The sequence below is a fragment of the Streptomyces sp. NPDC050287 genome (assembly GCF_044459385.1).
Classification (GTDB): domain Bacteria; phylum Actinomycetota; class Actinomycetes; order Streptomycetales; family Streptomycetaceae; genus Streptomyces.
Genome location: NZ_JBITIY010000008.1, coordinates 1 through 363,460 on the forward strand (window position 1 = coordinate 1; position 363,460 = coordinate 363,460).

329 protein-coding genes, 1 rRNA gene, 10 pseudogenes and 2 riboswitches are annotated in these 363,460 nt (G+C 70.5%); of the genes and pseudogenes, 171 read left to right on the forward strand and 169 right to left on the reverse strand.

Going from position 1 to position 363,460, the window contains the following annotated elements; translation table 11 throughout:
• Positions 1-130: 130 nt before the first annotated feature.
• Genes ACIBK3_RS28105 through ACIBK3_RS28120 form a run of 4 tightly spaced genes read right to left on the reverse strand, consistent with a single transcriptional unit; the run spans position 131 to position 5,265 of the window.
• Positions 131-2,860, reverse strand: a complete 2,730-nt coding sequence (locus ACIBK3_RS28105; RefSeq protein ID WP_269649219.1) for a TerD family protein — start codon at positions 2,858-2,860, stop codon at positions 131-133.
• The gene (locus ACIBK3_RS28110) at positions 2,850-3,278 is read right to left on the reverse strand and encodes a hypothetical protein (RefSeq protein WP_399370021.1); all 429 of its coding nucleotides are present in this window, start codon (positions 3,276-3,278) and stop codon (positions 2,850-2,852) included. The genes ACIBK3_RS28105 and ACIBK3_RS28110 overlap by 11 nt, the downstream gene beginning before the upstream one ends.
• The gene (locus tag ACIBK3_RS28115; RefSeq protein WP_399370023.1) at positions 3,266-4,918 is read right to left on the reverse strand and encodes a DEAD/DEAH box helicase family protein; all 1,653 of its coding nucleotides are present in this window, start codon (positions 4,916-4,918) and stop codon (positions 3,266-3,268) included. Before ACIBK3_RS28115 ends, ACIBK3_RS28110 begins: the two co-directional genes overlap by 13 nt.
• Positions 4,915-5,265 (reverse strand): hypothetical protein, encoded by a 351-nt coding sequence (locus ACIBK3_RS28120; protein ID WP_269649217.1) that lies wholly within the window; start codon positions 5,263-5,265, stop codon positions 4,915-4,917. Before ACIBK3_RS28120 ends, ACIBK3_RS28115 begins: the two co-directional genes overlap by 4 nt.
• Before the next feature lie 642 nt (positions 5,266-5,907).
• On the opposite strand from ACIBK3_RS28120, the gene ACIBK3_RS28125 reads away from it, so the two are divergent.
• The 3 genes from ACIBK3_RS28125 to ACIBK3_RS28135 are packed head-to-tail and all read left to right on the forward strand — an operon-like array spanning position 5,908 to position 11,749.
• Positions 5,908-6,339, forward strand: a complete 432-nt coding sequence (locus tag ACIBK3_RS28125) for a hypothetical protein (protein WP_269649216.1) — start codon at positions 5,908-5,910, stop codon at positions 6,337-6,339.
• 6 nt (positions 6,340-6,345) lie between these two features.
• Positions 6,346-10,221 (forward strand): AAA domain-containing protein, encoded by a 3,876-nt coding sequence (locus tag ACIBK3_RS28130; RefSeq protein WP_327690730.1) that lies wholly within the window; start codon positions 6,346-6,348, stop codon positions 10,219-10,221.
• 55 nt (positions 10,222-10,276) lie between these two features.
• Positions 10,277-11,749, forward strand: coding sequence for a hypothetical protein (locus ACIBK3_RS28135; protein ID WP_329225690.1), 1,473 nt, complete (start codon positions 10,277-10,279; stop codon positions 11,747-11,749).
• A gap of 197 nt (positions 11,750-11,946) precedes the next feature.
• Here the strand turns inward: ACIBK3_RS28135 and ACIBK3_RS28140 are convergent, their stop codons facing one another.
• A complete protein-coding gene (locus ACIBK3_RS28140) occupies positions 11,947-15,534 on the reverse strand; it encodes a hypothetical protein (RefSeq protein ID WP_269649213.1) in 3,588 nt (1,195 codons plus the stop codon).
• A gap of 350 nt (positions 15,535-15,884) precedes the next feature.
• On the reverse strand, positions 15,885-16,238 hold the full coding sequence (locus ACIBK3_RS28145) for a hypothetical protein (protein ID WP_269649212.1): 354 nt from the start codon (positions 16,236-16,238) through the stop codon (positions 15,885-15,887).
• Positions 16,239-16,648: 410 nt separating this feature from the next.
• Between ACIBK3_RS28145 and ACIBK3_RS28150 the strand changes: the two genes are divergently transcribed.
• On the forward strand, positions 16,649-18,490 hold the full coding sequence (locus ACIBK3_RS28150) for an IS481 family transposase (protein ID WP_269649210.1): 1,842 nt from the start codon (positions 16,649-16,651) through the stop codon (positions 18,488-18,490).
• Positions 18,491-18,683: 193 nt separating this feature from the next.
• On the opposite strand, the gene ACIBK3_RS28155 is transcribed toward ACIBK3_RS28150, so the two are convergent.
• From ACIBK3_RS28155 to ACIBK3_RS28170, 4 genes are all read right to left on the reverse strand, one after another.
• Positions 18,684-20,129, reverse strand: coding sequence for a hypothetical protein (locus ACIBK3_RS28155; RefSeq protein WP_269649209.1), 1,446 nt, complete (start codon positions 20,127-20,129; stop codon positions 18,684-18,686).
• Positions 20,126-21,424, reverse strand: a complete 1,299-nt coding sequence (locus ACIBK3_RS28160) for an HNH endonuclease (protein ID WP_269649208.1) — start codon at positions 21,422-21,424, stop codon at positions 20,126-20,128. The genes ACIBK3_RS28155 and ACIBK3_RS28160 overlap by 4 nt, the downstream gene beginning before the upstream one ends.
• Before the next feature lie 760 nt (positions 21,425-22,184).
• On the reverse strand, positions 22,185-22,670 hold the full coding sequence (locus ACIBK3_RS28165; RefSeq protein WP_399370491.1) for a hypothetical protein: 486 nt from the start codon (positions 22,668-22,670) through the stop codon (positions 22,185-22,187).
• A gap of 574 nt (positions 22,671-23,244) precedes the next feature.
• Positions 23,245-23,370 (reverse strand): hypothetical protein, encoded by a 126-nt coding sequence (locus ACIBK3_RS28170; protein WP_399370028.1) that lies wholly within the window; start codon positions 23,368-23,370, stop codon positions 23,245-23,247.
• Positions 23,371-23,555: 185 nt separating this feature from the next.
• Between ACIBK3_RS28170 and ACIBK3_RS28175 the strand changes: the two genes are divergently transcribed.
• The 4 genes from ACIBK3_RS28175 to ACIBK3_RS28190 all read left to right on the forward strand — a co-directional run bounded on the left by ACIBK3_RS28175 (position 23,556) and on the right by ACIBK3_RS28190 (position 27,242).
• Positions 23,556-24,386: an enoyl-CoA hydratase/isomerase family protein gene (locus ACIBK3_RS28175; protein WP_399370030.1), complete on the forward strand. Its 831-nt coding sequence runs from the start codon at positions 23,556-23,558 to the stop codon at positions 24,384-24,386.
• Positions 24,387-24,470: 84 nt separating this feature from the next.
• Complete coding sequence (locus ACIBK3_RS28180; protein WP_399370032.1) at positions 24,471-24,704, forward strand: hypothetical protein; 234 nt, start codon at positions 24,471-24,473, stop codon at positions 24,702-24,704.
• A 251-nt stretch (positions 24,705-24,955) separates the two neighbouring features.
• Positions 24,956-25,654 carry an SDR family oxidoreductase gene (locus ACIBK3_RS28185; RefSeq protein ID WP_399370034.1) on the forward strand — a complete coding sequence of 233 codons (699 nt, stop codon included), beginning with the start codon at positions 24,956-24,958 and terminating at the stop codon, positions 25,652-25,654.
• A 136-nt stretch (positions 25,655-25,790) separates the two neighbouring features.
• Positions 25,791-27,242 carry a DHA2 family efflux MFS transporter permease subunit gene (locus tag ACIBK3_RS28190; protein WP_399370036.1) on the forward strand — a complete coding sequence of 484 codons (1,452 nt, stop codon included), beginning with the start codon at positions 25,791-25,793 and terminating at the stop codon, positions 27,240-27,242.
• Positions 27,243-27,547: 305 nt separating this feature from the next.
• Here the strand turns inward: ACIBK3_RS28190 and ACIBK3_RS28195 are convergent, their stop codons facing one another.
• The 10 genes and pseudogenes from ACIBK3_RS28195 to ACIBK3_RS28240 all read right to left on the reverse strand — a co-directional run bounded on the left by ACIBK3_RS28195 (position 27,548) and on the right by ACIBK3_RS28240 (position 46,667).
• Entirely contained in the window at positions 27,548-28,867 is a 1,320-nt protein-coding gene (locus tag ACIBK3_RS28195) for a ricin-type beta-trefoil lectin domain protein (protein ID WP_399370492.1), read from the reverse strand.
• Positions 28,868-29,020: 153 nt separating this feature from the next.
• The gene (locus ACIBK3_RS28200; protein ID WP_399370038.1) at positions 29,021-31,003 is read right to left on the reverse strand and encodes an alpha-L-fucosidase; all 1,983 of its coding nucleotides are present in this window, start codon (positions 31,001-31,003) and stop codon (positions 29,021-29,023) included.
• A gap of 66 nt (positions 31,004-31,069) precedes the next feature.
• Positions 31,070-33,478 (reverse strand): ricin-type beta-trefoil lectin domain protein, encoded by a 2,409-nt coding sequence (locus ACIBK3_RS28205; protein WP_399370040.1) that lies wholly within the window; start codon positions 33,476-33,478, stop codon positions 31,070-31,072.
• An 80-nt stretch (positions 33,479-33,558) separates the two neighbouring features.
• Positions 33,559-35,391 (reverse strand): RICIN domain-containing protein, encoded by a 1,833-nt coding sequence (locus ACIBK3_RS28210; protein WP_399370042.1) that lies wholly within the window; start codon positions 35,389-35,391, stop codon positions 33,559-33,561.
• A gap of 99 nt (positions 35,392-35,490) precedes the next feature.
• Positions 35,491-37,020: an arabinofuranosidase catalytic domain-containing protein gene (locus ACIBK3_RS28215; protein WP_399370044.1), complete on the reverse strand. Its 1,530-nt coding sequence runs from the start codon at positions 37,018-37,020 to the stop codon at positions 35,491-35,493.
• 152 nt (positions 37,021-37,172) lie between these two features.
• The gene (locus tag ACIBK3_RS28220; protein WP_399370046.1) at positions 37,173-38,816 is read right to left on the reverse strand and encodes a glycoside hydrolase family 27 protein; all 1,644 of its coding nucleotides are present in this window, start codon (positions 38,814-38,816) and stop codon (positions 37,173-37,175) included.
• A 157-nt stretch (positions 38,817-38,973) separates the two neighbouring features.
• Complete coding sequence (locus tag ACIBK3_RS28225) at positions 38,974-40,404, reverse strand: arabinofuranosidase catalytic domain-containing protein (RefSeq protein ID WP_399370048.1); 1,431 nt, start codon at positions 40,402-40,404, stop codon at positions 38,974-38,976.
• Between the two features lie 451 nt (positions 40,405-40,855).
• A pseudogene (locus ACIBK3_RS28230) lies at positions 40,856-42,328 on the reverse strand (endo-1,4-beta-xylanase); the annotation flags it as partial.
• 123 nt (positions 42,329-42,451) lie between these two features.
• Positions 42,452-44,899, reverse strand: coding sequence for an RICIN domain-containing protein (locus tag ACIBK3_RS28235; protein ID WP_399370050.1), 2,448 nt, complete (start codon positions 44,897-44,899; stop codon positions 42,452-42,454).
• Positions 44,900-45,167: 268 nt separating this feature from the next.
• Complete coding sequence (locus tag ACIBK3_RS28240) at positions 45,168-46,667, reverse strand: arabinofuranosidase catalytic domain-containing protein (protein WP_399370493.1); 1,500 nt, start codon at positions 46,665-46,667, stop codon at positions 45,168-45,170.
• Positions 46,668-47,995: 1,328 nt separating this feature from the next.
• On the opposite strand from ACIBK3_RS28240, the gene ACIBK3_RS28245 reads away from it, so the two are divergent.
• Positions 47,996-49,018: a LacI family DNA-binding transcriptional regulator gene (locus ACIBK3_RS28245; protein ID WP_399370052.1), complete on the forward strand. Its 1,023-nt coding sequence runs from the start codon at positions 47,996-47,998 to the stop codon at positions 49,016-49,018.
• A gap of 668 nt (positions 49,019-49,686) precedes the next feature.
• Here ACIBK3_RS28245 and ACIBK3_RS28250 read toward each other — a convergent pair.
• Complete coding sequence (locus tag ACIBK3_RS28250) at positions 49,687-49,902, reverse strand: 4-oxalocrotonate tautomerase family protein (RefSeq protein ID WP_030930325.1); 216 nt, start codon at positions 49,900-49,902, stop codon at positions 49,687-49,689.
• Positions 49,903-50,006: 104 nt separating this feature from the next.
• Positions 50,007-50,795 carry an SDR family oxidoreductase gene (locus ACIBK3_RS28255; RefSeq protein WP_399370054.1) on the reverse strand — a complete coding sequence of 263 codons (789 nt, stop codon included), beginning with the start codon at positions 50,793-50,795 and terminating at the stop codon, positions 50,007-50,009.
• A gap of 196 nt (positions 50,796-50,991) precedes the next feature.
• Here ACIBK3_RS28255 and ACIBK3_RS28260 point away from each other — a divergent pair, with 196 nt between their 5' ends.
• The 3 genes from ACIBK3_RS28260 to ACIBK3_RS28270 all read left to right on the forward strand — a co-directional run bounded on the left by ACIBK3_RS28260 (position 50,992) and on the right by ACIBK3_RS28270 (position 53,139).
• Positions 50,992-51,846, forward strand: a complete 855-nt coding sequence (locus ACIBK3_RS28260) for a helix-turn-helix transcriptional regulator (protein ID WP_399370056.1) — start codon at positions 50,992-50,994, stop codon at positions 51,844-51,846.
• A gap of 123 nt (positions 51,847-51,969) precedes the next feature.
• Positions 51,970-52,848, forward strand: coding sequence for a helix-turn-helix domain-containing protein (locus tag ACIBK3_RS28265; RefSeq protein ID WP_399370059.1), 879 nt, complete (start codon positions 51,970-51,972; stop codon positions 52,846-52,848).
• Between the two features lie 63 nt (positions 52,849-52,911).
• Positions 52,912-53,139 carry a hypothetical protein gene (locus tag ACIBK3_RS28270; RefSeq protein ID WP_399370061.1) on the forward strand — a complete coding sequence of 76 codons (228 nt, stop codon included), beginning with the start codon at positions 52,912-52,914 and terminating at the stop codon, positions 53,137-53,139.
• Here ACIBK3_RS28270 and ACIBK3_RS28275 read toward each other — a convergent pair.
• A complete protein-coding gene (locus tag ACIBK3_RS28275; RefSeq protein WP_399370063.1) occupies positions 53,109-54,149 on the reverse strand; it encodes a methyltransferase in 1,041 nt (346 codons plus the stop codon). The genes ACIBK3_RS28270 and ACIBK3_RS28275 overlap by 31 nt on opposite strands.
• Before the next feature lie 337 nt (positions 54,150-54,486).
• On the opposite strand from ACIBK3_RS28275, the gene ACIBK3_RS28280 reads away from it, so the two are divergent.
• From ACIBK3_RS28280 to ACIBK3_RS28290, 3 genes are all read left to right on the forward strand, one after another.
• The gene (locus ACIBK3_RS28280; protein WP_399370065.1) at positions 54,487-55,527 is read left to right on the forward strand and encodes a helix-turn-helix domain-containing protein; all 1,041 of its coding nucleotides are present in this window, start codon (positions 54,487-54,489) and stop codon (positions 55,525-55,527) included.
• A gap of 580 nt (positions 55,528-56,107) precedes the next feature.
• Positions 56,108-57,202 (forward strand): glutamate--cysteine ligase, encoded by a 1,095-nt coding sequence (locus ACIBK3_RS28285; RefSeq protein ID WP_399370068.1) that lies wholly within the window; start codon positions 56,108-56,110, stop codon positions 57,200-57,202.
• Between the two features lie 132 nt (positions 57,203-57,334).
• Complete coding sequence (locus ACIBK3_RS28290) at positions 57,335-57,550, forward strand: hypothetical protein (protein ID WP_399370070.1); 216 nt, start codon at positions 57,335-57,337, stop codon at positions 57,548-57,550.
• Positions 57,551-57,751: 201 nt separating this feature from the next.
• On the opposite strand, the gene ACIBK3_RS28295 is transcribed toward ACIBK3_RS28290, so the two are convergent.
• Together ACIBK3_RS28295 and ACIBK3_RS28300 are read right to left on the reverse strand one after the other, a co-directional pair.
• Positions 57,752-59,215 carry an aminotransferase class I/II-fold pyridoxal phosphate-dependent enzyme gene (locus ACIBK3_RS28295; protein ID WP_399370072.1) on the reverse strand — a complete coding sequence of 488 codons (1,464 nt, stop codon included), beginning with the start codon at positions 59,213-59,215 and terminating at the stop codon, positions 57,752-57,754.
• Between the two features lie 168 nt (positions 59,216-59,383).
• The gene (locus ACIBK3_RS28300) at positions 59,384-59,851 is read right to left on the reverse strand and encodes an SPW repeat protein (RefSeq protein WP_399370074.1); all 468 of its coding nucleotides are present in this window, start codon (positions 59,849-59,851) and stop codon (positions 59,384-59,386) included.
• Between the two features lie 308 nt (positions 59,852-60,159).
• Between ACIBK3_RS28300 and ACIBK3_RS28305 the strand changes: the two genes are divergently transcribed.
• From ACIBK3_RS28305 to ACIBK3_RS28315, 3 genes and pseudogenes are all read left to right on the forward strand, one after another.
• Positions 60,160-60,354: a DUF2795 domain-containing protein gene (locus ACIBK3_RS28305; protein ID WP_399370076.1), complete on the forward strand. Its 195-nt coding sequence runs from the start codon at positions 60,160-60,162 to the stop codon at positions 60,352-60,354.
• 131 nt (positions 60,355-60,485) lie between these two features.
• Positions 60,486-60,784: pseudogene (locus ACIBK3_RS28310) on the forward strand (hypothetical protein); the annotation flags it as partial.
• A 128-nt stretch (positions 60,785-60,912) separates the two neighbouring features.
• Complete coding sequence (locus ACIBK3_RS28315) at positions 60,913-62,196, forward strand: cytochrome P450 (protein WP_399370078.1); 1,284 nt, start codon at positions 60,913-60,915, stop codon at positions 62,194-62,196.
• Between the two features lie 106 nt (positions 62,197-62,302).
• On the opposite strand, the gene ACIBK3_RS28320 is transcribed toward ACIBK3_RS28315, so the two are convergent.
• On the reverse strand, positions 62,303-63,292 hold the full coding sequence (locus tag ACIBK3_RS28320) for an SDR family oxidoreductase (protein WP_399370080.1): 990 nt from the start codon (positions 63,290-63,292) through the stop codon (positions 62,303-62,305).
• A gap of 579 nt (positions 63,293-63,871) precedes the next feature.
• On the opposite strand from ACIBK3_RS28320, the gene ACIBK3_RS28325 reads away from it, so the two are divergent.
• The 10 genes from ACIBK3_RS28325 (at position 63,872) to ACIBK3_RS28370 (ending at position 74,146) form a co-directional block, all read left to right on the forward strand.
• The gene (locus ACIBK3_RS28325) at positions 63,872-64,939 is read left to right on the forward strand and encodes an ABC transporter substrate-binding protein (protein WP_399370082.1); all 1,068 of its coding nucleotides are present in this window, start codon (positions 63,872-63,874) and stop codon (positions 64,937-64,939) included.
• Between the two features lie 2 nt (positions 64,940-64,941).
• On the forward strand, positions 64,942-66,723 hold the full coding sequence (locus tag ACIBK3_RS28330; protein WP_399370084.1) for a sugar ABC transporter ATP-binding protein: 1,782 nt from the start codon (positions 64,942-64,944) through the stop codon (positions 66,721-66,723).
• Positions 66,716-67,669, forward strand: a complete 954-nt coding sequence (locus tag ACIBK3_RS28335) for an ABC transporter permease (protein ID WP_399370086.1) — start codon at positions 66,716-66,718, stop codon at positions 67,667-67,669. The genes ACIBK3_RS28330 and ACIBK3_RS28335 overlap by 8 nt, the downstream gene beginning before the upstream one ends.
• Positions 67,666-68,631, forward strand: a complete 966-nt coding sequence (locus ACIBK3_RS28340) for an ABC transporter permease (RefSeq protein WP_399370088.1) — start codon at positions 67,666-67,668, stop codon at positions 68,629-68,631. Before ACIBK3_RS28335 ends, ACIBK3_RS28340 begins: the two co-directional genes overlap by 4 nt.
• Entirely contained in the window at positions 68,628-69,872 is a 1,245-nt protein-coding gene (locus ACIBK3_RS28345) for a M20 family metallopeptidase (protein ID WP_399370090.1), read from the forward strand. Before ACIBK3_RS28340 ends, ACIBK3_RS28345 begins: the two co-directional genes overlap by 4 nt.
• Positions 69,863-70,600 (forward strand): MBL fold metallo-hydrolase, encoded by a 738-nt coding sequence (locus tag ACIBK3_RS28350; protein ID WP_399370092.1) that lies wholly within the window; start codon positions 69,863-69,865, stop codon positions 70,598-70,600. Before ACIBK3_RS28345 ends, ACIBK3_RS28350 begins: the two co-directional genes overlap by 10 nt.
• On the forward strand, positions 70,597-71,415 hold the full coding sequence (locus ACIBK3_RS28355; RefSeq protein ID WP_399370094.1) for an IclR family transcriptional regulator: 819 nt from the start codon (positions 70,597-70,599) through the stop codon (positions 71,413-71,415). Before ACIBK3_RS28350 ends, ACIBK3_RS28355 begins: the two co-directional genes overlap by 4 nt.
• 68 nt (positions 71,416-71,483) lie before the next feature.
• Positions 71,484-72,821 (forward strand): hypothetical protein, encoded by a 1,338-nt coding sequence (locus tag ACIBK3_RS28360; protein ID WP_399370096.1) that lies wholly within the window; start codon positions 71,484-71,486, stop codon positions 72,819-72,821.
• 34 nt (positions 72,822-72,855) lie between these two features.
• Positions 72,856-73,767: a polysaccharide pyruvyl transferase family protein gene (locus tag ACIBK3_RS28365; protein ID WP_399370098.1), complete on the forward strand. Its 912-nt coding sequence runs from the start codon at positions 72,856-72,858 to the stop codon at positions 73,765-73,767.
• 58 nt (positions 73,768-73,825) lie between these two features.
• The gene (locus ACIBK3_RS28370; RefSeq protein WP_399370100.1) at positions 73,826-74,146 is read left to right on the forward strand and encodes a DUF3040 domain-containing protein; all 321 of its coding nucleotides are present in this window, start codon (positions 73,826-73,828) and stop codon (positions 74,144-74,146) included.
• A gap of 179 nt (positions 74,147-74,325) precedes the next feature.
• Here ACIBK3_RS28370 and ACIBK3_RS28375 read toward each other — a convergent pair whose 3' ends face one another.
• From ACIBK3_RS28375 to ACIBK3_RS28430, 12 genes are all read right to left on the reverse strand, one after another.
• On the reverse strand, positions 74,326-75,222 hold the full coding sequence (locus ACIBK3_RS28375; RefSeq protein ID WP_399370102.1) for a glycosyltransferase family 2 protein: 897 nt from the start codon (positions 75,220-75,222) through the stop codon (positions 74,326-74,328).
• Positions 75,219-76,115, reverse strand: a complete 897-nt coding sequence (locus ACIBK3_RS28380; RefSeq protein WP_399370104.1) for a glycosyltransferase family 2 protein — start codon at positions 76,113-76,115, stop codon at positions 75,219-75,221. The genes ACIBK3_RS28375 and ACIBK3_RS28380 overlap by 4 nt, the downstream gene beginning before the upstream one ends.
• A complete protein-coding gene (locus tag ACIBK3_RS28385) occupies positions 76,112-77,065 on the reverse strand; it encodes a glycosyltransferase family 9 protein (RefSeq protein ID WP_399370106.1) in 954 nt (317 codons plus the stop codon). Before ACIBK3_RS28385 ends, ACIBK3_RS28380 begins: the two co-directional genes overlap by 4 nt.
• A gap of 385 nt (positions 77,066-77,450) precedes the next feature.
• Positions 77,451-78,812 carry a D-glycero-beta-D-manno-heptose 1-phosphate adenylyltransferase gene (gene rfaE2 / locus ACIBK3_RS28390; RefSeq protein WP_399370108.1) on the reverse strand — a complete coding sequence of 454 codons (1,362 nt, stop codon included), beginning with the start codon at positions 78,810-78,812 and terminating at the stop codon, positions 77,451-77,453.
• A 1-nt stretch (position 78,813) separates the two neighbouring features.
• Positions 78,814-79,398: an SIS domain-containing protein gene (locus ACIBK3_RS28395; protein WP_399370110.1), complete on the reverse strand. Its 585-nt coding sequence runs from the start codon at positions 79,396-79,398 to the stop codon at positions 78,814-78,816.
• Positions 79,398-80,615 carry a glycosyltransferase gene (locus ACIBK3_RS28400; protein WP_399370112.1) on the reverse strand — a complete coding sequence of 406 codons (1,218 nt, stop codon included), beginning with the start codon at positions 80,613-80,615 and terminating at the stop codon, positions 79,398-79,400. Before ACIBK3_RS28400 ends, ACIBK3_RS28395 begins: the two co-directional genes overlap by 1 nt.
• Positions 80,612-81,562, reverse strand: coding sequence for a glycosyltransferase (locus ACIBK3_RS28405; RefSeq protein WP_399370113.1), 951 nt, complete (start codon positions 81,560-81,562; stop codon positions 80,612-80,614). The genes ACIBK3_RS28400 and ACIBK3_RS28405 overlap by 4 nt, the downstream gene beginning before the upstream one ends.
• Positions 81,559-82,548, reverse strand: coding sequence for a glycosyltransferase family 9 protein (locus ACIBK3_RS28410; RefSeq protein ID WP_399370115.1), 990 nt, complete (start codon positions 82,546-82,548; stop codon positions 81,559-81,561). Before ACIBK3_RS28410 ends, ACIBK3_RS28405 begins: the two co-directional genes overlap by 4 nt.
• Complete coding sequence (locus tag ACIBK3_RS28415) at positions 82,545-83,123, reverse strand: D-glycero-alpha-D-manno-heptose-1,7-bisphosphate 7-phosphatase (protein ID WP_399370117.1); 579 nt, start codon at positions 83,121-83,123, stop codon at positions 82,545-82,547. Before ACIBK3_RS28415 ends, ACIBK3_RS28410 begins: the two co-directional genes overlap by 4 nt.
• Positions 83,120-84,127 carry a glycosyltransferase family 2 protein gene (locus ACIBK3_RS28420; RefSeq protein WP_399370119.1) on the reverse strand — a complete coding sequence of 336 codons (1,008 nt, stop codon included), beginning with the start codon at positions 84,125-84,127 and terminating at the stop codon, positions 83,120-83,122. The genes ACIBK3_RS28415 and ACIBK3_RS28420 overlap by 4 nt, the downstream gene beginning before the upstream one ends.
• Positions 84,124-85,761, reverse strand: coding sequence for a carbamoyltransferase (locus tag ACIBK3_RS28425; RefSeq protein WP_399370121.1), 1,638 nt, complete (start codon positions 85,759-85,761; stop codon positions 84,124-84,126). The genes ACIBK3_RS28420 and ACIBK3_RS28425 overlap by 4 nt, the downstream gene beginning before the upstream one ends.
• Positions 85,762-86,054: 293 nt before the next feature.
• Positions 86,055-87,017 carry an NAD-dependent epimerase/dehydratase family protein gene (locus tag ACIBK3_RS28430; RefSeq protein ID WP_399370123.1) on the reverse strand — a complete coding sequence of 321 codons (963 nt, stop codon included), beginning with the start codon at positions 87,015-87,017 and terminating at the stop codon, positions 86,055-86,057.
• Between the two features lie 514 nt (positions 87,018-87,531).
• Here ACIBK3_RS28430 and ACIBK3_RS28435 point away from each other — a divergent pair.
• The 6 genes from ACIBK3_RS28435 to ACIBK3_RS28460 all read left to right on the forward strand — a co-directional run bounded on the left by ACIBK3_RS28435 (position 87,532) and on the right by ACIBK3_RS28460 (position 95,964).
• The gene (locus ACIBK3_RS28435; protein ID WP_399370125.1) at positions 87,532-88,941 is read left to right on the forward strand and encodes a cytochrome P450; all 1,410 of its coding nucleotides are present in this window, start codon (positions 87,532-87,534) and stop codon (positions 88,939-88,941) included.
• Positions 88,925-89,932, forward strand: a complete 1,008-nt coding sequence (locus ACIBK3_RS28440; protein ID WP_399370127.1) for a (-)-alpha-amorphene synthase — start codon at positions 88,925-88,927, stop codon at positions 89,930-89,932. The genes ACIBK3_RS28435 and ACIBK3_RS28440 overlap by 17 nt, the downstream gene beginning before the upstream one ends.
• A gap of 190 nt (positions 89,933-90,122) precedes the next feature.
• Entirely contained in the window at positions 90,123-93,053 is a 2,931-nt protein-coding gene (locus ACIBK3_RS28445) for an ATP-binding protein (protein WP_399370129.1), read from the forward strand.
• 11 nt (positions 93,054-93,064) lie between these two features.
• Entirely contained in the window at positions 93,065-94,219 is a 1,155-nt protein-coding gene (locus ACIBK3_RS28450) for an NUDIX domain-containing protein (protein ID WP_399370131.1), read from the forward strand.
• A gap of 47 nt (positions 94,220-94,266) precedes the next feature.
• Complete coding sequence (locus ACIBK3_RS28455) at positions 94,267-94,650, forward strand: DUF779 domain-containing protein (protein ID WP_399370133.1); 384 nt, start codon at positions 94,267-94,269, stop codon at positions 94,648-94,650.
• A 75-nt stretch (positions 94,651-94,725) separates the two neighbouring features.
• Entirely contained in the window at positions 94,726-95,964 is a 1,239-nt protein-coding gene (locus ACIBK3_RS28460; protein ID WP_399370135.1) for a phosphodiester glycosidase family protein, read from the forward strand.
• Positions 95,965-95,967: 3 nt separating this feature from the next.
• On the opposite strand, the gene ACIBK3_RS28465 is transcribed toward ACIBK3_RS28460, so the two are convergent.
• The 6 genes from ACIBK3_RS28465 to ACIBK3_RS28490 all read right to left on the reverse strand — a co-directional run bounded on the left by ACIBK3_RS28465 (position 95,968) and on the right by ACIBK3_RS28490 (position 101,221).
• Positions 95,968-96,162 carry a hypothetical protein gene (locus ACIBK3_RS28465; protein ID WP_399370137.1) on the reverse strand — a complete coding sequence of 65 codons (195 nt, stop codon included), beginning with the start codon at positions 96,160-96,162 and terminating at the stop codon, positions 95,968-95,970.
• A gap of 117 nt (positions 96,163-96,279) precedes the next feature.
• Positions 96,280-97,137 carry a phosphatidylinositol-specific phospholipase C/glycerophosphodiester phosphodiesterase family protein gene (locus ACIBK3_RS28470; protein ID WP_399370139.1) on the reverse strand — a complete coding sequence of 286 codons (858 nt, stop codon included), beginning with the start codon at positions 97,135-97,137 and terminating at the stop codon, positions 96,280-96,282.
• A gap of 170 nt (positions 97,138-97,307) precedes the next feature.
• Positions 97,308-98,390, reverse strand: a complete 1,083-nt coding sequence (locus ACIBK3_RS28475; protein WP_399370142.1) for an acyl-CoA dehydrogenase family protein — start codon at positions 98,388-98,390, stop codon at positions 97,308-97,310.
• A complete protein-coding gene (locus ACIBK3_RS28480) occupies positions 98,387-99,568 on the reverse strand; it encodes an acyl-CoA dehydrogenase family protein (protein WP_399370143.1) in 1,182 nt (393 codons plus the stop codon). Before ACIBK3_RS28480 ends, ACIBK3_RS28475 begins: the two co-directional genes overlap by 4 nt.
• Positions 99,565-100,542 (reverse strand): NADPH:quinone oxidoreductase family protein, encoded by a 978-nt coding sequence (locus ACIBK3_RS28485; RefSeq protein ID WP_399370145.1) that lies wholly within the window; start codon positions 100,540-100,542, stop codon positions 99,565-99,567. Before ACIBK3_RS28485 ends, ACIBK3_RS28480 begins: the two co-directional genes overlap by 4 nt.
• A gap of 76 nt (positions 100,543-100,618) precedes the next feature.
• A complete protein-coding gene (locus ACIBK3_RS28490; RefSeq protein ID WP_399370147.1) occupies positions 100,619-101,221 on the reverse strand; it encodes a helix-turn-helix domain-containing protein in 603 nt (200 codons plus the stop codon).
• Between the two features lie 70 nt (positions 101,222-101,291).
• Between ACIBK3_RS28490 and ACIBK3_RS28495 the strand changes: the two genes are divergently transcribed.
• The 5 genes from ACIBK3_RS28495 to ACIBK3_RS28515 all read left to right on the forward strand — a co-directional run bounded on the left by ACIBK3_RS28495 (position 101,292) and on the right by ACIBK3_RS28515 (position 105,970).
• Complete coding sequence (locus ACIBK3_RS28495; RefSeq protein WP_399370149.1) at positions 101,292-102,221, forward strand: NAD(P)/FAD-dependent oxidoreductase; 930 nt, start codon at positions 101,292-101,294, stop codon at positions 102,219-102,221.
• Positions 102,222-102,250: 29 nt separating this feature from the next.
• On the forward strand, positions 102,251-103,789 hold the full coding sequence (locus ACIBK3_RS28500) for an ATP-dependent DNA ligase (RefSeq protein ID WP_399370151.1): 1,539 nt from the start codon (positions 102,251-102,253) through the stop codon (positions 103,787-103,789).
• On the forward strand, positions 103,786-104,247 hold the full coding sequence (locus ACIBK3_RS28505; protein WP_399370153.1) for an NUDIX domain-containing protein: 462 nt from the start codon (positions 103,786-103,788) through the stop codon (positions 104,245-104,247). Before ACIBK3_RS28500 ends, ACIBK3_RS28505 begins: the two co-directional genes overlap by 4 nt.
• Before the next feature lie 75 nt (positions 104,248-104,322).
• Complete coding sequence (locus ACIBK3_RS28510; protein ID WP_399370155.1) at positions 104,323-105,708, forward strand: NADP-dependent succinic semialdehyde dehydrogenase; 1,386 nt, start codon at positions 104,323-104,325, stop codon at positions 105,706-105,708.
• A gap of 25 nt (positions 105,709-105,733) precedes the next feature.
• On the forward strand, positions 105,734-105,970 hold the full coding sequence (locus ACIBK3_RS28515; protein WP_053751099.1) for a DUF6213 family protein: 237 nt from the start codon (positions 105,734-105,736) through the stop codon (positions 105,968-105,970).
• Between the two features lie 88 nt (positions 105,971-106,058).
• Here the strand turns inward: ACIBK3_RS28515 and ACIBK3_RS28520 are convergent, their stop codons facing one another.
• A complete protein-coding gene (locus tag ACIBK3_RS28520) occupies positions 106,059-107,324 on the reverse strand; it encodes an acyl-CoA dehydrogenase family protein (protein WP_399370157.1) in 1,266 nt (421 codons plus the stop codon).
• A gap of 173 nt (positions 107,325-107,497) precedes the next feature.
• Here ACIBK3_RS28520 and ACIBK3_RS28525 point away from each other — a divergent pair, with 173 nt between their 5' ends.
• Complete coding sequence (locus ACIBK3_RS28525; RefSeq protein WP_030930157.1) at positions 107,498-108,142, forward strand: TetR family transcriptional regulator; 645 nt, start codon at positions 107,498-107,500, stop codon at positions 108,140-108,142.
• A gap of 25 nt (positions 108,143-108,167) precedes the next feature.
• On the opposite strand, the gene def is transcribed toward ACIBK3_RS28525, so the two are convergent.
• Positions 108,168-108,707 (reverse strand): peptide deformylase, encoded by a 540-nt coding sequence (gene def, locus ACIBK3_RS28530; protein WP_399370159.1) that lies wholly within the window; start codon positions 108,705-108,707, stop codon positions 108,168-108,170.
• Positions 108,708-108,855: 148 nt separating this feature from the next.
• Here def and ACIBK3_RS28535 point away from each other — a divergent pair, with 148 nt between their 5' ends.
• The 7 genes from ACIBK3_RS28535 (at position 108,856) to ACIBK3_RS28565 (ending at position 116,917) form a co-directional block, all read left to right on the forward strand.
• Complete coding sequence (locus tag ACIBK3_RS28535; RefSeq protein ID WP_030664185.1) at positions 108,856-110,094, forward strand: MurT ligase domain-containing protein; 1,239 nt, start codon at positions 108,856-108,858, stop codon at positions 110,092-110,094.
• A 16-nt stretch (positions 110,095-110,110) separates the two neighbouring features.
• Positions 110,111-110,839, forward strand: coding sequence for a glutamine amidotransferase (locus ACIBK3_RS28540; protein ID WP_030664187.1), 729 nt, complete (start codon positions 110,111-110,113; stop codon positions 110,837-110,839).
• 206 nt (positions 110,840-111,045) lie between these two features.
• The gene (locus ACIBK3_RS28545; protein ID WP_399370162.1) at positions 111,046-112,071 is read left to right on the forward strand and encodes a 6-phosphofructokinase; all 1,026 of its coding nucleotides are present in this window, start codon (positions 111,046-111,048) and stop codon (positions 112,069-112,071) included.
• A gap of 179 nt (positions 112,072-112,250) precedes the next feature.
• Positions 112,251-113,201 (forward strand): cytochrome c oxidase assembly protein, encoded by a 951-nt coding sequence (locus ACIBK3_RS28550; RefSeq protein WP_399370164.1) that lies wholly within the window; start codon positions 112,251-112,253, stop codon positions 113,199-113,201.
• Positions 113,202-113,318: 117 nt separating this feature from the next.
• Complete coding sequence (locus ACIBK3_RS28555; protein WP_399370166.1) at positions 113,319-114,770, forward strand: DUF6777 domain-containing protein; 1,452 nt, start codon at positions 113,319-113,321, stop codon at positions 114,768-114,770.
• Between the two features lie 28 nt (positions 114,771-114,798).
• Positions 114,799-116,733, forward strand: a complete 1,935-nt coding sequence (locus ACIBK3_RS28560) for a protein kinase (protein WP_399370167.1) — start codon at positions 114,799-114,801, stop codon at positions 116,731-116,733.
• Positions 116,734-116,746: 13 nt separating this feature from the next.
• The gene (locus tag ACIBK3_RS28565) at positions 116,747-116,917 is read left to right on the forward strand and encodes a membrane protein (RefSeq protein WP_030041537.1); all 171 of its coding nucleotides are present in this window, start codon (positions 116,747-116,749) and stop codon (positions 116,915-116,917) included.
• Between the two features lie 14 nt (positions 116,918-116,931).
• Here ACIBK3_RS28565 and ACIBK3_RS28570 read toward each other — a convergent pair whose 3' ends face one another.
• Genes ACIBK3_RS28570 through ACIBK3_RS28585 form a run of 4 tightly spaced genes read right to left on the reverse strand, consistent with a single transcriptional unit; the run spans position 116,932 to position 121,046 of the window.
• A complete protein-coding gene (locus ACIBK3_RS28570) occupies positions 116,932-118,146 on the reverse strand; it encodes a sensor histidine kinase (protein ID WP_399370169.1) in 1,215 nt (404 codons plus the stop codon).
• Positions 118,147-118,174: 28 nt separating this feature from the next.
• The gene (locus tag ACIBK3_RS28575) at positions 118,175-119,887 is read right to left on the reverse strand and encodes a cation acetate symporter (RefSeq protein WP_399370171.1); all 1,713 of its coding nucleotides are present in this window, start codon (positions 119,885-119,887) and stop codon (positions 118,175-118,177) included.
• Between the two features lie 11 nt (positions 119,888-119,898).
• A complete protein-coding gene (locus tag ACIBK3_RS28580; protein ID WP_399370173.1) occupies positions 119,899-120,294 on the reverse strand; it encodes a hypothetical protein in 396 nt (131 codons plus the stop codon).
• 2 nt (positions 120,295-120,296) lie between these two features.
• On the reverse strand, positions 120,297-121,046 hold the full coding sequence (locus ACIBK3_RS28585) for a LytR/AlgR family response regulator transcription factor (RefSeq protein WP_399370175.1): 750 nt from the start codon (positions 121,044-121,046) through the stop codon (positions 120,297-120,299).
• 77 nt (positions 121,047-121,123) lie between these two features.
• Here ACIBK3_RS28585 and ACIBK3_RS28590 point away from each other — a divergent pair, with 77 nt between their 5' ends.
• From ACIBK3_RS28590 to ACIBK3_RS28620, 7 genes are all read left to right on the forward strand, one after another.
• The gene (locus tag ACIBK3_RS28590; RefSeq protein ID WP_399370178.1) at positions 121,124-121,639 is read left to right on the forward strand and encodes an Lrp/AsnC family transcriptional regulator; all 516 of its coding nucleotides are present in this window, start codon (positions 121,124-121,126) and stop codon (positions 121,637-121,639) included.
• Positions 121,640-121,763: 124 nt separating this feature from the next.
• On the forward strand, positions 121,764-122,594 hold the full coding sequence (gene ddaH, locus ACIBK3_RS28595) for a dimethylargininase (protein WP_399370180.1): 831 nt from the start codon (positions 121,764-121,766) through the stop codon (positions 122,592-122,594).
• Entirely contained in the window at positions 122,591-123,826 is a 1,236-nt protein-coding gene (gene rocD / locus ACIBK3_RS28600; protein ID WP_399370182.1) for an ornithine--oxo-acid transaminase, read from the forward strand. Before ddaH ends, rocD begins: the two co-directional genes overlap by 4 nt.
• 467 nt (positions 123,827-124,293) lie before the next feature.
• Complete coding sequence (locus tag ACIBK3_RS28605; RefSeq protein WP_399370184.1) at positions 124,294-126,744, forward strand: SpoIIE family protein phosphatase; 2,451 nt, start codon at positions 124,294-124,296, stop codon at positions 126,742-126,744.
• A gap of 59 nt (positions 126,745-126,803) precedes the next feature.
• Positions 126,804-128,033 carry a PP2C family protein-serine/threonine phosphatase gene (locus ACIBK3_RS28610; protein WP_399370186.1) on the forward strand — a complete coding sequence of 410 codons (1,230 nt, stop codon included), beginning with the start codon at positions 126,804-126,806 and terminating at the stop codon, positions 128,031-128,033.
• A 171-nt stretch (positions 128,034-128,204) separates the two neighbouring features.
• Positions 128,205-128,930 carry a lysophospholipid acyltransferase family protein gene (locus ACIBK3_RS28615; RefSeq protein WP_399370188.1) on the forward strand — a complete coding sequence of 242 codons (726 nt, stop codon included), beginning with the start codon at positions 128,205-128,207 and terminating at the stop codon, positions 128,928-128,930.
• 70 nt (positions 128,931-129,000) lie between these two features.
• Positions 129,001-130,032: an NAD-dependent epimerase/dehydratase family protein gene (locus ACIBK3_RS28620; RefSeq protein ID WP_399370494.1), complete on the forward strand. Its 1,032-nt coding sequence runs from the start codon at positions 129,001-129,003 to the stop codon at positions 130,030-130,032.
• An 82-nt stretch (positions 130,033-130,114) separates the two neighbouring features.
• On the opposite strand, the gene ACIBK3_RS28625 is transcribed toward ACIBK3_RS28620, so the two are convergent.
• The 8 genes from ACIBK3_RS28625 to ACIBK3_RS28660 form a co-directional block, all read right to left on the reverse strand.
• The gene (locus ACIBK3_RS28625) at positions 130,115-131,713 is read right to left on the reverse strand and encodes an alpha/beta hydrolase (protein ID WP_399370190.1); all 1,599 of its coding nucleotides are present in this window, start codon (positions 131,711-131,713) and stop codon (positions 130,115-130,117) included.
• A gap of 308 nt (positions 131,714-132,021) precedes the next feature.
• The gene (locus ACIBK3_RS28630; protein WP_399370192.1) at positions 132,022-132,786 is read right to left on the reverse strand and encodes an urease accessory protein UreD; all 765 of its coding nucleotides are present in this window, start codon (positions 132,784-132,786) and stop codon (positions 132,022-132,024) included.
• The gene (ureG, locus tag ACIBK3_RS28635) at positions 132,783-133,460 is read right to left on the reverse strand and encodes an urease accessory protein UreG (protein WP_399370194.1); all 678 of its coding nucleotides are present in this window, start codon (positions 133,458-133,460) and stop codon (positions 132,783-132,785) included. Before ureG ends, ACIBK3_RS28630 begins: the two co-directional genes overlap by 4 nt.
• Before the next feature lie 319 nt (positions 133,461-133,779).
• Positions 133,780-134,454, reverse strand: coding sequence for an urease accessory protein UreF (locus ACIBK3_RS28640; RefSeq protein WP_399370196.1), 675 nt, complete (start codon positions 134,452-134,454; stop codon positions 133,780-133,782).
• Positions 134,454-136,175 (reverse strand): urease subunit alpha, encoded by a 1,722-nt coding sequence (locus tag ACIBK3_RS28645; protein ID WP_399370198.1) that lies wholly within the window; start codon positions 136,173-136,175, stop codon positions 134,454-134,456. The genes ACIBK3_RS28640 and ACIBK3_RS28645 overlap by 1 nt, the downstream gene beginning before the upstream one ends.
• Positions 136,168-136,479 (reverse strand): urease subunit beta, encoded by a 312-nt coding sequence (locus ACIBK3_RS28650; RefSeq protein ID WP_030664249.1) that lies wholly within the window; start codon positions 136,477-136,479, stop codon positions 136,168-136,170. Before ACIBK3_RS28650 ends, ACIBK3_RS28645 begins: the two co-directional genes overlap by 8 nt.
• Positions 136,480-136,493: 14 nt before the next feature.
• A complete protein-coding gene (locus ACIBK3_RS28655; protein ID WP_399370200.1) occupies positions 136,494-136,796 on the reverse strand; it encodes an urease subunit gamma in 303 nt (100 codons plus the stop codon).
• Between the two features lie 89 nt (positions 136,797-136,885).
• Positions 136,886-137,560, reverse strand: coding sequence for a TetR/AcrR family transcriptional regulator (locus ACIBK3_RS28660; RefSeq protein WP_399370202.1), 675 nt, complete (start codon positions 137,558-137,560; stop codon positions 136,886-136,888).
• Between the two features lie 190 nt (positions 137,561-137,750).
• Here ACIBK3_RS28660 and ACIBK3_RS28665 point away from each other — a divergent pair, with 190 nt between their 5' ends.
• A complete protein-coding gene (locus ACIBK3_RS28665) occupies positions 137,751-138,773 on the forward strand; it encodes an ABC transporter permease (protein WP_399370204.1) in 1,023 nt (340 codons plus the stop codon).
• Between the two features lie 68 nt (positions 138,774-138,841).
• Here the strand turns inward: ACIBK3_RS28665 and ACIBK3_RS28670 are convergent, their stop codons facing one another.
• Positions 138,842-139,120: a type II toxin-antitoxin system Phd/YefM family antitoxin gene (locus ACIBK3_RS28670; protein WP_399370207.1), complete on the reverse strand. Its 279-nt coding sequence runs from the start codon at positions 139,118-139,120 to the stop codon at positions 138,842-138,844.
• A 62-nt stretch (positions 139,121-139,182) separates the two neighbouring features.
• Between ACIBK3_RS28670 and ACIBK3_RS28675 the strand changes: the two genes are divergently transcribed.
• From ACIBK3_RS28675 to ACIBK3_RS28690, 4 genes are all read left to right on the forward strand, one after another.
• Positions 139,183-139,818 carry an ATP-dependent Clp protease proteolytic subunit gene (locus tag ACIBK3_RS28675; RefSeq protein WP_399370209.1) on the forward strand — a complete coding sequence of 212 codons (636 nt, stop codon included), beginning with the start codon at positions 139,183-139,185 and terminating at the stop codon, positions 139,816-139,818.
• 7 nt (positions 139,819-139,825) lie between these two features.
• Entirely contained in the window at positions 139,826-140,131 is a 306-nt protein-coding gene (locus ACIBK3_RS28680; protein WP_399370211.1) for a hypothetical protein, read from the forward strand.
• A gap of 348 nt (positions 140,132-140,479) precedes the next feature.
• Positions 140,480-140,690, forward strand: a riboswitch (cyclic di-AMP (ydaO/yuaA leader).
• Between the two features lie 3 nt (positions 140,691-140,693).
• Positions 140,694-141,167 carry a C40 family peptidase gene (locus ACIBK3_RS28685; protein ID WP_399370212.1) on the forward strand — a complete coding sequence of 158 codons (474 nt, stop codon included), beginning with the start codon at positions 140,694-140,696 and terminating at the stop codon, positions 141,165-141,167.
• 94 nt (positions 141,168-141,261) lie between these two features.
• Complete coding sequence (locus ACIBK3_RS28690) at positions 141,262-141,828, forward strand: DUF6328 family protein (protein WP_399370214.1); 567 nt, start codon at positions 141,262-141,264, stop codon at positions 141,826-141,828.
• Here ACIBK3_RS28690 and ACIBK3_RS28695 read toward each other — a convergent pair.
• Complete coding sequence (locus ACIBK3_RS28695; RefSeq protein WP_399370216.1) at positions 141,764-142,042, reverse strand: hypothetical protein; 279 nt, start codon at positions 142,040-142,042, stop codon at positions 141,764-141,766. The genes ACIBK3_RS28690 and ACIBK3_RS28695 overlap by 65 nt on opposite strands.
• Here ACIBK3_RS28695 and ACIBK3_RS28700 point away from each other — a divergent pair.
• Entirely contained in the window at positions 142,026-142,241 is a 216-nt protein-coding gene (locus ACIBK3_RS28700; RefSeq protein ID WP_399370218.1) for a hypothetical protein, read from the forward strand. The two genes, ACIBK3_RS28695 and ACIBK3_RS28700, sit on opposite strands and share 17 nt — an antisense overlap.
• Before the next feature lie 3 nt (positions 142,242-142,244).
• Here the strand turns inward: ACIBK3_RS28700 and ACIBK3_RS28705 are convergent, their stop codons facing one another.
• On the reverse strand, positions 142,245-142,703 hold the full coding sequence (locus tag ACIBK3_RS28705; RefSeq protein WP_399370220.1) for an ATP-binding protein: 459 nt from the start codon (positions 142,701-142,703) through the stop codon (positions 142,245-142,247).
• Positions 142,704-142,916: 213 nt separating this feature from the next.
• Between ACIBK3_RS28705 and ACIBK3_RS28710 the strand changes: the two genes are divergently transcribed.
• Positions 142,917-143,777 (forward strand): helix-turn-helix domain-containing protein, encoded by an 861-nt coding sequence (locus ACIBK3_RS28710; protein WP_399370222.1) that lies wholly within the window; start codon positions 142,917-142,919, stop codon positions 143,775-143,777.
• 9 nt (positions 143,778-143,786) lie between these two features.
• Positions 143,787-144,014, forward strand: a complete 228-nt coding sequence (locus ACIBK3_RS28715) for a DUF397 domain-containing protein (protein WP_399370223.1) — start codon at positions 143,787-143,789, stop codon at positions 144,012-144,014.
• A gap of 99 nt (positions 144,015-144,113) precedes the next feature.
• Here the strand turns inward: ACIBK3_RS28715 and ACIBK3_RS28720 are convergent, their stop codons facing one another.
• The gene (locus ACIBK3_RS28720) at positions 144,114-145,241 is read right to left on the reverse strand and encodes an 8-amino-7-oxononanoate synthase (protein ID WP_399370225.1); all 1,128 of its coding nucleotides are present in this window, start codon (positions 145,239-145,241) and stop codon (positions 144,114-144,116) included.
• A 149-nt stretch (positions 145,242-145,390) separates the two neighbouring features.
• On the opposite strand from ACIBK3_RS28720, the gene bioB reads away from it, so the two are divergent.
• The 4 genes from bioB to ACIBK3_RS28740 all read left to right on the forward strand — a co-directional run bounded on the left by bioB (position 145,391) and on the right by ACIBK3_RS28740 (position 149,400).
• Entirely contained in the window at positions 145,391-146,596 is a 1,206-nt protein-coding gene (gene bioB, locus ACIBK3_RS28725) for a biotin synthase BioB (protein ID WP_399370227.1), read from the forward strand.
• Complete coding sequence (locus ACIBK3_RS28730; RefSeq protein ID WP_399370229.1) at positions 146,589-147,869, forward strand: adenosylmethionine--8-amino-7-oxononanoate transaminase; 1,281 nt, start codon at positions 146,589-146,591, stop codon at positions 147,867-147,869. Before bioB ends, ACIBK3_RS28730 begins: the two co-directional genes overlap by 8 nt.
• Before the next feature lie 27 nt (positions 147,870-147,896).
• Entirely contained in the window at positions 147,897-148,631 is a 735-nt protein-coding gene (bioD, locus tag ACIBK3_RS28735) for a dethiobiotin synthase (RefSeq protein ID WP_399370495.1), read from the forward strand.
• A 73-nt stretch (positions 148,632-148,704) separates the two neighbouring features.
• Complete coding sequence (locus tag ACIBK3_RS28740) at positions 148,705-149,400, forward strand: class I SAM-dependent methyltransferase (RefSeq protein ID WP_399370231.1); 696 nt, start codon at positions 148,705-148,707, stop codon at positions 149,398-149,400.
• A gap of 75 nt (positions 149,401-149,475) precedes the next feature.
• On the opposite strand, the gene ACIBK3_RS28745 is transcribed toward ACIBK3_RS28740, so the two are convergent.
• The gene (locus tag ACIBK3_RS28745; RefSeq protein WP_399370233.1) at positions 149,476-149,850 is read right to left on the reverse strand and encodes a fic family toxin-antitoxin system, toxin component; all 375 of its coding nucleotides are present in this window, start codon (positions 149,848-149,850) and stop codon (positions 149,476-149,478) included.
• A 4-nt stretch (positions 149,851-149,854) separates the two neighbouring features.
• Positions 149,855-150,094, reverse strand: coding sequence for a toxin-antitoxin system HicB family antitoxin (locus ACIBK3_RS28750; protein WP_398658233.1), 240 nt, complete (start codon positions 150,092-150,094; stop codon positions 149,855-149,857).
• Positions 150,095-150,396: 302 nt separating this feature from the next.
• On the opposite strand from ACIBK3_RS28750, the gene ACIBK3_RS28755 reads away from it, so the two are divergent.
• The 12 genes from ACIBK3_RS28755 (at position 150,397) to ACIBK3_RS28810 (ending at position 162,504) form a co-directional block, all read left to right on the forward strand.
• Complete coding sequence (locus ACIBK3_RS28755; RefSeq protein ID WP_399370235.1) at positions 150,397-151,251, forward strand: ABC transporter ATP-binding protein; 855 nt, start codon at positions 150,397-150,399, stop codon at positions 151,249-151,251.
• Between the two features lie 3 nt (positions 151,252-151,254).
• The gene (locus tag ACIBK3_RS28760) at positions 151,255-153,822 is read left to right on the forward strand and encodes an ABC transporter permease (protein WP_399370237.1); all 2,568 of its coding nucleotides are present in this window, start codon (positions 151,255-151,257) and stop codon (positions 153,820-153,822) included.
• Between the two features lie 45 nt (positions 153,823-153,867).
• Positions 153,868-154,758 (forward strand): LLM class F420-dependent oxidoreductase, encoded by an 891-nt coding sequence (locus ACIBK3_RS28765; RefSeq protein ID WP_399370239.1) that lies wholly within the window; start codon positions 153,868-153,870, stop codon positions 154,756-154,758.
• A gap of 218 nt (positions 154,759-154,976) precedes the next feature.
• Positions 154,977-155,468 carry a hypothetical protein gene (locus ACIBK3_RS28770; RefSeq protein ID WP_399370241.1) on the forward strand — a complete coding sequence of 164 codons (492 nt, stop codon included), beginning with the start codon at positions 154,977-154,979 and terminating at the stop codon, positions 155,466-155,468.
• Between the two features lie 75 nt (positions 155,469-155,543).
• Positions 155,544-157,658, forward strand: a complete 2,115-nt coding sequence (locus ACIBK3_RS28775; RefSeq protein ID WP_399370243.1) for a M48 family metallopeptidase — start codon at positions 155,544-155,546, stop codon at positions 157,656-157,658.
• Positions 157,659-157,915: 257 nt separating this feature from the next.
• Positions 157,916-158,341: a GNAT family N-acetyltransferase gene (locus tag ACIBK3_RS28780; RefSeq protein WP_399370246.1), complete on the forward strand. Its 426-nt coding sequence runs from the start codon at positions 157,916-157,918 to the stop codon at positions 158,339-158,341.
• A gap of 167 nt (positions 158,342-158,508) precedes the next feature.
• Positions 158,509-159,843: a hemolysin family protein gene (locus ACIBK3_RS28785; RefSeq protein WP_399370248.1), complete on the forward strand. Its 1,335-nt coding sequence runs from the start codon at positions 158,509-158,511 to the stop codon at positions 159,841-159,843.
• Entirely contained in the window at positions 159,840-160,853 is a 1,014-nt protein-coding gene (locus tag ACIBK3_RS28790; protein WP_399370250.1) for a hemolysin family protein, read from the forward strand. Before ACIBK3_RS28785 ends, ACIBK3_RS28790 begins: the two co-directional genes overlap by 4 nt.
• Before the next feature lie 116 nt (positions 160,854-160,969).
• Positions 160,970-161,872: an SGNH/GDSL hydrolase family protein gene (locus ACIBK3_RS28795; protein WP_399370252.1), complete on the forward strand. Its 903-nt coding sequence runs from the start codon at positions 160,970-160,972 to the stop codon at positions 161,870-161,872.
• Positions 161,873-161,878: 6 nt separating this feature from the next.
• The gene (locus ACIBK3_RS28800) at positions 161,879-162,043 is read left to right on the forward strand and encodes a hypothetical protein (protein WP_399370254.1); all 165 of its coding nucleotides are present in this window, start codon (positions 161,879-161,881) and stop codon (positions 162,041-162,043) included.
• A 6-nt stretch (positions 162,044-162,049) separates the two neighbouring features.
• Positions 162,050-162,205: a hypothetical protein gene (locus tag ACIBK3_RS28805; RefSeq protein ID WP_399370508.1), complete on the forward strand. Its 156-nt coding sequence runs from the start codon at positions 162,050-162,052 to the stop codon at positions 162,203-162,205.
• An 80-nt stretch (positions 162,206-162,285) separates the two neighbouring features.
• Positions 162,286-162,504, forward strand: coding sequence for a TetR/AcrR family transcriptional regulator (locus tag ACIBK3_RS28810; protein WP_399370496.1), 219 nt, complete (start codon positions 162,286-162,288; stop codon positions 162,502-162,504).
• Between the two features lie 104 nt (positions 162,505-162,608).
• Here ACIBK3_RS28810 and ACIBK3_RS28815 read toward each other — a convergent pair whose 3' ends face one another.
• Complete coding sequence (locus ACIBK3_RS28815) at positions 162,609-163,154, reverse strand: MarR family winged helix-turn-helix transcriptional regulator (protein WP_399370256.1); 546 nt, start codon at positions 163,152-163,154, stop codon at positions 162,609-162,611.
• 317 nt (positions 163,155-163,471) lie between these two features.
• On the opposite strand from ACIBK3_RS28815, the gene ACIBK3_RS28820 reads away from it, so the two are divergent.
• From ACIBK3_RS28820 to ACIBK3_RS28870, 11 genes are all read left to right on the forward strand, one after another.
• Positions 163,472-163,975, forward strand: a complete 504-nt coding sequence (locus ACIBK3_RS28820) for a flavin reductase family protein (protein WP_399370258.1) — start codon at positions 163,472-163,474, stop codon at positions 163,973-163,975.
• 61 nt (positions 163,976-164,036) lie between these two features.
• Entirely contained in the window at positions 164,037-165,488 is a 1,452-nt protein-coding gene (gene hpaB, locus ACIBK3_RS28825) for a 4-hydroxyphenylacetate 3-monooxygenase, oxygenase component (protein ID WP_399370260.1), read from the forward strand.
• Positions 165,488-166,933 (forward strand): fumarylacetoacetate hydrolase family protein, encoded by a 1,446-nt coding sequence (locus ACIBK3_RS28830; protein ID WP_399370262.1) that lies wholly within the window; start codon positions 165,488-165,490, stop codon positions 166,931-166,933. The genes hpaB and ACIBK3_RS28830 overlap by 1 nt, the downstream gene beginning before the upstream one ends.
• Positions 166,930-167,862, forward strand: coding sequence for a 4-hydroxy-tetrahydrodipicolinate synthase (gene dapA / locus ACIBK3_RS28835; protein ID WP_399370264.1), 933 nt, complete (start codon positions 166,930-166,932; stop codon positions 167,860-167,862). The genes ACIBK3_RS28830 and dapA overlap by 4 nt, the downstream gene beginning before the upstream one ends.
• Entirely contained in the window at positions 167,859-169,388 is a 1,530-nt protein-coding gene (hpaE, locus tag ACIBK3_RS28840) for a 5-carboxymethyl-2-hydroxymuconate semialdehyde dehydrogenase (RefSeq protein WP_399370266.1), read from the forward strand. Before dapA ends, hpaE begins: the two co-directional genes overlap by 4 nt.
• Complete coding sequence (gene hpaD, locus ACIBK3_RS28845; protein WP_399370268.1) at positions 169,385-170,389, forward strand: 3,4-dihydroxyphenylacetate 2,3-dioxygenase; 1,005 nt, start codon at positions 169,385-169,387, stop codon at positions 170,387-170,389. Before hpaE ends, hpaD begins: the two co-directional genes overlap by 4 nt.
• 196 nt (positions 170,390-170,585) lie before the next feature.
• A complete protein-coding gene (locus tag ACIBK3_RS28850) occupies positions 170,586-171,542 on the forward strand; it encodes a helix-turn-helix domain-containing protein (RefSeq protein WP_399370270.1) in 957 nt (318 codons plus the stop codon).
• Positions 171,543-171,916: 374 nt separating this feature from the next.
• Positions 171,917-173,248, forward strand: coding sequence for an MFS transporter (locus ACIBK3_RS28855; protein ID WP_399370273.1), 1,332 nt, complete (start codon positions 171,917-171,919; stop codon positions 173,246-173,248).
• Positions 173,249-173,517: 269 nt separating this feature from the next.
• The gene (locus ACIBK3_RS28860; RefSeq protein WP_399370275.1) at positions 173,518-175,050 is read left to right on the forward strand and encodes a GMC family oxidoreductase; all 1,533 of its coding nucleotides are present in this window, start codon (positions 173,518-173,520) and stop codon (positions 175,048-175,050) included.
• A complete protein-coding gene (locus tag ACIBK3_RS28865) occupies positions 175,047-176,483 on the forward strand; it encodes an aldehyde dehydrogenase family protein (protein WP_399370277.1) in 1,437 nt (478 codons plus the stop codon). The genes ACIBK3_RS28860 and ACIBK3_RS28865 overlap by 4 nt, the downstream gene beginning before the upstream one ends.
• Positions 176,484-176,657: 174 nt before the next feature.
• Positions 176,658-178,184 (forward strand): carboxylesterase/lipase family protein, encoded by a 1,527-nt coding sequence (locus tag ACIBK3_RS28870; protein ID WP_399370278.1) that lies wholly within the window; start codon positions 176,658-176,660, stop codon positions 178,182-178,184.
• Here ACIBK3_RS28870 and ACIBK3_RS28875 read toward each other — a convergent pair.
• Positions 178,174-179,250: a transposase family protein gene (locus tag ACIBK3_RS28875; protein WP_399370280.1), complete on the reverse strand. Its 1,077-nt coding sequence runs from the start codon at positions 179,248-179,250 to the stop codon at positions 178,174-178,176. The genes ACIBK3_RS28870 and ACIBK3_RS28875 overlap by 11 nt on opposite strands.
• A 31-nt stretch (positions 179,251-179,281) precedes the next feature.
• On the opposite strand from ACIBK3_RS28875, the gene ACIBK3_RS28880 reads away from it, so the two are divergent.
• The 3 genes from ACIBK3_RS28880 to mug all read left to right on the forward strand — a co-directional run bounded on the left by ACIBK3_RS28880 (position 179,282) and on the right by mug (position 181,944).
• Positions 179,282-179,605: a hypothetical protein gene (locus tag ACIBK3_RS28880; RefSeq protein WP_399370282.1), complete on the forward strand. Its 324-nt coding sequence runs from the start codon at positions 179,282-179,284 to the stop codon at positions 179,603-179,605.
• A gap of 351 nt (positions 179,606-179,956) precedes the next feature.
• Complete coding sequence (purB, locus tag ACIBK3_RS28885) at positions 179,957-181,399, forward strand: adenylosuccinate lyase (RefSeq protein ID WP_399370284.1); 1,443 nt, start codon at positions 179,957-179,959, stop codon at positions 181,397-181,399.
• A complete protein-coding gene (gene mug / locus ACIBK3_RS28890) occupies positions 181,396-181,944 on the forward strand; it encodes a G/U mismatch-specific DNA glycosylase (protein WP_399370497.1) in 549 nt (182 codons plus the stop codon). The genes purB and mug overlap by 4 nt, the downstream gene beginning before the upstream one ends.
• 72 nt (positions 181,945-182,016) lie before the next feature.
• On the opposite strand, the gene ACIBK3_RS28895 is transcribed toward mug, so the two are convergent.
• Genes ACIBK3_RS28895 through ACIBK3_RS28905 form a run of 3 tightly spaced genes read right to left on the reverse strand, consistent with a single transcriptional unit; the run spans position 182,017 to position 184,164 of the window.
• Entirely contained in the window at positions 182,017-182,460 is a 444-nt protein-coding gene (locus ACIBK3_RS28895) for a hypothetical protein (protein WP_399370286.1), read from the reverse strand.
• A gap of 58 nt (positions 182,461-182,518) precedes the next feature.
• The gene (locus ACIBK3_RS28900) at positions 182,519-183,241 is read right to left on the reverse strand and encodes an ABC transporter permease (protein ID WP_399370288.1); all 723 of its coding nucleotides are present in this window, start codon (positions 183,239-183,241) and stop codon (positions 182,519-182,521) included.
• 2 nt (positions 183,242-183,243) lie between these two features.
• Positions 183,244-184,164: an ABC transporter ATP-binding protein gene (locus ACIBK3_RS28905; protein WP_399370291.1), complete on the reverse strand. Its 921-nt coding sequence runs from the start codon at positions 184,162-184,164 to the stop codon at positions 183,244-183,246.
• A 107-nt stretch (positions 184,165-184,271) separates the two neighbouring features.
• Here ACIBK3_RS28905 and ACIBK3_RS28910 point away from each other — a divergent pair, with 107 nt between their 5' ends.
• From ACIBK3_RS28910 to ACIBK3_RS28920, 3 genes are all read left to right on the forward strand, one after another.
• The gene (locus tag ACIBK3_RS28910; RefSeq protein WP_399370293.1) at positions 184,272-185,426 is read left to right on the forward strand and encodes a sensor histidine kinase; all 1,155 of its coding nucleotides are present in this window, start codon (positions 184,272-184,274) and stop codon (positions 185,424-185,426) included.
• Positions 185,427-185,440: 14 nt separating this feature from the next.
• The gene (locus tag ACIBK3_RS28915; RefSeq protein ID WP_399370295.1) at positions 185,441-186,106 is read left to right on the forward strand and encodes a response regulator; all 666 of its coding nucleotides are present in this window, start codon (positions 185,441-185,443) and stop codon (positions 186,104-186,106) included.
• A 449-nt stretch (positions 186,107-186,555) separates the two neighbouring features.
• Positions 186,556-187,713 (forward strand): ROK family protein, encoded by a 1,158-nt coding sequence (locus ACIBK3_RS28920; RefSeq protein ID WP_399370298.1) that lies wholly within the window; start codon positions 186,556-186,558, stop codon positions 187,711-187,713.
• Positions 187,714-187,971: 258 nt separating this feature from the next.
• On the opposite strand, the gene ACIBK3_RS28925 is transcribed toward ACIBK3_RS28920, so the two are convergent.
• Both ACIBK3_RS28925 and ACIBK3_RS28930 read right to left on the reverse strand, forming a co-directional pair.
• The gene (locus tag ACIBK3_RS28925) at positions 187,972-188,730 is read right to left on the reverse strand and encodes a GntR family transcriptional regulator (protein WP_399370299.1); all 759 of its coding nucleotides are present in this window, start codon (positions 188,728-188,730) and stop codon (positions 187,972-187,974) included.
• Positions 188,731-188,968: 238 nt separating this feature from the next.
• Entirely contained in the window at positions 188,969-189,853 is an 885-nt protein-coding gene (locus ACIBK3_RS28930) for an RNA polymerase sigma-70 factor (RefSeq protein WP_399370301.1), read from the reverse strand.
• A 242-nt stretch (positions 189,854-190,095) separates the two neighbouring features.
• Here ACIBK3_RS28930 and ACIBK3_RS28935 point away from each other — a divergent pair, with 242 nt between their 5' ends.
• From ACIBK3_RS28935 to ACIBK3_RS28955, 5 genes are all read left to right on the forward strand, one after another.
• Positions 190,096-190,929: an alpha/beta fold hydrolase gene (locus ACIBK3_RS28935; protein ID WP_399370303.1), complete on the forward strand. Its 834-nt coding sequence runs from the start codon at positions 190,096-190,098 to the stop codon at positions 190,927-190,929.
• Between the two features lie 216 nt (positions 190,930-191,145).
• The gene (locus tag ACIBK3_RS28940; protein WP_399370305.1) at positions 191,146-192,573 is read left to right on the forward strand and encodes a PLP-dependent aminotransferase family protein; all 1,428 of its coding nucleotides are present in this window, start codon (positions 191,146-191,148) and stop codon (positions 192,571-192,573) included.
• Between the two features lie 174 nt (positions 192,574-192,747).
• The gene (locus tag ACIBK3_RS28945; protein WP_399370307.1) at positions 192,748-194,334 is read left to right on the forward strand and encodes an alkaline phosphatase D family protein; all 1,587 of its coding nucleotides are present in this window, start codon (positions 192,748-192,750) and stop codon (positions 194,332-194,334) included.
• Between the two features lie 207 nt (positions 194,335-194,541).
• Entirely contained in the window at positions 194,542-195,990 is a 1,449-nt protein-coding gene (locus tag ACIBK3_RS28950; RefSeq protein WP_399370309.1) for a GNAT family N-acetyltransferase, read from the forward strand.
• 218 nt (positions 195,991-196,208) lie between these two features.
• Entirely contained in the window at positions 196,209-197,900 is a 1,692-nt protein-coding gene (locus ACIBK3_RS28955; RefSeq protein ID WP_399370311.1) for a DUF885 domain-containing protein, read from the forward strand.
• Between the two features lie 13 nt (positions 197,901-197,913).
• Here ACIBK3_RS28955 and ACIBK3_RS28960 read toward each other — a convergent pair whose 3' ends face one another.
• The 3 genes from ACIBK3_RS28960 to ACIBK3_RS28970 form a co-directional block, all read right to left on the reverse strand.
• Positions 197,914-198,759 carry an SDR family oxidoreductase gene (locus ACIBK3_RS28960; protein WP_399370313.1) on the reverse strand — a complete coding sequence of 282 codons (846 nt, stop codon included), beginning with the start codon at positions 198,757-198,759 and terminating at the stop codon, positions 197,914-197,916.
• Positions 198,760-198,831: 72 nt separating this feature from the next.
• Positions 198,832-199,341 carry an immunity 21 family protein gene (locus ACIBK3_RS28965; RefSeq protein ID WP_399370315.1) on the reverse strand — a complete coding sequence of 170 codons (510 nt, stop codon included), beginning with the start codon at positions 199,339-199,341 and terminating at the stop codon, positions 198,832-198,834.
• 43 nt (positions 199,342-199,384) lie between these two features.
• Positions 199,385-199,864 (reverse strand): rhodanese-like domain-containing protein, encoded by a 480-nt coding sequence (locus ACIBK3_RS28970; RefSeq protein WP_399370317.1) that lies wholly within the window; start codon positions 199,862-199,864, stop codon positions 199,385-199,387.
• A 129-nt stretch (positions 199,865-199,993) separates the two neighbouring features.
• Between ACIBK3_RS28970 and ACIBK3_RS28975 the strand changes: the two genes are divergently transcribed.
• Positions 199,994-200,440, forward strand: a complete 447-nt coding sequence (locus ACIBK3_RS28975; RefSeq protein WP_399370319.1) for an Lrp/AsnC family transcriptional regulator — start codon at positions 199,994-199,996, stop codon at positions 200,438-200,440.
• 2 nt (positions 200,441-200,442) lie between these two features.
• Here ACIBK3_RS28975 and ACIBK3_RS28980 read toward each other — a convergent pair whose 3' ends face one another.
• The 5 genes from ACIBK3_RS28980 to ACIBK3_RS29000 form a co-directional block, all read right to left on the reverse strand.
• On the reverse strand, positions 200,443-203,436 hold the full coding sequence (locus ACIBK3_RS28980; RefSeq protein ID WP_399370321.1) for an AAA family ATPase: 2,994 nt from the start codon (positions 203,434-203,436) through the stop codon (positions 200,443-200,445).
• Positions 203,433-204,596, reverse strand: a complete 1,164-nt coding sequence (locus ACIBK3_RS28985) for an exonuclease SbcCD subunit D (RefSeq protein ID WP_399370323.1) — start codon at positions 204,594-204,596, stop codon at positions 203,433-203,435. Before ACIBK3_RS28985 ends, ACIBK3_RS28980 begins: the two co-directional genes overlap by 4 nt.
• A 161-nt stretch (positions 204,597-204,757) precedes the next feature.
• Positions 204,758-205,384, reverse strand: coding sequence for a YigZ family protein (locus tag ACIBK3_RS28990; protein WP_399370325.1), 627 nt, complete (start codon positions 205,382-205,384; stop codon positions 204,758-204,760).
• A 184-nt stretch (positions 205,385-205,568) separates the two neighbouring features.
• Entirely contained in the window at positions 205,569-206,111 is a 543-nt protein-coding gene (locus ACIBK3_RS28995) for a SixA phosphatase family protein (protein WP_399370327.1), read from the reverse strand.
• Positions 206,108-207,115 (reverse strand): hypothetical protein, encoded by a 1,008-nt coding sequence (locus ACIBK3_RS29000; RefSeq protein WP_399370329.1) that lies wholly within the window; start codon positions 207,113-207,115, stop codon positions 206,108-206,110. Before ACIBK3_RS29000 ends, ACIBK3_RS28995 begins: the two co-directional genes overlap by 4 nt.
• A 151-nt stretch (positions 207,116-207,266) precedes the next feature.
• Between ACIBK3_RS29000 and ACIBK3_RS29005 the strand changes: the two genes are divergently transcribed.
• Both ACIBK3_RS29005 and ACIBK3_RS29010 read left to right on the forward strand, forming a co-directional pair.
• Positions 207,267-207,674 carry a CoA-binding protein gene (locus ACIBK3_RS29005; RefSeq protein ID WP_399370331.1) on the forward strand — a complete coding sequence of 136 codons (408 nt, stop codon included), beginning with the start codon at positions 207,267-207,269 and terminating at the stop codon, positions 207,672-207,674.
• A 106-nt stretch (positions 207,675-207,780) separates the two neighbouring features.
• A complete protein-coding gene (locus tag ACIBK3_RS29010; RefSeq protein ID WP_399370333.1) occupies positions 207,781-209,001 on the forward strand; it encodes a 4-hydroxybenzoate 3-monooxygenase in 1,221 nt (406 codons plus the stop codon).
• Between the two features lie 36 nt (positions 209,002-209,037).
• On the opposite strand, the gene ACIBK3_RS29015 is transcribed toward ACIBK3_RS29010, so the two are convergent.
• Positions 209,038-209,397 carry a metalloregulator ArsR/SmtB family transcription factor gene (locus ACIBK3_RS29015; protein ID WP_030664404.1) on the reverse strand — a complete coding sequence of 120 codons (360 nt, stop codon included), beginning with the start codon at positions 209,395-209,397 and terminating at the stop codon, positions 209,038-209,040.
• Positions 209,398-209,458: 61 nt separating this feature from the next.
• Here ACIBK3_RS29015 and ACIBK3_RS29020 point away from each other — a divergent pair, with 61 nt between their 5' ends.
• Positions 209,459-210,601 (forward strand): cation diffusion facilitator family transporter, encoded by a 1,143-nt coding sequence (locus ACIBK3_RS29020; RefSeq protein WP_399370335.1) that lies wholly within the window; start codon positions 209,459-209,461, stop codon positions 210,599-210,601.
• Positions 210,602-210,603: 2 nt separating this feature from the next.
• Here ACIBK3_RS29020 and ACIBK3_RS29025 read toward each other — a convergent pair whose 3' ends face one another.
• Complete coding sequence (locus ACIBK3_RS29025; RefSeq protein WP_399370337.1) at positions 210,604-211,167, reverse strand: YbaK/EbsC family protein; 564 nt, start codon at positions 211,165-211,167, stop codon at positions 210,604-210,606.
• Positions 211,168-211,199: 32 nt separating this feature from the next.
• The gene (locus tag ACIBK3_RS29030; RefSeq protein WP_399370339.1) at positions 211,200-211,772 is read right to left on the reverse strand and encodes a helix-turn-helix domain-containing protein; all 573 of its coding nucleotides are present in this window, start codon (positions 211,770-211,772) and stop codon (positions 211,200-211,202) included.
• A 92-nt stretch (positions 211,773-211,864) separates the two neighbouring features.
• Here ACIBK3_RS29030 and ACIBK3_RS29035 point away from each other — a divergent pair, with 92 nt between their 5' ends.
• On the forward strand, positions 211,865-212,722 hold the full coding sequence (locus ACIBK3_RS29035) for an EamA family transporter (protein WP_399370341.1): 858 nt from the start codon (positions 211,865-211,867) through the stop codon (positions 212,720-212,722).
• Positions 212,723-212,752: 30 nt separating this feature from the next.
• Here ACIBK3_RS29035 and ACIBK3_RS29040 read toward each other — a convergent pair whose 3' ends face one another.
• Complete coding sequence (locus ACIBK3_RS29040) at positions 212,753-213,517, reverse strand: acyltransferase (RefSeq protein ID WP_399370498.1); 765 nt, start codon at positions 213,515-213,517, stop codon at positions 212,753-212,755.
• A gap of 121 nt (positions 213,518-213,638) precedes the next feature.
• Between ACIBK3_RS29040 and ACIBK3_RS29045 the strand changes: the two genes are divergently transcribed.
• On the forward strand, positions 213,639-214,169 hold the full coding sequence (locus ACIBK3_RS29045; RefSeq protein ID WP_399370343.1) for a gamma carbonic anhydrase family protein: 531 nt from the start codon (positions 213,639-213,641) through the stop codon (positions 214,167-214,169).
• A 102-nt stretch (positions 214,170-214,271) separates the two neighbouring features.
• Here the strand turns inward: ACIBK3_RS29045 and ACIBK3_RS29050 are convergent, their stop codons facing one another.
• The 3 genes from ACIBK3_RS29050 to ACIBK3_RS29060 all read right to left on the reverse strand — a co-directional run bounded on the left by ACIBK3_RS29050 (position 214,272) and on the right by ACIBK3_RS29060 (position 217,831).
• A complete protein-coding gene (locus ACIBK3_RS29050; RefSeq protein WP_399370345.1) occupies positions 214,272-214,925 on the reverse strand; it encodes a DedA family protein in 654 nt (217 codons plus the stop codon).
• A gap of 96 nt (positions 214,926-215,021) precedes the next feature.
• A complete protein-coding gene (locus ACIBK3_RS29055) occupies positions 215,022-216,971 on the reverse strand; it encodes a ricin-type beta-trefoil lectin domain protein (RefSeq protein WP_399370347.1) in 1,950 nt (649 codons plus the stop codon).
• A gap of 422 nt (positions 216,972-217,393) precedes the next feature.
• Positions 217,394-217,831: a DUF4442 domain-containing protein gene (locus ACIBK3_RS29060; protein ID WP_399370499.1), complete on the reverse strand. Its 438-nt coding sequence runs from the start codon at positions 217,829-217,831 to the stop codon at positions 217,394-217,396.
• 369 nt (positions 217,832-218,200) lie between these two features.
• Between ACIBK3_RS29060 and ACIBK3_RS29065 the strand changes: the two genes are divergently transcribed.
• Both ACIBK3_RS29065 and ACIBK3_RS29070 read left to right on the forward strand, forming a co-directional pair.
• Positions 218,201-219,223 (forward strand): hypothetical protein, encoded by a 1,023-nt coding sequence (locus ACIBK3_RS29065; RefSeq protein WP_399370349.1) that lies wholly within the window; start codon positions 218,201-218,203, stop codon positions 219,221-219,223.
• A gap of 22 nt (positions 219,224-219,245) precedes the next feature.
• Positions 219,246-219,469, forward strand: a pseudogene (locus tag ACIBK3_RS29070) (MFS transporter); the annotation flags it as partial.
• Between the two features lie 138 nt (positions 219,470-219,607).
• On the opposite strand, the gene ACIBK3_RS29075 reads toward ACIBK3_RS29070, so the two are convergent.
• Complete coding sequence (locus tag ACIBK3_RS29075) at positions 219,608-220,453, reverse strand: spermidine synthase (protein ID WP_399370352.1); 846 nt, start codon at positions 220,451-220,453, stop codon at positions 219,608-219,610.
• A 97-nt stretch (positions 220,454-220,550) separates the two neighbouring features.
• On the reverse strand, positions 220,551-221,720 hold the full coding sequence (gene tuf / locus ACIBK3_RS29080; protein WP_399370354.1) for an elongation factor Tu: 1,170 nt from the start codon (positions 221,718-221,720) through the stop codon (positions 220,551-220,553).
• Positions 221,721-222,046: 326 nt separating this feature from the next.
• On the opposite strand from tuf, the gene ACIBK3_RS29085 reads away from it, so the two are divergent.
• Complete coding sequence (locus tag ACIBK3_RS29085; protein ID WP_399370356.1) at positions 222,047-222,835, forward strand: TVP38/TMEM64 family protein; 789 nt, start codon at positions 222,047-222,049, stop codon at positions 222,833-222,835.
• Positions 222,836-222,920: 85 nt separating this feature from the next.
• On the opposite strand, the gene ACIBK3_RS29090 is transcribed toward ACIBK3_RS29085, so the two are convergent.
• On the reverse strand, positions 222,921-224,090 hold the full coding sequence (locus ACIBK3_RS29090) for a thiolase family protein (protein ID WP_399370358.1): 1,170 nt from the start codon (positions 224,088-224,090) through the stop codon (positions 222,921-222,923).
• Positions 224,091-224,208: 118 nt separating this feature from the next.
• Here ACIBK3_RS29090 and ACIBK3_RS29095 point away from each other — a divergent pair, with 118 nt between their 5' ends.
• The gene (locus tag ACIBK3_RS29095) at positions 224,209-224,679 is read left to right on the forward strand and encodes a winged helix-turn-helix transcriptional regulator (RefSeq protein WP_399370360.1); all 471 of its coding nucleotides are present in this window, start codon (positions 224,209-224,211) and stop codon (positions 224,677-224,679) included.
• Between the two features lie 174 nt (positions 224,680-224,853).
• Positions 224,854-225,729: an undecaprenyl-diphosphate phosphatase gene (locus ACIBK3_RS29100; protein WP_399370362.1), complete on the forward strand. Its 876-nt coding sequence runs from the start codon at positions 224,854-224,856 to the stop codon at positions 225,727-225,729.
• Between the two features lie 1,655 nt (positions 225,730-227,384).
• On the opposite strand, the gene ACIBK3_RS29105 is transcribed toward ACIBK3_RS29100, so the two are convergent.
• Positions 227,385-228,200 carry a hypothetical protein gene (locus tag ACIBK3_RS29105; RefSeq protein ID WP_399370364.1) on the reverse strand — a complete coding sequence of 272 codons (816 nt, stop codon included), beginning with the start codon at positions 228,198-228,200 and terminating at the stop codon, positions 227,385-227,387.
• A 99-nt stretch (positions 228,201-228,299) separates the two neighbouring features.
• On the opposite strand from ACIBK3_RS29105, the gene ACIBK3_RS29110 reads away from it, so the two are divergent.
• A complete protein-coding gene (locus ACIBK3_RS29110) occupies positions 228,300-228,833 on the forward strand; it encodes an enoyl-CoA hydratase/isomerase family protein (protein ID WP_399370366.1) in 534 nt (177 codons plus the stop codon).
• A 92-nt stretch (positions 228,834-228,925) separates the two neighbouring features.
• Here the strand turns inward: ACIBK3_RS29110 and ACIBK3_RS29115 are convergent, their stop codons facing one another.
• The 3 genes from ACIBK3_RS29115 to ACIBK3_RS29125 all read right to left on the reverse strand — a co-directional run bounded on the left by ACIBK3_RS29115 (position 228,926) and on the right by ACIBK3_RS29125 (position 230,712).
• Positions 228,926-229,048, reverse strand: coding sequence for a hypothetical protein (locus ACIBK3_RS29115; protein WP_307020634.1), 123 nt, complete (start codon positions 229,046-229,048; stop codon positions 228,926-228,928).
• Positions 229,049-229,143: 95 nt separating this feature from the next.
• Positions 229,144-229,728 (reverse strand): TetR/AcrR family transcriptional regulator, encoded by a 585-nt coding sequence (locus tag ACIBK3_RS29120; protein WP_365123282.1) that lies wholly within the window; start codon positions 229,726-229,728, stop codon positions 229,144-229,146.
• A gap of 78 nt (positions 229,729-229,806) precedes the next feature.
• A complete protein-coding gene (locus tag ACIBK3_RS29125; RefSeq protein ID WP_399370368.1) occupies positions 229,807-230,712 on the reverse strand; it encodes an alpha/beta hydrolase in 906 nt (301 codons plus the stop codon).
• Between the two features lie 401 nt (positions 230,713-231,113).
• On the opposite strand from ACIBK3_RS29125, the gene ACIBK3_RS29130 reads away from it, so the two are divergent.
• Positions 231,114-231,548 (forward strand): DUF6262 family protein, encoded by a 435-nt coding sequence (locus ACIBK3_RS29130; RefSeq protein ID WP_399370370.1) that lies wholly within the window; start codon positions 231,114-231,116, stop codon positions 231,546-231,548.
• Positions 231,549-231,678: 130 nt separating this feature from the next.
• Here the strand turns inward: ACIBK3_RS29130 and ACIBK3_RS29135 are convergent, their stop codons facing one another.
• From ACIBK3_RS29135 to ACIBK3_RS29170, 8 genes are all read right to left on the reverse strand, one after another.
• Entirely contained in the window at positions 231,679-232,521 is an 843-nt protein-coding gene (locus ACIBK3_RS29135) for an alpha/beta fold hydrolase (RefSeq protein ID WP_399370372.1), read from the reverse strand.
• 99 nt (positions 232,522-232,620) lie between these two features.
• On the reverse strand, positions 232,621-233,430 hold the full coding sequence (locus ACIBK3_RS29140; protein ID WP_399370374.1) for an ABC transporter ATP-binding protein: 810 nt from the start codon (positions 233,428-233,430) through the stop codon (positions 232,621-232,623).
• A 39-nt stretch (positions 233,431-233,469) separates the two neighbouring features.
• Entirely contained in the window at positions 233,470-234,252 is a 783-nt protein-coding gene (locus ACIBK3_RS29145; RefSeq protein WP_399370376.1) for an ABC transporter permease, read from the reverse strand.
• A complete protein-coding gene (locus tag ACIBK3_RS29150) occupies positions 234,249-235,106 on the reverse strand; it encodes an ABC transporter permease (RefSeq protein ID WP_399370378.1) in 858 nt (285 codons plus the stop codon). The genes ACIBK3_RS29145 and ACIBK3_RS29150 overlap by 4 nt, the downstream gene beginning before the upstream one ends.
• Entirely contained in the window at positions 235,103-236,089 is a 987-nt protein-coding gene (locus ACIBK3_RS29155; RefSeq protein WP_399370380.1) for an ABC transporter substrate-binding protein, read from the reverse strand. The genes ACIBK3_RS29150 and ACIBK3_RS29155 overlap by 4 nt, the downstream gene beginning before the upstream one ends.
• Positions 236,090-236,275: 186 nt before the next feature.
• A complete protein-coding gene (locus ACIBK3_RS29160; protein ID WP_399370382.1) occupies positions 236,276-237,874 on the reverse strand; it encodes an acyl-CoA synthetase in 1,599 nt (532 codons plus the stop codon).
• A gap of 12 nt (positions 237,875-237,886) precedes the next feature.
• The gene (locus ACIBK3_RS29165) at positions 237,887-238,645 is read right to left on the reverse strand and encodes an alpha/beta hydrolase (RefSeq protein WP_399370384.1); all 759 of its coding nucleotides are present in this window, start codon (positions 238,643-238,645) and stop codon (positions 237,887-237,889) included.
• A gap of 19 nt (positions 238,646-238,664) precedes the next feature.
• Positions 238,665-240,530: an FAD-dependent monooxygenase gene (locus ACIBK3_RS29170; RefSeq protein ID WP_399370385.1), complete on the reverse strand. Its 1,866-nt coding sequence runs from the start codon at positions 240,528-240,530 to the stop codon at positions 238,665-238,667.
• Positions 240,531-240,698: 168 nt separating this feature from the next.
• Between ACIBK3_RS29170 and ACIBK3_RS29175 the strand changes: the two genes are divergently transcribed.
• From ACIBK3_RS29175 to ACIBK3_RS29225, 11 genes and pseudogenes are all read left to right on the forward strand, one after another.
• Complete coding sequence (locus tag ACIBK3_RS29175) at positions 240,699-241,316, forward strand: RraA family protein (protein ID WP_399370386.1); 618 nt, start codon at positions 240,699-240,701, stop codon at positions 241,314-241,316.
• A 20-nt stretch (positions 241,317-241,336) separates the two neighbouring features.
• Positions 241,337-241,753 (forward strand): RidA family protein, encoded by a 417-nt coding sequence (locus ACIBK3_RS29180; protein ID WP_365123312.1) that lies wholly within the window; start codon positions 241,337-241,339, stop codon positions 241,751-241,753.
• Entirely contained in the window at positions 241,750-242,721 is a 972-nt protein-coding gene (locus ACIBK3_RS29185; RefSeq protein WP_399370387.1) for an amidohydrolase family protein, read from the forward strand. Before ACIBK3_RS29180 ends, ACIBK3_RS29185 begins: the two co-directional genes overlap by 4 nt.
• 13 nt (positions 242,722-242,734) lie before the next feature.
• Positions 242,735-243,718 carry a hypothetical protein gene (locus ACIBK3_RS29190; RefSeq protein ID WP_399370388.1) on the forward strand — a complete coding sequence of 328 codons (984 nt, stop codon included), beginning with the start codon at positions 242,735-242,737 and terminating at the stop codon, positions 243,716-243,718.
• Positions 243,715-244,413, forward strand: coding sequence for an RraA family protein (locus ACIBK3_RS29195; RefSeq protein WP_365123319.1), 699 nt, complete (start codon positions 243,715-243,717; stop codon positions 244,411-244,413). Before ACIBK3_RS29190 ends, ACIBK3_RS29195 begins: the two co-directional genes overlap by 4 nt.
• Before the next feature lie 8 nt (positions 244,414-244,421).
• Positions 244,422-245,090, forward strand: a complete 669-nt coding sequence (locus ACIBK3_RS29200; protein WP_365123322.1) for an RraA family protein — start codon at positions 244,422-244,424, stop codon at positions 245,088-245,090.
• 82 nt (positions 245,091-245,172) lie between these two features.
• Positions 245,173-245,847: a GntR family transcriptional regulator gene (locus tag ACIBK3_RS29205; protein ID WP_399370389.1), complete on the forward strand. Its 675-nt coding sequence runs from the start codon at positions 245,173-245,175 to the stop codon at positions 245,845-245,847.
• A 96-nt stretch (positions 245,848-245,943) separates the two neighbouring features.
• Positions 245,944-247,127: pseudogene (locus tag ACIBK3_RS29210) on the forward strand (thiolase family protein).
• Positions 247,128-247,200: 73 nt separating this feature from the next.
• A pseudogene (locus ACIBK3_RS29215) lies at positions 247,201-248,007 on the forward strand (enoyl-CoA hydratase/isomerase family protein); the annotation flags it as partial.
• A 112-nt stretch (positions 248,008-248,119) separates the two neighbouring features.
• Positions 248,120-249,058: an NAD(P)H-binding protein gene (locus ACIBK3_RS29220; RefSeq protein ID WP_365123331.1), complete on the forward strand. Its 939-nt coding sequence runs from the start codon at positions 248,120-248,122 to the stop codon at positions 249,056-249,058.
• Positions 249,022-249,312, forward strand: a complete 291-nt coding sequence (locus ACIBK3_RS29225; protein WP_399370390.1) for a M50 family metallopeptidase — start codon at positions 249,022-249,024, stop codon at positions 249,310-249,312. The genes ACIBK3_RS29220 and ACIBK3_RS29225 overlap by 37 nt, the downstream gene beginning before the upstream one ends.
• Here the strand turns inward: ACIBK3_RS29225 and ACIBK3_RS29230 are convergent.
• The 4 genes from ACIBK3_RS29230 to ACIBK3_RS29245 form a co-directional block, all read right to left on the reverse strand.
• Entirely contained in the window at positions 249,225-249,560 is a 336-nt protein-coding gene (locus tag ACIBK3_RS29230) for an IclR family transcriptional regulator C-terminal domain-containing protein (RefSeq protein ID WP_399370500.1), read from the reverse strand. The two genes, ACIBK3_RS29225 and ACIBK3_RS29230, sit on opposite strands and share 88 nt — an antisense overlap.
• A 78-nt stretch (positions 249,561-249,638) precedes the next feature.
• The gene (locus ACIBK3_RS29235; RefSeq protein WP_399370391.1) at positions 249,639-250,358 is read right to left on the reverse strand and encodes an IS6 family transposase; all 720 of its coding nucleotides are present in this window, start codon (positions 250,356-250,358) and stop codon (positions 249,639-249,641) included.
• Positions 250,359-250,699: 341 nt separating this feature from the next.
• On the reverse strand, positions 250,700-251,395 hold the full coding sequence (locus ACIBK3_RS29240; protein WP_399370392.1) for a GntR family transcriptional regulator: 696 nt from the start codon (positions 251,393-251,395) through the stop codon (positions 250,700-250,702).
• Entirely contained in the window at positions 251,395-251,736 is a 342-nt protein-coding gene (locus ACIBK3_RS29245) for a hypothetical protein (protein ID WP_399370393.1), read from the reverse strand. Before ACIBK3_RS29245 ends, ACIBK3_RS29240 begins: the two co-directional genes overlap by 1 nt.
• Between ACIBK3_RS29245 and ACIBK3_RS29250 the strand changes: the two genes are divergently transcribed.
• The 7 genes from ACIBK3_RS29250 to ACIBK3_RS29280 all read left to right on the forward strand — a co-directional run bounded on the left by ACIBK3_RS29250 (position 251,723) and on the right by ACIBK3_RS29280 (position 258,187).
• A complete protein-coding gene (locus ACIBK3_RS29250) occupies positions 251,723-252,079 on the forward strand; it encodes a hypothetical protein (protein WP_399370394.1) in 357 nt (118 codons plus the stop codon). The two genes, ACIBK3_RS29245 and ACIBK3_RS29250, sit on opposite strands and share 14 nt — an antisense overlap.
• 226 nt (positions 252,080-252,305) lie before the next feature.
• A complete protein-coding gene (locus ACIBK3_RS29255) occupies positions 252,306-253,520 on the forward strand; it encodes a sensor histidine kinase (protein ID WP_399370395.1) in 1,215 nt (404 codons plus the stop codon).
• Positions 253,517-254,185: a response regulator gene (locus ACIBK3_RS29260; protein WP_399370396.1), complete on the forward strand. Its 669-nt coding sequence runs from the start codon at positions 253,517-253,519 to the stop codon at positions 254,183-254,185. Before ACIBK3_RS29255 ends, ACIBK3_RS29260 begins: the two co-directional genes overlap by 4 nt.
• A 169-nt stretch (positions 254,186-254,354) precedes the next feature.
• On the forward strand, positions 254,355-255,332 hold the full coding sequence (locus ACIBK3_RS29265; RefSeq protein ID WP_165341700.1) for an ABC transporter ATP-binding protein: 978 nt from the start codon (positions 254,355-254,357) through the stop codon (positions 255,330-255,332).
• Complete coding sequence (locus tag ACIBK3_RS29270) at positions 255,332-256,162, forward strand: ABC transporter permease (RefSeq protein WP_165341699.1); 831 nt, start codon at positions 255,332-255,334, stop codon at positions 256,160-256,162. Before ACIBK3_RS29265 ends, ACIBK3_RS29270 begins: the two co-directional genes overlap by 1 nt.
• A gap of 335 nt (positions 256,163-256,497) precedes the next feature.
• Positions 256,498-257,526 (forward strand): transposase, encoded by a 1,029-nt coding sequence (locus tag ACIBK3_RS29275; protein ID WP_399370397.1) that lies wholly within the window; start codon positions 256,498-256,500, stop codon positions 257,524-257,526.
• A gap of 133 nt (positions 257,527-257,659) precedes the next feature.
• The gene (locus ACIBK3_RS29280; RefSeq protein WP_399370398.1) at positions 257,660-258,187 is read left to right on the forward strand and encodes a hypothetical protein; all 528 of its coding nucleotides are present in this window, start codon (positions 257,660-257,662) and stop codon (positions 258,185-258,187) included.
• Here ACIBK3_RS29280 and ACIBK3_RS29285 read toward each other — a convergent pair.
• Together ACIBK3_RS29285 and ACIBK3_RS29290 are read right to left on the reverse strand one after the other, a co-directional pair.
• Complete coding sequence (locus ACIBK3_RS29285) at positions 258,144-259,061, reverse strand: IS5 family transposase (RefSeq protein WP_399370399.1); 918 nt, start codon at positions 259,059-259,061, stop codon at positions 258,144-258,146. The two genes, ACIBK3_RS29280 and ACIBK3_RS29285, sit on opposite strands and share 44 nt — an antisense overlap.
• Positions 259,062-259,120: 59 nt before the next feature.
• Complete coding sequence (locus tag ACIBK3_RS29290) at positions 259,121-260,230, reverse strand: helix-turn-helix domain-containing protein (RefSeq protein WP_399370400.1); 1,110 nt, start codon at positions 260,228-260,230, stop codon at positions 259,121-259,123.
• Positions 260,231-260,326: 96 nt separating this feature from the next.
• On the opposite strand from ACIBK3_RS29290, the gene ACIBK3_RS29295 reads away from it, so the two are divergent.
• Together ACIBK3_RS29295 and ACIBK3_RS29300 are read left to right on the forward strand one after the other, a co-directional pair.
• Complete coding sequence (locus ACIBK3_RS29295; RefSeq protein ID WP_399370401.1) at positions 260,327-261,178, forward strand: MBL fold metallo-hydrolase; 852 nt, start codon at positions 260,327-260,329, stop codon at positions 261,176-261,178.
• Positions 261,179-261,700: 522 nt separating this feature from the next.
• Positions 261,701-262,051 (forward strand): annotated as a pseudogene (locus ACIBK3_RS29300) (ISAs1 family transposase); the annotation flags it as partial.
• Between the two features lie 19 nt (positions 262,052-262,070).
• On the opposite strand, the gene ACIBK3_RS29305 reads toward ACIBK3_RS29300, so the two are convergent.
• Positions 262,071-262,229, reverse strand: a complete 159-nt coding sequence (locus ACIBK3_RS29305) for a hypothetical protein (protein ID WP_399370402.1) — start codon at positions 262,227-262,229, stop codon at positions 262,071-262,073.
• A 43-nt stretch (positions 262,230-262,272) separates the two neighbouring features.
• Complete coding sequence (locus ACIBK3_RS29310; protein WP_399370403.1) at positions 262,273-263,559, reverse strand: PucR family transcriptional regulator; 1,287 nt, start codon at positions 263,557-263,559, stop codon at positions 262,273-262,275.
• Positions 263,560-263,671: 112 nt separating this feature from the next.
• Between ACIBK3_RS29310 and ACIBK3_RS29315 the strand changes: the two genes are divergently transcribed.
• The 7 genes from ACIBK3_RS29315 (at position 263,672) to ACIBK3_RS29345 (ending at position 272,672) form a co-directional block, all read left to right on the forward strand.
• On the forward strand, positions 263,672-265,189 hold the full coding sequence (locus tag ACIBK3_RS29315) for a homogentisate 1,2-dioxygenase (RefSeq protein WP_399370404.1): 1,518 nt from the start codon (positions 263,672-263,674) through the stop codon (positions 265,187-265,189).
• On the forward strand, positions 265,186-266,361 hold the full coding sequence (locus ACIBK3_RS29320; RefSeq protein WP_399370405.1) for a hypothetical protein: 1,176 nt from the start codon (positions 265,186-265,188) through the stop codon (positions 266,359-266,361). The genes ACIBK3_RS29315 and ACIBK3_RS29320 overlap by 4 nt, the downstream gene beginning before the upstream one ends.
• A 123-nt stretch (positions 266,362-266,484) precedes the next feature.
• Entirely contained in the window at positions 266,485-267,669 is a 1,185-nt protein-coding gene (locus ACIBK3_RS29325; RefSeq protein ID WP_399370406.1) for an acyl-CoA dehydrogenase family protein, read from the forward strand.
• A gap of 36 nt (positions 267,670-267,705) precedes the next feature.
• Complete coding sequence (locus ACIBK3_RS29330) at positions 267,706-268,596, forward strand: alpha/beta hydrolase (RefSeq protein ID WP_399370407.1); 891 nt, start codon at positions 267,706-267,708, stop codon at positions 268,594-268,596.
• A gap of 3 nt (positions 268,597-268,599) precedes the next feature.
• Complete coding sequence (locus ACIBK3_RS29335) at positions 268,600-270,279, forward strand: long-chain-fatty-acid--CoA ligase (RefSeq protein WP_399370408.1); 1,680 nt, start codon at positions 268,600-268,602, stop codon at positions 270,277-270,279.
• A 396-nt stretch (positions 270,280-270,675) separates the two neighbouring features.
• Positions 270,676-271,881 (forward strand): thiolase family protein, encoded by a 1,206-nt coding sequence (locus ACIBK3_RS29340; protein ID WP_399370409.1) that lies wholly within the window; start codon positions 270,676-270,678, stop codon positions 271,879-271,881.
• Between the two features lie 2 nt (positions 271,882-271,883).
• Entirely contained in the window at positions 271,884-272,672 is a 789-nt protein-coding gene (locus tag ACIBK3_RS29345) for an SDR family oxidoreductase (RefSeq protein ID WP_399370410.1), read from the forward strand.
• 3 nt (positions 272,673-272,675) lie between these two features.
• Here the strand turns inward: ACIBK3_RS29345 and ACIBK3_RS29350 are convergent, their stop codons facing one another.
• From ACIBK3_RS29350 to ACIBK3_RS29370, 5 genes are all read right to left on the reverse strand, one after another.
• On the reverse strand, positions 272,676-273,791 hold the full coding sequence (locus tag ACIBK3_RS29350; protein WP_399370411.1) for a CaiB/BaiF CoA transferase family protein: 1,116 nt from the start codon (positions 273,789-273,791) through the stop codon (positions 272,676-272,678).
• On the reverse strand, positions 273,788-275,887 hold the full coding sequence (locus ACIBK3_RS29355; protein ID WP_399370412.1) for a 3-hydroxyacyl-CoA dehydrogenase NAD-binding domain-containing protein: 2,100 nt from the start codon (positions 275,885-275,887) through the stop codon (positions 273,788-273,790). Before ACIBK3_RS29355 ends, ACIBK3_RS29350 begins: the two co-directional genes overlap by 4 nt.
• 36 nt (positions 275,888-275,923) lie before the next feature.
• The gene (locus ACIBK3_RS29360; RefSeq protein ID WP_399370413.1) at positions 275,924-277,072 is read right to left on the reverse strand and encodes an acyl-CoA dehydrogenase family protein; all 1,149 of its coding nucleotides are present in this window, start codon (positions 277,070-277,072) and stop codon (positions 275,924-275,926) included.
• Positions 277,073-277,074: 2 nt separating this feature from the next.
• Positions 277,075-277,701 (reverse strand): flavin reductase family protein, encoded by a 627-nt coding sequence (locus ACIBK3_RS29365; protein ID WP_399370414.1) that lies wholly within the window; start codon positions 277,699-277,701, stop codon positions 277,075-277,077.
• A 362-nt stretch (positions 277,702-278,063) separates the two neighbouring features.
• Positions 278,064-278,567, reverse strand: a complete 504-nt coding sequence (locus ACIBK3_RS29370; RefSeq protein ID WP_399370415.1) for an Lrp/AsnC family transcriptional regulator — start codon at positions 278,565-278,567, stop codon at positions 278,064-278,066.
• Between the two features lie 169 nt (positions 278,568-278,736).
• On the opposite strand from ACIBK3_RS29370, the gene ACIBK3_RS29375 reads away from it, so the two are divergent.
• Positions 278,737-282,291, forward strand: a complete 3,555-nt coding sequence (locus tag ACIBK3_RS29375; RefSeq protein ID WP_399370416.1) for an indolepyruvate ferredoxin oxidoreductase family protein — start codon at positions 278,737-278,739, stop codon at positions 282,289-282,291.
• A gap of 67 nt (positions 282,292-282,358) precedes the next feature.
• Here ACIBK3_RS29375 and ACIBK3_RS29380 read toward each other — a convergent pair whose 3' ends face one another.
• The gene (locus ACIBK3_RS29380; RefSeq protein ID WP_399370418.1) at positions 282,359-283,156 is read right to left on the reverse strand and encodes a siderophore-interacting protein; all 798 of its coding nucleotides are present in this window, start codon (positions 283,154-283,156) and stop codon (positions 282,359-282,361) included.
• A 204-nt stretch (positions 283,157-283,360) separates the two neighbouring features.
• On the opposite strand from ACIBK3_RS29380, the gene ACIBK3_RS29385 reads away from it, so the two are divergent.
• Positions 283,361-284,125: an AraC family transcriptional regulator gene (locus ACIBK3_RS29385; protein WP_399370419.1), complete on the forward strand. Its 765-nt coding sequence runs from the start codon at positions 283,361-283,363 to the stop codon at positions 284,123-284,125.
• Positions 284,126-284,466: 341 nt separating this feature from the next.
• Here the strand turns inward: ACIBK3_RS29385 and ACIBK3_RS29390 are convergent, their stop codons facing one another.
• Positions 284,467-285,471, reverse strand: coding sequence for an NADPH:quinone reductase (locus ACIBK3_RS29390; RefSeq protein ID WP_399370501.1), 1,005 nt, complete (start codon positions 285,469-285,471; stop codon positions 284,467-284,469).
• Positions 285,468-286,028, reverse strand: a complete 561-nt coding sequence (locus ACIBK3_RS29395; protein WP_399370420.1) for a PadR family transcriptional regulator — start codon at positions 286,026-286,028, stop codon at positions 285,468-285,470. Before ACIBK3_RS29395 ends, ACIBK3_RS29390 begins: the two co-directional genes overlap by 4 nt.
• Positions 286,029-286,153: 125 nt before the next feature.
• Between ACIBK3_RS29395 and ACIBK3_RS29400 the strand changes: the two genes are divergently transcribed.
• Positions 286,154-286,546, forward strand: coding sequence for an ester cyclase (locus ACIBK3_RS29400; protein ID WP_399370421.1), 393 nt, complete (start codon positions 286,154-286,156; stop codon positions 286,544-286,546).
• Between the two features lie 647 nt (positions 286,547-287,193).
• Here ACIBK3_RS29400 and ACIBK3_RS29405 read toward each other — a convergent pair.
• The 3 genes from ACIBK3_RS29405 to ACIBK3_RS29415 form a co-directional block, all read right to left on the reverse strand.
• On the reverse strand, positions 287,194-287,664 hold the full coding sequence (locus ACIBK3_RS29405; protein ID WP_399370422.1) for a hypothetical protein: 471 nt from the start codon (positions 287,662-287,664) through the stop codon (positions 287,194-287,196).
• A 274-nt stretch (positions 287,665-287,938) separates the two neighbouring features.
• Positions 287,939-288,076, reverse strand: a complete 138-nt coding sequence (locus ACIBK3_RS29410) for a hypothetical protein (RefSeq protein ID WP_399370423.1) — start codon at positions 288,074-288,076, stop codon at positions 287,939-287,941.
• Between the two features lie 217 nt (positions 288,077-288,293).
• Entirely contained in the window at positions 288,294-289,877 is a 1,584-nt protein-coding gene (locus tag ACIBK3_RS29415; RefSeq protein ID WP_399370424.1) for an ATP-binding protein, read from the reverse strand.
• Between the two features lie 697 nt (positions 289,878-290,574).
• Here ACIBK3_RS29415 and ACIBK3_RS29420 point away from each other — a divergent pair.
• Positions 290,575-290,712: pseudogene (locus ACIBK3_RS29420) on the forward strand (undecaprenyl-diphosphatase); the annotation flags it as partial.
• Between the two features lie 127 nt (positions 290,713-290,839).
• A complete protein-coding gene (locus tag ACIBK3_RS29425; protein ID WP_399370425.1) occupies positions 290,840-291,019 on the forward strand; it encodes a hypothetical protein in 180 nt (59 codons plus the stop codon).
• Between the two features lie 109 nt (positions 291,020-291,128).
• Here the strand turns inward: ACIBK3_RS29425 and ACIBK3_RS29430 are convergent, their stop codons facing one another.
• A complete protein-coding gene (locus ACIBK3_RS29430; protein WP_399370426.1) occupies positions 291,129-291,869 on the reverse strand; it encodes an SDR family oxidoreductase in 741 nt (246 codons plus the stop codon).
• A 196-nt stretch (positions 291,870-292,065) separates the two neighbouring features.
• On the opposite strand from ACIBK3_RS29430, the gene ACIBK3_RS29435 reads away from it, so the two are divergent.
• Together ACIBK3_RS29435 and lnt are read left to right on the forward strand one after the other, a co-directional pair.
• The gene (locus ACIBK3_RS29435) at positions 292,066-292,557 is read left to right on the forward strand and encodes a nuclear transport factor 2 family protein (RefSeq protein ID WP_399370427.1); all 492 of its coding nucleotides are present in this window, start codon (positions 292,066-292,068) and stop codon (positions 292,555-292,557) included.
• Between the two features lie 72 nt (positions 292,558-292,629).
• Positions 292,630-294,210: an apolipoprotein N-acyltransferase gene (gene lnt, locus ACIBK3_RS29440; RefSeq protein ID WP_399370428.1), complete on the forward strand. Its 1,581-nt coding sequence runs from the start codon at positions 292,630-292,632 to the stop codon at positions 294,208-294,210.
• Here the strand turns inward: lnt and ACIBK3_RS29445 are convergent.
• Positions 294,134-295,039: a Gfo/Idh/MocA family protein gene (locus ACIBK3_RS29445; RefSeq protein ID WP_399370429.1), complete on the reverse strand. Its 906-nt coding sequence runs from the start codon at positions 295,037-295,039 to the stop codon at positions 294,134-294,136. The two genes, lnt and ACIBK3_RS29445, sit on opposite strands and share 77 nt — an antisense overlap.
• Before the next feature lie 189 nt (positions 295,040-295,228).
• Between ACIBK3_RS29445 and ACIBK3_RS29450 the strand changes: the two genes are divergently transcribed.
• Both ACIBK3_RS29450 and ACIBK3_RS29455 read left to right on the forward strand, forming a co-directional pair.
• The gene (locus ACIBK3_RS29450) at positions 295,229-295,744 is read left to right on the forward strand and encodes a DinB family protein (RefSeq protein WP_399370430.1); all 516 of its coding nucleotides are present in this window, start codon (positions 295,229-295,231) and stop codon (positions 295,742-295,744) included.
• Positions 295,745-295,856: 112 nt separating this feature from the next.
• Positions 295,857-296,336 (forward strand): hypothetical protein, encoded by a 480-nt coding sequence (locus ACIBK3_RS29455; RefSeq protein WP_399370431.1) that lies wholly within the window; start codon positions 295,857-295,859, stop codon positions 296,334-296,336.
• 36 nt (positions 296,337-296,372) lie between these two features.
• Here ACIBK3_RS29455 and ACIBK3_RS29460 read toward each other — a convergent pair whose 3' ends face one another.
• The 5 genes from ACIBK3_RS29460 to fabG all read right to left on the reverse strand — a co-directional run bounded on the left by ACIBK3_RS29460 (position 296,373) and on the right by fabG (position 301,320).
• Positions 296,373-296,909 (reverse strand): hypothetical protein, encoded by a 537-nt coding sequence (locus ACIBK3_RS29460; protein ID WP_399370432.1) that lies wholly within the window; start codon positions 296,907-296,909, stop codon positions 296,373-296,375.
• Between the two features lie 260 nt (positions 296,910-297,169).
• Positions 297,170-297,853, reverse strand: a complete 684-nt coding sequence (gene ung, locus ACIBK3_RS29465) for a uracil-DNA glycosylase (protein WP_399370433.1) — start codon at positions 297,851-297,853, stop codon at positions 297,170-297,172.
• 120 nt (positions 297,854-297,973) lie between these two features.
• Positions 297,974-299,554, reverse strand: coding sequence for an ABC transporter substrate-binding protein (locus ACIBK3_RS29470; RefSeq protein WP_399370434.1), 1,581 nt, complete (start codon positions 299,552-299,554; stop codon positions 297,974-297,976).
• A gap of 215 nt (positions 299,555-299,769) precedes the next feature.
• Entirely contained in the window at positions 299,770-300,546 is a 777-nt protein-coding gene (locus ACIBK3_RS29475) for an SDR family oxidoreductase (RefSeq protein ID WP_399370435.1), read from the reverse strand.
• 12 nt (positions 300,547-300,558) lie between these two features.
• Complete coding sequence (fabG, locus tag ACIBK3_RS29480) at positions 300,559-301,320, reverse strand: 3-oxoacyl-ACP reductase FabG (protein WP_399370436.1); 762 nt, start codon at positions 301,318-301,320, stop codon at positions 300,559-300,561.
• Positions 301,321-301,604: 284 nt separating this feature from the next.
• Here fabG and ACIBK3_RS29485 point away from each other — a divergent pair, with 284 nt between their 5' ends.
• A complete protein-coding gene (locus ACIBK3_RS29485; RefSeq protein WP_399370438.1) occupies positions 301,605-302,021 on the forward strand; it encodes an excalibur calcium-binding protein in 417 nt (138 codons plus the stop codon).
• Between the two features lie 151 nt (positions 302,022-302,172).
• Here ACIBK3_RS29485 and ACIBK3_RS29490 read toward each other — a convergent pair whose 3' ends face one another.
• From ACIBK3_RS29490 to ACIBK3_RS29505, 4 genes are all read right to left on the reverse strand, one after another.
• Positions 302,173-302,589 (reverse strand): DUF3037 domain-containing protein, encoded by a 417-nt coding sequence (locus ACIBK3_RS29490; RefSeq protein ID WP_399370439.1) that lies wholly within the window; start codon positions 302,587-302,589, stop codon positions 302,173-302,175.
• Positions 302,590-302,594: 5 nt separating this feature from the next.
• Positions 302,595-303,359, reverse strand: coding sequence for a HipA family kinase (locus ACIBK3_RS29495; RefSeq protein ID WP_399370440.1), 765 nt, complete (start codon positions 303,357-303,359; stop codon positions 302,595-302,597).
• A gap of 471 nt (positions 303,360-303,830) precedes the next feature.
• The gene (locus tag ACIBK3_RS29500; protein ID WP_399370441.1) at positions 303,831-304,400 is read right to left on the reverse strand and encodes a TetR/AcrR family transcriptional regulator; all 570 of its coding nucleotides are present in this window, start codon (positions 304,398-304,400) and stop codon (positions 303,831-303,833) included.
• Between the two features lie 160 nt (positions 304,401-304,560).
• Positions 304,561-304,692, reverse strand: coding sequence for a hypothetical protein (locus ACIBK3_RS29505; RefSeq protein ID WP_399370442.1), 132 nt, complete (start codon positions 304,690-304,692; stop codon positions 304,561-304,563).
• A gap of 85 nt (positions 304,693-304,777) precedes the next feature.
• On the opposite strand from ACIBK3_RS29505, the gene ACIBK3_RS29510 reads away from it, so the two are divergent.
• A complete protein-coding gene (locus ACIBK3_RS29510) occupies positions 304,778-305,224 on the forward strand; it encodes a hypothetical protein (protein WP_399370443.1) in 447 nt (148 codons plus the stop codon).
• A 27-nt stretch (positions 305,225-305,251) separates the two neighbouring features.
• Here ACIBK3_RS29510 and ACIBK3_RS29515 read toward each other — a convergent pair whose 3' ends face one another.
• Entirely contained in the window at positions 305,252-305,770 is a 519-nt protein-coding gene (locus tag ACIBK3_RS29515) for a hypothetical protein (protein WP_399370444.1), read from the reverse strand.
• 513 nt (positions 305,771-306,283) lie between these two features.
• Entirely contained in the window at positions 306,284-306,913 is a 630-nt protein-coding gene (locus ACIBK3_RS29520) for a TetR/AcrR family transcriptional regulator (protein ID WP_399370445.1), read from the reverse strand.
• A 77-nt stretch (positions 306,914-306,990) separates the two neighbouring features.
• On the opposite strand from ACIBK3_RS29520, the gene ACIBK3_RS29525 reads away from it, so the two are divergent.
• Positions 306,991-308,445, forward strand: a complete 1,455-nt coding sequence (locus tag ACIBK3_RS29525; RefSeq protein ID WP_399370446.1) for an amidase — start codon at positions 306,991-306,993, stop codon at positions 308,443-308,445.
• Between the two features lie 50 nt (positions 308,446-308,495).
• Positions 308,496-308,795, forward strand: coding sequence for a hypothetical protein (locus tag ACIBK3_RS29530; RefSeq protein ID WP_399370447.1), 300 nt, complete (start codon positions 308,496-308,498; stop codon positions 308,793-308,795).
• Here the strand turns inward: ACIBK3_RS29530 and ACIBK3_RS29535 are convergent.
• Entirely contained in the window at positions 308,785-309,678 is an 894-nt protein-coding gene (locus ACIBK3_RS29535; protein ID WP_399370448.1) for an alpha/beta hydrolase, read from the reverse strand. The two genes, ACIBK3_RS29530 and ACIBK3_RS29535, sit on opposite strands and share 11 nt — an antisense overlap.
• 577 nt (positions 309,679-310,255) lie before the next feature.
• Between ACIBK3_RS29535 and ACIBK3_RS29540 the strand changes: the two genes are divergently transcribed.
• Positions 310,256-310,753: a Rieske (2Fe-2S) protein gene (locus ACIBK3_RS29540; RefSeq protein ID WP_399370449.1), complete on the forward strand. Its 498-nt coding sequence runs from the start codon at positions 310,256-310,258 to the stop codon at positions 310,751-310,753.
• Here the strand turns inward: ACIBK3_RS29540 and ACIBK3_RS29545 are convergent.
• A complete protein-coding gene (locus tag ACIBK3_RS29545; protein ID WP_399370450.1) occupies positions 310,740-311,396 on the reverse strand; it encodes a cysteine hydrolase in 657 nt (218 codons plus the stop codon). The two genes, ACIBK3_RS29540 and ACIBK3_RS29545, sit on opposite strands and share 14 nt — an antisense overlap.
• A 135-nt stretch (positions 311,397-311,531) precedes the next feature.
• Here ACIBK3_RS29545 and ACIBK3_RS29550 point away from each other — a divergent pair, with 135 nt between their 5' ends.
• Entirely contained in the window at positions 311,532-311,999 is a 468-nt protein-coding gene (locus ACIBK3_RS29550) for a pyridoxamine 5'-phosphate oxidase family protein (RefSeq protein WP_399370451.1), read from the forward strand.
• A 1-nt stretch (position 312,000) separates the two neighbouring features.
• On the opposite strand, the gene ACIBK3_RS29555 is transcribed toward ACIBK3_RS29550, so the two are convergent.
• A complete protein-coding gene (locus ACIBK3_RS29555; protein WP_399370452.1) occupies positions 312,001-312,903 on the reverse strand; it encodes a LysR family transcriptional regulator in 903 nt (300 codons plus the stop codon).
• 74 nt (positions 312,904-312,977) lie between these two features.
• Here ACIBK3_RS29555 and ACIBK3_RS29560 point away from each other — a divergent pair, with 74 nt between their 5' ends.
• A complete protein-coding gene (locus ACIBK3_RS29560) occupies positions 312,978-313,955 on the forward strand; it encodes a DMT family transporter (RefSeq protein WP_399370453.1) in 978 nt (325 codons plus the stop codon).
• 64 nt (positions 313,956-314,019) lie between these two features.
• Here the strand turns inward: ACIBK3_RS29560 and ACIBK3_RS29565 are convergent, their stop codons facing one another.
• Complete coding sequence (locus ACIBK3_RS29565) at positions 314,020-315,351, reverse strand: aminotransferase class I/II-fold pyridoxal phosphate-dependent enzyme (protein ID WP_399370454.1); 1,332 nt, start codon at positions 315,349-315,351, stop codon at positions 314,020-314,022.
• Between the two features lie 35 nt (positions 315,352-315,386).
• Here ACIBK3_RS29565 and ACIBK3_RS29570 point away from each other — a divergent pair, with 35 nt between their 5' ends.
• On the forward strand, positions 315,387-316,067 hold the full coding sequence (locus ACIBK3_RS29570) for a pyridoxamine 5'-phosphate oxidase family protein (protein WP_399370502.1): 681 nt from the start codon (positions 315,387-315,389) through the stop codon (positions 316,065-316,067).
• 194 nt (positions 316,068-316,261) lie between these two features.
• Here the strand turns inward: ACIBK3_RS29570 and ACIBK3_RS29575 are convergent, their stop codons facing one another.
• The 3 genes from ACIBK3_RS29575 to ACIBK3_RS29585 form a co-directional block, all read right to left on the reverse strand.
• Entirely contained in the window at positions 316,262-317,209 is a 948-nt protein-coding gene (locus tag ACIBK3_RS29575; RefSeq protein ID WP_399370455.1) for a DMT family transporter, read from the reverse strand.
• Between the two features lie 214 nt (positions 317,210-317,423).
• Complete coding sequence (locus tag ACIBK3_RS29580; RefSeq protein ID WP_399370456.1) at positions 317,424-318,428, reverse strand: EamA family transporter; 1,005 nt, start codon at positions 318,426-318,428, stop codon at positions 317,424-317,426.
• A 95-nt stretch (positions 318,429-318,523) separates the two neighbouring features.
• Entirely contained in the window at positions 318,524-319,096 is a 573-nt protein-coding gene (locus tag ACIBK3_RS29585) for a Clp protease N-terminal domain-containing protein (protein WP_399370457.1), read from the reverse strand.
• 295 nt (positions 319,097-319,391) lie between these two features.
• On the opposite strand from ACIBK3_RS29585, the gene ACIBK3_RS29590 reads away from it, so the two are divergent.
• Complete coding sequence (locus ACIBK3_RS29590) at positions 319,392-319,820, forward strand: SRPBCC family protein (protein WP_399370458.1); 429 nt, start codon at positions 319,392-319,394, stop codon at positions 319,818-319,820.
• 125 nt (positions 319,821-319,945) lie between these two features.
• On the opposite strand, the gene ACIBK3_RS29595 is transcribed toward ACIBK3_RS29590, so the two are convergent.
• From ACIBK3_RS29595 to ACIBK3_RS29620, 6 genes are all read right to left on the reverse strand, one after another.
• Entirely contained in the window at positions 319,946-320,572 is a 627-nt protein-coding gene (locus tag ACIBK3_RS29595; protein WP_399370459.1) for a PadR family transcriptional regulator, read from the reverse strand.
• A 117-nt stretch (positions 320,573-320,689) separates the two neighbouring features.
• Positions 320,690-321,229: an NAD(P)H-dependent oxidoreductase gene (locus ACIBK3_RS29600; RefSeq protein ID WP_399370460.1), complete on the reverse strand. Its 540-nt coding sequence runs from the start codon at positions 321,227-321,229 to the stop codon at positions 320,690-320,692.
• A gap of 90 nt (positions 321,230-321,319) precedes the next feature.
• Entirely contained in the window at positions 321,320-322,300 is a 981-nt protein-coding gene (locus ACIBK3_RS29605) for an aldo/keto reductase (RefSeq protein WP_398658306.1), read from the reverse strand.
• 196 nt (positions 322,301-322,496) lie between these two features.
• Positions 322,497-322,637, reverse strand: a complete 141-nt coding sequence (locus ACIBK3_RS29610) for a hypothetical protein (RefSeq protein WP_399370461.1) — start codon at positions 322,635-322,637, stop codon at positions 322,497-322,499.
• Positions 322,638-322,646: 9 nt separating this feature from the next.
• Positions 322,647-323,492, reverse strand: coding sequence for an SDR family NAD(P)-dependent oxidoreductase (locus ACIBK3_RS29615; protein WP_399370462.1), 846 nt, complete (start codon positions 323,490-323,492; stop codon positions 322,647-322,649).
• A gap of 143 nt (positions 323,493-323,635) precedes the next feature.
• Positions 323,636-324,208: an ester cyclase gene (locus ACIBK3_RS29620; protein ID WP_399370464.1), complete on the reverse strand. Its 573-nt coding sequence runs from the start codon at positions 324,206-324,208 to the stop codon at positions 323,636-323,638.
• Between the two features lie 214 nt (positions 324,209-324,422).
• Here ACIBK3_RS29620 and ACIBK3_RS29625 point away from each other — a divergent pair, with 214 nt between their 5' ends.
• Positions 324,423-325,379 (forward strand): helix-turn-helix domain-containing protein, encoded by a 957-nt coding sequence (locus ACIBK3_RS29625; protein ID WP_399370465.1) that lies wholly within the window; start codon positions 324,423-324,425, stop codon positions 325,377-325,379.
• Positions 325,380-325,545: 166 nt separating this feature from the next.
• Positions 325,546-326,355, forward strand: a complete 810-nt coding sequence (locus ACIBK3_RS29630) for a PhzF family phenazine biosynthesis protein (RefSeq protein WP_399370466.1) — start codon at positions 325,546-325,548, stop codon at positions 326,353-326,355.
• A gap of 50 nt (positions 326,356-326,405) precedes the next feature.
• Here the strand turns inward: ACIBK3_RS29630 and ACIBK3_RS29635 are convergent, their stop codons facing one another.
• A complete protein-coding gene (locus ACIBK3_RS29635; protein WP_399370467.1) occupies positions 326,406-327,206 on the reverse strand; it encodes a CPBP family intramembrane glutamic endopeptidase in 801 nt (266 codons plus the stop codon).
• Between the two features lie 194 nt (positions 327,207-327,400).
• Here ACIBK3_RS29635 and ACIBK3_RS29640 point away from each other — a divergent pair, with 194 nt between their 5' ends.
• A complete protein-coding gene (locus ACIBK3_RS29640; RefSeq protein ID WP_399370468.1) occupies positions 327,401-329,176 on the forward strand; it encodes a substrate-binding and VWA domain-containing protein in 1,776 nt (591 codons plus the stop codon).
• Positions 329,177-329,276: 100 nt separating this feature from the next.
• Here the strand turns inward: ACIBK3_RS29640 and ACIBK3_RS29645 are convergent, their stop codons facing one another.
• Complete coding sequence (locus ACIBK3_RS29645; RefSeq protein WP_399370470.1) at positions 329,277-330,794, reverse strand: glutamate-cysteine ligase family protein; 1,518 nt, start codon at positions 330,792-330,794, stop codon at positions 329,277-329,279.
• A gap of 553 nt (positions 330,795-331,347) precedes the next feature.
• Here ACIBK3_RS29645 and ACIBK3_RS29650 point away from each other — a divergent pair.
• The 3 genes from ACIBK3_RS29650 (at position 331,348) to ACIBK3_RS29660 (ending at position 333,886) form a co-directional block, all read left to right on the forward strand.
• Complete coding sequence (locus ACIBK3_RS29650) at positions 331,348-331,932, forward strand: hypothetical protein (protein ID WP_399370471.1); 585 nt, start codon at positions 331,348-331,350, stop codon at positions 331,930-331,932.
• 416 nt (positions 331,933-332,348) lie between these two features.
• Positions 332,349-332,552 carry a DUF5999 family protein gene (locus ACIBK3_RS29655; RefSeq protein WP_399370472.1) on the forward strand — a complete coding sequence of 68 codons (204 nt, stop codon included), beginning with the start codon at positions 332,349-332,351 and terminating at the stop codon, positions 332,550-332,552.
• A 278-nt stretch (positions 332,553-332,830) separates the two neighbouring features.
• Positions 332,831-333,886: a LacI family DNA-binding transcriptional regulator gene (locus ACIBK3_RS29660; RefSeq protein ID WP_399370473.1), complete on the forward strand. Its 1,056-nt coding sequence runs from the start codon at positions 332,831-332,833 to the stop codon at positions 333,884-333,886.
• Positions 333,887-334,270: 384 nt separating this feature from the next.
• Here ACIBK3_RS29660 and ACIBK3_RS29665 read toward each other — a convergent pair whose 3' ends face one another.
• From ACIBK3_RS29665 to ACIBK3_RS29705, 9 genes and pseudogenes are all read right to left on the reverse strand, one after another.
• Positions 334,271-335,344: an endo-1,4-beta-xylanase gene (locus ACIBK3_RS29665; protein WP_399370474.1), complete on the reverse strand. Its 1,074-nt coding sequence runs from the start codon at positions 335,342-335,344 to the stop codon at positions 334,271-334,273.
• Between the two features lie 53 nt (positions 335,345-335,397).
• The gene (locus ACIBK3_RS29670; protein WP_399370503.1) at positions 335,398-336,162 is read right to left on the reverse strand and encodes a carbohydrate ABC transporter permease; all 765 of its coding nucleotides are present in this window, start codon (positions 336,160-336,162) and stop codon (positions 335,398-335,400) included.
• 113 nt (positions 336,163-336,275) lie between these two features.
• Positions 336,276-337,274: a carbohydrate ABC transporter permease gene (locus ACIBK3_RS29675; RefSeq protein ID WP_399370475.1), complete on the reverse strand. Its 999-nt coding sequence runs from the start codon at positions 337,272-337,274 to the stop codon at positions 336,276-336,278.
• Between the two features lie 6 nt (positions 337,275-337,280).
• Positions 337,281-338,576: an extracellular solute-binding protein gene (locus ACIBK3_RS29680; RefSeq protein ID WP_399370504.1), complete on the reverse strand. Its 1,296-nt coding sequence runs from the start codon at positions 338,574-338,576 to the stop codon at positions 337,281-337,283.
• Positions 338,577-338,760: 184 nt separating this feature from the next.
• A complete protein-coding gene (locus ACIBK3_RS29685) occupies positions 338,761-338,946 on the reverse strand; it encodes a hypothetical protein (RefSeq protein ID WP_399370505.1) in 186 nt (61 codons plus the stop codon).
• Between the two features lie 196 nt (positions 338,947-339,142).
• Positions 339,143-339,881 (reverse strand): annotated as a pseudogene (locus tag ACIBK3_RS29690) (family 43 glycosylhydrolase); the annotation flags it as partial.
• Between the two features lie 118 nt (positions 339,882-339,999).
• Positions 340,000-341,398 (reverse strand): annotated as a pseudogene (gene kdpB / locus ACIBK3_RS29695) (potassium-transporting ATPase subunit KdpB); the annotation flags it as partial.
• Between the two features lie 12 nt (positions 341,399-341,410).
• Positions 341,411-341,926: pseudogene (locus ACIBK3_RS29700) on the reverse strand (potassium-transporting ATPase subunit KdpA); the annotation flags it as partial.
• A gap of 16 nt (positions 341,927-341,942) precedes the next feature.
• The gene (locus ACIBK3_RS29705; RefSeq protein ID WP_399370476.1) at positions 341,943-342,038 is read right to left on the reverse strand and encodes a potassium-transporting ATPase subunit F; all 96 of its coding nucleotides are present in this window, start codon (positions 342,036-342,038) and stop codon (positions 341,943-341,945) included.
• A gap of 413 nt (positions 342,039-342,451) precedes the next feature.
• Between ACIBK3_RS29705 and ACIBK3_RS29710 the strand changes: the two genes are divergently transcribed.
• The 6 genes from ACIBK3_RS29710 to ACIBK3_RS29735 all read left to right on the forward strand — a co-directional run bounded on the left by ACIBK3_RS29710 (position 342,452) and on the right by ACIBK3_RS29735 (position 348,999).
• Positions 342,452-344,404 (forward strand): amino acid transporter, encoded by a 1,953-nt coding sequence (locus tag ACIBK3_RS29710; protein WP_399370477.1) that lies wholly within the window; start codon positions 342,452-342,454, stop codon positions 344,402-344,404.
• Positions 344,405-344,523: 119 nt separating this feature from the next.
• Complete coding sequence (locus tag ACIBK3_RS29715; RefSeq protein WP_399370478.1) at positions 344,524-344,919, forward strand: molybdopterin-binding protein; 396 nt, start codon at positions 344,524-344,526, stop codon at positions 344,917-344,919.
• 177 nt (positions 344,920-345,096) lie between these two features.
• The gene (gene modA / locus ACIBK3_RS29720; protein ID WP_399370479.1) at positions 345,097-345,927 is read left to right on the forward strand and encodes a molybdate ABC transporter substrate-binding protein; all 831 of its coding nucleotides are present in this window, start codon (positions 345,097-345,099) and stop codon (positions 345,925-345,927) included.
• Positions 345,928-346,091: 164 nt separating this feature from the next.
• The gene (locus tag ACIBK3_RS29725; protein WP_399370506.1) at positions 346,092-346,904 is read left to right on the forward strand and encodes an ABC transporter permease; all 813 of its coding nucleotides are present in this window, start codon (positions 346,092-346,094) and stop codon (positions 346,902-346,904) included.
• Positions 346,905-347,421: 517 nt separating this feature from the next.
• Positions 347,422-348,516 carry an ABC transporter ATP-binding protein gene (locus tag ACIBK3_RS29730; RefSeq protein WP_399370480.1) on the forward strand — a complete coding sequence of 365 codons (1,095 nt, stop codon included), beginning with the start codon at positions 347,422-347,424 and terminating at the stop codon, positions 348,514-348,516.
• Positions 348,517-348,579: 63 nt separating this feature from the next.
• On the forward strand, positions 348,580-348,999 hold the full coding sequence (locus tag ACIBK3_RS29735; RefSeq protein WP_399370481.1) for a molybdopterin-binding protein: 420 nt from the start codon (positions 348,580-348,582) through the stop codon (positions 348,997-348,999).
• A 141-nt stretch (positions 349,000-349,140) separates the two neighbouring features.
• Here the strand turns inward: ACIBK3_RS29735 and gcvP are convergent, their stop codons facing one another.
• Positions 349,141-352,026: an aminomethyl-transferring glycine dehydrogenase gene (gene gcvP, locus ACIBK3_RS29740; RefSeq protein ID WP_399370482.1), complete on the reverse strand. Its 2,886-nt coding sequence runs from the start codon at positions 352,024-352,026 to the stop codon at positions 349,141-349,143.
• A gap of 185 nt (positions 352,027-352,211) precedes the next feature.
• Positions 352,212-352,308, reverse strand: a riboswitch (glycine riboswitch).
• A gap of 114 nt (positions 352,309-352,422) precedes the next feature.
• On the opposite strand from gcvP, the gene ACIBK3_RS29745 reads away from it, so the two are divergent.
• Positions 352,423-352,794: a PRC-barrel domain-containing protein gene (locus ACIBK3_RS29745; RefSeq protein ID WP_399370483.1), complete on the forward strand. Its 372-nt coding sequence runs from the start codon at positions 352,423-352,425 to the stop codon at positions 352,792-352,794.
• A gap of 336 nt (positions 352,795-353,130) precedes the next feature.
• On the opposite strand, the gene ACIBK3_RS29750 is transcribed toward ACIBK3_RS29745, so the two are convergent.
• The 11 genes from ACIBK3_RS29750 to rrf all read right to left on the reverse strand — a co-directional run.
• Positions 353,131-354,507 (reverse strand): DNA polymerase IV, encoded by a 1,377-nt coding sequence (locus ACIBK3_RS29750; RefSeq protein ID WP_399370484.1) that lies wholly within the window; start codon positions 354,505-354,507, stop codon positions 353,131-353,133.
• A gap of 56 nt (positions 354,508-354,563) precedes the next feature.
• On the reverse strand, positions 354,564-355,208 hold the full coding sequence (locus tag ACIBK3_RS29755; RefSeq protein WP_399370485.1) for a MerR family transcriptional regulator: 645 nt from the start codon (positions 355,206-355,208) through the stop codon (positions 354,564-354,566).
• A 272-nt stretch (positions 355,209-355,480) separates the two neighbouring features.
• Complete coding sequence (locus tag ACIBK3_RS29760) at positions 355,481-355,954, reverse strand: bifunctional nuclease family protein (RefSeq protein WP_004002801.1); 474 nt, start codon at positions 355,952-355,954, stop codon at positions 355,481-355,483.
• Positions 355,955-356,060: 106 nt separating this feature from the next.
• Entirely contained in the window at positions 356,061-356,798 is a 738-nt protein-coding gene (locus ACIBK3_RS29765; RefSeq protein WP_399370486.1) for a MerR family transcriptional regulator, read from the reverse strand.
• 42 nt (positions 356,799-356,840) lie between these two features.
• Complete coding sequence (locus tag ACIBK3_RS29770) at positions 356,841-357,800, reverse strand: FHA domain-containing protein (protein WP_399370487.1); 960 nt, start codon at positions 357,798-357,800, stop codon at positions 356,841-356,843.
• Positions 357,801-357,861: 61 nt separating this feature from the next.
• Positions 357,862-358,695: a DUF881 domain-containing protein gene (locus ACIBK3_RS29775; RefSeq protein ID WP_399370488.1), complete on the reverse strand. Its 834-nt coding sequence runs from the start codon at positions 358,693-358,695 to the stop codon at positions 357,862-357,864.
• Positions 358,696-358,700: 5 nt separating this feature from the next.
• Complete coding sequence (locus tag ACIBK3_RS29780; RefSeq protein WP_003988855.1) at positions 358,701-359,033, reverse strand: small basic family protein; 333 nt, start codon at positions 359,031-359,033, stop codon at positions 358,701-358,703.
• A complete protein-coding gene (locus ACIBK3_RS29785) occupies positions 359,030-359,866 on the reverse strand; it encodes a DUF881 domain-containing protein (protein WP_399370507.1) in 837 nt (278 codons plus the stop codon). Before ACIBK3_RS29785 ends, ACIBK3_RS29780 begins: the two co-directional genes overlap by 4 nt.
• A 167-nt stretch (positions 359,867-360,033) precedes the next feature.
• The gene (locus tag ACIBK3_RS29790) at positions 360,034-362,529 is read right to left on the reverse strand and encodes a sugar phosphate nucleotidyltransferase (protein WP_399370489.1); all 2,496 of its coding nucleotides are present in this window, start codon (positions 362,527-362,529) and stop codon (positions 360,034-360,036) included.
• Positions 362,530-362,646: 117 nt separating this feature from the next.
• The gene (locus tag ACIBK3_RS29795; RefSeq protein WP_399370490.1) at positions 362,647-363,255 is read right to left on the reverse strand and encodes a CDP-alcohol phosphatidyltransferase family protein; all 609 of its coding nucleotides are present in this window, start codon (positions 363,253-363,255) and stop codon (positions 362,647-362,649) included.
• Between the two features lie 110 nt (positions 363,256-363,365).
• Positions 363,366-363,460: ribosomal RNA gene (rrf, locus tag ACIBK3_RS29800) — 5S ribosomal RNA — on the reverse strand; the annotation flags it as partial.

Genomic DNA, 363,460 nt, shown 5'->3' on the forward strand with positions numbered 1-363,460 from the left:
CGGACGAACCACGCCCATCTCTCCCGCTGCCGACCGGAGTTCATGCCCACCCACCCGAACTAAACGATCACGTTCGGAAAGCGGATGGCGTCTCACACCGCCAATGGCCCGAGCGGCTTGACAAACGGCACTAGGAATCGACGTTGATGCCGTAGTCCGCGGCCAAGCCCGCCAGCCCGGTGTCGTAGCCCTGGCCGACAGCACGCACCTTCCAGCCCGAACCATGTCGATAGACCTCCACAGCGATGGCGACGGTCTCGCGCGAAACGAAGGGAGCTGCCTCGAAGGACAATCTTTCACCGGAGGGTTGGGTGATGTCCGCGCGCCAAGTGGAGTGCTGGTCGAAGACAGCCATGGGCTGGGATTCGAGGTCGATGCTGGCGATGACTGCCACGGTGTGGATGTCGTCGGGAATCTCGGGCAGCTCCGCGGTGATGGTGTCACCGTCGGTGCGGACTCCTTCGTGGTGGGGATGGTTATAGAAGACGAGGTCCTGGTCGCTGCGGACCTTGCCGTGGCGGGTAAGTAGGACGGCGGAGACATCAACGGGCGTACCGGTGGCGGTGACGCGCACCATTACCCGCTCGGATGCGAGATGGGCATTAGCGCCCTTGCCTAGCACGTTCCCGGCCTCGTGCTGTGCCTCTGGGGCAGCCTTGACCGCATCCGCGTCGGATGCCTCTGCGGGTCGGCTGGTACCGGTTAGCGCGGCGAGGGCGTCCTGGAAGAGGGGCCAGCCTTCGGCTTCTTCACCAGGCCAGGGCCAGGCCAGGCGGTGGGCGCCGAACTGTTTAGGTGTAGGCGGATGTCCGAGGGCCTCGTAGAGCTGCACATAGCGCAGGCTTTCCTCGGCCAGGCGGCTGAGCTGCCACTGCCGTTGGGCTTCTTCAGGCTGGTTCATGCGGAGGTCGTTGTCGACGGCAATGCCGCCGAGCGCCGTGTAAACGCGCTGGGCGAAGACGTGGCCGTCATTCGGCAGTAGACGAGCCGGACGCTGTTGCTGGGCTGCAGCAGGCTCGCCGATCGCGGTGTACAGAGCGCCGAGGTCACCACCGGTCCATTGACTGGCAGCGTTGGTGGCGAACTGGGCGAACTGAATCAAGGTAGGCGGCTTGCCCTTCGCGGCCACGAACCGGTGATGGGCACGGGCAACGTCTTCCAACGCGGCGCGCCACCGCCCCTCCAGGTAGGCGTCGAGATACTGCTCTGCCCAGGCACGGCGATGGCGGGTGACGATGTCACGCACCCGCTCAAAGCCTTCGCGGCGGCTGCCGCTGCTGTGACTCATCGTCAGGGTGAAGGAACCGATCGCCGTGTCCACCGGTAGCTCCCTGCGCTCCCGGACGATCTCCTCCTCCGGCCCCAAATGCCGCTCAGCAATGCGCAGTTCCTCGAACAGATCCGGCGAGACAGGACAGCCGACGGCATGCAGCGCGGTGAGGGGACGGTTGTAATAGTCAGCCACACCAGACAGAGGGGCGCGGGAGTAAGGGCCTTCGCACACGAACCAGGCGGTCAGCGCGACACCGTGCCAGAACTCCAGGGCGGGGCCAATCGTTTGGGCCATCAGCTGGTGGGGCCGGGGATTGCTGACGATGGCGCCAGGGTGGCGCTGCAGCGTCACCGACTGCCAGAGACGGTCCACCTGCTCGTTGACGGAGGCGGGCAGCACCTGCCGGTACAGCTGCTGGGTGATTCCATGGTCGTCCTGCCAGGCGAAGGACATGATCTCGTTGTCGACGAGTCCCCATAGCGGCCGCATGCCAGGGCTTTGGACAGCATGCGTGTGGTCGAAGCCTGTCCACCAGCCACGCAGGGCTGCAACACGTTCTTCGACGGGGGAAAGGGAGGTCGGGCCACCGAGGAAGGCCGCGAGCATGGCATGGATTTCGTCCTCCGGGATGCCCGCCTCAGCGGCCATGCCAGCTGCCTGGGCGGACATCCCCACGTACAGGCGCGGCTCGGGCAGCGCGGTGATGACTTCCTCGTCCGGGTGCGGTGGCGCCTGCAGGTAGTCCAGTACGGTCAGCCAGTTGCCAGCGAAGTAGCCGGAGACCACCGGCTGCAGCGCCCGGGTCAGGACTCGTCTGGCCAGAGCGGTACCGGCCTTGGCCTTCTTGGCGAAGCTGGCAATGAGTGCCTGCGTCTGCTGGATGCGGTGGCGGGTGACGAGTTGCAGAGGATCAGTGGCGGTGAGGGTGTCCAGGAGCCGGAGGCGGGCGCGTTGCTGCCCGCGCCGGTCCAGCCGGTGCCAGCCGCCGCCGAAGCGGAACTCCTCGAGCGCATCCTGGCCCAGGCCCAGCAGACGGTAGCGTTCTTCGATACCGGCCCACTGTTCCTGTTGGTCTTCGACGGTCCCGGCCGGTCCGGCTGCCCGCACCCGGACCGGCTCCAGCAACGCCTCGAACAACGGCACCAGTAGCGCCCACAGCAGTACCGCGTCCGCGCCCTCCGCAACGCTGACCCGAGCGGTGTCATCGGTGGCCAACGTCACCGCGTGGGCGGCGCGTTCGCGCAACAGATGCGGCAGGTTGACTGCTCCTGCCTTCACGGAGAGCTTTTGCGGCAGGTACCACGCACCGCGTTGCTGTTGCTCCCGCACACCGAACTTCTCAGCACACCAAGCCTCCTCCGACCCGCTGAGCCCAAGCACTTCAACGCTGTCCGCAGCCTGTGGTCCTTTGCCTCTGATCACCGAAGCCACTCGCTCGCCGCCCAGTGCAGCGGCCAGCAGCCTGGCCGCGAGCGCGTCGAGCTCGGCGAAGCGCTGGTGCTGCCCGGAAGCCGCCTCCAAAGCAAGCCCGTCTTCGGGAGATGCGCCCATGACAGGCTGCCACCAGCGCGGCTCATCACTGGCCACCGGTCAGCCTCCGCATGTACTCGACGAACTGTTCAAACGGCATCGGCGTCGCGGTGTTTTGCGCGTAGACGGCGTAGCGCTGGGCCATCAGCTGCATCTCCCGCTCCGCCCGCCGAGCTTCCACCCGGCCCAAATCGTGCACCACCCGCTGTTCCACACGCCCCTGCTCGTACAGCACGAACGCATCAACCCCGCCTGGGACTGCGCCATCAGAGGCCGCCTCTCCAGTGCCGTTACCGTCCTGTACCTGTTCCAGCGTGACGGGGTTGATCAGCGGGACGTCGAGCAACACTGCTGGATCCATGTCGTTGTCCGCGCACATGGCCTCCAGATGGTCCTCCAGGCCGAGTTCGGCATGGCATACCACGTCCAGGTACTGCTGGTCGACAGCCAGGCCGGGATGCCTCAGTACGCGCACACCACGCCCGATGAACTGGTAGAACTCGCCGAAGCTGCCATAGGGCGCACCGGCACCACCACGGTGATGGGCGGAAAGTCGTAGCCCTGGCCGAGCATCCGCAGCTGCACGATGCCTTGCAGATCTCCCGCGTCAGACTCGAAACGCCGCCGGGTGGCTTTGATCGTCGAGGCCGACATGCTGTGGTGCAGCGTGCCGCAGGGGATGCCATGCTCTTCAGCGATCCGGGCGATCTGCTGCGCATGGGCCTCACCCATCGCCGCGAACAGCGCCCGGGGTTTGACCGGGGCCAGCAGCTTGGCCTGGGCATCCAGACAGGCCCGCGTCACGGTCATGACGTGCCGGATCGACGCCTCGGACTGCGCCGTGATGCGAGCCATCTTCCGCTCGTCCCTCAACGCCGCCAGCAAGGCATCACGGCCCACGATCTGTTCGCGGCGTCCGTCGGGCCACACCGCCTCGTACACCGTCGTCGCCACCTCCGGGGCGAACCGGTGCACACGCAAGTTCTTCGCGGAGCCGTCCGCGACGGAGTCCACCAGCCGGTAGCGGTAGACGACATCGGCGTCGATCGGTTTGCCGTCCAGGCGCTGGAAACACGCCGACATCAGCAGCGTGCGTGCACCCTCGAAGTGGGCGAACAGCCGCTGGTAGGAGGCACTGGCCGCGATGTGAGCCTCGTCCACGACGATGAAGTCGACATCCTCCGGCTCCAGCTTGGCCAGCAGGTCCCCATCCTTGTCGCCGGTGCCCAGCGCGTGGAAGTTCGTGACCAGCACATCTGCGGCCAGCAGCCGCTGTCTACTCACCCGGCTGATCTGCCCGTCGTCCCTGTCCAGGACCAACGTGGCCGGCGGGCGCGCGCCCGGCAGCAGCGGGCCGCCCGCCAGTCCGTACAGAACATTGCCCGGGATACCCGGATCGAGTGCCTTGGCGAACGTGCCGCGGATGACCGATCCAGGAGTCACCACCAGCGCCCGCCGCCTGCTGAAGGACAACGCGGCCGCCACTCCCAGAGCGGTCTTGCCGGCCCCGACCGCCATCACCGTGGCCGCATGCCGTCCTCCGGACGCGTAGTAGTTGGCCAGCGCGGCCAGAGCCTCGTCCTGGCACGCCCGCAACGGCTCCCGCGCCACCGAAGCGCGCGCACCGGCGAAGTAGGACCCACCGGCCGCTGGCTGGGCGCCCAGAGGCGGATCGGCCGCCCTCAAGGGATCCCCCGCCATCTCCGGGACCTCAATACGCGGTACGGCGACCACGAACGGCGCAAGCGCCGCATCCTGGCGCAGCATCGCCTGCAGCTGGGCAACGCAGCGCGCGGTGTCCAGGCGCACCGCATCATAGGAAAACCGCAGCACCGTCAGCCCCGTAGCGGCCAGGTCGTTCTGCCGCAGCCGGTCGTAGGTGAAGGCCCCCCGGTCACTGTGGAAGGTGAACCCGTCCAACTCGACGGCCAGTTGCAGCGACGCGCCTGAGATCAGGTAGTCCAGCCGGTAGGTGCGTTCATTGACCGTCACCGGATGCTGGCTGCGTACATGCGCCACGATGCCCCGCTCCGCAGCCGGAGTGAGCACCCAGCGCAAGAACGCCTCTTCCAGATACGACGCCGAAGGGATCACCTGGTGCAGTCCCGTGCTCATGCAGCCCCGCCAACCGCAGCTTCCTGCACCAACGCACCGACCTTCTCCGACAGCCGGGCCACCGCGTCCTCGCCCTGTCCGAAACGGGCCAACCGCCATGCCACGCCAAGAGCTTCTTCGAGAGCACCTTCGCGTTCCAGCAGCACAATGAGCCGAGACACGGACGTCACATGCACGAACGACTCCGGGACGGGACCGGTGTCGAAGGACACCGCCTGAGGGGCTGCCTCCATCAACTCCAGGTCCAGCAGCGCGAACACCTCGAGCAGCTCAAGCCCTTCAGGATAGGAGCGCCGACCGCTCCACAAACGGTCCACCGCGCCCTGCAGGACGAAGTGGTAATCCATCGCCCCACCGGGAAGCTCCAGCGCCTCCCAGACCCGTGCGACCAGGTCCGCTCCGCCCGCCTCTATAGGCACATGCCGACTGGCCGGCGTTGCCGACGTACTTCCCTCAGCAGTCGGCCACATCGGTGATCCATACGACACCTCCGGGCGGACTCGTGCCTCTGGCAGTGCCTCGCGAACAACACCAGGACTACCCGTGAAATGCATGCCGGGAACCGCCGCCATCCGCTCAAACCACGTCGCCACGTACCCCGCTCTTCCCGCTTCCGCTGCGTCAGCCGCCAGGTAACTGCCATACCACTGCTGGGCATCCCCCGGATGACACGTCTCCCGTGCCCCGCCAAAGTAGTGCCACCTCGCGAACCATATGCCCGCCAGCCGAAGTAAGTGGCGATATCAACGATCGGCTCCCGCTCTGCCAGTTCCATTCCGACCTGGGCCTCGCCCTGACTGATCCACGGTGCTGGGAGGAGCCTGGTCGACCGAAGGCGGCATCGTCCGCGGGGGAGGGTGTCGTATGCGAGGGCGAAGTAGCTTTCGCGTCAACTAACGGCAGATTCCGGAAAGTTCACGCTTCTATACCGTTCCGTCAGGTACTTTCCCTAGGCATCTGAGGCGACAGCTGACAGCGCAGGGGGACGCGTGAGCAACGACGGCGAAGACCTGCCGCGCCTGTTGATCTCCGTGATCGACGATGATCCGTTGCGGGCTCGCAGCGACGCCCGCGAACTGCTGACCGAGGTGTCGGAGACAGATCCCGCGGCCTCCCTATGCCTGCCCTCAGCCGGTGCCTCAGTGAGCACCGACAAAGGCGGCGACGTCTCGGAGGTCGTCAGCCTGGCCCTGAGTGCCGGTTCGTTCGCCGCGGCCTGCGTCCAGGTATGGCTGGCCAAGGTCCCCCAGCGCACCATCATCGCGACCCGCCCCGACGGAGCCACCCTACGCATCACAGGCCGCGAAGCGCGTGAGGAAGACGCACGCCTCGAACGGTTCCTGGCCGAGCGATCCCTGCCACCAGACGGGAGCACGGCTCACGGCGCGCCGGGCCAGGACGACACCCCCACGGCGGACTGACCGAGAGTGCGAAACAACGATCGGTACGCCCTCCTGATCGGCGCCTCCACGTACGACAGCGAGCACTATCACGACCTTCCGGCGGTCCGTGCCGATCTGCACTACATGCAGGCCGTTCTGCAGAGCACAGAGATCGGCCAATACAACGACTGCGCGATGGTGCCGGACCCGACACGTGCGGAAATGCTGCACGCCATCGAGTCGTTCCTCGGAGAGCGCCAGCAAAGTGAGAGCGCACTGCTGTACTTCAGCGGGCACGGCGAGTTCTGCGAGGCCGACAACCAGCTCTACTTCCTCACCCGCGACAGCGACCCGGCCGATCTTCCCCGTACGGCGGTGTCGGCGGAGTTCCTGGAGCGGACTCTGCAGTCCTGCCGCGCCGCGTCCAAGATCGTACTGCTGGACTGCTGCGCAAGCGGTTCCGTCGTCCAGGGCTGGCATGCCAAGGGCCGGGAGAGTTCGGAATCGGACGAGGCGGAGCACAGCACCCTGTTGCACCCCACTGGCGTCTACTTCATCACCGCCTCGGACGCGCTGCAGGCCGCCTCCGCCATGGCTCCCGAAGGATCGACGCTCGGTACTTCGCGGTTCACGGGTGAAATCGTCGAAGGACTGCGGAACGGGCGGATCAAGGACAGCGGCTGGATATCGCCGGAGGATCTCTTCGAGTATCTGACCGCGCAGATGGTGCGCAAGGGTGTGCCGGAGGAGCAACGCCCGACGAAGTCCACCATCCGCGCCACCCACACGCTGCACTTCGCCCGGTCCGTGGCCCGCCCGGTCAATCTCCCTGCCCCGCCCCATGAACCGCCCCCGCCGTCGGCCGCTCACCTCAAAGCTCGCGAGCGGGTCGCGGCTGACCGTGAGAACGCCAACGACTGGCAGCACCTGCTGCGCTACTACGCACAGTGCCTGAGCGCCCAGGCCGCAGCGAGCATGCTGCCCGACCGGCGGGCGGGCCGGAACTCGCAGTACTTCCTGATAGATGAGGGGCCCGAGACCATTCAATCCGGTCTGAGCCCGGCACTGCCGGCGCCCAAGAACCTGCCCGGTGCGCACGGCTCAGGCGGCACCACGGCGAAGAACGGGGCAGGTCGCGCTGCCGATCAGCACGAGTACTGGTACGGGTATCCCGCCGTCACGCTCCCCTCCCGCGGTGAGGGCAGCCAGCGCACGGATGTCGGGATCGCTCCGCTGTTGATCCAGCAAATGGAGTTGGCTCCTGACGAGAGCGGTCGCGCGGTGCTCCGTCCGAGCGGGGTTCCGTCGCTGCACACCAAGCTGGTGACGGAGCTTCTCTCGGAGGACGAGGCTGCCCAGTTGCTGGCCCGTTGGCAGCCGACGTGGCAGCACGGCAATGACGCGCAGATGATCAAAGCCGTACGGGAGTTGCTCGGCGTCCTGGGACTTCCGGAGCTTGAACCGCTCGACGCCTCCGCCTTGAGTGCGGACTCGGTGCACGAGGCCCTGCGCCCTGGCGCGCACAACGCCGCCGTGCTCCTGGCTCCGTCGAGTGCGGAGCGATTCGCCACCGACGGCGTTGTGGAGAATCTCCTGGCCATCTCCACCCGCACGGACGAAATTCCGGGTACGGCACTGGACGCGCTCTTGAACGGCGGCACCCCCACGCCCACAACGAATCCCGTGCTCGTGGTGTCGGCAGGGCCCTCCAACGAGAGCCAGGAGCAGGTGGTCATCTCCGCGATGACGCAGCCGCTGACCGTGGCCACCGGTCCGCCTGGAACGGGAAAGAGCGAGGTCGTCACCTCGGTGGTGGCCACCTGCGTCGCGGCAGGTGAGTCGGTTCTGGTGGCGTCGACCAACAACGAGGCGGTGAACGTCGTCGCCCAGCGCTGCGACGACATCGCTCCGGGGCTGCTGATGCGTACTGGCAACGTCGATGCCTTGGTCAAGGAGGCCGAGAAGCTAGAGCAACTGCTGTCCGAACCGCCTGCCCAGCCCGGGCGCAGCTCCGCCACCGTGGCAGGTGAACTGCGCAACCTCCGCTCGCGCGCCGCCGCCCTGCGCGACCAGGCCGGACGGCAGGTCGAAGGTGAGGTACGGCTGGCCCAGGTGCTGTCGCAGCGCGCCGAGTTGGCCAGCAAAGTCGAGCTTCCGGTGCCGCTCCTGTCACGGTTGTGGCAAGTCGGCGACCTCTCGGCGCTGGCCCGCTGGGAAATGAGGGCCCGCCGGGCGGCAGCGGCGGGCAGCTGGTGGGGGCGCTGGCGCCGGACACGGGCCATGAAGGCGTTCGTCGCGGCTGCCGGTGCCGACGCAGCGCCGCAACTGCCGCCATGGACGAGGGAACGGCCCGTTGTCTCAGACCTGCTCGACGACCTGGCGGACCTGACCGGCCTGGAGCGCCAGGTGCGTGACCTCACGCCGGCTCAGCTCGCCTACGACGAGGAAACCGTGCGCCAGGCGCGTTCAGGCTGTGCCGCAACACGGGCCCAGCTGTCCGCAGAGCTGTGCGAGGCCGTGTCGGCGGAGGTGCTCGACCGCGGGCGATCGCTGTTGGACCAGCGGCTTCAGACGTTGCGTCAGCGCAAAGGGACCCAGCGGAGCCAGCTGAACCTGCTGCGCCACCTGAAGGGGTGGGCAATCACCACCCATGCGGTGCGCCAGCTGAGGCCTGATCCGAAACTCTTCGACTTGGTCGTCATCGATGAGGCCAGCCAGTGCTCCATCGCGGCGGTGCTGCCCCTGCTGTTCCGCGCCCGCAGGGCCCTGATCATCGGGGACCCGATGCAGCTGACGCACATCCCCGGTATCTCGCCGGAGCAGGAACGTCAGGCCCGCGTCAGGGCGGGGCTGAGCGCGGCCTGGCTGGAGGACCGTCGGCTCGCCTATCACGCTCACTCCTCCTACCACGCCGCCGCGCAGAACGGCGAGAGTGCACTGCTGCTCGACGAGCACTACCGCTGCCACCCGGAAATCGCCGACATCGTCAACGGCCATTGCTACTCCGGCGCGCTGGAGATCATGACCGACGTGCGCCGGCAGGTACCCGCAGTCGATCTCATGGACACCGGGGAAGTGGCCCCCGTACTGGCCTGGGCGAATGTGCCCTCAAGCAAGTCGGCACGCGGCCCGGGAGGAAAGTCCTGGCGCAACCCGTCCGAGGCCGCCGCTGTTGCCGACATCGTGCGGGCGCTGCTTCGCCGCCTGCCCGAGAGCGCGACCGTGGGCGTGGTGACACCGTTCCGTGCGCAGAAGGACGCCCTGGAAAGCGTGATCGGCAGCGACCGGGTCCGGGTGGGAACGGTGCACGCCTTTCAAGGCGGTCAGCGCGATGTCATGATCCTCAGCCCGGTGGCCACCACCAACACCCCGCAACGAACGGCCCACTGGGTGTCGAGCCAGGTCAATCTCTGGAACGTCGCGATCACCCGCGCCAAATCCCAGTTGATCACCGTGGGCAACCACGCCTACTGGCAACAGGAGACAGGTCTCCCCCATCTGCTGTCCTCACGCTCACTCCTGTGGGACCAAACACAGCGCACCGGTGTGCAGCCAACTCCCATGCCAGGGCCTCGCCTGCGTCAGGAGCGGCGCCGCAGAGATCTCACCGACGCTGTGCAGCAGGTTCTCGCCTCGCGCGGTGTTGTCGAGCTGGAACGCGCTGCGATGGTCGGTGGACAGCGCATCGACCTGCTGTTCACCGCGCCCGACGGCAACACCGCGGTAGTCGTCGACACCGGCCCCGGGCCAGACCGTGATCCGGCACGACACCTTCGGCTGGTACACGAACGGGCCGGCTTGCTCGTCGGGCTTCCCTCCGGCGGTCGAGGCGCGAAGGCCGGTCCTGTCACGCGCGTGGTCCGTATTCCCGCATGGCGCATCCTTGTCGGCCCGAACGCACTGGCGCCGCTGTTCGACTGAGTGACCGATCGGCCGCCGGTGGTCGACCGGGACATCCGACGTGGGGAGGGCAGTCGTGGCAAGCACTCCGAAGACTGAAGAGGTCCTGAACAGTCTAAGGCAGCAGGTATCCGTGGCGGTTCACTCGACGCGGGAGCTCGTGGGCAAGGCTGACGAGGCTGCCGCCGACAAGGAACGGGAGCGTCGCGAGACGTTCGAAAAGCGGCAGGAGGAGGGCAAGACCAAGATGGGAGAGACCTACGAGCCCCTGCGGCGCAAACCAGGCCTGCGCCCGCTCCCCGGCACGGAGGTCGGCCTGTCCGTGACGTTGACGTTCTGGGACGTCCTGCACCACCTGGGCCGCGGGCTGGCACTGTCCCAGCGCGGTGCATCACGCGGACTGGCCGAGCACTGGGGCAGCCTGAAGTACTGCCAGGCGCTCAGTGCCCATACCGAAGCCCAGCTCGGCCTGTCACAGGAGGGCAACCTGCTCGGCCTGTCCGACGAGGGCAAACGGATCGCCATGTACTACAAGGCGCTGCAGTCAGAGGAGTTGGGACACGCATTCGCACTGGCCGTCAGCGAACAGATCCTCACCCGTCGCTATCCGGACCACAGCATCTCGTTCGTCCGTGCCGACACCGCCCTACGGGCCGGCTGGACGCTGACCAGTCGCGACAAGGCGAAAACAAAAACCGTCGGCTACCCCTACCGTCCGCAATTCTTCGCCGAGGTCTGGAAACCGGGTGAGTCCTCACGCGTCATCCCCATCGCCTGCAAAGGCAACCACAGCGACCGGCAGAAGGCCTACGAGCAGCTCGCCTCCGCAGCCGTCCACGCCGACGGAGTGCACATCGGAGCCTGGGACGAAACCCCGGCATTGCTGTTCAGCACGGAGATCGCCCTGGCCGACCCGCTCGCTGTCCACGTCCTGCATGCCGACGGCCCCGGCGGCTGGCTGCACATTCCTGACGACACCCCCGCCGCCGACATCGGCCTGGGCCTAGGCGGCAAGAACCCGGATATCGGCATCCTCAAACCAGGACAAGGCAAGGACCCCGACTCCTCCGAGCCCGGCTGCCAAGTCGGCCCCAAGGACTACGAGTGGTTCCAGCGTGTCCTGGCCCGCGTCGGAGCCGCCGGCCTGACGGCCTTCGCCGGGGACGGCGAATCCACCGCCGCGCTCCTCACCACCCGCCAGGGCAGCGACTTCTTCCAGGGCTTCGCCCACGCCGCCTCCGGCAGCGTCCAGGACCAGGAATACACCCTGCTGGGCGAGAAATTCGAGGGCACGGATCATGTCTTTCGGCTCAACGGCAAACGAGTACAAGCATTCTCCGGCGTCGCCGCCGACGTCCTCGATTCCCTCATCACCAGGCAAGAGCCCAAACGTCAGGCCGACTTAGCCGCCTACCGACAGCGGGTCCATGCGAGAAGGGCCAAGGAACATGGGACATTCTGGGACCACGCCTGGGGCGGCGTTGTCTCGATCGGCCGGCACGGCACAGTGCTGGCCATGCGTCAGATCCCACCTTTCCGAGACGAGTAGTTCCTGTATGCGTGCCACCAGCTACCGGCCCATTTGGGGCCGGTAGCGGTGGCATTACTCACCTTTGTGTAGCCGATCACCCGTCTGATGCCTACGCTTCGCCGTCGTTCGGCACATACTCGCTGCGGGCCGCTTCGTGATCACCGCTGATCCCGGCTAGGGGGACTGGTCCCGCCGGGAGCAGTTGCTCCCGGCGGCTAGCTGGTGGCGCCGCCCAGAGCAGCCGCCAGATCCCTCAACGTGTGGAATGTGAAGGGGCCCCCGACGAATCCCGCCGGCACCGGCGCACGGGTGACAAAAATTGCCCTGACCACACGCGGCTCAGCTGACGTCGGCAAGCCAAGGGCCGCCGTCACCTCGTTGGCATAGGGTGCGAGGTCTTCGAGTTTCCGCTGGAGTTGTGCCGCATAGCACGGTTTTCGGTGGTCGACGTAGAAACGGTCCAGATGGCGTCGGATCTCTGGTGTCACGTGGACGTCGGCTGGGTCCTTCACCTCGATCAGCCAGATAACCGAGTCAGCCCCGCGCCCAGCGACTACATCGATCTCGGTCTGGAGCGAGGGAACCCCTAGGCGCTGGGGATCCTGCTCCCGGATGCGCTCCTCGACCACGTAGCCAGCCCCCCGTAGCGTTTGTGCCACCTCGGTCTCAAGGGCTCTGTTCTTGCGGTCACGAACCGCCTCCAAAGCGTCTGCCACCCGGCGCGGGGGCGGAGGCTGTGTCCAAGGCAGGATTCCTTGAGCCACGAAGTTGCCGTAGATGCCTGCACTCGCGTAGCAGAGCTGCGGGCTGACGACGAGCTGCCCATCGCTGAGTTCGGCCAGGGGCTGGACGACGAGTCGTTTCTGCCTGCTGCGCGCATGCCACGGCTTCCAGTCGGCAGCCTGCAGCGCGGAGGATGTACTGGTGAGGAGCCCCTGAGCAGCAGCGATACGGGCATGTCCGTCAGGTTCCGCCGCGAGACGCAACGTGTCGTGCAGGTGTTGCCGGACGGTATCTGCGGGGACGGCCACCGCATCCGGATCGTCAGGCTCCAGCGGCCATTGGGCCATAGAGAACAGGACTTGCAAGATATCGCTCACTGATGCTCCGTATGCGGCGAGCATGGCGGCATCAACAGCTGGATCGACGAGTTCGTCGATCTGTTCCTCGTCAACGACTTCGGCTGCTGCGCCAACCTCGTCAGTCTGCTCGTGACTGCCGAGCATCGCCGGAGCCGCGAGCATGTGAGCCGCTCGGGCCCGTCTGAACGCGCTGAGGTCCAGATCGAACACCCGGGAGCCTGCGCTCCCCGACTCGGCATCGGCATCGGCATCGGCATCGGCATCGGCCAAGTCGGTCACCACGGTGATCTCATATGCGTCGCTGATTCTCAGTCCGGTGGGACGAACTTGATGATGAATCGCTTCGCTCCGCATCGTCGCGGCCAGATAAGCGGAGGCCGCAGCGGTGATCTCCATCCACGCGTACTGATCCACGCGGCGGATTCCAGTGGGTTGAGCGCGCAGAGCTGCTTCGATCGCGATTTCGTTGCTGCGCCTCAACCACAGATGCTCTTGCTCGAGTTCTGTCTGACGCTCCAGTGGGTCCCAGGCCACCGAAAGAAGGCGGGAGGACTGTTCGAGATCACGGAATTGCTGGTTCTTCGTCGCCAAGGTGCGTTCGATCTGCCGCATCCCGACAGTGACAAGGTCGTCAGCGGAGTGTTGAGCGAGACGACGGTTCAGAGCATCCAACGCGGCTGGCGCCAGCACATCACGGTCAAGCACTTTGGCCTGTGGGCCCACGTACGTTCCGGGTGCGATGCCAGCTGCCTGCACAGCACGGGCCACCTCCTGGTCCATCATGCCTACCAGATGGGCATCTACCGGCCACGGACGGGCAAGGTGTGGACGGCTCACCGGCGCTGTCATGATGCGGATCGCAAGTGTGGGCGGAGCGACGTGCCAGGCCGTTGCCACCGTGTCGACCGTACTCGCCGGCAGATCGCTCTGCTCCAGAAGAGACTTGATCGTCTGCGCCATGACATCCCGCGTAGTTGCGGCGTCACGGTCGGTCTGCTCCGCGAGCAACTCACAGTCAACGAGGAACTCAGCATGGATCACCCGGCCGTACGCACTGGACTGTGCTTCGGCAGATCCGACCCGGATGGAATCGGCGCGATCACGATCGTCCGGCGTAACGGGCCGCATTTCGAGGATGTAGCCGACCGGTGAGGCTTCGTCATGCGCCGCTCTCCACGCATCATTCACCTGCTCGAAGCCGAAGGCGTACGAGCCTGCGAGGTCGTGGAGAAGTTGGTGATGGATGTCGCCCCACGCCGGGTGCGCGGAACGTATGGCCACAGCAGGGGCGCCGGCCCGGATCCGCCAGCCGTACAGGTCAGGGCGGTCGTGGTCCGGCGGTCGGGTTACCTCATCCGCATGCGCTCGGCGCCACTCGTAGATCCCGTATGGGCCCTGTCCAACAGGGTCCAAGGCATCCCAGGAGTCGATTCCCGGCAGGGTGAGCAGGGCCAGCGCCTGCTCGAGTTCCTGCAGGCGCTGGCCGCGTTCCCACTCGGCGGCGCTGTGGTGAGGGCTGACCATCATCAAGTCCGGGGCCCTGCCGCCACTGAAGAACGTCTTATTGTTGCCGCGCCACCACTCCCATAGGTCAAACGCCTCCCAGACGACCATGTGGGGTCTGTCCGGCGCCGCAAGTTCACGGCAAAAGGTATAGAGATCCGTGTCGCTGTCGGCGGTGGTCGAGGCCCAGAGCAGATCCTCAAGGGACATGGCGGCAAGCCCCGGTCGCTGGGGCGCAACCAGATGTCCGGCAGATGCGACGAGGAGAAGGGGAACTACCTCCGTCCCTGCGGGAAGGGTCAGGGACCCACCGGGCAGCGGCACACGAACCTCTTCGTCCGGATGGGCACGGGCATGCTCGCTGATCCGCAGCACTGCTGGTTCCTCCCGGAAGGGAGCATCCGTCAGATGAGGGCGGGCGAACAGCTGTACCAGCAACGCCCTGGCAGGGCCGAACATCACCACCCACTGCACAACGTCGCGAGGGGAGACAGCCGGGCCGCTGCTTGTGTCAGGGGGACCGACAATCTTGTCCGAGAACCGCCACAGAGCTCGGCGTGCACGTTCAGCTGCGAGCTGGGCAAATCGCAGGCTGACGTTCGCTTCTGCCGAGGCGGCGTGCCGAGCGAGATCAACGACGCCCTGCCCCATGCTTTCGGGCAGGAAGCCCAACGGTAGCCAGAATCTCGCTGCGCCACCGTCGGACTGCTGATGGGAAACGGCCAGGTACTTGCCGAACGTACTCTGCGGGGAACGGGGGTCGTAAATCGGCTCCCCCTGTTGTGCGGTAGCCCAGTCGAGCGCGGCCCGGAACGTCTCGGAAGGGGCGACCCTCGCGTCCACCTGACTACTCACAAGCACCTGCGCCGCCACGAGTTCCTCGTCGGTCAGCGTTGCAGGACCCTCGGTCGGCACGTCCCCATCGGGCCACGATGAAGCTAGTGCCCGCATGGCCAGATCGGCGTACCGCAATCCCACCTCGACGTATTCGGAGATCCCGAATCCCAGCTCAGGCACAAGAACCGAATCTGTCGCCTGAGCCACCGTCTTCCACCGCGTGACGTCGGCCAGTGGCCTCTCCACCTGGCCCGGAGCCAGCCGCAGCACCTCGTCACCGAGCCGCGCGAGCACAACCTGACGGGGATCGGACGGAACGAAATCTTCCAGTCCAGCCAGCCAGGGCGCTTCCCGTCGACAGGCATCCAGTAGCCCGCCCACGGTCACAGCCTTGGCGGACGACCGCCCGGTTGGCGGCACAGCAAGCACTTGCTGAAGGAGGTACCCGACAGACGCCCACCTGTGCCGGGTCCCGGGACTGGCGCCCGCCGCAGTGAGCAGAGCCTGCATACTCGCCATGTCCATACCTGCGAGTCGTCGGCCCAACCCTTGAGGAGCTGTCCGCCCCGTCTTCTTCCGGCCCTTGCCCACATCGCCCCCGTTCTCTTGAGTACGCCAGCATAGAAAGCTGGTGTCCGAAAACCCACTTCAAAATTGTCGTGTGCAGGTGGCTGTGCAGTATCAGGACTTCCTTGACCCGGATGTCGCTAGAGTCGCTGGGCAACTGACGATCACCAATTACGCCTGGGCCGTGGTCTTCTGCTTGAGGCGCTGTAGTAGTCCTCCCACTCACGCAGCTTGTCGTTGAAGACCTCGGCGTCGTCGATGATGGCGCCGTCGAGGAGCCGGTAGACCTCCTCGGCGTCGACCCGCTGGGAGCGTTCGGCCTTGCCGTTCAGCCGTGGTGTTCGGGGCTTGATGTAGGTGGGGCGATGCGCTTGTCGAGCACGTGCCGTGGAAGGCGGACTGGAACTCGGCGCCGTTGTCCGTCTGGATGACCTCGCCTGGAACGGCAGGCGCTGGATGACGCAGTCGAGGAACTGGATGGCGGTGGCCTGGTTCAGCGTCGGGTAGATCCGCGGCACGCGCAGCCGGGTGCAGTTGTCGATGGCAGTGAACTGGAAGTACTTGTTGCGGCCTCCGCGCCGCCCTGGGGCATCGAGGCGAGCGGCTCGATGAACTTCACGTCGATCTACACCCGGGGGCCTGGCAGTTGCTTCTCGTACCGGTTCCATCGGCGGTCGTGGCGCTTGTAGCGCTGCGAAGTCGGCAGCCGGCCCATGTCCAGTCGGTTGAAAATCCGCCGCACACCCGACTTGCTGATGGTGACCCTCGTGGTACGGCTTGAGGCATCGCGATCTTCCCGGGCCCGAAGTGGCAGCCTGCCTCAGGCAGTGTCGGTGTGAGGTCTCAGGAGATGCTTGACCCTTTGTCCTCCGGACATGGTTGACACGTTCGGCTGAACGTCGGTCATCTCCCGAACATCGGTGTGGCCGTGGTGGTTTCGTCGGTCGTCGTGGATGTGCAGCAGCTGGCCGAGTACCGCTACCGGGCTGTCCGCGAGGTGCTGGGCGGGTCTCCAATCGGTGAGGTCGCAGCCCGGTACGGCACCTCGCGTCAGACTCTCCACAGCTGGCGACGGCGGTTCGAGCAGGAAGGCATGCCCGGCCTGCTGGACCGCTCCCGGCGCCCGCGGAACAGTCCCACCCGCCTGTCGGCCGAGGTGGAAGCCGAGATCTGCGAGCTGCGTCGCCGGCATCCCCGGTGGGGTGCCCGCCGGATCGTTCACGAACTCGCGGGCCGGGGGCTGGAGTCGGCGCCGTCGCGGGCCACGGTCCACCGGGTGCTGTCCCGCAACGGCTTGGTCCGCACCCAGGAACAGCAGCACCCGCGCAAATACCGCCGGTGGCAGCGTGAGGCGCCGATGCACCTGTGGCAGATGGACCTGGTCGGCGGGGTTCCGCTGGTCGACGGCCGGGAGTGCAAGATGGTCACTGGCATCGACGATCACTCCCGCTTCGTCGTGATCGCCTCTGTCGTGGCCGTGCCCAGCGCCCGCGCGGTGTGCTCGGCCTTCACCGCCGCGATGCGCCGCTACGGGGTGCCCTTCGAGGTCCTGACGGACAACGGCAAGCAGTTCACCGGCCGCCATACTCGCCCCCAGCCGGTGGAGGTGCTCTTCGAGCGCATCTGTCGGGAAAACGGCATCACCCAGCGGCTGACCAAGCCGCGCTCGCCCACCACTACGGGCAAGATCGAACGCTTTCACCGCACCCTGCGCGAGGAATTCCTCGATCACGTCGTCCCGTTCGAGTCGTTGGCCGCGGCCCAGGAAGCGATCGACGGCTGGGTGCACGCCTACAACCACCAGCGCCCGCACCAAGCCCTGAACATGGCCACCCCCATCAGCCTCTTCCGGCCCCACACCGCCGCCGGCCGCGATCACCAGCATCCTGAACAGGCAGTCGCCGAACCGGAGGTGTCCGTCGAGGTCGTCGAACCGCCCGTCCTGCCGCCGCAGGGCACCGCGATCGAGTTCGAGGTGCGGGTGCCTCCCAGCGGCGAGATCACCCTGGTGTCGGGCAGGCAGCGAGTCGGTATCCACCAGGCACTGGCCGGCAGGACGCTGACGGTCTGGGCGAACCACCGCAGCGTCCGCTTCCTCCTTGACGGGCACCTCGTCACCACGGTCCCGTCCCGGCTGCGGCCGGAGGATCTCGCCTACCTGACCATGCGCTACGGCGCCCGCCCGGCCGGTCCCGAGCCCGCACCCGCCGCCCTGCCCAGGGCCCGCAGCGGCACGGCCATCCTCGCCGCCGGCGAACCCGTCGAGGTCGACCGCAAGGTCCATCGCGACGGGATCGTCGCCCTGGCCGGCGGCCGCTACCAGGTCGGATTCGCTCTCGCCGGCCGCACGATCACCCTCCGTCTCGACGGACACCTCATGCACGCCATCGCCGACAACGCCCTGACGGGAACGTGGCCCTGTCCCGTTCCGGCCGACCGTCTGGGGCAGATCGACGGGGCACGGACGGCGACGTCTCCGCTGCCGCCTCCGCCCCTGCCGACCGGTTCCATCCGGGCCCAGCGCAAGGTGCATGCAAGCGGACGCTTCATGATCAACGGCCAGTTCATCAAGCTCGGCCCGCGGCATGCCGGAAAGATCGTCACCGTCGTCATCGAGGACACCCACTACCGGATCCTGCACGGAGAGGACGAACTCGCTGTCCGCCCCCGCAAGAACCTCGGACCGATCACCAGGCTCTACGTCAAAGGCATGGGCACCCAGAAGGACCGTCAAGGATCTCCTGACGACGAACCGTCAAGGAAGTCCTGAGACCTCACACCGACAAGGCAGATGATTTTCCCGACCACTCGACGTGCGTCGCGTTCGGGCTGTGCTTGGGTGCCTTGGAACAGGTGCGCAGGCCCTCCGCGCCTCGGCGTCGCAGGCGCGCGATGCGCGCGCTGGAGGCGAGACTGGGAGGTAGACCCGCGCGTCCCAGCGAGCGCGACCCACACCTGCGCATTCAGATGTAGAACTTGAATTGAGGCAGTGGCTCCCGGTCAGATGGGATCTCCCTCATGATCTCGCCAACCAGCCCGGAGAACTTGATCGTGATCGGCAGGAGCCCGCCCAGTGCGGCCGAGTTCCAGTTGAGCTTGGTGAGCGCGAGAACTTCCTTCAATAGGGCGTCCCGTGAAGAGTCCTGCCCGACGTGATCAGCAACCTGGAGCGGCGCCGGAACGTGCATCCCGTGGAATTCGTTGAGCGCGGATATGTAGCCCGTCGTGTACAGGTAGTCCAGCTCCCCGAAGCTGAAGCGGGTTCCGCGCAGCGGCGGATACTTCGAGGTGGTGATGAGACGAACCCGGCTCTGCGCCTCGAGCGCCATCAGATCGTAGCGCCGCACGCGGGACTCGATTGCTGCGCGGAAGCCATCACGTTCGTCTGGCCAGTATCGCGAGGTTTTGTGGACCACGACGCGAGCGGGGGTCTGCTTCATCACCGCCTCGTACCGGTCGAGTACCAGTGCCATCAGCTGGTGCGCGCCGTCGGCCGTCAGGTGAGGCGAGCGGCTCCCGGTCTTGTTCGGATCCCACTCGAATTCGTGTCCCCGTAGAACGAGCCCTTCCCCTCGCTCGTCAAACGCCTGCACGAGGCTGGTCTGCATCGTCGCAGCGGCGCTGCCCAGCGGCCGGTAGAAGCCGATGCCGACGTAGCAGGTCCCCGGTGTGAGTCCGTACGGACTCCACGGATAGCCTCCCGCCTTGCAGTACATCGCAGTGAAGAAGTTCCACGCGATGCGGGAGGGCGGTGTCCTGTCGCGCCCGTCGAGGGTGGGAGCCCGGACGATCTGCGTCGGCAGGCGGAACTTCATCGCGCTTGCCTTGAGGGCACGGCGCAGGTCCCGATGGACTGCGCCGGTCTCTTTGCTGGCGTAGTCGGCCGTGCCGCAGCGCGTCACGATCTGGTCGGACAGCGCGATCACCACGTAGTCGGGGACGCTGTCACGCTCTGCCAACTGCCGGAACTTGGTCTCGAACAGGGTCAGGGCAGCGTGGAAGCGCTCCTTCTGTGACTTGATCTCCAGTACCTGCCGCAGTTCGGCCTGCCCGAGTTCTTCATTCCACGCATCGTCGAATTCCAGCGACGAGAAGAACCCGCGATCGGGCATCCACCCGGGGAACTCCGGATTGTGCACGTCTCCGCGTACGCCCTCGGCGCGACTGCTCATCCAGGTACGGGCCGCCTCGACGAGCTCTGCGGTACCGATCAGCCCCACGCGCAGCCGGGTGGGGTGGCGGCCTGATGCCGTCCAGGAACGCGGCCCGTAGCGTGCGATGCCGGCCTTGGGGTCGATGTGCAGACCGTCGTCGGCGAACTGCAGCAGCGGTTCAGGAAAGTAGGTACTCGCGATGAGGGACGGCGAGCCGACCGGCGAGACACTCGGTGGAGCAGGGCGTGCCGTCATCGCAGCGTCTCCTCCGCGTCCTCGTCGTCTTCGCCTGCGGGATCATCGTCCTCGCCCAGACCTCCCGCCTCGGCCCAGGTAAAGAGGTCGTCCACGTACTCGACGTTCTTGAAGGGCATGTCGTGCTCGGCGGGAATGCCCGGCCAGCGCACCTGCCCGCTGCCAAGCGACGTCGAGACGATCAGATTCTGCCTGTCTGTGCCGAAGGGGAAGAAGATCCGTGGAGTGCTCCTGCCGAGGAAGTCCCGCCAGAACTGCACTTCGCCCAGGAGATCGTGGTTGAACAGGCGGGACTTCTTCCGGGTCACCTGCCGCCCGATGTACTTGGCATGTATTGACTCGAAGCCGTCGGAGGTCACACGAAGCTCGGGTCTGACGCTCAGGCACCACTGGTTGTCACCGACGAGGAAGAAGCGCAGCGAAACAGCACGGTGAAGCCAGTAGTTGCGAGGCTCTCCGGTCGCTCGCTTCTTGGGCTGCCATACGACGCCCCGGGTCGCCCTGCTGGCGTTCAATGGCCGGTACGGAACGGAACGTTCAACGCCGGCCTCCTCAGGTTCGAAGTAGTAGCGGTGGTGGTCGTGGTCAAGCCGCAGTCCCAGACGTCCGGTGAGTTTGTTCAGCGACCGGTTCAGCAGCGCGACGTACCATCCCAGTCTGTCGGGATCCGTCCACCACTCCTTGGTGGAGAAGCGCTCGGTCTCCGTGCACGCCACCACGCCAGCGAACGGGTTCCTTGTGTCACGCAGGTCCTGGAAAGCCCACAACCGCCCCTCACGCAGGATGAACGGCGTCATCATTCCGGCAGACGCCGGGGCCGACCGTACCTCGTTCTCCCGGCCGGAAGAGCAAGGGGCTCCGTAGATATATCGCGGCATCTGCGTGACCGGCAGCACATTGCTGTACACGGTGTCGCTGACCATCGGAGGCAGCTCCGACGGCACATTGGAACGCCCGCCGAGCCTGCGCTCGATCCGCTGCTCGTGTGTCTCCTTCATGGCCTGCAGACGCTCCACTGTGTACTTCGCAAGCGCACCATCGGAGTCGATCAACTGGTGATGCTGATTGCACAGCAAGATCAGATTCTCGTACCGGTTGCGCTCCTCCGGCGTCAGCGGCGAATCGCCTCGCGGACCGTTCGGGCTCTCCGCGACAATATGGGCCATCTCGCCAAGCACCACAACGGGGTCCTGCGGCGCCCCCTGGGCCGTCAGAAGCAAGCCACATTCGGGAAAGGCACAGATATTGCCAGAACGCTGAGTCAACTTGCGTTGCTGCGCGACAGGTACGGCCACAACACCTCCTCCGGGTATCCACATGCTACGGACGACCTCTGACAATGGCCCTCCCTCGCACAACAAGCGAACCCCCGGGACTCGGCCGCTTCGCGGCACCCACTGCGCAGCCATTGCCTGAACGAGTCCTCACCAACTCCGCCCAGAGGCCACTGAGAGTAGAGGGTCACGACACGCCGAAGGCACTCAGTAGCGCTTGCTCTGAATCACCATGCTCCGGCAGTCCGGCAGACGCATCAGCACATCCGCGCCATCGTCGTGCGAGCCACCATCCATCACCCATCAGGAGTGCCCAACTCGAACTCGTCCTGGCCACTGGCCCGTTGGCGTGGAGCGATCCGTGTGGCGACGCGGAACATCCATCTGCTCACCCACCGGGTTGAAGCCTGCGGCGTATCTACGCGCTCTTCGCCCTCGACAATCCACGTTCAAGATCCGGACCATACGCGGACCACCGTCCGTCAACTCCCCTACGAACTACGCGTTTACCCTGGTCAGGGGCATGCAATGGCTGTACCACCAACAGACGAAGAATTTGCTGGTGAGCTACTCGCCGAAGAAGCTGGGCTTCTTCTAGACGCATACGAAAAGGCGCCTGACCAGGGTTTTCACCCGTCAGGCGCCTTCCGCTCTCGAAGGCCGCCGCCTTCTTCGACATCGCTGCCGGCCTCGGCGGGGATGCAGAGACCGGCTCGCACAAGCCCGGACCGATGCCCGTCCGGAACCGCTCACCGCGTCAGCCCGATGGTCGCCTACTCGCTCAGAGCGCAGGAACCGGTGAGAGAACGGACACCTGCGCGCCCGCTCGGCGGGCCGGCGCGGAGTCCATGGCCCGCGTTGTCGGACGGGTCCGGCCGTCGGCGAAGACGTACAGGCGCAGCACCAGGAAACGACCGATACCGGCGAGGCCGGCGGCGCCGAGGTAGACGGCTTGCTCGTAGAGAGTCGCGGCCGACGGCCGCACCATGTGCAGGACGAACACCGCGGCGGAGGTCACCGCGTAGGCTGCCGTGGCTGATCCCGCCGACTGCCAGTGCTGGCGCCATCCGGCATGCCCTGTCCCGAAGGTGAAGCGTGCGTGGAGCTCCGTGCCGAGCGCAGTGGAGGCGACGGTGATCAGCGCGTTCGCCACAGGCCAGGGCATCAGTCCTGCGAGCACCGCCACGGCGGCGCTGGAGGCGACCCCGACACCGCCACCGAACAGGACGAACCGGGCAAAGGAGGCGAGTGGACCGGAGGCACTCAGACCGCGACGCGCCGCAGCCGCATCGGCCTTCCTCCGCTCCGCCTCCCGCGCTTCGCCCACCGTTACCGGCTTCAGCTTCGATGCGACCAGCGACGCCACAGGAAGTCCCTTTCGGACGGGGAGGGCGAACCTCCTGAACCGGCGGGGCTCACACAACTCTGCCGCCCGACCGCTTCCGTTTTGCATTACGACCATACGACTACAGTCGCCGATCCCTGACAAGAGTCCGACCCGGTTTTAAATTATGACCGTACTCACATGGGTGGCACGGAGCAGGCGTGGCCCAACGGCGATCTGCTCACCCGGCCGCCACGGACGTGGTCAGCTCATGGAGTGCGAGGGGATTTCCGCCTGACGCGCGGAGTGGTCGCTCCGCATCCCTGACGAGCGACGTCAAGGATCCGGCCAAGGGCTGCCTGCTCCTGGCGCCGTCCGTCCAGGCCCCTTTGCTTGAAAGCTTCATGGCTGCTGCCGCCGGAGCGCTCCTGCTACCTGCGTTCCGGACTTCGCCATCTCCGTGACCGATACGGTGACAGATCCGCTTGCAGCTCGCTGTCCGTAGCGTCGGGGGTGGTCAGCGCACCCGCCGCGCGCGCACCGCGTAAGACGACATGGCGACCGCGATCATCGAAACCGGAAGCAATGACAGGACGTTGGCGGATCTGGCGGTGCGGGGGTCAAAAGCACCGTTCTTCAGCATCACGATCTCCGCGACCGGTCCAGGGCCTCCGTGAACGAGCAGGCGTCGACATTCGATCAGCGCTGAGCCCGCCGCGAGCACGCAGCGTCCGGTCAGCCCGGTGACCGCTTTTGAGCCCCCCCTTTTTCCTACTGCTTCTTGTCTGCCGCCCAAAACCACTGGCCGCTACGAAACGGAGCCGTTCCATGAGCCAGCCCAGCACGATCCGCCTCGAGCGCACCACCCCCCAAACCGCCAGGATCACGTTCGCGAATCCTCCTGTGAACCTCATGGTTCCCGAGGCCGTGGTGCGGCTGCACGAAATCGTCTGCGGTTTCGACGAGGACCCGGACATCCAGGTCGTCGTCTTCTCCAGCGAGGTCCCCGACTTCTTCATCAACCATTTCGACGGCGCCGCGGCGGGCGACCTGCCCGTACCCCGGCACGAGGACGATCCGCCGGTCTGGACCGACATGGTCCTGCGGTTGAGCAAGGCTTCGTACGTCAGCATCGCGGCCATCCGTGGTCGCACCCGCGGCGCCGGCAACGAGCTGGCCCTCGCCTGCGACCTGCGGTACGCCAGTCGCGAGAAGGCGGTCTTCGGCCAGCCCGAGGTCGGCATCGGAATCGTTCCCGGCGGAGGCGGAACCGAGCGACTCCCCCGATCCATCGGCCGCGACCGGGCCCTTGAGGCCATTCTCAGCAGCGTCGACTACGACGCCGACGTGGCCGAGCGCTGGGGGTGGGTCACACGAGCCCTGCCCGACGCGGAACTCGACTCCTTCGTCGACGCGACGGTCGCCCGCCTGGCCTCCTTCGACCGGCAGGCATTGACGACCGCGAAGTCGATGGTCAACCGAGCGACGCTGCCGCCGGACGCCGACCTGATCGCCAGCTACGGCGGGTTCGCGGACTCGCTGGCAAACCCGGGATTCCTGGCTCGTGCTGTCGCGCTCGGCACGCTGATCGCCGACAAGGGTCTCGATGTCGAATACCACTTGGGCGAGTACGTCGGCCTGGCCAACCAGACCTCCTGATCACTTCTCGTCACGGACGACGGCCTGAACGTCACCACCCAGCTGATCGAGACTGAGGGCCACCTCATCGCGGTCGACGCCCAGGTGGCGGTCGCGGACGCCGACGCAGTGGTCGAGCACGCCAAGGGGCTCGGCAAGCCGCTGGACCGGATCATCATCACCCACGCTGATCCGAGTGCCCGAGCGCGGTGTGCTGATGGCACAGGATCCGGGCCGGCGAGGACGGCCGATCGCGCGGGCAGCCTGGAGAAGACCTTGGACGCCTTCCTCGCCATGATGCGGGGCGAGAACATCGGAAAGATGATCGTCAAGCCCTGAGTCCGCCTCTCGTGCCGTGACGAGGGGCCTGCCGTGCGCGCGGCGAGGCCCTCGCGCGTCGGTCGCACCGCAAGCCCGAAACACCCCGGCGTCGCACAGATCCCGACCTCGACGGCATCACAGAAGCATGGATCGGTTGCGATCACCGACTCACCCTGCTTAATATTATGATCATAATTTAAAGCTGACCCTCTCAGCAGCACCATCGGCGCTCTGACCTTCACTCCTCCCCACTTCATCAGGAGTTCTCCATGGACCTCTCCACCAGCACCGCCCTTGTCACCGGAGCCAACCGGGGCTTCGGCCGCGCCCTCGCCGCCGAACTGCTCGCCCGCGGCGCCACCGTCTACGCCGGCGCCCGCAACCCCGACCAGGTCGACCTGCCCGGCGCCAGGCCGATTGCTCTCGACATCACCGACCCCGCCTCCATCGCGGCCGCGGCCAAGGCCACCGGCGACGTGACGGTCCTGGTCAACAACGCCGGATCCTCCACCGGCGCCGACCTGCTGGCCGCCGACCTGGACGACATACGCCTGGAGATGGACACCCACTACATCGGCACTCTCTCCGTGGTCCGCGCCTTCGCCCCCCAGATCACCGCCAACGGCGGCGGCACGATCCTGAACATCCTCTCCGGCCTGTCCTGGGTCAGCTTCCCGGAACTCGGTGCCTACTGCGCCGCCAAGTCCGCCCAGTGGTCCCTCACCAACGCCCTGCGCCTGCAACTCGCCGACCAGCACATCCGAGTGGCCGGCCTGCACGTCGGCTACATGGACACCGACATGGTCCGCAGCGTCGACGCGGCCAAGTCCGACCCCGCCGACATCGCCCGCATCGCCATCGACGGCATCGCCGCCGGCGCCTACGAGATCCTCGCGGACGACGCCTCCCGCCAGGCCCAGGCCGGCCTCGCCGGTGGCGTCTCCGTGCTCTACCCGCAACTCCCCTGAGAAGCGGCCGCCCAGGAACCCGCACGGAGCCCGGTGGCTGCCGATGCCCGCCAGCACCCGCTGCACCGCCCCGCGCCGGCATCCACGTCCATTGATCATCGCCAGGTACGTCTTGCCCAGGAACCTAGGGAACCCCATGAAACAGCAACGCAAGCAACGGGTTCGGGGCGGCAGCGCCTTCTGGGCCGTGGCCATCACCAGCATGGCCGGATTCATCACCGCGCTCGACAACCTGATCGTCACCACCGCCCTCCCCTCCATCCGCAAGGACCTCGGCGGCGGCCTCGAAGACCTCGAATGGACCGTGAGCGCCTACACCCTCACCTTCGCGGTGCTGCTCATGTTCGGCGCTTCCCTCGGTGACCGATTCGGCCGCCGGAGACTGTTCGCCATCGGGCTCGCGATCTTCACCACGGCCTCGGCCGGTGCCGCGCTCGCACCGGGAATGAGTGAACTGATCGCCGCGCGTGCGGCGCAGGGTGTCGGGTCCGCGATCGTGACGCCGCTGACGCTCACCCTGCTGTCGGCCGCCGTCCCCGCCGAACGGCGCGGCGCGGCCCTGGGTGTCTGGGGCGCGGCCAGCGGCATCGCCGTCGCCACCGGACCCCTCATCGGCGGCACGCTCACCGAAAACCTCTCCTGGCAGTGGATCTTCTGGGTCAACGTCCCCCTCGGCCTGGCGCTGATCCCGCTCGCCCTGCTGCGGCTGGACGAGAGCCACGGCCCGAACCCGAGCCTCGACCTCGTCGGCACGATTCTGGCCAGCGGCGGTCTGTTCGGCATCGTCTACGCCCTGGTGCGCGGCAACGCCGACGGCTGGACCAGCACCCCGGTGCTGGGCGGCTTCTTCGCCGGCACCGCACTGCTCGTCGGCTTCGTCTTCTACGAACTGCGCGCCAAGCACCCCATGCTGCCGATGCGCCTGTTCCGCCACCGCTCCTTCAGCGCCATCAACGCCGCCAGCCTGCTGATGTTGCTGGGCATGTTCGGGTCGATCTTCCTGCTCAGTCAGTACCTGCAGACGGTCGGCGGCTACTCGCCCATGCAAGCCGGCGTGCGGATGCTGCCCTGGACCGCCATGCCCATGATCGCCGGGCCGCTGGCCGGGGCACTGTCCGACCGCATCGGCGGCGCTCCCGTCGTCACGGCGGGCATGACCCTGAACGCCGTCGGCCTCGGGCTCTGGGCACTCACCGTCGAGCCGCACGTCGCCTACACCCACCTGCTGCCCGCGCTGATCGTCTGCGGCATCGGCCTGGGCATGTTCTTCGCCCCCAGCGCCAACCTCGTCATGAGCACCGTCCGCCCGGAAGAGCAGGGCATCGCCTCCGGCGCCAACAACGCGATCCGCGAGGTCGGCGGCGCCATCGGCGTGGCGTCGCTGGCCGCGGTCTTCTCCGCCCAGGGCGGCTACGGATCCGCGTCACTGTTCGTGGACGGACTGATCCCCGCGCTCTGGGTCGGGGCCGGGGCCGTCGCCCTCGCAGCGGCTGTGGCGTTGCTCATGCCCCGGCAGCGCAAGGCCGACGGCCCAGCTGCCGGCCTTGCCGCAGGGAGCGCTCCGGCCGGCACCCCGGTCACGACCTGAAGCCCGACCGAGGGGCCGCCCCGCCGGTTACGGCGGGACCGCCCCTCGGCCTGCCCTGTCCTGCCCGGCCCTGCCCTCCAGGTGCGTTCGCCGTGCGGGGGGCATCTCACCGTGGTCGAGGCCCCTCGGACAGCGCGTCTTTCGGGTCGGCGCTCGATCGGCTGAGGGGCAGTGCTCCCCTTCGTGAGCGCGGCCTGTCCGGGCTCCGCCCGGGTCAACCGCGAGGTCGAGCGCCGGCCCAACGTCGTCCAGGTCTTCCCTGGGGCCGGGCCCGCGCGGTGCCGTGCGGGTCCGGGCCCAGGCTGTCAGTTCTGCAGGCTCCAGCGCTGGTTATCGCCGCCCGAGCAACTCCATAGCTGGGCTTTCGTCCCGTTGGCGGTCCCCTGGCCGCTGGCGTCCAGGCAGAGCCCCGACTGCACTGCTGTGATCGTGCCGTCGGGATTGATGTTCCATTGCTGGTCTGCCTGCCCGCTGCAGTCCCAGATCGCCGCCGGGCTGCCGTTACCCGCCCCCTGGCCGACGCCCAGGCACTTGTTGCCGTAGACAACCAGCTGCTTTCCGGCGGTGTAGGTCCACCGTTGGTTGGAGCCGCCGTTGCAGTCCCACAGTTGTGCCTGCGTGCCGTTGGCCGTTGTGGAGTTGTTGATGTCGAGGCAGCGCCCCGACTGCCGGCCGACGATCTCCTGGTTGCCGGAGGGCAGCGGCGGTGTCGGATCCGAGCCGAACTGTGTGAAGAACTGCCACACCGCTGCCGACGTCCAGGTGCGCCAGCCGTCACCGGTGGAACCGTCTATGGGACCGGGGTCGTGGCCCGCTCCGTCGAACGCGGCCCAGACGACGGGGTATCCGGACCTGCATCCGGAGTAGGTGGTGATGATGTGCGTCAGGCTTCCGTAGGCCGGCTCGGGCGGGTTCTGCGGGGTGCACCCGTTCGTCCGGACGAAGGTGTCGCGCAGTTCGCGTCCTGACGAGATGGGCAGGACGTTGTCCCTCAGGCCGTGCAGACCCATGTAGGCGATGGGCTGATTGCCGCCGTTGCACCCGCTGAGGTTCGCGCCGGAGTAGACCGCGACCGCGCGGAAGACCGTCGCCCGGGAGCAGGCGAGGGCGTACGACATCGCGCCGCCGTAGCTGAAGCCGGCGGAGAACAACTGGGTGGTGTCGACGCACAGACCTGCTTCGAGTTGGCTGACCATGGCGTCGACGAAGGCCACGTCCTGGCCGCCGGGGTTGGCCCAGCCGTTGCCGTTCCCCTGGGGGGCGACGAAGATCGTGCTGTTGTTCGCGTTGTCCGCCAGGCGCCTCAGGCCGTAGTAGGACCAGTTGTACCCGTCCGTTCCACCCGAGTCGACGTCGTTGGCCGTGCCGCCCCGCCAGTGGAAACCGAAGATCAGCCGGTAGGGGTGGTTGCTGTCGTAGCCGGCAGGAACCCGCAGTATGTAACTGCGCGTCTGGCCGCCGCTCTGAATCGTGTGGGTACCACTCGTCAGCGTCGGGGGCTTGCCGCACCCGGCGGTCGCACCGACGGCGCCGGTGGTCGTGGCCGACGCGGGCGCGCCGAGACCGCTGCTGAACGAGGTGCCCGCGGCTGCCAGGACGAGAAGTACCGCGGCCACGATGGACATTAAGAGGGATTTGCGTTTCATACGCTCCTTCTTTCGGAGTCGAGGGATGGGCAGGGAGCGTCGGTGGCCCGGGTGCGGGTGCTGTGTGCGGGGGTGACACCACAGCGCATGACATGAGCCCCGCGGTGTGGGCCGCATTGCCGCTGCGGCGGTTCAGACGCCGGTGATGGTCCACTCGTTGTTGCTGCTGGAGTTCGGTGTCCACATCACGGCGGTCGAGCCGACCGCGGTGCTGCCGCCGCCGTCAAGAGCGGTGCCGGTGCCCCGATTGACGATCTGGTAGCGGTCGCCGCCGAGGCTGACCAGCGACCACTGCTGGTTGTTGCCGCCGTTCCACGTCTCCTGGCGGGCGGGAGCGCCGTTGGCGGAGTTGCCCCAACTGTCGGCGGCCATGCCGTTGGTGCGGTTCATGATGCGGTAGTAGCCGTTGCCGAGGTCGATCAGCTGCCACTGCAGGTTGGTACTGCCGTCGTAGTTCCACTGCTTGAGGTTGGAGCCGGAGGCGACGTTGCCCCCGCTGTCGAGCGCCAGGCCGCTGGTCACGTTGGCGATCTTCACCCAGGTCGTGGAGCCGCCCGGCGCGCCCAGGACGGGGATCTCACCGGAGAAGGTGAGCTTGACCGTGTACGCCAGGGCGTTGAACGGCGGGTTGGACGAGGGCATGGTGAGGTGCAGGCCGGAAGCGTCCTGGGCCGGTGCGGGCAGGTCGATGTAGGTGCCGGCCGTGTTGTTCAGCAGTTGCGCGCCTGTCAGGCTGCTGAGGTTGATCTGGTTCGAGTTCAGGGTCGTGATGGTCATGGTGCCGCCCTGCCAGCCCAGCGCGGTGGCGTAGAGAACCTTGTTGTCCCGGCTGCGGGTGAACCGGATGTCCTGCGGTTTACCGGCCACCGGTCCGCTGAACGAGCCTCCGCCCATCTTGGTGGGGCCCTCTCCGTAACTGGCCCAGGAGCGGGTGGCGTAGACCGCCTCTCCGAAACGGCCGAGCCAGTCGCCCATGGCGAGCAGGATGGACTGCTGACCGGAGGGGATGGTGCCGTCGGCCATCGGAGCGATGTTCAGCAGCATGCTGCCGCCCTTGCTGACTCGGTCGATCAGCGAGTGGAGCAGTGCCTGCGTCGAGTAGTAACCGATGCCCACCGTGTAGCACCAGCTGGAGGAGGAGATGCTGTCGTCGGTCAGCCAGTAAGGGGTGAGCAGCCCAGCCGGGCCGCCGCGCTCGAAGTCGAAGACCTCCCCTTTGTCGTTGAGGCCGTCCTTGTAGGTCGCGACCACGTCCTTGTTCCACGCGACCGCCTGGTTGTAGTAGTGCGCGAGGAACTGGAGCCGGTAGGACTCCTCCACCAGATGCAGGTTGAAGTCCTGCCAGACCAGGTCCGGCTGGTAGCCGTCGATGACCTCGACCAGCTTGTCGTACCAGAGCTTGTTCTCCGCGGCCGAGCCCTGCTGTCCGAAGAGGATGCGCAGCCTCGGGTCCGACTGGGACGGCACGTTGTCGTAGAAGCCGGTGAAGTGGTAGGCGTGGTGCAGCGAGGCCATGAACTTCAGCCCCTGCCCGCGGATGGCCTGCGCGTGCAGCCCCACCAGGTCGAGTCTGGGACCGTGCTGGACCGAGTTCCACGGGTTGGAGCGGCTGTTCCACATGGAGAAGCCGTCGTGATGCTCGGCGACCGGGCCGGCGAACCTCGCGCCCGCGGCCTTGAACAGCCGCGCCCAGGCGTCCGGATCCCAGTTGCCGCCCTGGGAGGCGAGCTTGGGGGCGAACTGCACGAAGTTCCCGGCCTTGTCGCGGGCACCGTCGATGAAGTTGTTGTACGGCCATACCGAGGGGTCGCCGTAGGTGGCCTTGTGGTGGTTGTTCTCGGCCGAGCCGCCGATGTACATGTTGCGCGGATACCACTCGTTCCCGAATGCGGGAACGCTGAAGACGCCCCAGTGGTAGTAGATGCCGAACTTGGCGTCCTGGAACCAGGCCGGGGCCGGGGGGTGCTGGTCCACGGAGGACCAGCTCGCGGTATAGCTTCCGGGGCCGTCGGTGGCGGCGGCCTCGGGGGCGAACCGCAGCAGGCCGAAGGCCGTGGCCGCGCCGGCCGCCGCCAGCAGTCGGCGTCGGCTGAGCGGCAGGGAAGAGGAAGACATGTGGGGCCTCTCGGGGGTCATGACGGAGGTGATGTGGGAGTCGGTGATCGTCAGCCGGTCACCGGATCAGTCGCGCGTCCACTTCTGGTTGCCGCTGCCGTTGCAGGTCCACAGCTGCAGCAAGGTGCCGTTGGCCGTTCCCGCGCCGGTGGCGTCCAGGCACAGGCCGGACTGGACACCGGTGATCGTTCCGTCGGTGTGGATCGTCCACTTCTGGTTGCCGCCGCCGTCGCACGCCCAGATGTCCACCTTGGTGCCGGGGCTGGTGCCCTGGCCCGCGGCGTCCAGGCAGTCGCTGCCGTAGACCCGCAGCTCACCGGTCGAGGTGTCCGTCCACTGCTGGTTGCTGCCGCCGTTGCAGTCCCACAGCTCCACCTGGGTGCCGGCCGTCTGCGACTGGTTCGGCACGTCCACGCACCGGCCGGAAGCGGCGCCGACGATCGTGCCGGTCGTGCCGCCGTCGTTTCCGCCGCTGCCGGGGGTGATGGACAGGTTGTCGAACTGCGCCGTCTCGCCCTGGCTGGTCCCGTAGCCGATCTGTCCGGCGGCCCAGGTGCGGTCGTCCACGGAACCGATCGTGGCACCGTCGACGACGGCGGTGATGGTGGTGCCGGAGAAGGTGAGGGCCAGGCTGTGCCAACGGTTGGTGCCCAGCGCCGCGGTCGTGCCGCGGGCCAGGGTGGCGACGTTGCCGTTGGTGTTGGAGTTCAGGATCGACCAGGCCCCGGTGTCGCTCACCCGCAGACGGTAGGCGTTCTGCCCTCCGGTGCGGTCGTAGTCGTGCCCGCCCGCACGGCCGATCAGCTCGGCGTATCCGGGCTGTTCGAGCATCACGTCCGACGAGACCGTGTAGTTGCTCCAGCCAACGTCACCGAGCAGGGCGTGCGGATCGGTCAGCGCGTCCCAGGTGATCGGTTTCTGCGGGCTCATCTGGCGCACGCACGTGCCGCTGCGGCCGCCGCCGCAGCCGACCGCCTCGAAGGCGCCCTGCCAGTCCATGAGGTACCTGGCCTCGGTGCCGGTGGCGTAGCTGTCGAAGGAGTCGCTGTAGGGCAGCTTCAGCGTGCCTTGGGCAGGACCGGTGGCGGTGCCTTTGCCCTGTCCGGTCGTGGTGGTCAGGGTGTACACGCGGCCGGGCTGGACGGTGAGGCTGAAGCCGCTGCCGGACGGGGTGATGTCCGTGGTGTGCACGAAGTAGTCGGCCGGGTTGCCGGAGGTGACGTCGGTCGACCAGACGTGGACGGTCTTGGTGGACAGTCCCCCGGTGACGTCGAGGTTCAGCGTCTGGGCGCTGCCGGCGTCCATCGTCTCGATGACCGTGGAGTAGTCGGAGTTGTTCGTGGACTTCAGCGAGACGTAGCTGCCGTTGTTCCGGTTGCCGCCGATGTAGCCGCTGGAGGCGTCGAGGTAGTGCCACCCCGGGGCGGTGAACTGGCTGGTCTGTGCCATCACCCAGGCGTTCTTGCCGATCGAGTAGTGGCCGGACCAGGGCTGCGAGGCGAGGGCGAGCCCCATGGTGGGGTACGGGATGTTGGGCGTGACGGCGGCGACCACCGGCCAGTTGAGGTACGCGGTCATCCGGCCGTCGATGTATCCGCGGTTGATGCCGCGGGCCACGGCCTGCGCTCCCCCGTTGTAGTCGTCCGAGCCGTTCTCGCTCGCCCACAGCTGCTTGCCGGACGATGTGGCGGCCGACGGCACCGAGCAGTTGGACTGGGACGACCGGTAGCCGCAGGGATAGTGCGTACCGATGACGCCCACCGAGGCGGCGAACGCCGGGTTGGAGTTGACGTCGTTCGCCACGTTCCAGTCCGAGTCGGCTGCGACGATCTTGACGGCGCCGTAGCCGTTGCTGTTGAGCGCGCCGCGCAGTTGCTCGTACCAGGAGATGTTGTAGCCTCGCTCGTTCCACCCGCCGAGGTAGTCGATGTTCAGCCCGTGCTGTTTGGCGCAGCCCAGCCACGAGAGCAGGTAGTTGGTCATGTCGGTGGACCAGAAGTTGCCGCCGCCGATCCAGCCGGGCGCGCCCCAGGCGAGCCCGTACAGCTTGATGTCCGGGTTGCGGGCTTTGGCCTGCTCCATCAGCCACCATTCGTAGCCCCGGTCGCAGTTCAGGTCGGACCGGGTGTGCTGGTGACTGGGCTCGGCACCCGAGGTGGAGTTGGTGTCACCGCCGATCTCGGCCTTGAGGATCTGCAGCGAGGCGCCGTAGCCGGGCCGGAACAGGTAGTCCAGGATCTGGCCGCGTTGGGGTTCGGGATAGTCGATCAGGAGTCTGCTGTTGCCGCCCCCGCCGCTGATCGCGCCGACGCCGTCGAAGGTCCGGCCGCCGGACGCGCCGTTGATCGTGATGGACGTGGCGGCCTGGGCCGGCGCGGCGGCCGTGGCCACGAGACCGCCGGCGGTCAGGAGGAGGCCCGCGAGCACGGCCGTCAAGACGCGCAGGCGCCGGAACAACCGTCTGAATGATGACACGGTGGGTTCCTTTCGCAGGTCGGAGGTGTGTCCCGTGGCCGGTGTGACGGGGCCGGCCACCGGCCCCGAGGGCTGTGCGGTCAGCGGAGGAGGAAGTCCTGGTTGGTGCCGGGCGCGTTCTTGCACTGCCACTGGTCCAGTTGCTGTCCCAGGTTGCTGCCGGCGCCGTAGACGTCCAGGCACAGACCGCTGTTCTGGTTCTGGAACGCGTAGGAACCGTCGGACTGCCGCACCGGCAGCCAGAGGCTGCCCGCCGCCGCGCCGGGGGTCTGCTGGACGATGTCCGGGGTGCCCGCCGCCGTGGAACTGCCGGCCACCGCCACGTCCAGGCCGGAGTTCCGGGCCCGGAGTTCGCCGTATCCGCCCGAGGCGGGCACGAACCGGAACTGCTGGTTGCCCTGCCCGTTGCAGGTCCACTGGTCGATCGCGGCGCCGGCGCTGCTCGAGTCGCCGTAGACGTCCAGGCACAGGTTGTCGGCGGCGACCACGAGTTGGTGGTAGCCGTCCGGGAAGCCGCCGCCGCTGGACGAGGCCGGTGTCAGATAAACGGAGAACGCGTCATGCGTGCCCTGGAACGTGATCGGCACGGTGATCGAGCCGCCCGAGGTGCTCACGTCCTGGTCGTACACCGTCTGTGGGGCGCCGAGCGGCGCCTGGTCCGCAATGCGGTGGACGGTGACGTGCACGCTGCCGGCGTTCGCCAGCCAGGGCACGGACGACAGCCCGTCGAAGGTCACGGACGCGGCGCCGGTGTATCCGTTCGAGTCGCCGATGATCGCGACCGCGCGCTTGGCGGTCGAGTCCTCGGAGGCCGAGATCGCCGTGGAGCCGACCTGGCCGGAGGTGTCCACGAGGGTGCCGGTCATGTCGGCGTAGTCCCGAAGCGCCCACCAGTTGCCGGTCGGCTGCCAGCTGCCCCCGCTCTGGGTGAGGGCTCCGGTCAGGTTCGGGGTGACGCAGCACACCCAGTTGCCGCGCATCGCGTTGGTGTACCCGGACTGCGCGAACCGCGCCAGATACCAGGCCGTCACCCCGGCGGTCTGCCGGTCGGCGGGCTGGTACTCGTTCGCGGACAGCGGCAGCGGACCGATGCCGGCCGCGGTCAGTGCACTGTTGAGGGACTGCGCGACGGTGACCGGGTCGTCGACATCGCCCTCGTCGTGGTTGGTGATCATGTCCGGCACCGTCCCGGCCGCCTTGACGTGCGCGAGCCAGGTCCGCCATTCACCTGGGTTGCTCTGCGGGGTGAACGCGAGTGACGGCCCCACGATCTGCGCCGAGGGGGCGATGCGCCGGATCTCCCGGTAGGCGGTGTCCCACATCTGGAAGTACTGGGTGCTGTTCACGCCCCGGGTCCAGAACGCGGAGATGTCCGGCTCGTTCCAGATGTCGTAGGCGAACTTCAGCCCCGAAGCCTGCAGCGCGCCCACCGTGGAGTCGATGAAGCTGACCCAGTTGGAGCAGTCGCCGTTGTCGCACGGGTACCTCGTGTTCGACGGCTGGCCGCCGTTCGCGCCGTAGATGTCGCTCACCAGCACCTGGTACTGCGCGTGGTAGGGCGGCTGGGTGAGCCGTTTCGCCTGCGCGACGATCGAGTCGAGATCGGCCCGGGTGGCCGAGCCGTACTGGTAGTTGTCCCTGATCCAGCCACCGGAGAACCAGCCGCCGCCGCGGAACGCGTTGATCCCCAGCGGCTTGACGAACTGGTCCACCGGTTGGCTGCCGTCCTGCGTGAAACCGTAGAGAAAACCTTCACCCACGCCGGTCGACGGTCCCCGCGTCGACGCCAGGTTCACGCTCAGCGACTCGCCCGAGACGGCCTGGCTCTCGACCGTCGCCGACATCTGCAGCACGAACGCCAAGACGATGCCGACTGCCAGTACCAGACGGCCGGGCCTCGCTCTCGTCCTCATTCGGTCCTCCTGTGGTTCGGCGCGTGGGCGGTGCGGTGACGCGCCGGGGCGGTGGCTGAGCGCCGCCCCGGCGCCGGGTGGTGCGGGTTCCTGACGGAGTCAGCTCAGCGACCACTGCTGGTTGGATCCGCCGTTGCAGGTCCACAGCTCTACGGCGGTGCCATTGGCGGTAGCGGCCCCGGTCACGTCCAGACACAGGCCGGACTGGGCGCTGGTGACGGTGCCGTTGGCGTTGAGGTTCCACTGCTGGTTGGTCTGGCCGTTGCAGGTCCAGGTGATGACCTTGGTGCCGGGGCTGGTGCCCTTGTCGTAGGCGTCCAGGCACAGTTGGCTGCCGCCGGAGTAGACGGTGAGCTCGTGGGAGGCGGTCTGGGACCAGGTCTGGTTCGCCGTGCCGGTGCAGTCCCGGATCTGCGTCTGCGTACCCGGCGTCGTGGTCGCGCCCGGTACGTCCAGGCACTTGCCCGCGCCCACCGCATGCAGCGCGGTCGACGTGCCGCCACCGCCTCCCGCCCCGTAGCCGGCCGCGGTGATGCTCGCTTGGACGGCGTTCTCGGTGGCGTCGGAGGGATAGCCCGCCGTCATCGCGCCTTCGAAGAACTCGCCCACGCCGTTGGGGCTGTTGTCGCCCCCGGTGCCGAGCAGGACCGAACTGTCGACCTTCATCGGCGAGTAGCCGTTCGGCAGGGGGCCGGAGAAGGTGGTGGTCAGGCCGCCGCTCGCGCCGTTGCCGTATTTGAGAGTGAAGTTGCTGGTTCCGTTGTTCTTCAGCCACGCGCTGACGAACGGGTAGTGCACACCGGTGTTGCTGGGGTCTTTGTTGGAGCCGGTGTTGGTGTGGAACATGCCGTTCTCCAGATCGGCCTCGACCCACGGGCCGCTGCCGGTGCAGCCGCCGAACCAGCAGGCGGTGCCCCAGTAGATGGCGTTCATGGTGGCGTTGCCGGTGTCGGTGTGGGAGTTCTCACCGCTGCCGTAGTCGAAGCAGCACCACTGGCTCGTGTAGTTCGACGACGTCACCATGTAGATGCCTTCGGGCTGGGACCCGGTGGGCACGCCGCTCGCGTGGTCGAGCCGGTAGCCGACGCCGGGCGTGACCTTGACCCCGAAGACCTGGTGGCCGGCCGCGGTCACCGGCAGGGCCATGGCGTCCGCTCCGACGTCGGATCCGTTGGGTCCGGGCCCCTTCCAGTAGCCGCCCCAGGAGATCGGCAGGTCGTTGTGCTTGGCGGTCTGGTCGTAGATCTTCGTGATCGTGCAGGACGTGCCCGAGCAGAACGACACCTGGGACGCGGCGTCCGCGTACCCGCCGGCGCTGAGCACCCCGATGTCGCGGTAGCTGTGATCGGAGGACCGCTGAATCTGGTACAGCGGTCCGTTGTACGACGCGAAGAGTGCCCTGGTCGTGGCGTGCGCCGTCACGCACGGCGTTCCGCCCGCGGCATAGAGGTCACACGGAAGCGACGCGTCCGCCGCGCGGTGGACCGCCGGACGGACTGTGGCGGTCGTACCGGCCCGCGAGGACGTGGCGAACGCCGGTGCGCCGAACGCGGCCACGGCCATCGCCAGGGCGACCAGGAGCACGGCTTTCCAACGCCTTAGTCGGCGATCGCCGGCTGGTTCGAGCATGGGGACCTCCTTCTGTGGCTGTGCACACCCGGTGGCGCCGAAGCTGCCGGTGGTCGATGGGGGGGGACAGGGCGATGCGCAGGCGCCCGGCTGCCCGCGGGAGGCGGACCAGGACGGCCCGGCAGGTGCTCGGTGAACTCGCGGACGGGGACTCATCCCAACGTCCACCGCTGGCTGCTGCCGCCGTTGCAGGTCCGCAGCTCGGCGAGGGTTCCGTCGGCGGTGGCCCCTCCGGCGACGTCCAGGCACAGGCCCGACTGGACGCCGGTGATCGTGCCGTTGGGGTTCAGCGTCCACTGCTGGTTGCTCTGGCCGTTGCACGACCAGATCTCCACCTTCGTCCCGGGGGTGGTCTGGTTGTTGTAGGCGTCCAGGCACCTCTGGCTGCTGCCGGAGTAGACGGTGAGCTGGTTGGAGGTGGAGTGCGTCCATGTCTGGTTGGCCCCGCCGTTGCAGCTCCAGATCTCCACCTGGGTGCCGGCGGTCGTGGTCGAGTTCGGTACGTCCAGGCACTTGCCCGCGCCCACCGCGTGCAGCTCACCGGTCGCGCTGGTGCCGCCGCCGCTGGTGCCGCCCGCGACCCGGTACATCACCGTGCCGTGCGCCGGCACCGAGGCGCTGATCGTGCCCGAGGTGGTCGAGGCCGCTCCCGACCACAGGTCGGTCAGGGTGTAGGCGGACGCCCCGGTCTTCCCGATCGCGGCCGCGGTGGTGGTGATGGTCGCCGTCGAGCCCGTCTCGTTGAACAGCGCCACCGACACGTCCCCGCCTGCCAGCGGCTTGGCCAGTACGTCCAGGCCGCCCGAGGACGACACCATGGTGCCCTGCCTGCCCAGGGGGTCCTGGTCGACCGCGATCACCCGGGAGTTGGTCAGCGTGGACAGGGTGTCGGCACTGGCCGAGGGGATGTCGGTGCCCGCGATCAGCGGCGCGGCCATCTCCGCCCACAGACTGAACTCGCTGCGGCTCTCGGTGGCCGTCATCGAGCCGTTGCCGACCTCCAGCATGTCCGGGTCGTTCCAGTGGCCGGGGCCGGCGTAGGAGGCCAGTCCCACGTTGCTGTGGAAGATCGACAGCATGCTGGAGAAGTTCGCGCTGATGTCCCCGGTGGTGCGCCAGCTGTTGCCCACGCCCGCGCCCCAGGTCCACACGTTGTCCTGGCCCCAGTTGCACAGGCTGTACAGGATCGGCCGGCCGGTGGCCGCCAGGGCGTCCCGCATCGCGGTGTAGCGCGTCTGCGCCGGCACTCCGTTGTTGTTGCAGTTGTCGTATTTCAGGTAGTCCACACCCCACGACGCGAACGACTGTGCGTCCGTGGTCTCGTGCCCCAGGCTGCCCGGATACCCGGCGCAGGTCGCGGTGCCCGCGTCCTCGTAGATCCCCAGCTTCAGCCCCAGCGAGTGCACGTAGTCCGCGGTGCCCTTGATGCCGTCGGGGAACTTGGCCGGGTCCGGCACCAGGTGGCCGCCGGAATCGCGGCTGTGGGTCATCCAGCAGTCGTCGATGTTGACGTACGAGTAGCCCGCCGCCTGCATGCCGTTGGTGTGCATCGCCTGCGCGGTGGACTTGATCAGGGACTCGGAGACGTTGCAGCCGTACGCGTTCCAGTCGTTGAAGCCCATCTGGGGAGTCAGCGCGAGCCCGTTGCCCAGCGCGGCGGCGGGCTGCGCCGTGCCGAGGGAGACGAGGGGGGCGGCCACGCAGAGCAACGCGAGCGAGAAGACGAGCGCCAGCGTCCTGCGCAGGGCCGGACGCGGGAACGGCGGTAACAGATGTCCGACTCGCGTTGTGATCATGAACATGTCATCAACTCCTGGGCCGGGTTGCGGCAGAACACGCCCCATTCCCGGGGCGCATCCACCGATCAGGGGCATGCAAGGCAGTGGGGCAGGTCTCGCGGCGGTCCTCCGGGTGTGCCGGAGGACCGCCGCCTCCCGCGTCGGACAGAAGGCTTCAGCGGTATCCGGCCGCGGTGACGTTGGCCTGCACCGCGTTGTCGGTCGCGTCGGAGGGGTAGCCGGCGACGATGGCTCCCTCGTAGAAGGTGCCGGCGCTCAGGTTGGCGCCGCCGCCGGGCTTGCAGCAGTCGCCGCCGCTGCCCAGAACGATGGCTCCCTGTTTCTTCATGGGGCTGTATCCGCTGGGAAGCCCGCCGTCCCACAGGGTGGTCAGGCTGCCGGACTGCGCGTTGCCGCCCTTGAGGGCGAACCTCGACGTCCCGTTGTTCTTCAGCATCGCGGTGACGAACTTGCCGGGGAAAGCCCGCTGGTTGGTGTTCCAGGACTGGCTGCCCCCGGAGTACAGGCCCCATTCGAGATCGGCCTGCACCCAGGGACCGCTTCCGGAGCAGCCGCCGAACCAGCACTCGGTGCCGAAGTTGATGGCGTCCATCGCCCCGGCGGCGTCGGCCTTCCTCGTCGTCTCGCTGTTGCCGTAGTCGAAGCAGCAGCCGCTGTTGACGTGGGTGCCGCTGGTCACCATGTACGCCCCCTCGGGCGCGCTGCCGGTCGGCACGCCCGTCAGGTGACCGTCCCGCCAGTAGCTGTTCCCGGGATTGATGTACAGCGAGTAGGCCTTGGTGCCCCCGGCGATCAGCGACTCGGAGGTCGCCTTCGCAGGGCTGCTCTGGCTCGATCCCGGGACCTGGGCCGATCCCTGGTACCACAGGTCGTTGCCGTGTCCGGACTGGTCGTACACGGCCGTGATCACACATGAGGTGCCCGAGCAGAACGAGTCCTGCGCCGCGGCGTCGGCGAAGCCGCCGGACGCCAGCACGCCGATGTCCCTCGTGGCGTTGTCCGACGAGCGCCTGACCTGGTACAGCTTGCCGTTGTACGAGCCGTAGAGCGCCCGCACCGTGCTGTGGCCGGCCACGCACGGCGTACCGCCCGCGGCGTAGATGTCGCACGGGCCCTGCCCGCCAGGCGGAGGCGGAGATGTCGACGTGCTCCACTTCTGGTTGCTCTGGCCGTTGCAGGTCCACAGGATGACCGCGGTGCCATTGGCCGTGCCGGCGCCGTTGACGTCCAGGCACAAGCCGGACTGGACGCCGGTGACGGACCCGTCGGAGTTCTGCCGCCAGAGCTGGTTCGACTGCCCGTTGCACGACCAGATGATCACCGGGGTTCCCGGAGCGGTCTGGTTGTTGTACGCGTCCACGCACCGGGTGCCGCCCATCGTCCGCAGCTCGCCCGCCGACGTGAACTCGAACGCCTGGTTCGGCTGGTTGTCGCAGTCCCGGATGTCCAGCGCCGTTCCCGGCGTGTCGACATTGCCCTTGACGTCCAGGCAGCGCCCCGACGCGGAACTCACCATGGGGGCCGCCGCCGATGCCGGCGCCGACCACGTCTGCGCGGTCACCGACATCATGGCCAGCAGCGCCATCACGCATACGGCGGCGGCCGCCGGTAAGCGCGGTCTACGAGCCGCGGAACTCCGGGGGGAAGCGGATGAAGGCCGCATTCTGTTCCTTGAGTATGTGGGGGAAGGTGGACAGAGAGTGCTGTGCCTGGCCGAACGGAACGTTCGAGGACCGCCGCCACCGGCATGGCGGGATCCGGGCTCCTCGTGGGGGCGAGGGCACCCGAGAGCACCCACGGAAACCACTCAGACATCCCATGTTGTTAGTGATTCCATAGGTCCCGCACAGAGTCAATACGATCGCCACTCCCAATCAGGATCCGATCCATCCCATGTATTTCCCCTGGTCAGACCAGCGTGAGGGCATGCCGGAACCCGCGTCCGGCGACGGCCGCCGTGCCGGACGCGGGTGTTCCTTCCGGTCACCCCGAAGCGATCCGGGGAAGGAGCGCGCGTCGCGCGCCGGATCACCTCACCTGAGGTTCCAGTGCTGGTTGGCGCCTCCGTTGGAGTCCCAGATCTGGACCGGGGCCCCGTTGGCGGTCTGCCCGCTGGGGACCTCCAGCGCCCGGCCGGAAGCGACGTTGGTCAGGGTGTACGAACCGTCGCCGTTCCTACTCGCCCGCCAGTGCTGGTTCGCACCGCCGTTGGAGTCCCAGATCTCCATCCGGGTGCCGTTGCCCGTCTGACCGCCCGGCTCGTCCAGCACCCGCCCGCTGCCGATGTTCGTCAACGTGTACGAACCGTCACTGTTCTGACTGGCCCGCCACTGCTGATTCGCAGCACTGCCGTTGGCGTCCCAGATCTGCAGAGGCGTGCCGTTCGCCGTCTGCCCGGCCGGCACGTCCAGCACCCGGCCCGCGGCGACATCGGTGAGCGAGTACACCTGGCCCGAGACAATGCCGCCCCCCGGGTTCCCCGTACCTCCGCCGAGCGCGGAAAGGGACGCGTCGTAGGCCGGCTTCTTGTTGCCGTTGTTGTCGAACAGCAGCGGGTTCTCCCCCGCCCGCCACGAGTCGCTGTCCCTGATCCCCCACACGGTGATGCCGGTGCAGCGGGCGACGTTCATGCAGGCCCGGACCGTGTTCGCGTAGGCCGACGACGACGCCTGGGCGATGTCGAGTTCGGTGATCTGGACATCGACGCCGAGGGCGGCGAAGTTGGACAGCGTGGTCTGGAAGCTGGCGGGCGGGCCGCCCGCGCCGAAGTGGCTCTGGAGGCCGACACAGTCGATGGGCACACCCCGCGACTTGAAGTCCTTGACCATCGCGTAGACGCCCTGCGTCTTGGCGTCGCTCCAGTTCTCGATGTTGTAGTCGTTGTAGCAGAGCTTGGCCGAGGCGTCGGCGGCCCGGGCGGTGCGGAACGCCTCCTCGATGAAACCGTTGCCCAGCACGTCATGGAACACCGAACTGCGCTGCTGGCCGCTGCCGTTGTCGGCAAAGGCCTCGTTGACCACGTCCCAGGCGTAGATCTTGCCCTTGAAGTGGTTCATCTCGGTGGTGATGTGGTTGTCCATCACGCTGCGCAGCGTGTTCGCGTCCCTGATGCCACTGACCCAACCGGGCAGCTGCTGGTACCACACCGTGGTGTGGCCGCGCATCCGCTGACCGTGCGCGATGGCGTGATTGACGATCTGGTCGGCCGGGCCGAAGTTGAAGTTGCCGCGGGACGGTTCGATGGTGTCCCACTTCATCTCGTTCTCCGGGGTGATCATGTTGAATTCCCGGTCGAGAATCGTGGAATACGTCGAATCGCCGAGCCTCCCGGCGGGCACGGCCGTGCCGAAATAGCGGCCACTGTCGGCCGCGGCCGCGCCCAGCGTGCCGGAAGCCGCGTGGGCGGCGGGCGTCGCTGTGCCGGCCAGGGCCAGTAACGTGCCGGCAGCCAACCCGGTTGCCGAGGTCAGGGCCTTACGGAGACGTGGCGCCTCGTTGAGCCAGGACATGAAGGATCATTCTCCTTGTGTGTGGGGCGGGGACACCGACCGCGAGACGGTGCCGCGGTGGAGTCGGGTGACGGGACCAGGAGACCGGCAGAGCGGTCCCCTGTTGACGAGTCCGCGAGCCGGTCAGCGGGGGGTGAAGTCCTGGTTGCTGCCGGCCGTGTTCTTGCAGGGCCATTGGTCGAGCTGCTGGCCCGGGTTGCTGCCGCCGCCGTGGACGTCGAGGCACAGGCCGCTGTTCTTGTTCTGGAAGGCGTACGAGCCGTCGGACTGCTGGACCGGCAGCCACAGACCGCCGGCCGCTCCGTCCGGGGGCTGCTGCACGATGTCGGGCGTACCGGCGGCCGTGGAGCCGCCCGACACCGCCACGACCTGACCGGAGTTCTGCGCTTGCAGTTGCCCGTAACCGCCCGAGGCCGGCACGAACTGGAACTGCTGGTTGCTCTGCCCGTTGCAGGTCCACTGGTCGATCGCGGCGCCCGCGCTGCCGGAGTTGCCGTGCACGTCCAGGCACAGGCCGTCGCTGCCGATCACCAACTGGTGGTAGCCGCTGGGGAAGCCGCCGTCGCCCGGCGACCGGACGCCCGCCTGCTGGATGACCTGTTGGGCGCCCTGAGGCCAGTTGGTGCCGCTGACCAGGACATTGCCGGTGAGGACGTTGTTGTGCGGAGGGCCGGTGGCCACGTACGTGTTGCCGCCGTTGTACCAGTTGCCGGAGAACGTGCTGTCGTCGGTGTGGTTGTTCGCGTTGGCGTTGGTGAGCGCCCAGTTGCCCGCGTCCTGCACCACGTTGCCGGACACCTTCAGGTACCGGGAGCCCTCGTCGAGGTACAGCGCGGTGGTGCGGTTGTTGTCGTACATGTAGTTGTCGGAGATCACCGAGCCGGGGCTCGCGGACAGGCTGTAGATGCTGCCCCCGTCGAACATCGCGTTCTTGGTGTCGAAGACCAGGTTGTGGGAGACGGTGTTGTTCTTCAGCGTCGTGGGAGTGCTGTAGACGGGCTGGTAGTTGTACGTGCCCCGGCTGGCGTAGTCCTGGCTGCCGCCCGGGTCGTTCATCCCCCAGCCCCAGCCGATGTCGATCCCGTCGTAGGGCAGGTGGTCACACTGGTTGTGCGTGATCGTCGCGTTCGTGACGTAGGTGGACAGGATTCCCGCGGTCTCCTTGTAGTCGGTGCCCACCCCGCTGACCCGGTTGTTGCTGATGGTGATGTTCTGGTTGGTCATCTGCGGGTTGCCCGGATGGTGCGCGTCCGGCTGGATGCCGCCGACCTGGATACCGCTGCCGGCGATATCGGTGAACGTGTTGCCGGTGACGGTGACGCCGTCGGCGCCGAGCCCGGTGCCGGAGGCCGTGGCGACACCGTCGTTGCCCACGCCCAGTCCGGCCTGCCCGAGTTCGGAGAACGTGTTGCCGGAGAACGTGACGCCGGTGGCGGCGGAGACCTGCACGGCCGCGGGCATCTGCACCCAGTGGTTGCGGGTGGCCTCGAACTGCGTGCACCCCGACTTGCAGGTGCTCAGCCAGTTGGCGGGCATCGCGAAGGCACCGGTGATGTGCGCGCCGCTCTGCTGGTCCGCGTAGCCGTCGGGTCCGCTCGGGCCGAGCCAGGAGGTTCCCGTGAACCGGATGCCGGCGAAGCTCAGGCCGGTCGCCGGTGAGCCGTAGCTGCCGCTGATGCCGAGCAGGCTCTGCAGCCGGGGCAGTTCGACGTCGAGGCTGTTCGGGTTCTGTCCCGGCTGGGCCCGGTAGTACAGGTCACCTGTGGACGAGTCGAGGTACCACTGTCCGGCCTGTTTGAGGAACGCGTAGTTGTTCTCGAGGTACATCGTTCCGCCGGCGAACGGCGCGTTGATGGTGTCGTAGCCCCAGGAGTTGTTGTTCCACGCGGGCTGCTGCATGGTGATGGTCCTGCCGCTGATCGACTGGACCGGCGCGTAGCGGTCGGTGAAGGAGTTGAGGCTCTCGACTTCCATGTGGTTCTTGTCCGAGAGGCCGGCCAGGAAGTCGAGGGAGGAGTCGGTGACGGTCAGGCCGGTCTGGGTGAAGGTGAAGGCGGAGCGGGGCACTTGGATCGCCGCCCGCGGTGCCTCCTTTCCGTTCACGTACAACTGGCGGGTGTTCACGCCGGTGCCGACGTGGACCGACCAGATGTTGCTCGACTGATCATGCACCTGCCAACCTGAAACCTGCCGGGCGCCGGTCACGACCGGCTGCTGCCCGGACGCGGCCTGGTAGGTGATGGTGTGGCCGTTCTGGCCGCCGTCGCCGGAGCCGAAGGCCAGCGGCTCGGACAACCGGTAGGTCCCACCGGCCAGGTGGACCACGACGTCCGAATCGGCGGAGAGCCGGTGCGCGGGCTGCTGCGCCTGGTCGATCGTCGCGAACGGCCGCTCGGCGGTGCCGTTCCCGCCGGGAGCCGCACCCGGCGCCACGTACAGGGCGGCGGCCGGCGCCTGACGCTCGGCCGGTACGGCGAACGCGGCCCCGGCCATGGCCGGGCTCCCGGCCAGTAGGGCGAGCAGAGCTGCGGGGGCGGCCCAGAGGCCGCGGAGCACTCTGGCTCCGGACATCGTCATCCTCCAGTGGTGGCGCGTGGGGCACGGTGTGCGGGCGCAGTGGCGTTCCGCCGAAGCCGCCTGCGTGACGTGCCCCTCCGGTCGGGGCGAGGGGACCGGGCGATTCGGCCGGACGGTTCGGAAGATCCCGGGAGGTGCCGCCAGGCGACGGGCAGGCGGATGCCTGCTTGAGGTGGCGGATGGCCCGTGATTGAGGGTCAGCCGGCCACGGACCGGAACCGGTCAGGTCAGGTCAGGTCAGGTCAGGTCAGGTCAGGTCAGGTCAGTTGAGACTCCATCGCTGGTTGGATCCACCGTTGCACTGCCAGAGTTCGGCCAGGGCGCCGTTGGCCGTGGAGGCGCCGGTGACGTCGAGGCAGAGTCCGGACTGGATGCCGGTGACGGTGCCGTCGGAGTTCATCTGCCATTGCTGGTTGGCGCCACCGTTGCACGGCCAGGTCACCACCTTGGTGCCGGCGGTGGTCTGGTTGTCGTACGCGTCCAGACACATCTGGCTGCCGCCGCTGTATACGGTCAGCTGGTTGGAGGAGGTGCGTGTCCAGCTCTGGTTGGCGCCGCCGCCGCAGTCCCAGATCTGTAGCTGTGTGCCGGCCGTGGTGGACGAGTTCGGCACGTCGAGGCACTTGCCCGCGCCCACCGCGTGCAGCGCGCCTGTGCCAGTCCCGCCGGTCGAATTGGTGTATCCGGCCGCGGTGATGTTGGCCTGGACCGCGTTCTCGGTGGCGTCCGACGGGTAGCCGGAGGTCATCACGCCCTCGTAGAAGGTGCCTTGGGCGCCCTTGCTGTTGTCGCCGCCGATGCCCAGGATGACGGCACCCTGCTTGCGCATCGGGTTGTAGCCCGCGACGTTGGGACGGGGTCCGTCGTAGAAGGTGGACAGGCCGCCCGACTGCGCGTTGCCCCCGCGGATCGCCCAGTGGTTCGGGCCGCCCTTGACGATGGCGGTCGTGTACCGGTGGCTGATGGTCGGGTCGCCCGCGTTGTAGTGCTGGTTCACCCCGGAGAACAGGCCGTTCTCCAGATCGGCCATGATCCAGGGGCCGTTGCCCGAACCGTAGCCCCACACCTTGATGTTGCCGAAGTAGATGGCCTCCATGGTGCCGTTGCCGTCGTCGTTGCTGTCCGTCTCGGCGTTGCCGTAGTCGAAGCAGCAGCCGCCGTTGTAGTGCGTGCCGTCGAAGATCGCGTACATGCCCTCGGGGTTGTCCCCGGTCGCGATGCCGCTGGTGTGGTTGTTGCGGTACCCCGTGCCGGGCGCCACGAAGACGCCGTAGGCCTTGTGACCTCCCACCGTGGTGGGCGCGGCGGTCGCGTTCGCGAGGTTGTCGGGGCCGCCCGCGGCACCGCCCCCTGGCGCCTGGGTGAGGTTGTTGCCGCGACCGGACTGGTCGTAGACGGTCGCGATGAGACAGGTTGTCCCCGAGCAGAACGCGTCCTGGGCGGCGGCGTCGGCGTATCCGCCCACGCTCAGGACGCCGATGTTCCGGGTGGCGTTGTCCGAGGCACGCCGGACCTGGTAGAGCGGCCCGTTGTACGAGGCGTACAACGCCCGCGTCGTACTGTGCGCCGCCACGCAGGGCGTACCGCCTGCCGCGTAGATGTCGCACGGCCCGGACGTGTCGGCACGGGCCGTACCCGCCGTGGCGGTGGCGCCGGCCAGCGTACCGGCGACGAGCACGGCTGCGGCCCCCGCACGGGCGAACGTTTTCGGCCAGGAGTTGCGGGAGCGCTCCCACGGGCAGACAGGTGCCTGGGCGGGCATATTTACCGGCCTGCCGCGGCGCCGTACCGCAGCGAGCAACCGTTGGACGCCACCGCGCCCGAACAGCCGGTGACGCCTCCTACGTATGGTTCCCATCTGATCTCCCTACCGTGCCGGCGTCACCGAGTCGGGTTTCGCTGGTGCGCCGAGCAAATGCGGAAGCGCTTGAAGGTGCCGTTCTTGCAGTGGGATTGCAGAGAGGTTTCGGGGGGAGACGGTGCTCCCGATTCCGCAGGGCTGTCAAGGGTGCGGAGGCACCTGCTGCCAACCTTGTCGCGGAATCGATTCGACGGCTGATTCCAGCGGTTGGGGACCGATCGGCCGACTCGAACGGTTCCGGGACGGAGCCATGCGGATTGCGGCGTGACCTGCCGCCGTGCGGGCGCGGTGGGTCCCGTGGCCGGCTCCGACGGCCAGGAAATGATCACCGGGTAACTGCCCGTCAGGCCGGTGAGCAGTAACGCAACTGCCGAACCCGCACGACGGAAGGCGGGTTCGGAGGCCACTGGCCGAAGAGGCGGAGACTCGGCCCGCGCTTCCCGCGCCACGTTCACCGCGCGGCCGGCCATTGACCCCGCAATCCACCGGTCGTACCATCTCGTCGAAGCGCTTGCGCGGAATCGATTCGCCGGACACCGTCCGGTATACGTGAGACGGGAACGCGTGCCGGTGCCCGGCAGCCCGACGCCGTTCCCCGCGACTCATGGCACGCGGACGCCTTCGTCCGCCCGGGCCGCCAGGGCACGCAGGCCGGCTGTTTGCACCGCCGGCACCAAGGCGCTCGTACAGCACCATCCGTGACGAGTCCCCCGGGGGTGTCCGCGACGCCGTACCAGCGGCTCATCGCCGCGAACTGAGCACCCTTGCGCCGCACATCCGCAGCGAAACGGCGCCGGTCTCAAGGGGCGACGCGATGAGACGAGACCCGACCGCCCGGCCACGGCTGCCACAGCTCTGCCGACGACGGCGACCGGGCCGCACCGCGTCGGCGCGGGTCCGAGGCGACCACGCCCCCGTGATGGGTGATTTGAGCGCCGTGATGGGTGATTTGAGCGCAAGGGGGCGCAGCCCGCACAGTCCTGACACCCATCTACCCGCAGCGGTACGGGTGCGGTGGGTGCGGGCCGGTGTCCGGAGGCGCCGGGCGCGTCCACGACGCCGGGACCGGGGTGTGCCACCGCCGGTATCTGCCGGTCAGTCAGATCTGTTGCAGCTCCTTCCGGTCGGCGCCGAAGGCCGTCCCGTCCCGCGACGACACCCCGCGCCCGATGGCGAGCCGATGCGGCCGGGGTATCCTTTCGACCGGGGGTAAGTTCTCGGGGAGCTGGATGAACATCGGGGAGATCGCTCGGCGCGCCGGGGTGTCACGCAGCACGGTGTCTTACGCTCTGAGCGGCAAACGCCCCGTCGCGACCAGCACCCGCAGACGTATCCAAGATGTGATCGACGAGTTGGGATATCGCCCCAACGCGACCGCGAGGGCCCTCAAGGAGGGCCGTACCCGGACGATCGGTCTCGTCATCCCGCCCGCCGGCAACAGGCTCACACACATGCAACTGGACTTCGTCGCCAGCGTGGTCGACGCCGCCGCCCGGATCGACCTTGATGTGCTGCTGTCCCCTTCCGGCGGGGATCACGACCGCTCCTTCGAGCGGTTGGTCTCGGAGCGCCGCGTGGACGGTGTCATCCTGATGGAGATCCGCCTGGAGGACGCTCGTGTGGGTCGCCTGCGGGATGCCGGGCTGCCCTTCGTCGGCATCGGGCACACGGCCGGCGACCCGCAGATGTCCTGGATCGACGTCGATTACGCCGGCTTGGTCCAGCACTGCGTGCGGCACCTCGCCGATCTGGGGCACCGCCGCGTGGCTCTGATCACTCGTTCCCCGGAGCTCGTCTCCGCCGGTTACGGTCCGGCGCGAAGGGCCAGAGAGGGTTTCGAGGCCGCCGTGGCGGAACGCGGCCTTGACGGCATCGAAGTGCCTTGCGGGGACGACGCCCGCTCAGGTCAGGAATGTATCGAGGCTCTGCTGCACAGCCTTCCGGACCTCACCGCTGTCACCACCATCAACGAGGCCGCGCTGCCCGGCATCCAGCGCGCGCTGGCGGACACCGGCCTCCGGGTGCCGTACGACTTCTCCATCACCGGAGTGGCGGCCAGGACCTGGGCCGAGGACTTCCGTCCGCCGCTCACGGCAGCGGACGTACCGGCCCTGGAGATGGGCGAGAAAGCCGTTTCCCTGCTGGCGGAACGCATCACCGCGCCGGACACCCCGCCACGGCACATCCTGTTGGCACCCCCCATCACGCTGCGCTCCAGCACAGCCGCCGCACGCACCCGCCGACAGGTCTGAGTCGGCCGCGCGGCGCGCTGAGCCGGGCGGGCCCGGCGATCGCGTCCACAAGACGCCTCCGAAAGACGCCTCCGACGCCCGACCGTTCCACAGGTCGAGTACGGCCGGTCGAGCAGGAGTCGGATGAGACGGCCCCGCTTCCTGTCCTGACGTCGCTGCCGGTCAGAGTGAGCCTGGGACATCGCGGGCAAGACGCACGGCGTCCCGGTCCACCAGCTCCTCGGCGGCCACGTGCGCGACCGGGTGCGCGTGTACGGCTGGGTCGGCGGCGAAACCCCCGAGGCACTGGCCGAGTCGGCGGCCGAGCAGGTCGCCAAGGGCATGACGGCGGTCAAGTTGAACCCTGCGGCCAGTTGGAGCCGCTCGCCACGCCCGCCGCAGACGCGGTCCGGGCCGCCGCCGAACGCGGCCATCGCTGGCGCACCCCGGTCCTGCGCAACGCGGACGGCTCGCTGGCCCCCTGGTAGCCCAGGGGCAGGTCCCGGCGGGACGGCCCCATCACGCGAAGCCCGTGCCCGCCACGTTCCCGGCACCCGACGAGCCGGCGGATCACACGAACCGGACACCAAGCGACCGAGGCCCTGCCCGGCGAGCGCGTCGGCTCACCGGGCCCGTCTGTCGTCACAGGTCGCCGGTGGAGTCGGCTGTCGGGTCAGAACTTCTCGCCGTCAGGCTTCGGGGGATTGCTCGAGCATCGCGAGGGTCAGGACGTTGCCGCCGATGCCCCAGCCGCCGTCGGTGACCTCCTCGACGAGGACCATGGTGTTGGCGCGGGCCCGTTCCCCGTAGATCTCCACGTAGAGCTCGGTGGTGCGGGTGACGATCTTCTCCTTCTGCTTCTCGTCGAGGGTGCCGGCAGGGACCTTGAAGTTGGCGAACGGCATGGTGGTTCTCATTTCTGTGGTGGGTTTGCGGGGTGCTGCCCGCGGTGAGCAGGTGGTCCGACCGGACGGGTGCGGAGTACGGACGGCACAGGCGCCGCGGTCGGTCAGATGATGCCGCCGTTGGCGCGGATGACCTGGCCGTTGACCCAGTGGCCGGCCGGTGAGGCGAGGAAGGCGACGACCTCGGCGATGTCGGCGGGGGTGCCGAGGCGTTCCAGCGGGGGCTGGGCCGCCAGCCGTGCGATGGTCTCCTCGTCCTTGCCCTCGAGGAACAGGTCGGTGGCGGTGGGGCCGGGGGCGACGGCGTTGACGGTGACGTCCCGGCCGCGCAGTTCCCGGGCGAGGATCATGGTGAGCGCCTCGACGGCACCCTTGCTGGCGCTGTAGGCGCCGTAGCCGGGAAAGGCCAGGCCCACCACGGACGTGGAGAAGGTGATCATCGCGCCGCCGCTGCGGATCTTCCGGGCGGTCTGCCGGGCGACGACGAAGCTCCCGCGGATGTTGGTGCGGTGGACCTCGTCCAGCTTCGCCAGGTCCAGGTCGGCGACCGGGGACAGGTACATCCGGCCGGCCGCGTGGACGACCACGTCGACGCCGCCGAACTCGGACTCGGCGGTGTCGAACAGGGCGGCCACCTGCTGCTCGTCGGCGACGTCGGCCTGGACGGCGATGGCCCGGCCGCCGGCGGCGGTGACCTCCTTGACGGCGGCCTCGGCCAGATCACGGTTGCCCGCGTAGCCGACCACGACGGCGTGTCCGTCGGCGGCCAGCCGGTTCACGGTCTCGCGGCCGATGCCGCGGGAGCCTCCCGTGACGAGGGCGACGCGCGGCCGGTGCGGAGGGTGGTTGAGCGCGGAGGGACTCACCGCGGTTTCTTCGGGCGAGGTCGACATGGTGACTCCTGCGAGAGACGCCGGACACGGAATGCCACGACGGGTGGATCGTGATGGGGGCCGCCGGTGTCCCCACCGGCGGCTCCCTGCCTGCCTCTCCAGCGTGGACCGGTGCTGTCGCGCCAGCCAGGGCTGTCTCCACCCAGGGGTTGCCACCCCCTGGCTCAGGGCACCCGGACCGGCGACGATGGGAAGCGTGAACCACTCCGAACTCGCCGCGTTCCTGAAGTCCCGCCGCGCCCGCGTCCGCCCGTCCGACGTCGGCCTGCCCACCGGTCCGCGGCGCCGGGTGCCCGGACTGCGCCGCGAGGAGGTCTCCCAGCTGGCGGGCCTGTCCGCCGACTACTACACGGAGCTGGAACGCGGACGCGGCACCCAGCCCTCGGCTCACGTGCTGGCCGCGCTGGCCAGGGCACTGCGTCTGAACGGCGACGAACGCGACCACCTGTTCCATCTCGCCGGCCGTCGCGTCCCCCCGGCCGCGCACGGCCCGACGGCGCATGTGCAGCCGGCCCTGCTCGGTCTGCTGGACCAGCTCACCACGACTCCCGCCCAGGTCATCACCGACCTGCACGAAACCCTGGTCCAGAACCCTCTGGCTGCCGCGCTCGTCGGCCGGCCCCCGGCGGTGCGCGGCCCCGAAGCAAGCTTCGTCTACCGCTGGTTCACCGACCCCGGCGCCCGGGCCCTCTACCCTGCGGAGGACCACCCCCACCACTCGCGGGTCTTCGTCGCCGACCTCCAGGCGGTCGCCGCACGGCGCGACAGCGACACCGAGGTGCACCAGATGGTGGCCGCGCTACGACGACGCAACCAGGAGTTCGCCGACCTGTGGGACACCCGCGACGTCGGCCTGAGACGGACCGACCACAAACGCATCGTGCACGCCACCCTGGGCGTCATCGAGCTGGACTGCCACAGCCTGTTCAGTGAGGACGGACGCCAGCGTCTGCTGTGGTTCAGCGCCCCACCCGGCACCGAGGGCGCCGCCCAGCTGGAACTTCTCTCCGTGATCGGCACACAGGACATGACTTCCAGCGCTCGGATGTGAATGCCGCGTGGCCGGCCTGCCCGGCCGGTCACGGCGAGCCGAGGCCGGCCGAGCCGATGGTAGGAGTATCGCGGCCACCTTGCGCGGCTGCCTCGGACGTGGTGCGGCGCTACCGTCGATGGCATGGACAGCGACAACCTTCTGGGACAGTTCCTGCGCGCCCGACGCGGCCTTGTGCGGCCCGAGGAGCAGGGCGTGCCCGCGATCGGCCGACGCCGTGTGGCGGGCCTGCGCCGGGAGGAGGTCGCCATGCTGTCCGGACTGAGCACCGACTACTACGTGCGCCTGGAGCAGGGCCGCGAGAGGAACCCCTCGGTGCAGGTGGTCGACGCGCTGGCCCGGGCACTGTTGCTCGACGACGACGCCGCCGCCCATCTGCACCGGCTGGCCCGGCCCGTGCCGGGACATGCGCGCAAGGACAGGAACGTCCGGCGTCAGCGGGTCAGTCCCGTTCTGGTGCAGATGATGAACAGTTGGACCGGCACCCCCGCCGTGATTCTGGGGCGCTGTATGGACGTGCTGGCACACAATCCCCTGGGCGGCGCCCTGTTCGCAGGCCACACCTACAGCGGGGACCTGATGCGGCTGGTCTTCCTCGACCCCGACGCCCGGGACTTCTACCCGGACTGGGACCGGGTCGCGGCCAACACGGTCGGCGGCCTGCGCGAGGCAGCGGGAACCGACTACGACGACCCGCGGATGATCGAGCTGGTGGGCGAGTTGTCGCTCAAGAGTGAAGCGTTCCGTACGTTGTGGTCGCGTCATGACATCCGTCAGAAGAGGCATGAGACCAAACGCTTCCGGCACCCGGTCGTCGGCGAACTCACCCTGGACTACGAGTCCTTGACCATCAACAGCGCGCCGGGCCAGCAACTCGTCGTCTATCAGGCCGAGCCCGGCAGCCCCTCCGCCCACGCACTGTCGCTGCTCGGCAGCCTCACCGCGACGGAGACGGCGCAACACTCCGATTCCGCGCACCAGGACATCGCCACAGGCGACTGAATTCACTCCGGCCGCTCCATTGCCTGGAACTCGCCGCGCGCGTACGCCGTCGCGTCGCACTCAATGCCGTATCTCACCTTCCGCACCAACTGGTCCGGCCTCTCCATGCGCCAGTCGGCCACGCAGATCGACGACTACGCGGACACCGCCGGCGCCCGCCGCAAGAGCAGCCTGGACACCCTCCGAGAGGGGATGCTGCGCGCCCGGACTTCGGTCAGCGGCCCGGGCGCGCAGTCACGTCCTGGTTCTCCGCACCACCGTCAGACGGCGACGAGTTCCATGCCGAAGTAGCCGCCACCCACGGGGTAGGTTTTCGAGCGGTGCCAGCCCGAGGCCGCGAAGAGGGCGTCGAATTCGTCGAGATCGCGTTCCTGGCCGTTGGTCATGGTGAGCATGGTCATATCCGCCCGGGTGGTGAAGTCGGGCTTGCCGATCTCGCCGATGACCAACTCGACGACCAGTGCGCGTCCCCCCTCGTTCACCGCCGACCGGCAGTTCCGCAGGATCTGAGTGCACTGGGTGTCGTCCCAGTCGTGCAGGATCGTCTTCAGGAGGTAGAGGTCCGCGGAAGGGACCGCGGTGAAGAAGTCGCCCGCCACCGCGGTGAAACGTTCGGACAGACCGCGCTTCCCGGCCGCGGCGTGTGCGCTGCCGACGGCGTGGGGCAGGTCGAGTACCTGTCCGCTCAGCCGGGGATCGGCCTCCATCAGCGCCAGGACGAAATCACCGTTCGAACCGCCGACGTCCACCACGGTGGACACACCGGAGGTGGAGAGCGCGGCCACGGCGCCCTGCGTCACCAGGCCGGACAGGTCTCCCATGGCCTGGGCGAAGAGCGCGGCCTCGTCGGCGTTCTCCGGCTGTGCGAAGTACTCGAAAATGTCCGAGCCCAGCGCCTTCTTGGTCTGGGAGGTTCCTTGGCGCACCGCCTCGGGGAAGTGGGCCCAGGACTGCCAGTGCGAGTGTCCTGTCTGCGTCAGGACCAGTGAGCGCAAGGAGCCGGGCACTCCGGACCGCAACAGCCTGCCCCGCCCGGTGAGACCGAACCGGTGCTCCCCTTCATAGCTCAGCAGACCCAACGACGAGGCCGCGCGCATCAGCCGGTACGTCGCCCGCGGATGACTGCCCTCGCGCTCGGCCACCTCCTCGGCCGCCAGGGCGCCGTCGGCGAGATGGTCGACCACGCGCAACGCGGCCAGGGCCCGCAGGATCTGCGCGACGGCGAGGCCGCTCAGCAGGTCGAAAACGGCGGCAGCGTCGGCTGCGGGATCGCTCGGCGCGACGTCGGTACCATGCGTCATCTCAGTCATTGACAGCTCAAAACCTCTCAGCATGCGGAAGGGCGTGGAGACTGTGGAAGCAGGGGCGGGAGTCCCCGACGTCCCACGGCGCGGCGGCTCCCCGGGCGCTACGGCGCTGGACGTCAACTGCCGTCCTTCCGCCTCAGCAGCGGCGTGTCCCGGCCCCCGTGCACTGCGGCACAGTCGCCACCGCTCACCTTAGGGAGACCGCTGCGGTGCACGCTTGTACCGCAGCGCCGCGCCGACAGAACCTCAGCGCCATCGCCTACGGTCCGGCATGGTGAAAGATGAGCCCGCGAACAGCATTGAGACATGGGCGAGTTGGGACGTTGGGGCAATGAGCGACACGGGAAGCGCCGAACCACGGGCCGACGCACCGGGCAGGAACTTCCTCGTGGATGTCACGGCCCCGAGCACCGCGGGAGACGGCTTCGACGTGTTCCGACGCGAGTGGGAGGGACAGGTCGGAGAGGCGCTCCCGCTGCCGCCCCTCGAACCGCTCGGACCCGATGCCTTCCGGATCCGCGTCCGCGCATCCAAGATGCACGACACGGTGATATCGGACGTGTACGGCGAGTCGCTGGCCGGCGGCACCCGGGGCGCCTCCCACCACCTCGACGACCGGGTCCTGGTGCATGTGATGCGGCGTGGCAGATGGCGCTTCGTCGGGCCGCGCGACCGCGGCGAGGCCTCCGTGCCGGCCGGGCAGTTCATCGTGCGGCACAACGGTCCGCCGGCGCGGTTCGAGATGGAGCCGGGTACGACGGCGAGTGTGCTGATCCTGCCGGCCTCGCTGCTCAGTCCGCTGATCGGCGACCGGCCGGTCGTCGGGCCGGCCGACCGTGCCGAACTGCGTCTGCTCATGGCCTGCACCAAGGTGGCCGACGCGACACTGAACGACCTCACCCCGGCCGGTGTGCGGGCCGCCCGCGACTCTCTCGTCGAACTGGTCAAGGGAGCGCTCACGCAGGGGTTCGACGACAAAGAACCCCGGCTGGCGCCCGCACTCACCCAGGCGGCGAAGGACATCGTGGACAGCCGCCTCGCCGATCCCGACCTCTCCCCCGCCGCGCTGGCCCGCGAACTCAACGTATCCGTACGGACGTTGCACAGGGCGTTCGCCGCGGCCGACGAGTCGGTGAGCGCCTTCATCCGCCGCAGGCGGCTGGAACGCGCCCGGCTCGAACTCGCCTCGGCGGGTGCCCGACCGAGCATTTCGGAACTCGCCGCCCACTGGCGGTTCGCCGACAGCAGTCACTTCATCCGGGCCTTCAAGAAGCAGTACGGCCAGACGCCCACCCAGTTCGTCCGGTCGAGGCTCCGCCTGGATGCGTGTCGGGAGCGCGGGACGGTCGCTCCCCCGGCCGACAGGTCCTAGGAGGGCCCTGGGAGGTCCCAGCCTCCGTCAAGGGTCTGGTCTTCTGAAGGCGCCTCGGTCGCCACCCGCGGTTGAACCGGCGCGGGACTTCCGTACGGACCGATCACCGGCGGCCACCGGCGCGGGGCGGCCCGCCGGACCCGGCCGCGAGAGGATCCGCCGGCTCAGGGACGAGTCAGGAACACCCCTGTCCGCGGCGTCCCCCACTGCGCCGCTCCCGTCGTCCATGGCGGTCCCACAGTCGTGCGCGACCAGCGCCCCGGCCACCAGTACGGCCGTCTCGTGCGGCACCCGCGCGCGGAATCTCCCAGCCGCCGTCCGACGGGACCCGCGGCACATCGCAGCCGCTCACCAGGAGGTGGCCGGTTTGCGGAGGCGTCATGCGGCTCCCGGCGCACAAGATGGATATGCACAACGTTTTGCCGCTCTGCGCAGTGCTTTGCCATGGTTTGTCATGAGGTGGTCGCGGCACTCGGGTCATCCTCGAGCGTGCGCCGCTTCGGAGGTGATCACTGCTGTGTGACATGCGCCGGCCTGGCGCATGGGGACCCCGGTACCCGGGTGGAACAGAGGGTGGCCGATGACGACGATCGGTGTGGAAGAGGAGTATCTGCTGCTGGACCCGGTCACGGGCCTGCCGGTTCCGCTGGCGGACAAGGTGCGCGCCTCGGCCGGCCTGGGAGCCTTCGTGACCGACCAGGAGGTGCAGTGCGAGCTGCTGCAGGCCCAGGTCGAGGTGGCCACCCCGGTGTGCGGCACCGTGGAGGAGGTCGGAGGCCATCTGCTGCGGTTGCGGCACGCGCTGGGGGCCGCCGCCGAGACGCACGGCTGCCGGATCGCGACCTGTGCGACACCGCCGCTGCGCCACCGGCACCCGATGGCCGTCACCGACCAGGCACGTTACCGGGCCATGCGCACGCAGGCGCCCCAACTGGTGGCGGAGCAACTCGTCAACGGCATGCACGTGCACGTCGCCGTGCCGAGCCGGGAGGCGGGCGTGCGGGTGATGAACCGGATCCGGGTGTGGCTGCCGACACTGACGGCGATGTCGGCGAACTCCCCGCTGTGGGACGGCCACGACACCGGCTTCGCCAGCTGGCGCACCGTGATCTTCGGCCGCTGGCCGGTCAGCGGTGTGCCGCCGGCCTTCCAGGACGCCGCGGACTACGACCGGCGGGCACGGCGGCTCCTGGACGGCGGTCTGATCTCGGACCTGGGTCAGCTGTACTGGCAGGCCCGCGTCTCGGAGCGGTATCCCACGATCGAGGTGCGGTGCCTGGACGTTCAGCTGCGCGTGGACGACGCGGTGATGTTCGCCGGGATCATCCGAGCCCTGGTGGAGACCGCCCTGGCGGAGGAGGCCGCCGGGGCTCCCGAGCCGGACTGCGCTCCCGAACTGCTGCAGGCGGGCATGTGGCACGCCGCCCGGCACGGTCTGAGCGACGCCCTGATCGGTCCCGGGGGAGACCGCAGCCGCGCCGGCGACCTGGTGGGCGAGCTTTTGCGGCACATCGCCGTCCCGCTCGAGATGGCCGGCGACACCCGGCAGGTCACGGCATTGGTCCACCGGCTCCTCCAGGACGGAACCGGCGCCGACCGCCAGCGCGCCGCGTTCGCCCGGGGCGGACTCAGGGCGGTCACCGACCTGATCAGCTACGAGAGCACCACGCCGTGATCCCGTGATCCCGGCGCCGTGAGGACATCCGGACCTGGGGTACCCGGCCGACCGTAGGCGGGGACCGGCAATCCCCGGCACCACGGTGCCAGAACCACAGCCACCGAACATCCGACGGTGTGGAGGACGGCCATGAGCGAACAGACTCCGTCCCAGGCGGAGGGCGAGCGGCAGCAGACTCCGCGGGACCACGAGACGGACAGCCCCGAGCCTCGTGACGTGCCCAGGACCACCCCTTCGCAGGCGGAGGGCGAGGATGAGGATGAGGATGAGGCCGTGGAGGGCACGGAAGGCATGGAGCGGAGCGCGGTGAGCGAGGAATGGGAGAGCGGCTGGTCCGGTCCGTGAGGGCTGGATGACCGGCTGACGGGGACGGACCGCTCCCAGGCGACACGCAGCAAGGCGGACTACACCCGGGCAAGGCGCCGCCAGGTCAGGCGATGCGCGGCCGCGGTCCGCCTTCCAGCGGCGGTCCGGCCTGCCGTGGTCCGCCTCGCACGACGGACGTCACAGTCCGCCGTGGGTGCGATCCGTCCCAGCCCGTCTGTCTCAGCCCCGCGCCACCACGCGCAGGGTCTCGATCGTGGGATCGGCCGCGTCCGGGATCAGGACGCCGTGCTCGACGCCGCTGCGCAGGTAGTCGAGGACCTCATCGGTGATCACCTCGCCGGGTGCGATCACGGGCACACCCGGCGGGTACGGGCTGATCATCTCGGCGGCGATCCGTCCCGCGGCGCGTTCGGCCGGCACGTGGTCCACCTCGGCGAAGAACGCCTCACGCGGCAGCATGGCCTGCTCCAGCTCCAGGACCGACGGCTCCGGGAGGTGGACCGGCGGTTGGCGTTCGATGGAGTCGGCGTTGTCGACGAGGGCCCGCAGGGCGTCCATCAGGAGTTTCTCGGTCTCGTCGTCGTCGGCGTAGGTGATCGAGGCGCTGATGCGGCAGGTGTCGGAGCCGCCGACGTCCACATGCTGGTGCGCCCGCAGCCACTCGGCGGCCTGCATACCGCTGATCCCCAGTTTCCGGACATCGATGACGAGCTTCAGGGGGTCGAAGGAGGCGGCGAGTCCCTCCTCGACGACCTCCTGGCCCATGGGCCGCAGCCCCGGCAGGTCTCCGGCCGCTGCTCGGATCCGTTCGGCCCGGTGCAGCGCGGTCTCCAGGAGCTCGTGCCCGTGCTGGACCATCTGGCGGCGCCAGCCGTCGAGGGTCGCGTACACCAAGGACGAGGCACTGGTCGTGCCGAGCAGGTCCTCCCGTTGTTTGAGCGCTTCGGGCGAGACCCGGTCGTACTGGAGGTGGAAGACGGAGCTCTGTTCGATGGCGCCGCCCATCTTGTGGACGCTGGTGACCACCAGGTCGGCCTCGGCGTCCATGCCCCACGGGGGCAGGCCGGGGTGGAACGGCAGGTGGGCGCCCCACGCCTCGTCGAGGATGAGAGGGACGCCGAACTCGTGGCAGACCTGTGCCACGCCCCGGACGTCCGCGCAGGTGCCCCATTCGCTGGGCGTGATCAGCAGCATGCCCTTGGCGTCCGGGTGCTCCTGAAGGCGGTGGCGTACGTCGTCGGGCTCCGGCGGGTGGGCGATGTGCCGCTCCCGGTCGAACTTCGGCCGGACCCAGATCGGCTCGACCCCGTTGACGACGACGCCCGCGACCACGGACTTGTGGGCGTTGCGCGACAACAGCAGTTTCTCGCCGGGGCCGGCGACGGCCAGCATGGCGGTCTTCACCGACAGGGAACTGCCGCACGTGGAGAAGAACGCCTGCTCGGCGCCGACCGCGTCGGCCATCAGCTCCTGGGCCTGGTTGAGCATGCCCTGGGACTGGCGGCGGTCGTCCAGCCCGTTGAGGGACAGCACGTCCGAGCGGAACACGTCGAGCCCGATGATCTCCGCCACCCGCGGATCCACTCCGCGGCCCTGCTTGTGCCCCGGCGGGCCGTAGGCCACGTCTCCACGGCGCCGGAACTCCTGCAACGCCTCCAGCACCGGCACCCGCGAATGATCCATCGTTCCTCCAAACTGGCCCTTTCGCACTGAAGAGCGGTTTCCGGGGACGCCCGTACGCCGGTACCCACTGCGCGCACCGCACGATCACCCTGACCCGGACCGCGGTGGACGATCCGGGCTTTCCCAGGGAGAGAGCAGGCCAGGGGGGCGATACGACCCGCCTGCTGCCTACGACATCGACGTACCGCGCTCGGCCCGCGACCCCCGTCCCTCGCGCGCGACAGCGCGCCCCTCGCGCGCGACGGCGCTGGCGGCCAGAGCGAGAAGGAAGCCGACGGCACCGACGATGACGTTGTTCACGACGGTCCTGGTGGTGCTGACGTCCCCGGAGACGACCCAGGGCGCGATGATGGTCCACACGCCCAGGGCGCAGGCGGCCCACGCCATGCTGTGCGTGCGTTCGTAGGCGCGGCCGAAGCCGCCGCTCATCAGCAGCGCGTAGCCGATGCCGACGATGAGATTGTTGACCGCCAGTGCGGACAGGCTGTTGAACCCCGCGATCCACGGGGAGGCCGCCAGGTACACGCCGGTGAGCAAGGCCATGGCCTCGATGGCCTGCGCCACGGGTGTGCTGGTGGCGCGCTCCGCCATCTCGTGACGGTTGCGCATGGCGACGATGTCGGGATGGGTTTCCATCGACGACCTGGGAGAGGTTGTCACTCCCATCACCTCCGGGAAGTTCCGGCCGTATGTGGAGAATTCCGGGTACCCCTCTCGCCCTGCGATCGAACCAACAACGCGCCTGCTCCTTGCTCCCGCTCCTGCTCGACGTCACCGAGCACGAACGACCAGGACAGCTGTGCCGGCTGTGCCGGCTGTACCGGCTGTACCGTCCACGGACTCGGCAATCCCCGGTTGCCGGCACTGATTCACCGCTCGGACGGTCGGGTACCCGGCACATCCACGCGCGGATGAGCCGCGCCGGCGTGACCAGGGAGGCTGCCATGGCCGACACGAGCCCGATCGATCTGCAGAAGGCTCTCAAGGGCGCCGACTACCCCGCCAGCCGCGACGACCTCGTCTCCCTGGCCAGGAACAACGGCGCCGACGACAAGATCGTCGACAAGCTGTCGCACTCCGGGAAGCGGCAGTTCGACGGTCCCAACGAGGTGCAGAAGGCAGTCTTCGGCAACGACTAGCCCGCAGCACCACGAACCTGTTCCATCCCATCGACCCTGATCCATCGGAGGTCCGGCAGGCATGTCCGCGTACGACCGCTCTCGCCCCGGGCGCGCGGGCCGGCCGACCGGCGCCCGCGGCCACCGCCGGCCGCGCCAGGCCGTACGTCGTTGCCGCCTCCGGACAGTCGACGAGGAGGAAGGCCGGCGACGACTGCCCGCCGGCGAGGTCCACGCCTGGGAGCCCGGCATGAACCAGACCGTCTGCGGTCTGTCCCTCAGCCGCTCCCAACTGATCCGCTTCCCGCACGTCACCTGGCCGGACACCTTCCCGGAATCCGGAGGAGCCGCGGACCGGGTACGCCGCCAGTGCCGGCGCTGCGCCTCCGTCGCAGGACGCCGCGGCACCGACGCACGGCCCCGGTGGCACCGCGGCAACCCCCGGCCGTGAGTGCCGCGCGACGGTGCCTGCCGTGCGTGTCCGACACGCCTGTACGACCTGCCTGTCCAACGACGAGGAGGACCGACCGGGCCGGCGGGCCGCGCTTCCGGTCGTTGGCGGCGGGCACCCACCGCACCATGAATCAGAGTCGTCGCCCCCCACTCGCCGACAGCTCGCTCACCCTCCTCGCCAAGGGGTACGCCTGGCTGCCCGACCGTCGGCGCCGTACCGCGAGTCCCGTCGTCCGCACCCGGCTGATGGGGCGACACGCCGTGGCCCTGCACGGGCCGGACGCGGTGCGGTTCTTCTACGACGAACGGCATGTGGAGCGCGGAACGGCGCTCCCCGGGCCCGTGCTGAGCACGCTGTTCGGTCACGGAGCCGTGCACACCCTGGACGGACAGGTCCACCGCGCGCGCAAGGGGATGTTCCTCTCCCTGCTCACCGGGCCGGAGGCGGTCGCCGGGGTGGTCGAGGAGGTCACAGGGGTGTGGGACGAGGCCGTGCCGTCGTGGTCCGGCCGTCCGTCGGTCGTCCTGTTCGACGAGGCAGCCCGGATTCTCACCCAGGGTGTCTGCCGGTGGGCCGGCATCCCCCTCGACGACGCCGACCAGGTGGCCCGGGACCTGGTCGCCATGGTCGACGGCTTCGCCACGCCGGGGCCGCGCCACTGGCGGGCCCGCCGCGCGCGAGCCCGTAGTGAGGCGTGGCTGGGACGCCTGGTCGAGGACGTACGGGAGGGGATCGTCACCGCGCCGGCCGGGTCGGCACTGGACGTGGTGGTCCGGCACCGGGACGGCGACGGCCGGTTCCTCCACCCGCGCACGGCCGCGGTCGAACTGCTCAACGTCATCCGTCCGACCGTCGCGGTGTGCTGGTTCGTCGCCTACGCCGGTCACGCGCTGCACCGCGGGCCCGGCATACGGGCACAGCTGCGCGAGGACGACGCCGCTTACGCCGTGGTCTTCGCCCACGAGCTGCGGCGCTTCTACCCCTTCGCCCCGTTCCTCGGCGGCCGGGCCGTCACCGATCTGGAGTGGCGGGGTGAACCGATCCCGTCCGGCGCGATGGTCCTGCTCGATCTGCACGGGCAGAACCACGACCCCGACCTGTGGGCCGATCCGTACACCTTCGCCCCGCGGCGCTTCCTGGAGCGGCCGCCCCAGCGCGACGAACTCGTTCCGCAGGGCGGCGCCGACCGCGCCACCGGCCACCGCTGCCCCGGGGAGGACATCACGATCGCGCTGCTGCGGGCCCTCGGGCCACGGCTGGCCCAGCTGGAGTACGCCGTGCCGGACCAGGACCTGTCCATCCCGTTGAGCCGCATTCCGGCCCGCGTACGCAGCGGTTTCGTCATCGAGGCGGTTCGGGTACCGGCGTCGGCTGCTCGCGCCCAGCAGGCCCAGCGGGTGGCGGGCTGAGGGCAGGCACCGGAAAGCCGGGGACGGCAGGCCGTGCAGCAGACCCCGGGGCGCGGGTCGCCGTACGGCCTTCTCCCGTACGGCGACCCGCGCGAGCGGGTGCCGGTCAGACGCCCACCGTGCTCCGGGTCACCCGACGGCCGGCCGCCACCGCCGCACCCGCCACCGCCGCGGCGACGGCCGTCCTGCGCACCGCGGTGCGCCGCCGCCCGTGCCAGCCGCCGTGCACGGCTCCCTCACCGGGGGCCGGCACGTGCAGCGTGCCGTGCGTGGCCGGGGCCTCCTCGTCGTGGTCGAGGTGGCTCCGTTCGGTCTGCCGTGCCATGGCCCGTTCCGCGAGTCCCGGCGCCATCCGGGACTGACGTACCAGAGCGCGGCCCGCGGGGCCCACCACCACCTCCCGACGGGGATGGCCGACGAGGCCCACGACCGCCCTGGCCACCCGCTCGGGGCTGTACACCGGGGGCATGGCGACCACCTTGTGCCCGGTGTAGTTGGCCGCCTGTTCGAAGTGCGGGGTGTCGATGGTCGCGGGCATCACCGTGCACACATGGACGTCCTTCACGCCCTCCACCCGCAACTGCTGCCGCAGGCTGGACCCGAGCCCCTGAACCGCGTGCTTCGACATGCTGTACGGGTGGCTGTACGGCTGCGATACGGCGCCCGCGATGGACGAGATGTTGATCAGCGTGCCCGTACCCTGCTCGCGCATCACCCGCAGAGCCGCCCGGGCTCCGTACACGTAGCCCATCACGTTGACGTCCAGGACCTTGCGGAAGTCCTCCAGCGGCACGTCCTCGAAACGCCCGAAGGCGTTGACGGCCGCGTTGTTGACCCAGACGTCGATCCGGCCGAACTCTTCCACCGCGCGCCGCGCCAGGTCCTCGACCGCCCCGACGTCCGTCGTGTCGGTCGGCACGACCAGCGTCCGCGCCCCGCGATGCCTGTCACATTCCTCGGCGGTCGCCTCCAGCGCTTCCTCCCGGCGCGCGGCCAGTACCACGGCACAGCCCTTGCGCGCGAAGGCCTCGGCCGTGGCCCGTCCGATCCCGCTGGACGCTCCGGTCACCACCACGACGTGATTGCGCAGTCCCATCCCGTACCTCCTCTGGTCTGCCCGAGCCGGAGGCTTGGTGTCCGCCTCCGCGGCACACCGGGTACCCCACACCGCCGAGTAACCTCACACGGCGCAGGTCACGGGCTCGTCCGGCGTCGTCCCGGCGCGGATCCGGTGCACCGCATCGCACCGCCGTCGGCTGCCGACCGCTCCGCCGACGGCACCCTGTGCTCGGCGCGGACGACCGTTCCGTCGGCAGAGCGGGCACGGGACGGGCAGGCAACCCGCGCCGGACCGGACACGGACCCCGGACTTCCCTGAGCGCGCTCGGACCGGCGTCTCCTGCCGGCGCCGATACCCGACGAACGACCGCCCTCGCAGGCCTGCGAGCGGCCCTGTTGTGCAATGCGGAATTAAGTGTTGCGGATATGGTGCGGGCCCACGCCCACCTCCTACGTTGCCGTCTCAACAGACCGGTCCTCACCGGGCAAAGCGCCCCCCACCTGCCGGACCACCGTTGTTCCGGCGCGCGGGCCTCGCGAAAGACCGCTCCCCAACTCACCCGGACCCGGCCCACTCGTCCGGCCCGGGGTCTCCAGAACGAACTGAGGAGCTTCCATGAACGCAGGTTCTGTACGCGGTGCGGTGGCAGTCGCAGCCTCCCTGTGCGCGCTGGCCGGCATCAGCGCGTGCGACGTCCAGTCCGACAACTCCACCGCCAAGAGCGGCACGAGTGCCTCCCCTGCGGCGGCCAAGGACCTCAAGGTCGGCTGGTCGACCATCTACCTGACCCCGTCGTGGATGCAGCAGACCCTGAGGATGATGGAAGGCGACGTCACCAAGCTGAAGTCGGCGGGCAAGGTCAGCTCGTTCAAGACCTTGAACGCCAACGGCGACACATCGCAGCAGATCGCGCAGATCCGCGCCATGATCCAGCAGAAGTACGACGTGATCATCGTCGACGCCGGTTCCTCCACGGCGCTGAACCCGGCGCTCGAACAGGCCGTGGCGGCCGGTATCACCGTCGTGGCTTTCGACTCCCTGCCCACCAGCAGGAAGGTCATCAGAGTCGGCACCGACCAGAAGGCATGGGGGTCGATGATGGCCACCTGGCTGGCGGACAAGCTGAAGGGCAAGGGCAACGTCATCGCCATGAACGGCCCGGCCGGTGTGGCCGTCAGCGAGGACCGCTGGGCCGGTGCGGCAGCCGTCTTCAAGAAGTACCCCGACATCAAGATCGTCAGCAACGTGCACAGCGAGTACAACCTCGCCCCCGCCGCCCAGGCCTTCGCCTCCGCCTACTCCGCGCACCCGGACATCGACGGTGTCTTCTCCCAGGGCGGCGCGCTGTCGGCGGCCGCGCTGCAGACACTGGTCAAGCAGGACAAGAAGCTCGTTCCCATCACCGGTGAGAACTACAACGGCTTCCTGAAGATGTGGCAGTCCCACCAGAAGGCCGGCTTCTCGTCCGTCGCCACCGCCCAGCCCAACTACCTCGCGGTCATCGCCCTGGAAGCGGCGGTCGCCAAGCGGGAGGGCGTGTCCGTCCCGCAGGACATCACCGTGCCGCTCCCCGAGATCACCGACAAGAACCTGGCCGACTACGTGAAGCCGGACCAGCCGGACGACTCCTACCCGATCAACGACCTGCCGCAGGCCGAGATCGACAAGCTCATCGGAAAGTGACCATGGCGCCGCTGCTGAGCGTGGAAGAGCTGTCCAAGTCGTTCGCCGGGAACCAGGTGTTGCGGGAGGTGAGCTTCACCGTCGAGCCCGGAGAGGTCCTGGCGCTCGTCGGTGAGAACGGGGCCGGCAAGTCCACCGTGCTCTCCCTCGTCACCGGGTTGCTGGCGCCCGACTCCGGCCGGATCCTCCACGACGGCGCTCCCGTCACCCGGGCGTGGTCTCCCCACCACGCCCGGGCCGCCGGGATCGGCTCCGTCCACCAGGAGCTGAGCCTCAACCCGCACCAGAGCGTCGCGGAGAACATCTTCCTCGGCGCCTGGCCCAGCCGGCACGGGCTGGTACGGGCCCGCGACCTGGCGTCCCGGGCCCTGCCCCTGCTGGAGCGGGTCGGCCTGGACGTGGACCCGCGCACCCGGGCCGGACGCCTGCCGCTCGGCCGCCAGCAACTGGTCGAACTGGCCAAGGCGCTGGCCGGCGGACCGCGCCTGCTGATCCTCGACGAGGCGACCTCGGCACTCGACGAGGAACAGGTCGGTGCCGTCTTCAAGGTCGTGCGGGAACTGCGTGAGAGCGGCGGTGCGGTGATTTTCGTCAGCCACCGGATGGCCGAACTCTTCGCCGTGAGCGACCGGCTGACCGTACTGAAGGACGGGGCGGTGATGGCGACACGGGAACGGGAGCGGACCGACCACGACGACATCGTGCGGCTGATGGTGGGCCGGGAACTCTCGGATCTCTTCCCGGAGAAGGCCACCGTCCCCACCGGTGAGCCTCTGCTCCGGGCCCGCGGCCTCACCGTCGACGGCGCGTGCTCCGCCGTCGACCTGGACCTGGTGCCCGGCCGGATCCTCGGCCTCGGCGGACTGCAGGGCCAGGGCCAGCGCGAGGTGCTGCGCGCCCTGTTCGGCCTGGCCCGCCACACCGGGCAGGTCACGCTCGACGGGCGGCCGGTACGGCTCCCCTCTCCCCGTGACGCGATCCGGCACGGCATCGCCTACGTCCCCGAGGACCGCAAGACCGAGGGGGTCCACACCGCGCGCAGCGTACGCGACAACCTCGCCCTGCCGAGCCTGCGCACTCTGGCCCCGGGGCGCCGTCTCACGACCGTCGACCGAGCCGCCGAGACGAGGTTGGTCGGCGAACTGATCGAGCGGTTGCAGGTCAAAGCCGCGTCTGAGGCGCAGGAGGCCCGCCGCCTGTCGGGCGGCAACCAGCAGAAGGTGGCGCTGGCCAAGTGGCTGCCGACCGGCCCCCGGGTCCTGCTGCTCGCGGAACCCACGCGGGGCATCGACATCGGCACCAAGCGCGAGATCTACCACCTGCTGCGCCGCCTCGCCGATGACGGCCTGGCCGTGCTGGTCACCTCGGGAGACACCATGGAACTGGTCGGCCTCTGCGACGAGGTCGCGGTGCTGTACGAGGGCACGATCGTGGACCGCCTCACAGGCTCGGCCCTGACGGAGGAACGCCTCGTACGGGCATCGGTGATGGGCACAGCCACGGATCTGGCCGCAGAACTGGCTGCGCAACTGCCGCCGGATCCGGACCTGGCCGCGGACCCGAAGCCGGGCCCGAGGCCAGACCCGGACCGGAAGCCAGACCCGGATCCGGACCCAGACCCGGGGCCACGGCCCAGTGAAGAGGCCGAAGGCAGCGCTCCCGCCGATCCCACCGCCACACCCGTCGATCCCAGCGCCCCGGCCGACCCCAGCGCCCCGGCCGACCCCAGCGCCCCGGCCGATGCCGGTGACCGGCCCGAGCCCGGGAGTGTGGCCCATGCGTGAACGGATCACCTCGGCTGCCCGGAGAAACACCGATCTCGTGGGCCTGCTCGTACTTCTGCTGGTGGTGCTGGTGGCTTACCAGCACTACGACACCAGCCTGCTCGACCCCGCCTCCGTCACCATCCTGTCCGCGCAGTTCCTGCCGCTGATCCTGGCCGCCGCGGGGCAGACGACCGTGATGCTGCTCGGGGGGATCGACCTCTCTCTGGGTGCCGTACTCGGGCTCGCCATGGCCGTGTTCGCCACCTACGACGCACACAGCGCGGGCGGCGTCGTGACCGCGGCCGTCGCCGCCCTGTGCGCGGCCGTCGCGGCCGGCGCGGCCAACGGAACACTCGTGGCGTACGCCGGTCTTCCTCCGATCGTCGTGACGCTCGCCGCGTCGTTCCTGTGGAGCGGCGTCACCCTGATCGTCCTGCCGCAGCCCGGGGGGCATGTCCCGGGCGGACTGGTGAACGCGTACAACAACGGCTGGAACGGCCTCGCGGTACCCGCTGTCGCCATCGTCCTCGTGCTCGCCGCGTGGAAAGTGCTGCGCACCACCCGGCACGGACTCGCCCTCTACGCCGTGGGCGGCAACGAACACGGCGCCTACGCCAGCGGACTGCACACCCGCGGCACGAAGATCGCCGGCTACGCGCTGGCGGGCGCGTTCACCGGACTCGCCGGGATCGGGCTGGCCGTGCAGACCGGCTCGGCGGACCCGACCATCGGCACGCCGTACACGCTCAACTCGATCGCCGCGTGCGTACTCGGCGGCATCAGCTTCTTCGGCGGGGTCGGCCGGATGCGCGGCACGGTCCTGGGCGCGCTGGTCATCGGCCTGCTCACCAACCTGCTGCTGTTCACCGGGATCTCGCCCTTCTACCAGCTCATCGTGCAAGGAGTGATCCTCGTGGCGGCGCTCGCCCTGAAGACGTACCTCACGAGGGAGGCCGCCATATGACCGGCGTGACGGACACGATCCGAACCGAAGCGGTCGCCGCGCTGCGCGGCAGCCGCGCGGCCTGGGCGTTCGGCGTCCTCGGCGTCACCTGGATCGCGGCGATCCTGTTCGCGGACGGCTTCGACAGCGTCTCCAACGTCCGCTACCTGGTGCAGACGGCGTCGTTCCTCGGCATCGTCGCGGTCGGCCAGACCCTCGTCGTGATCATGAGCGGTATCGACCTGTCGGTGTCCGGTGTGGTCGCCCTGTCCGCCGTCGTCTGCGCCAAGGTCGCCTCCGGCTCGGGCGGCGGCGCGAGCGGCATCGCGGCGGCCCTGGCGCTGTGCGCGCTGGTGGGCGCCGTGAACGCGGCCGGCGTGGTGTGGCTGCGGGTGCCACCGATGGTGATGACCCTCGCCACCGGCACCATCCTGTCCGGCGCCCTGCTCGTGTACACCGACGGCTCACCCAGTTCGGCCCACCTGCCCCTGCTCGACTCGCTCGCCAACGGCCGGCTGCTGGGGGTGCCCTGGGCGTTCGTCCTGTGGCTGGTCGTCACGGCCGTCGCCGGCTGGCTGCTGCACCTGTCCCGCACCGGCCGCTACGCGTTCGCGCTCGGCGCCGGCGAGAACGCGGCCCGTGCCTCCGGGGTGCCGCTGGGCGCCACGGCGTTCACCGCGTACGTGTCCTGCGCGCTGCTCGCCGGAGTGGCCGGACTGGTACTGCTCGGGTTCACCGGAACCAGCTCGCTGACCATGGGCAACCCGTACCAGCTCCTGTCCATCGCCTCCGTCGTGCTCGGCGGCACCTCCATCCTCGGTGGCCGGGGCCACCTGCTCGGCACGGTCGGCGGTGCCCTGCTGCTCACCCTGCTGACCGCCCTGCTGATCTCCTGGAACCTCTCGGAGGGCGTACGCCAGGTCGTCCTCGGCGTACTGATCATCGGCCTGTTGCTGGTCTATGCGAGGGAGCGCCGGACATGACGTCCCCGACGTCCCAGGACGCGACCGCGGCCGTACGGGATCTCCTGCGCGATCTCGTTCGCATCCCCAGCGTGAACCCCCGGGGTGCGCCGGGCGACGGGGGAGAGACGGCGGTGGCCGTCCACGTGCGGGACTGGCTGGGCCGCCACGGCGTACGGGCCGAGCTGCACGAAGTGCTGCCGGGGCGGTGCAACGTGGTCGCCGTCGTTCCCGGCCGGGACCCGGCGGTGGTGCTCCTCGAATCGCACCTCGACACGGTCGAGACGGACGGTATGACCGTCCCGCCCCACGACGGCGGGGTCCACGGCGGCCGGCTGTACGGTCGGGGTGCCTGCGACGCCAAGGGGCCGCTCGCCGCGTTCATGCTGGCCGCCGCCGAACTCGCCCGTGGCGGGCCGCCGCCGCTCACGGTCGTACTGGCCGGGGTCTGCGACGAGGAACACGCCTACCGGGGTGTCCTGCGCCTGCTCGAATGGCTGGCGGACCGCCGCGTCGTCGGCGCGCTGGTCGGTGAGCCCACCGGGCTGGTGCCGGCCACCGCCCACAAGGGCGTCGTGCGCTACACCGTGCGCACCACGGGCCGGCCCGGACACAGCTCGCGCCCCGAGGAGGCGGTCAACGCGATCTCGCTGATGGCCCCCGTCATCGCCCACCTCGCCGCCACCCGCCCGGCCGTGGCACCGCACCCGCTCCTGGGACCCGCCACCCGTTCGGTCACCCGGGTCCGCGGCGGCACGGGCCCCAACACCATCCCCGGCAGCTGTGAGGTGGACATCGACCGCCGTACGCTGCCCGGCGAGGACCCGGAAGCCGTCTGGCACCAGGACCGCGACGAACTCACCGCCCTCGGCACCGAGGTGGACCCTCCGTTCACCGTCGACCCGGCCCTGGACACTCCGCCCGGCACCCCCGTCGTCACCGCACTGTGCGATGCCCTCGCCGCCCACGGTCGCCCCCACGACATCCAGGGCATGCCCTTCGGCACGGATGCCAGCAAGCTCGCCCGCGCCGGGATGCCGTCGGTGGTGTTCGGCCCCGGCTCGGTGACGGACGCCCACGCCGCGGCCGAATCGGTGGATCTGGCGGAGGTGGGGCTGGCCGCGCGGATCGTGGTGGCCACGGTCCACGAGACGGGCAGGCGGCTCCACCGGAGCGCACCCGACCCGGCGCCCCCGGGGGAGCCTCTCCGAGAGGGCGCCCGCCTGGACATCCCGTCGCAGGGGCGGCGGCCATGCAGTTGACCGAACACGTCCATCTCCTCGCCAGCGGCGCCGCCGGGTTCGATCTCAGCGACCCGCTGGACTGTCATGTCTACCTCGTGCGAGGCAGCCGCCGCAGCGTCCTCGTCGACGCCGGCGGCGGTCGGTCCGCCTCCACCATCCTGCGGAAAGCGGGCAGCACGGGCACCATCCCTGACCACCTCCTGCTCACCCACGGGCACGCCGATCACGCGGGAGGAGCAGCCACCCTCGCCGAGGAACTTCCCGGGCTGCGGGTGCTGGCCGGGGCCGCGGCCGTGCGCTGGATCGCCGAGGGCGACGAGCGGGGACTGAGTGTGGACAAGGGCAAAGCCGCGGGGGTCTATCCTGCCGACTACGCCTTCCGGCCCTGCCCCCGCGTCGAACCCCTCACCGACGGTGCGGAGATCGATCTGGGCGGCGGAGTGGTCGTCCGGGCCGTCGCCACCCCCGGCCATGCCGACGGCCACACCTGCTACCTCCTGCGGACCCCGGCCTACCAGGCACTCTTCTCCGGCGACTGCGTCTTCACCGAGGGACGCATCTCGTTGCAGAATCTGCATGACTGCCGCGTGCCCGCGTACGCGGACAGTCTGATCCGGCTGGCCGCGCTCGACGTCGACGCGCTCTTCCCCGGCCACCACGAGGTCTCACTCGCCCGTGCCGGGAGGCACCTGACCACCGCCCGCGACGCCGTCGCCCGCGGCCTGCTGCCGAGGAGTACGACATGACCGCACCGGTCCGCCGCAACCAGGCCACGTCGCTGCGCCGCGCGCTCACCGTCCTCGAGCACATCCGCGACCACGCCGGATCGGGCCGGGGCATGTCCCTGACGCGGATCGCGGAGGATCTCGGAATCAGCAAGAGCACGGTGCTGCGCCTGACCTCTCCCTTCATGGAGTCCGATCTGCTGGTCCGGGACCGCGAGACCGGCTGGTTCCGGCTCGGCCACGGCACCCTGCGGCTCGGCCAGGCCTACCTCTCCTCGCTCGACCTGCGGACCGTCGCCGCGGAACCGCTCCGGCTGCTCCAGAACATGGTGGGAGAGACCTGTCACCTCGTCGTCTACGAGCCGCCCGACGTCGTCTACATCGACAAGGTCGAGAACGAGACCAACGTCCGCATGGGCTCCCGTATCGGCAGCCGCGTTCCGGCCTACCGGACCGCCGTCGGCAAGGCCATCCTCGCCTGGCTCGGCGAGGAGGCGTTCCGGGTCGTCGTCGCCGCCGGAATGCCCCCGGTCACCGTGCACACGGTCACCGACGCCGAACGGCTGCGCCTCGAACTCGACCGCGTCCGGCGCCGGGGCTACGCGATCGACGACCGGGAGAACGAACCGGAGGTGCGGTGCGTCGCCGCGCCGGTCTTCGATCACACCGACGCGCCGATCGGCGCCCTCAGCGTCTCCGGCCTCACCACCCGGATGACCCCCGCCCGGGTCCGGGAGGTCGGGCCCGTGGTCGTCCGCACCGGCATGGAGATCTCCCATGTCCTCGGCTCGTCCCGCGTACGGGACGGCGGTCAGCAGAAGGCCGCCGACCACTGAGGGCCACCGCGCCGACCGCCCCCTCGGCCCTCACACCTCACCCAGGACCGGCAAGCGACAGGAACCCCATGCACACCACCCTGCGGACGGACCCGACGGACCCGACGCCCCCGGCGCCGCAGGCCGTGCCGTCCGTGCCGTCCGTGCCGTCTACGGCCTCCGTCTACACCTTCGTCGAAGACACGCGCGCCGAGGGCATGGACGCCGTCCTCGACCGGGTCCTCGGCAGGTACGGCTGCGACACCCTGACGGTCGCCGCCGCCTACCACCGCGCCCGCGACGTCACCCCGCACGGCCCCGCCCGGGTCACCCTGCGGCAGGACGGCACCCACGTCCCGCCGCCGGCCGACCTGTTCGGCGGACTTCGCCTGAGGCCGCCGGTGCAACCGGGCGCGGAGCGGGAGCCACTGCGCGAACTGCGCCGCCGTACGGCCGAACGCGGCGCCGCGCTGCACGGCTGGACCGTCTTCCTGCACAACACCACCCTTGGCCTCGCGCACCCCGACGTCGCCCAGGAGAACTGCTTCGGCGACCACGCGGCCCCGGCCGATCTGTGCCCCGCCAACCCGGACGTCCGGGCGTACGCCGTCGCACTCGCCCGTTCCGTGGCCCGTCAGGGAGTGGACGCGGTGGTGTCCGAGTCTCTGCACTTCGGGTCCTTCGGCCACGGCTACCACCACGAGCGCAGCTTCGTGCCGCTCGGCCCGGTGGAGGAGTTCCTGCTCGGCCTGTGCTTCTGCTCGTCCTGCGTGCAGCGCGCCGACAGCGCGGGAGTGGACTGTGCCGCCGCACGCGCCGCGGCCGCACGGACCGTCGGCCGACTGCTCGACGGCGCGGACCCGCTGCCGGGCGCCCTCGTACCCGGCGAACTCGCCGACGCGGCCGGGGAGTCCGTCGCCGCGTACGCGCGTACGCGCTGCGACACCGTCACCTCGCTCGCCGCCGCCGTGGCCGACGCCGTGGCGAGCGAGGGTTCCCGGCTGGTCTTCCTCGATCTGACCGGCGCCGTCAAGGGCTACGCGGACGGCCTGCCGACCGGCCCGCTCGCGGCCGAGGAGGCCTGGCGGGTCGGCGTCGACCCGGCGGCGGTCGGAGCCGTCGTCCCCGGTTACGCCGTCCTCGCCTACGCCCGCGACCCGCACCGCGTCGCGGCCGACACCGCCGCCTACCGGGCCGCCCTCCCGGACACCTGCACCCTGCGGACCGTACTGCGCCCCGGTGCGCCGGACACCGCGTCCGCCGACGCGCTGGCGGAGAAGACGGCAGAGGCCACCGGTCCCGGACGGGCGGACGCCGTGGACTTCTACCACTACGGTCTGCTCCCGTACCCCGTACTGGACCGCATCCCCGCGGCACTCGAAGCGCGGGACCGGCGCCACGCGGGGAAGCCGGCGAAGTCACGGTGATTGCCGGCCCGGCGGGCTGGGCACCCGGGGCGCTGTGCCGGAACGATCGCGGATCCTGCTGACCGGGTGGTTCAGTTTCCTGGACGGGGAGGCGACCGCCGGGGACGTGCTGGCGCTCCACCGGGTCCAGGAGGTGCTGCGGCGGGCGAGGCTGGACCACGAGGTCGCCTGGAGCCCCGGTTTCCGGCCCGCCGGACCGCATCTGGCAGAGGTCCGCCCCGAGGACTACTCCCACCTGGTGTTCGTCTGCGGTCCGCTGCACGGGCCGCAGATCGAGGAGTTGCACCGGCGGTTCGCGCACTGCGTACGGATCGCCGTGGGCACCTCCGTCGTCGACGCGCGCGGTCCGGCCGTCACCGGCTTCCACCGGGTGCTGGCGCGGGACGCTCCGGACACCGAGCCGACGACGGACCTGGCGGCCCGCGCTCCCGCCCCGCCCTCCCGGCCCGTCGTCGGGGTGATCCTCACCCACGGCCAGCGTGAGTACGGAGCGCGCCGACGGCACGAGCGGGTCGCCGGCGAGGTGACGCGCTGGCTGTCCGGCCGGGACTGCGCGCGCCTGGAACTGGAGACCCGGCTCGACGTGCACGACTGGCGGCTGAGCGCGACCCCCGCCCAGTTGGAGGCCGTGCTCTCCCGGCTCGACCTGGTCGTCACCGACCGGCTGCACGGAATGGTGCTCGCCCTGCGGGCGGGGGTTCCGGCGGTGGCCGTCGACCCCGTCGAGGGCGGCGCGAAGGTGACGGCGCAGGCGCGGGCCTGCGGCTGGCCCGCGCTGGTGCCCGCCGAACGGCTCGACGCGTCGGCGCTGGATCACTGGTGGGACTGGTGCGGGACCGCCGGCCGCGACCTCGCCCGGGACATCGGTGCCCGGTTCCGCCGGGATGCCGCGCGGGACGGCGCGGACGGTCTCCTCCAAGCCCTCGCACCGCACCCCGCCCGTTAGTCGGGCGCGTGTCGGGGCACCCGGGTTACATCCCCCGCGGCCGCGACGAGGAGACACAGTGACGACCGGCCCCCTCCACGATGACGAGCGGCACATCCTCGACGAGATGGAGCGTGCCCTGCGCCGCGACCGCCGTCTCGCCCGGCGGATGCGCACGCTGGGCCGGCGCCCGCGCCGGCGGCCCGTGTTGGCCCGCGTGGCGGGCTGTCGTCCGCGCCCGTGGGCCGTCGCACTGCTGCTGGTGGTCTCCGTCGCCCTCATGGCCGCCGGCATCGACACCTCGGAGCCCGCGGTGATCTGGGCCTTCGCCGCCGTCTGGCCCGTGACGCTGTATTCGGCGTTCAGGTTGCTGTGCACGTGGACGAAGCCGGGGTCCTGAGTGCCGCGGCCCGAAGGCGACCACCCGAGAACGCGGTCCCACTGACTGGCACGGCCTGGCACGGCCTGGCACTGACTGCACCACCGCGGTGTGTCCGGTTGCATCCGTTGCGCGTCGCATCCCTCGAGCGGGGCCGCCGCCTTCTGACGGCCCCGCTCAGCCCGTGTACCGGCGGGCGCTCAGCCCGTGTACCGGCGGGCGCTGGACCGGCGTTGGGGATCCTCCAGCAGCCGCAGCCGGGACTCGACCTCCCTCGGCAGCACCCGTCGTTCGCGCAGCACCCACGGCAGCGCGGCGGTGGCCTCCGCGAAGGCCCGCAGGGACACGGTGTCGCGCGGGACCGTGCGGGCCAGGTGCACGGTGCGGCGCAAGGCGCGGCCGGCCGGGCGGCGCAGCCAGGTGAACCACAGCGTGTTGCGGATGCCGTGGGCCCGGCGCAGAGTGGCGTCCCTGACCGCCGATGGCTGGTGATGAACGGTCAGGTGGTCGGCGTACGTCAGCCACCAGCCGTCGCCCGCGAGGTCCGCGGCGAGCAGCTCCTCCTCTCCGCCGAGCCACAGCCGGGGGTGGAAGCCGCCCGCCGCGCGGAAGGCGTCGGACCGCAGGACGGTCGCCGCGGCCAGGAAGGAACCGAGAGCCGGCCCGGGCAGCCAACCCGGCCCGGACAAAGGCGAGTCGCGCAGTTCGGTGACGATCGGGTCCTCGGTGCCGTCCGGCTCGACGACGATACGTGCGGTCACGGCGCCCAGCGCGGGATGCCGGTCGAGCAGGTCGGCGGCCCCGGACAGGGAGCCGGGCGCCCACCAGGAGTCGTCGTCGCAGAAGGCCACGTAGGGCGTGTGCACCTGGCGCATGGCCAGATTGCGGCCGACGGCGCCGAGGTTGCGGCCGGGTCGAAGCAGCAGCACCTCGGGGTGGTGCCGGGTGACGGCGTCGGCGGTGCCGTCGGTGGAGGCGTTGTCGGTGACGATCACCCGGGGGCGCTCCGGCAGTTCGGCCAGCCGGTCGAGGGTGCGCAGCAGTTCGGGGCAGCGGTTGTGGGTGATGACCACGACGGTCGTACGGGGGTCGGTCATACCGTCGCTCCGGTGTCCGCGGCGTCCGGGGGGACCAGGGAGTCCAGGGTGCGGGCGGCTCGTTCGACCTGCGGGGGCAGTGGCCTGCGGGCCACCAGGGCGGCGGGCAGACGGGCGAGGGTCTCGCGCAGGGCATGGCGGGCGTGGGGGTCGTGGCGGGCCTCGCCCGCCAGGTCGCGGGTGCGGCCGAACGCGTGGCGCAGCGGGCGGCGCAGCCATGCGGTGAGCAGGGCGTTGCGGCGGTCGGTGGCCGAGCGGCCGGTGCGGGGTTCGGGGTCCGGGTGGTGGTGCGCGACCACCTCGGGGCAGTGGGTGACGCCCCAGCCGCGGGCGGCGAGGTCGTAGGCGAGCAGGGTCTCCTCCGCGCCGAAGAAAAGCAGCGGGTGGAAGCCGCCGGCGTCCAGGTACGCCTCTCGGCGGACGACAGAGGCGCAGGCGAGGAAGCCGAGGACCTGCGTGCCGGGGAGGTCTTTCACCGGGCCGAGGGGGGACGTGGCGAGCAGGTCGTTGAGCGGGTCGGGTTCGGCGTCGGGGCCGACCAGGGTGCGCGCGGAGAGCAGGCCGAGTCGCGGGTGGGCGTCGAACAGGTCGGTGGCACGGCTCAGTGCGCCCGGCGCCCACCACGAGTCGTCGTCGCTGAACGCCACGTACGGCGTGTCCAGCGCGCGCACGCCGTCCGTGCGGGCGAGGGCTCCGCGGTTGGCCGGCAGGCTCACCACGCGGACCTGCGGGAAGTCGCGGGCGAGCAGGTCGCGGGTGCCGTCGGTGGAGGCGTTGTCGGCGACCACGACCAACGGCCGCTCCGGCAGGCCGAGGAGGTGGCGAAGGGTGCGGGCGAGCGAGGGCGCGCGGTTGCGGGTGGCGATGACGACGCCGACGGATGCCTGGCTCATGACGTGTCCGTGAGTCGGTCGAGGGCGTCCAGGACGTCCTCGGTGCGGATACGCAGCAACACCGGGTCCGTACTGCGCCCGTGCGGGTCACCGTCGGGGCCGGGATGCCACAGCACCTGGTGACGCGGATGCGCGGGCGGGCCCCAACGGCTGGGCGGTACCGGGCCGAAGAGGGTGACGGAGCAGGCGGCGTGGGCGACGGCGAGGTGGGCGATGCCGGTGTCGCCGCTGACCACGGCGCGGGCGTCGGCGACGAGGGCGGAGAGCCGCCCGAAGGGCAGGCCGCCGCCGAACACGTCGGTGTCCGGCAGCCGGGCCTCCTTGGCCAGCCGGGCCACCAGGTCCTCCTCGTCCGCTCCCCCGGTGACCACGACCCGGTGGCCGCGCTCGCGCAGCGCGGTGGCCACGCTCGCGTAGCGGTCGACGGGCCAGCAGCGTGAGGGCGCTCCGGCGCCGGGGTGCAGGACGACCGCGCCGGGGGCCGGGGACGGGTCCGAAGGGCGGGGCAGCCGCAGGTCGGTGGGGTCGGCGGGGATGCCGTACGCCTGAAGGAAGCGGCACCAGCGGTCGCGTTCGTGTTCCTCGGCGTACCAGGGCGGTCCGTCGATGTCGGGTGTGCCGGGGTGCGCGAAGGCCAGGAGCCGGCCCGGTCGCAGGGACTGCAGGAGCCGGTGGCTGGGCGGGCCGTTGCCGTGCAGGTCGACGGCGATGTCGGGCGGCGGGCCGGTCCAGTCGAGGCGACGCGGTACGGCGCGGCCGGGGGCGGAGGCGGGCAGCAGCCGGTCGACGGCTCCGGTGGCCGCGGCCACCGGGGTGAGTTCCTCCGGGGCGGCCAGCACCAGTTCGTGGTCCGGGAAGCCCCCGCGCAGTGCCCGCAGTGCGGGGACACCGGCGAGGAGGTCGCCGAGGCCCAGGGCACGCAGAACGAGCAGACGGGGACGCGCGGTCATCGAGCCCCCTCCCCCGCCCGTGCCGCCGGGTCGGCCGCCACCGGTTCCTGATCCGGCAACCCCCGTCGCAGCGCCCGGAGCGCAGGCATCCCGGCGCCCAGGGCCTGTTGCGAAGTGGCCTCGTCGCCCGGAGGGCGGCGGCGCGGAGTCCGGTGCGTGCCCTGGGGGTCCACCCGGCCGAAGGCTGGGGGAGTGCCGCCCGAAGCCCTCGTACTGGGCGTACTCGGGCTTTCGGGCGGTGCGGCGAGTGGGGGCATCTCCCACGCCTTCAGGGCGGTGGGGGAGCGTGCCGGGCGTCGCGCGGCAGAGGCCACTTGCGCGACAGGCCCTAGGAGACGGTCACCCGAACCCGGCGCGCCCGGAACGACCGGACGAGCACGCGTACTCATCGAGCCCCCTCCCTCACCCGTTCCATGAGCGCGGTCGAGGAGCGGCCGTCGAGGTACGGGAGCAGGACCGCCTGTCCGCCCCACTCCTGGAGCAGCGCGGCCTCGGGCAGGTCGGCGCCGGAGTAGTCGCCGCCCTTCACCCAGATGTCCGGGCGCAGGTCGGCCAGCAGCCGTTCGGGGGTGTCCTCGTCGAACACGGCGACGGCGTCGACGCAGGCGAGTGCGCTGAGCACCCGGGTGCGGTCGGCCAGCGGGTTCACCGGCCGCTCCGGGCCCTTGCGCCGCCGCACCGACGCGTCCGAGTTGACGCAGACGACCAGGCAGTCGCCGAGCCGTCGGGCGGCCTGGAGCAGCCCGACGTGCCCGGCGTGCAGCAGGTCGAAGCAGCCGCCCGCGGCGACGACGGTGCCGCCGGTGGCGCGGACGCGAGCGACCAGGTCGCGGGCGTCGGCGGCGTCGGTGAGGGCCGCCGGCCCGGTGCCGGTGTGCGTGACGCCCCCTGCTCCGCCGGCGCCGACGAACTCGGTCGCGGCGGCCACGGCGCCCTCGACGGCCTCACCGACCAGGGCGCCGTCGGCCAGCAACGCGGCCGCCGTCGCGGCGAACCGGTCCCCGGCACCGCAGGTGTCCCCGTGGTGCACGGCCCCCGCCGGGACGAGCAGTGGATGGTCTCCGTACGACAGCAGGGCCCCGCTCGACCCGAGGGTCACCGCGACGGCGGCGACCCGCCAGTGCCGCACGAGTGCGGCGGCGTCCCGGGCGGCGTCCCGCAGGGAGTTCCCGTTGCCGTCCTGGTCGGCGAACGCGCGCGCCTCCGACCGGGCCGGGGAGACCAGTCGGGTGCCCGGCACGGGCGGACCGCCGCGCGGATGCGGGTCCCAGACCAGCGGCGGCCGCTCGGCGAGAGCGTCCCGCAGGGAGTGCGCCGCGCCCCGCCCGTAGTCGGAGACCAGCACGGCGGAGGCCGAGCGGAGCACCTCGCGGGCCTCCTGCGTGGCCTCGCGGACACGCCCCGTGCCCCGGTCCAGGCGGACCACGGGACTGCCCTGTGCCAGCACGCGGGTCTTCTCCGGCAGCGCTTCGGTCAGCGGGAGTTCGATCAACTTCAGCTGTGGCGCCAGGAGTCGGCGCAGTTCCTCGCTCGCCGGGTCGTCGCCGAGCCCGGTGACCAGGGTGACCTCACGGCCGTCGCGCGCCGCGAGGTACGCGGTGAGGGCGGCGCCGCCCGGCCGTGTCCGCTGCGCGCAGTCGGCGACGACGGGCACGGGCGCGTCGGGGGCGAGGCGCTCGGCGGTGCCGGTCAGGTCGCGGTCCAGCAGCGCGTCGCCGACCACGACGAGGGGGGTCTTGCCGGGCACGTCAGCTCCCTTTCCGGGCCAGGGCCGCGTCGAACGCCGCGCACACCATGTGCACCGCGACCAGATGGAGTTCCTGGACGGTCGCGGCGGAGCCGGCGCTCACGCACAGGGCCTCGTCGCTGCCCGCCAGCAGGGGGTTGGGGGCCGGTCCGGTCAGCGCCCACACGCGCAGGCCCGTCGCGCGCCCGGCGTCGGCGGCCGACAGCAGGTTGGCGCTGGCGCCGCTGGTGGACAGCAGCATCAGCACGTCGCCGGGGCGGCCGTGGGCGCGTACCTGGCGGGCGAACACCGCGTCGACGCCGTAGTCGTTGGCGATGGCCGTCGTGCTGGAGGTGTCGGCGTGCAAAGCGATCGCCGAGAAGGCGGGCCGGTCGTCGCGGTAGCGGCCGACGAGTTCGGCGGTCAGGTGCTGCGCCTGGGCCGCGCTGCCGCCGTTGCCCGCCGCGAGCAGCCGGCCGCCGCCGCCGAGCACGGCGGCGAGCTTGTGGCCCCACCGCTCGGTGATGTGGGCGGAGGCCCGGAACGCCCCGAGGGCGTCGAGGAGTTCGTCGCAGTGCCCGACGACCGGGGAGACCTCTGTACTCATCACGCCACCTCCGACGGGATCTCGTCACGTGCCGTGACGCGTTGGTAGACCTCTTCGACGCCGTCCGCGACGCGCTGCCAGGTGTAGCGGGCCAGCGCGCGTTCCCGGCCGGCCGCGCCCATGGTGCGGCGCAGCCCTTCGTCGGCGAGTACGTCGCGGACCGCCTCGGCGATCGCCCCGTGGTCGGCCGCCGGTACCAGTCGGCCCGTCAGCCCGTCGGAGACGGTGTCCCGGTGGCCGCCGACCTCCGTGGCCACGACGGGCACCCCGCAGGCCATGGCCTCCAGCGGGACGATGCCGAACGGCTCGTACGTCGGTGTGCACAGCACCGCGTCCGCGCTGCCGATCAGCGCCGGCATCCGGGCGGGGTCCACGGCGCCGAGCAGCCGCACCCGGTCGGCGACGCCGTGCCGGTCGGCGAGGGTCAGCAGTCGCTGGGCCTCCGGTTCGGCGCCCAGCAGTTCGGGCGGGGGCCCGCCGGCCACGACGAGTTCGGTGTCGGGTATCCGGGTGAGGGCGCGGATGGCCTGGTCGTAGCCCTTGCGGCGGACGAGCCGGCCGCAGGCAAGGAGCCGGTGCCGCTCCCGGCGTGCCGGGGTGCCGGCGGCCCGCGCGCCGGGACGGAAGTGACTCACGTCCACTCCGCACGGCACCACGGACACCCGTCGGGGCGGCACGCCCATGTCGGTGAGTTCGAGCACCTCGTCGGTGCAGGTGGCCAGCACCCGGGCGCAGCCGCGGCCGAGCTGCCGCTCGATGCCCACGCGTTCGGCGGGGCTGGTGTCCTCGTGGCCCTGGTGGCGCCGCTTGACGGTGCCCAGGGCGTGGAAGGTCTGCACGACGGGGATGTCGTGGGGCCGGGCGCCGGCCTGGGCGGCCATGCCGGACATCCAGAAGTGGGCGTGCACGGCCTGAGGCGGCTCGTCCTCCCAGACCCGGGCGAGGTACGCGCCGAAGGCGGGCATGTGCGGAAGAAGCTCGTCCTTGGGGACCGGTTCGGGCGGTCCGGCCGGTACGTGCTCCACGACGGCGCCACCGGGCAGGGCCACCCGGTCGGGCAGCTCGGTGGAGTCGCGGCGGGTGTAGACGGTGACGTCGTGGCCGCGGCGCGCCAGCTCCTCGCTGAGCCGGGCCACGTACACGTTCTGCCCGCCGGCGTCGACACCGCCGAGCGCCGCCAGCGGGCTGGCGTGCTCGGACACCATGGCGATCCTCATCGGGCCACCTCCTTCAACAGCCGCTCCCAGTCGTCCAGGAAGCGGGTCAGTCCGTAGCGGGCGAGCGCCGCGGCGCGTGCGCCCTCGCCGACCATGCGGGCGTGCAGCGGGTCGGCGAGGAAGTCCCGTACGGCGTCTTGCAGTACGTCGATGCGGTTGGAGACCACTCCGGCGCCCGGTGGCACCGCCTCGGTCACCTCGGTGGTGGCGAGGGCCACCACCGGCATGCCGAGGTGCATCGCCTCCAGCAGGGACAGCCCCAGGGAGGTCCAGCGGACGGGGTGGAGGTAGACGCGGCGGCGCGCCATCGCGGCGTGCAGCTCGCGCTGGACGAGTTCGTGGGAGCGGCAGTGCTCGTCCGGAAGGCCGAGGTGGCCGGCGAGCCCCTCCGTCTTCATGCCGAAGACGTCCAGCGGGGCAGCCCGCGCGAACGCCGGCAGCAGGTCTGTGCCTACCGTACGGCCGCGCCGTACGGGCTCGTTGACGACGACGGCGGCCCGGGGCAGCTCCCCGGTCCACAGCCGGCCGGGGTCGACGATGCCGTGCTCGATGACGGTCGTGGGGGTGTTCCCGGCGTCCCACATCAGCCGGTTGAAGTGGGTGACGTGGACGAGGGTGACGCCGGGGAGGCCGGCGGCCGGGTGGCGGGTGTGGGGGACGTCCCCGTCCGGCGCGTTGTGCTCCAGGTACACCAGCGGCGGGCGGCGGCCCAGCCACTCGTCCACGAGGGCGAGTTCGTGCGGGCGTTGCAGGACGACGAGGTCGATGTCCTCGTCCCGCAGCCGCTCCGGCGGAACCTCGACGACGGAGTCGGGCCAGTCGAAGGTGCGGGCCCGGCCGAGGCCGTCCGGTCCGCGGTCCGGGGTGACGGGGACGACGTAGGTGTGCGGGCCCTGCACGAAGGCCGTGGTCCACGACCCGTGCACGTGCCAGAGCAGGATCCTCATGTCTCCCCCATCAGCTTCTCGACGGCGGCCACGACGTCGTGCCCGGTCACCGACTCCAGGCACGGATGGCCGGGCACCGGACACGTCCGGGCCCTGCTGTCCGCGCAGGGCGCCAGCTGGTCGCCGAGCAGCACGTACGGCACGCCGTACGGCCGCCAGCGCTCGGCCGGCACGACCGGCGCGAAGAGCGAGACGACCGGGGTGCCGACGGCGGCGGCGAGGTGGGCGGGCCCGGTGTTGCCAGTGACGACGGCGTCGGCCCCGGCGAGCACGCCGGCCAGTTCCCCGGCACCGGTCCGGCCGCCGAGGTCGAGGCCGTGCTCGCCGGCGACGTACGCGGTCAGGTCCCGCTCGTCCGGCCCGCCGGTCACCACCACCCGGTGCCCGGCCTCGGCCAGTTCCCGCACGGCCTCGGCGCTGCGTTCGCGGCTCCAGGCACGGGCGGGGACGCTGGCGCCCGGGTGCAGCACGACGTACGGCCCGGGGCCGGTCACCCCGGTGGCGGCGGACGGGGGCAGTACCCGCAGCCGCCCGTCGTCGACCCGGGGGAATCCCGCGGCCTCGGCGAGGTCGAGCGCGGCCTGAGCCTCGTGGGCGTGCGGCGCGCGGTGATGCCGTACGTCGAGGAGGGAGCCGGGGTAGTCCTCGCTGTCCGCGGCGATGCTTCCGACGCCGGCCAGGCGCAGCAACAGGGCGGTGGGCAGCGGGGACTGATGGAAAGAGGTCAGGATCAGGGCCGTGTCGGCGTCGATGGTGTCGATGAGCAGCTCGACCTCGCCGCGGCCGACGGGCGGAGGGTCGAGGCCCACCCAGGGGGCGTCCCAGACGAGGATGTCGTCCACGCCGGGCAGCAGCCGGGCGGCGGGCGCGCCCCGCGGTCCGACCAGCATCGTGACGGTGTCGGCGCGGGCGGCGACGGCGCGGACGGCGGGCCCGGCGAGCAGCACGTCACCGAAGCTGTCGAGGCGCGTGACGAGCGCTTTCATCGTGGCCTCCCGCTGGTGTCGTAGGCGGCCTCGGTGGCCGGGGCACTCCGGGGCGGTGGCCCGGTCAGCACGGCGCGCACGGCGGTCAGCAGGTCCGGCGCCACGTGTTCCGCGCTCGCCGTCTCCTGCGGTCGGGTCCGCGGGGTGGGCACGAGGATGCCGTGGGCGCCCGCCCGGCGGGCGGCCTCGACGTCGGCGCCGATGTCGCCGATGACGACGCACTCGGCGGGCGCGGCGCACAGGCGCCCGGCCGCCCAGAGGATCAGGCCCGGTTCCGGTTTGCGGCAGGAGCAGCCGTCGCCGGGTCCGTGCGGGCACACGGCCCACACGTCGAAGGGGCCGAGGAGTTCGTCGACGCGGTGGTTGACGCCGCGGACGTCGGCGTCGGTGAGCAGTCCGCGCGCGATGCCGGACTGGTTGCTGACGACTCCGGTGCGGATGCCGCGCGAGCGCAGCAGGTCCACTGCCTCGCGGGCCCCGTCGACGGGGCGGACGCGGGCCGGGTCGCCGTTGTAGGGGACGTCGTGGACGAGGGTGCCGTCGCGGTCGAACAGCACGGCCTTGACGGGGCTCATCGCACCACCTCCCGCCAGGCGGGGGCGTTCCGGTACCGCCACAGGCCGCTCAGCCAGTGCCAGGTCGCCGCGGGCGGGATGAGCGCGCTGGTGGCGAGCATCGTCGTCGTCTCGTCGCGGGTACGCGGCCCGGGCGCGATGCGCGCCCACGCGAACTCCGCGGTGCCGGCGGCCCAGCCGAGCCCGGCGGCCGCGGCGGCCCGGCGGCGGCCGGCGGCCGCGAGGGCGCACGCCGCGGCACCGGCCGCGGTGACCGCCAGATGGCGGCGCAGGCGCCCGCGCGGTGCGGCGGCCTTGTGCCACCAGCCGGGCCCGTGCAGGTACCGCATCAGGGCGTCGTCGGCGTTGCCGCGCTGGGCGCGCAGGGACACCCAGCGGTCGGCGGGGCGCACGGGATGCCGGGTGGTGCGCCGGCCCTGCCGGATGCGCCAGCCGGCGTCCAGGATCCGCAGGGCGATGTCGGCGTCCTCACGGAAGGCGCGCCGGAAGCGTTCGTCGAAACCGCCGACCCGCTTGAGCGCGTCGGCGCGGTAGGCCATGTCGGCGGTGATCCAGCGGGCCTGTGCGAGAGAGGCGGTGCCCCGCTCCCAGTCGGTGGGGCGGCGCTCCCCCGGCAGCGGAACGGCGATGACGCCCTGGACGCCCCCGGTGTCGGGGGAGGCGTCGGCCAGGTCCTGCGCCAACTGCTCGCACCAGTGCGGGCCGACCTGCACGTCGTCGTCGAGGAAGGCCACCCAGGGTGAGGCGACTCCGCGCCAGCCGGTGTTGCGGGCGGCGGCGGGTCCGCGTCCCCCGCCCGTCACGACGGTCGTACGCCCCCGCAGGTCACCGAGCACGCTCAGCGGGTGCTGAAGCGGACCGGGGTCGGGGTCGGGTCCGGGCCGGTCGTCGACGAGGACGATCTCGACCGGTTTCGGTCCGGTCGCGGCGACGAGCGCGGCGAGACAGTCGGCGAGGGTGTCGCGCACCAGCGTCGGGATCACGACCGCGTACGCCGGGCTCATGCGAACGCCCTTCCCCGGCGCACCGCGAACGGACCGATCGCCAGCAGGTCCACGGGTGCGGAGCCGAAGCACTCCAGGGCGTCACGGGGGTCGTCGACCATGGGACGGCCGGCGGTGTTGAGGCTGGTGTTGACGACGACGGGCAGTCCGGTGCGCCGTTCGAAGCCGCGCAGCATCCGGGCCACCAGCGGCTCCTGCCGCTCGTCGACGGTCTGGATGCGGGCGGTGCCGTCCACATGCACCACGGCCGGGATGCGCTCGCGCCACTGATGTGCCACGTCGTGCACGAAGAGCATGTACGGGCTGGGCAGCGGCCCGGTGAACAGCTCGTGGGCGCGGTCGGCGAGGACCATGGGCGCGACCGGCCGGAACTCCTCCCGGCCCTTGACGTGGTTGAGCCGTTCCAGGTTCTCGGCGCGGCCGGGATGGGCCAGCAGGGACCGGTGTCCGAGGGCGCGCGGCCCGTACTCGCTGCGGCCCTGGAACCAGGCGACCACGCCGTCCCGGGCCAGCTCCTCGGCGACGGCCTCCGCGATGTCGTCGGGCCGCTCGTACGGTACGGCGGCCTGGTCGAGCCAGGCCCGCAGCTCCTCGTCGTTCCAGCCGCGGCCGAGGTCGGCGCCGGGCATCGGCAGCGGGTTCTCCTGCTGCTGTGCGGCCAGGTGGAGGGCGCCTCCGAGAGCGGTTCCGGCGTCCCCGGCGGCCGGCTGCACCCACACGTGCCGGTAGGGGCCCTGTGCGGCGATCCTGGAGTTGGCGACGCAGTTGAGGGCGACGCCGCCCGCCATGGTGAGCGCCTCTCCCCCGGCCTCGCGGTGCAGCCAGTGGACGAGTTCGAGCAGGAGTTCCTCGAGGACCGCCTGGGTGCTGGCGGCGAGGTCGGCGTGCTCCTGCGTCCACTGCTCGCCCTTCGCCCGGGGCGGGGCGAGGGCGGCCCAGTCGACGCCGTGCGCGCTGAAGCCGCCGTCGCCCGTCGGGTGGACGTGCTGCCGCAGCTGGGGCAGGAAGCGCGGCTTGCCGTAGGAGGCGAGGGCCATCACCTTGTACTCGTCGCTGCTGCGCAGGAACCCGAGGTGCTCGGTGAGCTCCTCGTAGACCAGGCCCAGGGAGTGGGGCAGCGCCTGCGTGGCCAGGGTGTCGAGCTTGCCGTCGCGGAAGCGGCCGGCCAGGTGGGAGGCGGCCTCACCACGGCCGTCGAGGACGAGGACGGCGCTGTCGGGGTGCGGGGAGGCGGGCCCGGCGGAGGCGGCGTGCGCCACGTGGTGCGGGACGAAGACCACCTGCTCCGGGTCCAGGCCGGGAAGAGCCTCGGCGAGGAACTCGGGGGCGCGCCGCGCGTAGTCCAGGCGCAGCGGATCAAAAGGGTCGTTCAGCCCCATTTCCTGGGCGGGGCGGGCGAGTTTGGGGTCGAAGGAGTAGGTGACCGCGTCCAGTTCCTCGGGCCGGATCCCGGCATGTTCCAGGCACCAGCGGGCGGACAGCTCGGGCAGCTCCCAGGCGGAGAACGGCACCGGGCGCTTGCCGTGCTTGCGGCGGCTGAAACGCTCCTCTTCGGCGGCGGCGACGGTGTGACCGTCGACGACGAGAGCGGCGGCCGGGTCGTGGAACAGGGCGTTGATGCCAAGGATGCGCATGGGGTGTCGCTCCGTCCCGGTGACGTGTGGGGACTCTTGCTACAGGTCCGCGAGTGCCGCTCTTGCGGCTGTCTCAAACACTTGGAGATAACTCGCCCTGAAACGAGCCGATTTTTCACGTTTCGTCATAGATCAAGCGCGGAGAGTCGCGGCAGGTCAGCCGGGCGGGAAGGCTGACTATCGGCGCCGAAGGATGCCTGGCTCGCCCGGCTCGCCCGCAGGTGGGAGCCGGGGCGTGCCAGTCGGGACCCCTCGCCGGAGGGGACAGCGGACGGGAGGGCCGGCGGGCCGGGTCAGGCGGCCGCGGACCGGGTGAACCAGTCGATCGTGCGGGCGAGGCCTGCGTCCCAGTCGACCCGGGGCTGCCAGGCGAGCCGCTCGCGCGCGAGTCGGGTGTCGGGCTTGCGGCGACCGGGGTCGTCGACCGGGCGTTCGACGAAGCGGATCCGGGAGGCGGAGCCGGTGAGGTCGACGATGCGGCGGGCGAGCTCGAGCATCGTGATCTCGTCGGTGCCGCCGATGTTCACGGGCCCCGGCTCGTCGGAGGCCGCCAGGGCGAGGATGCCGTCGACCGTGTCGTCGACGTAGCACAGCGAACGCGTCTGGCTGCCGTCGCCGGCGACGGTCAGCGGCGCGCCGTCCAGGGCCTGGGCGATGAAGGTGGGCACGGCGCGGCCGTCGCCGCCGCGCATGCGCGGGCCGTAGGTGTTGAAGATGCGGACGATGGCCGCGTCGGTGCCGTGCACGCCCCGGTGGGCGGTCACCAGGGCCTCGGCGAAGCGCTTGGACTCGTCGTAGACGCTGCGGGGGCCGACCGGATTGACGTTGCCCCAGTACGTCTCCGGCTGCGGATGCTCCAGCGGATCGCCGTACACCTCCGAGGTGGAGGCGAGGACGAAACGGGCGTCGTCGCGGCGGGTACGCTCCAGCGCGTGCCGGGTGCCGTCGCTGCCGACGGCGAGGGTCTCCAGCGGCAGCCGCAGATAGTCGGCGGGCGAGGCCGGGCAGGCGAAGTGCAGGACCAGGTCGAAACGGCCCGGCAGGGTGCGCCAGGCCGCGGGGTCGGTGGCGTCGGCCCGCACGAAGCGGAAACCGTCGTACTGCTGCAGGTCCGCCACGTTGGCGCGGGAGCCGGTGGCCAGGTTGTCGAGGCACACGACATGGGCACCCATGGCGAGCAGTCGCCTGCACAGATGCGATCCCACGAATCCGGCTCCGCCGGTGACCAGGGCCTGGCGGAAGACGCGTCCACTCATCCGGCTCTCCTCACTCTCGCGTTGCATGTGCGTGTTGACCTGAGTAACCCCAGGACGAAATCGCATGCAGAGGCCCGCCGCCTGGCCCGTCGCCGCCGCTCGGTACCCGGCGCCGACGCCTGCTCACGCGCACCCACCACCTCACGCCGATCCGCCACTTCGTTACGGCACCACACAGTCCGGATCGTTGTATGAGGAAAAGAGCCACAGGAGAAGTCAGAAGAAACCCGAGGGACGGAAACCGTCAACAACTGGCACGCAAACAGAAACCGCGATCTCCCAGTGCTTCCCCTCACTCCCGTGCGCCCCCTTGGAGAAAGGGTTCGGCAGGACGGGCGGCAGGTTGAACTGGGCAGGACATGGTCCGAGCGCCAACTCGGTGAAACCTCACCGAATTCCGTGTGCCGACTGAGACAGGTGGTATTCCATGAGCTCTTTTGTCCCCGAAACCGAGCGAACATGGAGGGTGGGTACTGCGCCCAGCATATTCCCCGCCATCGCCCACGGTATCGCCTTGTTCCGCCGCCCGCTGGAGTTTCTGAATTCCCTGCCCGCGCACGGCGATCTGGTGGGGATCCGGCTCGGTCCCCTGCGCGCCTGGGTGGTGTGTCACCCGGATCTGGTCCACCAGATGCTCAAAGACACCCACACCTTCGACAGGGGCGGCACGCAGTACGAGCGGCTCCGGTCCCTCCTGGGCGACAGCGTCGTCACCTGCCCGCACGCGGAGCACCGCAGGCAGCGCCGCCTCGTCCAGCCTCCGTTCCGTCCGTCCCGCGTCGCCGACTTCACGGAACTGATGGGTGAGGAGGCGGAGTTGACGTGCCGTGACTGGCGTGCGGGGCAGCAGGTCGACGTCAGCTCGGCCCTGCTGGCCATGACGACCCGGGTGATCAGCCGCGTCCTGTTCTCCGACTCCCTCGACGCGGCGACCGCCACGGAGGTGCGGCGCTGTCTCGCCGACGTCGTCCGCGGCCTGTTCCTGCGCACCCTCGTGCCCGTGGACGCCGCCTTCCGGCTCCCCACACCCGCCAACCGCCGCTACCGGAAAGCGGTCGCCCATCTGCACACGATCGTCGACGGGGTGATCGCCGAGCGCCGCCGAAGCGCCCGGGCCCCGCGGGCAGTTCGCCGCGCCGATGTCCTTCAGACCCTGCTGGAGGCCGCAGGCGACGGCGGCGACGGACTGCCCGCGCTCAGTGGGCAGGAAGTCCACGACCAGCTCATCACGCTTCTGCTGACCGGAGCGGAGACCGTCGCCCTGTGCCTGTCCTCCGCCTTCAGTCTGCTGGCCCGCAACCCGGAGGCGGAGCGCCGTCTCCACGCCGAACTCGATGCCGTACTCGCCGGGCGCGTCCGTCCCGCACCCGACGACCTGCCGCGCCTCGTCCACACCCGGAGCGTCGTCACCGAGACCCTGCGCCACTCCCCTCCCGGCTGGCTCTTCACCCGCGCCACGACCCGGGACACGGTGCTCGCCGGGCACCGTCTCGCCAAGGGTTCGATGGTGCTGTACAGCCCCTACCTCCTGCACCACGACCCGGCGTCGTTCGCCGGCCCCGACCGGTTCCTGCCCGAGCGCTGGCTGCCGGGGCAGACGGCGCCCGGCCGACCGGGCGCGATGATCCCGTTCGCCGCGGGGAGCCGGAAGTGTCTCGGCGACGCGTTCGCCATGACGGAGGCGACCGTGGCCCTCGCCACCCTCGCACGCCGCTGGCGGCTGCGGCTGCCGCCCGGCCCGGCCGAACGGCAGCGCCCGGCGGTGACGTTGGGGCCGAGGCGGCTGGTGATGACCTGCGAACCCCGTACGGACCGGCCGGCGGCGAGGCCGGCACGTGGGGACACGCCCGCGCTCCGGGCCGACGGCGCACTTCGAGTTCCGGACGCCCGAACGGCAGGTGACCACGGTGTCGACGACGCATGAGGAAAGCCCGCTCGCCCCGCACGACTCCCCGTCCGCCGGCACGCTGAAGGAGCTGATCGACGCTCACCTCCACATGCCGTTCGCGTTCCGCAGGAATCCCCATGCGTCCTCGGCGGTGGCCGGTGTCGAGGAGTGGCTGTGCGCGCGGGGGCTGAGCCGGGAACCGGGGGTACGGGCGATGCTCGCCTCCACCCTCCCGGCCGAACTCGCCTCCTGCACCAGTCCGGGCGTGGACGCGGACATCCTCCAGATCGTGGCGAACCAGATCGCTTACCAGTTCGTCTTCGACGACCGGGCCGAGCAGGTCGGCCGGCACCGGCCGGAGCGGTTGCTGCCCATGCTCTGCGAGAGCGTGGCGATCCTGCGGGACGGTCAGCCGCCCACCACGGTGCTCGGGGCGGCCCTGGCCGACCTGTACCGGCAGGTCCAGGAGCGGTGCACACCGGCGCAGGCCGCGCGCTGGGCCTGGGCGAGCAGTGAGTACGTCCACGGGCTGCTGTACGAGTCGGTGGCCCAGAACGGGTCCTTCCCGCCGCGGACCGGGCTGTGCACCGCCATCCGGTCACTGACCGCCGGCGTGGAGCCCTTCTACCCGTTGTACGAGGCCGCGCGGCGCGAGGAGGCCGCCCCCGCGGAACTGCGTCATCCGGCCATGCTGCGGCTGCGGCGGCTGTCGGTCGACGCGGCGGTGTGGACGGCGGACCTGTTCTCCGCGGTGAAGGAACAACGCGCCGGTGACATGATCAATCTTGCGCTGGCCCACCAGCGCGTGCGGGGCTGCTCCCTGCCCGTCGCCGTCACCCTGGCCATCGGCCAGATCAACACCGCCATCAGAGAGTTCGAGGAACTCCGCGCCCGAATGGAACCGGTGCTCAGTCCCGCGGGCCTCGACTGTGTGGAGGGCATGGCGGGCTGGATCGGGGGGTGTTACCACTGGTCCCGCACGGTGCCGCGCTACGCCGACACGGCGACGGTGTCCGCGGTGCCGTGAGGTGGTCCGCCGCGCCGGCCAGGGATGCGTATCCGGACGACCGTACCCGCACGACGGACGCCGCACGCCAAGGCCGCGGGTGATTCACTCGTCCTTGGCGTGCTCGTTCACGAATTCCCCCATACCGCACTCCGGGGGCATACGCTCTCATTGCCTCCCGGTGGCCGAACTACAGGAAGCGGTAGGGCAGATGGCGCATGGGCCACGGCAATCGATCAGCCGCTCGGGGAAGTTGCTCGAGCGCCATCGGGAACTCGGTGAGCTCGACGCGGCCCTGTCGGACCTCGGGGCCGTCGCCCGCGGCGGCCCCGTCACCCGGCACAGCGGGCTGCTCGCCTTCACCGGCCCGGCGGGGCTCGGCAAGACGGCGCTGATGACACAGACCCGCGTCCGCGCCCTCGCCGAGGGGTTCCGGGTCCTGTCGGGCAGGGGCGGTGAGGCGGACCAGGAGCTGGCGTTCCATGTGGTCCGCCAGCTCGTCCAGCCCGCGCTGGCGACGATGGACGACACCGAATGCCGGACCTTCCTGGGCACTTGGTATGCCACCGTCGCCACCGCGCTGGGCCTGGAGGCGGTGGACACCGGTCATGTGCCGGACCCGACCGGCGTGCGGGACGGTCTCGACTGGGTCATGACCCGCCTGACGCTGCTGAGGCGGACGCCCGTCGTGCTGCTCGTGGACGACCTGCACTGGGCCGACGCCGAGTCCCTGCGCTGGCTCGCCTCCTTCGCGCCCCGGGCCGCGGACCTGCCGCTGCTGATCGTCGTCGCCTACCGGCCCGACGAACTCCCGCACCAGGCGGCCCCCCTCCGCGCCCTGGTCGACAGCCACGGCGGACGCCCGCACGTGCTCGCACCGCTCACCGCGGCGAGCGTGGCGCGGATCGTGCGGGAGCAGGTGGGCGAAGCCGCCGAGGACGAGTTCTGCGAAGAATGCTGGACGGTCACCGGCGGCAGCCCTTTCGAGACCGTCGAACTCGCCATCAGGCTGGGCCGGCGCAACCTGAGGGGCACCCGCTGTGAGCTGCCCACGATGCGCGACCTCGCGGCCGCCGTGAAGGGGCCGGGGCTCATCGAGCGCCTCCAGCGGCTCGGCACCAGCACCGTCCGCTTCGCGCACGCGGGCGCCGTGCTGGGCGCGCCGTTCTCGCCGGACCTCGCCGCCACCATCGCGGTGATCGGCCGTGCGGAGGCCGCCGAGGCGACCGGGAGGCTGCGCACCGCCCGCATCCTGGCCGACGTTCCCGGGCCGGCGAGCGGTCTCGGTTTCGTCCACCCGCTGATCGCCACGACGATCTACCGGTCCATCCCGTCAGCCCTGCGGGTCGGCATGCACAACGCGGCCGCCGAAGCCCTCCGGGCGTCGGGGTACGGCCCCACCGAGGCTGCCCGGCATCTGCTGGAGGTGCCCTGCGACGGCAACCCCGAAGCGGTCGCCTGCCTGAGGGAGGCCGCCCGTGAGGCCCTGCACGCCGGCGCCCCGGACGCCGCCCGCCGTCTGCTGACCCGGGCGCTGCAGGAGCCGTCCCTGCCTGGCGAGCGGGCCGCCCTGCTGCACGAACTCGCGGGATCGACCTTCCTCATGGACCCCACGGCCACCGTGACCCACCTCCGCGCGGCACTGGCGGAGCCCGACATCGACCCCGGGCTGCGGGCCTCCATCGTGTACCGGCTCACCCAGGCGCTCGCGCACACCGACCGGATGGCCGAGGCCGCGACCGTGGCCGCCGACGAGGCCCGCACGGCCACCAACGCGCGGGTGCGGCTGCGGATGCAGGCCGATCACTTCGTCTGGAGCATGTTCCGCACCGACGAGCCCGACCCGTCCGCCCGCTCCCGCACGCTGACCCGACTGGCCGCGCGACTGTCCGCCCGGGGGCGTCCGCAGAGCCGCGGACTGGAGGAGCGCTGCGTCCTGGGACTGCGCGCCTGGGACGCGCTGCTGCGCGGCGAGTCACGCCGGACGGTCCTCGACCACGCGGAGGACGCCCTGCACGGCGGGATGAGCTGGACCGACGAGAACCGCGGCTTCGAGGTGCCCGTCTCGGTGGCCCTCACGTTCATGTACTGCGACCAGCCGCGCCGGGCCGAAGAACTGTTCACCAAGGGCATGGCCGAGTGCGAGAGCAGGGGCTGGCGCGGCTCCCATCTCGCCGTCGGCCAGACCCTCTTCGCCTACATCCGCTACCGGCGGGGCTGCCTGCCCGAGGCGGAGAACTGGGTGCGCGAGGGCCTGCGCACCGCCCAGCGGGTCGAAGGGGCGGTGCCCGCCCAGTGGTTCGCCCTCGGCATCCTCATCCAGACGCTGCTGGCCCGCGGGCGCACCGGTGACGCACGCCGGCTCGCCGACCGGTACCGCTACGGCGCGAGCGTCCCGAACGCCGTCATCTACCCCGATCCCCGTACCGTGTACGCCGAGTTGCTGCTGGCGGAGGGCCGCAACGCGGAGGCGGAGCGCCTGTTGAGGGAGGTCGGCGACTGGCTGGACGGACGGGACTGGCGCAACCCCGCCTGGTGCCCCTGGCAGCTGCGGCTGGCATCCGCGCTGGCCCGCTCGGCGCCGGACCGGGCCGTCCGGTACGCCCAGGACGCCGTCCAGCGCGCCCGTGACTTCGGCGCCGCGTCGGCGATCGGGCAGGCGCTGCACGCGCTGGCCGAGGTGACCGGCGGACGGTCGGCCCTCGACCTGCACGCGGCGGCCGTGGAGCAGCTCGAACGCTCTCCCGCGGCGTACGACCTCGCCCGCGCTCTGGTCGGACAGGGTGCCGCGCTGTCCCGGGGCGGCCGCCTCCACGAGGCCGCGGACCGGCTCTACCAGGGCCTGGAAGGCGCCGTCCACTGCGGGGCCGAGGCGCTGGCCGCCCGGGCCCGGGCCGAACTCTCCGCCGCCGGTCTGAGGCCGCTGCCGCTGCGCTACGCGCAGACGGACACCCTCACGGCCCACGAACGCACGGCGGCCGCGATGACGGCCCAGGGCCACCCGGCAGCCGTGGTCGCGAAGCACCTTCACCTCACGGAGCAAGGCGTGCGCCGGCTGCTCTCCGCCGTCTACCGCAAGGTCGGCACCGATCCCGCCGGCCTCGCCGAGGCCCTGGAGACCTTTCCCCGTCCCCACTCATGAGAGGAGACACTGTGCAGCCGCCGGAGACGGTCAACGCGGAGGCCTGGCACACGTACGGCACCCACCACCTCGCACGCGGCACGGTGCTGCCGCGGGTGCGGCGGTTCGACTGGGGCATGGACACCGGTCCCGGCGCCGAGGTGCTCGGCGAGCTGTACGGGCGACGAGTGCTGGACCTCGGGTGCGGCACGGGCCGGCTCGCCGCGCATCTCGTCCGCGCGTACGGCGCCTGGGTGGACGCCGTCGACTCCTCGCCGAGCCAGTACGAGCGGGCCCGCGCCGGGCACGGCTCGCTGCCCGGGCTGCGCCTGGTGCGAGCCGACGCGGTGGAGTACCTGCGCGTGGCGGAGCCGTACGACGTGATCTACTCCGTCAACGCCGTGCCGTACATCGATCCGGGCCGGCTGCTGCCCGCCCTCGCCTCGGCGCTGCGGCCCGGCGGGAGGCTGTGCTTCAGCGTGCTGCACACGAACTCCGACGGCGTCGGTCCCTCGTCCGTCGTCGCCTCCCGGCCCGAGATCCTGCGGCTGGCCGGTGGCGGCGGAGACGTCGGCGTCCGGATGTGGGTGCTCACGCCGGACCTGTGGACCGACCTGCTGGCCGAACACGGCCTGCGCGTCGAGCACATCGACGTCCTCGACGCCCCGGAGGAGGACAACCACGCCTCCTACCGGGTCTTCCGGGTCACCCGGCCCGTCCGGGTCTCCTCCCGCCCGCGTGGCAGCCGGCCGCCGGCCCCGCACGCGGCGCTCGGTGTCGGCGCCATCCTGTACGGCCCGCGCGGCCTGCTCCTGGGCCGGCACCACCGGGGCACCTGGGAGCTGCCCGGCGGCACCGTGGAACCCGGCGAGTCGCTCCAGGAGACGGTCGTGCGCGAACTCGCCGAGGAGACCGGGATCGAGGCGAGCCCCGCCGACGTACACCTGCTGGGCACGCTCCTCGACCACGTCGACGCCGTGGTACGGGTGACCGTGGCCGCCCGGGTCACGGCCTGGCGCGGGGAGCCGGCCGACCAGCCCGGCGAACGGGTCGGCGACTGGCGCTGGTTCGCCCTCGACCGGCTGCCGGAGAACCTGTTCGTGTGCAGCGCGCAGGGTCTCACCGCCTGGCGTCCGGACCTGCCCGTCGACCACACGCCGGCCCATTTCACTCCGTACGCCCCCTGAAGGCCTGCAACCCGCTCGCAACCTTCTTCGTGCTGCACTCGGTGACCATGGACGAGGAAACCGCACAAGCCGTGCACGAGGAGGTCCCGCGCGTCGAACTGACGCCCGCGGCCGCCGATCTGCTGCGCCGCCTCCGCGCGACCCACGGGCCGCTGATGTTCCACCAGTCCGGCGGCTGCTGCGACGGCAGCGCGCCCATGTGCTATCCGGCGGGCGAGTTCCGCACCGGCGGCTCGGACGTGCTGCTGGCCGAGCTGGTCGTGGAGGGGGTCGAGGAGCCGGTGACGTTCTGGATCTCGCGCAGTCAGTACGAGGTGTGGAGCCACACCCGGCTGATCGTCGACGTCGTCGAGGGGCGGGGCAGCGGCTTCTCGCTGGAGGCGCCCGAGGGAGTACGTTTCCTCACCCGTTCGCGGGTTGTCGGCGCCTAGACGTCGCGTCGGTCCCGGCCGTCTGGTGCACTTCCCCTGAGTCCTGGAACAGTTGACGAGACATCAGGGGGAACGGTGACGCGTCGTCAAAGACGGTTCTCGGCGGGCAAAAACGTGCTGACGTTGCTCGCGGCACTCGGCACGCTGGCCGGCGCGGCCCTGGTGGGGGCGGCGCCGGCCGGCGCCGTACCGGAGCGGACCGCCCTGGCTCCGGGCGTGGCGTACGAGGAGTTCGACCTCCCGTCGGCGCGCGGGACGGCCCACGCCCATGTGCTGATTGTCGACCTGCGCGACCCGCGGGTACGCCTCGATCTGCTGTACCCGGGGGCGGTGGCCGCGCGCTCCCCGGTCTCCCGGATGGCCGACGCGGCCGGGGCCGTGGCGGGTGTCAACGGCGACTTCTTCAACATCACCGAGACCCAGCACCCGGGCGTCGAGGCCACCGGGGCGAGCGTGGGCCCGGCGATCGCGAAGGGCCACGGTCTCAAGGCGGCGGTGCCCAACGGCCAGCGCTTCGGCCCCGCGCTGCCGCCGGGCACCACGACCGAGGACGTGATCGGCGTGGGCGTGGACCGGCGGGCCCGGCTGGACACTCTCGCCCTCGACGGCTCGATCCGGACGCCCGCGGGTCGGCTGCCGCTCGGCGGGCTCAACCAGTACGCGCTGCCGGAGGACTCCATCGGCGCGTTCACCTCCGACTGGGGGAGCGTCTCCCGGGTGCGCGCGACCTGCGGCACGGACGCCGACCGGGCGGCTGGGTGCAGCACGGACACCTACGAGGTGACGGTCCGGCGTCATCGGGTGGTGGCGATGTCCGACACCCCCGGCAGCGGCCCCATCGCCGCGGGAACGACCGTGCTGGTGGGCCGCGAGGCAGGCGCGCGGCAGCTGCGGAAGTTCTTCGCGGGCGAGCCGGTGGCAGTACGCCACCGTCTGGTGGCGTCAACGACCCGGATCCCGTACCGCTTCGCGCTCGGCGGTTACCCGCTCCTCAGGGGCGGACAGCCCCTGCCCGGTCTCGACGACCGGACCGCGGCCGTGCGCACCGCCGTCGGTGTCGCGGACGGCGGACGGCGTCTGCTGCTGCTCGCGCTGGACGGGGCGCCCGCGTACCGCACCGGTCTGACCATCGCGGAAGTCGCCGGCACGATGCGGGAGTTGGGGTCGGTCGACGCCTTCAGTCTGGACGGCGGCGGCTCGACGACCCTGGTCGCCCGGGAGCCGGGCGCGAGTGCCGTCACCGTCCGCAACCATCCCTCGGGCGGTGCGGAACGCCCCGTCCCGAACGGCATCGGGGTCTTCAGGGCCCCGTGAGGCTCACGGCCTGAGAGTGTCAAGGATGCCCGCCGTCGCCGTCAGGCCACTGTTGATGCTGGGCGCGATGTTCGTGCCGGCCAGGCAGAAGCCCAGCAACAGGCAGACCAGCGCGTGGGAGAACTTCAGCCCGCCACTGCGCAGGAAGATCACCGCCAGGATCGTCAGCAGCAGCACCACAGAGATGGAAATCGCCATCGTCAGCCTCCTCCGCCACGCCGCCATGTCTGGTTCACGGCGTTCGGCCGCAAGTGTGGCGTAGCGGAGGGTTCGTCCGGGCGGCTGACCTGTCCTCCGAACGTGTGGTGTCTGCGGCTACCGGTGGGCGTCCAGGAACGCCTCCAGCCCGGCCAGGTCGTCGGTGTTGAGGTAGTCGACGCCGGCGGCCAGCAGTTCGGCCCACAGCGCGTCCCGGGCTGGGCCCGCCACGTCCGGGGTGGCCCAGAACCGCACCTTCTGCCCGCGGGAGTGCGCGGCCCGGACGAGGCCCCGCAGTTTCTGCCGCTCGGCGTCCGGGAAGGCGCCGACACCCGCCCAGGTGAAGTTCAGCGTCCAGTTGTCGCTGATCAGCGGGACGAAGGAGGCGGGCGCCGAGGTACCGAGATCGGCGAGCCGGCCGTCGTAGAAGGCCCGTCGGACGGTCTGGGCCTCCATGGGGGTACGGGCCGCGCGGTCGCCGGAGATGACGGCGGTGACCGGTCCGGGCAGCACGCGTCCGTGTGCGCAGGTCGTGAACAGGCCCTTGTAGCGCCGCAGGTGACGGTCGAGTTCGAGGTACGTCGACGAGCCCTCGGTCTTGATGTCGATCAGCAGCTGCAACGGCTTGCGGTAGCCCCGGTACACCGAGCCGTGGTGGGCGCGGACGCGGGCGGCCAGCGGGTCGAGGTAGAGGGATTCGAGGGTGCGGGCCGGGTCGAGATCCACCGGGTCGTGGGCGACGAGGAGTTGGTCGCCGACCAGGTAGATGTCGGCTTCGACGCTGCCGAAGCGGTGGTCGAGGGCGTCGAAGAGGGGGCGCGGATGCTCGTAGTCGTTGTGCGCGTGGGCACGCCACAACGGCCGTGGGCGGTGCTTCTGTTCGCCCGCGAGCGCGTCGGCGGCGGGCAGGGCGACCGCGCCCGCGAGGGCGGCACCGAGGGTCGTGAGGGCTCTGCGGCGGGTGGTGAGGGCCATGCTCTGCCTCCCTGGTAGACCATAGGATCGCTGCGAGTATGCGATCCGTACGCCCCCAAGGTGCAGGGCCCGTACAGGAGTTGGCCGGACTGCCGCTGTCCGTTCATCTCCTGCGCGCGGGGCACACGAAAAAGCCCACCCCAGGTCGGGCGGGCTTTCCCGGATGAACGTCAGGGAGCTGGGAGGTCGACCAGTTCGGCCACCGCCTCCCGGTGGGCGCCGGCCGTGCCGTAGGCGATCGAGTCCGACTTCGCCCGCTTCAGGTTCAGGTGGACCGGGTGCTCCCACGTCATGCCGATGCCGCCGTGCAACTGCAGGGCCTCCTCGGCGGCGCGGACGGCGACGGGCGCCGCGTAGGCCTGGGCGACGGCGACCGCCACGTCGACGTCCTCGCCGGTCGTGAGCGCGTCCGCCGCGCCCCGGGCGGCCGCCCGCAGGTTGACGACCTCCAGCCACAGCCGGGCGAGCCGGTGCTTGAGCGCCTGGAAACCGCCGACCGGCCGGTTGAACTGCTTGCGCTCCTTGAGATAACGGACCGTCTCGGTCAACGCCCAGTCCGCGAGGCCCAGTTGCTCGGAGGCGAGCAGTCCCGCTCCGGCGCGCAGCGCCCGGCGTACGGCGGGTTCGGCATCGCCGACGCGGCGCCCGTCGGCCCCGTCGAGAGTGACGGTCGCGAGCGGCCGGGTCAGGTCCAGGGACACCTGCGGGGTGACGGTCACGGCGTCCGCGTCGACGGCGTACAGCCCGCCGTCCTCGGCCGGAACGAGCAGGACGTCGGCGACCGCGGCGTCCGCGATCCCGGTCAACTCACCGTGCAGCCCGCCGTTCTCCCGTCGTACCGCCTGGAAGGCGGCGCCGGGGGCCAGGTGCAGTCCGACCGCGAGGGCGGCGACGGTCCGGCCGGTCGCCAGGTGGGCGAGCAGGTCGTCGGTCCCGCACTCCAGGAGCGCCTCGGTGGCGACCACGGCGCTGGTCAGGTAGGGCACGGGCGCGACGGAACGCCCCAACTCCTCCAGCACGACCGCGACTTCGCGGTGGGTGGCGCCCTGGCCGCCCTGCGCCTCGGGCACCAGCAGCCCGGCGAGACCCATGCCGTCGGTGAGCGCCTTCCACGTCTCTCGGTCGTGGGGCGTGTCCGACTCGGTCCGGGCGATCACGCCTGCCGGGTCGCAGTGGTCGGTGAGCAGGTCACGGACGGCGGCGCGAAGGGCCTCTTCCTCCTCGGAGTAGAGAAGATCGGGCTGCGTCGTCATCGGGTCAGGTCCTTCCAGGGGACGTCCTTGTCGCTGCGTGGCTCGCCGGGCAGGCCCAGGACGCGTTCGGCGATGATGTTCAGCAGGACCTCGCTGGTCCCGCCCTCGATGCTGTTGCCCTTGGAGCGGAGGTAGCGGTAGCCGGCGTCCCGGCCGGTGAAGTCGACCAGCTGCGGACGGCGCATGGTCCAGTCGTCGTACAACAGGCCCTCCGCACCGCGGAGTTCGACCTCAAGGCCGCTGATCTCCTGGTTGAGGCGGGCGAAGGCGAGCTTCATGCCGGCCCCCTCGGGGCCGGGCTGGCCGGCAACCAGCTGCTGGCGCAGACGCTCCCCGGTGAGGCGGGCGACCTCGGCCTCCACCCAGAGGGTGAGCAGCCGCTGGTGCAGGTCGTGGGTGCGCAGCTCGGGGCGTTCGCGCCAGGTGGCGGCGACCGGGCCGATCATGCCGCCCTCGCGGGGCAGCCGCATGCCGCCGATGGCGACGCGTTCGTTGTTCAGCGTGGTCTGAGCGACCCGCCAGCCGTCGCCGACGTCACCGAGGCGGTGGGAGTCGGGGATGCGGACATCGGTGAGGAAGACCTCGTTGAACTCGGCCTCGCCGGTGATCTGACGCAGCGGCCGGACCTCGACGCCGGGGTCGGTCATGTCGCAGACGAAGTAGGTGATGCCCCGGTGTTTGGGCACGTCCGGGTCGGTGCGGGCGATGAGGATGGCCCAGCGGGCGAGGTGGGCGCTGGACGTCCACACCTTCTGTCCGTTGACGACCCAGGAGTCGCCCTCGCGGACCGCCCGGGTGCCGAGCGCGGCCAGGTCGGATCCGGCGCCGGGTTCGCTGAACAGCTGGCACCAGACCTCCTCGCCCACCCACAGGGGCCGCAGGAACCGCTGCTTCTGCTCCTTTGTGCCGAACTGCAGGATCGTCGGCGCGGCCATCCCGAGACCGATGCCGATGCGCCGCGGGTCGTTGTCGGGAGCGCCCGCTGCCTCCAACTCGGCGTCGACGACGGCCTGGAGGGAGCGGGGGGCGCCGAGTCCGCCGAGGCCTTCGGGGTAGTGCACCCAGGCGAGTCCCGCGTCGAAGCGGGCCTTCAGGAAGTCGAGGCGGTCGGTGGCCGCGGGTGGGTGCGCGGCCAGCAACCGCTCGGTACGGCGCCTGAGTCCGGCTGCGTCGATCACGCCGCGCCTCCTTCCGCCAGGCCGGGGACGACGGCGACCCGGCCGGTGGTGACCCCGTCGGCGACCCGCTGCACGGCGGCCGCGGCGCCGCCCAGCGGCACCCGTTCGCTCACCAGCGGCTTGATCGCGCTCCGCGCGGCCAGTTCGGTGAGCTGCTCGTGGCAGTGCTGGACCAGTTTCGGGTTCTTGGTGTTGTAAAGCCCCCAGTGCAGGCCGAGGATCGCGTAGTTCTTCACCAGGGCGTGGTTGAGCGACGGGCTGGGAATCGTGCCGCTCGCGAAGCCGACGACGACGATCCGGCCCTCGAAGGCGACGACCTTGGTCGACTGGGTGTAGGCGTCGCCGCCGACGGGGTCGTAGATCACGTCGGCGCCCCGGCCGCCGGTGGCCTCCTTCACGGCGGCGATGACGTCCTCGCTCCGCCGGTCGATCACCACGTCACAGCCCAGTTCCCGGGCGACCACGGCCTTGTCGGCGCCGCCGACCACACCGATCACCGTCGCCCCGGCCGCCTTCCCGAGCTGCACGGCCGCGCTGCCGACCCCTCCGGCGGCAGCGTGGACGAGCAGTGTCTCGCCGGCCTCCAGGCGGGCCCGCCGGTGCAGGGCGAACCATCCCGTCTGGTAGCCGATGTGCAGGGCCGCCGCCTCGGCGTCGTCCAGGGCGTCGGGGGCGGGCAGCAGGGCGGCCGAGTCCGCGACGGCGTACTCGGCGAAGCCGCCGTACGGCAGCGCGGGGTTGGCGATGACCCGGCGGCCGTCCTCGGTCTCGCCGCAGATCTCCACACCCGGCGTGAACGGCAGCGGCGGCCGGACCTGGTAGTGGCCCCGGGCCATCAGCGCGTCCGGGAAGTTGATGTTCGCGGCGCGCACCTTCAGCAGGACCTGGCCGTCACCGGGGGTGGGCCGCGCCACCTCCTCCAGGCGCATCACCTCGCCCGGCTCGCCGTTCTCGTGCACTTGCCATGCCTGCATGCGGTGCCTCCACGGGACTGCTTCGTCTGACCGGGGTCCTCCGCATACTAAGCGGTCGCTTGTCGATCGGGGAACCTCACGCGCGTCCCGACCTCTTCGGCCGTGCCCGTACATGCATGCGCTCCCCCTGCGGCCCGAACAAGCTGAGACACTCCACCGGCCCCTGACCTTCTTCCGGCCCGAACCAGTGCGGCACCCGGGTGTCGAACTCGGCCGCCTCCCCCGCACTCAGCACGACGTCGTGCTCGCCCAGGACCAGCCGCAGCCGCCCGGACAGCACGTAAAGCCACTCGTACCCCTCATGGGTCTGCGGCTCCAGCACCTCGGCCGACGGCGGAATCAGCATCTTGAACGCCTGGAGGCCGCCGGGCTTCCGGGTCAGCGGCCAGTAGGTGCGCCCGTGCCGGCAGACCGGCGCGGCCCGCACCCGCGGATCCCGCACCGACGGAGCGCCCACCAGCTCGTCCAGCGCCACCTCGTGGGCCCGCGCGATCGGCAGCAGCAGCTCCAGGCTGGGCTTGCGCAGCCCCGACTCCAGCCGGGAGAGGGTGCTCACGGAGATGCCGGTCGCCGCGGAGAGCCCGGCCAGCGTCGCCCCTCGTTCCTTCCGGATCCGGCGCAGCCTCGGGCCGACCTCGGCGAGGACCTCGTCCATGTCGTCGTCACTCATGGCATCCATTGCAGTTTCGGCAAATACATTTGTCAATGTCGCCTCGGGAGAGTGACCGTCTCGGTGGAGGTGGTCACCAATGACCGAGAACTACGAAGTGGTCGTCGTCGGCGGCGGAGCGGCCGGGCTGTCCGCCGCGCTGGTCCTGGGCCGGGCCCGGCGCCACACACTGGTCGTCGACGCGGGCGAACCGCGCAACGCGCCCGCCGCGCACATGCAGGGCTATCTGTCCCGGGACGGCATGTCCCCCGCCGAGTTCCTCGCCGTGGGCCGCGAGGAGATCGCAAGGTACGGCGTGGAGCTGGTCCGGGACCGGGCGGTGGACGCCGGCCGGGACGGGGACTTCGCCGTGGCGCTGGCGAGCGGGCGCACCGTGCGTGCCCGCAGGCTGGTCGTCGCCACCGGCCTCAAGGACGAGCTGCCGGCCGTCCCGGGCCTCGCCGAGCGGTTCGGACGCGACGTGCTGCACTGCCCGTACTGCCACGGCTGGGAGGTACGGGACCAGGCCTTCGGCGTGCTCGCGACGACCCCGATGAGCGTGCACCAGGCGCTGATGGTGTCCCAGTGGTCGAAGGACGTGACGTTCTTCCTGCACACGGTCGCCGAGAAGGAGCTGTCCGACGACGACCTGCGCAGGCTGGCGGCGGCCGGGGTGAAGGTCGTGCCCGGTGAGGTCGCCGAACTGATCACACGGGACGACCGGCTCACCGGCGTCCGGCTCGCCGACAGCACCACCCACGAGCGCGAGGTGCTGTTCGTGGCCCCCCGCGCCGTCCCGCGGACGGATCTGCTCCGGCGGCTGGGCGCGGAGCTGCGGGAGACACCGTTCGGCGCGTACCCCGTGGTGGACGAGACGGGTCTGACGACCGTGCCCGGCGTGTGGTCGGCGGGCAACGCGATGGGCTTCACCGAGCAGGTGGTCAACGCGGCGGCCGGCGGGTACCGGGCCGGCGCCACGATCAACGGTGAGCTGCTGATGGCGGACCTGGATGCGGCCGTCCGGGTGTAGACCGCCCGCCTCCGGTGCACCATGGCTGCATGCTGCTGACCCGGCTGGCCCAGGTGTCCCAGGAGGTCGCCGCCACCTCGGCGCGCTCCCGGAAGATCGCGCTCCTCGCCGAGCTCTTCCGGGACGCCGAGGCGGACGACGTGCCGATCGTCATCCCCTACCTCGCCGGACGGCTGCCCCAGGGGCGGCTCGGCGTCGGCTGGAAGGTGCTCAGCCGGCCCGTCGCCCCGGCCGCCGAGCCGACCCTGACCGTCCGCGAGGTGGACGCCCTGCTGAGCGAACTGGGCAAGGTGTCCGGCACCGGCTCGCAGGCCCAGCGGGCGCGGCTCGTCGGTGAGCTGATGGGCGCGGCCACGCGGGACGAGCAGCGGTTCCTGCTCGGCCTGATCAGCGGCGAGGTGCGGCAGGGCGCGCTGGACGCGGTCGCGATCGAGGGCCTCGCCCAGGCCACCGAGGCGCCGTCGGCGGACGTCCGGCGGGCCGTGATGCTCGCGGGCTCGCTCCAGACGGTGGCCCAGGCCCTGCTCGCGGACGGCCCCGCCGCCCTGGACCGCTTCCGGCTCACCGTCGGCCGCCCGGTCCTGCCGATGCTCGCGCACAGCGCCTCCTCGGTGGCCGAGGCGGTCGACAAGCTCGGCGCGTGCGCGGTCGAGGAGAAGCTGGACGGCATCCGTGTCCAGGTCCACCGCGACGGCGAGACCGTACGGCTGTACACCCGCACCCTCGACGACATCACCGACCGCCTGCCCGAACTGACGTCGGCGGCCTTGGAGTTGAGGGGGGAACGCTTCATCCTGGACGGTGAGGTCATCGCCTTCGACGAGGACGGCCGCCCCCGCTCCTTCCAGGAGACGGCCGGCCGGGTGGGGTCCCGGGTGGACGTGACGACGGCTGCCGAGGCGGTCCCCGTCTCCCCCGTCTTCTTCGACGCCCTGTCCGTCGACGACCACGACCTGCTGGACCTCCCGTTCGCCGCACGGCACGCGCAGCTGGAGCGGCTGGTGCCGGAGCCGATGCGGGTGCGCCGGACACTGGTGTCCGGGCCCGAGGACCTGAACGCGGCCGAGGAGTTCCTGGCGGAGACGCTGAAACGCGGCCACGAGGGTGTCGTCGTGAAGTCCCTCGACGCCCCCTACAGCGCGGGCCGGCGCGGCGCGTCCTGGCTGAAGGTCAAGCCCGTCCACACGCTCGACCTGGTGGTCCTGGCGGCCGAGTGGGGCCACGGCCGCCGCACCGGCAAGCTCTCCAACCTCCACCTCGGCGCCCGCACCGCGGACGGCTCCTTCGCGATGCTCGGCAAGACCTTCAAGGGCATGACCGACGCGATGCTGACCTGGCAGACCGAGCGCCTGCAGGAGCTGGCCGTGGACACCGGCGGGTACGTGGTGACCGTGCGCCCCGAACTCGTCGTCGAGATCGCCTACGACGGTCTGCAGAGGTCCACCCGCTACCCGGCCGGCGTCACCCTCCGCTTCGCGCGCGTGGTCCGCTACCGCGAGGACAAACACCCCGAGGACGCCGACACCGTCGAGACACTGCTCGCGGCCCATCCGGAGGTGCGGCCGTGAAGCGCAGCGCGGGCCTGCTGCTCTTCCGCCGCAGTGCCGATCTCGGGACGGAGGTGCTGCTCGGCCACATGGGCGGTCCCTTCTACGCGCGGCGCGAGGCCGGGGCGTGGACCGTGCCGAAGGGCGAGTACGACCCGGATGAGCCCGCCTGGGACGCGGCCCGCCGCGAGTTCCAGGAGGAGCTGGGGCTGCCGCCGCCCGACGGGGAGGCCGTCCCGCTCGGCGAGGTCCGGCAGACGAACGGCAAGACCGTCACGGCCTGGGCGGTCGAGGCGGACCTCGACCCGGCCACGATCATCCCAGGCACCTTCCTCATGGAGTGGCCGCCGAAGTCCGGGCAGACCCAGGAGTTCCCGGAACTGGACCGCGTGGCCTGGTTCGGCCTGGAGGGCGCGCGGGCGGTGATCGTGCAGGCGCAGGCCGCGTTTCTCGACCGGCTGGCGGAGCACTCGCTCTGAGCGGATGCGTACGCGTTGCGGTCCCCACCGCGGCGCGGGAAGGTCTGAGTAAGCCAGCTTTTCAGGAGGTCGGCCATGCCCATCGCAACGGTGAACCCGGCGAACGGCGAGACGGTCAAGACGTACGAGGCCATGGGCGAGGAGGAGATCGAGCGCCGGCTCCAGCTCGCTCAGGCCACGTTCCGCACGTACCGGACGACGGCCTTCGCCGAGCGCGCCCGGCTCCTGCACCGGGCCGCCGACCTCCTCGACGAGGACCAGAACGACATCGCCCGCGTGATGACGACCGAGATGGGCAAGCCGGTCAAGCAGGCCCGCGCGGAGGCCGCGAAGTGCGCCAAGGCGATGCGCTGGTACGCCGACAACGCCCAGGAGCTGCTCGCCGACGAGGAGCCGGGCGCCTCGGACGTGCAGGACTCCGGCGCCTCCCACGCCCTGGTCCGCTACCGGCCCATGGGCCCGGTGCTCGCGGTGATGCCGTGGAACTTCCCCCTGTGGCAGGTGGTCCGCTTCGCCGCGCCCGCGCTGATGGCGGGAAACGTGGGCCTGCTCAAGCACGCCTCCAACGTCCCGCAGACCGCCCTCTACCTGGAGGACCTCTTCCACCGCGCGGGCTTCACCGAGGGCTGCTTCCAGACCCTGCTCGTCGGCTCCGGCGCCATCGACGACATCCTGCGCGACGAGCGCGTGAAGGCGGCCACCCTCACCGGCAGCGAGCCCGCAGGCCGCGCGGTCGCGTCCACCGCCGGTGAGATGATCAAGAAGACGGTGCTGGAGCTGGGCGGCAGCGACCCGTACATCGTGATGCCCTCCGCCGACATCGACCGGGCCGCGCAGGTCGCGGTGACCGCGCGCGTGCAGAACAACGGGCAGTCCTGCATCGCCGCCAAGCGGTTCATCGTGCACACGGACGTGTACGACGCGTTCGCCGAACGGTTCGTCCAGGGCATGCGGGCGCTCAAGGTCGGCGACCCGCTGGACGAGGAGACCGAGATCGGACCGCTGGCCAGCGAGCGGGGGCGTGCCGATCTGGAGGAACTGGTCGACGACGCCAGGCGTAGTGGCGCACAGGTGCTGTGCGGGGGCGAACGGCCCGACGGGGACGGCTGGTACTACTCGCCGACCGTCCTGACCGGCATCACCCGCGAGATGCGCGTCCACCGCGAGGAGACCTTCGGGCCGGTCGCCACGCTGTACCGGGCCGCCGACCTGGACGAGGCCGTGCTCATCGCCAACGACTCGCCGTTCGGACTGAGTTCGAATGTCTGGACAGAGGACGAGACGGAGGTCGACCGGTTCGTACAGGACCTGGAGGCCGGTGGTGTGTTCGTCAACGGGATGACCGCCTCCCATCCGGCGTTCCCGTTCGGCGGTGTGAAGCGGTCCGGGTACGGGCGTGAGCTGTCCGGGCACGGAATCCGGGAGTTCTGCAACATCACGACCGTATGGCACGGAGCGTGAGGCTTCCGCGGCTACGATCCCCTTTGTGAACCGCGAAGTGACTCTGCCTCTGATCGTCGACGACCGCGGGACCCTGCAGGTGGCTGCCGCCGACGTGAGTAAGTTGTTGCGGACGGTGGGCGGCCGGTGGCTGCATCTTGTCGAGGCCGGGGAGGACGGGCTCGACGAGGACACGGTGGCCGCGCTGACGATCGAACTGGCGAAACTGGCCGACCGGATCGACGTGGCGTGCATCGCGCACAGCAGCGGGCAGACCGGCTGAGGGGCGCGGGGAACCGCGCGACCGGCCACCGACGAGCGGCGGACCGAGTCGCGCGGCACCCCTCATGAAGCCAGTGCCGTGGCAGGCACTAGCGGATCGGCATCCCGGACAAGGTCCGCGCGATCACCAGCCGCTGGACCTCGCTCGTGCCCTCGAAGATCGTGTAGATCGCGGCGTCCCGGTGCATCCGCTCCACCGGGTACTCCCTGGTGTAGCCGTTGCCGCCGAGGATCTGGATCGCCTGCGCCGTGACCTTCTTGGCGGTCTCACTCGCGAACAGCTTCGACATGGAGCCCTCGGCCGCGGTGAACTGCTTGCCGTTGATCGCCATCCAGGACGCCCGCCACACCAGCAGCCGGGCCGCGTCGATGGACGTCCGCATGTCCGCCAACTGGAAGGCCACGCCCTGGTTGTCGATGATCGGCCGGCCGAACTGCTCCCGCGTCTTCGCGTAGTCGAGGGCGACCTCGTACGCGGCCCGGGCGGTGCCGACCGCCATGGCTCCCACAGCGGGACGGCTCGCCTCGAAGGTCGCCATCGCCGCGTTCTTCACCCTCCCCCAGCCTCCGGCCGGGGGGACCCCCATCTCGCTTCGCTCGCCCCCCGCCTTGGCCCGCTCCCGGGCCCGCGCGAGGCGCTCGTCGAGCTTCTCCTTGCCGCCGAGCAGGCAGGAGCCGGGCACGCGCACGTTGTCGAGGATGACCTCGGCGGTGTGCGAGGCACGGATGCCGTGCTTCTTGAACTTCTGGCCCTGGGACAGGCCGGGGGTGTTCGGCGGGACGATGAAGGAGGCGTGACCCTTGGAGCCCAGCTCCGCGTCGACGACCGCGACGACGACATGGACGTTGGCGATGCCGCCGTTGGTGGCCCAGGTCTTCGTGCCGTTGATCACCCACTCGTCCTTGGCCTCGTCGTACACGGCCCGGGTACGCATCGAGGCCACGTCGGAGCCGGCGTCGGGCTCGGAGGAGCAGAACGCGGCCACCTTGACGTCGCCCGCGTCGCCGTACATCTGCGGGATCCAGGTGCCGACCTGCTCCTCCGTGCCGTTGGCGAGGACGCCCACGGCGGCCAGGCCGGTGCCGACGATGGACAGGGCTATGCCCGCATCGCCCCAGAACAGCTCCTCCATGGCCATCGGAATGCCGAGGCCGGTGGGGTCGAAGTACTGCTGGGCGTAAAAGTCCAGGGAGTAGATGCCGACCTTGGCGGCCTCCTGGATGACCGGCCAGGGAGTCTCCTCACGCTCGTCCCATTCGGCGGCCGCGGGGCGGATCACGTCGGCGGCGAAGCCGTGCAGCCAGTCCCGGACCTCCTTCTGTTCGTCGTTGAGCTCCATGGTGAACTCGGCCATGTCCCCTCCAGCGGCGACGCACGTACGTGTTACTTACGGTAACCCCGAGTCTGTTACCGGCGGGTAGGAAAAGTCAACTCCTGATGACTGTCCGCCCGCCCGTTCGATCCACGGGGCATGCTGGGTGTTAGTTTGCGCATGCGTTACCTAATCACCACGGGTGGGGAGAGCACATGGACACCACGCAGCGGACCGATCAGCAGCGGTCGGCCGACCGCCGCCGACGCGAGCTGCTGGAGGCCGCGGACCGGGTGGTGCTGCGCGACGGGCCGCAGGCCTCGATGAACGCGATCGCCGCGGAAGCGGGCATCACCAAGCCGATTCTCTACCGCCACTTCGGTGACAAGGGCGGGCTCTACGCCGCGTTGGCCAAGCGGCACACGGACGCGCTGCTGAACTCCCTGCGGGCGGCGCTGGACGCGCCGGCCGAGCGACGGGAACGGGTCGAGGCGACGTTGGACACCTACCTCGCGGCGATCGAGGCCCGTCCCCAGGTGTACCGGTTCCTCATGCATCCGGCCGAAGGGGGCCAGGTCGGAGACCAGGGCTTCGACGTCGGCAAGCATTTCGCTCCGCTGTTGCGACGGATGGGCGAGGAGCTGGCCCAGGTCATCGAGGACCGGCTCGATCTGGGACCCGGGGGGCAGCAGCTGGCCCGGGTGTGGGGGCACGGGATCGTCGGCATGATGCATGCGGCGGGTGACTGGTGGCTGGGAGAACGGCCTTGCTCGCGGGCCGAGTTGGTGCGGAGTCTGGCGGACCTGCTGTGGGGGCGGCTCGCCGCGGCGGGGGACAAGGTGGGCGGGCCGGGGTTCTGACGGTCGTGTGTCGAGGTCGGACGGCTCACCTGCGCCACGAGGCTCGCGCCACTTGTCGCATCAGACGGCGGTGGCGCCGGCCCTTGAGGTGGTCAGCGTAGACCCGGCCCTCCAGGTGATCGTGCTCGTGTTGTAGGCATCTGGCGAAGAAACCCGTCCCGTGCACGGTGATCGGCTCTCCCGTCATCGTGAACCCCTCGATCAGCGCGTGGTCGTGGCGTTCCGTTCCCGCCTCCAGGCCGGGAAGGGACAGGCAGCCCTCCGGGCCCCGCAGGAGGACGCCGTCCGCCTCGACGAGCGTCGGGTTCACCACATGGCCCAGGTGGCGGACCTCCTCGTCGTCCGGGCAGTCGTACACGAACACCCGTAGCGGGACGCCGATCTGGTTCGCGGCCAGGCCCACGCCCTGGGCTGCGTACATGGTCGCGAACAAGTCCTCGACCAGACGAGCGAGTTCGGGGCCGAAGTCGGTGACCTCCGCGCAGGGGGTGTGCAGGAGGGGGTCGCCGAGCAGGGTGAGGGGCCGGACGCGGCCCCGGGCGCCCGGGATGGAGCCGTTTCGCATGGCGGCAAGGGTACGGTCCTTGCTGTCACGCGAAGCTCGTGCGGGCGCCGCGGTTCGGGAGTGCGAATGGATCTCGATAGGCTGAGGTCCACACCACGTTGCCGAATGGCTTCAGGCGCGGCGCGTACGCAAGGAGGATCGAGAACTGATGGCAGGCAACTCGGACCCGCTCACGCCGCGGGCCAAGATCGCCGTGACCGCGGGCAAGGCGGTCGCGGCGGCGTCGCGCGCCGCGGGGCGCGGCAGCGGTTCGGTGATCGGCGGCCGGGTCGCGCTGAAACTCGACCCCGACCTCCTCGCCCGGCTCGCCCAGAACCTGGACGTCGTCCTGGTGTCGGCGACCAACGGCAAGACCACCACCACCCGGCTGATCGCCGAGGCGCTGCGCGCCGCGGGGCCGGTCGTCTCCAACGCCCTCGGCGCCAACATGCCGGCCGGAATCACCTCGGCGCTGGCGGGCAGCTCGGACGCGCGCTACGGCGTCATCGAGGTCGACGAGAAGTACCTCGCCGGGGTCGCCCGGGACACCGACCCCAAGTGCATCGCCCTGCTCAACCTCTCCCGCGACCAGCTCGACCGTGCCGCCGAGACCCGCATGCTCGCCGAGAACTGGCGTGAGGGGCTCGCCGGCTCCAAGGCCGTGATCGTGGCGAACGCGGACGACCCGCTGGTGGTGTGGGCCGCGTCCTCCTCCCCCAATGTCATCTGGGTCGCCGCCGGACAGATGTGGAAGGACGACGCCTGGTCCTGCCCGTCCTGCGGCGGTGTGATGCAGCGTCCCGGCGACGACTGGTTCTGCGGCGAGTGCGGCTTCCGCCGGCCGACGCCGAGCTGGGCGCTCTCCGGTGACCACGTCCTCGATCCGCACGGGTCCGCCTGGCCGATCCACCTCCAGCTGCCCGGCCGCGCCAACAAGGCCAACGCCGCCTCGTCGGCCGCCGTCGCCGCCGTCTTCGGGGTGCCGCCGCAGGTCGCCCTGGAGCGCATGTACCAGGTGCAGGCGGTGGCCGGCCGGTACGACGTGGTCCAGTTCATGGAGCGCGACCTCAGGCTCCTGCTCGCCAAGAACCCGGCGGGCTGGCTCGAGACGTTCAGCCTGATCGACCCGCCGCCGACCCCGGTGATCCTCTCGGTCAACGCGCGCGGCGCCGACGGCACCGACACCTCCTGGCTGTGGGACGTCGACTACACCCGCCTGACCGGCCACCCGATCTGCGTCATCGGCGACCGCAAGCTCGACCTCGCGGTGCGTCTGGAGGTCGCCGACCAGCACTTCCAGGTGTGCGAGAACCTCGACCAGGCGGTGCAGATGAGTCCGCCCGGCCGCATCGAGGTCATCGCCAACTACACCGCCTTCCAGGACCTGCGCCGCCGCGTCGGCAACTGACCATCAGGGGACTTTTGTGAGCGACAACCAGCTGCGGATCGTCTGGATCTACCCCGACCTGCTCAGCACCTACGGCGACCAGGGCAACGCCCTCGTCGTGGAGCGCCGGGCCCGGCAGCGCCGCCTCGACGTGGCCCGCCTCGACGTGCGCAGCGACCAGCCGATCCCGACCTCCGGCGACATCTACCTGATCGGCGGCGGCGAGGACCGGCCGCAGCGGCTCGCGGCCGAGCGGCTGCGCCGCGACGGCGGGCTGCACCGGGCCGTGGAGAACGGCGCGATCGTCTTCTCGGTCTGCGCCGGCTACCAGATCCTCGGCCACGAGTTCATCAACGACCTCGGCCAGCGCGAGCCCGGCCTCGGCCTGCTCGACGTGGTCTCGGTGCGCGGCGAGGGCGAGCGGTGCGTCGGCGACGTGCTGGGCGACATCGACCCCCGCCTGGGCCTGCCCCCGCTGACCGGCTTCGAGAACCACCAGGGCGTCACCCACCTCGGCCCCACCGCCCGCCCGTTCGCCCAGGTCCGCCTCGGCAACGGCAACGGGACCGGCGACGGCACCGAGGGGGCGTACAACGACACGGTCTTCGGTACGTACATGCACGGCCCCGTGCTGGCGCGCAACCCGCTCATCGCGGACCTGCTGCTGAAGCTGGCGCTCGACGTGAACGCGCTGCCGCCGACCGACGACCGCTGGTACGAGGCGCTCCGCAACGAACGCATCGCCGCCGCTCAGCAGCCCGCGTAAGGGGCGGCCCGGGGCCCGTGCGAGGTCCGCACGGTTCGGCGGGGACCACGGCGAGCCCGTCTGGCGTCCGGTCCGCTCACGTGGGCGGCCGCGTCCATCAGGCGGACGCCTGCTACGGCGCCACCCCCGCACGCCGTTATGGTGGCCGGGTCCAGCCGGACAGTGCGGTCCGGCTCCCGGCCCACTTCGAGAAGGTATTTCGGGCTATGCGCATTGGTGTCCTCACGTCCGGCGGCGACTGCCCCGGCCTGAACGCCGTCATCCGGTCCGTCGTGCACCGTGCCGTCGCCGACCACGGCGACGAGGTCATCGGTTTCCGGGACGGCTGGAAGGGCCTCCTGGAGTGCGACTACCTCAAGCTCGACCTCGACGCGGTGGGCGGCATCCTCGCTCGCGGCGGCACCATCCTCGGCTCCTCCCGGGTCCAGCCCTCGCAGCTGCGGGACGGCGTGGAGCGCGCCCGGGGCCACGTCGAGGAGCTCGGGCTCGACGCGGTCATCCCGATCGGCGGCGAGGGCACGCTCAAGGCCGCCCGGCTGATGTCCGACGCCGGTCTGCCGATCGTGGGCGTGCCGAAGACCATCGACAACGACATCGCCGTCACCGACGTCACCTTCGGCTTCGACACGGCCGTGGGGGTGGCTACGGAGGCCCTGGACCGGCTGAAGACCACCGCCGAGTCCCACCAGCGCGTCCTGGTCGTCGAGGTCATGGGCCGCCACACCGGCTGGATAGCGCTGCACTCCGGCATGGCCGCCGGCGCCCACGCCATCGTCGTACCGGAACGGCCCTTCGACATCGAGGAGTTGGCCCGCACGGTCGGCGAGCGGTTCGCGGCCGGCAAGCGGTTCGCGATCGTCGTCGCGGCGGAGGGCGCGAAGCCGATGCCGGGGACGATGGCCTTCGACGAGGGCGGCAAGGACATCTACGGGCATGAGCGCTTCGCCGGGATCGCGCGGCAGCTCTCCATCGAGTTGGAGGAACGGCTCGGCAAGGAGGCCCGGCCGGTGATCCTGGGGCATGTGCAGCGGGGCGGTACGCCCACCGCGTACGACCGGGTGCTGGCGACCCGGTTCGGATGGCATGCGGTGGAGGCCGTGCACCGGGGCGAGTTCGGGAAGATGACCGCGCTGCGCGGGACCGACATCGTGATGGTGTCGCTGGCGGAGGCCGTGCAGACGTTGAAGACGGTTCCGGCGGAGCGGTACGCGGAAGCGGAGTGTGTGCTGTAGCCGTCCGTCGGGTGCGGGTGGTCGTGGTTGCTCGCGCCCACGCGGCAAAGCCGCATATGGATACAGCCCCGCGCCCCTTGGTCGGCTGTCCTGCCCCCGGTCGTAAGCGAGGCCGGGGGCAGTTCTAGTCTGTGTGCGGACAGACTCGCACAACCCCCACGAAACAGGAGCCGGCGGAGATGGATCACAGCGGGCACGGCATGACCATGGATCTGCCGCCGTTCACGCTGGGGCGGGGGCTTCAGTGGTCCGCGGACCCGTTCTTCCTGGTGGCCTGCCTGGTGGGGCTCGCGCTGTACGGGTGGGGTGTGGTGCGGCTGCGACGGCGCGGGGACGCCTGGCCGGTGGGGCGGACGATCGCGTTCGCCGCCGGGGTGCTGAGCATCGGGCTGGTGATGTGCACCAAGCTCAATGACTACGGCATGGTCATGTTCAGCGTGCACATGGTGCAGCACATGATCATCAGCATGCTGTCGCCGATCCTGATCCTGCTCGGCGCCCCGGTCACGCTGGCGCTGCGGGCGCTGCCGCCGGCGGGGCGCGGGCGCAAGGGGCCGCGCGAGGTGCTGCTGATGTTCCTGCACAGCCGGTACATGCGGATCATCACCCATCCGGCGTTCACCATCCCGTTGTTCATCGCCAGCCTGTACGCGCTGTACTTCACGCCGATCTTCGACTTCCTCATGGGGTCCAAGACGGGGCACATCGCGATGATGGTGCACTTCCTCGCCGTCGGTGTGGTCTTCTTCTGGCCGATCATGGGTGTGGACCCGGGCCCCAGCCGCCCGGGTTATCTGATGCGGATGCTGGAGCTGTTCGCCGGTATGCCGTTCCATGCCTTCTTCGGCATCGCGCTGATGATGGCGTCCACTCCTCTGGTCGAGACGTTCAGGAACCCGCCCGCCTCTCTCGGTATCGACGCGCTCTCGGACCAGAACGCCGCCGGCGGGATCGCGTGGGCGTTCAGCGAGATTCCGTCCGTACTGGTGCTGATCGCACTGCTGTTCCAGTGGTATCGCTCCGAACAACGGCACGCCAAACGCACGGACCGGGCCGCCGACCGGGACGGCGACAAGGAACTCGAGGCATACAACGCCTATTTGGCCTCATTGAACGCACGCGGGCGTTGAGGGGCTTCTTTTTCAGTAGCATGAAGCGCGTTGGGGGAACCGCCGGGGGGAGCGGTGATGACACTTCGCGCATTGATGCGAAAGCTCGGGAAAAGGGTTGCGTGTCTGCTGGTTCTCGTGCTCGCGCTGAGCGGCTGCGAGCGGGGCCCGTCCTTGTCGGTGGTGAAGGCGGTCGCCGCGGGAGTGCCGTCCCTGGCACCCTTCTTCGACGAGCGCAGCGGACTCGGCCAGGACGCCCAGGTCAGGTCGCAGCGGGTGCGGGGCGGGCTTCAGCAGGGCGACACGCCTGGGTTGTACGGGGGTTCGAAGCAACCGACGGTCTGTGACGTCAAGCGGCTCGAACAATTCCTCACGGATGCCAGGAACGAGCGGAAGGCTCAGGCCTGGGCGCGGGCGCTGGACATCTCGGCCGACAGCATTCCGGATTATCTGGAACGGCTCACACCTGTTCTCCTGCGTCACGACACTCTCGTGAAGAACCACGACTACAAGAAGGGAAAGGCCGTCCCTTACAACTCCTTGCTGCAGGCGGGAATCGCCGTTCTCGTCGATCAGCGAGGACTTCCCGCCGTGAAGTGCTCATGCGGAAATCCGCTCCGGCCTTTCGAGGGCGACACGAGCCGGATCTCCGTCGAGTTCGAGAACGACAACAAGAAGTGGCAGGGGTACGAGCGTTCGTCCGTGCTGGCCGTACGGCCCGCCTCCCGGCCACTGGAGGGGCTCGCCCTCGTCGACGTCGGGCAGCCCGAGCGGGGCATCCAGCGGCCGGTCGGCACGACGGGCGACGACGACTCCACGTTCGACACCCGCGAGCGACGCGCGGTACCGGACCTCACCGGGGCGACGTTCGGGCAGGCGAGCCGACGGCTGGCCGACTCGGGGCTGGCGGCCGGCTATGACGACCGCAGGCCACCGCCGGCCGGGGCCAGGATCACGGCGACCGATCCGCCCGCCGGGACCGAGCTGAGGTTCGGGGAGTACGTGATGCTGAGCGTGTCCGGGGGTGAGTCGGGAGGGGGGCAGGGAGGTACGCCCAAGGGCCCCGGCCCGGGCGTCTCCGGCGGGGTGACCACTCCCCCGTCGTCCGGGTCCTCCGGGGCGTCAGGCTCCTCCGGATCACCTGGATCGACCGGATCTTCGGGGTCCTCCGGCACGACGACGACACCGCCACCGCCGCCGTCCGGCAGTGGGCCGAAGTCGCCCTCCTCGGGGACGTCCGGTACATCGGGTACACCCGGTACACCGCCCGGCGCGGAGCCCCCGTCGTCCAGCAAGCCGCCCGGCTCCCGGCCACCGTCCTCGGCCCCGCCGGCCGCCTCCGAGCCGCCCGCCCCTCCCCCGTCGAGTCCGCCGCCCGCCTCCGATCCTCCGGCCGGTTCACCGCCGCAGGTGACGAGTGCGCCCCCGCCCGATGCCCCGCCCCCGCCCAGCACCCCGGTCACCGCCAGCGCCCCGCCCCCGACGAGCGCCCCCGTCTCCGGCGAACCCGCGAGCGGTGGACCGGCCACCGGCGCCCCGGCGAGCAGCGGGCCGGTGACGGGCGAGGCGACCGTCGGCACGATCACGTAACGCCTCCGTGGAACCCGGGAGTCAGCCGATGCCCTCAGGATCACCGACGTCGGGAGTGGGCCGGGTCATCGCCGGCCGCTATGTGCTGCTGAACCGGCTCGGCAGCGGCGGGATGGGCCATGTGTGGCTCGCCCACGACCAGAGACTCGACTGCGAGGTCGCACTGAAGGAGATCGTCTTCCGTGACGCGGCCGAGGCCGGTCACGAGCGGGAGGCGAGGGTCGCCCGGGCACGGGCCGAGGCCCGGCACGCGGCCGGGCTGCGCGGCCATCCGCACGTGGTGACCGTGCACGACGTGCTGGAGCACGACGGGCTGCCGTGGATCGTCATGGAGTACGTGGCGGGCGCCGTCGATGTCCGCGACCTGGTCGCCACGCGCGGGCCGCTCGCCCCGGCCGAGTGCGCCCGTATCGGGCTGGCCGTGCTGGACGCGCTGACCGCCGGGCACGAACGAGGAGTGATGCACCGGGACGTGAAACCGGCGAACATCCTGCTCGCGCCGGACCGCGCGGGAGCGCCGTACGGACGTGTCCTGCTCATGGACTACGGGATCTCCGTGCAGCCGGACGCCGGGGAGACGCGGTACACGCTGGCGTCGGTGCTCGTGGGCACGGCCGGGTATCTGGCGCCCGAACGGGCGACGGGCGGGGCGCCCACCCCGGCCGCCGACCTGTTCTCGCTGGGCTGCACGCTGTACTACGCGGTGGAGGGCACGGGTCCCTTCGAACGGGAGTCACACCTCGCCGAGATCACCGCGGTGGTCATGGAGGAGCCACGGCCCACCGTGCGCGCCGGGGCGCTGGCCCCCGTACTGCGGGCCCTGCTCGCGAAGGACCCGGACGCGCGGCTGTCCGCGGCTCAGACGGAGGCGGCGCTGTCACGGATCGTCACCCCGCAGACGGAGGCGTATGCGAGCACTCAGACCGACCTGGGGTCGCAGCCGCCGTGGGCGGATCTTCCCGCGGCGCCGACGGACCCCTGGGAATACACCCCGTACGGGACGGCCACGGGTTCACCGGGGGCGGTCGCGGGCATGAACGGTTCCGCTCCGGCGCCCGCGGCGCCCTGGCCGGGCCCGGCGGACCCGGCCGGATCCGGGCCGGCCCTGCCGCCTGCGGCTGAGCCCCGCCGGCGCCGCCGGGAGCGCTCGTACGCGCTGCGGGCCGGCATCGCGTGCGGGCTCGGGCTGGTACTCGCGCTGGGCGGGGTCTGGTACGCCCTGGCCAACCGGCCGGGTGACGGGTCCGGCGGCAGCGGAGCGCCGTACGGCGAGCGGGTGGGACTGGCCAAGCCGCTGCGGGAGGGCGACTGTGTCCTCGCCGACTGGGCGGGCGGCCGCTTCCAGGGCCTGCCCCGGCTGGCCCTGGACCGCACCTGCGCCGACCAGGCACCGGACGGCCAGGTGCTGGCCCTGGTGTCGGCCGCGTCGGCGGACCAGGCGCGGCGGCTGGGGCCGGCCCGGTGCGAGGAGCGGACGCGGGAGCTGCGGGACAAGCTCCCCGATGTGCGCGCTCTCGCCGTCGTGCCCACCGAGGACGGTTTCGAGGCCGCCGGGCGGCGCACCGCCTGTCTGGTGCTGGGGGCGCACGGGCCGGTGTACGGGCCGCTGGGCGGCCGTCGCAGGCCGGGCTCGGCGTTCGCGGACACGGCGACCATGCAGAAGCGGGACTGCCTGGACGTCCGCTCCCGCCGCGAGGCCCGGCTGGTGTCCTGCGGCGGTCCGCACGACGAGGAGGTGCTCGGGTTCACCCGGCTGGGCGCCGACGTCACGCTCGCCGACGCGCGCACGGAGTCGGACGTGGCGTGCGCCCGCGAGGTGCCTCCGGCCGACTACGGCTTCGACCCTTCCGTGTACACGGCGGGCTCCTGGACCAGTGAGGGCAGCTGGAAGAACGGCGCACATTTTGTCGTGTGCACCGTCCGGAGGCAGAACGGGGGCACCATGGGGGGAGGCGAACCATGAGGAGGGTGTTGCGATGCCCGGTTCCACGGACGGCTCGACCAGAACGATGGGGGTGCTCACCGTCGGCGGACTCGTCGCGGTGACCGCCTACACGGTGGCGCTCGGCAGTAACGGCTGGCTGTGGTTCGGCTGGGTCGTGCTGGGCCTGATCACCCTGGGGATGGTGGCCACGCGGAGCACATAGGTCCCCAGGTGGCTTCAGCCGCCGTTGAGGCGGCTCGCGGAGTGCACGCCCGGCTGGTACTTCGGCAGCCGGGCGGTGATCTTCATGCCCGCTCCCACGGCGGTCTCGATGACGAGTCCGTAGTCGTCGCCGTAGACCTGGCGGAGCCGGTCGTCGACGTTGGACAGGCCGATGCCGCCGGACGGGCTGATCTCACCGGCGAGGATGCGGCGCAGCAGGGCCGGGTCCATGCCGGCGCCGTCGTCCTCGATGACGACCAGGGCCTCGGCGCCGGCGTCCTGCGCGGTGATGCTGATGTGGCTCTTGCCGGCGGACGCCGCCTTGCCCTCCAGGCCGTGCTTGACGGCGTTCTCGACGAGCGGCTGGAGGCAGAGGAAGGGCAGGGCGACCGGCAGCACCTCCGGGGCGATCTGGAGGGTGACGGAGAGGCGGTCGCCGAAGCGTGCCCTCACGAGTGCCAAGTAGTGGTCGATGGCGTGCAGTTCGTCGGCGAGCGTGGTGAAGTCGCCGTGTCTGCGGAACGAGTAGCGGGTGAAGTCGGCGAACTCCAGGAGCAGTTCGCGGGCGCGCTCGGGGTCGGTGCGGACGAACGAGGCGATCACCGCGAGCGAGTTGAAGATGAAGTGCGGGGATATCTGGGCGCGCAGGGCCTTGATCTCGGCCTCGATGAGACGGGTGCGGGACTGGTCGAGGTCGGCGAGTTCGAGCTGGACGGAGACCCAGCGGGCGACCTCTCCGGCGGCCCGGACCAGGACCGCGGACTCGCGGGGCGCGCAGGCGACCAGGGCGCCGTGGACGCGGTCGTCGACGGTGAGCGGGGCGACGACGGCCCAGCGGACCGGGCAGTCGGGCACCTCGCACCGGAGCCGGAAGGCCTCGCCGCGGCCGGCCTCCAGGGGGCCGGCCAGGCGTTCCATGATCTCGGTGCGGTGGTGGTCGCCCACGCCGTCCCAGACCAGGACCTCCGTCTGGTCGGTCAGGCACAGCGCGTCCGTGCCGAGCAGCGTGCGCAGCCGACGGGCGGACTTGCGGGCGGTCTCCTCCGTGAGGCCGGCGCGCAGCGGGGGCGCGGCGAGGGACGCGGTGTGCAGGGTCTCGAAGGTGGCGTGCTCGACGGGGGTGCCGAGGCCGCCGAGGTTCTGCGGGCGCGCTGTGCGCCGGCCGAGCCAGAAGCCCGCGGCGAGCAGCGGGAGGACCGCCACGCACAGTCCGGCCAGGAACCCGCTCATGCCGTCACCGCCTCCGGGTGAGGCCCGCTCATGTCTTGACCTCCGCACGCAGTTCCTCCGGCAGATGGAAGCGGGCCAGGACCGCCTCCGTCCCCGCCGGGACCCGTCCTGGCGTCGCCAGGGACACCAGCACCATGGTGAGGAAGCCCAGCGGCACCGACCAGAGCGCGGGCCAGGCGAGCAGGGAGTGCAGGGGGCCGCTGCCCGGGAAGCCCGCCATGGTCGCGGCCACGGCGACGAACGCGGAGCCGCCGCCCACCAGCATTCCGGCGGCCGCGCCCGGCGGGGTCAGCCGCCGCCACCAGATGCCGAGGACGAGCAGCGGGCAGAAGGAGGAGGCCGACACCGCGAAGGCCAGCCCGACCGCGTCGGCGACCGGCAGTCCGCCCACGAGCATGCTCGCGGCGAGCGGCACGGCCATGGCGAGCACCGTGCCGAGCCGGAAGTGCCGTACCCCGCGCGTGGGCAGGACGTCCTGGGTGAGCACGCCGGCGACGGCCATGGTCAGCCCGGAGGCCGTGGACAGGAACGCGGCGAAGGCGCCGCCAGCCACCAGCGCGCCGAGCAGGTCGCCGCCGAGGCCGCCGACCATCCGCTCGGGCAGCAGCAGGACGGTGGCGTCCGCGTCGCCGGCGAGGGCGAGTTCGGGGGCGTAGAGCCGGCCGAGGGCGCCGTAGACCGGCGGCAGCAGGTAGAAGCCGCCGATCAGGGCGAGCACGGCCACGGTGGTGCGGCGGGCGGCGACGCCGTGCGGACTGGTGTAGAAGCGGACCACCACGTGCGGCAGTCCCATGGTGCCGAGGAAGGTGGCGAGGATCAGTCCGTACGTGGCGTACAGCGGGCGTTCCTCGCGGCTCGCGGCCAGGGAGGTCGACATGCCGCCGTTGGTGCCGCGGTCGGCCGCCGGGACGGCGGCGCCCCGGCCGAAGGTGAGGCGGGTGCCCTGCTCGACGCGGTGGGTGCCGGCGGGCAGCCGGAGCCGCTCGTCGTCGTGCGGGCGGCCGTCGACCGTGCCGCTCACCGTGACGGTCAGCGGTGCGTCCAGCTTGAGGTCGAGGCTCGCGTCGACCCGGACGGCCCGCTGCTCGCGGAAGGCGGCCGGTTCCTCGAAGGCGTTCCCGGGTGCCCTGTCGCCCTGCCAGGCGAGGACGAGGAAGAGAGCCGGGACGAGCAGGGCGGTGAGCTTGAGCCAGTACTGGAAGGCCTGGACGAAGGTGATGCTGCGCATGCCGCCGGCCGCGACGGTGGCCACCACCACGGCCGCGACGATCACTCCGCCGAGCCAGCCGGGCGCCCCGGTCAGCACCGTCAACGTCAGCCCCGCGCCCTGGAGTTGGGGCAGCAGGTACAGCCAGCCGACCCCGACGACGAAGGCGCCCGCGAGCCGCCGCACCGCCTGGGAGGCGAGCCGGGCCTCGGCGAAGTCGGGCAGCGTGTAGGCGCCGGAGCGGCGCAGCGGGGCGGCGACGAACAGGAGCAGGACGAGGTAGCCGGCGGTGTAGCCGACCGGGTACCAGAGCATGTCCGGGCCCTGGACCAGCATGAGGCCGGCGATGCCCAGGAAGGAGGCGGCGGACAGGTACTCGCCGCTGATGGCGGCGGCGTTGAGGCGCGGGCCGACGGTGCGGGAGGCGACGTAGAAGTCGGAGGTGGTGCGGGAGATGCGCAGGCCGAAGGCACCGACGAGGACGGTGGCCACCACGACGAGGGCGACGGCGGGGACGGCGTAGTTCGAGTGCATGCGCGGCCGGTTCAGCGGTCTTCGACGAGGCGCACGAAGTCGCGTTCGTTGCGTTCGGCGCGCCGGACGTACCAGCGGGCGAGCAGGACCAGCGGGACGTAGAGGCCGAAGCCGAGGACGGCCCATTCGAGGCGGCGGGCGTCCGGTATCGCCGCGAACAGCAGCGGCAGTGGGCCGATGAGGAGGCCGAGGACCGCGAACACGGCGAGTCCGGCGCGCAGTTGGGTGCGCATCAGGGAGCGGACGTAGGTGTGGCCGAGGGTGGTCTGTTCGTCGATCTCGGTGCGCGGGCGGTAGTAGCCGGAGACGTGGGGGTGCCGCCCGCGCGAGCGAAGCCGGGCGTGGGCAAGGGTGCGCCGGGGCGGGCCGGTGACGACGACCCGGCGTTCGGCGGGGTTCTGGGGCACCGTCACGGCCTCCTCATCAGCAGGTCCCGCAGTTCGCGGGTGTGCCGGCGGCTGACCTGGAGTTCCTCGGAGCCGACTCGGACGCTCACCGTGCCCGCGTCCAGGCGGAGTTCGCCGATGTGGCGCAGGGCTACCAGGTGGCGGCGGTGGATGCGGACGAAGCCGCGGGAGCGCCAGCGCTCCTCCAGGGTGGACAGCGGAATCCGTACGAGGTGACTGCCCTTGTCGGTGTGCAGCCGGGCGTAGTCGCCCTGGGCCTCGACGTGGGTGATGTCGTCGACGGCGACGAAGCGGGTCACGCCGCCGAGTTCGACGGGGATGTGGTCGGGGTCGGGTTCGTGCACGGGTATTCGGGGCGCGGAGTCGCTGCGTTCGGCGGCCCGGCGGACGGCCTCCGCCAGGCGCTCCTTGCGGACTGGTTTCAGCACGTAGTCGACGGCCTTGAGGTCGAAGGCCTGGACGGCGAAGTCCTCGTGCGCGGTGACGAACACGACCAGCGGCGGCTTCGCGAACCCGGTGAGCAGACGGGCGAGGTCGAGTCCGTCGAGGCCGGGCAGGTTGATGTCGAGGAAGACGACGTCGATCGCCTCCGGCCCGCCCGGCCCCGACTCCAGCGCGCGGTTGATGCGGCGCAGCGCCTCGGTGGCGTCACCGGCCCCCTCGGCGCTGCCGACACGGGGGTCCGCGTTCAGGAGGTAGAGCAACTCCTCCAGCGAGGGGCGTTCGTCGTCGACAGCCAGGGCGCGCAGCATGAACCCGGAGTGTAGGAGTATTTCGTACGCCTGGACACGTGCCGAGGTCCTGACCTCGCCCTGGATACAGTGCACGGATGAACAGCAGGCCCGCGCCGTTCGACGAACTCGACCGGAAGATCCTCACCGCGCTGATGGCGAACGCCAGGACGAGCTTCGCCGAGATCGGCGCGGCGGTCGGGCTGTCCTCGACGGCGGTGAAGCGGCGGGTGGACCGGCTGCGGGACACGGGCGTGATCACCGGGTTCACGGCCACGGTGAAGCCGTCGGCGCTGGGCTGGCGTACGGAGGCGTACGTCGAGGTGTACTGCGAGGGCGCGGCTCCGCCGCGGCGGCTCGCGGAGGTGGTGCGCGACCATCCGGAGATCACCGCGGCGATGACCGTGACCGGCGGTGCGGACGCGCTGCTGCATGTCCGCGCCCGGGATGTCGAGCACTTCGAGGAGGTGCTGGAGCGGATCCGTGTGCAGCCGTTCATCCGCAAGACGGTCAGTGTGATGGTGCTGTCCCACCTCCTCCCGGAGAGCCCGGAGGCGGGCGCGAGCCAGCCCGCGCCGGAGGAAACCCCGGGGAGCGCAGCAGACGTGCGCTGAACCGAAGAAAGACGCAGCGATCCTGCGCGGACACGCAATTCTTCTTCCTTGTCGGCTGTATCCGCTATTTCCTACCGTGGTGTCACCCCTCAGTGGACACCGCAGGAAGCGGAGGAACCCCTCTGTGCCCGATTCCCGTGTGCCGCGCCGACGGCGTTTCCTCGTCTGCGAACCCAGACACTTCGCCGTGCAGTACGCGATCAATCCCTGGATGCATCCCGACACCGAGGTCGACGTCGATCTCGCCCACGAGCAGTGGCAGCAGCTCATCCGCGCCTACGAGGCGCACGGTCACGGCGTCGACATCGTGGAGCCGGTCCCCGGTCTCCCCGACATGGTCTTCGCCGCGAACTCGGCGGTCGTCGTCGACGGCCGCGTCTTCGGCTCCCTCTTCCACGCGCCCGAGCGGCGCCCCGAGTCGACGCACTACGCCACCTGGTTCAAGGCGGCGGGCTACGACATCCACCGGTCCGAGTCCGTCTGCGAGGGCGAGGGCGACCTGGTGTGGACGGGCCGGTACATGCTGGCCGGCACCGGGTTCCGCACGACCCGGGAGGCGCACCGCGAGGTCCAGGAGTTCTTCGGTCACCCGGTGATCAGCCTGACGCTGGTGGACCCGTACTTCTACCACCTGGACACGGCGTTGTTCGTCCTGGACAGCGGGGACGACGGGCACCGCGGAAACATCGTGTACTACCCGGAGGCGTTCTCCCCGGGCAGCCGTGAGGTGCTCGCCCGGCTGTACCCGGACGCGGTGCTCGCCACCCGCGACGACGCGATGGCGTTCGGCCTGAACTCCGTCTCCGACGGCCGGCACGTCTTCATCGCGCCCCGCGCCGAGGCCCTCGCCACCCGCCTCGCCGACCGCGGCTATGTCCCCGTCCCCGTCGACCTTTCGGAGTTCCAGAAGGCCGGCGGCGGCATCAAGTGCTGCACTCAGGAGATCCGCTCATGACCGCTCCCGCCCGCGTTCCTGTCCGCACGCGCACCTCCGCCGACCTGATCCGCGCCGAGGAGCCGGTGCTGGCGCACAACTACCACCCGCTGCCCGTGGTCGTCGCCCGGGCGGAGGGCGCATGGGTGGAGGACGTGGAGGGCCACCGCTACCTCGACATGCTGGCCGGCTACTCGGCCCTCAACTTCGGTCACCGGCACCCGCGGTTGATCGAGGCTGCCCACCGGCAGCTGGACCGGCTCACGCTCACCTCGCGCGCCTTCCACAACGACCAGCTCGCCGAATTCGCCGAGCGGCTGGCCGCGTTGACCGGCCTGGACATGGTGCTGCCCATGAACACCGGCGCGGAGGCGGTGGAGAGCGGGATCAAGGTGGCCCGCAAGTGGGCGTACGAGGTGAAGGGCGTCCCGGCCGACCGGGCGACGATCGTGGTCGCGGCGGACAACTTCCACGGCCGTACGACGACGATCGTGTCGTTCTCCACGGACGAGACCGCGAGGGCGGGCTTCGGCCCTTTCACTCCCGGCTTCCGTGTCGTCCCCTACAACGACCTGGCCGCGCTGGAGGCGGCGGTCGACGAGACCACGGCGGCCGTGCTGATCGAGCCCATCCAGGGCGAGGCGGGCGTCGTCATCCCCGACCCGGGCTATCTGACCGGCGTCCGGGAGCTGACCCGTCGGGCGGGGTGCCTGTTCGTCGCGGACGAGATCCAGTCGGGCCTCGGGCGCACGGGCCGGACACTGGCCGTCGAGCACGAGTCGGTCGTGCCCGACGTGCTGCTCCTGGGCAAGGCGCTGGGCGGCGGCATCGTCCCGGTGTCCGCGGTGGTGGCCGGCCGGGAGGTGCTGGGGGTGCTGCGGCCGGGCGAGCACGGGTCGACGTTCGGCGGCAACCCGCTGTCCGCCGCGGTCGGCACGGCGGTGGTCGACCTGCTGGAGACGGGTGAGTTCCAGCGCCGGGCCGCCGAGCTCGGCGTGATCCTGCGGGACGGTCTCGCCGAACTGGTGGGCAAGGGCGTCCTCGGCTTCCGCGCGCGCGGGCTGTGGGCGGGCGTGGACATCGACCCCGCCCTCGGCACGGGCCGCGAGGTGAGCCTCCACCTCATGCGGGAGGGCGTCCTCGTGAAGGACACCCACGGTTCCACCATCCGTCTGGCTCCGCCCCTGACGATCAACGCGGAGGAACTCGCCGCGGCGCTGGGGGCACTGGAGAAGGTCCTGCGACGAGGCTGACGCCGAAGCGGGCGCGCGGGCGGCCGGCTTCCGCGACGACGGAGCCGGCCGCAGCGGGGGTGCGGGCGACCGGCTTCCGCGACGACCGAGCCGGCCCCGGCGGGCGCGCGGGGCGGGCCGGCTTCCACGACGACCGAGCACAGCGGGCGCGCGAGCCCATGCTGTGCCGGTCCCAGCAGCCGTGCGGCTCCGTCCCCGCGCGGCCCCACGCGCGCGCCGCTCACGGGGCCCCTCCGGCCCTGTCCCCGCGCCGCTGCCGACCCCGTGCGTCCCCCACTCGCGCGGACTCATGCCCGTACCGGTCCCCCCACCCTCGCGGCCCCACGCCCGCGCGGCCTCTCCCCCATGCGGCCCCGCCCTCACGCGGCCCCGCCCCCATGCGGCCCCGTCCCCGTGCGGTCCCGTCGCCGAGGGGCAAGATTGAGTCAGGTAGTGGTAGACCACTCTCAGCGACAGAGAGGTCGGCCGTGGGCGCACACGAGGAGCCCGACGTTGGCCGCCGGCAGTTCGATGTGGCGGACGCCGCACCCCTGCTGCTCGACGCGGCGGGGGTGGTGACGAGCTGGAGCAGTCAGGCGCAGCGGCTGCTGGCGTATCCGGCAGCCGAGGTGGTGGGCACCAGGCTGGCCGACCTGGTGGCCGCCGAGGACGCCTGGCGGGTGCCGGAGCTGGTCGAGCGGTGGCGCCGGGACGGCGGCTGGGCGGGGCTGCTGTCGGTCCGGCGCGGCGACGGGCGGCCGGTCAGGCTCATGGTGCGGATCTCCTCCGCCGAGGAGGCCCGCGGCCCCTCCCGCTGGCTGGCGCTGTTGTCGGAGCTGACCGAGGCGACCGGCTGGGACATGCACCGGACGGTCCTGGAGCAGATGGTCGCCCGCTCCCCCATCGGCATCGCCGTCGTCGACACGGACCTGCGGTACGTGTGGTCGAACGCCGCCCTGGCCCGCTTCGGCGGCGGACCGCCCCAGAGCCGGCTCGGGCTGCGCATGGCGGACGTCCAGCCGGGCCTGGACTCGGAGCCCGTCGAGGCACAGATGCGGCACGTCCTGGCGACCGGGGAGACGGTCACCGGATACGAACATGTCGGCCACCTGCGGTCCGCGCCGCACCGGGAGACCGCGCAGATGCTGTCGTTCACCCGGCTCGACGACGAGCGGGGCCACCCGATGGGCGTCTACTACACCGTCGTCGACATCACCGCCCATCACCGTGCCCGGCAGCGGCTGGCCCTGCTCGACCGGGCCGGTGAGCAGATCGGCCGCACCCTGGACATCGTGCGGACCGCCCAGGAACTGGCCGACGTGGCCGTCCCCGCCTTCGCCGACCTGGTCGTGGTCGATCTGATGGAGTCGGTGCTGCGCGGCGCGGAACCGGAGCCCGGGGCGGCACCGGTGCGGCTTCGGCGGGCGGGACGCCGGTCGGCGGACGCGGACATCACCGGGACCGTGGGCATCGGCGAGGACGTCGTCCACCCGCCCGGCTCACCCCCGATCCGCTGTCTGGTCACGGGCCGGTCCTGGCTCGAGGAGCGGCTCGACCCGCTCGCCCCGGAGTGGGGCACGGACTCCCCCGAGGGCCCGGTCGCCACCTTCCGGGACCGGGGCCTGCACAGCGTGCTGGTCGTCCCGGTGCGCGCCCGCGGCGCCACCCTCGGCGTCACCACGTTCTTTCGCAGGCGCCACCAGGAGCCCTTCGACGCGGACGACCTGAACCTGGCCGAGGACCTCGTCTCGCGGGCGGCCGTGTGTGTGGACAACGCCCGCCGCTACACCCGCGAACGGAACGCCGCCCTGGCCCTGCAGCGCAACCTGCTCCCGCACCGGCTGCCGGAGCAGTGCGCGGTGGACGTCGCCGCCTGCTACCGGCCCGCCGACGAGCTGACCGGTCTCGGCGGCGACTGGTACGACCTGATCCCGCTGTCCGGCGCACGGGTCGCCCTGGTGGTCGGCGAGGTACCCGGGCACGGCATCGACGCCGCCGCCGCGATGGGGCGGCTGCGCACCGCCGTACGGACCCTCGCGGCGCAGGATCTGCCGCCCGAGGAGGTGCTCGGCCACCTGGACGACCTGGTCGCGCGGTCCGCCCGTGAGGCGGGCGTCGAACCGGATCCGGTCGGCGCCGACAGCACGCAGGCGGTGGGCTCCGGGTGCGTCTACGTGATCTACGACCCCGTCGACGGACAGTGCACGATGGCGTCCGCCGGCCATCCCTCGCCCGCGGTGGTGCTGCCCGACGGGAGCGTCACGTTCGTCGATCTTCCGCAGGGCGCACCGCTCGGCGCGGGCGGCCCGCCCTTCGAAGCGGTCGAGCTGGCCCTGGTGGAGGGCAGCACGCTGGCCCTGCACACCGACGGTCTGCTGGCCCACGGGCCTCAGTGGGCGGGCGACGGCGACCGCGTCCGGGACCGGCTGCGCCGCGCCCTGGAGCGGCAGACGGGCTCGCTCGACCTGCGCTGCCGGACCGTCGTGGACACGCTGGTCCCGGAGGGGCCGCACGACGACGTGGCCCTGCTGATGGCCCGGACCCGGCTCCTCGGCGCCGACCAGGTCGCGGACTGGGATCTGCCCGGCGACCCGGCCGTCGTCGCCGAGGCTCGCAAGGAGGCCACCCGGCAGCTCACCGAGTGGAACCTTCAGGAGCTGGCCTTCACCACGGAGCTGGTGGTCAGCGAGCTGGTCACCAACGCCATCCGGCACGCCGTCGGACCCGTTCGGCTGCGTCTGATCAAGGAGCGGGCGCTGATCTGCGAGGTGTACGACGGCGGCGCCACCGCACCGCACCTGCGTCATCCGCGCACCACGGACGAGGGCGGGCGCGGGCTGCTGCTGGTCTCCCAGGTCACCCAGCGCTGGGGCACCCGCTTCACGTCCGGAGGCAAGATCATCTGGGCGGAACAGCCCCTGACAGATCCGTCCATTTGACGTGAGAACCGCATATACCATGCGAAACTGGGGTGGTCCCGGTGGCGAGAGCGGGAGCCATGAACGATTCGGCGATCGACTATGCGGCGGTGTTCCAGGCGCTGCCCGGAATGGTGGCCCTGCTCCGGCCCGATCTGGTCTACGCGGACGTCAACGAGGAGTTCCTCCGCGTGGTCGGCCGCAAGCGGGAGCAGACGGTCGGCCACCACTTGTTCGACGTCTTCCCGGACAACCCCAACGACCCCGCCGCGACGGGCGTGCGCAACCTGGATGCCTCGCTGCGCCGGGTGCGGGCCACCGGCGAACGGGACGCGATGGCGCTGCAGCGGTACGACATCGAGGACCCCCAGCGGCCCGGGCACTGGCAGGAGCGGTACTGGAGTCCGTGCAACGCGCCGGTGTTCGGCCCCGGCGGGGAGGTGGTGCTGCTGGTGCTCCGGGTCGAGGAGGTCACCGAGCTGATCCGGGCCCGCGGCGGCCGCGGCACCGGCCGGACACAGGTGCTGGAGGCCGAGCTGTACACCCGCGCCCGCGAGCTCCAGGAGCTCAACGAGCGGCTGCGCCAGGCGCACGCCCGGGAACGGGAGGTGGCCCTGGCCCTCCAGGGCGCGATGCTGCCCGCCCGCCGGGAGGTGGGCGACCACCGGGCCGCCGTCCGCTACCGGCCCGCGGTCGGGGCGCTGAACGTGTGCGGCGACTGGTACGACCTGGTCGACCTGGTGGGCGGCCACCGTCTGGGGGTGTCCGTGGGCGACGTGGTCGGCCACGGACTGGCGGCGGCCGGCGTCATGGGGCAGCTGCGCAGCGCGCTCAGCGCCACCTCACGGGTGGCCGCGGGCCCGGCGCAGGCGCTGGACGTGCTGGGGCGGTACGCGCATGTGGTCGACGGTGCCGAAACGGCCACCGCGGTCACCACGTTCGTCGACTTCGACCAGCACACCATCACGTACAGCAGCGCCGGCCATCCGCCGCCGGTGCTGATGCATCCCGATGGCCGGGTGGAGTTCCTCGACCGGGCCACCGACACGCCGCTCGACGCACGTCCCGACCCGGTCCCCCGACCGCAGGCCTCCACCGACTTCGCCGACGGCGCCACGCTCGTGCTGTACACCGACGGTCTGATCGAGCGGCGCCGTGAGGACATCGACACGGGGCTGGCCCGGCTCGCCGACTCCCTCACCCGGCACGGCGCGACGGACCCCGAGCCCCTCGCGGACGCCGTGCTGCGGGAACTGCTGCCTCCGGGGGGTGCGACCGACGACACGGCACTCGTCATCGTGCGGCTGTGAGGGACCGCACGCGGGCACGGTACCCAACACGCCTGTCCCCGGGGCCGGATGCCCGCTCGCGGCCGGTTTCGCCCGTCCCCTCCTGCCCCTACACTGGCACCCCCACAACACGCCGGTTGACCTGCTGGAACACGGCGGCCCGGCCGATCCGCCGGAGTGAGGAGCGACCCGTTGTTCTACTACGTGCTCAAGTACGTGTTGCTGGGCCCCCTGCTGAGACTGGTCTTCCGGCCCCGCATCGAGGGTCTCGAACACGTACCGGACACCGGCCCGGCGATCATCGCGGGCAACCACCTCTCCTTCTCCGACCACTTCCTGATGCCGGCCGTGCTCAAGCGGCGTATCACCTTCCTCGCGAAGGCCGAGTACTTCACCGGCCCGGGCATCAAGGGCCGGCTGACCGCGTTCTTCTTCCGCAGCGCCGGGCAGATCCCGGTGGACCGCTCCGGCAAGGAGGCGGGCCAGGCCGCGATCCGCGAGGGGCTCGGTGTGCTGAGCAAGGACGAACTGCTCGGCATCTATCCCGAGGGCACCCGCTCGCACGACGGGCGGCTCTACAAGGGCAAGGTCGGTGTCGCCGTGATGGCGCTCAGGGCCCAGGTCCCGGTGATCCCGTGCGCGATGATCGGTACCTTCGAGGCCCAGCCGCCCGGCAAGGTCGTCCCCAACATCCACCCCGTGGTGATCCGCTTCGGCAAGCCCCTCGACTTCTCCCGCTACGCGGGAATGGAGAACGAGAAGGCGATCCTGCGCGCGATCACCGACGAGATCATGTACGCCATCCTGAAGCTGTCCGAGCAGGAGTACGTCGACCAGTACGCGGCCGTGGTGAAGGCGCAGGACGCCGCCGCGAGCTCGGACCGGGAGCGCAGGTTCCCGCGGCTGCCGCTGAGTTGATCTCTGCTGTCGGCAGAACGCCCTGGGACGGCGGCCGTCGCGCTCGTACGGTCGTGGGATGAGACGTGCTGTGGTGGTCGGAGCGACGGGACAGATCGGGCGGGTGGCCGTGGGCGCGCTGGCCCGGGACGGCTGGGAGGTGACGGCCGTCTCCCGGGGCGGCGGACGGGACGACGGCTGGCCCGAGGACGTACGTGTGGCGCGGGCCGACCGGGAGGACGACGCGGCCCTCGCCGAGGCGGTCGGCGGCGGCTGCGACGTGCTGGTGGACATGGTCGCCTACGGGCCCGCACACGCACGTCAGTTGACCTCGCTGGCCGACCGGGTGGGCTCGGCCGTGGTGATCTCCAGCGTCTCGGTGTACGAGGACGACAAGGGCCGCGGCTTCGACACCCAGGCGGAGCCGGGCGGATTCCCCGAGTACCCGGTTCCGGTCACCGAGGACCAGCGGACCGTCCGGCCGGGCGACACCTCCTACAGCACCCGCAAGGCGGGACTGGAGCGCGATCTGCTCGCCGCGGGCGACCGGTTGCCGACCACGCTGCTGCGAGCCGGCGCGATCCACGGTCCGCACTGCAGGACGCCGCGCGAGCTGTACTTCGTCAAGCGCAACCTGGACGGGCGGACGCGGCGGATCCTCCCGTACGGCGGCGAGAGCCGGTTCCATCCGGCGAGCGTGCACAACATCGCGGAGCTGATCCGGCTGGCCGCGGCCCGGCCGGGCACCCGCGTCCTCAACGCCGTGGACCCCCAGGCGCCGACGGTGGCGGAGATCGCCCGGGCGATCGACGCGGTCATGGGCGTCGAGCGGGAGAGCGTCCTGGTGGACGGCCCGCCGCCCGCGCCGACGGTGGGGGACACGCCGTGGTCGGTGCCGGTGCCGGTGGTCTGCGACATGGGCGCCGCCGAACGGGAGTTGGGCTACCGGCCGGTCGTCCGGTACGCGCAGACACTGCCGGACACCGTCGCGTGGATCGAGGGGCAGCTGGCCGGACGGGACTGGCGGGAGGCGTACCCGAGGATGTTCCAGACGTACGGCGACCTCTTCGACTACGCGGCGGAGGACGCGTTTCTCGACGGGCTGGGCACACGCGACGTGTGAACTCGGCGCATGAAGACGCCTGTACTCGGCGCATGAAAGGGGGCGGCCGTCGGCGACGGCCGCCCCGCTCACTCAGTCGGACTTACGGCTTCGGCGTCGCGTGCGGTGCGCATGTGACGTCGGCGCGGTCCAGCTTGCCGGTGAGCAGGTAGTTGTCCACCCGCTCGTTGATGCACGGGTTGACCAGGCTGGTCACACCGTGGGAGCCCGCGTCCTTCTCGGTGATCAGGCGGGAGCCCTTGAACCGCTTGTGCAGTTCGACGCCGCCCGGGTACGGAGTGGCCGCGTCACGCTCGGACTGCACGATCAGCACGCCCGGCAGTCCCTTGCCTGTCTTGACGTTCACCGGGGTCTGCTGCTTGACCGGCCAGGTCGCGCAGGGCAGGTTCATCCAGGCGTTGGACCAGGTCAGGAACGGGTACTTCTGGTGCAGCCGGGTGTTGTCCCGGTCCCACTTGTTCCAGCTGGTCGGCCACTTGGCGTCGGTGCACTCGACGGCCGTGTACACGGCGTTGCCGTTCTCCGAGGAGATGTTGCCCGCGGTGTCCGACATGTCGGGGGCGGCCGCGTCGACGAGCGCCTGGGTGTCGCCGGCGACGTACTTGCTGAACACCGTGGCGACCGGCACCCACGAGGAGTCGTAGTACGGGGCGCCCTGGAAGAAGGCGAGCAGTTCGGCCGGGCCGACGACCCCGCCGATCGGGCTCTTCTTCGCGGTGGCCCGCAACTCGAGCCACTCCGCCTGGACTTCGGCCCGGGTGTCGCCGAGGTGGAAGGTGGCGTCGTTGGCGGCGACCCAGTTCTCCCAGTCCTTCCAGCGGCCCTCGAAGGCGACGTCCTGGCCGAGGTTGGCCTCGTACCAGATGTTCTTCCGCGACGGGTTGACGACGCTGTCGACGATCATGCGGCGCACATGGCCCGGGAACAGCGTGCCGTAGACCGCGCCGAGGTAGGTGCCGTAGGAGACACCCAGGTAGTTGAGCTTCTTCTCGCCGAGCGCGGCACGGATGACGTCCAGGTCGCGTGCGGTGTTCGGCGTGGTCATGTGCGGCAGCATCTCGCCGCTGCGCTCGTAGCAGCCCTCGGCGTACTCACGGGCGAGCTTGCGCTGGGCGCGCTTGTCGGCCTCGGAGTCAGGCACCGGGTCCATCTTGGGCGCCTTCACGAACTCCTGCGGGTCCATGCAGGAGATGGGCGCCGAGTGGCCCACGCCGCGCGGGTCGAAGCCCACGAAGTCGTACGCCTTGGCCGCCTTGGTCCAGAGCGGCGCCTTGGTGGTGACCCGGCGCGGGAAGCGCATGCCGGAGCCGCCCGGGCCGCCGGGGTTGTAGACGAGCGCGCCCTGGCGCTCCTTCTGGGTACCGGTGTTGCCGATGCGGTCGACGGCGATCTTGATCTGCTTGCCGTAGGGCTTGGCGTAGTCGAGCGGCACGGTGACATAGCCGCACTGGATCGGCTTCTCCAGGCCCCAGTCGGCCGGGCAGTCCCGCCAGTCGATGCCGGCCTTCGCGGCCTCGGCGGCGGCGACCGCCGCGCCGCGGGCCTCGCGGTCCCGGCCGCCGCGGGAGTCCGCGCTGGCGCTCGCCGTGGGCGCCACGGCGCCGGCTATCAGCGTCACCGCGACGATCACTCCGGCGGAACCGAACGCTGCCGCGCGCCTCGTCACTCTCTTGTCCCTCAAGGGGCCCCTCCCCGTACGTCGTTGATGTGTACGGGGATCCTCTCGGCTGTGAGTCCCCTGAGAACAGGGGTGGTCCGCCTTCTTTGCCATTCCGATAAGCGGACGGGAGTGTTCGCTCGGCGGACTCCGGCCTCTAGGGCCTGTTGCGAAAGTGGCCTCGTCGCCCGGAGGGCGGCCGCGCGGCGTCCGGTGCGTGCTCTCGGCGTGCCGCCCGGAAGCCCTCGTACTGGGCGTACTCGGGCTTTCGGGCGGTGCGGCGAGAGTGCGTGCCGGGCGTCGCGCGGCAGAGGCCACTTTCGCAACAGGCCCTAGCCGACAGACGCCAGGGCCTCGTCCAGCACCCGCCGCAACCGCAGCGCGTCCGGCGCCACGGCGGTCACCAGCGCCGCGGGCCCCGCGAGCGGCACAACGGCAGCCCACTCCCCCAGCACCCGCGCGGCCACCGGCGAGTCCGCGAACTCCGGCCGTACGACGACGATCTGACCGACGGCCCGATGTCCCGCGAGGACGGCGGGCCCGTCCCAGCCGCCGGGTGCCCCGGGACCGCAGGCCAACTCCTGGTCGAGCACGGTCCGTCCCGCGACCCGTACGACGAGCCGGCTGCACAGCCGTCCGGGCTCCTCCCCGGTCCGCCCCAGCACCTGCTCCTCGCGCAGCACGAGCCGGGCGGTCGCACCGAGGTCGACATGCGAGGTCACATGCAGATCACTCCCCCGCACGGAGATCAACTGCTCCGGCAGCCACCGCAGTTCACCGCCGTCGGCGACGGTGAGCCGGACGTCGTACCGGGCCTCGCCCTTCGCCTGCCCCGGGAGCGCGATGGTCGCGGCGGACGACCCGACACACAACCGGGCCCCGCTCTCGACACCGGCCTCCACGGCGAAGTGGTCACCGCCGAGCGGCCCGCTCATCGCGCCGACGAGCATGACCCGCGCCTCGGCACCGCTCCCCCGGGTCCGCCGCAGGGCCAGCGGCCCGTCGCCCTCCAGGACGGGCAGCGACGTACCGCCCCGCCCGTCGTCCCGGGCGACGATCCTCGCGGTGGCCCGCACGCCGGTCGTGCCCGCGGTCATGCCGTCCACGCGGCGAGCTGCGCCCGCACCCAGTCGGCGACGTCCTTCACACCCGGCTCGGCCCTGAGCGACTGGAACACGACCGGCAGCTCGGCCCGCTGCGCCTTCGCGTCCGCCGCCATCCGTCCCAGGTCGGAACCGACGTACGGCGCGAGGTCGGTCTTGTTGACGACGAGCAGGTCGGCGGTGGTGACCCCGGGCCCGCCCTTGCGCGGAATGTCATCCCCACCCGCCACGTCGATGACGAAGATCTGCGCGTCGACCAGCCCCTTGGAGAAGGTCGCGGTGAGATTGTCGCCGCCCGACTCCACCAGGATCAGATCCAACGGCCCCACCTCGTCCTCCAGGTCCTCCACCGCCTCCAGATTGGCGGAGATGTCATCCCGGATCGCGGTGTGCGGGCACGCCCCCGTCTCCACGGCGGTGATCCTCTCCGGCGGCAACACCGCCTCCCTGAGCAGAAACTCGGCGTCCTCGCGGGTGTAGATGTCATTGGTCACGACAGCAAGGGCCAACTCGTCCCGCAGAGCCCGGCAGAGCGCGGCAACGGTAGCCGTCTTCCCCGACCCCACAGGCCCCCCGAGCCCGATGCGCAGAGCCCGGCGAACCCCGTCGGGACGCCGAGCGTCGGCACTTACGGCGGCGGGACCGTGGTGAGAGTGATCGAGATGCATGGGGGCTCCTCTTGGTTGCCGACGGTGGGTGCTCGTTCGGTCTTTGATGCCTTAGCGGGTCTGCGTGCCTTAGCGGGTCTGCGTGCCTTGCGGGTCTGCAGTGGCCTGCGGTGCCTTTCAGCCGGGCCGCGCATCAACCAGCCCGTCCGGCGTTTGAGGACGAGGCCGTTCAGGCCGATCGGGGTCTGGGGCGGAGCCCCAGGAGGGGTGCAGGGGACGCAGTCCCCGCCGGGGGCCGGGGGCGGAGCCCCTGGCCGGGTCGAAGGGGCGGAGCCCCTGGGGATGGGACGGGTAGGGGCGGCGGGGGCGAGAAAAACCCCTAGGACGCGAACAGACGTACCGGCCACGCCGCATGCCCCTCGCCCGAGATCTCCAGCAACGGCGCCGACGCCGCAGGCAACACATCGACCCCTCCGTCGACAGCCACCCGCGCCGCCTCCACCGCCGCATCCGCGACCCGGTCCAGCTCCGGCACCAACCGAGCCAACACCCCCGTAGCGTCAAAGGGATCCAGGCTCAGCAACCGCACCGTCGCCGACGCCGGCCCGCTCACACTCTCGTACACCGCGCAGTACGCCGCATCAACGGCCCCCAGCCCCGCCGCCCGCGCCGCCACCCCCAGCACCACCGGCTGATGCGCCCCCTTGGGAAACTCACGTGCCAACGCGTCGAGTTCCGGCGACGGCCAGGTCACCCGCGCGGCCCGCATCAACTGCCGCCCCAGCTTCCGCGCGGCGACCCGCAACGCGGGCGACGGCGTCCGCGCATCGGCGGCCGCGTCCAACTCCACGGGATCCACGCCGAGTACCGCGGCAGCGGCCAGCGCCGCGGCGACCCGCCCCGCCGTGTGCAACCGCCCCCGGCAGAAGTCCTCCAGGCTCGCCGCCCCGGTGATCCTCCCTGCCTTGACGGCCGCTTCCGCCCCACCGGAGTGTGCGTGCCCCCCGGCGGGAAAGCGGCCGTCGGCCAGGACAAGAAGCGCTGCCCTGGACATCAGAAGAGGAAGTACCGCTGAGCCATGGGCAGTTCAGCCGCCGGCGTCGCCTCGACGAGTTCCCCGTCGATGTGCACGGCGAAGCTGTCCGGATCGACCCGTACCGTCGGCCGCGCGTCGTTCTCCCGCATGTCCGCCTTGGTCACGCCCCGCGTGGACTCGATGGCGACGAAACGCTTCCCCAACTGCAGCCGCTCCGGCAGCCCGTCCTCGATGGCGAGCGGCGCCACGAAGTTGAACGAGTTCGACGCCGGTGCCCGCCCGATCGCTCCGTACATCGGACGCGGCAGGATCGGCTGCGGGGTCGGGATGGAGGCGTTCGCGTCGCCCATCTGCGCGTACGCGATCTGTCCGCCCTTGATCACCAGGTGCGGCTTGACGCCGAAGAACGCCGGCTCCCACAGCACGAGGTCGGCGAGCTTGCCGGACTCCACGGAGCCGATCTCCCGCGCCAGGCCCTGTGCGAGCGCCGGGTTGATCGTGTACTTGGCGACGTAGCGGCGTACCCGGTGGTTGTCCGCTCGCCCGTCACCGGGCAGCGCGCCCCGCCGCCGCTTCATCACATGCGCGGTCTGCCAGGTCCGCATGACGACCTCGCCGACCCGGCCCATGGCCTGCGCGTCGGAGGAGATGATCGAGATCGCGCCCAGGTCGTGGAGGATGTCCTCCGCGCCGATCGTGGAGGGCCGGATGCGGGACTCGGCGAAGGCGAGGTCCTCGGGGACGGCCGGGTTGAGGTGGTGGCACACCATCAGCATGTCGAGGTGTTCCTCGGCGGTGTTGACGGTGAACGGCCGCGTCGGGTTCGTCGAACTCGGCAGTATGTGCGGCTCGGAGACCACGGTCATGATGTCCGGGGCGTGCCCGCCGCCCGCGCCCTCGGTGTGGTAGGCGTGAATGCCGCGTCCGCCGATGGCCGCCAGGGTGTCGCCGACGAACCCGGCCTCGTTCAGGGTGTCCGTGTGGATCGCCACCTGGATGCCGGTCCGGTCGGCGACGGTCAGCGAGGCGTCGATGACGGCCGGGGTGGAGCCCCAGTCCTCGTGCAGCTTGAGGCCGAGGGCGCCGCCGCGGATCTGGGACAGCATCGCCTCGTGCGAGACCGTGTTGCCCTTGCCGAGGAAGCCGATGTTGAGCGGGTACTGCTCCATCGCCTCCAGCATCCGGGCCAGATGCCAGGGGCCGGGCGTGACGGTGGTCGCCTTGGAACCCTCGGCCGGTCCGGTACCGCCACCGACCAGAGTGGTGATGCCGGCCGACAGCGCCTCGTCGGCGATCTGCGGGCAGATGAAGTGGACGTGCGCGTCGATCGCGCCGGCGGTCAGGATCCGCCCGTTGCCCGCGATGACCTCGGTCTCGGGACCGATCACCAGGTCCGGGTGCACCCCGTCCATGGTGTCGGGGTTGCCCGCCTTGCCGATGCCGGTGATCCGGCCGTCGCGGATGCCGACGTCGGCCTTGACGACGCCCCAGTGGTCGACGATCACCACACCGGTGATGACGGTGTCGGGGGTGCCTTCTGCGCGCGTAGCACGCGACTGGCCCATGGACTCGCGGATGACCTTGCCGCCGCCGAACACGGCCTCGTCACCGGCCAGGGAGGGACCACCGCTGCGGTCCTCCTCGATCTCGATCAGCAGATCGGTGTCGGCGAGCCGGATACGGTCGCCGGTCGTCGGACCGAACAGGTCGGCGTACGCGGCACGCGAGATCTCAGGCATCGAGGGCACCTCCGGTCTCCCCGCGCAGTCCGGGCACCACACGGGCACCGGCCAGCGGGACGAGTTCGACGTCGACGGGGATCCCGGGCTCGAAGCGTACGGCGGTGCCGGCCGCGATGTTGAGCCGCTTGCCGCGCGCGGCGGCGCGGTCGAAGTCCAGACCGGGGTTGGCCTCGGCGAAGTGGTAGTGGGAACCGACCTGGACGGGCCGGTCGGCGGCGTTCAGGACGGTCAGCGAGGTGACCTCACGGCCCTCGTTGTAGACGATCGGGTCCTCGGCGAACAGGAACTCTCCGGGAATCACGGCGGTTGCTCCCGTCAGACGATCGGATCGTGGACGGTGACGAGCTTGGTGCCGTCCGGGAAGGTCGCCTCGACCTGGACGTCGTGGATCATCTCGGGGATGCCCTCCATGACGTCGTCCCTGGTGAGCAGCTTGCGCCCGGACGCCATGAGTTCGGCGACGGTACGGCCGTCACGCGCGCCCTCGAGGATGTGCGACGTGATGAGGGCGACCGCCTCCGGGTGGTTCAGCTTGAGCCCGCGGGCCCGGCGCTTGTCGGCCACGTCGGCCGCCACATGGATGAGCAGCCTCTCTTGCTCGTGCGGGGTCAGTTGCACGTCCCACCTCACAGTCCTCGCTCCGGACCGTGCGGGGCCCGGTTGCCGCAGCCCCGGGGCAAAGTCCCTGGTGGCGTGGATCCCGCAGGCTAGTTGGAGCGGGTTTCAAGCACGTTAACCGATCCGTGATCCGTTCCGGTCCCCGACTCCGGGACGGACATGCTCATCAGCGCCCGTAGACCGTTCTGCAAGGCCTCGACCGGGAGCGGCCCGAACAGGGACTGCTGTGCGATGAACCCGAGCACGGCGGCGATCATGGTGCGGGCGACGTGCCCGGCGGGCAGGTCCGCCCTCATCATCCCGGCGTCCTGGTAGCCCGCGACGATCCGCTCCCAGGCCGCGCCCACCGCGTCGTACCCCTCGCGGAGAACCGCCGCCAGCTTCGGGTTGCGCACCGTCTCCGACCACACCTGGACCACCAGCCGGGGGAAGGCCGGCTCACCGTCGATGGTCAGCGAGGCCTTGGTGGCCAGGGTCCGGCCCAGCACCGCGCCGACGAGGAGGTCCGGCGGCGCGGGCGGGGACTGACTGGCAGCCTCCTCGAAGGCCGCCCGGACCGACGCCAGCACCTCACCGACGATGGCCGCGATGAGCTCCTCCTTCCCGCTGAAGTAGCGGTACACGGCCCCCGCCGAGAGGTCGGCCTCCTTCAGCACGTCCTGCATCGACGTCGCGTGGAAGCCGTTGCGGGCGAAGCAGAGCGCGGCGGCGTCGAGGATCTGCCGACGGCGGGCGTCGAGGTGGGCCTGGGATACGCGTGCCATGGCGGCCACGCTAAAACGAACGTTCCTTCTTGACAAGCCGCACCCTGCCGCAGCACGGTGGTGAAATCTAAAACGAACGATCCTTCTCTTTAACTGCTCTGCGATCTACCGACTTGTCGACGAGTCGATGGCCCGACCCGTCAGCCCGTCGACAGTCGCCCCACCACCCGCCTCCCCCGGAGGAGAACCGATGTCCGCCCCCTCCGCCACTCCCACCCGACCCGCCCCCCGGACCCCCACCCTGCGCACGATCGCGCTGATCGTGCTCGTGCCGCTCCTCGCGGCGCTGGCCCTGTGGGCGTTCGCCTGGCCCAACGCCCGCACCGCCCCCCGCGACCTGCCGCTCGGGGTGGCCGGTCCCGCCACCGCGACAGCGCAGCTGGAGAAGCAACTGCGGCAGCATGAGGGCGCGTTCGAGATCCACCGCTATGACGACGAGGCCGCAGCCCGGGACGCCATCGAGGACCGGACCGTATACGGCGCGGTCGTCGTCACTCCCGAGGGCCCCGAACTGCTGACCGCGTCGGCGGCGGGCCCGTTCGTCGCGCAGCTGCTCCAGCAGGCCGTGGCCCAGCAGGCGGCCGGGCGGGGGACGCCGATGAAGACGGTCGACGTCGTGGCCGCACCGGCGGCCGATCCGCGCGGCTCGGCCTTGAGCGCGAGCGTGCTGCCACTGGCCCTGGCCGGCCTGGCGGCGGGCGCGGCGGCGACCCTGCTCGGGCTGCGGGGCGTCAGGGCGGTGGCCGCGCTGATCGGCGCCGCCGCCCTGGTGGGGGTCGTCGGAGCGGCACTCGCGCACAGCTGGCTCGGTGTGCTCACCGGCCACTGGTGGGCGGAGGCGGGGGTCCTCGCACTGTCCACGCTGGCGGTGAGCGCGGCCGCCGCGGGCCTCGGGGCGCTGATCGGGACCGCGGGGATCGGTGTCGTGTCGCTCGTCGTGATGTTCTTCGGCAACCCGTTCTCCGGAGCCTCCTCGGCCCCGCGGATGCTGCCCGAACCGGTCGGCGCGATCGGGCAGTGGCTGCCGCCGGGCGCGGGCGCCACCCTCCTGCGCTCGGTGTCGTTCTTCGACGGCGCGGCCGCGACGGGCCCCGTCCTCACGCTGACCTGGTGGGCCGCGCTGGGCTTGGGCGCCCTACTGCTCGGCAACGCCTTCACGTCCCGCACACGGACCGAGCCCGCAGCCGAGCGAGACCTCGCACCCGTCGGCTGACCTCTCCGCGACACCGCGGTACGACCGTGCCCCGCCGGCTGCCGGCGGGGCACGGTCGTTTCGCGCCGCTAGGACGGCCCGGCTCCCCGGTGATGGGCCGCGATACCGAAGCGCTGCTGTTCGCGGGGAGCGGACGCGACCTCCCGCACGGAGGACACCGCGCTGATCACCTGCTCCTCCGCGGGTTCCTTGAGTTCCTCCAGCCGTTCGAGGTCGGCGGCGGACACCAGGGCGACGAGGGGTTTGCCGTGCCGTGTCACCACCACCCGCTCACCGCCGTACACCACCCGGTTGATCAGGTCGGCGAGTTCAGCCCTGGCTTGCGTCACCGGAATCTCGTAGGCCATACCCCCATCGTACGTCACGTACGTGCTGTACATTTTTTACAGACGCCGAAGGAGGGGTACCCATGACCCGACCGTCCGCCCGCCATGTCCTGCCCGAGTTCACCGAACGCACCAGCTCCGGGCACCGCACGATGGACCCGTACTCGAAGCTCCTGGAGGAGCGCATCGTCTTTCTGGGGACACCGATCGACGACATCTCGGCGAACGACGTGATGGCCCAGTTCATGTACCTCGAACACCAGGACCCGGACCGGGACATCTCGCTGTACATCAACTCCCCCGGCGGCTCGTTCACCGCGATGTCGGCGATCTACGACACGCTCCAGTACGTGGCGTGCGACGTGGAGACGATCTGCCTGGGCCAGGCCGGCTCGTCCGCCGCGGTACTGCTCGCGGCGGGCACGCCGGGCAAGCGGTCCGCGCTGCCGGGGGCGCGGATGGTGATCCACCAGCCCGCGATCCACGAGCCGGTCGAGGGACAGGCCAGCGATCTCGCCATCCAGGCCGAGGAGTTGACGCGGGTACGGACCCGGCTGGAGGAGATGCTCGTACGGCACACCGGGCGAACGGCGGAGCAGGTGCACACGGACATCGAGCGGGACAAGATCCTCACCGCCCAGGAGGCCGTGGAGTACGGCCTGGTGGACCGGCTGGTCCCGAACCGCAGGGCCTCGCTCTCCACACCCGGCGCGAGGTGAGCCGCCGATGCTGTCCGATCTGCCGCCGCTGCCCGCGCTGACCCGCGCCGAGGGCGAGCTGATCGACCGTTACCTCGACGTGGTCGACCTGCTCGGCCGGATCAACCCGGGCCGGCACGGGGACACGTACAGCGGGCTGCGCGCCGCCCAGGCACTCGTGAGCAAGGCGGTCGCGCTGCGGGACGCGCTGGAGCTGATGCACCGTCGGGGCGAGACCGAGCTGCACGCCGACACGCTGGCGCGTGCGCTGCGTGTGCTGGACGGGGAGCGCCGCACGGCCCGCGTCACGGTGCCGCCCGGCTCCGAGAATTGACGCACCGCCAGTCGGTCCGGACGCGTCGCGCTGTCGGCGGGGCGTCCGGACCGGGATCGAAACGGACCGAACGGCGTACCCCTGATCGGCGTAGACACGACTCCTTTTCTGAGCCCGGTCCGGTTGCGCAACGCGCGTAGCCGGGGGACGAAATGGGGCGTTCCGGTGCTGGTCCGGGCACCTTTGGGTGCCTCGACACCCCTTCGAACACAGGCGTGTCCACCCGAACGGGTGAGTGGTGAGTAACGCCACAAACCCTCGGTTCCGTTGGGATTTTCGGACATCCATGCGTCAAGATCCCTGACTGACGACAAGACCCCGCCACAGCGGCGGGGCGATCCGGGCGGACGCCGAGTCCTGCCGCCGCCCGGATGACCGGTCGACAGGAGTGGATCGGCAGGAGTGGAGGACCCAAGCACGACGGGTCGCGGGAACGGTCATCTCCTCACCGGAGGTACCGGACCGAGCGGCCCTTGGGGTGAAGCCGCGTCAGCGGCCGGGCAACTTCGCCAGCCCGAATCCGACAGGTCATCCTTCACAGGCGGCTGACGAAGGGTTGCGCATGACTGCGCTCAATCGTGTCCCGTCGCTCATGGTCCGGGCCGGTACGGCCTCGGCCTTCGCCATCGCCGCCGTCGGCGGCTCGATCGTGGTCCCGGGTGTCGCGTCCGACGCCGCGGCCGCGACACCGGCGACGAAGGCACTGCAGGTCGCGGCGTCCAAGAAGGGGGCTCCGTACAGGTACGGGGCCACCGGGCCGAAGAGGTTCGACTGCTCCGGACTGACGCTGTACTCGTTCAAGAAGGCGGGCAAGAAGCTGCCCCGCACGGCCGCCCAGCAGTACAACAAGACGCGCCACATCTCCGCCGGCAGCCGCAAGGCCGGAGACCTGGTGTTCTTCCACTCGGGCTCGTACGTGTACCACGTCGGTATCTACGCCGGGAAGGGCAAGATCTGGCACGCCCCGAGGACCGGGGACGTCGTACGGCTGCAGAAGATCTGGACGAGGAGCGTCTGGTACGGCCGGGTCAGGTGACCCGCCCGCGGGGGCAGCGGCGTTCCGGCAAGCCGTCGCCCCCCGCGGGGCACCCTGGCGCGTCACACGGGCCGAACTGGTTACTCGTTCACCCATGGCCGACCACCGTCCCTGCACCGCCCGTAACGAGACGCCCCTGGAGCGCGCCGACCGCAACTTCGGCGAGCTCCTCCAGGAGCTGCGTGTCACCCAGACCGGGGTCCAGATCCTCTTCGCCTTCCTGCTGACTCTGGCCTTCACCCCGCGCTTCCCGTCGCTCGACACGGTCCAGCGCACCATGTACGTCACCACCCTGCTGCTCTCGGTGCTCGCGGCGGCCCTGTTCACCGCACCCGCCGCCCTGCACCGCTCGCTCTTCCAGCAGGGCGCCAAACCCCGCATCGTCCAGGTCTCCTCACGGCTCGCGACCGTCGGCATGGGGGTCCTGGTCCTCGCGTTCACCGGTTCGGTGACCCTGGTCGTGGACGTGACGACCGACCGGACGGGCGGCATGGCCGCGGGCGCGGCCACCCTGCTCGTCTGCCTCGCCCTGTGGTGGCTGCTCCCCCGGCTGGTACGGCGGGCCGGCCGGGCCGAGAACGAACACCGGACGACGGTCAGGCCGCCCTCACCGGCTCGAGGAGGAGCACCGCACCGAGAGCTGTCGGCGCGCCGCCGGTGACGGCCGCCACGGACAGGGCGGCCCGCGGCCGGCGCAGCCACCGGCCGAGACGGTCGACCAGCAGGACCACGGCCGGGAACCAGACCAGGGCGAGGGCGGCCACGATCAGCGCCGGCAGCAGCGTCCTCAGCGGCGCGGGGCGCCCCGCGGACACGAACTGCGGCAGCGGGCTCAGGAAGGCGAGGGGCGCCTTCGGGTTGAGCGCGCTGGTCAAGAATCCCTTCCGCGGCGGGCGGACGGCGGACGCGGCCCCCGGCGGGCCGCGTGCCGGTACGGCGGCCAGGACCGCGCCGACCCCGGGCTCGGTCGCGCGCCGGGCCGACGACGCGGCTCCCGCCGCTGACGCGGCGCCCGCCGCTGACGCCTTCCGGGCCCTGCTGCGCGGCGCGTTCCTTCGGGCCCACCACGCATGAGTCCTACGGTTCCTGCTGTCCCGCCGCCGGTACCGGCTCGGCCTGGACGGTCCAGGGAAGTTCGATGGAGACCGTCTTGCCGCCCTCGCGGGTGGGGCGGACTCTGAGCTTGCCGCCGCACTCGGCGGCCAGCCAGCGGATGATCACCATGCCCCGGCCGTTGTCCTGCTGAACGGCGGCGGGCAGTCGTCTGGGAAAGCGGGGGTGGCTGTCGGTGACGCCGATGCGCAGGAGTTCGTCACGGTCGAGCTGGAGGTCCACCGTGAAGGTGGGTGACTGCCCGAGGGTGTGCTGTACGGCGTTGGTGGTCAGTTCGGAGACGATGAGGCGGATGGTGTCGGCGATCTCCGTGTCCGGTGACAGGCCCCACTCCGTCAGCGTGGTCAGCACATAGGTTCGGGCCGCGGAGACCGAGGCGGGATCGCTCGGCAGAGTGACGGATGCTTCCAGATGATCTGCCATGGCGGCGTCGTCCCTTTCCCACGGGACCGCAGTCCGACACGGAGCGGATGGTTCGAGTACGGTCCCGGACTGGTGCTTCGTCGCCAGACTGCCACTAGCGGTGCGGTCACGGGGGGCGATCCACCAAGATATGCATATATCTGTCGCTCGAAGCGGTGAACTCTACGACGGCAGGCCGTTTTTGGGTGCCTCGGTCGGAGTAAGGAGTAGCCCATGCAGCACGGTCCCGCGGTGCGCCGCCGGAAACTGGGCGCCGAACTGCGTGCGTTGCGCACCGGTGCGGGGCTCACGAGCGGTGAGGCGGCCCGTCTGGTGGGCTGGCACCAGTCGAAGGTGAGCCGGATCGAGACCGGCGCCAGCGGGGTGAAAGCGGCGGATGTGCGGTTACTGCTCGATGCCTACGCGGTACGCGACTCCCAACTGCGGGAGTTGCTGTTCGCGTTGGCGGGGTCGGAGGAGAGTACCGGACGGCACCACTGGTGGCACGCGTACCGGGGTGTGCTGCCGCCGACGTACCGGGACTTCATCAGCCTGGAGTCGCAGGCGCGTGCGATGCGCACGCTGGAGACCTCGGTGGTGCCGGGGTTGCTGCAGACCCCGGAGTACGCCCGGGCGGTCACCAGTGCGGCGGTCGACGGGCTGGACGACGAGCGTCTGGACGCGCTGGTCGAGGTGCGGTTGGCCAGACAGGACGTGCTGCGCTCGCAACCGCCGCTGGAGCTGAGCGCGGTGCTGGACGAGGCGGTGCTGCGGCGTGAGGTCGGCGGGCCCGGGGTGATGACGCGGCAGCTGGAGCGGCTGGTCGAGGCGGCCCGGCTGCCCCAAGTGCGGCTGCAGGTACTGCCGTTCGCCGCCGGAGCGCACATCGGCGTCACCGGACCTTTCGTTATCTTCTCATTTTCGAGCACATCTGATCTGGATGTGGTTGTTCTCGACCACTTGACGAGTAGCCTCTACCTCGAGCGGAAAGAAGACCTCCAGGCCTACACCGAGGCCTTCAACGCCCTTCAGTTCCACGCCCTTTCGCCCGAGGACTCGTTGGATTACATCGCCGCGATAGGTGGCGGCGCGTAAGGAGGCACCATGACCACTCTGCCTCGGCACGTGGCTTCCGTTAACGATCTGCACGACGTGCGCTGGCTGCGCAGCAGCTACAGCACCGGAGCGAACAACTGCGTAGAGACGACCCGGCCCTCCACCGGCGACTGGGCCGGGCTGCTCGCCGTACGGGACTCCAAGGACCCGGCCGGACCCGCGCTGCTCTTCTCTCCCGAGAGCTGGGCGGGATTCACCGCCGCGTTCCGGTCCTGACGACCCACCCCCGATCCTGACAGTCGGTCCAGATCCGATCAGTCACGATCAGTTCTGATCAGTCCGCCGATGTGCGGCGCACGGCCGTGTCACGCCGACTCATGGTCGTGTCTCCTCGATCACTCGTACGGCGCGTTCGATCTGCCCCGCGGAGAGATCCGCGCGGGCGGTCAGCCGTAGCCGTGAGATGCCGTCGGGGACGGAAGGAGGACGGAAGCAGCCCACGGTCAGGCCGGCGGTGCGGCAGTCGGCAGCCCAGCCGACGGCCGCCTCCGGGGACGGCGCCCGCACGGAGACCACCGCGGCGTCGGGGCGTACCGCCTGAAGGCCCGCGGTGGTCAGGCGTGCGTGGAGTTCGGCCGCCACCGCGCGCGCTTGCTCCGCCCGCTCGGGTTCACGGCGCAGCAGCCGCAGGGCCGCCAGGGCCGCGCCGGTCGCCGCGGGGGCGAGACCGGTGTCGAAGATGAACGTCCGGGCCGCGTTGACCAGGTGGTCGATCACCCGTGCGGGGCCGAGCACGGCACCGCCCTGGCTGCCGAGCGACTTCGACAGCGTGACGGTCACGACCACGTCGTCGGCGCCCGCGAGTCCCACCGCGTGCGGGGCCCCGCGGCCGCCGTCGCCGAGGACGCCCAGCCCGTGGGCGTCGTCGACGACCAGTCCCGCGCCGCTGTCCCGGCACGCCTCGGCGAGGGCGGCCAGCGGGGCGGCGTCGCCGTCGACCGAGAAGACCGTGTCGGACACGACGACTGCCGCTCCTTCGTGGGTGCGCAGGGTCTTGCGTACGGCGTCCGGGTCGGCGTGCCCGACGACCTGGGTGGTGCCGCGGGCCAGCCGGCAGCCGTCGATGAGGGAGGCGTGGTTGCCGGCGTCGGAGACGATCAGCGAGCCGTGCGGGGCGAGCGCGGTGACCGCGGCGAGGTTGGCCGCGTAGCCCGACGAGAAGACGAGGGCCGCCTCGAAGCCGCAGAAGTCCGCCAGTTCGCGTTCCAGTTCGGCGTGGAGCGCGGTGCTGCCGGTGACGAGCCGGGAGCCGGTGGCGCCGGCGCCCCAGGTGCGGGCGGCCCGGACCGCGCCCTCGGTGACCTCGGGGTGGCGGGCGAGGCCCAGGTAGTCGTTGCTCGCGAGGTCCAGCAGCGGCGAGTCGGCCGGGCGGGGCCGCAGCGTCCGTACGAGTCCGGCGCGGCGGCGTCGGTCCGCCTCCTCGTCGATCCAGCCGAACGCCATCGGTCCTCCAGGGCTTTTGTAGGCAGTGCACAGACAGTAGCGGGGTCGCCAGGCAGCCGGTGTGTGGTGATACCCACACCTTCGACCCCCCTTTCTGTGTGCGATGTCTCCTTGGCCCCGGACCGCTCCTTAGGACAGGATCGGCTCTCATGGACCTGCTGAACACGCTGGTGGACAAGGGGCTTCGGCGCGAGGTGCCGAGCCGCGAGGAGGCGCTCGCCGTTCTCGCCACTTCCGACGACGACCTGCTCGATGTGGTGGCCGCGGCCGGCAGGGTGCGCCGGCACTGGTTCGGCCGACGGGTGAAACTCAACTACCTCGTCAACCTCAAGTCGGGCCTGTGCCCGGAGGACTGCTCCTACTGCTCCCAGCGGCTCGGTTCCACCGCCGGCATCCTCAAGTACACCTGGCTCAAGCCCGACGAGGCCTCGAAGGCGGCGGCCGCCGGGTTGGCGGGAGGTGCCAAGCGGGTCTGTCTGGTGGCGTCCGGGCGCGGGCCGACCGACCGGGACGTGGACCGGGTCTCCGACACCATCAAGACGATCAAGGAACAGAACGAGGGCGTCGAGGTGTGCGCCTGTCTGGGCCTGCTCTCCGACGGTCAGGCCGAGCGGCTGCGCGAGGCGGGCGCCGACGCGTACAACCACAACCTGAACACCTCCGAGGGCACGTACGCGGACATCACGACCACGCACACGTACGCCGACCGGGTGGACACGGTGCACAAGGCGCACGCGGCGGGGCTGTCCGCGTGCTCCGGCCTGATCGCGGGCATGGGCGAGAGCGACGAGGACCTGGTCGACGTCGTCTTCTCGCTGCGCGCGCTGGACCCGGACTCGGTACCGGTCAACTTCCTCATCCCGGTCGAGGGCACCCCGCTGGCCAAGGAGTGGAACCTCACCCCGCAGCGGTGTCTGCGGATCCTGGCCATGGTGCGGTTCGTCTGCCCGGACGTCGAGGTACGCATCGCGGGCGGCCGCGAGGTCCATCTGCGCACGATGCAGCCCCTCGCCCTGCACCTGGCCAACTCGATCTTCCTCGGCGACTACCTGACGACGGAGGGCCAGGCCGGCAAGGCCGACCTGGAGATGATCGCGGACGCCGGGTTCGAGGTGGAGGGCACGGGCCAGGTGACGCTGCCGGAGCACCGGGTGACCGCCGGGGGCGGCGGATGCGGAACCCACGAGGCCGCGGACTGCGGGTCGCACGAGGACGCCGGCGGGTGCCGCTCGCAGGAGGGCGCGGGCGGGGTGTGCGGTTCGGCGCCGGCGGTGACGGCCGCCGCTGAGCCCCGTACCGATCTCGTCGCCGTACGCCGTCGGGGTGCCGGAACGGATCTCGCGCCCAATGCCTGACCTGACCGTGCCGGAGCTGCTGGAGCTGGACCGGCGGCACGTGTGGCATCCGTACGGTCCGATGCCCGGCCGGCAGGAACCGCTCGTCGTGGAGGCGGCGAGCGGGGTGCGGCTGAAGCCGGCCGACGGCTCGGGTGAACTGGTCGACGGCATGTCGTCCTGGTGGTCGGCGATCCACGGCTACAACCACCCGGTGCTGAACGAGGCCGTGCGCGAGCAGCTGGGCCGGATGAGCCACGTGATGTTCGGCGGGCTCACGCATGAACCCGCCGTACGGCTGGCGAAGCTCCTTGTCGACATGTCGCCGGACGGGCTGGAGCATGTCTTCCTCGCCGACTCGGGGTCGGTGTCGGTCGAGGTCGCGGTCAAGATGTGTCTGCAGTACTGGCGTTCACTGGGCCGCCCGTCCAAGCAACGCCTGTTGACCTGGCGTGGCGGCTACCACGGCGACACCTGGCAGCCGATGTCGGTGTGCGATCCCGAGGGCGGGATGCACGAGCTGTGGTCCGGGGTGCTGCCCCGGCAGGTCTTCGTGGACGCGCCGCCCGCCGGGTACGAGGAGTCGTACGCGCAGGAGTTGCGCGCGGCGATCGCACGGCACGCCGACGAACTGGCCGCGGTGATCGTCGAGCCGGTGGTGCAGGGCGCCGGGGGGATGCGGTTCCACTCCCCCGCGTATCTGCGGGTGCTGCGCGAGGCCTGCGACGCACACGACGTGCTGCTGGTGTTCGACGAGATCGCGACCGGGTTCGGGCGTACGGGCGCGCTGTTCGCGGCGGAGCACGCGGCGGTGACGCCCGATGTGATGTGCGTGGGCAAGGCGCTGACCGGTGGCTATCTGACGATGGCGGCGACGCTGTGCACCGCTCGGGTGGCCGACGGCATCTCGCGCGGTGAGGTGCCGGTGCTCGCCCACGGCCCCACGTTCATGGGCAACCCGCTGGCGGCGGCCGTCGCCTGCGCCTCCATCGAGCTGCTGCTGGGCCAGGACTGGCTGTCCGAGATCAAGCGGATCGAGGCGGGGCTGCGGGAGGGCCTGGCTCCGGCGGCCCGGCTGCCGGGAGTGACGGACGTACGGGTGCTCGGGGCGATCGGTGTCGTCCAGCTCGACCACGCCGTCGACATGCGGGCGGCCACGCAGGCCGCGGTGCGTGAGGGCGTGTGGCTGCGGCCGTTCCGCGACCTGATCTACACCATGCCGCCGTACGTCACCGGCGACACGGACGTGGCGCGGATCGCGCGGGCGGTGTGCGCGGCGGCCCGCGAGGCGTGAGGGGCAAGGATGAGCGGGAGTGATGACATGCCGGTCCTGGTGATCACGGGTACGGGCACGGAGATCGGCAAGACGGTCACGACCGCCGCCGTCGCCGCGGCCGCCCTCGCGGCCGGCCGGACGGTGGCCGTGCTGAAGGCCGCGCAGACGGGCGTCGGACCGGACGAGCCCGGGGACGCCGAAGAGGTGACGCGGCTCGCGGGCGCCGTCACCGCGACGGAACTCGCCCGGTACCCCGACCCGTTGGCGCCGGCGACGGCGGCCCGGCGGGCCGGGCGGGCGCCGGTGCACCCGCGGGAGATCGCCGAGGCCGCCGCCAAGCTGGCCACCGACCACGATCTGGTGCTGGTCGAGGGGGCGGGCGGACTGCTCGTCCGGTTCGACGCGGCGGGCGGGACACTGGCCGACGCGGCACAGTTGCTGGGCGCTCCGGTCCTGGTCGTGGCCCCGGCGGGCCTCGGTACGTTGAACATGACGGAACTGACCGCCCGTGAACTGCGGGCACGGGGGCTCGACTTCGCCGGTGTCGTGATCGGCAGCTGGCCCGACGTGCCGGATCTGGCGTCGCGTTGCAATCTGGCCGACCTCCCGGACGTCTGTGGCGCCCCGCTGCTCGGCGCCCTGCCCGCCGGCGCCGGCGCACTCGGCCCCGCCCGCTTCCGCGCCGCGGCGCCCGGTTGGCTCGCGCCACGGCTGGGCGGCACGTGGGACGCGGAGGCGTTCCGCGGGCGCGAGGCTCCCCGGCCTGATCTCATCGAGTGACGTGACGGCCGGGGGTGCGACGGCCCCGTCCGGAGGACAATCGTGGTGAGGCCCGCCTGCGAGGGAGGTCGCCATGCCGCTGCCGATGCGCTCCACCGGCTCCGGGAAGCCGGCCGGGGATGCCGTACACCACCCGCTGTTCGCCCGCTACTACGCCCGGATCAGCGTCAGCGCCGAGACCAGGATGGGCATGGGCCGGGTCCGAGAGAGGCTGCTCGCCGGGCTGTCCGGGCGGGTGATCGAGGTCGGCGCGGGCAACGGTCTGAACTTCGCGCACTATCCCGGCTCGGTCTCGGAGGTCGTGGCGATCGAACCGGAGCGGGTGCTGCGGAAGTTCGCGGTGGACGCCGCGCTGCGGTGCGAGGTGCCCGTCGATGTGGTCCCGGGTGCGGCGGAGGCGCTGCCGGTCAAGAGCGAGGCCTTCGACGCGGCGGTGATCTCCCTGGTGCTGTGCAGTGTGCGGGATCTGCCGCGCGCCCTCGGGGAGATACGGCGGGTGCTGCGGCCGGGCGGCGAGGTGCGGTTCTTCGAGCACGGCCGGGGCGGCGGGCGGGCGATGACCCTCACCCAGCGCGCGCTCGACCGCACGCTGTGGCCGCCGCTGAGCGGCGGCTGCCATCTGTCCCGCGACCCGGTCGCCGCACTGCGCGAGGCCGGCTTCGAACTCGGCCCCTACCGGCGGATGTCGATGCCGGAGAACGGGCCGAAGCTGCCCACCTCGTACTGCGTGCTGGGCACCGCGTGGCGGCCGGGGCTCGGGGAGCGGTGAGCGTCATCACAGGTTCACCGCTCGGGGGCGGTGAACCTGTGATCGGTGATCGGATCGGTGATCTGTGATCGGTGATCACAGGCTCCACTGGCGAAGTTCCCGCGCGATGTCGTCCACGGACGCCTCACCGCTCTTGACCAGCTTTGCCAGGTCGCGGACCTGCTCGGGCGAGGTGACGACCTTCAGGCCGCTGGCGACGAGGTACGCGTAGGCGACGGCGGAGGCGAACAGGGCGTTGGAGCGCTCCAAGGCGGGGACGTGGATGAGGAGTTGGAGCAGGGCGGCGGCGCGCGCGTGCGGGCTGTCGTAGACGGGGACGTCGAGGATCTCCGCCTGGTGGCGTGCGACGGCCGCGACCAGGGCGCCCCAGTCGGTGACCTGGGGGTCCCCAGGAGTCTGCTGCTCGGCGAGCATGAGGAGCCAGGCGAGGTCGATGGTCAGAGGGCTCAACGGATCAGCGGCGACCTTCGCGCGCGCCCTCGCGCTCGGCGCCGAATTCCTCGACGAAGACGGACTCGTAACTTTTCATGAAGTCGGCGGCGGCCTCCACGAAGGTGTGGCCGACCTCGCCGGTGTCCTGCCGGACCAGTTCCTCGATGTAGCGGTTGACGCTCATCCCGCGGGCCAGGGCGCGTTCGCGGGCGGCGCGGGCCGTGCCCTCGTCCACCCGTACGTTCAGCTGGGTCTTCGCCATACCTCGAAGCTAGCGCCGATTTGCTAGCACCGGCAAGAGCTCACCCACGGGTGGTGGTTGCCCCTTACACGGGTATCAGGGGCCCGACCTGGGGGTGGAGACCGTCCGGGACTCACGGGGGATACCGGGTGTGGGACGGATCACACTAGGCTCTGCCGGACGGAAACGTCGTACGTCCCGAAAGGGACAGAAAAGTCCTGCGCCAGGAATACCCTGCGCCAGGAAGAGCCCCAGATCGGCAAAGTCGTGCATCAGAACAGTCCACGTCAGCAAAGTCCTACACCAGGAGCGAGGAGGCAGTCTTGTCCACCCCTGCTGCTCAGTATGTGCCGGGCCAGGCGTCGGCCGACGGGATCGCCGCCCGCGCTCGCGGCCTGACCAAGGCCTACGGCTCGGGCGAGACGACCGTGCTGGCCCTGGACTCGGTGGACGTGGACATCGCGCGCGGCCGGTTCACCGCGGTCATGGGGCCGTCCGGCTCGGGAAAGTCCACGCTGATGCACTGCCTCGCCGGGCTCGACACCGTCTCGGCCGGGCAGGTGTGGCTCGGCGACACCGAGATCACGGGGCTGAAGGAGCGCGAGCTGACCCGGCTGCGGCGGGACCGGATCGGGTTCATGTTCCAGTCGTTCAACCTGATCCCGACGCTCAACGCGGCCGAGAACATCACCCTGCCCATGGACATCGCCGGCAAGAAGGCCGACGAGAAGTGGCTGGACCAGGTCATCGACACGCTGGGACTGCGGGACCGGCTGAGGCACCGGCCGTCCCAGCTCTCCGGCGGCCAGCAGCAGCGGGTGGCGTGCGCGCGGGCGCTGGCCTCCCGGCCCGAGCTGATCTTCGCGGACGAGCCGACCGGCAACCTCGACTCACGGGCGGGCCTGGAGGTCCTCGGCTTCCTGCGTGAGGCCGTCGACCAGCTCGGGCAGACCGTCGTCATGGTCACCCACGACCCGGGCGCCGCCGCCCACTCCGACCTGGTGCTCTTCCTCGCGGACGGGCGGATCGTCGACGAGATGGAGCGGCCGACGGCGGAGGCGGTGCTCGAACGGATGAAGCGGTTCGACGTGAGCCGTGGCCCGTTCGACGGTCCGCCCGGAGACGGTGCGCCCGGAGGCGGAGGCAGCGCGTCCGACGGCACTCCCGGCAAGGACTGACCCGTGCTGAAGGCGACGCTCCGCAGCTTCCTCGCGCACAAGGGACGCCTGCTGCTGTCCGCGCTGGCCGTCGTGCTGTCCGTGGCGTTCGTGGCGGGCAGCCTGATCTTCTCCGACACGCTCAGCCGGACCTTCGACCGGCTCTTCGCCTCGACAGCGCCCGATGTCACCGTCAGCCCGAAGGAGACCCTGAAGGAGGGGGTGCCCTCGGGCATGACGGCCACCCTGCCGGCCGCGCTCGCCGAGCGGGTGGCCCGGGTCGACGGGGTCGCGGACGCGCGCGCGGACGCCGAGGTCCAGAACATCACCGTCGTCGACAGCGACAACCAGTCCGTCGGCCCGACCACCGGTGCCCCGACCATCGGCACCGACTGGAGCCCCGACCAGCGCAGCCCCGTCGAGCTCACCTCCGGCCACGCCCCGCGCGGCCCAGCCGAGGCGCTGCTGGACTCGGAGTCCGCCGACCGCAAGCATGTCCGGATCGGGGACACGCTCACGGTGATCGCGGGACCGGGCTCGTTCAAGGTCCGGGTCGTCGGCATCGCCACGTTCACCACCACGAACCCCGGTGCCGCGCTGCTCTTCCTGGACACCCCGACCGCGCAGCAGAAGCTGCTGGGGAACCCTCGGGCGGCCACCAGCATCTCGGTCGACGCCGCCGAGGGCGTCAGCGACGCCCAGCTCAAGCAGCGGGTGGCCGCCGCGCTCGGCGCGCACCGCTACGAGTTCCGGACCGCCGGCGAGCAGGCCAAGTCGGACGTCGACCAGCTGGGCGGATTCCTCGACGTCATCAAGTACGTGATGCTCGGTTTCGCGGGGATCGCGGTGCTGGTCGGGGTGTTCCTGATCGTCAACACCTTCTCGATGCTGATCGCCCAGCGCACCCGGGAGCTGGGCCTGCTGCGCGCGCTCGGCGCGGACCGGCGCCAGGTCCGCCGCTCGGTCCTCACCGAGGCGCTGCTGCTCGGCGTGGCCGGCTCCACGCTGGGCCTGGCCACCGGTATCGGGCTCGCGGCCGGGCTGATCGAGCTGATGAACTCGTTCGGCATGAACATCAAGTCGAGCGAGATGGTCATCGGCTGGGGCACGCCCGTGGCGGCGTACGTCGTCGGTGTCGGCGTCACCTTCGTGGCCGCGTATCTGCCGGCCCGGCGGGCGGCGGGCGTCTCGCCGATGGCGGCCCTCGCGGACGCCGAGATCGCCGGGATCGGCAGGCCGCTGCGGACACGCGCGATCGTGGGTGCCGTGGTCGGGGCGCTCGGTGCGGCCGCGCTCGTGGGCTGCGTCACCGCGTCCAGGACCGCTTCGGCGGCCTCGCTGCTGGGTCTCGGCGTCGTCCTGACGCTGCTGGCCACCGTGATCGCGGGTCCGCTGCTGGTGCGGCCGGTGATCCGGGTCCTCGGCGGGGCCTTCCCCGCGCTGTTCGGGTCCGTCGGCCGGATGAGCCAGCGCAACGCCCTGCGCAACCCCCGTCGCACCGGCGCCACCGCGGCCGCGCTGATGGTGGGCCTGGCGCTGGTGGGCGGGATGTCGGTGGCGAGCGCGTCGATGACCAAGTCCTTCGACCAGCAGATCGACAAGACGCTGGGCGCCGACTACGTGATCCAGAACAGCAACTTCCTGCCCTTCCCCGAGGAACTCACCGACGCGGTGCGCGACACCCCGGGCGCCGGGCTCGTCGTACGGTCGCGGTTCACTCCGGTCGCGGTACGGCTGCCGGACGGCGAACGGGTCGAGACGACCGCCGCGGCCTACGACCCACGGCTCGACGAGGTCGCGCACATCACGTACGCACAGGGCGACACCGCCGCGGCACTCGCGGCCGGCCGCATCGCCATGGACCGGGACTTCGCGCGCGACCACGACGCACGTGTCGGCAGCACCGTCCCCGTCGAGTTCCAGGGCGGACGCACCACCCGGCTGACCGTGGGCGCCCTCACCGACCAGGACTCCGCTCAGGGGTTCGGCACCAAGGGCGGCCTGTACTTCGGCCTGGCCACGCTGGAGAAGTTCGCGCCGGGCGGCCAGGACTCCGCGCTGTACGTGAACGCCGCCTCCGGGACGAGCGACGACGACCTGCGCACCAGCCTGGAACGGACGCTCGACCCCTATCCGCAGGTGCAGGTGCGCGACCTGGCCGACTACAAGAAACTCATCCACGATCAGATCGCCGTCCTGCTGTACCTGGTGTACGCGCTGCTCGGGCTGGCGATCGTCATCGCGGTGCTCGGCGTGGTCAACACCCTCGCCCTGTCGGTCGTCGAGCGCACCCGGGAGATCGGGCTGCTGCGCGCCATCGGGCTCGCCCGGCGTCAGCTGCGCCGCATGATCCGGCTGGAGTCGGTGGTGATCGCGGTGTTCGGCGCGGTGCTGGGACTCGCGCTGGGCCTGGTGTGGGGGGTGTGCATCCAGCGGGTGCTGGCGTTGCAGGGTCTCAAGGCGTTCGCGGTTCCCTGGACCACGATCGTCGCGGTGGTGGTCGGCTCGGCGGTGGTGGGGGTCGTGGCGGCGCTGCTGCCCGCGTTGCGTGCGTCCCGCATGAACGTGCTGGCGGCCATCGCGCACGAGTGATGGAATCGCACGAGTACTCAAGTCCCCTTCAGTCAAGGAGAGTTGATGTCCCGTCCGTTCCGTTTCGGTGTCAACATGATCGTTCCCGCCCCGGCCGCGGAGTGGCGGTCCAAGTGCCGCCGGGCGGAGGAACTCGGCTACGACGTGATCCTGGTCCCCGACCATCTCGGCATGGTCGCGCCCTTCCCGGCGCTGGTCGCGGCGGCGGAGGCGACCGAACGGCCACGGCTGGGCACGTTCGTGCTGAACGCCGGTTTCTGGAACCCGGCCCTGCTGGCCCGCGAGGTCGCCACCACGGACGCGCTCACCGGCGGGCGGCTGGAGCTGGGCCTGGGCGCCGGGTACGTACAGGCGGAACACGACTCGGCCGGGTTGCCGTACGGTTCGCCGGGCGAGCGCGTCGACCATCTGCGGCGCACCGTCGACGAGGTGGAGCGGCTGCTCGGTTCCCCCGACCACCAGCCGCAGCCGGCGCAGAAGCCGCGCGTCCCGTTGATGATCGGCGGCAACGGTGACCGCGTGCTGCGGCTGACCGCCGAACGGGCGGACATCGCGGCCTTCACCGGCGCCCGCCCGGTGCCGGGGAACACGGCGGGGAAGATGCTGCCGGTCACCGCTGAGGAGCTCGACGAACGGCTGGCCAGGTACCGGGAGTTGGCCCAGGGGCGCAAGGAGCCGGCGGAACTGAACCTGCTGCTGCAGATGGTGGCCGTCACCGAGGACCGGGAGGCGGCTGTGCGGCCCCTCGTGGAGCGGGTACCGGACGTCACCGTGGAGGAGGCCCTGGAGCTGCCTCTCCTCGTCGTCGGCACCCTGAAGCAGACCGTCGCGCAGCTGCTGGCGCAGCGGGAACGGTACGGCTTCACCTATCTGACCGTGCTGGAGCCGTACATGGAGGCGTTCGCTCCGGTCATGGCGGAGTTGCGGGGCCGGTGAGGTCCCGGTGACCGTCGCCGGTACGAGCAGCACGTGCCGCCGCTGAACTGTCCGGGTACACGATCAGTTCACCTTCACGAGCCGGTCACGGCGGCCGGGCGGCCTGAGTCGCCGGTGAGATCGGTGGTCGACCGGGTCGATATACCGCTTCTGACTCCGAACATTGGTCGGTACCTTGTGAGTTGACTGGGGCGTAGGCATGTGTGCGGGAGGGTGCATTGGGCCGCGAACAGGGCAGAACCGAGCCCACCGAGCTGGCGATGGCGCGCTATTTGGTCGCTCGTCTGGCGCCCGGGGAGCTGGCGTTGTTCGACGAGACGGTGGCGGCTGCGCCGCGCGGCGGGCAGGTGAAGCGACGGCGCGACGATCCGCTCGGTTTCGGAGCCGTGGAGAGCGCCGCGGTGGTGTTCACCACGGTGGCCTGCGGGGTGGCGACCGAAGTGGTCAAGAGCCTGGCCGAGGATGCCGGAAGACAGGCCGCCGACCGTACGAAGGGCTGGCTGCGGCGTCTGCGGCCCGCACGGCAGTCGACGTCCCCGGCCGACGAGGACGCGGGCGCGGCCGCGGCGTCGCTGCCCTCCGAGGTGCTGGCCGACCTGCGGGGAGTCGCTCGGCGCCGAGCGCTGCTGCTCGGTCTGCCGGAGGACCGGGCCGAGCTGCTGGCTGACACGGTCGTGGCATACCTGCGTGAACGCACCGACGAGGGGTGAGCCGCCGTGGACCTGCGAGGCCCGGCGCCGGGTGCCGGGGCGGGTTCGGTCGCTTCGCGGAGCCGGACGTTCCTCTTGCCGTCCGCCACGCTGACCGCGTTCATTCTGCTGATCGTCGCGGTCCTGGCGTTCACCGTGGTCATGCAGCCGGACTCCCACGCGGTCTTCACCCGCCACTGGCAGGGCAGCGGGAGAGATCCGGTCGATTCGTGCCTGCGTCAGGGCATCGCACGCGTGGGCGGGGCCGAGGCCGCCATGGAGTTGTGGGCGCAGGGCCGCCGACTGCCGGGCGTGGCCGAGTGCAACCGCAACGCCTTCGACCCTGCGCACTCTCAGTCGTTCCTGATCAACTGCGGGCTCCTGGCCGCCGCCACCGCCCTGCACTACTGGTTCCGGTCCACCAGCCGGGCACGTCGCCGCGGGGTGCGGCTCATCACCGCCGAGAACCTTCCGCACCTCGCCGCCGAGCTCATGCGCCTGGCCGACCGTGCCGTTCCAGGCCGGCAGGTGCGGTTCCTGATCGACCTGCTCGACCCGGCGGCGAACGGTGTGGCGTTCGGCCGAGCCGGTCGGCGGTACGTGCTCCTCGGGCGGGGCGTGCTGCCGCTGCTGGACCGCGACCCGGAGGCGCTCGAGGCGCTGGTCCTGCACGAACTGGCACACATCCGCAACCGCGACGTCGACCTGACGATGATCACACTCGGGTTCCTGCGGGCGTACGCGGTGCTGGTGTTCGCGCCCGTCGCGCTGGGTCGGCTGCTGGCCGTGGTCTTCGGCGTCCACCCGTGGCTGTACGCGGCGAACTTCGGGCAGATGCTGGGCCTTGCCCTGCTGCTCACCGTGGCACGGGCGCAGGTCCTGCGGACCCGGGAGTACCAGGCTGACGCGCGCGTCGTCGCGTGGCAGGGCCGGCCCGAGCCGCTGCGGCGGCTCCTCGTCGCCGCCGCCGAGTCGGCGGACACCGCGGGCCGACTGCGGGCGTCGTTGCGGCGGCTGAGCGGCACTCACCCGACCGCGGCCGCGCGGGCTGCCGCGCTGGCGGACCCGGGGCCTTTGATGGCGCCCACCTTCGGTTTCGCTCTGGTGCTGGGTGCGTGCCTGGTCCTGGTGTGGGACCCGAGCAGCTCACCGACCGCACAGTGGAGCTACGGCTCCATCTGGCATCTGTGGCGGCCCGAACCCTTGACCGTGCTGCTGATGGTGGTGCTCGGGCTGGCCGTTCTGCGCGCCGCCCTGTACCGGGACACACCTCGGTTGCACGCGCTGCGCTGGGGCGTCGCCCTCGGCCTGGTCGTGGGCACGGCGGTGTCGCCCATGCTGATAGCCAACGGGCTGGGCATGCCGACGTCGTTCGGGATCGAGTTGGGCAGCGCGCTGTTGCGGGGTGGGTTGCTGGTGCTGCTCGTGCTGTGGTGCGAGTACCTGGCCGCGGCGTGGGCACCTGCGGTAGCGGCGGCTCGCCGTCCCCTGGGCGTGGCCTTCGTGCCCTGCGTCGCTGCCGTCGCCGTCACCCTGGCCGCGGCCCGGCCGGTGTTCGAGATGCATGCGACCTTCATCCTCGCGCAGTACGACGGGACCGCGATGAGCGACCTGCCTGGGCCATTGCTCGTGTTCGCCGTGGCCCAGACGACAGCCCTCGGGCGCTACTTCAACGACGTGCCGTGGCTGCTCGGCGCGGCGGCCCTGCTCTTCGGCGCTCCGGCCCTGGGCCGGCTCCTCGGTCCGCGCCCGGCTGCTTCGCCCTCGGCGCAGAAGCTCAGGCTCGCGAGCCTGAGGGCGGCCTGGCTCGCCGGCGGCCTGACCTACGCCGGGCTGTGGTGGGTGCTGACCGGCTACCTCGACGTGCTGTGGGGGATAACGCCGACGCCCCTGTCGGACGGGATGATGGTGGCCGGCGCGCCCGCCGCGGCGGGCGCTGCCGTGGCGGTATCCGCCCAGCACCCTCTACGGTGGTCGGTCATCACGTCGGTACTCTTCGGCCTGCCCTTCGGTGTGCTGTTCGCGGTGGCCTGGGACATGCCGACGAACCTCATGCGCGACTCCCTCATCTTCGGCGTCGAGGGTGCCTTCCTCGCGGCACTCGTCATCTCCGGCCTCTCCGCCGCGAGGCGCCCGGCGGAACGTCCCGGCGGACCGCCCGCGACACCGGCTGACAAGGCCATGAGGCCACCCCGACTGCCGCGGCACTAGGGCCTGTTGCGAAAGTGGCCTCGTCGCCCGGAGGGCGGCCGCGCGGCGTCCGGTGCGTGCTCTGGGGGTCCCCCCGGCCGAAGGCTGGGGGAGTGCCGCCCGGAAGCCCTCGTACTGGGCGTACTCGGGCTTTCGGGCGGTGCGGCGAGAGTGCGTGCCGGGCGTCGCGCGGCAGAGGCCACTTTCGCAACAAGGCCCTAGGCGCTGGACGGACAAACCGTTCGCGCGACAGACCGGCCCTCTGCTTGGCTCGCCCCATGAGCGATCTCCACATCCGCCACGCCATCCTGTCCGACATCGACACCGTGTTGCGGTTCTGGCGCGAAGCCGCGGAAGGAACCAGCATCAGCGACGACCACGACGGAGTGGCCCGGCTCATCACACGAGACCCCGAAGCACTCTTCCTCGCAGAGCGCGACGGCCTCCTCACCGGAACCGTCATAGCCGGCTTCGACGGATGGCGATGCTCCGCCTACCGACTCGCCGTACACCCCGACCATCGTCGGCAAGGCATTGCCACCGCACTCCTGGAAGCAGCCGAACAACGATTCGCCGCCCTCGGCGGGCGACGCGTCGACGCCATGGTCCTGGAAGCGAACGAACAGGCCCACCACGCGTGGGCCGCGGCCGGCTACCACCGCGAGGACCACTGGCGGCGCTGGGTCAAGCCGCTCACCGAGTAGCGCGGAGTCCGCCACTCACGCTCTTTTGCCCATCCTTTACCCTTGGAGGGTCACTCGATCCTCCATGAAAGGTGTGAGCGTCCGCCCATGGGCGAGCCTCCCAGTACCAGTACGCGACATCGCGCGATCCTCCCCGCCCTGTCCGATCATGGGACGGAGGTGACCCGATGACCGAAGTGCTCCTCCTGCTGGTGGCGATCCTGCTCTCGCTCGCCTGTGGTGCCTTCGTCGCCGCCGAGTTCTCGCTGACCACCGTCGACCGCGGACAGCTGGAGGGCGCCGCCGAGCGCGGCGAGCGGGGGGCGGCCGGGGCCCTGCGGGCCGTACGGAACCTCACCTTCCAGCTCTCCGGCGCACAGCTCGGCATCACGGTCACCAACCTGGTGGTCGGCATGCTCGCCGAGCCGTCGATCGCCGCGCTGATCGCGGGTCCCCTGGAAGCCGTCGGCCTCTCGCGCTCCACCGCGAGCTCACTGGCGCTGGTCCTCGGTACGGCCCTGTCGACCGTGTTCCTGATGGTCGTCGGCGAGCTGGTGCCCAAGAACTGGGCGATCTCCTCGCCGCTGGGCGTGGCCAAGCGGGTCGGCAACGCCCAGCGCTGGTTCAGCGCCGCCTTCCGTCCCTTCATCACCCACCTCAACAACACCGCCAACCGTGCGGTACGGCTGTTCGGCCTTGAGCCCGCCGAGGAGCTGGCCTCCGCGCGCGGACCCCAGGAGCTGGCCGCGCTGGCCCGGCACTCCGCCCGGGAGGGCGCCCTGGAACCGGACACCGCCGAGCTGTTCGTACGGACGTTGAACCTCGCCGACCTGACCGCCGAGAACGTGATGACCCCGCGCGTGCAGGTCATCGCCCTCGACGTCCAGGCGACCTGCGAGGACGTGGCGAACGCGACCCGGGCCACGGGCCTGTCCCGGTTCCCGGTCTACCGCGGCAACCTGGACTCGGTCGTGGGCACCGCGCACGTCAAGGACGTTCTGGCGATCCCCGCCGAGCGCCGGCCCCGGGTCCCGGTCGCCGAGCTGATGCGCGAGCCGCTCATGGTCCCCGAGTCGCTCACCGTCGACCGGCTGCTGGACCGGCTGTCCGGCAAGCGGACGATGGCCGTCGTCATCGACGAGTACGGCGGCACGGCGGGCGTGGCCACGCTCGAGGACATCGTCGAGGAGGTCGTCGGCGAGGTGCGCGACGAACACGACCCTCACGAGACACCCGACCTGGCTCCGTCCGGCAGCGACGACGAGGGCCGCACCCTCTACTCCGCCGACGGCTCCGCCCGCACCGACCAGCTCGCCCGCGTCGGCCTGCGGACGCCCGAGGGGCCGTACGAGACACTGGCCGGCCTCGTCGCCACCGAGCTCGGCCGGATCCCCGCCGTGGGTGACCGGATCGAGGTCGCGGGCTGGCGGCTGGACGTCGTCGACGCCTCGGGCCGCCGGGCCGCGCGACTGCTGCTGCACGCACCGCCGCACGAGGACGGGACGGAGGTGGAGGGCTCGTGACCGCCGTCCAGTTGCTGGTAGGTCTGGCGACCCTGGTCGTCAACGCCTTCTTCGTCGGCGCCGAGTTCGCGCTGATCTCCGTACGCCGCAGCCAGATCGACCCGCATGCCGACCAGGGCGACCGGCGCGCGAAGAGCGTGCTGTGGGGTCTGCAGCACGTGTCCGCGCTGATGGCGGCCGCACAGCTCGGCATCACCCTGTGCACCCTGGTGCTGGGTGTCGTCGCGGAACCCGCGATCGCGCACCTGCTGGAACCGGTGTTCCACGCGGTCGGGGTGCCCGAGAGCGCCGGGCACGTGGTCTCCTTCGTGATCGCGCTCACCCTGGCGACGTACCTGCACATGCTGCTCGGCGAGATGGTGCCGAAGAACATCGCGCTCGCGGAGCCGGTACGCAGTGCGCTGCTCCTCGGGCCGCCGCTGGTCGCCCTGTCCCGGGCGCTGCGCCCGGTGATCTTCACGATCAACGCCTTCGCGAACGCCCTGCTGAAGCTGCTCCGTGTCGAGACGAAGGACGAGGTCACCGCCACCTTCTCGGACGCCGAGCTGGCCCGGATCGTGCGGGACTCCGGCGAGGCGGGCCTGATCGACGACCGGGCGCAGGAACGGCTGCGGGACGCTCTGGAGCTGGGGCGCCGGCCGGTGCGGGACGTGGTGCTGCCGCTGGACCGGATCGCCTACGTGTACCTGGGGGCCACGCCCGAACAGCTGGAGGTGCTGTCGGCCGAGACCGGCTACTCCCGTTTCCCCGTGGTGGACGAGGGGCGGCGGATCATCGGCTACCTGCATGTCAAGGACGCGCTGGACAAGACCCCGCGGGACCTGCCGTTCCAGCTGCGGGACATGCGGGAAATCGCCCGGGTGCGGGAGAGCACACCGCTGGACGACGTCCTCACCGCGATGCGGGGCAGCCGTACGCATCTGGCCGCCGTGCTGGGGTCCGACGGACGGCTCACGGGTCTGGTGACCATGGAGGACGTCCTGCGGGAGCTGTTCGGCCAGCGAGCGTAGGGGGCGGGGCGGGTCGGTCCGGGGCGCGTCGGTCCGGGGCGGTGGCACCCGGGCCGACCGACCGACGGGTGCCGACCGACCGACGGGTATGGCCCCGGGTTACCATCGCAGACGCCATGCACACGAACCCCACTCACACCAGCCTGGTCGCGGTCGGCGACTCCTTCACCGAGGGCATGTCGGACCTGCTGCCGGACGGCACCTACCGGGGCTGGGCCGACCTGCTCGCCGGACGGATGGCGGCCCACTCCCCCGGCTTCCGGTACGCGAACCTCGCGGTGCGCGGCAAGCTCATCGGACAGATCGTCGCCGAACAGGTGGACGTGGCGGCCTCCATGCGGGCCGACGTGGTCACGCTGGTGGGCGGCCTCAACGACACCCTGCGGCCCAAGTGCGACATGGGGCGGGTCCGCGCGCTCCTCACGGAGGCAGTGGAACGCCTCGCCCCGTCCTGCGAACAGCTGGTGCTGATGCGCAGCCCGGCCCGCCAGGGCCCGGTCCTGGAACGGTTCCGGCCGCGCATGGAGGAACTCTTCGTCTGCATCGACGAACTCGCCGCGCAGCACGGCGCGCTCGTCGTCGACCTGTACGGGGCGCCCTCGCTCGGCGACCAGCGGCTGTGGGACGTCGACCGGCTGCATCTGACGGCCGAGGGGCACCGACGGGTCGCGGAAGCGGTCTGGCAGGGACTCGGGTACGAGCCCGAGGACACCGAGTGGCGCACCCCGCTGCCGCTCACCCCGCCGCCGGGATGGGCCGCGCGCCGGGTCGCGGACGTCCGCTTCGCCCGGCAGCATCTGCTGCCGTGGATAGGCCGCCGGCTGACCGGCCGTTCCTCGGGCGACGGGCTGCCGCCGAAGCGACCCGACTTGCTGCCGTACGAGGCGGCCGGCCTGGTGCCGTCCCAACGGGCCGAGCGGTCACCGTCCGAGCGGACCGAGCGGTCCCCGTCCGAGCGGACCGAGCGGTCACCGTCCGAGCGTCCCGGTCTCCGGCCGAACGAGCGGCCCGCGGAGTAGCCCGTCATGGGGCACCCGGGTGGCCCATGTGTCCACGCCCCCAAGCGCGACCTGTGGATCTTCACCCCCGACGAGGGCGCCACCGAGCACATCGGGCTAGATCACCTCGCGCACGTCAGCGCCTTCGTCGCCGACTGGATCGCCGATACCTTCACCGTGGCGACGACGTGACGGCCTGTGCGGGCAACCTCGCCCGACTCCCCGCCCGACGGAACCGAGGCCCTCGCCATGCGCAGTCAGGTCGCCATCGTCGGCGCCGGACTCCTGCTGTCCCACCATCTCGACTCCGTCGACCTCGTCGGCTGCAGCGTCACCGTCTACGGCCAGACCTAGGTGACCAAAGATGTGAAGAATGGCGCCTCCGATATTCGGACAGCGACGTCATCGCACTACTCAGAGAGAAGGCGGGAGGCATCGACGGCTCGAGCGTCGCGACACTCACGAAGGACGCAGGACCGACCAACGGCGCCTTCTACACCCACTTCACGTCCAAGGACGAGCTCGTCGCCACTGCGGTCGCCGACCAACTGCATGCACAGAACGCGAACATCGTCGCGCAGGCGGCACCCGGTCGCGACGGACTCGAACAGATCGTGCGGTGGCCTGTCTACTCAGCACCGCAACAGCCTTGACGACGGCTGCCGTCCGCCGCCCTGCTCGACGAATTGGGCGGCGAAGCGGTCGCCGTCCGCCAGGTAGGACGCCTGCCATTGGCTCGTCGCCCTGGGAAAACCCCTCAGCTCCGATGCCGGACGTCGAAGTGCGCGGAGTGCGCGGTCAGCTTGCCGAGCAATTCGATGAGGGTCCGCTGCTCGTCCTCACTGAGGGCGCCCGCCCACTCCTGTTCACGTGCGTTGTGCGCCTGGAAGGCAGTGGTGATCGCCTGCAGGCCGGCCTCGGTGAGGCCGAGCTGGACCGCGCGCCCGTCATAGGAGGCGCGCTCCTTGCTCACCAGGCCGTCCCGTTCCAGCGTGTTCACCAGCGCCGACACGGCGGCTCGGCTCATGCCGGACAGCTCCGCGACCTTCTTCGCCTCGACCGAGCCCGACAACCAGATGGCGAACAGCACTCGAAAGCCGGGCCATGACCAGCCGCGAGGCCGGTGTACGGCGGATTCGAGGTCGTAGACGAGCATGTTGGCCGCGCGGTGGAGGGTGAGCACCAGCCGCATGGCGAGCGGGTCGATGCCGGGGAGTTCCCGCGAGGCCCGGTCGACGGCGTGGTCAATGAACGACCAGAAGTGCAGGTGGTCGGCTTCCAGCGGTTCCGGTTCCTGGGTCACAGTCGGAGTCTAGGTCGGGCGGCATCACGGACCGCACTCGGGAAGCGGGCACGCGTGACACCCCGTCCAGGTTTCCGGACCGTAAAAAACCTTCACCCGGGGGCTTCCCTCCAGATGCCGACGGGGGTACGGTCCCCAATTAATCAAAGCATTGATTACATGCTCTGAGTATTAGTCGTCCCGTTTTGTCCCCCGGCTCTGTCAGGGGGCAGGTCTCCTCCCGGCCGTGCGTCCCGATGTGCCGCCGGGTAGCCCCGGCCGTTCCGCCTCCGTCAAGGGGGACGGTGTGGCGGGCGATCGATCCCAAGGAACCTCGTATGCCCGAAGTATTCGCTCCCCCCAGTCCCGGCGCGCTGCGTGCCTGCATGTCCCGTTTCGCCACCGGCGTCACGGTGGTGTCGTACGCGACCGACAGCGGTCCGCGGGGCGCCACCATGAACTCCTTCACTTCCGTGTCCGCCGAACCGCCACTGGTTCTGGTCAGCGTCGCCCGCCGGGCCCGCTGCCACGACCAGCTGGCCGACGGGCCCTTCTGCGTGAACATCCTCGGTGCCGAACAGGAGCAGTTGGCCCGGCTGTTCGCCGGGGCCTCGAGCACCGCGGAGCCTCGCTGGGCAGAGGGCGCGCGCGTCCCCCGGCTTGCCGACCCGCTCGCCTGGGTGGAGTGCGAGCCCTGGCGCGCGTACGACGGCGGCGACCACACCCTGGTCCTCGGCCGCGTCACCGACCTCGGCCACCGCGACGGCGACGCCCTGACCTACGCCTGGAGCCGTTTCGCGTCCACGACCGAGTCGACCGACGGCATCGAGCACCTCTTCTGAAGCCCTTCCCGCCCGTCCCACCCCCCTCTCGAGCCCCACCCCACTCCCCAGGAGAACCACCATGGCCGCACGCACCGGCAAGGAATTCCTCGATCGCCTCTCCCAGTCCCGCCCCACCGTGCACATCCAAGGCGAGACGCTCACCGGAGGAATCCAGGAACACCCCGCTTTCCGCAACGTCGTGCAGACCTACGCCGAGCTGTACGACCTCCAGCACAGCGAGGAACACAAGGACGTCCTCACGTACGCCTCGCCCACGTCCGGTGAGCCGGTCGGCACGTCCTTCCTCACTCCCCGCACACCCGACGATCTCGTCAAGCGCCGTAAGGCGTTCAAGGTGTGGGCCGATCACAGCAACGGCATGCTCGGCCGCACCGGCGACTACATGAACAGCTCCCTGATGGCGCTCGCCTCGGCAGCCGACTGGTTCGCCCAGGCCAACCCCGCCTTCGGCGAGAACATCCGCCGCTACTACGAGAAGGCCCGCGAAGAGGATCTGCTGTGCACGCACACGCTGATCCCGCCGCAGGTCAACCGGTCCGTCGCCGGTACCCAGCAGGCGGGCGGCAAGCTCGCGGCACGCATCGTGAAGGAGGACGACAACGGCGTGGTGATCCGCGGGGCGCGCATGCTCGCCACCATCGCCCCCTTCGCCGACGAGATGCTCGTCTTCCCCTCGACCGTGCTCCGCGGCACCCCCGAGGACAAGCCGTACTCGTACGCCTTCGCCATCCCGAACGACACCCCCGGGCTGCGCTACATCGCCCGTGAGCCCCTCGACTACGACCGCCCGCGCCACGACCACCCCCTCGCCTCCCGCTTCGAGGAGTCGGACTGTGTGGTCGTCTTCGACGACGTGCACGTGCCCTTCGAGCGCTGCTTCGCCCTCGGCGACGCGGAACTGTGCAACGGCTTCTACTCGCAGACGTCGTCCGTGGTGCACATGACCCACCAGGTCGTCACCCGCACAACCGCCAAGACCGAGTACGTCCTCGGTCTGGTGACACTGCTCACCGAGGCCATCGGCATCGAGCAGTTCCAGCACGTCCAGGAGGACATCGCCGAGATCATCACCACCCTGGAAACGCTGCGCGCCTTCCTGCGCGCGGCGGAAGCCGACGCCGAGGTCAACGAGTACGGGGTGCTGACCCCGGCCTTCGCCCCCCTCAACGCCGCCCGTAACCTTTACCCCAAGCTCTACCAGCGCTTCCCGCAGATCCTGCGCAAGCTCGGCGCCTCCGGCCTGATGGCCACCCCGACCGAACTCGACATCACCGGCCCGGCGGCCGCCGACATCGAGGCCTACCTCCAGTCGGCCACCCTCACCGGCCCCGAGCGCGTGAAGCTCTTCCGTCTCGTCTGGGACACCTGCATCTCCGCCTTCTCCAGCCGACAGGCCCTGTACGAGTACTACTTCTTCGGCGACCCCGTCCGCATGGCCGGCGCGTACGTGAAGTCGTACGACCGCGAGCCGCACAAGGCGAAGGTCCAGGCCTTCCTGGAGCGCTCCTGATGACGCACCCCCTGGGGAACCCCCCGTCGAAGATCATCGCTGTCCATCTCAACTACCCCAGCCGGGCCAAGGAGCGCGGCCGGACCCCGGCCCAGCCCTCCTACTTCCTCAAGCCCCCCTCGTCGCTGGCCGGCACCAAGGAAGCCATCGTCCGCCCGCAGGGGTGTGAACTTCTCGGGTTCGAAGGCGAGATAGCCCTGGTCGTAGGCAGCCGAGCCCAGCGTGTGCGGCCGGAGGACGGCTGGTCCCACGTGCGCTGGGTGACCGCCGCGAACGACGCCGGGGTCTACGACCTGCGGTATGCCGACCGCGGCTCCAACCTCCGCTCCAAGGGCGCGGACGGCTTCACCCCGATCGGGCCGCGGCTGCTCGATGCCCGCCAACTCGACCCGGACGCACTCCAACTGCGTACCTGGGTCAACGGCGAACTCGTGCAGGACGACACCACCGACACGCTCCTCTTTCCCTTCGGACAGCTCGTCGCCGATCTGTCGAGACTGGTCACCCTGGAGCCCGGTGACGTGATCCTTACGGGCACTCCGGCCGGCGCGTCCGTCGTCTCCCCCGGCGACACGGTGGAGGTCGAGGTCACCGGCAGCGGACAGTCCACAGGGCGGCTGCGCAACCCCATCGCCTCCGGGCCCGCCCTGGAGACGTACGGAGCGATGCCGAGGACGGACGCGGCCGAACGCGAGGCCGCCCACGGAGCCACGTTCACCCCAGAGCCACTGCTCGACAAGCGCGTCGAGCAAGGACTGTATTCGGTCGCGGTCGCCACACTCAGCGCACAGTTGCGGGGGCGCGGACTGCCGCACATGTCCATCGACGGGGTGCGTCCCACACGGCCGGACACGAAGATGGTCGGCGTCGCCCACACGCTGCGCTACCTGCCGCTGCGCGAGGACCTGTTCAAACGGTACGGCAACGGCATGAACGCCCAGAAGCGGGCCATCGAGCAGCTGCGACCCGGCCATGTGCTGGTCATGGACGCCCGCCGGGACACATCCGCCGGCACGCTCGGCGACATCCTGGCCCTGCGCGCCCAGCAGCGCGGAGCAGCCGGGGTGGTCACCGACGGAGGCCTGCGCGACAGCGTCGCCGTCACCGAACTGGGGCTGCCCGTCTACCACGGCGGAGCCCACCCCTCCGTCCTCGGCCGCCGCCATGTGCCCTGGGACACGGGAGTGCCGATCGCCTGCGGCGGAGCCCTCGTGCAGCCCGGCGACCTGCTGGTGGGAGACGCGGACGGCGTGGTCGTCGTGCCGCCCGAGCTGGCCGAGGACCTGATCACCGACTGCCGGGAGCAGGAACTGCGGGAGCGCTTCATCACCGAGCAGGTGCGCGCCGGGCACGACATCGACGGCCTGTATCCCCTCGGTCCCGACTGGCACGAGACGTACGAGCGGTGGCGCAAGCAGCACAGCACGCAAGGAGAACACACATGAAATTCCGCAGCGACCCGTCCGCCATCCGCGGATCCATCGCTCCCGCCATCACCCCCTTCACTTCGGACGGAGCCGTCGACCACGACAGCCTGCGCGCGCTGATCCGCTTCCAGCTGGAGTCCGGTTCGCACGGCATCTCGCTGGGCGGCTCCACCGGCGAACCCAGCGCGCAGAGCGTGGCCGAGCGGATCGCGGGGATGCGGACGGCAGTGGAGGAGATCGGCGACCGCGTCCCGTTCCTGCCCGGGACCGGATCCCACAAGCTCGACGAGACCCTCGAACTCACCGCCGCCGCGGCGGAGCTGGGCGCCGACGCCGCGCTCGTCATCACGCCGTACTACGCGCGCCCCACACAGGAGGCGCTGTACCAGTGGTACGCGACCGTCGCACGGGAGTTCCCGGACCTGCCGATCGTCGCCTACAACGTGCCCTCGCGCACGGCCGTCGACATCGCGCCCGAGACAGTGAAGCGGCTGTTCACCGACTTCGAGAACTTCGTGGGCGTCAAGGAGACCACCAAGGACTTCGAGCACTTCTCGCGCGTGCTGCACGCCTGCGGGCGCTCACTGCTGGTGTGGTCCGGCATCGAGCTGCTGTGCCTGCCGCTGCTCGCGCTCGGCGGTGCCGGGTTCGTCTCAGCTGTCGCCAATATGGCGCCCGGCGCGGTGGCTCGGATGTACGAGCTGTGGGAGGCGGGCGATTTCGACGGTGCCCGCGACCTCCACTACCGCCTGCACCCGCTCGTCGACCTCTTGTTCGTCGAGACGAACCCGGCGCCCGCGAAGTGGGTGCTGCACCAGCAGGGACGTATCGCGTCGCCCCATGTCCGCCCGCCGCTCACCTCGCCCACCGACGCGGGCCTGTCGAAGATCCGCTCGCTGCTCAGCGAGGGCGGAGACCTCACCCAGCAGATCGGAGCCGCGCAGTGAGCACCACCCCTGAGCACCTTCCCTCCACCCCTGAGCACCTTCCCTCCACCCCTGAGCACCTTCCCACCGTGATCCCGCACTGGATCGGCGGTTCCCTCGTCGACGCCGCGGACGGGCACACCTTCGACGTCGCCGACCCGGTTTCCAACACGGCCTACGCACAGGCCGCGCGTGGCTCCGCGGCCGACGTGGACCGGGCGGTGACGGCTGCCCGGGTAGCGTTCCCGGAGTGGGCCGGGCTGTCCAACCGGGCACGCGCGGGTGTCCTGTACCGGATCGCCGACGCCGTCGAGGCCCGCCATGACCGGCTCGCCGCCTTCGAGTCGTACGACTCCGGGCTGCCGATCACGCAGGCCCGCGGCCAGGCGCGGCGTGCCGCCGAGAACTTCCGCTACTTCGCGGATGTCATCGTGGCCCTCGGCGAGGAGGCGTTCCGGCAGGGCGACGATCAGTTCAGCTATGTGGTGCGCACACCGGTGGGAGTCGCCGGGCTGATCACTCCTTGGAACACCCCGTTCATGCTGGAGAGCTGGAAGCTGGCACCCGCGCTGGCGTCCGGCTGCACGCTGATCCTCAAGCCGGCCGAGTGGACCCCGCTGTCCGCGTCGCTGTGGCCGGAGATCTTCGAAGAGGCAGGCGTGCCCGCCGGAGTGGTGAACATCGTCCACGGCCTCGGCGAGGAGGCCGGCCAGGCCCTCGTCGACCACCCGGACGTGCCACTGATCTCCTTCACCGGCTCCACCGACACGGGCCGGCACATCATCCGGTCCTCCGCCGAGCACCTGAAGACGGTGTCGATGGAGCTGGGCGGCAAGTCCCCGGTCGTCGTCTTCGCCGACGCCGACCTCGAGGCCGCGCTGGACTCGGTCGTGTTCGGCGTGTTCTCCCTCAACGGGGAGCGCTGCACGGCAGGTTCACGCGTACTCGTCGAGCGCCCGCTGTACGAGGAGTTCACCCGGCGGCTGGCGGAGCGGGCCGCCAACGTACGCGTCGGGCTCCCTTCCGACCCGGCCACCGAGGTCGGCGCACTGGTACACCCCGAACACTACGAGCGTGTCCTGAACTATGTGGAGATCGGCCGGAAGGAGGGCCGTCTGGTCGCCGGTGGCAGCCGCCCCGACCACCTCGCCGACGGCAACTACCTCCAGCCCACCGTCTTCGCCGACGTGGAACGCGACGCCCGTATCTTCCAGGAGGAGATCTTCGGCCCGGTCGTGGCCGTCGCTCCCTTCGACGACGAGACCGAGGCCGTGGAACTCGCGAACGCCACGCAGTTCGGCCTGGCCGCCTACGTCTGGACCTCGGACCTCAAGCGCGGCCACCGCATCGCGCATGCCGTCGCATCCGGCATGGTCTGGATCAACTCCCACAACGTCCGTGACCTGCGCACTCCGTTCGGCGGGGTCAAGGCCTCCGGCGTCGGCCGCGAGGGCGGCGCCCACAGCATCGACTTCTACACCGAATCGAAGATCGTCCACGTCGCCCTCGCCGAGGTGCACACCCCCCGCTTCGGAGCCACATCATGACCGCCTCGAACGCCCCCGACGTCATCCGGTCCGCCTACGCCCAGCTCGCCGTCACCGACCTCGGTGCCGCCCGCTGGTTCTGGGTCGACATGCTCGGCTTCTACGTGCAGTACGAGGACGCCGAGTCGCTGTACCTGCGCGGCACGGACGAACTCACCCACCACTCGCTGGTGCTGCGCAAGGGCGACCTGGCGGCCCTCGACCACATCTCCTATCGCGTCCGCACCCCCGAAGACGTCGACAAGGCGGAGAAGTTCTTCGCCGAACTCGGCTGCCCGGTCAAGCGGTTGAAGAAGGGCGAGGGAACGCACGGTGTCGGCGACGCGGTCCGCGTCATCGACCCGCTCGGCTTCCCCGTGGAGTTCTTCCACGAGATCGCCCGCGCCGAGCGCCTCATCCAGCGCTACGACATCCGCCACGGCGCCGAGATCGCCCGCCTGGACCACTTCAACATCTGCACCCCCGACATCCCGGCCGCATACGCCCACTACCAGTCCCTCGGCTTCGGCTGCTCGGAAACGATCGAGGGTGACGAGCACGAGCTGTACGCGGCCTGGATGTACCGCAAGCAGACCGTCCATGACGTCGCCTTCACGGGGGGTGCCGGGCCGCGCCTGCACCACCTCGGGGTGGCCACCCACGAGTCCCACCAGGTACTGCGCGCGGCCGACATCTTCGGCTCGCTGCACAAAGAGCACCACATCGAACGGGGCCCCGGCCGGCACGGCGTCTCCAACGCCTTCTACCTCTACCTGAGGGACCCCGACGGCCACCGCGTGGAGATCTACACCTCGGACTACTACACCGGTGACCCGGACCACGAGACATACCGCTGGAACGTGCGCGACGACCGCCGCCGCGACTTCTGGGGCAACGCCGTCATCGAGTCCTGGTACAAGGAGGCCGCCCCCGTCCTCGACCTGGACGGACGCCCGCAGCCCGTGACCGACACCGTCCTCGACGAGTCCGCGGTTCAGGTGGGTGCCGACGGCCTCGGCTGATACTCCGGTCGGCTGGGGGGACCGGAGGCGCTTCGCGCCCTTCCGGGACCCCCTCACCGCGCCCTCGACAGACTCGGGATCTTCTCATACACCCCATTCATCACACTTTGTAAAAACCGGATACGACAGTTAGTATCCGGCGGCACGCCTACCTGCCGGCTTGCCGAAGGGCCCGCAGAGGAGACCCATGCCCTCGATGACGACTCCGTCAGACCACACCTCCGCAGGACGCTTCGAGTTCTGGCGGGAAGTGGTCGGCCAGAGTTTTGTGCCGCTGGAGGCGCTGCCGCGCGAGGTTCCCGATTTCCGTGCCTCCCTGCACACCGCCCAGCTCGGCGCGGTGCAGGTGTCTGTCGTGGCCGCGGATCCGCACGGCGTCGCCCACACCCGAAGGCACATCGCCTCCGACCCGGCCGATTTCGTCAAGGTGAGTCTTCAGCTGGCCGGGCAGTGCATGCTGACCCAGGCGGACCGCCAGGCCCTGCTCAAGCCTGGCGAGCTGGCCATCTACGACACCCGGCACCCGTACACACTCGACTTCGACCAGCGGTACCGCACACTCGTGCTGATGTTCCCGCGGGTCATGCTCCGGTTGCCCGAACGCGACCTGACCCGCGTGATCGCCACCACCGTGTCGTGCGGCGACGGACTGGGGCCCGTGGTGCACCCGTTCCTGTGCGGACTGGCCGGGCAGGTGCGGCAACTGGACGCTCTCGGCACGCCGCGGCTCGCGGACAGCGTGGTCGACCTGGTCGGCGCGATGCTCTCGGACCGGTGCGCCGTGCACGTGACGCAGCAGGATGACGGGCGGGAGCTGCTGGCCCAGCGAATCCTCACGTACATGGAGCAGCGGCTCTCCGACCCGGGGCTCGGCCCCGACCGGATCGCGGCCGCCCACCACATCTCGCGGCGCTTCCTCTACAAGCTGCTGGCCGAGCGGGGATACACGGTCTCGGGCTGGCTCCGGGAGCGTCGCCTCGCCGAGTGCCTGCGCGACCTCGCGGACCCCGCGCTCGCCCATATGCCCGTCGCCACCGTCGGAAGCCGCTGGGGCTTTCCCGACCCCGCCCACTTCAGCCACGCATTCAAGAGCGCCTACGGCATGAGCCCGTCGGAGGCACGCGGGGCCGGGCGCACAGCGCTCGGCGCCTAGCGAGCGCTCAGCGGCGGTCACGCGGTTTCGCCGACCTTTCGCTGCCTGTCGCAGTACGTCCCGAACACGGCGGATCTGCCGATCGTGCCCGCCCCAGCAAGGGCCGGTGCACCATCACGCAAGCCGGAGTGGGCCGCCGAGGTGCACCCTCCCGTCGTGAGAGAGAGCCGCACACTCCTCACGGGTCCGCCTCCCGGGCGACAGTGAGCGGCTTACGCAGGAACATCCACTGACACAAGAACGGGCTGACGTCCCGACCGCCCCAGGGCCAAAGCGCATCACTGCGCTGATCGACAGCCCCGTGCTGTCTCTTCTCCCCACGGCTCTCCCTTCCTGCCTCTCCGGCTCCCGCTCATCCGACGAATGAGGCATTCATGCTGAGAAAGCGATCCGCCGCGCCCCCTCCGCTCGGTGGCGCCGGCTCCGACGCCCGCCGCTACGAGAACAAGCTGCTCGTCATCCTTTTCCTGGGCTTCGGCCTGGTCTTCTTCGACCGGCAGGCACTTTTCTTCCTCGTCCCCTTCATCAGTAAGGACATCCCCCTCTCGAACACCGCCCTGGGCACGCTCGCCGGAGTCCTCGCGCTGACCTGGGCCCTGTCCGGAATGATCTCCGGACGCCTGTCCGACCGGCTCGGCCGTCGTAAGCCCGTGATCATCATCGCGGTGGTGCTCTTCTCCTGCCTCTCGGCGTCGAGCGGGCTGGTCACCGGATTCGTCGCGCTGCTGGGAGCCAGGGCGCTGATGGGGCTGGCGGAAGGTGCCGTACTGCCGGCGTCGCAGTCTCTGATGGTGGAGGCATCCCAGGAACACCGGCGCGGCCTGAACATGGGCCTGCTGCAGGGCTCATCGGCCGGACTGATGGGCGGCATCCTCTGCCCGCTCGCGGTGGTCTGGATCGCCACGCAGTACAGCTGGCGACTGGCGTTCGTCATCACCATCGTCCCCGGCCTGCTGCTCGCCCTGTGGATCTGGCGGTCGGTAAGGGAGGAGCCGCCCGGTGGCGGTGTGATGACGGCGCCCGTGGCGGAATCCGCGGATGCCGCGGCCAAGCCGAGCATCGGCAGCATCCTCCGGCAGCGCAACATCATCCTCTGCGTGCTGATCGCCTGCGCGTACATGACCTGGTTCTTCGTCATCATCACGTTCGCACCCGTCTACATGATCTCGGTCAAGGGCTTCTCACCCGCGACGATGAGCGGCGTCGTGACCTGCCTCGGGGTGGCGTGGGTCTTGTGGGGCTTCGTCACACCGGGGATCTCGGACCGGTTCGGCCGCAAGAACACACTGATCGTCTTCACGGTGATGGCCGCGCTCTGCCCCCTGGCCGTGGTGTATGTGAGCAGTCCTCTGGTGCTCGGCGCAGTGGTCGTGCTCACGTATACGGGTCTCGGTTGCTTCACCCTGTTCATGGCGACCATCCCCGCGGAGACCGTCCCCCGTGGCGCGCTGGCGACCGCCCTGGGCCTGGTCATGGGCATCGGTGAGCTCGCCGGCGGTTTCCTCGCTCCGGTGATCGCCGGGTGGGCCTCCGACAACTGGGGGCTTCAGACGGCCATGTACATCTCGGCGGCGGGTGCCGGGCTGGTCGTCCTGCTCGCGCTCGGGCTGAAGGAGACGGCTCCCGCCGTCCTGCGCAGGAAGGAAGCGGCGGCGGTCGGCGACGGCGCTGCGGAGCGAACCACGAGCGCATCCGCCGTGTCCTGACCGACCCCCCTTTCTACGACTCCCGCGACGGGCCAGGACCATTTCGGTGGTCCTGGCCCGTCGCGTGCTGCCTCGGACCAGCCGTTCGCCCACGCGGTCCGGCCCGGTCACCCACCGCAGCCGCGGTCGCCCATAGGCCTGCAGGGGCAAGGTGCGCCCGGCCGCAGGGCCGGTCCGTCCGCCCGTGCACAGCCGTTCGTGCCCGCCTCCGCAACAGCCCGTGCACAACGGCACAAGCGCACAGCCCGTCCGCCTGTGACCCTCCCGTCATGCGAGCAACACACATCGTTTACGACCACATCGTGGTGGGCGCCGGCTCCGCCGGCTGTGCCCTCACCCGCAGACTCGTGGACGCCGGCCGGGCCGTCCTGCTGATCGAGGTGGGCGACCGGGACGACAACCCGGCCATCCATGACCCGGGGCGACTGTGGGAACTGTGGAACTCCCCGCAGGACCACGCGTACACCACCGAACGCCAACAGCACTCCTCCGGCACCCGGGTGTTCTGGCCGCGCGGCAAGGTCCTCGGCGGCTCCAGCGCCCTGAACGGAATGATCTACGTCCGCGGCAACCGGGCCGACTACGACAGCTGGGCCTACCAGGGAGCGGCGGGCTGGTCGTACGACGAGGTGCTGCCGTACTTCAAACGCTCGGAGGACTTCGAGGACGGCGCGTCGTACTACCACGGCGCCGGCGGCCCGCTGCCCGTCAGCCGGAACCACTCCCCCAACCCGGTCACCACCGCCTTCATCGAGGCATGCCAGGACTACGGGATCGCGTACAACGACGACTGCAACGGCCAGGACCAGCTCGGCGTGAACCTGCTGCACCGCAACATCCGCGACGGCAGGCGGGTCAGCGCGTGGACCGCCTTCATGGAGCCGGTGCTCGACAGTGCGCTGCTGACGGTGATGACCGGCGCCGCGGTCACGCGAGTCCTGGTCGACGGTGGCCGGGCGCGGGGCGTCGAGCTGCTGCGCGAGGGCCGTACGACGGAGATCCGCTGCGAAGGCGACGTGATCCTGTCCGGCGGCACCATCGGATCGGCCCAGCTGCTCCTGCTCAGCGGGGTCGGGCCGGCGGACGAGCTGCGGGCCCTCGGGATCGGGACGACCGCGGACCTGCCGGGCGTGGGCGCGAACCTGCACGACCACACCCTCGCTCCGGTGGTGTGGGAGTCGGCTCGGCCGGTGCCGCAGGGTACGGCCAACAAACTGGAGGCCCACTACTTCGCCAAGTCCGACCCGGCGCTGGCCGTGCCGGACCTGCAGCCGCTGATGTCTCACCTGCCACTGCCGGTGCCCGACATGAACGTTCCGGAAGAGGGCCACGGCTTCTCGGTCCTCGCCGGGACGATCCGTCCGCTCAGCCGGGGCCGCCTGTGGCTGCGCTCGGCCGACCCCACCCAGGCTCCTGCCCTGGACCCTGGCTACTTCTCCGAGCCGTCGGACCTCGCGGCCATGGTGCGGGCCGTGCAGCAAGTGCGGGAGATCGGCGAGGAGAAGTCGCTGGGCGACTGGCGGGCCCGCGAGGTCGCACCCGGACCGTATGTGCGTACGGACGCGGAGGTCGCCGCGTACATCAAGCGGACCCTCCTCAGCTATCACCACCAGGTGGGCACCTGCCGTATGGGCATCGACCGTACGGCGGTCGTCGATCCGCAGCTGCGCGTACACGGCGTGGCCGGACTGCGCGTCGCGGACGCCTCCGTCATGCCCTCCGTCACCTCCGGCAACACCCACGCACCTGCCGTCATGATCGGCGAGCGCTGCGCCGACTTCATCCTGGGAGCACAGCTGTGACCAATACCCTTCTCATCGGTGGCGAGTGGCAAGCCGCGGCCTCCGGAGCGGAGTTCGAGACCCTGGACCCGGCGACGGGCAGCCCGCACGCCATCGTGTCCGACGCCGGAGCAGCGGACGCCGACGCAGCCGTACGGGCCGCCCGCGCCGCCCTCGAAAACCCGGAGTGGGCGGGACTCACCCCGGCCCGGCGCACCCGGATCCTGTGGCGCATCGGCGACCTCATCGAGGAACACGCCGAGGAACTGGCCGAGTTGGAGACCCGCGACCAGGGCCAGCCGCTCGGCATCTCCATGGCGGTCAGCGTCGCCGCGGCCGCCGAGCACTTCCGCTACTACGCCGGCTGGGTCACCAAGATCTACGGAGAGACGGCGCCGCTGTCCTTCCCCGGCGTGCTGCAGTACACCAAGCGCGAGCCGGTGGGAGTGTGCGCGCTGATCACCCCGTGGAACTTCCCGCTCATGATCGCGAGTTGGAAGATCGCACCGGCCCTCGCCTGCGGGAACACCGTGATCGTCAAACCCGCGGAACAGACCCCGATGACCACGGTGCGGCTCGTCGAATTGTGCCGGGCGGCCGGTGTGCCGGACGGCGCCATCAACCTGTTGACCGGTGGTCCCGAGGCCGGCCGGGCCCTCGTCGAGCACCCCGGCGTGGACAAGGTCTCCTTCACCGGCTCGACCGAGACCGGCAGGGAGATCGTCCGGGCCTCCGCGGGCAACCTCAAGCGGGTCACGCTCGAACTCGGCGGGAAGGCACCGAGCCTCGTACTGCCCGGCGCCGACCTGGACGCGGCCGTGGCGGGCTGTCTTCAGGGCGCGCTCCTCAACAGCGGCCAGGTGTGCGCCGCGTACACAAGGTTCCTCGTCCACCGCTCCCTCGCCGACGAGTTCGCCGAGCGCTGTGCCAAGGCCGTCAGCGGGATGCGACTCGGCGCGGGCAGCGCGCCCGACACCGAGCTCGGCCCCCTGGTCACCGGCGAACACCGTGACCACGTCCACGCACTGGTGCGCAGCGGGGTCCAGGAAGGCGCCCAGCTGCTCGCCGGCGGGGCCCCCGTCGACGACCTGCCGGGCTTCTTCTACCAGCCGACCGTGTTCACGGGTGTACGGGACGACATGCGCATCGCCCGCGAGGAGATCTTCGGCCCGGTGCTGTCCGTCCTGCCGTACGACGACGAGGACGAGGCCGTCGCCCGCGCCAACGACACCGAGTACGGCCTGGCGGCTGCCGTATGGACCCGCGACGTGGGCGCGGCGCACCGCGTGGCGGGCTCCATCCGCGCGGGCACGGTGTTCATCAACATGCCCAACCCCGTGGACGCCTCCGCCCCCTGGGGCGGGTTCAAGGCCAGCGGCTGGGGCCGGGAGATGGGCAGCGCAGCCATCGACGCGTACACGGAGGTCAAGAGCGTGTGGACCTCGCTCGCCTGAGGTGCCCGCCCGTCGCGGACAGGCAGCCCCCGCGGGTTCGGACCGCACAATCCTGAGGATCATGCGCGGCCTTTCCGCCTGTCCGTCCGCCCGCGCGGCCGTCCAGGTGCCTGAAGAACCATGCAGCCGACGCCTGGTTTTCGTACAGCGACCGCGCGGCGGTCGGAGAGCTCAATGAGGAGTGTCGTGGCCACACAACCGATTCCCGACGTCGCCACCGTGGGGGGCGTCGTGCGCGGCCGCCACGAGGACGGTCTCGCGGTCTTCCGGGGCATCCCGTTCGCCGAACCCCCGGTGGGCAGCTTGCGTTTCGCCGCGCCGCGGCCGGTGCGTCGATGGGAGGGCACGCGCGAGACGTTCGTGTTCGGTCCCCCGCCACCGCAGGAGCCGTTGAGCCCTGCCATACCCCTTTCCACGCCCGGAGGAGAGGACTGGCTCACCGTCAATGTCTGGACACCGGATCCGGACCCGGCGACGAGGCGCCCGGTGATGGTGTGGATCTACGGCGGGGCCTACAAGTTCGGTTCCGTCGACGACCCCGCCTACGATCCCAGCCGGCTGTCCCGTGACGGAAATGTCGTCGTGGTGACCTTCAACCACCGAGTCGGCATGGAGGGGTTCGCCCACATCGAGGGGGCGCCGGCGAACCGCGGACTGCTCGACCAGGTCGCGGCCCTGACGTGGGTGCGGGAGAACATCACCGCCTTCGGCGGCGACCCCGGCCAGGTCACCGTGTTCGGCGAATCAGCCGGCGCCGGGTCCGTCGCCGCGCTGCTGGCGATGCCGAGCGCGCGAGGCCTCTTCCGGCGGGCCATCGCACAGAGCGTGTGCGGCACCTTCTTCTCCGGCGAGCTGGCCACCGACATCGCCACCGCCCTGGCGGGTGAGCTCGGGCTACGGCCCACGGTGAGCGACCTCTCGGCGGTGGATCCGCACAAACTCCCAGATGTGGGGGCTGCCCTCGGCGCCCGGATGAGTCAGCACGCGGACCGCTGGGGACCGATCGCGCACACGTCGACGGCCTACTCCCCCGTGGTCGACGGCGAGGTCCTGCCGACCGATCCGTGGCAGGCGCTCGCCGACGGCGCCGCACGCGAGGTGGAGCTGATCATCGGGCACACCCGGGACGAGTACCGGCTGTTCATGGCACTGGGCGGGCTCCTCGGACAGGTCGGTGAGGAACTGGCGGCCGCAGCGCTGAAGACGTTCGGGCCGGGCGCGGACCCCGGGCACGCCTACCGCACCGCCTTCCCCGATGCTCCGGCGGAGCGCCTCTTCGAGCTCGTCCAGTCCGACTGGCTCTTCCGCATGCCCTCACTGCACCTCGCGGAAGCCCAGGTGGCGGGAGGCGGCCGGACCCACGTCTACGAACTCACCTGGGCCGCACCGGCGAACGGCGGTGCCATGGGCGCCTGCCACGCGCTGGACATCCCGCTCGTGTTCGGTACGTTCGCGGGTCTTGGCGCAGACCTGATCGGCCCCGCGCACCTCGACGAGGCCGACGCCCTTTCCGGTCTGGTCCGCGCGGCCTGGACCTCCTTCGCGACCACCGGCGATCCGGGCTGGCCCGCCTACGACACCGAGCACCGCCAGACGCGCATCCTCGACACGGAGCCGATGACCACCCCCTACCCGGAGGAAGCCTCGCGCCGCCTCTGGCAAGGCCATGTGTTCAACGCGCTTCCACTGATCACCTCATAGCCCTGACTGACGCCTCCCTGCTGTGGGACGAGGGTGGCGGCGACCGTGGAGGGCCGGGAACCCGGGTGTGTCCAGATCCAGGTGTGCCTCCCCGGCCGACTGTGGCCGAGTGCCTGGATGGGGGTGCGTCGGGACCCGGACGGCACTCGAACGTCGTGTCGTCTCGCGAGGCAGTTCGCATGAGCGGGCTTGCCGGCCAACAGGTCCAGCTATGGAGCGGACAGCACCACAGGCGTTGTAGAGCTGAGCCACGGCACGTGAGCACTCCGCCTGCCTCGCGGTCACCGGTGCCTGGCAACCCTGCAGCAGCATGGGGAGTCGCCGACCATGACCAGCTGGGCGTGACCGCGTTGAGCGGCGAAGGCCATGCTGGGCGCTGAGCAGCACACCTGAGGCGCCGCCGCCTCGTCAGGCGGTGACTCGTAGATCGCCTGCCCCCCTGGCGCCACGGCGTGAACCCGTTGGCATCCATGCCATGGCGCCGAGGAGTGGCAGGCCGCGACGCTGGACGCATGACGAATCCCAATGCCGCCACCATGCGCGCCATCCGCCAGGACACCCACGATCCCCCCGAGGTGCTCAAGGAGGTGGAACTGCCCCGGCCCGAACCGGGGCTGAGTGAGATCTGGTCGCCGTCCGCGCGGCCGGCGTCAACCCGACCGACTGTGGAACCGCCGAGCCCGACTTCCTGCAGTTTCTGGGTGAGCTTGTCGTGCCGGCAGGCGGTGATCTCCGAGGTGCGCCCGGGGCGGGCCGAGATCCACAGCAGTCGGTCCCGGTCGTCGGTGAGGGCGATCACGAGCAGGCCGTGGCATTTTTTCTTGCCGGAGTAGTTCTTCCGGTTTTCCGTCCCGGTTCTGCGCCGGGTACGGATCACCGATCCGTCCAGCAGTACGATGCCGCCGCCCCTTCGGGTGATCTTCTTCAGGGCCCGGTCCAGGCGTGGGGTGCGGGCGGCGAGCAGACCGACGACCTCCCGGACCCATCGGGTCACGGTGGTGCGGTGTACTCCGTTGCCGCCGGCCAGGTCGCCGGGCCGCTGGTCACAGCGCAGCACTGCCGGCATCACTCCCGATCAGGCCACAGAGCTGATCAGGATGCGCCTGCACCACGAGAAAGACTGGGATGCCCCCAGCCGGCGGACTGCGGCGGCTCTCGCAGAACAGCTCGAGTACTGGCCACTGGCGATAGAGCTCGCCTGCGGTCACCTTGCCGGCCGCGAGTTCGGGCTCAGGGAAGCGGGCCGCTGTCTGGAGCAGATTCGCGGAGGGCCGCTACCGGCTGATGCCGGGCATCCTCGCCGCCCTGCGCACCACGCGACCCCCTTCTCGATCCTGCCGAAGGGCACGCTGATCCTGCGCGACCTCGACCTGGAGATGGTGGTCGTCATGCCGCGCGCTCCACGGGAGCAGCGTGGTTGACGGTGCGGACGGTGCCGGCGAGCTGCCGCAGGTGAGCGGCGAAGCTCACCAGGTCGTCGGCCACGTCGACGCACCCGACACAGACGCCCACGGGCGGCAGATCTGGCGTTGCCGGAACTGCGGCAGCCACGTGTCCACGAGCGGCCAGGGCAAACCGCACTTGCCCAGCGGCAAGGCGCAATGTGCGCAGGAGCCCTCGACAGAGCACGCGCCGCGACGGCAGAAGCGGGCGTCTCACACTCGTCTCACAGACCCCACGCAAGAGCACAGGCCGGAGTGCCTCCGACCTGCGCTCTCTGGACCCTATGGACGTTTCAGAGACCCCACAGACGGCAGGTAAACTCCGTCTACGTGACTTCCGCTCCCGCCAAGCCCCGCATCCCGAACGTCCTCGCCGGACGCTACGCCTCCGCCGAGCTCGCCACGCTCTGGTCGCCCGAGCAGAAGGTGAGGCTGGAGCGTCAGCTCTGGCTCACCGTGCTGCGGGCGCAGAAGGACCTCGGGATCGAGGTGCCGGACGCGGCGATCGCCGACTACGAGCGTGTGCTGGACACCGTCGACCTGGCTTCCATCGCCGAGCGCGAGAAGGTCACGCGACACGATGTGAAGGCGCGGATCGAGGAGTTCAACGACCTCGCCGGGCACGAGCACGTGCACAAGGGCATGACCTCCCGCGACCTCACCGAGAACGTCGAGCAGCTGCAGATCCGGCTCTCGCTGGAGCTGGTGCGCGACCGTACGGTGGCCGTGCTGGCGCGGCTGGGCAAGCTGGCCGGTGAGTACGGTGAGCTGGTCATGGCGGGCCGCTCCCACAACGTGGCCGCGCAGGCCACCACCCTCGGCAAGCGTTTCGCGACCGCCGCCGACGAGCTGCTCGTGGCGTACGGCCGGGTCGAGGAGCTCCTTGCCCGCTATCCGCTGCGTGGCATCAAGGGCCCGGTCGGTACGGCTCAGGACATGCTGGACCTGCTCGGCGGGGACGCGGCCAAGCTCGCGGAGCTGGAGCAGCGGATCGCGCGGCACCTGGGCTTCTCGCAGGCGTTCACGTCGGTCGGCCAGGTGTACCCGCGTTCGCTGGACTACGAGGTCGTCACCGCGCTGGTGCAGCTGGCGGCCGCCCCGTCGTCGCTGGCGAAGACGATCCGGCTGATGGCGGGCCACGAGCTGGTGACCGAGGGCTTCAAGCCGGGCCAGGTCGGCTCCTCGGCGATGCCGCACAAGATGAACACACGGTCGTGCGAGCGGGTCAACGGCCTGATGGTGATCCTGCGCGGGTACGCCTCGATGACGGGTGAGCTGGCGGGCGACCAGTGGAACGAAGGCGATGTGTCCTGCTCGGTGGTGCGCCGGGTCGCGCTGCCGGACGCGTTCTTCGCGCTGGACGGTCTGCTGGAGACGTTCCTGACCGTCCTCGACGAGTTCGGCGCGTTCCCGGCGGTCGTGGCACGCGAGCTGGACCGCTACCTGCCGTTCCTCGCCACCACCAAGGTGCTGATGGGCGCGGTGCGCGCGGGCGTCGGCCGTGAGGTCGCGCACGAGGCGATCAAGGAGAACGCGGTCGCCTCCGCGCTGGCCATGCGTGAGCAGGGTGCCGAGCGCAACGAACTGCTGGACAAGCTGGCCGCCGACGAGCGCATCCCGCTCGATCGCGCACAGTTGGACGCGCTGATGGCCGACAAGCTGTCCTTCACGGGCGCCGCCGCCGACCAGGTCGCCGCGGTCGTCGGCCGCATCGAGGAGATCGCGAAGCAGCACCCGGAGGCCGCCGGCTACACCCCCGGAGCGATCCTCTGACCCGGTTCACCCCCGAGGAGTTGGAGGCCGCCCGCGACCGTCTCGTGCCGGACGTCGTCGCGGACGGCCTCCATGTGCTGTTCTGCGGCATCAACCCCGGGCTGATGACGGCCGCGACGGGCCATCACTTCGCCCGTCCCGGCAACCGGTTCTGGCCGGTACTGCATCTGTCCGGGTTCACCCCGAGGCTCCTGAAGCCGTCGGAGCAGCGGGAGTTGCTGTCGTACGGCCTCGGCATCACCAACGTCGTTGCGCGGGCGACCGCGCGGGCCGACGAGCTGAGCGCGGCAGAGTACAGCGATGGCGGGCGGCAGCTGGCGCTCAAGGTGGCGCGGTTGCGGCCGCGTTGGCTTGCCGTGGTCGGGGTCACCGCCTACCGCGCCGCCTTCGACGACCGCAAGGCCCGGGTGGGCCCGCAGGAGCGGACGATCGGCGACACCCGCGTGTGGGTGCTGCCCAACCCCAGCGGGCTGAACGCGCACTGGACCGCGCGGACCATGGCGGAGGAGTTCGCACGGTTGCGGGTGGCGGCCGAGGAGAGCTAGAGATCTCATGAAGATCTCGGTGAGTCCTCCGGCGGTTCACGGTGGGTCGGTCTCGGTGAGTCCTCCGGCGGTTCATGGTGGGTCGGTCTCGGTGACCAGGGCGATGAGGTGGACCTCGTCGTCCATTTCGCCCTCCAGGACGCCGAGGGCCAGCCAGCGGTCCGTGCCGGTCGGCTGCCAGAGGTTGAGTTCGTCCACCAGGGTGCTGATGGTCGCCCAGGGCTCCGGTACCGGCTCCCCGCGGTCGATGCGGACCACGAGCGTCCCCATCCACCACGGGCGCCGAGCACCCCAGCGGGCGTCCAGGAGTACGGATATGCGGTCCTTGAGGGCGTAGAAGTCCTCCTGTGTCCGCAGCCGCCCCTCCCGGTCGCCGGTCCAGCTCGCGGGACTCACCTCCAACGACACGATGCGGTACCCGGCTCCTGCCATGAGCACGTCCGGCCCGCCGTGCTCAGCGGCGAGACCCCCGGTGCACAGCGAGTCGATCCTGGCGACGTACTTCGCGCTGTCCATGTGCTCCAGTAAAGCGGCCACCACTGACAATGGGCGGCGAGTCGGAGACGTGGCGCAATCACGCATCCCGTCGACGTACGTTCCAGGCCCCCGCCAGCAGCGCCGCGCCCGTCCAGAGCGCGGTCACCGCCAGGCCCGTCCAGGGCCCGAGGGGGCCGTCCCAGGTCTCGTGGAACACGACCTGGCCCGCACGGTCGGGCAGGTAGTCGGCGACGCCCGCCGACATGTCCCCCACCACGAAGGAGGCGACGAGCAGGAACGGGATCAGGATGCTCAGGGTGGCGACGCCGCTGCGGAGCAGGGCGGTGAGCCCGGCGGCGAACAGGGCCATGAGCGTAAGGTAGACACCGCAGCCGACGACACCCCGTACCCCTTCGGCCAAGCTGAGACCGCGCGCGTCGGCCCCGAGAGCGGCTGTGCCCACGGCCAGACTCGCGGCGCCCGCGATCAGCCCGACGGCCAGGGAGGGAACGGCGATCGCTACCATCTTGGCCGCGAACCACCGGCCCCGTTGGGGTACCGCCGTCAGCGCGCCCCGCAGGGAACCCCCGTGGAACTCGGACGACACTGCCGTCGTACCGAACGCGATCACCGCCATCTGGCCGAAGGTGAAGCCGAAGAAGGCCGAGAACAGCGGGTCGACCTCCTCGTCGCCGGTGTCGAGCGCGCCCAGTGCGGAGAAGGCCGCCGTCACGACGACGACCGCGCACAACGCCCCCATGAGCGACCGCAGGGTACGGATCTTGATCCACTCCGAGTGGAGCACGGGAACGAACGCCATGGTCAGGCCTCCTGGGGCGGTGCGGTGAACTCGGTCTCCGTCGCTGTCAGACCGAGGTAGGCCTGTTCCAGCGTGGCCTCCTCCGCGGCGAGTTCGAGGATCGGTACGCCCGCGGCGGAGGTGAGGCGCCCGATGTCGTCCACGCGCGCGTCCGGCACGGTCCAGTGCCCGTCGTCGTGCTGCACGGCGTCGTGGCCGTGGGCCGTGAGGACGTTCCTGAGTGCGGTGGCGTCGGTGGTCCGGATCCGTACCCGGGGGTGCACGCGCGCGTGGATGAACTCCCGCATCGGGGTGTCGGCCAGCAGGCGGCCGCGCCCGAGGACGACGAGGTGGTCGGCGAAGGAGGCGGTCTCGTTCATGAGGTGGCTGGAGACCAGGACGGTGCGTCCCTGTCCCGCGAGCCGGCGCAGCAACTCGCGGATCCAGACGATGCCTTCGGGGTCGAGGCCGTTGGACGGCTCGTCGAGGAGGACCACCTCGGGGTCGCCGAGCAGGGCGGCGGCGATGCCGAGGCGCTGCCGCATACCCAGGGAGTACGTCGTCACCCGACGGTTCGCGACCGAGGTCAGCCCCGTCTCCTCCAGCACCTCGTCGACCCGGGTGATCGGGAGGCGGTTGCTCGCGGCCAGGGCGCGCAGGTGGTTCCGGGCGGTGCGGGAGACGTGGGCGGCCTGCGCGTCGAGCAACGCGCCGACGTGGCGCAGGGGTTCGCGGAACGTGGCGTAGGGACGGCCACCGATGGTGGCGGTGCCCGACGTGGGCCGGTCGAGGCCGAGGACGAGTCGCATGGTGGTCGACTTGCCGGCGCCGTTGGGGCCGAGGAAGCCGGTGACCCGGCCGGGCAGGACACGGAAGGTGAGGGCGTCCACGGCGCGGCGGGTGCCGTACTCCTTGGTGAGGGCTTGGACGTCGATGCTGGTCATGGCAGCAGCCTGGCCACCGCTGCCGGGCCGCGCCTCCCCCGCCGGTGGGGATCCGCTCCCCCGTGCGGGGGAGGCCGATTGTCAGTGGCGGCTGCCACGATGACGCAATGGCCCACCTTCTGCGCCCGTTGCTCCGGGGGACGACGTACACGCGTTTGCTGCACCTGTGGGTGCCGATGCTGGTCGTCAGCGTGTGGATGTGGATCGAGATGTCGACGCCGTGGGTGCCGGCGCTGGTGCTGCTGCCGGTCGGTCTGATCCCGGCCGTGCGCCGGGGCGAGGGCGTGCAGGCACGGCTGCTGCTGACGCCGGGCGAGCGGGCCGCGGAGATCTCCGTGGCTCCGTCGGCGACCTGGCGGGACCGGCTGCGCACCGTACTGTGGCTGGAAGTGCGCATGCTGCTGGGCGGATTGACGTCGTTGGGAAACGTCTGGCTTCCGCTGCTGTCGTACTCCCTGGCGGAGCTGGCGTCCGGCCGAGTGCCGCAGGGCGTCCCGGTCCTGAGCGGGGCGACACCGCACTGGGCGTACGCGCTGCTGGTGCCGCTCCCGCTGGTGGCGCTGTACGGCTTCGTGGTCGGACTGGGTGAGCTGGTCACCGCTCTCGCGTTCCGGTTCCTCGGCCCGTCCGCCGCCGAGCGGCTCGCCGCCCTGGAGGTGCGCACGGAGCAACTCCTGGAGCGCACCCGGATCGCCCGGGAGCTGCACGACTCCATCGGGCACGCCCTGACGGTGGCGGTGGTGCAGGCGGGCGCGGCGCGGGCAGCCGGCGATCCGGCGTTCACCGACCGGGCGCTGGAGGCCATCGAGGAGACCGGCCGGACGGCGTTGGAGGACCTGGAGCGGGTCCTCGGCATCCTGCGGGAGTCGGAGCGGCCCGTGAGCGGCAGGCCCACGCTGAGGGACGCCGACCGGCTGCTGGAGTCGGCCCGGGTCTCCGGTGCGAAGGTGGACGCAGAACTGACCGGCCCCCTGGACACCGTCGCGGGCCCGGTCTCCCGGGAGGGGTACCGCATCCTCCAGGAGTCGCTGACGAACGTACTGCGGCACGCGGGAGCGGTCCCCGTCATGGTCCGCGTCTCGGTCGGCCACGACACGCTCGGCCTGGAGGTGCGCAATCCGCTCACCGCCGCGATACCGGGCCCCGGGCGGGGCAGCGGGCTGCGGGGCATACGCGAGCGCGCGGCCCTGCTCGGGGGATGCGCCCGGACGGGTCCCGACGATGGCGACTGGCAGGTACATGTGGAGTTGCCGCTGCGCTGATCTACGCTGACCGGATGCCGGTCACCGTACTTCTCGTCGACGACGAACCCCTGGTCCGCGCCGGTCTGCGGGCCGTGCTGGAGGCCCAGCCCGACATCGAGGTCGTCGGGGAGGCGGCCGACGGGGCGGCGGTGATCCCGCTGGTCCGGCAGCTGCGGCCCGACGTGGTCGCCATGGACGTACGGATGCCGCTGCTGGACGGGATCGAGGCCACGCGCGCGGTGCTGCGGACGGTCGACCAGCCGCCGAAGATCCTCGTGGTGACAACGTTCGAGAACGACGAGTACGTGTACGAGGCGCTGCGGGCCGGCGCCGACGGGTTCCTGCTGAAGCGGGCCCGGCCGGCCGAGATCGTGCACGCGGTACGGCTGGTCGCCGAGGGCGAGTCACTGCTGTTCCCGGCGTCGGTACGCCGGCTCGCCGCCGAGTACGGCGACGGTGACGGCGCTGATCGTGCGGCGCGCGACGTGGTGGCGCGGGCCCGGCTGACCGAGCGGGAGGCGGAGGTGCTCCGGCTGATGGCCCGGGGCCTGTCCAACGCGGAGATCGCCGCCCGGCTGGTCGTCGGGACGGAGACGGTGAAGTCCCACGTGAGCGCGGTCCTGGCGAAGCTTGGGGCACGGGACCGCACCCAGGCGGTGATCACGGCGTACGAGTCGGGGTTCGTGGCGCCGGGGTGAGGGGCGGGGGTGGCGCGGCGGTGCGGGCGGGGCGCGAAGGGAGGGCGAGGTGGCAACGCGGTGGTTACGGCGGGCGGGGCGGGGCAGGCCCGGGGGGACGTCGGACGGGCGCGGCGGTGTCGGGGGGACATCCGCCGGACAGTGCAGCCAAGGGCAGTGACACCCGCCGGGGCAGTGACACCCGCCAACGCAGCGAAAGACGAAGGCAGTGGCACCCGCCGCACGCAGCGAAGCCGAAGACGGTGACGTCCACCGGACGCGGCCGAGCAGGGCACCCGCCACCAAGCCCCCGCCAGGCCACCGACCGGACAGCCGGGACCACGCCGCTCGGTGTTCTGATCCGGACTCGATGGCCCCCGTCGGCCCGATCCGTTCCTTCTGGCACTCGCCGGGGTCCCCCGCGCCGAGTACGATCCGGCGAACACGCGCACGAGCTGGGAGGACGGACGTTGGCGGGGCTGACCGGCGGGGATCCCTCACTGCTGCGGAGGATCAACTCCGCGGTGGTGCTGCACGCGCTGCGCGCCACGGACTGCGCGACGCTGACAGAGATCACCCGGGTGACGGGACTGTCCCGGCCGACGGTCGAGGGCGTCGTCGAAGGGCTCATCGAGGCGGGGTACGTCGTCGAGAAGGCCGCCGACGAGAGCGTCGTCCGCCGGCAGGGCCGTCCCGCGCGGCGGTTCCGGTTCCGTGCCGAGGCCGGGCATCTGCTCGGCCTGGAGATCGGGGCGCACCGCGTCGCGGCGCTCCTGTCGGACCTGGACGGCCGGGTGATCGGCGCGCAGGCCAAGGACGTCGACGAGACGGCGTCCGCCGACGAGCGCCTGGAGCGGCTGCGGACCGCCGTGGCCGATCTGCTGCGCCGGGCCGGGATCGCACGCGGCTCGCTGCGGGCCGTAGGGGTCGGCACGCCGGGGATCGTCGAGGCGGACGGCACCGTACGACTGGGCACCGCGCTGCCCGAGTGGACGGGGCTGCGGCTCGGTGAACGCCTGAGCCGCTCCTTCAAGTGCCCGGTCCTGGTGGAGAACGACGCCAACGCCGCGGCCGTCGCCGAGCACTGGAAGGGCGCCGCGACCGAGTCCGACGACGTCGTGTTCGTGCTGGCCGGCTTGAGTCCCGGCGCTGGTGCGCTGATCGGCGGCCGGCTGCATCGGGGGTACGGCGGGGCGGCCGGGGAGATCGGCGCGCTGCATCTGCTGGGCCGGGAGGCGACGCCGGAGACGCTGCTGTCCACCACGGACGAGCCCCTGCACCCGCTTGACGAGCAGGCGGTCGCCGAGGTCTTCGCCCAGGCCCGCGAGGGCGACCAGCGGGCCCGCGCTGCCGTGGACCGCTTCATCCAGCGGCTGGTGCACGACGTGGCCGCACTGGTGCTGGCCCTCGACCCGGAACTCGTCGTGATCGGCGGCTGGGCGGCCGGCCTGGACGGCGTACTGGAGCCGCTGCGGCGGGAGTTGGCCCGCTACTGCCTCCGACCCCCGAAGGTGGCTCTGTCCCTCCTGGGCGAGGCGGCCGTCGCGACCGGCGCCCTGCGACTGGCCCTCGACCATGTGGAGGAGCAACTGTTCGCGGTGGAGGGCACGGTGACGGCCCGCCGGTGACACCGGTCAGGCAGCCCGGGCAGCCGAGCGGCGGAGCGGCGGAGCGGCGGGGACCGTCGGCGGTGCTACGACAGGCGCCGACGGTCCCGGGCCACGGACCCCGCTGCGGGTCGCGGGCCACGGACACTGCTGCCGGTCCCGGGCCACGGGCACTGCTGCCGGCGCCGACGGAGGTCCTGCCGCACGCGTCAGCGGACACACGCACCCGCGCCCCGGAGACGTTCCCGGGGCGCCGCCCACGCCGTACTGGCGCCGCGTTCAGGACGCTCGGCGCTCCGGGTCCTGGTGGATCTCCACGCCGCCCGGGTCCCCGAAGGTCAGCCGGCACGTGTCCGCGCGGTAAGTGGCGACGGAGAGCGCCGCGGTGTGGCCGTCGGCGAGGTAGCGGGTGGTGACCACGAGGACGGGCGCCCCGGGAAGCCGGTCCAGTTCCTTGGCGTCGTCCGCACGGGCGGAGCCGAGCTCGACGGCGTTCTCCTGCCCCTCCAGCTCCAGCCGCTGCAGCTCGCGCAGCACGGCACGCGCGCGTGCGGCGCCGGACGGTGCGTCTATGGCGGAGAGCTCCGGCACCGACGACGGGGCGATGTAGAGCAGTTCGGCGGCGACGGGCTGGCCGTGGGTCGTGCGGGAGCGGCGCACCGTGTGCACGGGCTGCTCACCGGTCTCCAGCGCGGCGGCGACGGCCGCGGGCGGCACCTCCAAGGTGCAGTCGACGGGCTGCCAGACGTCGCCGGCCGCGCCCGGCCAGGCGTGCTGCTCCGCACCGACGGCCACCCCCACGCGGGGCGGAGCGACGGTCGTACCGACGCCGCGGCGGCGCTGCAGCCGGCCTTCCAGTTCGAGCTGCTCCAGCGCCTGGCGGAGCGTGGCGCGGGCGACGCCGAAGCGGGCGGCGAGGTCGCGCTCGTTGGGCAGGATCTCGCCCACCGTGAACTCGGAGTCCAGTGCCTCACTGAGCACGGTCTTGAGATGCCAGTACTTCGGTTCCGGCACCGTTTCCAGCTGCGTGGTCCCCACCCTGTCCTCCGCGATCGCCGTGGTCCGGCAGCGTTTTAGCGCCCTTGTTTATTAAAGGTTGTTGCACTTCTCTGCGACCTTAGGACGGCCCCCACCCTTGGTCAAGACCAATCCTCCATCCCTTGGACCTCATTCGGACGCACCGCAGTGCGGCGTTCACGGAGCGTTCGTACGGCACGGCCTGGGTGACACGGCGTCAACCCCTCGGATGCGCAGGGGATTCGAGGGCGGGCGGGCCTCAGACGGAGGCCAGGGACCGCAGCTTGTCCGGGTTGCGGATGATGTGGACGGACTGGATACGCCCGCCCAGGACGTCCAGTTGGAAGACCGCGTCGGGCTCGCCGCCGGACAGGGCGAGGAGCGCGGGGCCGCCGTTGAGCTCCAGGAAGCGGAAGGACGGGTCGGGGATCCCCTTCCGGGAGGCCCCCAACAGGAAGCGGCCCACCTTGTCGGCCGTCTCCAGGACCCGCAGCGGCGCTTTGGACTTGCCGCCGCTGTCGCCGACCAGACGGACGTCCGGCGCGAGCAGGGACATCAGCCCCTCCAGGTCACCCTCCTCGGCGGCGGCCAGGAACCGTTCGGTGAGGTCGCGTCGCTGGGCGGGGTCGACGTCGTAGCGGGGCCGCCGCTCCTCGACGTGCCGGCGGGCCCGCCCGGCGAGTTGGCGTACGGCGGGTTCGCCGCGGTCGAGCATGGCGGCGATCTCGGCATACGGGTAGCCGAAGGCCTCCCGCAGGACGAACACCGCGCGCTCCAGCGGCGAGAGCGACTCCAGGACGACGAGGACGGCGAGGGACACGGTGTCGGCGAGCACCGCTCGTTCGGCGGTGTCGGGCACGGTGTCGCCGAAGTCGGTGACGTACGGCTCCGGCAGCCACGGGCCGACGTACGTCTCGCCGCGCGCCTTCACCTGGCGCAGCCGGTCGATGGCGAGGCGGGTGGTGACGCGCACCAGGTAGCCGCGCGGTTCCCGCACCTCACTGCGGTCGGCGGCCGACCAGCGCAGCCAGGCCTCCTGCACCACGTCCTCGGCGTCGGCCACGCGGCCCAGCATGCGGTAGGCGACGCCCAGGAGGACGGGGCGGTGCGTTTCGAAGACGTCGGTCAGGGTGTCCGCGGTCACGGCTCCATCCCAACCGAGTCACGCGGCCGTGTCCAGGCGATCGCTGCGCGCGTCGCCGCCCAGGCGACGGAGGCTGCTTCGCGCCCGGAGCGCCACGGTGCCCAACCGGGGCACACAGAGGGCTACCCGCCGGTAGCAATTGCTGACAAGCTGTCTACCCCGTTGTCGTCCTACCCGTGTCGTCCTACCCCGTGTTCGTCCTACCCCGTGTTCGTCAGTGAGTCCCGCCGAGGAGCATCAGCATGTCCGCGACCACCGTGTCCTTCAAAGTGCCCTCCCCCCAAGGCCCGCGGCCCGTCACCGTCTCCTACACGCGCGCGGGCAGCGGCCAGCCCCTGCTCCTGCTGCACGGGATCGGGCACCACCGGCAGGCCTGGGACCCGGTGGTGGACATCCTGGCCGCCGAGCGCGACGTGATCGCCGTGGACCTCCCCGGGTTCGGTGCCTCCCCCGGTCTGCCGGACGGCCTGGCGTACGACCTGCCCACGACCACCGCCGTGTTCGGCGCCTTGTGCGAGACCCTGGGGCTCGACCGGCCGCATGTCGCGGGCAACTCGCTCGGCGGACTGCTCGCCCTGGACCTCGCCAAGGATCAGCTCGTACGTTCGGTCACCGCGCTGGCGCCGGCCGGTTTCTGGACGCCTGCCGAGCGGCGCTACGCCTTCGGCGTGCTCATCACCATGCGGCGGATAGCCGAGCGGATGCCGCTCCCGCTGGTCGAGCGGCTTGCCCGCACGGCGGCCGGCCGTGCCGCCCTGACCAGCACCATCTACGCCCGCCCGAGCCGTCGTGCGCCCGAGGCCGTGGTCGCGGAGACGCTGGCGCTGGCACGGGCGACGGGCTTCGCCCACACTCTCCGGGCCGGTAGGACCGTCCAGTTCACCGACGACATCCCCGGCGTCCCGGTCACCCTGGCCTGGGGCACGCGAGACTTCGTATTGGTGCCGCGCCAGGGTGTGCGGGCCAAGCGGATCATCCCCCGGGCGCGGCTGGTACGGCTGCCCGGCTGTGGCCACTGCCCGATGAACGACGATCCCGCGCTGGTCGCACGCGTCATCCTGGACGGCAGCCGCTGACCGGGTGGCCGGCCATTCAGGTCGCCAGAGCGCGAAGGCAGTTTTCGTCTCGCACGTGTTCCTGGCGTCCACGGGCGCTCCTCTTCGTCCCCGATGACGCACGAAGTCGTCCCTGATGACCGCACGACTTCATCCCTGAGGACGCCCGGTCGGGTACAACTCCTCCCTCGTAATTCCGGGGACGGCCCCGGTCCGGCGCGTCTAAGGTCCCGCCTTATGACGTCGTCACCGACCGGCTCCGGGACCGTCGCGTGGGAGGTGCTGCTGCCCGCCGCGTCGGCGCCGGCCCGTGCGCGGGGCCGGGCCCTTCAGGCGGCACTGCGGGAGGCAGTCCGCTCGGGGCGGCTCACCGCGGGCACGCGGCTGCCGTCGAGCCGGGACCTCGCGGCCGACCTCGGGGTCTCGCGGGGCCTGGTCACGGAGACCTACGAGCAGTTGACGGCGGAGGGGTATCTGCGCAGCGGCCGCGGGGCCGGAACCTGGGTGAGCGAGGCCGTACGGGCCGCGCGGCCCCGCGCGCAGGACCTCGCCCCGCGCTCCCTGGGCGCCCGCGCCGACTTCCTGCCCGGAAGTCCGGACCTGTCGCTGTTCCCGCGCGCCGCGTGGGCCGCCGCCCAGCGTGGGGTCCTGGCCGAACTGGCGCACCAGGAGCTCGGCTATCCCGATCCGCGCGGGTTGCCCCGGCTGCGTACCGCGCTCGCCGAACTGCTCACGCGCCGCCGGGGTGTGGTCGCGGACCCGGAGCGGATCGTGGTCGTCTCCGGGGTGACCCAGGCGACCACCCTCCTCGGGCTCGTCCTCCGCGCGCGCGGGGTGCACGCGGTCGGGGTCGAGAACCCTGGCAGCCCCCAGCACGCCGAGCTCTACGCGACGGCTGGTGTCACCACGGTTTCCGTCCCCCTGGACGACGAGGGACTCGCCATGGGCGCGCTGTACGGCTCGGGCGTACGGGCCGTGGTGACGACCCCCGCCCACCAGTTCCCCACCGGGGTCGCCTACTCGGCGCGGCGCCGCGCGGAACTCCTCGGCTGGGCACGCTCCGTGGACGGCCTCGTCCTGGAGGACGACTACGACGGCGACTTCCGTTACGACCGCGCTCCCGTGGGCGCGCTCCAGGGAGTCGACCCGGAACACGTGGCCTACACGGGCTCGGTCAGCAAGTCACTCGCACCAGGGCTGCGGCTGGGCTGGCTGCTGGTCCCGGAGTCCCTCGTCGAGGAGGTCGTCGCCCGCAAGCGGACTTTGGATCTGGGGCATCCCTCGCTCGACCAGGCGTTGTTCGCCCGCTTCGTGGAGCGCGGCGACTACGACCGCCACCTGCGCCGCTGCCAGCGCGCCTACCGGGAACGGCGGGACGCCCTCGTCGCCGCCCTGGAGGAGCACTTCCCCGGCACGGAGGTGACCGGGATCGCTGCGGGACTGCACGTCATCGCCGCGCTGCCGGAGCGTTACGGCCCGCAGGAGCGGTTCCTCGCGGACGTGGCCGCGGCCGGGGTGACCGTACGTCCGCTGTCGGACTGTGCCCACACGCGCGTCGAGACCGACGGCAAGGGGGATGTCCGGCTGGTCCTGGGATACGCACAGCTGTCCCCCGCGCGGATCCGGGACGGCGTACGGGCGATGGCGGAGGCCGTCACGGCCTGACCGGCGTCACACGCGCCGGTCGGTTCCGATGTGCACGCGGGTTCCGGTGCCCCCGGGGTCAGTTGTTCACTTGCGGTTTGCGTGTGCGCTGCGGCGCACCAGTAGTTGTGGCACTGCACACTGGCCAGTTGCGGCACCGCACGCCGGCCGGATCCCGTCGCTGGAGGCGTATCCATGTCACACCGTCCGCTCCCCGGCCGCCGCAGCGTCCTGCGCGGCTCTCTGGCCGCCTCGGCGGCCCTGACCCTGCCCGCGGCCCTCGGCTCGGCACCGGCCCTCGCCCTGTCCGGGCGCCCGAAGGCGGGGTGGGGCGTGCAGACGGGAGACGTGACAGCCGACTCCGGCCTGGTGTGGGTGCGCTCCGACCGGCCCGCCCGGATGATCGTCGAGACGTCCGCGACCGAGTCGTTCCGCAACCCGCGCAGATGGCACGGCCCACTGCTCGGCGCGGACACGGACTTCACCGGCACCACCCGGCTGCGCGGACTGCCCTCGGGCGAGCAGATCCACTACCGCGTCCTGCTGGCCGACCCGGACGACCCGCGCCGCACCGGCGAGCCGGTCGCCGGCACGTTCCGTACCGTGGCGCCGCGCCGGAGCCACGGTGTGCGCTTCCTGTGGTCCGGTGACCTGGCCGGGCAGGGCTGGGGCATCAACCCCGAGTTCGGCGGCTACACGATCTACGACGCGATGGCGAAGCTCGACCCCGACTTCTTCCTCTGCAGCGGCGACAACATCTACGCCGACGGCCCGATCGCGGCGACCCAGGCCCTGCCCGACGGCGGCACCTGGCGGAACATCATCACCGAGGAGAAGTCCAAGGTCGCCGAGACCCTGGCCGAGTTCCGCGGCAACTTCCGGTACAACCTGCTGGACGAGAACCTCAAGCGGTTCAACGCCCAGGTGCCGTCCGTCATCCAGTGGGACGACCACGAGGTCCGCAACAACTGGTACCCGGGCGAGGTCATCGCGACCACGGACACCCGCTACACCGAGAAGAGCGTCGACGTGCTGGCGGCGCGGGCCCGGCGCGCGTTCAGCGAGTACTTCCCCGTCTCCACGCTGCGGCCGGGCGCTCGGGACGGCCGGGTGTACCGGGTCCTGCGGCAGGGCCCGCTGCTGGACGTGTTCGTGCTGGACATGCGGACGTACCGCAACGCCAACTCGCCCGACGACCAGACCGTGGACCCGCAGGGCATCCTCGGCGCCGAGCAACTCGAGTGGCTCAAGCGGGAGCTGTCGCGCTCGCGGGCGGTGTGGAAGGTGATCGCCGCCGACATGCCGCTCGGGCTGGTCGTGCCGGACACCACCGAGGGCAGGCCGAACATCGAGGCCGTGGCGCAGGGCGACCCGGGCGCGCCGCTCGGGCGTGAGCTGCAGATCGCCGAGCTGCTGCGGTTCGTCAAGCACCGGCGGATCACCGGCACGGTGTGGCTGACGGCCGACGTGCACCACACCTCGGCGCAGCACTACCAGCCCTCGCGGGCCGCCTTCACCGACTTCGAGCCGTTCTGGGAGTTCGTGTCCGGGCCGCTGAACGCCGGCGCCTTCCCGGCCAGCGCGCTCGACAGCACCTTCGGTCCGGAGCGGGTGTTCGTGAAGGCGCCGACCGCCTCCAACGTGTCGCCCGCCGGCGGCTACCAGTTCTTCGGCGAGGTCGACATCGACGGCCACAGCGGGGAGCTGACAGTACGGCTGCGGGAGCAGGACGGCACCGTGCTGTTCACCCAGGTGCTCCAGCCGGGCCGGGTGGGCCAGTAACTCCCGTACCCTCGAAGGGCGTCCCGCGCACCGGCGTCATCTCCCGGTGCGCGGCTCGCGCCCGCGGCTCGGTTCTGCGGCTCGGTTCTGCGGCTCGGTTCTGCGGTCAGACCGTATAAGAAACAACAAAAAGCTACGGAACCACACTTTACCGATCAGTCACAGAGCGTTCGTGATCACGCAACACCCTTCCTTCACAGTGGTCGCATGACTCGAAAAGTGTCCGATGTGACCCGCGCCAAAAACGGCCGTCCCGTCCACCACTGGCGACGCGACGTGGTCGAACTCGCCGCCCTGTTCACGGCCGTCGCGGTGGCGGACGCCGTGGCGAACCTCGTGGGCCACGGCCCCGACGGCCCGGCCCTGCTGGTGGCCTCGGCGGTCGTCCTGATCGCCACCGCGACCTTCCACACATGGTGGTCACGCCGCCACGGTCACGCCCCTCCGACGAGTGATACCGATGCCCGGCCACTGCCCGGGAAGCAGCAGGCCGGGCCCTCCGGCCGGCCCGCGGCGGGCCCGGACCCGGTGACCGGGGCCAGCACGCTGTGGCGGATGCGGACGACCGTGAAGGACGAGCCGGGCTCGCTGGCCGCCCTGTGCGTGGCCCTCGCCGGACAGCGGGTCGACATCCTGAGCCTGCAGACCCATCCCCTGGCCGACGGCACGGTGGACGAGTTCCTGCTGCGCGCCCCCGCGGAGCTCGCGGGCTCCGGCATCACCCGTGAGGTCGCGCTGGCCGGAGGCAGCGACACCTGGATCGAGCGCGCGGACGCCCACGACCTGGTGGACGCCCCGACGCGGGTCCTCGGCCTGGCCACCCGTACGGCCCTGGACGCGGCGGAACTCCCCCTCGCGCTGAGGCAGTTGCTCGGCCGGTGCACCATCCGCTCACTGCCCGCCAAGCCGGCGGCCGGAGGCGGCCGGGTACCGCAGGACGTGCCGGTGGAAGGGGTGCTGGAGAACACCGTGATGCGCCTGCGGGCGCCGGAAGGCGGAGCGATCACCGTGGAGCGGCCGTACCTGCCGTTCACCCCGACCGAGTTCGCCCGGGCCCGTGCCCTGGTGGAGCTCGACGCGCGTCTCGGTCCGCGGGTGCCGCGCAGCCAGGACGTGCTGACCCTGCCCGAGGGCAACGCGATCACCGTACGGCGGGCCGACACCGGTGACCTGGAGGCCGCGAGCGCGATGCACGAGCGGTGCTCGGCGCGGACCCTCGGGATGCGCTACCACGGGCCCGTCGGTGACGCCGACCGCTATTTGAACCACCTGCTCAGCCCACGCTTCGGCCGCACCCTCGCCGTGCAGACCCCCTCCGGCCGCATCGTCGGACTCGGCCACCTGCTGTGGGACGGGGACGAGACGGAGGTCGCCCTGCTCGTCGAGGACGCCTGGCAGCGGCGCGGCATCGGCGCCGAACTCCTGGGCCGGCTGGTGGCGATGGCGGTCGAGGCGGGCTGCGCCAGCGTGTACGCGGTGACGCAGTCGTCCAACACCGGCATGGTCGCGGCGATGCGCGGACTCGGTCTCCCCCTCGACTACCAGATCGAGGAGGGCACCCTGGTGATCACTGCCCGCCTGGACGCGTCCTCGGCCGGCGCGCTGCCGCCGTACACGCAGGACCGGGAGTTCGGCGAGGAGATCGTGCGGGACTAGGTGTGCTGTCCCGGGACGTTGGTGACGGGCGACGAGGCCCCTTTCGCAGCAGGCCCCAGCGGGACCGGACGTCGCCGGCGGGTGGCCCGGTGTCCTTGGTGAACGGCTCGGCGGGTGGAGCCGGGCCGTTCGTCCGGGGCCCGGGACAGGCGGCGTGATGCCGGTTGTCGGCTCAATCCGAGTGACGCGCGGCGGCCCCTCGTACGAGGATGGGGCGCATGTCACAGACCAAGAGCCCTCTCCCCCGCGAGGTCGCCGACGCCTATGTCGACGAGCTCATCGCCCTTGACCCGATCACCGGTACGTATCTCGGCGTGAAGGAGAGTTCGAGCAGGTTGCCCGACCTCTCGCCCGCGGGCCAGGAGGCGCTCGCGGATCTCGCGCGCAGGACCCTGGTCCGGCTGGACGAGGCCGAGCGGCAGCCCGGCGCGGACAGTGACATCGAGCGCCGGTGCGCGCGCCTGCTGCGCGAGCGGCTCAGCGCGGAACTCGCCGTGAACGAGGCTGACGAGAGCCTGCGCGCGGTCGGCAACATCGCCACGCCCGTGCACTCGGTGCGCGACATCTTCACCCTCACGCCGACGCAGTCCGACGAGGACTGGGCCCAGGTCGCCGAGCGGCTGCGCGCGGTGCCGGCCGCGCTGGCGGGCTACCGCGAGTCGCTCGCCCTCGGCCTGGAGCGCAAGCTGTACGCGGGCCCACGGGGCACCGCCACCTTCGTCGGGCAGCTGACGCAGTGGGCGGACACGGACGGCAAGGGCCGCGGCTGGTTCGAGGACTTCGCTTCGGCCGGCCCCGAGACGCTGCGCACCGACCTCGACGAGGCCGCCCGCACGGCGACCGCGGCCGTCGTCGAACTGCGGGACTGGATGCGGGACGTGTACGCGCCGGCGGTCGAGGGCGCCCCGGACACGGTGGGCCGCGAGCGCTACGCCCGCTGGTCGCGCTACTTCAACGGCACGGACCTGGACCTGGACGAGGCGTACGCGTACGGCTGGTCCGAGTTCCACCGGCTGCTGGGCGAGATGAGGCGGGAGGCGGAGAAGATCCTGCCCGGCGCCGAGACGCCGTGGGTGGCGCTCGCCCACCTCGACGAGCACGGCAGGCACATCGACGGTGTCGACGAGGTCCGGGACTGGCTGCAGGGCCTGATGGACCAGGCTGTCGACGCGCTCGACGGCACGCACTTCGACCTCGCCGAGCCGGTACGGAAGGTGGAGTCGCGCATCGCTCCGCCCGGCGGCGCGGCGGCCCCGTACTACACGGAGCCCTCCGAGGACTTCTCGCGTCCGGGCCGCACCTGGCTGCCGACGATGGGCAAGACCCGCTTCCCGGTCTACGACCTGGTCTCCACCTGGTACCACGAGGGCGTCCCGGGTCACCACCTCCAGCTCGCCCAGTGGATGTACGTCTCCAAGGACCTCTCCCGCTACCAGGCCTCCATCGGCATGGTCAGCGCCAACGTGGAGGGCTGGGCCCTGTACGCGGAGCGCCTGATGGACGAACTCGGCTTCCTGACCGACCCGGAGCAGCGGCTCGGCTACCTCGACGCGCAGATGATGCGGGCCGCCCGGGTCATCGTCGACATCGGCATGCACCTGGAACTGGAGATCCCGGCGGACTCCCCCTTCCACCCGGGCGAGCGCTGGACGCCGGACCTGGCGCAGGAGTTCTTCGGCGCGCACAGCAGCCGGCCGGCGGACTTCGTGGAGAGCGAGCTGACCCGCTATCTGACGATGCCGGGACAGGCGATCGGCTACAAGCTCGGCGAGCGGGCCTGGCTGATCGGCCGGGAGAAGGCGCGTGAACGGCACGGTGAGGCCTTCGACCTCAAGGCCTGGCACATGGCGGCTCTGTCGCAGGGCTCACTGGGCCTGGACGACCTGGTGGACGAGTTGTCGGCTCTGTGATCACGGCGTCCGGTCAGCGCCGGAAGCCTCCTTCCGAGTCGATCACCTGACCGGTGACCCAGCCCGCCTCGTCCGTCGCCAGCCAGGCGATGAGGCGGGCCGGGTCGTCGGGCATGCCCCAGCGGCCGCCCGGGAACATCGCGGCGACGGCGTCGTACCCCTCGCCCGTGAGATAACCCGTGTCCACCGGGCCCGGGTTGACCGTGTTCACGGTGACCGCGTACTCGGCGAGCGTGGTCGACAGGGAACGGGTGATGGAGGCGAGGGCGCCCTTCTGGAGGGCGTACGCCATTTCGCCGGGCATGCCGCCGCCGTGGTCCTGACCGGACGTCATCATCACCACCCGGCCGCCGGGAGTACGCGCGGGCAGGTCGGCCCGCAGCCGGGCGTAGGCCTGCACCAGCAGCAGGACGGAGCGGGTGTCGACGGCCCAGTGCGCGTCGAGCTTCGCGGCGTCGATCGTGTCGAGGGTGCCGTCGGAGCCGCTGAGGGCGTGGTTGGCGACGAGGATGTCGAGCCGTCCACCGAGCGCCGCGGCGGCGGTGGCGATCAACCGGGCGGGCTCGGCAGGGTCGGACAGATCACCGGGGCCCGCGACCACCCGGGCGTCCGGATCGCCGAGCGCCGCCCGTACGGAGGCGACCACGTCCTCGGTCCGGTCCGCACCCCACGGCATCCGCTCGTCGTGCGGGACGTGGTGGTGCAGGTAGACGCCGGCCCCGTACGCGGCGAGCCGCCGGGCCACCGCGTGCCCGATACCGGCCCGCCGGCTGGCCCCGGTGACCAGAGCGGTACGACCGCGCAGCGGCAGTGGATCACGGCGCAGCTCTTCGGGCGTGGGGTGCGGGAGTCGAGGCATACGGATCATGGTGGACGGGGGGTGCGGTAGGGCGCACGTGATTTACCGGGTGGGGCACGCTCCTCTACGAGGTCACAGCCGCCGCAACTGGACGACCCCGATCCAGGTCTCGGGGCCGGGCTGAACCTGAGCCGCGCGCACCGCGTACCTGCCCGGATCCAGTACGACTCTGACGTGGTCGGTCCCTGTCGAGTCGGTGCCGGGCCAGGCCGCGTCGAAGAGGACGACCGGGCCGGGCACGGTCCAGTGGACCTCGTCCTCCCAGGCCGCCGTGGCGAGAGCGGCCGGCACTGTGGCGAGGAGTTCGTCCTCGGAGTCCGCGGCGCCCCAGCGGACGAACGCCGCGTGGTCGGGCAGGAAGGCGGTGGAGGCAGGTTCGTCCCCGAGGACCAGCGCGGCACAGTCCCCGACCGGGAGCAGTCCGACGAACCCGTCGATCTCGCACGCCCGGTCGTAGTCCGAGGCCGTTTCGTCCCCGTCGGCCCCCGCCCAGAACGGCAGAACCGTCTCCGGCACCGCTATCAGCGGTCCGCCGCCCGACTCCACCCACTCCACCGCACCCGGATCCGCGTATCGCACCATGCGGCAGAACCTACACTCCCGCACGACACGGCGAACTACGGCCTCAGCAGCCGCAATTCTCCGCGCCGACCGGCGCGGTCAGGGGATCGGCGGCGCGGAGCTCGCGGCCCTGCCAGGTCTCGTACGGGAAGCCCTCGCGCGCCCAGTACTCGAAGCCGCCGAGCATCTCCTTCACCTGGTAGCCCAGTTCGGCGAGGGCGAGCGCGGCCCGGGTCGCCCCGTTGCAGCCGGGACCCCAGCAGTACGTCACCACAGGTACCGACTTGTCGAGGAGTTGCCCGGCCTGCTCGGGGATGAGCGCGGTGGGCAGGTGGACGGCGCCCGGGATGTGCCCCTGGTCCCAGGACTCGGTGGAACGGGAGTCGAGGACGACGAAGCCGGGGTTCTCTTCGGCGTCGAGCGCGGCGGCGACGTCGGACACGTCGGCGTGGAAGGCGAGGCTCGCGCGGAAGTGGGCGGCGGCCTCGGCCGGGGCGGCGGGGGCGACGCGCAGGACGGGGTTGAGAGCGTGGGTCATGGTCATGATCGTGGACCGGCCTTCCTCGTGCGGATCTCGGTGCCCCGAAATCTACGGGCGCCGATCCGGATCCTGAAGGCGCGATCCACGGCACACCACTTGATCAGCCGGTGATTTCCCTGCTACTTCTCGGTCATGACCGCGTTTTCCCCGGACGCCACCGACTGGCGCATCCTCGATGTCCTCCAGCGGGAGGGGCGGGCCAGTTTCGCCGAGCTGGCCCGGGCCGTCTCCATGTCCGCGAGTGCGGTGACCGAGCGGGTGCGGCGGCTGGAGGAGGCGGGGGTGATCCAGGGGTACGCGGCCGTCGTGGACCCGGAGCGGCTCGGTCTGCCGATCCTGGCGTTCGTGCGGCTGCGCTATCCGAACGGCAACTACAAGCCGTTCCACGACTTGGTCGCGGTGACGCCCGAGATCCTGGAGGCCCACCACGTCACGGGCGACGACTGCTTCGTCATCAAGGTCACGGCCCGTTCGATGCGTCAGCTGGAGGAGGTGTCGGGCAAGATCGGCGCCCTGGGCTCGGTGACCACCAGCGTGGTCTACTCGTCCCCGCTGCCCCGGCGCCCGCTCGGCCACTGACCTCAGCCGACGCCCCGCTGCCGCAGCGTCGACCCCGAGCGGCCCTTCACCACCTCCAACTGTGCGTGGATACGCCGTCGCAGGTCGGGGACGTGGCTGACGATGCCGACGCTGCGGTCGCGTTCGCGCAGGGAGTCGAGGACGTCGAGGACCTCGTCGAGGGTCTGGTCGTCGAGGCTGCCGAACCCCTCGTCGATGAAGAGGGTGTCGAGCCGCACCCCGCCGGCCTCGTCGGTGACGACGTCCGCGAGGCCGAGGGCGAGGGCGAGCGAGGCGAAGAAGGTCTCGCCGCCGGACAGAGTCGCCGTGTCGCGCTCGCGGCCGGTCCAGGCGTCGACGACATGCAGCCCGAGCCCGCTGCGGCCGCGGCCGGCGCGGTCGTCGGAGTGGACGAGGGTGTAGCGCCCCGAGGACATGCGCTGCAGTCGTACGGTCGCGGCGGCGGCCACCTGTTCCAGCCGGGCTGCCAGGACGTACGACTCCAGGCGCATCTTGCGTTCGTTGTCCGCCGAGGTTCCCGCGGCGAGGCCCGCCAGCCGGGCCACCCGGTCGTACTCCTCGCGCAGTGGTGCCAGTCGGCGTAGGCCGGTGACCGCGCGCGTGGAGAGGCGGTCCAGTTCGGCGCAGCGCCTGGCCGCCGCGTCGCGCGCGGAGGCGGCGTCGCGCAGCCGCTGAGCCGCGGTGGCGGCGACCCGCTCGGCCGCGGTGAGGTCGGCCGGCGGCTGCTGGGCGGCGGCCGCGGTGTCGGTCTCGGCGAGAACGGCCCGTACGGCGGCCTCCTCCGACTGCCAGGCGTCCAGGCGGTGTTGGAGTTCACGGTGGGCGGCGTCGTCGAGCAGGGCGGCGGCCGCGTCCTGAGGAGTGTCGAAACCGGCCCGGAAGGCGGCGTCGGCGAGCCGGGCATCGGCGTCCTTGAGGCGCTGGGCGGCGTCCTCGGCGGCTCGCGCCGCGTCGGCGGCGTCGGTGAGGAGGGCTGCCCGCCGCTCCAGCTGTGCGGCCCGCGCGGCCACGCTGTCGGCCGCGCCGCGCGCCTGGGCCAATTCGGCGTCCAGGGACGCCCGTTCACGGTCCAGTCGCTCCCGGTGCCCCACCCGGGCGGCGGCCCGCACCGCCGCCTGCTGCTGGGCGACGGTGCGCTGCTCGTGTTCGTCCTCGGCACGCCGCAGCTCCTCGCGCGCGGAGTGCAGGACGGAGGCGTCCCCGCGGGCCTGTGCGTAGAGTCGTTCCAACTCGTCCAGTTCTTCGGCGAGTCGGCCGGTCGACGCGTCACCGGCCTCGGCGGTGGCGGCGGCCAGGGCCTCCCGTACGACGCCCAGGCGCCGTTCCCTCTCCGTGTGCAGCTCGTCCGCCCGCTGGTAGTCGGCCAGCGCCCGCTCCTCCGCCTCCCGGCCCACGTGCCCGGCGTCCTTGCGCGCGGGGGCGGGGTGTTCGGTGGCTCCGCAGACGGCACAGGGTGCGCCGTCCTCCAGCTGGGCGGCGAGTTCGGCTGCGATGCCGTTGAGGCGTTGTTCCTTGACGTCGAGCCAGTGCGCCTTGGCCTTCAGCGCCCCTTCCCGCGCGAGACGGGCCTGCTCGGCGGCCGTTTCCGTGTCACCGGCCAGCTGGTCGCGCAGGCGAGCGGCGTCGAGCCGCCGCCGCGCGGGCTCGCGCTGGACGGAGAGCTGCTCGGCCCGTGCCGCCGCCTCCTGCGCGGACTCGATCCGGCTCCGCAGTGCGGCCCGGGTCGCTTCCCATCCGGCGAGCCAGGCCACCGCCTCCTGCCGGACCTCCTCGTCGGCCCGCTCCTGATGCTCCAGGTCGGCCCGTTCCGCGACGAGTTCGGCGAGCCGCCGCTCGGCACGGCGCGCAGACTCCAGCCCGCCCAGTTCCTCGGCGGCCCGCCGCGCGGCGGCGGCGAGACCGCCGGCGCCGGCGTCGGCGAAGGCCTCGGGGAGCAGGGCACCCGCGTGCGTCCGGTCCGCGGTCGCCCTGCGGTGCTCGGCGTCCGCGGCCTCCCGCAGCTCCAGGGCCGGCGCCACCGCCTCCGCCTTGCGGGCCCGCTCCATCCGCGCCTGCGCTTCTCGGTGGGCGTCGGCGCGCTCCTCCAGGCGGGCGGCCCGCTCCCGCGCCTCGGTGAACCGCCGCTGCAGCCGGTCCCGTTCGCGTACGTCGGCCAGGTCCCGCTCGGCCGCCGCCTGGGCGGACTCGGCGGCCGTGAGACGGCAGTGGGCGATCGTCAGCTGTTCACGGGCGGTGCTGCGGGCGACGGCCGCCGCGCTCAGGACGGCCTCGGCGAGTCCTGGTTCGCCCGGGGCCAGCGCGGGCAGCTCCATGGCGCCGCCGGCCGCCTGCTGCATGCGGTGCGCGTCGGCCAGCAACGCGGCGTCCCCCTCACGCACCTGGGCCTCGGCCGCCCGCCTGCGTTCGGCGAGCCGCTTCTCGACCTCGGCGAAGCGGTGGGTGTCGAAGAGCCGGCCGAGCAGCCTGCCGCGGGCCTCCGCGTCCGCGCGCAGGAACCGCGCGAAGTCGCCCTGGGGCAGCAGGACGACCTGGCAGAACTGCTCACGGCTCATGCCGAGCAGCTGGGTGATCTCCTCGCCGATCTCCTGGTGGGACCGGCTGAGGTCCTTCCAGGCGCCGGCCGTGGCGTCGTACTCGCGCAGCCAGCTCTGCGCCTTGTCGAGGGTCGTTCCGGCGCCGCGCTTCTTGGGGCGTTCCCAGGGAGGCTGCCGGGTGACCTCCAACCGGCGCCCGGCGACGGTCAGTTCGAGGCGGATCTCGGTGCGCGTGCCGGTGGCGGCGTGGTCGCTGCGCAGGGTCAGGCCCTGGCCGCTCTGCCGCGCGCCCGGCACCGAGCCGTACAGCGCGTAGCACACCGCGTCGAGGACGGAGGTCTTCCCCGCCCCCGTCGGTCCGTGCAGCAGGAAGAGCCCGGCCGCCGACAGCTCGTCGAAGCCGACGCTCTGGGAGCCGCCGAAGGGGCCGAACGCCGTGATGTCCAGTCGGTGCAGCCTCACCGCGTCACCTCCCGCACGGTCGCGTCCGCCCGCACGGTGTCGAACGCGTCCCGCAGCACCGCTTGTTCGCGCGCGTCGGGACCGGCGCCGCGCACATGGGCCACGAAGTCCTCCGCGATCTCCTGGTCGCTGCGGCCGGCGAGTCGCCTGGCGTACGACACGGCGGGGTCGTCCGGCGCCCGCTCGGGGTCGAAGACGAGGCTGAGCGTGTGCGGGAAGCGCTCGGCGAGCCGGGCCATGGGGTCGGCGGGCCGGACCGGGTCGGTGAGCGTGGCCTCCACCCACGCCTGCTCGTACCGGGTCAGCTCCGGGTCGGCGAGCAGGTCCTCCAGGGTGCCCCGGATGCGGGCCAGGGCTCGGGGCACCGGGCAGTCGACGCGTTCGGCGCTCACCGCGCCCTCGGCGTCCAGGTCGACGAGCCACATGCTCTTGCGGTGGCCGGCCTCCGAGAAGGAGTACGGCAGCGGGGAGCCGGAGTAGCGCACGCGTTCGGTGATGGTCTGGCTGCCGTGCAGATGGCCGAGGGCCGCGTAGTCGACGCCGTCGAAGACGCCGGCGGGCACGGCGGCCACCCCGCCGACCGTGATGTCCCGTTCGCTGTCGCTTGCCTCGCCGCCGGTGACGAAGGCATGGGCGAGGACGACGGAACGCGTCCCCCGCGCGCGGGTGGCGAGGTCGGCGCGGACACGGTCCATGGCTGCCGCCAGCACCGCCTCGTGCCCGGCCTTCTCCACGGCGAACTCGTTCTTGACCAGGGCGGGTTCGAGATAGGGCAGCCCATAGAACGCCACGTCACCATGTGCGTCGGACAGGACCACCGGCACCCCGCAGGCCGACGGCTCGGTCCGCAGATGGATGCCCGCGCGTCCGATGAGGCCCGCGCCCACGCCGAGCCGGCGGGCCGAGTCGTGGTTACCGGAGATCATCACGGTGGGCACGCCGAGGTCGGCGAGACGGTGCAGGGCGTCGTCGAATAGTTCGACTGCGGCGAGCGGCGGCACCGCGCGGTCGTACACGTCTCCCGACACGACCACCGCGTCGACGTCGCGCTCCCGCGCGGTCATGACGAGATGGCCGATGAACTCGGCCTGGGCCCCGAGCATGTTCACCCGGTGGAACGCCCGGCCGAGATGCCAGTCGGATGTGTGCAGCAGTCTCATGATCCCCGAGACTAACGGCGGGGTCTGACATCACGGGTGGTTACTCCCGTATCGACCGTCATGGCACCTTCCTCCGACGGCCGTTATGCATGCATTGCGCATATTGACCGTACCGCCCCCGAGCCCTCCCACGATCAGCCGTCACCGCCGCCCGCGGACCGTCAGGCGTCCCCGTAAGCCTCTCCGCCGAGTTCGAACCCCGCCGTACCGGCGGTCGCGTCCGCCAGCCAGGCCCGGAAGGCCTCCACACCGGCGTCCGGCAGCCCGATCTCGATGGTGACCGCCTCGCCGTAGCGCACGTCCCGCACCTCGCGTCCGGTGGCCCGCAGATCGTTCTGGATCTTTCCCGCCCGCTGATGGTCCACCGTCACCGTGGCGAGGCGGAACCGGCGGCGGGTGATCGTGCCGAGGGAGTCCAGCGCTTCGCCGACCGCTCCCCCGTACGCCCTGATGAGGCCGCCCGCGCCGAGCTTGACGCCGCCGTAGTAGCGGGTGACGACGGCGACGACGTACCGCATGTCGCGGCGCATCAGCATCTGGAGCATGGGGACGCCGGCGGTGCCGCCGGGTTCGCCGTCGTCGCTCGCCTTCTGGATCGCGGCGTCGGCGCCGATGACGTACGCGAAGCAGTTGTGCGTGGCGTCCGCGTGCTCCTTGCGGATGCCGGCGACGAAGTCCTGGGCCTCCCGCTCGGTCGCGGCCGGGGCGAGGGCGCACAGGAAGCGTGAGCGGTTGACCTCGGTCTCGTGCACGCCGGCGCGGGCCACGGTGCGGTACTGGTCCTGCATCGGGCCAGCCTATGCCGAGGGGCCGGGGTGGGTTTCGGGGCGGGTGCGGAGGCGGGCGCGGGTGTGGAGCTATGCGTACCGTGTGCGCCGGCGCCACCGTTCCGGACGCGGTCGCCGCGGTCCCGCTGGTCTCGCGCGACCGCACGGGCCGGGTGCCGCCGTACGCGCGTCCACGCGCGCGGGATCACTTCTTCTTCCCCCGCGGGACGATCACCCCCGTCAGCAGGGCCGTTCCCGGGGTGAGGTCCGGCCAGTCGGTGCCGCGCCAGGCCAGGACGGCGATCGCCGAGGTCGGGAACTTCAGGCGCACCTCCTCGAGGGCGTCGTCGAGACCGTCCCCGGCCAGGTCGAGGACCAGTTCCTCCAGCCCGGGGTTGTGCCCGACCAGCAACAGCGTGTCGACCTCGGCGGGCACGGCGTGCACGACGTCCAGCAGTTCCGGTACGTCGGCCGCGTACACCTCCGCGGCGAAACGTACCGGTGGTGGTGTCCCCCACTGCCCGGAGGCCAACTCCCAGGTCTGCCGGGCTCGTACGGCGGTGGAGCACACGGCGAGGTCCGGCAGCAGGTCGGCCTCGGCGAGGGCACGGCCCGCGGCGGGAGCGTCCCGGCGGCCCCGCGGCGCGAGCGGGCGTTCGTGATCGGGGACACCGGAGGGCCAGGCGGACTTGGCGTGCCTCAGCACGACCAGGTGACGCAGCGGGCCCGCTCCCGCCCGGGCGATCACGCCGGGGATCCGATGTCGCGGGTGAGTTCGAGACCGAGCAGCCGGTCGGCGTAGGCGTACGTCTCGAAGCGGGCGCCCGCGGGCAGGTCCGAGGTCTCCACGCGCCGCAGGATCCGCAGGACGCCGAGCACGTCCAGGTCGTCCTCCCAGGCGGCTCGCAGTTCCCCGCGCACCTCCTCGGGAATGGCCCGCGACGGCTCCCGCGCCCACTCGGCGACCGCCCGCCGCCACCGTACGAGGGTGTCCTCGGCGTCCCTCAGAGTGTCCGCGTCCAGCGGGGCGGGCTCACTTCGGGGCCGGGAGAGCAGTCCCAGGCGTACGACCGTGGGGTCGGCGCCCTCGGGCATCGCGGCGTCCGCGGGGCCGGCCGAGGAGACGTTGGCGACAGGCGCGACGGGCGCGACGGCGAGGTGGACGCCGGCGGGGGCGTGAGAGGCGGCACGGGACGAGCCCGGCGCCGGGGCGGCGCCGGGGGTCTGGGCACAGTCGCATGCCGGGGCCGTACCGGCGACCCCATCCACGGCGGCGGCGTGAGCGCCGCCGGACGCTCGGCGGCCGTCGGCAACCCGCGCGGTGTCGGACCCAGAACCGGTCCATGACCCAGAACCCGTCCCGGACCCAGAACCGGGTCCGGCCTCAGAGCCGCCCCCGGCCCCTGGCCCCTCCTCCGACCGGGCCCCGCCATCGTCCTCACACTCGGCCACCACATGGATCACCTGGGCCGCCCCCAATCCCGCCCCGGTGTCCCCGCCGTCCTCGAACGGCCGAATGCCCAGGGCCGCGGCGGTCGCCCTCAGGTCCGGCTGCCGCCGCTCGCCGCCGAGCAGGGCCCAGACCGGTGTGCCGCCTATTTCCAGGGCGCGGACCAGGACGTCCGCGAGGAGCAGCACCCGGAGAGCCGTCGGGTCGGAGCCCGTGACGTGGGCCACGACCCGGGTCAGGCCGCGGCGGGCGGGAGCGGCGTCGACGGGCTCGCCGGTTCGGGCGTCGATGATGCGCAGCACGGCCTGAGCGTAGGCGCGCGGGCCGCACAGCGCCACCGCGCACCCGAACAAATGTTCCGCCCGGCTCCACGACAGGGAATCACCGGGAACGGCTCACTGTTTCCCCTACGCCAGCCAGTCAGCCCACCCGCCAGACCCGAGGAGATCCACCGTGTACGGCGACGACGCAACGGTCCGCAAGATCCTCACCGAACTCGGCGACACCTGGGCCGTGGTCGGCCTGTCCTCGAACCGGCGGCGTGCCGCGTACGGCGTGGCCGAGGTGCTGCAGCGCCACGGCAAGCGGGTCGTGCCGGTCCACCCCAAGGCGGAGACCGTGCACGGCGAGCAGGGATACGCCTCGCTCGCGGACATCCCCTTCGACGTGGACGTGGTCGACGTGTTCGTCAACAGCGACCTCGCCGGAACGGTCGCCGACGAAGCCGCCGCCATCGGCGCCCAGGCCGTCTGGTTCCAGCTCGGCGTCGTCGACGAAGCCGCGTACGACCGCACCCGCGCAGCCGGCCTGGACATGGTCATGGACCGCTGCCCCGCCATCGAGATCCCCCGCCTGGGCTGAGCATCGGTGCGCCCGCGGGTGCCGTGCGGCAGGCCCGCGCACGCCCCCCCCGCGCCGAGGCCTCCCGGCGCTGCCCACCTCCTGAAGGCCCCGGCATAATGCCCGGGTGACCTCCACGGCCTCCTCCACCGGTTCTGGTGCCCCGCAACGCTTTCCGGTCGTCGTCGTGGGGGCCGGTCCCGCGGGGCTGGCCGTCGGCAACATCCTGCGGGCGGCCTCCGTCGACTGTCTCGTCCTCGAGACGGAGACGCGTGAGTTCATCGAGCAGCGGCCCCGGGCGGGCGTCATCGAGGAGTGGGCCGTGCGCGGCCTTCAGCAACGCGGCCTCGCCGACCCCCTGTTGGAGCGGGCCCAGCTGCACACCGACTGCGAGTTCCGGTTCGGCGGTGAGCGATTCCGGTTCTCCTACCGGGAACTGACGGACAGTCACCACTTCGTCTACCCGCAGCCGTTGCTGGTGACGGACCTGGTGCGCGAGTACGCGGACGTGCGCGGCGGCGAGATACGGTTCGGTGTGCGGGACGTCCAGCTGCACGACCTGGGCACCGAGCGGCCGTCGGTGTCGTACGTCGACCCGGAGAAAGGGCACCGCGTAGTGGTCGCCTGCGACTTCGTCGCCGGCTGCGACGGGGCACGCGGCGTGACCCACACCGCCCTTCCCGGGCACGCGCACATCGCCCGGCACGACTACGGCATCGGGTGGCTGGCGCTGCTCGCCGAGGCGCCGCCGTCCAACGACTGCGTCGTGTTCGGCATCCACCCGAACGGTTTCGCCGGGCACATGGCCCGCAGCCCCGAGGTGACCCGCTACTACCTGGAATGCCCGCCCGGCGACGACCCGGAGAACTGGTCCCACGAACGCGTCTGGTCCCAGTTGCGGCAGCGGCTCGCCGCCACCGGCGCCGGACCGCTGATCGAGGGACGGCTGATCGAGAAGCGCGTCCTCGACATGCACAGCTACGTCGTGGAACCCATGGTGTTCGGCCGGCTCTTCCTCGCCGGGGACGCCGCCCACCTCACCGCGCCCATCGCGGCGAAGGGCATGAACCTCGCCCTGCACGACGCCTTCCTGCTCGGCGACGCGCTCGTCGCGTACCTCACGAAGGGCGAGGAGACCGGCCTCGACGGCTATTCGGAGGCGTGTCTGCGGCGCGTGTGGGACTACCAGGAGTTCTCGCAGTGGCTCTCCGAGGTGTACCACGGCACCTCGTCGGGCGACGCCTACCGCGCGGGTACCACCTTCGCCCGGCTCAGGCGCCTGTTCACCTCCCCGGCCGCCGCGGCCGCCTTCGCCGAGCAGTACCTGGGCACGGCGCCGGGCCACTGACCTCGCCGCCGGGCGCCGTGCCCAGGTACCGCCGTGTCAGTCGTGCGGCGGGCGGTCGCTGAGCCGGTGGTCGGCCACGTTCAGGGCCTCGTCCACCAGGCGGCGCAGATGCCCGTCGCGCAGTGAGTAGATCACCCGACGTCCCTCTTTCCGGGTGTTCACCAGCCCGGCCAGCCGCAGCCGAGCCAGGTGCTGGCTGACCGCGGGCCGCGCCGCCCCGCACGCCTCGGTGAGCGTCGTGACATCGGCCTCGCCCGCCGCCAGGGCGTGCAGCAGCGTGAGCCGGGTGCGGTCCCCGAGCAGGGCCAGGACCTCGGCGGCGAGCGCGAACTGCTCCTCGCCCGGGGTACGCGGATGCGCATGATGCGCAGGTGATAGGTGCAAGCGTGCGCTCATACGCACATAATGGCGTCGTGGGCTCCGCACGTCCACACCCGCGCACCGGAAGGGGATCCACGTGAGCGACCGGCACGACCACGGCCACGGGCACGCGCCACACACGCACGACGACGCATCCGGGCACGGACACGCACACCCGCACCCACACCCGCACGACCACGCGTCCGGGCACGGCCACCCGCACCCACACGCCTCCTCGCGCTCTTCCCGCTCCGCCCGTCTGCGGCACCGCCTCGGCCACCTGTTCACCCCCCACTCCCACGAGACCGCCGACAAGCTGGACTCCGCCCTGGAGTCCTCGGCCCGCGGCATGCGCGCCCTGTGGATCTCGCTGGCGGTGCTCGGGGCGACGGCGCTGGCGCAGGCGGTCGTGGTGGCGGTCTCCGGCTCGGTGGCGCTGCTCGGGGACACCGTGCACAACACCGCGGACGCGCTGACCGCCGTACCGCTCGCCATCGCCTTCGTGCTGGGCCGGCGGGCGGCGACCCGGCGCTTCACCTACGGGTACGGCCGGGCTGAGGACCTGGCGGGCATAGCGATCGTGCTGACGATCGCCGCGTCCGCCGCCTTCGCGGGCTGGGCCGCGATCGACCGGCTGCTCGACCCGCGCCCGGTCACGCACCTCCCGGCCGTGGCGGTGGCCGCTCTGGTCGGTTTCGCGGGCAACGAGTGGGTGGCCCGCTACCGGATCCGGGTGGGCCGGGACATCGGTTCGGCCGCCCTGGTCGCCGACGGACTGCATGCCCGTACGGACGGATTCACTTCACTGGCCGTGCTGTTGGGTGCCGGCGGCTCGGCACTGGGGTGGCAACTGGCCGACCCGATCGTGGGGTTGGCGATCACGGCCGCGATCGCGCTGGTGCTCCGGGACGCGGCACGCGAGGTGTTCCGGCGGGTGATGGACGCCGTCGACCCGGCCCTGGTGGACGCGGCCGAGCGGGCACTGCGGGAGGTCGAAGGGGTGCGTGGGGTGGGCGAGTTGCGGCTGCGGTGGATCGGGCACCGGCTGCGCGCCGAGGTGGCGGTCGTCGTGGACGGAGAGGCGACGGTACGTCAGGCACATGCCGTGGCCGTGGACGCCGAACACGCCCTGCTGCACGCCGTCCCTCGCCTCACCGCGGCCCTGGTGCACGCCGATCCGGCCCCCGTACCGGGCGAGGCGGATCCGCACCACCCCCTCGCCCACCACGCGCACGCCTGAGGCTAGGCGGCCCCGATCCCCAGCCCTTCCAGCACCACCGCGCCCGGCAGCTGAGCGAACGCCTTCCCCGGCACCAGCAGCTTGCCGCGCCGACGTCCGCTGCCCACCAGGACGTACGGCAGGTCGACCACGGCTGAGTCGACCAGCACCGGCCAGCCGTCCGGCAGCCCGATCGGGGTGATGCCGCCGTACTCCATGCCGGTCTCCCCCGTCGCCATGTCCATGGAGGCGAACGAGGCCCTGCGGGCGCCGAGTCGGCGGCGCACGGCTCCGTTGACGTCGACCCGGGTGGTGGACAGCACGACGCACGCGGCGAGCGTGGACTCGCCGCCCCGCTTCCCGGCCACGACCACGCAGTTCGCCGACTGCTCCAGCAACTCACGGCCGTAGTGCTCGACGAAGGTGGCGGTGTCGGCCCATTCCGGGTCGGTGTCGACGTACACGAACTGCTCGGCGGGGACGCTGCCGCTCCACCGGCGTACGGCGTCGGCGACCGGGCGGGTCAGTTCGCCGAGCGCGTCCGGGGCGGGCGTGGCGTGCTCGAAGTGTCCGATGGGTGCTTCCATGGCGGCACGCTAACAAAGCCGGCGGGGCCGTCTCAGGGCACGGGCGGGACCGAGACGGCCATCACCATCTCCATCGGGACCTCGCCCTGGTTGCCGTACGTGTGCGGAGTGTTGGCCTCGAAGGTGGCGCTCGCGCCGGCCGGGACGCGGTACTCCACACCGTCGACGGTGAGCGTCAGCTCGCCCGTCGTGACATGGACCAGTTCGACCGTGCCGGAGGGGTGCGGGTCCGACGGGCTGCTCTCGCCCGGCATCAGCCGCCAGTCCCACATCTCCAGCGGGCCGGGGGCCTCGGTGCCCGCGAGGAGCCTGTTGTAGCTGCCGGCCTCGGTGTGCCACAGCCGGACGGCCTGGTCGGCGGGGACGACCCGCACCTTGGGGCCCCGTTCGTAGTCGAGCAGGGTGGTGATGCTGATACCGAGCGCGTCACCGATCTTCACGACCGTGCCGAGGCTGGGGTTGGTCCGGGCCTGCTCGATCTGGATGAGCATGCCGCGGCTGACCCCGGCCCGCGCGGCGAGCACGTCGAGAGTGAAGCCGCGCACGGCACGCCAGTGCCTGACGTTGCGCGCCAGGGACTGGGTCAGCAGGTCGAGGTCCGACACATTCCGTCCAATATTCTGAATGACAGAGTTCATTCGACTGCACTACGGTGTGGTGCACCCGATCATTCACCGAACTGTACTGCGAGGCTTCAGTGACAGCACTCTTCGCCCTGGCGACCAGCCTGCTGTGGGGGCTGGCCGACTTCGGCGGCGGACTGCTGAGCCGACGCGTCCCGGCGCTCACGGTGGTCGTCGTCTCGCAGACGATCGCGGCGGTCGTGCTCGGCGTGATCGTGGTGGCGACCGGCGGCTGGAGCGAGGCGGGACCCCGGCTGTGGTTCGCGGTCGCGGCGGGCCTGGCGGGCCCGGTGGCGTTGATCTGCTTCTACCAGGCACTCGCCCGGGGCCCGATGGGTGTCGTCTCCCCGCTGGCCACCCTCAGCGTGGCGGTCCCCGTGGGCGTGGGCCTCGTCCTCGGCGAGCGTCCCGGACTCGTGCGGGCCGCGGGCATCGCGGTCGCCGTGACCGGCGTCGCCCTCGCCGGCGGACCACACCTGAGGGGCGCCCCCGTCCAGCGGCAGACCATCGTCCTGACGTTGGTCGCGGCTCTCGGCTTCGGCACGGTGTTCGCGCTGATCGCGGAGGCCTCGACGACGGTCACCGGCCTGTTCCTCGCCCTTTTCGTGCAGCGCGTGGTCAACGTCGCGGTGGGCGCAGCCGCCCTGTCCGTGTCCGTGCGGCGGGGCGGCGAGGCCCTCCCGCCCGGCGGGTTCCCCTGGGCCTCGCTGCCGGCGCTCGGCTTCGTCGGCCTCGCGGACGTGGCGGCGAACGGCACGTACTCGGTCGCCGTCCAGCACGGCCCGGTCACCGTGGCCGCCGTCCTCGCCTCGCTCTACCCGGTGGTGACGGCTCTGGCCGCCCGCGGCTTCCTCAGCGAACGCCTGCGGGCGGTCCAGGCGGCGGGGGCGGGCCTGGCGCTGGTGGGCACGCTGTTGCTGGCGGCGGGTTAGCCGAGGCTCCGGCGCGGGAGCAACAGCCCCTCAGGCGTCGGCGTCCAACTCCGCGAGCCGGGCCACGTCCTTCTCGTCCAAGTCCGCCAGTTTCAGCAGCTGTTCGGGAGTGACGCCCTCGGGGATCGGCACCGGGGGCGGGGTCCGCAGCGGCGGCTGCCAGCCGTCGGCCGCAGTCCAGCGCCGCACGACCCGTGCGGGCGCCCCCGCCACCACCGCGTGGTCGGGCACCACTCCGCGTACGACGGCACCGGCCGCGACGACCACGTTCCGCCCGATCCGCGCCCCCGGCAGGATCACCGCGCCGGTCCCGACCCAGCAGCCCGGCCCGATCTCCACCGGCTCCATCCGGGGCCACTGTTTGCCGATGGGCTCGTGCGGATCGTCGTACGAGTGGTTCGTGGACGTGACATAGACGTACGGCCCGAAGTAGCAGTCGCTGCCGATGGTGACCGTCGTGTCGGCGATGACGTGACTGCCCCGGCCGAGGACCACCCCGTCCCCTATACGCAGGATCGGCTCCTGGCCGAGGTCCAGGTCGGGCATCAGACCGGCGGTCAGGGTGACCTGTTCGCCGACGATGCAGTGGGCGCCCAGGTGGATCCAGGGTTCACCGAAGACCGTGCCGAGCGGGAAGGCGAGCCGGGTGCCCGTGCCAAGGGCGCCGAAGCGGAACCGGCCCGGGTGGTCGGCGGTGACGGAGCCGGTGCGCTGCACCCAGGCCCAGCCCGCGTGCACGGCCCGCTGGATCGTGCGGCGCCGCCATGATGAGAACGTGTTCTTGCGCTTCGGCACCCGCTCACGGTACTCAGCGCGACGTGAACCCATGAGTTCGAGGGCCTGTGATCTTCGCCCCACCCGGTGGCGTACGGTGCCCGTGTCGACGACGACGAGCAGCGACAACGAGGTGAGGGCGATGGCGCACAAGGCGTTGATCACAGGCATCGGCGGCAAGGAACCGAAGATCCACGAGGGGGCGTTCGTGGCGCCCAACGCGTCGGTGATCGGGGACGTGACGCTGGAGGCGGGCGCGAGCGTCTGGTACGGCGCGGTGCTGCGCGGCGACGTCGAGCGGATCTCCGTCGGAGAGCAGAGCAACATCCAGGACAACTGCACGCTGCACGCCGACCCCGGTTTCCCCGTCACCATCGGCGAACGGGTCTCCGTCGGCCACAACGCGGTGGTCCACGGGGCGACGGTCGGGGACGACTGCCTGATCGGCATGGGGGCCACGGTGCTCAACGGCGCGGTGATCGGCGCGGGTTCGCTCGTCGCGGCGCAGGCGTTGGTGCCGCAGGGGATGGAGGTGCCGCCGGGCTCACTGGTGGCGGGTGTGCCGGCGAAGGTGAGACGGGAACTGACGGAGGAGGAGCGTCAGGGCGTGACGCTGAACGGCACGCTGTACGCGGAGTTGGGGAAGGCGCACAGCGAGGTGCACGCGGACTGACACGCAGACTGAGCCGCAGCCGGCGCCTGAGGGCGTCTCAGCCGGTCGGGACAGACTCTGGTCCGGCGCCTCAGTCGGCCCCGCCGGCTCCGGTCCCGCGCCTCAGTCGGCCCGGACTGGCTCCGGTCCCGCCTCGGCCTGCTGCTTCTGCGCCGTCGCCTTCTTCGCCTTGCGCTTCAGCACCAGCATCGACGTCAGCCCCACCAGCACCGCCGCCACCAGGCCCAGCCACGAGAACCGCTTCAGCCACGACTCCGCGACGATACCGACGTAGTAGATGACCGCGGTCGTCCCGCCCGCCCAGATGATGCCGCCGAGCACGTTGGCGATCAGGAACTTCCAGTACGGCATCCGCAGCACGCCCGCCAACGGCCCCGCGAAGATCCGCAGCAGGGCGATGAAGCGGCCGAAGAAGACGGCCCACATGCCCCATTTCTGGAAGGACCGCTCGGCGGTGGCGATGTGCCCCTCGCCGAAGTGCTTGGGGAACTTCTCGCCGAGCCAGGCGAGCAGGGGCCGGCCGCCCCTGCGTCCGATGGCGTAGCCGATGGAGTCGCCGACGATCGCGCCGAGGCTGGCGCAGGCGCCGAGGATCACCGGGTTGATGCCGGCGTGCTGCGAGGACAGCAGCGCGGCGGAGACCAGGATGATCTCGCCGGGCAGCGGAATGCCCAGGCTCTCCAGGCCGATGACCAGTCCCACGAGGGCGTAGACGGCTGCCGCGGGCACCGTGTCGAGCCAGTCCTGGACGTGCAACGCCGGTTCCTCCCCTGTCGCTTTCCCCTGCGTCCCCCCGGCGTGCGTCTCGGCACGTTCCCGGCGTACGTCCCGGCCGGACGCACGCCGGGAAGCCTACCGGGTCACCGGAAGGCCGAGGCCGCCGGCGACGTCGGCTGTGACTTTCGCGACTTTCATGATCTTCGCGACATTCATGGTCGTCGGCGTCACCTCACCCCCGGCGTTGTCCACGACGCCGTCACCGAACGTGCCGGCCTCCTCGGCCGGAGCCGTCGGCTCGGGTTCGGTGCGGTGGCCGACCTGGGCGACCCGTGGCTCGTACTGCTCCGGCGGATCCTGGGGCGGCTCGGCCGACGGAGGCTGGGGAGCGCCGGGGAGTTGGCCCGGCGGGCCCGCGTCGGGGGACGACGGGGCGGACCTCGGCGCGTAGGGCGCGTTCGGCCGGCTCGGCCGGCTCTGCGCTATGGAGGGCGCCGGCGGGTCGCCCGGTGTGTCCGTGCCCGGCAGCCGCTCGCCCTGCGGTGAGCCGGTCAGTCCGGTCAGTCCGGTCAGTCCGGTCACAGCCTCCAGCACCCACCGCTGTCCGGCGGATCCGTCCCGTTCGGCCACGACCACGGCCCGGCCGGATCCGGCGGCGACCAGCAGCCCGCCGCCCCGGCGCAGCAGCAGTTCGCCCCGCACCGTGACGTCGTAACGGACTTCCCCCGCGTGCACCACGCAGTCGGCCAGGACGACGGCGCCCTCGTCGGCGTCGGCATCGAGGCAGAGGGTGGGGTCGGCGGCGGACCGCAGCAGTCCGTCGTCCTGGTACGCCCACTGCTGCGAGCCGGCCGACGAGCACGCCGCCAGGGCGGTCCTGACACCGTCCTCGGTGCGGCCGCCGCGCAGGTCGAGGCAGAGTCCGGCGTGGGGGTTGCGGAGCCTGCCGTGCCGGGCCCCGCCGGGGTTGACGACGGAGGCGGCGGACGGGGGCCCGTCGGCGGACGAGCCGCCGGTCGGCCCCGGGGAGACGGAGTGGCCGCTCACCACTCCCCAGGTGGCGCCGGGCGCGGGGACGCCACCCTCGTGGGACCAGCTCCTGACGACGAGCACGGTCGCGAGCAGCGCGAGGGACGTGAGGCCGGCGCCCACCAGCACGGTCTTGGTGCGCCGGCGGGCCGGGGCGAGCCGTGCGGATGCGGGACGGTGCCGCCCGCCGGACCTCGGCCGGGCGAGCCGGTGAGCGGACCCCGATGCGTGCCCGGCGGCACGGCCGGGCCGGGAGTCGAGATAGCGTCGGGCGCCCCAGCCGAGCACGGTTTCGGCGAGCAGTACGTCCAGGCCGCCCTCGAAATGGCTGAGCTGCTCGGCGGCGTGCCGGCAGTGGCGGCAGGCCGTCAGGTGCCGTCGGAGATCGGGCAGCAGGGATCCGCCCCGGCGAATGGGGACGTCGAGAAGCCGGTTGTAGAAGCGGCATTCCCTGGTGGGCGCGAGTTCCCGGTGGGCCCGAACACAGCCCGCCCGGAATTGTTCGCGCGCCTGCTCCAGCGCGGCCGTCGCTCTGGCCGTGTCCACCCCGAGCAGACCCGCCGGAACGGACAGCGGCTCGGCCTCGACCTCGGTGTGCCACAGCAGGCATTGCGAGGCTCCGGGAAGAGAGAGGAATGCGCGCTCGGCGAGCTGTCGCCTTTCCGGGGTGACCGCCCTCGCCGCGCGCAGTCCGCGACCGCCGGTCGTTTTGCGGAGTTCCGGCAGTACGGCGGAAATGCCGTCGTCCGCGGCCCACTCCTTCACCGTGTCCCGTACCGCCGCCAGAAGGTGCGGCCGTACGGCCCCACCGCCGGCTTGTCCGAGCACTCGGTGGAACGCGGCCGCGGTCGCCGTTGACGCCGGATCCGCCGACGAGGCCAGGCAGATGACGGCGTATTCATGTGCCGCCCGCCAATGCCGGGCCATCAGCAGTGCGACGGCGTGTGCGTCCGGCGCGGTGCCGCCCAGCCGTGCGACGAGTTCGCGGTCGGACTCCCCGGGGCTCGCTCCGGGCCGAGGCGGGTACGGGGGGCGGGGCGGGTAGGGCGATTGCACTGGACCGTTTCCTTCCAAGCCGCTGGACGGCATGCCGAATACGCGTCCGTAGGAAAGCAGGTGCCTGATTGGTGCATACCTATGCCGCGTCAGGTGCGGGGCGTTGCAAGGGGTCGACTGCAGTGATCGACTGCGGCGGCCGCTCACTTTCGCACAATTGACGTACAGGAAACAAGAACTTCGAGTGACCCACGTTCAAAACGCGAGCACTTCAGAAAAGTTACCGCCGGTATCCGCACCCGCATTCGAAAATCGCGTCACCGGCCCGTCAAGTTGTGCACGAGGCACGCCTATTGGTCCACGAAATCTCCCATCACACCACCCGGCCCAGGGCGGCCTTCGGGGTTTCTCCCGACGCGCGAGGGCCCCGGACGGGCGAACCGTCCGGGGCCCTGCGTAATACCAACCGCCGCGACCACGGCTCAGCCGTTGGGTCGCAGTGTCCAGGTCACCGTCATCTCCCCGGTGACGGCTCCGTCCTCCCGCTGGATGGCGACGGCCACCGGGAACTCCGGGCGCTTGCCCTCGTCGAGTTCGGCGACGACCTCGGCGATGGGACGCCCGAGCGTCGCGGTGGCGGTGACCGGCCCCAGCGCGATCTTCTTGAACGCGATCTCGGCGGTCACCGGAAGCGGCACCGCACGCGAGAGCTGGTCCCCGAAAGCCGCCAGCACGATCGCCCCACTGGCCGACTCACCCAGCGTGAACATCGCCCCGGCGTGCGGTCCGCCCACGTGGTTGCGGTACTCGCTCTGATCCGGAAGTGCCAGCACGGCCTTGTCCGCGGTGGTTTCCAGGTACTCCAGGTTCAGCGTCCGAACCATCGGCACCGTGGCGGCGAGCAACTCGCCGATCGACATCTGATCTGCGCTCATGCTGCATGTTACCCACGAGTAGACTTCGATGGCCAGGGCCGTCCGCTGTCCGCCGTGTCCTTGCCGCCCATGTGGCCAGGACAGCGGCCGCCGTGGACGGGCCGAACCGGGCGCTGCGGTCGCCGAGTTGGGTCTGGTACGTGGCGGAGAAGGACGACCCGGAGGACAAGCTGCTTCGCGTCCTGGTCGTTCGTCGGTGCCGCCGGGGTCGGTGAGGAGGTCCCGGACGCCACGATCGGGCAGACCATGAAGACCGTACGGATCTACGAACCCGTGGACGAACGCTGATGTGCTACGTCCCTGACAAGACGAAGTGGCCGAATCGTGTCCCCGGCGGCACTAGGGTGGCTGCCCATGTGGCCAGGACAGCAGCAGCCGCCCGGGGGCGAGCAGAACCCGCAGCAGCAGAACAACCCGTACCAGCAGCCGGGATACCAGCAGCCGAATCCGTATCAACAGCCGGGATACCAGCAACCGGGGTACCAGCAGCCCAACCCGTACGCGCAGCAACCGCAATGGGGCGCGCCGGGACCGGTGGGCGCGCCCGAGCCGCCGTCCGGTGGTGGCGGCAACCGGACGAAGGTGGTCGCGATCGTGGCGGCCCTCGCGGTGGTCGCGGCGGCCGGTGTGACCGGTTTCCTGGTCCTGGGCGGTGACAAGGGCGACGAGGCGGACGGCAAGGACGCGAAGCCGTCGGCCAGCACCTCGACCGAGCCGAGCGATCCGGCTTCCGCGTCCGCCTCCGCGGACAACCCGCGGGGCGGCGAGGCCGAGAAGGCGACCGTCGCGGGCTGGAAGATCGTCGTGAACCCGAAGTGGGGTACGGCCTTCGACGTGCCCGCGGACTGGGAGGTACGGTCCCCGACCTCGGCGATCGGCTTCGAGGAGGAGAACTCCGACGACCTCAAGCCGATCATCACGATGTCGGCGCCGGCACTCCTCAAGTCCAACTGGTGCGAGTCCGACGACGACAAGGACGGCCGCAAGGAGACCATGTCGCTGGCCGCGACGGGCACCAAGGGTGCCAACGGCGCGAAGAACACCGACGTGATCGCGCTGAACACCCCGGCCTGGTGGGTCTACGGCGGGTACACCCAACCTGACAAGAAGAGCATCACGGTCGCCAAGAAGGCCACGCCCTACACCACCACGTCCGGGATCAAGGGCAGTTACTCCTGGGCGTCGTCGACGAACACCCCCGCCAAGGGCAAGTGCGTCACCGACGGCAAGGCGATCACGTTCGGCTTCAAGAACTCGGCCGGCGACTATGTGTCGTGGAACTTCTACGGGGCCAAGGGCGTCAAGGACGAGGTCCCCAAGGAGACCATCATGAAGATCCTCAGCACGGTACGGCTGCACGGGGAACCGACGGGCTGAGCCTGACCCGACACGTGGATTCGGCCGTACCGGCCAGACGTTCTTCTGCCCGGCGGCCGAGGGCATGCTGCGGTTCTCGGTGGAGGTCGAGCAGGCCGGCCGGGCCTTCCCGACCCGCGGGGGAGCCGCTGAGGGATGCGGTCCTGACGGCGCTGCAGGGCGCGGCTCTCGGTGCCGGCGCTGGGCGGAGCGAGGGTCGCCGTGATCGGCCCGGGCTGGGTGCTCGCGGCGGACGCGGCGGCCTTCGGGCGGTCGCAGGCGGTGTGGGGGAGCGCCGCGCCGACCGTGGTGGTCACGTCGGCGGTGCGGTGCGTCCCGGACACGTACGGAACCCGCGACGCACCGGCATGCAGTGACGCGGGGACCACACCCGTGGGCAACGGCTCAGCCGATGCCGAACGCCCCCTCGGGGGGTTCGGGTGACGGTACGGCGTCCTCGTCCCGCACCGGCCGCGCCCCGGCGACGAAGTCCCGTAGGGCGGGCCCGTGTTCGACCCGGGCCGGGAAGGCGTCGGAGGCGGTGAGCCGGACCAGGGCGGGCGTGTCGAGGGGGTGGTGCGCGGCGACGAGCACCGCGTTGCCGAAGCGGCGCCCGCGCAGCACGCCCGGCTCGGCGATCAGCACCAACTCCTCGAACACCGCGCCGAATGTGGCGAGTTGGGAGCGCAGGAACGCGAAGGGCGCGGCGTCGGCGAGGTTGACCAGGTAGACCCCGTCACCCCGCAGGACCCGTGCGGCCTCACGGGCGTACGCGACCGACGTCAGGTGCGCCGGCACCCGCGAACCGCCGAAGACGTCGGCGACCAGCACGTCGGCCGAGTCCGCGGGGGCCGCCTCCAGCCAGGCCCGGGCGTCCGCCGCGTGTACGGCCACCCCCGCCCCCTCCGGCAGCGGAAGATGCTCCACGACCAGCTCCAGCAGGGCCCCGTCGGCCTCGACGACGTCCTGCCGGGAGCCGGGCCGGGTGACGGCCACGTACCGGGGAAGGGTGAGCGCGCCCCCACCGAGATGCAGCACGTCCAGCGGACGCCCCGGCTCGGCCACGATGTCCAGCACATGCCCGAGCCGCCGCGCGTACTCGAACTCCAGATGCTCCGGCTCGTCCAGATCGACGTACGACTGCGGTGCCCCGTCGACGGTCAGCAACCAAGCCCGCTTCCGGTCGATGTCGGGCATCAGCTTGGCGACGCCATGGTCGACGGCGCGGGTGACGGGGATGGGCTCGTGCACCTACTCATTGTGCCTCTGAGCAACGCTCGGAGGAGAGGTGGGGAACCGCGCGACCAGCCACATCGGCCCCGCGGTCCCCCACGCACCGGCACCACCCTCACTCGACGGCGGTCACGGTCCCCGCACCCACGGTCCGCCCGCCCTCACGGATGGCGAACCCGAGCCCCGGCTCAAGAGGCATGTCGCGCCCCAGCTCGACGGTCATGGTGACCGTCTCGCCGGGCCGGGCGACAGCGATCTCCCCCAGGTCCACGGAACCGACCACATCCGCCGTACGGATGTAGAACTGCGGCCGGTACCCCGTGGCGACCGGCGTCGATCGCCCGCCCTCGCGCGTCGACAGCACATACACCTGTGCCGAGAACCGACTCCGGGGCACCACACTCCCCGGCGCCGCCACGACCTGCCCGCGTCGAACGGAGTCCCGCGGCACACCCCGCAGCAGCAGCGCCACGTTGTCCCCGGCCTGCGCCTCCTCCATCGGCTTGCCGAAGGTCTCGAGCCCTGTCACCACCGTCTCCACCGCGGCCCCGAGCACCTCGACCCGGTCCCCGACGCGCACCGACCCCCGCTCGACCGCGCCGGTGACGACGGTCCCCCGGCCGGTGATGGTGAGCACGTTCTCGACCGGCATCAGGAAGGGTGCGTCCAGGTACCGCTCGGGCATCGGCACATACGTGTCCACCGCGTCGAGCAGCGCCTCGATCGAGGCCGTCCACCGCGGGTCCCCCTCCAGGGCCCGGAGCCCGGAGACCCGTACGACGGGCACCGCGTCGCCGCCGTAGCCGTGCTCGGTGAGCAGGTCGCGGACCTCCAGCTCGACCAGGTCGATGAGCTCCTCGTCGCCCGCGTCGGCCTTGTTGAGGGCGACGACGACGTGGTTCACGCCGACCTGACGGGCCAGCAGCACGTGTTCGGCGGTCTGCGGCATGATCCCGTCGAGCGCGGAGACGACGAGGATCGCCCCGTCGAGCTGCGCGGCGCCGGTGACCATGTTCTTGACGTAGTCGGCGTGACCGGGCATGTCCACGTGCGCGTAGTGCCGGGTGTCCGTCTCGTACTCGACGTGCGCGATGTTGATGGTGATGCCGCGGGCGGCCTCCTCCGGCGCCCGGTCGATGCGGTCGAACGGCACGAACGTGCCGGAGCCGCGGTCGGCGAGGACCTTGGTGATGGCGGCGGTCAGGGTGGTCTTGCCGTGGTCGACATGGCCCATCGTGCCGATGTTCAGGTGGGGTTTGGTGCGGATGTACGCGGTTTTGGACATGGCGGTACCTCGAAGCCTTCGGTCGACAAGATCTCTCGTGGGAGAGGGGGACCCCAAGGACTCGCCGACCCTCCCCCTGCGGGGTCCGCCGGACAATCCGGGAAGGGTCAGCTTCGGGCGCCGTCGACTGCGGCGAGGAGATCGGGAACGGCAGCCTTCGGGGCATCCGCGACCGCGGATGCTGCGAGGAGGAAGGCGTACCGGAACATGACGCAGATCATTGCTGACCCGTCGTCGCACGTCGAATGGTTTTTCGCGGTGCCTGACCCCCACAACGGACCGGATCCATACGGCGATCACACACGCGAGTCGGTTACCGTCACTGAATGCTCGATGCCACCACCCGCTCTGGGGGCACCGCCACGGCCTCTCCCCGGGCCACCGCCACCGAACTCGCCCTCGCCGCGGAGCTCGCCACCGTCGCCCCCGCGCCGGTGGGCCTCACCGCGCGCTGCACGAGAGTGCTGTTGTCGCCCTGGTCGCGCCTGTCCCTGCTCATCGCCCTGCTCGCCGGCGCCGCCTCGGCCGTTCTGCTCTTCGAACCGCAACGGCTGCTGGCGGACGGCTGGCCGCCGCAACTCGGCGGAGCCGCGGCGGCGGTGGTCTTCGGGGTGGCGTACGGGCTGTGCACGGTCGCCTTCGTACCCCGCCCCCTGCTGAATCTGGCGGCGGGCGCCCTCTTCGGCTCCCAGCTCGGGCTCGGCACGGCCCTCGCGGGCACGGTGCTCGGCGCCGGTGTCGCCTTCGGGCTGGGCCGGATACTCGGCCAGGACGCGCTGCGTCCGCTGCTGCGCGGGCGATGGCTGAAGGCCGCGGACGGGCAGCTCAGCCGGCACGGCTTCCGTTCGATGCTGGCGGCCCGGCTGTTCCCCGGGGTGCCGTTCTGGGCCGCCAACTACTGCGCCGCCGTCTCCCGCATGAGCACCGTCTCGTTCCTGGTGGCGACGGCGCTCGGCTCGATCCCGAACACCGCCGCCTACGTCGTCGCGGGCGCCCGTGCCTCGGCGCCGACCTCGCCCGCCTTCCTGATCGCGATGGCCTGCATCGCGCTGCCGGCGCTGGTGGGCGCGGTGGTGGCCTGGCGCAAGCGCCACCACCTGCGCGGGGTCCGGTAACCCAGTAAGCCGCTTACGCGGACTCGGGGTACACGGCTCCGGTAACACGGACTCCGGGTACAACTCCGGTTACAGCGGACCCCAGTTACACGGACTCCAGGATCATCGCGTTGGCGAGGCCGCCGGCCTCGCACATCGTCTGCAGGGCGTAACGGGCGCCGCGCTCCCGCATCGCGTGTACGAGAGTGGTCGTCAACCGGGTGCCGCTCGCGCCGAGCGGGTGGCCGAGGGAGATCGCGCCGCCGTGCACATTGACCTTGGCGAGGTCGGCGCCGGTCTCCTGCTGCCAGGCCAGGACCACGCTGGAGAACGCCTCGTTGACCTCGAACAGGTCGATGTCGTCGAGGGAGAGATGAGCCCTGCGCAGCACCTTCTCGGTGGCCGGGACGACGCCGGTGAGCATCAGGACCGGGTCGGAGCCGGTGACGGCGAAGCTGTGCAGCCGGGCGAGGGGGCGCAGGCCGAGCCGGGCGGCGGTCTCGCTGGACGTGATCAGGACAGCCGACGCGCCGTCGTTGATCGGGCTGGCGTTGCCCGCGGTGACGTTCCACTCGATCTGCGGGAAGCGTTCGGCGAAGTCCGGGTCGTGGTAGGCGGGCTTGAGGCCGGCGAGGATCTCGGCGGTGCTGCCGGGCCGTACGCACTCGTCGCATGAGACACCGTCCAGCGGTGCCACCTCGGCATCGAAGAGACCGCCGTCCCAGGCCGCGGCGGCCTTGTGGTGCGAGGAGACCGCGAAGGCGTCCATCTGCTGGCGGGTGAGGGACCACTTGGCGGCGATGAGTTCGGCGCTGATGCCCTGCGGAACGAGTCCTTCCTTGTACCGCTCGGCGACTCCGGGCCCGAAGGGGTCCTTGCCCTCGGGCACGTTCGACCACATCGGCACCCGGCTCATGGACTCGACACCGCAGGCGACGACCATGTCGTAGGCGCCCGCGATGACGCCCTGCGCCGCGAAGTGGACGGCCTGCTGGGAGGAGCCGCACTGGCGGTCCACGGTGGTCGCGGGGACGCTCTCCGGGAAGCCCGCGGACAGGGCGGCGTACCGGGTGGTGTTCATGGCCTGCTCGCCGACCTGGTCGACGGTGCCGCCGATGACGTCGTCGATCAGGGCCGGGTCGACGCCGGACCGCTCGACGAGGGTGCGCAGGGTGTGGGCGAGGAGCTCCACGGGGTGGACGTGCGCGAGGGCGCCGTTCGGTTTGCCCTTGCCTATCGGAGTGCGTACGGCTTCGACGATCACTGCGTCACGCATGGTGCCGCCCTCCACGATTACCAGTGAGTAGGAAATCCAAACTCACCATAACTCCGTGGGTTGGAAAAACAAACCCTCTATGGGTTCGATATTCAAACTTTCCCCTAGACTGAACGTCATGGCCGTCCCGAAAGACCCGCGCCCCTGCTCGATCGCCGACACCCTGGCACTCGTCGGCGAGAAGTACTCCCTGCTCGTCCTGCGGGAGGCGTGCCTGGGCAACGGCCGCTTCGACCGGCTGGTACGCAACATCGGCGCCCCGCGCGACGTCCTCGCGACACGGCTGCGCCGGCTCGTGGACGCCGGGATCCTGACCAAGCGGGCCTACAGCGAGCGGCCGCAGCGCTTCGAGTACCGGCCGACGCAGGCGGGGCTGGAGCTGGAGCCGGTCCTGATGACGCTGATGGCCTGGGGCGACCGGCACCTCCACCGCGACGACGACCGCCCGATGGTGATCGAGCACGTCTGCGGCAACGAACTGGTTCCGGTCGTGACCTGCCGCGCCTGCGGCGACCCGGTCCAGCACGAGGATCTGACGGCCCGTCCGCAGGCACCGGGGTGGACAGTGGCGGGACCGACGGCCGCGTAGCCCCCCGCCGTCACCGCCCAACCCCTGTGCCGCCGCCGCGTCACCACCAAACCCCTGCGGTAGGACTGTCACTTCAGGACGCTACGCTGCCCTAAACACTTCTGATCACCGCGCCCGCCGGCTCGGTGTGCCCGTCGCTCCTCACCACGATCAGCGCTTGGACTCAGTAACTTCATGTCTTGGTTTGAATCCCTCATCCTCGGACTCGTCCAGGGGCTGACCGAGTTTCTCCCTGTCTCCTCCAGCGCACATCTGCGGCTGACGGCGGCCTTCTCGGGATGGAACGACCCCGGCGCCGCCTTCACCGCGATCACCCAGATCGGGACCGAGGCCGCCGTGCTGATCTACTTCCGCAAGGACATCGGGCGGATCATCTCGGCGTGGGGGCGTTCGCTGGCCAGCAAGGAGATGCGCGCGAACCACGACGCGCAGATGGGCTGGCTGGTGATCGTCGGCTCGATCCCGATCGGTGTGCTCGGGGTGACGCTCAAGGACCAGATCGAGGGGCCGTTCCGCGATCTGCGGATCACCGCGACGATGCTGATCGTCGTCGGCGTGATCATCGGCGTCGCCGACCGGCTGGCGGCGCGCGACGAGCACGGCGGCCGGCACCGGGCGCCCAAGCAGCGCAAGACCCTCGAGAACCTGGGCACCAGGGACGGCCTGATCTTCGGCCTCTGCCAGGCCTGCGCCCTCATCCCGGGCGTCTCCCGCTCCGGCGCCACCATCAGCGGCGGCCTGTTCATGGGCTACAAGCGCGAGGCCGCGGCCCGTTACTCCTTCCTCCTCGCCATCCCCGCCGTGCTCGCCTCCGGCCTGTTCGAACTCAAGGACGCGATGGAGAGCGACCATGTCTCCTGGGGTCCGACGATCTTCGCCACGGTGATCGCCTTCGGCTCCGGATACGCGGTCATCGCCTGGTTCATGAAGTACATCTCGTCCAAGAGCTTCATGCCCTTCGTCTGGTACCGCGTGATCCTCGGTGTGGTGGTGATTGTGCTGGTCAGCATGGGTGCGCTGAGCCCGCACGCGGGCGAATCCGGCGGCTGAACCAGGGCCGCGCAGGTAGCGCTATCTAGCATTTCCTAGCGCCTGATTGCAGCACCACGCCATGATCATCTCCCACTTGTCTCCCACTCATCTCCCACCGGGGAGGCGGGATACGCCCCACTGGGACGTGTGCGTCCGCAACGTAGGGGATGACGCGGAAGGGCCCGCACGGACGTGCGGGCCCTTCCGTACAGAGGGTGGAATGGGTCATCTGAGGTTCATGTCCGGCCCAGGCCGCGGCCCTCTCCACGAGGAAACGCAGCCGCTCGTCCACCGTGTCCCAGGCATCGCCGGTGAGGGCGTCCAGCGCGGCGGCCGTGAGGGTGAGCCGGCCGAGGCGTGCCTCCACGTCCTCCCACGCGTGCGTCACCATAACTGCCTCACCATGCGGACCCGTGCCCCGTACACCGCTATAGCGACTTCCCCCATGTCCCCATTGATCGCGAGGACCTGGAGAAGCCGGATGCCCCCAGCCGCCGGTGATCCCATCCGGCGCGCGGCCCTGGAGCTGGTGCTCCACCACCGCCGCGCCGTCCCCGCTCACGGCGTCCAGGGCAACCATGGCCGTCACGATGACGTCCGCGAACTCCTTCGGCACACCCCACGCGTGAGGCGCCCTTCCGCGGGTTGGCGCCGAGCGCGCCGTGAAGGGCCTCCGCGGCCTCGCCCAGCTCCTGACTGATCTTGAGCACGCGCACCGGCTCCGCCGCACGCCGCCCACCCTCGAAAGGCCCCTCCACCAGACCGACTCACGGACGCTCCTCGCCCACCGTTCAGCCCACGAGATCTACAACCGTCCCGCGCTACCGCGCACGACGCCCTGGGCCGAGCCACACCCGATCGTGGCCCGAGGGCTGGCACACCGGGATATGACTGGACGACGAGGACATCGTCTGCGCTGAGCCCTGGCCGATCCTGCACGACTCGCGGTGTACAAGGTCACACAACGCCGTCAATACTGAGCGGCGGTCTTCGCACAGCTCGCGGCGAGTCAGATGTGGTGCCAAAATCGCAGCGGCGTCTCGCCATGGACATCTTCGAGTTCCGGCGGTGTCCCTGCGGAGACGTTTTGCTGCTACCGGCCGGACGCGACAACAATGCTGATCGCCGAAGCCCCGAACAGGACACCGATGAGATCCGTCAATGCACCAGCCGGGACACGCATCGGCCTCCACCAAGACCCTTGACGGCCTCACACGAGTATGCCCAGTCCCTGACGCGGAACAGCGGCGCGGAGCGGTCAGTTCTTTCGCCACCAGTACCTCGATCACCTGGCCGTGCGTCAGGTCCGCCCGCGGAGCCGGTGGCCGCAGCCCGTCGACGATCCCACGACGTCCAGCCGACGCAGAAACTCGGCAGCGACAGGCAGAGCGCCCAGGCGCTTGGTCACCACGGACCCAATCACGACCTCCACGCAAGGGCGTTCCGTCCGCCCGGACGGCACTCCAGGCCGTCTACGAGACGGTCCTCAAACCAAGCAGTTGGCTGCGGAGACTGCGGGTCGGGCAAGGGCGGCAGAGCTCGACCTGATTCCTCGGCGACGGCAGCCAACCCCAAAGCCCCTGCTCCCGCTCTCCCGACTCAGGGCGGCGCCAACCTGGAAGACCGACAGCGACCTCCGGGCTTCCTGCCCCTCAGGAGCGGACAGGCCGTTCTCAGACCTCCCGGGGATCTTGCCGGTCGAGCGCAGCCAGCACGCGAGTCGGACCGTCGATCAGATCGAACAGGCCGCGGGTCCGTCGCGCCCACTGCTCTGGATCCTCTCCCTCCGCGAACGCCGCAGCCGACGCGAACTGGTCCTGGAGGTTGACCGGCAGTCTGCCAGCCAGGGACGCACCGAGCTCTCGGCCCAGGACGGCTCGCGACGATGACGGCCGCATGAAGCGGGCCAGCTTGCCGGTCGCCGGGACGGCGGCGCCGCTCACGCCCTCGAGAGCCGCAACGGCATCGCGCACCCAGCCGCCATCCCAGGTGTCGGAGAGCGGAACAGCGATCCGCTGAACGCTGGCGATCGCGTCCCTCCCCAGCGCGAGCGAGAGCCCTCCCGGATCCTCGTGGAAGTTCAGGTAACGGGCGACGTCGACACCCGGCGGGCAGACCTCGTCGAGCACGACGTCGCCGACGAAGTTGCCGGGGTCGACGAGCCACCCCTCCCGCACCACGACGGATGGCTTCAGACGGACCCGATACAGATAGAACTGGCTGCGCTGGTCGGCCTGGTTACGGATCCGACGCAGCATATTGTGGACAGCGGCCTCGTACGTGCCGACGTGGAGGGCCTTCGCCCGCTGCCGCGCGGCCCACGCGGAAACACGCTCACCACTGCCCATCCTCATGCGGGTCTCGGGAGCCAAGACGGCCGCCGGATCGAAGTCCCGCGTCGGCCAGTCCGGCTGCGTGCTCGTGTGGTACCAGGAGAACTGTTCGACCCTGATGTCGTCGAGCGCCGGGTCATCGGGGTCGACCGTCACCCGAGGCGAGTCCTCGTGCTCGGGGGTCATGCCGCAGCCGGGGCAGGTCTCCTTCGCCTGCTCCCACCGATCGATCCAGTCCAGATCGACGCGGCACCCATGATCGCAGCGTCCACAAAGCATCTGCCGCTCGCGCCAGAAGTCAATCCGCCGTTCCACGACACCATTCTCCGGAAGCGTCCGACGGAGAATGAGCCTCAGTCGAGGTCTCGAAGCTGCCGGAACTCCGCTTCCGCGGCATCTGCTTCGTCGCAGAGCAGGCCTCCGCATGTCAACGTCGGCCTGGTCGCAGGCGACGGCGGTGCGCTGATCCTGCCGCTGCTCGTCGGCCTCCCCCGCGCCAAGGAACTGCTCTTCCTCGGCGGACGGGTGAGTCCGCAGGAGGCAGTCCGTCTCGGCATCGCCAACCGCATGGTGCCGGCGGACGAGCTGCTGAACGAGGCCATGGAACTCGCCGAGCAGTTGGCCGCCATGCCCGCCCAGGCGCTGCGCGAGACCAAGCGAGTGGTGAACCTGCACCTGGAACAGGCCATGGCCGCGGTACTGGAGCCAGCCTTGCTCGCGGAGCGGGAGACCATGCACTCGCCAGACCACATCTCGATCATCGAGAAGATCATCACGCATGGCGGCTGAGCCCGCCAGAAGCCCCCTGCTCGCCCCTCCTACGAGCCGCACCTTCACGCTTCCGGACTTCTTGGTGGGCTCCCCCATCTCGCCGATGAACTCTATGGCGGTCTCACGCCGAGATCGACAGCGAGCTTCTTGATCTGCGGCTTCGGGTCGGAAACGCGATACGTCCGTACCGCACGCTCACGCAACTCCAGCGAGTACTTCCTGGCGGCAGCCATGGTCGATGTTCCTCTCACGCTGCCCACCTGACTCTCTGTCAACTGACTCCGCATCTCGGGGGTACCTCACACCCGACTGGCCTGACCAAGGGTGTTCAGCTGGTCATGAGCCTCCGCACCGCCTCGATCAGCGCCTCACGGTGCTCGGTGAGCCGCTGCGCAGACCAGACGTCGCCCGTTGTCCCCGACTCGGTATCGCGTTTCGCAGCAAAGATGTGATGCCAGGCGCTGGCCAGGCCGTACAGGATGACGGCGAGGTCGACCGGGTTGAAGGTGGTGTCGATCCGCCCTTCGTCCCGCGCGGCGGTGAGCGGGGCGAGGGCGTGTTCGTAAGAGCCGATGCTCTTGCCGCCTTGGCCAAGGGGGCGTTCAAGCTGCTTCCAGGCGGCCAACCGCATGAGGTCTGGGTGGGAGATGATGTAGTCGAAGAGGCGGCCTACGTAGCCCGGCAGATCGTCGGCGTCCAGCGGGACTGCCGCCATCACCTCGACGTGCCGTTGGTCCATCACCGCGTCGAACAGCCTTTCCTTGTCACCGAAATACGCGTAGATGCGCTCCTTGTTCAATTTGGCGCTGCTTGCGATGCGAGCGACCCGGGCGCCGGCCAAGCCATGTGCGGTGAACTCGGAGGCGGCGGCGTCGAGTAGCCGGGCTCGACTCGCGCTGGAATCAGACGTCATGAGCTGCAGGGTAATAGAGGCGTGACGCTGCCTTGTTCCCCATTGAACCGCCTTCAGGATTCACCCCAGTAAGCCCAGTCACAGATTCTGGGCGAAGAAATCTGCCAGTTTGTCGGCAGTCGGCTTGACGTACTGGTCCAGATCGTACAGGTCGAGGTGAGAGGCCCCGTCGATCAGGAAGAGCTCCTTGGGGTCCGCGGCAGCCGCGTACGTCGCTTCGTTGTGGGACCGGCTGGTGGATTCGGTGCCGACAATCAGCAGAAGGGGATGTGGCGCGATGAGACTGACCACATCCAATGCGGAAAAGGTCAGCTGCTTCTCCAGCGACCAGGCCAGCACCTTGTTCTCCCATCGGGGGTGAGCCCCACGCGTTGAGTCGTAGTAGTAGTCCGGAGCCTCCTTGAGGGGAGCGAACACGTTCTCGACCTCCGGACCCGGGATGACGGGCCAGTACGTGGGTTCGTCCCCGTGTGAGAACGCCTGCCTGGCCGCACCACACGCCTCCAGCATGGCGACCAGAACACCGTGGTCGGAACCTGTCTGCTCGTGAAACGCGCCACGCTGATCCCCCACTCCGCTCACAGTGGCGACGGCCTTGATCCGGCGATCGGTGGCTGCCGCGGCGGACGCATAGCCACCCCCGCCGCAAATGCCCATAGCGCCGATACGGTCGGGATCCGCCTCCGGGCGGTTACGGAGATAGCTCACTGCGTTCTTGATGTCTTCGATCTTCGCGAACGGGTCCTCGTCGTAGCGCGGAAAGCCTTCACTCTCGCCATACGACCGGTGATCGAAGGCCAGGGCAACGAAACCCCGGTCGCACAATTCACGGGCGTAGCGACCGGAAGTCTGCTCCTTGATCCCGCTACCTGGGGTCACTGTCACCACGGCGGCCCGCTTCTGACCCTCCTTGTAGCCCTCCGGAAGGTAGAGGTGGCCCGCGACAGTGATACCGCCGCTGCGAAAGTGAACGTCGATAGGCACGGTGTGCTCCCTGCTTGTTTCTGGGTTCCGGGGCCGAAGGGGACCTCCGGCTCAACGCGATTGGTCACGCAGCGGCTGAGCACCGAGGCAACCGATCAGATGATCCGACACTACAGAACCATAACCAATAGGGCAACCAACCGGTTGGTTGCCAGTGGTTTTGTGCAACGCTCACTAAGAACCACTGGTTGAAAAACACCTACTGACGTGGCCGATGTTCGTGACAACGCCGGAGTTCCTGCCCCAGCACCGGCAGCAGCGCCAGCAACTCCTACAGATCGTCTCGGCGGCCGAGGCCCGCTCCGCGCCGTCGAGATGAACCAGCAGGCCGTCGGCAACCTCGGCCGGATCATCGCTTCACTGGGAGGACGACGAAGCTCCCGACGGAGCGGAGGTGCCTGATGCGGGCTGGCAACTCCCGCCATATCGTCGCGGCGGCCGGCAACCGCCACGAGTACACCCGGGCCAAGGCGATCAAGGCCCTACGCGAGATCGACGCCGCAGGAACGGTCGTCACCTTCGACATCGTGGCCCGTGCCGCCAGCGTCTCAAGATCTTGGCTCTACACCCAGCCCGACCTGCGAGGCGAGATCGAACGCCTGCGGGCCCATCGACAGCGAGCCTCCGACGCTTCGCTCATCCGACGCCTGGAGGCCGCCAACGAACGCAACCGCCGCCTCACCGAGGAGAACCGCCAGCTCCGAGAACAACTCGCCCACGCGCGGCAACCTCCGCGCTGCCAGACTCCAGAGCCCGCCCATTCCGGAGGCCCGCCGCCAAGGTCGAGGTTCGGCAACGATCGGGCCTTGCTGACAGGGCCCTGGCCAGCCTCGTGAGCTGCCTCATGGACACTGTCCTTGCCACATCGCTCCAGGTCGGCGGGGCACAGCATTTCGGAGCTCAAGATGACGATCGCTTCTTGAAGGCCGGCGCCTCCTCGACCTCGAGGGCGAAGGCGTCCGGATGTCAGCCCAGCTTCGTGACGATGTCTGCAACCTGGTCCGGCACCGACAGGAACGGCGAGTGGGAGGCGTCCAGCGCCACCACAGATGTCGAGTTGTCCGGGAAAGCGGCGTCGGCGTCCGTGATGAATCTGCGTTGCACCGCCGGGCGTATCGCCATGTCCTGCGCGCAGGTGACATAGGTTCGCGGAATCGATCCCCAGCCGTCTCGGGTCAGAGTGGTGGCACCCGCCGCGATACCGACCGGGGCATCGGGTGACAGCAGGCCGAGGGCGGCGTCGGCGACGACCGGATCCACGTCACCGAAGAATGCCTGACGCAACTGCTGCCGGTAGGCCGCATCCTCCGACGCGAGGTCGAAACGGAGCGCGCCGATCACGGCGGGGTCGGCACGCAGGGACGGCCCGACGAGTTCACCCTCGTTGTCGGCCGACTGGACGTACGCTACAGCCGGGACGTCCGAGGCTGGCATGAACGCCGCCAGGTACACCATGTGTCCGACCAGCTCCGGCACTTGCTGGGCCGCACGAGTCAGCACTGTGCCGCCCATGCTGTGGGCCACCACGGTGACCGGACCTCCGCCGCCGACCTGTCTGATCTGCGAGGCGAGAAGCTCGGCCGCTTCGTCCAGGCCGACACCCGCCACCGGAGAGGCCTCCGTGGCGACCGCGTCAGGATCGAAGGGACGCCGAGAGAGGCACTCCGGCCGGCGGGCGTACAGCCCATGTCCTGCCATGTCCACTGCGACTGCTTGGCGACCGGCCGCCGTCACCTTGGCAATGACCTCACTCCAGCACCACGAACCGTGCCAGTAACCGTGCAGGAAGAGCAGGGGTGTAGATGTCATGGCCACTCCTTTGTCTCGGCCGACGCGGCCACGGGCAGGAACGTGCACTCCAGGGAACGTTCCGTGGGTGAAGGAATCTTCACTACAGAACAATGCCAGTCAATGTGATCCACAAAAGGACTCGATAAGACCTGTGTCGCCGCTGTGCTGTTTGGCACGCTGGATCTGCTCGTAGACGTGCGCGCGCAGCTCGGCGAAGCGCGCGCTGGACCGGGTGTGCAGCTGGTCGCGCTCGTCGGGCAGATCGATGGCCAGGTCCTCCTGCACCACCGTCGGGGAACTCGACAGGATGATGGTGCGCTGGCCGAGGTAGACCGCCTCGTCGATGTCGTGGGTGACGAACAGGACGGTGACGCCGAGTTCGTGCCACAGGCGCCGGATGAGGTCCTCGAGTTCGGCGCGGGTCTGCGCGTCGACGGCCGCGAAGGGCTCGTCCATGAGCAGGACCTTCGGCTCGTACGCGACGGCGCGGGCGATGGCGACGCGCTGCTGCATGCCGCCGGACAGCTGCCAGGGGTAGGCCTGGTGGGCGTCGCCGAGGCCGACCACCTCCAGGGCGTGGTCCACGAGTTCCCGCTCGCGTGCCTTGCCGAGTTTCTTTCGGCGGAGCGGCAGAGCGACGTTGTCACGGACGTTCATCCAGGCGAACAGGGAACGGCCGTACTCCTGGAAGACGACTGCCATGCCGGGCGGGGGCCCGGCGACCGGCCGGCCCTCCAGGCGCACCTCGCCCCCGGTGGGGGCGAGCAGCCCCGCCATGCATTTCAGCAGGGTGGTCTTGCCGCAGCCCGACGGCCCGACCAGGCACACCAGTTCGCCGGCGTCGATGTGAAAGCTGAGGCTCCGCAACGCCTCCACGTTGCGGTGCCGACCGGTGTAGCTCTTCTGCAGGTCTCGTACGTCGAGCATCGACGCCTCCTTGGTACAAGGGTCTGGTGGAACGGCCGGTCAGGGATTGCGCTGGGCGCGGCGCAGGCCGTGGTACCAGGCCAGGGCGCGGTTCTCGGCGAATCGGAAGAGCAGGGACAGCAGGAATCCGAGGATGCCGAGCAGTAGGACGCCGCTCCACATCTCGGGGATGGCGAACGAGCGCTGGAACTGCACGATCGTGAAACCCAGGCCGTTGCTGGCGGCGAACATCTCGCTGATGACCATGAGGATGATCCCGATCGACAGGGCCTGGCGCATGCCCGTGACGATCTGCGGGCTCGCCGCGCGCAGCACCAGATGCCGGAGGCGTGCGGCTCCGGTGATGCCGTATGACCGGCAGGTGTCGCTGAGCACCTCGTCCACGGCGCGGACGCCCTCGACGGTGTTGAGCAGGATCGGCCACATGCAGCCGCTCACGATGACGAGCACCTTCATGGTGTCGCCGATGCCCGCGAAGAGCATGATCACCGGCACGAGCACGGGCGGCGGGATGGCCCGGAAGAGTTCGAGGACCGGTTCCAGGACGTCGCGTACGGCCCGCCGCATGCCGATCACCAGGCCGAGTCCCACGCCGACGGCCACGGCGAGGAGGTAGCCGGCCGCGAGGCGCAGCAGGCTCGGTACGACGTCCGACAGCAGCCGCTCCCTCGTCCAGACCTTCCCGAACCTGTCCAGGATGGTGGCCAGGGGCGGGACGTAGAAATCGGTGCTGTCGGCGGTGGCGTACCACCACACGGCGAAGAGGACCGCGGGCAGGCCCAGAACGAGCAGGACGCGTCGGAGGACGGTGAGTACGGTCATGCGGCCACCTCGATGCGTACGGACTGGTGCCAGTGCAGCGCCCGTCGCTCGACAGCCCGCGCCACCAGGTTGACGGCGACGCCGAGCAGCCCGGTGACCAGGACCAAGGCGTAGACCTGCGGGACGGCCCCGGAGGTCTGCGCGACGGCGATCTCGTGGCCGAGGCCGGGTGCGCCGATGACGAGTTCGGCGGTGACCGCGAGGATCAGCGCCACGGTGGCGGCCAGTCGTACGCCCGTCATCACGTACGGCAGCGCGGTCGGCCACATCACGTGGCGCAGCCGCCCCCAGGTGCCGAGCAGATAGCTGCGGGCGGTGTCGTCCGCGACCGGGTCGACGTCCTGAATGCCGGCCAGGACCTGGACGAGCACCTGCCAGAAGGAGGCGTACACCACGAGGAGCAGCTTCGACCTGAGGTCGGTGCCGTAGAGCAGGACCGCGACCGGGATCAGGGCGACGGACGGGATGGGGCGCAGGAACTCGATGGTGGAGGCGGTCACCGCGCGCAGCACGGGTACGGAGCCGATGACCAGTCCGGCCACCACGCCCGCCACGACGGAGATGGCCAGACCCAGGCCCCATCCGGTGAGGGTGTCGCCGAGCGCGGTCCAGAACGCCTGCTCGGCGAGCAGCTGCCACAGGGCGCGGACGGTCACCGAGGCCGGCGGGAGGTAGTCGGCCGACACCAGGCCGCTGTGCGGCAGTACTTCGAGCACCGCGACCAGTCCGGCCAGCCCGGCCAGGCCGCGCAGCGGGGTGACGGCCCGCTCCGGGATGCGACGGGCTGCGGCCCGGCCGGGACCGGTGTCGGTTCCGGCGGCCTTCGTCTTCATGGTGAGATCTGCTCCGGTCATCGGAACAGGGCCTCCAGGTCCGGCTTCTTGCCGCCGAAGATGCCGTCCTTCTCGCCGAGCGAGGCGAGTACCTTCACGGAGCGCATATTGATCGTGGCAGGCCAACGAGGCAGGGTGAGCGAATTGGTCAGCTGGCTGGGGATCTTGGTGTAGGTGGAGAGCACCTGGCGCACCTCGTCCGGGTGCTGGTCGGCGTAGGTAAGTGACTTGGTCATCGCCTCCGTGAAGTTCTTGATCAGGCCAGGGTTCTGCGTCGCCAGCTTCGTGGAGGTGAAGTACGCCGCGATGGTGAGGTTGGGGGCGGTCTCGGCGAACGGCGACGCCACGACGCGCCCGCCCTGGGACTTGGCGATCGTCAGGAACGGCTCAGCCATCCAGGCGGCGTCCACCTGGCCGCCGTCCAGTGCGGCTGGCATCTGGTCGAACGGCATTTCCACGAACTGCACCTTGGAGGCGTCGCCGCCGTCCTTGCGCACCGATTCGCGCAGAGTGGTGTCCCCAATGTTCTGCAGGGTGTTGACGGCGACCGTCTTGCCGGCAAGGTCCTTGGCGGACTTGACGGGGCTGGCCTTCTTGACGGTCACCCCGGTGACGTCGGCCCCGACTTTGCTGGTGGAGGTTGCTCCGTTGACCACCGCTTCGACCGGCACGCCCTTGCCTTGGGCGATCATCAGTGAGGTCACGTTGCTGAAACCGAACTGGAACTGACCGCTCACGACACCGGGCACGATCGCGGCGCCGCCCTGCGCGGACTCCATCGTCAGCTCGATGCCCTGGTTGCGGAAGAAGCCCTTCTTCTCTCCCAGGTAGAGGGGCGCCACGTCGACGATCGGGATGACCCCGACCTTGACGTGCGTGGTTTGCGTACCGGCCGACCCCGATGCGTCGCTGCCCGGCGAAGCAGGGGTGGAGGTGCCGCAGGCGGCCGCCGTCGTCACCGTCACCACTGCAATGGCGAGGTCGGCAAGTCGTCTTCGTCTCATCGTGTCTCCTGATGTCTGAGGGATGCTGGGAGGGAGGGCACAGCACGAACCTCACAGGATCGGGGGCCCGTGCCGCTGTGCCGGGCATGGCTCTGCGGGCCTTGGGGGACTTTCGTGGGACCGGATCCGGTTACGGCAGCACGTTGGGGGTTTTGTGTCACACGGACCTGTTATGGCGACGACGTGTCACGCCGACGGCCAGGGAGGCTGGACCTCTGTGCGCAGTTGGCGCTTGAGCAACTTTCCGCTGGCGTTCTTGGGCAACTGCTCCACGAAGACGATGTGCTTGGGCACCTTGAACCGGGCCAGTCCCTTCTGGCAGTGAGTGACGAGTTCGTCGGCCGAGACCGACTCCTCGTCCCGCAGGACGACCGCGGCGGTGACCGCTTCGATCCACCGCGGGTGCGGCATGCCGAAGACGGCAGCCTCGGCCACGGCCGGGTGCTGGTAGAGGACCTCTTCGACCTCTCGGCTGGCAACGTTCTCCCCGCCCGTCTTGATCATGTCCTTTTTCCGGTCGACGACGGTGAGGTAGCCCTCGTCGTCCATCACACCCAGGTCGCCGCTGTGGAACCAGCCGCCCGCGAACGCGGCTTCGGTGCGCTGCGGGTCGTTCCAGTAGCCGAGCATCGCGTGAGGGCTGCGGTGCACGATCTCGCCGACCACCCCAGGCGGTACCGGCCGGTCGTCGTCGTCGACGACGAGCGTCTCGACGTTCAGGGCGGGGCGGCCGGCCGAGCCCGCCTTGCGGACCTGGTCCTCCGGCTTGAGGACGGTGGCCAGTGGCGCCATCTCGGTCTGTCCGTAGAAGTTGAACAGCCGTACCCCGGGCAGCCGGTCTCCGATCTCCTTGAGTACCTCGACCGGCATGATGGATGCGCCGTAGTAGCCCTTGCGCAGCGAGGACAGGTCGCGCCGGGCGAAGTCGGCGTGGCGCAGCAGTGAGATCCACACGGTCGGCGGGCAGAACAGCTTGGTGGCGCGTTCCGCTTCGACGGTCCGCAGGATCAGCTCGGGGTCGGGGCCGGGCAGCACGATGTTGGTGGCACCGAGGTAGATGCCCGGGGTGAGGAAGCAGTGCAGCTGTGCGCAGTGGTAGAGCGGCAGCGAGTGCACCTCGATGTCCTCGGCGGTCATCTCGCCGTCCATGACGCAGGTGACGTACTGGGCGATCAGACTGCGGGAGGTGAGCATCGCCCCTTTGGGGCGGGACTCGGTGCCGCTGGTGTAGATCAGCTGCGTCAGGTCGTCGTCGCCGATGAAGACGTCCGGAGGCGAGGCATCGCCGTGCGCCATCCAGTCCGCGACGGACTCCCAGCCCGGCTGGGGCTGCGGGCGGTCGGCAGGAATCATGCCTCGCACCCTGACCGTGCCGGTGAGCCCCGCGTCCTCCAGTGCCTGTTCCGCAACCGGCAGCAGGGCGTCCTCAACGATCAGCCCGATCGCGCCGGAATGTTCCAGAACGTAGCCGACCTCGCCCGCGGCCAGCATGAAGTTGACCGGGACGGATGCCGCGCCCAGCCGGGCTAGGGCGAAGTAGACGACCACGAACGCGTGGTTGTTGTGGCTGAACACAGCGATCCGGTCACCCTTGCCGACACCGCGGGCGGCCAGGGCGTTGGCCGTGCGGTTGACGGTCTCGTCCAACTCGGCATAGGTCTGCCGCAGGCCATGGTGGACGATCGCGGTCTTGTCCGGCACCCGGGCGGCCGAGCGGCGCAGCAGGTCACTTATCGAGTTGCTTCTGGCGCGAGAGATCCGCCGGGAGAGTTCGTCGTTGAACATGGTTGCTCCTGATCAGGCTCTCGCCAGGGACGTCAGCTCGGCCACCGCTGCATCAAGCGTCGCGGCGAGTTCGTCCGGCCGGGACAGGAACGGCGCATGGTCGGCGTCGAGCGTGTAGGTACGGGTGAGGACTTCGGCCATGGTCTGCTGCACTGGTTCCGGCAGTGAGTTGTCCTGCGTGCAGACGACGTACCCGCTGGGAGTGCTCAGCCATCCGGCCTTTCTGAGGGGCTGGCCGACAGGGGCGGTGGAGGTCGGTACCAGTCGCCGGGCCGCTCGTTCCGCGGTCTCGGGCGGACACGCATTGAAGAAGAGCCGTGCCGGGTCGGCAGGCGTCATCGAGGTGCCGTCGGCGGAGGGGACCCACCACGGCATGGGCTCGCCGCCCAGGGCCGCCAACGGCGATACGCCTGCGGGCAGGACGAAGGCGCAGATGTAGAGCAGTGCTACGACGTTGCTGCTGCCCGCCGCGGCCTCGCTCACCGGAAGTCCGCCGTAGGAGTGCCCGCACAGGACGACCGGGCCGGCTATCCGGGCCAGCGCCGCCTCGACCGCGGCGATGTCGTCGTACAGGTCGCCGCGCGGTCCGGCGGCGCCGACCGAGGGCAGGTCGACCGTGTGGACTGTGAAGCCGCGCTCACGCAGCGGCTCGGTGATCGGGTCCCAGCACCAGGAGCCGAACCAGGCACCGTGAACGAGGAGGAGGTCGGGCTTCACAGGGACGGGCTTGAGGGGGTCGGGCGCGACGTAGTCCGGTGACGACGGGCTCATGCGCTTCTCCTGTCAAAGGTCATGCGGTCGGAAGGCTCGCGGGCGCGGGCAGGGGGTGTGCGTGCGAGGCGACAGGGAGACCGAGCGTCGAGCACACGGCCCGGCGGAGCTCGGCGGGCCGGTCGTCGGACCAGCCAGGTGCGCGCCATGCGATGTGCCGGTCCGGACGGACGAGCAGGGCCCCACTGCCGTCGACACCGCGGACGGTGGCCCACTCACCGATGCGATCGGTCCACTCGGCGTCGGAGTCCGTCCGCTCGGCGTCGGCGCCGATGACTCGTACATGGACGGTCGCTGTGGCATCGCCTGCGGTCCGTGCGGCCGCGGCCCATCGTGCGGCGTACCGGGTACCGACGAGCAGCGTGAGGCCGTCCGGGGCGATCAGTTGCTGCACAGACTGTCGGGATCCCTTACGACTGACCCATACGTGAGGGAGATGGTGGCCGGGACGGGTGGTAGGCACGTAGTCGCGCAGCGGGTGCTCCCCGTTGGGGGCGTCGGTGCCGTCGGGCACCAGGGCCCCGGAGGCATAGTGATAGCCGAGTTCCACACCGAGCTGGCTGTAGTCGTCGGCGTTGCTTTCGATCGCCTCGGCCACCGCGGCTCGCTTGGCGGCGCCGCCGGGGGTGTCCGCGAGCCATTCACCCACGGCGTCCCAGCCCTCGGTCTCGGGCAGACCGGCCCGCAGGCCGAGCGCCGCGGCAATGCGTGCGTGCCCGCCCGCGTTACTGAGGCAGTGCCTCACGTTGAACTCGTCCACCGCTAGGCGCTCGGCCTCATAGCTGTCGAGCAGTGCGTCGGATGCCTGTCCAGACAGGACCGCGTCGAGCTTCCAGACGAGGTTGTGCACGTCCTGAACGGCCATGTTCAGCCCCAGGCCGCCGGTCGGCGGATGGCGGTGGGCGGCGTTCCCCGCCAGGAAGACGGGCCCGACCCGCATACGGCGGGCGACGATGCCCTCGAACTCCCAGTGGCTGATGGCATGTACCTGGATGTCGAGGTCGGGGACGCCGAGCATGCGGCGGACGCGGCCAAGGACAGCAGTACGGTCGGTACGGTCGGGGTCGCCGGTGCGGAAGCCGGTGTGCACGGCCCACTCGGCCGAGTCGCGCCCCCAACGGTCGGGGCCCATCGCGCACAGGGCGCCGGCGAAGGTGCCCTGTCCGTCGGGATTGATGAAGTAGCGGAGCAGCACGTTGTCGTCGGTGATCCACTTCGACAGGTCCATGGTGGCGTGCACAGTGACCATGTCGAGCAGCCCGGTGGGGCCGTCCATCTCGACGCCCAGCAGGTCGGCGCAGGTGCGGCCGCCGTCCGCGGCGATGACGTACCGGGCGCGGACCTCGTGGGACCGGCCGCTGTCACGGTCCACGACGGTCGCCACAACCCCTTCGCCCGGACGCCCGCCGGTGGCGGAGAGGGCCGTCAGCTCGTGGTGGAAGCGGATGTTCTCCGGCCCGCACACTTCCTCCGCCCTGGCCCGCAGCAGCGGGTCGAGGCGCAGTTGCGGGACATTGGCGTAACGACACGGGCTGGCCCGGGCGTACCGCTCGGCGTCCGGGCCGCCGCCCCACGCCGGGAGCGCACCGAGCAGCTGCCCGTACGGTGCCTCCGAGCCGGCGAGCGTGGTGTGCCAGGCCACCTTGTGCCAGCGGTCCTCCGGCGGGGAGAGGGCGTACACGGCGTCGGCCACGCCCATCTCCGTGAAGATCTCCATGGTGCGCTGGTTGAGCAAGTGCGCCCGGGGCAGCGTCGAGGTGGCCCGGTGCCGCTCGACGAGGAGGACGTCGATTCCCCTGGCCCCGAGCAAAGCGGCCGCACACAGTCCGGCTGGGCCGCCGCCGACGATCAGGACGGTCGGCGCGCGATGTGGATGGCTGCTCATCGGATGGCTCCTTTGCCAAAGCGGGCTGCGCTGCGTGCACCGTAAGACCGCCCCATCATTGAATGCAATAGTGACGCCAATAGAGATACATCGATCCACAGATTGCATTCAATTCTGCATGCGCCTATGGTGAGCGGCGCCAGCCGACCGACGAAGGGACGGCATACCGTGACCGCAAGCAACACCTCACCGGGCTCAGCAACTCCGTCCTCGGCGACGTTGCACGAAGCGGCAGGCCGTATCGGAGCGCTGCCCTCAGCGATCGGCCCCGCCTTCCCGGGTGCCCGCGTCGCAGGACCGGCGTTCCCGGTGGGCTGCCCGCCGGGCGACAACCTGTGGATCCACCGCGCCTTGTACGCCGCCGAACCCGGTGACGTCCTGGTCGTGGACACCGGCGGCGGAACCGAGTTCGGCTACTGGGGAGAGATCCTGAGCACCGCCGCCATCGCCCGCGGGCTCGCGGGACTGGTCATCGACGGCGGTGTGCGGGACCAGGACGCCCTGACCGACCTCGGCCTGCCGGTCTTCTCCACCGGCCTGTGCATCCGCGGCACCGGCAAGGACCACGGCGCCGCCGGTTCGCTGGGCGTCACCGTGCGTGTCGGGGAGGTGTTCGTCGTCCGGGGCGACCTGGTGGTCGGCGACGCGGACGGCGTGGTCGTGATTCCCCAGGCCGACACGGAGGCCGTCATGAAGGCCGCCGTCGAGCGCGACGCCAAGGAGGCCGAGTTGATGCGCCGTATCCGCGCGGGCGAACGAACCCTCGACCTCTACGGCTGGCACTGACACCCCAGGAGCGACGACCGATGACCCCTTCCCGCAGACGTCCGATCGAGATACCCGGACTGCACCACGGCGGCGCCCCCTTCCCGCTCGCGGTCAGCGTCGGCAACCTGCTGGCCTCCAGTGCCGTGCACGGTATGGACCCCGCCACCGGAGAGATCCCCGACACTCTGGAGGGCCAGACGGCCGGGGTGTTCGCGAACATCCGCCGGATCCTGGCCGCGGCCGGTGCCGACAGCGGCGACATCGCCAAGGTCACCGTCTTCCTCGCCGAGGGACAGTCGCGCGAACCGCTGAACGCCGAGTGGCTCGCGATGTTCCCCGACGAGAACGACCGGCCCGTTCGGCACACGGTGCCCTCGACCCTGCCGAAACCTCTGCTCATCCAGTGCGAGTTCACCGCCGTACTGCCCACTCGATCCCCTCAGGAGCAGCCGTGATCATCGACAGTCACGCCCACCTCGTGGCCCCCGACTCGTTCTACGGTCTGTGGACCTATCTGGAGGCGGCCGGCACCTACCACGGACGGATGCCGTCCAAGGCCACCGACGAGGAGCTGCTCGCCTCGGCCCGGCGCCAGATCGCGCTGATGGACGAGGTCGGCACCGACATCCAGCTGACCTCGCCGCGCCCGTTCGTGCTGAAGCACTCGGCACGCCCCGGGAAGATCGTGCACTGGTGGATCGAGGCGAACAACGACGCCATCGCGACCCAGGTGGCCGCCCACCCCGACCGGCTGCGCGGCGTCTGCGCCCTGCCGCAGGTGGCGGGCGAACCGATCGACACGGTCTTCGAGGAACTGGACCGGAACCTGGAGCGCGGGTTCGTCGGGGTGCTGCTCAACCCCGACCCCAGCGAGGGCGCCGGCACCACCCCGGTGATGGGCGACGAGTACTGGTACCCGCTCTACGAACGCCTCGTGGAGCGTGACGTACCGGCGCTGCTGCACCCCGCCGCCTGCTACGGACGCGAGAGCTACAGCGAGCACTTCATCACCGAGGAGAGCCTGGCGATCAACAGCATGATCCGGGCCGGGGTGTTCCGCGACTTCCCCGACCTGAAGGTCGTCGTGCCGCACGGCGGCGGATCGGTGCCGTATCAGCTCGGCCGGTGGGTCGCCCATGACCGCGGCATCCTCGGGGCCGGGAACGACGACCGCGAGGCCTTCGCCGACACGCTGAAGCGGTTCTGGTTCGACACCTGCCTCTACACCCAGGAGGCCCTCGAACTGCTTTTCGCGGTGGTCGGCGCGGACCGTGTCCTTTTCGGCACCGAACGGCCGGGCAGCGGCGGCAGCCTCGAAGACCTCAAGCCGGTGATCGAGAAGATCCCCGCGCTGTCCGACGCCGACCGCCGATCGGTGTTCGAGGGCAACGCCCGTCAGGTCTACACACGGCTGAGCAGCTGAGGGAGGAGAACAGATGGCAGACATCGTCGCAGTCGCCGGTACCTCGCACAGCCCGATGCTCGGTCTGGAGCCCGAGAAGATGTGGGGCCTGCGCGCCGAACACGACAAGTCCAACACCGAGCTGTACGACACCGACGGTGTGATCCGTCCGTACGACGAACTCGCCGAACGCGCGGGCGACCGCTACCTGGCCGAACTGACCCCCGAGGTCTGGGACCGCAAGTTCAGCCAGGCGCAGGCCGACATCGAGCGGCTCGCCGAGGACCTCGTCTCGCTCGAACTGGACGCGGTCGTCATCGTCGGCGACGACCAAGACGAACTCTTCACCCACCGGAACCTCCCCTCCATCGCCGTCTACCACGGCGAGGAGATGACCACCCACCATCCGGTGGAGATGGGCCTGGGGCCCCGGATCATCGAGGTGCAGCGGCGCCTCGGGATGGACGGGGACACCTACCCGGCCGACGCGAAGCTGGGCCGGCACATCATCGAGAGCCTGGTCGACCAGGGCTTCGACATCTCCTCCAGTGACTCCACCGCACCGGACACTGGGTTCGGGCACGCCTTCGCATGGGTCGCGGGCAAGCTCCTGCGGGGCCACGCCGTTCCGTTCGTGCCGATCCTCCTCAACACCTACTTCAAGCCGAACCAGCCGACACCGGGACGCTGCTACGACCTCGGTGTGGCACTGCGCCGGGCCGTCGAGTCCGTGCCCGGTGACGCCAGGGTGGGTGTCGTGGCCTCCGGCGGGCTCAGCCACTTCGTCGTGGACGCCGAACTCGACCGCACCCTCCTCGACGCCATGAGCGACCACGACGCCGCGACACTGCGCGGCCTGCCCGCGCACCGGATGGACTCGGGAACCTCGGAGCTCCGCAACTGGATCACCGCGGCGGGCGCGGGTTCCCACCTGTCCACACAGTGGGTCGACTACCTACCCGCCTACCGCACGCCCGCCGGCACCGGCGTCGGCCTGGCCTTCGGACTGTGGGCATGACCGGCCGGGCACGCCCGCGTCCCGCGCGGGACAGGGGCGAGGACGTGGCAGTGGCCCGGCTGTCCCGGCTGGACGCGTGCGCCGTCTCCGACGCGCTGGACAAGCTGGGCCTGCCCGGCGTGGCCCTGGGGCTGACCGCGCTGGCGGCACCGCGCCGGATCACAGGCCGCGCCGTCACCGTCGACCTGGTCGAGGACCGCCCCGACGTGGCCGTCTCCGGCCGTCACCTCGGAACCGCCGCGGTCGACGCGTCAGGCCCCGGCGACGTCATCGTGGTGGCCCACCGGGGCAGGACACATGTGGCCGGCTGGGGCGGCGTGCTCTCCACCGGCGCAAAGCGCAACGGAGTCGAGGGTGTCGTCGTTCACGGTGCCTGCCGCGATGTGGACGAGGCCCGCGAACTGGACCTGCCGCTGTACGCGACGAGGGGAGTACCGGTCACCGCCCGCGGCCGGGTCGTCGAGCGTGCCTGGAACGTTCCCGTCGACATCGCCGACGTGCCCGTATACCCGGGCGACCTGGTCATCGCCGACGCCAGCGGCGTCGTGTTCGTGCCGGCCGCGCACGCCGAGCAAGTGCTGGCCACCGCCGAAGCGATTGCGGCGAAGGAACGGGCCATGGTCGAACGGGTACGGGCCGGACACGCCATGGCCGACGTGATGTCCGCCGACTACGAAACCATGCTGGACAGGTGAGAAGCCCCATGACTGACTCAACACAGACCGCGGTGAAGGCCCTGAAGGACCTCGACACCAGCCATGTCAGCGACGCCATGGACCGTCTCGGCATCGCCGGGCAGTGCCTGGGGACCATGCCGCTCGACCGCACGTTCCGCCTCGCCGGACCGGCCTTCACCGTGCGGTACGTGCCGGTCGGCACCGACCCGGGCAGTGTCGGCGACTATATCGACGACCTCGACCCCGGCACCGTCGTCGTTCTCGACAACGCCGGACGTGTGGACGCCACGGTGTGGGGCGACCTACTGACCGCCACGGCCGCCCGGCGAGGCATCGCCGGCACCGTCATCGACGGCGTGTGCCGCGACTCCGACCGCGCTCTGGAGCTCGGCTACCCCGTCTACAGCAGGGGCCGTTGGATGCGAACCGGCAAGGACCGCGTCCGCGTGGACGGCTACCAGATACCGGTGACCGTTGGCGGGGTCCGGGTGGAGCCGGGTGACCTGCTGCTCGGCGACGCCGACGGCGTCGTGGCCGTCCCGGCGTCCCGGGCCGACGAGGTCATCGCCGCAGCCCAGCAGATCCGGGACACCGAGGACCGGATACGAGCCGACGTCGAGCAGGGCGCGACTCTGACGGAGGCACGCGCAAAGGCGGGCTACCACACGCTCCAGACCCGGCGCTCGGACGGCTGACGGCATCCTCGGCGCCCGGGCTCCCTCGGTGACGGTTCCTATACTGCCTGCAAGATTGGATACAAACTTCAGGAGTGATCGCGTGACTGAGCCCAACCGGCGTGCTCTCGTGAAAGAAGGCGCCAGCGCCGAGCGGACGGTGCGCGAACTGCGGAACCAGATCCTTCAGGGCCGGCTTCTTCCCGGCGAACAGATCCGCCAGGAAGAGATCGCGGAACAGTTGCGGATCAGCCGCGTCCCAGTACGCGAGGCACTCAGCATCCTGGCCAGCGAAGGACTGCTGACCCACCGCCCCCACCAGGGGTACTTCGTCACCAAGCGGACCGCCGAGGAACTCGCCCAGATCCGCCTCATGCTCACCCTGCTCGAGGACGAACTGGCCCGCACCGTCGTATGGCCCACGGAAGAGGTCATGGCGGAACTGCGGTCGCTCCACGAGGACATGGCACAGATGGTGGACAAGCCCGAATGGATGGACATGGTGGCCCTCAACCACGAATTCCACCTGCGCATCTTCGGCCTGTCCCCACTGAAACTCGTGCTCGACGAGGTACGGCGGCTGTGGACGCTCGCGGACGCGTTCATCGCGATCGACTACGCGACGCCCGAGCACAGACGGCGGACGGTCGCGCAGCACGAGCGCATCCTCAAGGCGCTGGCCGCCCGCAGCCGCGCCCGCTTCCTCAAGAACATCCACGACCACCGCGACAGCACGGACGTCGGAGCCCGGACAGGCATGACGCATCGCAGTACCTGACCCGCGCCCGACCTCTGTCCACCCTGTCCGTCCCGCCCGCATCCACGCCCGGGCGCGGGCCCTCCGACTCACTCTCACTGGACAAGGACGGACACGATGCCGCAGGAACAGGAGAAGATCCTCGTCCTCGACGGGGCACGCACGCCCATCGGCAGCTACGGAAGAGCGTTCAAGGACGTCCCGGCGCACGAACTCGGCGGCATCGCGGCGCGCGCGGCCCTGACCCGGGCCGGCGTGGCGCCCGGTGAGGTCGACGAGGTCGTCATGGGGTGCATCGGCCAGGTCGGAGCGGACGCCTACAACGCCCGTCGTGTCGCCCTGGTGGCCGGCCTCGACGCCGCCACCCCGGCGTACACGGTCAACAGGCTTTGCGGCAGCGGCCTGCAGGCGGTCTGGTCGGCGGCGATGCAGATGCACTGGGGCGGAGTGGACATCGCGCTCGCCGGCGGCGACGAGAACATGAGCCGGATGCCGTTCTACGACTTCGGCGCCCGCTCCGGCTACCGGCTCGGCGACCGTACGCTCCACGACGGCACGGTGATGATGCTGACCGACCCGTTCCACGGCATCCACATGGGCGTCACCGCCGAGAACGTCGCCGCCAAGTACGGCGTCTCACGCCGGGAGCAGGACGAGTTCGCGGCGTTGTCCCAGCAGCGCGCGGCGTCCGCGGCGGCCCGGGCCGCCTTCGCGGAGGAGATCACCGGCGTCGAGGCAGGCGGACGCACCCCCCGCACGGTGGAGACGGACGAGCACCTCCGGCCGGACACGACGGTGGAGTCACTGGCCGCTCTGCGCCCGGCGTTCCAGCCGGGCGGCACGGTGACGGCCGGCAACTCCTCCGGCATCAACGACGGAGGCGCGGCCCTGGTGCTGGCCCGGCAGTCGGTGGCGGCCGAGCGGGACCTTCCCGCGCTGGTGTCGCTGGAGGCGGTGGCGACCGCGGCGATGGAACCGGAGCTGATGGGGTACGCCCCGGTACCGGCGCTGCGCAAGCTGTTCGAGCAGACCGGCACGACCCCCGCCGACATCGACACCGTCGAGCTGAACGAGGCCTTCGCCGCACAGGCGGTCGCCGTGATCCGCGACGCGAGGCTGGATCCGGAGAAGGTCAACCCGTACGGCGGAGCCATCGCCCTGGGCACCCGGTCGGCGCCACCGGGGCGATCCTCACCCTCCGTGTGGCCAAGGACCTCGTCCGGCGCGACCTCGAACTCGGCGTGGTCACGATGTGCATCGGCGGGGGGCAGGCTCTGGCCGCCCTCTTCCGCCGTCTCTGACCTTCCGGCCGGCCACCAGAGGAAAGGGCATCCCATGACGGACCTCATCCGCTATTCCTGCGAGGAAGGCGTGGCCCGGATCGTCCTTGCCAGACCGACCAGGGCGAACGCCGTCGACCTGCCGACCGCGCACGCCCTCGGCGCGGCGGTCGACCGGGCGGCGCAGCCCGACGTGCGTGCGGTCGTCGTACTCGGCGAGGGCAGGCGGTTCTGCGCCGGCGGCGACGTGGCGGCGATGGCCGCCGCGCGGGACCGGGCAGCGTACGTGGAAGAACTGGCCACAACGCTCGACGACGTGTTCAGGCGGCTCGCGGGGCTTTCGAAACCAGTCGTCGCCGCGGTCCGGGGAGCCGTGGCCGGCGCGGGTCTGGCGCTGATGCTGAGCTGCGACGTGATCGTGTCGGCCGCCTCCACGAAGTTCCTCCTAGCCTACGCGGACGTCGGGCTGACGCCCGACTGCGGAGTGTCCTACCTCCTGCCACGGGCGATAGGACAACAACGCGCCCTCGACCTCGCCCTGACCGGCCGCGTGCTCACCGCCGAGGAGAGCAGACAGTGGGGGCTGGTCACCGAAGTCGTGGACGACGCGTCCGTCGACGCGCGGGCGGTCAGGCTCGGCGAGCGGCTCGCGACGGGACCGACACACGCCTTCGGGGAGACCAAACGACTCCTGCGCTCCGGGCAGATGACCCGAGAGCAGACAGGCCGGGAGGAAGCCCGCGTGATCGCCGATGCAATGGGCCGGGCCGAGGCCACGGCACTCGTCGACTCCTTCGTGTCCCGGGGCGGCGAGAGCGCGAAGCGACCTTCGGAGACCGACCGCCCGGGCGTCCCGTCCGAACAGGCGGGGCGGGGCGCGGTACGACGCGGCGTGGAGTAGCGAGCCGGTGCCCCGCGCGTGGCGCACGCCAGGTGTGCCCTGGTGGGCAGAGCCGGGTGTCACCACGAGCGCGTCATGAGCACAGCCCATACCATTTCCGAGAGGACGTGCAATGTCTGGCGACAACAACAGGAAACCCATTCCGCGCAGCATTCTTGTTTTCGGCGCGGCAGGTCGCATCGGCAGGCCACTGGCCGAATTCCTGCACCGTGAGGCATCGCGGGTCCGGCTCCGACTGGTGAGCAGTGATCCGGAACGCATCGACGATCTACGGCGCGATTTCCCGTACGCCGAAGCGGTCTGCGCGAACTACTTCGACCTCCCCTCGCTCGCATCCGCCGTGCGGGGGATGGAGGGAGTCTTCGTCATCGCTCCCAGCGGAACGGACGAACAGACCGCCATGACGAACCTGGTGGCCGCCGTCAAGGAGGCGGGCACCGCCGTTCATGTCCTGCGGGTGCTCGGCCTGCAACCCGAGGCCAACCCACGGCGATTCCCGCAGCACATACAGGACCTGAGCTCCGGACTCCCCACTCAACATCCCCTCGCCAAACGGATCCTCGACGAGAGCGATCTGCCGGTGACCTATCTCAACATCGGCGCCACATTCATGGACAACCTCCTGCGGACGAAGGAAGGTCTACGCCGCGAGCGCAAGCTCATCTGGCACGACCGTCTCATCCCGTGGATCGATCCACGGGACGTAGCCGAAGTCGCCGGACGCCTGTTTCTTTCCGGCAACCATCGGCATATCGGCCAGTTCCACACGCTGAACAACGGTCATGATCTCAAGCGCTACAGCGATGTCGCGGAACTCATGAGCGAAGTGTTCGACGAGAAGATCACTCACGACGGAAGCAAGGAAAGCTTTGTTCGCGCCTACGAGAACTTCGGCGCGCGCCCCTCGACGGAGCTCTGGGACTTCTTCTCCTATGAAGAGGAGAACGAAGTCGTCTGGGCTCGCAACGACTTCGTCGAACGCACGCTGGGTCGTAAACCGCGTACCCTGAAGGAGTGGCTGCAGGAACACGCGAAACTCCTGCTGCCGTAAGCGACGAGTACCCGGAGTGCTATGTCGCCGCACTCGCTGTGGTGACCCCGCACGCTCTGTGGCGCATCGCCCGCGACGCCGTCACCCTCGCCCACGAGGGCGGCCACGGGCGTGTGGCCCTGCCCGCCGGCCGGTCCAGGAGGATGGGCTGCCCGCACGGGCGGGGTCACCCTGCGACGACGGCCATCCGGTCGCTGATCTCCTGTGCCGTGGCGAGGACCTTCTGGGCGATCTCCGTCTCGGCCTCCGGGTAAACGCGCGAGGCGAGGGCGGCCACGCTCACCGCCGCGACCACCTGCTTGTTCTCGTCGCGGATCGGGGCGGCGATGCCCACCACGTCGGGGTCCAGTTCGCCGCGGGTGACGGAGTAGCCGAGGCGGCGGATCCGGCCGAGGCGTTCCATCAGGGCATCGACGTCGGTGAGGGTGGTCGCGGTGAAGCGGCGCAGTTCGGCGGCCTCCAGCAGCCGGCGGGCCTCGTCCTCCAGGCTCCAGGCCAGCAGGAGGCGCTGTCACGTTGTTGGGTGGGTAGGTGTCTGATGATGTGTCGTGGTGTGGTGGAGCCCGGTTGCGCGCTGTGCTCAGGCCGCGGTGGCGAGGCCGGCGACGCCGGTGATCTGCTCCCAGATGGCGAAGCGGATGCTCATCTCGGCGCGGTAGTGGTGTGCGGGCATCAGGTGTCGGCGGGGCCGGAAGTGGGGCGAGATGCTGCTGAACGCGGACAGGAACCGCTGCGCTCCGCCTGCGGAGCGGAAGCCCTTCATCGCCCGTTCACGCTGCCTCGTTGGCTGGTGGCTGTTCTCCGCCCGGTTGTTCAGGCCTTTGTGGGAGCGGTGCTCGACGGAGGGCATGACCTCGCGGTGGGCGGCGCCGTAGGAGCGGAGCTTGTCGGTGACGATCCCCCGCGGCACCGTTCGGGTCTTCTTCATCAGGCGGCGGAAGAAACGCCTGGCCGCAGCCTTGTCCCTGCGGTTCTGCACCAGGATGTCCAGGATGTTGCCGTCCTGGTCGACGGCCCGCCACAGGTACTGCAACCGCCCGTTGATCTTGATGAAGACCTCGTCCAGGTGCCACTTGTCCCCAGGCCGAGGCCGCCGGCGGCGCAGCGCGCTCGCGTACCGCTGCCCGAACTTGCCGCACCAGCGGCGCACCGTCTCGTAGGAGACGGTCACGCCCCGCTCGAGCATCAGCTCCTCGACCTCGCGGAACGACAGCGGGAAGCGGAAGTACAGCCACACACAGTGGGAGATGACCTCGACCGGGTACCGATGCCCCTTGTACGACAGCGACGCGCTCCCCACGGACGACCCTTCCCAGGCTGATCAACCAGAAGATCATCCCACCGGCCAGCCAACGTGACAGTGCCGCCAGCTGTTCTTCCGACCCACCGGGCCGAGCAGCCCACGCACATAGTCCTGCATCCGGCGCCGCGGCTCGACGCGCCCGAACCGCTGACCCACCCGCAGCAGCAACGACTCCAACTCGCTGGCCCACAGCCCTACTTCGATATCCGGCTCCATGACAGGCTCAACGCACCTCGATCGGGTGAGTCACGAACCACCACCACCCTGACGGAGCGTCAGTCGACTACGCTCCACACTAGGCCTCTGACCAGGGAAAATGGAGAACCGCGACTGGAGTACTAGGAGTCGGCACCCACCGCGCGGGCCAGCCTCTGGGCGACTTCCGGGTCCAGGGCGGCGACCGTGGCGAGCAGGTGCTGCTGCAGGGCCTCCTGCGCCTTCTCCGGTTGGCCGTCCACGCATGCCTGGAGGATCTGTTCGTGATCCTTGCAGCGGCTGAGGACGATCTGCGCATCGGCTGTGCTGGAGGCGCGGTAGCGCTCGCTGTTGTGCCAGGTCGGCGCTATCGAGCGGAACAGCCACATCGATCCGGCGGCACGGTAGATGCCGTGGTGGAATCGCTCATGGGCTTCGCGGGCCGCTGCGGCGTCGCCCGTCTCGAGTGCCTTCTGCTGATCGTCGAGCGCCTTGCGCGCCTCCTCCTCCGCGGCGGTGTCGAACCGGGCGGCGGCGCGGCGGACCAGGATTCCCTCCAGCGTGATCCTGGTGAGGTAAGTGTCTTCGAGGTCGTCCGCCGACACCGCGCGCACCCGGGCGCCGCGATGTGGTTCGATCTCGACGACACCGATGGCTTCCAGCTGCCGGATCGCTTCCCGGATGGGCATCATGCTCATGCCCAGGCTCTGGGAGAGATCCTGGAGACGCAGCGGTGCGTCGGCCGGAATGGTCCCGTCGAGGATCGCAGCGAGAATCGACTGGTACGCCTGTTCCGTCGTCGTCGTTCGCTGCGGCCTGCGAATTCCGGCAGCACTCATCAATACCTCCCGCTGAGCAGTTCGCCAGCGCCCGGAACGACGGGCTTGAGTTCGAGCTTCTTGAGGATCTGATAGGTCGTGGCGACCGCCGCCGACAGTACCGGCTTGCCGATCCTGTCCTGGACCTTCTGGATGGCGGCCAGGGACGGCATCTGCACACACGCGGAGAGAATGACCGCGTCGGCACGGCTGTGGTCCAGTCGGTCCACGATCTTGTCGAGCGCCACGGGGTCCCGGGCACCGACCTCCAGATTGTTGGGGATCTCCAGAGCGATGTGGTCCGTGACCTCGTAGCCCTCGCCCGCAATGTAGCCGACGACTTGCTCGGTGAGCGGCTTCAATGTATGGCGCGATCAAGGCGACGCGCTGGACGCCCAGCGCTTCCAGGCCGTCGATCAACGCGCCGGCGCTGGTGACGACGGGCGCGCCGGCACCGTTGTCCGCCGCCCGCTTGAGCAGACGCTGCTCGGAAACGCGGTGGTAGCCGGCCCCACGGGACATGATCGCGACAAGACAGGCATAGCCGAGGACGTCGACCGCGGCATCGGAGAGCTCTACGGCACAGCGGTCCGACTCGTCGTCCATGGCCTCCAGTTGCTCCTTGGTGACCTCCTTCATCCGCATGCGGGACGAGTGGAAGGTGAACCGCTCAGGCTCGGTTTCCTCCCGGGCCGACGGGGGTGACAGGAGGGGTCGGCCCGCCACGTACTGGGCCATCGTGAGTGGGGAGAAGGCCGAGAACGCTGCCGGTTCAGGCCGGGACCGAACCGCCGGTCAGCGTGGGGCGGGTGTGCGGTGCCGCGAAGGCCAGCGGTGTGCGCCCCTTGCGGGGCGCCTGCCACGGATGCGGTAGGTGGACGTACCACGGTGGGTGGACGCCAGGTCAGGCGGCTGCACGTATGGTTGCCGCATGACTGGTCCTGCGGCCTGGCGCCAGGCTGCGCGGGCACATCCGCTCGTCGTGGACGGGGTGCTTGCCGCGGCGCTGTACACAGCCAGCCTGCTGGCGCCGGTCCTCCCCGGCGACCCGCCTCAGCGGGTCCCGCTGACCGCTACCGTCGCAGTGCTGGCGGCACTGGCCTGCGGCGCGCTCGTTTTCCAGCGGCGGTGGCCGATTCCGGTGCTGGCCGTCACCACCGGGATCGCCTGCGTCTCCATGATCGTCTCGGATGCGCAGGGCGTGTTCCTCGGAGCCCCGGTGATCGCCGCGTACACCGTCGCCGTCCGCACCGACCGCCGGACCGCCTGGACGGCCGGAGCCGCCGCCGCGCTCGTCTACGGCGTCACTTCCCTGGCCACCGCCGGGTCGGCCTGGTCCGGCATCGGGACCCAGAACCTGATCGTGTGGATCGGCATGGCGGTGGCCGCCGGAGACGCGGTCCGCAGCAGGCGGGCGTACGTCGGCCTGCTGGAGGAGCGGGCCCGTCGCGCCGAGCAGAGCCGCGAGGAGGAGGCGGCCCGCCGGGTTGTCGAGGAACGGCTGCGCATCGCCCGCGAGCTGCACGACGTGGCCGCCCACCACATCGCCGTGATCAGCGTCCAGGCCGGGGTGGCCGGGCACACGCTGCGCACCGACCCGGACGTCGCGGAGGAGTCGCTCACCCTGGTACGCCAGGCCAGCCGGAGCGTGCTGGAGGAACTCAGCGCGCTGCTCGGCGTACTGCGCCGGGACGATGACCCGCGGGCCCCCGTGCAGCCCACTCGGGGCCTCGACGGGCTGGAGGAACTCGCCGGCTCGTTCGCCGCGGCAGGCTTGGAGGTGGCCTGGACGCTCTCCGGCCACCCGCGCCCGCTGCCCTCGGCGGTAGACCTGGCGGCGTACCGGATCGTGCAGGAATCGCTCACCAACGTGCACAAGCACAGCGGGAGCTCCCCAGCGCGGGTCGGCGTCGAGTACGCGCCCGACCGACTCGTCGTCCGCATCCACGACGCGGGAGGCGGCATGGCGGCCCGCAAGGACACGGCTGTCGGCGGGCACGGCATCTTGGGCATGCGCGAGCGCGCGATCGCCGTCGGCGGCTGGTTCGAGGCGGGCCCCGAACCCGACGGCGGTTTCACCGTGCGGGCCGAACTGCCCTTGCCCCCAGCGTCGGTGAAGGTATCCGGAGAAGGAGAAGACGGATGACCATCCGGGTCCTGCTGGCCGATGACCAGAACCTGATCCGTGCCGGTTTCCGGGTGCTCATCGATGCGGCGCCCGACCTGGAGGTGGTGGGCGAGGCGGCGACCGGTCGGGAGGCCGTCGAACTCACCCGCAGCACCCGCGCGGACGTCGTGCTGATGGACATCCGGATGCCGGGGCTCGACGGCCTCGCCGCCACTCGGGAGATCACCGCCGACGATGACCTGGCAGGGGTTCGGGTGCTGATCCTGACCACCTTCGAGATCGATGAGTACGTCTTCCAGGCGTTGCGCGCCGGGGCCAGCGGCTTCCTGGGCAAGGGCGTCGAGCCTGCAGAACTGCTGGCCGCGATCCGGACCGTGGCGGACGGTGAGGCGCTGCTGTCGCCGAAGGCGACCCAGAGCCTGATCGCCCGTTTCATGGCCTCCCCCGACGACCGGCCCGCCACGACAGCGGCGCAGCTCGACGCCCTGACCGGGCGGGAGCGCGAGGTGATGGGCCTGGTCGCCACGGGCCTGTCCAACGACGAGATCGCCGAGCGGCTGTACGTTTCGACGTCCACCGCCAAGACGCATGTCAACCGGGCGATGACGAAGCTCGGCGCACGGGACCGGGCCCAACTCGTCGTCATCGCCTACCAGACCGGCCTGGCCCGCGCTCCGCAGTGACCGGCCACGCCCTGGGCAGACGTGCGGGCGGAGGCGCGCTCATCCTGGGGTCTTGTCCGCGGGCCCCTCAGTACCGCGCCCGCGGTAGATCCGTACCACGGGCATGGGAGGACAGAGTGTCCGCGCCGGGCTGACGACCGGGAGATCCGCGCTCGGCAGTCTGGACCGCATGATTGAAGTCACCAACCTGACGAAGCGCTACGGCGACAAGACGGCCGTCGACTCGCTCACCTTCTCGGTCCGGCCTGGCATGGTCACCGGCTTCCTCGGACCCAACGGGGCGGGCAAGTCCACCACCATGCGCATGATCCTCGGCCTCGACCGGCCGACCGCCGGGACCGCGACCGTGAACGGCCGCCCCTACGCCGAACACCGGGCGCCACTGCACGAGATCGGCGCGTTGCTGGAGGCCAAGTCCATCCACCAGGGCCGGTCCGCGTTCAGCCACCTGCGGGCGATGGCCGCCACCACTGGCGTTCCGCGCCGACGCGTCGAGGAGGTGATCGACCTCGTCGGCCTGAGCGAGGTCGCCCACAAGCGGGCGGGCGGTTTTTCTCTCGGCATGGGCCAGCGCCTCGGTATCGCCTCGGCGCTGCTTGCCGACCCCCGGGTGGTCATGCTGGACGAGCCGGTCAACGGCCTCGACCCGGAGGGCATCCTCTGGATCCGCAACCTGCTGAAGGGGCTGGCCGAGGAGGGCCGGACCGTCTTCGTCTCCTCGCACCTGATGAGCGAGATGGCACTCACGGCCGAACACCTCATCGTCGTCGGCCGCGGGCGGTTGATCGCCGACGTGTCGGTGGCAGACTTCACCGCGCGGGCGGCCCGCACCACCGTACGCGTGCGCTCGCCGCAGGCCGCACAGATCCGGGAACAGCTGGCCGGGCCGGATGTCACGATCGCCAGCCTCGAACCCGGGGTCCTGGAGATCAGCGGACTGACGACCGATCAGATCGGCGATCACGCGGCGGAATCCGGCTTCACGCTGCACGAGCTGTTCCCCCAGCAGGCATCGCTGGAGGAGGCGTTCATGGAGATGACCCGGGACGCCGTCGAATACCACGCCACGACCACGACCGCTGACAGGGCCGGCACCGGGCCGGGCACCCGTGGTGACGAGCTCACCGAGGCCGGGAGGGCCGCCTGATGACTACCACCTCGGCACCAGACCTGACAGTGCGCCCCGAGCGCGACGAGCGTCCCGAACTGCGCGTCACCACGCGACGCGTGGTCACCTCCGAGTGGATCAAGTTCTGGTCGCTGCGGTCCACGGCCTACACCCTGCTCGGGGCCGTCGTGGCACTGGTCGCCTTCGCGCTGATCGCCGCCTCTGTCACCTCGGGCGGCGGCACCATGGAGGGCCTTGAGGGAACCACTGATCCGACCGGCATCAGCCTGGCCGGTACCGAGATGGCCCAGCTCGTCATCGGTACCCTCGGGGTCCTGCTCGCTGCAGGCGAGTACAGCACCGGCCTGATCCGCTCCACTCTCGCCGCGGTGCCCCGGCGGCTGCCGGTGCTCTGGGCCAAGACGGCGGTGCTCGCCGGGGTCGTCCTCACGGTCGGTGCGGTCGCAGTCTTCGGTGCCTTCTTCGCCGGGCAGGCCATCCTCGGCTCCGACGGCGCCTCCCTCACCGACCCCGGCGTCCTGCGCGCGGTCAGCGGCGCTGTCGTCTACCTCACCGGTATCGGACTGCTGGGCATGGCACTTGGCGCCCTGCTGCGCAACACCGCGGGCGCGGTGACCACCCTGTTCGCCTCGAACTGGCTACTGCCCGGCCTGATGAAGGTCGCCCTCCCGCACAGCTGGAACGACACGATCGGCCCGTATTTCCCCTCCAACGCTGGCTCCGCCTTCATGACTGTCTCCCCCGGCTCGGACCTGCTCTCCCCGGGGGCGGGCCTGGCCGTGTTCGTCGGTTTCCTGGCCGTGCTGCTGGGCATCGCCGCGCTGCAACTGAAGCGGCGGGACGCCTGAGAGAGTGCCCCATCCTGAAGGCCGGGGACGCGTCCGAGCTGACCCGGTGGGTGCTACAGGGAGCCGCCTTCGTCACCGAACCTTGGGAAGCAGTGGCGTCCGTCCGGTCGGTCGAGGGCGAGCCCCGTCCCGGCGGGGAATCCGCTGAGGAGGCTGTGCCGGTACTGGAGCGCTTTGAGCCGCCTGCGGACTCTGCTGCGCAATTGCGTGCGGGGCGACGGTTGGGCGCGGGGTGATCGTCCGTGCGGTCGTTGCCCTGTCGTGCGGCCGCGGGGGTGATGCGGTTGTCGATGAGGCCGAAGGGGCTGCCGAAGGTTCCGGCACAGACTGCGGCGGTGGCCCGGGCGGCGTTCCCGCAGGGGAGCCTGGCGATCCGGGTGCGGGACCGGCTCGCGGAGGTCTTCGCGGATGAGCCGTTCGCCGACGCGTTCGGGGTGCGCGGTGCCCCGGGACTGTCACCGGGAGTGTTGTCGCTGGTCACGGTGTTGCAGTTCGCCGAGGACCTGACCGACCGGCAGGCCGCGGCGATGGCGGTGCGGGCGATCGACTGGAAGTACGCGCTCGGGGCCGAGCTGACGGACACGGGCTTCGACGCGAGCGTGCTGAGCCGGTTCCGCACCCGGCTGGCCGGGCACGGCATGGAACGGGTGGTCTTCGACCGGCTCCTGGAACACTGCAAGGACGAGGGCCTGGTGACCGCCGGGGGCAAGCAGCGCACCGATTCCACCCATGTGATCAGCGCGGTGCGGGACTTGAACCGTCTGGAACTCGCCGGGGAGAGCGTGCGGGCAGCTCTGGAGGCACTCGCGGTCGCGGCACCGGCCTGGCTGGCCGGACAGGTCGATGTGGCCGAGTTCGCCCACCGTTACGGGCCGAGGGTGGACGGCTGGCGGATGCCGTCCTCGCAGACGAAACGCGACCGGCTCGCGCAGGTCTTCGGGCAGGATGCCCTGGCGTTGTGCCGGGCGGCGTGGGCCCCCGACGCCCCCGGCTGGATTCGTGAGGTGGAGTCTGTGCGGCTCCTGCGGAAGATCCTCGTGCAGACCTATTACCTGCACACCGACACCCGGGGACGGGAGGTGATCAAGAAGCGGGACGCCGACGACGAGGGTGTCCCGCCCGGCCAACTCCGCCTGGCCTCTCCCTACGACCCCGATGCCCGCTGGGCGGCCAAGGGCGAAGACCTGTTCTGGATGGGCTACAAGGTCCACCTCACCGAGACCTGCGAGACTCCCGCCGAAGCCGAAGCCGAAGCCGGGATCCCGGCGGCACCGAACCTGATCACGGACGTGTTCACCACCGACGCCACCGTGCCCGATGTGAAGGCGACCGCGCCTGTCCAACAACGGCACTGTCAACTTTGACGCACCGTCAGATGATCACAAAGGTGATTGGCAATCTTCACCTCTGATTCCGCAAATGAAGCGCCGAATCGGCCTGCCGGAGGGATGATCCGGCTGGGGTTTTCCTTCTTGATCATCTGACGTCCAGTCAAAGTTGACAGTGCCGCTGGAACAGCACGAGCTCGCCGCTCGGCGTCGAGTCGACGGACTGCGGGAGGAGGCCGACCGCATCCAGGCCGAGCTTGCCGCGGCCGAGCTGGAATGGCAGGAGTGGACGATCGCTCGCAGGCGGGTCGATACGGTGCTGGCTCCGGACGACGGTGCCCCCGCCGAGGCGGAGGTCACCGCGGGTCCGCGGGATGCACAGGTGCAGTCGGCGCTCCGGGACGCGGCGAAGCCGAAGGCGCAGGTGCCGATGTGGCGCCAGGGGCTGGCCTGGTCGGCGCTGTCGGTGGACTACCAGCGAATTCTCACGGCGCTCGCGGACCGGGCCCGGCTCCATCAAGGGCCGCTGACCTGCCAGGAGATGGCCGCCATGTTCGGCATGGATGTGGTGCCGGCGCGGGTGGAGGCGCTGCGGTCGAAAGCGAAACGCCTGGTGGCCCGCGGCTGGCTGGCCGAGCGGCAGCCGGGCCGGTTCACCCTCGCGGCAGGCGTGAGCGGGCCAGGCGACGGGTCATGAGCAAGGTCATCGACCAGTAGATCATCGCCTCCGCGCTGGTGGTCCGCCGCTCGAAGTCGCGCGCCAGGCGGCGGCTTCGCATCAGATGGGCGAACAGGCGCTCGACGATCCACCGCCTGGGCAGCACCACGAACCCCTTCTGGTCGTCGCTGCGTTTCACGATCGCCAGGACCAGCGCGAACGTGGCCAGGCAGTACTCGACGAGGCTGCCGGTGTAGCCGCCGTCGGCCCAGACCAGTTCCAGCCGGTGGTGCACGTCGGCGACCTGTCCGAGCAGCACCTGGGCGGCGGCGCGGTCGCCGGTGTCCGCTGCGGTGACCATCACGCCCAGCAGCAGGCCGAGGGTGTCGACCACGACGTGCCGCTTGCGGCCGTTGACCAGCTTGCCGCCGTCGAAGCCGCGGCTGTCCGCGCCGACGACGGCGTCCGCCTTGACCGACTGCGAGTCGATCACGCCGGCCGTCGGCTCCGCGTCCCGGCCCAGCCGCTCGCGGACCTGGCCGCGCAGCCGGTCATGGAACTCCTTGACCAGGGCGTTCTCGCGCCAGCGGCGGAAGAAGGCATACACCCGGTCCCACGGCGGGAAGTCGGCGGGCATCGCCCGCCACTTGACGCCGTTGTCCACGAGATAGCGGATCGCGTCCAGCACCGCGCGGTGGCAGTATCCCTCCGGCCGGCCGCCCCGCCCGCGCATCCAGCCCGGCGTCGGCAGCAGCGGCCGGACCTCAGCCCACTCCGCGTCCGTCATGTCCGTCGGGTACCGGCGCTGCCGTTCGGGCCGGTCGGCCGCGTTGCCGTACACGTGCGCGAGGCAATCACACGTTGGAGCGGCCGAGTTGGACTGCCCGGCCATCGACACGGAAGACTGCGGCACCGGGGCCTCCTGTTGCTCTATGGATTCGACACCCACGAGCTGTTCAGGAGGTCCCGTCTTCATGCCCCCGCCACGGCAGGATCACCCGACCGGGAACCCGCGTTCGACTGCCACCGCTCAAGATCGAAAAGACAACAGCCTCTTACGGCCGTCCTGCGGTAGGTGGCGGGGCTGGTCCCGAAGCGGGACTTGAACGCCCGGGAGAAGTGGGAAGCGTCCTTGAACCCGACGCGCAGCGCGATGCTGCTGATGCTCTGAGCGTCGGGTTCGGCCCCCGACAGCATCGCACGGGCGCGGTCGAGCCTCTGGGCGTAGAGCCATGCGCGCGGTGTGGTGTCGGCCTCGCGGAACAGCTCGTGCAGATGACGCAGTGAAAAGCCCAGGTCGTGGCTGGCGGCGAGCAGCGTCAGGTCGGGGTCGGGGAGCCGGTCGGCGAGGTAGGCCTTGGCCCGCCGAAGATCACGTCGATGAACGGCCGCACTCGCTTTCCCGGATACATCCGAGCCATGAGCGTCGCACGCGGTGGCCAGGAGATCGAGAAGGTTCCTCATGAACGATGCGGCGGTCGCCTCGCCAAGGCCATGACCTTGTTCGGCCAGGGCGCACAGGACGGGACTGACGAAGGCACCCATGCCGCGCGCGGTCCGGAACGGTACGGCGGTGACGTGCTCAGCGACGGCGCAGCGGGAGGTGAGCATCGCGCGCGGTATCTGCAGGACCACCGAGCGGAACGGGCGGTCGAAGCGGAACACGTAGGGGTGGGCGCTGTCCACGAGGGCGAAGTCGCCGGGACCCACCTCAGCGGCGCGGTCGCCTTGCCGGAGCCTGGCCGACCCCTCGGTGAGCAGCGTCAGGAAGAAGTCCTCACCGGCCGCTCTCCTGACCAGGTCAGGCGTACGAGCGGCCTCATGCGGATCCGCCCGCATGGTGCTGACCAGCAGCCCGCCCGTCACCCGGGCGACAGCGGAAGCGGCGAAGCCGTGCTTCGCTGAGACGGGGACCGCGCCGGGCAGCGCGGCCGCGCGCATGGCGACGAACGCCGTACGGGTCACCTCACTCCAGTAGTCCCACTGGTCAAGGCCCAGGCCGAGCGTGGTGAAACGCCGCTCGGCGTCCGCACCGGCGTCGTCGCTGCGCTGTGGTGCCGGAAACGGCGCGCTCCCAGTCATGTCACGGATTCCCAGGTTTCCTTAGCGTTACCGCACGGCTCAGAGGATGCCACGCACTGAGTGGAACGAAAAGGGCCGGTCAGAGAGGAATGACCCATGCTCACCACTATCTTCTCGGAGCAGCGAGGCGGGCTTCGTTTCGATGTGTTCGCGGGTTCCGAAGCGGCTCTGTCGCCGAACTGCGTCCTCGTCAGCGGCGAGCACGACGCGATCCTGATCGACGTGCAGTTCGTCATCGACGAGGCACGCGAACTCGCCGACCGCGTCCGCGACAGCGGCAAGCAGCTCAAAGCGGCCTTCATCACGCACGCCCACCCGGACCACTACGGCGGCATGGGTGAGATCGCCTCCGCCTTCCCCAACGCACCGATCCTGGCCCGGCAGGGCGTCATCGACGGGATCCTGGAGTGGCCGGCCAAGCGCCTGCACTGGCAGGAAGCCTACGGCGACCAGATCCCGGACGAGATGCCGGTGCCGGAGCCGCTGACCGGGGACAGCTTCTCCCTGGAGGGGCACGCAGTGGTCTTCGTGGACCTCCCGGTGGCCGAGACGGTGCACGCGACCGCCTTTCACGTGCCCGACGCGCAAGCCGTGATCGCCGGGGACCTGCTCAACCACCACTCGCACTGCTACATGGCGGACACCAACAACCCCGCGTCATGGCTCACCGCCCTGGATCAGGTCCAGGCACTGGGAGAACACGGGATCGTGGTCCCGGGCCATGGCCCGGTGGGCGGGGAAGAGGTGATCGACGACACCCGGGCCTGGCTGGAGGACTACCAGGAGGTGGCCAAGCCACGGGTACCCGTCGCCGACATCGCCCGCGAAATGAGCCGCCGACACCCCGACCGGGCGTTGCCCATGCTGCTCTGGCTCACCCGCGGGCCCTCGTTCGGGCTTGTCGGACCCAAGGAACTGGGAGTTCCGCCGGAGGTGTTCGGAGGCTGAGCCGGAAGGTACCCACCTTGCAGCCTCTTGCGACACGGCTGCGCAACTTGCCGACGTCCTCGACGTGCTGCCCGATCCGGGCCGTCTACAGGGCCGCCGTTACCTCGGCCCGGTCCTGGCACTGTGCACGATCGCCGTACTCGCCGGCGCCACCGACCCTCGCTGCCATCGCAAGGCATGCCGCCTACCTGCCCGATGAGGTCCGTCACCGCCTGGGGCTGCGGGCCGCACTGCGGGCGACCACGTTCGGCCGACTCCTGGCACGTCTGGACGGCGACGCGGTGGACGCGGCGGTGGGTGCGTGGCTTGCAGGACACTGCAGCCGCCCCGACCAGGATGAAGGACTGTGCGCGATCGCCGTCGACGGCAAGAGCCTGCGCGGATCGCGCACTGCGGCGACGAGGGCGGTGCATTTGCTGGCAGCCGTCACCCACGGCGAAGGCGCGACGCTGATCCAGCGGCAGGGTCGCCGGGAAGAAGGGTGAGGTCAGCGAGTTCAAGCCTCTTCTCGCTCCGCTCGACCTGGTCGGCCGCACCCTCACGTTCGACGCCCTGCACACCCAGCACGCTCACGCGCAGTTCCTCGTCGAGGAGAAGAAGGCCGACTACATCGCGATCGTGAAGGACAACCATCCCAAGCTGCACGACTTCCTTAAGCCGCTGCCCTGGAACCAGGTCCCCCTCGGCCACGCCACCCGGGAGAAGGGGCACGGCCGTGATGAGATCCGCCGCCTCAAAGCCGTCCAGGTCCCGCGCCGGCTGCGCCTCCCGCACGCCGCCCAGGCGATCGAGGTCACCCGCCGCCGACGCGACCTGCACAGCGGGAAGATCCAGATCGAGCACGTCTATGCCGTCACCAGCCACGACGCGTTCTCCGCGACCGACGCTCAGCTCACCCGAGCGGTGCGCGAGCACTGGCACGTCGAAGCCAGAACGCGGCGTCCGCGCGGAACAGGACCATCCCGGCCACGACAGCCAGCGCCATCACCCCGGCGCTGCCGGGCACCGTCAGCAGCTGAGCGAGGACCTGGTGCGTCGCCGATTTGAGCAACCTCGGCACGTTACTTGTGCTGGTCAGGCTGCGTCGGCGGATGCTATTGGCCTGTGTGCGGTGAGTCGAGGAGCCATTCGGCGACGGTGAGGGCTGCGCGTAGCTTGTCGGTCGGGGCGTCCCCGGAGTGGCCGCACAGGGTGAACGCCTGCTGTACACGGTAGGTCACCGTGTTGCGTGAGATCTGCTCCATGGCAGCCACCTTTGCCAGGCTGTGGTTGGTGTCGAGGTAGCGACGCAGCGTGCTGCGCAGTTCGGCCATGCGCGGGTCGTCGGTACTGAGGGGGCCGAGGTGACGGGCGGCGAACTGGTGCGCGGCTTCCCGATCCTCCAGCAGAAGGACGTCCAGGTCGACGTCCTGATGGGCCAGGGAGGCGCGCTGCCGATCAGATCCGCGGCGGAGCAGTCGCTCCACCGCGCGTGCCTCGCGGTGACTGCGCCGAAACCCCTCGACCCCCGACCCGACCTGTCCGACGACGACCTTGGCGTCGTCGAACTCGGGCAGCACCGCACCTGGCGTGAGATGTGCCTTCGACTCGAAGGCACCCCACGCCCACAACGTGTTGGATCCCACCGGTACTACCAGCGAAGCCTCTGGTGTGCCCCAGCAGCGCAGCACCGGGTCGATGGCTTCGCGAAGACCGTGTGCGGTGCCCTCGCTCGGTGACATGCGCCAGGCGATGACCGCCAGATGTGTTCCGGTCAACGGGTAGTCGAGAAGTCGTTCGGCCGCGGTGTGATCGACCGGAGTTCCCTCGATCACCTTCCTGACCAGCTCGAGCTGTGCTGCGGACCGGCTGGCGCTCCAAGCGCTCTGCTCGTCGAGAAACACCGCCGACATGGCGGTGATGAACTCATCGATCAGTGGGAACAGTTGCAAGGTCACTCGCCGCAGCTCGCCGTCGTCGTGGTGCGGGGGTGACGCGGCGGAGATGGCGTCGAAGAACGCTGTCGTGAGCACCGCGTGGCCGAAGCGAATCGAGCGGGTGAACTCATGCAGCTTCAGACCGCGGCGTGCCATGTCTCGCGTGGCCTCCTCGGCCTCGGCGCTCACCACCGAAGCTTCTGGCTCCGCGCAGCCGGAGACGATTGCCAGTACGCGCAAGGTGGTCGACATCGTCGCCCGGCGCAGGGCATCTACGATCGACCTGCTTCCGCCGAGGAGGAGCAGTTCCTGGCCCGCCTTCTCGATGACACGCTCGCCGACCTCGGCTGCCCACAGCACCGCGCCCGGGCCCCATGCCTTCCGGATTCGCTCGGCATCGGGTCCGAGCCATTCCAGGTCATGCCCTTCGGCGCGTGTGGCCGAAAGCTTCCCGAGCCACTGCATGGGCGTCTCTCTTCCTCTCTCCGCCTGGGGAATCCGCCGACACGGCAGTCCAGCATTGCACCTTTGGTGCGGGAGCCAGTCATCGCCTGGAGGCCTGTGCTTCCAGCCAGTAGTGACCAACGTAACACCGTGGTTAATTGCTGGTGGCAACGGCCCTTTGCCCCTCACGGCGGCCAGGCCGAGCCCCTTCATGCGGATCGGATGGCCGGCGTGTCAGGGCGTCGGGAAATCACCGCGACTGGCGTACCTGGGACACCAGCGACGAACGAGACGAGGTGTTCATGTGATCACAGAGAACAGCGAGCGGGTCGACGACGCCACGACCGGCTCTGCCAGTGGAGAGCTGACCTACCAGAGTGGCCTCGGCAACGAGCTCGAGACCGAGGCGATTCCGGGGACGCTGCCGGTGGGCCAGAACAGCCCACAGAGGGTGCCTCACGGGCTGGTCAGCGAGCTGGTCTCCGGCACCACGTTCACCGCGCCCCGCGCGCACAACCGTCGCTCCTATGTCTTCCGCATCCGTCCGTCGGTCGTCCACGGCCGGTTCGAGCAGATCGACGGCGGCAACCTGCGCACGCCACCGTTCGACGCGCCGCCATCGCCCAACAACTACTGCTGGGGGCCGTTCACGAGCACGGCCTCCGACGATGACTTCATCGATGGTATGGCCACGCTGTGCGGCAACGGTTCACCGCACTCGCAGTCGGGCATGGCCGTGCACGTCTACGCGGCGACGAGATCGATGCACGACCGGGTGTTCGCCGACACCGACGGTGAGATGCTGATCATCCCGCAGACAGGTCGGATCCGGATCTTCACCGAGATGGGAAAGCTCGATCTGCGGCTCGGCGAGGTCGCGGTCATCCCCAAGGGCTTGAAGTTCCGGGTCGACCTCCTCGACGATTCCGCGACCGGCCTGGTCTGTGAGAACTTCGGGCTGCCGCTGCGGCTTCCCGAGCTCGGGTTGATCGGTACGAACGGACTGGCCAACGTCGCCGACTTCGAGATCCCGGTGGCGGCGTTCGAGGATCAAGAACGTCCCGTGCAACTTGTCCACAAGTTCGCCGGGAACCTCTGGGCAGCCTCGTTGGAACACTCACCGCTCGACGTGGTCGGATGGCGGGGCAGCCTCTACCCCTTCAAGTACGACCTGGACCGCTTCGTTCCGATGGGGCCACTGTCGGTCGACCATCCCGATCCCTCGATCTTCACGTTCCTGACATCGCCTTCCGACCCGATTCTCGGCCCCAACATGGACGTGATGGCCTTGACGCCGCGATGGCTGGTGGCGGAGAGGAGCTTCCGGCCGCCCGGTTACCACCGTAACTGCGTCGGGGAGTTCAGCATCTTCCTCGCGGGGGAGTTCGGGAAGGCCCTGGAGCCCGGCAGCACGACGCTGACCAACAACTGGACGCCGCACGGTCCTGGCACTCGGACGCTGGAGATGGCACGCGCGATGGAGTTGTCTCCGCAGAAGGTGGAGGACCAGAAGATCCTGCTGCTGGAATCCCGGTTCCCGATGCAGCTGACGCAGTTCGCCGACGTCATGCCGCAGGTCTCCAACTACGCCGCCCAGTGGGAGGGCTTCACCAAGCGGCTCGGGACGCAGGAAGGAATCCAGATCCGGTGACCGGCCCAGAGCACACCGACATCGCTACCGAGTTTGTGACCATCAGTCACACCGAGGTCAGCGACGTGAAGGAGATCTACGGATACTCCGAGCCCCATCGAGTCGTCCTCGACGGTGTCCGATTCGTCCCGCAGGGGAGACCGTCGGCGACGCTGGTGATCTTCATGCATCCCACGGGCACGGTCAGGCGCCTGCCCGTGCCCCGGGCCATGGCAGCGGCGGGCATGCACGTCTTGTGCGCAGAGAGCCGCTACACCCGCAACGACACCGCGCTGGTGATGGAGAAGGTGCTGGCCGACTACGGCGCCTTCGTACGCCACGCCCGCGAGGTGTGGCGCTATCGGACGGTGGTGCTGGCCGGCTGGTCCGGGGGCGGCTCGTTGACCGCGCTCTATCAGTCGCAGGCCGAAAAGCCCTCGATCGTCGACACGCCTGCCGGTGATCCGGTGGACCTGAGCGACCTGATGCCCGGTGACGGATTCATCTTCCACGCGGCGCATCTGGGGCGCGCCGAGATGCTCCGGGACTTCATCGATCCTTCGGTCCTGGACGAGGCGAACCCGGACATCCGGGAGGTCGAACTCGACCTCTACGATCCGCGCAACCCCAACAAGCCGCCGTACTCGCCGGACTACGTGGAGCACTTCCGCTCCCAGCAGGCAGCACGCATCCGCCGTCGCACCACCTACGTCAAGGAACTGCTGGAGCATCTGCGCCGCGCAGGCGGCAGCGAGACCGAGCGCGTGATCCTCACCCACCGCACTCTGGCCGACCCACGGTTCCTCGACGCCACCATCGATCCGAACGATCGAGAGATCGGGATGTCCTTCATGGGGGTTCCCGAGCTGGCCAACACCAGTCCTGCTGGGATCGCGCGCAGCTCGACGCTGCGCGGCTGGCTGTCGCAGTGGTCGGCGGAGGACAGCCGCGCCCGCGCGGACATCGCGGCCCGGAACATCCGGGTCCCGGTGCTTGCCATCGAGAACACCGCCGACAACGCCGTGCCACAGCCGCACACGCAGCGGTTCTTCGACGCCTGCGCCAGCGCAGACAAGACCATGCGTGTGGTCAAGGGAGCCAATCACTACTACGCCGGCCAGGACGACATCCTGCGAGACGTGGTCCGCCTGATCGCCGGTTGGCTCCAGGAACGGGACCTGTTGGAGTGCTGAGCAGTCTCGCCCAGACCAGCCTCCACTCCTCCTCCCCTCGGCGCGAAGCGAAGCCGTCCCGGCATCGTGCCGCGACGTCGACGACCCAGCCCCGAAACCCAGCGAGAGAGACGAGAAGACCGCATGGAACTCAAGACCGGCACGGATAGCGAACTCAAGACTGAGCTCATCCAACGGGCAGAATCACTGACCGAGCTCGTGGCAAGCGAGGCAGCGGACACCGAGCGGCGCGGTTTCATGTCGCCGAGCGTCCTCGAGGCCTTCTGCGAGGCCGGCTTCATGAAGATCCTTGTGCCCCGGCGCTACGGAGGCTATGAGCTCGACGTCGACACCATGGCTCGGGTGGTGCGCACCATCGCACCAAGCTGCACCTCGACCGCATGGGTGCTCGCCTTCTATATCGGGCACAACTGGCTGCATGCGCTCTTCCCGGAACGGTCACAGGAGGAGGTGTTCGCAGAGCGGTCCTACGCGTTGACCCCCGGCACCTTCGCCCCCTCCTTCACCCTGACGCCGACGCGGGGCGGCTACCTGGCCAGTGGCCGCAGTTCGTGGAACTCCGGGAGCGCGGGTGCGGACTGGTTCATGAACGGTGGCCTGGTCCAGGTGGACGGTGAGGCGCCGAGCTTGCGCTTCTTCCTGGTGCCCAGGGCCGAGGTGACGCTCATCGAGACCTGGGAGGTCGCGGGGCTGCGGGGCACCTCGAGCAACGACGTGGCGATGGAGGATGTGTTCATCCCCGAACACCACACGGTCGAGGCCGTCGACGTCCTGAACGGCACCACGCCGGGTGCGGCGCTGCACGGCAATTCCCTCTACGCCCTTCCGGTGATGCCGTTCATCGTGGGCGAGATCCTTCCCGTGGCGGTGGGGACCTACCAGGCCGCCGCCACGGAGTTCAAACGCGTGACCAAGAGCCGCTTTCTCAGCGACACCGGCGCTCGCGCTGACAGCAAGCAGAGCACCCGCATCACTCTCGGGAAAGCCGAGGCCGGCGCGGCGCTCGCCGCCTCGATGTTGGACAGCTACCTCAAGGCGCTGGGCGGGACCGAGATGGAGGTGCTCCGCGACCCGGCGACCCGTGGGCGACTGAAGGCTCAGGGAGCGATGATCACCGACTTCTGCGGCGCCGGCATCAACCAGCTGGTCGCCGCGGCCGGGGCCAACGCCTACCGCAACAGCTCTCCCCTGCAGCGCCACTTCCGAGACATCAACATGATGCGGGCCCACGCCACGCTGGACGTGGAACGAGCATCGGAAACCTACGGAGAGGTCCTGCTCGGCCTACCGCCTCAGGCTCCTATCTAGCAGCTGTTCACCCCGACCACCACGCTGGAGGAACACATGACCGTACAGGAACGACAGGTCGTCTTCGACCTGCTCCGATCGATCCCCGCCCCGGGTTCGATGTCGATCCCCGAGCTGCGCGCGATGTTCGACCAGGCCAGTGCCACGACCAAGCCTCCGGAGGAGGTGGTCCTCGAGGAGGTGACGATCGGCGCTCTGCGGGCCGAATGGTCCTCCACGCCTCACGCCGATCCCACCAGTACTCTGCTCTACCTCCATGGTGGCGGCTACACCTTCGGATCGGTTGCCTCCCACCGCGGCCTGGTGACCAACCTCGGATCTCTTGCCGGCGTCCGGACGCTGGCGCTCGACTATCGGCTCGCCCCCGAGCACAAGTTCCCCAGCCCGGTCGAAGACGCTGTCGCCGGATACCGCCACCTGCTCGACCAAGGCTTTGCACCGCAACGGATCGCGGTCGGCGGCGACTCCGCCGGCGGCGGGCTGGCCATCGCGCTCATGATCACTCTGCGCGACGCCGGCCTTCCGGTGCCCGGCGCAGCACTCTGCATCGCCCCCTGGGTCGACATGATGCTGGAGGGCGACTCGATGCTGACCAAAGCGGAGCTGGATCCCCTCGTGAGCCGCCATGAGCTGACGCGGATGATGGGCGGGTACATCGCCGAGAAAGACCGGACCGATCCGAGGGCGTCGCCTCTCCTGGGCGACCTAGCCGGACTGCCGCCGGTGATGATCCAGGTCAGCTCGCACGAGGTCCTGCTCGACGACGCTCACCGCATCGCTGGTCGCCTGGCTGCCGCCGACGTTGCCGTACGGCTCCAGGTCTGGCCGCGGATGCCGCATGTGTGGCACCTCTACGCCGACATGCTCAGTGAGGGCCGGGACGCGCTCGAGCAGGCCGCCGGCTTCCTGCGCGAGCGGATCCGGTGAGCGATGAACACCCATCCTCTCGAGGGTCACCCCGCGACCAGCGGCGACGACTTCCCGCTCAACGTCACCACGCTGTTCCGCCATATGGTGCGCACACACCCTGAACAGCAGATCGTGTATCGGACAGCCGACGGGGCCTGGGGCCGGTACACCTTCCGTGAGTACGGCGTACGCGCCTCGAGAGCTGCCTCGGTGCTGGCCGGCCTCGGGATCAGGCCCGGCGATGTGGTCGGCGTTCTGGACTGGAACAGCAAACGGCACTTCGAGCTCTACTGGGCCATCCCGGCGACCGGTGCGGTCCTGTTGCAGATTAATCTTCGGCTCGCACCGAAGGACCTGGCCTACGTCACCGCTCACAGCGGCGCATCAGTCGTGCTGGTCGAGGAGTCCCTCCTGCCGGTCGCCGAATCGATCGCCGAGATGACCCCGGGTGTGCGTCGCTGGGTGGTGATGACCGATCGGCCCTCGAACCAGGTGGAGACCACCCTGCCTGACGTCGTCTTCTTCGAAGATCTCATGCGCAACGTGGGGCAGACCGGGCAGTGGCCCATGATGTCGGAGCGGTCTGCCTACACCGCCTGCTACACCACCGGCACGACGGGCCGGCCCAAAGGCGTCTACTACTCCCATCGCTCGGTCTACCTGCACGCGATGACGCTGGCGGCGTTGCTGGAGATGAGCAACCGCGACTGCGTCATGCTGGTCGCCCCCATGTTCCACGCGCTGAGTTGGGGTCTACCGCAGGCAGCGGTCTATGCGGGAGCCAAGGTAGTCCTGCCCGGCCGCTACACAGCCGCCGACACGTCCGTGCTTCTGGACGCGATCCTCACCGAGGACGCCACGGTCATCAACGGGGCGCCCGCGATCTATCAGCCGATACTCGATCAGATCCGCACCCGCGAGACCCCGGCTGACCTCAGGAACGTGCGGATGCTGTGCGGCGCGGCCGAGCCGCCGCTGTCGTTGATGCAGGGCATGTACGAGCAGACCGGTGCCGAGATCATCCACGGCTATGGTGCCACGGAGACCACGGCTCTCATCGCCTTGAACCGCATGAAGCCGGCTCTGGAGGAGTCACTGACCGAGGCGGAGAAGTGGGATCTCAAGCGGTGTCAGGGACTTCCGCTGCCGGGAATGGAGATCCGCATCGTCGACGACCAAGGCCGCGATTTGCCGCACGACGGACACGCCATCGGCGAGATCCTCGTGAAGGGTCCGGGCGTGGCCACGAGCTACTTCAAGCCCGAGGGCACCAACACCTCCTTCACCGACGGGTACTGGCGAACCGGCGACGTCGGCAAGATCCTGCCCACCGGCTATCTGAAGCTCACCGATCGTCTGAAGGACGTGATCAAGAGTGGAGGTGAGTGGATCTCCTCAATCGATATGGAGAACGCGCTCACCGCCCATCCGAATGTGCTGGAGGCTGCCGTGGTCGGAGTCGCCGACGACCGCTGGCAGGAGCGTCCGGTGGCCCTGGTCGTGCTGGCGCCGGGAACCTCGGCCGGCCGGGAGGAGATCCTCACCACCCTCGACGGGCTCTTCGCCCCATGGCAGATGCCTGATCAAATCCACATCGTCGAGTCAATCCCCCGCACCAGCGTTGGAAAGATCGACAAGCGCGCCATCCGCGACGACCTCACAACTCGCGCAGGCCGGCAGCCCCCAGAACTCATACGCTGAACCTGCCGGCCGCCGGAGGAGGCTCTGTCACGGACCGGCTCCGCGACATGCTGGTCGAGCACACAGGCTCATCCTCGTTGAGAACATCGAGGCGAACACCGCGTTCTACAACTCGCGCGGCATGCCGTCGCCGCAACGCGAGTGGGATGTCCGCAGGCGGGAGCGCCAGTACACCCTGCTGGTGCGCGACGTCTGTGCCGAGGGCGTCACGAGGGGGAGTTCCGCGACGTCGATCCGTTCGTGGCGTCGTCCACGCTGCTGGGCGCCTCGGTCTGGTCCCACCGGTGCTTCGCCCGTGAGAGGGGTCCGCGGGAAGCCGTGAGGGAGACCATCGCGGGTCTGCTGATGGCCCGGTTCGCAGCGTTTCACAGTCAAGGTAAGGAGTAGGGAGCAGTTATGCGTGAAGCAGTCATCGTCGAGGCCCTGCGGACACCGATCGGCAAGGGGAAGCCGGGGGGCGCGCTTTCCGGCTGGCACCCCGCCGACCTCCTGGGCCAGGTGCTCTCGGGTCTGGTCGACAAGACCGGCATCGATCCGGCGGTCGTGGATGACGTGATCACCGGGTGCGTGTCACAGGCCGGCCAGCAGGCGTTCAACGTGGGCCGCCATGGCGTGCTCGCCGCCGGGTTCCCGGAGTCGGTGCCGGCGACGTCAGTCGACCGCCAGTGCGGGTCGTCGCAGCAGGCTCTCCACTTCGCCGCCCAGGGGATCGTGGCCGGCGCCTACGAGGTGGCCATCGCGGCAGGCGTGGAGGTGATGTCGCGTGTGCCGATGTTCTCCTCCACGATGGGACAGGACGCGGCCGGACCCAGGGTTACCGAGCGCTATCGCGAGCGAGGGGGGCTGCTCAACCAGGGCATCTCGGCGGAGTTGATCGCGGCCAAGTGGGGCCTGAGCCGAGCCGACCTCGACTGGTTCTCCGCCGAGTCCCATCGGCGTGCCGCGGCGGCGACCGACGAGGGCCGGTTCGCTCGCGAGATCCTGCCGATCCCCGTCGACCGTGGCGAGGGCGAGACCGGGGAGATCATGACCACCGACGAGGGCATCCGGCCGGACTCCAGCCCCGAGACCCTCGGTGCGCTGAAGCCCGCCTTCTACAGCGACGAACTCGCCGCCGCGCACCCTGAGATCCAGTGGATGGTCACTGCCGGAGGCTCGTCGCAGATCTCCGACGGCGCGGCGGCCGTCCTGCTCATGGAGCGGGCCAAGGCGGAGTCCCTCGGCCTGATGCCGCGGGCCGTCGTCCGCGAGTTCGCCGTGGTGGGCGACGATCCGATCTTCATGCTGACCGGAGTCATCCCGGCAACCGAGAAGGTTCTCCGCCGCGCAGGTCTCTCGGTCGTGGACATCGACGCGTTCGAGGTCAACGAGGCGTTCGCGCCGGTGGTGCTGTCGTGGCAGCGGGAGACCGGAGCCGACCTGAGAAAGGTCAACGTCCACGGCGGAGCGATCGCCAACGGGCATCCGCTCGGCGCCTCCGGCGTGAAGCTGACGGCCACGCTGCTCAATGTGCTGGAGCAGACCGGTGGGCGCTACGGCCTGCAGACGATATGCGAGGGTGGCGGCATGGCCAACGCCACCATCATCGAGAGGCTCGGCTGACCATGGCGGAAGTCAACCCGATCGTGGCCCACTCGCTCTTCGACGTGGCGGGTCGCCACGTCCTCGTCACCGGAGGCAGCAAGGGCATCGGTGAGATGATCTCGCGAGGCTTCCACGCCGCGGGCGCTGTCGTGTACGTCTCCGCCCGGGACCCCGCCGCCTGCGAGGCGCTCGCGGACGAGCTGGGCGACCGGGCCCATGCGCTGCCCGCGGACGTGTCCACACAGGAGGGTTGCCGCCGGCTCGCGGCCTCCGTGGGCGCTCTCACGCCACGGCTCGACGTGCTGGTCAACAACGCGGGAGTGAGCTGGGGCGCCGACATCGAGGAGTATCCGGACGAGGCCTGGGACAAGGTCCTGGCGCTGAACCTGAAGGCGCCCTTCCAGTTGACCGTGGCCTGCCTCGCCCTCCTCCGGGCGGCCGCCACCGCGGAGGGGCCGGCGCGGGTCGTCAACGTGGGCTCGGTCGACGGGATGCACGTGCCGCGGTGGGAGTCCTATGCCTATTCGAGCTCGAAGGCGGGCCTGCACCAGCTCACCCGCCACCTCGCGAAGCGGCTGGCCTCAGACCACATCACCGTCAACGCCCTGGCCCCGGGTCTGGTCCGCACCAAGCTGACCCGGTTCGCCTTCGACGCCTCTGAGGACGAGCTCGTCGCGGAGGTCCCGCTGGGCCGTATCGGCTCCGCGGACGACATGGCGGGCGCCGCCGTCTTCCTGGCATCGCCGGCCGCGTCGTGGATCACTGGCGCGGTGCTGCCCGTGGACGGCGGCTGGTCGACCCTGCGGTAGCCGCTACGCGGACCAGTCCGTGAGCACCTCGGCTACCGGTACCGTCCCGGCCGGCGGCGACGACGGCGGTCCACTCGGCGTACGTGAGAACCGGGGTGCGGGAGCGGCCTGTACGACGCCGCCGACCTCGACGTAGGTCTGCCGGGCGACGAGATGGGGATGCTTTGCCGCCTCGCCGTACGCCAGGACGGGGGTCACGCAGGCGTCGAGCCCGGAGAACGACGCCACCCACTCATCACGGGTCTGCGACGCGAACCGCTCGGCGAACAGCTCTCGCATACTGTTCCAGCTCTGCCGGTCGTGCTGTTCGCCCACCGTCTCGGGCGCCAGTCCCAGCCCTTCGACCAGTGCCCCGAAGAACTGCGGCTCGAGCGCTCCCACCGCGACGTGACGGCCGTCGGCGCAGGCATACGTCCGGTAGAACGGAGCCGAGCCGTCGAGGATGTTGGTGCCGCGCCGGTCGCTCCACCCGCCCATCGCGCGCAGCGCGAGCAGCATCTGACTCAGCAGCACTGCTCCGTCGACCATCGCCGCGTCGACCACCTGCCCGCGTCCGGAGTGCGAGCGCTCGAAGAGGGCGGCGAGGATGCCCACCAGCACCAGCATCGACCCGCCGCCGTAGTCGCCCACGAGGTTCAGAGGCAGGGCAGGCGGGGCTCCGGGGTCTCCCATCGCGTGCAGTGCGCCCGACAGGCCGACGTAGTTGATGTCGTGCCCGACCGCAGTCGCCAGCGGGCCGTGCTGGCCCCAGCCCGTGACGCGGGCGTAGACCAGCCGGGAGTTGCGCTTCAGGCAGGCTTGCGGTCCGATGCAGAGCCGTTCGGCCACTCCCGGGCGCATGCCCTCAAGGAGGACGTCGGCCCGGCCGACCAGGTCCAGCACCATCTCCAGGTCCTCCGCCGACTTCAGGTCAGCCGCCACGACACGTCGTCCGCGCAGGCCCATGTCGACGTGGTCGGCGTCAGCGAGCTGGAGCTGCCGGCCGCGTGGCCCTTCCACGCGTACGACGTCAGCCCCCAGGTCGGCGAGGACCAGCGCCGCGTGCGGGGCCGGTCCGATGCCGGCCAGCTCGATCACACGAAGGCCTGTCAGCGGTCCCGATCGCGGGTCGCTCGTCATGCCTGTTCCGCAGCGTCGGTGAACGGCGCCATCCGGCGACGGGCGTGCGTGAAGCGGCCTCCTTCGGCCGCGAGGCGTTCGAGAGCGACGCCGGGCGGGAAGGCCGACGTCCCGAGCGCGCGGCATCGCTTGACGATCGCCGCGGCTCCCTGCTCGTCCGCCCAGTGGAACGGGCCCCCGAGCGAGCGGGGGAAGCCGATGCCGAGAACGGCAGCGAGGTCGCCGTCGTCGGGATGACACAGGGTGCCGTCATCCCAGCACAGGAAGGACTCGGTGGCAAAGGCGAGCAACAGCCGCTCTGCCGCGGTGTCCCGTGCCACCTCCGAGGGCGGGACGCCGAGGATCGCGATCACCTCGTCGTTCGGGCCTTTGCGCTTGCCGTCCTCGTAGACGTAGAAGCCCTTGCCGAACCGGCGGCCACGCACCCCACCGGCGACGAGCTTCCCGAGCGCTTCGCGCAGAGCAGGTACGTCGAGGCGGTCGGTCATGACGTTCGCGGCGACCTGACCGATGGACGCCTGTACGACGAGCTCGAGCGTCGCCTCGTCGTGGGCCCGGAGCGGTCCCACGGGGAAGCCGGCGGACTGCGCCGCCGCGTCGATCTCCTCGGCAGGAAGGCCGTCGAGGAGCAGGCGGATCCCCTCCATCAGCCAACGCGCGTACACCCGTGAGGTGAAGAAGCCCGGTGCGTCCCCCACCACTACCGGTACCTTGCCGAGCTGCCTTCCGAGGGCCGCGGCGCGCAGGGCCGTCTCCGGAGCGGTGTCGCGGTGAGCGATCAGCTCGACCAGCGGCATCCGCTCGACCGGGCTGAAGAAGTGCATGCCGATGAACCGGTCGGGATGGCTGACTGCGGAGGCCAGCCGCGTGATCGAGATGGCCGACGTGTTGGTGGCGACGAGCGCCGAGTCAGGGACGTGGTCGCTGACGTCCGCTAGAACGCGCTGCTTGAGATCCGGGTCCTCGAAGACCGCCTCGACGACCGCTCCGGCATCGGAGAAGCCCTCCCAATCCACGGTCGCAGTCCATCGGTCGCGGACCTCGTCGTCGTTCCGGCCGCTGCGGGCGAGCACCGCGTCGAGGTAGGCCCGAGCCCGGTCGAGGGAGTCCTCGCTGACGTCGTGTACCACCGCGGACAGCCCCCGGGTCACCGCGGTGGCGGCGATGCCGGCGCCCATCTGACCGCCCCCGACGACCGCGACGCCGCCGACGCGCTCTTCGGCGGTGCGGGCGCGGCGCTTGGCGTCGGCCTCGACCAGGAACATGTGGATCGCCGCTCGGGAGTACGGGCTGCGGGCCAGCTCGAGGAAGCCACGCCGCTCCTGGGCCAGCCCTTCCTCGATCCCGTCCGCGATGCCGGCTGCCAGCACGTCGAGGATCTTGGCGGCCGCGGAGGTCAGGCCCGCCCGGCTGTCCGCGAGCGCGTCGCGCTGGGCGTCCAGGACGCTCGCGGCGCCCGGGAGGAGGGCGACTCCGGCCAGGGCCCCCACCCGTCCCAGGGCGACGCTGACCGCCGTGGCGATCAGGTCGGAGCCCGTGGCCACCTGCTGGACCAGACCGAGGTCGGCGGCCTGGCGCGCGTCGACAGACCGCCCGGTGGTGAGGAGATCGGCAGCGGCGTCAAGGCGTACGAACCGCCGCAGCAACTGGGTGCCGCCCCCGCCGGGCAGCAGGCCCAAGGTCACCTCCGGCAGTCCCAGCCGGGCGTTCTCGGCGGCGACGATCGCGCTGGTCGCGAGGGCCAGCTCCAGGGCTCCGCCGAGGGCGCTGCCAGCGACGGCGGCCACGACGGGCTTGGGCGAACCGGCCAGCTCCAGCATGAGCCGATGGACCTTCGCCAGGAACTCCTCGGCGTCAGGCCGCGCGACCAGCGTCGGCAACCAGGCCACGTCGGCACCGGCTCCGAAGGCCGCCTTCGCCGAACCGAGCACGATCGCGTCGACGGACGCGTCGGCGAGGATCCGGTCGACGTGTGTCCGCAGATCGTCGAGCAGGCGCTCGTCGACGATGTTCATCGTCCTGCGGGGGTAGTCCATCAGCAGGACCGCGACCCGGTCGCGGTCGTTTCGGACGATGGTCGCCTGTTCGGTTGTCACGTCACGGCCCTCCTGTTCGATGCGGTGCTGTGAAGGTCACAGGCCTAGCGAACGACCGATGATCTCCTTCATCACCTCGGTCGTGCCGGCGTAGATGGTCTGGATGCGGCTGTCGATCCAGGCGCGGGCGATCGGGTACTCCGCCATGTAGCCGTAGCCACCGTGCAGTTGCACCCCGCGATCCACGACCCGCTGGCAGAGCTCCGTGGTCCACCACTTGCCCTGCGCGGCCTCGACGGCGGTGAGTTCGCCGCGCACGTGCGAGAGCAGCAACCGGTCGACGTACGTCTGCGCGATCTCGACTTCGGTCTTCATCTCGGCGAGCAGGAACCTGTTGTGCTGGAAGGACCCGATCGGCTGGCCGAACGCGTGGCGGCCCTTGGCGTACTCCACACAGATCTCGAACGCGCGCCGGGCCTGGGCCGTGGCCTGCACGGTGACCGCCAGCCTCTCCTGGGCCAGGTGCTTCATCATCACGTAGAAGCCCCGGCCCTCCTCGCCCAGCAGGTTCGCCACCGGCACGCGGAGGTCATCGAAGAACAGCTCCGCCGTGTCAGCTGCGTGCTGTCCCACCTTCGCCAGCTTCGACCCGCGGGAGAAGCCGGCGGCGCCGGTCTCGATGACCAGCAGGGAGATGCCCTTGCGGCCGGCCGACAGGTCGGTCTTGACCGCGGTGACGATCAGGTCGGCGTTGAGCGCGTTGGTGACGAACGTCTTCGAGCCGTTGACGACGTAGTGGTCGCCCTGCCTGGCCGCGGTAGTGGCGATGCCCGCCACGTCGGATCCGGCGCCGGGCTCGCTCATCGCCAGAGCGAGGATGGCCTCCCCCGAGACGGCTGCGGGAAGCCAGCGCGCCGCCTGCTCCGGTGTGCAGTTGTGCAGCAGGTAGGGGAGCGCGATATCGGCCTGGAGCGACAGCCCCAGGCCCGCTGACAGCACGTCCGCCGTGGCAAGTTCTTCGGACAGGATGGCGTTGTAGCGGAAGTCGTCCACGCCGCCCCCGCCGTACTCCTCCGGCGCCGCCACCCCAAGGATGCCGACCGCTCCCGCTGCCCGGAACAGTCCACGGCCCACCCGCCCTGTCCGCTCCCAGTCCTCCCGGTGCGGCACAACGTGCTCCGTCACGAACCGGCGGACGCTCTCCCGGAAGGCCTCATGCTCTGCCTCGAACCCCAGACGTTCCACGCTCACCTTCCTTTACTGAGTGACTGGGTCGACCCTTGTGACTCGGCGGAGGCGACTTCTTCGCCCGGCTGCGGGGATCGGGATCGACGAGATGTTCTGTCCCACTCAGCAGGAGAGCCGGTCTTCCGCTCATCACGGCCGAACTCTTCGGCGGCGGTGGTGGGTCCTCCAGGTGGGGGGTTGATCAGGTGATAGCGGCCCTGGAAGAACGCCAGCGGTGCAGCGGCAGGATTCGCCTCCAGGCCAAGGACTTCGGCTGCGACGATCGTGTGGTCGCCGCCGTCGTATTCGGCCCAGAGTCGGCACTCGGCCCAGGCAACAGCGCCCTGGAGGAGCGGTGCACCCACCAGCCCGACCTTCCAGGCGACGCCGGCGAACTTGTCCGCACCGGAACGCGCGAACCCGTCACTGAGCGCATCCTGATGGGCCGCGAGCACATTGATCGCGAAGGTTCCCACGGAGCGGATCCTCGGCCACGTCGTCGACGTGCGGGCCGGACTGAACGACACCAGCGGCGGATCCAGCGACAGGGAGCTGAAGGACTGACAGGTGAATCCGACGGGTCCGCCATCGTCGATGGATGTGATGACGGTGACCCCGGAGCAGAAGTGGCCGAGTACGACGCGCATGTGGTCGGGGGTCACGTGTGGTGCACGTATCATCGGACCCGCCTCGTGAAGAGCACGTCATGCGCGAGTGGGAGCTTCTGGTTCATCTTCATCCCTCGGATCTCCCTCACGATGGGTGCGGCAATAACGCGGCCACGGTCGAGCCGCGCCACGCATCCGGGACCTGCTGTGCTGGCGGCCACTTCGCTGCGGTTGGCGGCTCAACAGCCGCAGACAGCAGTTCCGATACCTCCGACGTGCCCGCTGCCTGGGCTGACGCCGTCGGCACCATCTAAGGCAAGCAGCCGTTGCCGCCGCTACTGGCTGTGCGTACATACAGTCCGGGATGGACTGGCTCACAGGCCAGATCGGTGTCGGCCGGCTCAGCGTCTCCGCAGCGCCGGGTCGTCGAGGATCTCGCGTCGGATGCCCTCGAGCAGCGGTCGGACACGGCGGGGGATCCTCTGGCGCAGTACCGTTTCACTGCGCGTGCGCTCGACGCCGGGGACAGCGAGGATTCGCTGGATTACCTCTTCGAGGTTCTCCGGACCTCGGGCCACAACCACGCAGAGCATGTCGCTGTCGCCGGCGGTGGAATCCGCCTCCAGGACCTCCGGGATGGTCTTCAGATGCTCGGTCACCTCATCGAGCACCCCTTGGGCCAGGCCGAGTCGGACGTATGCCTTGGTGGTGTGTCCGAGGGCGACTGGATCAATGGTCGGCGCCCAGGCGCCGATGATCCCGAGGCGGCTGAGCTTGTCCAGCCGCGCTTGGACGGTGCCCCGCGCCACCTGGAGCTGGCGACCGTACTCGCGCACTCCGGCACGAGGCTCGTCCAGAGCCAGCAGGAGGATCCTCAGGTCCAGCAGGTCAACTTCGTTCGCCACGCTCTTCCCCTCTTCGCCCAGGCTGAGCCAACGGCTCAGCCACCACCCGAATCTCCCGCGAATCTTTTGCCATTGGCCCCAAATGCTTGCACTTGCTTGCCAACACGCGCGGCTGGGCGGCCAACTAGGGAGCTATTGGCACGGGAAATCTGGGAACAGGTGATCCATTGTGGCTGTAGACGCGACATCGCCAGATGCGACCCCGGCAGCGCCGGGACCGCGCCGGATCTCGCTGGACGACCGGTATGCGCTCACCGCCGGGAGGGTCCAGTTGACCGGGGTCCAGGCACTGGCCCGGCTACCCGTCGACCAGCACCGTCGAGATCAGACGGCCGGTCGTCGTGTCGCGACCTTCATCTCCGGCTACGAAGGCTCACCGCTGGCCGGACTCGACCTCGAACTCGGCCGTCGGCGCGACCTGCTGACTGCCAACGACATCACCTTCCAGCCTGGTCTCAACGAGGAGGCTGCGGCCACCGCGATCCAAGGCAGCCAGTTGGTCAACACCTTCGACGGCGCCAACCGGGACGGCGTGCTCGGCATTTGGTACGGAAAGGCGCCTGGCCTCGACCGGGCCTCCGACGCGATTCGGCACGGCAACCTGATGGGCGCTCATCCTGCGGGAGGTGCGCTGGTCGTGGTGGGCGATGATCCCGCCGCCAAGTCCTCCAGCGTGCCGTGCTCATCCGAGTTCACCTTCGCCGACCTCGCGATCCCGTTCCTCTACCCCGGAGACAGTCAGGATGTACTGGACTTGGGCCTGCACGCCGTCGAGCTGTCCCGTGCCAGCGGCCTGTGGGTCGGTCTCAAGATCGTGACCGCGGTCGCCGACGGATCCTCCACCGTCGATCTCACCGCGAGACAGCGCAGCGACCTGCCGCTGCTGCCCAAGGGTTCCAAGAACCACGTGCCGACCGGTCGACTCCTCCAGCCGACGCTGGGCCCCCTGGAGCGCGACCAGCTCACCACACGGCTCCGCATCGCCCGCGAGTACGCCGCGTTGAACAAGCTCAACACTGTCTGGGGCCGCGGGGAGGCCGACCGCATCGGCATCGTCGCAGCCGGCCGCATCTGGCAGGAGCTCACCGCCGCGCTGCGCAAGGTCGGTCTGGATCCCGCCGACCTGGATTCCACCCCGGTGCGCCTGCTGAAGGTGGGCATGCCATGGCCGCTGGAGCCCCAGGTCGTCGAAGAGTTCGCCTCCGGTTTGGACGAGGTGCTGGTGCTGGAGGAGAAACGGCCCTTCATGGAGAGCGCCTTCCGCGACATCCTGTACCGGACCCCCGGTGCCCCGAGGATCACCGGGAAGACCGATCCCGACGGCCGCGACCTGGTGCCCTCCTGGGGCGAGCTCGACGTCGATACCCTCGCCCCGCGAGTCCATCGCCGCCTGGCGGCTCACGGAATCGCGGTCGCCGACCCCGATCGCGACCCCACCGTCGCGGCGGGCCGGACGACGCTGGCCTTTGCGCCCGCGATGAAGCGGGCGCCGTACTTCTGCTCCGGATGCCCGCACAGCTCTTCTGCCAGGTCCGCGGGTGACACGCTCGTCGGCGGCGGCATCGGCTGCCATGCCCTGGTCCTGCTCATGGACCAGAAGCAGGTCGGCTCCGTCACCGGGCTGTGCCAGATGGGCGGAGAGGGCCTGCAGTGGATCGGCATGTCCCCCTACACGGACCGTGATCACTTCGTGCAGAACCTCGGTGACGGCACCTTCGACCACTCCGGCTCGCTGGCCATCCGTGCGGCGGTCGCCAGCGGCGTCAACATCACCTATCGGCTGCTCTACAACTCCGCGGTCGCCATGACCGGTGGGCAACAGCCCGTCAGCGGCATGTCACTGCCCCAGATCATCGACGTCCTGCGTGCCGAGGGCGTCGCCCGCATCATCGTCACCACCGAGGATCCCACGCGGCACCGGCATCGCACACTGCCGCGCGACGTCCCCGTCTGGCACCGGGACCGCATGGACGATGCGCTGGGAGAGCTGGCAGCCACCGCAGGCGTGACCGTCCTGGTACACGATCAGGAATGCGCGACCGAGAAGCGACGCAAGCGCAGGCGCGGCGTGACTCCGACGCCCCAAAAACGCGTGTTCATCAACGAGCGGATCTGCGAGGGCTGTGGCGACTGCGGCCGGAAATCCAACTGTCTCTCGGTCCAGCCGGTGCTCACCGAGTTGGGACGCAAAACCCAGATCCACCAATCCTCGTGCAACGCCGATGACAGTTGCCTCAAGGGCGACTGTCCCGCCTTCATGACCGTCACTCCAGGTCGTCCGACAAAGGAGCAACCGGAGCGACCCACGCTGTCGGATGGGGAGCCTCCGGCACCACGCCCGGTGGTTTCCACCACCGCCTTCAACATCCGACTGACCGGGATCGGCGGCACCGGAGTGGTGACCGTCTCGCAGGTGCTGGCCATGGCCGGTCTCCTTGCCGGCTGGACGGTTCGTTCCCTGGATCAGACCGGCCTCGCCCAGAAGGGCGGTGCCGTGGTCTCCGATGTGCGCTTCCACCGCACGGGACCCGGTGACTCCAACAAGCTCGCTCGCGGCGAGTGCGACCTCTACCTCGGCTGCGACCTGCTGGTGGCCGCAGACCCCGCGAACCTGTCGGCCGCTGCCGCGGACCGCACCATCGCGGTGGTCGACACCACCGAGGTCCCCACCGGCCAGATGGTCACTGACGCGTCCCTCGAATTCCCCGACCTCGAGGAACTGGTGGCCCCCATCGCCGCCGCGGCCCGGCCCGGTCCGGAGTTCTTCGACGCCAGAGCGATGGTCCTCACGCTCTTCGGCGACGATCAGTTCACCAACATGTTCCTGCTCGGGGTGGGCTTCCAAAAGGGCGCACTGCCCCTGCCCAGCACTGTGATCGAAGAGGCCATCCAACTCAATGCAGTAGCGGTGGAGGAGAACCTGCAGGCATTCCGCCGCGGCCGCCAATACGTCTCCGATCCCGTCGCGCTCCGCAGCGCCCTCGCCTGGTCGCGACCCGCCCTGGACGCTCAGGCCGATCCTTGGGCCAGATTGCCCGGAGAGACCGAACTCGACCGGATCGTGCGGACGCGCAGCAACGATCTGGCCTCCTACCAGGACTCTGGCTACGCTCAGCGATACAGCAGCCTGATCGAGGCCGTCCGCGACAAGGAGTCCCAGATCCTCCCCGGCTCGACAGCCCTGGCTGAGGTCGCCGGCCGGTACCTCTACAAGCTGATGGCGTACAAGGACGAGTACGAGGTGGCGCGCCTGACACTGGACCCGGCCGTCGAGACCACCCTGGCCGATCAGTTCGGCCAGGGCGCCAAAGCCGCCTGGCACCTGCACCCGCCCATGCTGCGCGCCCTTGGCATGGACCGGAAGCTCCAGCTCAAAGGCTGGCTCCGGCCGGTCTTCGCGGTACTGCGGGGCATGCGCAGAATCCGCGGCACCCGCTGGGATCCCTTCGGTCGTGCCCAGGTCCGCGTCATCGAGCGCCAGCTCCGCGACGAGTACGCCGAACTTCTGCGGCGGCTCATCCGCGACCTAGCGCCCCGCAACCACGCCATCGCCGTCTCCCTCGCCCAACTCCCCGACGTGATCCGGGGCTACGAGCAGCTCAAACTCGACAACGTCGCCCGCTACCACGAGCGACAAAGCGAACTCCTCGACCAGTTCGACACCACGCTCACCCCGACGAACCGACGACGCCCGCCCGCCAAGCTCACGGACTGGCCGCGGTGAGCGAGATCTGCTGCCGGAGTGGGGTACGAAGGGCGGTCCGGGCGGCCTTGACCGGACACCGCGGCCGTCATCCCGGAGTCGCCCTGCCGTGCCGCCAGTAACCGGCGAAAGTGATGTCGGACTTGTCGGCGCCGCGCTCATGGACGAGGTGCCGCCGCAGTGTCGTGGGCAGGTGATTCTCACCCGCCACGAAGGTGGCGAAGCGCCCTGCCGGCAGGGCGGTCTTCATCACGGTGTCGAGCGCGTAGCGCCCCGGGAGTCCGGCGCGGCCGTCACGCGGAAGCCAGTGCACGCTGACGTTCTGTGGCGTGTTCAACTTCTGGATGTCCGCGCTGCTGGGTACCTCGAGGAACACTTCGCTGGGCAACGCGTCCTCGTCGGAGTCCAGGATGGACAAGATGGCCGGTACCGCGGTCTCGTCCCCTACGAGCAGTTGCCATTCCACGCCATGGGGCGGGCTGTAGGTGGCTCCCTCGTCGAGGATGCCGACCAGTTCGCCGGGGCGGGCACCCCGCGCCCAGGTGGAGGCCGGACTGTCCCCTTCGTGGAGCACGAACTCGATGTCCAGTTCGTTGCGGTCGGGCCAGAAGTGCCGGACCGTGTAGAAACGGACGTAGGGGCGTACCGCCTTGCCCGTCATCATGTACTGCGCCATCCATGTGGCGTCGGACCGGGAGGGCAGCCAGAGCCGGCCCTGGCCGGGCCGCCGGAACAGGAGCCTGAAGGCCTGGTCGACTCCGATCGGCCGGAAGTCCTTGAGGTCCTCTCCGCCCACGGTCACCAGCAGGAAGCCTCCGGGCCTCCACTCCTTGCGCACGACTTCGACCGACAGCATCCGACGGCTGACGGGCTTGATCCGGTTCATGGTGACGTCCTCTTCCCATGCGTCGACGCCGCAACGGAAGGTGGGTACGCACCACGCCCGGGCATCAAGTTAGGCATGCCTAACCATAGAATGGCGCTTGTGCGCATGGCGGCCATGCGATACCCCGGAACGGCCAGACTGTGATCGGAGCACGGGGCGAACGGGACTGGTGGGCTGGGACGGGACGGAACGGCGGATGGAGAGATGAGCGTCATGGTTCAGGTGACAGCTCTGGGCGAGGGAGCCGCCTCTCCGATCCTGAGCATCGAGCACCAGCATGCGCATCCGCCCCTCCAGGTGGCACCCCATACCCATTCGGAGCCAATGCTGCTGTGGGCGTCGACCACTTCCGTCACCCTGCGCACGGTTTCGCACGACTGGCTGGTGCCTCCGGGGCACGGCCTGTGGCTTCCCGGCCGTGTCGAGCACACGGGGACGACACGGCACGCCGGTGAACTGTGTGTCATCCGGTTCATGGCCACGCGCTGCCCCATCGACTGGGTGCAGCCCACCGGCGTCGCCGTCCAACCGCTGCTTCGTGAGCTCATCCGATACCTGCGGGCCGAGCCGGACGCGGCGAGCCGCCGGCATGCCGAAGCTCTCCTCTTCGATGTCCTCCTGCCGCTGCCCACCCACTCGATCCAGGTGCCCATGCCCGCCGAACCGCGCTTGCGTACGATCACCGAGCGGCTCATCGACTCGCCTGGAGATCAGCGAGAACTGACGATGTGGGCGGCGGAGGTGCACAGCGGGGTGCGTACTCTGTCACGGCTCTTCCTCGCCGAGACGGGGCTGACCTTCTCGCAGTGGAGGACTCGGGTCCGTGTCCGCGCCGCAGTAGGCCATCTGGCGATCGGCGCGTCCGTCAAGGCCACCGCGCGGGCTGTGGGATACCGAAAGCCCAGCGCCTTCATCGCCGCCTTTCAGCGCGTGACCGGGCAGACACCCGGTACCTACGGGGTCGAGTAGGAGCCATGCAGAGAGTGCGGTTTGGTGTCACATGATGTGACGCTCGGGTTGAGCGGGTTGTCCGCTGTGCTGGGCTTGATCCCCTTTGACGGACATCATCCCTCTGGAGCCGCAGCCACTGATCTTCGATGTCCGTCAAACGGAACCATGAACTGCAACCCCGGACGGTGCCCCTGCCGAGCCCGCCACGTGAACTCGCCAGCGGCTCAGACGTTCTGTCATGTGAGGCACATTCAGGTGTTACCTCGGCTGAGAACGTCGCGCGCCCCTGGCCCCGCTCGGCCTGCTGCCCCGGGAGACCAGGGGACGCAACGGCGGGCCGTGGTGACGACGGGGCGGGGTCACCGGGGAAGGGTGACCAGGACGCGGCCGCGACTGCCGGCGTCGACGCGGTCGTGCGCCTTGGCGATGTCCGCCAGCTCGTAGCGGTCACCGACCTCGACGGTCAGGGCGCCCACGGCGGCCTCGGCGGTCAGATCGCGCGCTGCCTGGCGTTTCGCCTCTTCGGGGAAGTCATCGCTGCCGACCAGGCGCAGGACGACGTTGTTGAACAGCAGCTTCCAGAAGGGGATCTCGGTCCGGTCCACCCTCGTCGCGGAGGCGGCGATGACCGCGCCGTTCGCGACCACGGCGTTGTCCAGGTCGGCGTTGTCGGACAGGGAGACCTCGACAACCCGGTGCACGCCCTCGGGCGCGTACGCGCGGATTGCCACCGCTGGGTCCTGCTGGTCCAGCGCCACGGCGTGGGACACGACAGCCGGGTCGACCTGTGCGAGGTCCGCGCTGTGCCGGACCGTGCCGAGCACCCTCGCCCCGCCCCAGCAAGCGAGTTGAGCGGCCAGGGAGCCGACCCCGCCCAGGACGCCGTGCACCAGCACGAGCTTGCCATCCACAGGGCCGTCGGCGAACACGGCGCGGTGGGCGGTGATGCCAGGGATGCCCAGGGCCGCGCCGAGCTCGTCGCTGAGGTGGTCGGGCAGAGGGACGGCGAGACCGGCGGGCACGACGGTGTACTGGGCGGCCGTGCCGAAGGGCCGGTATGACTGGGCGCCATAGGTCCACACCCGCTGTCCGACGCGGCGTTCGTCCACCCCCTCGCCCACGGCGTCGACGACCCCGGCGGCGTCACTGTGCGGGATCACCCGCGGGTAGGGCATGGACGAGCCGAGCCAGCCCCGCCGTTTCTTGGTGTCGCCGGGGTTGACGCCCGAGACGGTGACACGGACGCGGACCTCACCGGGTCCGGGGATGGAATCAGGGAGTTCGCCGACGTGCAGGACATCGGCGGCGGGTCCCTGGTCGTCGTACCAGGAAGCAAGCGTGGTGGTACCTCCGTGGACGGTCAGCTCGCGGGAACAGCGGGAGCATGGGGGTCGCTGTCGGTGACCGTGGTGTCGAGTGCGGGCGGTTCCTCGCCGAGGGTCTCGCGCAGCCAGGTCCGTTCGGCGCGGCTGGTGGCGCGGGCGGTGAGCAGCATGCCCCGCCGGTAGGGGTCGGCGATCTCCTCGGCACGCAGGGGCCGCTCGTTGTCGTAGAAGAAGCTCGCCGGTTCTTCCAGGAACTCCAGCCGCCTGCGCAGCACGTCGGGCAGGTGGGAGAGGAAGGCCAGGACGACGTAGAACCGGGTGAAGTCGGTGATCTCGTGGTCGGCGGGCTTGCGCAGGCGCTGCAGCATCTCGGCCCGTCCGGCCGCGGTCAGGCTGAGCACGTACCGGGCAGCCCCCGCGGCCGGGTCGGCGCGCCGCTCGATCAAGCCCGCCTTGGTCAGACGGTTGATCGCCGGATACAGGCTGCCGTCGCTGACCGGCCGCGTGTAGCCGGTCAGCTGTGTGACGCGGCGGCGTAGCTCGTGTCCGGGCAAGGGGGACTCGGCCAGGAAGCCGAGGATCGCGAGTTCGAGCATGAGTCCATCCTCGCACGGCTGCATCGAACCGATGTGGACATCGTTTCGATGTTAGGCTCTCAGGCATCCACCCACCATCTTCGGAGAGGCCCAGCAAGATGCCGGCGCAGTCCAGCGAGTCAGTGATGAACCGCTTCGTCGAGTTCATCAACACGGGCGACGAGGGTCTCGCCCGCGAGGTCATTTCTCCGGACGCGGTGTTCCACGCGCCGAGTCACCCGGAACCGCTGCGGGGGCCCGAGGGTTACATGGAGGTCCTCGGGATGATGCGCAGCGCCTTCCCGGACGTCGAGTGGACGCTGGAGGAGACGGTCACCGAAGGCAACACGGTGGCCGCGCGGTTCACCATGAGGGGAACCCACGCCGGCGAATTCTTCGGGATCCCTGCGAGCGGCAACAAGATCTCGGTGCAGGCCATGAACTTCTACTATCTGGCCGACGGCCGGATCGTCGGCGAACGGGCTCAGCCCGATCTCCTCGGGGTGATGCAGCAGATCGATGCCGTACCTGCGCCCTAAGGCGAGAAGGCCTCAGCGGTGGTGGGCGAGGAAGACGCGAGCGCGCTCGTCGAGCTCGCGGGCGCAGGTCTGAGCGCAGGGCGCGGACCGCTTTGAGGTCCGGGTGGATAGTGTCGATCGCGCGGTCCCAGGGGATCTACGCATGGATTGTGCCTCACGGGGACGGGCCGGAGTCGTCAGAGTTGTCAGCGACCCCATGGAGGTCCGCAAGGATCCGCCTGATGTCCGCAGCCAACGTCGCGGGCGTGGATACCCGGCCGGCTCGAACGGAGAGAGCACCCGGAGTGTCAGGCGGATCTGCCTCCACCAGGTAACCCACTTCCGTCAGGATGCCGAACAGGGCCGCGTGGAGATGACGTCGCGCGGCTTCCTGCGCGCGGTCGGCCGTACCCATGGGCCAGCCCCGTAGCTGTTCGTCGGCCGCGGCGCGACGGAGACTGCGAGAGACGAACCACTCCACGCCGACTGATTCTCCGCGATCGGTCACCACGACACCGTGGGCACGGTATCGGTCGTCGTTGTCCGCTTCGGGTAGTCCGGCGGCCGCCAGAAGCGTCCGGATCTCCAACCGCAGCGGCCCGCGGCCTGGGGGCTGGAGCCGATGCTGAGCACTTGTCACCAGGCATGCTCCTTGGATGGGAAAGTAGTCATTCGACGAGAGTGATGATGCCGTCTGGAATCCAGCCCTCAATGTATCCACGTAGAAATGGGCCGAGCTCGCGTGGATACGCATCGAATTCCTTGTCCTCGACATTCGACAGCGGATGCCAGACGTAATCCGCGTCCGTGACGGCGCGGGCGCGGGCGCGGGCGCGAAGACTGATCGATCTCATTTTGCTGCGACGGACTACAAAGATGCGCGTCGATTCGTCCGAACTGTCTCGCTCCGGTAGCGGGTTGTAACTTCCGACAACGGGAGTGCGTGCAAGGAACCAGTGGGAGAAGAGTGGGTCCAGAACATGAATGACAGAGAATCGTGACGGCAGGATGCGGATCACCCGAGAAGTGACCGGTCGCCAAGAGGACTCGCCATGAACCCTGTGCAGCAGTACACGGTCTTCGCGGTCGATCACAGCCAGAGTGGTGTGCCGCGGCTTATTTCTGAATGCGGTCCTCATGCCTTGAGCATCAGTCAGAACCGGTACATACGCCCTCGCTGAGCCGGAAAGGAATGAAGCCGAGAAAAACTAGGCCATTCATTGAAGCGGGACGCTGGCTACGACGGCGTCTGGCAGGTGATGCTGCAACGCTGGTCGGCGCGACCGAGGACAGGCAATGACCTGCAGCGATCAGCTGAGCGTTTCCGAATCGACGAGTGTGCGTTCCGGAGCGATCTCCTGGCCAGCCGCTGACCTGCTGCGACGGAGTTTTCTACAAGCCCCCTCTGCCGCCTCATAGCTGGTCGAGAGACGCGACCCCGGCTGCCATGGCCTTCTGGGCACCGGAGGCGAGGCTACCTGGGGCGCCGATGCGGCCCAGGGCGTCCCACTGCTCGGGGGTGACCAGAACATCGATCTTGATGTCCTCCACGGGACCGAAGGTGCCGTCGGCGCAAGTTGTCGAAGAACGTGCTGCGGCCCGCCCCCAGGGTTTCATGTGCTGGCACGGTGCTGACGTGTCAGCACCGAACTGCCGTGATTCCTGGCTGCCGAGCCCCTCCAGCTCCCGCACCGAACCCGTGCTGCTCCGGGGAACACGGCCACGGGAGGAAGATCCGGGGGCGCTCCTGGCTGAGGTCTCCCGGCCGTCAGGCGCGCAGCAAGGTGACGGTGCGCCCGGAGGGCGTGGTCTGCTGCGAGAAGGCGGTGCGCTCGTGGACCGGGGCTGCCTGCGGGCGGGTGTCGAAGACGACGAGGGTGCCCGTGGACAGCTCCATGCGGTCCAGGTAGTCGTCCAACTGTGCCAGCCCCTCGGCGAGGGGGTCGGTGCGGCCCTGGCGCCACACCTTCAGCTCCAGCGCCTCGCGCTGCACCGCCCGCGAACCGTCGGCAGCGGTGTACGGCTGGCGAATCAGCAGGTCCACGCGCCGCCGGCCGACCCCGTACTCCCGGTCGATGAAACCCGCCCCGTTCACGATCCGGTGCAGGTAGGCCATCATCACCAGCTGTGCCGCGGCCTCTGGGTAGGTCGAGGCGGTGGCCAGGATCTCGCCGTTCTCCCGCCAGAACTCGGCGAAGGAGCACAGCAGCTTGTCCATGTCGATCCGGCCGTCCGGCAGCCGGAAGCTGCTCGGGGCGGCGACGACCTGGCCCTCCGTGTTGTTTCCCAGGACCCGGACAATGACCTCCTGGTAGATCGGATTGGCCACCCGCACCGGCGCGTCCGGAGCGACCAGCCCCAGGTCACGCACGTACGCCAGATCGTCGTCGTACGTGTCCGTCGGCAGGAGCAGCTCGCCCGCGATCACCGGCTGGATCACCCGCCGCACCCGGTCCTCGCCCAACCTGGCGGCCAGCGAGTCCAGATGCGTCGCACGCGCCAGGATCAGCCGCTCCTTCGCCTCCTCCATGTGCTCGGCCGTGATCGGCGTGGCCGACGGCACCCCCATCTCCTCGACGACCTCCCGGGCCAGCGCGTTGACCAGCCACGGCTGTCCCTGGGTAAAGCTGAAGGCACGCTCCAGCGCATCCACCGTGAAATCCTGGCCCGTCTGCGTGGTGTGCTGCCCGTACAGCTCGGCGACCTCGGCCTCGGTGAAGTCGCCCAACCGCAGCGACGCCACCTTGATGTTGAACGGACTCGACGTACCAAGGCGCCCCGGATCCCCGCCCGAGGCCGCCTTGTAGTCACGCACATCCCGCAGCCCGCACAGCACCACCGCATGCGGGAAGCCGCCACGGCTGACAGTGAAGCCATCGCGCAACTGGCGCAGCACACTGCGCAGGCTCTCCCCCCGCAGCGCGTCGATCTCGTCGAAGAACAGCACCAGCGGACGCGGACAGCTCCGCACCCACTCAGCCAGCCCCCGCGTGAGCCGGGACCCGGGCACCGCGTCGGGCCAGGAGGCGGGGGGCGCGAGCTCATCAGGAAGCCCAGCGGACTCCGCGGACCGCCGAATCGCCTCCAGCACCAGCAGCTCGGCCTGGCCGTAGTCCTCCCCGGCCACCTCCGCGCTCTCGCACGAGAAGTGCAGCGCCGCGTACCAGCCCGAGGCCGTCAGTTCCAGGGCCATCGCCGCCAGCACCGTCGTCTTCCCGGTCTGCCGTGGCGCGTGCACCACGAAGTACTGGCCCTGCTCGATGTACCCGCGGGCCCTGGGCAGCCGCTCCTGGGCCGGCACCATGTAGTGACGCGTGGGGACGCACGGCCCGGCCGTATTGAAGTAGCGCATACCTCGCACGCTAGCCGACGGCACCGACAACCTGAGGCGATCGTGCACCCGACCACCGGCTACGCCGCCCCGTACGGGCACGAGTGCCAGAGCAGCGGTGCCCCGGTGCGGAGATCACCCGGCGGGCAGACGCAGAAACGCGGCCAGCGCCCGCTGGGGTGCGGTGACCGCTGGAGCGCCTCCGGCGACCGCCAGGGCATGCAGGTCACCGCCGCACAGCTCTTCGCGTGCCGATCAGCTCATCCGGGGCACCGCTGTCGTCCCAGTCGGCCTCATGCATCCTGCCCTTGCCGAAAATCTCATCCGGGCTGGTGAGCGACCGAGGCGCGCACTGCGGCCAGTGCCTTGTTGGACAGTTTGGCCGCGGGTCAGGGGCCGGTTCCCCGCGACCACGAACGCCGGAAAGCGGCTGTACCTGCTTCGTCACGGCGGCAAGGAGTGGCTGGATGAAGATCGACACAGTCGCATCGCCGTGGAGACCCGCATGGGCCGCGAGGTCGCCGGCGTGGATGGTCTCTACTCGCACGTTGCCCTGGCCATGGAGCAGGAGATTGCCGATTCGCTGCAAAGCAGGTGGCTGCGCCGTTCGTGGTCGGCGAGGGAGGGCACTGGAAAGGCGCCATCTCCCACTGCTCTACCATTCGATCTTGAAAAGTGGTGGAAACCAGCAGGTCAAAGCCGCTCAGGACACGTCGACATAGTTTCGTTCATGAAGTTCATCTCCACCAAGAGCTTCATGCCCTTCGTCTGGTACCGCATCGCCCTCGGCATCCTGGTGATCGTGCTGGTCAGCATGGGTGCACTGAGCCCTCACGCGGCGGAGTCGGCGGGCTGACCCGGCGCGGCCGTGAGGTGGACCACAGCACTCGACGCTGTCGTCCTACGTACCCGTGACCAATCACATACGAGTTGAGTAGCCATCTGGTAGCGCACTGTCAGTGCTTGCCCCTAGGCTTGTGCGCATGTCCCCCGATTCCATCACTCCTGGTTCCGTGCGGTCTGCTGCCGAGGTGAACGAGCAGATCCGGGCCCTCTGGATGCGCGCGGGCGGCACCCTCTCGGCCCAGGAGCGCGTGGAATACGAGCTGTTGGTGGTCGAGTGGGCGGCCGCGATCCGCGGCGAGGTCATCGAAGCGGCCTGAGCCCGACGAGGCTTCGCCTCCTGCGGCAGGCCTCCGGGAACGCGGACCTCCGGCAGATCTCCGGGCGAGCAGGCCCCGAGGAGGCCCTGGACTGGCCGGGAGCGATTCCTCACCGGCCGCCCGACACCCGCAGTACCGCCCCCGTCGCGTACGACGCGTCCGGCGACATCAACCAGGCGATCGCCGCCGCGATCTCCTCGGCCTGCCCCGGCCGTCGCAGCGGGACCGTGCCGGCCGCGCGCCGGGCGCGGTCCGGGTCGCCCATCGTCGCGTGCATCTCGGTGTCGATCACTCCCGGTGCGACCGCGTTGACCCGGACCCCGTCCGGGCCGAGTTCCTTGGCCAGCCCCAGAGTCAGCGCGTCGACGGCGGCCTTGGTCGCCGCGTAATGGACGTACTCCCCGGGGCTCCCGAGGGTCGCGGCGGCCGAGGACACGTTCACGATGACACCACTGCCCCGGGCCGTCATGAGCTGCGCCGCCCGCCGTGAACACAGCAGTGTGCCGACCAGATTGACGTCCACGACCCGGCGCAGGTTGCCGGTGTCCGTATCGGTGAAACGCCCCAACGGCCCCGTCACCGCCGCGTTGTTGACCAGGCCCGTCACCGGCCCGAGCCGCTCCTCGGCCACGTCGAAAAGCCGCTCGACGTCCGTCTCGACCGCCGTGTCCACCCGTACGGCGACACTCCGCCGCCCGGCCTTCCGCACCCCTTCCGCCACGGCTTCGGCGGCCCCCGCGTCCCGGACGTACCCCACCACCACGTCATGACCGTCCGCGGCGAGCCGCAGACAGGTGGCGGCTCCGATGCCCCTGCTTCCACCGGTGACGACTGTGACGGAACCTGCCATGAGTGCCTCCCCGAACGAGCCTCACTGATCGATCATCGATCATCCTAGGGGCGTTCCTGTGCGGACGTAAGGTGCATCGCTCGCTCTCCACGCGCACGGGAACCCGTGGTGCACGCCCGGAAGCCGTGCGGCTGACGGCCGCCGAAATCACCGCGTCCCCCTTGGCGCAGCCCTCGCCATGCCCAACACTGAGCCGATGACGCAGCGTGTGGAGCTCGCCGCCGTGCTGGACCGGCTGGCCGTTGACGAACTGATCACCGACTACGCGGTGGCCGTGGACGACGGCGACTGGGAGGCCTACCGAGGTCTGTTCACCGCCGACGGGCGGGCGGACTACCGCTCGGCCGGAGGGATCGAGGGGGAGGCCGGACAGGTCGCCGGGTGGCTCGCGGAGAGCCTGCGGGCGTTCTCGATGCGCCAGCATCTGATCGTCAACCGCCGCCTGCGCTTCGGCGTACGGGACCAGGACACCGGCGACACGGCACGCCTGAAGGCCGACTACGTCAACCCGATGCGCCTCGCCCAGGAGACCGACGGCGACGGACCGGGCGCTCCCGACTTCGTGTGCGGCGGACGGTACGACTTCGGGCTGCTGCGTACCGACGACGGCTGGCGGCTGCGCGAGGTGGTCGTCCACGAGAAGTGGCGGCGCCTGCCCGGCCGGGCCCCGGCGCCCGTGGTCCACTGAGCCGACGTCCTCTGTCCCCCGGGGCGTCCACGGCACGCGCATCGGGGCCGCTCACGGGGTAGGAGGCGCCGTATGGATTCGTTCGGCCACTGGCTTCGCTCCCCGTGGCGGCGCTCGATACTCGCCGCGCTGGCGGGCGCCCTGCCCGTACTCGCCTTTCCCGCCCCGTCCTTGTGGTGGCTCGCCTACGTCGCCCTCGTCCCCTGGCTCACGCTCGCCCGCTCCGCGCCGACCGGGAAACGGGCGGCGTACGACGGCTGGTGCGGCGGGTTCGGCTTCATGCTGGCGATGCACCACTGGCTGTTTCCCTTCCTGAACGTGTTCACGGTCGTCCTCGCCGCGCTGCTCGGCGCGCTGTGGGCCCCCTGGGGCCGGCTGGTGCGCCGGTTCCTCGCGGGAACGCCCTCACCGGGCCGGGTCGTGGCCGCCCTGCTCGTCCTGCCGTCCGGCTGGCTCGGTGTCGAACTCGTGCGCTCCTGGCAGGGACTCGGCGGCCCGTGGGGCGTGCTCGGCTCCAGCCAGTGGGAGGTGGCGCCCGCGCTGCGGCTGGCCTCGGTGGGCGGGGTGTGGCTGCTCAGTTTCCTGATCGTGGCCGTGAACGTGGCGGTCGCCGTGCTGGTCCTGGTCCGCGAGTCCCGGGTACCGGCCGTGGCCGGTCTGCTCGCGACGGCCGCCGCGACCTCGGCGGTCTGGGCCTGGTCGCCGCGCCCCGCCACCGACGCCGGCGACCGGGCCAGGATCGCCGTCGTCCAGCCCGGCATCGTGGCCGGCGCCGGCAGCGCCGACCGCCGGTTCGACCTCGAGGAGCGGCTGACCCGGCAACTCGTCGGGCAGAACGCCGACCTGATCGTCTGGGGCGAGAGCAGCGTCGGCTTCGACCTGGACGACCGGCCCGACCTGGCCCGGCGGATCGCGGAGCTCTCCCGTGACACCGGCGCCGACATCCTGGTCAACGTGGACGCCCGGCGCTCCGACAAGCCCGGTATCTACAAGAGTTCGGTCCTGGTCGGCGCCGACGGCCTCACCGGCGACCGCTACGACAAGATGCGGCTGGTCCCCTTCGGCGAGTACATCCCGGCCCGTTCGCTGCTCGGCTGGGCCACCTCGGTCGGCAAGGCAGCGGGCGAGGACCGCAGGAAGGGCTCGCAGCAGGTGGTGATGAACGTCGGGCACGGCCTGCGGATCGGCCCGATGGTGTGCTTCGAGACCGCGTTCCCCGACATGACCCGCCATCTCACCGGGGACGGCGCCGACATCCTCGTCGGCCAGTCGTCGACCTCGTCCTTCCAGCACAGCTGGGCCCCCGAGCAGCACGCCTCGCTCGCCGCGCTGCGCGCCGCCGAGACGGGCCGCCCCATGGTGCACGCGACACTGACGGGCGTCTCCGCCGTCTACGACCCGAGCGGCCGGCCCATCGGATCATGGCTCGGCACCGACAGCAGCGCCGCCGAGGTGTACGACGTACCGCTGGCACGGGGCGTCACCCCGTACGTCCGCCTCGGCGACTGGCCGGTGCACGCGGCCCTGCTGATCCTCGCCGCGTGGGCCGTCACCGAGGGCGTACGGACGCTGCGGCTCAGGCGGCCCGCTCCTGAACCGCTCGTACCACCCGCTCGCACAGCTCATGAGTCGCCAGCGCGTCCCGTGCGCTGAGCACCTTGCCCGCGCGCACGGCGTCGAGGAAGGCGAGCACGGCCTGCTCGACGCCGCGCTGCCGGGCGACGGGCACCCAGTCACCGCGCCGCCGGATCGTCGGCTGCCCCTTGTGGTCGATGACCTCGGCGAGGTTGACCACCTGACGCTTGGTGTCCTGCCCGGACACCTCCAGGATCTCCTCGGCCGAGCCGCTGAGCCGGTTCATCACCCCGAGCGCGGTGAAGCCGTCCCCGGCGAGCTGCAGTACGACGTGGTGCAGCAGTCCGTCCTGGACGCGGGCGCGCACGGTGACGTCGTCGACCGGGCCGGGCACCAGGAAACGGAGCGTGTCGACGACGTGGATGAAGTCGTCGAGGATCATCGTGCGCGGCTCCTCGGGGAGCCCGATCCGGTTCTTCTGCATCAGGATCAGCTCGCGCGGATGATCGGCGCACTGTGTGTACCCGGGGGCGTGGCGGCGGTTGAAGCCGACGGCGAGAGCCGTGTTCCGCGCCTCCGCGAGCGCCACCAGCCGCTGCGAGTCCGCGAGTTCGTAGGCCAGCGGCTTGTCGACGTACGTCGGTACACCCGCCTCCAGCAGCCGTGTCACGAGCTCGGGATGCACGGCGGTCGGCGCGTGCACGAAGGCCGCGTCGAGGTTCTGGGCGAGCAGGGACTCAAGGTCGGTGTGGCGCTGCGGCTCGGGGAGGTGGAGGCCGTCGGCGACCCTGGTGAGGGTGGCGGGCGTACGGGTCTGCAGATGCAGTTCGACCTCGGGGAGGCCGCCGAGCACCGGCAGGTAGGCCTTCTGCGCGATGTCGCCCAGCCCGATGCAGCCGACCTTCACGGGGACTCCCTCACTGCCTGCGTGCCTGCGCGTGCCAAGGGCAGCATACGGCGGGCACGGCGGCCGCCGGTCGGTGATGCCGGTTGGCGTCCGGCCGCGCGCCCGGGTCGGCCGGCACTGGGCTGCCGGGGCCGGAGGCGTGCGCAAAACCCGTGGTGTGATCGGGCCGGTGGGGGCGAAGATGCAGGTATGACGACGACCGAGCGCCATGAACCCGCCACCAACGCCGACGAACGCACCATGCTGGAGGGCTGGTTGGACTATCACCGGCAGACCCTCGCGTGGAAGTGCGAGGGCCTGACCGACGCCCAGTTGCGGACTCAGGCGGTGGAACCCTCCACGTTGTCGCTGATGGGGCTGGTGCGGCACATGGCGGAGGTGGAACGGAGCTGGTTCCGCAGGGTGCTCACGGACGAGGCCGTCGGCTCGATCTACCACAGCGACGCGGATCCGGACGGCGAGTTCCATCTCACGGACGCGGACACGTGGCAGGAGGCGTACGCCACCTGGCAGGCCGAGATCGAGACCGCCCGGCGCAACGCGGCGCGGTTCGGCCTGGACGACACCTCCGAGGGCAAGCACCGGCGTACCGGTGAGCGGTTCAACCTGCGCTGGATCGTCACGCACATGATCGAGGAGTACGCCCGCCACAACGGCCACGCCGACCTGCTCCGGGAGCGCGTCGACGGCGCCACCGGCGACTGACGTCAGCCACTGAGGATCCGGCCCCACCGTACGGGGCCGGAGATCACCCATGCGGGGCATCCTGAGGCTGTCCGCTGCCCCGACGGGCGCCGCAGCCAGCAGAGTTACGCGCGTGCATCGAACGACGACCACAGCAACGCTCCTGGTGACCGTGGCTGTCTCGGCCCTCGCGGGTTGCGTGACGGTCCAGCGCCCGCCCGCTCCCGGCCCGCCGACGGCGCCGTCCCGGCCGTCGGCGCCCCGGCCCGACGGCCCGGCGGAGCCGCAGGTCGTGCAGGCGCCCGCCCGTGAGGCCCTGGAGATGACCGACCCGTCCCGCCACCCGAAACCCGCCGCGGGCCCGTCGGCCCCGGCGCAACCACGACAGCAACTGCCGCCCCGCACGCACCCCGCCCGTCGGGCTGACCCGGAGGGTCCCGAACCCCGGCACCCCGACGCCGGTCAGCGCCGGCGACCGCGCGTCGACACCCCGGACCTGACCAGGACGTTCCCCGGGAACCAGCAGGATGTCTGCGCCCTCGGCAAGAAGTACGGCGGCTGGCGCGCGGACAGCCCGGAGGCGATGATCTGCGACCAGGCGTACGGGCGTTGACGACACCGACTTCCGCAGTGGGGCGCCGCGAGGGCCTCAGGACCGCCGGCGCGGCGGCCCCCACGCTCCCCCTCCGCCGGAGTCCCCCTCCCCCAGCCGCACCTCCAGTCGGCTGATCGCCGCCCGCACGCCGTCGCCGTAGCTGTCGTCCCCCAGCGCGTACGACGCGCTGCGTGCCCGGCGCAGATGGGTGCGGGCGGCCTCGGCGTGGCCGAGCTTCACATAGTCGGCCGCGAGATTCAGGTGCAGCGAGGGGTACAGCGCCCGCACCGCGAGGGCGTCCTCCTGCCGCTCTCCGTGGTGCTCGGCGGGCGGGGTCTCCGTCAGCTCCGCCGCGGCCGTCAACGCCCGCAGGTCCCAGGCGAGTTCGTCGTACGGATCGTCGTGGGTGTCGGCCAGGTAGTGCGCCAGGGTGCAGCGGTGCAGTGGATCTCCGTGCTCGCCGATCTCCGCCCACAGGCCCAGGAAGCGGTGCCGGGCCTCCTCGCGGTCCCCCGCGTGATGCAGCATGACGACCTGCCCGATCCGTGTCATCAGGGCATCCGCGGCCGCCTTCCCCTGTCGCTCCGCCACCGCGCCCTCCACACCCTCGCCGGCTGTCCCTCCCGACGCTAACCGCCCCCACCGGCAATCCCGGTCAGGCGGCACCGGGGCACTGTGCGGGGAACGCCGGGGCGACGGGCGACCCGGGTCGATGCCAGGCCGGCAGGCGCATGGCTGTCGCTGAGGTGGGCGGGCTGACGTCGGTGGGACCTGGGACCTGGGGGGCCTGGGACCTGGTCCGAGGGCCGGGTGGGGCGACCGCCCACCCGGAGCCGCCTCACCGCGCCCGCTCACCCAAGGTCAGGAATCCGCCAGTCGATCGGCTCGTGCCCCTGCCGGGCCACCGCCTCGTTGATCTGTGTGAACGGGCGGGAACCGAAGAACTTCTTCGCCGACAGCGGGGAAGGGTGCGCGCCCTTGACCACCACGTGCCGGGTCTCGTCGATCAGGGGCAGCTTCTTCTGCGCGTAGTTGCCCCACAGGACGAAGACCGCCGGGTCGGGCCGGCCGGCCACCGCGCGGATCACCGCGTCGGTGAACCTCTCCCAGCCCCTGCCCTTGTGCGAGTTGGCCTCGCCTCCGCGGACCGTGAGCACCGCGTTGAGCAGCAGGACACCCTGGCGGGCCCACGGCATCAGATAGCCGTTGTCCGGGACGGGCAGGCCCAGCTCCTCCTTCATCTCCTTGTAGATGTTGCGCAGCGACGGCGGGGTCTTCACGCCGGGCCGGACCGAGAAGCACAGGCCGTGCCCCTGCCCCTCGCCGTGGTACGGGTCCTGGCCGAGGACGAGGACCTTCACCCGCTCGTACGGCGTCGCCGCCAGAGCGGCGAAGACCTCCTCGCGCGGCGGGTACACGGGACCCCTCGCCCGCTCCTCCTCGACGAACTCCGTCAGCTCCTTGAAATAGGGCTGCTGCAGTTCGTCGCCCAGAACCCCGCGCCAGGACTCGGGCAGCATGGCGATGTCGGTCACGTCGACTTCCTTAGGGTGTGCGGTCGCTGGGGATCGGTCACCGCAACCTGCGGTCGCCCCACGCCACAGAACCTACCGGCGACCACTGACACTCGCCGCCGAGAACGGCCAAACCGGCCGCTACCAGCTGGTCTTCCGGTGCAACTGCCACACCGTCATGATCGTCGACGGGTCCAGCGCCTGCTCCGCGCCCGAGATGTCGTCGTTCGCGGCCACGTACTGCCGGCCCTGCCACAACGGCAGCAGCCGTGCGTCGTCGACGAGGATCTGCTGGGCCTCCTCGAAGTCCTTCTCCACGTCGGCCCGGTTGCTCTCGCCGCGCGAGCGGGGCAGCAGCACCCCGGTGATCTTGGGCGCCGGGTAGGGCGTACCGAGCGCGTTCTCCTTGCCCACGAACGGGGCGATGAAGTTCTCGGCGTCCGGGAAGTCGGGGAACCAGCCCCGCCCGAACACGGGGTACTCGCCCTTCCGGTAGCCCTCGACGTACGTCTTCCAGGGGCGGCCCTTCAGGGTGATGCTGAACAGGCCGGAGTCGTCCAGCTGCCGCTTGAGCTCCTGGAACTGCTGGGCGGTCTCGGAGCCGTAGCGGTCGGTGGTGTACCAGAGGGTCAGCGGAACGCGCTTCTTGATGCCGGCGTCGGAGAGGATCCGTCGGGCCTTGGAGGTGCTGGGCTCGCCGTAGTCGTCGAAGAAGCCCGTGGTGTGACCCGTGAGCCCCTTGGGGACCATCGAGTACAGCGGGTCCACGGTGTCCTTGTAGACCTTGTGCGCGATGGCCGCCCGGTCGACGACCTGGGCCACCGCCTTGCGAACGGCGAGTTTGTCGGCCCAGGGGTCCTTCGGGTTGAACACCAGGTAGCTGATGTCGGTGCCGGAGCCCTCGATCAGCTGGAGGTTCCTGTCCTTCTTGCTTTCGAGGGAGACGATGTCGTCGGCGGCCAGACCCCGGTAGGTGAGGTCGATCCGCCGGTCCCGCAGCGCCTTGACCATGGACGAGGAGTCCTGGAAGTAGCGGATCGTCACCGCGTCGTTCTTCCGCTGCGCGAAGCCCTTGTAGCTCTTGTTCGCGACGAGCTCGGCCTGCTTGCCCTCGTCGTACGACCGGAGGGCGTACGGGCCGGACCCGGACACCTTGCCGTCCTCGCGGAGCGATCGGGACGGGTAGTCCTCGGGGTCGACGATCGACATGGCCGGGGTTGCGAGCACGAACGGGAAGGTGGCGTCGGGCTGGTTGAGGTGGAAGACCACCTCACGGTCGCCCAGCGCCTGGACCCGGTCGAGGCTGCCGAGGAGTCCGGCGGGGCCGCTCGGGACCTTGATGGCCCTGATCCGGTCGATCGAGTACTTCACCGCCTGCGCGTCGAGCCGGTGCCCGTCGGCGAACGTCATGCCCTCGCGCAGCTCGCAGCGGTACGTCCGGCTGGAGGTGTCGGTGAAGGCGCAGCGCTCGGCGGCGTCGGGCTGGGGTGTGATCGCGCCGTTCGGGTAGGCCAGCAGGGTCTGGTAGATGTTGCGGAACAGCTCCCATGAGCCGTCCCAGGCGGCGGCGGGGTCCAGCGTGCTGGGGGCACTGGTGGTGCCCACCACGATCGGCCCGGCGTCGTCGGACGAGCCGGACGACAGCACACCGCAGCCGGTGGCCAGGGACGATATGGACGCGATGGCCGCCACGTGTCGCAGGCATCGTCTCCGGTTGAACACGCGCACGCTCCTCGATCCGCCGTAGCAAGAGTCGGCAGACGATACCGCAGCGTCCGGCGGGCGGGACCTCCGTGTGGGCGGCCTTCTCCGGCAACCGGTTGATGACGACGTTGTCAAAGCCCGGTGAAGATCCTGTACGCCGACACGGGCGCCGTTTCCGACACCGGGCGCCCGTATCCCCGGGGGCACGGGCCCCGTGCCCCCGGGGACGAGACTCAGCCCACGCCGGCGTTCAGGAAGATGCCGCCGTCGACGACGAGGGTCTGGCCGGTGATCCAGTCGGACTGCTCCGAGGTGAGGAACGCGGCGGCGCCGCCGATGTCGGAGGGCATCCCGAGCCGGCCCAGCGGGTAGCCCGCGGCGGCCTCCTCCTCCCGGCCCTCGTACAGGGCCTTGGCGAACTGGGTCTTCACGACCGCCGGGGCGATCGCGTTGACCCGCACCCTGGGCGCGTACTCGTGCGCCAGCTGGAGGGTCAGGTTGATCATCGCGGCCTTGCTGATGCCGTACGCGCCGATGAAGGGCGAGGCGGAGACGCCCGCCACGGAGGCGATGTTGACGATCGCGCCGCCGTTGTCCTTCTGCCAGGCGTGCCAGGTCTTCTGGGCGAAGCCGAGCGCCGAGACGACGTTGGTCTCGAACACCTTGCGGGCGATGTTCAGGTCGAGGTCGGCGATCGGTCCGAACACCGGGTTCGTACCGGCGTTGTTGACCAGGAAGTCGACGCGGCCGAACGCCTCCATCGTGCGCTCGACGACGACGGCCTGGTGCTCCTCGTCGTGCGCCTTGCCCGCGACGCCGATGACGCGGTCGGCGCCGAGCTGCTCGACGGCTTCCTTGAGCGCGTCCTCGTTGCGGCCGGTGATGCAGACGCGATCGCCGCGTGCGATCAGAGCCTGCGCGACGCCGTACCCGATGCCGCGGCTGGCACCCGTGACGAGCGCGACCTTGCCCGAAAGTCCGGGAGGTTCCGGGAGTTCCACGGAAGTCATGTTCCTGATCCCCTAGTCGAGCGGTCCGCCGGCGACGTACAGCACCTGGCCGGAGACGAAGCCGGCCGCCTCGCCGGTGAAGAAGGCGATCGCGTCGGCGACGTCCTCGGGCTCGCCGACGCGGGCCACCGGGATCTGGGTGGCGGCGGCGGCCTTGAAGTCCTCGAAGCCCATGCCGACGCGGTCGGCGGTGGCCTTGGTCATCTCGGTGGCGATGAAGCCGGGGGCGACCGCGTTGGCGGTGACGCCGAACTTGCCGAGCTCCTTGGCGAGGGTCTTGGTGAAGCCCTGCAGACCGGCCTTGGCGGCGGAGTAGTTGACCTGCCCGCGGTTGCCGAGCGCGGAGGACGAGGAGAGGTTGACGATCCGGCCGAAGCCCGCGTCCACCATGTGCTCCTGGCAGGCCTTGGACATCAGGAAGGCGCCGCGCAGGTGCACGTTCATGACGGTGTCCCAGTCGGCGACGCTCATCTTGAACAGCAGGTTGTCACGCAGGACGCCCGCGTTGTTCACCAGGATGACCGGCGCGCCGAGCTCCTGGGCGATGCGCGCGACCGCCGCCTCGACCTGCGCCTCGTCCGAGACGTCACAGCCGACCGCGAGGGCCCTGCCGCCGGCCGCGGTGATCTTCTCCACGGTGTCCTTGCAGGCGGCCTCGTCGAGGTCGATCACGGCGACCGCGCGGCCCTCGGCGGCCAGTCGTACGGCGGTGGCGGCGCCGATGCCGCGCGCTCCGCCGGTGACCACGGCAACCCGCTGCTCAGTGGTGGACATTGCTGGTTCTCCTCGCCCTCGAGAAGGACGCCCATCGAGTGAGCGACCGCTTAGTACCTTCAGCAGACGTGACGCTAGAAGCCCTGGCACCCGGTGTCAACGGCGGGCCGGGGGTGTGTGATCCATTACCCCCCGGCAGAGCGTCGGTCCGGGACGGGCCCGCCGTCATCGTCCCGCACCGGTGCCCGTCGAGGCACCCGATCGGCCCCGTGCCGCGCGCCCCTGCGCCACCTGCCCCATAGCGTCGACGCGCGGGCCACTCGTGGCCGGAAAGGAGGCGCTCCATGCGCCGTCGTACCGCTGTCGCCGGCACTCTGATCGCGATCGCCGCGACCGCGCCGTTGGCCGCCACCGCTCACGCCCAGGATCTGCGCTGCCGCGACTTCACCTTCCAGGAGGATGCGCAGGCCGCGCTCGACACGAACCCCGACGATCAGAACCGACTCGACGAGGATCAGGGCCCGGCCGACGGCATAGCCTGCGAGGCACTGCCCCGTCGCGACTCTCCCGTCACCTCATCCACCAGCCGTCCTTTCAGTTCCGCGACCCCCACCGCCGTCACCCCGACCCGTGGTGTGCAAGGCGGGCTGGGCGGCGCGTCGGCCTCCGGACCGACCGGCCTGGAGATGGGGATCGGCTCGGCCTTCGTGGCCGGCGGTGTCCTCGCGACCGGCTATGCGGTGAGGCGCCGACGGTCCTGACGCCGGCCCACGGACCGCGCACGCGGCGCGAACCGGCCGAGGCCTCGGCCCCCTCCCCCGCGGCCGGACGGGACGACGCCACGGCGGGGCGGCACGGCATCGCAGCGGGGCGGGCGCCGGACGCTGCGGTCCCGGGCACGCGCAGGCTCAGTCACCGCACGAGCAGGTCGAGCAGCCGGTCGGCCTCCGCGGCCGGATCGGCCGTCAGTCCGGTGTGCACCGGGCCCGGCTGGACGATCGTCGAGCGCGGGGCGATCAGCCAGCGGAAGCGGCGGCCGGGGTCGTCGGCCGCGGCCTGGCCGGCCGCCTCGCCGCCCGCGCACACACCCTCGACGGCCGTCAGGGCCGCGCGTACGCCGGGCACGTCCGCGTCGGGGTCGAGGACGAGCAGCTTCGCCTCGTCGAGGTGGGTGCGGACGCCGACGTAGGCCTTCGCACGGCAGTACACGAGGACGCCGGCGTTGACGCACTCGCCGCGCTCGACGCGGGGCACGACCCGCAGCAGGGCGTACTCGAAGACGTCTCGGTCGCTGCGGCGGCCGCCCTTGATGATGTGGCGCTCACTCACATGACTCACCTGACTCCCTCGATGCCGTGAACGCGGTCATGGACGACGGCGGCCCGTGCGACCAGCGGCCGCGCGTAGGCCCGCCGGAGGTCGTCCGGCGTCTCGAAGCCGGGCTCGTCGGCGAGCCACACGTCCGGGACCTGTGCCGTGACCTCGGCCAGGAGTTCCTCGGTGACCAGCGGCGCCAGCGCGGTGGCGGCCGCGTCGAGATCCGGCGCGAAGGGCGCGAGCACGTGGTCAAAGGCGTCGTACGGGCGGGCCGCCGACGCCTCGGAGCCCGGCCAGTTGTGGTGCCAGATCATGGTCGCGCCGTGGTCGATGAGCCACAGCTCGCGCTGCCACCACAGCAGGTTGGGGTTGCGCCAGGAGCGGTCGACGTTGTTGACCAGCGCGTCGAACCAGACGATCCGACCGGCCTCCTCGGGGCTCACGGAGAACGCGAGCGGGTCGAAGCCGAGGGCACCGGAGAGGAAGGTCATACCGAGGTTGGTGCCGCCGCTGGACTTGAGCAGCCCCTGCACCTCCGGATCGGGTTCGCCGAGACCCAGATCCGGATCGAGGCCGATCGTCACCAGCCGGGGCACCCGGAAGCCGAGCCGCCGCGCGAGTTCCCCGCACACCACCTCGGCGACCAGCGTCTTGCGGCCCTGCCCGGCGCCGGTGAACTTCATGACGTACGTCCCGAGATCGTCGGCCTCGACGAGCCCCGGCAGCGAGCCGCCTTCACGCAGGGGCGTGATGTAGCGGGTCGCGGTGACCTCTTTCAGCAATTTCCCAGGCCATCCATCTCTTCAACCTTGCAATCCACTACCCACCTCGGGAGGGGTGCAGCAGCACAAACCACCCGCCGACGAGCCTGGGGAGATCTGGGGAGTTTCGGCCGGCATGCCGATCTCCGCACTCCCCGAGCAGTCCGCCGATGGCCGTGCGCCCCTTGCGGCCGGCCTCCGGCATGAAGTGAGCATAGTAACCGCGGGGGATACCGACGCTCCGCGCGCAAGGTCACACAGCTCGTGATGGAGGCACTCGGAGTCTGATGGGCGCGGGGCGTTTTCCTGGGGAGCGCCCCACACTCACAGGGTCCGGAACAGAAGACGGAAGCCCATGCGTGCCGCAGCAGCTGCTTTCCGTTCAAGGTGCGACCTTCGAAGGGGGCCGGGCTATCGGGCTTCCGCCCAGCGGAGACGCATTCCGGGATCTTGATGTCAGGCCTGCTACGGGCCTGCCCTGACGGCGGTTTGTCAGCGCACGCCTGCCGCATCGAGCAGGGTGGCCACCGTCGGGGCGACGAGGCCGGTGAGGTTGTCGGCTCCGATCCCCGCGCGAGCGCTGGCGCCGTCGAAGACCACGCTGAGCTGCCGGGCCAGCAGGTCGGGATCGACAGCTCCGCCCGGTTCGGCCTCGGCCCGGAAGAACGCCGTCAGATTTCCCTTGATCCGGTGTGCCACCTGGCTCGCCGGATGACTCTGGTCCTTCAGCTCGATCTGCACGGCCAGGTACCGGCATCCTCGGAACTCGGGCGCTCCGGCCTGCCGTTCCACCTGCTCGAAGACGTGCAGGATCCGCGCGCGGGGTGAGCGGCCGTCGCCCGCGTCAGGCAGGAGTGTCGCCACGAAGGCGGAAGCGCGTTGTTCCAGGCTCGCTGCGAGCAGTTCGTCCTTGCTCTCGAAGAGCTGGTACATGGAGCGCTTGGACACCCCCGCCGTCTTGCACAGCGCGTCGATGCCGACGCCGACGCCGTCTCGGTAGGTGAGCGTGGCCGCCGCTTCCAGCAGCCGCTCCCGGGGGCCGGCCTTCACTTCTGTGCTCATACGGTGAGGTTAACTCGATTCCGGCGAAATTGAAACCGATCGGTTTTCCGGCCGGTCGGGTGGGCTGCACTGGCCGTGCGACGGAGAGGAATCCGGGGCCGAGCGGTGGTTCGGCGACGGCCCCAAAGGCCGTCGCCGGGCTGTGGGAACCCTGAGCGCCTCAGTGGGCGATCACGGGCTCGCCCTCCGACGGCACCAGGGCCGAGTTCGGCATCAGGAACGCCGCGAGCACCGCACCGACCACGAATATCCCCGCGCCCCACGCCAGGGTGGCCGTGTCTGCCGCAAACACTTCATGAAACATGCCGCGCCCTGGGCATCGACCTCCAAATCGAGAAAGCGACCTCTGAAGTGCCGACAGCCGATGACCATCCCCGATGAGTCACCTGGTGGAGAAGCTCGCCGCCGTCTCCCCCCGCGACCACGGCACCAAGGTGCTGATCCTCGACGACATCACCCGGCCGGGCATGCACCGCGTCGACGACCAGGACACCCTCGACCTGATCCCCGCCTTCGAACTGACCGACGCGCCGCAGCGCGATCCAGGGGCCGGCGAGATCCCCGCCGTCCCCATCCCGCAACGACTCCCGAGCACGGGGCGTCGCCGCAACACCGTCTTCGACGACCGCGGCCCTGCCGAGAACCTGGGACAACCCCGCGCCAGGCCACTGCCACGCAGCTGGACCCCCTTCCCTGGGAGCTGTCGAACAGTTGCGCGTCGACTGATCCGTGGCCGGGCTTGGTTGTGGCGCCTGGGCGGAGGCACGGGCCGGCCGTGGAGCCTGCCGCTGGAGAGACCCAGTGAGGGTCGGCGGATCGGGTGAGTGCCGCCCTGCTCCATACCGAGATCGTCAGTACGACCTGGGACCTGCTTCGGTGGCCCACACACGGTTCGAATAGCCGGTGGGCTTCTGGCCCTTGCGGACGACCTCACAGCGGTACTGGGTTTTCGCGTTCACGGGGACTGCCGCGGCTTCGGGGATGTTGTTGCACAGGGCGTAGTCGATGTAGCCCTTGTTGTTCCCATAGAGGTACCGGGCGACTCCCTCCCGCGTGAGGATGCCTTTGTCCGGAGTCGCCTTGTACTGCACGTAGTTGTCGGACCAGGCGGCGTTGTCGCCGATGGTGACGGCCCATTGGACCTTGACACCGTCGAAGGTGGTGGTGCAGGTCGCCTTGGTGGCCTTCGTCGAGGCGAGGTTGCTGGGGCAGGTGGCGGTGGTCCTGCCCTCCGCGTACGCCATTTTGACGGTGCGGCTCCGCAGTTCGTACTCCAACTGCTCGGCGAAGGGGGCATCCTCGGCCGGGGAAGGCTTTATCTCGTCGTCAACGACGGTGGTGGCCGGCTTGGTCAGCTTCTGCGGGAGCAAGGTAGCGGTGGGCGACGGCTTGGCTGCGGCGTCATCCGACCCCGAATCCCCGTTCGCGCAGCCCGTGGCCAGCAAAAGGGCGCAGCCAACCGCGGCAACGATCTTTGTTCGCATGAGCACACCCTATGCGGCGCCTGTGGCACCAACTCCAGCCGCCCTGGCGGCGGACCGTCCCGGTCCCAGGAGGTACTCCACGAGTTGTCCCGACACTCTGGACAGTGCGGCACTCATGCGCTCGTACATCGCCGCGTCGACCACCGGCCGGGGCTCCTCGGGAACATCCCGGGTGCCCTGAACGGTCCATCTGCCGAAAGGAACCAGCCTGGCCGAAGAAGCTCTCGGACGAGGACCGGCGCGGGCTGACCGCCTTGTTCTGGTCGCACATCAACCCGTACGGCACCTTCCGGCTGGAGATGGACAAGCGGCTCGATCTGGCGCCCATGACGGTTCCCCGCATCTGGTAGGGCCGGCGCAGTCGACACGGCACGCGCAAGGCGATCAGCGCCACGAGTGTCAGACGGTCTTTCCGGGACGGCTGGTGTGGAGGCGTTCCCAGAGGCGGACCACATGCGCGTGCAGCGCGTCCTCGGCCTCTTCAGCGGTCAAGTGCCCAATGAGCACATGGCTGGTCAGGCCGTCCGCGAGGGCGAGCAGGGCCCGGGCCTCGCGCTGCGGATCGAGCGTCGCAGGGTCGGCCGGGCCGCTCTCGCCGGCCTCCGTGATGAGGCGGACGAGGAGGCCCTGGAGAGCCGCGTAACTGATTCTGAGTTTGGCGGCGAGTGGCTCGCTGGCGGCGGCCTGGGCGACGAATGCGAGCCACACCCGTGCCTCGGCGCGGTGCTCTGTGCGGAGCAGGGCGATCTCGGTGGCCGCGTGACCCAGTGCGGAAGCGGCTGACTGGGCCGGGCTGCCGGACAGGTGGGCGCGTACACGTTCGGTGATGCGCTCGCCGACGTGGTCGACGGCGAACAGGAGCATCTCCTCCTTGGTGCGGAAGCAACGCTGAACGGCACCCAGGGAGACCTCCGCGCGGGTGGCGACGTCGCGCATGGTCACTCCTTCAGGTCCGTGTTCGTCACAGAGGAGACAGACGGCCTCGGCGATCCGTCGGCGTCGGCTCTCGTAGTCCACCTGCTTGGGCATGTTCGGGCGCCTCCTTTTTCCAATACGATCGTATCGATTCCGGGTTATGGTTCCGACGCGAGCGCCTCGACGCATGAATGGGGAGGACAGGAATCGTGCGGGATGCCCTATGGAAGATGCCGGCCGCAGCCCAGGCAGAGGCAGTCCGGAACGGAGACGTATCGGCTGTCGAACTGGTCGACAGCCACCTGGACCGCATCGCCGACGTCAACCCGCAGGTCAACGCTGTCACGCAGCTGATGGCCGACCGCGCCCGTGAAGCCGCGGCACAGACGGATTCGCGCCGGGCCGCAGGCGAGGAGCTGGGGCCTCTGGCAGGAGTGCCGTTCACGGTGAAGGAGACCACCGCTGTCGAAGGCGTGCCGACGACGATGGGAGTCGCGCGCTTCCTCGATCTGGTGGCGACGGCCGACGCACCCCCGGTGGCCCGGCTGCGTGCCGCCGGAGCCATACCGATCGGGCACAGCAACATACCGACCCTGGTCCTGGCCGGGATGCACACCCGCAGCGAACTGTTCGGCGACACCGTCAACCCGTGGGACCGGAGCCGGACTCCGGGAGGTTCCAGCGGCGGCGACGGAGTGGCCGTGGCCACCGGCATGGCCGCGCTCGGGCTCGGCAACGACTCCGGCGGATCAGTACGGATCCCGGCCTCGTTCTGCGGCGTGACGGGACTGAAGCCCACTGCCGGGCGATTCCCCGCCGACCACCGTATCCTCGGCCCGGACGACCCAGGACCCGCCTCACAGACGCTGGTCACCGACGGGCCCCTGGCCCGCAGGATCGCCGACCTGCGGCTGGCATACGAGGCGCTGGCCGGGACCGACCCGCGGGACCCGCGGGCCGTACCGGTGCCCGTCCGTGGTGAGCCGCTGCCGGGACCGGTGAAGGTGGCGGTCGTCGCAGATCCCGGCGGCCACGGCGTCCACTCCGCAGTCCGCGGTGCTGTCGCGGCCGCGGCCGACGCGCTGCGGGACGCCGGGTACGACGTGCGGGAGATCGCGGACGTTCCGCGGCTGGATGAGGCACTTGAGGCGTACCACCGGATCGTCGTGACCGAATTCGCCCCGACCTGGCCGGTGGTGCGGACACTGCTCGGCGAGGGCGGAGATCGCTACATCGAGATGACGATGGAGAAGACCCCGCCCGCGACCGCCGCGGAGTTCATGCGGCTGATGGGGGTCTGGCTGGGCATCCGCCGCTCCTGGGCGGAGTTCCTCGACGAGTACCCGCTGCTGCTCGGGCCGGTCTTCACAGAGCCGGCCGTCGAGCCGGGGCTGGAGTCACGCGACCAGGCAGGACGGGAACGAGTCGGCTCGGGCATGCGCCTGTGCACGGTGACCAGCTTCGCGGGCGTACCCGGGGTCGCCGTACCGACCGGAGTGACCGACGGCCTGCCGTCCGGCGTGCAGATCGTCGGGCGCGCGTTCCGGGAGGACCTGTGCCTGGATGCTGCCCAGGAGGTCGAGGACCGCCTCGGAGTGCTCACACCGATCGACCCTCGCCCGGCAGTCCCAGCGGCCGCGCGGTAGGCGGTGCCACGACAGTCGGGCAGGGAGACGGGCCCTCCTTTCTGGCCGTCGTGCACATCACCGAGATGTTCCGCCTCCTACGCGGCACCGGGCACTTCCTCGACGTGCCCGACGTCCTCCACCGCGACCGCCTCGCCCCGCGCATCCACGACGGCGCGTTCTGCGTGGTGGACCTCACCGCGGCCAGTCCATCGCCGTCTTGGCCCGCGACCACCACGTCGGTCTCCGCGACCGGAGACCTGGCCAACTGGGCGATCGCAGCTGAAGCAGTGGACCGCCCCGGGCAATGCCCGAGGATTCACCAAGGGGGCGTGCCGAACCCGGCGTATCAACGGCTCGTCAGGCGCTGAGTGCGGTGCGCAGGGTGGCGGCCATCAACTCGATGGCCTCCTTGCCGGCCGGCACCGGGCCGGTGTGCGTGAAGTAGTGGTCGACGCCCTGGAACACGCGGTGGGTGACCAGGACGCCCTCGGCGTCCAGGGCCTTGGCGTAGGCGTCGCCCTCGTCGCGCAGGCGGTCGTTCTCCGCGGTGATGACCAAGGCGGGCGGCAGTCCGGCGAGGTCGTCGGCCAGCGCGGGAGAGACGAGGGGATGGGCGACGTCGGCAGGGTCCGTGACATAGGCGCCGGTGAAGACGCGCATGAGGTGGGGGTTGAGCAGCGGCTTGGCGAGGGGAGACTGCTTGGCCGCGGGATCGGTGACCATGTCGACCGGCGCGGAGTCGAGGATCTGGAGTAGCGGCGAGAAGGTGCCTCGCTCACGGGCCAGTCGGCACACGGCGGCGGTCAGGTTGGCCCCGGCACTGTGTCCGCCCACGGCAAGTCGCGAGCCGTCCCAGTTGTTGACGGGGCCGTTGTCGGCGACCCACGCGGTCACGTCGTACGCCTGGGTGACCGCTGCGGGGTACGGCCGCTGCGGGGCGACGGCGTAGTCGACATTGATCACGACGCAGCCGGCCATGGCGGCTATGTAGCGGCAGATGTGGTCGTCCTGCTCAGGGCGGCCGACGATGAAGCCACCGCCGTGGAAGTTGACGTACACCGGGGCGGGGGTCCCGGTGCTGTCCGTCGGACGGTAGACGGTGCAGTTCACCGGTCCGGCGCCGGTCTCCACCCGGAGAGGTTCCGTCTGCTTCGGGATGTCGGTGAAGCGCAGGTCCTTGTGCACGCGGCTCATCATGCCGCCGAGCAGCAGCTGGATCCCTCTGGCCTGGATTCTCTGGCTGAACGGCATGGCTCACCTCTGGTCGCTACAAACTTAAAATAACAGGATTCCTGATGATGGACCATCGCCTTGCGTTGCACAACGGCGATCCCACCCGTCGCGATCGGAAGCGGCAGGCGAAGGAGAGACGGGGCTCCCCCTGACCGGCGCCCCGCCCTCCCCGGCCCCCTGCTTCCTCTGGCGGCACAGCCGGTCCCGGACGCCCTCGACCGAGCAGGCGATCCGCCAGTGCCGACGTGGTCGGCGCCGCCGCTCTCCGGCCGGCCGTCAGGGACCATGGCGCTTTCCCCAAGGCCATGAAGGTGATCGGCGCCCCCTGGGCACGCCTGTGGCGTACGAGGGCGGCGAACGGCCACCCGGAGGAGGTCGTGGAGCAGGTCAGCAGTTCGCCCTGGTCCAGCCCGGCAGGGCACGGCGTTCACCGTCGGCGTCACCCCGGGTTACCGGTCGACAGCGAAGCGACAGCTCTGGCTTACCTCCCTCTGATCTCGAACACGTTTAGATCTCGACATCGTCTGAACAACCGGTGCCCGCAGGCCGTACCCCCCTGCACACGCACGAAGCTCGCAATGAAGGGAACGTCAGCATGACGACCAGCGAATCGCTTCCCCCCGCTCCGGCGCCCGCCCGCCGTACTGTCGTGGCGGCGGTCGGCGCGGCCGGACTCGCCGTCGCGCTGACCGCGTGCGGATCCTCCGACGACAGTTCCTCGGTCGACTCCTCGGACACCCAGGCCGGCGCGAACGCGAGCGGCGGCGGCTCCGGTTCGGGCAGCAGCGCCTCGTCCGGCTCCGGCGGCACCGCCCTGGCGAAGACCTCGGACATCCCCGAGGGCGGCGGCAAGATCTTCAAGGACCAGGGCGTGGTGGTCACCCAGCCGACAGCCGGCACCTACAAGGCGTTCTCGTCGAAGTGCACGCACCAGGGCTGCGCGGTGGCCAGCATCGCCAACGGCGTGATCGTCTGTCCCTGCCACAAGAGCGAGTTCTCCGTGACCGACGGCAGTGTGAAGAAGGGGCCCGCGACGCAGCCGCTGCCCGCCGAGCAGATCAGCGTGAGCGGGGACTCGATCACGCTGGCGTGACGCGTGCGCGCCGGGGCCGGGCGAAGCAGCCCAGCACCTCGTCCGTGGTCGCGACCGTGGCGACCAGCGCGAGGGTGTGGCGCACCATCGCCGGGGTGTAGTCGGAGGGCACCCCGGCGACGGCGTCCGTCGGCACGACGACGGTATAGCCGCGGTTGACGCCGTCGAACACCGCGTTGGGGATCGCCACGTTGGCGGAGACGCCGGTCACGACCAGTGTTCGGCAGCCGAGGTTGCGCAGCAGCGCGTCCACCTCGGTGCCCTGGATCGGCGACAGCCCGTGCAGCCGTCGTACGACGAAGTCGTCCTCGGTGACCTCGATGGGGGCCGCGACACGGACCGCCGTGGTGCCGGACAGCTGCTGGACGGGCAGCCGCTCGGCGGCACGGAAGAGGCGGGCGTTTCGGCTCGCGCCCCGGCCGTCCGGGCGGCGCTCGGCGATCGCGTGGATTACCTGGACGCCGCTGTCGTGCGCCGCGGCGACCAGGCGCGCCACGTTGGCGAGGGTGCCGGAGGTGCGTGCCTCCTCGGCGAGTTCGGGCAGGGCGCTGTCGGGTCCGACCACGCCCTGCTGGCACTCGACGGTGAGCAGGACCGTCGTCGCCGGATCGAGGAGTTCGCTGAGCTGTTCGTACGAAGGCACGGCTCCCCCTGGCCTTGGAGGGTGTGGGGCGGTGAGACTAGCCATCCTTGCGTGGGGGCGGAAGACGTCCCATCGTTTTCTGACGTGATGTCAGAGGATCTCCTGTGACACGACGTGAGAGAAAGAGGGGGCCGTATGACCGTCACGCAGCGCCGGGGCCGGAAGATCATGATGACGCCGGGCGAGCTGGACGAGTTCCTCACCAGCCAGCGCACCTGCCGGGTCGCCACCGTGTCCGCGAGCGGCGCCCCGCATGTCAGCACCCTCTGGTTCGCCTGGGACGGCACCTCGATGTGGCTGTACTCGGTGGTGCGCAGCAAACGCTGGACCGATCTGCGGCGCGATCCACGGGTCGCGATCGTGGTCGACACGGGTGAGGAGTACGACGAGCTGCGCGGCGTCGAGTTGTCCGGGGCCGTGGACTTCGTGGGCGAGGCTCCGCGCACCGGGGAGCTGTGCGCGGAGCTCGACCTGCCGGAGACGTTGTTCGCGCGGAAGAACTTCCACCTGGAGGAGATGCCGCACGACGGCCGGCACGCGTGGATACGGCTGACGCCGGAGAAGATCGTCTCCTGGGACTTCCGGAAGCTGGGGCCGGCCTGATTCACCCGACCTTCTCGGCGGCGGTGCGCAGGGCCTCGACCGCCGCCCGGATCGACGGGCGGCGGTCGGCGTCCGCCCGCCACACCGCGTAGATGTACCGGTGCACGCGGGGCCGCACCGGCACCGCCCGCACCCCGGCCGGCATCGGGTCGCGGCCGAGCCGGGGCGCGACGCAGACGCCCAGCCCGGCGGCGACCAGCGCGAGCTGGGTGTGGCTTTCCTCGGCGCGGTGGGCGATCCGGGGCTCCATGCCCTTGGCGCGCAACGTGTAGAGCAGCCACTCGTGACAGAACTCGCCCTCCGGCCAGGCGACCCACTCGTCCTCCGCGAAGTCCTCCAGGTCGACCTCGTCGCGGTCGGCGAGCGGGTGGTTCTCGGCCATGGCGATCTCCACGGGGTCGTCGAGGATCGACGCCTTGGCGAGGCCCTGCGGCATGGGCAGCGGCTTGTTGTACCAGTCCAGGACGACCGCGACGTCGGCGTCGCCCCGGAGCACGGCGTTGACCCCGTCCTCGGGCTCCAGTTCCCGCGAGCTCAGGCGCAGCGCCGGGTGGGCGGCGCGCAGGCCGGTGAGCGCGTCGGGGAACAGCCCCCGCAGAGCGGTCGGGAAGGCGGCCAGCCGCAGCTCGCCGACGACCTGGCCGCGCTGCGCCTCCAGGTCCGACTGGGCGACTTCGACCTGCGACAGGATGCGCGCCGCATGGTCGGCGAGCAGCCGGCCCGCGTCCGTGAGCCGCACTCCGCGCCCGTTCTTGGCCAGGAGTTGCTGTCCGACCTCCCGCTCCAGCTTGGACATCTGCTGCGAGACGGCCGAGGTCGTGATGTGCAGCCCCTCGGCGGCGCCGCTGACCGAGCCGTGCCGGGCGAGGGCGTCCAGGGTGCGCAGGCGCTCCAGGTTCAACATGTAAGCGATACTACGAGGTACTCCTCGAAAAATCTCGATTGTCCTACGAGATCGTCCCGGTCATCGTTGTCCGCATGACCACCGCGACCTCCACCTCCACCTCCGCCGTTCGTCGTCGCCACCCTCGTCCTCGTCCTCGTTCTCGTCCGACTCTGGACTGGCGGCTGCGTTTCGGCGCCCTGTCCCTCGTCTGGGGCTTCAGTTTCCTGCTCATCAAGGTGGGCACCGGCGGGTACGCCCCCTTCCAGGTCACGCTCGGTCGCCTGGTGTTCGGCACGGTGGTGCTCGCCGCGGCGATGGCGGTCAGGCGGGAGCGGCTGCCGCGGGGCACACGCACCTGGGCGCATCTGGCGGTCGCCGCCTTTCTGCTCAACGCGCTGCCGTTCTCGCTGTTCGCCTACGCCGAGCTGACCATCCCGTCCACCCTCGCCGGCGTCTGCAACGCGACCTCGCCGCTGTGGGGCATGGCACTGTCCCTGGTCGCCCTCTCCGAAGACCGGCCCACGCGCGTCCGGGTCGCGGGTCTCGGCCTCGGCTTCCTGGGCGTCCTGACGGTTCTCGGCGCCTGGCAGGGCTTCCAGGGCCTGGACGCCGCGGGCACCGCGATGGCCCTGCTGGCCTCCCTCAGCTACCCGGTCGGCTGGATATACGTCCGCCGCACCCTGGCCGGCTCCAACCACTCGAACCTGTCCCTGACCGGTGCCCAGCTACTGCTGGCAACGCTCCAACTGGCGGTCGTCACCCCGCTGTTCACGAGCGTTCCGGGCCACTTCCCGCTGGTCCCGCTGCTCGCCACAGCCGCGCTGGGAGCCCTCGGCACGGGGCTCGCCGTACTCGTCCAGTACGGCGTGGTCGCCGAGGTCGGCCCCACGACCGCCCAGATGGTCACGTACTTCATCCCGGTCGTCGCGACGGCCGCCGGTGTCGCGGTCCTGGGCGAGTCGCTGAGCTGGTCGACACCGGTCGGCGCGGCGATCGTGCTGGCGGGTGCGGCGCTCACTCAGATCAGGCCGAAGGCGGGTCAACAGCCGGATCGCCGGCACCGCCCATGACCGACAAGTGCAACCGTGGCCATGACTCCAGGCCGGAGTCCTGGACACAGGGCACGAGCGGAGCCTAGACATAGCTGCGCATCGGGGCCGGCCCCACCGCGGAGGCGATCGCGTCCGCGAGCGGGCCGGCCTCCTCGGCGGTGAGGGTCGAGACCGTGATGCGGATGCCGGGGGCCGCGCTCATCCGGAAGCGGGCGCCGGGTGCGACGGCCCAGCCGGAGTGCAGCAGACGGGCGACAGCACCGGTCTCGTCGGGAACCGGGACCCACACGTTCATGCCGCTGCGCCCGTGGGCCGAGACGCCGCGCTCGGCGAGGGCGTCGATCAGCGCCTCCCGCCGGCTCCGGTAGGCAGCCGCCACCGCCGGTCCGTCCACGGCGCCGTCGGCCCACAGCCGGACCACGGCCCGCTGCGTCAGCAGGCTCACCCAGCCCGGCCCCAGGCGTTGCCGCCCGCGCACCCGGTCGACGGTGACGGTGTCCCCGGTGAGCACGGCGAGCCGCAGGTCGGGGCCGTAGGCCTTGGCGACCGAGCGGACGAAGGTCCAGTGGTGTGTCACGCCGGCCAGCGGGTGCAGCGGCAGGTCGACGATGCCGTGGCCGTGGTCGTCCTCGATCAGCAGCGTCTCGGGGTGCGCCTTGAGGACGGCACGCAGGGCGCGCGCCCGCCGGGCGCTCAGGGAGGCCCCGGTGGGGTTCTGCGCGCGGTCGGTGATGACGACGGCTCGCGCGCCCGCAGCCAGGGCGGTACGCAGGTCGTCGGGCAGCGGCCCCTCGTCGTCGACGCCGACGGAGAGCGTACGCAGGCCGAGTGCCGGAACGAGATCGAGGGTCCGGCCCCAGCCCGGGTCCTCGACCGCGACGCCGTCGCCCGGTTTGAGGTGCGCGGCGAGGACGCGTTCGACGGCGTCCAGCGATCCGGAGGCCACGGTGAGCGGTCCGGCCGGTACGCCGTCCGCGTCGAGGCCGGCCCGGGCGAGCCGCGCCAGCTCCGGCTCAACGGGCTCGGCACCGTACAGCACCGGCTGCCGGTCGCCCTGTTCGGCCGCCGCCGCGAACGCCCGCGCGAGCGGCGGCAGCAGGGCGGGGTCGGGATTGCCGTCGGACAGGTCGCGCACCCCTGCCGGTACGTCGGCGCGGGTCATCTCGCGACTCGTCGTGGCCGGCTTGGGCCGCACTCGGCTGCCCCGGCGTCCGGCGGTCTCGATGACCCCGCGCTCGCGCAACGTGCGGTAGGCGGCAGCGACCGTGTTCGGGTTCACGCCGAGCATCGCCGCCAACTCGCGCATGGGTGGCAGCAGTTGGCCCGGCTCCAGCTCACCGGCGCCCACCGCGCGCTCGACGCTGGCGGAAATGTCCGCCGCACGCCGGCCTTCGATCGGATATTCTCCTAGCACAAAGACCATTATGCACTAGTACAATGGAGACCGCCATGCAGGGCACCCCGCAGACGACGCCGCCCGCCGCCTACGCCGCCACCGACCGTACGGTCCCCACACGCTCCCCCGACCGGGCCGCCTACGACAAGGACCTGGTGCACGCGATACTCGACGAGGGTTACGTCTGCCACCTCGGCTTCGTCCGCGACGGCGCGCCGGTCGTCCTGCCCACGCTGTACGCCCGGGCCGGCGAGCGGCTCTACGTCCACGGCTCGACCGGCTCGCGTCCGCTGCGGATGACGGGACAGGCCGACCCGGGCCTGCCGGTGTGCCTGACCGTCACGCATGTGGACGCGCTGATCCTGGCCCGCTCGGCATTCCACCACTCGATCAACTACCGCTCCGTGGTGGTACACGGGGTCGCCCACGACGTGACCGACCCCGAGGAGAAGCGGACCGCCCTGGACACGCTGGTCGACCAGGTCGTCCCCGGCCGGGCCGCCGATTCCCGGCCCGCCAACAAGAAGGAACTCGCGGCCACCGCCGTGATCCGCCTCGACCTGAACGAGGTCTCCGCCAAGCTCCGCACCGGCGGCGTCAACGACGAACCCGAGGATCTCGCCCTCCCGCACTGGGCCGGCGTCGTTCCGCTCCGCAAGGGCTACGACACCCCGGTCGCCGACGCCGGCCTGGCCCCCGGCACCGAACTCCCGGACTATCTGTCGATGTTGTGAGGCGGGGATCCTGAGGGTGTTCGCGAGCCCTCCGGGCTTTCGAGGGGTTCCTCCGGGTGTCCGGAGGGGCCCTTCGTACATACGAGGGGCCCCTCCGGACGTACGAGGGGTTCCCTCCGGACGTACGAAGGGCCCCTCCGGGCGTACGAGGGATCCCTCCGGACGTACGCGAAGGGCCCCTTCCCATCACCCCGTCACACGAGCACCGGCTCCTCGTCCGCCGCGCCGCCCCGGGCCTCCGCCACCGCGAGCCCCGCGACCGAGGCGAGCAGCAGCACGGTCCCGGCGAGCGTCGGGGCGGTGAGCCGCTCCCCCAACAGGACGACGGCGAGCACCGCCGCGCTCACCGGCTCCAGCAGCATGATCACGGACACGATGGCGGGCCGTACGACGGCGGCGGCCGCGAAGTACAGGGCGTAGGCGAGCGCCGTGGGGACCGCCGCGATGTAGGCCACCAGGCACAGCAGCCGGCCCGGTTCGGCGGTGTGCGGCACCAGACCCTCGGCCAGGGCGAACGGCAGCAGGCACAGGCTGGTGACGGTGAACGCCGCCACGGACGTACCCGCGGCGTCCACTCCGCCGTCGCGGCCCCACCGGCGGGTGAGCAGCGTCATCACACAGCACCCGGCCGCCGACAGCAGCCCCAGCAGGACACCCCACGGGCGTACGGTCGCGCCCCCGCCGCCGAGGGTCAGCACCCCGAGCCCGGCGAGCGCCACGGCGACGGCGACGATCCCGCCCCGCCCGAGCCGCTCCCCCAGGGTCAGCCGCGCGCCGAGCGCGATGAGGACCGGACCGGCGCCGAGGGTGACGACGGTGGCCACGGCGAGACCGGTGGCGGCGACGGCCGCGAAGTAGGCCGTCTGGAACACGGCCAGCCCGACACCGGTGGCACCGGCCCGCAGCGCCCTGCGCCGCAGGGGCTGCGTGACGGCGGCCCGGGCGCATGGACGCAGCAGGCGGGCGGCCGCCAGCAGTACGAGTCCGGCGGCGCAGCGCCAGAAGGACAGGGCGACGGGCCCGATGTCACTGGCCCGGTAGGCCAGGGAGCCGGCCGCACCCGCGGTGCCCCAGGCGACACCGGCGACGATCAGATAGGCAAGGCCTCGCCCGACGGGCAGGCCGACAGCGGCATTCGACACGTGATTCTCTCCGCGGACGCGCGCAGGGCGCGTCCTTCGCAGAGGCACGCCCGGCGCTGAAGTTCGGGAAGGACGCCCGCTCGGCGGGGTCCACGGACTTCTTCTGCGGGCAGCACCGTCACGCCCCGCGACGCGCGGGGCGTGGTTTCCGGAGGGCCCGCCTCAGGCGGCCGGCGGCGGAAGAACGAGTGCGTCGGAATGCATGATCGGCAGCCTAGGCGGCGGTCCCCCGGGACGACCATTCCTTTTCGCCGCCCCCGCCTGCCACCGGCTCCGCCGAGCCGCGGGCGGGCGCCGACGACTGCGCGATGAACGCGCCGGCCAGGACGACCGCACCACCGATGATCTGTGGCGCCGAGAGGTGCTCGCCGAGCAGGATCCAGGCGAGCACCGTCGCCAGGACCGCCTCCAGACACGCCACGACCCCGGCGACCTGCGGGGAGAGCCGGCGCACCGCCAGCACGCCGGTGACGTAGGCGAGGACCGTGGCGACGAGCACGATCCAGCCCAGCAGCAGACCGGCCGCGACCGGGGTGCCGTCCATGTCGGCGGTGTGGGCGAGGAGCGACCAGTCCAGGTTCCAGGGGCGCGCGACGACTGTGAGCACGGCGGCGCCGACGAGGAGGCCGTACGCGATGACCCCGAGCGGGTCGGGTGCCTGGTCTCCCGAGTCGCTGCCCTGGTCGGACAGGACGAAGTAGCCGACCTGGCAGCAGGCGGCGCCGAGCGCGAGCAGCAGTCCGAGCACGTCGAAGCTGAGGCCCGACCAGACCTCCACGACACAGGCGAGGCCGCCCACCGCGAGGACCACGCCGAGCGCGGCGGCCCGCGTCACCGGCCGCCGTTGCACGAGCCGCACCCAGCCGAGCACCAGCGCGGGCGCGAGGTACTCGACGAGCAGGGCGACTCCGACGGGGATCCGGGAGATCGCGGCGAAGTAGCAGGCCTGGACACCGGCCACGGCGAGCAGACCGAACCCGGCGAGCAGGGCGGGCCGGCGGCGCGGCAGCCCGCGGTGCCGGACGGCGACCGGGAGCATCACCAGGGCGCCACCCGCCACGCGCAGCCACACCACGTGGAGCGGGTCGAGTCCGGCCTCGATCAGCGGCTTGGCCGCGACACCGGACCCGCCGAAGGCGAGCGCGGACACCAGCGCGAGACCGAGCCCGATACCCCTTCCCTGCCGGCCCTGACTGCTCTCAGACGTATGCACCGGCACATGATGGCAGGCGCCGACATGAGCGTCACCCCTGTTGGCACCTGTCTGAGCGACTGGACCCGGCACCGGGCACTCCCGCTGTACGCGGCCGAAGCTCAGAAGGTCCGCCGTGGGCGACTGTCGCCCGACGCCGGGGCGACCCGCCACAGACGGCTGTCGACTCGGGTCAGGACCTCACGTGCGTCGATCCCGGCGCGGCCCAGCACCTCGACGGCCCGCGCCTGCGGATCCGCGACGATCGCGGCGAGGAGGTCGACACCGAGGGCCCGGCCGCCACGGTCGGCGGCGCGCGCGTGGGCGTACTCCATCGCCCCGGCGGCCAGCGGCGACAGGCCCTCCCCGCGTGTCACCACCGGTACGGCGCCCGAGTCCTCGACGCTGCCCTGCCAGCGCAGCCCGTAGCCGATGCTGCGCTGCACGAGGTAGCCCATGAGACGCGCGAGTTGGGCCTCGCCGTCGAAGAGGGCACGCACCTCGGCATCCGACTCCAGGAGCGAGTGGAGCAGATGGGCGGTGTCGATCTGCCGGTCCCCGTCCCTGAGCGCCCTGCGGCGGGCACCGGAGACCACCGCTGCCAGCTCGTCGCTGAGTCTGACATCGTCGTCCGTGTGGGCCGGGCGCCGGCCGTCGCGCTCGTGGGCCGACTGCCGGGGGATACGGGGTTGCACATCTCCCAGCTCATCAGTCCCTTCCTGTCGGGTCATCCACGGGAGGAAGCATTTTCACGTCCCACGGGAAGGGGACCCCAGGTGCCGGAATCTCCTCCTCAGGGATGAGATCACGCCGTTTTGCCCCGAGGGGCACGCGCCGCCTTGTTCCCCTGGCTGGTGACTCTGCTTGCCGTTGACGGCGGGCAGGGACACTTCACGCCCCGGATACTCCTGACAGTTCGTCAGTATTGAATATTGCGGCCGCTGCGGCTACGTTCCGCGACACCGTAGCCCGACACGAAGGGGTGGTCGCATGGCCGAAGTCAGCGCGGAGGCATCTCTCCCGGCGCCCGCGGAGAAGGTCTGGGACCGGCTCACCGACTGGCCCCGGTACGGCGAGTGGAACGCGACCCACACCAGTTTCCCCAAGGGCGGCCCCGAGACCCTCGCGGTGGGCGGGACGTTCGAGGAGAACATGAAGCTCATGGGCTTCCCGGCCGAGGTCGAGTGGACCATCGAGGAGCTGGAACCGGCCCGGCTGTTCGCCATCCGAGGCAAGGGGCCCATGGCTGTGACCGTCGCCACGCGCTACACCCTGACCCCCGAGGGCGACACCACGACCGTGCGCATCGACGGCGAGTTCACGGGTGCGGCGGTCTCGCTGATGGCGGGCAAGCTGAAGGACTCGGCGACGGCCGCGCTGAACGAGTCGCTGCGCAAGCTGTCGGGACTGGTGGGCTGACGGGTTCCCGCCGGGCCGTGAGGCCGTACACACGAAGGTGCCCCGCGGATCGCTCCGCGGGGCACCTGTCCTGCCGCCGTTTCCAGTCGCCGTCCTGATCACCGATTTCCGGCGCCGTACGACGGTCAGCCCTCGTCGGCGAGGATCAGGTACAGCTTCTTGCGGGCCTCGTTGATGACGGCGACCGCCTTCTCGCGCTGCTCCTTGCTGCCCGTCTTCCAGACCTGGCCGAAGGCCTCCATCAGACCGAAACCGGCCTGGCGGATCTCACCGAGGGCCTCCCAGTCGACACCGCGGGAGGCTTCCTCCCAGGGCGCCTCGGGCCCCTCCTCGGCCGCGGTACGGCCGGTGTCAGTGAGGGAGAACAGCTTCTTGCCGCCCTCGGTCTCACTGGCGATCAGCCCCTCGTCCTCCAGCAGTTGGAGGGTGGGGTACACCGAGCCGGGACTGGGCTTCCATGCCCCGCCGCTGCGCTCGGCGATCTCCTGGATCATCTCGTAACCGTGCATGGGCCGGTCCTTCAGCAGGGCGAGGATCGACGCGCGCACGTCACCGCGCCGCGCCCTCCCCCGCGGTCCGCCTCGACCCCTGGGCCCCCAGGGGCCGGCTCCGAAGCCGGGTCCGCCGAATCCGGGACCACCGGGCCCTCCGGGCCCGAAAGGCCCGAAGGCACCGCGCCGGCCCTCGAAACCACCGCGGCCGCCGGGCCGACCGGCGCCACCGTGTCCACGCTCGTATCCGTGGGAACGCATCGCAATCACTCCATTCCATCGTTGATCTGTCGCGATGCCTCAACGATATATCGGTAGCGTTCGCAAGGCAAGCCCCCTCCCGATGCGACCGGTCTGACCTGTCCCCGGAGAGCGCGGTCAGGCGGCGAAGGAGGCCAGCAGTTCGTTGTACTGCTTGGCGGCGGTGGCCAGGTCCTCGTCGGAGAGGCCGAAAGCCGTGCCGTACAGCTTGACCATCGGCTGGATGTCGAACTGGCACAGCCGCAGGGTCGCGTGCCAGTTGCTGAGGAGAGTCTCGATGGTGGCCTCGTTCGCGCCTTCGGGGGTGTAATGGTCGCCAGGAACGCCCGTGGTCACGGCGACGACAGCCTTCTTGCCGGCCAGCTGCGAGGCGGAGCCGTCCATGGTGAAGGCCCAGCCAAGGGTGAAGACCTTGTCCTGCCACTGCTTGAACAGCGGGGTGGTGTTGTACCAGAACACCGGGTGCTGGAAGACGATCACATCGTGCTCGGCCAGCAGGGCCTGCTCCGCGGCGACGTCGATCTGGAAGTCGGGGTAGGTGGTGTAGAGGTCGTGGACGGTGACATGGGGCAGATCGCGGACGGCGTCCGCGAGCGCCGCGTTGGCCTTCGACTGGGACAGGTCGGGGTGGCCTACGACAAGGAGAACCTTGGACATGAAAAAGCCTCTTCAGTGATCAGTGATCAGTGATCAGTGATGGGTGAACGGACGCGCGTTGGCCGGGTGTGACCGTTCAGCGGTCAGCGGTCAGCGGTCGATGCTGGACATGTTGGCCTCGTCGTGGCGCTCGCCCGAGGCCGGAGTGAGGTTGTTGAGGCGGTCGAGCTGCGCGGGAGTGAGTTCGACGGCGTCGGCGGCGGTGTTCTCTTCGACGCGGGAGACCCGCCGGGTGCCGGGGATGGGGGCGATGTCGTCGCCGCGGGTCAGCAGCCATGCCAGCGCGGTCTGGGCCGGGGTGGCTCCGATCTCGGCGCCGATGGCCCGCACTTCGTCGACGATGCGCAGGTTGCGCTGGAAGTTCTCGCCGGTGAACCGCGGGTTGGTCTTGCGCCAGTCGTCGTCGGTGAAGTCGTCGACGGTGCGGATCTGACCGGTCAGCAGGCCGTGCCCGAGGGGCGAGTAGGGCACGAAGCCGATGCCGAGCTCGCGCAGCAGCGGGAGGATCTCGGCCTCGACGTCACGCGTCCACAGCGAGTATTCGGTCTGCAGCGCGGCCACCGGGTGCACGGCGTGTGCCCGGCGGATCGTGTCGGGGCCGGCCTCGGAGAGGCCGATGTGGCGCACCTTGCCCTCGGCGACCAGTTCGGCCAGCGCGCCGACGGTTTCCTCGATGGGCGTGTTCGGGTCGACGCGGTGCTGGTAGTAGAGGTCGATGTGGTCGGTGCCGAGCCGCAGGAGCGAGCCTTCGACGGCGGTCTTCACGTTGGCGGGGCTGCTGTCGATGACGCCGGGGCCGTCGCCGGCGTGGGAGACGAGGCCGAACTTCGTCGCGATGACGACGTCGTCGCGCCGGCCCTTGATGGCCTTGCCGACGAGTTCCTCGCTGTGGAAGGGGCCGTAGATCTCGGCGGTGTCGATGTGGGTGACCCCAAGGTCCAGCGCCCGGTGGATGGTGCGGATCGACTCGGCGTCATCGAGTCCCCCGCCCGTGGTGTAGACGCCGGCCATGGTCATGGCTCCCAGGCCGATGCGGGAGACATCGAGCCCACCCAGGGTTACGTGCTTCATCAGATACTCCTCTTCGTAGCGGCCGCCAGGCCGGTCGGTGGTCATGGACTGTGGGTGCCATGACCGGTTCGGTGCGCCACCAGTCGGCGGACCGTGCTCCGGGGCGTATTTGCGCAGGCGCGGGGTCGCCGTGGGCCAGGCCGGTGTTGCCTGTGACGGGTGGCGGGGATGGGTGGGCTGAACCGGCTGTGCCGGGTCAGTGCCGCTGGGCCGCGGGCTCCAGCACGAGGACCGGGATCTCACGGTCCTTCTGGTATTCGGCGTAGGACCCGAACAGCTCGACCTGGTCGCGCACGAACTGCGCCGTGCTCGGCTCGTACTCGCCTTTCAGTGGCATGGTGCCCCCTCAGACGGTGGTGTCGTCGTAGGCGAGGCCGCCGCCGAGTTCGCGGGAGGCTTCGGCCTGGGCGAGGAGTTCCCTCGCCTTGGCCTCGGCGGCCTCGATGGCGTCCGCGCCGGCGACGAAGCGCAGCAGGGGCTTGTCCTGGCCGGCGATGGTGAGCAGGGCGCGGGCGAGCTTGGCGGGGTCGCCGGGCTGCTTGCCGTTCGTGCTCTTCATACCCTCGATCCTCGGGGCGGTGCGCGGCGCGTAGTCGTCGATGGACAGCTCGGGCCAGACGGTGGAGCCGTCCACGAGGAGTTCGGTGCGGAAGTAGCCGGGCTCCACGACGGTGGTGTGGATGTCGTACGGCTCGACGTCGAAGCGCAGGGATTCCATCCAGCCCTCTTCCGCGAACTTGGAGGCGGCGTACGCAGAGGTGAACTCCATTCCGACCAGGCCGGCGGTCGAGGTGATGGTGATGACGTGGCCGGCGCGCTGCTTCCGCATGATCGGCAGGACCGCGCGGGTGACGTTCATCGGGCCGAAGAGGTTGGTCTCGAACTGGCGGCGCATCTGCGCGGGCGAGATCTCCTCGAAGTAGCCGGTGAACAGGTTCCCGGCGTTGTTGATCAGGACGTCGACGCGTCCGAAGCGGTCGACGGCTGCCTGCGCGGCGTCCTCGGCGTCCTCGATGCTGGTGACGTCGAGCCTGGTGACCAGCAGGTTGTCCTGCGGTCCGCCGAGGGTCCTCTCGACCTCCTCGGGGCGGCGGCCGGTGGCGACGACCTGGTGGCCGGCCGCGAGGGCCTCGCGGGCGATGTCCGTGCCCAGGCCGCGTCCGGCACCGGTGACGAAGATGACCTTGCTCATGGGGGATTTCCTTTCAGATGCCGTGATCCGGCACCTGGTGTGCGGGGAGATACGGCGTGCCCGTTCCGGCGGCCGGCCGTGCGGTGAGCGCCGGTCGAAGCGTCGGTGTGGGGGCGGGGCGGGTGAAGTGCGGAGCTCCGCCGCTACGCGGTGGGGATGGCGCCCATCTGCCGGAGGATGCCGAGCATGTCGAGCTGGGCGCGTTCCTCGACGATCTTGCCGTGGGACAGGCGGTAGAACGCCATGCTCTCCGAGCGGATCGCCTTGCCCGTCGCCTCGACACCGGCGAAGGGTCCTTCGTGGGTGCCCGTCATGGTGTAGCGGACGGCCACGGTGTCGCCCTCGGCCCGCATGTCCTCCACCGTCCACCTGAGGTCGGGGAACGCCTTCAGGTTCGCGGCGACGATGCCGAGACAGGTGTCCCGGCCCTGCCACGTCCGGCCGCCGGAGTGCACGACGATGTCCGGGCTGACGAACCTGCTCGCCGGAGCGGGATCGCGACCGGGCAGGTACTCGCTGGTGTAACGCTCGATGATGCGCTTGTTCACCTGAGTGGTCCCGTGGTTCCAGGAGACGGATTCCGCCGTGACGCGAGACGGCGACCCGGAACCGGTGGTGCGGTCGGCCGTGTCGGCCGAGGCTCCCGATCCGAAGGCCGCGAGGCTGAGCGCTCCCAGCGCCGTGACCACGGCGGCCGGCTTGGCGTATCGGCGCATGATCCTCCTTCTGAGGTCGGTGATCACAGCGCCGACGGCGCCGTGAAGGGGCTGGAGACGGACGGCACCAGCGCCGTCGTATCCGGGCCGTTCACACCGCCGTGGGCGGTGCACCACCAACAGAACCGTTTGTCACGGGAGTGTGGGAGTCCCTGCTGAGGGGGTCACTGACAGGGACCCCCAGCCCGTCGGAAGCGCTCGTAGAGTGGACCGCATGGCAGGCAGAAACGACCCACATGGCATCAACCGCGACATCCGTGACGATGTCCGCGCCCAGATCCGGGAATTCCTGGGCACGCGGCGAGCCAGGGTCACCCCCGAGCAGGCCGGACTGCCCGCGTACGGCGGAGACCGCCGGCGCGTCACCGGGCTGCGCCGCGAGGAGGTAGCCCTCCTCGCGGGCATCTCCGGCGAGTACTACACCCGACTGGAGCGCGGCAACGCCACCGGGGTCTCCGAGAGCGTCATCGAGGGCATCGCGCAAGCACTGCAGCTCGACGAAGCCGAACGCACCCACCTGATCGACCTCCTGCGCGGCGCCGGCACCAGCCGTCCGCCACGCCGCCGACCCGCTCAGCAGCGGGTCAGGCCCGCGGTACAGCGCGTCCTCGACTCCATGACCGGCACACCCGCGTTCGTCCTCAACGGACGCGGGGACATCCTGGCCGCCAACCACCTCGGACGTGCCCTGTTCTCCCCGGTCTACGCCGACCCTGTTCGCCCGCCCAACAACGCCCGGTTCATCTTCCTCAGCCCGCACGCGACCGAGTTCTTCCGCGACTGGAACCAGGTCGCAGGCGACGCGGTCGCCATGCTCCGCGCCGAGGCCGGCCGCGATCTGTACGACCGGCGGCTGACGGACCTGATCGGCGAACTGTCCACCCGCAGCGAGGAGTTCCGACACCGCTGGGCCGCCCACAACGTCCGGATGCACACCACCGGCGTGAAGCTCCTGCACCACCCGGTCGTCGGCGACCTCGACCTGCCCTTCGACACCTTCCCGCTCGGCGCCGACCCCAGCCAGGTCCTCCTCACCTACACCGCCGAGCCCGCCTCACCCTCGCAGGACGCCCTGGACCTGCTGGCCAGCTGGGCCGCCAACGACGCGATCGAGCGGTCCACGTCGGCCGACGACTCCGAGCCGGCCGACTCGTCCGAGACATCCGACTGACCGACGAGCCACGCGTGCCCGTCCCGCGCAGTCGTCGACGTCGTCGGCGCGGCGGCACGGTCCGCCGGCGAAAGCATCGGTTGTCTTGACGGCCGGCACGCGAATCGGGCCAGGAACCCCGGATTGGCCTTGGCCGGCCGCCTCACCGCGCCCCTAGCGTCGGGGCATGCGCATCCGAATCGTCGACGCCTTCACCGACCGCCCCTTCACCGGAAACCCGGCCGGGGTCCTGCTCCTCGACGCCTTCCCGGACGACGACCGGCTCCAGAAGGTGGCCCTGGAGGTCAACCACGCGGAGACCGCGTTCGCCCACCCGCTGCCCGAGGGCGGCGAGGCCGACTGGGCGCTGCGCTGGTTCACGCCCGCCACCGAGGTCGACCTGTGCGGCCATGCCACGCTCGCCACGGCCCACGTGCTGCACTCCACCGGCGCCCACCGGGGCCCGGTGCAGTTCGCCACCCGCAGCGGTGTCCTGCGGGCCACCCCCGGCGAGGACGGCTCGATCACCCTGGACTTCCCGACCGCCCCGCTCACCCCGGCCGAGCTCCCGGACGGCGTGGCCGAGGTGCTCGGCGCCGAGCCGCTCGCTGTCTTCGACACCGGGCCGAGCCTCGGCGACCTGCTGGTCGAGGTGGCCGACGAGAGGACGGTCCACGCCCTGAACCCGGATCCGAAGGCCCTGGGCGCCTACTCCGAGCGCGGCGTCATCGCCACCGCCCGCGCCGAGGACCCCACCCGGGGCTACGACTTCGTCTCCCGCTGCTTCTTCCCGAACGTCGGCATCGACGAGGACCCGGTCACCGGCAGCGCCCACACCGCCCTCGCCCCGTTCTGGTCCGGGCGCCTCGGCCGTGCCGAGCTCACCGGCCTCCAGGCCTCCGCCCGCACCGGCCGCGTCCGCACCGAACTGCGGGGCGAGCGCACCCTGCTGAGCGGCAGCGCGGTCACCGTCATCGAGGGCGAACTGCTCGCCTGAAGGGTGCGGGAGGGGCGTACGAGATCGTCGCACGCCCCTCCCGTAGCGCCTCACGCCGTCGGCAGCCAGCCCACCTTGCCGGCCAGCAACGCGTAGCCGACGAAGGCCCCGATGTCGAGCAGGGAGTGCGCCACCACCAGCGGACCCACCCGGCCCCAGCGGCGGTAGAGGTACACGAACACCACGCCCATCACCATGTTGCCGAGGAAGCCGCCGATGCCCTGGTAGAGGTGGTAGGAGCCGCGCAGCACCGAACTGGCCACCAGCGCCGTGCCGGGCGTCCAGCCCAACTGGCCCAGGCGGCGCAGGAGATAGCCGACGACGATGACCTCTTCGAGGATCGCGTTCTGCATCGCCGACAGGATCAGCACCGGGTACTTCCACCACACGTCCGGCAGCGCCTCGGGCACCACGGTGAGGTTGAAGCCGAGACCGCGCGCGGCCAGGTAGAAGGCGATCCCGGTGCTGCCGATCACCGCCGCGATCCCCGCCCCGCGGCCGAGGTCGGGCCACGGCCGGGTGCGGTCGAAGCCGATCGTGCGCAGGCCCTGACCCTCACGGAGCAGGAAGTGCGCGACCAGGGCGACGGGCACGAGCGCCGAGGCGATCCCGAACAGCTGCCAGGCGAGGTCGAGCCAGGGACGACCGGGAGCGGCCGAGGCGTTGAGGGTGGCCGCCTGGTCCTTCAAGCCTCCCGGTTTGGTGACCGATCCGACAAAACTGATCAGGGCGGACACACCGCTCGCACCGAGCGAAAGCCCCAGAACGAGCAGGGTCTCGTCCCGGAAGATCCGTCGCGAGAACCGCTCCGGAGGGAAAGATTCGGTCACCGGGCCCGCCTCCGACTGCACACCTGCCTCCAGTTGAGTAATCCCGCCGCATCCCCGTTGCCGCGCCGCTAAGGTCTCGAACGTAGTGGCGAAGATCGTGCGCGACTGGCCGTCGGGGGGCGGACGCCGTACGGGCGTACCTCCCCCTTTTGCATGCCGTACGGCCGGATTCCGGCACGGGTTCAGCAGCGGCAACAGGGAGGGGCACCACCGTCATGGGACGTCACAGCTTGCCCGATCAGTATGGGGCGGGCGGCAGCGACCCCCGTCCACGCGCCCGCCGCCGCTCGGTGGCCGTGGCGGCCGTCCTCGTACTCACCGTGGCCGGCGGTACGGCGGCCGCCGTCCAGGGCGGACTGTTCTCCTTCGGCTCCTCCTGCCAGGACCACCCCGTACGGCTGAGGCTCGCCGCCTCCCCCGACCTGGCACCCGCCCTCACGACCGCGGCCGAGCGTGCCCGCGACCAGGACCTCACCTCCGACGGTCGCTGCGTCGCCGTCACGGTGACCGCGCGCGACGCGTACAAGGTCGCGGACACGCTGCTGGCCGGCAAGAAGACCGACTTACAGGTGTGGGTGCCGGACTCGGACGTGTGGCTGCGGCGACTGGAGTCGGGCAGCGGCACGGAGGAGGTGTCCCAGGTGGGCAATGTCGCCTCCACCCCCGTCGGGATGGCGATGGTGCCGGCGGCCGCGAAGTCGCTGGGGTGGCCGGAGAAGACGTACGGCTGGCTGGAGCTGGCGGGTGCCGCGCTGCAGGGCGACCCGCTCAGGCTCGGGGCGGCCGATCCCGCGCGCAGCGCGACCGGGCTGCTCGCGCTCACCCGGCTGAGTACCGCGGCCGCCCGGGTCGAGGGCGGGGACACCCAGGCCGCGGCGATGATGAAGACACTGGCGCAGCGCACCGCGGACAGCGACGGGCAGGTCCTTCAGACGCTGCCGCGGGACGCCTCGGGCACCGAGCAGGGCAACCCGAAGCGCAACCAGGCGCTGGTGCTGTCCGAGCAGGCCGCGTTCACGTACAACGCCTCGGCCGACGGCGGCGCCGGCCTGGAGCTCTTCTATCCCGAGGACGGTTCGCCGCGGCTCGACTACCCCTACACGCTGGTCGACCGGACGGGGCTGACCACCGACGAGAGCCGGGCCGCGATCCGGTTCCTGAGCTACCTCCGGGAGCCGGAGCAGCTCCGGCTGCTGCAACAGCACGGCTTCCGGACGTCGAACGAAGCGGTGCCGGAGGCGCTGGTCACGAAGGCCGGCGGCAGCCGTCCGCAGCCGTACACGGAGCCCGCCGCCGAACCGGCCGCGGCGGAGACGCTCCAGGAGGCCCTCGGCACCTGGACGATCACAGTGCAGAGCGCCCGGATCACCACGGTGGTGGACGCCTCATCGTCCATGTCTCAGAAGGTCCCGCGCACCGGCCGGTCGCGGATGGACGTCACCAAGGCCTCGCTGCTCCAGGCCCTGGCCACGTTCACGCCCGAGGACGAGATCGGCCTGTGGGACTTCTCCACCAAGCTGGACGGCGACAAGGACTACCGCGTGCTCGTGCCGACCGAACGCCTCGGCGACCGAGTGGGCGGCGGCATCCAGCGGGACCGGCTCTCGGCGGCGTTCAGCAACCTGGCCCCGGTCCCGGACGGCGCGACCGGCCTGTACGACACCACGCTCGCCGCGTACAAGGCGGCCACGTCCTCCTATGTGAAGGGGAAGTTCAACGCCCTGGTGGTGCTCACCGACGGGGTGAACCAGGACCCGGGCAGCATCTCGCGCGGCAAGCTGATCTCGGAGCTGGAGAAACTCACCGACCCCGGGCGTCCGGTGCCGCTCATCGTGATCGCCGTGGGACCGGACGCCGATCGCGCGGAGGCCGAGCAGATGGCCGCGGCGACCGGCGGCTCGGGCCAGGAGGTCAGCGACCCCGCCCAGATCCACTCGGTGATCCTCAAGGCGATCGTGGCGGCCGGCGCGCGGGCAGCGGGCCAGGGCTGACGCCACTCATCCGCCGTCGCTTCCTCGCCGTCGCTCTTCGCCGGCCCTTCCTCGCCGTCGGTTCGTCGCCGTCGCTCAGTTGCCGCACCGGAGCCTCTGCTCACCCCAGCGGCACCGGCTCCGGCAGGCCCACCGGCCAGGTGTGCACGGGCTCGCCCTGGTGCATCAGCTCGCAGTAGCGGCGGGTCGTCGCGGCCAGCGCCGCTTCTCGTGACAGCCCGCTCTCCAGGGCCCGGTGGAAGGTCGCCGCCTGCCAGGACGCGCCGTTGACCCGGCGCCTGCACCGCTCGTCGATCACGCCGAGGTACAGATCCCGGTCGGCGGGCTCCACCCCCCACGCCTCGAGACCGGCCTCGGCGAGCGGCAGCAGTTCCTCGCGTACGAGGGTGACGGCATCGACCTCGGTGGTGCCGCCGTACCGGCCGCGCCGGGGCCAGGTGAAGCGGGCGTCGATCCCGTGCTTGCAGGCGGCGTCGAAGTTGGCGGCGGCGGCCTCGAACGGCAGCCTGGTCCACACCGGCCGGGACTCGTCGGCGAGGGCGCGGACCACGCCGTAGTAGAAGGCCGCGTTGGCGATGACGTCGGTGATGGTGGGGCCGGCGGGCAGCACCCGGTTCTCGACGCGCAGGTGCGGGACACCGTCGGCGATGCCGTAGACGGGGCGGTTCCAGCGGTAGACGGTGCCGTTGTGCAGGACGAGCTCGGAGAGCTTCGGGACGCCACCCGCGTCGATGACCTCCAGCGGATCCTCGTCGTCGCAGATGGGCAGGAGCGCCGGGTAGTAGCGCAGGTTCTCCTCGAAGAGGTCGTACGCGGAGGAGATCCAGCGCTCGCCGAACCAGGTGCGCGGGCGCACTCCCTGGGCCTGGAGCTCGGGCGGGCGGGTGTCGGTGGACTGCTGGAACAGCGGCGGCCGGGACTCGCGCCACAGTTCGCGGCCGAACAGGAACGGTGAGTTGGCGCCCACGGCTGTCTGCGCGGCGGCGACGGCCTGCGCGGCGTTCCACACGTCGGCGAAGCGGCCCGGGGTGACCTGGAGGTGCAGCTGCACCGAGGTGCAGGCGGCCTCGGGCGCGATGGACTTCGAGGTGCAGGTGAGGCGCTCGACACCGTCGATGTCGAGGGCGAACTCCTCCCCGCGGGCGGCCACGATCTGGTCGTTCAGCAGGGCGTAGCGGTCGACGTCGGAGAGGTTGGAGGAGACCAGGTCGTCCCGGTCGAGGGTCGGCAGAATGCCGATCATCACGATTCCCGCGTCGAGCTCGCCCGCTTTCCGGTCGGCATATGCCAGCGACGTACGGAGTTCCTCGTCGAGCCGGTCGAATACCCGCCCACCCAATCGGTGTGGGGCTATGTTCACTTCCAGGTTGAACATGGCGAGTTCTGTTTGGAAATCTCGGCTTGCGATGCGTTCCAGAACCTGCGCATTCAGCATTCTCGGCATGCCGTCGGAGCCCGTGAGATTCAATTCGATCTCCAACCCCATGAGGTTCTTCGGGCGATCGAACCGCTTCTCGGCCAGGAGTCGCTCGAGCCCCGTCAGACACTGACGGAGCTTGTCGCGGTAGCGCTGGCGATCGGACAGGTCGAACTGGCCTGCCACGACCTTCTCCCCCATGGGAGCGTCCTCCTCGATCGGGCGGGCCGTGGATCCGGCCGCCGGTGTCCGGGTCAGGTGGGATGATGCCCAGCCGGGACGATCGATAACGTCCCGCACGGGCCCGGCAGCCGCTACCCTGACGGATGTGACCGGTGGCACATTCGCCGGGCATGGTGCACCGTGCAGTTTCGGGTTCCCTGAAGAACTCGTGAAAAACGCCGACGAGAATGGGCCGTCCGCAGTCCGGGCATTTTCCGAGGTCATCGCGGTGCACTCGCCTTGGAATCGGGATGATTCCCGCGAATCGCCGACCGATTGGTCTCTTGCCCTACCCGTTGGAAACGGCTAGACGAAACACTGTCTGAACATATGTCGTATAAACTCCGCGAACAAGGCAGAAGGCTGGCGCCCGCGGCCCTCGATCCTGCCGTCAGGTGACGTGCAGCAGGCCTCACCACACCCTGGTTCACCGGACCACGGCCCCCGCCTCCCTTGCCCCGCGAGCTGACAGCGCCGTCCGCCCCGCCACGCCCTCGCGCCACCGTGCCTGTCGATTGAGAGGCGACCCACCATGCCGCTGCATGTCCCGCCGGCTCCCGCGCCAGCCCTTCGCACCGTCCTCACCGCCCTCGGTTCGCCCACCGCGGTCAAAGAAGCCCGAACCCCCTCCCTGCTGCACGCCCAGGGACCCGCCACAGCCGAACTGCCCCTGCCTGTGCACGTCCTGGACGGGATCGACGCCTTGGGCGTCCCCGTCACCCGGCTTGCCGGCTGGCGCTTCCTGATCCGCTGCGCCGACCGCGCGGTGGCCGCCGCCGAGACGATGCTGACCCCCGACGGGTGGGCCTTCTCCCACTTCTTCGAGGGCCCGTACATCGCCTCCACCGAGCGCGCGCTGCGCCAGGCCGAGACCATGACGCAGCCCTACCAGCCGCGCCTGCTGTCGGTCCCCGGCCTGTACATGCTGACCCTGTGGCTGCACGGCGACTGCGACGCCGACGGCGCGAGCGGCCACCCCGCCGCCGCCGACCTGCTCGTCCCACTGGCCCCCGCGCCGCCCGGTATCGCGGCGCACCGTCCGCACCGGGTGTCCGAGCTGCTCCCCGTGCTCACCCATCGGGTGACTCCCGCGCCACTGCTCAGCTCACCCGCCTGAAAAGCCCCCGCCTCCGCGACCTTCGTACCCCGTTCCCGAATTCCGGGCAGCGGGGTACGACGCTTTTCCCGGCCCCCTATAGGCTCCCGTCAGGATTCCGGTACCAATTCGCTCGTACGAGCGCCCGGCGTCTCGTACGAGCTGAACGTCGCCCCCGACCCGTCCGGACTAGCCCTATCCGGCCACCGCGAACCATCCGAAGGGACAGTGCAGTTGGGATGAACCGTCCGGGCGGGTGAGGCGTCATCAACCTGTGAGAAGCGGTGCTGCTAAATCCCTGCGGATTGACGTCCGTGGGGCAACACTGGGTTCGGACCGACTTATCACAACGGGGGGCGGCCATGAACGACGCTTCAAGCCGCGCAGCAGACACGACAGCCACATCATCCGTCACGACAGAGCGAAAGATCCCACCAATGTGCCAGCACCAGCCGCCGTGCCCGACAGCCGACTCCGCCGACCGGGAATCCGCCCGCCTCGTGGCGCACCACCCGGAACAGGGATGGAGCCTGCTGTGCAACGGCGTCCTGCTCTTCGAGGACACCGGTGAGCTCCTGCCGGACGGCCGGGTCATCGCCCCGCACCGTCCGCTGGCGGGCCAGGTGAGGACGGCAGCCTGAGCACGACCGGGCGGGCCCACCGCACCGCCCGGAGTACATGAGGGGCCGGCTCGCAGCGCCGACTGCGCACCGGCCCCGACGCATGTCCGGGGTCGGTCACTCCATGTAGCCGCTCGCGCGTCTCTTTGTGAGTCCCGGTAACTCCGTCGTACGGGCCGCCGGCACAGCCGTTCTGCGCCCTCGGGCCTCTTCCACGGTCATTCCCTTTCCGGAAGACTCCTGGAAGTTTTGAGAGCTCGTCCGGTGAGCAGGGGCCGACGGGGCAACCGTCGACGGAGGTGGGGCAAGTGACAGCACAGGAGGCCGGCGCCGAGGCGGCGCGGGCGCGGGGCAAGGTCACGATCACGGAGATCGCCCGGCAGGCCGGGGTTTCGGTCCCGACCGTGTCCCGGGTCGTCAACGGCCGGTCCGACGTCTCGCCGCCGACCCGGGCCCGGGTCGATGACCTGCTGCGACGCCACGGCTACCGCAAGCGCCCCGCCGCCCCCGGCACCCGCGCCGCCCTGCTCGACCTCGTCTTCGACGACCTCGACAGCCCCTGGGCGGTGGAGATCATCCGGGGCGTCGAGGAGGTCGCCCACGCGGCCGGGGTGGGCACCGTGGTGTCGGCGGTCCACGGCCGCACCGGCGACGCGCGCGAGTGGCTGCGCAATCTGCGGGCCCGCGCCTCGGACGGCGTCATCCTGGTCACCTGGGCGCTGGAACCGGTCCTGCACGAGGAACTGCGCATCCTCGGCGTGCCGCTGGTCGTGATCGACCCGGCCGGCTCCCCCGCCCTCGACGTGCCGACCGTCGGCGCCGCCAACTGGGCGGGCGGCATGGCGGCGACCGAGCACCTGCTGTCCCTGGGCCACCGCAGGATCGGCCTGATCGCGGGCCCGCCCCGGCTGCTGTGCTCCCGGGCCCGCTTCGACGGCTACCGCGCGGCCCTGGAGGGCGCCGGCCTGACGGTGGACGACTCCCTCGTCGTCCCCGGCGACTTCCGCCCCGAGTCCGGCTTCGCCGGCTGCAACGCCCTGCTGGACCTGCCCGAGCCGCCGACCGCGCTGTTCGCGGTCAGCGACCAGATGGCCCTCGGCGCGATCGAGGCGCTGCGACAACGGGGACTCAGGGTGCCGCAGGACATGAGCGTGGTCGGTTTCGACGACCTTCCGGAAGTCCGCTGGTCGGCTCCCCCGCTGACGACGGTACGGCAGCCACTCGCCGACATGGGCAAACTGGCCGTGCGTACGGTGCTGCGCATGACCCGCGACGAACAGCCCGACTCCCCGCGCGTGGAACTCGGCACCGAGCTGGTGATCAGGTCCAGCACGGCACGGGTGGCCGGGGGGTGAGCGCGGGCGCCTGCGTCCGGTTCACCGCCGACCTGGGGCCAGGCCCAGATCGCCATCGGCCCCGACGCCCGCCCCAGGCCACCATCGACCCCGACGCCCGGCCCGGCCCGACATAAGGCCGGGCACCGGTCCCGACCGACGCAAGACCGGGCACCTGCCCCGGCCCGACGTAGACCGGGCCCCCGCCCCAGGCCGACGTCAGCCCCGGCGCCCGGCCAGACCGACACCCCACCCCGGCACCCGCTGCCGAGCCGACGTAGGGCTGCCCCCCGGGATCGCCGTCGACGCCATCGTTCCCGGGCACCCCCCTCGCAGGCGCCCGGGAACGAGTCATGTCAGGGCACCTCACCACGACGCCCTGCCTCAGCGGCTCACGTCAGCGGCTCACCTCAGCGCATCCCGGATCGCGAAGTACGCCGGCTTGGGCGTCAGTTGCTCGTCCCACGGGAGTGCCGCGCCCTCGCCCTCGAAGAACGCCGGGATCCAGGAGTACTTGTCGGTGTAGTCCCACAGCGTGATGCCCACGCACCGCCGTACCGAGAGGCACGCCTCGGTCATGTCCCGGTACCACTCGGCCTGCGTGGCCAGCTTCGCCTCGTCCGCGGGCACGAACATCCGCACGTCGACCTCCGTGAGCGCGGTGTCCAGACGGAGCCGGGAGAAGCGGCGGAGGTTGTCCTCCAGGGTGGTCGGATAGCCGTACTGGAGTGCCAGGTGGGCCTGGAGGCCGATGCCGTCGAGCGGGACGCCCTGGGCCTTGAGTTCCTGGGCGAGCTTGTAGTAGGCGTCGCTCTTCGGGCCGATCCCCTCGATGTTGTAGTCGTTGAGGTAGAGCTTGGCCCTCGGGTCGGCCTGGTGGGCCCAGCGCAGCGCGTCGGCGATGTAGCCGGGGCCGAGCGTCTTGTAGAAGACCGTCTCCCGGTAGGTGCCGTCCTCGTTGAACGCCTCGTTGACGACGTCCCAGGCGTAGATCTTGCCCCGGTAGTGCCGTACCTCCGTCTGGATGTGCTTCTTCAGTACGGCCCTCAGCTCGGGCGCCGTCCAGGTGCGGCCGGTGAGCCAGTCGGGCAGCTGGCTGTGCCAGACCAGGGTGTGGCCGCGTACCCGCTGGTGGTTGGCACGGGCGAGGTTCACGATCTCGTCGCCCTTGGACCAGTCGAAGACGCCCTGCTGGGGCTCGGTGGCGTACCACTTCATGCCGTTGCCCGGCGTGATCATGTCGAACTCGCTGCCGAGAACGGCCTTGTACGGCTCGTCGGTGAGCTCGGGGTTGTCCGTCGCGCTGCCGAAGTAGCGGCCGTGGCGCTGGGCGAGGTCGGCGAGAGTGGGCTGCCCGCCGTGGGGCTTGCCGTGCTGTTCGCCGGCCTGGGCCGCCGGCCCGGTGGCGATCCCGGCGGCGACCAGGACGGTCGCGAGGGCGCCGGCGAGTCTGAGGCGGGTGCGGGTGGTCGTGCGCATGGTGCGACTCCTCACGTCAGGGGGTGGGTGAGCCGTACGGCCGCGGGCGCCGGTCATCCCTTCGTGGCACCCGCGGCGAGGCCGCCGACGAGCTGGCGCTCGGCGACCGAGTAGAAGGCGAGGGCCGGAACCATGGCCAGCACCAGATAGGCGAAGACCTTGGCGTAGTCCGCGGAGTACTGGCCCTGGAACTGCTGGACACCGATCGGGATCGTCCACCAGGTGGAGTCGGTGAACACCAGCAGTGGCAGGAAGAAGTTGTTCCAGCTGGCGATCACGGCGAGGACCGAGACGGTGCCGAGCGCGGGCCGCGCCATGGGCAGCAGGATCCGCCAGAAGAACCCGAACGGGCTGCACCCGTCGAGCGTGGCGGCCTCCTCCAGCTCGCCGGGGATCTCCCGGAAGAAGCCGCGCAGGATGATGATCGTCATCGGCAGTCCGAACGCGGCCTGCGGCAGGATCACGCCCAGCGGGTTGTCGAGCAGCCCCAGGGACCGCAGCAGCAGGAACAGTGGCAGGGCCGCCACGGCGAAGGGGAACATCAGCCCCATCGTGAACAGCGTGAACAGCAACTCCCGCCCGCGGAAGGCGAACCGGGCGAAGGAGAACGCGGCCAGCGCGGAGGCCGCGACGACCAGGACGGTCGTCCCGATCGCGATCACCGCGCTGCTGCCGACCAGCTGCCAGAAGGAGCCCGAGCCCAGGATGCCGGTGTAGTTGGAGGTCACCCAGGGATCGGGCAGCCCGATCGGGTTGCGGGAGAGCTGATCGGTGGACTTGAAGCCGGAGATGACCGCGTACAGCAGGGGCACGACCATCACCGCGCCGACGATGACGAGGACGACGTGGAACGGCAGGGTCCTGCCGCGCTGCTTCCGCCCGGGCGCGGACCGGGTGGACGCTGTCCGCGCGGGTGCCTTCTGAGTGAGCGTCACTTTCCGCCTCCTCGCATGGTCGTGGTGGCCCCTTCGAGGTCGCGGCGGAGCACGAACCGCTGGTAGGCGAGGGCGAAGACGAGGCTGATGCCGAACATGACCACGCTGACCGCGCTGGCGTAGCCGACCTGGTAGCGCTTGAAGCCGAACTGGAACATGGTCACGGCCATGGTCTCGGAGTGGTGGTCGGGTCCGCCCTGGGTGATCACCCACACCAGGTCGAAGAGCTGGATCGAGCCGATGACGGACAGGAAGACGCTGATGCGCAGAGTGGGCGCGAGCAGCGGCAGGGTGACATTGCGGAAGCGCTGCCAGGCACTCGCGCCGTCGATGAGCGCCGCCTCGGTCAACTCGGCCGGAATGGACTGGAGTCCGGCCAGGTAGAGCATCATGTGGAAGCCGAAGTACTTCCACATCATGACGAGGAACAGGGTCGCCATCACGGTGGACGGGTCGGCGAACCATGTCCCGCCGAGGCCGTCCAGGCCCACGCTGCCCAGGACGTGGTCGGCGAGACCGTCGTCCGGGGCGAAGATCATGCTGAACAGCACACCGGTGATGGCCTCGGACAGGATGTACGGCGCGAAGAACAGCATCCGGTAGACGGCCCGGCCCCGTATCCGCTGGTTCAGCAGCACCGCCATGGCGAGCGCGAACGGCAGTTGGAGGGCGAGCGAGAGGCCGACCAGGAGCAGGCAGCGCCACAGGTCGCCCAGGAAGACCGGGTCGTCGAAGAGCCGGGTGAAGTTGTCGACGCCGACGTAGTCGGAGGGCATGCCGAAGCCGCCCCACCGGAAGAAGGCGGCGTACAGGGCGAACAGCATCGGCAGCAGGACCAGCCCGATGAACAGCACCAGGGCGGGCACCTGGAAGCCCATCGCGGTGACCCAGTTGAGCAGACGCCGCCGGGCCCGCCCCCGGGCCGCGCCCGCGGCCGGGCGCGGGAGTTCGACGTCGGGGCCGGTCCGCTTGTCCGGAAGGTACGTGGAGGTCATCGCCGGCTACTGCTCTTCCTTCGCGGCCTGCGTGATCGACTGGGCGACCTGCTCCGGGGACTTGGAGCCGGCGATGAGGGCGGACACGCTGTCGTTGACCTCTTGGCCGACGGCGGGCGCGTACGCCTGGTCGAGGTAGAGCTGGAAGCCGGTGGCCCCGTTCAACTGTGCCTGTACGGCCTTGGTGTTGGGGTCGGTGAGAGCGCTCTGCGCCGCCGGGACCACCGGCAGGGCGCCGGTCTTCTTGACCAGTTCCAGGTCGGTGGCCTGGGAGGCGAAGAACTTCAGGAAGTCGACGGCCGCCTGCGGGGCTCCCCTGCGCAGGGCATGTCCGCCGCCTCCGCCGAACACCTCGGTGATGGCGCCCTTGCCGCCCTCGACGGCGGGGAAGGGGAAGAAGCCGAGGTCGTCGCCGAGCCCCTTGCCCGCGTCGGCCTGCACCGTCGGAGCCCACTGGCCCATGAGTTCCATCGCCGCCTTGCCGTTGCCGACGGTGGCGGCCTGGCCGGTGGGGGTGGAGTAGGCGGCGTTGAGGAACCCCTTCTGGAACGGCTGCAGGTCCACGAGCTCCTTGAGGTGCTTGCCGGCCGCGACGAAGTCGGTGCCCGTGAAGTCCTTGTCGTCGTAGGCCTTCTGCAGGGCGTCGGCGCCGGCGGTGCGCATGGCGAGGTAGGCCCAGTAGTACATCTCGGGCCACTTCTCCTTGCCCGCGAGGGCGATGGGGGTGATGCCCTTGGCCTTCAGCTTGCCCACGGCGTCGAGGAAGCCGCTCCAGGTGGTCGGGGGCGTGCCGACGCCGGCCTGCTTGAAGAGCGCCTTGTTGTACCAGAAGCCGATCATGCCGATGTCGAACGGGATGCCGTACACCTTGTCGTCGATCAGGTACGGCTCCCTCGCGACCTTCAGCAGACCGTCGGCCCACGGCTTGGTCTTGTCCGTGAGGTCCTCGACCAGCCCGGCGTCGACCTGCTGCTTCAGCACGCCGCCGCCCCAGGTGTGGAAGATGTCAGGAAGCTTCCCGGAGGCGATCAACGTGGTCATCTTCGACTTGTAGGCGTCGTTCTCCAACTGGACGATCTTTACCTTGACGTTGGGGTTCTGGGCCTCGAACTTCTTGGCCAGAGCCGCCCAGACGCCCTTCGCGGGCTGGGTGGTCGAAATGTTCCACCACTCGATCGTGGTCGTCCCCCCGGACGACCCTCCGTCCGAGTCGCCGCCACAGCCGCTCAGTGCCGTCATGCCCACACCGGCCGCGGCGGAGGCCGCCAGGAAGCCGCGGCGGGACAGTGCCGGGTCGCCCATCATGCGCTCCTTGGGTACAGGACGGCGCGTCCACGCCCGTCCACTGGACCGAAAGTTTCGGAGATAATCCAGAAAGGTTCGTTGTTGCCCGCACCCTAGAGACAGCTGCCAAACGGTGGCAACCCCTTGTACGTGGGGAATGTTGGCGGACCCCGCCGCCAACTCGTGCCGGAAAGCCGCCGCTTCAGCAGCGCGACGCCGTGTACGCGAACCAGTCGAAGGACGCGCCGCACTCGGTGACGTACATGCCGATCACTCGCCCCGTGAAGCCTCCGGCGACCTGCGTGGAGAGGTAGCGGCCGTCGAACTCGGCGAGCGGGACCTGGCGTTGGACGGATCCGTGGCCGTCGACGGGTGCCTGGCCATCGATGGATGCGTGGCCGTCGACGGAGTGGACGACCGTTTCGGGGCCGCCCGGACTGACGCACGGAGTGGACGACCGTGTCGGGGCCGCCCGGCCCGACGCCGGGGCCCGGTTCCCGGGAACTGGTGACGGTCGGCGGCACGAAAGACGTCGTACGCGTCTCGACCACGGGCGTGACCGGCCCCGAGGGGAGTTGCCGCCGGGCGACGCACTGCCGTACCGGACCGATCCGGACGTGCACGCTCGCCTCTCCCCCGTCGATCTCCAGGTCGTAGTGGTGCGCCTCGTCGATGCGGACGGAGAGTCCGGCGCGGCCGGATCCTGGCTCCGGACGGGCTGCGACCCGGCAGTCGGGATGCCGCTGCCGGCGCCCGACGAAAGTGTGGCCCGGCCGGTCGAGGCTGTCCCCCGTGGCATGCGGGGTCGGCCAAGGTGCCGTCCTGCGCCTGTACCGGGTCGGCGTGGCCGGTGCACTGGATGGGCAGACCGGTGCCGCGGCGGGAGAGGACCGGGTTGGCCGGGACGGGTTCGTAGGGGCCGCGCGGGGAACGGACGCGGGCGATCGAGACGGCGTGCCCTCGTGCGGTGCCGCCCTCGGCGAGCATCGGGTACCACCACTCGCCGATGCGGTAGAGGCGCGGCGCCTCCGGGTGCTGGAGCCCGGTCCCGGACCGGACCGGGAACGGTCCCTCCAGCACCTTCCGGATCGTCGGGGCGTAGATCCCGGCGGAGGCCACGGTGTCCTCCGACAGCGTCAACTGCCCCGGCCTGTCCAGGACGTTGCCGATCTGCCGCCAGTGCACGAGGTCGCGGCTGTGGAAGAGCGGGTCGCCGGGGTAGTACTCGAAGCTGGAGCAGACGAGGTAGTGGTCCTCGCCCACCCGGCACACGCTGGGGTCCGGGTGGCACCCGCCGATCACCGGGTTGCCGTAAGTCCGCATCCGCGTCAGCCCCTTCGGAGGTCAACGAAACATTCGGCCTCACCGACGAACGTTACGAAGGGGACTGTAGAAGGTCAGCTCTCGAAGCGATACCCCATGCGGCATCACCCCCATGGAGACTGTCAGACGACTGCCTCGCCGTTTTGATGCCCATGCGGCGCAGCTCGTCGAACCGCTCCCGCATGCCCTCCTCGACGACGTCCTTGAGGTGGATCACGCCCAGCACCCGCGCCCCGGCGGAGTCCTCGACCGCCACCAGCAACGGCGTACCGCCCGCTGCGGAGATGATGTCCGTCAACTGCTGTGCGTCCTGGGCTACTTCACCTCCCTGTCGGGTCACCCAGGCGACCACCGAACCGGCCGCCCCCCTTGCGGATCCTGCGGCGGTCGACGTCCACGCCGGACATCCGGGTCTGCGCGGTGAACGCGATCCACTCCGCCCCGGCCGGCTCGTCCTGGCGCCGCTCGCGCAGCCCGTACCTCTCCTTCGCCAGGACGACGATCGGGCGGCCCTCGGGCGTCTCGTCGGCCAGCGACGACAGCTGGGCCGCGTCGGCGACCTCGGCGGCCGTCACCCCGCGCACCGGCACGAACTCCGAGGCCTGCCGGTTGCCGAGGGTGATGGTGCCGGTCTTGTCGAGCAGCAGCGTCGACACGTCACCGGCGGCCTCGACCGCGCGCCCCGACCTGGCCAGCACATTGCGCTGTACCAGCCGGTCCATCCCCGCGATGCCGATCGCCGACAGCAGCGCGCCGATCGTGGTCGGGATGAGACAGACCAGGAGGGCGACCAGCACGGCCAGTGTGAGGTGGGTGCCCGCGTAGACCGCGAACGGCGGCAGCGTGGCGCACGCCAGCAGGAACACGATGGTCAGCGAGGCGAGCAGGATGTTCAGCGCGATCTCGTTCGGCGTCTTCTGCCGGGCGGCGCCCTCGACGAGGCTGATCATCCGGTCGATGAAGGTCTCGGCCGGTTTTGTGGTGATCTTGATGACGGTCCGGTCGGAAAGCACCTTCGTACCGCCGGTGACGGCACTGCGGTCACCGCCGGACTCCCGGATGACGGGCGCCGACTCTCCGGTGATCGCCGACTCGTCGACGGAGGCGACCCCTTCGACCACGTCCCCGTCGCCGGGAATGACGTCACCGGCCTCGCAGACGACCAGGTCACCGACGCGCAGTTCGGTGCCGGGGACCACGGAGCCGTCGGCCTTGCGGGCCACGCTGTCGCTCTTGGCCCTGCGCAGGGTGTCCGCCTGCGCCTTGCCGCGGCCCTCGGCGACCGCCTGGGCCAGGTTGGCGAAAACGACGGTCAGCCACAGCCAGGCGCTGATCGTCCAGCCGAACCAGTCGCCGGGGTCGGTGAAGGAGAAGACGGTGGTGAGCACCGAACCGATCCACACCACGAACATCACGGGCGACTTGACCATCACCCGCGGGTCGAGCTTGCGGAACGCGCCCGGCAGCGACGTCACCAGCTGTGTCTCGGTGCGCAGGGTGCCCGCGGTGACCGGCACGGGCCGCTGCCCGGCGAGCGATCCGGCGAGCGCGAGGACGAACACCATCGGCAGGAACCGCCCCAGCAGCACGGCGAGCCCGATGGTGGTGTTGAACCACTGCGTGTCCGCGTTCAGCCCGGCGAACGCCGAGCCGTTGTTGTTGGCGCCGGACGTATAGGCGTACAGGATCTCGGAGAACCCGTGCGCCCCGCCGTTGGTCATCGAGTGGGCCGGTGTGGGCAGCGCCATCGCGAGCGCGGTGAAGACGAGGACGAGCGCCGGGGTGACGAGGATGTAGCAGGCAGCCAGTTTGATCTCGCGGGTGCCGATCTTCTTGCCCAGGTACCCGGGCGTGCGGCCGACCATGAGCCCGGCGATGAACACCGCGACGATCGCCATGATCAGCATGCCGTACAGGCCGGAGCCGGTGCCGCCGGGCGCGATCTCGCCCAGCATGATGCCGAGCATGGTGATCCCGCCGCCGAGACCGGTGAAGGACGAGTGGAAGGAGTCCACCGCGCCGGTCGAGGTGAGCGTGGTCGACACCGCGAAGATCGACGGCTCAGAACCTCTCCGGGAAGATCAGGGCGAGAACGAGATGGCCCAGCAGAGCGACTCTTACGGCGTCGCCGCACGTCCCCACACGGAACTGGGGCACCCCCGCGGAAACGGAACGTGCCCGCCGCCCGTCAGAGCCGGGTCAAGGGACGATGCGCGACATCCCACCGGCTTTGCCGTCGGCGCCATGGGACACATCCGTCCTGGAGCGACCGGCCCTGACTCCCCAGGCGCCACGACGGACCGGGGGTGGCCGGAAACCGCCGTACGCCATGACGCTGGGTGTCCGCCCGCTCGCCCGCTCCGCTACCGCACGACCGGGCGCGCGGGCCCGCGACTCGCCGACGCCGCGTTTGACGTGCTCCTGAATCCCGCCGAACCAGTCTTAACGCAAGCTTGACGCTCTCCGCCCCCTCATCCGCAGGCCCCGGCGTCACTCTCCGCTTACGCTGGTTGCGCCGAATGCGTGATGGCCGGATCCACACGCCGAGCCGCACTTCAGGAGCACGCCCGATGGCCACCACCGAACACCCTCCTCCCAGTCGCCTGCGCTCCTGGATGCTGGAGGGCCTGTCCGACATGGGCAAGGGCGGCGGCCACCAGGGCCCGCACGCCGTACCCGAGCCCGCCCACCAGGGCCGGCGCTGGTGGCGGGTGATGTGCCTGACCGGAGTCGACTACTTCTCCACCCTCGGCTACCAGCCGGGCATCGCGGCGCTCGCGGCCGGTCTGCTGTCACCGGTGGCGACCATCGTGCTGGTGATCGTCACCCTGGCGGGCGCCCTGCCCGTGTACCGCCGGGTCGCCGAGGAGAGCCCCCGCGGCGAGGGCTCGATCGCGATGCTGGAGCGGCTGCTGTCCTTCTGGAAGGGCAAGCTGTTCGTCCTGACCCTGCTCGGCTTCGCCGCCACCGACTTCCTGATCACCATCACGCTCTCGGCGGCGGACGCCTCGACCCACCTGATCGAGAACCCGCATCTGACCGGCGCCCTGCACGACAAGCAGATGCTGATCACCCTGATCCTCGTGGCCCTGCTCGGCGCGGTGTTCCTCAAGGGCTTCCTGGAGGCGATCGGGGTCGCGGTCGTCCTGGTCGGCATCTATCTCACGCTGAACCTCGTCGTCGTGCTCGTCGGCCTGTGGCACGTCATCACCGCGGGCCATGTGGTCACCGACTGGACCGGCGCCCTGACCACCGAGCACGGCAACGTCTTCGCCATGGTCGGCGTGGCCCTGCTGGTCTTCCCGAAGCTCGCGCTCGGTCTGTCCGGCTTCGAGACCGGCGTCGCGGTGATGCCGCACGTCCAGGGCGACCCGGACGACACCGACGAACGGCCCACCGGCCGGATCCGGGACACCAAGAAGCTGCTCACCTTCGCCGCCCTGATCATGAGCTGCTTCCTCATCGCCACCAGCTTCATCACCACCCTGCTGATCCCGGAGAAGCAGTTCGAGTCCGGCGGCCAGGCCAACGGGCGCGCTCTCGCGTACCTCGCGCACAACTATCTGGGCAGCGCCTTCGGCACGGTCTACGACGTCTCGACCATCGCCATCCTGTGGTTCGCCGGTGCCTCCGCCATGGCCGGGCTGCTCAACCTGATGCCCCGCTACCTGCCCCGCTACGGCATGGCACCGCACTGGGCCCGCGCGGTGCGCCCGATGGTCATCGTCTTCATCCTCATCGCCTTCCTGGTCACCTGGATCTTTGACGCGGACGTCGACGCGCAGGGCGGCGCCTACGCCACCGGTGTCCTCGTCCTGATCAGCTCCGCGGCGATCGCGGTGACCATCGCCGCCCGCAGGGCCGGCCAGCGCAAGGGGACCATCGGCTTCGCGGTGATCTCGGCGGTGTTCCTCTACACGACGGTCGTCAACGTCATCGAGCGCCCCGACGGTGTGAAGATCGGAGCCTGCTTCATCGCCGGCATCATCCTGGTCTCCCTGCTCTCCCGGTTGGCCCGCGCTTTCGAACTCCGCGTGACCAGCGTGACGCTCGACCACATGGCGGAACGTTTCATCCGGGACATGGCCAGTCGCAAGATCCGGTTCATCGCCAACGAGCCCGACCGGCGGGACAAGGCCGAGTACCGCGACAAGATCGAGCAGATCCAGCAGGACAACGACATCCCCGGGGAGGACTTCGTCTTCGTCGAGGTCACGGTCCTCGACCCGTCCGAGTTCGAGGCGGGACTGACGGTGCGCGGCGAGGTCCTCCACAACCGCTACCGCGTCCTGACCCTGGAGTCCTCCTCCATACCCAACGCCCTGGCCGCCCTGCTCCTGCACGTCCGCGACGCGACCAGGTGCACCCCGCACATCTACTTCGAGTGGACCGAGGGCAACCCCTTCGCCAACTTCCTCCGCTTCTTCCTCTTCGGCCAGGGGGAGGTCGCCCCGGTCACCCGAGAGGTCCTGCGCGAGGCGGAACCAGACCGGGTGCGGAGGCCGCGGGTGCACACGGGGTGATCTGCCCTGGCTGAGCGAGAGCGGTGACCACGGTTCGGTCCCTGAATCGCGATATCGCGTTGTGCCCAACGGCCGACCCCCACCCTCGGTTCCCCGTCGACGCCCCTATCGTGACCGGCATGCAGTCCTACACGATCGGCCAGGCAGCACGGCTGCTCGGCGTGAGCCCCGACACCGCGCGCCGCTGGGCGGACGCAGGCCGGGTGGCGACCCACCGCGACGACAGCGGCAGAAGAGTCATCGACGGGCGGGCCCTGGCCGCCTTCTCGGTGGAACTCGCCAAGGCCGGAACGGACGAGGAGGACACCCCGCACACTTCGGTGCGCAACGCCTTCCCCGGCATCGTCACCGCGATCAAGCTCGGCGATGTCGCCGCCCAGGTGGAGATCCAGGCCGGCCCGCACCGGCTCGTCTCCCTCCTGACCCGCGAGGCCGTCGAGGACCTCGGCCTGGAGGTCGGCATGGAGGCCACGGCACGAGTGAAGTCGACGAACGTCCACATCGACCGGGCCTGACCGCGTCACCCAGGGGAAGCCATTCCCGTAAAAACGCATATACGCACTCCATGCCGCCCTTGTGGCAGCTCATGCGATGAGGCAGGAGACTTTCGCCTCGCATATGCGGAAGTATGATCGGCGCATCGGAAGGGCCTCTGGGCTCTTCTCCAGGCAGACCGAGGGAGTGAACCCGTGATGACCCGTTCCGTGCGCCGGACCCGCCGGACCCTGCAGGCGGCCGGAGCGGGAGCCGCCGCCCTGCTCGCCCTGGCCGCCTGCTCCTCGTCCGACTCGGACTCGGACTCGGCCGCCGCGGGTTCCAACTCCTCCGCCTCGGCCTCGGCGAAGCTGTCCGGCGCGGTGACAGTCTTCGCCGCCGCCTCACTGAAGGAGAGCTTCACGACCCTGGGCAGGGAGTTCGAGAAGGAGCACCCAGGTACGAAGGTCACCTTCAGCTTCGGCGGCAGCGACACCCTCGCCGCGAGCATCACCGGCGGCGCCCCGGCCGACGTCTTCGCCGCCGCCAGTCCCAAGACGATGGCGATCGTGACGGACCAGAAGGACGCCGTGGGCACGCCGGCCACCTTCGTCCGCAACCAGCTGGAGATCGCCACCCTGCCGGGCAACCCGGACAAGGTCTCCTCCCTCAAGGACCTCACCAAGTCGGGCCTGAAGGTCGTCCTCTGCGACAAGACGGTGCCGTGCGGTGCCGCCGCCCAGAAGGCGCTGGACGCCGCCAAGCTGAAGCTCACGCCGGTTTCGTACGAGCAGGACGTCAAGAGCGCCCTGACGAAGGTCGAGCTGAAGGAGGCGGACGCGGCCGTCGTCTACCGGACCGACGTGAAGGCGGCGGGTGACAAGGTGGCGGGCGTGGACTTCCCGGAGTCGGCCCGAGCCGTCAACAACTACCCGATCGCCCTCCTGAAGAACGCTCCCAACACCGCCGCGGCAAGGGCGTTCATCGAGCTGGTCACGTCCGCGGAGGGCCAGAAGGTCCTGACCGAAGCCGGATTCCTCAAGCCATGACCGACCCCGGCAACGCCACGCCCGGCCCCGCCGGTCCAGGCAGTCCCGCGCCCAGTCCCACCGAACCCGGACCCGGCGAGCCCACCCCGAGCGATACGCGCCCCGGCACAGACTCGCCCCGTCCCCCCGCCCCGCGCTCCAGCCCCGCCCCCACAACAGTCACCCTGAAAGGCGGCCCTCGCCGCCGCCTGCCTGGATCCCGAATCATCCCCCTCCCCCTCCTGCTCCCCGCGCTGGCGGGCCTCGCGTTCCTCCTCCTCCCGTTGGTCGCGCTCCTCGTACGAGCCCCGTGGCACAGCCTCCCCGAGCAGCTGACCAGTGCCGAGGTCTGGCAGGCGCTGCGTCTGTCGCTGGTGTGCGCCACAGCGGCGACGGCACTGAGCCTCGTCATCGGCGTACCCCTGGCCTGGGTCCTGGCCCGCACCGACTTCCCCGGCCGCGGCCTGGTCCGTGCCCTGGTCACGCTGCCCCTCGTGCTGCCTCCGGTGGTCGGCGGTGTGGCCCTCCTGCTCGCACTGGGCCGCAACGGCGTCGTGGGCCAGTGGCTGGACTCCTGGTTCGGCGTCACCCTCCCGTTCACCACGACGGGCGTCGTCCTCGCGGAGACGTTCGTGGCCATGCCGTTCCTCGTCATCAGCGTCGAGGGAACCCTGCGCGCGGCCGACCCACGTTACGAGGAGGCGGCCACCACTCTGGGCGCCTCCCGCTTCACCGCCTTCCGCCGGGTCACGCTCCCGCTGATCGCGCCGGGCATCGCGGCGGGCTCCGTCCTCGCCTGGGCCCGAGCCCTCGGTGAGTTCGGGGCGACGATCACCTTCGCCGGCAACTTCCCGGGCCGGACCCAGACCATGCCACTCGCGGTCTACCTGGCCCTCCAGAACGACCCGGCGGCGGCGATCGCCCTCAGCCTGGTCCTGCTGGCGGTGTCGATCGCGGTGCTGGCGGGTCTACGGGACCGCTGGATGACGACATCATGACGCCCCACCGCCCACCCCCACCGCCGACAGCGGCCACCGGTCGAACGACCGGCCGGATACCCCCCACCACCCCATCAGGCCGACACGGACACCCACGCCACCTGACCGCGACAACCGCCCGCCTCAACCCGCCCTCCCGGAGCGCGGACAACCCCCGCACCCGTCCCACAGGACCACCGGCACCGTCCCGCACCCGCCCACGCCACCTGACTACGGCCAACCACCCGCACCCACCCACTCCGACGGGCCGCAGACAGCCCCGCCACCCACCCGTCCGCCGAGCCACTGAGCCACCAAGCCACCGAGGGCCGACCACGCCCACCCACCCGCCGAGCCGCGGGCAGTCGTGCCGACCGGGGCGATGGGGGTATTGCCGCCCGAGCGAAGCCGAGTCCGGGAGGCGGGTAGGAGCAGGCGACCCCCCGCCGGCGCCGGGCCGCGCGACCCTCCCCGGCCGGCCCAAGCCCCACCGCCACGGCCCCGCATCCACGATCCACCCCACGCCAGGACACGCCCCATGACCGACCTCGACGACCCCAATGCCATTACGACCGAGCGCACCGACGCCTCCGGTGAGGGCCTCGACGCCCACCTCGTCGTCGACCACGGCGCCTTCCGCCTCGAGATCACCCTCACCGCCGCCCCCGGCGACGTCGTCGCCCTGCTGGGCCCGAACGGCGCCGGCAAGACCACCGCCCTGCGCGCCCTCGCCGGTCTGGCCCCGCTCACCGACGGCCATCTGCGCCTCGACGGCACCGCGTTGGACCGTACGCCCCCCGAATCCCGCCCCGTGGGCGTCGTCTTCCAGGACTACCTGCTTTTCCCGCACCTGTCCGCCCTCGACAACGTGGCCTTCGGCCCCCGCTGCCACGGCGCGACCAGGGCGGAGGCCCGCGCCCAGGCCGCCGATTGGCTGGACCGCATGGGTCTCGCCGGTCACGCCGGGACCAAGCCCCGCAAGCTCTCCGGCGGCCAGGCGCAGCGCGTCGCCCTCGCCCGCGCCCTGGCCACACACCCCCGACTGCTCCTCCTCGACGAACCCCTCGCCGCCCTGGACGCCCGTACCCGCCTGGAGGTCCGCGCCCAACTCCGCCGTCACCTGGCCGAGTTCGAGGCCGTCGCCGTGCTGGTCACGCACGACCCGCTGGACGCCATGGTGCTGGCCGACCGACTCGTGGTCATCGAGCACGGCCGGGTCGTCCAGCAGGGCGCCCCCGCCGACATCGCACGCCATCCCCGTACGGACTACATCGCGCGACTGGTCGGCCTGAACCTCTACCGGGGGCAGGCCGAGGGCCACACGGTCCGCCTCGACGCGGGCCCCGCCCTCACCACCACCGAGGACCTCGCCGGTCCGGTGTTCGTGGCGTTCCCGCCGAGCGCCGTGACCCTCTACCGCGACCGGCCCACCGGCTCCAGCGCCCGCAACCTGTGGCGTTGCGAGGTGGCCGGTCTGGAGACCCACGGCGACCAGATCCGCGCGGACCTCACCGGTGAACTCCCCCTCGCGGCCGACCTCACCACGGTCGCCGCGGCCGAACTCGACCTGCACCCGGGCGCACCGGTCTGGGCGACCATCAAAGCGGCGCAAACACACGCATACCCGGCATAAAACCCGACCGGCGACTACGGTGGGGACCCTGTTCCTGTTCCCCACCCCCTACGAGGCCTCACCATGAGCCTGAGCATCCGCAACCAGCTCCCCGGCACCGTCACCGCCGTCACCCGGGGCGAGGTGATGGCCACGGTCACGGTCCGCCTCGTCGGCGGCCAGGACCTCACCGCCGCGATCACCCTGGAAGCAGCCGAGGAACTGGGCCTCGCCCCGGGATCAGCCGTACGCGCCCTGGTGAAGTCGACCGAGGTCTCCCTCGCCACCGCCCCGGTCGACGGCCTCTCCATCCGCAACCAACTGCCCGGCGCGGTCCACGAGATCGCGACCGGCGGCGCCATGGCCTCCGTCAAGATCTTCGTCGACGGCGCCGACCTCACCGCGGTGATCACCAGGGACGCCGTCACGGACCTCGAACTCACGGCGGGCACCCCGGTCGTAGCCCTGATCAAGTCGACCGAGGTCTCCCTGGCCACCGCGTGACACCTCAGAACGCGGAAGGGCTCCCCCGGCATACTCCCGGACGGAGCCCTCCGCACCTACGACGCGTCAGTCCTCGTAGACGACAACTCAATCCTCGTACACGACGTACGCGTTCATGACGTTCATGACGTTCATGACGTCTCAGTCCTCGTACGCGTCCAGCGGCGGGCACGAGCAGACCAGATTCCGGTCCCCGAAGGCCTGGTCGATCCGGCGCACCGGCGGCCAGTACTTGTCCGCCACGGACACACCGGCCGGGAAGACGGCCTCCTCGCGCGTGTACGCGTGCTCCCACTCCCCGCCCAGCGCGCCGGCGGTGTGCGGGGCGTTGCGCAGCGGGTTGTCGTCCGCTGGCCACTCGCCCGAGCCGACCTTCTCGATCTCGGCCCGAATGGCGATCATCGCCTCGCAGAACCGGTCGAGTTCGGTCAGGTCCTCGGACTCGGTCGGCTCGATCATCAGCGTCCCGGCCACCGGGAACGACATCGTCGGCGCGTGGAACCCGTAGTCGATGAGCCGCTTGGCGACATCGTCGACGCTCACACCGGTCGCCTTCGTGAGCGGCCGCAGATCGATGATGCACTCGTGCGCGACGAGCCCGCCGGGGCCGGTGTAGAGCACGGGGTAGTGCGGCTCGAGCCGCTTGGCGATGTAGTTGGCGCTGAGCACCGCCACCTGCGTGGCCCGCTTGAGCCCTTCCCCACCCATGAGCCGCACGTATGCCCACGAGATCGGCAGGATGCCGGCGGAGCCCCAGGGCGCGGCCGAGATGGGACCGACACCGGTCTCCGGGCCGGCCGCGGGCTGCAGCGGGTGGTTGGGCAGATACGGCGCCAGGTGCGCGCGCACCCCGACCGGGCCGACGCCCGGACCGCCGCCGCCGTGCGGGATGCAGAAGGTCTTGTGCAGGTTCAGGTGCGAGACGTCCCCGCCGAAGTGGCCCGGCTTGGCCAGCCCGACCAGCGCGTTGAGGTTGGCGCCGTCGACGTACACCTGACCGCCCGCCTCGTGCACCTGCGCGCAGATGTCGGCGACATGCTCCTCGAACACGCCGTGCGTCGAGGGGTACGTGATCATCAGCACCGCCAGCTCGTCGCGGTACTGCTCGATCCTCGCCCGCAGGTCCTCGACGTCGATCTCACCGTCCTCGGCGGTCTTCACGACGACGACCTTCATCCCGGCCATCACGGCGCTGGCGGCATTGGTGCCGTGCGCGGACGACGGGATAAGACACACCGTCCGCTGCTGGTCCCCGTTGGCCCGGTGGTATCCGCGTACGGCGAGCAGACCGGCCAGCTCGCCCTGCGAACCGGCGTTGGGCTGGAGCGAGACCCGGTCGTATCCGGTGACCTCGGCGAGACGTTCCTCCAGCTCCCGGATGAGCGTGAGGTAGCCCTGGGCCTGCTCGGTGGGCGCGAAGGGGTGCAGCCGGCCGAACTCGGGCCAGGTGACCGGCTCCATCTCCACGGTCGCGTTGAGCTTCATGGTGCAGGAGCCCAGCGGGATCATGCCCCGGTCGAGCGCGTAGTCGCGGTCGGCGAGCCGGCGCAGGTAGCGCAGCATCGCGGTCTCGGAGCGGTGCTGCTGGAATACGGGGTGCGTGAGGTAGTCGTCGGTGCGCAGCAGCGCGTCCGGAAGGGAGTCCTCGGTGGCGGCGTCGAGCGCCTCGATGTCGCCCTCGACCCCGAAGGCGGCCCACACGGCGCCCAGTTGGGCCCGCGCGGTCGTCTCGTCACACGCCATCGACACCTGGTCGGCGTCGACGAACCGCAGGTTGACGCCGTTCTCGCGCGCGGCCGCGACGACCTGGGCGGCCTTGCCGGGCACTCGGGCGGTCAGCGTGTCGAAGTAGGAGCCGTGCACGACCTCGACCCCGCCGGCCGTCAGGCCCGCGGCGAGGATCGTGGCGTACCGGTGGGTGCGCCGCGCGATGCTCTTCAGGCCTTCGGGCCCGTGGTAGACGGCGTACATCCCGGCCATCACCGCAAGCAGCACCTGCGCGGTGCAGATGTTGCTGGTGGCCTTCTCCCGCCGGATGTGCTGCTCGCGCGTCTGCAGGGCGAGCCGGTAGGCCTTGTGCCCGTCGGCGTCCACCGAGACGCCCACGAGCCGCCCGGGCAGGCTGCGCGCGAACTTCTCCCGCACCGCCATGTAGCCGGCGTGCGGCCCGCCGAACCCCATCGGCACACCGAACCGCTGGGTCGTCCCGACCGCGATGTCCGCACCGAGCTCCCCCGGGGACCTCAGCAGCGTGAGTGCCAGCAGATCGGCGGCGACGGTCACCAGCGCGCCGAGTTCGTGGGCCTGGTCGATGACAGGCTTGATGTCGCGTACGGCCCCGGAGGCGCCCGGGTACTGGATCAGCACGCCGTTGATCTCGCGCCCGGCGATCTCGGCCGGAATACCGCCGCTCAGGTCGGCGACGACGACTTCCACGCCGGTCGGCTCGGCCCGCGTCTCGATCACGGCGATGGTCTGCGGCAGCGTGTCCGCGTCGACCAGGAAGAGGCCCTTCTTGTTCTTGCCCATGCGCCGCGACAGCGCCAGGGCCTCGGCCGCGGCGGTGCCCTCGTCGAGCAGCGAGGCACCGGAGGTGGGCAGCCCGGTGAGCTCGGCGACCATGGTCTGGAAGTTCAGCAGGGCCTCGAGCCGCCCCTGGGAGATCTCCGGCTGGTACGGCGTGTAGGCCGTGTACCAGGCCGGGTTCTCCATCACGTTCCGCAGGATGACGGGCGGTGTGAAGGTCCCGTAGTACCCGAGCCCGATCATGGAGTCGAGCACCTGGTTGCGGTCGGCCAGCGTCCGCAGTTCGGCGAGCACCTCCGCCTCGGTCCGCGCACCCGGCAGATCGAGCGCGTCGGCGTTCTTGATGACGTCCGGCACCGCGGCGGCGGTGAGCTCGTCCAGCGAGCCGTACCCGACCTGGGCGAGCATCTTGGCCCGTGCTTCCTGGTCGGGGCCGATGTGGCGCTGCTCGAACGGAATTCCCTGCTCCAGCTCGGCGAGCGGAATGCGGTGGGCGGTCATTGCGGAGGCCTCCTGGTCTGACACGACCTTCGAGGGGCACCACGACGCGGGTACCCGGACGGCCTCCCCCTCTGTCATCTCGACCTGAGAGCTTCACCGGGCCTCCCGAAGGTGCCCGGCTTTCACCGTCGGTGAGAGCGGGGGCCGTCGACGCCGTCGACACCCGCCCTGCTTTCCAGAGTGACCTCGTCCGTGCGGTACGTGGGCCTGAGAGATTCCGGGGAGGATTTGCTCCTTCGGCGCCTCCGGATGGTGTCCGGAGGACTCTCCCGCGCGGGGTCAGCAGCCGTTTGCCAGCGTACCAGCGACGGCAACGCCCGGTCGTTCGAGTGGCCGCCTCCCTGATTGTGCTCTTTCGTAGTGCTTACGGATGGTTTGCGACCAAGTGGAGGGCCCGTGCGCACCGACATCGATCCGCGCAACCTGATCGGCCGCAAGGCGTTCGACCGCAACGGCACCAAGATCGGCACGATCGACGAGGTCTACCTCGACGACGCGACCGGCCTACCGGAATGGGCGGCCATACGCACCGGCCTCTTCTCCAGGGACGCCTTCGTCCCCCTGGAGCCCAGCGAACTGATCGAGGGCACCCTGCACGTCCCCTTCGACCGCGCACTCATCAAGGACGCCCCCGACTTCGGCGTGGGCCGTCACCTCTCCCCCGACCAGGAACTCCAGCTCTACCACCACTACGGCCTCGACGTCTCCGCCCCACCCCCGCTCCCGGACCACGACTTCGGCAACCTGGCCGGCACGGACGACGCCTGACCCCACAACCGCGCCGACCCCGCCCGAGCCGCGGGCGGTCGTGCCGCAGGCGATGGGGTCCAGGTCCCTCCCACTGCGGCGGAAGGGAGTCCCGCCCACCACTCGAGCGGAAGCCGGAAGTGGGGACCGCTGGCGCGGGCCGCACATCCCGCACACGCGGGACGCACGCCCAAGCCCCGCCACGCCCAGCCCGCACATCGCACCATCCGCCCAGGAAAGCCGACGCCCCTCCCCGCACATACCTCCACCCGTCACGCAAGCTCACCCGCCCGCGGCCCGCACACACGCCCACCCGTCACGCAAGCTCACCCGCCCGCGCTCATCCGACAGCCCCGGTCACGCCAGCACCCCGCCCCCCGAAGCCCCACCCGCCTCCACACTTCGCGCCACCAGCGGCAACGGATCCGCCGGCTCCAACTCCGGATCATCGACCCGAAACGTCCGCACCCGTCCCGGCTCCGAGTCGGGCGTCTCGAATCGCACCGTCACCCGCCCGAGCCCGCTCCCCTGCACCCATCCGTGCCCGTACTCGGTATGCCGCACATCGTGTCCCGACGGCCACCGCCGCTCGACCGGCACCTCCGGTAGCGTCTCGGGCGTGTCCGCGGCCTTCTCCACCGCACCGGCGTCCACCTGCTCCCCCGCCGCCTGCGCGAAGAGATCCTCCTGCGTGTAGTCGGCCAGCCCGCTGACGCCCACCCCGAGCAGCCGCACGCCTCCGGTCGTGTCCACGGAGTCCAGCAACCGCGCGGCGGCCTCCCGCACCACCGCGGGATCGTCCGTGGGCCCACGCAGCGTCTCGGACCGGGTCAGCGTGGAGAAGTCGTACCTGCGCACCTTGAGCACAATCGTCCGCCCGGACAACCCCGCCCCGCGCAAGCGCCGCACACACCGGTCCGCCAGCCGCTGCACCTCCAGTGCGACCCGGATCCGATCGTGGATGTCGACGTCGTAGGTGTCCTCCACCGACACCGACTTCGTCTCCCGCTCGGCCACCACGGGCCGCTCGTCGCGCGCCAGCGCCATCGCGTAGAGCCCGTGCCCATGGGCCTTCCCCAGCAGCCGTACGAGCTCGTCCTCGCCCGCCTCCACGATCTCCTCGACCGTGGCGATCCCGGCCCGCCGCAGATGGTCCCCTGTCGCCGGCCCCACCCCCGGCAGCGTCCGCACCGACAGCGGCCCCAGCATCGCCCGCTCGGTCCCCGGCTCGATCACCACCAGTCCGTCCGGCTTGGCCTGCTCCGACGCGATCTTCGCGAGCATCTTGGAGGCGGCGAGCCCCACCGACCCCGTCAACCCGGTCGCGGCCCGTATGTCCGCCCGCAGCTTCCCTCCGGCCAGTCGCGCCGAAGCCTCGTCCCAGGCCGCTCCCCCGGCCTCCAGATCCACGAACGCCTCGTCCAGACTCAACGGCTCGACCAGCGGCGACAGCTCCCCCAGCAGCCCCATCACCTGCTCGCTGATCGTCCGGTAGAACGCGAAGCGCGGCACGAGATAGGCGGCGTTCGGCGCGAGCCGCCTCGCCTGGGCCATCGGCATCGCCGAGTGCACCCCGAAGACCCGCGCCTCGTACGACGCCGTGGCCACCACCCCGCGCGGCCCCAGGCCACCCACGACGACGGCCTTCCCGCGCAGGCTCGGCTTGGACGCCTGCTCCGCCGAGGCGAAGAAGGCATCCATGTCGAGGTGCAGGATCGTCGGTGCGCTTCTCACATCTCCGATGCTGCCCTACGCCACTGACAATCCCCGCCCGGAGAGCGGGGAGGCGCTCAGACCGCCCGGTTGCGCCGCCGCGCCAGCTCGTCCGCGGGGTTGTGCCCGACGAGGGTCTCCCCGGTGTCGATCCGCTCCCCGTGCAGCTGCGAGAGGGCGCTCTCGACGTCCCGCCACACCACACCGACGGCGATCCCGAAGACGCCCTGGCCGCCCTGGAGCAGCTCGTGGACCTCGTCGGGCGTGCCGCACTCGTAGACCGTGGCACCGTCGCTCATCAGCGTCATGCGCTCCAGGTCACGGAAGCCGCGCTCGCGCAGATGCTGGACCGCCGTGCGAATGTTCTGCAGCGACACACCGGTGTCGAGGAAGCGCTTGACGATCTTCAGGATGACGACGTCCCGGAAGCTGTACAGGCGCTGCGTCCCGGAGCCGTGAGCAGGGCGCACACTCGGCTCGACGAGACCGGTGCGGGCCCAGTAGTCCAGTTGCCGGTAGGTGATGCCCGCGGCCGCGCAGGCCGTCGGACCGCGGTAGCCGATCTGCTCGGACGCCATGGACGTCGCCCCTCCGCTGCTCGGCACGGCCGTCGGTCGCTGCGGAGCGTGATCGGCCGCGCTGCTGTGAAGCGGGTACGGACCGCTGTCCCCGAGACTGCGTCCGGGGGCACCCCCAGCCGTACCGTCGCCGCTGCTTCTCACGCCGACCTCCGTCCTTGACCTGCCTTCTCGACGGTAGGCAGTCGCCAGGGGTGCGTCAACGATCGCCACACTCGGCACGCCGAGTGATAATCACCCTAAGAGTGGTTTCCCGCACCCCATCGCGGGGAAAGGCTAGCCGAATGCGCTCGGAGCGGGCCCCGGGACGCTCCCCGGCGCCGTCGGCGCATGAGGGCATTTGGGGCGTCACCGGACCAGAACGGCCCGGCTGGGACCGCTTCTCGAACGGGTCCTCCGCCGGGTCGCCGTGATTCTCACTGACTGCTGGTGCCGAAGTCCTCGGGCGAGATCTGATCGAGGAACTCGCGGAACTTCTCCACCTCGTCCTCCTGCTCGTCCGGAATCGCGATGCCGGCGTCGTCGAGCACTCCGTCGCTGCCGTAGATCGGCGTTCCGGTGCGCAGGGCCAGCGCTATGGCGTCGGACGGACGGGCACTCACCTCGACCCCGCTGGCGAACACCAGCTCGGCGTAGAAGACGCCTTCACGCAGGTCCGTGATGCGCACTTCGGTGAGCTCCTGGCCGACGGCCTCCAGCACATCCTTGAACAGGTCATGGGTCAGCGGTCGTGCGGGGGCCATGCCCTGCTGCGCGAAGGCGATGGCCGTGGCCTCCCCGGGCCCGATCCAGATGGGGAGGTAGCGGTCGCCTCCCACTTCACGCAGGAGCACGATCGGTTGGTTGGAGGGCATTTCGACCCGGACACCTACGACATCGAGCTCGTTCACACAGCAACCCTAGGCCGTGCCCCGGACGTTTGGGTAGTCGGGCAGGAAACGGGTGACCGATACGGCCTCCCCGGGCGCGCCGGCCACGGGGCGGACGCAGGCCGCCTCAGGGCAACCGGACCCCGAGAGCGGTCTGCACCAGCGCGGCGTGCAGTTTCACCGTCAGGCAGGCCAGTTCCTTCGTACGGGCTTCGGCATGCGCCCTGGTCTGCGGGTTGCGGTGGCGCTTGAGCGGGGCCACGACCTGGTCCACCAGACCCGCCTCGCGGTCCGCGGCCGCCTTCATCACCCGCAGATGCCGCGGCTCGATCCCGAACCGCCCCAGCTCGGCGATGAGGGAGGCCACGGTCACGGCCTCGGCGTCATAGGCCCCGTCCGGAAACGGAGCGATGAGCCCGTAGGACTCCCACTCCTCCAGCTCCCGCTCACCGATCTCCGCGGCAGCCAACAGCTCGGCCCGCCCGATGCGGGCCGCCGTGGGGCCCTCGACGGCCTCCGGTACGGCCTCGCCGTCCCGCTGCCGGCCCAGGACCGGCAGCTGGACGGCCTCGCCGCGCTCCATGGCCTCCAGGTGCTCGCGGATCACCTTGAGCGGCAGGTAGTGGTCCCGCTGCATCCGCAGGACGTGACCGAGGCGCTCGACGTCCTCGGTGCTGAACTTGCGATACCCGGAGGGGGTCCGCTGCGGCTCGATGAGCCCCTCCGACTCCAGGAAACGGATCTTGGAGATGGTGACTTCGGGAAACTCGTCGCGCAGCACGGTCAGCACCGTGCCGATGCTCATCAGACCACCGTCCGTGGCGGCGGTGCCGTGTCCGGCACCGCCCCTCGGTGTTTGAAGCATGGACCTTCCCTCGAGTGCCGCCGGACGGAGTCCGGAGGAGGGTCAGTAGCCCCGCTGGCTCGCGTAGAAGACCAGCCGGTACTTGCCGATCTGCACCTCGTCGCCGTTGTTGAGAGCGACCTGGTCGATCCGCTCGCGGTTGACGTACGTACCGTTCAGGCTGCCCACGTCGGCCACCGTGAACGAGCCGTCCTGAGCGCGACGGAACTCCACGTGCCGGCGGGAGACCGTCACGTCGTCGAGGAAGATGTCGCTCTGCGGGTGTCGCCCGGCCGTGGTCAGGTCGCCGTCCAGCAGGAAGCGGCTGCCCGAGTTCGGACCGCGGCGCACCACCAGGAGCGCGGAGCCGAGCGGCAGCGCGTCGACCGCGGCCTGTGCCTCCGGGGAGAGCATGGGCATCTGCGTCTGACCGGTGGCCTCGGCGTCGTAGGCCTCGAGGCCAGAGATGGAGATCGTGGACGTCGTCTCGGACGGGCGCTCGGCCGTGGCGCCGGCTCGCAGCGGGGCGCCGCAGTTGGAGCAGAAGCGGCTGTTCTCCGCGTTGCGGTTACCGCACCTCGTACACACCAGGGCCGACATGGACGGATCCTCCTGCCGCGGCTGCCCTCCAGGGGCATGGGAACCGTACGGGTCGGCGGAAAACCCTCCACCCGTACTTGAGGTTGACGGTTGCCCGAAACCTATGCCTCCGGACTGGCCAGGGTCAACAGACGGCGCGCCCTGACCTCCCGGAATGTCTCCGCCCGGGCCACCGACCTGGTCCCGGAACAGCGGGCGCTGGCCCTCCGCGTCAGGCTGTGCGCGATGACGGGCGGTCGCATTGTCGCTGCCCTCTCGCGCGCTCTTGCCGAACAACTTCGCAAACAACTTCACGGGCGATTCCCCTTGACCGAAACAGACCCGCCCGTGGGGCAGGACGAACCCTGATTGAACACACCGGTCGACCCGGACATCCTCACAACGTCCGTATCCACCAGACAGTTTCCACCACGCACCACCCATTCGGTGCGCCGACCCCCCGCAACCTCATGCCCTGGCCGGACGTCCCCCATGCACCCCCGGTTCACCGGGAGGACGACCGAGCGTAGTCAGGCCGCTTCGCCGCTCGCAAGGCGTCCACGACGAGCTTGTCGGACCGCTCGACGGTCACGGTGGCCTGCTCCTTCTCCAGAGTCTGCACCACGCCTCCAGGAATGTTGAGCGCCGGTTCGAGGTCCTGCGGCTTGCCGATGACCTTGAAACGGAAAGGAGCTTTGATCTTGTTCCCGTCGACGCTCACGCCTCGCCCCGAACCCGCCAGGTACGTCCCCGCGACGACCCGCACGCCGTTCACCTGAATCGCCTCCGCGCCGGCCGCGCGCAGCTCCTGGATCGCGTCGAGCAGCATGTCCGCCTCGACCGTTCCCTTCGTGTCGTCGATGGTCATCGTGATGCCTGGCCCCTGTGCGGCCACCGTGCCCGCGAGGATCCCGAGCTGTCGCTCCTTCTCGATCGTCTGCTTGCGGGCCTCCTCGGCCTGGTCGGAGCTGTTCTCCAGCTCGTCCCGCTGCTTTTCGAGGCCCTGCTTCTCATCATCAAGACGCTGAGTACGGTCATCCAGTTCGTCGAGAATGCGCACAAGATCTTCCTGGCGCGCACCCCGTAGCGCGCTGTCGCCGTCACTGTTCGAGGCGACCTGCACGGCGAGACCGAAACCCAGGCCGAACAGCAGCACGGCGACGATCAGTTGCGCCCGGGTCACCCGCGGCGGCCACAGCCCCTTCACCAACCGCTGCCGACCGGTCAGCCGCCGCTCGTCCTGCGCCACCTCCCCGCCCGGGGGAACTGCCCCGGCGGGGGCCTCCTCGGGCAGTTCCTCCCGGAACCGGTTACCGGTCGTCTCGTCCTGGTCGCTCATCCGCCTCACGCCCGGAAGACGTGCCTGCGGATCGCCGCGGCGTTGGAGAAGATACGGATCCCCAGGACGACGACGACACCGGTCGACAACTGCGCTCCCACGCCCAACTTGTCGCCCAGGAAGACGATCAGCGCGGCCACGACCACGTTCGACAGGAACGACACGACGAAGACCTTGTCGTCGAAGATGCCGTCGAGCATGGCCCGCAGACCTCCGAAGACGGCGTCCAGCGCCGCCACGACGGCGATCGGCAGATACGGCTCGACGACCGCCGGAACCTCGGGCCGGACCAAGAGGCCGGCCACGACTCCCACGACGAGGCCCAGTACGGCGATCACGATGTGCCCTTCTCAGTTTTCGGCTGTGCTGTACGTACGATCACACTCGGTGCGGCGGGAAGCCGCAGGTCCTCCTCCACGGAGATGGCGGTCCGGATGCCGAAGTTCTCCTGGAGGGCGTGCAGATACAGCCCGTCCGCGCTGTTCTGGAACCTGGTGCTCAGCCTTTTCCCGTCCCCCACGGCAAGCACCGTATACGGCGGCACGAGTGGCTTGTTGTCGACCAGTATCGCGTCACCCGCGGCACGGATCGCAGACAGGGCCGTCAGCCGCTGCCCGTTGATGGACACAGCCTCGGCGCCCGACGCCCACAGCCCGTTGACCACGCGCTGCATGTCGCGGTCGCGCACGCGTCCGGTGTCGGAGAACCCCGAGGTCTCCCGCGGATCGCCATCACCGCCGGTGCTGGCTTCCTTGGCGTCGTCCACGAGCAGTTTCACCCCGGGGCCGCGCACCTGCGTGGCACCCGACAGGAGGTCCATGAGGTCGGCCTGATCACCGTCTCCGCTCTTCATGAGTGCCTCGCGCTGCCGGGCGCTCACGTCGTCGCGCAGTTTGTCGACGCTGCTCTCGAGCTTGTCCGCGGCCTCGGTCTCCCGGTCGATACGGTCGATCAGTTCGTCGCGCTCCTTGGCGACGACGGGGGCCGCCACCCGCGCCTGGGCCGCCCCGACGGTCACCACGAGGGCCGCCAGCACCAGGCCGGCGGCCAGTCCCAGCTTCGCCCGGAGCGTCTTGGGCATGCCGCCCGCGCCTTCGGCCTTCTTCCGGGCGGCTGCCTCGGCGTAGCCGTCGTCGAGGCTGTGGTCCATGACGTTGGTGAGCAGCGACATGGACGCGTCCGGACGCGACAGGCGCGTGGGGGTGCTCCGAACGGGGGGCTGCTGCGGCATGCCGCACATCGTCGCACGTCGCGACCACTACCTCCGAATGGCCCCACCGACGTGCCGGACAGGCCCCCTTGGGGACACGTGTCCGGCACGCGCGTGTGGTAAGCGATTCAGCGCCCGGCGCTGTCCACGACCGTCGACCACTCGTCGAGCAGGGCCTGCGCGGAGGCGTCGTCCGGCCCTTCCGCCCACAGATGGGTGACCGCCTCGGCCGGGTCGGGCAGCACCATCACCCAACGTCCGTCGGTCTCCACGACCCGCACACCGTCGGTTGTGTCGACAAACCGATCTCCGGCCGCCTCGACGACCCTCCGCATCACAAGTCCCTTGACGGCCCAGGGGGTAGCCAGATCCCGTTTGAGAACGTGCGCCCGCGGAATCCGCGCGTCGATCTGGCTCAGCGTCAGCTGCGTCCGCGCCACCAGCCCGATCAGCCGTACGAAAGCCGCCGTACCGTCGAAGACACTGCTGAACTCGGGGACGATGAAGCCACCCTTGCCGTCACCGCCGAAGATCGCCGACTCGTCACCTCCCACCCGGGTCAGATCGTCGGGAGACGTCGTCGTCCACTCGACCTGGGTCCCGTGGTACGCCGCGACCTGCTCGGCGATCCTCGTGGTGGTCACCGGCAGCGCCACACGGCCGCTGCGCCGCTCCGCGGCCACCAGGTCGAGCAGGACGAGCAGTGCCCGGTCGTCCTCGATGATGCGGCCCTTCTCGTCCACCAGGGACAGCCGCTCGCCGACGGGGTCGAAGCGCACCCCGAACGCGGCACGCGAGGACGCCACGATCTCACCGAGCCGCACCAGCCCGGACCGGCGCATGTCGGCCGTCTCCGTCGGCCTGGACTCGTCCAGACCGGGGTTGACGGTCAGCGAGTCCACTCCGAGCTTGCCGAGCAGACTCGGCAGCACAAGCCCGGAGCTGCCGTTCGAGGCGTCGACGACGACCTTGAGCCCGGACTCGGCGATACCCGTCGTATCGACGTTCCGAAGCAGCGACCCGGTGTACGAGTCGAAGACGCTGGCCGGAAAGTGCAGGTCACCGATCTCACCGGGGAACGCACGCCGGTACTCCTGCCGCGCGAACACCCGGTCCAGCTTGCGCTGGCTGCCCTGTGACAGGTCGGCGCCGTTCCCGTCGAAGAACATGATGTCAACGGAGTCCGGCACCCCGGGCGTGGTCCGGATCATGATCCCGCCGGCACTGCCCCGCCCGGTCTGTTGCCGGGCGACGGGCAGCGGTACGTTTTCCAGGTCGCGTACGTCGATGGCGCTGGTCTGCAGCGCGGAGATGACCGCCCGCTTGAGCGCGCGGGCACCACGGGAGTGGTCACGGGCCGTCGTGACGGTCGAGCCCTTCTTGAGCGTGGTGGCGTAGGCGCCGGCAAGCCGTACGGCCAGCTCGGGTGTGATCTCCACGTTCAGGATTCCGGACACGCCCCGCGCACCGAAGAGATGGGCCTGCCCCCTGGACTCCCAGATCACCGAGGTGTTGACGAACGCGCCGGCCTCGATGGTCTTGAAGGGGTAGACCCTGACGTTGCCCTGCACGATCGATTCTTCGCCGATCAGGCACTCGTCGCCGATGACCGCCCCGTCCTCGATCCGGGCCGCGCGCATGATGTCGGTGTTCTTTCCGACGACACAGCCCCGCAGATTGCTGTGCTGACCGACGTACACGTTGTCGTGGACCACGGCCTTGTGCAGAAAGGCCCCGCTCTTCACCACCACGTTCGAGCCGACGACGGTGTGCTCACGGATTTCCGCGCCGGCCTCGACCTTGGCGTAGTCACCGATGTACAGCGGTCCCCGCAGTACGGCATCAGGGTGCACCTCGGCGCCCTCCGCCACCCATACGCCCGGGGAGATCTCGAAACCGTCGATGTCGACGTCGACCTTGCCCTCGAGAACGTCGGCCTGCGCCTTCACATAGCTCTCGTGGGTACCGACGTCCTCCCAATAGCCCTCCGCGACATAGCCGTAGACCGGCTTGCCCTCCTTCATCAGTTGCGGGAAGACATCTCCGGACCAGTCGACGGACACATCGGCCTCGACATAGTCGAAGACCTCGGGTTCCATCACGTAGATACCGGTGTTCACCGTGTCCGAGAAAACCTGGCCCCAAGTCGGCTTCTCGAGGAAGCGCTCGACCTTGCCTTCCTCGTCGACGATGGTGATGCCGAATTCCAGCGGATTCGGCACACGCGTCAGACAGACCGTGACCAGCGCACCCTTTTCCTTGTGGAAGTTGATGAGCTCGGTGAGATCGAAGTCGGTCAGGGCATCACCGGAAATGACGAGGAAAGCATCGTCCTTCAGCGCCTCTTCGGCGTTCTTGACGCTTCCGGCGGTACCGAGTGGCTTCTCCTCATTGGCATAGGTGAGCTCCATGCCGAGCTCCTCGCCATCACCGAAGTAGTTCTTGACCAGTGAGGCCAGGAACTGGACAGTAACGACGGTCTCGTTGAGCCCATGCCTTTTGAGCAGCCGCAGAACGTGCTCCATGATCGGCCGGTTGGCCACCGGCAGGAGCGGCTTGGGCATGCTTGAGGTCATGGGGCGAAGGCGCGTGCCTTCGCCTCCGGCCATCACGACGGCCTTCATGTCGGAAGCGTCCTCCTCGATAAGAGACGACGGTCTGGCCGACTTCACCCGTCCAGATTGTCCCGCACTTTTCGGTCGCAGGCCAACGGGCCGATACAGCCGCAGCGAGGGGCGAGTTCAGTCGGCCATGGCGTCCGCACGAACCAGGCGGCGGACTTGTACCACGTAGAGGACTCCTGCCCACCAGTACAGGGTTGTACCCCATCCGGCGAACGCCCATCCGAAAATAGCAGCGAGTGACGAGACCCATCCACTTCCGTCACTGAGCAGGAGCAGCGGGAAGGCATACATCAGGTTGAACGTCGCTGCCTTCCCCAGGAAGTTCACCTGCGGTGGCGGATAGCCGTGCCGCCTGAGGATCCCCACCATCACCAGCAGGACCAACTCCCGCGCCAGCAGCGCAGCGGTCAACCACAGTGGCAAAATCTCGCGCCAGGTCAGGCCGACCAGAGTCGACAGAATGTAGAGCCGGTCGGCCGCGGGATCCAATAGCCGGCCGAGGCTGCTGATCTGGTTCCAGCGGCGGGCGAGCTTGCCGTCCAGGTAGTCGCTGACGCCGCTCAGCGCCAGCACCAGGAACGCCCAGCCGTCACTTTTGGGGCCCCCGAGCTCAGGCCTGAGGATCAGCCACAGGAAGAGCGGCACGCCGGCGAGCCGCGCCATGCTGAGGATGTTGGGGATGGTGAGGACCCGGTCCGTCTGGACGCGGGTCTCCTGAACCTCCACCCGGGAGCCTCCTGTGGGAAACGTGCCAACGATGCTCCCTGACCTTACCTCAACGCAAAAAAGCTCCGGCTCTCGGGCTTGTGTGCCCAAGAGCCGGAGCTCTAAAAGGAGTTCGGCGGCGTCCTACTCTCCCACAGGGTCCCCCCTGCAGTACCATCGGCGCTGTAAGGCTTAGCTTCCGGGTTCGAAATGTGACCGGGCGTTT

What these genes read in the sequence shown, in the direction of transcription:
- ACIBK3_RS28115 (WP_399370023.1), bottom strand. Translation starts at nt 4,918, where the DNA reads ATGAGCACGGGACTGCACCAGGTGATCCCTTCGGCGTCGTATCTGGAA.
- ACIBK3_RS28120 (WP_269649217.1), bottom strand. Translation starts at nt 5,265, where the DNA reads ATGGATTACCACTTCGTCCTGCAGGGCGCGGTGGACCGTTTGTGGAGC.
- ACIBK3_RS28155 (WP_269649209.1), bottom strand. Translation starts at nt 20,129, where the DNA reads ATGACGGCACGCCCTGCTCCACCGAGTGTCTCGCCGGTCGGCTCGCCG.
- ACIBK3_RS28170 (WP_399370028.1), bottom strand. Translation starts at nt 23,370, where the DNA reads ATGCTGAAGAACGGTGCTTTTGACCCCCGCACCGCCAGATCCGCCAAC.
- ACIBK3_RS28175 (WP_399370030.1), top strand. Translation starts at nt 23,556, where the DNA reads ATGAGCCAGCCCAGCACGATCCGCCTCGAGCGCACCACCCCCCAAACC.
- ACIBK3_RS28185 (WP_399370034.1), top strand. Translation starts at nt 24,956, where the DNA reads ATGGACCTCTCCACCAGCACCGCCCTTGTCACCGGAGCCAACCGGGGC.
- ACIBK3_RS28190 (WP_399370036.1), top strand. Translation starts at nt 25,791, where the DNA reads ATGAAACAGCAACGCAAGCAACGGGTTCGGGGCGGCAGCGCCTTCTGG.
- ACIBK3_RS28195 (WP_399370492.1), bottom strand. Translation starts at nt 28,867, where the DNA reads ATGTCCATCGTGGCCGCGGTACTTCTCGTCCTGGCAGCCGCGGGCACC.
- ACIBK3_RS28200 (WP_399370038.1), bottom strand. Translation starts at nt 31,003, where the DNA reads ATGTCTTCCTCTTCCCTGCCGCTCAGCCGACGCCGACTGCTGGCGGCG.
- ACIBK3_RS28210 (WP_399370042.1), bottom strand. Translation starts at nt 35,391, where the DNA reads ATGAGGACGAGAGCGAGGCCCGGCCGTCTGGTACTGGCAGTCGGCATC.
- ACIBK3_RS28215 (WP_399370044.1), bottom strand. Translation starts at nt 37,020, where the DNA reads ATGCTCGAACCAGCCGGCGATCGCCGACTAAGGCGTTGGAAAGCCGTG.
- ACIBK3_RS28220 (WP_399370046.1), bottom strand. Translation starts at nt 38,816, where the DNA reads ATGATCACAACGCGAGTCGGACATCTGTTACCGCCGTTCCCGCGTCCG.
- ACIBK3_RS28225 (WP_399370048.1), bottom strand. Translation starts at nt 40,404, where the DNA reads ATGGCGCTGCTGGCCATGATGTCGGTGACCGCGCAGACGTGGTCGGCG.
- ACIBK3_RS28235 (WP_399370050.1), bottom strand. Translation starts at nt 44,899, where the DNA reads ATGTCCGGAGCCAGAGTGCTCCGCGGCCTCTGGGCCGCCCCCGCAGCT.
- ACIBK3_RS28240 (WP_399370493.1), bottom strand. Translation starts at nt 46,667, where the DNA reads ATGCCCGCCCAGGCACCTGTCTGCCCGTGGGAGCGCTCCCGCAACTCC.
- ACIBK3_RS28245 (WP_399370052.1), top strand. Translation starts at nt 47,996, where the DNA reads ATGAACATCGGGGAGATCGCTCGGCGCGCCGGGGTGTCACGCAGCACG.
- ACIBK3_RS28250 (WP_030930325.1), bottom strand. Translation starts at nt 49,902, where the DNA reads ATGCCGTTCGCCAACTTCAAGGTCCCTGCCGGCACCCTCGACGAGAAG.
- ACIBK3_RS28255 (WP_399370054.1), bottom strand. Translation starts at nt 50,795, where the DNA reads ATGTCGACCTCGCCCGAAGAAACCGCGGTGAGTCCCTCCGCGCTCAAC.
- ACIBK3_RS28265 (WP_399370059.1), top strand. Translation starts at nt 51,970, where the DNA reads ATGGACAGCGACAACCTTCTGGGACAGTTCCTGCGCGCCCGACGCGGC.
- ACIBK3_RS28270 (WP_399370061.1), top strand. Translation starts at nt 52,912, where the DNA reads ATGCCGTATCTCACCTTCCGCACCAACTGGTCCGGCCTCTCCATGCGC.
- ACIBK3_RS28275 (WP_399370063.1), bottom strand. Translation starts at nt 54,149, where the DNA reads ATGACGCATGGTACCGACGTCGCGCCGAGCGATCCCGCAGCCGACGCT.
- ACIBK3_RS28280 (WP_399370065.1), top strand. Translation starts at nt 54,487, where the DNA reads ATGAGCGACACGGGAAGCGCCGAACCACGGGCCGACGCACCGGGCAGG.
- ACIBK3_RS28285 (WP_399370068.1), top strand. Translation starts at nt 56,108, where the DNA reads ATGACGACGATCGGTGTGGAAGAGGAGTATCTGCTGCTGGACCCGGTC.
- ACIBK3_RS28290 (WP_399370070.1), top strand. Translation starts at nt 57,335, where the DNA reads ATGAGCGAACAGACTCCGTCCCAGGCGGAGGGCGAGCGGCAGCAGACT.
- ACIBK3_RS28295 (WP_399370072.1), bottom strand. Translation starts at nt 59,215, where the DNA reads ATGGATCATTCGCGGGTGCCGGTGCTGGAGGCGTTGCAGGAGTTCCGG.
- ACIBK3_RS28300 (WP_399370074.1), bottom strand. Translation starts at nt 59,851, where the DNA reads ATGGAAACCCATCCCGACATCGTCGCCATGCGCAACCGTCACGAGATG.
- ACIBK3_RS28305 (WP_399370076.1), top strand. Translation starts at nt 60,160, where the DNA reads ATGGCCGACACGAGCCCGATCGATCTGCAGAAGGCTCTCAAGGGCGCC.
- ACIBK3_RS28315 (WP_399370078.1), top strand. Translation starts at nt 60,913, where the DNA reads ATGAATCAGAGTCGTCGCCCCCCACTCGCCGACAGCTCGCTCACCCTC.
- ACIBK3_RS28320 (WP_399370080.1), bottom strand. Translation starts at nt 63,292, where the DNA reads ATGGGACTGCGCAATCACGTCGTGGTGGTGACCGGAGCGTCCAGCGGG.
- ACIBK3_RS28325 (WP_399370082.1), top strand. Translation starts at nt 63,872, where the DNA reads ATGAACGCAGGTTCTGTACGCGGTGCGGTGGCAGTCGCAGCCTCCCTG.
- ACIBK3_RS28330 (WP_399370084.1), top strand. Translation starts at nt 64,942, where the DNA reads ATGGCGCCGCTGCTGAGCGTGGAAGAGCTGTCCAAGTCGTTCGCCGGG.
- ACIBK3_RS28335 (WP_399370086.1), top strand. Translation starts at nt 66,716, where the DNA reads ATGCGTGAACGGATCACCTCGGCTGCCCGGAGAAACACCGATCTCGTG.
- ACIBK3_RS28340 (WP_399370088.1), top strand. Translation starts at nt 67,666, where the DNA reads ATGACCGGCGTGACGGACACGATCCGAACCGAAGCGGTCGCCGCGCTG.
- ACIBK3_RS28345 (WP_399370090.1), top strand. Translation starts at nt 68,628, where the DNA reads ATGACGTCCCCGACGTCCCAGGACGCGACCGCGGCCGTACGGGATCTC.
- ACIBK3_RS28350 (WP_399370092.1), top strand. Translation starts at nt 69,863, where the DNA reads ATGCAGTTGACCGAACACGTCCATCTCCTCGCCAGCGGCGCCGCCGGG.
- ACIBK3_RS28355 (WP_399370094.1), top strand. Translation starts at nt 70,597, where the DNA reads ATGACCGCACCGGTCCGCCGCAACCAGGCCACGTCGCTGCGCCGCGCG.
- ACIBK3_RS28360 (WP_399370096.1), top strand. Translation starts at nt 71,484, where the DNA reads ATGCACACCACCCTGCGGACGGACCCGACGGACCCGACGCCCCCGGCG.
- ACIBK3_RS28375 (WP_399370102.1), bottom strand. Translation starts at nt 75,222, where the DNA reads ATGACCGACCCCCGTACGACCGTCGTGGTCATCACCCACAACCGCTGC.
- ACIBK3_RS28380 (WP_399370104.1), bottom strand. Translation starts at nt 76,115, where the DNA reads ATGAGCCAGGCATCCGTCGGCGTCGTCATCGCCACCCGCAACCGCGCG.
- ACIBK3_RS28385 (WP_399370106.1), bottom strand. Translation starts at nt 77,065, where the DNA reads ATGACCGCGCGTCCCCGTCTGCTCGTTCTGCGTGCCCTGGGCCTCGGC.
- ACIBK3_RS28395 (WP_399370110.1), bottom strand. Translation starts at nt 79,398, where the DNA reads ATGAGTACAGAGGTCTCCCCGGTCGTCGGGCACTGCGACGAACTCCTC.
- ACIBK3_RS28400 (WP_399370112.1), bottom strand. Translation starts at nt 80,615, where the DNA reads ATGAGGATCGCCATGGTGTCCGAGCACGCCAGCCCGCTGGCGGCGCTC.
- ACIBK3_RS28405 (WP_399370113.1), bottom strand. Translation starts at nt 81,562, where the DNA reads ATGAGGATCCTGCTCTGGCACGTGCACGGGTCGTGGACCACGGCCTTC.
- ACIBK3_RS28410 (WP_399370115.1), bottom strand. Translation starts at nt 82,548, where the DNA reads ATGAAAGCGCTCGTCACGCGCCTCGACAGCTTCGGTGACGTGCTGCTC.
- ACIBK3_RS28415 (WP_399370117.1), bottom strand. Translation starts at nt 83,123, where the DNA reads ATGAGCCCCGTCAAGGCCGTGCTGTTCGACCGCGACGGCACCCTCGTC.
- ACIBK3_RS28420 (WP_399370119.1), bottom strand. Translation starts at nt 84,127, where the DNA reads ATGAGCCCGGCGTACGCGGTCGTGATCCCGACGCTGGTGCGCGACACC.
- ACIBK3_RS28425 (WP_399370121.1), bottom strand. Translation starts at nt 85,761, where the DNA reads ATGCGCATCCTTGGCATCAACGCCCTGTTCCACGACCCGGCCGCCGCT.
- ACIBK3_RS28430 (WP_399370123.1), bottom strand. Translation starts at nt 87,017, where the DNA reads ATGAGTGGACGCGTCTTCCGCCAGGCCCTGGTCACCGGCGGAGCCGGA.
- ACIBK3_RS28445 (WP_399370129.1), top strand. Translation starts at nt 90,123, where the DNA reads ATGGCGCATGGGCCACGGCAATCGATCAGCCGCTCGGGGAAGTTGCTC.
- ACIBK3_RS28455 (WP_399370133.1), top strand. Translation starts at nt 94,267, where the DNA reads ATGGACGAGGAAACCGCACAAGCCGTGCACGAGGAGGTCCCGCGCGTC.
- ACIBK3_RS28465 (WP_399370137.1), bottom strand. Translation starts at nt 96,162, where the DNA reads ATGGCGATTTCCATCTCTGTGGTGCTGCTGCTGACGATCCTGGCGGTG.
- ACIBK3_RS28470 (WP_399370139.1), bottom strand. Translation starts at nt 97,137, where the DNA reads ATGGCCCTCACCACCCGCCGCAGAGCCCTCACGACCCTCGGTGCCGCC.
- ACIBK3_RS28475 (WP_399370142.1), bottom strand. Translation starts at nt 98,390, where the DNA reads ATGACGACGCAGCCCGATCTTCTCTACTCCGAGGAGGAAGAGGCCCTT.
- ACIBK3_RS28485 (WP_399370145.1), bottom strand. Translation starts at nt 100,542, where the DNA reads ATGCAGGCATGGCAAGTGCACGAGAACGGCGAGCCGGGCGAGGTGATG.
- ACIBK3_RS28490 (WP_399370147.1), bottom strand. Translation starts at nt 101,221, where the DNA reads ATGGATGCCATGAGTGACGACGACATGGACGAGGTCCTCGCCGAGGTC.
- ACIBK3_RS28495 (WP_399370149.1), top strand. Translation starts at nt 101,292, where the DNA reads ATGACCGAGAACTACGAAGTGGTCGTCGTCGGCGGCGGAGCGGCCGGG.
- ACIBK3_RS28500 (WP_399370151.1), top strand. Translation starts at nt 102,251, where the DNA reads ATGCTGCTGACCCGGCTGGCCCAGGTGTCCCAGGAGGTCGCCGCCACC.
- ACIBK3_RS28510 (WP_399370155.1), top strand. Translation starts at nt 104,323, where the DNA reads ATGCCCATCGCAACGGTGAACCCGGCGAACGGCGAGACGGTCAAGACG.
- ACIBK3_RS28520 (WP_399370157.1), bottom strand. Translation starts at nt 107,324, where the DNA reads ATGGCCGAGTTCACCATGGAGCTCAACGACGAACAGAAGGAGGTCCGG.
- ACIBK3_RS28525 (WP_030930157.1), top strand. Translation starts at nt 107,498, where the DNA reads ATGGACACCACGCAGCGGACCGATCAGCAGCGGTCGGCCGACCGCCGC.
- def (WP_399370159.1), bottom strand. Translation starts at nt 108,707, where the DNA reads ATGCGAAACGGCTCCATCCCGGGCGCCCGGGGCCGCGTCCGGCCCCTC.
- ACIBK3_RS28535 (WP_030664185.1), top strand. Translation starts at nt 108,856, where the DNA reads ATGGCAGGCAACTCGGACCCGCTCACGCCGCGGGCCAAGATCGCCGTG.
- ACIBK3_RS28545 (WP_399370162.1), top strand. Translation starts at nt 111,046, where the DNA reads ATGCGCATTGGTGTCCTCACGTCCGGCGGCGACTGCCCCGGCCTGAAC.
- ACIBK3_RS28550 (WP_399370164.1), top strand. Translation starts at nt 112,251, where the DNA reads ATGGATCACAGCGGGCACGGCATGACCATGGATCTGCCGCCGTTCACG.
- ACIBK3_RS28560 (WP_399370167.1), top strand. Translation starts at nt 114,799, where the DNA reads ATGCCCTCAGGATCACCGACGTCGGGAGTGGGCCGGGTCATCGCCGGC.
- ACIBK3_RS28565 (WP_030041537.1), top strand. Translation starts at nt 116,747, where the DNA reads ATGCCCGGTTCCACGGACGGCTCGACCAGAACGATGGGGGTGCTCACC.
- ACIBK3_RS28570 (WP_399370169.1), bottom strand. Translation starts at nt 118,146, where the DNA reads ATGAGCGGGTTCCTGGCCGGACTGTGCGTGGCGGTCCTCCCGCTGCTC.
- ACIBK3_RS28575 (WP_399370171.1), bottom strand. Translation starts at nt 119,887, where the DNA reads ATGCACTCGAACTACGCCGTCCCCGCCGTCGCCCTCGTCGTGGTGGCC.
- ACIBK3_RS28585 (WP_399370175.1), bottom strand. Translation starts at nt 121,046, where the DNA reads ATGCTGCGCGCCCTGGCTGTCGACGACGAACGCCCCTCGCTGGAGGAG.
- ACIBK3_RS28590 (WP_399370178.1), top strand. Translation starts at nt 121,124, where the DNA reads ATGAACAGCAGGCCCGCGCCGTTCGACGAACTCGACCGGAAGATCCTC.
- rocD (WP_399370182.1), top strand. Translation starts at nt 122,591, where the DNA reads ATGACCGCTCCCGCCCGCGTTCCTGTCCGCACGCGCACCTCCGCCGAC.
- ACIBK3_RS28610 (WP_399370186.1), top strand. Translation starts at nt 126,804, where the DNA reads ATGAACGATTCGGCGATCGACTATGCGGCGGTGTTCCAGGCGCTGCCC.
- ACIBK3_RS28630 (WP_399370192.1), bottom strand. Translation starts at nt 132,786, where the DNA reads ATGACCGCGGGCACGACCGGCGTGCGGGCCACCGCGAGGATCGTCGCC.
- ureG (WP_399370194.1), bottom strand. Translation starts at nt 133,460, where the DNA reads ATGCATCTCGATCACTCTCACCACGGTCCCGCCGCCGTAAGTGCCGAC.
- ACIBK3_RS28640 (WP_399370196.1), bottom strand. Translation starts at nt 134,454, where the DNA reads ATGTCCAGGGCAGCGCTTCTTGTCCTGGCCGACGGCCGCTTTCCCGCC.
- ACIBK3_RS28645 (WP_399370198.1), bottom strand. Translation starts at nt 136,175, where the DNA reads ATGCCTGAGATCTCGCGTGCCGCGTACGCCGACCTGTTCGGTCCGACG.
- ACIBK3_RS28660 (WP_399370202.1), bottom strand. Translation starts at nt 137,560, where the DNA reads ATGGCACGCGTATCCCAGGCCCACCTCGACGCCCGCCGTCGGCAGATC.
- ACIBK3_RS28665 (WP_399370204.1), top strand. Translation starts at nt 137,751, where the DNA reads ATGTCCGCCCCCTCCGCCACTCCCACCCGACCCGCCCCCCGGACCCCC.
- ACIBK3_RS28670 (WP_399370207.1), bottom strand. Translation starts at nt 139,120, where the DNA reads ATGGCCTACGAGATTCCGGTGACGCAAGCCAGGGCTGAACTCGCCGAC.
- ACIBK3_RS28675 (WP_399370209.1), top strand. Translation starts at nt 139,183, where the DNA reads ATGACCCGACCGTCCGCCCGCCATGTCCTGCCCGAGTTCACCGAACGC.
- ACIBK3_RS28680 (WP_399370211.1), top strand. Translation starts at nt 139,826, where the DNA reads ATGCTGTCCGATCTGCCGCCGCTGCCCGCGCTGACCCGCGCCGAGGGC.
- ACIBK3_RS28685 (WP_399370212.1), top strand. Translation starts at nt 140,694, where the DNA reads ATGACTGCGCTCAATCGTGTCCCGTCGCTCATGGTCCGGGCCGGTACG.
- ACIBK3_RS28690 (WP_399370214.1), top strand. Translation starts at nt 141,262, where the DNA reads ATGGCCGACCACCGTCCCTGCACCGCCCGTAACGAGACGCCCCTGGAG.
- ACIBK3_RS28705 (WP_399370220.1), bottom strand. Translation starts at nt 142,703, where the DNA reads ATGGCAGATCATCTGGAAGCATCCGTCACTCTGCCGAGCGATCCCGCC.
- ACIBK3_RS28710 (WP_399370222.1), top strand. Translation starts at nt 142,917, where the DNA reads ATGCAGCACGGTCCCGCGGTGCGCCGCCGGAAACTGGGCGCCGAACTG.
- ACIBK3_RS28715 (WP_399370223.1), top strand. Translation starts at nt 143,787, where the DNA reads ATGACCACTCTGCCTCGGCACGTGGCTTCCGTTAACGATCTGCACGAC.
- ACIBK3_RS28720 (WP_399370225.1), bottom strand. Translation starts at nt 145,241, where the DNA reads ATGGCGTTCGGCTGGATCGACGAGGAGGCGGACCGACGCCGCCGCGCC.
- bioB (WP_399370227.1), top strand. Translation starts at nt 145,391, where the DNA reads ATGGACCTGCTGAACACGCTGGTGGACAAGGGGCTTCGGCGCGAGGTG.
- ACIBK3_RS28730 (WP_399370229.1), top strand. Translation starts at nt 146,589, where the DNA reads ATGCCTGACCTGACCGTGCCGGAGCTGCTGGAGCTGGACCGGCGGCAC.
- bioD (WP_399370495.1), top strand. Translation starts at nt 147,897, where the DNA reads ATGCCGGTCCTGGTGATCACGGGTACGGGCACGGAGATCGGCAAGACG.
- ACIBK3_RS28740 (WP_399370231.1), top strand. Translation starts at nt 148,705, where the DNA reads ATGCCGCTGCCGATGCGCTCCACCGGCTCCGGGAAGCCGGCCGGGGAT.
- ACIBK3_RS28750 (WP_398658233.1), bottom strand. Translation starts at nt 150,094, where the DNA reads ATGGCGAAGACCCAGCTGAACGTACGGGTGGACGAGGGCACGGCCCGC.
- ACIBK3_RS28765 (WP_399370239.1), top strand. Translation starts at nt 153,868, where the DNA reads ATGTCCCGTCCGTTCCGTTTCGGTGTCAACATGATCGTTCCCGCCCCG.
- ACIBK3_RS28780 (WP_399370246.1), top strand. Translation starts at nt 157,916, where the DNA reads ATGAGCGATCTCCACATCCGCCACGCCATCCTGTCCGACATCGACACC.
- ACIBK3_RS28785 (WP_399370248.1), top strand. Translation starts at nt 158,509, where the DNA reads ATGACCGAAGTGCTCCTCCTGCTGGTGGCGATCCTGCTCTCGCTCGCC.
- ACIBK3_RS28795 (WP_399370252.1), top strand. Translation starts at nt 160,970, where the DNA reads ATGCACACGAACCCCACTCACACCAGCCTGGTCGCGGTCGGCGACTCC.
- ACIBK3_RS28800 (WP_399370254.1), top strand. Translation starts at nt 161,879, where the DNA reads ATGGGGCACCCGGGTGGCCCATGTGTCCACGCCCCCAAGCGCGACCTG.
- ACIBK3_RS28820 (WP_399370258.1), top strand. Translation starts at nt 163,472, where the DNA reads ATGCCCGAAGTATTCGCTCCCCCCAGTCCCGGCGCGCTGCGTGCCTGC.
- hpaB (WP_399370260.1), top strand. Translation starts at nt 164,037, where the DNA reads ATGGCCGCACGCACCGGCAAGGAATTCCTCGATCGCCTCTCCCAGTCC.
- ACIBK3_RS28830 (WP_399370262.1), top strand. Translation starts at nt 165,488, where the DNA reads ATGACGCACCCCCTGGGGAACCCCCCGTCGAAGATCATCGCTGTCCAT.
- dapA (WP_399370264.1), top strand. Translation starts at nt 166,930, where the DNA reads ATGAAATTCCGCAGCGACCCGTCCGCCATCCGCGGATCCATCGCTCCC.
- hpaD (WP_399370268.1), top strand. Translation starts at nt 169,385, where the DNA reads ATGACCGCCTCGAACGCCCCCGACGTCATCCGGTCCGCCTACGCCCAG.
- ACIBK3_RS28850 (WP_399370270.1), top strand. Translation starts at nt 170,586, where the DNA reads ATGACGACTCCGTCAGACCACACCTCCGCAGGACGCTTCGAGTTCTGG.
- ACIBK3_RS28855 (WP_399370273.1), top strand. Translation starts at nt 171,917, where the DNA reads ATGCTGAGAAAGCGATCCGCCGCGCCCCCTCCGCTCGGTGGCGCCGGC.
- ACIBK3_RS28860 (WP_399370275.1), top strand. Translation starts at nt 173,518, where the DNA reads ATGCGAGCAACACACATCGTTTACGACCACATCGTGGTGGGCGCCGGC.
- ACIBK3_RS28870 (WP_399370278.1), top strand. Translation starts at nt 176,658, where the DNA reads ATGAGGAGTGTCGTGGCCACACAACCGATTCCCGACGTCGCCACCGTG.
- ACIBK3_RS28875 (WP_399370280.1), bottom strand. Translation starts at nt 179,250, where the DNA reads ATGCCGGCAGTGCTGCGCTGTGACCAGCGGCCCGGCGACCTGGCCGGC.
- ACIBK3_RS28880 (WP_399370282.1), top strand. Translation starts at nt 179,282, where the DNA reads ATGCGCCTGCACCACGAGAAAGACTGGGATGCCCCCAGCCGGCGGACT.
- ACIBK3_RS28895 (WP_399370286.1), bottom strand. Translation starts at nt 182,460, where the DNA reads ATGGACAGCGCGAAGTACGTCGCCAGGATCGACTCGCTGTGCACCGGG.
- ACIBK3_RS28900 (WP_399370288.1), bottom strand. Translation starts at nt 183,241, where the DNA reads ATGGCGTTCGTTCCCGTGCTCCACTCGGAGTGGATCAAGATCCGTACC.
- ACIBK3_RS28905 (WP_399370291.1), bottom strand. Translation starts at nt 184,164, where the DNA reads ATGACCAGCATCGACGTCCAAGCCCTCACCAAGGAGTACGGCACCCGC.
- ACIBK3_RS28910 (WP_399370293.1), top strand. Translation starts at nt 184,272, where the DNA reads ATGGCCCACCTTCTGCGCCCGTTGCTCCGGGGGACGACGTACACGCGT.
- ACIBK3_RS28915 (WP_399370295.1), top strand. Translation starts at nt 185,441, where the DNA reads ATGCCGGTCACCGTACTTCTCGTCGACGACGAACCCCTGGTCCGCGCC.
- ACIBK3_RS28935 (WP_399370303.1), top strand. Translation starts at nt 190,096, where the DNA reads ATGTCCGCGACCACCGTGTCCTTCAAAGTGCCCTCCCCCCAAGGCCCG.
- ACIBK3_RS28940 (WP_399370305.1), top strand. Translation starts at nt 191,146, where the DNA reads ATGACGTCGTCACCGACCGGCTCCGGGACCGTCGCGTGGGAGGTGCTG.
- ACIBK3_RS28945 (WP_399370307.1), top strand. Translation starts at nt 192,748, where the DNA reads ATGTCACACCGTCCGCTCCCCGGCCGCCGCAGCGTCCTGCGCGGCTCT.
- ACIBK3_RS28950 (WP_399370309.1), top strand. Translation starts at nt 194,542, where the DNA reads ATGACTCGAAAAGTGTCCGATGTGACCCGCGCCAAAAACGGCCGTCCC.
- ACIBK3_RS28955 (WP_399370311.1), top strand. Translation starts at nt 196,209, where the DNA reads ATGTCACAGACCAAGAGCCCTCTCCCCCGCGAGGTCGCCGACGCCTAT.
- ACIBK3_RS28960 (WP_399370313.1), bottom strand. Translation starts at nt 198,759, where the DNA reads ATGCCTCGACTCCCGCACCCCACGCCCGAAGAGCTGCGCCGTGATCCA.
- ACIBK3_RS28965 (WP_399370315.1), bottom strand. Translation starts at nt 199,341, where the DNA reads ATGGTGCGATACGCGGATCCGGGTGCGGTGGAGTGGGTGGAGTCGGGC.
- ACIBK3_RS28970 (WP_399370317.1), bottom strand. Translation starts at nt 199,864, where the DNA reads ATGACCATGACCCACGCTCTCAACCCCGTCCTGCGCGTCGCCCCCGCC.
- ACIBK3_RS28975 (WP_399370319.1), top strand. Translation starts at nt 199,994, where the DNA reads ATGACCGCGTTTTCCCCGGACGCCACCGACTGGCGCATCCTCGATGTC.
- ACIBK3_RS28985 (WP_399370323.1), bottom strand. Translation starts at nt 204,596, where the DNA reads ATGAGACTGCTGCACACATCCGACTGGCATCTCGGCCGGGCGTTCCAC.
- ACIBK3_RS28990 (WP_399370325.1), bottom strand. Translation starts at nt 205,384, where the DNA reads ATGCAGGACCAGTACCGCACCGTGGCCCGCGCCGGCGTGCACGAGACC.
- ACIBK3_RS29015 (WP_030664404.1), bottom strand. Translation starts at nt 209,397, where the DNA reads ATGAGCGCACGCTTGCACCTATCACCTGCGCATCATGCGCATCCGCGT.
- ACIBK3_RS29025 (WP_399370337.1), bottom strand. Translation starts at nt 211,167, where the DNA reads ATGGAAGCACCCATCGGACACTTCGAGCACGCCACGCCCGCCCCGGAC.
- ACIBK3_RS29045 (WP_399370343.1), top strand. Translation starts at nt 213,639, where the DNA reads ATGGCGCACAAGGCGTTGATCACAGGCATCGGCGGCAAGGAACCGAAG.
- ACIBK3_RS29060 (WP_399370499.1), bottom strand. Translation starts at nt 217,831, where the DNA reads ATGTCGATCGGCGAGTTGCTCGCCGCCACGGTGCCGATGGTTCGGACG.
- ACIBK3_RS29065 (WP_399370349.1), top strand. Translation starts at nt 218,201, where the DNA reads ATGTGGCCAGGACAGCAGCAGCCGCCCGGGGGCGAGCAGAACCCGCAG.
- tuf (WP_399370354.1), bottom strand. Translation starts at nt 221,720, where the DNA reads ATGTCCAAAACCGCGTACATCCGCACCAAACCCCACCTGAACATCGGC.
- ACIBK3_RS29085 (WP_399370356.1), top strand. Translation starts at nt 222,047, where the DNA reads ATGCTCGATGCCACCACCCGCTCTGGGGGCACCGCCACGGCCTCTCCC.
- ACIBK3_RS29090 (WP_399370358.1), bottom strand. Translation starts at nt 224,090, where the DNA reads ATGCGTGACGCAGTGATCGTCGAAGCCGTACGCACTCCGATAGGCAAG.
- ACIBK3_RS29095 (WP_399370360.1), top strand. Translation starts at nt 224,209, where the DNA reads ATGGCCGTCCCGAAAGACCCGCGCCCCTGCTCGATCGCCGACACCCTG.
- ACIBK3_RS29100 (WP_399370362.1), top strand. Translation starts at nt 224,854, where the DNA reads ATGTCTTGGTTTGAATCCCTCATCCTCGGACTCGTCCAGGGGCTGACC.
- ACIBK3_RS29110 (WP_399370366.1), top strand. Translation starts at nt 228,300, where the DNA reads ATGATCGCAGCGTCCACAAAGCATCTGCCGCTCGCGCCAGAAGTCAAT.
- ACIBK3_RS29115 (WP_307020634.1), bottom strand. Translation starts at nt 229,048, where the DNA reads ATGGCTGCCGCCAGGAAGTACTCGCTGGAGTTGCGTGAGCGTGCGGTA.
- ACIBK3_RS29120 (WP_365123282.1), bottom strand. Translation starts at nt 229,728, where the DNA reads ATGACGTCTGATTCCAGCGCGAGTCGAGCCCGGCTACTCGACGCCGCC.
- ACIBK3_RS29130 (WP_399370370.1), top strand. Translation starts at nt 231,114, where the DNA reads ATGCGGGCTGGCAACTCCCGCCATATCGTCGCGGCGGCCGGCAACCGC.
- ACIBK3_RS29135 (WP_399370372.1), bottom strand. Translation starts at nt 232,521, where the DNA reads ATGACATCTACACCCCTGCTCTTCCTGCACGGTTACTGGCACGGTTCG.
- ACIBK3_RS29140 (WP_399370374.1), bottom strand. Translation starts at nt 233,430, where the DNA reads ATGCTCGACGTACGAGACCTGCAGAAGAGCTACACCGGTCGGCACCGC.
- ACIBK3_RS29145 (WP_399370376.1), bottom strand. Translation starts at nt 234,252, where the DNA reads ATGACCGTACTCACCGTCCTCCGACGCGTCCTGCTCGTTCTGGGCCTG.
- ACIBK3_RS29150 (WP_399370378.1), bottom strand. Translation starts at nt 235,106, where the DNA reads ATGACCGGAGCAGATCTCACCATGAAGACGAAGGCCGCCGGAACCGAC.
- ACIBK3_RS29155 (WP_399370380.1), bottom strand. Translation starts at nt 236,089, where the DNA reads ATGAGACGAAGACGACTTGCCGACCTCGCCATTGCAGTGGTGACGGTG.
- ACIBK3_RS29160 (WP_399370382.1), bottom strand. Translation starts at nt 237,874, where the DNA reads ATGTTCAACGACGAACTCTCCCGGCGGATCTCTCGCGCCAGAAGCAAC.
- ACIBK3_RS29165 (WP_399370384.1), bottom strand. Translation starts at nt 238,645, where the DNA reads ATGAGCCCGTCGTCACCGGACTACGTCGCGCCCGACCCCCTCAAGCCC.
- ACIBK3_RS29170 (WP_399370385.1), bottom strand. Translation starts at nt 240,530, where the DNA reads ATGAGCAGCCATCCACATCGCGCGCCGACCGTCCTGATCGTCGGCGGC.
- ACIBK3_RS29180 (WP_365123312.1), top strand. Translation starts at nt 241,337, where the DNA reads ATGACCCCTTCCCGCAGACGTCCGATCGAGATACCCGGACTGCACCAC.
- ACIBK3_RS29190 (WP_399370388.1), top strand. Translation starts at nt 242,735, where the DNA reads ATGGCAGACATCGTCGCAGTCGCCGGTACCTCGCACAGCCCGATGCTC.
- ACIBK3_RS29195 (WP_365123319.1), top strand. Translation starts at nt 243,715, where the DNA reads ATGACCGGCCGGGCACGCCCGCGTCCCGCGCGGGACAGGGGCGAGGAC.
- ACIBK3_RS29200 (WP_365123322.1), top strand. Translation starts at nt 244,422, where the DNA reads ATGACTGACTCAACACAGACCGCGGTGAAGGCCCTGAAGGACCTCGAC.
- ACIBK3_RS29220 (WP_365123331.1), top strand. Translation starts at nt 248,120, where the DNA reads ATGTCTGGCGACAACAACAGGAAACCCATTCCGCGCAGCATTCTTGTT.
- ACIBK3_RS29240 (WP_399370392.1), bottom strand. Translation starts at nt 251,395, where the DNA reads ATGAGTGCTGCCGGAATTCGCAGGCCGCAGCGAACGACGACGACGGAA.
- ACIBK3_RS29255 (WP_399370395.1), top strand. Translation starts at nt 252,306, where the DNA reads ATGACTGGTCCTGCGGCCTGGCGCCAGGCTGCGCGGGCACATCCGCTC.
- ACIBK3_RS29260 (WP_399370396.1), top strand. Translation starts at nt 253,517, where the DNA reads ATGACCATCCGGGTCCTGCTGGCCGATGACCAGAACCTGATCCGTGCC.
- ACIBK3_RS29265 (WP_165341700.1), top strand. Translation starts at nt 254,355, where the DNA reads ATGATTGAAGTCACCAACCTGACGAAGCGCTACGGCGACAAGACGGCC.
- ACIBK3_RS29270 (WP_165341699.1), top strand. Translation starts at nt 255,332, where the DNA reads ATGACTACCACCTCGGCACCAGACCTGACAGTGCGCCCCGAGCGCGAC.
- ACIBK3_RS29290 (WP_399370400.1), bottom strand. Translation starts at nt 260,230, where the DNA reads ATGACTGGGAGCGCGCCGTTTCCGGCACCACAGCGCAGCGACGACGCC.
- ACIBK3_RS29295 (WP_399370401.1), top strand. Translation starts at nt 260,327, where the DNA reads ATGCTCACCACTATCTTCTCGGAGCAGCGAGGCGGGCTTCGTTTCGAT.
- ACIBK3_RS29310 (WP_399370403.1), bottom strand. Translation starts at nt 263,559, where the DNA reads ATGCAGTGGCTCGGGAAGCTTTCGGCCACACGCGCCGAAGGGCATGAC.
- ACIBK3_RS29325 (WP_399370406.1), top strand. Translation starts at nt 266,485, where the DNA reads ATGGAACTCAAGACCGGCACGGATAGCGAACTCAAGACTGAGCTCATC.
- ACIBK3_RS29330 (WP_399370407.1), top strand. Translation starts at nt 267,706, where the DNA reads ATGACCGTACAGGAACGACAGGTCGTCTTCGACCTGCTCCGATCGATC.
- ACIBK3_RS29335 (WP_399370408.1), top strand. Translation starts at nt 268,600, where the DNA reads ATGAACACCCATCCTCTCGAGGGTCACCCCGCGACCAGCGGCGACGAC.
- ACIBK3_RS29340 (WP_399370409.1), top strand. Translation starts at nt 270,676, where the DNA reads ATGCGTGAAGCAGTCATCGTCGAGGCCCTGCGGACACCGATCGGCAAG.
- ACIBK3_RS29345 (WP_399370410.1), top strand. Translation starts at nt 271,884, where the DNA reads ATGGCGGAAGTCAACCCGATCGTGGCCCACTCGCTCTTCGACGTGGCG.
- ACIBK3_RS29350 (WP_399370411.1), bottom strand. Translation starts at nt 273,791, where the DNA reads ATGACGAGCGACCCGCGATCGGGACCGCTGACAGGCCTTCGTGTGATC.
- ACIBK3_RS29365 (WP_399370414.1), bottom strand. Translation starts at nt 277,701, where the DNA reads ATGCGCGTCGTACTCGGCCACTTCTGCTCCGGGGTCACCGTCATCACA.
- ACIBK3_RS29380 (WP_399370418.1), bottom strand. Translation starts at nt 283,156, where the DNA reads ATGAACCGGATCAAGCCCGTCAGCCGTCGGATGCTGTCGGTCGAAGTC.
- ACIBK3_RS29385 (WP_399370419.1), top strand. Translation starts at nt 283,361, where the DNA reads ATGAGCGTCATGGTTCAGGTGACAGCTCTGGGCGAGGGAGCCGCCTCT.
- ACIBK3_RS29395 (WP_399370420.1), bottom strand. Translation starts at nt 286,028, where the DNA reads ATGCTCGAACTCGCGATCCTCGGCTTCCTGGCCGAGTCCCCCTTGCCC.
- ACIBK3_RS29400 (WP_399370421.1), top strand. Translation starts at nt 286,154, where the DNA reads ATGAACCGCTTCGTCGAGTTCATCAACACGGGCGACGAGGGTCTCGCC.
- ACIBK3_RS29405 (WP_399370422.1), bottom strand. Translation starts at nt 287,664, where the DNA reads ATGAGGACCGCATTCAGAAATAAGCCGCGGCACACCACTCTGGCTGTG.
- ACIBK3_RS29415 (WP_399370424.1), bottom strand. Translation starts at nt 289,877, where the DNA reads ATGCGCTACTTCAATACGGCCGGGCCGTGCGTCCCCACGCGTCACTAC.
- ACIBK3_RS29425 (WP_399370425.1), top strand. Translation starts at nt 290,840, where the DNA reads ATGTCCCCCGATTCCATCACTCCTGGTTCCGTGCGGTCTGCTGCCGAG.
- ACIBK3_RS29430 (WP_399370426.1), bottom strand. Translation starts at nt 291,869, where the DNA reads ATGGCAGGTTCCGTCACAGTCGTCACCGGTGGAAGCAGGGGCATCGGA.
- ACIBK3_RS29435 (WP_399370427.1), top strand. Translation starts at nt 292,066, where the DNA reads ATGACGCAGCGTGTGGAGCTCGCCGCCGTGCTGGACCGGCTGGCCGTT.
- lnt (WP_399370428.1), top strand. Translation starts at nt 292,630, where the DNA reads ATGGATTCGTTCGGCCACTGGCTTCGCTCCCCGTGGCGGCGCTCGATA.
- ACIBK3_RS29450 (WP_399370430.1), top strand. Translation starts at nt 295,229, where the DNA reads ATGACGACGACCGAGCGCCATGAACCCGCCACCAACGCCGACGAACGC.
- ACIBK3_RS29475 (WP_399370435.1), bottom strand. Translation starts at nt 300,546, where the DNA reads ATGACTTCCGTGGAACTCCCGGAACCTCCCGGACTTTCGGGCAAGGTC.
- fabG (WP_399370436.1), bottom strand. Translation starts at nt 301,320, where the DNA reads ATGTCCACCACTGAGCAGCGGGTTGCCGTGGTCACCGGCGGAGCGCGC.
- ACIBK3_RS29485 (WP_399370438.1), top strand. Translation starts at nt 301,605, where the DNA reads ATGCGCCGTCGTACCGCTGTCGCCGGCACTCTGATCGCGATCGCCGCG.
- ACIBK3_RS29500 (WP_399370441.1), bottom strand. Translation starts at nt 304,400, where the DNA reads ATGAGCACAGAAGTGAAGGCCGGCCCCCGGGAGCGGCTGCTGGAAGCG.
- ACIBK3_RS29510 (WP_399370443.1), top strand. Translation starts at nt 304,778, where the DNA reads ATGAGTCACCTGGTGGAGAAGCTCGCCGCCGTCTCCCCCCGCGACCAC.
- ACIBK3_RS29520 (WP_399370445.1), bottom strand. Translation starts at nt 306,913, where the DNA reads ATGCCCAAGCAGGTGGACTACGAGAGCCGACGCCGACGGATCGCCGAG.
- ACIBK3_RS29525 (WP_399370446.1), top strand. Translation starts at nt 306,991, where the DNA reads ATGGGGAGGACAGGAATCGTGCGGGATGCCCTATGGAAGATGCCGGCC.
- ACIBK3_RS29535 (WP_399370448.1), bottom strand. Translation starts at nt 309,678, where the DNA reads ATGCCGTTCAGCCAGAGAATCCAGGCCAGAGGGATCCAGCTGCTGCTC.
- ACIBK3_RS29540 (WP_399370449.1), top strand. Translation starts at nt 310,256, where the DNA reads ATGACGACCAGCGAATCGCTTCCCCCCGCTCCGGCGCCCGCCCGCCGT.
- ACIBK3_RS29550 (WP_399370451.1), top strand. Translation starts at nt 311,532, where the DNA reads ATGACCGTCACGCAGCGCCGGGGCCGGAAGATCATGATGACGCCGGGC.
- ACIBK3_RS29555 (WP_399370452.1), bottom strand. Translation starts at nt 312,903, where the DNA reads ATGTTGAACCTGGAGCGCCTGCGCACCCTGGACGCCCTCGCCCGGCAC.
- ACIBK3_RS29560 (WP_399370453.1), top strand. Translation starts at nt 312,978, where the DNA reads ATGACCACCGCGACCTCCACCTCCACCTCCGCCGTTCGTCGTCGCCAC.
- ACIBK3_RS29570 (WP_399370502.1), top strand. Translation starts at nt 315,387, where the DNA reads ATGCAGGGCACCCCGCAGACGACGCCGCCCGCCGCCTACGCCGCCACC.
- ACIBK3_RS29590 (WP_399370458.1), top strand. Translation starts at nt 319,392, where the DNA reads ATGGCCGAAGTCAGCGCGGAGGCATCTCTCCCGGCGCCCGCGGAGAAG.
- ACIBK3_RS29595 (WP_399370459.1), bottom strand. Translation starts at nt 320,572, where the DNA reads ATGCGTTCCCACGGATACGAGCGTGGACACGGTGGCGCCGGTCGGCCC.
- ACIBK3_RS29600 (WP_399370460.1), bottom strand. Translation starts at nt 321,229, where the DNA reads ATGTCCAAGGTTCTCCTTGTCGTAGGCCACCCCGACCTGTCCCAGTCG.
- ACIBK3_RS29605 (WP_398658306.1), bottom strand. Translation starts at nt 322,300, where the DNA reads ATGAAGCACGTAACCCTGGGTGGGCTCGATGTCTCCCGCATCGGCCTG.
- ACIBK3_RS29610 (WP_399370461.1), bottom strand. Translation starts at nt 322,637, where the DNA reads ATGCCACTGAAAGGCGAGTACGAGCCGAGCACGGCGCAGTTCGTGCGC.
- ACIBK3_RS29615 (WP_399370462.1), bottom strand. Translation starts at nt 323,492, where the DNA reads ATGAGCAAGGTCATCTTCGTCACCGGTGCCGGACGCGGCCTGGGCACG.
- ACIBK3_RS29620 (WP_399370464.1), bottom strand. Translation starts at nt 324,208, where the DNA reads ATGCGCCGATACGCCAAGCCGGCCGCCGTGGTCACGGCGCTGGGAGCG.
- ACIBK3_RS29625 (WP_399370465.1), top strand. Translation starts at nt 324,423, where the DNA reads ATGGCAGGCAGAAACGACCCACATGGCATCAACCGCGACATCCGTGAC.
- ACIBK3_RS29630 (WP_399370466.1), top strand. Translation starts at nt 325,546, where the DNA reads ATGCGCATCCGAATCGTCGACGCCTTCACCGACCGCCCCTTCACCGGA.
- ACIBK3_RS29640 (WP_399370468.1), top strand. Translation starts at nt 327,401, where the DNA reads ATGGGACGTCACAGCTTGCCCGATCAGTATGGGGCGGGCGGCAGCGAC.
- ACIBK3_RS29645 (WP_399370470.1), bottom strand. Translation starts at nt 330,794, where the DNA reads ATGGGGGAGAAGGTCGTGGCAGGCCAGTTCGACCTGTCCGATCGCCAG.
- ACIBK3_RS29650 (WP_399370471.1), top strand. Translation starts at nt 331,348, where the DNA reads ATGCCGCTGCATGTCCCGCCGGCTCCCGCGCCAGCCCTTCGCACCGTC.
- ACIBK3_RS29655 (WP_399370472.1), top strand. Translation starts at nt 332,349, where the DNA reads ATGTGCCAGCACCAGCCGCCGTGCCCGACAGCCGACTCCGCCGACCGG.
- ACIBK3_RS29665 (WP_399370474.1), bottom strand. Translation starts at nt 335,344, where the DNA reads ATGCGCACGACCACCCGCACCCGCCTCAGACTCGCCGGCGCCCTCGCG.
- ACIBK3_RS29670 (WP_399370503.1), bottom strand. Translation starts at nt 336,162, where the DNA reads ATGGTCGTGCCCCTGCTGTACGCGGTCATCTCCGGCTTCAAGTCCACC.
- ACIBK3_RS29675 (WP_399370475.1), bottom strand. Translation starts at nt 337,274, where the DNA reads ATGACCTCCACGTACCTTCCGGACAAGCGGACCGGCCCCGACGTCGAA.
- ACIBK3_RS29680 (WP_399370504.1), bottom strand. Translation starts at nt 338,576, where the DNA reads ATGGGCGACCCGGCACTGTCCCGCCGCGGCTTCCTGGCGGCCTCCGCC.
- ACIBK3_RS29710 (WP_399370477.1), top strand. Translation starts at nt 342,452, where the DNA reads ATGGCCACCACCGAACACCCTCCTCCCAGTCGCCTGCGCTCCTGGATG.
- ACIBK3_RS29715 (WP_399370478.1), top strand. Translation starts at nt 344,524, where the DNA reads ATGCAGTCCTACACGATCGGCCAGGCAGCACGGCTGCTCGGCGTGAGC.
- modA (WP_399370479.1), top strand. Translation starts at nt 345,097, where the DNA reads ATGACCCGTTCCGTGCGCCGGACCCGCCGGACCCTGCAGGCGGCCGGA.
- ACIBK3_RS29730 (WP_399370480.1), top strand. Translation starts at nt 347,422, where the DNA reads ATGACCGACCTCGACGACCCCAATGCCATTACGACCGAGCGCACCGAC.
- ACIBK3_RS29735 (WP_399370481.1), top strand. Translation starts at nt 348,580, where the DNA reads ATGAGCCTGAGCATCCGCAACCAGCTCCCCGGCACCGTCACCGCCGTC.
- gcvP (WP_399370482.1), bottom strand. Translation starts at nt 352,026, where the DNA reads ATGACCGCCCACCGCATTCCGCTCGCCGAGCTGGAGCAGGGAATTCCG.
- ACIBK3_RS29765 (WP_399370486.1), bottom strand. Translation starts at nt 356,798, where the DNA reads ATGCTTCAAACACCGAGGGGCGGTGCCGGACACGGCACCGCCGCCACG.
- ACIBK3_RS29770 (WP_399370487.1), bottom strand. Translation starts at nt 357,800, where the DNA reads ATGGGTGGTGCGTGGTGGAAACTGTCTGGTGGATACGGACGTTGTGAG.
- ACIBK3_RS29775 (WP_399370488.1), bottom strand. Translation starts at nt 358,695, where the DNA reads ATGAGCGACCAGGACGAGACGACCGGTAACCGGTTCCGGGAGGAACTG.
- ACIBK3_RS29785 (WP_399370507.1), bottom strand. Translation starts at nt 359,866, where the DNA reads ATGTCGCTGCTCACCAACGTCATGGACCACAGCCTCGACGACGGCTAC.
- ACIBK3_RS29790 (WP_399370489.1), bottom strand. Translation starts at nt 362,529, where the DNA reads ATGAAGGCCGTCGTGATGGCCGGAGGCGAAGGCACGCGCCTTCGCCCC.